The sequence below is a fragment of the Rubripirellula amarantea genome (genome assembly GCF_007859865.1).
In the GTDB taxonomy this organism is placed as follows: Bacteria; Planctomycetota; Planctomycetia; order Pirellulales; family Pirellulaceae; genus Rubripirellula; species Rubripirellula amarantea.
The window spans coordinates 1,211,100-1,672,472 of record NZ_SJPI01000001.1; the positions used below are offsets into that span (position 1 = coordinate 1,211,100).

At 53.2% G+C, this 461,373-nt stretch carries 342 protein-coding genes and 2 tRNA genes (1 of these 344 cut by a window edge); 187 read left to right on the forward strand and 157 right to left on the reverse strand.

The annotated features are described in order from the left end of the window. On the reverse strand, positions 1–1,433 hold the 5' portion of the coding sequence (locus tag Pla22_RS04355) for a transglutaminase-like domain-containing protein (protein ID WP_165440509.1). The gene continues 283 nt to the left of window position 1, outside the view; only the first 1,433 of its 1,716 coding nucleotides appear in the window; it begins with the start codon at positions 1,431–1,433; the stop codon falls past the left edge of the window. A gap of 439 nt (positions 1,434–1,872) precedes the next feature. Between Pla22_RS04355 and Pla22_RS04360 the strand changes: the two genes are divergently transcribed. The 3 genes from Pla22_RS04360 to Pla22_RS04370 all read left to right on the forward strand — a co-directional run bounded on the left by Pla22_RS04360 (position 1,873) and on the right by Pla22_RS04370 (position 3,922). Further along, on the forward strand, positions 1,873–2,583 hold the full coding sequence (locus Pla22_RS04360) for a hypothetical protein (RefSeq protein ID WP_146513526.1): 711 nt from the start codon (positions 1,873–1,875) through the stop codon (positions 2,581–2,583). 137 nt (positions 2,584–2,720) lie between these two features. Beyond that, entirely contained in the window at positions 2,721–3,242 is a 522-nt protein-coding gene (locus tag Pla22_RS04365; RefSeq protein ID WP_146513527.1) for an NADPH-dependent FMN reductase, read from the forward strand. After that, positions 3,239–3,922 carry an O-methyltransferase gene (locus Pla22_RS04370; RefSeq protein WP_146513528.1) on the forward strand — a complete coding sequence of 228 codons (684 nt, stop codon included), beginning with the start codon at positions 3,239–3,241 and terminating at the stop codon, positions 3,920–3,922. Before Pla22_RS04365 ends, Pla22_RS04370 begins: the two co-directional genes overlap by 4 nt. 26 nt (positions 3,923–3,948) lie before the next feature. Here the strand turns inward: Pla22_RS04370 and nadD are convergent, their stop codons facing one another. Then, complete coding sequence (gene nadD, locus Pla22_RS04375) at positions 3,949–4,563, reverse strand: nicotinate-nucleotide adenylyltransferase (protein WP_146513529.1); 615 nt, start codon at positions 4,561–4,563, stop codon at positions 3,949–3,951. 230 nt (positions 4,564–4,793) lie between these two features. Here nadD and priA point away from each other — a divergent pair, with 230 nt between their 5' ends. The 7 genes from priA (at position 4,794) to Pla22_RS04410 (ending at position 14,990) form a co-directional block, all read left to right on the forward strand. Further along, entirely contained in the window at positions 4,794–7,157 is a 2,364-nt protein-coding gene (gene priA, locus Pla22_RS04380) for a replication restart helicase PriA (RefSeq protein WP_146513530.1), read from the forward strand. An 85-nt stretch (positions 7,158–7,242) separates the two neighbouring features. Beyond that, positions 7,243–9,240: a peptide ABC transporter substrate-binding protein gene (locus Pla22_RS04385; RefSeq protein ID WP_242631788.1), complete on the forward strand. Its 1,998-nt coding sequence runs from the start codon at positions 7,243–7,245 to the stop codon at positions 9,238–9,240. Next, positions 9,237–10,166 (forward strand): ABC transporter permease, encoded by a 930-nt coding sequence (locus Pla22_RS04390; protein WP_146513531.1) that lies wholly within the window; start codon positions 9,237–9,239, stop codon positions 10,164–10,166. Before Pla22_RS04385 ends, Pla22_RS04390 begins: the two co-directional genes overlap by 4 nt. Continuing rightward, complete coding sequence (locus Pla22_RS04395) at positions 10,163–11,404, forward strand: ABC transporter permease (RefSeq protein WP_146513532.1); 1,242 nt, start codon at positions 10,163–10,165, stop codon at positions 11,402–11,404. Before Pla22_RS04390 ends, Pla22_RS04395 begins: the two co-directional genes overlap by 4 nt. Positions 11,405–11,406: 2 nt before the next feature. Then, the gene (locus Pla22_RS04400) at positions 11,407–12,444 is read left to right on the forward strand and encodes an ABC transporter ATP-binding protein (protein WP_146513533.1); all 1,038 of its coding nucleotides are present in this window, start codon (positions 11,407–11,409) and stop codon (positions 12,442–12,444) included. After that, positions 12,441–13,445 carry an ABC transporter ATP-binding protein gene (locus tag Pla22_RS04405; protein ID WP_146513534.1) on the forward strand — a complete coding sequence of 335 codons (1,005 nt, stop codon included), beginning with the start codon at positions 12,441–12,443 and terminating at the stop codon, positions 13,443–13,445. The genes Pla22_RS04400 and Pla22_RS04405 overlap by 4 nt, the downstream gene beginning before the upstream one ends. Before the next feature lie 51 nt (positions 13,446–13,496). Continuing rightward, on the forward strand, positions 13,497–14,990 hold the full coding sequence (locus Pla22_RS04410; RefSeq protein WP_146513535.1) for a DASH family cryptochrome: 1,494 nt from the start codon (positions 13,497–13,499) through the stop codon (positions 14,988–14,990). Positions 14,991–15,036: 46 nt separating this feature from the next. On the opposite strand, the gene pdxH is transcribed toward Pla22_RS04410, so the two are convergent. Beyond that, positions 15,037–15,678, reverse strand: a complete 642-nt coding sequence (pdxH, locus tag Pla22_RS04415) for a pyridoxamine 5'-phosphate oxidase (protein ID WP_146513536.1) — start codon at positions 15,676–15,678, stop codon at positions 15,037–15,039. 141 nt (positions 15,679–15,819) lie between these two features. On the opposite strand from pdxH, the gene Pla22_RS04420 reads away from it, so the two are divergent. Together Pla22_RS04420 and Pla22_RS04425 are read left to right on the forward strand one after the other, a co-directional pair. After that, entirely contained in the window at positions 15,820–16,461 is a 642-nt protein-coding gene (locus Pla22_RS04420) for a YqgE/AlgH family protein (protein WP_146513537.1), read from the forward strand. A gap of 51 nt (positions 16,462–16,512) precedes the next feature. Beyond that, the gene (locus Pla22_RS04425) at positions 16,513–17,013 is read left to right on the forward strand and encodes a cold shock domain-containing protein (RefSeq protein ID WP_146513538.1); all 501 of its coding nucleotides are present in this window, start codon (positions 16,513–16,515) and stop codon (positions 17,011–17,013) included. A 67-nt stretch (positions 17,014–17,080) separates the two neighbouring features. On the opposite strand, the gene Pla22_RS04430 is transcribed toward Pla22_RS04425, so the two are convergent. The 8 genes from Pla22_RS04430 to Pla22_RS04465 form a co-directional block, all read right to left on the reverse strand. Continuing rightward, positions 17,081–19,075 carry a hypothetical protein gene (locus tag Pla22_RS04430; RefSeq protein WP_146513539.1) on the reverse strand — a complete coding sequence of 665 codons (1,995 nt, stop codon included), beginning with the start codon at positions 19,073–19,075 and terminating at the stop codon, positions 17,081–17,083. A 4-nt stretch (positions 19,076–19,079) separates the two neighbouring features. Next, positions 19,080–21,428 carry an ABC transporter substrate-binding protein gene (locus tag Pla22_RS04435; protein WP_146513540.1) on the reverse strand — a complete coding sequence of 783 codons (2,349 nt, stop codon included), beginning with the start codon at positions 21,426–21,428 and terminating at the stop codon, positions 19,080–19,082. 2 nt (positions 21,429–21,430) lie between these two features. Beyond that, entirely contained in the window at positions 21,431–24,793 is a 3,363-nt protein-coding gene (locus tag Pla22_RS04440) for an outer membrane protein assembly factor BamB family protein (protein ID WP_146513541.1), read from the reverse strand. A gap of 80 nt (positions 24,794–24,873) precedes the next feature. Continuing rightward, complete coding sequence (locus Pla22_RS04445; protein ID WP_146513542.1) at positions 24,874–25,641, reverse strand: ExbD/TolR family protein; 768 nt, start codon at positions 25,639–25,641, stop codon at positions 24,874–24,876. A gap of 87 nt (positions 25,642–25,728) precedes the next feature. Beyond that, positions 25,729–26,196 carry an ExbD/TolR family protein gene (locus tag Pla22_RS04450; RefSeq protein WP_146513543.1) on the reverse strand — a complete coding sequence of 156 codons (468 nt, stop codon included), beginning with the start codon at positions 26,194–26,196 and terminating at the stop codon, positions 25,729–25,731. Positions 26,197–26,254: 58 nt separating this feature from the next. After that, positions 26,255–26,965 (reverse strand): MotA/TolQ/ExbB proton channel family protein, encoded by a 711-nt coding sequence (locus Pla22_RS04455; protein ID WP_146513544.1) that lies wholly within the window; start codon positions 26,963–26,965, stop codon positions 26,255–26,257. A gap of 57 nt (positions 26,966–27,022) precedes the next feature. Then, on the reverse strand, positions 27,023–28,006 hold the full coding sequence (locus Pla22_RS04460) for a hypothetical protein (RefSeq protein ID WP_242631789.1): 984 nt from the start codon (positions 28,004–28,006) through the stop codon (positions 27,023–27,025). 82 nt (positions 28,007–28,088) lie between these two features. Next, positions 28,089–29,810, reverse strand: a complete 1,722-nt coding sequence (locus tag Pla22_RS04465; protein WP_242631790.1) for a HEAT repeat domain-containing protein — start codon at positions 29,808–29,810, stop codon at positions 28,089–28,091. Between the two features lie 251 nt (positions 29,811–30,061). On the opposite strand from Pla22_RS04465, the gene Pla22_RS04470 reads away from it, so the two are divergent. The 3 genes from Pla22_RS04470 to Pla22_RS04480 all read left to right on the forward strand — a co-directional run bounded on the left by Pla22_RS04470 (position 30,062) and on the right by Pla22_RS04480 (position 33,538). Continuing rightward, positions 30,062–30,134, forward strand: a tRNA-Phe gene (locus Pla22_RS04470). A 231-nt stretch (positions 30,135–30,365) separates the two neighbouring features. After that, complete coding sequence (locus tag Pla22_RS04475; protein ID WP_207310292.1) at positions 30,366–32,111, forward strand: sodium-dependent transporter; 1,746 nt, start codon at positions 30,366–30,368, stop codon at positions 32,109–32,111. Between the two features lie 116 nt (positions 32,112–32,227). Continuing rightward, positions 32,228–33,538 carry a nucleotide pyrophosphatase/phosphodiesterase family protein gene (locus Pla22_RS04480; RefSeq protein WP_242631791.1) on the forward strand — a complete coding sequence of 437 codons (1,311 nt, stop codon included), beginning with the start codon at positions 32,228–32,230 and terminating at the stop codon, positions 33,536–33,538. 9 nt (positions 33,539–33,547) lie between these two features. Here the strand turns inward: Pla22_RS04480 and dusB are convergent, their stop codons facing one another. Further along, entirely contained in the window at positions 33,548–34,579 is a 1,032-nt protein-coding gene (gene dusB, locus Pla22_RS04485; RefSeq protein ID WP_146513545.1) for a tRNA dihydrouridine synthase DusB, read from the reverse strand. A gap of 71 nt (positions 34,580–34,650) precedes the next feature. Beyond that, positions 34,651–36,444, reverse strand: coding sequence for an ABC transporter ATP-binding protein (locus tag Pla22_RS04490; RefSeq protein ID WP_146513546.1), 1,794 nt, complete (start codon positions 36,442–36,444; stop codon positions 34,651–34,653). Positions 36,445–36,887: 443 nt separating this feature from the next. Between Pla22_RS04490 and Pla22_RS04495 the strand changes: the two genes are divergently transcribed. Then, positions 36,888–39,722, forward strand: a complete 2,835-nt coding sequence (locus Pla22_RS04495) for a 2-oxoglutarate dehydrogenase E1 component (protein WP_146513547.1) — start codon at positions 36,888–36,890, stop codon at positions 39,720–39,722. Positions 39,723–39,886: 164 nt separating this feature from the next. On the opposite strand, the gene Pla22_RS04500 is transcribed toward Pla22_RS04495, so the two are convergent. Next, on the reverse strand, positions 39,887–41,542 hold the full coding sequence (locus tag Pla22_RS04500) for an ABC transporter permease family protein (protein ID WP_146513548.1): 1,656 nt from the start codon (positions 41,540–41,542) through the stop codon (positions 39,887–39,889). Between the two features lie 168 nt (positions 41,543–41,710). On the opposite strand from Pla22_RS04500, the gene Pla22_RS04505 reads away from it, so the two are divergent. Continuing rightward, positions 41,711–42,121, forward strand: a complete 411-nt coding sequence (locus Pla22_RS04505) for a thiol-disulfide oxidoreductase DCC family protein (RefSeq protein ID WP_146513549.1) — start codon at positions 41,711–41,713, stop codon at positions 42,119–42,121. 108 nt (positions 42,122–42,229) lie between these two features. Here the strand turns inward: Pla22_RS04505 and Pla22_RS04510 are convergent, their stop codons facing one another. Beyond that, the gene (locus Pla22_RS04510; protein ID WP_146513550.1) at positions 42,230–43,045 is read right to left on the reverse strand and encodes a phosphoribosylformylglycinamidine synthase subunit PurQ; all 816 of its coding nucleotides are present in this window, start codon (positions 43,043–43,045) and stop codon (positions 42,230–42,232) included. A gap of 213 nt (positions 43,046–43,258) precedes the next feature. Here Pla22_RS04510 and Pla22_RS04515 point away from each other — a divergent pair, with 213 nt between their 5' ends. Next, positions 43,259–44,107, forward strand: a complete 849-nt coding sequence (locus Pla22_RS04515; protein ID WP_242631792.1) for a DUF2314 domain-containing protein — start codon at positions 43,259–43,261, stop codon at positions 44,105–44,107. A gap of 103 nt (positions 44,108–44,210) precedes the next feature. Here the strand turns inward: Pla22_RS04515 and Pla22_RS04520 are convergent, their stop codons facing one another. Together Pla22_RS04520 and Pla22_RS04525 are read right to left on the reverse strand one after the other, a co-directional pair. After that, positions 44,211–45,629, reverse strand: a complete 1,419-nt coding sequence (locus tag Pla22_RS04520; protein WP_146513551.1) for a hypothetical protein — start codon at positions 45,627–45,629, stop codon at positions 44,211–44,213. An 11-nt stretch (positions 45,630–45,640) separates the two neighbouring features. Beyond that, positions 45,641–46,381: a hypothetical protein gene (locus Pla22_RS04525; protein ID WP_146513552.1), complete on the reverse strand. Its 741-nt coding sequence runs from the start codon at positions 46,379–46,381 to the stop codon at positions 45,641–45,643. Between the two features lie 34 nt (positions 46,382–46,415). On the opposite strand from Pla22_RS04525, the gene Pla22_RS04530 reads away from it, so the two are divergent. Then, positions 46,416–47,120, forward strand: coding sequence for a TVP38/TMEM64 family protein (locus Pla22_RS04530; RefSeq protein ID WP_165440510.1), 705 nt, complete (start codon positions 46,416–46,418; stop codon positions 47,118–47,120). Positions 47,121–47,215: 95 nt separating this feature from the next. After that, positions 47,216–47,650 (forward strand): PH domain-containing protein, encoded by a 435-nt coding sequence (locus tag Pla22_RS04535; RefSeq protein ID WP_165440511.1) that lies wholly within the window; start codon positions 47,216–47,218, stop codon positions 47,648–47,650. A gap of 59 nt (positions 47,651–47,709) precedes the next feature. Here the strand turns inward: Pla22_RS04535 and Pla22_RS04540 are convergent, their stop codons facing one another. Beyond that, positions 47,710–48,567 (reverse strand): class I SAM-dependent methyltransferase, encoded by an 858-nt coding sequence (locus Pla22_RS04540; RefSeq protein WP_146513555.1) that lies wholly within the window; start codon positions 48,565–48,567, stop codon positions 47,710–47,712. Positions 48,568–48,635: 68 nt separating this feature from the next. Here Pla22_RS04540 and Pla22_RS04545 point away from each other — a divergent pair, with 68 nt between their 5' ends. Further along, positions 48,636–49,721 carry an NHL repeat-containing protein gene (locus Pla22_RS04545; protein ID WP_146513556.1) on the forward strand — a complete coding sequence of 362 codons (1,086 nt, stop codon included), beginning with the start codon at positions 48,636–48,638 and terminating at the stop codon, positions 49,719–49,721. A 74-nt stretch (positions 49,722–49,795) separates the two neighbouring features. On the opposite strand, the gene Pla22_RS04550 is transcribed toward Pla22_RS04545, so the two are convergent. Then, positions 49,796–50,689: a DMT family transporter gene (locus Pla22_RS04550; protein ID WP_146513557.1), complete on the reverse strand. Its 894-nt coding sequence runs from the start codon at positions 50,687–50,689 to the stop codon at positions 49,796–49,798. 64 nt (positions 50,690–50,753) lie between these two features. Then, complete coding sequence (locus tag Pla22_RS04555; protein WP_242631793.1) at positions 50,754–51,815, reverse strand: PP2C family protein-serine/threonine phosphatase; 1,062 nt, start codon at positions 51,813–51,815, stop codon at positions 50,754–50,756. 229 nt (positions 51,816–52,044) lie between these two features. On the opposite strand from Pla22_RS04555, the gene Pla22_RS04560 reads away from it, so the two are divergent. Next, a complete protein-coding gene (locus Pla22_RS04560; protein ID WP_242631794.1) occupies positions 52,045–53,889 on the forward strand; it encodes an alpha/beta hydrolase in 1,845 nt (614 codons plus the stop codon). A 177-nt stretch (positions 53,890–54,066) separates the two neighbouring features. Continuing rightward, positions 54,067–55,542, forward strand: coding sequence for an FAD-dependent oxidoreductase (locus Pla22_RS04565; protein WP_146513559.1), 1,476 nt, complete (start codon positions 54,067–54,069; stop codon positions 55,540–55,542). Positions 55,543–55,558: 16 nt separating this feature from the next. Here Pla22_RS04565 and Pla22_RS04570 read toward each other — a convergent pair whose 3' ends face one another. Then, the gene (locus Pla22_RS04570) at positions 55,559–57,487 is read right to left on the reverse strand and encodes a tetratricopeptide repeat protein (RefSeq protein WP_146513560.1); all 1,929 of its coding nucleotides are present in this window, start codon (positions 57,485–57,487) and stop codon (positions 55,559–55,561) included. 128 nt (positions 57,488–57,615) lie between these two features. On the opposite strand from Pla22_RS04570, the gene Pla22_RS04575 reads away from it, so the two are divergent. Beyond that, entirely contained in the window at positions 57,616–58,353 is a 738-nt protein-coding gene (locus Pla22_RS04575; RefSeq protein ID WP_146513561.1) for a class I SAM-dependent methyltransferase, read from the forward strand. 23 nt (positions 58,354–58,376) lie between these two features. On the opposite strand, the gene corA is transcribed toward Pla22_RS04575, so the two are convergent. Together corA and Pla22_RS04585 are read right to left on the reverse strand one after the other, a co-directional pair. Beyond that, positions 58,377–59,471 carry a magnesium/cobalt transporter CorA gene (gene corA / locus Pla22_RS04580; protein ID WP_146513562.1) on the reverse strand — a complete coding sequence of 365 codons (1,095 nt, stop codon included), beginning with the start codon at positions 59,469–59,471 and terminating at the stop codon, positions 58,377–58,379. Then, on the reverse strand, positions 59,468–62,917 hold the full coding sequence (locus Pla22_RS04585) for a mechanosensitive ion channel domain-containing protein (protein WP_165440512.1): 3,450 nt from the start codon (positions 62,915–62,917) through the stop codon (positions 59,468–59,470). The genes corA and Pla22_RS04585 overlap by 4 nt, the downstream gene beginning before the upstream one ends. 231 nt (positions 62,918–63,148) lie before the next feature. Here Pla22_RS04585 and Pla22_RS04590 point away from each other — a divergent pair, with 231 nt between their 5' ends. Then, complete coding sequence (locus Pla22_RS04590; RefSeq protein WP_146513564.1) at positions 63,149–63,604, forward strand: hypothetical protein; 456 nt, start codon at positions 63,149–63,151, stop codon at positions 63,602–63,604. An 18-nt stretch (positions 63,605–63,622) separates the two neighbouring features. Here the strand turns inward: Pla22_RS04590 and Pla22_RS04595 are convergent, their stop codons facing one another. Further along, on the reverse strand, positions 63,623–64,417 hold the full coding sequence (locus Pla22_RS04595) for a sialate O-acetylesterase (protein WP_146513565.1): 795 nt from the start codon (positions 64,415–64,417) through the stop codon (positions 63,623–63,625). A gap of 254 nt (positions 64,418–64,671) precedes the next feature. Between Pla22_RS04595 and Pla22_RS04600 the strand changes: the two genes are divergently transcribed. Beyond that, complete coding sequence (locus tag Pla22_RS04600; protein WP_146513566.1) at positions 64,672–66,219, forward strand: YifB family Mg chelatase-like AAA ATPase; 1,548 nt, start codon at positions 64,672–64,674, stop codon at positions 66,217–66,219. Positions 66,220–66,282: 63 nt separating this feature from the next. Next, on the forward strand, positions 66,283–67,932 hold the full coding sequence (ade, locus tag Pla22_RS04605) for an adenine deaminase (RefSeq protein WP_146513567.1): 1,650 nt from the start codon (positions 66,283–66,285) through the stop codon (positions 67,930–67,932). A 25-nt stretch (positions 67,933–67,957) separates the two neighbouring features. Here ade and xdhC read toward each other — a convergent pair whose 3' ends face one another. Genes xdhC through Pla22_RS04620 form a run of 3 tightly spaced genes read right to left on the reverse strand, consistent with a single transcriptional unit; the run spans position 67,958 to position 72,611 of the window. Then, complete coding sequence (xdhC, locus tag Pla22_RS04610; RefSeq protein WP_146513568.1) at positions 67,958–68,749, reverse strand: xanthine dehydrogenase accessory protein XdhC; 792 nt, start codon at positions 68,747–68,749, stop codon at positions 67,958–67,960. Then, positions 68,746–71,124: a xanthine dehydrogenase molybdopterin binding subunit gene (gene xdhB, locus Pla22_RS04615; protein WP_165440513.1), complete on the reverse strand. Its 2,379-nt coding sequence runs from the start codon at positions 71,122–71,124 to the stop codon at positions 68,746–68,748. Before xdhB ends, xdhC begins: the two co-directional genes overlap by 4 nt. Continuing rightward, complete coding sequence (locus Pla22_RS04620) at positions 71,121–72,611, reverse strand: xanthine dehydrogenase small subunit (RefSeq protein WP_146513570.1); 1,491 nt, start codon at positions 72,609–72,611, stop codon at positions 71,121–71,123. Before Pla22_RS04620 ends, xdhB begins: the two co-directional genes overlap by 4 nt. Positions 72,612–72,771: 160 nt before the next feature. On the opposite strand from Pla22_RS04620, the gene Pla22_RS04625 reads away from it, so the two are divergent. From Pla22_RS04625 to Pla22_RS04655, 7 genes are all read left to right on the forward strand, one after another. Then, on the forward strand, positions 72,772–74,052 hold the full coding sequence (locus Pla22_RS04625; protein WP_146513571.1) for an allantoate amidohydrolase: 1,281 nt from the start codon (positions 72,772–72,774) through the stop codon (positions 74,050–74,052). A gap of 85 nt (positions 74,053–74,137) precedes the next feature. Then, positions 74,138–74,902, forward strand: a complete 765-nt coding sequence (gene allE, locus Pla22_RS04630) for a (S)-ureidoglycine aminohydrolase (protein ID WP_146513572.1) — start codon at positions 74,138–74,140, stop codon at positions 74,900–74,902. Further along, positions 74,899–75,747, forward strand: a complete 849-nt coding sequence (pucL, locus tag Pla22_RS04635; RefSeq protein ID WP_165440514.1) for a factor-independent urate hydroxylase — start codon at positions 74,899–74,901, stop codon at positions 75,745–75,747. The genes allE and pucL overlap by 4 nt, the downstream gene beginning before the upstream one ends. Positions 75,748–75,751: 4 nt before the next feature. Then, on the forward strand, positions 75,752–77,611 hold the full coding sequence (gene allB / locus Pla22_RS04640; RefSeq protein WP_146513574.1) for an allantoinase AllB: 1,860 nt from the start codon (positions 75,752–75,754) through the stop codon (positions 77,609–77,611). Continuing rightward, entirely contained in the window at positions 77,608–77,943 is a 336-nt protein-coding gene (gene uraH, locus Pla22_RS04645; protein ID WP_146513575.1) for a hydroxyisourate hydrolase, read from the forward strand. The genes allB and uraH overlap by 4 nt, the downstream gene beginning before the upstream one ends. A gap of 53 nt (positions 77,944–77,996) precedes the next feature. Continuing rightward, on the forward strand, positions 77,997–78,980 hold the full coding sequence (gene ilvC, locus Pla22_RS04650; RefSeq protein WP_146513576.1) for a ketol-acid reductoisomerase: 984 nt from the start codon (positions 77,997–77,999) through the stop codon (positions 78,978–78,980). Positions 78,981–78,990: 10 nt separating this feature from the next. Further along, a complete protein-coding gene (locus Pla22_RS04655; protein WP_146513577.1) occupies positions 78,991–80,202 on the forward strand; it encodes a M20 family metallopeptidase in 1,212 nt (403 codons plus the stop codon). Positions 80,203–80,270: 68 nt separating this feature from the next. Here Pla22_RS04655 and Pla22_RS04660 read toward each other — a convergent pair whose 3' ends face one another. Together Pla22_RS04660 and Pla22_RS04665 are read right to left on the reverse strand one after the other, a co-directional pair. Then, the gene (locus tag Pla22_RS04660) at positions 80,271–80,855 is read right to left on the reverse strand and encodes a nucleoside deaminase (protein ID WP_207310293.1); all 585 of its coding nucleotides are present in this window, start codon (positions 80,853–80,855) and stop codon (positions 80,271–80,273) included. Positions 80,856–81,287: 432 nt separating this feature from the next. Next, complete coding sequence (locus tag Pla22_RS04665; RefSeq protein ID WP_146513578.1) at positions 81,288–82,169, reverse strand: hypothetical protein; 882 nt, start codon at positions 82,167–82,169, stop codon at positions 81,288–81,290. A gap of 292 nt (positions 82,170–82,461) precedes the next feature. On the opposite strand from Pla22_RS04665, the gene Pla22_RS04670 reads away from it, so the two are divergent. Continuing rightward, complete coding sequence (locus Pla22_RS04670) at positions 82,462–83,610, forward strand: redoxin domain-containing protein (RefSeq protein WP_146513579.1); 1,149 nt, start codon at positions 82,462–82,464, stop codon at positions 83,608–83,610. A gap of 6 nt (positions 83,611–83,616) precedes the next feature. On the opposite strand, the gene Pla22_RS04675 is transcribed toward Pla22_RS04670, so the two are convergent. After that, positions 83,617–84,306, reverse strand: coding sequence for an SOS response-associated peptidase (locus Pla22_RS04675; protein ID WP_165440515.1), 690 nt, complete (start codon positions 84,304–84,306; stop codon positions 83,617–83,619). A gap of 542 nt (positions 84,307–84,848) precedes the next feature. Between Pla22_RS04675 and Pla22_RS04680 the strand changes: the two genes are divergently transcribed. Next, the gene (locus tag Pla22_RS04680) at positions 84,849–86,393 is read left to right on the forward strand and encodes a TrkH family potassium uptake protein (RefSeq protein WP_146515231.1); all 1,545 of its coding nucleotides are present in this window, start codon (positions 84,849–84,851) and stop codon (positions 86,391–86,393) included. A 110-nt stretch (positions 86,394–86,503) separates the two neighbouring features. Then, positions 86,504–88,048: an NfeD family protein gene (locus tag Pla22_RS04685; RefSeq protein WP_146513581.1), complete on the forward strand. Its 1,545-nt coding sequence runs from the start codon at positions 86,504–86,506 to the stop codon at positions 88,046–88,048. 1 nt (position 88,049) lies between these two features. Here Pla22_RS04685 and Pla22_RS04690 read toward each other — a convergent pair whose 3' ends face one another. After that, a complete protein-coding gene (locus Pla22_RS04690; RefSeq protein WP_146513582.1) occupies positions 88,050–88,502 on the reverse strand; it encodes an NINE protein in 453 nt (150 codons plus the stop codon). A 181-nt stretch (positions 88,503–88,683) separates the two neighbouring features. On the opposite strand from Pla22_RS04690, the gene Pla22_RS04695 reads away from it, so the two are divergent. Next, entirely contained in the window at positions 88,684–91,827 is a 3,144-nt protein-coding gene (locus Pla22_RS04695) for an error-prone DNA polymerase (protein WP_146513583.1), read from the forward strand. Between the two features lie 57 nt (positions 91,828–91,884). Here the strand turns inward: Pla22_RS04695 and Pla22_RS04700 are convergent, their stop codons facing one another. Continuing rightward, entirely contained in the window at positions 91,885–92,649 is a 765-nt protein-coding gene (locus Pla22_RS04700; RefSeq protein ID WP_146513584.1) for a hypothetical protein, read from the reverse strand. Between the two features lie 143 nt (positions 92,650–92,792). After that, the gene (gene lpxB / locus Pla22_RS04705; protein ID WP_146513585.1) at positions 92,793–93,992 is read right to left on the reverse strand and encodes a lipid-A-disaccharide synthase; all 1,200 of its coding nucleotides are present in this window, start codon (positions 93,990–93,992) and stop codon (positions 92,793–92,795) included. A gap of 719 nt (positions 93,993–94,711) precedes the next feature. On the opposite strand from lpxB, the gene Pla22_RS25140 reads away from it, so the two are divergent. The 11 genes from Pla22_RS25140 (at position 94,712) to Pla22_RS04760 (ending at position 105,006) form a co-directional block, all read left to right on the forward strand. Continuing rightward, complete coding sequence (locus Pla22_RS25140) at positions 94,712–95,038, forward strand: hypothetical protein (RefSeq protein WP_165440516.1); 327 nt, start codon at positions 94,712–94,714, stop codon at positions 95,036–95,038. Positions 95,039–95,768: 730 nt separating this feature from the next. After that, the gene (locus tag Pla22_RS04715) at positions 95,769–96,119 is read left to right on the forward strand and encodes a cupin domain-containing protein (RefSeq protein ID WP_146513587.1); all 351 of its coding nucleotides are present in this window, start codon (positions 95,769–95,771) and stop codon (positions 96,117–96,119) included. An 85-nt stretch (positions 96,120–96,204) separates the two neighbouring features. Next, on the forward strand, positions 96,205–98,385 hold the full coding sequence (locus Pla22_RS04720) for an outer membrane protein assembly factor BamB family protein (RefSeq protein WP_146515232.1): 2,181 nt from the start codon (positions 96,205–96,207) through the stop codon (positions 98,383–98,385). Positions 98,386–98,460: 75 nt separating this feature from the next. After that, positions 98,461–100,521 carry a PQQ-binding-like beta-propeller repeat protein gene (locus tag Pla22_RS04725; protein WP_146513588.1) on the forward strand — a complete coding sequence of 687 codons (2,061 nt, stop codon included), beginning with the start codon at positions 98,461–98,463 and terminating at the stop codon, positions 100,519–100,521. 10 nt (positions 100,522–100,531) lie between these two features. Next, positions 100,532–100,957, forward strand: coding sequence for a response regulator (locus Pla22_RS04730; protein WP_146513589.1), 426 nt, complete (start codon positions 100,532–100,534; stop codon positions 100,955–100,957). Then, positions 100,954–101,484 carry a DMT family transporter gene (locus tag Pla22_RS04735; protein ID WP_146513590.1) on the forward strand — a complete coding sequence of 177 codons (531 nt, stop codon included), beginning with the start codon at positions 100,954–100,956 and terminating at the stop codon, positions 101,482–101,484. Before Pla22_RS04730 ends, Pla22_RS04735 begins: the two co-directional genes overlap by 4 nt. A 194-nt stretch (positions 101,485–101,678) precedes the next feature. Further along, positions 101,679–102,158 carry a 3-hydroxyacyl-ACP dehydratase FabZ family protein gene (locus Pla22_RS04740; RefSeq protein WP_146513591.1) on the forward strand — a complete coding sequence of 160 codons (480 nt, stop codon included), beginning with the start codon at positions 101,679–101,681 and terminating at the stop codon, positions 102,156–102,158. Between the two features lie 154 nt (positions 102,159–102,312). Continuing rightward, the gene (locus Pla22_RS04745; protein WP_146513592.1) at positions 102,313–102,699 is read left to right on the forward strand and encodes an acyl carrier protein; all 387 of its coding nucleotides are present in this window, start codon (positions 102,313–102,315) and stop codon (positions 102,697–102,699) included. Between the two features lie 6 nt (positions 102,700–102,705). Further along, positions 102,706–103,212 carry a 3-hydroxyacyl-ACP dehydratase FabZ family protein gene (locus Pla22_RS04750; protein WP_146513593.1) on the forward strand — a complete coding sequence of 169 codons (507 nt, stop codon included), beginning with the start codon at positions 102,706–102,708 and terminating at the stop codon, positions 103,210–103,212. A 78-nt stretch (positions 103,213–103,290) separates the two neighbouring features. Next, positions 103,291–104,571: a beta-ketoacyl-[acyl-carrier-protein] synthase family protein gene (locus tag Pla22_RS04755; protein ID WP_146513594.1), complete on the forward strand. Its 1,281-nt coding sequence runs from the start codon at positions 103,291–103,293 to the stop codon at positions 104,569–104,571. A gap of 30 nt (positions 104,572–104,601) precedes the next feature. After that, positions 104,602–105,006, forward strand: a complete 405-nt coding sequence (locus Pla22_RS04760; RefSeq protein WP_146513595.1) for a hypothetical protein — start codon at positions 104,602–104,604, stop codon at positions 105,004–105,006. 32 nt (positions 105,007–105,038) lie between these two features. Here the strand turns inward: Pla22_RS04760 and Pla22_RS04765 are convergent, their stop codons facing one another. Continuing rightward, positions 105,039–105,332: a hypothetical protein gene (locus tag Pla22_RS04765; RefSeq protein WP_146513596.1), complete on the reverse strand. Its 294-nt coding sequence runs from the start codon at positions 105,330–105,332 to the stop codon at positions 105,039–105,041. A gap of 185 nt (positions 105,333–105,517) precedes the next feature. Between Pla22_RS04765 and Pla22_RS04770 the strand changes: the two genes are divergently transcribed. Both Pla22_RS04770 and Pla22_RS04775 read left to right on the forward strand, forming a co-directional pair. Beyond that, positions 105,518–106,852, forward strand: a complete 1,335-nt coding sequence (locus Pla22_RS04770) for an MBL fold metallo-hydrolase RNA specificity domain-containing protein (protein ID WP_146513597.1) — start codon at positions 105,518–105,520, stop codon at positions 106,850–106,852. Between the two features lie 51 nt (positions 106,853–106,903). Then, the gene (locus Pla22_RS04775; protein WP_146513598.1) at positions 106,904–108,199 is read left to right on the forward strand and encodes an NAD(P)/FAD-dependent oxidoreductase; all 1,296 of its coding nucleotides are present in this window, start codon (positions 106,904–106,906) and stop codon (positions 108,197–108,199) included. Between the two features lie 21 nt (positions 108,200–108,220). Here Pla22_RS04775 and Pla22_RS04780 read toward each other — a convergent pair whose 3' ends face one another. The 3 genes from Pla22_RS04780 to Pla22_RS04790 all read right to left on the reverse strand — a co-directional run bounded on the left by Pla22_RS04780 (position 108,221) and on the right by Pla22_RS04790 (position 113,597). Then, entirely contained in the window at positions 108,221–109,792 is a 1,572-nt protein-coding gene (locus Pla22_RS04780) for a polysaccharide biosynthesis/export family protein (protein WP_146513599.1), read from the reverse strand. Between the two features lie 122 nt (positions 109,793–109,914). Further along, positions 109,915–111,690 (reverse strand): hypothetical protein, encoded by a 1,776-nt coding sequence (locus Pla22_RS04785; protein ID WP_146513600.1) that lies wholly within the window; start codon positions 111,688–111,690, stop codon positions 109,915–109,917. A gap of 344 nt (positions 111,691–112,034) precedes the next feature. After that, complete coding sequence (locus Pla22_RS04790; protein ID WP_242631798.1) at positions 112,035–113,597, reverse strand: family 16 glycoside hydrolase; 1,563 nt, start codon at positions 113,595–113,597, stop codon at positions 112,035–112,037. A 176-nt stretch (positions 113,598–113,773) separates the two neighbouring features. Between Pla22_RS04790 and rlmKL the strand changes: the two genes are divergently transcribed. Both rlmKL and hemB read left to right on the forward strand, forming a co-directional pair. Beyond that, positions 113,774–115,996 carry a bifunctional 23S rRNA (guanine(2069)-N(7))-methyltransferase RlmK/23S rRNA (guanine(2445)-N(2))-methyltransferase RlmL gene (gene rlmKL / locus Pla22_RS04795; RefSeq protein ID WP_261343141.1) on the forward strand — a complete coding sequence of 741 codons (2,223 nt, stop codon included), beginning with the start codon at positions 113,774–113,776 and terminating at the stop codon, positions 115,994–115,996. A gap of 96 nt (positions 115,997–116,092) precedes the next feature. After that, positions 116,093–117,094 (forward strand): porphobilinogen synthase, encoded by a 1,002-nt coding sequence (gene hemB / locus Pla22_RS04800; protein ID WP_242631800.1) that lies wholly within the window; start codon positions 116,093–116,095, stop codon positions 117,092–117,094. Between the two features lie 43 nt (positions 117,095–117,137). On the opposite strand, the gene Pla22_RS04805 is transcribed toward hemB, so the two are convergent. Next, the gene (locus Pla22_RS04805; RefSeq protein ID WP_146513602.1) at positions 117,138–117,956 is read right to left on the reverse strand and encodes a glycoside hydrolase family 16 protein; all 819 of its coding nucleotides are present in this window, start codon (positions 117,954–117,956) and stop codon (positions 117,138–117,140) included. A 784-nt stretch (positions 117,957–118,740) separates the two neighbouring features. Between Pla22_RS04805 and Pla22_RS04810 the strand changes: the two genes are divergently transcribed. Beyond that, positions 118,741–119,400, forward strand: coding sequence for a class I SAM-dependent methyltransferase (locus tag Pla22_RS04810; RefSeq protein WP_146513603.1), 660 nt, complete (start codon positions 118,741–118,743; stop codon positions 119,398–119,400). 13 nt (positions 119,401–119,413) lie between these two features. On the opposite strand, the gene Pla22_RS04815 is transcribed toward Pla22_RS04810, so the two are convergent. The 4 genes from Pla22_RS04815 to Pla22_RS04830 form a co-directional block, all read right to left on the reverse strand. Next, positions 119,414–119,893: a hypothetical protein gene (locus Pla22_RS04815; RefSeq protein WP_146513604.1), complete on the reverse strand. Its 480-nt coding sequence runs from the start codon at positions 119,891–119,893 to the stop codon at positions 119,414–119,416. Next, positions 119,854–120,810, reverse strand: coding sequence for an HD-GYP domain-containing protein (locus tag Pla22_RS04820; RefSeq protein WP_146513605.1), 957 nt, complete (start codon positions 120,808–120,810; stop codon positions 119,854–119,856). The genes Pla22_RS04815 and Pla22_RS04820 overlap by 40 nt, the downstream gene beginning before the upstream one ends. Positions 120,811–121,083: 273 nt before the next feature. Beyond that, entirely contained in the window at positions 121,084–122,142 is a 1,059-nt protein-coding gene (locus tag Pla22_RS04825; RefSeq protein ID WP_146513606.1) for an NAD-dependent epimerase/dehydratase family protein, read from the reverse strand. Between the two features lie 176 nt (positions 122,143–122,318). Next, positions 122,319–125,873: a serine/threonine protein kinase gene (locus tag Pla22_RS04830; protein ID WP_146513607.1), complete on the reverse strand. Its 3,555-nt coding sequence runs from the start codon at positions 125,871–125,873 to the stop codon at positions 122,319–122,321. Positions 125,874–126,087: 214 nt separating this feature from the next. On the opposite strand from Pla22_RS04830, the gene Pla22_RS04835 reads away from it, so the two are divergent. The 3 genes from Pla22_RS04835 to Pla22_RS04845 all read left to right on the forward strand — a co-directional run bounded on the left by Pla22_RS04835 (position 126,088) and on the right by Pla22_RS04845 (position 131,615). Then, positions 126,088–127,689: a glycogen synthase gene (locus Pla22_RS04835; RefSeq protein WP_242631801.1), complete on the forward strand. Its 1,602-nt coding sequence runs from the start codon at positions 126,088–126,090 to the stop codon at positions 127,687–127,689. A gap of 284 nt (positions 127,690–127,973) precedes the next feature. Next, positions 127,974–129,200: a galactose-1-phosphate uridylyltransferase gene (locus Pla22_RS04840; RefSeq protein WP_146513608.1), complete on the forward strand. Its 1,227-nt coding sequence runs from the start codon at positions 127,974–127,976 to the stop codon at positions 129,198–129,200. Positions 129,201–129,449: 249 nt separating this feature from the next. Beyond that, on the forward strand, positions 129,450–131,615 hold the full coding sequence (locus Pla22_RS04845; protein ID WP_146513609.1) for an alpha-amylase/4-alpha-glucanotransferase domain-containing protein: 2,166 nt from the start codon (positions 129,450–129,452) through the stop codon (positions 131,613–131,615). Positions 131,616–131,639: 24 nt separating this feature from the next. Here Pla22_RS04845 and Pla22_RS04850 read toward each other — a convergent pair whose 3' ends face one another. Further along, positions 131,640–132,365 carry a sensor histidine kinase gene (locus Pla22_RS04850; protein WP_146513610.1) on the reverse strand — a complete coding sequence of 242 codons (726 nt, stop codon included), beginning with the start codon at positions 132,363–132,365 and terminating at the stop codon, positions 131,640–131,642. 71 nt (positions 132,366–132,436) lie between these two features. Here Pla22_RS04850 and Pla22_RS04855 point away from each other — a divergent pair, with 71 nt between their 5' ends. Beyond that, positions 132,437–133,027 carry a hypothetical protein gene (locus tag Pla22_RS04855; RefSeq protein WP_146513611.1) on the forward strand — a complete coding sequence of 197 codons (591 nt, stop codon included), beginning with the start codon at positions 132,437–132,439 and terminating at the stop codon, positions 133,025–133,027. Between the two features lie 50 nt (positions 133,028–133,077). After that, positions 133,078–134,340, forward strand: coding sequence for an LL-diaminopimelate aminotransferase (locus Pla22_RS04860; protein ID WP_146513612.1), 1,263 nt, complete (start codon positions 133,078–133,080; stop codon positions 134,338–134,340). A gap of 127 nt (positions 134,341–134,467) precedes the next feature. On the opposite strand, the gene rpsT is transcribed toward Pla22_RS04860, so the two are convergent. Further along, positions 134,468–134,731 carry a 30S ribosomal protein S20 gene (gene rpsT, locus Pla22_RS04865; protein ID WP_146513613.1) on the reverse strand — a complete coding sequence of 88 codons (264 nt, stop codon included), beginning with the start codon at positions 134,729–134,731 and terminating at the stop codon, positions 134,468–134,470. Positions 134,732–134,855: 124 nt separating this feature from the next. Here rpsT and cobA point away from each other — a divergent pair, with 124 nt between their 5' ends. The 4 genes from cobA to Pla22_RS04885 are packed head-to-tail and all read left to right on the forward strand — an operon-like array spanning position 134,856 to position 138,451. Continuing rightward, entirely contained in the window at positions 134,856–136,382 is a 1,527-nt protein-coding gene (gene cobA, locus Pla22_RS04870) for a uroporphyrinogen-III C-methyltransferase (protein WP_146513614.1), read from the forward strand. Next, entirely contained in the window at positions 136,379–136,696 is a 318-nt protein-coding gene (locus Pla22_RS04875) for a carboxymuconolactone decarboxylase family protein (RefSeq protein WP_207310294.1), read from the forward strand. Before cobA ends, Pla22_RS04875 begins: the two co-directional genes overlap by 4 nt. Next, positions 136,693–137,262, forward strand: coding sequence for a molybdenum cofactor guanylyltransferase (locus tag Pla22_RS04880; RefSeq protein ID WP_146513615.1), 570 nt, complete (start codon positions 136,693–136,695; stop codon positions 137,260–137,262). The genes Pla22_RS04875 and Pla22_RS04880 overlap by 4 nt, the downstream gene beginning before the upstream one ends. Next, the gene (locus Pla22_RS04885; RefSeq protein ID WP_242631802.1) at positions 137,252–138,451 is read left to right on the forward strand and encodes a molybdopterin molybdotransferase MoeA; all 1,200 of its coding nucleotides are present in this window, start codon (positions 137,252–137,254) and stop codon (positions 138,449–138,451) included. Before Pla22_RS04880 ends, Pla22_RS04885 begins: the two co-directional genes overlap by 11 nt. Positions 138,452–138,494: 43 nt before the next feature. Here Pla22_RS04885 and Pla22_RS04890 read toward each other — a convergent pair whose 3' ends face one another. Beyond that, positions 138,495–139,760: an esterase/lipase family protein gene (locus tag Pla22_RS04890; protein ID WP_146513617.1), complete on the reverse strand. Its 1,266-nt coding sequence runs from the start codon at positions 139,758–139,760 to the stop codon at positions 138,495–138,497. A gap of 237 nt (positions 139,761–139,997) precedes the next feature. Here Pla22_RS04890 and Pla22_RS04895 point away from each other — a divergent pair, with 237 nt between their 5' ends. After that, positions 139,998–143,096: a valine--tRNA ligase gene (locus Pla22_RS04895; RefSeq protein ID WP_207310295.1), complete on the forward strand. Its 3,099-nt coding sequence runs from the start codon at positions 139,998–140,000 to the stop codon at positions 143,094–143,096. A gap of 170 nt (positions 143,097–143,266) precedes the next feature. Here Pla22_RS04895 and Pla22_RS04900 read toward each other — a convergent pair whose 3' ends face one another. From Pla22_RS04900 to Pla22_RS04910, 3 genes are all read right to left on the reverse strand, one after another. Continuing rightward, a complete protein-coding gene (locus tag Pla22_RS04900) occupies positions 143,267–149,224 on the reverse strand; it encodes an alpha-2-macroglobulin family protein (RefSeq protein WP_146513618.1) in 5,958 nt (1,985 codons plus the stop codon). Positions 149,225–149,447: 223 nt separating this feature from the next. Then, complete coding sequence (locus tag Pla22_RS04905; RefSeq protein ID WP_146513619.1) at positions 149,448–150,557, reverse strand: M56 family metallopeptidase; 1,110 nt, start codon at positions 150,555–150,557, stop codon at positions 149,448–149,450. A 33-nt stretch (positions 150,558–150,590) separates the two neighbouring features. Further along, positions 150,591–150,977, reverse strand: coding sequence for a BlaI/MecI/CopY family transcriptional regulator (locus Pla22_RS04910; RefSeq protein ID WP_146513620.1), 387 nt, complete (start codon positions 150,975–150,977; stop codon positions 150,591–150,593). Between the two features lie 363 nt (positions 150,978–151,340). Between Pla22_RS04910 and Pla22_RS04915 the strand changes: the two genes are divergently transcribed. Then, entirely contained in the window at positions 151,341–153,428 is a 2,088-nt protein-coding gene (locus Pla22_RS04915) for a hypothetical protein (protein WP_146513621.1), read from the forward strand. A gap of 11 nt (positions 153,429–153,439) precedes the next feature. Here the strand turns inward: Pla22_RS04915 and Pla22_RS04920 are convergent, their stop codons facing one another. After that, positions 153,440–154,228: a sensor histidine kinase gene (locus tag Pla22_RS04920; protein ID WP_242631803.1), complete on the reverse strand. Its 789-nt coding sequence runs from the start codon at positions 154,226–154,228 to the stop codon at positions 153,440–153,442. A gap of 202 nt (positions 154,229–154,430) precedes the next feature. Between Pla22_RS04920 and Pla22_RS04925 the strand changes: the two genes are divergently transcribed. From Pla22_RS04925 to Pla22_RS04935, 3 genes are all read left to right on the forward strand, one after another. Beyond that, positions 154,431–154,736, forward strand: a complete 306-nt coding sequence (locus Pla22_RS04925; RefSeq protein WP_146513623.1) for a hypothetical protein — start codon at positions 154,431–154,433, stop codon at positions 154,734–154,736. A 220-nt stretch (positions 154,737–154,956) separates the two neighbouring features. Beyond that, positions 154,957–156,000 (forward strand): type II secretion system F family protein, encoded by a 1,044-nt coding sequence (locus Pla22_RS04930; RefSeq protein ID WP_146513624.1) that lies wholly within the window; start codon positions 154,957–154,959, stop codon positions 155,998–156,000. A 144-nt stretch (positions 156,001–156,144) separates the two neighbouring features. Continuing rightward, on the forward strand, positions 156,145–157,800 hold the full coding sequence (locus tag Pla22_RS04935) for a hypothetical protein (protein ID WP_146513625.1): 1,656 nt from the start codon (positions 156,145–156,147) through the stop codon (positions 157,798–157,800). Between the two features lie 25 nt (positions 157,801–157,825). On the opposite strand, the gene Pla22_RS04940 is transcribed toward Pla22_RS04935, so the two are convergent. Beyond that, entirely contained in the window at positions 157,826–159,205 is a 1,380-nt protein-coding gene (locus tag Pla22_RS04940) for a DUF1501 domain-containing protein (RefSeq protein WP_146513626.1), read from the reverse strand. A gap of 5 nt (positions 159,206–159,210) precedes the next feature. Further along, positions 159,211–161,841, reverse strand: coding sequence for a PSD1 and planctomycete cytochrome C domain-containing protein (locus Pla22_RS04945; protein WP_146513627.1), 2,631 nt, complete (start codon positions 161,839–161,841; stop codon positions 159,211–159,213). A 135-nt stretch (positions 161,842–161,976) separates the two neighbouring features. On the opposite strand from Pla22_RS04945, the gene Pla22_RS04950 reads away from it, so the two are divergent. Further along, complete coding sequence (locus tag Pla22_RS04950) at positions 161,977–163,020, forward strand: nucleoside hydrolase (protein WP_146513628.1); 1,044 nt, start codon at positions 161,977–161,979, stop codon at positions 163,018–163,020. On the opposite strand, the gene Pla22_RS04955 is transcribed toward Pla22_RS04950, so the two are convergent. Both Pla22_RS04955 and Pla22_RS04960 read right to left on the reverse strand, forming a co-directional pair. Beyond that, positions 163,017–163,733 (reverse strand): class I SAM-dependent methyltransferase, encoded by a 717-nt coding sequence (locus Pla22_RS04955; RefSeq protein WP_146513629.1) that lies wholly within the window; start codon positions 163,731–163,733, stop codon positions 163,017–163,019. The genes Pla22_RS04950 and Pla22_RS04955 overlap by 4 nt on opposite strands. Beyond that, a complete protein-coding gene (locus tag Pla22_RS04960; RefSeq protein ID WP_146513630.1) occupies positions 163,720–164,688 on the reverse strand; it encodes a glycosyltransferase in 969 nt (322 codons plus the stop codon). Before Pla22_RS04960 ends, Pla22_RS04955 begins: the two co-directional genes overlap by 14 nt. A 516-nt stretch (positions 164,689–165,204) precedes the next feature. Between Pla22_RS04960 and Pla22_RS04965 the strand changes: the two genes are divergently transcribed. The 3 genes from Pla22_RS04965 to Pla22_RS04975 are packed head-to-tail and all read left to right on the forward strand — an operon-like array spanning position 165,205 to position 170,057. After that, positions 165,205–167,154, forward strand: coding sequence for a PrkA family serine protein kinase (locus Pla22_RS04965; protein WP_146513631.1), 1,950 nt, complete (start codon positions 165,205–165,207; stop codon positions 167,152–167,154). 45 nt (positions 167,155–167,199) lie between these two features. Beyond that, the gene (locus Pla22_RS04970) at positions 167,200–168,483 is read left to right on the forward strand and encodes a YeaH/YhbH family protein (protein ID WP_146513632.1); all 1,284 of its coding nucleotides are present in this window, start codon (positions 167,200–167,202) and stop codon (positions 168,481–168,483) included. Then, a complete protein-coding gene (locus Pla22_RS04975; RefSeq protein ID WP_146513633.1) occupies positions 168,480–170,057 on the forward strand; it encodes a SpoVR family protein in 1,578 nt (525 codons plus the stop codon). The genes Pla22_RS04970 and Pla22_RS04975 overlap by 4 nt, the downstream gene beginning before the upstream one ends. 55 nt (positions 170,058–170,112) lie before the next feature. On the opposite strand, the gene Pla22_RS04980 is transcribed toward Pla22_RS04975, so the two are convergent. Next, positions 170,113–171,687: a class I SAM-dependent methyltransferase gene (locus Pla22_RS04980; protein ID WP_146513634.1), complete on the reverse strand. Its 1,575-nt coding sequence runs from the start codon at positions 171,685–171,687 to the stop codon at positions 170,113–170,115. A 186-nt stretch (positions 171,688–171,873) separates the two neighbouring features. Between Pla22_RS04980 and Pla22_RS04985 the strand changes: the two genes are divergently transcribed. Together Pla22_RS04985 and Pla22_RS04990 are read left to right on the forward strand one after the other, a co-directional pair. Continuing rightward, positions 171,874–172,782, forward strand: a complete 909-nt coding sequence (locus Pla22_RS04985) for an alpha/beta hydrolase (protein WP_146513635.1) — start codon at positions 171,874–171,876, stop codon at positions 172,780–172,782. A 78-nt stretch (positions 172,783–172,860) separates the two neighbouring features. Then, positions 172,861–173,253, forward strand: a complete 393-nt coding sequence (locus tag Pla22_RS04990; protein WP_146513636.1) for a hypothetical protein — start codon at positions 172,861–172,863, stop codon at positions 173,251–173,253. 24 nt (positions 173,254–173,277) lie between these two features. Here Pla22_RS04990 and Pla22_RS04995 read toward each other — a convergent pair whose 3' ends face one another. Beyond that, entirely contained in the window at positions 173,278–175,029 is a 1,752-nt protein-coding gene (locus Pla22_RS04995; protein WP_146513637.1) for a hypothetical protein, read from the reverse strand. Between the two features lie 53 nt (positions 175,030–175,082). Between Pla22_RS04995 and Pla22_RS05000 the strand changes: the two genes are divergently transcribed. Next, on the forward strand, positions 175,083–175,958 hold the full coding sequence (locus Pla22_RS05000; protein ID WP_146513638.1) for a carbohydrate kinase family protein: 876 nt from the start codon (positions 175,083–175,085) through the stop codon (positions 175,956–175,958). A 19-nt stretch (positions 175,959–175,977) separates the two neighbouring features. On the opposite strand, the gene Pla22_RS05005 is transcribed toward Pla22_RS05000, so the two are convergent. The 4 genes from Pla22_RS05005 to Pla22_RS05020 all read right to left on the reverse strand — a co-directional run bounded on the left by Pla22_RS05005 (position 175,978) and on the right by Pla22_RS05020 (position 182,674). Further along, the gene (locus Pla22_RS05005) at positions 175,978–177,672 is read right to left on the reverse strand and encodes a sulfatase family protein (protein WP_146513639.1); all 1,695 of its coding nucleotides are present in this window, start codon (positions 177,670–177,672) and stop codon (positions 175,978–175,980) included. Positions 177,673–177,717: 45 nt separating this feature from the next. After that, positions 177,718–178,242, reverse strand: a complete 525-nt coding sequence (locus Pla22_RS05010; protein WP_146513640.1) for a DinB family protein — start codon at positions 178,240–178,242, stop codon at positions 177,718–177,720. A 104-nt stretch (positions 178,243–178,346) separates the two neighbouring features. Continuing rightward, positions 178,347–179,783, reverse strand: coding sequence for a DUF1501 domain-containing protein (locus Pla22_RS05015; protein ID WP_242631804.1), 1,437 nt, complete (start codon positions 179,781–179,783; stop codon positions 178,347–178,349). Next, complete coding sequence (locus Pla22_RS05020; RefSeq protein ID WP_242631805.1) at positions 179,783–182,674, reverse strand: PSD1 and planctomycete cytochrome C domain-containing protein; 2,892 nt, start codon at positions 182,672–182,674, stop codon at positions 179,783–179,785. Before Pla22_RS05020 ends, Pla22_RS05015 begins: the two co-directional genes overlap by 1 nt. 314 nt (positions 182,675–182,988) lie before the next feature. Between Pla22_RS05020 and Pla22_RS05025 the strand changes: the two genes are divergently transcribed. Next, on the forward strand, positions 182,989–183,366 hold the full coding sequence (locus Pla22_RS05025; RefSeq protein WP_146513642.1) for a hypothetical protein: 378 nt from the start codon (positions 182,989–182,991) through the stop codon (positions 183,364–183,366). Between the two features lie 99 nt (positions 183,367–183,465). Then, complete coding sequence (locus Pla22_RS05030) at positions 183,466–185,637, forward strand: prolyl oligopeptidase family serine peptidase (protein WP_207310296.1); 2,172 nt, start codon at positions 183,466–183,468, stop codon at positions 185,635–185,637. 59 nt (positions 185,638–185,696) lie between these two features. Here the strand turns inward: Pla22_RS05030 and Pla22_RS05035 are convergent, their stop codons facing one another. After that, positions 185,697–186,320: a hypothetical protein gene (locus Pla22_RS05035; RefSeq protein ID WP_165440517.1), complete on the reverse strand. Its 624-nt coding sequence runs from the start codon at positions 186,318–186,320 to the stop codon at positions 185,697–185,699. A 283-nt stretch (positions 186,321–186,603) separates the two neighbouring features. On the opposite strand from Pla22_RS05035, the gene Pla22_RS05040 reads away from it, so the two are divergent. Continuing rightward, positions 186,604–187,458 (forward strand): site-2 protease family protein, encoded by an 855-nt coding sequence (locus Pla22_RS05040; RefSeq protein WP_146513644.1) that lies wholly within the window; start codon positions 186,604–186,606, stop codon positions 187,456–187,458. A 325-nt stretch (positions 187,459–187,783) separates the two neighbouring features. After that, a complete protein-coding gene (locus Pla22_RS25145) occupies positions 187,784–188,011 on the forward strand; it encodes a hypothetical protein (RefSeq protein WP_165440518.1) in 228 nt (75 codons plus the stop codon). A gap of 109 nt (positions 188,012–188,120) precedes the next feature. On the opposite strand, the gene Pla22_RS05050 is transcribed toward Pla22_RS25145, so the two are convergent. The 4 genes from Pla22_RS05050 to Pla22_RS05065 all read right to left on the reverse strand — a co-directional run bounded on the left by Pla22_RS05050 (position 188,121) and on the right by Pla22_RS05065 (position 191,832). Then, a complete protein-coding gene (locus tag Pla22_RS05050) occupies positions 188,121–189,197 on the reverse strand; it encodes an Mrp/NBP35 family ATP-binding protein (protein ID WP_146513645.1) in 1,077 nt (358 codons plus the stop codon). A 61-nt stretch (positions 189,198–189,258) separates the two neighbouring features. Next, positions 189,259–189,849, reverse strand: coding sequence for a hypothetical protein (locus Pla22_RS05055; protein ID WP_146513646.1), 591 nt, complete (start codon positions 189,847–189,849; stop codon positions 189,259–189,261). A gap of 11 nt (positions 189,850–189,860) precedes the next feature. Beyond that, complete coding sequence (locus Pla22_RS05060; RefSeq protein WP_146513647.1) at positions 189,861–191,426, reverse strand: AAA-type ATPase lid domain-containing protein; 1,566 nt, start codon at positions 191,424–191,426, stop codon at positions 189,861–189,863. Positions 191,427–191,508: 82 nt separating this feature from the next. Continuing rightward, positions 191,509–191,832, reverse strand: a complete 324-nt coding sequence (locus Pla22_RS05065; RefSeq protein WP_146513648.1) for a calmodulin-binding protein — start codon at positions 191,830–191,832, stop codon at positions 191,509–191,511. A gap of 386 nt (positions 191,833–192,218) precedes the next feature. Here Pla22_RS05065 and Pla22_RS05070 point away from each other — a divergent pair, with 386 nt between their 5' ends. The 3 genes from Pla22_RS05070 (at position 192,219) to Pla22_RS05080 (ending at position 195,069) form a co-directional block, all read left to right on the forward strand. After that, on the forward strand, positions 192,219–193,715 hold the full coding sequence (locus tag Pla22_RS05070) for a hypothetical protein (protein ID WP_146513649.1): 1,497 nt from the start codon (positions 192,219–192,221) through the stop codon (positions 193,713–193,715). A 23-nt stretch (positions 193,716–193,738) separates the two neighbouring features. Continuing rightward, positions 193,739–194,419, forward strand: coding sequence for a DUF3299 domain-containing protein (locus Pla22_RS05075; RefSeq protein ID WP_146513650.1), 681 nt, complete (start codon positions 193,739–193,741; stop codon positions 194,417–194,419). A gap of 116 nt (positions 194,420–194,535) precedes the next feature. Further along, complete coding sequence (locus Pla22_RS05080; RefSeq protein WP_146513651.1) at positions 194,536–195,069, forward strand: DUF3299 domain-containing protein; 534 nt, start codon at positions 194,536–194,538, stop codon at positions 195,067–195,069. 62 nt (positions 195,070–195,131) lie between these two features. Here Pla22_RS05080 and Pla22_RS05085 read toward each other — a convergent pair whose 3' ends face one another. Continuing rightward, positions 195,132–196,310 (reverse strand): aldose 1-epimerase family protein, encoded by a 1,179-nt coding sequence (locus tag Pla22_RS05085; RefSeq protein ID WP_146513652.1) that lies wholly within the window; start codon positions 196,308–196,310, stop codon positions 195,132–195,134. A gap of 240 nt (positions 196,311–196,550) precedes the next feature. Here Pla22_RS05085 and Pla22_RS05090 point away from each other — a divergent pair, with 240 nt between their 5' ends. The 3 genes from Pla22_RS05090 (at position 196,551) to Pla22_RS05100 (ending at position 200,136) form a co-directional block, all read left to right on the forward strand. Then, positions 196,551–197,801 (forward strand): cupin domain-containing protein, encoded by a 1,251-nt coding sequence (locus Pla22_RS05090; RefSeq protein ID WP_146513653.1) that lies wholly within the window; start codon positions 196,551–196,553, stop codon positions 197,799–197,801. 85 nt (positions 197,802–197,886) lie between these two features. Continuing rightward, a complete protein-coding gene (locus Pla22_RS05095; protein ID WP_146513654.1) occupies positions 197,887–198,942 on the forward strand; it encodes a sugar phosphate isomerase/epimerase family protein in 1,056 nt (351 codons plus the stop codon). Between the two features lie 54 nt (positions 198,943–198,996). Next, the gene (locus Pla22_RS05100) at positions 198,997–200,136 is read left to right on the forward strand and encodes a Gfo/Idh/MocA family protein (RefSeq protein ID WP_146513655.1); all 1,140 of its coding nucleotides are present in this window, start codon (positions 198,997–198,999) and stop codon (positions 200,134–200,136) included. A 70-nt stretch (positions 200,137–200,206) separates the two neighbouring features. On the opposite strand, the gene Pla22_RS05105 is transcribed toward Pla22_RS05100, so the two are convergent. Next, on the reverse strand, positions 200,207–202,042 hold the full coding sequence (locus Pla22_RS05105) for a sensor histidine kinase (protein ID WP_146513656.1): 1,836 nt from the start codon (positions 202,040–202,042) through the stop codon (positions 200,207–200,209). 346 nt (positions 202,043–202,388) lie between these two features. Here Pla22_RS05105 and Pla22_RS05110 point away from each other — a divergent pair, with 346 nt between their 5' ends. From Pla22_RS05110 to Pla22_RS05130, 5 genes are all read left to right on the forward strand, one after another. Beyond that, a complete protein-coding gene (locus Pla22_RS05110) occupies positions 202,389–203,951 on the forward strand; it encodes an SHD1 domain-containing protein (protein WP_146513657.1) in 1,563 nt (520 codons plus the stop codon). 122 nt (positions 203,952–204,073) lie between these two features. Further along, positions 204,074–204,616: a GrpB family protein gene (locus Pla22_RS05115; RefSeq protein WP_146513658.1), complete on the forward strand. Its 543-nt coding sequence runs from the start codon at positions 204,074–204,076 to the stop codon at positions 204,614–204,616. Positions 204,617–204,706: 90 nt separating this feature from the next. After that, positions 204,707–206,386: a serine/threonine-protein kinase gene (locus Pla22_RS05120; RefSeq protein ID WP_146513659.1), complete on the forward strand. Its 1,680-nt coding sequence runs from the start codon at positions 204,707–204,709 to the stop codon at positions 206,384–206,386. Then, positions 206,386–206,781, forward strand: coding sequence for a hypothetical protein (locus Pla22_RS05125; RefSeq protein WP_146513660.1), 396 nt, complete (start codon positions 206,386–206,388; stop codon positions 206,779–206,781). The genes Pla22_RS05120 and Pla22_RS05125 overlap by 1 nt, the downstream gene beginning before the upstream one ends. Next, the gene (locus tag Pla22_RS05130) at positions 206,781–208,676 is read left to right on the forward strand and encodes a tetratricopeptide repeat protein (protein ID WP_146513661.1); all 1,896 of its coding nucleotides are present in this window, start codon (positions 206,781–206,783) and stop codon (positions 208,674–208,676) included. The genes Pla22_RS05125 and Pla22_RS05130 overlap by 1 nt, the downstream gene beginning before the upstream one ends. Before the next feature lie 32 nt (positions 208,677–208,708). Here the strand turns inward: Pla22_RS05130 and Pla22_RS05135 are convergent, their stop codons facing one another. Next, positions 208,709–210,880 (reverse strand): arylsulfatase, encoded by a 2,172-nt coding sequence (locus tag Pla22_RS05135; protein ID WP_146513662.1) that lies wholly within the window; start codon positions 210,878–210,880, stop codon positions 208,709–208,711. 82 nt (positions 210,881–210,962) lie between these two features. After that, on the reverse strand, positions 210,963–211,541 hold the full coding sequence (locus Pla22_RS05140) for a class I SAM-dependent methyltransferase (RefSeq protein WP_146513663.1): 579 nt from the start codon (positions 211,539–211,541) through the stop codon (positions 210,963–210,965). Positions 211,542–211,588: 47 nt separating this feature from the next. Between Pla22_RS05140 and Pla22_RS05145 the strand changes: the two genes are divergently transcribed. Genes Pla22_RS05145 through Pla22_RS05165 form a run of 5 tightly spaced genes read left to right on the forward strand, consistent with a single transcriptional unit; the run spans position 211,589 to position 216,333 of the window. Continuing rightward, complete coding sequence (locus Pla22_RS05145; protein ID WP_146513664.1) at positions 211,589–212,002, forward strand: ExbD/TolR family protein; 414 nt, start codon at positions 211,589–211,591, stop codon at positions 212,000–212,002. A 9-nt stretch (positions 212,003–212,011) separates the two neighbouring features. Beyond that, complete coding sequence (locus tag Pla22_RS05150) at positions 212,012–212,449, forward strand: ExbD/TolR family protein (RefSeq protein WP_146513665.1); 438 nt, start codon at positions 212,012–212,014, stop codon at positions 212,447–212,449. After that, positions 212,446–214,836: a hypothetical protein gene (locus Pla22_RS05155; protein WP_146513666.1), complete on the forward strand. Its 2,391-nt coding sequence runs from the start codon at positions 212,446–212,448 to the stop codon at positions 214,834–214,836. The genes Pla22_RS05150 and Pla22_RS05155 overlap by 4 nt, the downstream gene beginning before the upstream one ends. Next, complete coding sequence (locus Pla22_RS05160; RefSeq protein ID WP_146513667.1) at positions 214,815–215,888, forward strand: nucleoside hydrolase; 1,074 nt, start codon at positions 214,815–214,817, stop codon at positions 215,886–215,888. The genes Pla22_RS05155 and Pla22_RS05160 overlap by 22 nt, the downstream gene beginning before the upstream one ends. Further along, the gene (locus Pla22_RS05165; protein WP_146513668.1) at positions 215,881–216,333 is read left to right on the forward strand and encodes a hypothetical protein; all 453 of its coding nucleotides are present in this window, start codon (positions 215,881–215,883) and stop codon (positions 216,331–216,333) included. The genes Pla22_RS05160 and Pla22_RS05165 overlap by 8 nt, the downstream gene beginning before the upstream one ends. Here Pla22_RS05165 and Pla22_RS05170 read toward each other — a convergent pair. From Pla22_RS05170 to Pla22_RS05185, 4 genes are all read right to left on the reverse strand, one after another. Then, positions 216,261–217,052 carry a hypothetical protein gene (locus Pla22_RS05170; protein WP_146513669.1) on the reverse strand — a complete coding sequence of 264 codons (792 nt, stop codon included), beginning with the start codon at positions 217,050–217,052 and terminating at the stop codon, positions 216,261–216,263. The two genes, Pla22_RS05165 and Pla22_RS05170, sit on opposite strands and share 73 nt — an antisense overlap. A gap of 27 nt (positions 217,053–217,079) precedes the next feature. Next, positions 217,080–220,391 carry a hypothetical protein gene (locus Pla22_RS05175; protein WP_146513670.1) on the reverse strand — a complete coding sequence of 1,104 codons (3,312 nt, stop codon included), beginning with the start codon at positions 220,389–220,391 and terminating at the stop codon, positions 217,080–217,082. Positions 220,392–220,785: 394 nt separating this feature from the next. After that, positions 220,786–222,633, reverse strand: a complete 1,848-nt coding sequence (locus Pla22_RS05180; protein ID WP_146513671.1) for an arylsulfatase — start codon at positions 222,631–222,633, stop codon at positions 220,786–220,788. After that, on the reverse strand, positions 222,630–223,526 hold the full coding sequence (locus tag Pla22_RS05185) for a 3'-5' exonuclease (protein ID WP_146513672.1): 897 nt from the start codon (positions 223,524–223,526) through the stop codon (positions 222,630–222,632). Before Pla22_RS05185 ends, Pla22_RS05180 begins: the two co-directional genes overlap by 4 nt. Positions 223,527–223,624: 98 nt before the next feature. On the opposite strand from Pla22_RS05185, the gene pepT reads away from it, so the two are divergent. After that, positions 223,625–224,890, forward strand: coding sequence for a peptidase T (gene pepT, locus Pla22_RS05190; protein ID WP_146513673.1), 1,266 nt, complete (start codon positions 223,625–223,627; stop codon positions 224,888–224,890). Between the two features lie 171 nt (positions 224,891–225,061). On the opposite strand, the gene leuD is transcribed toward pepT, so the two are convergent. The 6 genes from leuD to Pla22_RS05220 all read right to left on the reverse strand — a co-directional run bounded on the left by leuD (position 225,062) and on the right by Pla22_RS05220 (position 231,705). Beyond that, a complete protein-coding gene (gene leuD / locus Pla22_RS05195; RefSeq protein ID WP_146513674.1) occupies positions 225,062–225,655 on the reverse strand; it encodes a 3-isopropylmalate dehydratase small subunit in 594 nt (197 codons plus the stop codon). A 35-nt stretch (positions 225,656–225,690) separates the two neighbouring features. Continuing rightward, positions 225,691–227,121, reverse strand: coding sequence for a 3-isopropylmalate dehydratase large subunit (leuC, locus tag Pla22_RS05200; RefSeq protein WP_146513675.1), 1,431 nt, complete (start codon positions 227,119–227,121; stop codon positions 225,691–225,693). Positions 227,122–227,295: 174 nt separating this feature from the next. After that, on the reverse strand, positions 227,296–228,306 hold the full coding sequence (locus Pla22_RS05205; protein WP_146513676.1) for an NAD-dependent epimerase: 1,011 nt from the start codon (positions 228,304–228,306) through the stop codon (positions 227,296–227,298). Between the two features lie 132 nt (positions 228,307–228,438). Continuing rightward, on the reverse strand, positions 228,439–228,639 hold the full coding sequence (locus tag Pla22_RS05210; RefSeq protein ID WP_146513677.1) for a hypothetical protein: 201 nt from the start codon (positions 228,637–228,639) through the stop codon (positions 228,439–228,441). A gap of 74 nt (positions 228,640–228,713) precedes the next feature. Next, on the reverse strand, positions 228,714–230,570 hold the full coding sequence (gene glmS / locus Pla22_RS05215; protein WP_146513678.1) for a glutamine--fructose-6-phosphate transaminase (isomerizing): 1,857 nt from the start codon (positions 230,568–230,570) through the stop codon (positions 228,714–228,716). Between the two features lie 406 nt (positions 230,571–230,976). After that, the gene (locus tag Pla22_RS05220) at positions 230,977–231,705 is read right to left on the reverse strand and encodes a hypothetical protein (RefSeq protein ID WP_165440519.1); all 729 of its coding nucleotides are present in this window, start codon (positions 231,703–231,705) and stop codon (positions 230,977–230,979) included. 212 nt (positions 231,706–231,917) lie between these two features. On the opposite strand from Pla22_RS05220, the gene Pla22_RS05225 reads away from it, so the two are divergent. The 3 genes from Pla22_RS05225 to Pla22_RS05235 all read left to right on the forward strand — a co-directional run bounded on the left by Pla22_RS05225 (position 231,918) and on the right by Pla22_RS05235 (position 239,031). Next, positions 231,918–234,197, forward strand: a complete 2,280-nt coding sequence (locus Pla22_RS05225; protein ID WP_146513680.1) for a S8 family peptidase — start codon at positions 231,918–231,920, stop codon at positions 234,195–234,197. 124 nt (positions 234,198–234,321) lie between these two features. After that, positions 234,322–236,505, forward strand: a complete 2,184-nt coding sequence (locus Pla22_RS05230) for an FdhF/YdeP family oxidoreductase (protein ID WP_146513681.1) — start codon at positions 234,322–234,324, stop codon at positions 236,503–236,505. A gap of 171 nt (positions 236,506–236,676) precedes the next feature. Then, positions 236,677–239,031, forward strand: a complete 2,355-nt coding sequence (locus Pla22_RS05235) for a coiled-coil domain-containing protein (RefSeq protein ID WP_146513682.1) — start codon at positions 236,677–236,679, stop codon at positions 239,029–239,031. A gap of 420 nt (positions 239,032–239,451) precedes the next feature. Here the strand turns inward: Pla22_RS05235 and prfB are convergent. Then, positions 239,452–240,553 (reverse strand): peptide chain release factor 2 gene (prfB, locus tag Pla22_RS05240; RefSeq protein WP_211088210.1). Its coding sequence is split into 2 segments (ribosomal slippage): positions 239,452–240,483 and positions 240,485–240,553, totalling 1,101 coding nucleotides; the frame shifts between segments, so codons are not numbered across the junction. Between the two features lie 87 nt (positions 240,554–240,640). Here prfB and mnmA point away from each other — a divergent pair. From mnmA to hrpA, 6 genes are all read left to right on the forward strand, one after another. Next, positions 240,641–241,762 carry a tRNA 2-thiouridine(34) synthase MnmA gene (gene mnmA / locus Pla22_RS05245; RefSeq protein WP_146513684.1) on the forward strand — a complete coding sequence of 374 codons (1,122 nt, stop codon included), beginning with the start codon at positions 240,641–240,643 and terminating at the stop codon, positions 241,760–241,762. Between the two features lie 217 nt (positions 241,763–241,979). Further along, positions 241,980–242,753, forward strand: a complete 774-nt coding sequence (locus Pla22_RS05250; RefSeq protein WP_146513685.1) for a tetratricopeptide repeat protein — start codon at positions 241,980–241,982, stop codon at positions 242,751–242,753. A gap of 283 nt (positions 242,754–243,036) precedes the next feature. Then, the gene (locus Pla22_RS05255) at positions 243,037–243,279 is read left to right on the forward strand and encodes a DUF3311 domain-containing protein (RefSeq protein ID WP_146513686.1); all 243 of its coding nucleotides are present in this window, start codon (positions 243,037–243,039) and stop codon (positions 243,277–243,279) included. Between the two features lie 8 nt (positions 243,280–243,287). Next, the gene (locus Pla22_RS05260) at positions 243,288–244,961 is read left to right on the forward strand and encodes a sodium:solute symporter family protein (RefSeq protein ID WP_146513687.1); all 1,674 of its coding nucleotides are present in this window, start codon (positions 243,288–243,290) and stop codon (positions 244,959–244,961) included. 9 nt (positions 244,962–244,970) lie between these two features. After that, complete coding sequence (locus tag Pla22_RS05265; RefSeq protein WP_146513688.1) at positions 244,971–246,785, forward strand: SLC13 family permease; 1,815 nt, start codon at positions 244,971–244,973, stop codon at positions 246,783–246,785. Positions 246,786–246,827: 42 nt separating this feature from the next. Further along, positions 246,828–250,790, forward strand: a complete 3,963-nt coding sequence (gene hrpA / locus Pla22_RS05270; protein ID WP_146513689.1) for an ATP-dependent RNA helicase HrpA — start codon at positions 246,828–246,830, stop codon at positions 250,788–250,790. A gap of 14 nt (positions 250,791–250,804) precedes the next feature. Here hrpA and Pla22_RS05275 read toward each other — a convergent pair whose 3' ends face one another. The 3 genes from Pla22_RS05275 to Pla22_RS05285 form a co-directional block, all read right to left on the reverse strand. After that, positions 250,805–251,485: a hypothetical protein gene (locus tag Pla22_RS05275; protein WP_146513690.1), complete on the reverse strand. Its 681-nt coding sequence runs from the start codon at positions 251,483–251,485 to the stop codon at positions 250,805–250,807. A 121-nt stretch (positions 251,486–251,606) separates the two neighbouring features. Continuing rightward, positions 251,607–252,854: a DUF1559 domain-containing protein gene (locus Pla22_RS05280; RefSeq protein WP_146513691.1), complete on the reverse strand. Its 1,248-nt coding sequence runs from the start codon at positions 252,852–252,854 to the stop codon at positions 251,607–251,609. Positions 252,855–253,321: 467 nt separating this feature from the next. Beyond that, positions 253,322–253,615 carry a DUF1294 domain-containing protein gene (locus Pla22_RS05285; protein WP_242631806.1) on the reverse strand — a complete coding sequence of 98 codons (294 nt, stop codon included), beginning with the start codon at positions 253,613–253,615 and terminating at the stop codon, positions 253,322–253,324. A 23-nt stretch (positions 253,616–253,638) separates the two neighbouring features. Between Pla22_RS05285 and Pla22_RS05290 the strand changes: the two genes are divergently transcribed. The 7 genes from Pla22_RS05290 (at position 253,639) to Pla22_RS05320 (ending at position 265,771) form a co-directional block, all read left to right on the forward strand. Continuing rightward, positions 253,639–255,588, forward strand: a complete 1,950-nt coding sequence (locus tag Pla22_RS05290; protein ID WP_146513693.1) for an AAA domain-containing protein — start codon at positions 253,639–253,641, stop codon at positions 255,586–255,588. Between the two features lie 215 nt (positions 255,589–255,803). Then, the gene (locus Pla22_RS05295; RefSeq protein ID WP_146513694.1) at positions 255,804–256,901 is read left to right on the forward strand and encodes a DUF937 domain-containing protein; all 1,098 of its coding nucleotides are present in this window, start codon (positions 255,804–255,806) and stop codon (positions 256,899–256,901) included. Between the two features lie 146 nt (positions 256,902–257,047). Next, entirely contained in the window at positions 257,048–258,001 is a 954-nt protein-coding gene (locus tag Pla22_RS05300; protein ID WP_146513695.1) for an alpha/beta hydrolase, read from the forward strand. A gap of 52 nt (positions 258,002–258,053) precedes the next feature. Further along, on the forward strand, positions 258,054–258,740 hold the full coding sequence (locus Pla22_RS05305) for a tetratricopeptide repeat protein (protein WP_146513696.1): 687 nt from the start codon (positions 258,054–258,056) through the stop codon (positions 258,738–258,740). A gap of 297 nt (positions 258,741–259,037) precedes the next feature. Next, positions 259,038–261,656, forward strand: a complete 2,619-nt coding sequence (locus tag Pla22_RS05310) for an ATP-dependent Clp protease ATP-binding subunit (RefSeq protein WP_146513697.1) — start codon at positions 259,038–259,040, stop codon at positions 261,654–261,656. 165 nt (positions 261,657–261,821) lie between these two features. Beyond that, positions 261,822–262,511, forward strand: a complete 690-nt coding sequence (locus Pla22_RS05315) for a tetratricopeptide repeat protein (protein ID WP_146513698.1) — start codon at positions 261,822–261,824, stop codon at positions 262,509–262,511. Positions 262,512–262,678: 167 nt separating this feature from the next. Then, positions 262,679–265,771: a PVC-type heme-binding CxxCH protein gene (locus tag Pla22_RS05320; RefSeq protein WP_146513699.1), complete on the forward strand. Its 3,093-nt coding sequence runs from the start codon at positions 262,679–262,681 to the stop codon at positions 265,769–265,771. Positions 265,772–265,795: 24 nt separating this feature from the next. Here the strand turns inward: Pla22_RS05320 and Pla22_RS05325 are convergent, their stop codons facing one another. The 8 genes from Pla22_RS05325 to Pla22_RS05355 all read right to left on the reverse strand — a co-directional run bounded on the left by Pla22_RS05325 (position 265,796) and on the right by Pla22_RS05355 (position 273,742). Beyond that, positions 265,796–266,890 carry a hypothetical protein gene (locus Pla22_RS05325; protein ID WP_146513700.1) on the reverse strand — a complete coding sequence of 365 codons (1,095 nt, stop codon included), beginning with the start codon at positions 266,888–266,890 and terminating at the stop codon, positions 265,796–265,798. Then, the gene (locus Pla22_RS05330; RefSeq protein WP_165440520.1) at positions 266,887–268,530 is read right to left on the reverse strand and encodes a flavin monoamine oxidase family protein; all 1,644 of its coding nucleotides are present in this window, start codon (positions 268,528–268,530) and stop codon (positions 266,887–266,889) included. The genes Pla22_RS05325 and Pla22_RS05330 overlap by 4 nt, the downstream gene beginning before the upstream one ends. Then, the gene (locus Pla22_RS05335; protein WP_146513702.1) at positions 268,527–270,047 is read right to left on the reverse strand and encodes a polyamine aminopropyltransferase; all 1,521 of its coding nucleotides are present in this window, start codon (positions 270,045–270,047) and stop codon (positions 268,527–268,529) included. Before Pla22_RS05335 ends, Pla22_RS05330 begins: the two co-directional genes overlap by 4 nt. 11 nt (positions 270,048–270,058) lie before the next feature. Next, a complete protein-coding gene (locus Pla22_RS05340; RefSeq protein ID WP_146513703.1) occupies positions 270,059–270,337 on the reverse strand; it encodes a DUF350 domain-containing protein in 279 nt (92 codons plus the stop codon). Beyond that, positions 270,337–270,504, reverse strand: a complete 168-nt coding sequence (locus Pla22_RS25150; RefSeq protein ID WP_165440521.1) for a hypothetical protein — start codon at positions 270,502–270,504, stop codon at positions 270,337–270,339. The genes Pla22_RS05340 and Pla22_RS25150 overlap by 1 nt, the downstream gene beginning before the upstream one ends. Before the next feature lie 8 nt (positions 270,505–270,512). Continuing rightward, positions 270,513–272,060 (reverse strand): DUF4178 domain-containing protein, encoded by a 1,548-nt coding sequence (locus tag Pla22_RS05345; protein WP_146513704.1) that lies wholly within the window; start codon positions 272,058–272,060, stop codon positions 270,513–270,515. Next, positions 272,057–272,506, reverse strand: a complete 450-nt coding sequence (locus Pla22_RS05350; RefSeq protein WP_146513705.1) for an S-adenosylmethionine decarboxylase family protein — start codon at positions 272,504–272,506, stop codon at positions 272,057–272,059. The genes Pla22_RS05345 and Pla22_RS05350 overlap by 4 nt, the downstream gene beginning before the upstream one ends. A gap of 96 nt (positions 272,507–272,602) precedes the next feature. Next, positions 272,603–273,742 carry an SPFH domain-containing protein gene (locus Pla22_RS05355; RefSeq protein WP_146513706.1) on the reverse strand — a complete coding sequence of 380 codons (1,140 nt, stop codon included), beginning with the start codon at positions 273,740–273,742 and terminating at the stop codon, positions 272,603–272,605. Between the two features lie 226 nt (positions 273,743–273,968). Here Pla22_RS05355 and Pla22_RS05360 point away from each other — a divergent pair, with 226 nt between their 5' ends. From Pla22_RS05360 to hemA, 4 genes are all read left to right on the forward strand, one after another. After that, the gene (locus Pla22_RS05360; RefSeq protein ID WP_165440522.1) at positions 273,969–274,889 is read left to right on the forward strand and encodes a YdcF family protein; all 921 of its coding nucleotides are present in this window, start codon (positions 273,969–273,971) and stop codon (positions 274,887–274,889) included. Positions 274,890–274,985: 96 nt separating this feature from the next. Next, complete coding sequence (locus Pla22_RS05365; RefSeq protein ID WP_146513708.1) at positions 274,986–277,646, forward strand: ComEC/Rec2 family competence protein; 2,661 nt, start codon at positions 274,986–274,988, stop codon at positions 277,644–277,646. A gap of 106 nt (positions 277,647–277,752) precedes the next feature. After that, complete coding sequence (gene ccsA, locus Pla22_RS05370; RefSeq protein WP_146513709.1) at positions 277,753–278,637, forward strand: cytochrome c biogenesis protein CcsA; 885 nt, start codon at positions 277,753–277,755, stop codon at positions 278,635–278,637. Then, entirely contained in the window at positions 278,634–279,914 is a 1,281-nt protein-coding gene (gene hemA / locus Pla22_RS05375) for a glutamyl-tRNA reductase (protein WP_146513710.1), read from the forward strand. Before ccsA ends, hemA begins: the two co-directional genes overlap by 4 nt. Before the next feature lie 61 nt (positions 279,915–279,975). On the opposite strand, the gene scpB is transcribed toward hemA, so the two are convergent. Beyond that, positions 279,976–281,274 carry an SMC-Scp complex subunit ScpB gene (scpB, locus tag Pla22_RS25470; protein ID WP_207310297.1) on the reverse strand — a complete coding sequence of 433 codons (1,299 nt, stop codon included), beginning with the start codon at positions 281,272–281,274 and terminating at the stop codon, positions 279,976–279,978. Beyond that, on the reverse strand, positions 281,243–281,488 hold the full coding sequence (locus Pla22_RS05390) for a hypothetical protein (protein WP_146513711.1): 246 nt from the start codon (positions 281,486–281,488) through the stop codon (positions 281,243–281,245). Before Pla22_RS05390 ends, scpB begins: the two co-directional genes overlap by 32 nt. A gap of 235 nt (positions 281,489–281,723) precedes the next feature. Between Pla22_RS05390 and Pla22_RS25475 the strand changes: the two genes are divergently transcribed. The 4 genes from Pla22_RS25475 (at position 281,724) to dnaN (ending at position 286,269) form a co-directional block, all read left to right on the forward strand. Further along, positions 281,724–282,200 carry a hypothetical protein gene (locus tag Pla22_RS25475; RefSeq protein ID WP_207310298.1) on the forward strand — a complete coding sequence of 159 codons (477 nt, stop codon included), beginning with the start codon at positions 281,724–281,726 and terminating at the stop codon, positions 282,198–282,200. Then, entirely contained in the window at positions 282,197–283,378 is a 1,182-nt protein-coding gene (locus Pla22_RS05400) for a cysteine desulfurase family protein (protein WP_242631807.1), read from the forward strand. Before Pla22_RS25475 ends, Pla22_RS05400 begins: the two co-directional genes overlap by 4 nt. A 144-nt stretch (positions 283,379–283,522) precedes the next feature. Further along, entirely contained in the window at positions 283,523–284,641 is a 1,119-nt protein-coding gene (locus Pla22_RS05405; protein ID WP_146513712.1) for a helix-turn-helix domain-containing protein, read from the forward strand. Between the two features lie 509 nt (positions 284,642–285,150). Next, the gene (gene dnaN / locus Pla22_RS05410; protein ID WP_146513713.1) at positions 285,151–286,269 is read left to right on the forward strand and encodes a DNA polymerase III subunit beta; all 1,119 of its coding nucleotides are present in this window, start codon (positions 285,151–285,153) and stop codon (positions 286,267–286,269) included. 31 nt (positions 286,270–286,300) lie between these two features. Here dnaN and Pla22_RS05415 read toward each other — a convergent pair whose 3' ends face one another. The 3 genes from Pla22_RS05415 to Pla22_RS05425 form a co-directional block, all read right to left on the reverse strand. Further along, positions 286,301–287,398, reverse strand: coding sequence for a succinylglutamate desuccinylase/aspartoacylase family protein (locus Pla22_RS05415; RefSeq protein WP_242631808.1), 1,098 nt, complete (start codon positions 287,396–287,398; stop codon positions 286,301–286,303). Positions 287,399–287,406: 8 nt separating this feature from the next. Beyond that, positions 287,407–288,606 carry a RimK family alpha-L-glutamate ligase gene (locus Pla22_RS05420; RefSeq protein WP_146513715.1) on the reverse strand — a complete coding sequence of 400 codons (1,200 nt, stop codon included), beginning with the start codon at positions 288,604–288,606 and terminating at the stop codon, positions 287,407–287,409. A 96-nt stretch (positions 288,607–288,702) separates the two neighbouring features. Beyond that, positions 288,703–289,209 carry an ATP-dependent zinc protease family protein gene (locus Pla22_RS05425; RefSeq protein ID WP_242631809.1) on the reverse strand — a complete coding sequence of 169 codons (507 nt, stop codon included), beginning with the start codon at positions 289,207–289,209 and terminating at the stop codon, positions 288,703–288,705. 153 nt (positions 289,210–289,362) lie between these two features. Between Pla22_RS05425 and Pla22_RS05430 the strand changes: the two genes are divergently transcribed. Both Pla22_RS05430 and Pla22_RS05435 read left to right on the forward strand, forming a co-directional pair. Next, a complete protein-coding gene (locus Pla22_RS05430) occupies positions 289,363–289,710 on the forward strand; it encodes a DUF721 domain-containing protein (protein WP_242631810.1) in 348 nt (115 codons plus the stop codon). Between the two features lie 41 nt (positions 289,711–289,751). Beyond that, positions 289,752–290,357 (forward strand): DNA-3-methyladenine glycosylase I, encoded by a 606-nt coding sequence (locus Pla22_RS05435; RefSeq protein ID WP_146515243.1) that lies wholly within the window; start codon positions 289,752–289,754, stop codon positions 290,355–290,357. 14 nt (positions 290,358–290,371) lie between these two features. On the opposite strand, the gene Pla22_RS05440 is transcribed toward Pla22_RS05435, so the two are convergent. Continuing rightward, positions 290,372–291,991 carry a sulfatase family protein gene (locus tag Pla22_RS05440; RefSeq protein ID WP_315854142.1) on the reverse strand — a complete coding sequence of 540 codons (1,620 nt, stop codon included), beginning with the start codon at positions 291,989–291,991 and terminating at the stop codon, positions 290,372–290,374. 119 nt (positions 291,992–292,110) lie between these two features. Here Pla22_RS05440 and Pla22_RS05445 point away from each other — a divergent pair, with 119 nt between their 5' ends. Next, entirely contained in the window at positions 292,111–292,809 is a 699-nt protein-coding gene (locus tag Pla22_RS05445; RefSeq protein ID WP_146513716.1) for a YceH family protein, read from the forward strand. A 4-nt stretch (positions 292,810–292,813) separates the two neighbouring features. Continuing rightward, positions 292,814–294,823, forward strand: a complete 2,010-nt coding sequence (locus tag Pla22_RS05450; RefSeq protein ID WP_146513717.1) for a LamG-like jellyroll fold domain-containing protein — start codon at positions 292,814–292,816, stop codon at positions 294,821–294,823. On the opposite strand, the gene Pla22_RS05455 is transcribed toward Pla22_RS05450, so the two are convergent. The 7 genes from Pla22_RS05455 to Pla22_RS05485 form a co-directional block, all read right to left on the reverse strand. Beyond that, positions 294,774–298,139, reverse strand: a complete 3,366-nt coding sequence (locus Pla22_RS05455) for a UTP--glucose-1-phosphate uridylyltransferase (RefSeq protein ID WP_146513718.1) — start codon at positions 298,137–298,139, stop codon at positions 294,774–294,776. The two genes, Pla22_RS05450 and Pla22_RS05455, sit on opposite strands and share 50 nt — an antisense overlap. Next, a complete protein-coding gene (locus Pla22_RS05460) occupies positions 298,136–298,993 on the reverse strand; it encodes a sugar phosphate nucleotidyltransferase (RefSeq protein ID WP_146513719.1) in 858 nt (285 codons plus the stop codon). The genes Pla22_RS05455 and Pla22_RS05460 overlap by 4 nt, the downstream gene beginning before the upstream one ends. A gap of 159 nt (positions 298,994–299,152) precedes the next feature. Beyond that, entirely contained in the window at positions 299,153–299,737 is a 585-nt protein-coding gene (locus tag Pla22_RS05465) for a redoxin domain-containing protein (protein WP_146513720.1), read from the reverse strand. Then, complete coding sequence (locus Pla22_RS05470) at positions 299,737–300,720, reverse strand: sugar phosphate isomerase/epimerase family protein (protein WP_207310300.1); 984 nt, start codon at positions 300,718–300,720, stop codon at positions 299,737–299,739. The genes Pla22_RS05465 and Pla22_RS05470 overlap by 1 nt, the downstream gene beginning before the upstream one ends. Then, complete coding sequence (locus tag Pla22_RS05475; RefSeq protein WP_242631811.1) at positions 300,717–301,595, reverse strand: rhomboid family protein; 879 nt, start codon at positions 301,593–301,595, stop codon at positions 300,717–300,719. Before Pla22_RS05475 ends, Pla22_RS05470 begins: the two co-directional genes overlap by 4 nt. 204 nt (positions 301,596–301,799) lie before the next feature. Further along, a complete protein-coding gene (locus Pla22_RS05480) occupies positions 301,800–303,209 on the reverse strand; it encodes a S41 family peptidase (RefSeq protein WP_165440523.1) in 1,410 nt (469 codons plus the stop codon). A gap of 71 nt (positions 303,210–303,280) precedes the next feature. Then, on the reverse strand, positions 303,281–304,639 hold the full coding sequence (locus Pla22_RS05485; RefSeq protein ID WP_146513722.1) for a DUF4013 domain-containing protein: 1,359 nt from the start codon (positions 304,637–304,639) through the stop codon (positions 303,281–303,283). A 359-nt stretch (positions 304,640–304,998) separates the two neighbouring features. Between Pla22_RS05485 and Pla22_RS05490 the strand changes: the two genes are divergently transcribed. Continuing rightward, positions 304,999–305,298, forward strand: coding sequence for a hypothetical protein (locus Pla22_RS05490; RefSeq protein ID WP_146513723.1), 300 nt, complete (start codon positions 304,999–305,001; stop codon positions 305,296–305,298). A gap of 585 nt (positions 305,299–305,883) precedes the next feature. Then, positions 305,884–307,215: a S1C family serine protease gene (locus tag Pla22_RS05495; protein ID WP_242631812.1), complete on the forward strand. Its 1,332-nt coding sequence runs from the start codon at positions 305,884–305,886 to the stop codon at positions 307,213–307,215. Positions 307,216–307,372: 157 nt separating this feature from the next. Here the strand turns inward: Pla22_RS05495 and Pla22_RS05500 are convergent, their stop codons facing one another. Together Pla22_RS05500 and metK are read right to left on the reverse strand one after the other, a co-directional pair. After that, positions 307,373–308,248 carry a metallophosphoesterase family protein gene (locus Pla22_RS05500; protein WP_242631813.1) on the reverse strand — a complete coding sequence of 292 codons (876 nt, stop codon included), beginning with the start codon at positions 308,246–308,248 and terminating at the stop codon, positions 307,373–307,375. Positions 308,249–308,292: 44 nt separating this feature from the next. Then, the gene (gene metK / locus Pla22_RS05505) at positions 308,293–309,513 is read right to left on the reverse strand and encodes a methionine adenosyltransferase (protein WP_146513726.1); all 1,221 of its coding nucleotides are present in this window, start codon (positions 309,511–309,513) and stop codon (positions 308,293–308,295) included. A 257-nt stretch (positions 309,514–309,770) separates the two neighbouring features. Here metK and Pla22_RS05510 point away from each other — a divergent pair, with 257 nt between their 5' ends. Both Pla22_RS05510 and Pla22_RS05515 read left to right on the forward strand, forming a co-directional pair. Then, the gene (locus tag Pla22_RS05510) at positions 309,771–310,778 is read left to right on the forward strand and encodes a vWA domain-containing protein (RefSeq protein WP_146513727.1); all 1,008 of its coding nucleotides are present in this window, start codon (positions 309,771–309,773) and stop codon (positions 310,776–310,778) included. A 4-nt stretch (positions 310,779–310,782) separates the two neighbouring features. Next, complete coding sequence (locus tag Pla22_RS05515; RefSeq protein ID WP_146513728.1) at positions 310,783–311,721, forward strand: hypothetical protein; 939 nt, start codon at positions 310,783–310,785, stop codon at positions 311,719–311,721. A 48-nt stretch (positions 311,722–311,769) separates the two neighbouring features. On the opposite strand, the gene Pla22_RS05520 is transcribed toward Pla22_RS05515, so the two are convergent. From Pla22_RS05520 to Pla22_RS05530, 3 genes are read right to left on the reverse strand one after another with little or no spacing between them, the layout of a single operon-like run. Beyond that, positions 311,770–312,591 (reverse strand): glycosyltransferase family 2 protein, encoded by an 822-nt coding sequence (locus Pla22_RS05520; protein ID WP_146513729.1) that lies wholly within the window; start codon positions 312,589–312,591, stop codon positions 311,770–311,772. Then, positions 312,584–314,119, reverse strand: coding sequence for an ArnT family glycosyltransferase (locus Pla22_RS05525; protein WP_146513730.1), 1,536 nt, complete (start codon positions 314,117–314,119; stop codon positions 312,584–312,586). Before Pla22_RS05525 ends, Pla22_RS05520 begins: the two co-directional genes overlap by 8 nt. Further along, positions 314,116–315,177 (reverse strand): NAD-dependent epimerase/dehydratase family protein, encoded by a 1,062-nt coding sequence (locus Pla22_RS05530; protein WP_242631814.1) that lies wholly within the window; start codon positions 315,175–315,177, stop codon positions 314,116–314,118. The genes Pla22_RS05525 and Pla22_RS05530 overlap by 4 nt, the downstream gene beginning before the upstream one ends. Before the next feature lie 269 nt (positions 315,178–315,446). Between Pla22_RS05530 and Pla22_RS05535 the strand changes: the two genes are divergently transcribed. Further along, positions 315,447–316,235: a heparin lyase I family protein gene (locus Pla22_RS05535; RefSeq protein ID WP_242631815.1), complete on the forward strand. Its 789-nt coding sequence runs from the start codon at positions 315,447–315,449 to the stop codon at positions 316,233–316,235. Between the two features lie 86 nt (positions 316,236–316,321). On the opposite strand, the gene Pla22_RS05540 is transcribed toward Pla22_RS05535, so the two are convergent. Further along, complete coding sequence (locus Pla22_RS05540) at positions 316,322–317,743, reverse strand: AAA family ATPase (RefSeq protein ID WP_165440524.1); 1,422 nt, start codon at positions 317,741–317,743, stop codon at positions 316,322–316,324. 91 nt (positions 317,744–317,834) lie between these two features. On the opposite strand from Pla22_RS05540, the gene Pla22_RS05545 reads away from it, so the two are divergent. The 3 genes from Pla22_RS05545 (at position 317,835) to Pla22_RS05555 (ending at position 319,894) form a co-directional block, all read left to right on the forward strand. Further along, on the forward strand, positions 317,835–318,173 hold the full coding sequence (locus Pla22_RS05545) for a histidine triad nucleotide-binding protein (RefSeq protein WP_146513733.1): 339 nt from the start codon (positions 317,835–317,837) through the stop codon (positions 318,171–318,173). A 132-nt stretch (positions 318,174–318,305) separates the two neighbouring features. Beyond that, a complete protein-coding gene (locus Pla22_RS05550; RefSeq protein ID WP_165440525.1) occupies positions 318,306–318,833 on the forward strand; it encodes a carbon storage regulator in 528 nt (175 codons plus the stop codon). A 167-nt stretch (positions 318,834–319,000) separates the two neighbouring features. After that, positions 319,001–319,894: an ATP-binding response regulator gene (locus tag Pla22_RS05555; RefSeq protein WP_165440526.1), complete on the forward strand. Its 894-nt coding sequence runs from the start codon at positions 319,001–319,003 to the stop codon at positions 319,892–319,894. A 10-nt stretch (positions 319,895–319,904) separates the two neighbouring features. Here the strand turns inward: Pla22_RS05555 and Pla22_RS05560 are convergent, their stop codons facing one another. After that, positions 319,905–321,296 (reverse strand): serine hydrolase, encoded by a 1,392-nt coding sequence (locus Pla22_RS05560; protein WP_165440527.1) that lies wholly within the window; start codon positions 321,294–321,296, stop codon positions 319,905–319,907. Between the two features lie 129 nt (positions 321,297–321,425). Here Pla22_RS05560 and asnB point away from each other — a divergent pair, with 129 nt between their 5' ends. Continuing rightward, complete coding sequence (asnB, locus tag Pla22_RS05565; protein ID WP_146513737.1) at positions 321,426–323,333, forward strand: asparagine synthase (glutamine-hydrolyzing); 1,908 nt, start codon at positions 321,426–321,428, stop codon at positions 323,331–323,333. A 12-nt stretch (positions 323,334–323,345) separates the two neighbouring features. Here the strand turns inward: asnB and Pla22_RS05570 are convergent, their stop codons facing one another. Both Pla22_RS05570 and Pla22_RS05575 read right to left on the reverse strand, forming a co-directional pair. After that, positions 323,346–324,479, reverse strand: a complete 1,134-nt coding sequence (locus Pla22_RS05570) for an aminotransferase class I/II-fold pyridoxal phosphate-dependent enzyme (RefSeq protein WP_146515248.1) — start codon at positions 324,477–324,479, stop codon at positions 323,346–323,348. Further along, positions 324,466–325,674, reverse strand: coding sequence for an acyltransferase family protein (locus tag Pla22_RS05575; protein ID WP_207310301.1), 1,209 nt, complete (start codon positions 325,672–325,674; stop codon positions 324,466–324,468). Before Pla22_RS05575 ends, Pla22_RS05570 begins: the two co-directional genes overlap by 14 nt. 244 nt (positions 325,675–325,918) lie before the next feature. Between Pla22_RS05575 and Pla22_RS05580 the strand changes: the two genes are divergently transcribed. The 3 genes from Pla22_RS05580 to Pla22_RS05590 all read left to right on the forward strand — a co-directional run bounded on the left by Pla22_RS05580 (position 325,919) and on the right by Pla22_RS05590 (position 328,544). Then, positions 325,919–326,143, forward strand: a complete 225-nt coding sequence (locus tag Pla22_RS05580; RefSeq protein ID WP_146513738.1) for an RNA-binding S4 domain-containing protein — start codon at positions 325,919–325,921, stop codon at positions 326,141–326,143. A gap of 118 nt (positions 326,144–326,261) precedes the next feature. Next, on the forward strand, positions 326,262–326,867 hold the full coding sequence (locus Pla22_RS05585) for a hypothetical protein (RefSeq protein WP_242631816.1): 606 nt from the start codon (positions 326,262–326,264) through the stop codon (positions 326,865–326,867). A 204-nt stretch (positions 326,868–327,071) separates the two neighbouring features. Continuing rightward, complete coding sequence (locus tag Pla22_RS05590; RefSeq protein WP_242631817.1) at positions 327,072–328,544, forward strand: tetratricopeptide repeat protein; 1,473 nt, start codon at positions 327,072–327,074, stop codon at positions 328,542–328,544. 50 nt (positions 328,545–328,594) lie between these two features. Here the strand turns inward: Pla22_RS05590 and rnc are convergent, their stop codons facing one another. From rnc to Pla22_RS05605, 3 genes are all read right to left on the reverse strand, one after another. After that, positions 328,595–329,359, reverse strand: coding sequence for a ribonuclease III (rnc, locus tag Pla22_RS05595; protein ID WP_242632020.1), 765 nt, complete (start codon positions 329,357–329,359; stop codon positions 328,595–328,597). Between the two features lie 392 nt (positions 329,360–329,751). Beyond that, positions 329,752–331,542: an alkaline phosphatase gene (locus Pla22_RS05600; protein WP_146513739.1), complete on the reverse strand. Its 1,791-nt coding sequence runs from the start codon at positions 331,540–331,542 to the stop codon at positions 329,752–329,754. 81 nt (positions 331,543–331,623) lie between these two features. Then, positions 331,624–332,940: an outer membrane protein assembly factor BamB family protein gene (locus tag Pla22_RS05605; protein WP_146513740.1), complete on the reverse strand. Its 1,317-nt coding sequence runs from the start codon at positions 332,938–332,940 to the stop codon at positions 331,624–331,626. A gap of 140 nt (positions 332,941–333,080) precedes the next feature. On the opposite strand from Pla22_RS05605, the gene Pla22_RS05610 reads away from it, so the two are divergent. After that, positions 333,081–334,082, forward strand: coding sequence for a Gfo/Idh/MocA family protein (locus Pla22_RS05610; RefSeq protein WP_146513741.1), 1,002 nt, complete (start codon positions 333,081–333,083; stop codon positions 334,080–334,082). Positions 334,083–334,119: 37 nt separating this feature from the next. On the opposite strand, the gene Pla22_RS05615 is transcribed toward Pla22_RS05610, so the two are convergent. Beyond that, on the reverse strand, positions 334,120–334,986 hold the full coding sequence (locus Pla22_RS05615; protein WP_146513742.1) for a DUF1853 family protein: 867 nt from the start codon (positions 334,984–334,986) through the stop codon (positions 334,120–334,122). A gap of 252 nt (positions 334,987–335,238) precedes the next feature. On the opposite strand from Pla22_RS05615, the gene Pla22_RS05620 reads away from it, so the two are divergent. Beyond that, positions 335,239–336,477, forward strand: coding sequence for an esterase-like activity of phytase family protein (locus Pla22_RS05620; RefSeq protein WP_165440528.1), 1,239 nt, complete (start codon positions 335,239–335,241; stop codon positions 336,475–336,477). A 42-nt stretch (positions 336,478–336,519) separates the two neighbouring features. Here Pla22_RS05620 and Pla22_RS05625 read toward each other — a convergent pair whose 3' ends face one another. Further along, positions 336,520–337,518 carry an alpha/beta hydrolase gene (locus Pla22_RS05625; protein WP_146513744.1) on the reverse strand — a complete coding sequence of 333 codons (999 nt, stop codon included), beginning with the start codon at positions 337,516–337,518 and terminating at the stop codon, positions 336,520–336,522. 184 nt (positions 337,519–337,702) lie between these two features. On the opposite strand from Pla22_RS05625, the gene ribA reads away from it, so the two are divergent. The 5 genes from ribA (at position 337,703) to Pla22_RS05650 (ending at position 345,810) form a co-directional block, all read left to right on the forward strand. Next, a complete protein-coding gene (gene ribA / locus Pla22_RS05630; RefSeq protein WP_146513745.1) occupies positions 337,703–338,938 on the forward strand; it encodes a GTP cyclohydrolase II in 1,236 nt (411 codons plus the stop codon). A gap of 52 nt (positions 338,939–338,990) precedes the next feature. Next, a complete protein-coding gene (locus Pla22_RS05635; RefSeq protein ID WP_146513746.1) occupies positions 338,991–339,863 on the forward strand; it encodes a prephenate dehydrogenase in 873 nt (290 codons plus the stop codon). 6 nt (positions 339,864–339,869) lie between these two features. Then, a complete protein-coding gene (gene purL, locus Pla22_RS05640) occupies positions 339,870–342,806 on the forward strand; it encodes a phosphoribosylformylglycinamidine synthase subunit PurL (RefSeq protein WP_146513747.1) in 2,937 nt (978 codons plus the stop codon). Positions 342,807–342,861: 55 nt separating this feature from the next. Continuing rightward, the gene (locus Pla22_RS05645; RefSeq protein ID WP_146513748.1) at positions 342,862–343,896 is read left to right on the forward strand and encodes a 4Fe-4S dicluster domain-containing protein; all 1,035 of its coding nucleotides are present in this window, start codon (positions 342,862–342,864) and stop codon (positions 343,894–343,896) included. A 192-nt stretch (positions 343,897–344,088) separates the two neighbouring features. Continuing rightward, entirely contained in the window at positions 344,089–345,810 is a 1,722-nt protein-coding gene (locus tag Pla22_RS05650; protein ID WP_146513749.1) for a hypothetical protein, read from the forward strand. Between the two features lie 25 nt (positions 345,811–345,835). Here the strand turns inward: Pla22_RS05650 and Pla22_RS05655 are convergent, their stop codons facing one another. After that, the gene (locus Pla22_RS05655) at positions 345,836–347,314 is read right to left on the reverse strand and encodes a DUF1501 domain-containing protein (RefSeq protein WP_146513750.1); all 1,479 of its coding nucleotides are present in this window, start codon (positions 347,312–347,314) and stop codon (positions 345,836–345,838) included. Continuing rightward, the gene (locus Pla22_RS05660) at positions 347,295–350,888 is read right to left on the reverse strand and encodes a PSD1 and planctomycete cytochrome C domain-containing protein (RefSeq protein WP_165440529.1); all 3,594 of its coding nucleotides are present in this window, start codon (positions 350,886–350,888) and stop codon (positions 347,295–347,297) included. Before Pla22_RS05660 ends, Pla22_RS05655 begins: the two co-directional genes overlap by 20 nt. Before the next feature lie 277 nt (positions 350,889–351,165). Between Pla22_RS05660 and Pla22_RS05665 the strand changes: the two genes are divergently transcribed. The 3 genes from Pla22_RS05665 to recG all read left to right on the forward strand — a co-directional run bounded on the left by Pla22_RS05665 (position 351,166) and on the right by recG (position 356,272). Further along, positions 351,166–352,941 (forward strand): AAA family ATPase, encoded by a 1,776-nt coding sequence (locus Pla22_RS05665; RefSeq protein ID WP_146513752.1) that lies wholly within the window; start codon positions 351,166–351,168, stop codon positions 352,939–352,941. Positions 352,942–353,016: 75 nt separating this feature from the next. Then, on the forward strand, positions 353,017–353,943 hold the full coding sequence (locus tag Pla22_RS05670; protein ID WP_146513753.1) for a carbohydrate kinase family protein: 927 nt from the start codon (positions 353,017–353,019) through the stop codon (positions 353,941–353,943). A gap of 160 nt (positions 353,944–354,103) precedes the next feature. Further along, the gene (gene recG / locus Pla22_RS05675) at positions 354,104–356,272 is read left to right on the forward strand and encodes an ATP-dependent DNA helicase RecG (protein ID WP_242631818.1); all 2,169 of its coding nucleotides are present in this window, start codon (positions 354,104–354,106) and stop codon (positions 356,270–356,272) included. Between the two features lie 21 nt (positions 356,273–356,293). Here the strand turns inward: recG and Pla22_RS05680 are convergent, their stop codons facing one another. The 5 genes from Pla22_RS05680 to Pla22_RS05700 form a co-directional block, all read right to left on the reverse strand. Continuing rightward, positions 356,294–357,616 carry a glycoside hydrolase family 5 protein gene (locus tag Pla22_RS05680; RefSeq protein WP_146513755.1) on the reverse strand — a complete coding sequence of 441 codons (1,323 nt, stop codon included), beginning with the start codon at positions 357,614–357,616 and terminating at the stop codon, positions 356,294–356,296. Between the two features lie 108 nt (positions 357,617–357,724). Beyond that, on the reverse strand, positions 357,725–358,435 hold the full coding sequence (locus Pla22_RS05685; protein ID WP_146513756.1) for an ABC transporter ATP-binding protein: 711 nt from the start codon (positions 358,433–358,435) through the stop codon (positions 357,725–357,727). A gap of 66 nt (positions 358,436–358,501) precedes the next feature. After that, positions 358,502–359,434, reverse strand: coding sequence for a prenyltransferase/squalene oxidase repeat-containing protein (locus tag Pla22_RS05690; protein ID WP_146513757.1), 933 nt, complete (start codon positions 359,432–359,434; stop codon positions 358,502–358,504). After that, positions 359,431–360,024 carry a thioredoxin family protein gene (locus Pla22_RS05695; protein WP_146513758.1) on the reverse strand — a complete coding sequence of 198 codons (594 nt, stop codon included), beginning with the start codon at positions 360,022–360,024 and terminating at the stop codon, positions 359,431–359,433. The genes Pla22_RS05690 and Pla22_RS05695 overlap by 4 nt, the downstream gene beginning before the upstream one ends. A 52-nt stretch (positions 360,025–360,076) precedes the next feature. Continuing rightward, on the reverse strand, positions 360,077–360,889 hold the full coding sequence (locus tag Pla22_RS05700) for an enoyl-ACP reductase FabI (protein WP_146513759.1): 813 nt from the start codon (positions 360,887–360,889) through the stop codon (positions 360,077–360,079). 335 nt (positions 360,890–361,224) lie between these two features. Here Pla22_RS05700 and Pla22_RS05705 point away from each other — a divergent pair, with 335 nt between their 5' ends. Then, positions 361,225–363,201: a sigma-54-dependent Fis family transcriptional regulator gene (locus Pla22_RS05705; RefSeq protein ID WP_242631819.1), complete on the forward strand. Its 1,977-nt coding sequence runs from the start codon at positions 361,225–361,227 to the stop codon at positions 363,199–363,201. Positions 363,202–363,253: 52 nt separating this feature from the next. On the opposite strand, the gene Pla22_RS05710 is transcribed toward Pla22_RS05705, so the two are convergent. The 6 genes from Pla22_RS05710 to Pla22_RS05735 all read right to left on the reverse strand — a co-directional run bounded on the left by Pla22_RS05710 (position 363,254) and on the right by Pla22_RS05735 (position 370,789). Beyond that, on the reverse strand, positions 363,254–364,429 hold the full coding sequence (locus tag Pla22_RS05710) for a M20 family metallopeptidase (protein WP_242631820.1): 1,176 nt from the start codon (positions 364,427–364,429) through the stop codon (positions 363,254–363,256). Next, entirely contained in the window at positions 364,426–366,033 is a 1,608-nt protein-coding gene (locus Pla22_RS05715) for a hypothetical protein (RefSeq protein ID WP_146513761.1), read from the reverse strand. The genes Pla22_RS05710 and Pla22_RS05715 overlap by 4 nt, the downstream gene beginning before the upstream one ends. A 56-nt stretch (positions 366,034–366,089) precedes the next feature. Continuing rightward, positions 366,090–366,878 (reverse strand): type III pantothenate kinase, encoded by a 789-nt coding sequence (locus Pla22_RS05720; protein ID WP_165440530.1) that lies wholly within the window; start codon positions 366,876–366,878, stop codon positions 366,090–366,092. Then, positions 366,875–368,017, reverse strand: a complete 1,143-nt coding sequence (obgE, locus tag Pla22_RS05725) for a GTPase ObgE (RefSeq protein ID WP_146513763.1) — start codon at positions 368,015–368,017, stop codon at positions 366,875–366,877. Before obgE ends, Pla22_RS05720 begins: the two co-directional genes overlap by 4 nt. A gap of 147 nt (positions 368,018–368,164) precedes the next feature. Beyond that, entirely contained in the window at positions 368,165–369,181 is a 1,017-nt protein-coding gene (locus tag Pla22_RS05730) for a hypothetical protein (RefSeq protein WP_207310302.1), read from the reverse strand. Positions 369,182–369,232: 51 nt separating this feature from the next. After that, positions 369,233–370,789 carry a hypothetical protein gene (locus tag Pla22_RS05735; protein ID WP_146513764.1) on the reverse strand — a complete coding sequence of 519 codons (1,557 nt, stop codon included), beginning with the start codon at positions 370,787–370,789 and terminating at the stop codon, positions 369,233–369,235. Positions 370,790–371,611: 822 nt separating this feature from the next. On the opposite strand from Pla22_RS05735, the gene Pla22_RS05740 reads away from it, so the two are divergent. The 3 genes from Pla22_RS05740 (at position 371,612) to pncA (ending at position 375,571) form a co-directional block, all read left to right on the forward strand. Further along, positions 371,612–373,285 (forward strand): sigma-70 family RNA polymerase sigma factor, encoded by a 1,674-nt coding sequence (locus Pla22_RS05740; RefSeq protein ID WP_146515254.1) that lies wholly within the window; start codon positions 371,612–371,614, stop codon positions 373,283–373,285. Positions 373,286–373,472: 187 nt separating this feature from the next. Continuing rightward, a complete protein-coding gene (locus Pla22_RS05745) occupies positions 373,473–374,975 on the forward strand; it encodes a nicotinate phosphoribosyltransferase (protein ID WP_146513765.1) in 1,503 nt (500 codons plus the stop codon). After that, positions 374,972–375,571, forward strand: coding sequence for a bifunctional nicotinamidase/pyrazinamidase (gene pncA, locus Pla22_RS05750; protein ID WP_146513766.1), 600 nt, complete (start codon positions 374,972–374,974; stop codon positions 375,569–375,571). The genes Pla22_RS05745 and pncA overlap by 4 nt, the downstream gene beginning before the upstream one ends. Positions 375,572–375,652: 81 nt before the next feature. Here pncA and Pla22_RS05755 read toward each other — a convergent pair whose 3' ends face one another. Continuing rightward, on the reverse strand, positions 375,653–379,141 hold the full coding sequence (locus Pla22_RS05755; protein WP_146513767.1) for a serine/threonine-protein kinase: 3,489 nt from the start codon (positions 379,139–379,141) through the stop codon (positions 375,653–375,655). Continuing rightward, positions 379,138–379,755: an RNA polymerase sigma factor gene (locus Pla22_RS05760; protein WP_146513768.1), complete on the reverse strand. Its 618-nt coding sequence runs from the start codon at positions 379,753–379,755 to the stop codon at positions 379,138–379,140. Before Pla22_RS05760 ends, Pla22_RS05755 begins: the two co-directional genes overlap by 4 nt. A 411-nt stretch (positions 379,756–380,166) precedes the next feature. Between Pla22_RS05760 and Pla22_RS05765 the strand changes: the two genes are divergently transcribed. Both Pla22_RS05765 and Pla22_RS05770 read left to right on the forward strand, forming a co-directional pair. Continuing rightward, on the forward strand, positions 380,167–381,177 hold the full coding sequence (locus Pla22_RS05765; protein WP_146513769.1) for a DUF1559 domain-containing protein: 1,011 nt from the start codon (positions 380,167–380,169) through the stop codon (positions 381,175–381,177). Between the two features lie 22 nt (positions 381,178–381,199). Beyond that, positions 381,200–381,613 carry a peptidase associated/transthyretin-like domain-containing protein gene (locus Pla22_RS05770; protein WP_165440531.1) on the forward strand — a complete coding sequence of 138 codons (414 nt, stop codon included), beginning with the start codon at positions 381,200–381,202 and terminating at the stop codon, positions 381,611–381,613. A 102-nt stretch (positions 381,614–381,715) separates the two neighbouring features. Here Pla22_RS05770 and Pla22_RS05775 read toward each other — a convergent pair whose 3' ends face one another. The 3 genes from Pla22_RS05775 to Pla22_RS05785 all read right to left on the reverse strand — a co-directional run bounded on the left by Pla22_RS05775 (position 381,716) and on the right by Pla22_RS05785 (position 388,274). Continuing rightward, positions 381,716–382,462: an alpha/beta hydrolase gene (locus tag Pla22_RS05775; protein WP_165440532.1), complete on the reverse strand. Its 747-nt coding sequence runs from the start codon at positions 382,460–382,462 to the stop codon at positions 381,716–381,718. 306 nt (positions 382,463–382,768) lie between these two features. Then, complete coding sequence (locus tag Pla22_RS05780; protein ID WP_146513772.1) at positions 382,769–383,470, reverse strand: CDP-alcohol phosphatidyltransferase family protein; 702 nt, start codon at positions 383,468–383,470, stop codon at positions 382,769–382,771. A gap of 172 nt (positions 383,471–383,642) precedes the next feature. Continuing rightward, positions 383,643–388,274, reverse strand: a complete 4,632-nt coding sequence (locus Pla22_RS05785; RefSeq protein ID WP_146513773.1) for a PVC-type heme-binding CxxCH protein — start codon at positions 388,272–388,274, stop codon at positions 383,643–383,645. A 224-nt stretch (positions 388,275–388,498) separates the two neighbouring features. Between Pla22_RS05785 and Pla22_RS05790 the strand changes: the two genes are divergently transcribed. Together Pla22_RS05790 and Pla22_RS05795 are read left to right on the forward strand one after the other, a co-directional pair. Further along, the gene (locus tag Pla22_RS05790) at positions 388,499–389,434 is read left to right on the forward strand and encodes an aldo/keto reductase (RefSeq protein WP_146513774.1); all 936 of its coding nucleotides are present in this window, start codon (positions 388,499–388,501) and stop codon (positions 389,432–389,434) included. A 77-nt stretch (positions 389,435–389,511) separates the two neighbouring features. Further along, positions 389,512–390,327: a sugar phosphate isomerase/epimerase family protein gene (locus Pla22_RS05795; protein ID WP_146513775.1), complete on the forward strand. Its 816-nt coding sequence runs from the start codon at positions 389,512–389,514 to the stop codon at positions 390,325–390,327. A gap of 113 nt (positions 390,328–390,440) precedes the next feature. Here the strand turns inward: Pla22_RS05795 and Pla22_RS05800 are convergent, their stop codons facing one another. Beyond that, complete coding sequence (locus Pla22_RS05800) at positions 390,441–390,722, reverse strand: FliM/FliN family flagellar motor switch protein (RefSeq protein ID WP_146513776.1); 282 nt, start codon at positions 390,720–390,722, stop codon at positions 390,441–390,443. Positions 390,723–391,089: 367 nt separating this feature from the next. On the opposite strand from Pla22_RS05800, the gene Pla22_RS05805 reads away from it, so the two are divergent. Together Pla22_RS05805 and Pla22_RS05810 are read left to right on the forward strand one after the other, a co-directional pair. Next, positions 391,090–391,869, forward strand: coding sequence for an NRDE family protein (locus Pla22_RS05805; RefSeq protein WP_146513777.1), 780 nt, complete (start codon positions 391,090–391,092; stop codon positions 391,867–391,869). 101 nt (positions 391,870–391,970) lie between these two features. After that, positions 391,971–392,960 (forward strand): SDR family oxidoreductase, encoded by a 990-nt coding sequence (locus Pla22_RS05810; RefSeq protein ID WP_146513778.1) that lies wholly within the window; start codon positions 391,971–391,973, stop codon positions 392,958–392,960. A 12-nt stretch (positions 392,961–392,972) separates the two neighbouring features. Here the strand turns inward: Pla22_RS05810 and Pla22_RS05815 are convergent, their stop codons facing one another. Next, positions 392,973–394,445, reverse strand: a complete 1,473-nt coding sequence (locus tag Pla22_RS05815; RefSeq protein ID WP_146513779.1) for a hypothetical protein — start codon at positions 394,443–394,445, stop codon at positions 392,973–392,975. Between the two features lie 210 nt (positions 394,446–394,655). Here Pla22_RS05815 and Pla22_RS05820 point away from each other — a divergent pair, with 210 nt between their 5' ends. Beyond that, complete coding sequence (locus Pla22_RS05820) at positions 394,656–395,597, forward strand: DUF1559 domain-containing protein (protein ID WP_146513780.1); 942 nt, start codon at positions 394,656–394,658, stop codon at positions 395,595–395,597. A 59-nt stretch (positions 395,598–395,656) separates the two neighbouring features. Here Pla22_RS05820 and Pla22_RS05825 read toward each other — a convergent pair whose 3' ends face one another. The 4 genes from Pla22_RS05825 to Pla22_RS05840 form a co-directional block, all read right to left on the reverse strand. Beyond that, positions 395,657–396,232: a hypothetical protein gene (locus tag Pla22_RS05825; protein ID WP_242631822.1), complete on the reverse strand. Its 576-nt coding sequence runs from the start codon at positions 396,230–396,232 to the stop codon at positions 395,657–395,659. 100 nt (positions 396,233–396,332) lie between these two features. Beyond that, entirely contained in the window at positions 396,333–396,953 is a 621-nt protein-coding gene (locus tag Pla22_RS05830) for a hypothetical protein (protein WP_146513781.1), read from the reverse strand. A gap of 87 nt (positions 396,954–397,040) precedes the next feature. Further along, a complete protein-coding gene (locus tag Pla22_RS05835) occupies positions 397,041–397,784 on the reverse strand; it encodes a 3-keto-disaccharide hydrolase (RefSeq protein WP_146513782.1) in 744 nt (247 codons plus the stop codon). Between the two features lie 590 nt (positions 397,785–398,374). Continuing rightward, positions 398,375–399,655 carry a hypothetical protein gene (locus Pla22_RS05840; protein ID WP_146513783.1) on the reverse strand — a complete coding sequence of 427 codons (1,281 nt, stop codon included), beginning with the start codon at positions 399,653–399,655 and terminating at the stop codon, positions 398,375–398,377. A gap of 162 nt (positions 399,656–399,817) precedes the next feature. Between Pla22_RS05840 and Pla22_RS05845 the strand changes: the two genes are divergently transcribed. Beyond that, positions 399,818–401,338, forward strand: a complete 1,521-nt coding sequence (locus Pla22_RS05845) for a DUF1570 domain-containing protein (protein ID WP_146513784.1) — start codon at positions 399,818–399,820, stop codon at positions 401,336–401,338. 76 nt (positions 401,339–401,414) lie between these two features. Here the strand turns inward: Pla22_RS05845 and Pla22_RS05850 are convergent. Next, positions 401,415–401,500: transfer RNA gene (locus Pla22_RS05850), tRNA-Leu, on the reverse strand. Here Pla22_RS05850 and Pla22_RS25155 point away from each other — a divergent pair. The 8 genes from Pla22_RS25155 to Pla22_RS05885 all read left to right on the forward strand — a co-directional run bounded on the left by Pla22_RS25155 (position 401,475) and on the right by Pla22_RS05885 (position 415,494). Continuing rightward, a complete protein-coding gene (locus tag Pla22_RS25155) occupies positions 401,475–401,621 on the forward strand; it encodes a hypothetical protein (protein WP_165440533.1) in 147 nt (48 codons plus the stop codon). The two genes, Pla22_RS05850 and Pla22_RS25155, sit on opposite strands and share 26 nt — an antisense overlap. A 432-nt stretch (positions 401,622–402,053) precedes the next feature. Then, complete coding sequence (locus Pla22_RS05855; RefSeq protein ID WP_146513785.1) at positions 402,054–403,607, forward strand: sulfatase; 1,554 nt, start codon at positions 402,054–402,056, stop codon at positions 403,605–403,607. Positions 403,608–403,747: 140 nt separating this feature from the next. Further along, positions 403,748–404,287: a hypothetical protein gene (locus Pla22_RS05860; RefSeq protein WP_146513786.1), complete on the forward strand. Its 540-nt coding sequence runs from the start codon at positions 403,748–403,750 to the stop codon at positions 404,285–404,287. Positions 404,288–404,769: 482 nt separating this feature from the next. Continuing rightward, on the forward strand, positions 404,770–405,777 hold the full coding sequence (locus tag Pla22_RS05865) for a formylglycine-generating enzyme family protein (RefSeq protein ID WP_146513787.1): 1,008 nt from the start codon (positions 404,770–404,772) through the stop codon (positions 405,775–405,777). A 37-nt stretch (positions 405,778–405,814) separates the two neighbouring features. Next, positions 405,815–407,179 (forward strand): Gfo/Idh/MocA family protein, encoded by a 1,365-nt coding sequence (locus Pla22_RS05870; RefSeq protein WP_146513788.1) that lies wholly within the window; start codon positions 405,815–405,817, stop codon positions 407,177–407,179. Positions 407,180–407,392: 213 nt separating this feature from the next. Next, positions 407,393–410,575 (forward strand): sulfatase-like hydrolase/transferase, encoded by a 3,183-nt coding sequence (locus tag Pla22_RS05875; RefSeq protein ID WP_146513789.1) that lies wholly within the window; start codon positions 407,393–407,395, stop codon positions 410,573–410,575. A gap of 204 nt (positions 410,576–410,779) precedes the next feature. Then, positions 410,780–411,595 (forward strand): spherulation-specific family 4 protein, encoded by an 816-nt coding sequence (locus Pla22_RS05880; RefSeq protein WP_165440534.1) that lies wholly within the window; start codon positions 410,780–410,782, stop codon positions 411,593–411,595. After that, positions 411,595–415,494: a hydantoinase B/oxoprolinase family protein gene (locus Pla22_RS05885; protein WP_146513791.1), complete on the forward strand. Its 3,900-nt coding sequence runs from the start codon at positions 411,595–411,597 to the stop codon at positions 415,492–415,494. Before Pla22_RS05880 ends, Pla22_RS05885 begins: the two co-directional genes overlap by 1 nt. 16 nt (positions 415,495–415,510) lie before the next feature. Here Pla22_RS05885 and Pla22_RS05890 read toward each other — a convergent pair whose 3' ends face one another. Further along, positions 415,511–416,158 carry an MOSC domain-containing protein gene (locus Pla22_RS05890; protein WP_146513792.1) on the reverse strand — a complete coding sequence of 216 codons (648 nt, stop codon included), beginning with the start codon at positions 416,156–416,158 and terminating at the stop codon, positions 415,511–415,513. 348 nt (positions 416,159–416,506) lie between these two features. Here Pla22_RS05890 and gyrA point away from each other — a divergent pair, with 348 nt between their 5' ends. After that, the gene (gene gyrA / locus Pla22_RS05895; RefSeq protein WP_146515256.1) at positions 416,507–419,239 is read left to right on the forward strand and encodes a DNA gyrase subunit A; all 2,733 of its coding nucleotides are present in this window, start codon (positions 416,507–416,509) and stop codon (positions 419,237–419,239) included. A 122-nt stretch (positions 419,240–419,361) separates the two neighbouring features. Here gyrA and gap read toward each other — a convergent pair whose 3' ends face one another. Next, positions 419,362–420,351, reverse strand: coding sequence for a type I glyceraldehyde-3-phosphate dehydrogenase (gap, locus tag Pla22_RS05900; RefSeq protein WP_146513793.1), 990 nt, complete (start codon positions 420,349–420,351; stop codon positions 419,362–419,364). 123 nt (positions 420,352–420,474) lie between these two features. Between gap and Pla22_RS05905 the strand changes: the two genes are divergently transcribed. After that, positions 420,475–421,347, forward strand: coding sequence for a class I SAM-dependent methyltransferase (locus Pla22_RS05905; protein WP_242631823.1), 873 nt, complete (start codon positions 420,475–420,477; stop codon positions 421,345–421,347). Between the two features lie 38 nt (positions 421,348–421,385). Here Pla22_RS05905 and Pla22_RS05910 read toward each other — a convergent pair whose 3' ends face one another. Beyond that, the gene (locus Pla22_RS05910; RefSeq protein WP_146513794.1) at positions 421,386–422,681 is read right to left on the reverse strand and encodes a hypothetical protein; all 1,296 of its coding nucleotides are present in this window, start codon (positions 422,679–422,681) and stop codon (positions 421,386–421,388) included. 53 nt (positions 422,682–422,734) lie between these two features. Between Pla22_RS05910 and Pla22_RS05915 the strand changes: the two genes are divergently transcribed. Next, positions 422,735–423,724: an extracellular solute-binding protein gene (locus Pla22_RS05915; protein ID WP_146515258.1), complete on the forward strand. Its 990-nt coding sequence runs from the start codon at positions 422,735–422,737 to the stop codon at positions 423,722–423,724. A 15-nt stretch (positions 423,725–423,739) separates the two neighbouring features. On the opposite strand, the gene Pla22_RS05920 is transcribed toward Pla22_RS05915, so the two are convergent. Further along, positions 423,740–424,708, reverse strand: coding sequence for a fatty acid desaturase family protein (locus Pla22_RS05920; RefSeq protein ID WP_146513795.1), 969 nt, complete (start codon positions 424,706–424,708; stop codon positions 423,740–423,742). Positions 424,709–424,949: 241 nt separating this feature from the next. On the opposite strand from Pla22_RS05920, the gene Pla22_RS05925 reads away from it, so the two are divergent. Beyond that, on the forward strand, positions 424,950–425,654 hold the full coding sequence (locus tag Pla22_RS05925) for a type 1 glutamine amidotransferase (RefSeq protein WP_146513796.1): 705 nt from the start codon (positions 424,950–424,952) through the stop codon (positions 425,652–425,654). 25 nt (positions 425,655–425,679) lie between these two features. Here Pla22_RS05925 and Pla22_RS05930 read toward each other — a convergent pair whose 3' ends face one another. Together Pla22_RS05930 and Pla22_RS05935 are read right to left on the reverse strand one after the other, a co-directional pair. After that, positions 425,680–429,519, reverse strand: a complete 3,840-nt coding sequence (locus Pla22_RS05930) for a golvesin C-terminal-like domain-containing protein (protein WP_165440535.1) — start codon at positions 429,517–429,519, stop codon at positions 425,680–425,682. 500 nt (positions 429,520–430,019) lie between these two features. Beyond that, positions 430,020–430,997, reverse strand: coding sequence for a zinc-dependent peptidase (locus Pla22_RS05935; protein WP_146513798.1), 978 nt, complete (start codon positions 430,995–430,997; stop codon positions 430,020–430,022). Positions 430,998–431,228: 231 nt separating this feature from the next. Between Pla22_RS05935 and Pla22_RS05940 the strand changes: the two genes are divergently transcribed. From Pla22_RS05940 to Pla22_RS05950, 3 genes are all read left to right on the forward strand, one after another. Beyond that, positions 431,229–432,803 carry a GerMN domain-containing protein gene (locus Pla22_RS05940; protein ID WP_146513799.1) on the forward strand — a complete coding sequence of 525 codons (1,575 nt, stop codon included), beginning with the start codon at positions 431,229–431,231 and terminating at the stop codon, positions 432,801–432,803. After that, positions 432,800–433,528, forward strand: coding sequence for a hypothetical protein (locus Pla22_RS05945; RefSeq protein ID WP_146513800.1), 729 nt, complete (start codon positions 432,800–432,802; stop codon positions 433,526–433,528). The genes Pla22_RS05940 and Pla22_RS05945 overlap by 4 nt, the downstream gene beginning before the upstream one ends. 163 nt (positions 433,529–433,691) lie before the next feature. Beyond that, a complete protein-coding gene (locus Pla22_RS05950; RefSeq protein WP_146513801.1) occupies positions 433,692–435,932 on the forward strand; it encodes a type II secretion system protein GspD in 2,241 nt (746 codons plus the stop codon). A gap of 42 nt (positions 435,933–435,974) precedes the next feature. On the opposite strand, the gene trkA is transcribed toward Pla22_RS05950, so the two are convergent. The 3 genes from trkA to Pla22_RS05965 are packed head-to-tail and all read right to left on the reverse strand — an operon-like array spanning position 435,975 to position 438,173. Continuing rightward, positions 435,975–437,318, reverse strand: coding sequence for a Trk system potassium transporter TrkA (trkA, locus tag Pla22_RS05955; RefSeq protein WP_146513802.1), 1,344 nt, complete (start codon positions 437,316–437,318; stop codon positions 435,975–435,977). A gap of 3 nt (positions 437,319–437,321) precedes the next feature. Beyond that, positions 437,322–437,513, reverse strand: a complete 192-nt coding sequence (locus Pla22_RS05960) for a hypothetical protein (protein WP_146513803.1) — start codon at positions 437,511–437,513, stop codon at positions 437,322–437,324. Between the two features lie 57 nt (positions 437,514–437,570). Beyond that, positions 437,571–438,173 carry a DUF6677 family protein gene (locus Pla22_RS05965; RefSeq protein ID WP_242631825.1) on the reverse strand — a complete coding sequence of 201 codons (603 nt, stop codon included), beginning with the start codon at positions 438,171–438,173 and terminating at the stop codon, positions 437,571–437,573. Between the two features lie 324 nt (positions 438,174–438,497). On the opposite strand from Pla22_RS05965, the gene aroF reads away from it, so the two are divergent. From aroF to Pla22_RS06005, 8 genes are all read left to right on the forward strand, one after another. Further along, on the forward strand, positions 438,498–439,532 hold the full coding sequence (aroF, locus tag Pla22_RS05970) for a 3-deoxy-7-phosphoheptulonate synthase (RefSeq protein WP_146513804.1): 1,035 nt from the start codon (positions 438,498–438,500) through the stop codon (positions 439,530–439,532). A gap of 75 nt (positions 439,533–439,607) precedes the next feature. After that, on the forward strand, positions 439,608–440,363 hold the full coding sequence (tpiA, locus tag Pla22_RS05975) for a triose-phosphate isomerase (protein ID WP_146513805.1): 756 nt from the start codon (positions 439,608–439,610) through the stop codon (positions 440,361–440,363). 61 nt (positions 440,364–440,424) lie between these two features. Further along, positions 440,425–441,036 carry a preprotein translocase subunit SecG gene (secG, locus tag Pla22_RS05980; protein ID WP_146513806.1) on the forward strand — a complete coding sequence of 204 codons (612 nt, stop codon included), beginning with the start codon at positions 440,425–440,427 and terminating at the stop codon, positions 441,034–441,036. 36 nt (positions 441,037–441,072) lie between these two features. Beyond that, positions 441,073–442,032 (forward strand): YicC/YloC family endoribonuclease, encoded by a 960-nt coding sequence (locus Pla22_RS05985; protein ID WP_242631826.1) that lies wholly within the window; start codon positions 441,073–441,075, stop codon positions 442,030–442,032. 31 nt (positions 442,033–442,063) lie between these two features. Then, positions 442,064–442,666, forward strand: coding sequence for a guanylate kinase (gene gmk / locus Pla22_RS05990; protein WP_146513807.1), 603 nt, complete (start codon positions 442,064–442,066; stop codon positions 442,664–442,666). Next, on the forward strand, positions 442,651–442,923 hold the full coding sequence (locus Pla22_RS05995) for a DNA-directed RNA polymerase subunit omega (protein WP_146513808.1): 273 nt from the start codon (positions 442,651–442,653) through the stop codon (positions 442,921–442,923). The genes gmk and Pla22_RS05995 overlap by 16 nt, the downstream gene beginning before the upstream one ends. A 48-nt stretch (positions 442,924–442,971) precedes the next feature. Beyond that, positions 442,972–443,526, forward strand: coding sequence for a flavoprotein (locus Pla22_RS06000; RefSeq protein ID WP_146513809.1), 555 nt, complete (start codon positions 442,972–442,974; stop codon positions 443,524–443,526). A gap of 61 nt (positions 443,527–443,587) precedes the next feature. Further along, positions 443,588–445,246, forward strand: a complete 1,659-nt coding sequence (locus tag Pla22_RS06005; protein ID WP_146513810.1) for a putative manganese-dependent inorganic diphosphatase — start codon at positions 443,588–443,590, stop codon at positions 445,244–445,246. Between the two features lie 29 nt (positions 445,247–445,275). Here Pla22_RS06005 and Pla22_RS06010 read toward each other — a convergent pair whose 3' ends face one another. Then, a complete protein-coding gene (locus Pla22_RS06010; RefSeq protein WP_261343142.1) occupies positions 445,276–445,854 on the reverse strand; it encodes a PfkB family carbohydrate kinase in 579 nt (192 codons plus the stop codon). Between the two features lie 791 nt (positions 445,855–446,645). On the opposite strand from Pla22_RS06010, the gene Pla22_RS06015 reads away from it, so the two are divergent. From Pla22_RS06015 to Pla22_RS06020, 3 genes are all read left to right on the forward strand, one after another. Beyond that, on the forward strand, positions 446,646–447,737 hold the full coding sequence (locus tag Pla22_RS06015; RefSeq protein WP_146513811.1) for a hypothetical protein: 1,092 nt from the start codon (positions 446,646–446,648) through the stop codon (positions 447,735–447,737). Beyond that, the gene (locus Pla22_RS25160; protein WP_165440536.1) at positions 447,734–448,000 is read left to right on the forward strand and encodes a hypothetical protein; all 267 of its coding nucleotides are present in this window, start codon (positions 447,734–447,736) and stop codon (positions 447,998–448,000) included. The genes Pla22_RS06015 and Pla22_RS25160 overlap by 4 nt, the downstream gene beginning before the upstream one ends. 243 nt (positions 448,001–448,243) lie before the next feature. Next, the gene (locus tag Pla22_RS06020; RefSeq protein WP_146513812.1) at positions 448,244–448,771 is read left to right on the forward strand and encodes a hypothetical protein; all 528 of its coding nucleotides are present in this window, start codon (positions 448,244–448,246) and stop codon (positions 448,769–448,771) included. A 62-nt stretch (positions 448,772–448,833) separates the two neighbouring features. On the opposite strand, the gene Pla22_RS06025 is transcribed toward Pla22_RS06020, so the two are convergent. From Pla22_RS06025 to Pla22_RS25480, 3 genes are all read right to left on the reverse strand, one after another. Next, the gene (locus tag Pla22_RS06025) at positions 448,834–449,910 is read right to left on the reverse strand and encodes a sugar kinase (protein WP_146513813.1); all 1,077 of its coding nucleotides are present in this window, start codon (positions 449,908–449,910) and stop codon (positions 448,834–448,836) included. A gap of 51 nt (positions 449,911–449,961) precedes the next feature. Beyond that, positions 449,962–450,774, reverse strand: coding sequence for an SDR family oxidoreductase (locus Pla22_RS06030; protein ID WP_146513814.1), 813 nt, complete (start codon positions 450,772–450,774; stop codon positions 449,962–449,964). Positions 450,775–450,866: 92 nt separating this feature from the next. After that, positions 450,867–452,432 carry a hypothetical protein gene (locus tag Pla22_RS25480; protein ID WP_207310304.1) on the reverse strand — a complete coding sequence of 522 codons (1,566 nt, stop codon included), beginning with the start codon at positions 452,430–452,432 and terminating at the stop codon, positions 450,867–450,869. Between the two features lie 342 nt (positions 452,433–452,774). Here Pla22_RS25480 and Pla22_RS06040 point away from each other — a divergent pair, with 342 nt between their 5' ends. After that, complete coding sequence (locus Pla22_RS06040; RefSeq protein ID WP_146513815.1) at positions 452,775–455,918, forward strand: dockerin type I domain-containing protein; 3,144 nt, start codon at positions 452,775–452,777, stop codon at positions 455,916–455,918. Between the two features lie 13 nt (positions 455,919–455,931). Here Pla22_RS06040 and Pla22_RS06045 read toward each other — a convergent pair whose 3' ends face one another. After that, the gene (locus Pla22_RS06045; protein ID WP_146515260.1) at positions 455,932–456,684 is read right to left on the reverse strand and encodes a TerC family protein; all 753 of its coding nucleotides are present in this window, start codon (positions 456,682–456,684) and stop codon (positions 455,932–455,934) included. Positions 456,685–457,031: 347 nt separating this feature from the next. On the opposite strand from Pla22_RS06045, the gene Pla22_RS06050 reads away from it, so the two are divergent. Next, positions 457,032–457,766, forward strand: coding sequence for an NIPSNAP family protein (locus Pla22_RS06050; RefSeq protein WP_146515261.1), 735 nt, complete (start codon positions 457,032–457,034; stop codon positions 457,764–457,766). Positions 457,767–457,893: 127 nt separating this feature from the next. After that, positions 457,894–460,524 (forward strand): DNA mismatch repair protein MutS, encoded by a 2,631-nt coding sequence (mutS, locus tag Pla22_RS06055; RefSeq protein WP_146513816.1) that lies wholly within the window; start codon positions 457,894–457,896, stop codon positions 460,522–460,524. Here mutS and Pla22_RS06060 read toward each other — a convergent pair. Beyond that, positions 460,498–461,313 (reverse strand): hypothetical protein, encoded by an 816-nt coding sequence (locus Pla22_RS06060; RefSeq protein ID WP_146513817.1) that lies wholly within the window; start codon positions 461,311–461,313, stop codon positions 460,498–460,500. The genes mutS and Pla22_RS06060 overlap by 27 nt on opposite strands. Positions 461,314–461,373: the final 60 nt, after the last annotated feature.

Sequence of the window (461,373 nt, forward strand, 5' to 3'; positions counted from 1 at the left end):
AAAATGGCGCGTCCGGTCTGGCTCGCCTTTCCTTCTTGCGCCACGACGCTCGCTCGCATCAAACCAATCTTGTCCGGCTCGACTTCAATCAAGCTGTTGGCCGTGCGAGTCAATTCCAAGGCGACCTCACGACGCGAAAGTTCCGATCGTGAAGCGACCGCCGCGCTGGCAAAACGCCGAACGAGCCCATTGCGAAAATCCACATACGAGTTGACCGACAAATCAGCATCGGACGGTTTCAGATCGGATCCTTCGAAACTTTTCAGATTGGTTTCTTGCTTGCGACTAACGAGTAGTTGAAATTGATTCGACTTCGTTTTTCGCACCCACTGACCGGGTTCGGGAACCATTTTGATCAGTTCTTCGCTTTCCTCACCCTCAGCGGTCTTTTTAACTTGTTGAACGGGTGTGACTTCAAAGGCAATGCGTTTGGCTTCAAGAGGTCGGTCGATTTCCCCTTCGATCGGCAATAGGACGGAAATGTTGCTTGGCTCGACAAAATCGGTCGCCGATTGCTTGTTCGTTCGATACGCCACTAGCTTGATGCCCGGGGAGTATGTCCGACGAATCGCGCCTTCATCGTCGATCCAGATGGTGGAGTAAGTGTTGCTCCCGTCATCAAGTTGGATTTCACAACTAATTTCGGTCATCGGAAGCATCGTTCCATCCTGCATGGGTACGGATGCTGGGCCGCTACACTTCAACTTGGCGGTACCGATCTTGTAATTTCCTGGCACCAACATCTTCAAAAAGCGGATATCACCTTTTTTGGTCAGCGGTTTTTGCCGCAGGGATTGCTCGATCGCCACCAGACCTCGGTAGGTCGAATCCCAGGCCAAGAAGGCAGAAGTCTCATTCCTACCCTTTCGTGTTTTCACTCGCACACGCATCTCTTTGCCACTATCGCCGGCGTCTTCAACGACTTCACCTGAATAGTTCGTTACCACGGGCCCGACTTGCAACGAGCTCTCGAAGTCAATCAAGCGGCCGTTCTTATCTTCGGTGCTAGTTTGCTGCAGGCGTTGAACGGTTCGGGCTTGCCCCTGGTTCACCAAAAGCAAGTTGTCCATCAGATAGCTCATCTTGCCGCTGGAGTCGTTCTCTACGGGCTTTGCGACGACGTGGTTGTATCCAACGTGTTGGTCACCCACGTAATAGGCATCCCACGTTTCCCATGCCTGGTTGGCGATGATGCTAGGCGGTTCGAGGTAGTTCGCTGAATCGGCGAAACTGGGCTCCGCGACCGATGCCCCGTCACCTTCGACGGCATTGCCCCCTGATCGAGCCTGCAACTCGTCGAGGGACTCAGGACGCAGCGGAGGCCGTTCGGGAATGTCACATCCGACTAAGACGAGAATCGTCAAAGCAGTAGCCAATGTTCCGACCGATCGCCTTCGCCAAAACGAGAGAGAGCGATTTTCAGATCGCGACATACCAGAACTCGATAAAAACGGGGCCGATTGCATGATGTAGCAAGTGCAGAGAAAACGAACGTGAAGTCCCGATGGATGAACCACAGGATACACCGTTTGCATTTTAACGACTTGGACTTCTTGCCAAGACCTTTCGCGACTCGAATTGGTGTCCGGCTAATCCCTCCAAGTCGACGATTCGGATCCGACCCGCACGACACTCCGCCGATGACCTCGCTCTTCGCTATAGCCGCCAAGAATCGGACGCATTAGTAGGGCTGTAGGGATTATCCGGAATGTTCTTCCCCCATTCCCCTTGGAATCGGCAAGGTTTTGCTGAACAGGAGTCCCCAGTCGCGAAGCTAACCTAGCGTTGGTTATGAAGGGATGACCGCTAGGTCATACGGTTTCGCGAACCGACATTCGCACCAACCAACGCTGATCAATCAAGCGGATAAAAATGGGTTTCCTTAAACGTATTCTTCGAGGCGGGTCTAGTGACGAAACACTTCGCAGTGTTTCCGACGGAAGTTTCGAGACTTTGACAGAAGAAGAACTGCAAGCCCACATGGGCATTCGCACGTACGGCGTCTTCGAACTAACCGACGCGATTCGCCCCTCGTACGATCTGCAGATCATTCCCAAGCAAGGCTTTCGTCATGATGAATACATCGACGAAACCAACGGGACCAAGACACCGGTCATCATGGCGTCGGCGACTCGCGAATCGCTCATTGACCTTTTCCTGGAAATGATCGAACCTCTGGGTGACGTCGTCGATGTCGTCTTGGAAACAAGTCACAAGTCCGGCGAAGGCCACGAGGACCTGTACCGCGAACACATTGACATGCCCGTCTTGAAGAGCATCTTGCTCGAATTCGAAGACGTGTTGCTCAATGATGGTTGTGCCGGCATCGCCGTGATCAACCCAGCGAAACGGCAAGAGGTTCAACTTGATGAACACAAGCTTCTGATCGCTTACGGCGAGCCACTCGACCAGTTCAAGCAAATCCTGATCGACACCGACGTCTATCCCGATGAAGACATCAAGTTCATCACCGAAGCCGAGCACGTTCACAGTAGCTGCGAACGTCTTTACGACCAATTTAACGTGCTAAAAACTCGCTTAGGAATGGACAGCGAAAGCTGCAGCGACGATTGGTGCAGGTAGCCACCCGATTCGACGATTTCATACGCGTCGAAGTCGGCCAATAGCAAAACGATTACTGGGCGAGCTAGCGAGAGGAAACCATCAAGGTTATTCTCTGTTAGGTCGCCTTTTTCGTTTATCGCTACAAGCTTGCATTCATGATTCTTGTCATCAGTTCATCGCTGCACCCGGATTCTCGCAGCCGAATCCTTGCAAGCGCGTGTATCTCGCGACTTGAATCTCTTGGCGAAACGGTTGAAAGCTTTGACCTTTCCCAAACGGCGTTGCCTCAATGCGATGGCATGGCCGCCTATGGCGACGCAAATGTTCAAACGCTCACCAGCCTGATCAAGAAAGCTGACGGCATTCTGTTGGCCTCGCCCGTCTATAACTATGACGTTAACTCAGCCGCCAAGAACGCGATCGAGTTGACCGGGAAAGCATGGACGGGAAAAGTGGTGGGGATGATGTTGGCCGCGGGCGGCCAAGGCAGCTACATGTCGGCCATGGGCTTGGCCAATAGCTTGATGCTCGATTTTCGATGCGTGATCGTGCCACGCTTCATCTACGCCACCGGCGAATCATTTGAAGGCAACTCGTTAGCGGATGAAATGATCCAAGAGCGCGTCGATACACTGGTTGCCGAAACCTTGCGACTAGCCAAAGCACTTGCATCATGACAGACTCGCCATCGCATCATTCCGAGATCGACAGCGTTCTAAGCAAACTCCTGCTAGCGACGTCAAACTCAGCAATCGACTTTGATTCCATCATTGACGCCAATCACAAAGCCGGCTTGCCAGCGATCGACGTTTCTCCGTTGCAGGGAAAGCTACTGCAACTGCTCGTTCAAATCTCTGCCGCTAAGCGGGTCCTAGAAATTGGAACTCTTGGTGGCTACAGCACCGCGTGGATGGCGACTGGCCTTCCCGAAGGTGGCAGGGTGACCACGGTCGAAGTCAACGCCACGCACGCGGGGGTTGCCGCGTCAAACTTAAAAGAAGCCGGGTTAGCTGACCGAGTCACGCTTCGCTTGGGACAGGCAGCGAAGATTCTCGACGAAATGATCAACGACGATGTCGATCCGTTTGACTTCGTTTTCATCGATGCCGATAAGCCTTCTGGGGTCACCTACTTTGAAGCTGCGATGAAACTTACACGTCCGGGCAGCGTCGTCGTTTGCGACAACGTGGTGCGATCGGGCCAGATCCTTGACCTGGAAACCGACGATCCCGACGTGATCGGGACACAACAATTGTTGCGTCGGATTGCCGACGAGCCTCGTGTTTGTGCAACCGCGATCCAGACCGTCGGCCAGAAAGGTCATGACGGGTTTGCGATCGTGCGCGTTAACAGCTAACAACAATCCAAGTAGCGGACGACTCGCTAACGTTGATAGATCTTGTTTGCGTGAAGGTACGCCTCGACCGCAGCGGGGACTTGGTAGCGGATGCTCTTTCCATTCGCCAAGCGATTGCGAACGTCCGTACTGCTCGCTTGGATCAATGGCATGGGCACCACCGAAACAGCGTTTTGATTCGGTTCGTTGGCATCGACGTACTGATCGACCACACTCACATCGACCACTGGATCGCCCCCTCGCTGAATCACCGCCAGTGTCACCAGTTCCAGCAATCGCTTCGGCTCACGCCAGCGATCAAATGTTTCGAGCGAATCGCTTCCTATGATGAGAAAGAAGTTATCACCGGGATGCTCTGCGACGAGTTCCGTCATCGTGTCGACCGTATAGCTCATTTCGCCTCGACGTAGCTCACGCTCGTCTAAGACAAAATGGGAATTTCCCGAGATTGCTAGTCTCACCATCTGCAAACGATCTTCGTCCGAGGCAATCGGTCCGTTAGTTTTCAGCGGCGACGTGGCAGCAGGTATCCAACGAACTTCGTCAAGCGACAGATGCTCGCGAGCGGCTTCTGCGATCCAGAGGTGCCCGATATGAACGGGGTCAAACGATCCTCCAAAAACGCCAATTCGTTTGCTCATCGAAATCTCAAATATCGGACGGAATACCGCCATTGCCTAGCGGGACGGGTCATTCACTCTATGTCGGACAACCTGATTGACCAGCCTTGTCCTGCCAAGAGCGACAATAGGTTTGGTGGCATTTTTATAGGAATGGTTCCGAACTAACCATGGTATTCATTATGTTGACAGACGCTTCATCCTCTACTGCCCTGCCCTCCCCCGTTTCACCATCGACACTGCCTACTTCAATGTCCAACCCGTTTGACGACATTCCGACCGGCGAAACGAAGGGCAAAACAAAGCAGTCCGAACAAAAAGAAGCCGCACAAGGTGAGCTTTTTGAAACCGCGCCGCCGCCTTGGGAACTTGCTGTTGCAGACGATGTGGCGATCGCGACCATCGTCTTCAGTGAAGCTCCACACGGCCCCTACGATTATCGCATTCCGGATGACTTGCGAGAAGATTTGAAGCCGGGAATGCGAGTCAAGGTCCCGTTGGGACATCGCCGCAAAGCGATGATCGGTTGGTGCATTGAAACCAAGATGGGGTCCTCTGCTTCACGCTCATTGCGTGACGTCGCCGAAGTCCTTGATGATGAACCGCTTTGCGATCCCCCTTTGGTTCGGCTCGTGATGTGGATGAGCCATTATTATCAAGCCCCTGCGGGTCAGGTTTTTGACACGCTGATTCCCTCGAGTGTCCGTGCCAACGCTGGAACTCGCGAACGAACCTACTACGAATTGACCAACAAGAAGCTTGACGACGCAACGATCGAATCATTGCCAGCTAAGCAACAGCAAATTATCCGCACCCTGATTGCCGTCGCTCGGCCAATGACCTCGGCGCAAATCATGGTGGAAGCCGACTGCACGAGCAGTCCCATCAAGACCCTCGAAAAGAAAGGATTGATTTCGTCCGAGAGTCGTCGCGAGATGGCAACCAGCAGTCCGATGCGATGGCAGCTCGATGACGGCGAAAAGGAAACCAAGCATGACCTAACCGACGATCAAACCCATGCCTTGGAAAAGATAACGGCGGCAGTTGATTCCGAGGAAGGAAAGACACTGCTTTTGCATGGTGTTACGGGAAGCGGAAAAACTGAGGTTTACATCCGAGCGATTGAACATGTCGTCAAGTTCGGCCGCAGCGCCATAGTGCTGGTTCCTGAAATCTCGCTTACTCCGCAAACTCGTGGTCGATTCGAACGTCGTTTTCCTGGTGTCGCTGTGTTGCATTCACAAATGACGCCAGCCGAACGCCATTTCCAATGGCAACGGATCCGCCGAGGCGAAGTTCAAGTCGTGATCGGCCCACGCAGCGCTGTGTTCGCGCCGCTGCCGCGATTGGGTTTGATCATCCTTGACGAGGAACACGATGGATCCTTCAAACAAGACACCGCGCCTCGCTACCACGCTCGCAAGGTTGCCTTTGCGCGAGCGATGTCTTTAAAGGTTCCGCTGGTACTGGGCACGGCGACTCCCTCGCTTGAATCATGGCATGCTTGCAACACTGGTCATGCCGAGTTGATTTCGATGCCTTCGCGCGTTGGCAACCGACCGATGCCCGATGTGCAACTGGTCGACCTACGTGTACGTGACGACCGAACCAGCGGCGCGATTAGCCGACCGCTTCACAAGGCCGTTCAGGAAACACTCGATGACAAAGGCCAAGTCATCTTACTTCTTAATCGACGTGGATTTGCGACAACCATTCAGTGCCCCTCGTGCGGCCATGTGGTTGCTTGCCCTGACTGCGACATGCCACTGACGCATCACCGCGATGGTGGCAAAGCCGTCTGCCATTACTGCGACTACACGATTGGTACACCGCCATGGTGCCCCGCGTGTCGCTTTGATGGGATACGCTACGGTGGGCTCGGTACACAACGACTTGAAGTAGAAGTCAAAAGTCGTTTCCCCAACGCTCGGGTCGCGAGAATGGACGGAGACACGATGCGTCGCCCCGGTAGTCACCAAAAAGTGCTCTCGGCATTTCGCAGTGGCGAGATTGACATCTTGCTCGGTACGCAAATGATCGCCAAAGGGCTCGATTTCCCCAACGTGCTCTTGGTGGGAGTGATCAACGCGGACTCCGCCCTTCACTTCCCTGATTTCCGGGCTGCCGAGCGAACCTTTGGGTTAGTCACCCAGGTTTCCGGCCGGACCGGTCGTGGCAATCGTGGCGGACGCGTGATTGTGCAAACGTTTTCGCCAGAGCACCCTGCGATCCAAGCCGCGTCCAGACACGATTACGAACAATTCGCTCATGACGAAATGAACGCGCGCCGCAAGTTCAATTATCCGCCGCTTGGCAGTGTCGCTCGCATCATTATCCGAGGGACTGTCGAGGATGTAACCGAGTCAACCGCCGAGTCGCTGGTGCAACGGTTGGAGCAAGCTCGAGAAAAACTCGGCCATGAAGTTCGCATTCTTGGTCCCGCGCCACCGCCGATGAGCAAACTGCGAGGTAAGTATCGCTTCCATATCCTGCTGCAAGCCACGGAACCCGGCCCCCTGGGCGACACGATCCGCACCGCCACGGAGAAGTTCGTGATCCCCGAGAAAGATGATGTGCAGTACGTGGTGGACATCGATCCAATTGACATGTTGTAAACGCACTTTTTCTATCCGAAAAACTCGGGACGACGCGATTTGGCAAAGTCAGTACACTGCGGCGAGTTCAGCTTGAATCCGCAACGTGTCATTGACCTTTACCATGGCTCCTGAAATTCGTCGTGCCTTCTTTGTCCTTGCTGGTGTGATCGCAATGGTCATGCTGGTTTGGGCCGCTCGATTTGACCCCATGCCACCGGCCGAGTTCAGCTTTCAAAACGGCACGGACCCTAAAACGCTGGACCCCCATCGTGCCACCGGGCAACCCGAGAGTCGCATTATCTTTAATGTTTTCGCGGGGTTGCTTCAGGCGTTACCGATGGGCGAGCCCGACCCCGACACTGGCGTCCAACCCATGGGGGCGCAGCCAGCGATCGCCAAAAGCTACCAGGTGTCTCCCGACGGCAAAACGTACACCTTCCAGCTCCGTGAAGACGCCGTGTGGTCTGACGGTGTGCCAATCACGTCTGCGGATTTCGTGTGGTCATGGACGCGAATGTTGCATCCCGAGACGTTGTGTCAGTACGGTTTTCAGCTTTACAGCCTTCCCCATGCCGAAGCCTACAACACCGGCGAAGTGACGATTGGCGACCGAGTTGAAGTGGAGCTATGGGATCGCCCCGGTGACGTTCCCGGTGGCGACAGCGACATCAACAACTTCCCTCGTGGAACCATGCGATACGGCACGTTGAAGGACATCATCAAACCGGATGAGCCAGAGCTTCCTGAAACGATGGCGGCCGATGATCGTGATCGCAAATTGGCACGATGGAAAGAGGATTGGGTTTTCCGAATCGAACTAGCCAGCGAGTCTGAAGACGGCGAAGTGAATTGGGATGATGTCGTTGGCACGCAAGACTATTGCCGACATCCACTTACTTCCCAAGCCGCTACCGAAGATACGCAGGCCACCCATGGTGTGCTTATCGCGTTTAATAAACTCGGTGCCGTCAGGGCTCCAAACGATCATACGTTCATCGTTCAACTCAATGCTCCGGTGCCCTACTTCCCCGATCTATTGGCCTACTATCCAACATTCGCATTACCAAAGCACTGCATTGAAGAACACGGTGTTCCGATGTGGACCAAAGCTGAAAACATCGTTTGCAACGGACCGTACAAGGTGGGCGCTAGGCTGCTTCGCGATCGCGTTCGGCTGGTGAAGAACGAGAAGTACTTTGATGCTGATGAGGTCGCAATCGAAACGATTGATGCCATGTCGACCGAAAGCGGGAATACGGCATTGAACATGTACGAAACCGGCCAGATCGATTGGGTCTACGATCCACCTTCGTTGTTACTTGATGAACTTCGAGATCGAGACGACTTCATTCCCGCGCCGATGTTGTCGGTCTACTTCTATCGGATCAATACCACTCGCCCACCGATGAACGATGTGCGAGTGCGTCGGGCATTAGCGATGGCAATCAATCGCGATCAAATCGTTTCGCAAATTACTAAGGCAGGCCAGATCCCCGCCTACACGCTCGTCCCACCCGGAATCGCAGGTTACGAAAGTCCTCCCGGCTTCAAACCCGACATCAACGAAGCGAAGCGTCTGCTTTCTGAAGCGGGTTTTCCCGGCGGTCGCGGATTTCCCAAGGTTACGATTCTCTACAACACTCAAAGCATGCACCGCGCGATCGCGGAAGTGATCCAGCAACAATTACTCAATACACTGAACATCAAAGTCGAACTGCAAAACATGGAATGGGGCAGTTATCTCGACAAGGTGGATCAACTCAACTACGACATCGCCCGAGCAGGCTGGGTGGGTGACTTTGCGGATCCCACCACCTTCCTTGACCTGTGGGTTACTGACGGTGCTCAAAACAGCACAGGCTGGGGAAATGAGAATTTCGATCAACTACTCAAAGACGCTGCCGAAGCCGGTGGCGAGCCTGACAAGCGAATGAAGTTGCTCAGCCAAGCTGAAGCCATTTGGATTGAAGAGATGCCCGTGATCCCTATGTACTTTTATGTGTCCAAGAACCTTGTCAAACCTTACGTCGAAGGCTTCTCTCCCACGCCCCAGGACCGGCATCCGTTTCACTTATTGCGATTGCGAAAGGATGCAAAATGAGTGACGTCTTTTCGTACATCGGCAAACGTTTTCTTTGGATGATCGCCACGGTGTGGTTGGTTTATACCGTTTCGTTTGCATTGATGCGTTTGGCTCCTGGCGGTCCCTTTAGCGCCGAGCGAAAAGTGCCACCGGCAATCGAACGACAAATGGAAGCTAGGTTCAATCTCGACGGCACATACGTTGAACAATACTTCGACTACCTCAAAGGAATCTTGACCAAGGGTGACTTAGGTTGGTCGTTGAAGCTGGAAGACTACAGCGTCAACGAGGTCATCGCACAAGGCTTTCCCATTTCAGTTTCGTTAGCCGTTTTCGCATTGATTTTTGCGGTCGTGTTGGGCGTAACCGCTGGTGTGATCTCCGCCGTGTATCGCGGTACGTTCGCCGACACATCCATGATGATTGCAGCCGTGATCGGGATTGCGGTGCCGAACTTCGTGCTGGCCAGCGTCGCTATTTTGTTATTCGTTTTTGGTATTTCTATCTTTCCAGCCGCAGGCTGGGGAACACTTCAACAGGTCCTCTTACCCGCACTCTGCTTGGGAGCACCTATCGCGGCATACATCGCTCGGCTATCCCGAACCGGCATGTTGGAATCGCTCTCGCGGGAACACGTGCGAACAGCCTTTGCAAAAGGTTTGCCAAAGTCAACGGTGATCTTCAAACACGTTTTGCCTGGGGCGATGCTTCCCGTGGTTTCTTACCTCGGCCCTGCGACCGCGCGAGTCTTGACCGGATCACTGGTGCTTGAACAGATCTTTGCTTTACCCGGTATGGGCAGCCACTTCATCAACGCCGCGTTGCAACGGGACTATCCGCTCGCGATGGGAATGGTGTTAACGTACACGGTGATCTTGTTCGTTATGAACAGCCTTGTTGACTTGTCCTACGCCATCATCGACCCCAGGGTGAAACTGCAATGACGCAAACACCCAATTCAACAACAGCGCCACCCAAGCTAGAAGCGTTGCTCGATCCGTCGCAGCAAGTTCAAGGCGTATCGCTTTGGCAAGATGCTTGGCGACGACTCAAACGCAATCGCATTGCCTACCGTTCGCTCTATCTGCTGATTGGATTAGCAATCGCAACGCTGCTGACGCCCTTGTTGCCTCTTCAATCGCCCATTGATAAGGATCTCAACAACGGTCAGTTTTTGCCGCCGACTTTAGCTTCGTCGGTAATGGGCAGCCGTGAAGGATTGAAGTTCGAGAACAATCGGCTGACATCGGAACTCGCCCAGGTCGAATCAGAGATCAAGAATCTCAAACAACAACTCTCGCAGGCTCAAACGGAGTCCGAGCGGACTGAACTTGAGCAATCCATTACGCAAAAGCAGGTCGTTGAACATCCCTTTAGCCAGCTTTGGAATAACCTCGGTCCGCTGTCGTGGATGATGTGTCGCGCTCGCGTGGCAATTTTTGGTGACTTTGCAATTCCGTCGATCTTCGGCACCGATCAACTCGGTCGCGACGTTCTATCTCGGATCATGTGGGGCGCACGAATCTCATTAACCGTTGGCATTGTCGCAACGCTGGTGAGCCTCGTTATCGGGGTTAGCTATGGTGCAATCGCCGGTTACTTTGGCGGCTGGATTGACGCGATCATGATGCGGATCGTGGATACTTTGTACTCAGTCCCGTTCATCTTTGTCGTAATTTTCATCATGACTTTTCTAGGTGAAGACTCCGTCAAAAAGAAACTCGAGTCCTACGGCGTCAGCCAACTGACCGTTTTCTACTTAATCATCGGCGCCATCTATTGGCTGACGATGTCCCGTGTCGTTCGGGGTCAGGTGCTTTCACTCAAACACGAACAATTCGTTGAAGCCGCTCGCACGATCGGTGCTTCACCCGCACGAATCGTGTTCCGACATTTGGTTCCCAACGTCTTGGGAATCGTAATCGTCTACCTGACATTGACGATTCCAGCCGTGATGCTATTCGAGGCTTTTTTATCGTTCCTAGGACTGGGCGTTTCGCCGCCGGATGTTTCGTGGGGTTTGATGTTGAAGGATGGCGTGGATGCGTTATCAAGCGTAAAGCTTTTTTGGTGGATGGTTGTGTTTCCTGGCGCGGCACTCGCGTTGACGCTATTCGCACTTAATTTTCTTGGTGACGGTCTGCGTGATGCGTTGGACCCGAAGATGAAGAACAAGGATTGACCATGAACCGGCCCTTGCTTGAAGTCGACAACCTAGAAGTGTCGTTCCGAACGGACGAAGGATTGGTACGAGCCGTTCGTGGAGTCTCGTTTGACGTTCATGCTGGCGAAACGCTAGGGATCGTTGGTGAATCCGGTAGCGGAAAATCGGTGACCAACCTAGCAATGATGGGGTTGATTCCTATGCCGCCAGGCAAGATCGAGGGCGGAACGGCAATGTTTGATGGAGTCGATCTATTGCGTTCGAGCGAATCCGAGATCCGTAAGATTCGCGGACGCCGTATCGCTATGATCTTTCAAGATCCAATGACCGCGCTCAATCCGCTCATGACCATCGAACAACAATTGGTGGAAGCACCGCGTTTGCATCTGGGAATGTCTCGCAAAGATGCCAAACGGCGTGCTGCTGAAATGCTCGATGTTGTCGGTATCGCATCACCTGAAAAACGGATGCGAGACTACCCTCACCAATTCAGTGGTGGCATGCGGCAACGTGTGATGATCGCGATGGCGCTTTCGTGCGAGCCGGACTTGCTGATCGCCGATGAACCCACCACCGCGCTTGACGTCACCATCCAGGCTCAGATCCTCGACTTGCTATCCGAATTACAAGCTCGCAAGGGTACCAGCATTATCCTGATTACGCACGACTTGGGTGTCGTTGCGGGTCATTGTGATCGGGTCTTGGTGATGTATGCCGGGCGAGTTGTGGAAAAGGCGAGTACGGATGACTTGTTTGCCTCTCCTCGGCATCCTTACACCGCTGGACTACTCGAATCGCTACCACGTTTCGATGAAACTCACCGCGAACGATTGTTGGCAATCCCAGGCCAACCACCGGACATGACTAACGTACCCGATGGATGTTCGTTTCGCCCTCGTTGTCCGTATTCGATCGACCGATGCTCGGCCGAAGATCCACCACTGATTCCAGTCGGCGGTGATCGTGAATGCGCATGCTTGGTTGATTTGAAAACCGCCATTCGCCACAAGCCGATGATTGAAACCGAAAACGCGATCGAGCTGGGGACTGAAGCATGAGTTCATCATCGCCGCCACTGTTAGAAGTGGAAAACTTATCGGTTCATTTCCCATTCACGCGAGGGTCAATGTTTCGCCCCGAGCACGGTGTCATTCGAGCCGTTGATGGAATCTCGTTTCAGATACGAGAAGGCGAAACGCTTGGACTCGTTGGTGAATCGGGTTGTGGAAAATCAACAACCGCACGAACGATCGTGGGATTGTCAAAACCTACTAGCGGAAAAATCCGACTCTGCGGAGATTCGATTGCGGGACTTTCTGACCGAGCGATGTTGCCCTATCGGCGAATCGTACAAATGGTTTTTCAAGATCCATTCGCTTCTTTGAATCCACGAATGACAGTCGGAGGAATCATCGGTGAACCGATGGCGATTCACCGCCTGGCAAAAGGGAATGACCGTAAACTCGAAGTATTGCGTTTGATGGAATTGGTGGGACTTAACCCTAGGTTCCTTAATCGCTATCCACACGAGTTTAGCGGCGGACAACGACAGAGAATTGGAATTGCACGCGCCCTAGCCGTTGATCCGAAGTTGATCCTATGCGACGAGCCGGTTTCGGCTCTTGATGTTTCCATCCAAGCCCAAATCATCAATTTGATGATGGACTTGCAGCAAAAACTCGGGCTTTCGTACCTATTCATTGCTCACGACCTATCCGTTGTTCGACATATCGCCACTCGCGTTGGCGTGATGTATTTGGGACGCATTGCCGAGCTATCTGAAGCATCGGAACTGTACGCCAATCCGACACATCCTTACACCGAAGCGTTGTTGTCGGCCGTCCCCGTTCCCGACCCAGTGCTGTCACGAACTCGACAACGCATCAAGCTTGAGGGCGAAGTCCCATCCCCGGATCGCCTTTATCCAGGTTGCAACTTTCATGAGCGGTGCCCGCTTGCGGAAGCTTACTGTCGTGAGAAAAGGCCTCAATTGATTCAGATCGGTGAATCAGAGGACCACGAAGTCGCTTGCTTGGTGAGAAATCCCGCAGCCGTTTGACAGATGGCCACAATGTCTTGATCGAACTTCTTCACTCACGACTGAGCTTTCATGACGACTTCGCTAGTTTGGTTTCGAAACGACCTTCGCCTGCACGACCATCGCGCACTTAGTCGAGCCGTTCAGCAATCCGATCAAGTGGCCTGCGTATTCGTGGTCGCACCGTCGGCATTCGAACGAACAAGCTTCGGATACGAACGTGTTGGCCCCTTCCGATTGCAATTTTTACGCGAGTCTTTGATAGACCTGCGAGACAACCTTCACAAGATTGGCGGTGTGCTGCACGTCGTCGTTGGTGAACCTGAAATTGTGCTTCCTAGGATTGCTGCCGACATTGAAGCTTCGACGGTTTACTGCCACCAAGAATACGCCACTGAGGAAACGACGACGCAAACTCGATTGGAAAGCTCGCTTTGCGAATCGGGATGTTCGCTTGAAGTGTCGTCAGCCAACACGTTGCTCGAAGCGGACGACCTACCGTTTCCGATCGACGAACTACCAGAACTCTTCACACACTTCCGCAACAAGATTGAGCATCGCACCGAAGTTCTATCGCCCTTAGCTGCACCGACTCGAGTTCCACGTCTTGACGAAAAGACATCCGCCAAGATCCCAGACCAACCAATCGACTCGATTGATTTGCTATGCAGAAACCCCAGCCGTGACGATGACCAAGCAACCTATGTCGATCGAGCGGTCTTGAAATTCGTTGGTGGTGAATCCGCCGGCCTCGCGAGGGTTGATGACTACCTATGGAAAAGTGATTGCCTGCGGACGTACAAAGAAACTCGCAACGGAATGATTGGTGCAAACTACTCGTCCAAGTTTTCCGCGTGGTTGGCGATGGGATGTTTGTCACCTCGGAAGATTTACGAAGAAGTATTGCGATATGAAAAGGAACGCATCCGGAATGAGTCAACGTACTGGATGTACTTCGAATTACTTTGGCGAGACTATTTTGCGTTTGTGGTCGCCAAACATGGCCAGCATGTTTTTCAAGTGGGAGGCCTTAGACAGGAGTCGTTGGACTGGAACCAAGACACCGCGTGGTTTGATGCATGGCGGAAAGGAAAGACCGGCTATCCGTTGATTGACGCCAACATGCGAGAACTTGAGGAAACGGGATTCATGAGCAACCGTGGACGCCAAAACGTTGCCAGTTTTCTTACCAAGAACTTGGGTATCGATTGGCGGATGGGAGCCGAGTGGTTTGAATCTCTTTTGATCGACTACGATCCTTGCAGCAATTACGGAAATTGGAACTACGTTTCCGGAGTGGGAAACGACGCCCGATCGTTTCGGTGGTTCAATCCTATCAAGCAAGCCTCGGACTATGACCCCGAAGGTAGCTACGTAAAGCATTGGATACCTGAACTCGCCAGCGTACCGAGCGACAAAGTTCATACGCCGTGGAAGTTGAGCCAAGAGGAACAGCATCGTTATGGAGTCGTGATTGGTGATCACTACCCTGCCCCGTTGGTTGATCTGTTTCAATCTGCCGATGTTCAAAAGCAACGGTTCATGAAAGCTCGATCGCACCGATGAAATCGTGGCAGGAACGCTTGCCGGTACCATCTACGCTGAACGTCGTTCACGGTGCCAGTCGCACGATGTTCCAATTGCCGACATCGCGTTGGTATAAAATTCGGTCATGCAGACGACTCGGTCGGCCTTGCCAAAATTCAATCTTCATGGGTTCGACTGCGTACCCACCCCAGTGTTCGGGGCACGGCACCTCTTTGCCTTCGAAGGTTTGTTGCAACTCCTTCATCCGCGCATCTAATTGGTCTGCCGTCACAACCGTCGATTGTTCACTTACATTCGCACCGAGTTGACTTTCACGAGGTCGCGAATGGAAATAGTCCTCGGATTGTTGTCGAGACGTTTTAGTCACTTTGCCTTCAACCCGCACTTGTCGCTGCAAGTGTGGCCAATAGAAACACAGGGAGGCCACGGGGTTGTCCGCCAAATCCTCTCCCTTGGCCGAAAGGTAGTTCGTATAGAACAAGAATCGTCCGTTTTCGATTCCTTTCAAAAGCAGGATGCGTGAGCTTACCGCCCCTGAACGGGTAGACGTCGACACCGTCATTGCATTGATCTCGACCCAATCCGGTAGATCGGCGAGCTCTGCTTCGCCAAACCAGCGTTGAAACTGAACCAATGGGTCTGAATCGACGTCTTTCTCGGACAGACCACCCATGGTGTAAGTCTTACGCATGCTGTGAATCGACATTCTGAGTCCTTGTTCCTATTCTTCGACCGCGAATTTTGAAGAGCGAACGGCTTTTGGCGCGCCGGTTGCCTCTCTTTGTAGGTCGAAATTGAATCACTGCCAACGTGGCAGTAATCGGTCACCTGTGCGCCTGGATATTACATGAACGATTCGTTGACGGGTCATTTATTGGTCGCTTCTTCCCTTGTTACCGATCCCATTTACGCCGGTGGCGTTTGCTTGGTGGTCCACGAGGACGGTGGGCAAGTAATCGGAGTGATGCTCAATCGACCGATGAAACCAAGCCCTGAAGCTTTGTTGACGCTGCTAAAGAATCATCAGTCCGCCGATCAGGATTCGCCGTCCAAATCAGAGTCTGGCAACCGTCTTGCGCCGCCCTCGTCGCCGGTTCAACCTTCCCCTCAGAGCCTTTCCATCATCGAATCCTTGCACTTTGGGGGACCGATTTCCGGACCTGTGGTAGCAATTCACCAAGATTTCAAAATGGCCGAAGCGGAAACGGGAGACGGAATTTACGTCGCAGCACAAAAGCATCATTTGGAACAATTGGTCCAGGAACGTCAAACTCCGTTTCGGCTCATTGTGGGGCATCTCGATTGGACTCGCGAACAACTGAATGCCGAGATCTTGGCAGGGATTTGGCACTGCGTACCTGCCACCCGTCAGGCGGTTTTTGCTGCTCCGCAAGACATGTGGGCGAGCGTAATTCGCCGGGCAACCACGAATTCTATGTCACGTTGGTTGGGACTCCCTGACCTAATCAACGCCAACGAGTTAAACTGACCGAAACCTTTCCGTTTCTCCGTTTATCCTGCTCGGCAGCTTTAGATCTCCATGGAAGACAAACCTCGACCTTCGAAACCCGTCTATCGTGGTGCACCCCACCAGCGAGATGCTGCCCCCAAGTCAGATCTTCCGCCTCGACCTCGACGCCCCAAGTCGCCGCCGCCGAACGCAAAGACCCTCGAGGAAATCAAACGCAAATTTCGCATTCAACGTAAGCGTTTGGGAAAGATCATTGCGTTAAAGCCGGATTCGACTTTCGGTTTTATCGACGCCGAGGATTTTCGCGAAGATGTGTTTTTTCACCGCGACGTCTGGCAAGGAATGGAAACCAGAGGTGATCGACAAGTTCGCATCAACCCAGAAGAAGGCATGTGGGTCGAGTTTGAAATCGACGACATTAGGTTCGAAGCGGAAGGTAAGCTTCGTGCGACGGTGGTACGTCCTACTCGACGTCCGATTGGCCGCAAACTATCGGGCCGCGACGCTACCTTTAACATCGTCACTCATCACCCTCGCGCTCGCCGAAAACGGCCTACCTGGCGCGAATGAATTGATCGAATCGGACTTCGCTGTATCGCGATATCATTACGACGCAATCGTGACGAAGTGATCGCCATCATTGCGTGGGCGTAGTCTCGGCCACGTTTCCGCTTTCGTCATCGGCCACGGCAACCTCTTCCCCCTCATCATCATCCTTGGGTTTGGCAGCCGGTAGTTTTCCGCCATTCTGGGTGGCTTTGATGATATCAGTTTCTAAATCGCGAATAAGCTTAGGATTGATATGCTTTGCCAATAGGTCGCGAGTCGTCGTGAACATTTGGTCGACTTGGCGACGTTGATTCGGCCCCTCTTTTTCAAGCAGCTTTAAGTAGATTGCTTGCTTCTTCCCCATGTCATCGGCAAGTGCCTCGTTGCTGGGCTGTTCGTTGAGTGCGTTCATCAGCTCTTTTGCATTGTCGAGTTCGCCTCGCTCAAGTCTCATGCGAATACGAGCTTTGAACAACTCACGAACAGCAACCAAGTCGATGATCGAATTCTGGACACCTCGAATGTACGCTTCGGCTTGCAAACGCAAATCGTCACCACGTAAGTCGGCGATGACAACCGGCTCCAGACCAGGAACCATGGGCAGACGAGCCAGCACTGCTCCACCGTTCTTAACATACATCAATCGAAGTGGTTCATCGGTTCGATCGACCTTCAACCTACCACTCCAATCAGTACGCCCAATGAATGTCATGCTTTTAGATGTTAGTTCTTTTTGGTAGATCTCATATCCGATAAGCGGTTCGTTCGGTTTTCCTTGAGCATGCAAACGCAAGATCGTGTGATCCTGCTGAGGCTTGGCTTTGATCGCCGTTCGGAACGTTCGATTATTCTTGCGACCTTGCAGACCACCACTTCGACCAGCGTAAAAGTCCATCTCTACCGAAGTGCCTTCACGTTTATCGACGACAAGGTAAGCCCAATCGATCGGACCAATCAAAAAGGGATTGCCGTTTCGGTCATTCTTTCGAGTCAATGGCCTCAAAACGTCACCTGCGGACACTAGGCCTGGTGATTCGTCGGTGATGATCAACCCAGATGCGCGGAGCAAACCCGAAGCATTCTTCTGGCCTGCGTTGTCGATGCGAACCGTAGGCGCAAACGCATCCATCAAACCTAAACCAACGGTCTGACTAGGCGTGGCACCAACGTTGATCGGCATTCGGCTAACAGGACCGAAATATCGCATGAGCACATCCATCTCGACGATCTCTACTCGCGGATGCACATCGTTGGTCTTCACGTTGACCAAGTAAACCTTATCGAAGTCTTCGACCTGATCGGCAATCAAACCTTGGACGTCGGGTTTAACCAACTTGGCCTCGGGTTCATCCAGAGTCAGGGCCAGCCCTCGCGAGACAAGAATGGCTTCGGTACTTGGATCCGTCCACTTTTCCGCCACAACAATCGGATTGTCGCTGACAACTTCAAAGCGCTGCACTAATCCACCAAGCGTCGCGTCACCGCTTGCTTCACCGCGAGCCACAAGAGAATCAACTGCATCCTTAGTCGTGTAAATTTTCTTGACGAACTTGGCGACGTCGTCAGCCACTCGAATGCGAATGGCCTCGTCGTGATCTTTCTTCACCGCCAATACCGGATCGACCCCAGTGATCGAGTCGTAGTTAAGTAGCCCCATATCGCGATTCATGATCGCGTGCAGAGAAGACGGCGTTTGCCGAACTTTCATTCGCCAGATCGAAGCGAAGTCTCGATCCAAAAAGTCTCGTAGAGGTTCAGCAATCGCATCCGCGTCGAACCTTGCGTCGTCTGAAGCCACCCACACCAAAACTCGGTATGGTGAATAATCCCATGCTTCGTTTGCAACGTCGTCCTGATCGGATTCCGCTACGACATCCTCCGAAACGGTCGCTTTGTCGGAACCACTACCTGCTTCACTGGCATCTGGAAGTGGCGATGAACTTGCAGCAGGTGCATCATCTTGGACGTCCGCCGCAGTAACAATACTCGGGATCGTAGCCTGACCCCAAAACGCTACGAAAAGAAACACCAGAGTGCTGCATGATCGAGGTCGAGACCATCGAAACGTGAACTGATTTATCATGAGACTAGTTTCCGATCCGCCAATTGTCGGCATTCTGGTAAAGCGAAACGATGTCGCTACCCATTCCAATAAGGTCTCGCCGATACGCGTAGGAGTCGACCATTTGCCAAAGTGGAATGATGGGCAACTCGTGATGCGAGATTGCGTGCAAACTAATCAGCCCGTCGCGAACCTCTCGCCAATTCTTAGCCTCTTCGATCCTACGCAACCCCAACCCAACTAGCTGATCGTTACTCTTGGCGAGCCCCTCGGGACCAAGCACTCGGCGAGCGTCGATCACCGGTTCCCAAACCGCAGCGGAGACATAAACGATGTCAGCGATGTCTTCGTCGGAATTTGGGAACGTTCGGCCAACCGGAAGTTCAACCAATTCCACTTCAAGTCCGATCAATTCCCATTGGCTTCGAATTGCTTCACACGCGACGCGAGACATGTTATCGCTAGGAAATGCCAAGCGAATGGGTGTAAGCTCGGGCACTTCTTCTTTCTTACGCTGAGCCATTGATTCCATTTGGTTCTTATTCATCGCTAACAACAATTTCGCCAGCGGCGGTTCATAGTTGCGAGGCTTGATATTGCGATCGTAGGCGTAACCTAGCGGGTCATTCAGCTCGATTCCCGCTGGGAAAGGCCCTGACAGTACTCGACAACCTTCAAAGTCGAGACCTTCGAGCAGTTCACCTTTGAGGATGTCTTCCCGGTTGATTCCGTAGACCAACGCGCGCCGGAACGTTCGCTCGGCAAGATAGGGATGGTCCGAACACGGTACCAACATGTGAACGGTGGGTAATGGATAGTTGACGACCTTCACGTTTCGGCTTTTTCTTAGCCGCACCGCGTCAGCGGGAAACAATTGATCGAGCACATCCAATTCACCTCGAAGCAACTGGCCGACCCCTTCAGCACCCGAATCCAATCGGTTCTCGACGATTTCACGAGGTTGGTTTTCCGTTTTGGGTTTTCCCGACAACACGTAACGAACCAACTTATAATCGTCTTCCACCAAGTCCGTTCGATAATCGCCAGTCGGAGATCCAGGTTCGCCACCAAACCAGCTTCCATCAACGGGAATTTGCAGCAAACAGATGGGCAAGACATGAGGGCGACGCAGGTTAAACGAAATCTGCTGCGGTCCGTCCAACGCGATGGTTTCCACCGCCGCCGCCCATGGCGAGAAATACTCTGAAGAGTTTTTCTGAGCTCGACGAGCCATCACGTCAGCTAGGTAATAGCCTTGGATTTGATCCAATGGCGGTTTGAGCTCCTGCGGAGTAAGCATCAAGTCAAACTGCATACGATTGGGATTCATCTCCGTATCGCCGAAGATAAAACTGTACTCACCACCCTCTGGTCCCGCGCCCTGGATTTCAAACACGGTGCGGTAGAGCAATCGACCAGCGCGGCGAGCCGCCCAGTTGTCGATCCGAGTCGGTTCAAATACCGTCGCTGACTGCAACACACCAACGTTGACCAACGGATACGTGTTTTGAATCTGCCTTAATAGTTGAGTGTTGCCTTCGAGGTTGGGTTCAACGTACGCGCTTTCGCGAATGAAACGACGAGCGGATCGGTAGTCCTTTTCTTTAAAGGCCGCTATCGCTTGGTCTTGCTTGGCCTTCGCCATAGCCATGAATGTGTCATTCCATTTTTTGACCGCGTCGATCTTTTCGTTGGGATAATCCGATTCGATGCGAGTGAGCAACTGACGCGCGAGATCCAATTTTCCGTCTTCGACCAAGCCCTTCATCAAACGATCAATCACGCCGCTCATGGCCTTGATCACCTTGGATCGCTCAAAGCTTGGGTCGTATGCTTTAAGTTCTTCTAGCATCGCCAGCGTGGAAGCCCATTCCTGCTTTTTGGCGCGAGAGATCGCGTCCTTCCAAATGAACTCGCTACGCAACTTTCGCAGGCCGGGACGATTGGGGAAATCACGGATCAAGACGGAAAGGAATGGATAAGCACCAACAAAATCCGCTTTAGCGATACGCTCTTTTGCTTCCCGTTCCAGTCGGACTTCCCAAAGGTCAATCCTTTCGATGTCCGACCACTTGCACGTGAGGTCTTTACCCTCAACGCCCAGCACTTGAAACTTCACGCTCCCCGATGGGCTTGACGGTGGTTTTCGCCCAGGGAAATCTAGCAGGTGTGCTTTGCACCAGCCGCCACCAGACTTTTCCGTAAAGTAAATGATGTCGTGCGGCTCTTCTTGCAGAAGCGCTAATCCAGGCTCTTCCGGCATGCCTTCTTGCGCGAAGTTAAGAAGTTGCGCGGACGCATCCTTCCCTCCCAATACACCCGAGAGAGCGAACACCAACAATATTAATGACAGATTGTAAATCGGTTTCCTCATGCTTAATTGCCCGGAACTTCCGTGATGTAAATCACTCCTTCGGCGCCGGGTACTAACAAGCTCTTTCCTACCAAAATTGGTGAAGACGAAAGAGGTTGCCCCAAGTCGGATTGCCCCGTCAAATTGCCACTCGATGCATCGAGCTTCAACAACCATCCGGTACTTCCTGCCAGCAACCATTCCTCGCCCATTTCAACGGGAACCCCTACCGGATTGCCATCGGGGATGGAAATCGAAAACTTCTCACTGCCGTCCGGCCCAAACGCTCGCAGATTCCCATCATCCGTCTTGATCAATGCATAGTCGTTGGTCGCCACGGGGCCCCACACGATCCTGCCGCCTAAAAGCGTACGAAACCCCTCTTCGAGCGATTCCATATCATGGCCAACGAGGTAATCCGCTGCCGGTCCGGATGCTCCCGCGATAAACGTGTCATTGACTGACGCAGCGGCTCCCAAGAACTCGGTCTTGATGTCTTTAGAAGACAACTCTCGAATCAGACCATCGACCCGCAGACGATAAATTTTCTTTCGACTATCGGCGACGATGATCTGGTTGGGATCATCGGATCGCGCGACTGGATTGGTCCACTTCACCGTCCCCGCTGGATCGCTGGCGGGCTGGAAGGGTGCTCCGATGACAGCTCCGGTTTGCCAATTAATCAAGACGGCTCGCCCAGTCGTCAATGGCATGAACAATCCGCCACCGGCGTAGATCATCCCACCGCTTGGCTGACCGGCAGGCAGGCTCATTGTCACTTGCCTGAGTTTTTCATTCTCACGCTGCGGTGCATAAACCAGAACGGTTTCTCCACCACCTTCATCCAAGAAAGCCACTCGTCCATCTTCCATCGCGACGGGTTTCTCAAATCGAATATTGACGGATCGTCGCCCCGGGTTTTCGAGCGGTCCTTTTGTTGAACCTGATGCCAAAGATTCACGGTCAAGAGCAAACAAAGCAGCCTGGGAAGTAACCGAATGAAAACCTCCCTCTGGTGCGGTCCCAATCATAGAAATTGGAACCCCCACATCCGTTCGCCAAATCTCTTCCCCTGTTTTAGGATTAGCGGCGGTCACGCGAGTGGCCGAGGTTCCGCGAAGCACGCGAGCGTAAACCAAGGTGTCATCCGCGATGAATGGTTTCCCGATGAAACGATCGAGCTCGTGAAGACTCCAATCGCGAATCACTTGACCAGTACTGATTTGCAACTTGTAGCGTCCTACGCGAGTACCCGTGATCCACATCGCGCTGCCTTGAGGATCGACCGCCATTTCAGTTGCGGTGGGCTCGTCATAGAACGGAGGCAAGCTCGCCACCACGGAAACCTTGTCTCCCTCGGCGGCCAATTCGATATCTAGAACCTTCACCTCACCGAGGTCCGTAAGCACGATCAATCGACGGCCTTGGATGATCGGCGACACGCGAACATTCCCCGCTAGGCGGATCGGATCCTGAGCGACCTCGACTTGCTCGCCTTGCTCGTTAACTTTCAGAACATGAACGAAGGCGTACTTGGTGCCGGCGTTTTCAATCACGAACAAGTGACCAAACAACGGAACCGGTGGGACAGCGATCGTACCTTCTGAATGCCCGGTGTAGAAACTCTCGACACAGGTGCCATCTTGAGCGTTAATCACGTAAAGATTGCTGTGATTGCCAGGCATGTAGATTCGCCGGAGTCGACCATCAACCCCAGGCCCGGTCTCGAGCCCCTGGGGAATTAGAGTCGCCCATTTGGCATCGCCAGAATCAGCATCCATGGAGATCAATCGTCCGCCATCGGTCGCCACGAAGACATCACTCTTGACGACAACAGGCTCACTAAACGGCTCTCTCATTCGGGCTCGCCAAATCACGTCGCCGGTCTCGGCATCGCAGCGAATGATATCGTTGGTGGAAGATTCGCTAAGCAGAACGCCCAATCCATCCTCCACACCGACCGGCGGCAAGTCATCAGAACTACCGACAAACTTTCGCCATTTCAATTTGCCGCTGTAGCCATCGAACGCCAACACGGAACCACCAGCTCGCAGGTAGAGAGCTTGCCCTCGCAAGTCCGGCGCTTCACGTCCTGCCAAGGATGTAAGCACGATGGACCGAGCAGCCTTGGATTCCGTTTGTCCCGGACTCGTCTCGGGAACATCCTTGGTCTTGGAGACTAATTTTTGTTGCGTGTCACTGGCTTCAGCAATCAAAACACTTAGCCGTTCGTGGTCATACAATTCGGGATAGTCACGAAGCAGAGCCTTCCGAGTATCGTAGGCGTCCTTCGTTTTCTGCTCTTTCAGCGACGCGATCATCTCAGCTTCGGCGATATCCAAGTCTCGGTTTCGGCTGATGTCTCGCTGAACCTTTGCGCGAGCCTCTTCGATACTCTTGATTTGCCCTTCCAAAGCGACGCGACTGGTACTGGACATGTACTGTGGGTTTTCCATCAGCTTGCTGTGCTGATCAAGAGTCGCGAGCAGTTCTTCTTTGCGACTTGTCTCGCCCGCTTTCCCTGCAGCCGTTGCAATGTTCTGAGCGATTTCGACCAACAACTGGGCTAAGTTGTTGCGTTCTTCGTTCATGCCTTTTTCATCGGCAATCGTTGGCAATAGTTCTCGCGCCTTAGTCACGCCTTGTTCAGGTTCCTGCTTGAACGTTGCCGCCTTATACAACTGAGTCATCACGATGCGAGTTCGGGCGAGTGACGAGTACTCCGTTTCTTCGCCGAAACTTTCTAAGAACCCGACGTACTTGCCTTGCGCAGCCTCGTAATTTTGTTGTTCGTAGGCTGCATTGGCATCGCCAATCACCGCTTCAACGCTCTCGCGTGACAAGATGAAATACAACGCTCCACCAACAACAAGTAACAACGCAATGATCCCGAGGTAGCCGTAAACCTTGAACGAATCCCAAACCGATTTCTGTGGTGGCGGCTTTCGACGCGTAGGTTGTGGACGATTGGCCATTGGAGTACTCCCTACTCCGCCGCCCATCGTTCCCATCGAACCTGACTCCACCGGCATCGCTTCAACCGGCACGGCTTCCATTGGAACCGCTTCAACAGCGACCGCTTCACCGAACACGTCGTCGTCATCAACGGCCGATACCATTTCCACGTCGGTGGCGACATCAAGTCCAGCGGTTAGATCGACCTCTTCCACTTCAACGGGTTCATCGTATTGGCTGCTACGCAATTCTCCGATGAGCTTGGAGGCTTGAAACGTAGTCAATTGGCCATTGTCAACTAACAACTTAGCGACCGCCTCGGGGGTCACACGTGACCCACCTTGATCGAGTTGTTGACGTAGTGCTTCGATGATCTCTTGATCAAGCAAACCAAGTCGCTCAAGTCGGTCGATCAAGTCTTTAGCGAGCATAAATTCTAAGTATCTGGTTTTAGGTAGTAAGTAGTTTGCGACATCAGTGGTCAGCTAAGAACAGCCGGAGCCGTTCTTCGTCAGTCAAAGCTGTCGACTTGAGTAACTTCGAGTTGGGCGTAGCCTGCGATCGTCCCTGCGTCCATCGCATCAACGAGCGCTTTGAGCTTTGCCATTTCATGGACCTTGATTACCAATCGCATCCCGTCCTTGTTGGCGGCAATTGCTTCACGCAGTGCTGAAATCAAGTTCTGCTTGCCGGGCGTTTCGCGTTCCCAATCTGGCGCCATCACCAGGAACGATCCAAATTCGTCGACCTGAAGTTCGACCATGTCGAGATCTTCGGTTTCTTCTTCGATGACCGCGGTACTGGGTGCGTCGGTTTGTTGACGCGGCATCATGATTGACTTTTGCAAACTGAACGCGGCCGTCACCATGAAGAAGATAAGCAACAGGAACGTCACATCCACCATCGGTGTCATGTCCATCTCTTCCTCGGGTCGATTGCCCCGCGGAAGCACCTTGTCGTCCTCATCTTCATCGTCATCGCTTGCGAACTGGCCACCGGCCGACGCAGCATTGGGCATCGAGGGAGTCGCCATCAAGGGTGACGGCGATAGATCGCTGGCAACGTCGATTTCAACGGGATCAACGCTCACCGGTTCAGCCTCGACAACCTCAACATTGATGGGCTCGACTTCAATAGCTTTGGCTTCAGAGGTCTCGACCGTCAATTCGGGAACCGCCACCGCGTTCTCGCAGCTCGGACAACGTACACTTCGCCCCGCCAAACGCTCGTTGACGTGGTGACTACTTCCGCATGCTTGGCAGGTTACTTCGATGGACATCAGACGGCCTTGGGTTGGCTAACGAAAACGCAGATGCAATGAGTGATTAGAAAAACAAAGGAGTTGAGAAACACGAGTCTTAACGGTTTAGTTTTCTTTGACCGCGATGTACGTGGCATCAAGATCTTCAAACGCATCACCGATGATTTTTTGTATTCGCGTTATCTGACCTACGTTGACGTCAGCGTCGCCAAAAAGCATGACGTGTTGCTTACTTGCACCAAGTGACTTTTCTAACTCGGAAGTGATGTACTCAATGATCTCGTTTGCCTGAGCATCTTCGTCTCGGGAAAACTCAGAGCTGTCAATCTTGGACAAGATCACCGAATCGTTGGGACCTGGATTGACGAAAATCACAGCCGCATTTTTTGCAGCAATCGCCAAACCGTTGTCCGCCTCAGGAATCGTGCCGATCTTGGTGGGGTCCATGGTTGAACACACAACGAAGAAGATCAGCAACAAGAACGTGATGTCGATCATCGGAGTGATATCCATCTCGTCGTCGTCGCGTTTCTTACGCGGCAGCATCAGATCTTCGTCTTCGTCGTCGTCCATTATTAAATTCAAGTGGGTTTATTGGGGGATGTTAGTTCAATCGAATCCACGTTCTTCATCACTCCAGTTTGGATTGAACGGCTAAAGGTTCGACGGACTGGCCCGCTGAGGCATTGGGGCGAGCGGCTCCCGAAAACCGGCCGAGATTTTCGCGAAACGCAACCATGAATCGAGCCAAACCTGACCCGACAAGGTCTTCCATTTTGGCAATTCGAATATTCACACTGGCAACGAGGATCATCAACGGAATTGCGATCGCCAAACCGCAAGCCGTAGTTCGAAGAGCAACGTTGATATCGTCGGCCAAGGCCGAGGGCTCCACTGACTCAGCCGTCGCAAGCGTCTTAAACGCTCCCATCATGCCGAACACGGTCCCGAACAATCCGATCATGGGAGCACTCTTGATCACTGTGCTGACCCAGCTCAATCGGTATTCAAGGTCACTCATGACGTCGCGTTGAAAACGGTCCATGACAAATTGACGAGCTTTCTTGTAGCCGAGTTGGCGATGGGTGCACGCCATTTCGGCAATCTGAGGAATCGCACGGTTGTCCCCGTCGCAATACTCAACCACTCCATCAAAATCGCCGGCGTCAAGCATCTGCTCAACGTCATCCATGAAAACGTCTTGCTCCTCTTCCGTCTTGAAACGCTTTTGACCGACGCGAGTCCAAACAACAACGATGCAATAGAGTCCCCAGAGCGCATTAGCAGCGAGCGCAAAGTAGGTCGTCTGAGAAATAAGGTCAAACAAGTCAGCAAAGATCATCGGTGCTGAAGTCCTGTACAAAAAGTGAAGAGGTTAGTTGATCAATTGAAAAGTGAATTAACGACGTGGTTTGCGATAACGTTGACTAATCACTTTGAACGCATACCCATCGCCTTCGGCGGTGCTTTCAAAAACAGTCTTGGCCAGTTCGGTCACTGATTGGTGGCCTTTAGATTTGGCGAAGTCGAGTTCTATTTTGGCGAGTAGGTTTTCAAGATCCTTGGGGATCAATTTCAAAGTGCTACGACCGTCAAGTTGCACACCGGCCTGGGCCAACATTTGCCGGTCGTATTGCAGCAACGGGCTAGCGGTCTTGAACATGAAGTACAAGCGTTTTTCGGTGGAAGCGTCAGCGATGCGTCGAGCTTTCGGGCTCGAGACAAGGTTGTTGACGATGTCGAGACCTTGGATTTTCCCACCGACGGCTCCCAACTCGATCTTGTAATAGTCGAGTTGCTTGGCGTAGGCCGTTTTGTCACGCGCACTGAAGTCAAGTTGCCACCGTTCGAACCGGGGGACGATATCTTCGCCTTCGCCTTCGGGACCAGGTGGCCGACTGTCACCGGCGCCAGTACCAGAAGTGGTTGCTGTAGCCGCGGTATCATTCGTGGTGAGCGACGCGGCAACGCTACTGACCGCATCCGTGACGGCCTCGATGGTGTCCTGTAAAGTCGGCTCCATCAATTCCTCGACCTCTTCGGCCCCCGGCGGTTCAAAGTCGCGTTCAAACCCTTCAGGGTTTTCTCCGCGACCGGCGGGGTTCTCGATGATCGGTTCAATGGCGACTGGCCCAAATGAGAACCGACTGGTCAACCATATGATGAACAGCATCGTGACAAAGATACCGATGAACAGCATCAACGCCATGAAAAAGGACGTCACCACATCGAAATGGCTAACGCGAAGGCGTTCTCGCTCTTGCTCTCGCTCGGCCTGAATCTGCTCGCGGCGTGTTTGGGAATCATGCGCATCGACATTTCCCACGACTTCGACCGAGTCGGCGTTATCCGAATTACCAAGTGAATCGTTCACCGAAGCCACCGTGGGAACCTAAAAAGGCAAATGCAAGAAAAGAAAAAATGAAGCAAGAGAAGTGAAAGCGAATCGCGATCGCCACCGGGGTTTAGAGATCATAGTCCAAAAAGACGTGAGTCGGATCAACGGTGCGGTACCAGTCTCGCCATTTGTCCTGGACTTTTGAAACTTCCTGCTTCCAACGGTCCTTGACCGCGTCGTCGGCACTTGGGGGTGGACTTGGCGGCAGATCGTAACCATCAAACTTGCGACTGATGAACCGGAGCCCATCACGTGCGAAGCTCTGCACCACGCGATCCGGGTCGCTGAGTGCATAGATCAATGCCGGGGCGACTCGCAGTTCATCGCTCTTGCCCAACAACTTGGCTGCCACACGACGGGCTTGGTAGGAACGACTCCCGCGAACCAAACGCTCAAGCCGATCGATTTGGGCACGACGTGCCTTCGGATTGGGGTCGAGATCCAGATCATCGGGCAGCGATTTGTCACCAAGACTATCGGCGTTCTCATCTTCTTCGAGGATCGATAATAGGTCGGTAACCTGAGTGGCAATAGCCTGACCCTTGATTTGACTTCCATCGACACGAATGTTGGTGGTGTCTTCAGGAAATCCATAGCCGCCGGTAAGAGACCCTTGGCTGCTTTGGAAGATCGCTTTCTGAGTACTACGGATCAGAAACAGAAGAGCGAACGATGTGCTAACAATCGGCGACGTATGGGCTCGATCATCCCAACCACCGCTGGCCCCTTGGAACGATTTCAGTTCCGCAGCGATTTCGTTGTACCAATCGGGACTCTTGTCCTTGGGGCGACCGTAGGCAATCTCCACAAACGACTCGTAGCGTTCACGAGTGTAGATGATGTAGTAGTAGAAGTCGCTCGACTTGGGCCGAGTGTAGGGATTCGCCACTCGCCACTGATCAAAAAAGCTTGCTGAACGCTTGACGGGTTCTTGCGAAAGCTTGACCTTCCCTCGTCTTTTTTTATTGGCGTCTTCTTTGTAAAGCTGGATTGCCTTGGGCAGACCTGGGACACCGGGGTCAGCTTCATCAACGGTATCGCCCCACAGACGCAGCGCATCGCCAGCAATCAACAGACTGCTACCGCCCGCCAAACCCATCGACATCCCGACTCGTTCCCTTTGAGCGACGAGACCTTTTCCGGGGCCAGGGTCGTAAGCCTGATAGGGCCAAGCGCCTCGAATATCCTGCACCCTCATCAACCACTCGGCACAAGCAGCAACCTTGCCGTAGTCCAAAGGAATTCCATTTCGATCCAACGTCCAGATAGCCAAAACCACGTACTGGACCTGAGAAATATCCCCCGTGGCGTATCCTGGATACCCAAAACCTCCACCAGGCATCTGATGATCCATCAGATGATGCTGGAACGATTCCAACTGAGGCTTGTATCGAGCAGCGTCCACCTCGGCCAGCAACAGCGTTGCGACGGGAATTTCGTAGTTTCGCTTGTGACCGTGCTCGCCTGCCCCATTTTCAAGAGCCTTTTGCATGGCCAAAGCGGCTTGCACCCCCCGCTTCACCACCGGATTGTCGGGATCATGCCTGCATTTGTAGTGAGCGTAGGCAGCCAAAATCGGAACACCTGAATAGTCGTCAAATGACCCAGGATTGGGCATCGTCATTTTTTGACTTTCCAGGTAGGCAACCCCGCGATCGATCATCTCTTGGACCACTGGGTCATCAGGCGAATAGGCGTGACTAGCAAATGGCGAAATGCCGTGCATCAGCGTGGCAAAGGCAAGGAAAACGAACCAGCCGAAAACTCGCTTCGTTTTTTGAGATTGCATGGGATCCAACCGAATATTTTTGGGGTCATCTAAGCAAAAGGAGACCTGACTAGCCTCAGATTGCGACGTGAACCAATTGACGAATTGTTTTATGATACCTACCATCCGAATTAATCGCGATGAGCACCCGGACTAATCACAATCGTTTAGGGCGTGTGTTTGCTGAACAAACTCGTGTATACCGGTCGTTCAGATCATCCCGATTGAAAGATTGTCGAGTTGATTTTGCTCGGCAATGCTTTGTGATTTACGGTTAGATAGCTCAGTTGGTAGAGCACGGCCCTGAAAAGGCCGGTGTCGGCGGTTCGAGCCCGCCTCTAACCATTTTCTCTTGGGTGTCACTACGTTCACGGGCGACGAGATTACCTTCTCGCTGCCCAAATGCGTGTCTTCTTTCTTATAGGCGACATCCCCTGGTCATTGCGAACGCCGCAGGCCGTTTCTTTATGGTAAAGTCGTGCCGCAGAGCGGAAAACAGACATTTTCCGCTTTTTTTGGTCGCATCAAAGTCCAGCTAGCCTCACGAATCTTCCGCAAGGAAAAAGGGTCGCGGTCATGAAAGACTCGCCTTACCAGCCGCCGTCGGACAATCCCGGTGACAACAACGATTCCGCCGACAACGATTCCATTGCCAATCACCAGGACAACATGGACTCAGAGCACACGAATTCGCAAAGCGAAACCAGCGATAACGCTGGCTCTGCGGATTATATCCCGAAGGAGCAATGGGGATCGCGAATTGGAGTCATCCTGGCGGTTGCCGGATCAGCTGTGGGCCTGGGCAATTTCCTGCGATTTCCCGGTCAAGCGGCGCAAAATGGCGGGGGAGCATTCTTGCTTCCCTACTTCATCTCGCTTCTAGTCCTGGGCATCCCGTTGTGCTGGGCCGAATGGACGATGGGACGGTTCTCGGGAGTCCGGGGATTTCACTCGGCACCAGGCGTATTTAGCATCGCGTGCCGGAACGCGAAGGCACGCTACCTAAGTGTCTTTGCCTTGTTAATCCCGCTGGTGATCTACATGTATTATATCGTGATCGAGGCATGGTGCCTTGGTTACGCCTGGAACTACGCCACGGGCAACCTGATGCTTGGCGCCGACCCAGACGCCTACACAGGGTTCTTCAACGATTTTGTTGGTGCTGAACAGGACGGATACACGTTTGGCCCAGGCATAAAACTGCTTGGCTTCATCGCGATCACGTTCCTTGTGAACTTCGTCTTGATTTATCGCGGAGTTTCCAAAGGCATTGAGACGTTTTGCAAGTTCGCCATCCCCCTGATGACGATTTGTGCGATTTGCGTGTTGTGTCGAGTCCTGACTTTGCCTCGCGACCAAGTCATGGCGGGCTTGGGGTTCATGTGGAATCCCAAACCCGAAGCACTGCTTAATTCACAGACTTGGCTGGCCGCTTCGAGCCAAATTTTCTTTAGTCTGTCGGTCGGCTTTGGCGTGATCATTAACTACTCGAGCTACCTGTCAAAGAAAGACGACGTCGTTCTGAGTGGTCTCACCGCATGCAGCATGAACGAGTTTTTCGAAGTCTGTTTGGGCGGAATGATTACGATTCCCGCTGCTTTCATTTTTCTGGGTGTCAGTGCGGCCAGCTTTACTACGTTCGGACTTGGCTTCAACGCCCTCCCCAACGTATTTGCTCAGATGCCAGCGGGACAACTGTTTGGATTCCTGTGGTTCTTCATGCTGTTCCTGGCGGCAATCACCAGCAGTCTGTCGATGCTGCAACCGGTCATCGCTTTCCTAGAAGAGGGCTTTGGACTTGAGCGAAGAGCATCGGCTTCCATCCTCGGTATCATCGCGCTGTCGGGAACGATGTTCGTCGTCTACTTTTCAGCCGGTTTGACCGCGCTGGACACGTTCGATTTCTGGGTGGGTACATTCCTGATTTTCGTGCTCGCGATGGTCCAAGCAGTGATCTACGGCTGGGTCTTTGGAATCAAACGGGGTGCCTACGAATCTTCGATTGGCGCCTACATCAAGATCCCAACGCCCGTGCATTACCTTTTGAAATACATCGTCCCGGTATACCTAGGCGTGATCTTCATTGCATTCATTTACCAAAGCGTTTTCGACAGCGTGAATGCTGAAACCGGCGAAGTGAAAGAGGGATACCTCAAAGCCGTTCTGAACAATGAGGTAGCGTTGATGTCTGTGATCTTCCTGACTGGCGTGACAGCGTTGCTATTGATCCTGATTCACCTCGCTGGCAAACGCTGGGAAGCCGACGGCCGAATGGCAGCGGCGATTGAATCAGCGTCCTTTCCCACCAAACCTGGAAACTAGACCATGACGTTAACTACAGGTGGAATGATCGTGATGCTACTTTCCATCAGCGGAGTGCTTTTGCTGCTGGGATTTTGCTTGTTCAAAGTCTTTACTTTGCCGCCGGTCAAGTAGCTGTGACGCGGCCCATTGTTGTCATCAACGTCGTCGGCCTGACACCCCGACTGTTACCGCACGCGCCGCGGATCTCAGCTTTGGGCGCATCGAGAGCTTGGACCAGTCCGCTGCCTGCGGTCACAAGCACGTCCCAAGCAACGATGTTGACAGGGCTTTCTCCTCGCGAACACGGAATCGTAGGCAATGGTTGGTTTTATCGAGACACGCAAGAGATCCGTTTCTGGCAGCAAGCCAGTTCGCTAGTCCAAGGCCCCAAGTTCTACGACGGCGTCGAGACCGCCAAAATGTTCTGGTGGTTCAATCAATCGTCAGGCGTGAAGTATTCAGCGACTCCGAAACCGCACTACGGGTGCGACGGGTCAAAAGTCTTTGACATCATCGACAATACCGGATGCGATTTGACTCGCAAACTTGGCCCGTTTCCATTCTTCTCCTTTTGGGGCCCCAACGCGGGGCTTCCCGCCTCGGACTGGATCGCGAAAGCCACAGCCGCCGTGATTCGAAAACAGAAGCCGTCCCTTACGCTCGCCTATTTGCCACACCTGGATTACGACTACCAACGCTTTGACGTGCAAGACGTCGCAAGGGTCGCCGAAGTTGATCGTTGCGCTGGCGAAATCATCGACGCGGCAAATGAAATCGGAGCGATAGTAATTGCGGTAAGCGAGTACGGCCTTGGTGCGGTGTCACGACCTGTTCACCTCAATCGCGAACTCCGCCGACGCGATTGGTTGACGGTCCGCGATGGACCGTTTGGTGAAATGCTGCTTCCTGGTGAATCAGAAGTATTCGCCGTCGCCGATCATCAACTTGCACACGTTTACGTTCGCAACCGAGACCTCATCCCCGAGGTTCGGCGAGAACTTGAGTCGATCGACGGCGTGGCTGCGGTCATCAATCCTGGCGACATCGAACTGGACCATCCCCGCAGTGGCGAGCTGATTGCATTGGCCGACTCGGATGCCTGGTTTACCTATTACTACTGGCTCGACAACCAGCGAGCCCCGGACTTTGCCAGCACCGTTGATATCCATCGCAAGCCTGGATACGACCCGTGTGAATTGTTCATGACGAGTAAAGTGCGAGCGATCGGACGTGTTGCTCAGAAAAAACTGGGAATGCGATACAAGATGGATGTCATTCCGCTCGACGCCACACTTGTCAAAGGCAGCCACGGTTTGCACCCAAGCGATGACAGCGATGGCCCTTTGATCGTCGGCCCGGGTGACCTACCCGATGACATGCGAGGTTTCGCCGACTACGCGACCAACCTACTTCGCGGCGGTGCTAATGATGAACAGCCCCGTTGATCAAGCTCGCTAAGACATGACGCGTTCGCGGTTGTCGATCACAGGAAAATACTCGTCCACCACCGCATAGAACTCTTCGGCACTAGAAACCTTGGCGACGTGCATCCGGAAGAATCTCGCACCATGCTTACCTTGCGCGTAACAGCACGCGTACTTTCGCATCAGCACGGTGCCCTTCTCTTCACCGAAACGATCCACCACCAACTTATAGTGATTAAGCATCACGTCGCGTTGCTGTTGCATCGTTGGATCTGGAGGAATCGGTTCTCCACGCAACGCTGCAGCGGCTTGGGCAAAGAGCCAAGGTTTACCCAAACAAGCTCTCGCAATCATGACCCCGTCGACATCATAGTTTTCAAACGCAGCAACCACCTTCTCGGCCGAATCCAAGTCGCCATTTCCAATGAGCGGGATGTTGCGAAGGTGAGATTTGATTTCGCTGATTCGATCCCAATCGGCATTGCCTCGAAACATGTCCTTGGCAGTCCGACCATGGACGGTCAACGCAGCGGCCCCAGCTTCTTCAACGACCTGGGCGACCTCGTTGCAATTGACGCTTTCAGGCGAGCAGCCTAATCGAATCTTGGCCGTAACAGGCGTCGGAGCACAAGCTTTGACCAGTTGGCTAATGATGGCATGCATGCGTTTAGGCTCGCGAAGCAAGTAGCTTCCGCTGTGCGCCTTCTCGGTCACCTGACGCACCGGACAACCAAAATTAATATCGACGACACTGACGCGATACTCCTCAGCCAAACGACGCCCCACCTTCGCCATCGTCTCGGGGTCGTTGTCCCAAATCTGTACAGCCAACGGCCGAGCTTCTTCAGCCACGCCCCACAAGCGATCGGGGTGCTCGGCTTCATGCTCATCGAGCCAAACGAAACCACGAGCGTTTACCATTTCGGTTGCCAACAGCCCCGCCCCGCCGAATCCGCGTACGATTTCGCGGAAAGCGGCATTCGTGAACCCAGCCATCGGAGCTTGCAGAATCGGCGGATCGATAACGAGGTCACCGATGCGAAGGGGCGGAGGCGTTTTCACGGAACAGAAACTCTTGGGGAATGGTTTAGCGACCCGAATGGATTAGCAGAGACATTCCGGGTCAAGGAATTCTACTCATAACCGCTCAGTTCGAGCCACTTTGCTTCCGCTTCTTCGATTTCGACGCGAAGTTCTTCGATCCGAGTGTGCAGCTTCATCGCCTCGTCAGGGTTCGTCTCAGTCGACATTTTCGTGTCGAGCTTCTTTCGTTCATCATCCAAACGGGCAATTTTCTTCTCTAGATTCTTGATTTCCTTCTCGGTCTTCCGCTGATCCTGTTTCTCTTTGCGGTAATCTCCGACGCTCGTTTTGCCGGCGGACTTGCCTCCGGCGGCAGTTCCGGAACGCTCACGTTCGCCTTCGTCGATTTCACCTTCGACGCTTTCGAGGTAGCTGTCGTAGTTACCGAAGTACAATTTCACTCGTCCATCGCGGACCTCGACCACGTGAGTCGCCACTCGTCGCACAAAGTGACGATCGTGGCTCGTGAAGATCACGGTTCCTTTGTAGCTGTCCAAAGCCGTGGCCAAAGCCTCAACCGTCTCGACATCCAAGTGGTTCCCCGGTTCGTCGAGTACGAGCACGTTGGCAGTACCTAACAACAAGCTTGCCATACACAACCGCGCGCGTTCGCCACCGCTGAGCACCTTAACTTTCTTTTGGATGTGTTCATCGCGAAACAACAATGCGCCGGCCATCGCCAGCAAATCCTGCCGCACCAGATTGCTGTCGGAGTTGTATTCGAGGTGTTCGATGACTGTTTGACGCTCGTCAAGCGAAGTGTAGACGTGCTGGGCATAAGTTCCGATTTCGATGTTGTGCCCCCATTTCATCGAACCTGCGAGCGGCTCAAGTGAATGAACGAGCGTCCGCAGCAACGTCGTCTTGCCCTGACCGTTGTCACCCACGATCGCAATCCGCTGACCATGCTCGATCTCTAAGGCGATCGTGTCGGCGATGACATGCTCGGGTAGATCTTTGGTAGCCGGATAGCCAATCGCCAAACCCTCGCATCGCAGCGCCGTCCCGCTTCGAGGTTCTACCTTGGGGGCTCGAATGTAGACGGTTGGCTCATCAACTTCGATCTCGGTGGTTTGCAATTTCTCGAGCTGCTTGGCTTTGCTGCGTGCCTGAGAAGCGGTCGCTGCGCTAGCTCGGTTCTTTTCAATGAAGCGTTCGAGTTGTTTTTGCTTGGCGATCACTGTTGAGTTCACTCGTCGATCATGCTCGCGTCGTTCTTCGCGATACTCAAGAAACGCGTCGATCTTTCCCGAGAACATGGTCAATTTGCCACGCGAAAGTTCAAGCGTTTGAGTACAGGTCGCTTTTAGGAAAGCGCGATCGTGGCTAACGATCAATGCGGCTTTACCGAAGTCACGAAGGAAGTGTTCGAGCAGGATCTGCGTCCGCAAGTCCAGAAAGTTCGTCGGCTCGTCGAGCATCAACATGTTGGGGTCATGCAGCAGAAGCGCCGCCAATTTGACTCGAGTTTGCCAACCGCCTGAAAGTGCTTTGACGGGTCCTTCCAGATAAGCTCCCTTTAATTCGAACTGCCCCGCGACTTCGCCGCACTTCCAATCCGGCTGACCACTGTCACGCATTAAGAAATCGAGTGCTGATTCGTCGGGCTTAAACGGGTCGTGTTGCCGCAGATAGCCAATCCTTAGCGAAGGATGGTGGATCACTTCGCCCTTTTCGAGCTCCTCATCACCGAGCAACGCGCGTAGAAACGTGGACTTCCCGGCTCCGTTTCGGCCAATGAAGCCAACTTTGACATCGTCGGTCAACGAAACTTCGGCTCCGTCGAGTAAAACCTGATCACCGTAGGCTTTGTGAGCGTCTCGTACTTGAATCAGAACGGGCATGGGAAAAGCGTAAAAACAATTGCTAGGAAAAGAAACGAAACAGGTTCACCGCGTCGGAAAACACTTAAAAGTGCACCATGTTTTGACATACAACCGGCCAGCCGAGAACCACGCCTACGCGCGAGGACCGAGTAACGGTGCAAACGGCAAAAAACGTGACAGATTGATGGTCAAAAGTCACGCCTTATGGGTACCCGCCGATTGTACGATTCTCTAAAGTAAACGAAGTGCGAGTTTGAGTAGGCTCAGGAGAGCTAGAACTCGCATTCACGCCCATACAAAATTGGCTCCTCACTGAATTCCGCTTCGCGATTTGAATCTCAATTCTCAGCCCTCCCGGATCACCTGAAAAGGACCGGGTTCTCCACCAGAGATAGGGAAGAAACCGAGAGACGGGCCTCCTACCGATACGGGCTAAGCCAACTTGGCCTGACAAAGCTGACATGAATAGCTACAGCTTGGACTACATTGACGACCTGTATGTCCAATACGTTCGCGACCCTTCGAGCGTTTCCGCAACTTGGCGCACCTATTTCGAGCAGTTTTTGCTCGTCAATGGCATCTCTGCGACGGCGGAACAAGCCAAATCGCAAGTTTCCGCAGGCACCGTCCAAAGGTCTGCGAACGGCTCAACTGCTCCATCCAAAGGCAGCGTCGTAGCCAATCAAGTGGCAACCAGCCAAGGCACGATCAATTCCGAGCAGGCCATTTGGCTTTCGCGAATTCAAGATCGCGTCAACAACCTCGTTCGCGAATACCGAGTCCGTGGGCACCTGACCGCCAATTTGGACCCCCTCGGGTTCCCTCGACCCGATAGCCCTAACCTTAGCCCCGAGGTTCACGGCCTGAGCAAGGACGACATGAATCGTCCGTTTGATGCCAGTTTTCTTGAAGACGTGATGGGCGAAACGCTCGACGCGATCCTGACGAGACTTCGAAACACGTATTGCCGCAGTATCGGTGCGCAGTTCATGCACATCGACCGTCGTACTATTCGTGATTGGCTGCAACGTCGTATGGAAACGACGGAAAACCGACTCGAGTTATCTCACGACGTCCAACGCCGTATCTATGTCCGCTTGGCCGACGCGTCGATCTTTGAAGAATTTGTTCGCCGAAAATTCGTCGGTGCGAAAACGTTCTCACTCGAAGGTGCCGAAAGCCTGATCCCGATGTTGGATTTGGCGCTCGAGAAGGCTGGTCAACACAACGTCAAGGAAGTCGTCATGGGCATGGCCCACCGAGGACGACTTAACGTGATGGCGAACATCCTCAAGAAGCGTGCGCTCAACATTTTTTGGTCGTTCGATGATCCTACGCCCGAGATGAATCGCGGCGGCGGTGATGTGCGCTATCACCTTGGCTACAGCAGCGATTGGAAAACCGCCTCGGGCGATAACATTCACATTTCATTGTGCTTTAACCCCAGTCACCTGGAATTCGTCAACACGGTCGCGCAAGGGCGAACTCGTTGCAAACAGGATCGCCACGGTGACGTGGACCGCCGTGAAGTGATGACCATCTTGATTCACGGCGACGCGGCGTTTGCTGGCGAAGGCGTTGTCCAAGAAACGCTTAACTTGAGCGAGTTGGCTGGCTACCGAACCGGTGGCACACTGCACATCGTCATCAACAACCAAGTCGGGTTCACGACTGAACCTTCCGAAGGACGCAGCACCACCTATGCGACCGACATCGCCAAGATGCTGCAGATTCCCATTTTTCACGTCAATGGCGAAGACCCTGAAGCGGTCGCTCAAGTGGTATCGTTGGCGATGGACTTTCGCAAAGAATTCCACCGCGACGTCGTGATCGATCTCTACGCGTTCCGACGCTGGGGACACAACGAAGGCGACGAACCTCGATTCACTCAGCCTCGCATGTACGCCGAGATCGACCGACGCGATAGCGTTCGCCAGCAGTATCTCAACCAACTGCTGAAGCTGGGCAAGATCACAGCCGAAGAAGCCGAAGAGATTCAGCGCGAACGAACCGAGAAACTCGAATCCGAATTTGAGGCCACAAAGCACGTCAAGTTCGTTCCCGATACACAAACGTTGGCTGCCAACTGGTCACAGTACTTCGGCGGTCTTGAACCGTCCGAAGAAACCGACACCACCGTCGATGTCAAAGTTCTCGGTGGCCTGCTGGATTCTCTCACGCGATTGCCAGCCGGGTTTGCTGCCAACAAGAAGCTCAAGCGACCGATGGCTCATCGTCGTGATATGGCCGAAGGAAAAACTTCGCTCGATTGGGCCAGCGCCGAAGCGGCTGCGTTTGCGTCCTTGTTGACTGCGGGTCATCCTATCCGCATGACGGGGCAGGATTGCGAGCGAGGCACGTTTAGCCAACGCCACGCGGTTTTGCACGATACAAAAACCGGCGAGAAGTACACTCCGCTGAAGAACTTGTCACCCGATCAAGCTCCCCTTGAACTCTACAACAGCCCCCTTTCCGAAGCCGGTGTGTTGGGATTTGAGTACGGCTATTCGCTTGACAATCCTGACGGACTCACGCTTTGGGAGGCACAGTTCGGCGACTTCTGGAATTGTGCCCAAGTGATTGTGGACCAGTTCATTGCGAGCGCCGAAGACAAGTGGAATCGTTTGAGCGGCCTAGTCATGTTATTGCCGCACGGTTTTGAAGGCCAAGGTCCCGAACATTGCAGTGCTCGCGTGGAACGCTTTTTGGCAATGTCGGCCGAGCACAACATCCAAGTGGTCCAGCCAACTACGCCGGCGCAGTACTTTCACCTGTTGCGGCGGCAAGTGCTTCGCAAATGGCGAAAGCCGCTGGTCGTGCTCACACCCAAGAGCCTGCTGCGACACCCCAAGTGCATCAGTCCATTGCATATCCTTGCCGGCGGAAGCTTCAAGAAGATCTTGCCGGATCGAAAGGTCAAACTAGCGGACGCGAAGCGATTGATCATGTGCACGGGCAAGGTGTATTACGACCTGCTCGCCGCTCGGACCGAAAAGGAAATCAAAGATATCGCGATCATGCGAATCGAACAGCTCTACCCGCTGACCACCGACGAGGTCATGTCGACGCTGAAGGATTTGCCCGAAGGCAGTGAGTTGGTGTGGGTTCAAGAAGAGCCAACCAACATGGGCGCGTGGCCCTACCTGAAACTTAACTTCTATGACGAGTGGGCCAAGCGTTTCAAAGTCCACCGAGTCAGTCGTGTAGAATCGGCCAGCCCGAGTACTGGTTCGCTTGCCGCACATAAGCTCGAGCAAGCTGACCTGATCGCAGAAGCTTTAGGTGACCTGGGCTAACCGCTAATCCGCTAGCCGATACGAGAGTGGAACTGCAAAAAGTGCATTTGCAAACAGTGCACCTGCAGAAGTGCGCCTCCAAAAGTCCACCGCCAAGGAACCATCAAACTTAGAAAGCACCAAACTGTCGCCCCAGTGCGTTGGGCACGCGGGCGACAAGCTTCCTAAGTCCCTTCTCGTAACCGGTCGAAGTACTGCTGAGCATGTTCTCGCTCGTCTCGCGGAAGTGACTGGTTTTCGGTTGGGTCACTTTCTTCGGATAGCTGACTTTGTATAGCGGCTTTGATGTCTTCACGCGTCACACCCTTGCGGTTGGGGCCATCGGCAAAGCCAGCAATGATTGCTTTGCCTTTCTTCACATCGCCTCGCACTTGCGTTTCGTAGGTATTGGTGTCGTTTTCGGATTCGGGCCGATCACCTTTCCCCGAGCCGTTACCCAGACCATTGCCTTCGCCAGCTCCCTGACCGCTGCCCATTCCATTGCCTTGACACTGCTTGCAGCCACCACCCTGGCAACCTTGGCATTGCATTTGGTTCTTGGACTGAGACAGTTGGTCCATAGCGGATTCGAGGTCTTCAAGCTCAGACATTTCTTGAGACATTTCACCGAGTTGATCGGCCATTTGCTGCATCGCATCGGCCGCATCCTGCGAATTCCCATTCTTCATCGCATCAGCAGCCTGCTGCATTGACTGAGCCATCTGCCCCATCTTTTGCGCTTGAGCGTCTTGCTGCTGCATCTGATTGAGCTGTTGCTGCATCTTCGATGCGTCTGCCCCACGCCCTTCTTTTTTCGCTTGCTCGATCTTCTCTTTAAGCTCTTGCTTTTCCTGCTCGTGTTTTTTAGCTGCCTTCTTGAGCTGGTCCGCCATCTTCTGAACTTGCTTTTGAAGTTCCTTTTTTTCCTCGTTGCTCAATTTGCCATCGTTCATTTTCTTGGCAAGCTCTTTAACGATATCCTCGGCCTTTCCGAACTCTCCTTTTTGAATCGCTTTGGCAACTTTTGCGCCTTCGCCCGATTCAAGCCCATCCATTTGCGCCAGCGCCTTGCGCACCCCTTCGGACGATCCGAGTTCTTTACGACGTTCTTCGAGCTGTTTCTTCAGGTCATTCATCGCAATCATGGTGTCTTTGCGATTGAGACTTTTCTTATTGGTGAGTTTGTCGAGATCCGATTCCATCTTCTCGTACATCTCTTTGGCCTCTCGCAGCCCTTCCGCATCCGCCTTGCGTTTTTGTTGTTCGATTCGCTTCTTGAGTTGTTTGGCAACCGTTTGAACTTGTTTCATCAACGCCGGATCGGATTGCTCAGTCGAGTTTGCAACCGTGGTGCTGACCGGTTCAACCAACAGCAAAACGAGAGCCAAGATCGGAACGATCGATAGGGGAAGCCAACCGAGCTTGCTCGGTTTAAGAGAGAACTTGTCAGCAATCGAAAGCTGACTGGCCCGGCGACCCGCATCGGCTTGAAGCGCCAGCCCAAATTCCGATTCTCGATCGGATTCGTGAAGCGAGATCGAACTGCTAAGCCGTTCCCGCAGCCCAAAACGGTGGTCCACTTCGGCAGCCACCTTTGCCGTGGTTGGTGCTTTAACAACGGTGTGTATCAAGGCGGCCAGAACAGCGACAACGACGGTCCCAATCACCCAACCTTTGGACCAGACGGAAAAATCAATTCCCAGGGCATAAAATGCGGGCACGGCAATTGCAATCGTCGCAATCAGAAGGGCCGCAAACAACGTGACCGAAAGGGTGCGTCCAAATTGAGCCAACATCAAACGACGTCGTGCGGATTGGACTTTGGATTCGATTTCGCTCATGGCTATGGCTTAACCCTTCGTATTGACGAACTTTCTCAAAGATACCCGCCCCACGTGATCGCTCGGGGCGGCCGAATCGTCGATTTCGACCTACAATCAGTATAGAGGCCATCAACTCATTGCGATGAGCCCATTTTTGATCGAATTTCCCTTTTGAATCACATCTCGATGCCAACCCTTCCGGATCCCGACGACCTGAAAGACTCCAACGTCGTGATCTACGATGGCCAGTGCAATTTTTGTCGTGGGCAAGTCAATAACCTTCGACGTCTGGACATTGGCGGTAAACGGTTATCATTCATCTCGCTGCATGACCCACGGGTGAAAGAACGATACCCGGATCTGAGTCACGACGACCTGATGGCACAAATGTATGTCATCGATCGAGACCAAAACCGGTATGGCGGCAGCGATGCCGTACGTTTTCTATCACGCCAACTTCCGCTGCTGTGGCCCGTGATGCCGATTCTTCACATCCCCGGGACAGCGGGGCTGTGGCGATGGGGCTACCACCAAATCGCAAAGCGTCGCTACAAACTTGCCGGCAAGAATTGCGAAGACGGTGTCTGCAAGATCTAGCCCGATTGTCGCCACCGAATAGATGGGCGTTTAGATCAGATCGCGTTTTTAGAGTGCGATGTGAATTTCACAACGCATAAATTGCCGAACGTTCGAATGCGATTGGTTCTAAGCGAACCACTGGACCGCATTTTGGAACATCGCTAGTCCGTCACCGTGCTCGGGTTGTTCCTTGCGACGAGTCCAAAAGGGGTGATGAGTCGCTTCGATGTGACGCTCTGGGTGCGGCATCAATCCAAACACGCGACCGCTGGCATCGCAAACCCCAGCCACGTTGGCATCAGCACCGTTGGGATTGATGGGAAATGGCAACACCTCGTCGCTTACACCAGCATCGGACTCGTCCGTGTATCGAACGGCCAATCGTCCGGCGTCTCGCAATCGTGATAACGCGGATTCGTCTCGGGCAACAAACTTGCCCTCCGCGTGCGCCATGGGAAGGTACATCTTTTCAATGCCTTGCGTGAACACACAAGGCGACTTTGCATCGACCGCCAAGTGAACCCAGCGATCCTCGAAACGTCCATGATTGTTCCAAGTCAACGTCGCTGGTGGTTGATCATCCTCGCTAACGCCTTCGGTCAGAACGCCCAACCGCATCATCACTTGCATGCCGTTACAGATCCCCAGCACTAACCGGTCGCCGTTGCCGTGAACAAACGAGTCCACCATCCCGGCCAAATGCTCACGAAGCCGGGTAGCAAGAATTCGGCCCGCTGCGATGTCATCGCCGTAGCTGAACCCGCCCGGAAAGCAAAGGATTTGGTAGCGGTCTTTAAGAGCCGGATTCTCGATCAGCCGGTTGACGTGAACCCGCTCTGCGATCGCGCCAGCTTTTTCAAACGCGAATGCCGTTTCTTCGTCACAATTCGTGCCCGGAGCACGCAAAACAAGGACTCGGGGAGCAACACTTTGGGTGGACATGGACTCGTTTTGGTGAGCAATCGCGAGGAATAAGAGGCTTGATCAACGCCGCAAGCCGGATGATAGCCTGCCTCGAACTCATTGCGTAGGCGTGCCCCAAATCGGGTCACATGACGCGTCACCATCACGCAAGGCATAGATTCGGCAATGAGTAGCCCCAGGAGGATCCGCCCGTTTTTTGCATTCTCAACCTCAAACGCTTATTTTGGCGTCATGAGCGAACCCAATTCCCCGGTCTTCATGGCGTCGAGTGAAGATCCAGCGATGCAGCAGGCAATCAAGCGAGCCCGGCAAACATTTCGGTTTTTCTGGCGAGAACTTTCGTGGGAATACCGTCGGATCGTTCCCGGGCTCGATATCGCAGCGGTGAAGATTGCCTTTGAAGATCCTCCCGGGACACCCAAGCAAGACCCCGATCAACCGGCGGTCGAAGAAATGTGGGTGAGTGATATCCAGTTCGATGGGCAACAGGTCTCAGGGACGCTCATCAACAATCCAAACTGGCTGACTTCGGTGAGCGAGGGCGACGATGTCATCGCGAACCCAATGCAGGTCAACGATTGGATGTACGCGATCAACCAAAAGGTCTGCGGAGCATTCACGGTCAATGTGATCCGAGCAGCGATGAGTAAGTCGGAACGCCGAGCTCATGACAACGCCTGGGGACTCGACTTCGGTCATCCTGAATCCATCGTTGTCGTTCCGCCCGATTACATCGGTCAACCTGCTCCCAAGAAAAGCTTCTTGGGCGGATCCAAACCCGTGGTACAAGACCTTGCCGAGGTGGCGAAACGCGAGCACCCCATGGCAATCAACATGTTGCCGTCTCTAGAAGAGCAGCTCACGGAAGATCCATCAATTGTCCATCAAACCGACGAACGAGGTTTTACATTTCTGCATCAGCTAACCCTAGCCGGTAGTGCCGCCAGCGTTGCGGCGCTACTGACGCATGACGCTGACCCCAATGCGGTTGCGTCCAATGGCATGACACCTCTGCGACTCGCCAAGTCGCTCGGCTGGAAGGACGTTGCCGAGGTGCTCGTTCATGCTGGCGCTCAATAAAGCAATGCCGACCTAGATATCTGTTTCCGTGAATACCTCGGTCATGTTAATTGCGGTCCGCAACAGACCGAATCCTCGGTCTGCAACATACGGGCCATTACGATCAACGCCCCGTCTCGACTTTGATCTGCAATCGACCGTGCTGATGGTCCCACCCTACGACCGTACCACGACCTCGCCAGATTTGTCGCCCGATCTGCTCGAACTCTTCGCCCATGTCATGCGGCACATACAAGACCATTGGCAATTCAGGGTGCTCGGCCCGAGCCCAAACGGCATGACCATTTTCGTAAACGTGCGGATCCTCGGAACCGCTGTAGAGCACGCGTCGCTCGACAATCGCTTCAACATCGAATGTCATCCCCTGCACCACATCGACCAATAGATCTCGTTGATCATCTTCATCGCGAACATCCCACAAGTGCTGGACCGTTTCTTGGAATGTAACACCTGGCGATGATGAATCCGCTTCGCCGGTCGCCGAAGCCATTGCGGGCGAAGTCGCGTTAGAAGAAGCCCCGTAAGAAGAGGCTCCGATGACTTGGTTCCCGCTAGGCAACACTTCCAGCTTGTACTTTTTGCTCCAATCAGGGCACCTTGGAATATCAATACGGACCTTCGCCTCCCAGATTATTTCATTGCTGGAAAGCTTAATTGAATACGGAGCGTCGCTTGGAATTTCGAACGCAATGGGATAGCGATGCTCGACATCCGGCCGAAGCGTCTTGGCGGGCTCTAATTCCAAGAGGCGGCTAAAGAACAGGTGAGTATGCGTGGTCGCATTGCTCCCGCTACCGCTCACGCAACGCTCACGTGCTTCGATCTCACACTTTACACCGTTAATGTTCACCGGACGCCGCGGACAAACCACCAACTCACCTCGCAGTACATCGCCCGGGTGCAAACTGCACTCTTCGATCTCACAAGTCACTTTCCCGAGCTTGTACTTTGGCAATGCATATCGAACGATCATCACGATACCACCGATTAGCAACGGAGCGAAAAACAAGGCTCCAAACCAACCCGAACGAATGAGTGCTCCACCGATAGGAATCAGGATCGACGCAAACACCAAAGCGATGATCGCACCCACGAATCCACTGACGGCTACCTCGCCCGATTTGCCAGCCGACGCGATTTCGGGACCACCGGTTGGTTTCATTAAGAATGGTGCCGAAGCTTTGGGATCAAACGCCCAGGGAATTTTAGCGCGGGCATCAACGTAGTGGTCGATGTTTAAATAGTGCCCGTGATAACTGGGGGGCCAATCTGCAACCGTCAGCTCAAAGGGATACTCAAGCTGATCGCCCGCTTGCCAATCACCGGTAAAAACAATCGTCGATTGAGCATCCTTGGTGGCAACATTGCCTCGACCATGAGTACGCCAAACTGTTTTGACTTCCAGTCCGTTGCACGTCACATCGCTATCGACCGAAACTCGCACCACGCCGCGAATGGTTTCACCGCCTCCGTAAATCCGATCGGGATTGTCAATCTCAACACTTAAATCACACTTGGCCACCGACTGATCCTCTAGGTTGCTTGGGTCTTTTCTTTAGGTTGTGGATGCGTTGCACCAAAGTTGGCGATCTTCCGTTGCCACGTTTCATAGAGATACCCTTCGATCGCTCGAATGTCCGTCCCAAACCGACGTGACAATTGTTCTGCGTCCGCTTCGCTAATGAACGGGATGTCGCCCTCGCCGAACCGCGCGTCTTCGATACGTCGATTGAGCACTCGCCGAATGAGCGAGGGAGTATTTTGTTCGCCAATGGCGTATGTCACAACGTTGTAACCGTGCTTGCGCAACCGACGAGAAAGGTCTTTGTGCGTCCCTAGAATTAACGGGACCCCACTATTGAACACGCATTTCATTGCAGCTCGATTAAGACGCTGGGCTTCATCAATGATTAACGGAGCAGCAACGGGCAGTGCTGGCACGGGTGCGTCTTCGGCCAGGTAAACGTAAACGGATTCAGGCAAACGCGATTGAAGCGAGATCAAACGCGTGGACTTGCCTCGACCACAATCCCCGATGAACTGCACCGCGTGCCGTTGACGGGTGAAGCTTTCCAGCGATTCCCATTCGTCCAACACTGCCAGCGAAGCTCGTTGTCCTCGAGTCAATTCGCCAAACGGATTGCGAACGAGATTCCAACGAGCCCAAGGATGCCTTTGAGACAACAAAACCAATTCATCGGCAGGGCCACCCAAACAAATCATCGGCAGTGTGCGTTCCTTGGCAGTGTTGAAGCGGAATAATCGAGCTATCATGGACGGCTTCTCTTCGTTTCCCAAGATACCGTCCATGATGCGTTCTCGCAGCCAAGTGTACCGATACATCCCGCCTTTGATGATGGTGGCTATCGGAACGACGTTGCTTTGCCGAGGCTTCGAACTTAGAAACATTCACGACTGGGTTGACTCATTCGGCGCTACCGCTCCGATCGTATTCGTAGCGGTCGGCGTGATACTGATGTCCCTTTTTGTCCCCAAAACCGTGATGTCGATCACCGCTGGTGCGATGTTCGGAACAGGATGGGGCAGCGGCTTGATGCTGGTCACCGCCCTGCTCGCTGCGGCATTGAATTACATGATTGGTCGGTTGTGGGTTTCGGGCTCCAGCGCTACCGACGAAAACCAAAGCAAATCGGTCCCGGCCGGAGACATCATTTCGACAATGCGTCAAATGGCGGCTGATGCAAATTTTGCCGGGCACCTGCTACTTCGACTCTCGCCGGTACCCACAATGATCATCAGCTACACGATGGGAGCATGCCACGCCAAAATAGTGCCCTATATCGTCGCGGCCGCTGTAGCAATGATCCCGCAAATTTTGTGGGTCCACAGCGGAACGGCCTCGCACCTGATCGGCGATGCCGATGCATCACCTGAAAAATGGACAAGCATCGCCCTCGCCGTCGTAGGTGGACTGCTAGTCAGCGTCTTAATTCCGCGAGAAGTGTTGCGTCGGTTGCGAGACTCGCGAACGATCGAAGGAGCAGCTACCTAATGACCAGCGATTCGCAAACGTCCTCCGAAACTGACAATCAACTCAATCCAGTCAATCAATCTAGATCCGACGGTAAACTCAGTCACCAACGCCCCATGACGCATCGTGTTTACGACTCAGCAATCGATGCCTGGGTCGCGGCGCTACTGATCATTTCACCATTGAGCTCCGTCATCATTGGCGTCTACTTGTTCCTTCAAGGTCAATCCGACGACGCATCAATCATGTTTGCCGCCGGTGCCTTCACCACGATGGTAATCGTCGCCTGTACCCTGCCCTGCCGCTACACACTGCTCGAAGACGCAATCTCAATCCGCTGCGGAATTATCCTGTTCTATCAGGTTGCCTACACCGACATTGAATCGGCAGACCTATCATCATCGTGGCTCAGCGGTCCCGCCCTTTCGTTGAAACGAATCGCCATCAAGACCAAACGACGAACCATCATCGTGTCGCCCAAAGACCGCGAACAGTTTCTGTCTGAACTGAACGAGCGAATCGCGAATGCTGGGCTCGATAAGCTGAGTTAGTCGTCGACGTTAGCCTGGCATCGCCAATTTTTCCCATTGGGACAACTCAATCGCGTTGCTTATGTGAGCGAGTCTTCTCTAACTTCTTCGACTGCTTCAGGGCCAACTCGCTCGAACACGTACTCGTTGCATCCCCATCCATTTCCCACCGTGGTCAGGCGGTCAAGAGTGAACCCTCGTTTTCGCAATGGCATGACGATGTCTTCTGGTTTGGCGACTTCGAAAGGGAGGCCACCGATCCAATCGACCCAGTCGTACCACACGGTCATGCCTCGATCGTTCTTCTTCGCTCGCCAATCGGCAAACGGTAGCGGGTTGCCAAACCTAGCGAGTCGCGCGAATGCAAACTTTGATTCGTAGACGCTGGCAACAGCCACTACCCATACAGGCCGCAGAAAGCTTGGAAAACGATGATAGAGTTTCTTGATCGCAAGCCACCTTCGACTGGCGCCGCCTTGGTCGTTGTAGATCGCAATGAAAAACTGGCCCCCCGGACAAACTCGTCGGCTTGCCAACTCAATCGCTCGGTTCATGTCGCCGGTGTGATGCAGGACGCCCCAGGAATAGACGACATCGAACTCACCGAGAGCCAGCATGAACGATTCATCCAGTACCGAACCCTGGTGAATGGTCCAACGACCTTGAACGTCGTCCCCGAATCTATCCCGAAGTGTTTGAGTGCATCCAACGCACTCCTGGTCGTAGTCGATTGAAACGACCTCAGCTCCGAGTCGATGAGCGGCCAACGAAAACAAACCACTACCGCAACCAATGTCCAAGAACCGTTCTCCGCCGAGCGAATCACGACCAAGTTTTTGCCTCAGCGATTCTTGGGCTTCCTCGATTCGAGTTTCATCAACGGTTTCTAAGAAGGCCCGCCAATTCTTGCCAAACTCAAATCGCTCCTCAGACTTCATTGGAAACTTGCTCAATTATCTCGTATAAATGTGGCTGAACGATTTTCATCCTCGCACCAACATACACCATGAGTGATACAACCAACCGACGTCGTTTCTTGAAAGTTGCCGCCGCGACTACGGTTGCAGCTCCGGCTATTTTCACTTCGAAGCGAACCATGGCCCAGGATGTGATTGGCGAAGGTGATCACAAGTTTCATTGCGAACACTTTTTCCCAAGATTGCCCGATCAGTTCCACTGGCAAATCACTCACAACGTTGCGATTGATCCCGACAACAATCTGTATGTGATTCACGAGGGCAATAAGAAACTTACTGACCATCCTTCGATATTTGTTTTCGATTCCGAAGGAACTTTTATCCGCGCCTTTGGGCAACAATTCCAAGGTGGTGGACACGGAATTGAAATTCGCGTCGAAGACGGTACGCCTTACCTATATGTAGCCGCTTACCAACAGGTCAAATCCATTGCGAAGCTTACTCTTGATGGCGAATTGGTATGGCAGGAATACGCTCCGATGAAAAGCGGGCTTTACGCCGCCGGTGAAGCGAGCGATCCCGATCAAGTTTGGGGACGCGATCGCTTCATGCCAACCAATTTTGCCTTCCTACCCAATGGAGATTTCTTGCTCGCCGATGGCTACGGTGCGTGGGCAATCCATCGATACACTCGCGATGGTAAGTGGCTTTCCCATTTCGGTGGGGCTGGTGATGGCAAAGGCAAGTTCGCGTTGCCTCACGGAATTTGGCTTGATGATCGAATTGATGGTGCGGCGGAAATCGTTGTTGCGGATCGCGCCCACAATACTTTGCAAACATTTGCACTAGATGGCACCTACAAGAAAACCGTCACCGGCTTTGGCTTGCCGGCCAACATCGATGTTTTTGAAGATCTGATGCTAGTCCCCGAACTCGTCGCTCAGGTTTCGATTTTGGACCAAAATCACAACACGATTGCGAAGCTTGGTTCGGATCAAGACCGTATTTTGGCAGACAAAGAACAAGCGGGTGACTTCACGATTCGCAAGGACGAGAGCCGTTGGGAACAAGGAAAGTTCGTTCATCCACACGATGGCTGCTTTGACAAGGAAGGCAACATCTACATCGCTGAATGGGTAGCAACCGGTCGGGTAACCAAGTTGACGCGAGCTTAGCTATGGGAAGTCGGTGCACTCTGCGGTAAACGCAGCCCTGTTCAGGTCTTTCCCAAACGATCTGCGACGGACGGTCACTTACGTCCAAACGCCAGCACCAACAAACCGGCAAACGTTAGCGTTACGCCACTTACCAGCGCAGCAGTAATCGGTTCAGCGAATAAGATCACACCCGCCAAGGCAGCCATCGCCACTTGTGATGCATTGATAAGATTCACTGCAACGACAGGTAACGCTTTGAGCGACAACGACATTGCGATAAATGCAGAGAAGTTCAGCAGACCAGCGGCCGACATCACGACCCACTGCTCGGTCGCAATCGCGTTAAAGTCACTTAATTCAATTCGCGTTAAGACGAACGTCCACAACGAAAGCACCCCCACAGCGCCGCTTAAAAACATTGTCAATGAAGCTGACACTCCGCTATGCATGGTTTGACGCATGACGACACCGAATAGCGAATAGGCCGCCCCCGAAGCAGCCGCGCAAAGAGCGCCCACCCAAATTGGCAAAGTGCTGGACGATGCTAAAGGTCTTTCACCTGCGCTAGGTAGGGAAAGAATGACAATTGCGGAAATCAGGATCACAATAGCGATGACTTTGTTGATCCGAACCGGTTCGCCCAAGACAATTCGCCCCAAGATCGCGCCACCAATGATCAATACTCCGAGCGTTATTGGCACCGAGATCGCCAAACCGATAACTTCAAGCGCCACTTGGAACGCCGCATTGCCAACAAATTGACCAACCAGTGCAACGATAAGAAAACGAACAATCATGCGACTACTCGTCATCAACTTCTTACCTCGTGCCACCAGCCACACCAGAAATGGACCGAGAAAGAGCACCGTCGGAACAGCTTTGACCGCTGCTACCAAGAATGGATCGACGCCGACGCTTTGCCGCAAAGCAACATTCGCTGCCGTATAGAGGATTGCCGCAAGTCCACCACAAATGACGCCAAACACAACACTGCCATGGTGATTGTGTGGCTCGATCGAAGTGACGTCTCGCGTTTTCCGATTCAGCGAGTTACTCCGGAAGTGTATCGTGCAAGAAGTCGTCGGATGAATCGTCTGGTTCGTCGGTGTCGATCGTTTCCAATAGCAAGTCGTCCGACTTCGGCAACGATTGGGTACTGACGGGTGGTCGATGGTCATAATCATCGATCCAGGTCGATTTTGTAATATCACTTCCGGTGGGTTGTGACACGATCACCGTAATATTGTCTTCGCCACCTGCTTCATTCGCGAGCTGAATTAGCTTTTCGCAAAGGTCCGCAGACTCGGGATTGGAATCGCTTCCCACTACCTGGGCAAGTTGCTCGGCGGTGAAATAGCGATGAAGCCCGTCACTGCAAAGAACGATACGGTCGTTGTTCTTCAGATCCACTTGCCGAACCTCTGCCGTAATTTCGCCCCCATCAGACCGTCCACCTAGCACGTTCCAAAGCACATTGCTCCACTTACTTCCCGCTTCATCCTCGGGCTTCAGCCCTCCGGCCTCGACCATTTGCCTGGCGAGAGTGTGATCAGTGGTCAATTGCTGAGCCATGCCGTCACGTACCAAGTAACATCGCGAATCGCCCGCATGAACGACGTATAGCTTCGGCCAAACAACGTACGCCATGGTCAACGTCGTCCCCATGCCACGTTGGTCGACATTCTGAGCCGATTCAAGCAGGATCCTAGAGTGCGCATTTCGAAGCAAACTTTCCAAGTTCCCCATGAACTCGTCTTCTCGGTCAACATCACCGTGGAAATGCCAGTGAATGCTACCAAGCAAGTTCGTCACCAATTGATCGATCGCGATTCGACTCGCGTGTTCTCCCGCGGCATGCCCGCCCATGCCATCGGCAACCAACAAGACCTCGCCTTGGACTTGGCCAAATAGCCGGTCTTCTAACAACAACGACGTGGCAGTCACCCGCATCGACTTGTTGAGTTGAGCGATCAAGAACTGGTCTTGATTGTTCTCACGAACGCGACCCTGATGAGTCATCCCGCAGGAATGTGACGTTAAGCCGCCCGCCAAGCTGTCCTTCGAGTCATTCAGATTGCGACTGCCACCGCTCGAATTCTCGATATTATTCACACCAGCCTCAACTACTTGAAACGCGCACACGGGATGCCCACTTACCCACACAAAGTTTACAGCAAAATGCTAGTGCAACAGGTGGGTATCGCACAATTGAGGTCGACTTGCGCAGTCCCAATGAGCTATCCCTCATTCTGGTCTAAGGATGTGTTCCGAACCGTAGCTCTGACCTTCCTCTCGGATGACTTCCACTTTCGCGAATCTCCGCTGTTTAGGGAATCTCTTCATGCTGATTGCTGACAAATCTAACCGTCGATTTCCGCTGTTTCTGCACTTAGGCCTGCTTTTGACCATCGCAGCGAACATCGGTTCACTGACCGGTTGCTCTCAAAGTCAACCGGAATCCAGGTTTTCGGATGATTCGCCCATCGAAATGAGTTCTCCCGATGGCATTGCCATGGAAGCAATTCCAGCGAGGCAAACTTACCGACAAGAGGGTCCTGATCAAACACCGACCGAAATGGTTCGCGAGCAGGCATTTCCACCGGTTGCCTACCAAAGCTCGCCAGCCGAACGCCCCAGTTTCTCAGGCGTCCAGACTTCGGCCCCAATGCGTATCCCGTCGCAGCCAGACGCCTCATCGGGGTTCGCAACCAACTCGAGACAATCCGTTTCGAACAGCTTTGATGCGACGTCACTCTCGCCAACGGCATCAGCATCGAACTCATTTACCAACCCGAATCATGCAAATAATCCTCGATCATCGGCGTCGTCAAATGCGGCAGCACCGGCGATTGCAGCACCAACACTTCCAGCAACAGCGATTGCATCAACCCCAGCAACTTCAACGTTACCGGATCATGTTTCACGATTGCCCGCCGGCAGCGAACGTAACGCAGCGGATGGATTCGCCACGGTTCGAGTGTTTTATGCCACCGATCGAAAACGTGACTCCCTAACGCTTGATGCCATTTCCGTTAGCGGGCAAAAAGAGCCGTTCATCGCTTTGACCGGTTGTTCCATCTTGTTGATCGGCTTTGGCGGGATTGGCTTGCTAACCGGTCGAACTCGCGCACGAACGGCGTCGCTATTGGCGGGCTGCGTCGTCGGCTGCGGTGCAGTAGCGTTTGTTTTGGCAGGTCAAGCAAACATCGAGAAACATGGAGTCACCTATGCGGCCGACCGCGGTTCGCTGGTCCGTGGCATTTGCGATGTGACTGTTCCCGATACACACTCGCGAGGACTTGTTGAGCGTCCGAGCTTGTTGCGTTTAGAGTTCCGCGAAGACCAAAGAGAACACATCGTGTTGACCAGCGCGACCGAACTATCGGCGACTGATTTTCACCATCGCCTCGCCAATACGGTGGACGCGTCTGATCAAAAAGACCTGCTCGTATTCATTCACGGTTACAACGTTGACTTTGAATCGGCGGTGCAAAGAACGGCTCAAATCGCGGTGGACTTGCCCTTCACTGGTACGCCTATCTGTTACTCGTGGCCCAGCCAAGCGACTTTGCTCGGCTATTCCATTGACGAAAACAACGCCGTTTGGACCGTCACTCACTTGAAACAATTTCTGCTCGAACTTGCTAGAGAAAGTGGTGCACGTTCAATTAACGTGGTTGCTCACAGCATGGGTAATCGTGCGATGACCGCAGCGATTCAGCAGATCGACTTCCAACTTGCCGACGACTCGCCCAAAATGTTTGACCGTGTTGTTTTGGCTGCGCCCGATGTGGATGCCGATCACTTCCGACGTGACCTCGCCCCCTCGCTACTGAACACTGCAAGACAAGTCACGCTTTACGCATCTTCAGATGATCAGGCACTGATTGCTTCCAAACAAGTTCACGGTTACCCGCGAGCGGGCGAAAGTGGTCCTCATTTGGTTGTTGTTCCGGGTATTGAAACGATCGATGTCAGCGGCATTGATTTGAGCTTACTCGGGCACAGCTACTATGGTGATAACGAATCGATGCTGCGAGATTTGTACGAAGTCGTGGGCGCTCGGTTACCGGCATCTAGTCGCGAGCAATTGATTGCCCGAGGCATTGAACCAATGACGTATTGGCAGTTGGCTCAGCAACCAAGGACTACGACGCCCGCACAAACCGCACCTTTGAACCGTTGATCCGATCGCATAATCGGTACCGTTGGACTTATCCGATTCAATTGCTGGCGTGTTTGCAACGACCCTAGGAAGCTCAACGATCCCGCTTCGCGAATATGACTGGGCTACTAGACTTAGGAATCGGCCGGCAATCATCTGCCATTTCCCCATGCCTTCACTTTTTTCAATAGTCATCCCATGCGAGTAGCGATCATCGGCGCTGGCCCGGCTGGGATGACGGCAGCATTGCAGCTATGCCGCGGGGGTGCTGATGTTACGGTATATGAAGCGAGTCAGCATATTGGCGGAATGTCTCGCTCGCTTGACCTTTGGGGTCACCGAGTGGATATGGGGCCGCATCGTTTTTTTAGCACCGATGCAAGAGTCAATGGACTTTGGCTCGATGTTGTAGGTCGCGACTACGCCATGGTCAACCGCCTCACGCGAATCTACTACCAAGACAAGTTCTTTCATTATCCCCTTCGTCCGTTCGACACGCTGCGGAACATCGGGCTCTCGAAAGCGTTCGCCTGCACACTTAGTTATGTGAAAGAACGCATTCTCCGCGGGCAGTCCCCTCATGAAAACGAATCGTTTGAATCATGGTGCGTTCGTCGTTTCGGTCGAAAGCTCCACGAAACATTCTTTAAAAGCTACAGCGAAAAATTGTGGGGGATTCCCTGCGACGAACTAAGTGCTGATTTCGCAGCTCAACGGATCAGTTCGTTCTCATTGCCCGAAGCCATCCTCAGTGCGATATCAAATCGGCGGGCAGCACAGCACAAAACGCTTGTCGATTCCTTTGCCTATCCCTTTGGCGGAACCGGTGCAGTTTACGACAAGATGGCAGATCAAGTTCGTCATCTCGGTGGCACCATCGCCCTCAATACCCCCGTCCGTCGAGTCGTTCATGAAGGCTACAAAGTCACAGGGTTAGAACTAGCTGGCCATGAGAATAACTGCACAACTGATGAATCGTTTGATCATGTTGTTTCAACGATGCCGTTGACCTCGCTCGTCCGCGGTATGCAGGACGCTCCTAGCGACGTTGTTGACGCCGCAGCCCAATTGCGATTTCGCAATACTCTTCTCGTGTTCCTAAATATTGATTCGAGCGAACTATTTGATGACCAATGGCTGTACATTCATGACCCGAAAGTCCAGGTAGGTCGTGTGACCAATTTCCGCAACTGGGTTCCCGATCTTTACCAGGACCAAAGCACCTCTGTGATCGCTTGCGAGTACTGGTGTGATCACAACGACGCGATTTGGTCGACCAACGATGACGAGCTGATTGAACGAGCCACCAACGAGTTGCGGTCCACACGTTTGCTTAATTCCGAACGAGTTTTGGCGGGTCATGTCGAACGTTTGCCACGATGCTATCCCGTCTATCGCCGCGGCTATCGTAAACACGTTGACCGCATTTCGGATCACTTGCGACAATACTCGGGTTTGCTACCGATCGGGCGATATGGTTCGTTCAAATACAACAACCAAGACCACAGCATACTGATGGGAATTCTAGCAGCCGAGAACATACTCAACGATGCTCGCCACGACCTGTGGAATGTCAACGCGGACTTTACCCAGTATCACGAGCGCGCGGTAATCGCTGCCGAAGGTCTCATTTCTCAACCCCAAGTCTCTTCGCATGCCATGGCTATCGCCTAAGTCACACGACAAGGCATCACCGGGCGAGCTGCCGTCGAGCGTTTTCCAATTTTTCAGCCACCGCAATGTCCCCCCGTTCTCGCGCAAGATCCGAAGCGGACTGTAGCAACCTAAGCACGTCCTCATTCTTTCCAGCTTGAGAATAGGCCAAGACCAAGTTCATGTACTGAGGCAGGTCTTCGTCCAGACGCAAAGCCATTTCGAGTTGCTTAATGGCACCCGCGACTTGGCCTTGGCTTAGTAACAGCAGACCAAGGTTTGTTCTTGCCAACGCGAAGTCTGGACTCGCAGAGATGGTTTCGCGGTAATGCGTGATAGCCTGCTCGGAGTCCCCCTCAAACTCAAACAAACGTCCTAGATTCAAATGAGTGGCCGGGTCAGTCGGTTTGATCTCAAGTGTCCGTTGGTACTGCTCGATGGCTTCGTTGTTCTTACCCAAACGGTCATAAGCTTGCGCCAGGTTGTAACTCGATTTGTAGTACGTCGGATCTATTCGGTAAGACTTCTCAAAATACGGAACAGCTTCTTCGACATTTCCTTGCAAAGCTAACAACGTTCCCGCCCCGTATAATGCGATCGTGTTTTCCGGCTGATGCAGCAACGTGTCCTGCCAAAGTGCAAGTTGGTTGTGATACAGAGTCAACCTTCGCTTCGAGATCACAGCGAAAACACTCGCGATCGCTACTACAAAGACCACCACTAGCAAACGGAGAACCTTCGATTCGTGAACGTGGTTACTTAGTCTCGGTCGCAATACGTCTAAGATCCAGTAACTCCCTGCGATCCCGAACGGCACGATGACGGCGAGCGGCAAGTACATTCGCCGTTCCACCGCAGGTTCCATCGGCAAAGGTATCAAGAGCGTTGGCGAAAGAATGGCATAGAACGCAACGGTGACAAATGCTACCGGCCAGCGTTTTACGAACCCCCAAACACTTAACAGGATCAACAAAACATTCGCTGTAACCCACGGCCATACCGCTGCGAAATCAGTAACCACTGGAAACTGATAGTGAATCAATAGAGGCCAAGGCCAAACCGACATTCGCCAATACAAGAAAACGATGGGCGATTGACTCAACCACCAGTGATGGATTGCAACGCCTTCGTCGAAACCACCACCCGGAGTGCGAAACCCGTAGGCGTACAACAATGCGACGGGAATCCATGTCAGAGCTAAGCCAACGTAAAGCTTCCACGATTTTTTGAGCATGCTCCAACAACGATCATCGAAAAAGATTCGCTGGTACACGAACACCACCGCAGGCACCGACGCCATCATTTCCTTGCTAAGCATGCCCACAACCGACGCCAAGACCGCCAAGAACAAGTAGGTCGCCTTCGATCGCAAACTTTCCGCGGTAAAGTAGCATGACGAAAATAGCAAAGTGGCAACGTAGAACAGTCCGACCATCAACTCCGTCCGTTGTGTGATGTAGACGACCGTTTCCGTGTTGATCGGATGAACTGCCCAAACAATGGCACTTAGAAAACCGATGAGATTGGCAGATGAATCGAACCGTGTTCCAAATTTTCGCAGACGAAGCGTTCGAGTCACCAACACCCACACCAAAATTGCGACGGAACCATGGATCACCATGTTCACGACCCGATAACCTCGCGGATCCAATTGGTGAAAGTGATAATTGATGGCGAACGTAAGATTGACGAGCGGCCGAGCGGAAACAGGGGTTCCCGCGGTGGGATGAAGCGGGCCGAAATCGGGCGAATGTCCCACCAACGGCCAAAGCGTGTGGATGGAAGTGTTTTGAATCAGCGTGACTTCGTCATCAAAGATCAAGGGTGCATTAAGCGTGGAACCGTAAACTGCTGCGATCACCATCGCGAGCACAATGGCACCGAACGCCCAACGGAACCGATGATTTCGATCGTATGAACTTGCTGGGGCACTTTGATGGTCGGCGGCGATAACGTTGCTTTTCATGTCATCCCTATCGTCGTGCCTTCCTCGAACCGTGTAACATTTCCTGTAGAACGCTGTTAAACCAACGCCAAGCCGACGTGCGTTCGACTATCCCGAAAGCTCGACGACATATTTAACTTGCCAACAAGGTGGCCAACTTGCTGCACGACCTCGACGAAAACCGCGATCACTATAGCCGTGTGCTTGAGCAAAAACCATCGTTGTATTACGAACGGTTCGATCAGGACTTGCTGGAAAAACAGCCACTCACGAAAGAGCTTGTCGATAAAGCGTTTGAGCGACTGTTTCCGCACAAAGCCGGACGCTTACTCGACGTTGGGTGTGGCAACGCCTTCTACTATCCTCTGCTCAGTCGTCACGCTAACGAGATCCAAGGCATTGACGTCTGCGGCCCGATGATCGACGAGGCCAAAGAAGCCATCGCTGAGCGTGGACTCAATCATTGCCACGTTCAGGAAGCCTCTGCACTCGATTTACCCTTTGACGATGAATCGATGGATGTCGTTTTCTCCTGGGATTTTCTTCATCATGTGCCGGATGTCCCCAAGACGATTTCAGAAATCACACGCGTTTTGCGTCCCGGCGGTCGATACATCGCCTTAGAACCCAACATCATGAATGTCTCAATAGCTTGGTATCACTTCCGCCGACGATCAGAGTGGCGTCTCTTTCTTCAAAACCAATTCAGCATCCCACGCAAGCTACGAAATGACTTCGACGTCATGGTTCACTACGACAATACGATCATCAGCTTTCTGAACGATCGAACATGGTACATCTGGAAAGCGGCTGATGTATTGACGTCGATTCCGCCTTTTCATTTCCTTTCGTTCCGTTACTTCATAGACGCGGTAAAACGAGGTTAGCAAAGCGTCAACAATCGCGTTGACTAGCCTATCCACCGTTTGCGGTAGAAGAACACGACCATTCCGCCCGCGACAAGAGACATCAAGAACAACGCAAACGGATAGCCAAAGTACCATTGAGTTTCCGGCATGTTCCAAGGTGATGTCTGAGTTGAAAAGTTCATCCCGTATAGTCCCGCGATGAAACTAAGTGGGATGAAAATCGTTGCGATGACGGTTAGCACTTTCATCACTTCGTTCATTCGCATACTGGCCGCCGACATTTGAAGGTCTCGCAGGTCAGAGCAACTTTCGCGACACATTTCCAAGAGCTCAACAACGCGGATGGTGTGGTCGGCAACGTCTCGCAAGTGCAATCGAGTCGCTTCTCCTGTGAGTGGACCGTTGTACGTCAGCCAACTTTGGATCATTTCGCGGTGAGACCAAGCCACTCTTCGCAATCGTCGGATATCTGAACGAATTTCGAAGATCTGGTGAACCACTTCGCTGCCTCGATTCTGGTCCGCAATCTCGTCTTCCAGTTGATCTAGCGCATCGCCAAAATGATGCACATGGGGGAAGAAAGCGTCGACGACTGTATCGACCAGCGCGTACGCCAAGAAGTCACTGCCGTGTCTGCGCACTTCGCGAGACGACGACTCCAGTCGCTTCCGGACGGCATTGAAACAGTCACCTTCGCGTTCTTGCCATGAAACGACGTATCCGTTTCCGACAAACAAACTGACCTGTTCCAAATCTAACTGACCGTTGCTACTTGGCATTCGAACAACGATATACAAATGGTCGTCGTAGACTTCGATCTTCGGCCGCTGGTGTGTGTTGACGACATCTTCGAGGGATAACGCGTGAATCTTGAATCGTTTTCCGATTGCTGAAATCGTAGGTTCGTCACCCAATCCAACCACATCCACCCACACGACATGGTCACTTGAGGCTAATGGAATCTCTTCCACGGTTAGGTTCTCGAACCGTTTGACCTCGCTTCGGTTAAAACGAATCGCGCGGATCGATGTTGGAACTGCGTCATCGGCGATCGAAATTGTCCCCGGTGCCAACCCTACCGCTCGATCGACTTTACGTTTGCGTCGGAATGGGTTCGCAAATCGCTTTCGTTTCATAAGTCGCTTTCCGTGACAATCGTTCCGGCTTTTCCATTTGGATTGGGACCAGTAGTTTCAGAAGATTGATTCTTCGATCGCAAAAAGTCTGTTAATCCACTTGGCAACGATCTTAGGTGCAGATCTCGTTGTGGGAATGAGATTTCAATATTCGCCGCCGCGAACTTCCGATTGATGGACGTGTGCAAATCGTGAGTCACCGCCAATCGTTTTTCGTACGTCCCCAAATAAGCGCGTAGCGTGAAATTCAGGCTGTTGTCTCCGAAAGCGTCAAAGGTGACGTTTGTTTTGGGTTCTTCGAGAACATCTGGATTCTCCGCAGCAGCTTCTAGAATCAACTGATGTGCCAATTGAGTATCGGTCCCATAGGCAACGCCGACCGACAACACCAAACGGGTCACGTCATCCGAACGAGTCCAGTTGAGTACTTTTCCGGTGATGAATTCTTTGTTGGGAACGATGTAATCCTTGCGATCCCAATCGGTGATGGTAGTGGCTCGAATGCGGATCTTGGAAACGATTCCGGTCACGCCATCAATCTCAACAACGTCACCCACTCGCACCGGTTGCTCGAACAAGATGATGATTCCGGCAACGAAGTTGGCGAACATTTCTTGCAACCCAAACGCTAAACCAAACGTCAACGCAGTCGCCATCCATTGGATTTGGTTCCAGTGAAGCCCAATCGTTCCGCCGGCGATAATGATGCCGAGTAACACAATCGCGTAACTCACTAACGACGTAACGGCGTAGCGGATGCTGCGATCGATAGGTAGCCGACGCAAAACGGCAAACTCCAACAAACCAGGCAGGTTTCGAGCCGCAGCTAGCGTCAATCCAAAGAGCACACACGCCAAAGCCACCTCCGCGATCGTCACGTGATCCACCACCTCCCGTGAGTGCGGGATCAAATCACCGTTTTCATTCTTAACAAGATCAGTGACCGTGTCCGTTGACGACCAAAGCGGCCACTTCTCGAAAATCCCAAGCGCCGGAACGACATCGCTCCACACAATCCACAATCCGATCATCGCCGCGGCCACCATGGCGGTTTGAAATAGATTCCGCGACTGCTGCATCTGTTCTTGCAGGTCTTTGGCCGTGTCTTCGGCGATGGGAACCGGCGTCTCACTTGCGGCAGTTTCGGCGGCCAACGCGCGAGCTTGTTTGGCTTGTTCCATTCGCAGGGAGCGACGATGGATAAGTGACCATCGCATTACCAACGAGACCGCAACGGCGATGCCAAAGAGCAAACCTAAGGAAAGAAAAATTCGCCAGCCGATCTGTTGACTGGTGAAATGGTATCCAATCACCGTCAATACACCTAAGCCCACCGGTATCGCCACGATCACGGGATACCAAATTATCGCCGTTCGATTGACCCAGCCGCTCGGATGGGAAGCAATGTATCGAGCAGGCACTCCGCGGCGAGGATGAGCCACTCGCTGAATGAACAATCCAAACACAAAGGTGGCCAGCAACGAAAGGTAGCGTTCGAGCACATCATTGCCGTAGCCAATACTGCCGCCCGCTAGGAAGGCCGCTATCGATATGATCGGAACGGCAATGAATAGCAATGGCCGGATCGCTTGTCGCACTTTCTTGGTGGTCAGTTCAGGCCAAGCAAAATGGGATTGAGCCAATCCTTGCGACCTGCAGACTTGACGCATGAAGTCGAGTGGAAAGTACAAGAACGCTGTCGTCGAGCAACCCAACGAAAGAGCTGAAAGCGTGCGGTCGTTCCCTGCAATCGAGGAAAACCGTGATCCTAAGAACCCAAAAAACAGAGGGATGGGGAGCGAGGTTGCGACGGTCCAGAAAAACGCCTTTGCGGTCGGACCAAAATGAGTGAAGCTCGATTGACTGGCCTTTTCACCCAAGAGCGTGATCTCGGCGCGTAAGCGGTACCGTGAGAGCAACAACGTTAGCAGCGACAATCCCGCAGCAATCCAAATTGCAGGTCGAGTCGTCATATCGGAAATAATTTTCAATCCGACACCGGACCAAGCTGCGGGCAAAGTGAACCACCATTCCGCCTTAGCGGGGAACGGCTTCGAGTACATTGGCGAGGTGCTTCGGGTCCACAATACATTCTCGTTGATGTACTTCCGAGAGTCCTCGACCAGCTGAATGATTTCTTCCTCTGCCGTTGAAATCGAAACCAGAGTATTAAAGTAGTGGGTTTGATTTCGAATCGCTGGGTCCAAATACTCCGTTCGTTGCGTTTCGAGTAGTTGCAGAGCTTCCTTTTCTAACTCTTCGCGCTCGACACCATAGACAGGCCGATCGGCCTGCCGCAACAAAGCGTCGATTGTCAGACTCAGCTTAGCGTTGCGACGATCGGTCATCTCTTCCAACGCGTAGGCAGCGTCATCAATTTCCGATGATCGTTCGCGTATTCTCATGCGGTAAACACCGACACTGGGAAGATTCTGTTTTAGATTTCGCAGCATCGCCCCCACGGCGTCCGTCAAACCGACCTTATCGACACGGCTGGTCGCTTGCTTAAATGATTCGCGGATGTCTTCGAGCTGCGACTTCCGAGAAACAAGCCGGGTCTCTTCGTCCTCAATCTTTTTAGCCAGCGTTTGGTTGAGTTCAGCAAGCGATTGATTTTGTTCGCCGATGAAGCGGAGCAATGGGTGCATCTGATTGAGTTGCTTGCTTGCCATCTCGACACGGCTCGCAGCATCTTCGGCTCGTTTTTCTTCGACGATTGCTCGCAATGAAACCAATTGCTTTTGAAGCGTCTCTGCCTGGCGAGCCTCTAAGTCTCGAGTCAATTGAGGCAGGCTTGCTGCAGCTTCAGCGTCTAACAACGCCTTCTCGGCTTGCAGGGCAGCGACGTTTGCGTTGAGCAGTTCACTGGCGGTTTTTAACTCTACAATTGCCGCGTCGTTGGCAACCGTGCCATCAGCGTTCGCGACCGCGTTCTCAAACTGTTGTTTTCGTTCCTCAGCTGAATTGATGAGCTTCGGCAACTCGGTGTCGATCTCGGCGCGGCGTTGAGCGGAATTCTTCATCGCGGTCTCAGCCTGATTCACGGTCTGCTGCGCAGCCTGCGCCTTGGCTGTTAGCGACGCCAATTCGGCTTCTAATTCGGCAAGTGTTTCACCACGAGGCGCGCTCGGCTGAGCGTTCTGAAGCTGCTCGAGACTTCGTTTTGCTGAATCCGCACGCGCAGCAACCGTCTCAATCGCCGCTCGCCGTTTTTGAACCATTTCGGTCTTGCTGCTAGCCTCAGCCGCTTGTTTCTCTGCTTGATCAAGCACCGTCAGTGCAGCGCTCTTAGCCTCTTCTTCAAGATCCGCAGACTTCACCTGTTCACGCAACTTTTCTAGACCAGTTGCCGGTGTCGCAGAGCTAGTCTGCTCGCCAACTTGCGCAATCACGCCAGTCGGATTGAGGAGAACTAGAAGGACGGCAATTGCAAGCAAACGAAACATCAATACCCAGCGAATGAAAAGGACAACCATTAAAGGAACGAGAGGCTGAGGATAAAGCAACCAATCTGCTTACGCACGGGAGGATCAACGGGTGGGCGGACCAATTCGCTGCGATTCGGCCCAGAAATCATCGTTATGGCAAGAAATTTGCCGCTGCAAGTATCAAGGATTAGTTTCTAATCAGTGTGCTGATACCTGTCCCGCCCTGGTTTGCTTTGAAGGATAGATTCGATGCCCGATCATTCGCGACTTCCACTGATCTTTTCAATGGCTGTTTTTGTCGCTCTATTTCCGTCGCCATCATTCGCCCAGGTCAGTGGGCCGGACACGCAAAGTGTTCCTGAGATCCATTCATCGAAGGCCGAGCAGACGGAAGATTTACACCACCAGCAACGCGAACTGGAACGCGACGTTCAACAGTCTAAGACGCGGATCAAGATGCTCAATGCCGAAGAGCTTGCACTTCGCAAACGTCTTGAAGAACTCGATCGCGAGAAACTAGAAGTGGAAGCCAGAATCTCGCGTCTCATGGAAAGCCTTCGCGCACTCACCGCCCGAATCGAGTCGATGAACGATGAGGCGTTCAAAGATCAAAACGAGTTACCAACGTTTCAACCGCAGTTTCCGATTGAAATTGAAAGAGCCATGTTCATGGATTCGCAACCGATGTTTCGACTGCAGCGGTGAAAACTCAAATTTTCAAATCTAGTCAACCAGGGTTTGATACGCATTCGCATAACGCCGGCCCAACTCTCGATACGATTCAGCGTTGAAGTGGATGTTGTCGCCTTTGTGTTCCAAATCATCCGAATTGACGAACGCAGTGCGAGAGACTTGGTCAGGCAAGTTTCGGTGAACTGCGTCGACTCGCTTCTTGTCATCGTTCCAAGGTCGTTCGGGGAACTGTCCCATCTGGCCGACAACGATCGGAACATTCGGATCGCCCACTTCGGTTCGCAAGCGAGCGATCAACGTATGCAATTTAGACTCATAGACTTCGCTGAGCTGTGGTTGGCAATCCGATTCACCTTGGTGCCATAGAATTCCCTTGAGCGTGCCCACTTTCATCGCCATTAATAGCCGAGGCAACATTTCGTCATAGGGATGCGTCTTGGTTTCCGAGTGATAACCACCGGGCTCCCAACTCGCAATCGGCGAACCGCCAACGGCACAAGGAATCAGTCCAATCACTGCATCAGGGTTTTGTTTGGCAATTTCTATTGCAAAAGTTCGCCCCAAACCAACACCCACGATGTTCGGTTTGTCAAAGTGAATTGGATCAACCGCCGGCACCCATTGGTTCTGCTGGTTCAACATCAAGATGTTTGGTATTGGCGTCTTGTCGGCGTCGGTCACTGCGCCGCGCCCCGCCATATTGGATTGCCCGATCAGCAAGTAGAGATGAAAGTCTTTTTGGTTCTTAGGCAGCCCATTGTTTTGAGCATCAACAACCGGGGAAACAAGGGCGATCAGGATCAAAGCAACCAGGGAACGCAACATCGGATCGTACTTAGGGGGTCGAGATACAAACTTCATGCCCACCAGCATACTCTGATGCCTATTGGAAATGTCTATCCGACGGCCTTGAACATTCATGCCTGTGCGATGTCGACAAATCCAGAAATCCGGTTTCTTTACATTAACAACCGGTACGGACGAAACCGTTCGCTTACGCGTCGTGCTGGTAATCCGTCCAGCTTCATGTCACGATAACGCTGGATTTTGACGCTGGACTACAACGGTGGGCACGAATCATGTTAGCGCGACTGAAAACGTTTACGTTGCTGGGGATCGAAGCGATGCCGGTCGATGTCGAGGTCGACATCTCTCCAGCAGCGATGCCCAAGACGATTCTCGTGGGACTTCCCGACGCCGCGGTTAAGGAATCGACTCACCGCGTCGAGCGTGCGATCGTCAACAGCGGTTTCATCCGGCCTCAAGATCGCATCGTCATCAACTTGGCTCCTGGGGATCTTCCCAAACAAGCCGCTTCATTTGATCTGCCGGTCGCGTTAGGCGTACTGGCCGGCAGCGGTCAACTCGCGGCCGATCGACTCGAGGAGTACTCAATCATCGGTGAACTGGCACTCGAAGGCCAGACTCGTCCCGTCAAAGGTGCGTTGTCCATCGCGATCGAAGCTGCCAAGGACAAGAACATGCGCGGCATTGTGGTACCAGCGGAAAACGCCGCGGAGGCTGCGGTTGTCGAAGACCTTGAAGTGATTCCGGTACGATCGCTCGCCGAAGCCGTTGCGTTCTTCTCCGGTGCCATCGATGTGGATCCCTACCCGAGCAAGATACAAGAATTGTTCGAGCAGTTCAGCGTCTACGACTTAGACTTCGGTGACGTGCGCGGACAAGAATCTGCCAAGCGAGCGATGACCCTTAGCGCGGCAGGGCAACACAATTTGCTGATGGTCGGGCCGCCCGGTTCGGGGAAGACGATGCTGGCGAAACGCATGCCAACTATCTTGCCTCAATTATCAGCGGGTGAATCCATTGAAACCACTCGCATCTATTCGGCGCTGGGTCAACTTCCAGCCGGTCAACCGCTACTCGCTCGGCGACCATTCCGAGCACCTCATCACACAATTAGCGACGCGGGACTCGTCGGCGGCGGTTCACCACCGTCGCCCGGCGAAATCAGCAAAGCTCATAACGGCATTCTGTTCCTCGACGAGTTACCCGAGTTCAATCGAAAGACTCTTGAGGTCATGCGTCAACCTCTTGAAGATGGCATCGTTACGATCAGCCGAGCGCTCCGTTCCACGACCTTTCCCAGTGACTTCATGTTAGTCGCCGCTGCGAACCCTTGCCCATGCGGTTATCGATCCGACCCAAGACGTAGTTGCAACTGCACGCCCCCCCAAATTGAAAAGTACATGAACAAGATATCGGGACCGTTGCTTGATCGTATCGATATTCATATCGAGGTGCCGGCGGTACCGTTTGAAGAACTGCAGGGCAAAGCTACCGCGACCGATGGAACCACAAGCTCTGTGATGCGTGAGGAAGTTACTCGTGCGCGTCATCGACAAGCCGAGCGGTTTGCTAATTCCCAGACTCGTTACAACGCGCAAATGAGCAGTCGCGACGTTCGCAAGTACTGCGAACTGAACAAAGCCTGTCAACAAATGCTGCGACACAGCGTTGAAGAAATGGGATTGTCCGCACGAGCGCACGACAAAATCTTACGCGTCAGTCGCACGATCGCCGATATCGCTGGCGACGAGTCGATCGACGAGATGCACTTGGCCGAAGCAATTGGTTATCGAAATTTGGACCGGGATCTCTGGACATAAACCGATATTTAGACAAAGCTCAGAGGATCGAACCTCGACTGGCGGAAAGGCAAGGAATGTTTATTGAATACGCACTTTTCCATTACTGGCAGGCTAGTTGATGTCCACCATCGGGAAATTTACCCCGCTCGGGTGAACGTGGCCGACGGACGAATTGCTCGCATAGAACGAATCGAAGAACGACACCTCGATTCATCAGGTTCGTTCTTGATGCCTGGCTTCGTCGATTCACACATTCACATCGAGAGTTCGATGGTTCTGCCGAGCGAGTTTGCTCGCGTGGCAGTGACTCACGGCACTGTGGCAACGGTCTCAGATCCCCACGAGATTGCCAACGTTTGTGGTATCGACGGCGTTGAATTGATGCTTCGCAATGCGGCTCAGACTCAATTCAAGTTTATGTTTGGAGCACCCGCGTGCGTGCCGGCCACCATTTTTGAAACCGCTGGCGGATGCCTGGATGTAGCGGCCGTGACGCGGCTTCTTGACGACGATCGCATTGGCTACTTGAGCGAAATGATGGACTTCCCAGGAGTCCTAAATCGCAATCCGCAGGTGATGCAGAAAATCGCCGCTGCCTTGGAACGCGGTAAGCCAGTCGATGGTCATGCGCCGGGACTGCGCGGCGAAGCGGCCGCTCGATACATCGCCGCAGGTATTACAACGGATCACGAATGCTTTACGATTGACGAAGCGCTCGACAAAATCAACGCCGGTTGCAAGATCGCGATTCGCGAGGGTTCCGCAGCAAGAAACTTTGATGCGTTGCAATCACTCATCGACCAATATCCCCAGTCCTGCATGTTATGCAGCGACGACAAACACCCCGACGAATTATTGCTCGGTCACATCAATCAAGTGGCAGCCCGCGCGATCGCTGCGGGACGAGATTTGATGAACGTGCTGCAGGTTGCCTGCGTTAATCCGGTTGAGCATTACCGAATGGAAGTCGGGTTGCTTCGCGAAGGTGATCCGGCGGACTTCATCGTTGTCGATGATCTTATCCATTTCGGGGCTAACCAGACTTACATCGGCGGCGAACTGGTGGCCCAGCGCGGCCAATGCTTGATGCCCAATGTTCCTACGGAAACCATCAATCACTTTGAAGCCAATCCGATCAGCGAAGACGCTTTGGCAATCCGAGCACGTTCGCAGAAAATTCGCGTCATCGAAGCCATTGACGGGCAATTGATTACCAACTCAATCGTGCGGCAGTGCCTAAGCGTCAACGGTTTCGCTGTCGCAGACGTCCTGCGTGACCTGTTGAAGATCGTCGTTGTCAATCGATACGCCAATGCGTTGCCATCGGTTGGCTTCGTGACGGGTTTTGGGCTTCAATCGGGTGCGATTGCGTCGTCCGTCGCCCACGATTCACACAACATCGTCGCCGTGGGCACCAATGACTCGGACTTGGTCGCTGCGATCAATGCGGTCATCGGTAGTCGCGGTGGGCTGTCCGTCGCCGACCGCGGTCAGATCGACGTTTTACCGTTACCGGTTGCAGGACTGATGTCGACACAGTCGTGCCAATCGGTCGGCACCCACTACAGCCAGATGGACGCTCGTGTGAAGGAACTCGGCACACCGCTTCAATCTCCATACATGACGCTCTCGTTCATGGCGTTGCCGGTGATTCCGGCTTTGAAACTAAGCGACAAGGGATTGTTCGACGTCAGCGTGTTCAACTTCGTTTCGCTGTTTGTCGATGAATGATCGGCGGCAAAGCGAATCTTATTTGTTAAACATTCTTGATACGGTCGCGGTGCTGTAGCAATTGCGCAGAGATACTAATTGCTATTTCGGCGGGTTGATTGGAACCGATGGGCAAACCGATCGGGCACAAAAAACTAGCCGCGGTTTCGGCATCTATCCCTTCCTCACGTAGCTCACGCTCGAGGACACCTCGCTTGGACTTGCTGCCGATCACGCCCAGGTACGCCGGACTTATCGCGTTCTGAAACAAAGTCGCCAAGACGGGCCGATCGGTGGAGTGCCCCATGGTCATGCAGATGACGTAGTCATTTGAAGTCAATGTTGCAGCTACGGTCGTCAAATCATCAACGCACTTTTTAGTCAGTCTAGGATGGTCATCGATACGTTTCATCCATTCTATCCGTGTGTCGACGCAGGTAACGTGGCAATCCAGGGTACCCAGCACCTTCAACAAAGCCTGAGCCACGTGCCCGGCACCAAAGACGACGACGTGCCAGTGATCACGGTTGTAAACTTCGAAGTACAGCTTGACCAATCCACCGCACGTCATGCCAATGTCGCGTTGCAAGTTCCAGTCGACCAGGGCGCGACACCGACTCGGGTCGGCGAGCATCTCTTTCGCAAACTCAATCGCGTGAAATTCAACTTTTCCTCCGCCCACGGTTCCATGCACCAACCCATTCGCATCAACGAGCATCTTTGAACCGGCGTCTTGAGGAGTGCTACCAATGGCTTCAACCATGGTCACAGCCACAAACGGCAAACCACCGGCGGCCAAACTGGCTAACGATTCGATATGGGAGACATTCTTGGTCACGTGGAACTTTGGGCTGCGAGATGTTCACTAAGACAACGCAAAATTTCTTCACCAGTCGCCGGTAAACGCAAACCTGGATCCACCTTTCCCGGCAATGACGCCAATGCGTTTTTCACGGCTGCCCAAGCGGCTACGCCAAGTAGCAACGGCGGTTCGCCAACAGCCTTGCTGCGACGAACGCAGTGCAGATTATCCTCATTGGGAAACATCTCGCAGCGAAAATCGGCCGGAACATCGGTGATCGCGGGAATCTTGTAGGTTGTTGGCGAATGAGAAAGTAACCGTCCAGCCTCGTCATAGACAAGGCATTCCGAAGTGACCCATCCCATTCCCTGGATGAAACCACCCGTGATCTGTCCGATATCAACGCCAGGATTGATCGACTTCCCAATGTCCATCAACAAGTCGACACGCGGCACCGAAAGATCACCGGTGAAACGATCGATCTTCACTTCCGCAACGGCTGCTCCCTGAGTGAAGTAGAGGAAAGGATTGCCTCGCCCCGTATCACGGTTAAAGTCCACTCCTGGCGTTTTGTAGAACCCCCTCGCTCCGATATCGATGCGTTCAAGTCGTGCACGATTGGCAAGATCGGGAAATGACAAACGGGATCCCGGTTGCCGCGAATCTCGAACGCAACCGTTCTCAAAAACAATATGCTCTGCCGAAGGGATCAAACCCTCTTCACGGGAAGAAAAGATAGTCGCGGCAAACTCGGCCATGCGAGTCTTAATCAATCGGCACGCATCCAACGCTGCCGCACCGTTTAAGTCGGTACCGGCCGAGGCCGCCGTGGGTGACGTGTTGTTATTCTTCTCGGTGGACGTTGGCATTACGATCACATGCCGGTAGTCGATTCCGAACTCGTCGGCCACCAATTGCCGAATCTTGGTGTTAAGACCTTGGCCCATCTCAGTGCCGCCGGTGGAAACCTGCACCGTGCCATCGGTGTAGACGTTCACCAAGGCATTGCCCTGGTTCAGGAACTTCGACGTGAACGAAATCCCGAACTTCACCGGCGTCATCGAAAGACCACGAAGGAACATTGGGTCACGTTGATTGGACAACGCAATCTCGCTTGCCCGTTTGGTGTAATCGGACGTTCGCGCCAGCGTTGTCATGATTTCAGGCAAATGATTGCCACTGAAGTACTGCCCATAGGGTGTTACGTTGCGATCAGTGGTCCCGTAAAGATTGCGAAGTCTGACGTCTAAAGAATCGACTTTCAAAAAGTCCGCAACTCTCTCGATGATATTCTCAGTTGATGCAACAGCTTGGGGTCCGCCAAAACCTCGAAAGGCGGTATTGGGTGGATAGTGAGTACGGCAGACTTGACCATTGACTTCGATGTTCGCAAAGTAATAGGCATTGTCCGTATGCAACAACGTGCGTTCCATGATCGACGTCGATAAGTCCGCCGCTGCGCCGCCGTCGGAATAGTAGTCACACGTCAGACCCACGATCTCGCCATTGGGTTCGAAACCGACCTGCCAACGACAAAGGTAGCCGTGTCGTTTGCCGGTGACACACATATCGGTGTCTTTGTCGTAGACGATCCTAGCAGCACGACCAGTATGGTTGGCGACCATTGCAACCATCAAAGCCGGGATCACCGCCTGAGTTTCCTTACCACCAAACGCGCCGCCCATGCGTTTGCAAACGCAGACGACTTGGTGCATGGAAAGACCAAGCACTTCAGCGACCATCGTCTGAATCTCGGTCGTGTTCTGAGTTGACGAGTGAACGACCAACTGTCCTTGCTCGCCGGGGTACGCCGCGGCAGCTTGCGATTCGAGATAAAACTGTTCCTGCCCACCAATTTCAAATTCACCGGACAACTGGTGAGTCGCCGTCGCGATTGCTAGATCAGGATCGCCTCGACGAATTTGCCGACGCGGACCAATGAAGTGCTCACCGGCTACCGCGTCTTTGATCGAAAGGACCGGTTGGGATGGCTTGACATGGATCTTGACCAACGCACACGCTCGCCTGAGAGCTTCCGAAGTGCTTGCCGCGATCACTACGACCGGTTGCCCCACATACAACACTTCTGCATCCGCTAAGAAAGGTTCGTCGCATATGATCGGACCAAATAGATTGTGCTCGCCAACGTCAGCATAAGTAAGCAGACACGCAACACCTTCCACTTCCTTGGCGGCTTCGAGCTCAATCGATGTAATGGTTCCAAAAGCGATGGGGCTCCCCACAAAGCCCACGAACAACTCGTCTTCTCGACGCGGTAGGTCGTCAATGAACGGAGCCGAGCCGGTCACATGACCAATGGCTGAATCATGCGGAATGGTTCGACCAACCGACGGATCAACCTTGTCTGCCACTGCCGAACCGTCTTGCACTTGTTGGACAAGCTTATTCACACGCTGACTCCTTCTGACGTCGTCTGGTAGTAGAACTTTGCCAAGACATTCCGAGCTAATTGGATTCGAAATTCATGGCCACCGCGGACATCCGATATCGGTGAAATTTCACTGACAGCGATGTCACCGGCTTCCCGCATGGATTCAAGGCTAAAGGAACGACCTCGGAGGAACGATTCTGTTTTCCGCAGTCGAAGCACCACCGGCCCTACTGCTCCATAAGCGATTCTTGAATCAACAATCAAATCACCATCACGCTCAATTTGAATGGCCGCGGTGAACGTGCTGATGTCCAGATCGCGACGACGCGACACCTTGTACAAGCGTAAATCAGCGGTTGGAGGAGGCATTGGAATTCGAATGCGAGTGAGCAACTCGCCACGCCGCAGGTCAAACTTCTTGTAATCCTGATAGAAGTCGTTGATGTTGACTATTCGCGTCCCCCCAGCACTTTGCAATTCTAGTTCCGCACCACACACCATTAAGAACGGCAACGAATCGGCAATGGGCGACGCGTTGATAATGTTGCCGCCAATGGTTCCGACGTGGCGGATCTGAGGTGAACCAAAGATGGAAAGGATCTTGTGAAATTCAGGTGCGGTCGTTTTGCATAGGTGTTCCAAATTAGTCCAGGTCGCACTCGCCCCCGCGATGATGGATTGATCCTTCCACTCGATGTCTGTCAACTCATCCACTCGACTCAGATCAAGCCAATGGCTGGGACTGCAAATTCCCTTATTGAACTGAACGCCAACGTCCGTCCCCCCGGAAATGATTTTTGCACCTGGAAACTCTTGCAAGAAGGCAATTGCTTGGGCGAGCGAACGCGGCGATGCAATCACTTGCGTTTCGCCATCGATCGACTCGTTTTCGACGCGGACCTCATCATCACCAACTGATCGAACAGCATCAGCCATTTGCATCGCAGGGTAGCGCTGGTTCATGGAAGGCGAACTCACTGCTGCCGCTTGGCGTCCCGCAGCAACGATTGGCGAGTACCCCGTGCATCGACATAAGTTACCCGTCAAACCACTACGCCACTCTTCTTCGGACGGGTTGTTGTTCTGTTCAAGAATTCCGGTCATCGCGACTACGAAGCCCGGAGTGCAAAAGCCGCACTGGGATCCGTGGCAATCGATCATCGCTTGCTGAACGCTCGTTAGAGTTTCGTTCTGCTGGGTTTGCTTGGGTAATGCATTCAATGGTGGGCCATCCGCTAGCCCCTCAACAGTGATGATGTGACAGCCATCAAGCTGAAAAACAAAACGTATGCATGAATCAATCGGCAGGTAGTGAATTGCTTCACCCGATGTGTTGATTCGACCGCAAAGAACAGAACAAGATCCGCAATCGCCTTCCGAGCAAACAATCTTGGTGCCACACAACTTGAGTGTCTTGCGAAGAAAAACTGAGAGCGTCAGAAATGCATCATCTCCCTTAATGAGATGCTGGCGTCCATTGACGAACAGTAAGGTATGATTCCGCATCGAAAGACCTTGGCAGCATCGGGGAGATCGTCGCAGCAGCAAGCAAGACGAACATTACAAGTATAGTAACTGCATAGCATCCAACGATAACCGCACTTTGGCAACCTTCAACCACAGCCAAAACAACAACCACAGAACAGCGTTAGCAGCCGCCCTCTTCATGACTGATTCATCTCCATGCGAAACGGAACCAAGTGTCCTGCGGTCTGCTGCAGAACGAGTGGTCGAGCGATGCCTTCGTCTAGCAGAGTATTCCGATGATCCAGGTAAGCTGACCCGAACGTTTTGCTCGCCCGCGATGAAGAGTGCTCACGCCGAATTATCGACGTGGATGCAGGACGCGAAGATGGACTGCGTTCTTGATCCGGTCGGCAACTTAATCGGCAAGACCCGTCATCGCGCCAACAATGACATCTTCATGATTGGATCTCACTTAGACACCGTCATCAACGCAGGTCGTTTTGATGGACCGCTGGGAGTATTGCTTGGGCTCGCGGCCGTCGAAGTACTCAACGAATACGAATCGAAGATGTCGTTTGGGATTCACGTCGTCGGATTCTCTGAAGAGGAAGGTGTGCGATATCGGTTTCCCTTCATCGGATCTCGCGGGATCGCCGGACGCCTTGATGACTCGGAACTCGATCGAGTCGACGCGGACGGCATCAGCATCCGTTCGGCTCTCTCATCGTTCGGGTGCAATCCCGCGAAGTTGAATTCGGCTAGTTACGCCGACAAACGCCTTGTCGGATTCATGGAAGCGCACATCGAGCAAGCGGTTGTCCTTGAGGAATCGTCGTTACCGGTTGGAATCGTATCCGCGATCGCCGGTCAAACACGTGCAAAGATTTTGATCGAAGGCGTTGCCGGTCACGCTGGTACGGTGCCCCATCATCATCGACGCGACTCTTTGGCGGCGGCGGCTGAATTGATCCTGAAGATCGAATCGCTTGGCAAACAAACACCGGGCTTGTTCGCTACCGTGGGTTGCGTTGATGCTAGCCCCGGATTATCCAACGTGATTGCCGGACGAACAGAACTAAGACTAGACCTCAGACACGAGAACGATGAAGAGCGAACGAAGGCTTTTCAATCCATCGACCAATGCCTGGGCCAAATCAGTCAAGAACGTGGTGTTCGAGGAAGCTTCGAAGCAATTGAACACACGCCTGCGGTGATCATGGACTCATATTTGTCAGGCCTGCTTGCAACCGCCACCCAAGAAACAATCTCGAACGTCACCTCGATGGTCAGTGGCGCCGGTCACGACGCCATGCTCATGTCGAAAATCACACCGACGTGTATGTTGTTCATACGTTGCCACAATGGGATCAGTCATCATCCCGACGAAAGTGTTACCGCCGAAGATATTCACGTCGCCTTGTGTGTGATGGTGAAAACGTTGATGGAACTAAACCAACGGGCTTTGGGCACGACCACATAGTGCCGATAGAAATTCGGTTAGCCTGATAACGAGGTTCCGCCTCGCTTGGCAATCGCACCTTAGAACCAATATCAGAAAGAAAGTTATGACGTCCAACGCACCGCTCGTCTTCGGAAGTACTCGTAGCCGCGTGGAGCGAAACTACGCATTAATTACTCCTGACACTCACGTCAATTCGCCGTTGATTGGTTGGACGGAAGCGACGGCAGTCATTCACATTTCGCCGGAAATGGGTGCTCGATTCACTCAGTACACTGCCATGCTTGCCGCGGGCGGTAGGAGCGGTTCAGCAGGGCCCGGGGTAGAACGCTTTATCTATGTGACGCAAGGTTCCATTGTCCTATCGACGCAATCGGATCGCTCACTCTCGGTGGGTTGCTACGCCTTCATCCCTGCTGATTCGGAAGTGTTTTTTTCCTGTGACCAATCGGCCACTTTGGTCGTTTTCGAAAAACAATATGTACCGCATCCAGATTTCGAACCGCCGGCGATGGTGGTGGGTAACGCTAAGGAAGTGGAAGGGGTGCCATTCATGGGCGATCCCGATGCAGTCTTGCAAACGTTTTTGCCGATCTCGCCTGAGTTTGATATGGCCGTCAATTTGTTCACCTACCAGCCCGGCGCTACCCTTCCGCAAGTCGAAATTCACGTGATGGAACACGGCCTGATCATGACGGACGGGCAAGGCATCTATCGTCTTGGTGAAGACCACTTCCCTGTCGCTGCCGGCGACGTGATTTGGATGGCGTCGTACTGTCCCCAATGGTTCGTAGCGATGGGCAAAAAACCAGCCAGCTACCTTTATTACAAAGACATTCACCGCGACCGATTAAGCGAGAAATTTCAATGAGCGTGATTCTTACCAATCAATCTTACGGCAAATCTCAAGTCTGCTTGTCCTACGTTACCCGACGCGACGGCATTCATGATTTCATTCAAATCACCGTCGATGTGGCACTCGAGGGTGACTTTCACGCGGCCTATCTTGAAGGTGACAACTCCAATGTCGTTCCCACGGACACCGTGAAGAACACGGTTTACGCGATCGCTCGCATTCATGGCGTCGAGTCAATCGAATCGTTTGCTCAACACCTAGCCAAGCACTTCTGTAAGACCTATCCACAAGTGGATTCGACAACCGTGTCGATTAGCCAAACATTGTGGACACGGGTTTGTCGTGACGGCGCATCACATGACCACGCGTTTGTCGGTGGCAGCAATGAACGCAACACGTGCCGAGTTGTCGCAACCAACGATTCGCTGCTGATGCATTCGGGGTTGCTTGGTTTACAAGTCCTAAAGACAACTGAATCCGGATTCGTGGGCTTCTCGAAGGATCAATACACGACGCTGGCCGAAACAACCGATCGCATCTTCGCCACGACGATTACGGCAGACTGGCCGTGTGGTGACCCAACGCTCGATTGGACTCAAATTCGCGATACCGTTCGAGGTTGCTTGTTAGACATCTTCTCGAACCGCTATAGCCCATCAGTTCAAAAAACGCTTCACGAGATGGCGGAAGCCGTACTTGAAGAATGCCCCCAAATCGACGAGATCGCACTCAAAATGCCAAACCAACATCACATCCCTGCCGATATCGCGAAGCTTGGCCTCGAGAACAACAATGACATCTTTGTTCCATCGCCAGAGCCGTTCGGCGTGATCAGCGCAACCATCCGTCGGGTTGCCTAGCACGATGGCAGAACCATCCACCGCAGCGTTCGCTATCACCAGCACTCGAGTTGTTACTCCCGAGGGCGAGGTCGACACAGCCATCGTGATCGAGGGCGACAAAATCAGTGAGCTGAAGAACCGCGCGGAAATCCCTTTTCACATGCCACTGATCGATGTCGGCGACTCGATGGTTTCGCCTGGCATTATCGACGCTCACGTTCATGTCAATGAACCCGGACGAACGAACTGGGAAGGTTTCGAAACCGCAACGCGCGCGGCTGCTGCTGGGGGTGTTACCACGATCATCGACATGCCTTTGAATAGCAGTCCAGTAACGACGACGGTTGAAGCACTTCGCATTAAGCAAGCCGCCGCGCACGGCAAGTGCGCCGTAGACGTTGGTTTCTATGGTGGGTTGGTACCGGGCAATGAGAACGATATCGCCAAACTGGTTGATGCGGGCGTGATGGGTATCAAAGCCTTTCTGTGTGATTCGGGCTTAGATGAATTTCCAGCCGCGGGCGAGAAAGAGCTTCGTTCCGCGTTGCAGACTTTGCGAAGCAAAAATGTTCCTCTGCTTGCTCATGCGGAAGTTGTCGGAAACACGATTACGATTGCTGACCCAAGGTCCTATAACGACTACGCAAATTCGCGACCGGAAAGCTATGAGATCGCCGCGATCAAACAACTGATTGATCTTTGTCGCACCTATGTGACCCCGATTCACATCGTTCACCTAGCCACAAGCGCTGCGCTATCAATGATTGCCGAAGCAAAGGCGGAAGGCTTGCCCATCACGGTGGAAACCTGTCCTCACTACCTGTTCTTCGAAGCTGGCCAGATTGGTGAAGGTCAAACGAGTTTTAAATGTGCTCCGCCCATCCGAGATCAAACCAATCGTGATCTGCTCAGGGATGCCGTTGCGTCAGGTATCATCGAAACGGTGGGCTCGGATCATTCGCCGTGCTCGCCAGACTTGAAATGCCTTGAAACCGGTGACTTCTCGAAAGCGTGGGGAGGTATTGCAAGTCTGCAACTTACGCTTAGCGTGATGTGGACGATCGCCAAAGAGGCTGGTTGGACGCCGGGACTGCTGGCGGAACGATTGTCTCATCGTCCCGCTGAAGTATTCGGTCTCGGATCAACCAAAGGTCGAATTTCACCCGGCTTCGATGCGGACTTGGTCATTTGGGACCCCGCCGGATCGTTCGACGTACACGGTCATGAACTCGGCCATCGCCACGACGTCACTCCTTATGAAAACCTTCAATTGCTTGGAAGAGTCGAGCAAACTTATCTGCGAGGGAAGCTGATTTACCAAGCTGGGTCATTAGTCGGTGATCGCGTGGGCAAACTGTTGCACCGTCAATCAAATTGTCTGCTAGCGAGTCGCCTCAACAGCATGAACGACACCCAACTTGCCGATGCATTGGAAACATGTTGTGCATCAAAGACATGGATCCAACAGATGATTTCCGGTGGGCCATTCAAAGACGACAAAGAAGTAGTCACACGTTCAACTGAAGCTGGGCAAACTTTAGGTGAAGCCGATTGGTTAGAAGCGTTCTCGGCACACCCTCGCATCGGAGACATTGACTCACTTCGCCAAAAGTACGCCAATACAAAATCCATTGCGGGCAATGAGCAGTCCGGAGTCAACGATGCCAGCGACAAGGTCCTTCATCAGTTGTCCGCGGCTAACGATGCCTACTACGACAAGTTCGGTTTCATCTTCATCGTTTGCGCAACTGGTAAATCTGCGGCCGAAATGCTCGCGATACTCGAACAGCGATTACCGCTTTCTCGTGATCAGGAACTCGCCAATGCTGCCGTCGAACAACTCAAAATCACCGAAATTCGACTGAGAAAACTAATCCCATGACTGGAATCACCTCGCACGTCCTGGATACCTCGCTCGGAAAACCTGGCGCAGGCATTCGAATCACGCTGGAACAAGCAGAAGGATCCAATTGGATCTCGTTGGGCGAAGGCGTTACCAACGATGATGGTCGAGTTGCCGACTTGTCCAATGGAAACGTCACGGAAGGCGAATATCAAATCACGTTCTTCGTCGCTCAGTACTTTGAAGAACGAAATGTGGAAACGTTCTATCCAATCATTCGGATTGCGTTTTCGATCGTTGATGCTCAACAACATTATCATGTACCGCTTCTACTTAATCCGTTCGGTTTCTCAACGTACCGCGGAAGCTGACTCAACGAGAATGACGAACACCCTCACTTCCGCTAACCCATGTGAATGATGCTATGGAAAACCAAATTTTCTTAGACAAAGACGCCGATCTAAAGGTGCTCGAAAACAAAAAAATAGCCATCATCGGCTACGGAATCCAAGGCCGCCCGCAAGCGTTGTGCATGCGAGACAGTGGCTTGGACTTGATCATAGGAGTGGGTTCAAAAACGCGGTCATCGTGGGGCGCCGCGATCGAAGATGGGTTTGAACCGGTTTCAATCGAAGAGGCGACGGCGGCTGCGGATTTGGTTTACATCTTGCTCGCAGATCCTCCCCAGCCCGAGATCTATTACGCATCCATTCATGAGCATCTGAAACCCAACAGCACGCTTGCGTTTTGCCACGGCTTTAATGTTCTTTACGGAGCAATCAAGCCGCCTGAAAATGTGAACGTGGTACTGTTCGTGCCCAACGGTCCCGGTCACACGGTCCGGCAAAAGTACTTGGACGGCTCTGGTATCTATGGTGCGATTTCGGTCGAACAAGATGTTACCGGCAACGCACTGGACATGGTGCTTGCGCTTGCGAAGTCCGTGGGTAGCCTGCGTGTAGGCTCGGTTGGCGTGACGTTTCAACAGGAAACCGAGGGCGACAATTTCGAGGAACAAGTGTTGTACGGCGGAGTCATTCATTTGATGAAGGCGACGTTCGACACGATGGTCGCCGGCGGCTACCCGCCGCACTTTGCGTACGCAAAGGCGATTCGATCACTCCGCACCGTTGTCGACGTGATGGATGAAATTGGTATCGAGGAATACATTTCGCGCCGCTCTAGTCGCACATGCGAGTTCGCCGTTCGCAAAAGTGGCCCGAGGGTTGTCAACTACGAAGAAGTGCAAAAGATCTTTGACGAAACTGAACGTGGCGAGTTTGCGGCAAATTGGATGCAAGAATGGACACTCGGAATGCCACGCTTGCATCGCATGCGAAGAACAGGTGCCGAATCCAAGATGGAACAAACCGGTCGCGAGTGGCGCGAAAACTTTGGTAAGGGTTAAGTGACGTTCGATGATCTCTCTTGAAACTGCCGGCCAAGTCACGCAGCAACGACTCGCCGCCCTGACCCACTTCACTCAGCGCATTGTTCAGACCCCTAGTCTTTCGGGGCATGAAGGCGATGCGGCCGCGCTGATCGTGCGTGAAATGGAGTCGCTCCGCTACGATGACGTCTGGGTGGACGAAGTGGGGAACATCATTGGAAGGATCAAGGGTGGCAATGGTCCCACGATCATGCTCAATGGACACATGGACGTCGTTGACCCAGGTCCCGACGAAGGTTGGCCGCACGCGGCGTACAGCGGCGAAATTGTGGATGGGCATTTGTGGGGTCGCGGTTCGGTCGACATGAAAGGACCGGTTGCCGCCATGATTTACGGTGCATCGCTTTTTAAGCATCTCGACATTCAACCCACTGGCGATGTCTTGATGACGGTCGCGGTAATGGAAGAAATCGGCGGCCTTGGCAGCCAGTTTCTAGTCGAGCACACGCAAGCCGATGGAGCCATTGTTGGCGAGCCGAGCGAAAACGAGCTGCGCCTCGGCCATCGGGGACGCATCGAGGTTCAAGTTAAGTTCCATGGTCGATCCGCGCATGCGAGCGTGCCGCACTTGGGGATCAATCCGCACTTTGCCGCAGCCGAGTTCCTTAACCGACTCGACGAAGTTTCGCTTGGTTGTGATCCGGTGCTCGGCCAATCGACGATTGCTCCCACACTCTATCAAACCGATCAGGTCAGCCCGAATGTTATCCCTAGCGAAGTCACGTTATTTCTCGATTGGCGAAACGTTCCGTCGGAGACTCCCGAACATGCTCGGAGTGTACTGCAAAAGTTAGCAGAAGCTTGCGCAGCCGATGGTTCCGATCCGCCCGAGGTAACGGTGACGCATCGTGTGTTTGACACCTACACCGGAGCGAAACGAAACTTTGCCGCCGTCTTTCCGCCCTTTGCAACTTCGCCCACCGACGCATTAGCACTAGCAGCAGCAAAAGTGATTTCGAATGCGACGGGGCAAACTCGTGCTGGTGTTTGGCAATTCGCGACCGATGGCGGTCATTTAATGAGTGCAGGAATTCCAGTGGTCGGTTTCGGCCCTGGCGACGACCGACTGGCACACACCAATCAAGAACGAATCAACATCGCCGAGCTGCAACTCGCTGCGGCCACCTATACGCCCCTTTGCATCGCTTTGGCTTCGGCAATTGAAAAAGGGACTTTGTGATTCACGGGTAACAATTTGCGACGTAACCACAATTGAACCTATTTCATCTTCAGTCCTACGCGGAACGTTTAATCATCCGATCCTGATCGGCCGTTGTAAACCTTCGCACCGCTTGCGGCGAACTCTCGAAACATATCGCAAGCTTGGTCCGCGAGCACATCTTCAATGACATCGATCCCGCGTGACTGAAGTTCGTCTTGCCAACGCGGATGAATGGGACCTTCATCGAATCCGGTGATCGTTTCGATTTGTTCACCGCTCGCGCCAATCACGAGCGAACGGATGCCTGACCAAGGAAGCGACCCAAAGCACATCGCGCAAGGACGTCCGTTGACGACCAAACGGTGATGCGGCATTCCCGGTCCACCGAGATCAAAAGTCTCCAACGACTGTTGAGCCAACGAGAGGGCTACGATTTCGGCATGAGCCGACGAGACATGTTCTGGAACCACACGATTCACACCAATCGCAATCAGTTTTCCGGTTTCCTTTTCGAACACCCCCGCTGCAAAAGGCCCACCGGTTTGGTTCTGGAAATTCAAACGGGAAAAATGAATCACGGCTTCCATCTGCGCTTCGGTGGACGTCAGATGGGTCGGCAGCTTTGTCTGCTCCGTAAGGACCCACGCAGGAATTTCAATGGAAACGCGCATCAGATGTTTCTTCGTGATGTAGTAAGCAAGTTTGAATCGGCGAGCTGATTCTATCGCGTTTTGATGATTTTTGCTCCCAGGGAAACGAGATCGACGTGGCAAAGAACGATCACTCAAAACGAATCAGCGGTAACGAAACTCCAGAAATCGCGTTGTGAGCGCGATCGTGAAAAGTCCGATTGTCGCCTTAAGCAACCCTAGCCGACTGCAAGATAAGAATCAGCGTCCATCGCCTGAGGGTGCCTCTAGATCCACCCACTCGCCAAGACCGTTGAACAACCCAACGATACGCGACTTCGGTACGACTTGCGGTTTAGCCAACCGCACCCTTATCAGCGAATAGCGGTGTGGCAACGGCTCCGCTTTTCAACGGACGCCGCTGCCTTAGTGACGCCGGGCGCAGTTCGCACGGACAAGCACGTTGGCTTTCGCTTACAGCAGGATCTCGAACATCAACGAAACCGTTGCCGCATCGTCGGTGCTAAGCGTTGCTTGCGAACCGCTGTTGTGAACGATCGTGGGCATGTCTGTGATGTACATGCCGCCGAGAGTCGTTCCGATCAAACGGTCGCCCCAATGATGCCAAGTCGTCCAACGGGTTTCGATCGTTGCCGATTGATCAGCAAGCTGCTTGTTGAGGCTGCCAGGTGCGGTTCCGCCGGTGTAGTTGTAATCGGCATCCACATCAAAGTAGCCAATCCAAAGATCAAGAGTCGACGCTTTCCCTAAAAGGTATCCGTCCCAACCCAAGATCACCTTTCCACCCAAGAAGTCGCTATCGAGCGTTTCGGTCATCAATCTTGTTTCGTTGAAATTTAGTTCAAACTCCTGATCGAAGGCCATGTAGCTAAACGCCATGCCAGCCGACAATCCGCCGAATTGAGTTCGCCAAGTATCACGAATGACCAGATCGATACCGTAGTGATCAAGGTCCGACCCTAGGTGCGCGTTTCCAGCACCACGGGCAATGGCCGAACCATCAACGGGATTCGGAACGCTGATACCGGTGGTCGAGTTGCTTTGGTTCGACCACGACGTGCCGTAGAACGTGCGAGCTTCAAAGCTCGTACGCGTGTGCAAGAAGCGACGAATCGCACGCAATTCCCAGAGCGCACCGGGACTGTCCAAGTCGTCCTGAAACGCAAGTCCGCCGCCCGTTTCCGAGCCCAGTTCGTACCCGGGCATCAAGGTGGCCCAAGACGCTTTTCCGAACGTAAGTTCAAGCGGCCGGTCGGAAATCGTCGTTTGCGCACGAGCACTCTGCCCCAGCAGGCAAGCAACGACAATCGCGACAATTGAGAAAGAAAATCGCATGGGTGTATATTTTTTTGTAGAGTCAGACTTGGGAGGTAACTGATTAATTTGGCTATCGAAGCTAGCACTTGCTTGCGTTCACGGTCGTTGTCGCAAAAGCAGGAAATCCGTTTGCCGGTTGGGTGGTGTTGCGAATTGGTCGGAAGTCACCGATTCCCCAGTACTGACCGTTTTGACGAGTGAACGCGTCGTTCGGACGAGGTAAACCTTGCGGCTTTTCGTGGCGAGAGGGATTAGAAATGGTTTAACATGCGGTCAACTCTTTCGTTGTTCTGTTTCAGCAGGTTCGCTCATGTCCAACGCTTCTTTCGTTTTCGCGATTATTGCGCTTTGCTTCTCGATTGCTTGGCCGCCTTCGGTTGCAATTGCCGAAGATCCATCGGCCAAGTCGGAGACAACCGGGATCACGATAGGCGATTCGATGCCGGTCTTTAAGCTTCCTGGGGTGGATGGAAAGTCCTACGCCTCGAGTGACTTCGACGACTCGAAAATGATGTTGGTCATCTTCACTTGTAATCATTGTCCGACCGCTCAAGCTTACGAAGCACGCATCAAGAAACTGCATCAGGATTACAGCGACCGCGGTTTAGCATTGGTCGCGATCACACCGAATCATCCTGCGGCAGTGAGATTGGATGAACTAGGTTATTCCGATTTGGGCGACTCGTTTGAGGACACCCAGAAACGTGCCCAAGAAGCGGGGTTTGAATTTCCGTATCTCTATGATGGCGATACACAAACCATCGCGAAGGCGTTTGGTGCGATCGCTACGCCGCACGCATTTTTATTCGATCATGATCGCAAGCTTCGCTACGCCGGACGCATCGACAATGGTGAAGTAACGCCGGTCACCAAGGACGATCTTCGAAACGCAATTGAGTCCTTGATTAACGGCACAACGATCGAGTCTCCGCTGACTCGCGTTTTTGGGTGCTCATTGAAATGGGCTTACAAGACTGAAGACGCTGTCAATGCGGTGAAAGAATGGAACCAAGAGCCCGTCACACTTACGAAACTAGACGAAGCGGGTCTAAAGGAGTTAGTCCGCAACGATACCGACAAGTATCGCTTAATCAATTTATGGGCCACATGGTGCGGTCCTTGCATCGAGGAACTTCCTGACTTCGTCGAAATTCACCGTATGTATCGACGTCGTCCTTTTGAGATGGTCACCATTTCGCTCGATCAATTCGCAGACTTCGATGTCGCGCACGAGCGGTTGAAAGAGGCTCATGCTTCGATGACGAACTATTTTTCGGTGGTCCATGACCGAGATGAATTCGCTGAGTTATTTGATGCGAAATGGCCAGGCCCCGTTCCTTACACCATCCTGATCGCGCCAGGCGGCGAGATCGTGTATCGGCATGAAGACACGATCGACGCCTTGCAAGTGCGTCGCGAGATTGTCAATCGCATCGGGCGAACCTATGCGGAAAAGTGATCACGGTCACTCTTCTTCACTAGGGTCTAGACATTGCGGACCTTCGTTGCGGGCATTGTTGACATAACGAGACACCGGACGCATCGCCAATGCGTCGTCGTTTGCTGGGCGAAGCATAGGCGATATTTCTTCAATGGCATCAACATCAGGGTCTAGCCATTTCGAAAAATCGCTCGGATCAATGATCACGGGCATACGGTCATGAACACTTTTCGCAAAGTCGTTTGCTGACGTTGTCATGATCGTACATGTCTTGATTGGCCCCTCGGGTGACGCTTTGGAATTGGATTCCCAAAGTCCCGCCAAAGCCAGCGGACGATCGCATGAAGAATGAATGTAGTACGGTTGTTTCCCGTTGCTGACTTTCTTCCATTCATAGTAACCGTCCACCGGAATTAGACATCGACGATTCGCGAGCGCTCGTTTGAACGAAGGTTTCTCATGAGCTGTCTCACTACGCGCGTTGATCATTCGGTTGCCAATTGACAAGTCATCCGCCCATGATGGGACAAGCCCCCATCGAAAGGTCGTCGCTCGCCAACCACTATCGTGTGCGACTACGGCGGCAATCGTTTGAGTAGGTGCGATGTTGTATCGCGGCGGTAATTCCGCAACCGCTTCGTCCATCGGTAAGTTGGGCAAGAACAACTGAGCCCAAGATGAGGGCGCGGTTTTCAGGTTGATGCGTCCGCACAAAGATAGATCTCGCTTAGCCGTGGCAAGGTAGATGACGCAATATCAGACACTCGACGTCGGATTGCGTCAGGCAAATTACAACAAATGATACGTCAACGAAGACAGTTCGTTTGGTGAAAAAGCCGTGCAAGTGGCGGCCGCGCCTCGTGCGACCGCCACTCACACCTGCCACGGCGCTCTGTTGTGGGAAACAATAGAAAGGAATCAAGGAGATTTTAGGCAAACTTTGAATCATCAAAGTCTTGGATTTTGGGGAAACCCAAGGCCTAGCATTCGCCTCACTCCACGCTCCGTGATCCCGAACCAAGGCCGGGATGGAAGACCTATTGGCAGTTCGCGTACCGAAACGAAAAAATGATGGCTGACTTTATTGCTTTAGCATCATGTTCTTTTCAAAAGTCGCTGGGTAGGTTTAATGGTGATCCTGCGAACCCACCTGGGCATTCTTGCGATTCCTCGTCTCATACTGTTGACCCAACACCTTGAACTACCGCCTGCTGATTCGATTGTTGGGAACGATCTGCCTGCTGATTGGCGGTTCGATGAGCTTCTCGCTGCCGTTTGCTTATCCCTGGCTTGCTGAACGCACGTTTTTAGAACCCGCGTCTGAATTTGAGTACGCGGGCTTTCGCGGGCTGCTTTTCAGTATGGCGATCTGTTGCATCTTGGGCGGGATACTGCGTTTCTTGGGACGCGGATCACGGGGAAGTCATTTGTTTCAAAAGGAAGCGATGGCCATCGTGGGACTCAGTTGGGTTCTGGCGACCATTTTAGGTGCCCTCCCCTATTACTTGAGCGGAACTTCGATCGGCCCCGATTCATCGATGACTTTCATTGAAGCCATGTTTGAATCGCAGTCGGGGTTTAGCACCACTGGCGCCACGGTGCTGACTGATTTAGAGACACCCGAGCTTGTTCCGCACTGTATTCTCTTTTGGCGATCATGGACACACTTTTTGGGTGGGCTAGGCATCGTTGTGTTGTTCGTTGCGATCTTGGGTCAGGGCTCGGCTGGAAAGGCTATGATGCGTGCCGAAATGCCGGGACCCACTAAAGAGGGAAGTATGCCGCGGATGCAGCATACTGCTTTAGTATTTGCCGCCATCTATGTCGCACTCAACGCAATCTTGACGGCAATTTACATGCTCGAAGGCATGACGCTGTTCGATGGTTTGTGCCATGCATTTGGCACAATGGCAACGGGCGGGTTTAGCACCTACAACGCCAGTCACGGGCAATTCGATAGCGCGATCATCGACTACACCACGATCTTGTTCATGATTGCCGCTGGCACCAACTTTACGCTGTTGTACCTAACGTTGATCGGTGGTCCCAAACGTTTGCTCGCCGACGTGGAATTCAGAACCTTTATCGGGATCATCTTTCTAGTCACGGTCGGAGTCGTATTTTTCGGAATGCGTGCAGGCGATTACCGCTTCGACAATATCTTTGACGCACTCCGGTTCGGGCTTTTCCAAGTCGTTTCCATTATCACCACCACCGGTTATGGGACAGCAGACTTTGATGGTTGGAACAACTTTGGTCGAGGCATCTTGTTGATGATCATGTTTATCGGCGGATGTGCAGGCAGCACGGGCGGCGGATTGAAAGTGATCCGTCACATCTTGTTCTATAAGATTCTGGTGCATGAGATTGAACACGCTCACCGACCTCGTGTTGTGCGTTTCATTCGCATCGGCGGATCCAATGTCGATGACCCAGCCATCGCTCGCGGGATACTCGTTTACTTTTCGATGATTTTGGCCATCTTTGTGGTTTCATGGCTGGCGTTGATCACGCTTGAACCCAACAGCACGTGGGGAGTCGACGACAGCTACACCACTCAAGAAGCAGCGGCGGCGGGCATGACCGATACGCTCGACGAAAAGTTGCTTGATTGCGCCAGTGCCGTGATTGCAACGCTCAATAACATCGGCCCCGGAGTCGGTGTCGTGGGAGCCACGCAGAACTACGCAGGCTTTAGTCAGGGCGCAAAATTACTGTTTGTTTGGTTGATGATGCTCGGACGAGTGGAAATTTTCAGTGTTCTGGTACTGATTTTTCCAACTTTCTGGCGACGGGTTTAGGTCTGAATTGGGCCTAGTACATTGTCATCGGATCGGTGAATTCGATTTTTGATTCGGATTCGACGATACAATGATAGAACCGTCACCAAAGCTTTCGCCTCGGCAATGTCATGTCATCAACAACATCTCCCCTGACGTTTCAACTCCGAGCAACGATGGCTCGGTTGGCATGTCTTGCGTGCATGCTGATGTGTTGGATATTTGAGCCTCAAGTTGCGTGCTCGCAGATTCTGAAACAAGATCAGCCGGCGGGCCGCAAAGCCGTGATCATTCCCCTGCACGAAGACATCAATCCGCTCAGCGGTGGCATTTTGCAGCGGAAGTTTGACCAGGCCATCGCTGCGGGTGCCGAGGTGGTGATCTTCGATATCAATTCACCGGGCGGGCGAGTGGATGTGACGTTCGAGCTGATGGACATGCTACTTGAAGCAAAGAGCGTCGAGACCGTCGCGATGATCGAGCGAGACGCAATTAGCGGCGCGGCATTGTTCTCCCTTGCATGCGACAAAATCATCATGCTGCCCGGTGCTCGACTGGGTGATGCCGGAGTGATTGTGCTGGGGCCTAGTGGTGAATTTCGCTACGCCGAAGCCAAGAGTCGTAGCATGGTTGCTCAGAAGGCTCGCGACACCGCTCGGGCAACTGGACGTCCGGAAGTCTTGGCCGAAAAGATGACGGACAAAGACATGATTGTCTTCAAAGCCACGAACAAGGTTACGGGTGAGTCCCGATACTTTTCAGACAAAGAGTGGGAAACGCTTGAAGACGGCGACCAATGGACGCGCGGAAAACAAATCCGTGAAGGTGGCAAAGAGATGTTCTTCATTGCCAATGGCGAGCGGTTATTGGAGTTCGGTATTGCGGATCAAACCTTCAATGATCGCAGTGAACTTGGCGAATTACTTAATGTTCGAACTCCGATCGAGGTGCTTACTCCCACGTGGGCGGAATCGATTGCGAGGATTCTTAACAACGGTTGGGTCACCTTCTTTTTGATCACGATTGGACTTATCGCGATCGCAATCGAGCTTAGTGCTCCTGGGATCAGCGTTGGTGGTTTGACCTCGCTGCTTTGCTTTAGTCTTTTCTTCTGGAGTCGGTTTGCGGCGGGCACGTCTGGATGGCTTGAGGTAACACTGTTTGCATTGGGGCTCATTTTCATCGCGTGCGAATTCTTTGTGATACCGGGTTTTGGCATCGCTGGCCTTGGCGGAATCGTGCTCACACTGGGTTCACTGGTGATGGCCTCGCAGCGTTTCCTGATACCTTCCACTGCCGATCAATTGTCAGGCTTAGGCTATGACGTTCTAACGGTTCTAGGTGCGTTCGTCGGCTTCTTGGTCGCCGCGGTGGTGCTGGCCAACTACATTGGCGAGATCCCAGGCTTAAGCCGGCTGACCTTACAACCACCGGTGGTGATGGAAACGTCAACCGGAATTGGCCGTGATCAAAGCTCGCAGGCTGCTCAGCCCGGTTGGCAACGCGTTTCGATTGGCGACGTCGGTCGAGCCTCTGGACCGCTGCGACCCAGCGGACGCATTCTTGTCGAAGACTATCTGGTTGATGTCGTTACCGAAGGAGACTTCGTCGATGCCGATTCCGAAGTCCGGGTGATCGCTAAGCAAGGTGCAAAGGTGATTGTGCGAGAGGTCTGAACTACATCCACGTTGTCGGCCTGTCCGCCACGTTGATCTCAGCGATTTGGTCGTTCAGGGTGAGCGTGTCGTAGATGTAGCCAATGCCGAAGAGGCCTCCGGTAAGCATGTACAAGATGCCGGTGAACAGCTTGCCCATGTAGATGCGATGGATTCCGAAGATGCCCAAGAATAGCTGCAACAACCAAGCAACCGTGTAGTCCACTCGACCCGGCGGAAATCTGCGTTCTGCTTCTTCGGCCATGGCGGGTATGAAAAAGAAGTCGACAATCCAACCCACCAAGAACAAACCGCCGGTGAAAAACCACAACACTCCGGTAAGCGGTTTGCCAAAGTAGAAGCGGTGCGCTCCCACAAACCCCAACAACCAGAACACGTATCCCATCAACACCGGATGAGTCGGTGCGACTTCTTGGTAATGAGCTGTGCGTTCAGAATAAGTATGGGGTTGCATGACTTGCCTAGCGAAAGGTGAAAAGACTTACTGACAGTTCGTTTCTACGATGCGAATCTTGGGCCAGAGAAGGCAAAATCCAGTGACCCCAAAATATCGAGAAGACGCTGTACACGCCTGGACGGCGATCAGCCGCTTCCGTAACGTGGACAAAAATCCACCTCGCGCCGTTTAAGCCTTGATGCGTTACGTCGAACTGCACTGCAAAAGTAATTTCTCATTTCTCGAGGGTGCTTCCCATCCTGATGAGTTGGTCGAACGAGCTGCCCGGCTCGGTTACGAAGGCCTTGCGCTGACCGACCGCGAATCCGTTGCTGGAGTCGTACGTGGCTTGGCACCAGCCAAGGAATCGGGACTGCAGTACATCGTTGGTACCGAAATTCATCCCACTGACGCACCACCGATGGTGCTTTGGCCAACCGACCGCGCCGCCTACGGCCGAATGTGTCGCTTGATTTCCCGCGGTCGCCTACGTGCCGAGAAAGGTCAGTGTGAATTGCGTTGGGCCGATGTGGTCGAGATGAACGACGGCATCATCGCTGGTTTGGTTCCGCCCATGCCGGGCCCCCGTCGCATGTCAAGAATATCGGACACCACATCACGCCCGATTCGCCCGGCATCGCTTTCGCGATTCTTAAGAACAAAGTTTCGCGATGTGTTTGGTGACCGCGGATACCTGATGTGTGAATTGCATCTCGGCGTAGACGATCAATTAGCGATCGAACGACTGCGCCGACTTTCCGTTAGCAACGACGTGCCTTTGGTTGCAGCGGGAAATGTCCATTATCACACCGCTTCGCGAATGTTGCTGCATGACACGGTCACAGCAATCCGACGGGGACAAACAATTGGCGGCGTTCACGAAGCGAGATTCACTAACAGCCAACGCCATTTGCGCAGCCTTGAAGAGATCGCAGAGTGTTATCGCGATGTTCCGCACGCGATCGCTCGTACACTTGAAATCGCTGCTCGATGTGATTTCACGCTTGACCAATTACGTTACGAGTATCCCGAGGAAATCGCACCGCCGGGCATGACATTGATCGAGCATTTACGTCGGTTGACATGGGAGGGCGCTAAACAACGTTGGCCGGGCGGAGTTCCCGAAAAGGTCCTCGATCAGATTCGCCATGAAATGCGACTGATTGAAGAATTGCATTACGAGGCGTACTTCCTAACGGTCTGGGACATTGTCCGATTTGCGCGCGAGCGAAGCATTTTGTGCCAGGGTCGTGGTTCGGCTGCGAACTCAGCGGTTTGTTATTGCTTAGGCGTGACCAACGTGGACCCTAGCCAAACCGATCTGCTGTTCGAACGGTTCGTTTCGAAAGAACGAGCCGAGGCACCCGACATTGACGTTGATTTCGAGCATCAACGTCGCGAGGAAGTGTTGCAATATCTTTATGAAAAGTACGGTCGTGATCGTGCAGGCATGACTGCGGTAGTGACAACCTATCGCACCAAGAGTGCTGTTCGCGAAGTCGGCAAGGTGTTGGGAATCAACGCTGATTGCATCGACACGATCGCGAAAGTGGGCAGCGATGCAGGCGAGATGCCCGATCGTTGCCGTGCCAGTGGTCTCGATCCCGAATCAGCTTTAGGCCAACGCTTTGTCTATCTTGTTTCCACCCTCAAAGGATTTCCTCGTCACCTGTCGCAACATGTCGGTGGGATGGTGATGACGGCGGGCAGCTTGTGCGAATTGTGTCCTGTGGAAAACGCATCGATGGAAGGCCGAACCGTCATTCAATGGAACAAAGACGACCTGGATGAACTTGGCATTCTTAAAGTCGATGTTTTGGCATTAGGCATGTTGTCGGCAATTCGACGTTGTTTGGCACTAGTCAAAACGCATCACGGCAACGCGTTATCATTATCGACGATTCCCCAAGACGACCAACCGACTTACGACATGATTTGTCGTGCGGATACCTTGGGCGTTTTTCAAATCGAAAGTCGGGCTCAAATGAGTATGTTGCCTCGACTTCGTCCCCGTTGCTTCTACGACTTGGTGATCGAAGTTTCCATCGTCAGACCCGGTCCTATTCAGGGCAACATGGTCCACCCGTTTCTCAAAGCGAGAGAAAATCCATCGGCAGTGTCTTATCCCAACGAGGCAATTCGTGGCGTTCTTGAAAAGACACTTGGTGTTCCCATCTTCCAAGAACAGGCGATGCGATTGGCCGTGGTGGCCGCGGGCTTCACGCCGGGCGAAGCCGACCAGTTGCGACGAGCGATGGCAGCTTGGCGACGACCAGGTGTGATCGACAACTTTCGCATCAAGTTGATCGAAGGCATGGCGTCACGCGGACTGCGAGGCGAGTTTGCAGAGCAAGTGTTCAATCAGATCCGCGGATTTGGTGAGTATGGTTTCCCCGAATCGCATGCGGCCAGTTTCGCGTTGTTGGTCTATGCGTCGTGCTATTTGAAACGCCACTACCCGGCAGCGTTTTGCGCGGCATTACTGAACAGCCAGCCGATGGGATTTTACGCTCCGGCGCAGTTGGTTGACGATGCAAAGAAGCACGGGGTGAGGATCCGAGGCGTTGACGTGAACCACAGCCACGCCGAGGCAACGTTGGAACCAGATCCCGATTCCAAACAACCCGCAGTTCGACTGGGGCTATCCTCGATTCGCGGACTACCGCGTTTGGCGGCACAGGGAATCGTGGATGAACGTACGGCCAGGGGAGCGTTCACGAGCATGGAAGAGATGGCGCGGCGATGCAGGATGGGCAAATCGGTGTTGGCGATTCTTGCCGACGCTGACGCTTTAGGTTCTCTCGCAGGCGATCGCCGAGCAGCGGTTTGGCAATCGCTCGGGCGTGAAGAAGATCCCAACTCGCAGCCGCTCTTTGGCGATGACTTGGACGATGAAGTGATTCCGAACGAGCTGTTACCAATGACACCTTTAGAGGAAGTACATGCAGATTACGAGATGACAGGGCTGAGCCTAAAGGCGCACCCGATATCATTTGTTCGCGAAGAGCTCGACGCCCAACGTTGCGTCAAGGCAGCGGAACTTGCCGGTCTTCGCGATGGGCGACATGTTCGTGTAGCTGGTTTAGTCTTGATGCGTCAACGCCCCGGCACCGCCAAGGGAATCACCTTCATCACGATCGAAGACGAAACCGGATCGATCAACCTTGTTATGTTTGCCGCGGTTTGGAAACGGTTTTTCCGCATTGCTCGTACGAGCAATGCATGGCTAGTCGATGGTAAACTCGAAAACCGCCAAGGCGTGATTCATGTGATCGTGGGACGGATCGCCGACATGACTTCCGAAGTCGAAGGCCTGACACTGAAGAGCCGCGACTTTCACTAATGAACAACAGTGTCGCGGCTAGGGTCCCGCCGGACGATGGGCTCAATGACTTCAAACTTAGTTCGAAGACTCGGCAATGATCAGTTCACGATACGGTTGAACCAAATTGACGTGCCATTGCCCCTGGTCATTCGAGTCGACCAAGTAGTGCATGAAGAACTGCAACTGCTTACCGTCCTCCTGGTTTTTAAAAACGATCTCGGCCTTATCCGTTCCAAATTGGTGATACACACGCACGGGACGATCGAGTACCCATTGAGCATCCGGCCCGTAACTCTTGATTAGATTCATCGCCTCGTTGTTCTCATAGAACTCCACCTGTCGATCATCATCTCCTTCGACGTAGTAGTCACGCAGCGGCATCGTTGGAGCAAACCGATTGTTGTACGACTTGTGCAACTCCATCACGATCTCTTTCTGGTCTTCCATGACAAGGTTCATGAATTGGCGTGCAAAGTACTCTGCCTGATTGCCCAGTGTTCGCGTCTTGAGAACCGGAAGCAAAACGCCGCAGATTCCAAACGCGACACCAAGCAGGATGCCAAACTTCGCGGGCAAGATACCACTGACCTTGCTGGCGGCTGGTCGCAAAGCGAATGCACCAAAGGCGATCGCGAGAACTGCAACTGCGACACCGCCGATTCCCACCAACGATACGGCGCTAAAGATCCCCAGGACCGCACTGACGTAGCCGGAAAAGCGTAGCGGTTCGCCGAGTTCATCCTCCTCAAAACCAGTTTCGGCACCCAGGCCGCCCAATTCGGTCATGGCGAGGTCAGAAAACGAAGATTTCTCGGGCATGATGAATGCAGAATGAGACATGAGGGCGTAAAAATAGCGTGCCTAGCGTTCAAGCAGGCGGATTCGCTTTGATACGCAGCGAAGTCCAAGATGGTTTGCTTGAGGATTTTGGCGTCTTCCTGGTAAGGAAAACCACAATAACTCACGCGAGAACCGCTCGACTGCTATGCCGCTCGAGAGTTCTCGAGCCCTGATGGACCAGCAAGATTCGACTGCAAACTTTGCTGGACCCATCGAGCCGCATTATCGGTGGCGCCGGGTCTAGCGTATTGAGCTCGCAAACCGTCCAGATCTCGCAGCAGCGACTGAAAATAGAATCGGTCGCCTAGCATCGCACCGACTGACTCGGTCAAGAAATCGACCGCTGGGCCCTCATTTCCAACCGAAACGAATTCGGGGAATATTGTCCGGCCCGCCATCAGGTTGGGAAGCGTCAGGCTATCGACTTGTATGAGGTGGCGACCCACCGCATGAAGGAATCGGCCGACTCGGTAGATCACGGCTGCGGGAGTCCGGCGAGCCATCAATTCCAAGCTAACACTTCCGCTAACCATCATCGCACAATCGGCCGCTTCTATGACCTCGCTGGTCTTTCCAACAAAGAAGTCAATGGGAAGCGAGGCGTCCGATGGCGTCATTTGATCGCGGCACCACAAGCACTGGCGATCACGATAAGAGGCAACCAAGAAACGGGCGGCGGGATAATCGGCATGAAGGCGTCGAATCGCCTGCAACATCAACGGCCAGTTTCGTTCTACTTCGTGAGTGCGTGAACCGGGCAGGACAGCAACAAGCGATTGACCTTGATCGCGGCGATGATGAAGCGACGCGAGGAGCTGAGAATCCAGCTTGGTGTGTGCAACGGCATCAAAAAACGGATGACCCACGAAGGTGGATTTGACGCCACGACTTTGAAAGTATTCATGTTCAAACGGCAGCACCGACAGGACATGATCGACGGTCCTTCGCATCTTTCGGATACGCCAAGGTGCCCATGCCCAAAGTTGCGGCGGGCAATAGTAATGCACAGGAATGCCATAACGCTTGGCTCGCTTAGCGATGTGCCAGTTGAATCCTGGAAAATCGACCAGCATGACCGCGTCCACGTTGCCCGACTTAAAGATTTCTTCGGCTTGATCGGCGAAGCGAAAGAATTGTCGCAGCTTGGGCAGCACTTCAAGCAATCCCACGACCGCGTGTTCGGTCAGGTCGACATCCACTTGGCATCCCGCCGATATCATCGCGGGCCCGCCAAATCCACGGACGCCAATCGAATGATCAAGGCGACAAAGTCGCTCAATCAGTTTGGCGGCGTGCTGATCGCCGCTTGGTTCGCCAACGGAGAAGAATACGGTTTTTCCCATGCTTGGGATTTAGTGAAAAACAGCGTCGGGGGTCAAGATCGATGCCCCCAAACAGGCCGCAAAGCTGCCAAACCAAATAAAAACGACCCGGTGGGGTTTCCCCCGCCGGGTCGTTTTAGTCGCATCACGTCTCAATAGATCAATGAGCCTTCGGCTCCGCAGTTAGCACAAGGCTAACTAGCGGACGTAGACAGCACTGGCCTGAACGACGCGACGCTTTGTAGCAACCTTAGCACTTGGGTCAACAACCGGTGCTGGAGGCATTGGAGCAGCGTGAGTAGCTGGCATGGTTGCAGGAGCAGCCATAGGAGCCGATGCACATCCGCAAGCAGGAGCTTCGCAGCCACAAGCTGGTTCTGAAACGCATCCGCAAGGAGCTTCGCAACCGCAAGCTGGTTCAAGCGAGCAACCGCAACCAGTGTCGCAACCGCTATCGCATCCGCAGCCCTTCTTGCAACCGAGGTTGCCGAAAAGCTTCTTCAGCAATCCACCGCCGCAGCTCTTGCTGCAACCGCAGGAGTCGCAACCGCTGTCGCAGCTAGCAACTTCGCAACCGCAAGATGGAACTTCGCAGCCCATGTCACAACCCGAGTCGCATCCGCATCCCTTGTTGCATGAGAACAGCTTCTTCAACAAGCCACCCTTAAGTCCGCAACCCTTGCTGCAGCCGCACGAATCGCAGCCACCGTCGCACGAAGCGACTTCGCAGCCACAAGCAGGTGCTTCGCAACCGCAAGCTGGTTCAGCCAAGCAACCGCAAGCAGGAGCTTCGCAACCGCATGCTGGTTCGCATGATGGTGCTGCACAACCGCAAGCTGGAGCTTCGCAACCGCAAGCTGGTTCAGCCAAGCAACCGCAAGCAGGAGCTTCGCAACCGCATGCTGGTTCGCATGATGGTGCTGCACAACCGCAAGCTGGGGCTTCGCAACCACAAGCTGGTTCAGCCAAGCAACCGCAAGCAGGTGCTTCGCAACCGCAAGCTGGTTCACATGATGGTGCTGCACAACCGGTGTCACAGCATGCCGTGTCGCATCCACAACCCTTAAGGCCAAGCATACGATCAAGAAGGTCAAATCCAAAGCTTTGGGTACAAAGAGTACATCCAAGAACCATGGTCAAAGTCATTATTGTCCGCTTCATTGGAGCCACGTCTCCCTTTACAAATTCGCGGGTTGTTTATTCGTCGTGATCAGCAGCGTGTTCGTCAGAGAATTTCGCAGGGCGGCCCTGGAGACAGATTCGTCGGACGAAGTCGCCGGCGAACGCGTCTCGATGGAACAGTGACAAACTCAAACGGATCGGGTGCGGACACCCGGCCCGCCGACTTCGCTCAGCTTGTCAATTCACTCTGCAACCAATCTCGTTCGATTCGTTGCTGACACCACAAGACGCTAACATCCAGTGTCAGCGCCTCTTGTTGGGTCCTTCGCACCTTTCCGTCTCTCAGCAACGAGCCGAGCACTTCACAAGTGCGAGTCAATAAACGTATCGACCTGGATCACCGTCAAAACCAGTGATCTAAGCGATTTTCGGACTGTTGCTAGAGTTTGACGGCTGTGACAATTCCCCTTCATTTGCGGACCAATCCGGCTCTAGCGGTCTTGCGCGTGGTCAATCCGGCACGAACGGTATAAACTATCCTGAGTTGTCGTTTTGGCAGTCGCCAGCGACACCAGCCCCCCCGATTGATGCTCAGTCAGCCAGCCCGTCTATCTGTGAGAATTTTGATTCTCGCTTCCCGACACGGTTGTTCCTCCGAAATCGAGTTCGAATCGCGTGAAACGCAAACCAACTCTGGTTCACTTACCAGATCTGCAAGCGGTTGCGTGTCCTTGCGGCATTGCTCGGCGGGCCTTTGAACAACAAGATGACTTCCCCGGCACCGTACACCTGACGGAAATCACCGAAAACGCTCAAACGCATTACCACCGTGAACACACCGAAGTTTACGTCATCTTGGATTGCCAGCCTGACGCTGCCATGGAACTCGACGGCAAACTCCACCCAGTCCGCCCCAATTCCGCAATCTTGATTCCCACCGGTGTCCGCCATCGTGCCGTCGGACGCATGACAGCAATCATCATCTGCTCACCCCACTTTGATCCCAACGATGAATTCTTCGACTGAGGAACATTTCATGAACTTGAAGTCTCGTATCTCTGCATCGCTTCGCTGTGGCAACCAACCATGGTTGGGCCTGCTGTTGACGTTGATGATGTCGACGGTTGTTCACGCTGATTGGCCGTACTGGCGTGGCCCTGCCTTTGATGGCACCGGTCGGGCAACTGGTCTGCCAGATAACTGGGACCCCAAGGGCGGCGATGATAGCAACGTGTTGTGGAAGCGTGACGATATCGGTGGTCCCTGCACTCCAATCGTGATGAACGGAAAGCTGTACACGATTCAGCGCGCCGAACCCAACACACCCACCGAAGGCGAGCGAGTGGTTTGCCTGGATGCCGCCACGGGCGAAACCTTGTGGGAAAATCGCTACAACGTCTGGTTGTCAGACGTCCCCGCAGAGCGAATCGGCTGGAGCAGTGTCGTGGGCGACCCCGAAACGGGCAACGTTTATGCCTTAGGTTCGTGCGACCTCTTCCAATGCTTGGACGGATCCACCGGCAAGACGTTGTGGAGCATTCCTCTTCACGAACAGTTTGGAATGCTCAGCACCTATGGTGGTCGAACCAATTTTCCAGTGATTCACGAAGACCTCGTTATCATTGGCGGGATCATCATCAATTGGGGTGAAAAAGCGAAACCCAACCACCGTTTGATCGGCATGGACAAAAAGACCGGCGAAGTCCGGTGGTTCAGTGGCACTCGTGATTTGCCTTACGACACGACCTATTCGGCGCCCAGTATCGTCACCATCGACGGCCAGCGTCAGTTGATTCTGGGTACCGGTGACGGAGCAATTTGGGGATTCCAACCTCGCACCGGCCGACCGCTTTGGCATTATGACCTTTCCCGCCGCGGGATCTTTGCAACGCCGTTGGTAGTGGGCGATCGAGTCTTTGCTAGCCACAGCGAAGAAAACGTCGCTCCCAACGAAAACGTGATGGGCGGCGTTGTGGGACTGCGAGTTTCAGGAACCGGTGCTGACACCAAAGTGACCGAGCTTTGGAAGCAACTCGAAGTGGTCGCGGGATACAGCGAGCCAGTTCTTATTGGCGAACGTCTTTATCTGGTCGACGACCGTTGCAAGATGTGGATCTTCGACGCCGAATCGGGCGAACCCATTGTGGAACGAAAAGCGTTCGCCGGTAGTCGCCAACGCGGCGCGATTTTGCATGCCGATAACAAGATCTACGTGCTCACCGAAAATGGCCCTTGGGCAGTCTTGAAGCCAACCGACGACGGCTTTGAAGTCATCAACAAAGGTCGCATCCGCGATATGGAATTCGCCGGTTCGCCGATCGTTTCCGATGGACGACTTTACTTTCCTGGATCCACAACGCTTTTCTGCGTTTCGACCGAACAAGGGACTGAACAGTCGATCAACATGAGCCAATCAATGGGCGAAGAGACGCCTGTTGGTAAGAACACGAAAGTCGACTGGGTTCAAGTCGTTCCCGCCGAGTCAATCGTTCGACCGGGTGACGAGATCCAAGTGAAAGTGAATGTCTTCAACTCGCTCGGCCAAGCTCTACCGACGCCTCGCACCATCGACTTGACCGTTGACGGACCCGGCAGTGTTAACGGCCTGACCTTCACCGCATCCCAAGACGCCGCACACACCGCCGCCACGATTACGGCGACGGTCGATGGCAAACAAGGTGAAGCTCGAATTCGCATCGTTCCACCGTTGCCATGGAAGTTCACCTTTGAAGGTGCCACCGATCCACCGCTTTCGTGGGTGGGAGCGCGCTATCGAAGCATCATTCGTAACGTCGATGGTTCCGACGTGCTGACCAAGATCACCACCATTCCCAAGGGTGCTCGCAGCCGCGCCTGGATGGGACAAAGTGATTTGGCGGACTACACCATCGCCGCGGATGTTCGCGGGGCTCGAATGAGTCAGCAATTGCCCGACATTGGACTGACCAACAACGGATACGTGCTCGACCTGATGGGCGAGAGTCAACAATTGCAAATTCGCACTTGGTCGTCGCAGCTACGAATGGCGAAATCCGTTGACTTCAAATGGGACGAAAACACTTGGTACCGCATGAAGTTTGAATCGCGGCTCGAAAGTGAGCCGCCAGCAGCCGTGGCGGTATTGCGGGGTAAGGTTTGGCCTCGCGACGAACCCGAGCCCAAAGAATGGACCGTTACGGCCCGAGACGAATCGCCTAACCTGACCGCTAGCCCCGGTTTGTATGGCAACGCCAAAGTGGCCGAGATCTACTATGACAACATCGAAGTGATGGAGAACGAATCGTCGCCATAACGTGCGTTGAATAGCCACATTGGTGACTTTGGACTTTTCTCCCCTCCCCTCTCTCTTTGCAAATATAATCCATCCATGAAAATCAAAGACCTTTCCGCTTGGGCGATGATCGTTGGTGCCTCCGTCCTCGGTAGCATCTTCACGGTGTTGATCGGCGGCGTATCGACGGCGAAGGATCACTCGCGCGTGACCCCCCATGCGATTCCGCAAGAATCCTCAGTCGCGACAACCTTGATTGCGACAAAATCGGAAACCAAGACTTCACCCGAGGACGTCCGCACTAGCGGCGGCGATTGGCCTCAGTGGGGTGGCACTTACGAACGCAATAATGTTCCTGGCGTGACCGGGTTGCCTCAGACTTGGAACATTGGCAAATTCGATCGCCGCACCGGCGACTGGGACAAAGCCAAAGCCGAGAACATTCGTTGGTATTCCAGTCTTGGAAGTCAAACCTATGGCAACCCTGTTGTTGCCGATGGTCGAGTGTTTGTAGGAACCAACAACGGTGCCGGATACCTGAAACGTTACCCGGCCAACGTTGACCTGGGTTGCTTGTTGGCGTTCGACGAAAAGAACGGCGATTTCCTTTGGCAACACAGCAGCGAGAAGTTGATCACCGGACGTGTTCACGATTGGCCATTGCAAGGCGTATGCTGCGCTCCGTTGGTCGAAGGCGATCGCCTTTGGTTTGTTACCAATCGTGGCGAGGTACGTTGCCTGGACACCAATGGTTTCCATGACGGTGAAGACGACGGCCCGGTCAAAGATGAACCAGCAAACGTAGCGTCGATCATGAACGCCGGCCCCGGTGCCGCAGCTCACAAGGAAACACTCGAAGCGTTGGCCGAGGGCAAGTTGTCCGATGCCGCTAAACAAACCCTTGCCGAAGCGGGCGAAGCTCTGCAAGGCGATGCAGAAGTTAAGACGGTTGCCGAAGGCAAAGCTTGGTCAGTGACCGGCAACTTCGGCGGCGTTGACCGAACGCTTTCGGTCAAGTCGATTGGTCCGAACCTGAAGTTCATCAAGTCCCTTGGCGTTGCCGACAAGCGAGATGCCGACGTGATTTGGGTCTACGACATGATGGGTCCCGAAATGGGCGTCAGCCAGCACAACATGTGTTCCTGCAGCGTGACCAGCTATGGCGATCTGTTGTTCGTGAACACGTCCAACGGACTCGACGAATCTCACATCAACCTGCCCGCGCCTGAAGCTCCTAGTTTCATTTGCATGGACAAGAACACTGGCGAAGTGCTTTGGACCGATTCATCGCCGGGTCGCAATATTTTGCACGGCCAATGGTCGAGTCCTGCGATCGGCGTTTTCAACGACGTTCCTCAAGCTCTTTTTGCTGGTGGTGACGGAATCCTTTACAGTTTCCGTGCTGACCGTGGTGACAACGGAAAGCCCGAATTGCTTTGGAAGTTTGACTGCAATCCCAAGACGACCATCTGGCGTTTGGGTGGTGAAGGCACTCGCAACAACTTGATCGCGACCCCCGTTGTCTACGATGGACGCGTCTATATTGCCGTGGGTCAGGATCCCGAACATGGCGAAGGCGAAGGTCACTTGTGGTGCATCGACCCGAACATGCGGGGTGACATATCACCGACGCTTGCAATGAAGTTGGAAGATGGCAAACGAACACCGATTCCTCACAAGCGAATCCAAGCCGTCGTTGGTGAGCAGGGTGAAATCGAAGTCGACAACCCGAACTCCGGTGCGATCTGGCATTACTCGTTCATCGATGCAAACGAAGATGGGGAACCTCAGTTCGAAGAAGAGATGCATCGCTCGATCGGGACCTGTGCCATCAAGGACGACGTTCTATACATCGCCGACTTCTCTGGACTCTTGCATTGTCTCGATGCCAAGGGAACCGACGATGGCAAACCAATCTTGCATTTCACTTACGACATGCTTGCTCAAAGTTGGGGCAGCCCGTTGATTGCCGACGGCCATGTTTACATGGGTGACGAAGATGGTGACGTTGCCATTTTCGAATTTGGCAAAGACAACAACGAACCGATCGACGAGATCAACATGGGTAGCAGCGTTTACAGCACGCCAGTTGCCGCTAACGGAACCATTTTCATTAGCACCAAAGACAAGCTGTTCGCTATTACAGAGAACGAGTAGGCAGATTCCGATGACAAAGACACTCCTTGACTGCGGCAACTGCGGTCCTGATTTCAATTCGATTCGACAAATGGTGAAGACCAACTTCGGCGCTTCGGTGATTCAATCACACGGGACCGAGGATACGCTTCAGATTTTGCGTGAAAAGAAAATCGACTTGGTCACCGTGAACCGAAAACTCGATCGTGACTACACCGATGGAATGGAGGTCATCCGAGCCATCAAAGCTGACCCAGAAGTCGGGTCAGTTCCGGTGATGTTGGTCACTAACTACGAGGAACACCAGGAAGCCGCGATCAAGGAAGGTTGTGTTCGGGGTTTTGGCAAATTGTCGGTCAGTGATGATTCAACCCGACAATTGCTAGAGCCATTCTTGGCCAACAATCAAGGTCAAACCGATCGCCAACGAAAGACGCAAAGCAATCCGCAATCGTGATCTATTTCGTTGCGGTCTTGGTGGGTCTAGCCATCGGTTCGTTGTTCGGGATGCAACCGAGTATCAACGGAACGCTCGGTGCCTCCGTTGAACATCCCCTGCAAGCTTCGCTGATATCGTTTGCTACTGGCACGTTTCTGCTGATTTTGATTTGCGTTGCGACGGGCACCTTCCCGCCTCGCTTTGTCAGTTCGCCTGGGCAATTGCCCTGGTGGATTTGGACCGGTGGGGCGATTGGCGTTGCCGTGGTTACCGGAACCCTGGTTTTGGCACCCCGGGTTGGGTCGCTGACATTGTTCGTGGCCTTCATTTCGGGGCAGGTTTTGACGGCACTGGTCATCGACCATTTTGGCTGGCTGGGCAATCCGCGGATCCATGCCTCCCCAATGCGACTTCTCGGCGCGGGCCTCCTATTGGCGGGTTTGACCGTGATTGTGGTGTCCAAAAAGAGCGAAAGTCGGGCTGCAGGCCCCGATCACCTCGAAAGATCCAACGAACCGAGCGGAATTGATAAAAACCACGGTTGAGGGGATTTTTGCGGGCATCTATTTTAGGGCCTCCACGCGATGGTCCAGAGAGAACTCTTTTCGACGCCATTTTCCACTGCCGCTCTGCTGATTCCCCATTTCTGCTCTCTTCCTGTTTCGTCTCATCACGTAGTTCGTCTCCAAGAACGTCTCTTTCAGACCACCGCGATCCCCATGCTGTTGCCAATTGGCCGATGAAGTACCGACAACTCGACAAAATCACCTCGCTTGAACCTGGTAAACGGATCACCGCAGAGCGGACGCTGCGCGCCGATGAAGAGTACCTTTTGGACCACTTCCCGCGTTTTCCCGTGATGCCCGGCGTGATGATGCTCGAAGCCCTTCACCAGGCGGCAATCTGGCTGATTCGCTCTGGCGACGACTTCCAAACGCCCTTAGTTTTGCTTCGCGAGGTCCGCGGGGTCAAATTTGGTGACTTCCTGGCTCCCCACGAGAAGCTCGAGATCACTGCCGAGGCCATTAAGACGGACGGCAATTTCGTTACCGTCAAAGCCACGGCGCAAAAAGAGGGCCGAGTGACCGTGACCGCCCGACTAATTCTGGAAAAATGCAAGACTCCGGATCCCGCTCGCCTGGAAACGGATGAGGATGTCCGTCGGCGAACCGAGGAACAATTTCATGAGCTTTTTGGGGCTGGCTTAGCCGAGATTTAGTTGCGGCCTCCTGAGCGGGGCGGTGAACTGATATCCTGCTCGACCTGCCGGATGTCAGCCTACTTTCGACAACCATGCCCCCTGAACCAACATTTTGATTTTCAATATCACTCAACAAACTTTCACTACTGAAATTTGAACGAAGGAAACGACGATGGCTTTATCGCAAGACGAAATTTTTGAAAAGGTCCAAGAGGCCCTTGAAGACGCCCTGGGTGTGGATAACGACGAAGTGGTCAAAGAAGCGACCTTGGTCGGTGACCTGGGTGCCGAATCGATCGACTTCTTGGATATCGTGTTCAAGTTGGAAAAGACTTTCGACATCACGATCCCTCGCGAAGAATTGTCGCCTGAAGACATTTTGACCAACAGCCAGTACGTTCAAGACGGTGTCGTCACCGCCGAAGGCATGGCCGAACTGAAACGACGTATGCCCTGGGCCAACCTCAGCGAGTTCGAAAAGAACCCACGCGTTCAAGACTTCGGCAACTTGTTGACCGTCGGCGATTTGTGCAACTACGTCGAAACCAAGATTGGCTAGTAAACAATGCGTTGGTTTTGGGTTGATCGGTTTACGGAATTTGTCAGCGGTTCGCACGCGCGCGGGATTAAGAACATCACGCTCGCCGAGGAAGTCGTTGACAAGTATTGCCCCGGCTTTCCCATGCTTCCACCAACGTTGATTATCGAAGGCATGGCACAACTTGGCGGAATCTTAGTTGCCGAGCATTTCAAGTTTGAAAAACGTGTCGTGTTGGCAAAGGTGGGTGATGCCAAGTTTCACTTGCCCGCGCGGACCGGCGATCAACTCAGCTACCACGTCAAACTTGACGCCGTTGGTGATCAAGGTGCGACCGTGACAACGCAAAGCCATTGCGGCGATCAGTTGCAAGCAGAAATAAATTTGATGTTTGCCTTTCTGGAAGAAGGTCGATTCACCGATGGTCCCCTGTTTGCCCCTGGGGACCTCGAGGCAATGCTGCGGATGATGAATTTCTTCCACGTCGCCGTCGATGCCGATGGCAAACCCGTTCCGATCTACGACAATTTGTAGTTGGATCCCAGTTACCCGCTCATTCGTTAGCGAGTATTTCCTTGTTCAAGTCTTTTCCTCAAACCTGACCCCAACAAAATGCGTCGTCGCGTCGTCATCACTGGTATCGGCATGATTAACCCTATGGGGCATGACGCCGAAACGGTTTGGTCAGGTCTAAAGGAAGGTAAGAGCGGTGTTGCTAAAACGACACTGTTTGACGCCAGCGGATTTCCCACCAAAATCAGCGCCGAGGTAAAGAACTGGGACATTACCGATGCTGGTGAACCCGCCGAGCTTTGGCAAAATCGAGGTCGGCATACTAAGTTTGCGATCGGTGCTGCCAAGCAAGCGGTCGCCGATAGTGGCGTGATGGATTCGATCAAGAACCCAGTTCGTTTCGGCGTCTACATGGGCAGCGGCGAAGGTAACCAAGACTTCACCACGTTCAGCAAAATGATGGCTGCGGCATTAGCCGATGGGTCCTACGACGCGTCGAAGTTTATCGGCGCGGGCTTGGAACTACTCGATCCGGCCAAGGAACTTGAACAAGAACCCAATATGCCGGCGGCGCACTTGGCGACCATGTTTAACGCTCAAGGACCCAACCTCAATTGCTTGACCGCATGTGCCGCTAGCAGCCAAGCGGTAGGCGAAGCCACCGAAATTATCCGCCGTGGCGATGCCGATGTGATGTTGGCGGGAGGCACCCACAGCATGATTCACCCGTTTGGTGTAACGGGATTCAACTTGCTGACCGCTTTGAGTGAAAACAACGACGATCCAACCAAGGCGAGCCGCCCCTTCGATCGTTTGCGTGATGGCTTTGTGCTTGGTGAGGGTTCCGCGATGGTAATCCTGGAAGAACTGGAATCCGCTAAAGCTCGCGGTGCCACGATCTACGGCGAAGTCGCTGGTTACGGCACGACGGCCGATGCCTACCGTATCACCGACATCCCGCCCGATGGCCATGGTGGGATTGCAGCGATGCGAATGTCGATTGCCGACGCGGGCCTCAATCCATCCGACATCAACTACGTTAACGCTCACGGAACTAGTACCACTGTTAATGACAAAGTGGAAACTTTGGCCTGCAAAGAAGTTTTTGGTGAAAACGCTGCCAAGACTCCTGTCAGTAGTACGAAGAGCATGATGGGACATTTGATCGCTGCGGCTGGCGTGACCGAGATGATCGTTTGCTTGATGGCAATGCGTGATTCCGTATTGCCACCTACGATCAATTACGAAAATCCCGATCCCCTATGTGACCTCGATTACGTTCCAAACGTGGCGCGTGAGGCATCGATCAAGTACGCGCTTAACAACAGCTTCGGTTTCGGTGGTCAAAACGTGACGCTTTGCTTGTCGCGATTCGAGTAGACAACGAGACTTCTTTCCCTGGGTTCAATCATGTCGACCTTCACGGATGCTGAACTCACTGCTTTTTTAGACGAAGCCCTGACCCCGGCACGATCATCAGAAATTGAATCCGCGCTTCGCAGCGACGCGACACTTCGAAATCGTCTGATCGAGGTTCGCGGTCGCGAAACAGCAGGCTTGCACTCGATCGGTGCAATTTGGCGTCGTGCGAGGCTGTCATGCCCCAATCGTTCCGAACTGGGGCAATTCGTATTGGGAACGCATTCGAGCGAGCAAGCGGACTACATTCAATTTCATCTCGATGAAATGGGCTGCCGTTACTGCCAAGCCAACTTAGCGGATTTGAAGTCGGCCGCTGACGCAGCACCCCCCACCGCGCAAAGGCGACAAAAGTACTTTCAGACCAGCGCCGGTTACCTGCGTCGCGACAAGTAAGCCTTTCATTGCACACCGCGGCCCCCCAAGGATTAAGCCGCACGGTGAAGCATCCTTTCGAGTCGATCAAGCGTTGTGACCATCTCGTTCCACTGCGAAACGACTTGCATCGTCGCAAAGCGAGTGGCGTCTTCGCGATCGAACCCACGTTCGCTGATCAGTACTTCACGAGCGAGGACGGACCTTGGTTCGTTGGTGGGCGTGTCTTGGTCGATCGGGAAAACCTGCTGCATGGCTTGGTGGACTGCCCAGATCGCGGCTTTGTTGGTCGATTCGGCTGAAACAACAGTTCGTAGAGTTCCCGATTGAACGTAGTACTTTGACATAGGATTGAACCTTCGATTGGTGAGTATGTTTGATTTAGTGTCCCTCGGACAACTATCACATCGCCGTATCGCGGACACGTTTGGTCAATGACTCACGGGCCGTTTAGAATGCGGTTCGCGTTTGGTAATCTGTAACGAAAAGTCGGGTGCCGACTTAACTGCCTTTTCCCGATGGATTGCCACTCATGAAACTCGTTCATCACGGTGCCTATGACGGTGTGACGGGTTCTTGCCATGAGCTATTCATGGATTCCAAGCGAAGTCTGCTAGTGGATTGCGGCATCTTCCAAGGCAACGACGCCAAGAAACATCCCAACCCAGAAATTGAGTTTCCCATCGGCTCCATCGAAGCGATGCTGCTGACTCATGTGCACGTCGACCACGTGGGCCGATTGCCGTATTTGATTGCGGCCGGTTTCGACAAGCCGATCTATTGCTCTCATCCAACCGCACGGTTGATGCCGCTGGTCATGGAAGATTCGCTGAAAATCGGATTCACACGTTCGCGCCACCTGATCCAAAAATTCTTGAAGCAAGTCCAGCGACTACTCCGGCCCATCGACTATCACGTTTGGGAAACGATCGGAAGTGGATGGAAGATTCGCCTGAACCCCGCCGGTCACGTCCTCGGTTCGTGCATGTTCGACGTCGAACTACCCGATCAAAAGCGAGTCGTGTTTTCCGGCGACGTGGGTACTGGTACGGATCCCTTGCTACGAAAACCAGCGTCACCCGAGCGAGCCGACTTGTTGGTGCTCGAAAGCACTTACGGTGATCGTCTTCATCCATCACGCGAAGATCGCGGCGCGACATTGGAACGTGTGTTGCGACGAACCCTTGACGACAAGGGCGTGACAATCATACCGGCGTTTAGCTTGGGGCGAACTCAAGCCTTGCTGTTCGAGATGAACCAAATTTTCGAACGACTGCAAGCCAGCGACGGCCAATCGCTGCTTCATCGTGTGGATGTGATTGTTGATTCACCGTTGGCATCGCGCTACACGGAAATTTACAAAGAGATGAAACCTTATTGGGGCGAAGAAGCGCAGACGGTTCTTGAAACCGACGACCAACCACTTGTATTTGAAAACTTGACCACCGTCGGCAACCACCGTGAACACCGTGACACGTTGGACTATGTCAGCGACCGCAAGATCCCAGCAATTGTGATCGCAGGTAGTGGCATGTGTACCGGTGGACGAGTGGTCAACTACCTAAAGCGTTTCCTTAACGATGAGACCACGGACTTGGTCTTTGTTGGATATCAAGCGGGCGGCACCCCTGGAAACTTTCTTTCGCGAGGCAGCGAATGGGTACGTTTAGACGGACGCCGATACGAGGTTGCCGCCAAGGTACACTCCATCACCGGCTACTCGGCACACGGTGACCAAGCAGACCTGATCGAACTTGTCGAGAACATGTCCGAAAAGCCTGGTGAGATTCGTTTGGTCCACGGCGATTATCAACCCAAGCAGACGCTAGCCGAGAAACTTCGCCAACTAGGCCATACGGTTTCTTAGTTCTGCATTCTTCGCAATTACGTTCTTCGCACTTCGGCCTTTTCTTATCTCATGTCGACCAACCCTGATCGTCCTATCGTCATCGTCGGTGCTGGCTTGGCCGGTTTGTCTTGTGCGTTGAAGCTAGCCGAGGCCGGACGTGCCGTCACCGTGCTCGAAGCGAGCAATCGTGTCGGCGGTCGCGTCCGTACCGATGTGGTCGATGGCTATACCTTGGACCATGGTTTCCAGGTCTTGCTAACGGCTTATCCCGCCTGCCAACAATTACTCAACTACGACCAACTTGAACTCCGCAAATTTGACTCCGGCGCGTTAATTCGCAACCAAGGCAAGTTCACCACGCTCGGCGACCCTTGGAACCGTCCGATGGATGCCATTGCTACGGCGTTCAATCCGGCGGGCACCTTGCGCGACAAGTTGAAGATCGCCAAGTTGCGGCACCAGGCTCGCAAGTCGTCTCTCGAACAAATCTATTCAGGCCCTGACCAACCGACTCTCGAGTTTCTAAAGAGCGAAGGCTTTTCGGATGCGATGATTCACCGATTTTTCGAACCTTTCATCGGGGGAGTGTTTCTGGATGAGTCGCTTTCAGTCAGCAGCCGTATGTTTCAATTCGTGTTCCGTTTCTTTGCGGAAGGTGATGTTGCGATTCCCGCGAGAGGCATGTCGGCGATTCCACGTCAGCTTTGCGACAACCTTCCCCGCGGAACCGTTCGCCTGCAAACGAGCGTGACATCCATCGCTGGTAGTTCCGTATGTCTTTCCAACGGCGAAAAGATCGAGGCAGACAAAATCGTGGTGGCAACTGAAAGCGATGCGGCTGCGAGACTAACAGGAATGGAATCGCTAAAGACTCAGTGGAATCGCACGACCAACATCTACTTCGCAGCGGACAACATCCCCAGCCAATCCAAAATGTTGATCCTGCGCGGCGACGAGACCGGTCCAATTCAATCCGCTACGGTGATTAGCAACGTTGCCCCAGAGTACGCGCCACCGGGCAAAGGCTTGATCTCGGTTTCACTAGGATCCACCGACGATGACGACGCGAACAATAAAAAAACCTCGCACGAGAACAATACTTCGTGCGAGGTTCTTGATAGTGAAGTCCGCCAACAACTCGCCGCGTGGTTTGGTGAATCTGCGAGAGGTTGGCGGAGACTTGCTACTTTCCAAATTCCATTCGGTCTACCAAACCGAACCCTTGATCCTATCCTTCGATCAGTTCGGGCTTCCGATCATGGAGGCCCAGAACATCTATTTATCTGTGGCGACTACTGCGAAACCCCAAGCATTCAAGGTGCGATGAACTCGGGATTGCGTGCCGCCGCGGCGGTCTTGGCCTAGCAAGACCGCCCTTCAAGACAACTATCGCGTGATCGTATCACCGAGGTTGTACGTCGCCGAGATCGGGATGACCCCGTAGATCCCTTCGGTGAACACCTGACGCACGAAGTTGTCGAACAATCGAATCGGTGTGCTCGGCAAGATGATGACGTCACCGTCGCGAATCCAAATTTCGTCGCGAGGATGAGCTTCACGGCCTAGAATCGCACCTCGAACATCGACAAGTGTCGAGATTAATTCCCAGTTGTCACCACGACGGAAGATTACGACTTGTCGCAAGTTCGCACCCGGGACATAGCCACCAGCCATCGCGATCGCTCCGATCACGGTGGTCGGAGTGTTGTCTAGGTTATAGCGACCCGGCTGACGCACTTCGCCAAGGACGAAGATATTGTGTGCCGCTTGCGATTGAAGCGACGGTTCAACTTCAAGACCACCGACGATTCGGTCGTATCGAAGATTGATTTCTTGCTTCAGTTCGTCGAGGGTTAAACCTTGAGCTTGAACGGCCCCAATCTTAGGCAACCGGATTTCTCCGGCGGGAGTGATCGTTTGTTGGATCTGTTGAGGATCGAATCCCCCCGCACCACTGATGGCCTGACGGATCTGTTGGGCTGCGTTTCCTGTGTTGACGGGTGTGACATCGATTGCCGGTTCAGGATAGAACTCCGTGTACTTCTCTTCGAGGACTCCGCGAAGTTGGTCGATGGTTTGGCCAGCGGCGTAGACTTGGCCGATCAATCGAAGCGTGATCGTGCCGTCGGGCTGGATGCGTAGTCCCTTTTCGAGGCTACCACGAGTCAGTTCCTTGTCCGCTTCGGATTCAATCAATAGTTCATCACCAACGACTAATCGGTAAGAACCCTCGCTCTTCATCGCTGTGATAAGAAACGTCATTTGAATCGTATCGCCGGTGCGAAGGCGGTATTCGGCGACGCGGTGAGTGCGAGCAGGACCGGCATACTCGCCGGGACCATACACGCTGAACGGCGCATCGTATGGGCATTGCCAGCACTGACAATCATCATTGCACTTCGGCCCTACGCCAAGCTTCATCCCCGCCCCGCCGATCATGCCTTGGCCATTGCGGTCTGCACAAGTCATGCACTGACCACATTTGCACCCACTCGAAGACATGGGAACCGAAGCGGTGTAGTGCATCGTTGCCGGTGCGTACTGCGTCGTGGACATTGAATAGGTTTCCGCCGGCGCGGGCTGTCCGGTTGTCGGCGCAAAAGATTGCGGACGAGGATGAATCGCTTGATAAGATCTTGGTGCTTGCGACGGCGTGTCTTCTTTCGCAGGCACTTCTAACTCTTCATCGCTTCGTGCATCGAAGTCATTTTCCAACTCGTCGGCCACAAACTTGGTCGAAGTGCTTGGCGGTGGAAGGTCTTCCATCACGTCGTCGTCATCGGAATGAGCTACCAAGATTCCGACATCGTCGAGCATGCCCGGATCGAATAGGGGCTCGTTGGTGGCATAGGTCGATGCGTAGGAAGGCACTTCGGCAGATGAGTTTGGAAGCAGGCTAATGCTGAGCGTGATCAGCATCAGCGCAGCGCAAACGCAACGATTGTTGGGGAGGAACATCGTTAGACTCTCGAGTTTTGCGACCGTCCGGTACGACGATCGCGGGGGAAGGATTGTCAGGGGATTGGAAAGGTGGAAGACGAACAGGAGTTGGATTGGGAGAGTGGGCGTCGTTGGATTGGCTATCGCCGACCAAAGGAAAACAGCGATCGAAAGCCAACTCGATTCTTGTTCAGTTCCTCGTGCTCGGTGGAGTCCGAACCTTGAGAACCGTTTCGTTTCGTTGACGATTCGCCGGAGGAACCCTTCGTGTTGTCGGGCGACATCGTGGCGGGAGTCGGCCGGTAGCTAGCCGCGAATTCACCAGGCGGCAACTGCCTTACCGGAGTGCTGTCAACGAGCTGGGGATCATCGAGGGCGTTCAGGCACTGGCGTGCCAGCGCCACATTGCCAATGCGTCGCGATGCCTCTAGCAAAGATTGGTATCCGTCTCGCGTAGGGCGGAGAGCGACGCTGCGTTGAAGTGATTCAACTGCCTGGTGGGCGAGTCCTTGCTGCAACAGCGTTTTGCCGTACTCGCGATGAACTCCCGGACTGTTGGGTGCCACTTCGGCTGCGGCGCCTTGGTAGGTTAGGCAAACCGTTACTGAGTGCGCGTCGAATTGATCTGGCATTTGCTTTTCAATCAAGCCAAGCAACAGCATCGCTTCGGCGGCCAACGGTGAACCGGCACTCGCAGTGATCAAGTGCTTGCGAGCGACATCCAAATAGATCTCGGTTGCCCTTATCGACGAAATAGTCGTGAGGTCTTTGTTCTTCAACGACTCTGTTTCATGCACCGCGACCATTCGTTGCATCGTCCGTGTATCCACGTTTCCGACGATCCCACCAAAGTCCTTCGACTCGCGAATTGCAGCCAAGGCAACCTGCAAGTCACGCATGTGCTGATTCGTACCTTGCAACGAATCCTCGACGTCAATTGCCAAACGCAAGCCTTCATGAGCGTACTTGCGAGCGGAATGAGTGGCCCGACGTTGGAGCCTCGAACGCGCATCACGCAACGAAATCGCGGATAGTTCTCGCAATCGGTTCGCATGAATTGCGGCTGTAATATTGGGCGTGCCGGACTCCAGCAACGATTCGTTTGGCTCTGGCGGCTCGAGATTCTGCACGGCAAACATCTCGAATCCCTGATTGCCCGCCGCCCTTCTGGCACGGTCGTCAAAGGAGAGACTAGCGTCATAATCTTTCTCTGAGATTGCGTCGATCATGCCATTCAAATCGTCGCCCGTGCTTGCTGATCGAAACCCTGGATTCTTAATGGTCAGGGCATCTTGTTGAACAGGATTCCCAGCGTGAAAGACTTCCATGGATGGCAAGGGAAACAATGCGTCTGTGTCTTCGTTGTGAAGCGATAGCGAATGCGCATCAGCTTTCACCTGCGGTTTCTCTACTCGAACCATCTCGGCAAGCGACTCAGGTGCAATGTACGGACGCATACTCTCGGACGTCTGCTCAATCACCGGACTTACCGGTGGCAGCGAGAAACTGTTCTTTGGCAAGTTTCCAGCTGGATCATCGACCAAGAAGCTTCGTAGCTGTGGCGGTGCGGTTCTTCTAGCGTGAACCTCAACGGGCTTGGATTCGCTTTTTTTGTTATCACGAACTTCGATCATCTCGATCGGGCTCGGCGGAGCGACCGGCGCGGACGGCGACGCCGTTGCACTTCCACTAATCAAGTCAGCTAAGGTGGCTCCGGTTTGCGCAATGGTTTCGGTTCGCTCAGCTACACCTGAAACGTATTCGGGCGAGCGAAACGAAATCACATCGGATTCAGGCACGGCCAAAAGCAGGTTGGAATCGAACTCGGTAGCCCCTGCCACGCAGGAACTGCAAGCGATTATCGCAGCGAGCGTCAGTCGCCTGGAAGGCTTGTTGGTGGAAGTGATCTTGTCCATGGGTCTCATCGGGGGAAGATGATGGAGGGACCTGCTCATCACAGCCGTGCGACAGGTGCTTGGGGGAAGTATCTGACTGATCGGCGCACGTATCTATTGGTGGCAAACGAATTCGCTTTTGAATTCATAGCAAATCCGATTGAACACCCCCCACATACGATGATCGAGTTTCGCGCAAGATCGGGCGCATCCCTGACAGGTCGGTCGCGCGACACAGGCGTCACACGCCGAACAGAATTATTGTCCGGGGCGGCGCATTCAGAATAACCCGATCATCAACACGCGTAATCAAATAGATCGCGGCTGATGAAGAGTTCAATAGAAGTCAAGCAGAGGTGCCAGCACTACTCCGACGCAAGCTCGCGCACTCGTAAATCTCGCCAACGAACTTCAAATGGGCCTTGATCGTTTCCGATCGAATGCACTTGAAGACCCACAAAGCCGTTGCGACTAGATTGATCGTCCACAACGTCGGCAACTGCCGTTCCATTTACCCAAGTTTGGATACGCGGACCGCTTGCTCGCACAATGTATCGGTTCCATTGGTCATTGTTGAACGCATCAGTGACAGTCCGCTCCGCGGTAATCCAATTGCGGCCTGTTCCTTCGCTGTATACATATCCGGACTCTCCCGGCGCCGACTCAATTTCGATCTGCGGTCCATGGACACGACCGTTCTTGAAATCCGGCTTACTCTGCGATCGAATTTGAACGCCACTGTTGAGACCGCCATCCACTTTCACTTCGAACGTGAGTTCGAAATCCGCGTAGTTTTTCTCCGTGCACAAAAACGAGTTCGGACTTCCTTTGGCTGTCTTGCCGACGATCACCGCGTCTTCAACTCGGTAAGTCGCGGTACCGTTCTTTTGAGTCCAACCCGATAGATTCGTGCCATTGAAGATGGCAACCCAATCTTCACCATCCAAGCTTGGCATAGAGACGCTATTACCGATTGCGTTCTGATCGCGTTCGGAAGCGTGCTCGGCTGATAATACTTCGGGGCTGATCGGATCAAACGTGACTTGGCCGGTCGCGGCCCACTGGGCACCTCGCACCAATGTCTCTTGAAATGCGATTCCCGTCATTGCTTTCGCATCATGACCAAGGGTCGTGTGAAAAATACGCCCTGCACCGAAACGAGTCGTCATCAAAATCGGTTCATGCTGTCCCGTGCCACCGGTTTCTGGATCGCTGAAGGCGGTCGCTAGCACATGCAAGTTTTCCGCCGGACCGCGAAGCTCCGCGTACAATTCATCCTCGGTTTGCAAGAACTTCGTTGGCAAACCTCGCGTGATCGAATGATCGGGATCTCGAACTTCAACCAAGAATGGATGCCGTTTGCCGTGCGATCCACCGGGGCCGGGAGACCTATCTCGCACAATCCTTTGGACATCTTCTTGCCATCGAACATAGGGACCATCTTTCTCGTTTCGGCCGCCCCATCCGCCCACACCGACCATTCGGTTATAGGCGATCCAGTCGGGGAACGCGTTGTCGGCTGCGTGAACTGCGACAAATGCTCCACCCCCAGAAACAAAATCAACAAACGCAGCTTTCGTTTCTTCGCTCCAAGAGGGTCCGTTGTAGTTGGACAGAATCAGATCGTAGTCGGTGAATGCGGGCGAGAACGTTCGACGCTGCTCTTCGTCTTCCGGGGTCGTGACAACCTCAACGGTGAATTTGCCGCTCTGCTCGAGTGTTTTCTTGATGATTGGCGATGTCACCTTCCAATCATGCCAGGGGTTTTCGCCATCAATGATCAATACCGAGATTATCGGTTCCGGGGTGGCAGCCTCCACTGCTGGTTCATCCGCACCGGTAGTGGGTAGCAGCAGCACGTCGGCCAAGAATAGAGCGGCTAAGACCGAAGAGACGTAGAGGAGGTAGTTGCTTCGCATGAATGACATCAACTTCGTGACAAAAGGGACTAAGCTACACAAACGCTGGCTCAACCAAAACGCTTTGGCATTGTATCATCCATAGCTGCAAACGTCTGGTTCTTCGGACATCAATTTGCCCGACCTAGTGTCTGTTTTCACATCGCGATCAAGGAACCTCGCTCATCTCTGAATCCTTTCAATTTATCGCCGCCTGCGCCTTCGGACTCGAATCCGTCGTGCGCCGGGAACTGGAATCACTCGAGATCGAGTCTGTAATCGCATCGTCGGGCAGAGTTCACTTTCAGGGCGATTGGCAAACGCTGATGAAAACGAACTTGTGGTTGCGAACGGCAGACCGCATTTTGTGGCAAGTCGCCAAATTCCGAGCGGATGATTTCGACGCCCTTTTTGACCAAACCATGGCGATCACCTGGGGTGATATTATCCCCATCGACGCCCAATTCCCGGTGACGGGGCGAGCGATCAACTCTCAGCTCTCTAGCGTTCCGGCAGTGCAACGCAGCGTCAAACGAGCCGTCGTCAACGCAATGCAACGAGATCACCATTCCACCGAGCTTCCCGAAACAGGTGCCCTCTACAAAATTGACATTGGCTTACTCGACAACGAAGCCACACTGACCATTGATACCACCGGTCGCAGCCTGCACGCTCGAGGATATCGCACCGATATTTCGCGAGCACCGTTGAAGGAGACCCTTGCCGCGGCGTTGGTCCAGTTAAGTTACTGGCAAGCAGGCCGTCCATTGATTGATCCTTTCTGCGGCAGTGGCACGATTCCAATCGAAGCCGCGTTGATCGGCCGCAAGATCGCTCCGGGAATCAACCGCGAGTTCGTGTTTGAGTCTTGGCCGACGTTCGATAACACCATTGCAAGTGATCTGCGATCCGATGCCGTCAGCGGACAGTTACCTGCTTTGGAAACGCGACTTTTGGGCAGCGATATTGATGGTCGCGTATTGCGAGCAGCCCGCGATAACGCGGTTCGCGCCGGTGTCGATGCTGACGTTCACTTTGAACAATCAGATGTCACCAACGTCAGCAGCCGCAAACGGTTCGGATGCTTGATCACCAACCCGCCGTATGGACATCGCATCGGAGCTGATGAACCACTCCCCGAAGGCGGTCCCAAGTACCGTACTCGCAGCCAAGAAAACCGTACGCTTCGACCCCATAGCCGCGAACTTGACGATCTCTATTCAAGTTTGCCGGATGTATTCCGACGCTTACCCACGTGGTCGCACTACGTCCTGACCGCCTATCCACAATTTCAATCGCTCGTCGGTCGCGACGCCGATCGACGGCGGAAGCTGTACAACGGCCGCATTGAGTGCACGTATTACCAATTCCATGGTCCCAAACCAGTCGTTGAAGAACGCGAACATGACGACAAAGTCGAAACGCTTGTTCATGCGCAAGGCGAAGCAGCCTTTGGTGGCTTATCAGCGAAATCTCGCGAGCAAGCAACGCTGTTCGCCAGTCGGCTCAGAAAACGTGCGAAGCATCTTCGTCGTTGGCCAACCAAAAAGGAAATCACTTGCTTCCGTCTCTACGAGCGGGACATTCCAGAAATTCCTCTTATCGTAGACCGCTACGAAGATGAATTGCATATCACCGAGTATGAACGTCCGCACGATCGAAGCCCAGCCGAACACGCCAATTGGCTTGAACTGATGGCTAAGACCGCTGGCGAGACTCTCGATGTGCCAGCAGCAAAGACGCATCTTAAGACTCGCCTTCGCCAACGCGGCAAACGACAACACGAGAAGGTAGCCGATACCAATCATCGCATCGAAGTTCGCGAAGGCGGGCTGAAGTTCCTGGTCAATTTGCAGGACTACGTCGACACCGGCTTGTTCCTCGACCATCGCAATACGCGATCAATGGTTCGTGACGAAGCCAAAGGCAAACGCTTTCTAAATCTATTTGCGTACACGGGTTCCTTTACTGTTTACGCAGCCGACGGAGGTGCGAAGTCCACGACCAGTGTGGACCTTTCGCGCAGCTACCTCGATTGGGCATGGGAAAACATGCGTCTTAATGAATTTGTTGGTAATCAGCATCGTTTTGTCACCGAAGACATCCGCGAGTTCATTGACACTCACGCACCAGGCGAGGCCTACGATTTGGTCGTCCTTGATCCGCCAACGTTTTCTAATAGCAAACGAACGGAACAAGATTGGGATGTCGCCCGTGATGCGGTGCCGTTGATCAAGCAGATCATGCCGCTTGTCAGTTCCGGTGGCGTGATCTACTTCTCCACCAACTTTCGTCGCTTTAAACTCGATCCTCAAGAACTGCTTTCTGGTCCAAATCCTTGCAGCGCGATTCACGAGATCAGTCGCCAAACCGTCCCCGAAGATTATCGCAACCAACGAATCCATCGTTGTTGGCGCATCGTTAAGTAGCGACCTGCCCCATTCAAAACATCGACCGAGCACCTAAGATAGCGAGGTCGGCAATTCGCTTTCGCCATTCCGTCACCTTTCGACTCGATACCGACCATGACTCAATTTGCTCGCGGCCCCTTTCCCGGCACTCGTATGCGTCGAACTCGCACGCACGATTGGTCACGACGACTTGTTTCCGAATCAATGCTTTCAGTAGATGATTTGATTTGGCCGTTGTTTGTCATGGACCAAACGGGTCGACAAAGTGTAGCCAGCTTGCCAGGCGTGGATCGCTTGGGAACCGACCAAGTTTGCCATGAAGTGGAACGCGCGGTGAACACTGGGATTCCCGCGATTGCGATCTTCCCCGCCACCGATGCATCATTAAAGACCGAAGATGCCAAGGAAGCCATTAACGCTAACAACCTTGTTTGTCGAACGGTTGCTGAAGTCAAAAAGCAGTTTGGGAATTCCATCGGTGTGATATGCGACGTAGCACTCGATCCGTACAGCAGTCACGGGCAAGACGGTTTAGTTCGCGACGGATATGTGATCAACGATGAAACCGTCGATGTGCTGTGCCAACAGGCCATCGTGCAAGCTCAAGCCGGCTGCGACATCATTGCCCCAAGCGACATGATGGATGGACGCATTGGTCGAATTCGTGAAGCCCTTGATGGATCCGGGTACGAACAAGTCCAGATTATGTCCTACGCTGCGAAGTACGCTAGCGCGTTTTACGGACCGTTTCGTGACGCGGTGGGGTCATCTGGCAATCTAGCCGGTGGCAGCAAGGCAACCTATCAACAATCCCCCAGCCAAACCGATGAAGCACTTCATGAGGTCGCGTTGGATTTGGCCGAGGGTGCCGATAGCGTGATGGTCAAACCGGGCATGCCGTACTTGGACATCGTCCGTCGCGTCAAAGACACCTTTGCCGTGCCGACCTTCGCCTACCAAGTCAGTGGCGAATACGCGATGATCAGCGCCGCAGCCCAAAACGGTTGGCTCGATCGCGACAAGGTGGTGCTAGAAAGTCTGCTCGCCTTCAAACGCGCCGGAGCTGATGGCGTCCTCACCTACTTTGCACTAGAAGTCGCTGAGCAACTCGGCTAATCCACTCTCCCATGAGCCGAACGCAGTGGCGTCTTTTAAAACGTCAGTCTGCCAATGGGGTGAACCGGAAACTGTGAACAATCAGTTCCTGTATTTTGCCGTCGCTGGGAACCGGTTCTGGCTTTGTTTCGTTGAAGATCCAAAAGTTGATCATCAGTTTTTCGTCTAAGTCTTTCGGAATCACCGGACCGGTATACTGGACGCTTGCCGGCTTTCCATGGTTCTCGTTAGATCGCTGTTCGATGATCGGGTCAGACGGGTTGGCTTGCCCGGCGACATGACCGTGAAAGCTGGACCAGCGAATTTCGCGAGGACGCCACGTGAATCGATGCGTGGTTTCGTTGCCCGATAGCGGCTGATAAAAGCCATGACTTGGCGATTGAACATCCGGGTCATGAGTGGTGAAAAAGAGATTGGCATCCCCCCAGGCTCTCGTCATTTCGATGTCAATTTCGTGAGGTGTATCGGGTACGTCGTTGCCAATGATGCCGCCAGTCTTCCTAGCGACGCTAGCAGGTGAGATGTAGGTGAACAGCCCCACAACGGAGTTCTTCGCCAACGTGTCATAGCGCGACGAAAGCTCGAACTCATAAGTTCCGTAGGTCAACGAATCGACCAACATTACTTCTGCGCACACCCATTTCCCGGCGGCGTTTTGCGTGATCTTCAAATGCAAGTTACCGTCATCATCGATAAAGATGTTCTGTTCTTCGTCAGACCAAAGGTTCTTCCCGGGTCCCATGGTGCGGTCGCTTGTCGGACGCGTCCGCCATTGGTAGCCACTCCATTGAAACTCCTTTGCCACCGCAAAGTCTGCCAGCAAAAGAAGAACGATTAGGCATTGGCTTATCAACTTCAACATTGAGTATCCCTTTGAACGTTTGCTCTGGACCGCCTAGACATTCGCAACTTGCGCAACATTGACTCCTTGCGCATCATCAACTCATTGTACACGTCGCCCGCTATGCCGCCTTAGCGCGACACATCAGTCACCAGGATCATTCTCCACGCACACTTCCCAAGCCGCGTCGACTTTATCGTTTGTCAGTCAGCCTTCTTTGATGCGAAAGCTTCCTCGTAACGTGTATCCAAGCATCGTTCACCTTGCGACCGGTGTAGACGAGACTAAATTCCAATGCTTTCGGGCTGAGCGTTCCAACCTCTCTCGATTCTTGCGACTCCCAGACTGACGCATCCAAGACTGTTGGTTCCACCAAAACCTCCGCCGTCACCCCTAGCCGTGGAGAGGTGGTCGTCGTCACCTCATGTGACAGGCCAGTGGTCCGACCCCGGAGCCAATCAGACTTTGGTTATCCAATCAAACGATACCGATTCAATGACGGGACTGGCCGGATACTCAGGCACGGGTACAGACGGTGCCTGTGCGTTGCATGATGCGGCAACCAGGGTTCGTGCCAACGCTGTTGCGATGCGACTTCCAATGCTGACCGAGGGCGAAACCGATAGGCGGTCGAGTCGGTTCGAATGACGATGACGGCGATCACATTGTTGAGCAATCACCGGAAGCTGCTAAACTCAGCGACCCTTCGATCGCATTCTAGCGCTGATCGCCCACTGTTATGCGCGGAACTACATCCCTTGCTTGTTATTCGCAAGCAACCAATGACCTGCTCGGCTGACATCTTATGAAAAACGCAGCAAATCTGACTTTCCAATGGCACTGGGAACCCACCATGATCGCAGGCCGCGAGTGCCCTTTGGCCGTCGCGTCAGATCCCGATGGGATGTTGATCGATGCTTGCGAGCGTCAAGATGCGGGTGAGGAAGGCGTGATTGATCCGTTCTGGGCAACGACTTGGCGAGCTGCATCGGGACTCGATCGTTTTCTTGACAACTACTCGCTTGAGGGCGTCCGTGTCTTGGAAGTCGGTTGTGGAACCGGGCACGCTGGACTTGCCGCGGCCATGCGTGGCGCTGATGTGACACTAACCGATGGCGTGGACGATCCGCTTGATTTGGTACGTATGAGTGTCGAAAAGAATGGTCAGGACTGCACCGTCAAACGGCTTCGGTTTGGCCAAGACACGATGGAAGGTGAGAAGTTTCCGCTCATTCTCGGAAGCGACGTAACGTACCTGCGCGTGTTATGGCCACAACTCGAAGAGTGCTTTGAACAGCACTTGGCCGATAACGGTGAAGTGCTCTTGAGTGATCCGCATCGCATCATCGGGAACGAGTTCCAAACTTGGATTGCGGACCGACCTTGGAACTATGAAGCTCACAAAGTGACACTGGATGATGATGTCAATCATCCTATTCGAGTGATGCGTTTAACACGAAAGTAACGCCCGCACTGCGTTAGCTGCAAACGTCCTGGTTGCTCGGCGGCGCCGCGATTGCGGGGATGGGGATACCGAATGCTTGCGGACTTGGATCGTGCTGTTTCATCAGAGACGCGCCGATTTCGTAGCACTTGCTGGTGATGCGGCGAACTCGCACCACTTTTAGCTGCACCCAGAAGGTGGGCAGTGCGACTCGAACTGTTTCCTCGGGATACAATTCAACCGAACTTAGGAAACCCGTACCAGTTCGCGAAAAGTCACGCGTGTACACGCCAACTGGATCGGTCGTCCGCGGGCAGAAGGGCAACGTTTCTTCAAACCACATCAAGCCGTGCGTGCGAATCTTCAAACGCATGTTGTGGCGATCATCTTCGCTGTACGAGGGCACTTCGCCTCGTTCATCAAAGAAGCTCTTCCATTCGACCGGGAGTTCAATGGTCCACCCGACCGACTGGATCAATTCGCTAAGTTGCGTTGGATAATCGAAGTCCAACATTCCAGCATCTCCATGTCGAAGGCGGTTCCACTATCACGACGCAAAACCGCGATGGCTTTGGTGTGCGTCATGGGTGAACGGTAAGGACGCTGACTTGTCAGCGCTTCGAAAACATCAACGACTGCACACAACCTTGCCCAAGGGTGAATATCGACTTCGGTGCATCCAACCGGATAGCCTCGTCCATCAAGGCGTTCGTGATGCTGATAGGCCATCAAGATTTGACCTTTGGTAAGGTCGGTCCGATGAGCGAGACGACGAAAGCCAATCACCGGATGCAGCTTAATTTTTCGAAACTCGGCTTCTGTTAGCTTGCCGGGTTTGCAAAGGATCTCTTCTTCGATCTCAAGCTTACCAAGATCGTGCAACAGACCTCCCGTGGTGATCTGCTCGATTTCTTCGCGTGAATAACCCAGTTCCGCTGCGAGAATTCCTGAGTAGAACGCGACGTTGGCCGAGTGCGTGAAGGTTGCGTAGTCGTGGTGCAACACTTCGAACAAATCGCTGGCGGCGAACTCGTCCTTGGTGATGATATCAGTCGCAAGCATCCCTAGCTTCTCGGCCGCGTGAATGGTTTTGTCAGTGTCAGGTGTCGAGAATGCCGATTGAAGGACATCGCGAACCACCTCACTAAGCGCCCCGGCGCGAGCGGCGACCGGTACATCGTCTTGACCTCCACTGGTCGCTAGCTTTCGCAAGTATTGCTGGTAGGCGTTGCGTGATGCCTTAGATATGAATAGCCGGTGGACCCCGCGATTTCGAAGGCGGCTTAGATCTTCAAGCGTTAGCGGATACTCAGCACCTCGGTAGAGCTTGTATCGAGAGGATTGGGACTCTTCTTGATACAAGTCCAGACCTACCACTTCCGTCGGCAACAAAGTTGCAACGCTAATCGGAATGTAGTCGACTTCGGTCATGGTCAAGGGTCGCTAGTGGAGGCAGTACGGAAAGACCCGGAGTCTTCCCAACCAAAACTAGGACGCAACTTGCGCCGAACTGCACGTACGCGAAGAAATCTTCAATCCACTTGGCTTTACGTGCCCCCCGCCGTATCTCCATCGTTACGAGCGTCATAACCTGCATGCGCGGCATCACTTTGATCGCAAGTGATCGGTTTGCAAACGTGCACTATCGGAGGGAGATGTCGCCGTTTTCGATCGAAATGAGTTGAAACCACGACATGCAGCGAGTTAAACCGAGGCTGACAGTTTCTGCTCTTCCGAGGCAATCATCTGAGAAAGGATCTCTTGAAGTGATACACGGATATCCCAATCGGGATAGTCGCGGCGCAGCTTCCGAAGATCGCTGATGTAACAAATATGGTCGCCCTTGCGATTGTCTTCGCCGAGCTTGAAGTCGATCTTATAGCCACCGATCTCTTCAATCATCGCGATGCACTCGAGCACGCTGGCTGCATTTTCGCGTCCGCCGCCGATGTTGTAGACCTCACCGGGACGCGGGTTCTTCGAAAACGCTTCGAAGGCTTTGACCACGTCGCTACATTCGATCTGATCGCGAACTTGCTTTCCTTTGTAACCAAAGATGGTGTACGGCTTTTTCGCTACGGCGACATGAACGAGGTAGCTCAAGAAACCATGCAGTTCAACTCCGCTATGGCTGGCACCGGTCAGGCACCCACCGCGAAAGACACCGGTTTTCAAGCCGAAGTACTTTCCGTATTCCTGGGCCAACACATCCGCGGCGGTCTTGGATGCACCAAATAACGAATGCATCGTTTGATCGATTCGGCAACTTTCAGAAATGCCGTGGTAGTCGTCCTTGCTCGCGTATTCCCAGCGAGTTTCGAGTTCATCGAGCGGTAACTCGTTTGGCGCATCGCCATAGACCTTATTCGTGCTCATGTGACAGAACACAGCGTCGGGAGCAAATTGTCGAGTCGCTTCAAGTAGATTAAGTGTGCCGTTGGCGTTGACTTCAAAGTCAAGGAACGGGATGTCGGCGGCCTTGTCATGCGAGGGCTGAGCGGCGCAGTGAATGATCAAGTCTGGCGTTTCGTTCTTGAACAGATCGAGTATCCCATCACGATCACGAATATCGAGCGATACCGTGCGGAAATGGTTCGTCTCCTGCTCCAACCGCGATTGATTCCAACGCGTGCTTCCATCGGGGCCAAAGAAAGTGGCCCGCATGTCGTTGTCGATTCCGATCACCTCGTCGCCCAATGCGTCCCAATGACGTACCGCAGCGGAGCCAATCAAACCACTTGAACCAGTAACAATAACACGCATGACAGGGCCGTCGAATGAAGACAAAAGCGGGAAACCACAGCACCGACGGATCAAACGTTCACGATTCGCGGTCGATGAGCCCCGATTGTAATTGCATGATTTCCCCCTCAAACCCCCTCGTGGCAACTCTGACCAAGAATCCGAGGTACTAAGGATGTTCTCGCAACCAAGCCGCCCTAGGGAGCGACGAACTCCTTTGGAACTTCGTAGCGGTCCCGTGCCGCCTGTCTCGTGGTGATCAAAATCCGATCGCCCGACGAAGAATCTGATGTTTCGGACGCTTTCTCAACCACCCAGATTAGTGCTTGTCGCTCGTCGGCCGGACCGGTCGATGACTTGTCCGGATTAGCTAGCACAACCAAATCGGTCAGGATCGCGCGAAGAGGAACGTTTTCTTTTTTGAAGTCACGTATGGATTGATTCTGGGTGATTCCCATCTTTTGCAGATCACCGCCCACGATCTGAATGGTCGGAACCGCGCCATCAGGCAATCCACTGGCGATCGAGTCGGCCACCAACTCCATTGCAGCCTCCAATGATTCTTGGCCGAACGAAACACTCAAAGGACTTGCCAATATTTCGTCGATCGAAAGAGCCTTTGCCATCGCGGTTGTTTCATTCGCAGAAAGTTTTTGACCCTGCGGCGTATTCATCGCCAAAAGCGTCGCCAGGCTCAACTGAGAGACGGCCAGCTGCGGCAAGTAGATGTTCGCGGTCGCCGTTCGATCAGCGACGCCGACTCGGGCTTGTTGTGCAACAAACTTCAACATCGCAGGCAACTGCTGGGCCAACAAACTCCATGATTCACCAAACTCAGTGGTAGAAACAAAACGGTCCGCCCAATCCGGCCAACCATTGATTGAATCTTGCATCGTTCGACTCAATGACGCTTCCGTGATCGAACCGCTCGCAGCCAATCGCCACTCGGCATAGAACTGCGGCTTCGATTCGTTGTCGCCGACAACATCAACCATGACTAGTGCCGCTGAAGTATTAGGGATCAATAAACGGCGCAGCGGTTTGGAAAGTTCCGGCATTGATTTCGCCAGCAACTCACGTCCGTCCGCGAACAGAAAATTGGAGTTCATTAAAACGCAAACATCACAACTCTCTCGCGTCGCTCTCCACAACGACCTCAGTGATCTTGGCAACGGAATCGTTTGCCCCTCGATTGCCGCGACCTGAGTGATTTGCTCAATCGACCCCAATGCAAATCGCTTCACCGATGAATCGTTCGTGTTACCGTCCGTTGCCCCCTCGGTTTGACCCACATCAAAGTAGTACGCGTCAGAGCCTTCGTCGTCGCCGACATGAATCTTCATGCCAGCTCGAGTACGAGCTTCAGAAACACCAAAGCGTTTCATTAGCTCAGAAGCTGGGACGGCCTCGGTCAGAGTCACCGACAACGTAACCTCTGGCACCCCGGCTAGTCCTGGATGAAACGCGGCTGCAATTCGAGCCAATCGGTCGGCTGGTATTTGAACTCGCTCGACGGCTTGCCGCAGCAAATCGGCAAGCTCGGGAATTGTGCCTTGAACCGTGGAAATGAAGTCTTCGCCGTTTTGAGCATCGCTAAGATTGACCGAGACGATCATTGCCGGACCAGGCGGCAACATATCTAACGGAGCCGGTTCAGAATCCCATTCGTACGGCGGCACATAGAGCAAACGTTCGTCTTTGACGACTTGGAAGCTTGCCGGTCTTTCGTCTTCACGATCGATATTCGGATCACTAGTCGAAGCTGCCTTCGCTTTCGTGATCGCCGCCGATCGAGATGACACGGACGGAATCACATCTGGTAGGGGAGGCCGAGTGCGAGCTTGACGAATGACCGGTTGCACGGGATCGACAATCGCTAGGTAGGCAACTTGAAACACGACAATCCCCGCCAAGCCCGCCAAAACCCACGGTGCCAAATTGCGACGCTTAGGGCGACGCGGGCGGGCGGACCGAAGGGGTGCGGGTGAAGTCGACGATTCTACAACGGCTTTCCCAACCGATTGATCATCGGGTTCGTCTTGAGGCTCGCGACTTGGTTCGTTGCTAGATGGCTGGGGCTGCGCCGAATCGGGCTTGGTAGTGGGTGCCTGGGCAATCGCCGATTCAACTACGACGGGTGCGTCAGTTTCGACCGGTTCCGATTCGGAGTCATGCTGACCCGAAGAAGCGTGCGATGACGACTTTTCTTGAAGACGATCGTCAACATGATCGGCTGCAACTAACTCGGTGTCGACATCAATGCCCGACTGCTTATCGCTGTCTCGCGCTGGCTCGATCGACGTCTTCGCTCGATTCTCAGCTTTTGAATCAGACCGCTCGTGGGGTGTCGGCTCTACTGGTGTCGGATTTTTCGAGTTCGGCTTCTTCGTCGTCGGGTCTTTGGTCGCGGAGTCGCTAGTCGCGGAGCCACCAGTTGCGGAGTCGCGTTTTGAAGGGGCTTTCGCTACTGGGACTTTGGCGATGGGTGTTCTAGTCGTGGGCTTCTTTGTCGTAACCAAACCGGTCGCAGCGACTTGTTTCTTCGCCCCATCCTTTGAGCGACCAGATTTCTTCTCAGGCTTATCGTTGGAATGCCGCTTGGCCGGATGCGGTTCAACCGGACGCTGCTCGACTTTGGCAGTGTCGCCAGAGCTGTCTGATTCAATTAGCCCCTCGACTACGTCAAGAGCGTTGGCAAACTGTTCCACGTCCGCAAACCTTGCCTGGGGATCCTTCGCCAAAGCGTAGGCAAGCACTCGAAAGAACGGATCGCCGGCCTCCCCTGCTTCGATAGCCGTCGATACTTCGCTGGGCATTTCCGTTTGGTGTCGATGAAACTTTGCGGCCGCATCACCCCCATCGAGCGTCGGTGCTCCCGTTGCAATCCTGTACAGCAAGCACCCCAGCGAGTACAGATCCGTGCGAACATTAGGCGAGAACGACTGGGATTGAGTGACTGCCGCCAAACACTCCGGTGCGAGGTAGTGTTCTTGTGGTTCCAACTGACGAAACCAACCACCGCTGGCCTCGACCACGTCGCTGGCTTCAATACTGCCTGGTCCCGATGGATCTCGCAGCAGGATAACCTTCTCGTCATCCGTCACCCACACGCGATCGGGCCTAACGGCGCCATGATAAAGAGAGTGTTCATGCAACACGGAAAGTGCAGTGGCGATTTGCTTTCCAATATGGACAGCAAAGCGTCGATCGACATGGCTCGATTCGACGAGATGGTCTCGCAGTAATCGTCCTTTAGGGAGCGGGCTGAAAACGGCCACATACTCCCCCACCATCTCGGTTTGATAACGCTGCAGCGAATCGGCTTGGATTGCGGCATGTCGATCAAGCCATTCGTTCCCCGGTCCCGTACGCAACAAGATTCCGTCACGCAGGCTCTCCTTGGGAGCGTTTAGCCATCGCGCGGAGGCAAAACTTTGGAAGGGCACGGGCGCCTTGGGATCGCGAATCACAAACGAACCCACAGCCAATGACGTCGGCGGGTTCGCCAGAACACAGTCTCGTTGAAACGGTGTCAGTTCGCCGGTGCTAAGCAAGAATTGGGTGACTTGTTCCACTTCACGCGGGGGCGAACCACCGTTGGCTTCGCGGAAACGCTGTGCGATCGCTTGGCAACCCTGGGCGTGCGTGATCCCCGTACGCACTAGGCGTGTCCAAAATTCGCTCAGTTCGATCGTCATTCCAGCCAAACGAAACCCGGGAAGTAGAAACTCAATGAAAAACGGCGAACTCAACGCGACGACCCCAACGAACGCTTTCCCGCCCTCATAGTTTAGCTGATCGCACTATTCACGCCGACATCACTACAGAAACCGTTTCCCCGTTACTGTAGTGGAAGTTTTGACAGGCTTCGTGTGGCACCCTTGTGTGGTGACGACCGCGATCGCCTAGTAAACTCGCTAATCTGTCATCTCATCGCCCGAGTCGTCCTCTCGCTGCATCGCAATCTTGAACATCATTTATCTGACGACCGAAGCCGTCCCGCTCGCTAAAACGGGAGGGCTAGCCGACGTATGTGGAGCTTTACCTTCTCGGGTGGCCGAACTTGGTCACCGTACGGGCATCATCATGCCCGCGTTTCGAAGCGTCCATCAATCGGGACTGCCCATCGAAGCAACCGACATCAGCTTCGCTATCTCGCTGAGTCCTAACCGTTTGGTCGGTTGCCGATTGCTAAAGACCACGATCCCCGACGGCAATGTCCCGGTTTGGTTGATCGACCAACCAGTCTACTTCGATCGCGATTCGCTGTACGGCACTCCTGCAGGTGACTTTCCCGACAATGGGGAGCGATTCGTGTTCTTTTGCCGAGCAGCAATGATCGCGATCGAGCGCATCGGATGGTCGGTCGACATTGTTCATTGCAACGATTGGCAAACCGGATTGGTCCCGGCGCTGATGAAAATCAACGCAGATCAATATTCTTGGATTCGCCCGTCCAAGGCCGTGGGAGCCGGTTTGTTGGCAAGCGCCGGTCGCCCTTCGCCAACCAGTTCATCGTCCGGATCTTCGCCCACCAACCAGCACGTTTCTGATCAGCCTTCCAAATGGGGAACAAGATCGGTGATGACGATTCACAACTTGGCGTACCAGGGGCATTTCCCCAAAACGCTCTATCCGATGATCGGAGTCGATTGGCATCACTTTCACCTTGAAGCGTTCGAATACTTCGACGAGGTCAATTTCTTAAAAACAGGAATCGTGTCCGCTGACATGATCACCACGGTCAGCCCACGATACTCCCAGGAAATCCGCACTCCTCAACAGGGCTGCGGTCTCGATGGTGTGCTGAGACACGCATCGGATCGAGTCACGGGAATCATCAACGGAATTGATACAAATGTCTGGAACCCTGAAACCGATCCACATCTTTTTCAAAACTACAACACTGAGGATTGGCAAGAAGGCAAAGCCGCCAACAAGCTCGCGCTGCAGAAGCGATTTGGGTTGTTGCCGTCCAAGGACGTTCCGATGATCGGTTTGGTTGGGCGACTGGCCACTCAAAAAGGTTGGGACTTTATTTTGCCGGTCTTACGACGCCACGTCGAAGAATCCCGACCGTCCCAATGGATCGTCCTGGGCAGCGGTGAAGCGCCATTCGAGAAAGCGTTAAAGCAACTTGAACTCGAGTTTCCCGGCAAGTTCGCCTTGCACGTCGGTTTCAGCGACGCTTTAGCACACCAGATCGAAGCCGCCAGCGACGTCTTTGTCATGCCAAGTCACTACGAACCCTGCGGGCTCAATCAACTTTACAGCTTGCGATACGGAACCATTCCAGTCGTGACGCCCACGGGCGGTTTGGCAGATACCGTCGTTGACTGCACCGAAGAAACGCTTGCGATGGGTACGGCTACCGGTTTTCACCTTCGGGAAAACTCACCCAAAGGTCTCGACGATGCCATCGGTCACGCGTTGCACCTGCGTTACCACAACAATAGTGCTTGGTCCCAAATGGTTCTTAGCGGAATGCAACAGGACTGGTCATGGGGCAAAAGTGCGAAAGAGTACGTCAATCTTTACGAGCGAACTCGATCCCTTAAATCCAACTGAAGTAAAAGCAAACTCTGTAGATATTTTGACTTTTAGATTTTCAAAGAATCCCATGACTTTTGAGTAAAAATTCAGTATGCTCGGGCAAGGCCTCCCCCGCTAGGGTTTGCTGAACCCTCCAGACAGTCGCCAGCCAGACCACCCTGGCCAACGCACAACGCGAAGGCCGACGCAGAACTCCACGATCAACGCAGAATGCGGCGATTGGGCGGAACGCGGCGATTAGGCGGAGGACTGACCATCGATCATGCTACGAACCAAACGCCATTCTGGTCTTCAATACCATGCCGAACTCGTCGCAGGCAACAAGCACAGCGCTCACTACGGCAGTAGGTATCAAAGAGTCCATTCACCACTCGCGGACGACTCAATCGAGTGAATCGCGATTCGATTCACTCCGCAGCGAGTGGACCTTGTTTGCTCCGCAACGCGAACAACGTCCCGATGACTTCGACGTTGTCACCGCAGACGAAAGTTCATCGCAAGGCTGCCCTTTTTGCGCTGGGCATGAAGATCAAACACCCGCCTCGGTTTGGGTGGGTCGTTTGTCAGGTCACCAAGGCAAGAAGCGTTACGAAATCGACACCAGCGGGCAACCATGCGGAAGTGACTGGGACGTGCGAGTTGTCGGGAACAAGTTTCCCGCCGTTCAAAGCTTCTGCAATCCGATAGTCGATTCGTCGTCGGAAACGTATCTTCCCAAGCCCGCTAATAACGCCATGGCACCGAGGAGCGTGACAGGGTCGTCGACCTCGCGATCGCTCTTCTCACGTGCGCCGGCTCGCGGTGGACATGAAGTCATCATTGAAAGCAATCGTCACACTCGTTCACTTGCCGATGTCAGTCCTTTGCAAGCCGAATTAGTTTTTGCGGCCTATCGAGATCGCATGCGGCACTACCGCAATCAACCCGACGTCCGGTACGTCAGTGTTTTCAAGAACGTGGGTCCTGATGCAGGTGCTTCGCTTGCTCACTCGCACAGTCAGTTGATTGCAACCAATTTTATGCCTCGTTCGGTCGAACATTCGTTCGGTTTGATGCGACGACACCGAGCAACGACAGGATGTTGCCTGATGTGTGACATGATTCGCGAAGAACGCAAAACGAAAGATCGCGTGATCGCCCGTGACAATCATGTCATCGCCTATTGCCCGTTCGCGAGTCATCTACCCATGATGGTTCGCATCACCACTCACCAGCACCAAGCGGCCTTTGAGGACTTGGATGACGAATCGCTGGCGGCTGTTTCACGGATGGTTTATCGAGTTATTTCGTGGCTCGACAAGATTCGTCCTGGCACTTCTTACAACTATTGCCTTTCTACCAAACCCACGTCCGACGAAGATTCCTCGGACGCTTTTCATTGGTCAATCGATATCTTTCCTCGTTTAACGCGAGTGGCCGGATTCGAGTGGGCGAGCGGTTGCATGATCAACCCTATGTTGCCCGAAGAAGCAGCCAAACAGTTCCGCCATTACGCGGCAGCGGAAAATCCTCAACGAATGCCGTAGCATCTTTGATGCTTGAAGCGTCCGCCTGGCACGATCAGGTAAACCTTGACGGCAGTTTGGCCGATAGAGTCTCTAGGCTTTCGATCAATTGCTTTTAAGCACTTCGATTGCAAGTCCATTGATGTGAAACTGCAGCGCACTGAAAGTTCATCAGAGCTTGGCGATCTTTCGTATCGCTTGGCCCTTCGGTTGCCTGACACTTCGGATGCGAAGAAAAACTGCCGCCCTTCCTTTACTTAAATCAACTTCATGACCCAATCTGCTCACCTTTGCTTGGTTCTGCATAATCACCAACCCGTTGGCAACTTCGATGGGGTGTTCGAGCAAGCCTATCAGGACAGCTATCTGCCGTTCCTAGAAGTCTTTGAGCCATACGAGCAACTTCAGATTTCGTTGCACACATCCGGCCCGCTAATGCAGTGGTTGGCCGAGCGACATCCTGAGTATCTCGATCGTGTTCGCATGCTAGTTGACGCCGGCCGAATCGAAATCGTTGGCGGGCCTCATTACGAACCGATCCTCACCATGTTGCCCCCGGCCGACCGCGTGGGCCAAATCCAAGCCTACAGCAGTTGGTTGGAACGACAGTTCGGCACGTCACCACAGGGCATGTGGATGCCTGAGCGAGTTTGGGAAACATCGTTGACCAGCAGTGTCGTCGATGCTGGCATGCAGTACACCGTGCTGGATGATTATCACTTCCGAGCCGCTGGGGTAAGCGGCGACGCGTTAACTGGTTACTACATCACCGAAGATGATGGTCGCGTATTGCGAGTGTTCCCAGGATCGGAACGTTTGCGATACACCATTCCGTTTAGACCGGTTTCCGAGACGATTGATTATTGCCGCGAAATCGCGAACCGTAGTCCCGGTGCCGTGCTGACGTTCGGTGACGATGGCGAGAAATTTGGGACTTGGCCGGACACGAAAGCTCACGTCTACGAACAAGGTTGGCTGCGAGCATTCTTTGACGCGCTAACCGAAAACTCGCAATGGCTTCACACGGTCACGCTCGCCGAAGCGGTCCATCGGACCGACCCGGTTGGCAAGGTGTATTTGCCTGATTGCAGCTACCGTGAAATGACCGAGTGGTCGCTGCCCGTTGATGGTCAAGAAACTCTCGATGACGTGGTTCACGATTTAGAATCGCACACACGATGGAGCGATCTGCAGAACTACATTCGTGGCGGCTATTGGCGAAACTTCAAGACCAAGTACGAAGAAACCAACGAGATGTACGCGCGGATGATGGATGTCAGCCGCCGAGTCCGCGAAGCTGAATCCGCAGGCATTGACGCCGGCGAACTCGCTGAGATCCGTGATCAACTCTATCGCGGACAATGCAATTGCCCTTACTGGCACGGAGCCTTTGGTGGCACTTATCTACCGCACCTACGCAATGCAATTTATCAGCACCTCATTCAAGCCGACACAATGCTTGATCGTGCACTCGGCAAGAACGCTGGCACGGTTGAAGCAACCGCTGATGACTACAACTTCGACGGCCTGCAAGAAGTACGCCTAAGCAACGACAAACTGTGCGCCTGGATCGCTCCCGGACGTGGTGGTCGAATGTACGAATGGGACGTTCGGGACATCAGTCACAATTTGCTCGCCACGCTGCAGCGTCGCCCCGAAAGCTACCATCGCAAAGTATTAGCCGGACCAAGTGATAGCGGCGAGAACGTCGCCAGCATTCATGACCGAGTTGTCTTTAAACAAGCCGACCTTGATCAGCGTTTGCAGTACGATCGTTACCCACGCAAAAGCTTGATGGATCACTTCTACGATAACGAAGCAACAATGGAATCCGTCGCCCGAGGTGAAGCAATGGAGCGTGGCGATTTCGTGGACATGCCTTTTAGCACGAAGTTGCGTCGTGGTAGCGATCGCGTCCAGGTACAAATGCAACGCGAAGGAAACGCATGGGGTGTACCGATTACGATGACCAAGGCCATCACCATGGTTGCCGGCAGCGATCGTCTATCGGTTGCTTACCTGCTCGAGAATCTACCTCAAGATCGTCCTTTGCATTTCGCTATCGAGATGAACTTTGCGGGCATGCCATCCGGTGCTGATGACCGTTTCTTCAGTGACATCGACGGCAACCGCTTGGGCCAACTTGGTTCGACGTTGGACTTGCAGGACGCCACGTTCCTGGGGCTTTCTGATCAATGGTTGGGGATTGATGTGGCATTAGGAATTGATCGTCCCAGTGGCATCTGGGCATTCCCTATTCAAACCGTTTCACAAAGTGAAGGCGGATTCGAACTGGTCCACCAAAGTGTTTGCGTGCAACCACACTGGATTATCACCCCTGATGCTGATGGTCGCTGGGCTGTTCAGATCGAAATGGCAGCCACTTGCGAAAAGTCGACGCACACGCTGCACCAAGAGCAAGCCATCGAGCTGTAGTTCGAAGTTCGACGCGTTGCGGTGCTAGGCCAATCGTTTGGGCACTGGAAATTCCAACGTGAACTTGGTCCCGCGACCTAGTTCACTTTGCACGCTGATGCGACCACCGTGCGCTTCGATGATTTTGCGAGCGGTGGGCAATCCTAGACCCGATCCACCGTCTTTGGTGCTGTAGAACGGTTCGAACATGTGCAACACCGTGTTGTCGTCGACACCACTGCCGGTGTCGATTAAATCCAACGCAACTGCCTTGCGTGTCGTGTAAGTTCGAGCCCATAGTTGACCACCGGGCTCCATCGCCTCAAGTGCGTTCTTCACCAAATTCATCAATGCGGCCTGCAGCGAATCACTGTGCAGCAAAATGGAAGGCAGATCGGCATCAAGATACTTTTCTATGTCGATGTCATTGGCATCGGCCTGAGCCTGGTACGCTCGCAGGACCGTTTCAATTTGCTCGTTCAGGCTTCCTGAAACTAAGTCGATGTCTTGCAGCCGAGTGTATTTCAAAAAGTCACGCAGCAGCCCTTCCATACGCTCACACTGCTGGCGAACGATCTCGACTCGATTTTCGCAACGACGACTAATCGGCGTGTCGATTTCAAGCAGGTCCTCACTGAGCAAATCAATGTTCATATGAATCACGGACAATGGGTTCTTAATCTCGTGCGCGAGCGAACCAGCAAGCTCAGCTAGTTCTTCGTAACGAGCCCGCATGGGATCGTCACTGCGGTCCGATTGATCTTTGACCATGAAAGACTGACTTACGTTTACAATGGGTGAGCGAATAAAAATCTTCGAAGCGATGGGATGACACCGCAATTATGCACGAAATCAATCCTTATGCGCCCACCTTAACCGAAGGCAACAAGCCACTTGAATTGCACCGCATCGAAACCGGTGTGACGAGCTTGTCGGTTTTTCTGCACACACTGACGGGAATTGTGGTGGCCGGCGGAGCTTTTGGGGCCTCGGTGTTCCTCTTTGGAGTCGTGGCCAGCGGTGGTAGTGGAGGCAGCGAAATGGTGTTCTTATTGCCAATCGGGCTGATCGTGGGCGCAGTTTTGGCGGGCGTATCGGGAACGCTAACACTGATGGGAATGCTGGCTGTATTAAGGCTGCGTGGCTTCTTGGTTCCGCTGAACTCAAAGGCGAGCGACACTGGCACGTGGACTCCGCTACAAATCAAACGCTTTGCGGCCGGTGCAGGAGCAATCAGCGGTTTTGCCGCATTGACGGTGCCACTTCGTTTTGAGTCTAGCTCGTTGTTATTTGCGTTGATCCCCGCTTGTTTCGGTTTGGCAGGTGCCGTGATTGCGGTTCGACGATGCGTCCGACGGGCCAAGGATGCAATCACCAAGGCAGATGCAAAATCGCCTGAAACACCCCTGTCATTCGATACCCCATCGACTTAACCTCAGGGTCTGTTTTTGACCGATCCCCATTAACACATTCGCTGATTTAGATGTCTACCGCTACCGAATCAACCAAGACTACAGATCCCTACTTTCAATCGCTCTTCGCGGACCGCATCGGTGGTGCTGGCTACGGCAAGGGCACTGAAATCTACAAGTTCGAAAAGATTAAGCGGGCCAAGCGAAAGGCGCTCGCCGATTATCCAGACCGCAAGTTGCTGGATTTCGGCATTGGCGAAAACGACGCAATGGCCGATGCCAAAGTTCGCGAAGTGATGTCGGCCGAAGTGAACAAGGTCGAGAACCGGGGTTACGCCGACAACGGCGTGATTGAATACAAGGAAGCGGCCGCCCGTTTCATGGATCGCCACTTCGGTGTCAAACTTGACCCGGCGACGCAAATCAATCATTGCATCGGCAGCAAACCAGCCTACGCGATGCTGCCCGCATGCTTCATCAATCCAGGTGATGTAACGATGATGACGGTACCGGGCTATCCGGTCGCCGGAACTCACACGCGTTACTACGGTGGCGAAGTGTTCAAGTTGCCGCTGCTTGCGGAGAACAACTTCTTGCCCGACTTGGATGCGATTCCCGATGACATCTACCGACGCACCAAGTTGATGGTTCTTAACTACCCCAACTCGCCGACCGGTAAGACAGCACCGCCAGAGTTCTTTGAAAAGGTGGTCGCATTGGCCAAAGAAAAAGAGTTTGTCGTCGTCCAGGATGCTGCTCACATTATGTTGACGTTTGACGGCAAGCCTCGCAGTTTCTTGGAAACACCAGGTGCAATGGATGTGGGAATCGAAGTTCACTCCATGAGCAAGGGCTACGACATGATCGGATGGCGCATGGGCTTTGTCTGTGGGCACGAGCGAATTGTGTCGGCGTTTGCCGATGTCAAAGACAACAGTGACAGCGGCCAATTCATCGCCACGCAAAAAGCCGCCGCCGCCGCATTAGATGACGACTCGATCCCCGAACAAATTCGCGCCAAATACAAACGACGAATGGAAAAGCTTGTCGCTGTATTGAAAGAATGTGGATTTCAATGCGAGATGCCTGGTGGTACCTACTTCCTGTACACCAAAGCACCGACGGGAACCAAGGGTGGCGAAACTTTTGCGGCAGCCGAAGACGCGACTCGTCACTTGATCGAAAACTTCGGCATCGTCACCGTGCCATGGGATGACGCCGGAGCGTTCTTGCGTTTCAGCGTGACCTACGTTGCCGAAACCGAAGCTCAAGAAGACGAACTGATGCAACAAACCAAGCAACGCCTTGGTGATGCCGGCTTGGTTTGGGCCTAGTCCTCGAGCCATCGTTTAGTCTGACAACAATCATTCTCTCGAGCAGGTTAAGAGAATGAACGACAAAAAAAGCCACTCGCAAGCACGCGAGTGGCTTTTTCGATTGAATCCGATCTACGTCAGCAAACTAGCTGGCGGCTTTGACCAACTTCACTAGACGGCTCTTGGTGCGAGCAGCCGCGTTGCGATGGATCAGGTTGCTGGCAGCAGCTTGATCAAGCTTCTTTTGTGCAGTGCGAAGCTCGGTTTGTGCCAATTCGTTGTCTCCAGCCTGGACAGCCTCGCGAACTTTGCGAAGCTGACCGCGAAGGACACTCCTTCGGGCACGATTGTGGACACGAAGTTTTTCGTTTTGACGAAGTCGTTTCTTAGCGCTGGCGGTATTGGGCATAGGATTTTGGGACCGCGTTAAAGAGCGATCAGTTGATTCGGAAGGGGACAAGAATTGTCTGTTTTTTCGAGCCGCGTAGTATGGCGATCGACGGGCGGGCTGTCCAGAGTCTATTTTTAGAGTGATGGAAAGGTCAACGTCCGGCGAAATTATGAGCCAAGGCAAAGTATTTCTGATAGGTGCTGGCCCCGGCGATCCCGGGCTTTTGACGCTGCGCGGGGCTCAAAGGCTGGCAATTTGCGATGTGGTGCTCTACGACGGGCTTTCCAACCAGGATTTACTCGCGCACGCCCCTCACGCAGAGCATATTAGCGTGGGAAAACACGGGCAAAGTCGAATTTGGAAGCAGACCGAAATCATCGACGAAATGCTCCACCACGCTCGTTCGGGCCGCACCGTAGCTCGCCTTAAGGGCGGCGATCCCGCCGTTTTCGCTCGAACCGCCGAAGAAGTCGACGCTCTTCGCGAGGCTAAAATTGAGTTTGAGATTGTGCCTGGAATCACCGCAGCCCTGGCGGCCGGTTCCTTCGCGGGTATCCCCATCACCCACCGCGGTCTCGCCTCGGCTGTCGCTTTGGTCACCGGACATGAAGAACCGGGCAAGCCGCAGTCAGCTCTAGACTGGAACGCTTTGGCACGATTTCCGGGAACTCTGGTCGTCTACATGGGGGTTACCACGGCCGAAACTTGGACCAGGGCGATCATCGATGCAGGCAAAGATCCGTCCACGCCCACCGCGATCGTCCGGCGTTGTTCGTTGCCCGACCAACAAACCATTCATTGTCGTTTGGACGAAGTGGCGGGACATTTGACGCCCGCCTCGAAATTTCGTCCTCCGGTGATCACCATCATCGGACCGGTCACCGAGCTCGCCAAATCGATGGATTGGGTCACGCAGCGGCCGCTCCATGGCAAAACCGTTCTGGTCACTCGCCCCGCCGATAAAGCCGCTGCACTGGCGGGGCCCTTAGCTGACCTCGGTGCAAACGTGTTGATCCAACCGGCCATTGCAACCGGACCGATCTCGGACACATCAAGACTCGACGAAACGATCGCTCAATTCAATAAGTATGACGCGATCATCTTTTGCAGCGAAAATGGAGTCGTGTACTTCATGAACCGTTTGCTCGACCACTCAACTCACGACTTGCGAGCGTTCGCCGGAAAGCAAATTGGTTGCGTGGGAACCAAAACGGCTTCGAAGCTACGCAGCGACTTTCATCTCCAATCCGATTTCGTGCCTGACGATTTCGAAGCAGCATCGTTGGCGAGCGGGATGATGGAATCCTTACGCGGCAAATCGGTGCTCATCATCCGTGCCAGTCGAGGCCGGGACACGTTGCCCAGCTTGTTGCGAGATTCCGGCGTGGCGGTTGACGAAGTCGTTGCCTACGAAAATCGTGATGTGGTGGACGTCGATCCGTCCGTCGCTCAACAAGTCGCATCCGGCACTGTCGACTGGGTGACCATCACCAGCAGCGCGACCGCAACTAGTTTGCACCGCATGTTTGGCGACTCGTTGCACCGGATGAAGATCGCAAGTCTTTCTCCCGTAACCTCACAAACGCTCCATGAACTTGGCTACCGAGTGGCCGCTGAGGCGAATCCCTATACCATCGAATCTCTAATCGAGGCGATCTTGAAATCATGATTCCAAAATCCTATCGCAAGATGCACGACGAATATCCTCAATACATGCAGGCATACGAGGCGTTCGGCAAAGCGGCCAAGGAAGCAGGACCGTTAAGCGAACGCGAAGTGGCACTTGTAAAGCTGGCCATCTCGATTGGATCGGCACTTGAAGGCGCGACGCATTCGCATTGCCGCAAAGCGCTCGAGGCAGGCTGCACTCCCGAAGATTTGCGGCATGTCGCGATGGTTTCCGCACCGACGATCGGTTTCCCCACGATGATGCGAGCCCGTTCGTGGGTTGAGGATGTATTGACGAAGCGGGAATATCAGTGAGCCAAAGACTCTTGGGCGTCGTGCTTTGCGGCGGGAAGTCGACACGCATGGGTCAAGAGAAAGCCGCCCTGCCCCACCCCAAATTCGCCACGTATCTTGAGCACGCCATCGCTGAGCTTACCCCGCTTTGCGATCAAGTGGTTGTCAGCGGAACGACTTCTGTTTCACACGATTTGGTCGAATTGGAGGATAGCGTCAAACATCAGGGTCCGATTCATGGAATCGCAGCCGCGCTACGCTACGCGATAGAACATGGTTTTGCCGCATGCTTGGTCACCGCGGTTGACATGCCGTATTTGCATTCGGACGATCTTCGCCACCTCGTCGCCGCGTGGGCAACTGACAATAAAACCACCGTAGCTCGATCATCCCAAATCGAACCTCTAGCGGCGATCTATCCGGTTGCAGTTCAACCTGAAATGGAAACCAATATCGCCCTTGGCAGAAGAAGTTTGACGCGTTGGCTCGAAGCGACGCCTCACCATGCGGTCGCATTGTCCGAACAATCGTGTCGCAACATCAATACTCCCGATGACCTCAACCCATCAACGTCTCATGGTTACTAAAATCGCGTTCAATGGTCCTGATGATGCCTTAGCCGCGTTGGCAGGCAAACTGCTCACTGTACCCACCGAGCTTGCTTGTTCGGATTATGTTGGGCGTGTTCTTGGCAAAGCGGTATTGGCCGACCGCGATAGCCCAGCGGCAGATGTCTCGGCGATGGACGGCTACGCGCTTCGGATGTCGCATTTGAAGCAAACGGAATCCATTGCGGTCATTGGCGAAGCGGCGTGTGGCCAACCTTCACCCGAAATGCCTGACCGAGGAACCGTTCGTATTTTCACCGGCGCGATCGTGCCAGCCGACTGCGATCTTGTCGTCAAACGTGAAGACACCATCGAAGGCGACGGGCAAATCGAGCTCACGCCGTCCGCTCGTGAAAATCCAAAAGGATCCAACATTCGCCGAGCGGGTGAAAACTTGACTGCCGGAAGCATAGTCTTCAATCCAGGCATGTTGATTTCCCCCGCAGCGAGAGCGGCGATGGTGAACTTTGGTCACGTTGGCGTCGACCTGCACAAGCCGGTCCGCACCACCGTGATCACGACAGGCGATGAAGTGGTGGATTTGGAAACAACGACTCAACCATGGCAACTTCGAAACAGCAACCTTTGGTCACTGTTGTCTCTGTTTGGTCAGCACCATTGGATTGATTTGCAACCCTCAGGCCAGTGTCGCGACAACAAACAGGCGTTGGTCGACGCATTGACGAGCGCCTTGGAAACGTCTGACGCGGTGATCATGACGGGTGGAGTTTCAATGGGCGACTACGACTACGTTCCCGATGTGGTGCGAGAGGTTGGCGGAGAGGTGGTCTTCCATGGTTTGCCTATTCGTCCTGGCAAACCCATCCTTGGCGCAGCGACCCATGACGGCAAACTGATTCTTGGCTTGCCAGGCAATCCCGTCAGCGCCGTGATTAACGCTCGCCGCATGGTGCTGCCTTTGCTTGCCAAGATGAGCGGCCAAACAAAGTGGATGCCAATCGTGCCGGCAATCCAAGTCGCGGCGGTCCAGCCCAAAGACATTCCGCTGCATCGCATGTTGCTCGTTCATCTCAATGAAAGCGGTCAAGCCGAATTGGTCAACTCGAAAGGCTCAGGCGACTTAGTCTCACTCGGCCAAAGCGACGGCTTCATCGAACTACCGATCGGATCTTCCATCACATCACCCTGCCGCTTCTTTGCTTGGTAAGACGAGACCGCGCATTCCAATGGTGGTCCCAGTCGGCCAAGGACTACTCAAGTCGTTCTAGAATCAATTCCAGCACTGGATTGGTATCAACCGATTCGTCGGACGTGATCATGTTGAAATGCGAAACCTCGGCTTCCACATGGTCGTCGACGCCAATTAAGCAGGCACTCTGTATGCTGACGATGCCATCGCCTTTACCGTTTTCCATTTCGTCGAAGCTATCAAGCAATGGTGCAATTCGAGGTCGAATCAATCGCACGACGCTGCCATCTTGATCCAGCGATTGCAACGTACTTCGGAGCGATGCGATTTGGTGTTCGTCGATCGGACTGACATTACCTGCGATGCAGGTGTAGCGAATGTCGGCACGACGAGGACGAGCGTGAAGTGTTTTCAAAAAGTCCGACCCAGGAATCAAATCCGTTACGCCCGCCGCGGATGGGCGGTGCAGAATGACGTCAACTAAATCGCTGGCATCAAAATCATTGTCAGTGAACAAATCCGCCAGCGGTGGCAGACTAGCCCAATTCGAACCTGCATGCGGCGTGCCAATCGTGATGAGTCGCGAAACACCTGTATGATCGAGGTTGGGGTTTTCGATCCATTCAAGTCCGACCAGACCTCCCATCGAATGACCGACAATGCAGATCTCAGGCCGCTGACGGTTAGCCGCGAAGACTTGCGCCATTGCCAACGAAACTTGCTTAGACGAATCAGCGATCGGTTGTCGAGAATCGTAGCCGACGGCGGCCGTCGCAAACCCTCGACGTCGCATCGCGGTACGGAACGTATCGAAAGATTGTGGACCACTGTTCATGCCGTGTAAAAATACGACCATTGGTTTTGATCGAGTCTTCGACGGCCAATCGTCATCCACCAGAACCATCGACTTGACTGGACTTACTTCGTCAACTTTTGCGTCAAACCAATCGCGACGACATCGCACTTTCAAGACTTCGTGACCGCCGCTTCCTGGCTGAATGCCGAACGCAATCGCATCGCCCGCCGCCATGTTGATTCCGATCAGCGTCAACATCGTCGAGCCCGCTCGCAAGTCAATGCTTCCTGCGGGCAGCATTTGCTCGATCGTCGGTGCATCCAACCTCAATTGGCTCCCCAGTTCAGCTGCGACATCAGCCCAGCGAAGTTGTCCATCGTGTGAGGGGATCAGAATTTCGATCGAATCCGAACTTTGCTGACGCGACAAATCCGGCGTCTGGGCAATTCCCGGTTTCGAGGTGGTGATTCCGATCCCTGAAAAAAGAACAACAATGATGACGATATGCCACGTTGATGTGTTTTTCGACATGCTTGCACCTCTACTTTGGGCCTGCGAATTCGCGAAACATCCTTGCCAATAGCGGCGAATAGCGAAGTTTACATGCGAACACCAAGCTTATTGCCTAAGAATGAGCAAAAACCGCGGTGTCGTACAAAAAACGGCTTCTCGTTAAGATTTGTGCGACGCCCACGGGAGCCTTTTGGATATCCCTTTAGCAACTCAGTCCACCGCAGACGGCGGCTCACAAACTGCCTGACTTTCCTGATGAACGAAACCAACGAAATCCCGAATCGATTCGACCACACTACTGAATCTGCGTTGATCGCCGAAGCCTGGGAACAGGCCGGATGTGCTCACGCTGAAGTCAATCCTGATCGCGAACCGTTCTGCGTCGTGATTCCTCCGCCAAACGTGACGGGAGCGTTACACCTCGGGCACGGGCTCAACAACACATTGCAAGACATCGTCGTTCGCACCAAGCGAATGCAGGGCTATGAGGCATTGTGGATGCCGGGTACCGATCACGCCGGCATCGCCACCCAGGCAGTGGTGGAACGACGGCTCAAAGAGAACGAGAACCTAACGCGACACGACCTGGGCCGAGACGCCTTGGTCGCAAGAATATGGGACTGGAAAGACCAGTACGAAAAACGCATCCTCGGACAACTCAAACGAATGGGTTGCAGTTGCGATTGGGATCGGCTGCGTTTCACTCTTGACGATCAATGCGCCGCCGCCGTTCGCGCGACGTTCTATGACCTTTTCGGCAAGCGTCGAATCTATCGTGGCAAGCGATTGGTGAACTGGGATACGTTCCTGCAAACAGCAGTTAGCGACGACGAGGTAAAGAACACGACTCAAAAAGGTCACTTTTGGCACTTCTACTATCCCGTTATCGATCCTAAACCAGGCGAACCCACTCGCGTGGAAATCGCGACCACGCGGCCGGAAACGATGTTGGGCGACACCGCCGTGGCCGTGCACCCTGATCCTGCCAAGGCTTTGGACAAAGTGGAAGCGGAGTTGAAAACCAAAATTGCCGAGGCGACTGTCAAGGAAAAGCCAGAGCTGGAAAAACAGTTGGAACAACTTGCCGAGCGACGCGCGGCGATGCTGCCCGGTTTGATCATGCTTCGCGACATGGCTGCCGACGGACGCAAGTTGCGTTTGCCATTGATGGACCGCGAGATCCCCTTGATCACTGACGAATGGGCCAAACCTGAACTCGGATCCGGTTGCGTGAAGATCACGCCGGCCCACGACCCCAATGACTATGAAGTTGGGAAACGTTGCGATTTGCCGATGATCAATATTCTGAACACCGACGGCACGATCAATGCGGAAGGCGGTAAGTACGAAGGATTAACGATCAAGAAAGCTCGCGCCGCCGTTGTTGCGGATCTCGATGCACTCGATCTGGTCGGGGACATCGAAGATCGAGAAATCGAGATTCCACTTAGCGATCGAAGCAAGACAGCGATCGAACCGTTCTTGGCTGACCAATGGTTTGTCAAAATGGACGAGCTTGCTCAAACCGCAATGGACGCGGTGAGCGATGAGCGAGTGAAGATTTTCCCTGAGCGCTATCGCAAAGGCTATCTCGATTGGCTCGGCGAAAAACGCGATTGGCCGGTCAGTCGTCAACTTTGGTGGGGACATCGAATCCCGATTTGGTCCACGCTGGGGCTGACGCAGTCCGCTGCCGATGAATTGACCTCCAAACTTGAATCGCTTGCCTCAGACGAATTGGTATCGCAGACCGATATTCTTGATGATGGAACTTGCGGCGTATTTGTTTGCCTACGACGCGAAAATGCGGAACTGGAAACCCAAATTGAAGAACTCGGTTTGGTCCAGGATCCGGACGTGCTTGATACTTGGTTCTCGTCCGCACTTTGGCCACACAGCACATTAGGGTGGCCAGAAAAAACAGCAGAGTTGGAATACTTCTATCCCACCGCAACGTTGATCACCTCGCGGGACATCATCACCCTGTGGGTAGCCAGGATGGTTCTGATGGGTCTCAACAACGTGGGTGAGATTCCGTTCCGCGAAGTGTTCATCCATCCGAAAATTTTGGACGGACTCGGCGAAACCATGTCCAAGAGCAAGGGCAACGGAGTGGATCCCAATGATATCGTTGACAAGTTTGGACCCGATGCGTTGCGTTTCGGATTGGCCCGTTTGGCAACCGATACCCAAGACGTTCGCATGCCTGTGCAATATGAATGTCCTCACTGCGAAAAGCTGATCGATCAAACGGCAAAGAACCGGTCGCTGCCCGTCGTGGAATGCAAGTTTTGCAAGAAACCGTTCTCGACTCAGTGGGCCGAAACGGAAGCTGACAAAGCTCATCCCAAGGGTGCCGTGATTAGTGAACGATTCGAGACGGCTCGCAACTTTGTCAATAAGCTCTGGAATGCCGCTCGATTCACGTTGATGAACATGGACGACTACACACCTCAGTCGCTTGATCTTGATGCTTTGCCGCTTGAAGATCGTTGGCTATTGAGCCGACTCGCAACCGTGACTCACGAGGTGACCGATTGCATCGAGCACTACAAGTTTGCCGAAGCCTCACGAATCCTTTACGACTTTGCCTGGGACGAATTTTGCAGCTTCTATATCGAAATCGCAAAGCCACGCTTAGACGACGAATCGACGCGGGCAAGTACCCAGTCCGTGATGGCTCACGGGCTTGATCAACTGCTGCGTCTTCTTCACCCCACCATGCCGTTTGTTACCGAGTCCATTTGGAAACACGTTGGCGAGGTCGCCATCAAGCGAGGTGTGCCGGAACCCAGTGATGCCGAGCCATTGCTCATGACCGCAGCTTGGCCAACCGCAAACGAATCTCACTTTGACGAATCCATTGAACGTCAATTCGCAGAATTCCAAGCAGTTGTTGGTGGCATCCGCAGCATTCGAGCTAGCCAAAACATCAAACCTTCCGAAACCGTCCCTGTTTCCATACGAGCGACGGATTCCTCTGCAACGCTGCTCGAACCAATGCGTGCGTCCATTGAACGGCTAGCGAGTTGTGAAGTAATTTCATTAGGTGCCGATGCCAAACCGTTCGAAACCAACGCTCCACTGGCACTGACGTCGATCGACATTGATGTCCATGTGGACTTGGAAAAGTTCATCGACTTTGAAGCGGAGCTCGCGCGTCTAGAAAAACGCCGTGATCAACTGATCAAGCAGATCATGGGTAAGAAAGGCAAACTCGAAAACGAAAGCTTTGTTTCCCGAGCCCCTGCTGAAGTTGTCGAGACCGAGCGTCAAAGCCTTGTCGATTTGCAAGCAGAACTTGTTAGCGTCGAGGCCGACATCGCGAAGCTGCGAAGCCGAATTGAAGCCTAGCGAAAATGCAATGACCAAAGTGGCTGCGAAGGTCATCTCGCAGCCAGACGCGAAGGTTCGCTGGCGAATCAGAAAACCTTGCTAACCGACTTGATTAGCTAAGTCACCGAAATCGGCGACGACAGTTCACGAGACTGTCGCCGCGTCTCAACGAAACGCAAGCAGAGAATTCACTGAGCGACGATCGGCAGGCTTTCGCTGTGGGCGTTGAACTCTGGTGCGTACATGCATTCGATATTGGCAAAACCGGTTTGGTACTTACCAACCAATTGCACTCGAGTGGAATACTCGAAGACGTAGGTGCCCTTAGGCAGGTAGTCGATGAAAAAGTGACTGGCCGTATCCCGGGTGGATTCGTAATAGAACAAACCGTCTTGAGATTTGTAGCGTGAGAGGACGTTAACCGGTTCTGTGCCGCTACCACGATGATCCTTCAAGTGGACGTATTCCATATCTCGGTCGCTTCGCAGCACCACCCGCACGACCAATTCGTCGCCTACGTTCACCGCACCATCGACAGGCATCAACTTGGGCCCATCCTTTGTGTTCTCTTTCACAAAGAGTTGTTTGGTCAACGTGAGTGGCGTTCCATCGTGCGGTGTTACCTTCGATAGGTCCTCGAGGTACTGCCAATGCAGGCTTCCCCAGGCGACTCCGTCATCGACTTTCGTCAACGTGACATTGCCCATTTCAGGTTTGATTTCTGACTTAACGAATCGTTCTTGATAGAACCCAGTGCCCGCTTCAACATTGGTTGGCTCAACCGTTTTACCGGCCAACGAAACTTGCACCAATTCGTCTGATGCGAGCAGGTCGGTGCCGCGAAGTAGCAATGCATAGATCGAGTCCGCAGTCGACTTCGTCGTCGGCCAGTTCTGGGTTTGCTTTTGCTTGAGCAACCAAACTTTGCAATCCTCAACTGCGTCTTGGTCATTCATCACTTCGTCAAACGCCTCAATCATCATTGCTTGTGACTCAATCGGAGCACGGTACCACCACCAAGAATTTTCCGTGTCCCGCCAAAACATCCCCAGTTCATCGTCACTCACGCTTCGCTCTTTTAGCGAAACCATGATGTCTTTGGCAGGATCAAGTTTGCCAAGTCGCTTCAGGGCAACAGCGATATGAGCCTCTGATTGACGGCATCGCAACGACAACCAGTGCTTGCTCGCTTGGTTAACGAAGTAGTTCAATGCAGCTTGGTTTTCCTGGGCAATCGGTTGATCTTTTAGAAAGAAGCTTCGCCCATACAGGTATAACGCGATCGTCGATGAGAGATGATTTTTGTCTCGATCGTCCTCATCAATTTCCGTGTAGATGCGGTTGATCCATCCATCAAGGAATCCCAGCGATTTAGTTGCCATGGACACGTCGATTTCAACACCAAGATGACGCAGGCGGCCCATTCCGGTCGTGATGTAAAGCGTCAAGAAGTGGTTGCTTCGTCCGCCATCGAACCATGGCCACGATCCATCGTCCATCTGCATCTGCGACAGCTTCTGCATGGCTCGCGCCATCTCGTCTTTCAGCCGATTGTTCGTGAACAACAACGCGACGTCTCGCCGTGATTGACTTTCCTGCTTTGCATCACGTAACCACGGTGATTCTTCGATCATGACCGTTCTAATGTCTTCGTTCTTTTCCAGCGGACTATCCAGCGCCGGTGTGTTTCGCCACTGATCAAAAACTTGGGCGATCTTGGGGTCACTTCCAACGATATGGCTAGCAAGCGAATTCGCATACAAGCGATTGAACGTCTGCTCGCTGCAATCATGTGGGTATTCCATTAGATAAGGCAGTGCCATCACAGCGTACCAAGATGGATTGGACACCATTTGTACGGTAAGTGATTGGTGCTCGATCGAGTCTGATTTCCCCGATGTGATCAGCTTGTCGAAATCGAATTCCTTCGTCTCTTTACCTCGAATTGGTAACGGCAATGATTCGGTCACTAGCACCCGTCGCGAAAGGACGGGCAAGTAACCCTCTTCGCCATCGGACAGCTTGCCCGTAGAGCCAACCGCTTTGTAGGTCAGCACACCAAGATCATCTTCAACTTTAATTCGCCATGACAACGAACGAGATTGACCCGCTGGAATCTCAAATTCTTGGTCAATATTTTGGTTCGCAAGTTTCGCGTCTACGTTTTCCCTAGTGCGAGCGTCGGCAAACGTAAGTCGAACTGATCCGGTTTGGATCGTCGGCGACTGGTTGCTAACCTTGACCGTCAGTTCAATCTCATCGCCCTCACGTACAAACCGAGGTGGGTTGGGTTGAACCATCAGGTCCTTCGCCGTGACGGTTGTTCCTGAGAGTGAACCGCTGCGAAGTTTCTTGTCATGAGCAAGCCCTATGAACTTCCACTCGGTCAATGCTTCGGGCATGGTGAATGACATCGTGATGATGCCTTCCTTATCCGAAACCAGATGCGGCAGAAAGAACGCGGTCTCGTTCAGGTTGGTACGAGCGGAAACATTCTCAAGATCAACAGACGGCGTTTTCGGAGCAGCCTCACCATTTCGTGCGTCTTGAAGTCCGTCGACACCAAGGGCTTCGCTCTCGAAGGCGAAATCAGCATGCTCCATACCTTCGCCGTACATCATCGCAGCAGGCGCCGCCATCGGCATCGGCATCGCATTTCCCTTCATCATCACGCCGCGTGGAAGGTTAAGACCGCGTCCGTAAATCCCACCCCAAAATCTGTTTGTGTACTCGGCTGGCAAACGCCAATACGTTAACTGCGCATCGCGGCTATCGGTCGTCCAACCATGGCGGACAATCGTCAAGCTGTTGTTTGCGTTGGCAAAGGACGACTGGGTGAGAGAATAGTCGCTACGAAACAAATTAGACAAGCTACCAAAGCGGTGAGCGACGAAGGCTTCAAGCGAAGCATCGTAGAGCGTGGCTACCATCTCGGCGATAGCGGCATTGTCTTGATCGCCTTTGGTTCGAATAGAAGCAGTCCAGGTTTCCTCGGCCGCAGGTTTCAACTTTGACACGAACCGCTGCCAAGTGATGTCGAGTTCTTTGTTGGTCCACGGAACGGCAACTTGTTTTTGTTGAAGGTACGCTCGATTCTCTTTGACCATCGTGGTACGAATTGTGAATCCACCCCGCATTGCTTCCGTCACCGGAACTTTAATGCGACCTTGAGTAACGTTCGGTGCGGTCCAATAGGATTTGAGTATCTTTCCGCGATGTTCGATTTCAACGTAAACGCGAGCTTTTTCGTACCCAGAACCCCAAAGAGCATCAACGGTTTCGCCCGGTTGATACGACCACGTTTTAGATTCAAGAATGAACGGCAACTTCAACTTCAGCGTGTCGGATTCTGGATCGAAGACCTGCAACGGAAGCACGGCGGAAGCATCATTCCCGTCATCGTCAGCCACCGTAAGAACGGCTCGATAAATACCCGCCATTAGATCGGTCGAGAACGATGCTTTCCCGTCGGCGGCGGTGGCAACGTTAAACTCCGCGACCACTTCACCCAGGGGCCATGAATTCGGATTCGACGGATCCACCTCGTCTTTATCCACCGGTTGGTTCACTCCCCCAAGAAACCGATGGCGTCTGACACCGCTTAGCGAAGGACGGCCGATTGATTCAGGTTCGATTAAGCGATGAACCTTAAGTGTTCCCGTCGCGTTCGCATCGTCACCCAACAAGCCGTTGACGAGGACTGTGATTTGCGTGGGCGACTGTTGCGTTAACCAGTCGTCTGCTGAAAGTGTCGCTGATATCGCTGAGTAGCCGAGCGAAATCGTCGCATCATCAGATCGCGTTTCTCCTGTAGTATCAGTAACGTCCGCATACACGATATATCGAAACGTAGGCTCGGATGCCTTATCAACGGACTCATCAGGCCGAGCCACGAAGTCAACATCGAAACGACCAAGTTCATCGGTTGTCGTGGTCCCCACCGCTATCTCTTGAACCGGCTGAGGAGTTACTGGTTGCCACCAACATCGCCAATACCACCATGGCGCGTATTGAGCCTGGCGAGTCACGCGGTACTTGACCATCGCACCATCGATGGGAACCCCGGTGTAAGCGGTGGCAACACCTTGCACCGTAACATCATCGCCTAGTTTAGCCGTCTTCGTTGGCGTTTGGACTTCAACACGAAACTTAGGACGTTTGTATTCCTCGACGCGGAAACCCACACTGCCCGAAGGACCGACTTCGACCAGCAACGACATTTCCCCCATCAACCGATCTCGGGGTGCCGTAAACGTTCCGGAGAAGCTTCCGTAATCGTTGCTGCGGTGACTGCGACGTTCAATCTCTTGACCATTAGAATCCTTAAACACTACCGTCACGTTCTGCGACGCAAGCGTCCGATAGGCATCTTTGGCTTGATCCGTGGAGTAGCAGATACCTTTGTAGTGGACCGATTGGCCAGGTCGATAAATGGCGCGGTCGGTGAAGAAAAGGGTATTCGATCTGGCCCGATCAACATTGCTGTGGACGTTTGACGCGAATCGCGTGGGTGAAGCAAGCCGATCCTTGCCAACCCGAGCGACGAACGTCATCACGCCTGTGCTCTTTTGGCTAACTTCAAATCTACCTTCCTGATCCGTTGTCAAACGCTTCTCGACACGTGGCACGTCTGAACGGCGACCTCGATTGTTGGGAAACTTCCAAACATCGACGTTCGCGTTGGCAACCGGCTCGCCCGACTTAGCATCGAGTACAAAACCGCTCACCCTTCCCTGCCCTTGGTGAGTCTGAACGATCAACGACAAATCACTTCGCCACACTTCGGTGACGGAAATTTGGTTGTCATTAGTGCGGAACGATTCATCGTGACTGGTAATCAAGTAATACGAGCCCAGCGGAACATCATGAGGAACCGTCACCGATTCGCGACGTGGCATGTAGTCCGCCGTCACCGGTAGATCAACGGACCATTGGCGAATCGGCTTCGCTTGCAATACGCGAGCAAGTTCCGCGTCTTCTCGAGGCAAGGGTTGACCGTAGTTGCCGCTCGTAAGAAACGCGTCATAGTCCAAAGGCACCAGCCGAAAATACGCTTTTGTGATATTGGTGTAGACCAGTTCCACCTCGGGAAAAGGATCATTCCAAACGCGTTCGACTTCGCCGGAGCAGGTCTTCGCTTCGATCGCTTGGATCAAATTGAAACATCGGTTCGCGCCGACGCTTTCTGGATGCCGGGCTAGTCCCTCACTCGCAGTCTTATGCGCAAGTGCTCGTTGGTCTGCGTTGTGATATTGATCCGCTAGCTCATGCAAGGCGAGGCTGCTAACTTCGTTGTCGCGATTCGTTTCGGCAAACGTCTTTAGCGCCTCTTCATAGCGTTGACTCTTGTTTGGTTCGGTGGCGTGGTTGTATCCAAAACGCAGTCGAGCAAGATCAAAGTCCAACAGTGCTGTCTCATCTTCATCACCTTGATGAAAGGTCAACACCTTTTGATAAAGAGTGATCGCTCGGATGAGAGCCGAATCCGGATCCTGGCTGTCCGGTTGCCAATCGACAAATTTTTCGAGTGGTTCAAAGATCGGACTGGCGGCATCAAGCACAAACGCATCCGACGACACCGAACCCGCTTGTTCGCCAGCGGAATAGAATTCAATCGCACTTTCGGTGATGACATCGAACAAGGTTGGTCGATAGTCGTCCCCGGTATTTCCTTTGTCAAGAAACTCGCTGAAGTCTGATGACGCGACGGCTTGAAGTCTTTCGTCATCTGCCAACGCTGTTTGAAACTGAGAGTCGATCTTGTCTAAGATTCTCGCTAAATCCCAGGTGGTGAAGTCCTTGTCATTTGCGTCGACCGCGCCTTCAGTGCGTTGAGCGAACTGCCAGCGGTTTTGCTGAAAGTAACCCCAATACGAATGAGCAAGCAGTGCCTCTAGCACCGGTTTGATCGGCTCAGGCGCGTTCGCGATCTCACTCTCATACAGTTGGACGATTTCGGCCGGCAGGTTGCCTTGAATATTGCCTTTGAGCATGACCCGCATTGCAATCCCGCGAGCGGCCGCGTCAAGATCGTTTGTATCGATCGCTTTTTGAATGATCGGTTCCAATGCCTTCACCGCCGTTTCAGGGCGTCCTTTCGCAACCGCGTCATTGACGTCTTTCCAATCCGAGGGAGTAAGTTGCATAGCGAACAGAGTTGCAAAGGAGCCGAAGAGAAGAAAAGCGAGCGCGGTGATACGTCTTTGAAACACGAGATCACGTCCTAGTATCAAAAATTGGTGACAAGCAAGTTGAGAGTAGATTCCGACACGACATCAATCGTACCGCCAAAGCGAGTTTGGCGAATCGGCAATATAGAGACGAAGGAGCGTCTTGTTTCTTAGGCTCAAACTTCGAAAAAATGCGTCTCTATGGCGTACGTTGGCGACTTTGAAAGCGTGGCGAAATATCCAAATCCACTTCGGAACTAGCATTCAGGACAGCCGGGTTCACGTCTTCGAAAGGAGGTGAACGCATGAACCGCCACGTCAATGACGGTGAAATGAGGACCACGATTAACAGCAATCCAATTCCTCGCCCGTATCCGATTCGACATTTCGAAAGATCGATCAACGATTCCTGCCTAGACGGCTTCATTATTTGACGCAGCCGATTTTCCATGGTCGGAAATCGCCCCACGCCCGAAGCAAGCGGTCGCGTTCTCACTTCGCTGCGATCCCGTTCCAAGGGCTTACAAAGAAAATCAAGCGTGTGCATGATCGCTTCGGCATACGTACGTCTTAATTTCGGCGTCGACGCCACGGCTGCAATGTCACAACATCGTTCTTCACAATTTTCGATTTGACGTTTAGCAATCCAAACCAAGGGGTGCCACCACAAACACACCATGGCAAACATCTCTAAAAATCGCACCAACCAATCGCGGCGATACCAATGAGCGAGTTCATGACGCAGCAAAACGCATCGAGACGATTCGTCGAGCGATTGCCAGAGCGTCTTAGGAAAAACAATCTTGGCTGATGACGAAATATTCCATCGTAGTGGGCAGTACAACATCGGCGAAATAATCGCATCCACCAACCAGACTTGCGGGACCATGCCCTTCACACTTGTGGCACTCACTTCCACCTTGGCCAACAATTGAGTTGCATCGTGATCGTATCGCCCGCGGTAATCCAACAATCGACTCACGCGACGAGTTCCGATCAAGATCCATACGAACATCAGCACCGATCCTAGCACCCAAATGCAAAGAGCAATCAAGGTAATCGAGGATGCGGTCGATGCCGGACGTTCAGTCGCCAACGTGAAACGTTCGTGCCAAGTTGGCGTTGAAATGGCGACCACGAGCGGAATCGTTTGCAACGGTGGCGTAAGCAGTTTGACGAGCACCAAGATCCACGCGAAATGCGCCACAGCAGGTCGTTCGAACACTCGGTGCGTGAGCCATGCCATCACCGCGATCACCAGAGCGATCGCCGCGTTGCTGAACAACCATGGTTGCCAAAAAGATTCCATGAATGAGACTCAGTGAAAACGTATCAGTGCGGCCTATGACTCATTGTCTAAATTGTCGAGCATTGATCGCAGTTTGGTGCGTTCGGTACGCGACAACCCTGATCGCTTAATCAGGTGGCTTAGTAGCGGACCGAGAGAACCTTCGCAAAGTTCGTCGGCGGTGATTTGCAAACGGCGATGGATAAGCTCATCGCGATCGATTGCGGCGCGAAACAGTCGCGGCCAAACAGTCGGATCACGATCCACACAGCCTTTGGTTTCTAACCGACCAAGTAGTTTCTGGACGGTGGCGGTCGTCGACGTGGTGGCCTCGCCGTACAGATTGACGGCCAATTCCTTGACACTAATCGGACCGTCAGACCAGATTTTCTCGAGAATCGCCAGTTCGGCTTCCGTGACGTCTTGAGCCTTGCGGGCCATCAGCGAATCTTCCTAGTGAATATGAAGGCGTATATGAACGACGAGCGTAAATTAAAAGCGGCGTGTCCCCGAGAACCCAATTCTTAGACAAGAAAAGGTCTTCGCAGTTGACCGATTCGCGTTTGAAGCGAGTCGCCTACACTGTATTGTTAGCCAGAGTGTGTTCCCGAAGCAAGCAATCGCGACCGTCGCCGTCTCAAGTGCCTGCAAAACGGGCCAAAATCTATCGCTGATCTCGTCTTTCGGGCTAGCTCGTTGCCATTTCAACCTTATGCCGTTCAATGCACCACCTGCGGTAGCCGTTTGCGCGTTGGCGATCCATCGCTGATCGGAACAATTTCGGCGTGCCCGAAATGTGCTTCAATGGTGCAAATTGAACCGCCCGGCACGGCGGAAGCAAACGGAGACGTCGCCGCCCCCATCGCACCTATCTCCCCCATCGCAATGGGGCAATCCCCGGTCGACAGCGAAGCAATTACCGAAGATGGCATCAGCGGAAGCCTCAATTCAGAGTCGGATGCCGAAGGCTTGGGAATTCCTTCCGATGGCCCTGCCTTTGCCGGCGGCCCACCACTTCCGACGGATCCTAACGCAGTCGATCAATCGCTCTCGGGTGTTCCGCCGACGACCCTAGCTTGGCAAAGCGATCGTACGCGTAAGACTCGTCAGACCGCCATGGTCGCGATGCTAGCCGTGTCCACGCTGTTCATCACCGGTTTGATGTTCTTCTGGTTTGTGAAATCGCAATCTGGTGTCGCAACCATGCCTGATCCTTCACCGGTCATTGAAACTTCGCCGGCGATTGATGAGACGTCTGCCGATTCCGTGCCAACGGAATCATCCACTCAGAATTCGACTGCGAGCGAAGAGATTGCCCAAGCGAACGATTTGAATGTTGATGAACCGGGATCAATGGATCAATCGCAAACATCGGTGCAGACCCCAAATCAGAAAACGGCTGATCAAGAAATGTCTGATCCGGAAGCATCTGATCAAACGAGCGGCAAACCAACAGAACCCACCGTTGTTGATACGCCAGCGTCGGATTCCATCATCCCGTCTTCGCTGCTTCCCAAGTCACCACTTGATGGCATGCCGACGAGTGACCAACCACTTGGACTTCCTGCCGTAAAGCAAGACTTGCTGCCATCGAATCAGGTTCCCGGGAAGTCAGATGAAGGGCCCGAGGAGGGGATGCTGGCGGAGTTGCCCGCGGGCCTACAGCAATTCACACCTTTGCTGCTTCTAGATGGTTTACCTCAGAAGCCGACACTGCAGGCTCCTCCTTCGATTGAGCAGGTTCAAATTGATTCAGCCGAAGAGGATGAAGATGAATTGGGAATGGAACCGCCACCGCCAATCGATGTCAAAGCGGACCTAGCGATTCGAATGGCATTTCGCAGCAACGGATATGCGCTGCCTTCCTTTGTTCTCTTGATTAGCCAAACCACGGGTGTACCGATTCAACTGGACTGGGTGTCACTCGACTTAGGTGGAATCAATATCGCCGATCCCATCACAACGACGGGCAAGGTTCGCACCGCGAAACAGTGGCTCGAAGACATTGCCGCTCAGGTCGACGGCGAAATTCGCCCTGAAGCCACGATGGTCGTGCTGACAATGACTGACGACGCGTTTGCGACAAAGAAACAGCCGCTTCTATTGCTCGATGACTTCAATGCTGGTCAAGTTTCGGCAGAGAAAGTGATCGACGACTTTATGGAAGAAGTGAATGTCGCAGGCGGCAACCGAAATGTCGACGGCGAGGTCGAGTCCGCGGATGATGTCGAGGCCGGTGATGTTGAACCGGCACCGGCGCAGCTTCCCCTGATGACACCTCGGCAATCAGATCAATTGCGGATTCTCGCCACCGAAACGCTGCGCCGAATGAGGAACATAGAAGGGAAAGTCGCTGATGATCGCATTCGCCGGTGGACGCAACTCGGTGCACCATCGTCGGATTTATGGAAAGAGCTTGAGGGCGGTAAAACGATCCCTCAAGTCGATACTCCAATCGCCGCGGCGGGATTCTTGCGTCGATCGGCTCAAGCAACCGGTGCTGTGCTAATGGTGAATTGGCATGACGCCAACCGGCGTGGCATGCGTCCCAACCGTTTGGTGTTCCCGATCGCAAGAGATGACGCGGGGAATACCTTGTCCTCTCTTTTGGACGAATTCAGTCTGCAAGTACGTGCTGTCGACCAGAACCATTGGTGGCTCGGCAGTCCAGCCACTTACGATCGCTTGCCGGTGATTGTTGGAAGCGAGCCAATGGCCACGGAAGCAGACGCCCGTCGATTTCAATTGCTGATGGATCAAATCATGCAAAACGCCGGACGTGATTCCTATCGAATCACGTTTGACCCCGAAAGCAAACGGTACTTGATGCTGGTTCCTCGCTACATCGCCCGACAACTTCCCAAAGTTGGCGGAGCCGTTGCAGCGAACTAGCTTCGTTCTCTTCATGCGGCTGCTTGAGCCGAACCGGCGATCGGCAAACGAATGATAAAAGCCGTTCCCACGCCCACGGTGCTCTCGACGCGAATGCGTCCTCGGTGCGAGTCAATCACCTCTTTGCAAGCGGCCAACCCTAATCCGGTTCCGCCTTTGCCCGATTCATCAGGTCCGTCTTTGGTGCTGAAATACGGATCGAAAATCTTGGGTAATGATTCCCGTTCAATGCCGCTACCGGAATCGCGAACGGTCAACTCAACCATGTTGTCGTCGTCACGGCAAGCACATAGGCGAATCAAGATCGTCCCGCCATGAGGCATCGCTTGGCGAGCATTGATCAGCAGATTTAGCAATACGCGTCCGATTTGGTTGCCACTGGCGTGAACCTTTGGCGTAGTCTCGTCGATCTGCGTTTCGATGCTGATTCGATACTTTCGCATTTCTCGCTCAAGCAAGACAAGCGAGCTAGAAATGATCTCATTCAACTGAGTGGGCTCAAACGACTCGCTGCGATTCTTGGCTTGCGCCAGAATCGTATTGGTAATTTGTGCAGCTCGCTCGGATGCTTCAAGAATTTTCGTGAGAGCTTTATCGCGACTGGCATCATCCCGATTACGTAGCCCTAGCTTGGCGTAGTTGATCACGGTCATGAGCATGTTGTTAAACTCATGGGTCGCGGTTCCAGTCAATTCGCCCAACGCAGCCATCGACTGCATCTTCTTCATCTCGTTCTTGAGGTACTGATTTTGAGCGACAAGGTCAGTGATCTCAGGCTGAGGCTTCGATTGCAATTCCATGTCGTCCATATCGATGAGAGATGCGTGCGGTTGCCAACGCGATAGGTGGCTAGGTTGATCTATCGGTTCGACCGCTTCATTTGCTATACACGGAAAGACTAGCGCAGCACAGCTTGAGGGTCCGTCATAGATTCACAAGCCGGTAAGACTTGCCAAACTTGGCGGATCAAGTGCCACTTTCCCGATCGCAGATAGCCTTGCCATGAATGCCCCCCTTTCGCTCGGCCGTGTGAATTTCGACGACCATCAGCAAGACAATGTGGTCGAAAGATTGCGAAAACGTCTGCGCGAAGTCCGCCAAGACGGCTTTGATGTTCGGATCGAACGGTTGGAAGATGGAGCCGCCGGTTGGTGCCAAATCGGCGTGAAACGCATGATCTTTTTGGATGTTTCCCAAACCGCACGTGAGCAACTCGCTCAGCTTGACGATGCCGTGGCAAACTATGCCGAATATGAAAAAGTATCGGCTGCCGCTGCAAATGATCAAGTCGCTCGCCCAGCGGCTTAATCTCTACTGACCAGCCCTAACAACCAGCCCCTCATGACCAGCTTCCACAGCCCAAGCTCACCGGCTTGAAGCGGCTAGCATCCGACTTGATCTGGCTAGCATTAGGTGTCTATGCCTTGACTGGTTCGTCAATCACAATGGGTCTTGTTGTATCGGTAAACTACCGAAGCTCGGCAAGCACCTTCAGACGTTAGGCATCATCGGTTTGTTTTCTCGAAAGATGAAAATCACGGACGCGGCGAAGTTTTGTCACCGCTTCGCTACGGGCCACCGCGCAGGCGTTGATGTTGTCCGATTGCTGCAAAGCGAAACTTCGCATGGCTCATCGCGACAGCGTCGCGAGATGCAGGCTCTTGCCGATGGAGCGAGCCGAGGACATCAACTTCACGAATTAATGCAACAAGCCGAGCCGTACTACCCGGTTTTGCTGACGGCAATGACCGAAGTCGGTGAAGAAACGGGCAAGCTAGAGCGAGCATTGTTTGTTCTGGCCAAGCACTTTCAACACCGCGTGGACATGCGACGCAAGTTCATCCGCTCGATTTCGTGGCCCGTGTTTCAACTCTTCGCCGGCATCGCCGTACTGTCGCTGCTGATTTACATCATGGGCATTATGCGTGCTGCCGGTGGTGCGGAGATGACAGACATTCTTGGTCTGGGTTTGCGTGGTCCCGAAGGTGTACTGAAATTCTGGGGCTACCTCGTTCTGATATTTGGCTCGATCGGTTTGTTCATCGCTGCGTTCTTTCAAAATTGGTTTGGACTTCAAAACCTAGCGCCGCTGTTGTACATGATCCCCAAGATCGGACCTGCGATTCAAACCATCACGATCGCAAGGTTTTGTCACACGATGGCACTGGCATTGGATGCTGGACTGGATCCCATCCGTTCGATCGCGCTTTCGTGCAAGAGCACCGGTAGTTCTTACTACGCCAGCGGAATTGCAGATTCAGAGAAAGCGATCCGCCAAGGTTCAACGCTATCGGGAGCGTTGAATGCGATGAGTGTTTTCCCAGAAGACTTCATCGCACGGGTGGACATTTCCGAACACAGCGGTACCGATGCCGAAGCGATGCAGCACCTAGCGGCGGAGTACGACGAGCGTGCCGAAGACGCGGTCAAGTTCATGTCCATGTTGGCTACGATCTTGGTACGGATGCTTGTCGGCCTTGTTTTGATATTCTTTATCTTCCGCATCGCAATGACGTACATCAACGCCCTCAGCGGTGCAATGGAACCCATCAACCCCCGTCGCGGCCGATAGGCATTTGATGCGATGGTTCCAATGGCTCGACCAAGTCAGCACCATGCCATGCCTCGAAAGGTTACAACGATCGACTGCAGTATCGACTTATGGTTTTCCGTAGAGATCGCTATTGAACTCGCGTCGTTCTTGGAGAACTAGCAGATGAGTTTCGTCGAAAGCAATCGACAACAGATTGTTGGAGCAACGTGGACGCAGGTGCTACGCCGTGAGAGCTTAATTTTTGCTGCGAGTGCTATCTTGCTCGCTCCTGTGATTCTGCTTTATGGGTCCCACTACTGGAACGCGTACCGCAGTGGCGTGCATCCGACAGGGTTCATTCAGTACGACATGCCGTACTACATGGCGAATGCTCGTCAGCACTTCGATGATGGAAAGTTTTCGCTGCTCTACAGCAATCCATTTAGCCCGTTAAAAGAATCACCCAAGATCTATTTCCAGCCGATCACCCTGGTGACGGCAATCGTTCTGTATAGTTGCCAACCCGATCCAGGAACACTGTTTGTCGTAATGGGGGCGGTGTTCGGAATCGTTGCCGTGCGAATATCAATTTTGTTGTTCGATCAACTTTATGGGTTAGAAACGCTATCCAATAAACTGACTCTGATTTGTTTTGTTTGGTCGGCGGGAACGTTTGCGGCGTGGGGTGCTCTCCGGTGCATGGTAAAGATGCCATGGAGTTTTGAAAGCGTCATGCACCCTGACCCATTTGATGGCTGGTGGTTTCTCAACTTGGGACGCAATTTTTGTTATCCCACGGAATCACTCTATCACGCGATGTCGCTCGGATGCGTCGTGCTGCTGATAAAGAAACGCTTCGTCCTTGCCATGGTTTGCCTAGCGGTGCTGGCGGCAAGCCATCCGTTTACGGGCACGCAGTTCATCCTGATCGTTGCTACTTGGATGTCGATTGAGTGTCTTTATGTTCGCAATCCCGAAGTTCCCTTGAAGGCATTAGTGACCACCGTCCTGATCGCCACGTTGCATTTCGCGTACTACCTTCTCTACCTTCCTAGTCATCAAGAGCACGTTGAACTAGTGAGCCAATGGACTTTGGATTGGTCGATGAAAGCGAACGTGATGGTTCCCGCCTACGGTATCGTCGCGGCTCTTGCCCTCTGGCGTGCGCGCACTCCCGAATTGACACGACGAATGTTATCGAAGGACTTCAATCGTTTGCTTCTGGTATTTTTCTTCGTTTCTTTCCTGCTAGCCAACCACGAATTTGCAATCACGCCCCATCAACCACTTCACTTTACGCGTGGCTACATCTGGGTTCCATTGTTTTTGTTAGGGGCGCCTACGCTCATCGCTATCTTTGACCGGCTAATTTCAATGCGGCGACTCGGTCCACTATTGGTCGGTTCTTTGATGATCGTTATGGTCTTAGACAACGCGGTGTGGTTCGCATGGCAAATGCGTTCGCAAACCGGATTCCAGCTTGAGCCGGATGAGCGAACTGCTTTGGAGTACCTAAGCACGCTTCCCGAGAATCGCCAGATCGTGTCCGACTCGCATAGGATTGGATACTTTGCCACTGTCTATACGGAACATCTTGCGTGGCATTCGCACGCGTCCAATACCCCGCAGCGATATCGCCGAGTCCAAGAGGCGTCTGCATATCTCGCGCATGACACGGTTCCCGCGCAGATGGATCAGGGTAATGCGGTCATCGTATTGTCAAAGTCAAATGATCGCTTCAACGAGATCAGGGATCTTCATAGAACCGCAGCATGGCCATCGCCTCGCTATGAGAATCCTTCGTTTCTCGTCATCGCGTTAGACGACGAACCGCGATAGCAACTTCGGGTCGATGATTTCGTTCCTAGGCAATGATCTCTTTGGCAACGTTTCCATGAACGTCGGTGAGGCGGAAGTCTCGGCCTGCATAACGGTAGGTAAGACGCTCGTGATCAAGTCCCATCAAGTGCAGGATCGTGGCGTGCCAATCATGGATGTGGCAGGTCTTCTCAACCGCTTCATAGCCGTGTTCGTCAGTATTACCGTAACTGAATCCACCTTTGACGCCTCCACCAGCCATCCAAGTCGCATAGCCCTTGTTGTTATGATTGCGGCCGTCGCCATTCTGGGCGGCGGGAGTGCGTCCAAACTCGCCTCCCCAAACGACAAGTGTGTCCTTGAGCATGTCTCGCTGCTTTAGGTCCTGCAGAAGTGCCGCGATTGGTTGATCGCATCCTTCGGCTCGTTCACCATGGTCGGCGGTTAGGCGAACGTGCTGATCCCAATTACCGTGCGTGACCTCGATGAACCGCACACCAGCTTCAGCAAACCGTCTCGCCAACAAACATTGCTTGCCAAAGTTGGCCGTTGCGGGATTGTTCACGCCGTACATTGAAAGTGTTCGATCGCTTTCACCTGACAAGTCCATCATCTCAGGCATTTCGTCCTGCATTCGAAACGCGAGTTCATAAGATTCAATCACGCCTTCGATGCCGGGTGCGTGATCATCTCGCTTCAGTTTTCCGCGGTTGAGCGATTGTATAAAATCCAATTGTTTGCGTTGTTGCAACTTGGTGAGTCGGGTAGAACGAATGTCGGGAACGGTTTCTTGGCTGTTGTTGCCACCAAACTGCATCCCACGTCCACCGGACCGCCCCACTTTGGTACCTCCGTAAATCGCCGGCAAGAATGAACTGCCGAAGTTGCGTTCGCTACTCGGCGGAGGGCTCAGCGAAATGAAGCCAGGAAGCGACTCGTTCTCGCTGCCCAACCCGTACAAAGTCCAAGCGCCAAGTGACGGACGAATGAATTGAGCGGTGCCGGTGTGCATTTGCGTCATCGCGCCGGTATGAACGGGTTGGTCACATTGCATCGAGCGAATTAAGCACAAGTCATCTGCGTGCTCAGCAACATGCGGAAACAGATCAGAAATCCAAAGACCGCTATCGCCATGTTGGTTGAACTCAAAGGGCGACTTGAGTAGTCGTCCGCCGTACTTGCCTTCTTTGCCATGATCTCGTGCGAGAAGAGGCTTGTAATCAAAGGTGTCTACGTGCGAAGGTCCACCCTGCATGCACAGAAAAATCACTCGTTTGGCATGTGCCGGAAAATGCGACGGTTTCGGCGCGAGCGGATTCTTGCTGACAGCGGCTTCTCGTTCGGCCGCAATGCTGGTCAGCCCCGAGAACGCAAGATAACCAAAACCCGCTGCGGTGCTCTTCAGTGTTTGTCGTCGATTTAACATAGTTCTCAATCCAGATAACGAAATTCAGCGGACGCAAACAAACTTTGGCAAAGAGTCGACAACGCAGCGACTCCCAACTGGCGTTGATTGAAATTGTTCTTTTGACCAGTCATCGATTTCACCAATGAAATCGCAGCCACTCTTTCGGTGCTGCTTGGTTGTCTTCCATAGATGTGCTCAAACGCCAACTTGATCTGATCGATGGACCTTGAACTTTGCTTCGCGATGCGTTGCGCGGTCGCATCGCTTTGCTGAATCACGAAGGGGTTGTTCATGAAGTAGAGAGCCTGATTGGCTGTATTGGACGATTCTCGATTCCCAATGACCGTGTTCGGATCCGCAAAATCGAACACTTCCAATGAACGAGGGACTTCGTCGCGAACAACGGGCAAATAAACACTCCGATAGGTCGCCGTGGTCATGTCCAAGCGGTCTCGTTCACGCTCAATCGCCTCTTCCAAGAATTGACGAGGGTTGGGACGTCCCATCGCTTGCCTCGGACCCGAGAAGGGACGACGCGTTCGCACACGTTGCTGTTTCATCGCATCCTCTATTTGTTCTCGTATGCGATCACGGTCGATTCCAAACGTTCCGTCGCGGACGGCAACGTATCCCGCTTTGGCAACCTCACTGCCGCGTGGACGCTCAAGCTGTAGATCGCTGCTAATCAGTAGCATCGCATCTCGAATCGCTTCGGCGTCCAAACGTCTCGGTTCCATTCGCCAAAGCAATCGGTTTTCGGGATCGGCCTCAAAGTGCTGCTGATCAAACTCGGAACTCATTCGATAAGTGCGAGAGGTCACGATGGTTTGAATAAGTGTCTTGACCGACCAACCGGACTCGATAAATCCAACGGTTAAGTGATCCAGTAGTTCCGGATGGCTGGGACGATCGCCTGTTGAGCCGAAATCTTCTAGTGACGATACCAACCCACGGCCGAACAGATGCTTCCAAACTCGATTGACCATCACGCGGGCGGTTAGCGTATTGGCATCGCTACCGATCCATTGAGCAAGTTGCAATCGACCGCTCTGATCCACGGGAATATCAACGCCATCTCGGTTTAGGACTTGGGGAACACCGCGAGGGATAACCGGGCCGGGGGCATCAATTTCGCCGCGAACCAATACTCTTACGTCGCGAGGTTGATCGGGCTCCTGAACGCCCATGCAATACGATTTTGGCTGGCCGTTTTCGTCGACCACTGAGTACTTTGCCGAAAGCTGAGCGATCTCGTTGGTCAATCGCAAACGCTCGCGAATCGAGTTGCCTCCACTTCGGGGGCCTAGTTGAGAGAGTTCACGTCGCTTTTCGACGATCCGGTCACGTAACTGTTTCAATTCTTGAGCCGAATACGATGCGTCGTACGGATTCGGGTCGTCAACCGGCAGCAATAGCAATGAACTTGTTCGCCGTGACTGAGCTGTTTTGGCTTCACCGAATTCTGAAGGTGGGTTTCCAAAGTACGTCTTCATGCCCGCGAAGATACCGGCCAACGCGTAATAGTCGCTTTGCGGAATCGGATCGAACTTGTGATCGTGACAACGGGCGCAGGCAACGGATTGACCGAGAAAAACTCGGGTGGTCACATCAATTTGTTCGTCCACTAAGTCTGCTGCAAACTGCACAGGGTTCTGCTCATTGACGGCCTTTGCCCCTACGGCCAAGAACGTTGTCGCTATTAACTGCTCGGACCATTGCTGGTCTGACTTTGCCGGCATCAGGTCACCGGCGATTTGTTCTTGAGTGAATTGGTCGAACGGTTTGTCATCGTTGAACGAATCAATCACGTAGTCACGATACCGCCATGCGTGCGGGTACGTCATGTTAACACCGCGGCCGGTGGATTCAGCGTATCGAGCTACATCAAGCCAATGCCGCCCCCACCGCTCACCGTATTGATCTGACCCTAGTAGTTCACTGGTCATCGACGCGATAGCTGACTCGGGACTTTCTTGCCAACGATTTTCAAAGCTTGACCGCTGTTCCGATGTTGGCGGGAGTCCGATCAAATCGAACGTTAGGCGTCGCAGCACCGATTGAGCATCCGCATCAACAGCAGGAGTCAAAGCCTTACTTTCTAGCTTCGCGAGCACAAACTGATCGATCGCATTGGTGGGCCACTCGTCGTGGTTGACGCGAGGTGGCTGATGATCGTGCGCCGGTTGGTAGGCCCAAAATTCTGCCTTGGCAGTTTCGATGTCTGCCGAAGTGATTGACGATTGCACTTCTACGATCTCGGTTTCGCGAGGATCGGGAGCCCCCATTTCGATCCAGCGACGAAAGTCTTCAATCACCGTATCCGAAAGCCTGCCGCGAGGTGGCATCTCGGAAGATTGGTGCGTGATGGCGAGCCACAGTTGACTCTCGTCCAAATCGCCCGGCACAATCGCTGCACCGCTATCCCCACCGATAATCGTCAACTGCTGGGTGTCTAGCCGCAGACCGCCCCGAGCATTCCCAGTCTGATTTGAATGACAGGAATAGCACTCTTTGATGAGCACCGGTCGAATGTTGGATTCGAAAAACGCATTCCCTTCCGCACTGTCCTCTTGCCCCCAGGTCACGGAACCGAGAACGACCGTCAGCAACGCTGTCAGAGCGAATCTATGACGAAATCGCCGTGGGTTATTCATTTACTGGGTTCCTTAAAACGACAGACGATTGGCTAGTTGCTCGCGGTGAGTGCTTGGTTTATCTAAGCTCAATAACCAGCGAAACTGCATTAAGTTTCGTATTTCCCGCCAATTTCCTCTCTCCCGGTGCATTTGATGCCAAGAATTCTTAGTTTACCTCTGCTGGTGGGCCTCTGTTTTGGAATGGCCCTCAGTCTTCACGCGGACGATCTGCCCGAAGCTAATCCAGTCCCCCTCATCTTTGACACCGACATTGGAAACGATGTTGATGATGTGTTAGCGCTGGGGATGATCCACGCTTTGCAGAGCCGTGGCGAATGCGAGTTGCTTGCGGTCACGATCACGAAGGACCATAAAGACGCGGCCGCGTTCACCGATGCTGTAAATACCTTCTACGGACGCGGTGATATTCCAATTGGGGTGTGTCGCAGTGGTGTCACCAACCACCAGGGCAAGTTCAATGGGCTAGCGCACCAACAAGATGCGGATGCCTTGCGTTACCCTCACGATCTTCGTAGTGGCGATGATGCACCTGACGCCGTGCTGCTTCTTCGTCAGACGCTTGCCAAGGCTGAAGACCATTCCGTTGTGATCGCCCAAGTGGGATTCTCAACGAACTTGGTGAACTTGCTTGATTCCAAAGCCGACGAGATCAGCGACTTAGACGGGATCGCGTTGGTCAATCAGAAGGTGCGTTTACTCTCAATCATGGCTGGTGCGTTCACCAAAATTCCTCAGGATGGCAAGTTGGTCGAACACCGTGAATACAACGTGGTCAAAGATATTCCTGCTTCCAAGAAATTGGTTACGGACTGGCCAACCGAAATCATTTGGAGCGGTTTTGAAATTGGGATCGCGGTCCCCTATCCTCACCAAAGCATTGAACAAGATTATCGCTACGTGGAACATCATCCATTGGCCGAAGCCTACATCGCGTACAATCCGCCGCCCCATGATCGCCCGACATGGGATCTGACCAGCGTACTTCATGCGGTGCGTCCCAACCGTGATTACTTCGGACTCTCGCCGCGCGGAACGGTTACCGTTGCCGACGACGGGCTTACCGTTTTTGCCCAAAGCGAGTCAGGTAAGCACCGCTACCTCAAACTCACTGACGAACAGAAGGCCCGCGTTATAGAAACTCAGGTGGTCCTTGCCAGCGAACCGCCTCACAACTAAGAGCCGGTTTGGTTGCACTTCCAAACTGCAAGAATGCTTTTTCCGACTTGGCGAAAAAGCAACGGGTCGACCCACTTCGAAGTACGAACAAGAACACGATCCCAAAACAGGATCTGCTTTTTCGTAGGGTGCGACTGAGACAAGAATATGCGATTGGCCGCCGAAGCGAGCATTCCGACGCTATCAAGATAGATCATCTGATGCTCGTCAATGCTTGCTGGGGCGACCGCTCGCAAGGATTGCTTGGTGTAGCGACGAAAATGCCCCAGGGCTTTATCGAATGGTGAGTACAGCCAAGGGTGAGCTGGTGACATCACCACCAAATAGCCACCAGGATTTAAATGACGAGCCGCTAGTCTGAGCTCTTCAGCGTCTTGCTCGATGTGTTCCAGGACGTCGATGTACAGGATCGTGTCAAACTTCTTTTGATCAGTCAGTGATTCCAAAGTCCCCAGTTCGACTTCGACATCCAGTTCAGACCCCCGTAGCTGATCCGCAAGCACAGGATCCGGTTCCAAGCACGTCCACCGTCGCCGAGATTGGTTGTGGAAGACTCGCGTTGTCCCGCCAATGCCAGCTCCCACCTCAAGTACGTGGTCACCAAGATACGGTTCGATTTGCCGGCGCAGCGTTTCCTTCCAGTGAATCGCATGCTGAAAGAGTTCGAGTTCTTCACCACAATATTCGTAGGGCGGTTGTTCAACGTCCGTCATGAATTACCTTCCACTTGGCGACAAAGTCATTCCAATCAAGTGCTGGGATCATCGATGTGCCGCTGCGTGCTGACAAAATCAACAACACGCTCGGAGCCAGCAGCAGCATCAGGTTCAAAAGCAAGATCAACAGCAAACCAACCGCGCTGGTTGCCCATCCGGGAATGGCCCACGTCGTGGCCAAGCGAATCCCCACCACGGCAACAAGAGCCACAAACACCAACCCGATCAAGGTTGCTAACGCCAAGCCAACTCGTACGCCAACCGTTTCGCCAAACACCGAGATCGCTCGCAATCCATGGACTGCGAGCGACGTCACGTGCATGTGTGACTGACCCGCCACGCGAGCTCGGCGAGGGCAATCCACCTTCGCCGTTGGCAAACGAGAACACAGCACCGCAGCGGCATAGTGATTCCACAATGCAGACAGATGCGTCAAACGCGAAAGTGACGCCGACGGAATCAAACTAAAGTTGCCCACGTCACAGCCCCGGCCCGTGAGCGCCCGATGCAAAATTTTGAATCCGATATATCCGCATCGAAAAACCAATCCCTCCGTTCGTCGACTACGTCGCGCAAACACGATCGTTTGGTCCGGGACAGACCGATACGTGTCCACCAACACAGGGATATGAGCCGGGTCATCTTGTCCGTCGCCGTCCATGACGACCAAAGCATCGAAAGTGATGTCGCTAGCGAGAGCCGACAACCCGATCGCAATGGCCCGTTGGTGCCCCAGATTGGTCGTCAGCGAAATAAGTTCGAGACGCGCCTTTCCGCGAACAGCATCGGTGAGATCGTCGACGTTGGGCAAGCGTGTCGAACCGTCATCAATCACCACGATCCGAACCACCCCGTCGACCTGGACCAACTCAGCGATCAACTCAGAAACTGATTCCCAGTCATTATAGACCGGTAAGCAGACGCAAAGTCGCATGGATTTCGGGTGGTTCATTTTGAGAACGGGTCAACAATCGGAAAGGTAGCCAAGAAAACTGCGCGGTCACAGGTTGCACCTAGGGAACAACCTCGATTCGTCGACGAACTCTCTGTCGAACGAAGCGAAGCTAGCAACCCGGTCCTGACCGAAGCCACAGCATTATCACTGAAAGTCGCGGCCTGTGTTGAACCGTTGGTGAGGAAGTTCGCCGGCAATGACCAGAACCTGGAAAATGCTTTCTGATGCAAATACGAACTGCCCCAGCCGCTGCAAGTCGTTGGGACGCTTGAACTTTGACGAGCATACCTAAAAAGCTCGCAAAAGTTTTTTCGTTGGTTTGGGTTGAGCAGTCCTATAATGAATGCACGCCATCACCTTCTGCGAGAGAGCATCGGACGCCTCGTTTTCGCCCGACTTGCCACTATCAAAATCGGTTCGTCGATTTCCAAATCGAAACTGGTTTTCAGCCATCTGCGAGGGTGAAGCGCGCGCGAAATTCTTTGCCAGATTAAGTCGGAATGAGGGATTGCCATGGCTACAACATCATTTGACATTTTAAGGCTTTACAGCGAGAGCTACGACCGAGACAAGCAAACGACCATGTCGTTGCCCGAGTACTTGGAGGCGGCTCGTAGTGATTCGACGCTTTACAGCACTGCCGCAGAACGAATGGTCGCAGCGATCGGGGAACCGATTCGCGTCGACACATCTAAGGATTCGCGCCTCGGACGAATCTTCTTGAATCGAACGATCACCACTTACCCTGCTTTTCGCGACTTCTATGGTCTCGAAGAAACGATTGAGCGGATCGTTGGATTCTTCCGACATGCTGCCCAAGGTCTCGAGGAAAGAAAGCAAATCCTTTACCTGCTGGGACCCGTTGGGGGCGGAAAGAGTTCACTCGCTGAAACGCTTAAGAAGCTAATGCAAACTCAACCCGCCTACGTGTTGGCTGCGGGTGACGAGCTAAGTCCTATCTTTGAAAGCCCGCTTGGATTGTTTGATCCTAACACGATGGGATCCGTACTTGAGCAGGAATACAACATCCCGCGCCGCCGATTGCCAGGTTCGATGTCTCCTTGGGCACTGAAGCGACTTGATGAGTTTGGCGGAGACATTTCTAAGTTCAATGTTGTTCGTGTCATCCCAAGTCAACAACGCCAGTGCTTGGTGACCAAAACCGAACCAGGCGATGAGAACAACCAAGACATATCGTCGTTGGTTGGAAAAGTTGACATTCGCCAGTTGGAACACTTCGGCCAGAACGATGCCGATGCCTATTCTTATACCGGTGGGCTCAACCGAACGACGCAAGGCATGCTGGAGTTCGTTGAGATGTTCAAGGCTCCGCTAAAAATGCTGCATCCTCTGCTGACCGCTACTCAAGATGGTTCCTATGTGGGCACTGAAAATGTGGGTGCAATGCCGTATCAAGGAATCATTGTTGCCCACAGCAACGAATCGGAATGGGAATCGTTTAAAGGCAACCGTAATAACGAAGCGTTCTTGGATCGAATTTGCGTGGTGAAGGTGCCTTACTGCCTTCGCGTTACCGAAGAACGGATGATCTATGACAAGCTGATTGAAAATTCAATGCTTGGGGACGCACCGTGCGCCCCAGATACGTTGCAGTTGATGGCTAGATTCTCGGTGCTGACACGTCTTAAAGATCACGAAAATTCGAGCCTCTATTCCAAAATGCGAGTCTATGACGGTGAATCGCTTAAAGACACCGACCCGAACGCGAGAACGGTCCAGGAATACCATGACACGGCGGGTGTGAACGAAGGAATGACAGGCGTCTCGACACGGTTCGCTTACAAGATCCTATCCGAGACTTTCAACTTTGACTCGCAAGAAGTCGCTGCTGATCCTGTTCACCTGTTTTACGTCCTCGAGAAATCCATCAAACGTGAACAGTTTGATGAAGACACCGAAACGAAGTACTTGGAATTCGTGAAAGAGGAACTTTCGAACCGCTATGCGGAATTCATCGGTAACGAAATTCGAAAGGCGTATCTCGAATCGTATCACAGCTACGGGCAAAACCTATTCGATCGTTACATCGCTTTTGCCGACGCGTGGATCGACGACCAAGACTACAAAGACCCCGACACCGGTCAATTGATGGATCGCACGATCCTGAACGAAGAGCTTGAAAAGATCGAGCACCCAGCGGGGATCGCCAATGCCAAGGACTTTCGTTACGAGATCGTCAAGTTTGCCCTCCGTGCAAGAGCCAAGAATGCAGGCAAGAACCCGGAATGGACGTCCTATGAAAAGATCCGCGATGTGATTGAAAAGCGGATGTTTGGCCAAATTGAAGAGTTGCTGCCGGTGATTAGTTTTGGTGCCAAAAAAGACAGCGATGCCGAACAGAAGCACAACGATTTCGTCGAACGAATGGTTCAACGTGGCTACACCGAACGACAAGTTCGCCGCTTGGTGGACTGGTACATGCGAGTGAGCAAGTCAGGCTGATCATTTGGTTGCGAGCACTTCCCTCTCTCTTGCACTATCGTTTCCATGCACTTCATCGACCGACGTACGAATCCAAAATCCAAGAATCTGGGCAACCGAGCTCGGTTCATGAGACGCGTGAAATCGCATGTTCGCAACGCGGTGCGTGAGGCGATCAAAAACCACCGCGTCGCCGACTTGCAGCGTGGACTCGACGGTGGCGAACAAGTGGTCGTCAATACTCACGACATACGTGAACCTTCATTCGAATACGAGTCTTCAAAAGGTAATCGCGAACATGTGTTGCCCGGCAACAAGGGTTATCAACGTGGGGACCGAATCCGGAAGCCACGTGCCGGGGGCGATAGCGGAAACGAAGGTAGCCCAGATGGGGATACCGAAGATTCGTTCGTCTTTCGACTCACCCGCGACGAGTTTCTCGATCTGTTCTTCGAAGAGCTACAACTGCCGAACCTTGCCAAGAAGAAACTCAAGTCGATGACGACCCATTCACGCTCGAGAGCGGGATACTCGTCCGACGGATCGCCCCAGCAACTCAATAAACAACAAACCTTAAGGAAAAGCCTTGCTCGTCGCATCGCACTGCGGCGACCTCATTTGGCTGAACTTCAATCGCTTGAAAAGCAGTTGGAAGAAGCAATCGAAAACGATCAGCAAGACGAGGCGGTATTGCTTCGGCAGCGCATTGCGGTCATGAAAAATCGCATGCAGGTGGTGCCGTTCCTCGATACCATCGACTTGCGTTTCAATCACTTTCAATCCCTCCCCAAACCGACCACGCAAGCGGTCATGTTTTGCTTGATGGATACCTCGGCTTCGATGACCGAGGACCTCAAACATTTGGCAAAGCAATTTTACATGTTGCTTCATTTGTTCCTAACACGTCACTACCACGCTGTTGAAATCGTTTTCATACGGCATACGTATCGTGCGTCCGAAGTGGACGAAGAAACCTTCTTCTACGGCAACGAAAGTGGTGGCACCGTCGTTTCGTCGGCACTTGAAGAAATGTCTCGCATTGTCCAGCAACGATATCCGGTTGAGGACTGGAACATTTACGCCGCCCAGGCTTCTGATGGACACAATTTCGATCACGACATGCCTCAGACGATGGCGTTGTTGACCCAAACGATTCTGCCAATGTGCCAGTACTATGCTTACATCGAAGTGATCGAAGGGGACTACTTTGGCGTGTCCTCTCTATGGAAAGCCTACGAACCGCTAGCCGCGGCCCATCCTCAGTTCGCGGTTGCTCGTGTCACCGAGGCCTCTGATATCTATCCGGTCTTTCATCAACTGTTTGCCAAAGAACGTCGAAGTGCTTCATGAGTGTTACTCCTAACGCTACCTCGACCACCTCTGGTTTGCTTTACACAGGTTCCGATTGGAACTTTGACTTGCTCGCCAAGGTGCACGATGCGGTGGAAGAAATCGCCGTTGGTGAAATGGGGCTCAATGTCTACCCCAATCAAATCGAAGTTATCACCAGCGAACAAATGCTCGACGCGTATGCGTCGATTGGAATGCCGATCATGTATCCGCATTGGTCGTACGGTAAGCATTATGCCCGCGAGGAACTCTTGTATCGCAAAGGCGCTAGGGCGCTCGCTTACGAATTGGTGATCAATTCGAATCCCTGCGTCAGTTATGTGATGGAAGAGAACACGATGACGATGCAGACGCTGGTGATTGCTCATGCAGCGTTTGGGCATAACCACTTCTTCAAGAACAACCACCTATTTCGGCAATGGACACGCGCTGACCGCGTTCTCGACGACTTGAGCTACGCGAAGCACTTCATCGCTTCCTGCGAAGAGAAACATGGCGTTATGGCGGTGGAAAGCCTATTGGATTCAGCACACGCTTTGATGAATTGTGGAATTAGCAAATATGCTGCTCCCACTAAAACGAATAAGCAGCGTGAACTCAAGGCGAAGGAACGGCACGAATACGAAGAAGCTAACTTTAGCGATTTGTGGCGCACGCTACCTCAAAGAACCAACAACAAGTTTGCGCCTTCGCGATCGACGCACCCAAGTTCGACTGGCGAAGGCTCCTTGCCCGCCTGCGATCTGCCAGAAGAAAACGTGCTGCGTTTTTTAGCCAACCATGCTCCCAAGCTAAAAGACTGGCAGCGTGAAATCCTTGTGATCGTCAGCAAGAACGCTCAGTACTTTTATCCGCAACGTCAAACAAAACTAATGAATGAAGGTTGTGCCACTTACGTGCACTACCAAATCATGAACCGGCTTCACGATCATGGGAAGATCGATGACGGTGCCATGTTAGAATTCCTGCACTCTCACTCTTCCGTCGTGGCCCAACCCGATTTCGATGATCGACGATTCGGTGGCATCAATCCATACGCACTTGGGTTTGCGATGATGCGAGACATCGAGCGAATTTGCGTCGACCCCGACAACGAAGATCGACACTGGTTCCCGGATATTGCCGGTTGCGGCCGCCCGATGGATGTTCTCAAAGAACTCTGGGCCGAGTACCGCGACGAGAGCTTTGTGTTGCAGTTCTTGAGCCCTCGATTGATTCGCGAAATGCACTTGTTCAGCGTCAGCGACGACAGCAGAATCCCGTACTTGTCTGTCGAAGCCATTCACGACGAGTCCGGTTACCGACAAATTCGCCGCAGCCTTGCTTCGCAATATGATCTTTCTCGACAAGAGCCTGAAATTGAGATTGTTGAAGCGGATCTATCAGGCAATCGACGTCTATCCCTCGTTCATCGAGTCCGAAAAAATCGGTTGTTGGCAAAAGAGGACTGCAACCGGGTGCTCTGCCATCTCGCCAATTTGTGGGGCTACGGGGTTCGTCTTAGCGAGGTGAATGAAGAGGGCGAAACTCTTGAGCGACATGAAGTCGTATCCATGTCGATGGGATACCGCTAAGGGTACGTCAATCATTCGGTCGTACTACATTAATCGCAGACGTTCCCGCTAAAGGTTAACTCACCAGCAACCTACGCTGCAGTAAACTATGCAACATTGTCGTGACATCGGCGCTCGGCAGCTCACGCGGCAACTCACTGCGTGGCGGAGCGACCGACTCGAGGTTTTCGTTTTGCCACTGCTGAAGCTCGTGAGCTAGCTGCGAGATATTGCGAGTGCCATCAAGTAGGCTCAATAAGTGCCGTTGAGCATTGCTCAAACCCTGACAATTTTGATGCCACTGATTTACCACAAGCATATTTCGTTTCGCCGAGTGTCGTACCAACCGGTTGGCCATTGGCTTTTCCGAAACCTCAGCGGCAATGATCGGAGGACGAATGAAAGCCTCAATTACGCCAGCGCCAAACAGAGCTAGCATACTTCGCGACATTGCCTCGATTCCTGCGGATGGCGAAGGAAGAGCAATATGCGGTGCTGTCTTTACGAGTGTTTCAACCGCGAACTCATACAAGGCTTTCACTGTCGCAGTTCGAGGCCATTGATTCATTAACTTCCAAATCGCAGCCCGGGCGAACGGATCCGTGATTGCTACCGAACCACGTTCCAAGGGAAGGTTGACGGGATCAGAGCTTGATAAATCGAACCGAAACCGTTCGTAAGATTGCGAAGTTGCCAATTCAGATTTCGCAATCATTTGCACTTGCGACGGACTTCCAAGTTCGCGATCGCTTCGGCAAAGGATCGATTTTCGATAACCAGTATCGAGAAAATAGTCGATCAGTTGCTCACGCTTATCAGGTGAGGCTTGCGAGACCGCTAAACGTGCGGGAGGTTGCAGCCCAACGCCCGATGAGTGTTGAAAGTCAGCCTCGGCAACGAAACGCAGTTCATGTTCTTCAGCCATACGCTGAAAGTCATGAAAGTAGAACGCTCGATTTCGATCGCTGATGTACTCGTGGTACAGGTATGTATCACGCCAACCGCGAGCTTGTTCGCGCGTCCGCCGATAGTAGACACCCTGCAACGTATCGGCGGGAGTTGCCTCGGCCATCAACTCAATCGCTCGTCGAGCTTCCGCAATTTGTTCCCGTGGATCGGCGAGGTCGCCCACCGAGAAACGTACGTAATCGCGAAGCGTCGAACCCCAATTCCAGCCCGGCAGCGTATTAAACGAAATTGCGGCGATCCCGTCAGCAGACAAACAGTGCTGGCACAATCTTAGAATCGCTGAACGTTCGTCATCTGTTGCCCACGAAAAAACACCCGGGCAAAGAACATAGTCCACAGTTCCTATCGAGGCGGATTCGACATCAGAGATGTTCTGGCAACGAAACTCGATGTTCGATAGTTCCAATTCCTGAGCCGTTTGCTCAGCCTGACGGATTGCATCGCTTGCCAAATCAATCCCGATAAATTGACTTTCAGGAAATTCAACCGCAAACGGGATCAGGTTTGTGCCATCGGCACATCCCAGCTCTAAAACTCGGCAATGCGCCAAATCGGCTGGTGCTACACCGTGCATCGTTGCTGCAAATTCAAGACACCGAAGTTGGATATGCCGTTCAGCCAATCCAGGGTAGGCAACTTGATCGTATTCGAAGATCTTCGTTGAGTCGGTGGACGAGTCCATATCGGGTCTTTCGAGAGTCACCGGTCTGTCAAATCACGCTCATTCTAGCGATCGAAGGTTCGTTGTTGAGTATGGCAACGATTTGTCGCACTCGCAGTGGCAGCGACGACGATTGGCAGTTAGAACGATGAACCTTTACTAAATCCAACGCATCCCGTTCAAGCATATCCTTCATCCGACTTTCGAATGACACTGCATCCTCAAGCTCAAGACTTCCTCAACAAAGTTGCTCTAAGCGGGCGTCCCGGTTGGGAAGAAATGACACCGAAGCAAGCCCGCGAGATCTTCGAAACCTTTACCGATTACGTCGGTGAAAGTCCAGAGATTAAGCACGTAGCGGAGATCGTCTTGGCCGGAATGCGGTGCCGTTTATACAGCGACGCATCAAAGCCGTCGCCGCTGATGATGTACTTTCACGGTGGCGGTTGGGTGCTGGGTAGCTTGCAGACACACGACGTTCTTTGCCGAAGTCTTGCCAAAGAATCTGGCTGTGTTGTGATTTCGGTTGACTATGGGCGTTCACCAGAAAACGCCTTTCCCGGCCCGTTAGATGACTGCTACAACGCGACTGTTGCTGCGATCGAGCAGGCAAACGAACTCAAGATCACTCCTAATCGCGTCGTGCTTGCCGGCGATAGCGCCGGCGGCCATTTGGCGACTATGGTGGCAATGCGAAGTCGCGATCGCTCCGGACCTATGATTGCGCTACAAGTGTTGCTCTATCCGGTCGTCGAACCAAACTTCGAAACGGGATCGTATCGACAGTTTGCCTCGGGGTTCGGCCTGACCCGAGCAACCATGAAATGGTTCTGGCAGCACTTCTTGGGCAATCATTCACCCAGTAGCGACTCCGTTCCGACCTTGGCTGGATCACTTGCTCGGTTGCCCCCAACAGTTCTGATTTCAGCTGAATACGACGTGTTGCACGACGAAGGCTTGGCTTTCGCGACCAAGTTGAGCGATGCGGGAGTCGAAGTATCAATCAAACGCTATCCTGGCATGCTGCACGGGTTTATGCACTTCGCTGGACTCTTCGACGATGGACGAAAGGCTGTTAGGGACGTCGGCAAAATGATCCGACAGAAACTCACTTAAAGCGCCACGACGATCATCTCACCATTCACTTTTCACACTGTTTTTACTCTCCTTCGCACCTCAGTTTTCAAGAGCAGCATGGTCACCATATCCGTTAATGTTATTTGTTGTGACGATTCGGCCGACAAGTATTCTCAATTGGTCGTTGTCGACATGGATCCGGCTCATATCGACACCTTGGTGGTTGACACAATGGAGCAAAAAATCGAAGCCAACGCCGAACGTGGACTTCACAACGCAGCTCACCACGACGAACACGGGCCCGTCACCTATTTCCAAGAAGTGCATGCTGGCGGATTCACAGTCCGATTTGGGAAGCCGGATCAACTGCAGGAGAAATTCTTCGGCCCCGGAACTTACGTGGCATTCATGGACGACGAAGGCACGGGGCACGGATCATTGGTTGGTCCTGAGGGTGTCCGACGGACACTCAAGGTTCTCAAGGGGCATCTCGATTTGAAACCCGCGTGATTGGCCACGCTATCGCCGTTTGTTCTAACGAGAGCGATACAGGATAGCGCCCGAGACTGTCTCGAGTTGTACGAAATGCTGATTTACGTAGTCACGAATTTTTTTCGTATGCCAATGTCGATCGCGGGGATTTGTGAACCGATACGAACCACCCGTCTGGCAAACATCAACAAACAGCACATCCTCGTGAGATGCTAATTCACGGATGTATCTTTCGATAAAGTAGTCCTGCAGTTCGGATTCCACTTGAAGGTGAAAGGTGTGAGCGTCCCGAGTTGCTTGAGGCAATTGCGACTCGACGTACAGACAAGGTAGCCAGCCCCAAACTGCCAGTTTCGATTCTTGGCTAGCGAGTTCTTTCAGACGCAGTGACACAGGATGGGGCTCTTTTAGCGTGACAAGCATTTGTGCTTGAAGTGATTCAGATTTGCTTGTCCATATCGCTCCGATCACGACCACGATAAGTGTCAGTTCAACGGCAAACCACTTTCTTAATTCACCTCGGTCCGATGCCAAGCCGTTGTTTTCCGCGGTGGGTAATACCGTGACCATCGACGCCGAAAGTAGAACTAGCGGATGCAGCAAGAACAGATAGTAGTGCGAAAAGAAAGTTCCCGGCTGTGTAACCGCATAAGACGCCATTAGGAAGTAGGCCGTGCTGACACCAACAGGCCCATGAATGAAGTGAGCTAGCGACTGCCCAAAACTTTGGCCCTGCCCCTGCCCCTGCCCCTGCCCCTGCCCCTGTCCCTGCCCCTGCTCCTGCCCCTGTCCCTGCCCCGCCTGATGACGCCGAGCTGAATTTGCGGCAACCAGAATCGCCCAAATCACACATGCCAGACAAGCAATCACCAAGGGTCGAGCGTCGATAATTCTGAACCAGGCTATGGGGAAGACATAGAATCGAGTCAGAAACGGCAACGCGACATGGTGCGAGGCGTACGACATGTTTTGCACGATATACGAAAGCCAAAAATCGGCGAATTCACCTTTCATCCAAAGCCACACGAATACACCACCGTGCAGGACCGCAATCGTTCCCACCAAAACCAATCGCTTGGAAAGTGTCGAAAGCGCGATCAATGCATAAACTCCAATCGCAATGCCCGCGGGAACTGCTTGAAGCTTTGCGTAAGGTAACGCAGCCATTAAGACCGCTAGCAGAGCGATGGAAGCAAACGATTGTTTTCCCACCTGAAACTGAGCCAACTTTAAGACACAGATCGCCAAGATGATGAGTGGCAACTGTTCGCCGTTGTACCCTACATAGTCATTGAGCCGCATCCATCCAAATGTCAAACCAAGCGTCGAAGCGAACGCGCGAGCATAGAATTCGCCATGTTTTTCGTTTCGAGTCCAAATCCTAATCGTTAGGTAAGTGCACCCAACTACGACCACAGCGTGAAGTGTGGTGAGCCATTTGGCAGATTCGTAATCAAACTTTCCAAGCAGAGTGTTCCAACAGTAGAGCCAGATGATTGATAACGGACCGCTGGTGGTAGCATCGACTTGTCCCCAAAATTGAAACTGGTCCTTCAACGTCAGCGCACCGGCGATCCACTGCGATTCATCGAGATTGGTTTCGCCCATCTTCCATGTCACCGAGCGCAATAGCACGATCGTCGCTGACAAACAAATCAAGAAGTAAACGGGTTGTCCAATCCAACGAACCCGTGAAGATGGGTAGGATGTTACGTGGATCAAAACCAAGGTTGCGATCACGAAAATTCCAGCGATAACATCTCCCACAAGCAAATCTTTCAAATACAAATCCATCGAAGCATTCTCCTCGATGGCGAACATCCGACAACGAGCGTGATTCTATTCAAATGCATAAGCCACCCATCATTGCGGGCGAAGTCTTGTTCGACCACTTCCCCGACGGCAAACGGGTCCTTGGTGGAGCCCCTTTCAATGTTGCCTGGAACTTGCATGGGCTTGGCGTTGACAGTTTGTTCGTATCTGCGGTCGGTGACGATCAGTCAGGCCATGAAATACTGAAAATCATGTCCGATTGGGGCATGAAAACGCGTGGAGTCCAGGTAAACGATCATGCAACCGGACAAGTCGCCGTTACGATCGACGGTGGACAACCATCCTACGAGATTGTTCATCCCGTTGCGTTCGATTTTATCTCACCGCTAACAGATGATGTGTCCAGCAAGAACTATTCCTTGTTGTATTTGGGTAGTCTGGCATTTCGGAACCAGCAGTCGCGTGCCACGCTTACCGAGCTAATTCAATCAAGCAAGTTGCCTCGCTTTGTTGATGTCAACATTCGCGATCCGTGGTTCGACCAGTCGTGGCTCGATGTTCTGATCCAGGATGCCAAGTGGGTCAAAATGAGTGACGAAGAACTGATCCGGCTTTCCTCGATTGAACACTGCGACACCGTCGACCAAGTGGTCAAGGGAACGGCCGAACTTGGCGCACGATACAACGTGAACACGTTTCTAATTACCGCCGGTGGCGATGGAGCCTACATGATCGACAACGGCGATCCGATTCATGCTCCCGCCCCCGAACCGGCCAAGATGGCCGATACGGTGGGTGCTGGTGATTCATTTGCCGCGGCGATGATCGCAGGCTTTACGTTGGGACATTCACCCCAGCAATCGCTTGATCATGCCGTCGCATTTGCGTCACGTGTTTGTGGGCTCAGCGGTGCAACGACAAACGATCGCAACTTTTATCGCCTTGGCTAAACCCAGCCTGCTCACACGATTAGTTGCGAGCTTTCTTTTCCAGCATTTCCTCGCGACGTTCCCGAAACGCTGCTGATATTTCGATAGCACGTTCGTGGTCCTCTTTGTCGTAGTCCCAGAACTCTTGGACGACAGATTCGCACTTGGGGTAATGCGATCCATCGTCACCGATTTCTTGACGACGTTGCGCCAACTGCAGCTTCAGTTCGTCCCGAACTTGTGCGTAGTCGGGTTCGTCATAGACGTTGTTGAGCTCCTCGGGGTCCTTAACAAGATCGTACAATTCCCAAGCTGGCGGCGTTTGATTCTCGCCTTCGTAGTCACAACCGTAAAAGTAGATCAGCTTGTGGGTTTTGGTTCGAATGGCCATTTCGCCAGGATTATCATGGTGGGCCATGTGCATCCAGTAACGATAGTAGGCCGACTTCTTCCAGTCGGCCGGCTCGACTCCGGTTTCGCAAATTCCGCGAAACGATCGACCCTGCATCGACTCGGGAATTTCCACGCCCGCGTAGTCGAGCATCAACGCTGGAAAATCCACGTTCTCGACAATCGCGTCGCTCGATGAGTTAGCCGCGATGGCTTTGGGATACCGAACAATCAACGGCATGCGCTGTGACGGATCATAGGCCCAACGCTTGTCTTGGTAGTCCTTCTCGCCAAGCCAAAAACCTTGATCCCCCGTGTACATGATCAACGTATTGTCGAGCAGATCTTCAGATCGCAAGTACTCAATCAATCGAGCCAAATTGTCGTCGACACCTTTGACGCAGCGCAGGTACTTCTTTAAGTACGCCTGATAAGCGAGGTGCTTGATTTTATCGTCGCTGAGATTGGGATCATTAAAATCCCACTTGAATTCATTCGGAAACTGCTTCGGAAGGTCCTCAGCGTAGGAACGACGCAAGTTTCGTCGACCGATTGACGTGCCGATATGACGAGTCAGTTCATCCTGGTAACCACGAGTCGCAATTGAGCCGTAGGTGTCTGGCAGCTCCCACAGGGACTTGGGTTCGGGGATTTCAACATCGGCAAGATAAGAATCGTAGCGAGGATGATTCTCGAAGTAATCGTGAGGTGCCTTGAATTGATGACAAACAAAGAATGGCTTATTGGGATCGCGCTTTTGCTTGAACCATTCCAATGTTGAATCGGTGATCACATCCGAGGAGTGACGGCCGGGATACTTGACCAAGTTCTTCGGCCATGGCTTTTCGCCTTGAACACGAAATTCAGTATTAAAGTACTTTCCTTGGCCGGGAACGACTTTGTAGTAATCGAAGTTCGGTTCTTGCTCGAGGTGCCATTTGCCAACGATCGCTGTTTGATAGCCCGCCTCTCGCATCAAAATTGGCAGGGTCTGATTCTCGGGCTTGATGTGGCCGCCCAGATCGAAAACACCATTGATGTGGTTGTATTGGCCCGTGATGATGCAAGCGCGGGAGGGCGTGCAAATTCCGTTTGTGCAAAACGCGTTGTCGAAACGCATCCCCTCTGCCGCAAGCTTATCAATCGTTGGCGTCGGATTGAGATCCTTTAGCAATGTCGCGTAAGCACCAATCGATTGCGCGGTGTGGTCATCCGACATGATGAACAGGATGTTGGGCCGTTGATTGCCTTGATCTGCCTGTTGAGCATGAACGTTGGCGAGGATCAATCCTGCGAACGAAACAAAAGTAAGCAACCGAAACAAACGGGTCGAAGATATAAACATAAAGTCAAAACTCTAGTGGATTTCAGGTAACAGTAGAATCGTTCGCTAAGCGGGGCCGTATCCCACGGCTCGTCGCCATGCGCTAACTTGGCCCATGTGAAGCATGAAGTGACCGCCGACATAAAACATGTGCAGGGCACCAAGCGTTGGGAATACTTGCCGCATTCGCTCGTTTGGACTTTCACTCGAAAAGATCGCGTCGTCAGACTGCTCAAGCACTTCTATCGCTCGCCGATAGCCGTCAAAAAGCGTCGACTTCAATTCTTCGGCAGGTGGATAAACCTTTCGTTCGAGATCATCTTGGCAGGTGGCTGTTTTGGAAAACAACGCCAAGTATTCTTCCGAAGGCTCGATACTAGATGCGTCCTGCCCAAGTTCGGACACGATCACCGAAGCGTACAAACTGAGGTGACCACACACGAAGGCGGGGTGATTTGATTCGATCAAACCGTCTGCGGTTCGCGCGAACGCAGAGAACTTTTCGTCGGGAATGTCGCCAAGTAATCGTTCGGCATAGGAAAGCGGTAGCCTTGCCGATGCCGCGATCATGGGACCAATGGTTTGAGCCATAAGACTTTACAGGCAATAAAAATTAGAGGATGGAACACGCCCGGTTCAATCGAGCCGACAAACTTGAACGAAGACGAACGTAAGTGTGATTGAAAATCAAACGGTCAGGCAATCAACTCAGGAATGATTTCGCCGCCGAATTGCGACAACTGTTTGTAGCGACCACCATGAAAATACGTCAGCTTGTTGTCGTCCAATCCTAGCAGATGTAACAAGGTAACGTGAACGTCTCGGATAGGGTGCACGCACTCAACCGCCTTCGCCCCGATTTCGTCTGTGGCTCCTACGATCGTACCGCGACGCGTTCCGCCACCGGCAAACCACATGATCATGGCATCAACGTTGTGGTCTCTTCCCAAGGCGGTGACTCCGCCACGATAGTTGTTGTCCGGCGTTCGTCCAAACTCACCCGTCCAAACGACAAGGGTATCTTCCAACATTCCGCGTTGCTTTAGGTCTTTGATTAAAGCCGCCATCGGTTTATCGACACTTGCGATCCGTGACGCGTGACCTCGTTCTAAGTAATCGTGACTGTCCCAGCCGCCCGAAAAGATCTGCACAAATCGGACTCCCTCTTCAACCAAACGTCGAGCCATCAAACACTGCTTTCCGAAAGCCTCTGTTTCCGTTTGATTCAAACCATAGGCTTCACGCGTGGCTTCCGACTCGGTGTTCAAGTCGATGATTCCCGGCACCGATGTTTGCATACGATAGGCGAGTTCATAACTTTCCATTCTTGCGGCCAAGTCATCATGCTGCGGATGGTTCGCTTGGTGACTCGCGTTGAGTGCCGCTAACTCATCAAGCATCCGACGTTGATGGGCTCGCGACTTGTACGAAGGTGGTTGCAGATCCAGAATCGGCGAGCCCTGAGCTCGAAGCGTAGTGCCTTGAAAGTAGGCTGGCAAAAAACCATTCGACCAGTTCGCACTTCCTGCCTGAGGTGCAGCCAGTTCTGTCATGACAACGAAGCCGGGAAGGTTTTGATTCACACTTCCAAGTCCGTACGTAGCCCATGAACCAAACGCTGGATCGCCACCGAGCCGACTGCCGGTGTTCATGTGCAACAACGCTTCGGGATGGTTAAGCGATTCCGCTTGGCAACCTCGGTACACGCACAATTCATCTGCGACATCAGGATCCGCCATGTGAACAAACTTGTCACACATGTCGATCCCAGCTTCGCCAACCTTACGGGTCTTGAACGGGCTTCCCACATAGAAACGCTTCCCGGTCGCTAACCCTTCGGTTCGCGTCGACTCGCTCTTATGAAGTCGTTCGAGTTCGGGCTTGGGGTCAAACGTATCAACCTGACTTGGACCGCCTTCCATGAACAGCATGATCACGGCCTTCGCTTTAGCCGGATGCATCGGGGGTTTAGGTGCCAAAGGCGAGCCCGCGGGTCCATTAGGTGGACCGCCCGACGCACCAGCGTTTTCCGCTTGCAGCATGGACGTGAACGCCAAAGACCCTAGCGAACCGCTTAAGCCATACAGAAAGTTTCGCCGGTTGGCATCCATTCGTTTGATAGGATCAATCATCAATACACGTAAATGAATTCGTGGGTGTTGAACAAAAGCAAGCAGAGATCAGCCAATGCACGAGTAGGGGCATCGACTTGGTCTGGCTTGGTATCGGCGACGTAGTTTTCGAACACCGGCAGCCATTCGGTGTACTGGAACGGTTCTCCGGTGAACTCCTCGACCAACGACCGGGTGATTTCGGTGGGGTAACTGACCGGTGTGGGTTGCACATCGGCGTGGTAGTCAGCCATCTCACTTACGTAAGCGGTCAACCTTGTCATTTCGTCGCTCGTTGGTTTGCGTCCCAAGGTCAATTCAAACGCCAACGCCACTTGGTCTTCTCGGCGGTTGCTTTGACTAGCCAATCGAATGGCCAGAGCAAGCGAACGATCGGAAACCACATCGCTGTTGATCAACGTAAACGCTTGAGGCGAAACCGCTGCGTCATCTCGCAAGTCGCATGACTCGTTCGGTCCTGGCTTGTTCATCACTTCCATGAACGGATCCGCTTGCCCTCGCACACGGTAGGCGTAGATTGATCGACGATTCCGTTCTGCGGGCGTTGGTGAGGGTAGGTAAGCCGGTGCTAGTGAGAACTGAATCATTCTTGGCTCGAGCGCGACTTCCATGTTGATCTCGGGTCGCGCGGGCAACCCACCAAGGTTCAGGTTGAGTTCGCCGGACACCATCAACATCGAGTCACGAATTTCTTCGGCGGTCAACCGCCGCGAATGAAAGTAGCTCAGGAGTCGATTGTCTGGATCTACCGTAGCCGTCTTATCAGGCTCATGATTTTCGGCGCTACGTCGGTAGACATCGGACATCATGATCATGCGATGCATGCGTTTGGTGGTCATGCCGCCATCAATGAACTCGCTCGCCAACCAATCGAGTAGTTCCGGATGCGAAGGCGAATCGCCTTTGACACCAAAATTGTTGGGCGTCCTGACAAGACCGTGCCCAAAATGATGTTGCCAATTGCGGTTGACGAACGATCGCGCTGTCAGTGGGTTTCGAGGATCAGCAATCCAGTTTGCCAATGCCAAACGTCGACCGCTAATGGTCGTTGGCAAAGCATAGGGATCAGAGGTTGGCGATCCCTCGACGGCCAAGCCGCATCCGCTAAGCACACCGGGGGTGACCTCCTCACCTTTGGACGACAAGCTTCCTCCGATGAAGATGAACGATTCGGGTTTCCAGTTCTTCTTCTTTTCGGGTTGGTTCTCGGGCCGACGTAGCTTTCGAGCGTTCTGCGCACGATCGGGTCCGTTGTAAACCGATTGCGCCATCGGAAGGAAACGCTCTCGCCTTCGATTCCAAATCCAAACGTCCTGTTCCCGTACCTTCAACTCGCCCTGTTCGGATTCGGTTAGACCGACCGCACGAATCGGCTTATCCTCATCCTTGTCCTGCTTTCGATCTTCGAGGTTCTTGTACTCGAGCCCGTGTTCTTTGTACCAAGCACGTGCGGCGTCTTCGCGTTTCTTTTCCAGTATCTCGACTCGTTTTTTGGCATACCCGTAAAGCGATTCAACCAGCTTGCTGCCTTCTTCAAAGCCTGCGGTGTTCTCGCGATTGCTAAACGGGGTTGGTATCTCAGCGGGCTGAGTCGCCGCCAAGGCTGCGTAAAAGCGATAGTAGTCACGGGTCGGAACTGGATCGAATTTATGGTCATGACACTTGCAACATCGCATGGGCATCGAAAGAAACGACTGACCAATGTTGTGCACCAAATCATCTCGATAAATCTGGCGAGCTTCGTCCTGGGCCACCATAGCAGTGTCGAATGGTCCCATGCGAAGGAAGCCAGTTGCGACGATTCGCTCGGACCTTAAAGAAGAATCCGTGATCTCGTCGTCGGCAGTTTCATCGAAAGCAATTTCGTCCCCGGCTAGCTGTTCCCTGATGAATTGGTCGTACGGTTTGTCATCGTTGAACGCGTTGATCACGTAGTCTCGGTATCGCCACGCGTTGGAACGCTCATAGTCGTTGGCCATCCCGCCGGTGTCGGCATAGCGCACCACATCCAACCAATGTTGCGCCCATCGCTCGCCGTAGTGAGGACTCTCGAGCAATTCATCGACCAAACGTGACCACGCCAAATCGGGATCGTGGTTCCACGCCGCTAAGAATTGTTCAATTTGGATTGGCGTGGGCGGCAAACCGATGAGGTCATAATAGGCACGACGCACGAGCATCCGAGGGTGGGCCTGACCAACCGCGGTCAGACCAGCATCGGTAAGCTGACAGTTGATAAAAAAATCAATCGGAGACTCTGTTTTATCGTCCGAGTTGCCAGATGCTGAGGCATCCGATCCAGCAAGAGTATCCAGTGCGATATTGGGTCGTTGCAGCGGCATGAATGCCCAGATCGATTCTGGCTCGTAACGCCGGTACGACCATTCATCGGACAATCCGCCGCTTGTGGATATCAGCATTCCATCTTCATTTAGCTGGACGTCTCGCTGTTCAAGCACAATCTTGGCACGCGTTTCGTCGTCGGGCCAAGGAGCCCCTGCATTAATCCAGCGCTCAACTAATTGAATTTGATCTGCCGTCAAGCGATCGTTTTCTTTAGGTGGCATCTCGTTGTATTCCCAACGGATTGATTGCACCAAGACACTCTCGTCCGCATCGCCGGGGACGATTGACGGTTCCTCGGTTTCACCACCTCGCAAGAGCGACTCGCGAGAGCGCATGTCAAAATCGCCTCGCAAATCATCGGGATCGCTTCCGTGACATCCGAAACACTTTTCTTTCAGTAGCGGCAATACCTTTAACGTGAACTCTCGATCAACCTCACTAGGTTCGACCGCCGATTGTTCAACCGCACTGACCTCGCCTGTCCACAAGTAGCTGACAGCGCCAACTAACAAGAACAGCAGCACACAACTGAGCGACTTAGTCATGGTTGATGGATTCAAATTACAACGAAATAGATTCATGGATTCGATGGTGCCTATTGGCCCTATAACTTCCGTGCTTCCCTGGCATGATTCACTTCGCGTTCAATCTTTGTCACGCGATTCGGCGAGTTCTCTTTAAACCAAAGTCTCGGCGGATAGCCTGGCGCTAACGAAGTCGATCCCATCCAGTAAACTGCAAGCACACAACATCGCCGACACTGGTGAAAAATAGTGGTCTCAGCAACGCTCGGCTGACGGTCCGCTTTACCTCGATTTCCCTCCCAAGCCTTGTTTCCCCATTCTACAAGACAACTAACATGATTGAGATCGTCTTCGTCATCATTCTATGCAAAGCTTTGGGAAAAAGGCTGCAGGTTAAGAAACGCAAGGCTTGGCCCTTTCAACTCATGTTAGTCATTTGTTGGTTCGGGGGTGAGTTTGTAGCGGGCTTGATTGCTGGAATTTTCCACGCGATTCAAAACGGTCCCGATGCAGCCTTTGGAGTGGGAATCTACGCATTTGCAATTTTCGGAGCCCTATTGGGTGCCGCTTTTACTTTTTTCGTGGTGCACCTGCTACCCGCCAATGTCTCTGAGCCGCTGGGATCATCCGCATCAGACGACCCCTTCGCCACGAATCCTTATGCTCCCCGACGAGTGTCTGGTGATCCCAACAACCCGTACTCGCCTCAATGATCGCTGAGAATCAACGATCGCCGAGAAATTGATCAGCTATCGTTTCCCACTCGTCCGATTTCGCGTCCGAACCTTCGCTCACTGTTTCCTGAGGTGACTATGAAAAGTCCAATCCGTTTCTATCACTTCGTCTGTCTCACCATTTTCGTCCACACGCCACTCGGTAACACGGTGTTGGCAGAGGACTCTGCTATTTCAACGCAACAAATGAACTATCCTGAAACCAAAAAAACAGACGTGTTCGACGAATACCACGGTCGGAAAGTTGCCGATCCGTATCGTTGGCTTGAAGACACCGAGAGTGAAGAGACGGCGGAATGGATCGCTGCTCAAAATCAGCTAACGCAAAAGTATCTACGCTCGCTTCCGCAACGTGACGCGATCCGAGAGAAGCTCGAGCGGTTCTGGAACTACGAACGCTACGGATTGCCAAAAAAGTGCGGCGATCGTTACTTCTTCTCCCACAATGATGGGCTTCAGGATCAAAGTGTCCTTTACCAGACACCAACCCTTACCGGTTCGCTCATTGAAACGCAAAACGTTCTGATCGACGCTAACAAACTCAGTGACGATGGCACGGTAGCACTCGCGGGAACCGCGATCACCGACGATGGCACGCGGATCGCCTATGGTGTCGCCGACGGGGGAAGTGATTGGCGAACCTGGAAGGTCCGCGACGTCGCTAGTGGCGAAGACTTGCCCGACATCATTCGCTGGGTCAAGTTCAGTGGCATCGCTTGGAAACCTGATGGAAGCGGGTTCTATTACGCTCGCTATGACGAACCAGTGGAAGGACAGGAACTGTCGGGTACCAACGAGAATCAAAAGCTTTACTTCCACAAAATCGGTGACGACCAATCTGATGATCAGTTGGTTTTAGAGCGTCCCGACCAGCCCAAGTGGGGTTTCTCACCTGTCGTATCGGACGACGGTCGCTACCTCGTAATTCATAACTGGAAAGGTAGCGAACCGAAGTCGCAAATCTTCGTGAAAGACCTGCGCGATTCCAACAGCGAAATCGTACCGCTAATTACCGGGTTTGACGCTGAATACGAATTCATTGCCAACGTTGGCGATACGTTGTACTTCATCACGGACCATGAAGCTCCCAAACGCCGATTGATCGCAATCAAGGCGAGCACAGAGAATCGTGACGCTTGGCAAGTGATCGTGGGAGAGTCCAATGACGTGCTGCAATCGGCGAGCCTGTTTGGGCAAACTTTCTACTTGGACTATTTGAAAGACGCCAGAGCCAAGATTACTCGCCACCAAATCAATGGCGAGCGGATTGATGAACTGGAATTGCCTGGCGTGGGAACGGTCAGCGGGTTTGGCGGACGACAGGACGCCACGGAGACCTTCTTTGCCTTCACCAACGATGTAACGCCGACGTCCATCTACCGAGTCGATCTTGCGTCAGGACAGACCGAATTGTGGCAGCAACCTCGCGTGCTTTTTGATGTCGATCAATTTGTGACCGAGCAGTTGTTTTGCACCAGCGCCGATGGAACTCGAGTCCCGATCATCGTGACGCGAAAGAAAGACATCGAACTGGACGGCTCACACCCTACGCTGCTGTACGGCTACGGTGGATTCAACATCTCGATTACGCCATCGTTTTCCCCCGCAACGGCCGCCTGGGTCGACCAGGGAGGCATCTACGCGGTTGCAAACTTGCGAGGTGGCGGCGAGTACGGCCGCCAATGGCACGAAGATGGCATGCGGCTGAAGAAACAAAACGTCTTCAACGATTGCATCGCGGCAGCGGAATACTTAATTGAAAAGAAGTACACATCGGCGAGTCGTCTAGGATTGTCTGGCCGTTCCAACGGCGGCTTGCTCGTTGGTGCAGTAATGACCCAACGGCCTGACTTGTTTGGTGCCTGTTTGCCAGCGGTGGGTGTGTTGGACATGCTTCGTTACCACAAGTTCACCATCGGATGGGCATGGGCCGCCGAGTACGGCAGCAGCGATGAAGAGGACCAAATTGACAACTTGCTTTCGTACTCTCCGCTTCACAACTTGAAGGACGGCACCTGCTATCCCGCCACGATGGTTATTACCGCAGACCGTGACGACCGCGTAGTACCGGGACACAGTTTCAAGTTTGCTGCCGCATTGCAAGCGGCGCAATCGCGAGAGCCAACCTGTGGCCATCCCACGCTCATCCGGATCGAAACCAGGGCCGGTCACGGCGCCGGCACGCCCGTGAGCAAGAAGATCGAGGAGTACGCCGACGCTTGGGCGTTCTTACTGGAAAACTTGAAATAGGTCCAAGCTATCCTAAGCCTCCGCTAGATAAGCCGGGCTAAGTATCGCTGTTCAACGCTTTATCGCGTAACGATGTTGCCTTGCGTATTGATCGGCTCGGTCGCACTGGCCATTTGAACGTCTGACGATGACGGCATGCCCTGCGTAGTTTCGGAAAGTACGCCGCCGCCATCGAGGTCGCTTATGCGAGGCGATGCGCTTTGCATTGCAGTCGCAATCAGTTGTGAACCTTGTGAAGAGTTCGTAACGGCATACTGAGATGGCACACTACCTTGAATCGACTTCGGCAGTTTGAACATAGCGCCGCTGGCTCCGTCGACGGCAAACCCAGGGATGCCGCCGAGCAAAAGGTTACCAGCGGACCAAGGATCCAGACCAGCTTTAACTTCCTTTACCTGCGTTGCCGATTGGGCACCAGCGAACGCGATCGAGTATTTGGCTGGCCAGTAAGGAAACGCTTTCGCATCGAGCGTCACTTGTTGCGGCGTCACACCTTGGTGGATGACATTGTGTTTCCTGTCCTGTACGGAAAAGAATGTCGGGCCATCAGCGTTATCTATGGTCACTGGATAGCGACGATCGCTAAGAATAGTCGCGCATCCTGACATCGAAGCGACGACCGTCATCACTAATATCGAATTCACTACCAAACGGATCCGTCGTTGAGAATTTTCTGTAACCATGATGCTTTGCCGACCATAAACCTTAGTGAATCGCATTACCTAGTCGCACACTTCCGCTGGTAATACCCCGCCAACCCCTACCACCGGAAATCATCGACATTTCAGCGTGGTGCATCCAGTTAAACTCAAGAGGCATGAGCGATGTGAGGGCTGCCTGGATTGCCAGTGATGTCGACGCGGCTAACGGGAATATGTGATCGCCGTTATGCTCGTTAAGTCATCCCACCCCTAAGCAGCCTATCCGCCGCCTGCTGTCACCCTCATACCGACACCTCTTTGCCCCATGTTGCTGCAAGAACCTGCCTCCACACCGTACGACCTGCACTTCAATTGCTTGGGCTTTCGCGTCCGCGTTTCCGCCTGGTTTTGGGTCGCGATTTCGCTGCTGGGCTACTCAAATGTGCAGAGTTTGGACCGACATTTCGGGGCCGCCAGCCCAGGAATGCTGCCGATGTTGTTGCTGTGGGCATTGTGCGTGCTGTTGTCCATCTTGATCCATGAACTTGGCCACGCGTTAGCGTTTCGGAAGTACGGGATGGATGCTTCCATCGTTCTTTACCACTTCGGTGGACTAGCGATCCCCGAGTCTCGCTCGTCTTCAAGTTACGACGTTGAATCCTCGTTTGCACAAAACCAATATGGATCATCCAACCGATCGCTAAGTAACACACAACAGATAATAATTTCGCTTGCTGGTCCGCTACTGCAACTCGCCGTCGCCGTTGTCGTAATGATCGCAGTAAAACTTGCCGGCTACGGTTTCCAACTCTCACTCGACGGTTTCGTTTACACAATTCCGCTCGGCCCCATCAACTTGATCCCCGGTTTGATCGATGGAGCGATGCTTACGAGCCCTGGTTTGTACATTTTGTTAGATTTTTTTTTGGTGCCGAGCGTACTGTGGGCGCTACTAAACTTGTTACCGATTTGGCCGCTTGATGGCGGACAGATTACAAGCGAGGTGATGGACATGCGACGCGTGCCAAAGACGATGGCGTTTCAGTTAAGCATGATCGTTGCTGGTTGCGTTGCGGCATACGGTTTTTACAACGAAAGCACGTACATGGGCGTGATGTTCTTGATGCTCGCGTTGATGAACTACCAAGTCATGCAGCAGTTCACACGTCATCGTTACTAGTAAAATGAACGCGTGCATCGCGCGTCAAAAACAGTTCGCGCGGCTTAAGTTTTGACAACTGAAAACTGAAAATTGCGTCCGCTCGTAACAAAAAAAAATTCTCTTGCAAGCACTTTTTCTAGAAAAAGATGTTGCGGAATTTGGAGAACTGCGTAAAGTTACGCCCAAGTTTCCGATTGAAAGCAACTCAACAAACGATGTTGGACATCAACTGTGTTGTTTCAATCATCATCAATGATTGGTGAGCCGTGGCCGGTGACTTTAAAAGTTCTACTTTCAAAGTCTCGAGGACTCACCAACGTTTCCTTTCACGCGGAGGAAAAACGTGGCCAAAAAGAAAGCTGCTAAGAAGGTAACCAAGAAGAAGGCTACCAAGAAGAAAGCAACCAAGAAGAAGGCAACTAAGAAGAAGGTTGCAAAGAAGAAGGTTGCTAAGAAGAAGGCAACCAAGAAGAAGGCTACTAAGAAGAAGGCGACCAAGAAGAAGGCTGCTAAAAAGAAAGCAACCAAGAAGGCCGCTACTAAGAAGAAAGCCGCTAAGAAGCGCAAGTAGTCTCTTGAGCACTTTGCCGGTTCAAGCATCGCTTGATCGAGCAACCCAAGTCAAATCGAGCCACGGTGGAGCTTCTCCGACGTGGCTTTTTTCGTGCGCAGAATTCGCCCTAAAGCGTTGGCAGACTTGGTTTTGCGGGTGCTGCTGCGGCTTTAGAAGCCAAGTTCCGGACCACCGCACGAGCGATTTTGTCCATCGGGGCCCGAGCCTGTTCGTCGTTGGCCATGACCTCAGCCAAACGTCCTTCATCACCTGCGATCCGCAGCCCAATGTCGATCGGCAACCCGCCCAGAAACGGAACATCGAGTTCTTCCGCTTTGGCCCTTGCGCCACCCCGGCCGAAGATGTCGTAGGTCTTGCCGTTGTCCGGGCACAGGAAGCCACTCATGTTTTCAACCATTCCTAAGATTGGAATGTTTACTTTGCGAAACATGCTAATGGCTTTGATCGCATCGAGCAGTGCGACTTCCTGAGGCGTGCACACCACAACGGAACCGGCGATGGGAACGGCTTGTGATAACGTGAGTGCCACGTCACCAGTTCCCGGTGGCATATCAATGATGAGGTAGTCCAGTTCGCCCCACTCGGTTTCACCTAAGAATTGGTTGATCGAACCGTGCAGCATCGGACCACGCCAAATAACAGCTTGGTCGCGTTCCACTAAGAACCCCATCGACATGACCGGCATGTCGCCGCACCGGATCGGTTCAATGCGTTTGGCTTCGGTAATTGCAGGACGCCCTTCAAGCCCAAGGAGCTGCGGAACGCTTGGACCGTAGACATCGGCGTCCATCAAGCCAACTCGTGACCCGAACTGTTGTAGGGACAAAGCAAGTGAAGCCGCGACGGTGCTTTTGCCCACGCCGCCTTTGCCGCTGCCGACCAAGATTACGCTCTTGATTTTTAAACCGGCCTGACCGCTGCGTGGCGCGATGCGGTGATGGGGAACGACTTCCACTTTCGCATTCGCTCCCGGGGAAGCGGCTACCACTTTTGATTCCAACATCGCGGCCACTTCGTCGGCGATCGCGGCAGAATGCGAGCTAAGCCCAAGTTTGATGTGAGCGTTTTTTCCATCGACGGTGACTTCAACAATTTGCCCTGTCTTCCCCATCGGCCGGCCTGTTTCAGGATCCGGATGACTTTCAATGGCGGCACGGACGGTTTCGATGGAAAGCTCTGACATAACTAACGGTGAGGCTTGAGATAATGTAAACGGCAAGAAGCGAACACGAAGCGCAATAGCGTCAGTCTAGGTCGGTTGTCGATCTTGCGAAGTGGCCTTGGATCAGGCGCGAGAATCGCCAAAGGTCCTCGGGATGTCGCAAAATGCCCGAGACGCCGATTTCAGTTAGAACAAGCTGCTGTTCCACGGACAAATGACTCGTCGCAACCAATTGCAGGATATTTTTTCGTGTGGACGCGATCGCAAATAGGTCGTCTACGACCTCGGGTGATGTTTGCTTGGTAAATTCCCAGATCACTAGGCCCAAATTCGGCTGATGAGACAGCGAAGGCGGGGACAATTTGCTGAAAATGCTTCTTCTTTCGGCCCCCGATTTCAACTTCGCCCCTGGAGTGCTGTCACTTGCCCCTGAACCACTAGCGTCCACCGCTGAACCGGTACGGACTGGCGAAGGGTTGCGAATTGGCGAGAGGCGGCCAACGCTAGCCGATGGTCCGCTGGGCAAAGTCGTGATTGCCGCGACCAAGGTCGGTGGCATCAAGATGTCGGCAAATCGAAACGCCGCCGAGGTCCAGCGACGACCCTGCTCGAAGATCACCCATGGGCGAAGCATCGAACGGTCCATCAGTTCCACTGGGTCGACAGGTTCCATTGCGATCGGCCTCACGAGCTTTCAGAAACGTTTGCGTCCGAAGCACCATCGCCGCCAGCTTCTTCGAGTTTGCGAAGCAATCGTGCTCGGCTAATGCCTAGACGCCGCGCGGCTTCTGCACGATTTCCCTCAGTCGCCTCAATCGCTGCCTGAATCAATTTCGCTTCGAACCGTCTTACCGCGTCATCCAGATCCATGACCGCCACCTTCGCGCGAGCGACCGGATCGCCGGGTCGGTAGGAACGGACTGCTAAGGGCAGGTGCTCTACACCCACTACCGAACCGGGTGCAGTACGCGCCGCTGCGCGAACAGTTTGTTCCAACTCGCGAAAGTCACCGGGCCATGGATACACCACCAATGCATCGAGTGCGGCGCGGTTGAATCGTTCCGAAGTGCATTCGCGCTTGGCGTGCCAATGCTCAAGCAAAGCCGTCGCCAAAACGGGAATGTCATCGATGCGATCGGTCAATGACGGAATAGGAACAACGGTAGCGCAGAACACATCGACAAGTTTGCTAATGATTCCAACGGACTGAACTTGTTGCCAGGTGGATGCAAGATCGGCGGACGACGTTGACTTCGCAGTGCTAGAACTCTGGCCGCCAGATTTCCCGCCGCCGCTCACATTGTCATGAGACGCGCTATCGCTCGCCATGACACTCGCATCACCGAGGTTGCATTCCCCCACGTGTCGCGCCGTTGCAATCAAGCGTAGGCGGCCCTCGTATTGCAAGTGCAGTTGCGCAAGCCGCTGCTGCGATTCGGTGGATGTTCGATCCAACCCTCGCACAATCACCGTGCCCTTGGCCTCTCTAGCGTCGTTCAGTTTCGAGAGCAACGGAGACAAAGTTGCATCAAGCAACTCGGTGTCCATTAGCGATCCGTCCACATTCGCCATCGGTTCGCCTGGCGCTGACGCATGGTGAAGGGTGACGGCGATCGTTTCCCCAGCGCTACCACGAACTCCGACCAACAATGCATCCGTCCTGGCAAGAGACGCAACCTTCACACGATTTCGCAGCCGCTTAACCAGAGTCGAACTGCCGGCAAGCGAGATAGCCTGCATCGTTTGATTCTGTTGCCGCCAACGATCGAGTCGTTGGCGAAGTTGCAACGCATCACCGAGTTCAGCGTCAATGAGGCGATCATCGTAGGACCCGCCGAACGCAATCGTAAAACGGCGTTCGTCATAACCAACGGAAATGAAACGAACATCAACCACCCTGGCTTTTGCCTCGCTCGTCGACGAACCGCTGGTTGTCGACGGACCGCTGGTTGTCGGTGGCGGTACTTTTGGCAATGCAATCTTGGGTGGTGTGATCTTTAGCGAAGCGGTGCCTCGTTCGACAAGTCCCGGCGGCGCTGACAACGCAGCAGCAACGTGATCTTGCCATTGATCCGAAACCGCGGCCCCCGCGATCGCTTGTCGATCCAAGAGTTCGGCTGGTTCAATGTGCAACCATTCGCCAACCCCCGCGGATACATAAGCGAGCCGACCGACGGGGTTGATCACCCACACGATCGCTCCCGCTCCTTCCAGCATTCGAGCGAGAGGGCGGATGGACGTACCAGGCATAGATGCAAGCTGTTGTCGAGCAAGGAAGTGCGGATAAGCACGAACGTTGATCGCAACAGCTACTGATCAAATCAGAGTGCGATCAAAACACGTCGAGCATGAAGTGGTGACCTGAATGATACCGACGATTGCTCGGGTAGTAGTTGTGCCAACGCTTGTTGTAAACCGGAATTCGCATTTCCGCCGGATAGCGATGGTACATATCATCACTACTGCGAAAGTATTCCTGTCCCCAGAAGTTCTGGGGATAGTACACATAGGGATAGTGGTAAAGGCGGTTCCAGTCTCGCGTATCCGCTTGACCACCCCAGCTTTGCCCGTAAGCGCGTTGATCTGCAGAAACAGACTCGGCCGTAGCGACATAGCTCGCCGCGAGTATGGCGACGATGACGAGTTGTCGAATCATTTGGGCGTCCCCCCTTTAGGACTTTCAACCGTAACAATGTCTGGTTCGATTCCGATGCGTGGCACGGCATGAGCCCCACACGGCGTACCGGATCTATCGGCACAAACGATCGTGACGGTTGAGTCGATCAGCAAGACAATTTGCGTGAATTTGCGTTCTCGACGCTCAGATTGGTCACTCCAAAGCTGCTTCGGGGCCGGATATAGGTCTTCAACAGGCGGTTTGAGCCGGGAAATTTCCCGCCAAACATTTATCCTGGTCAAGATGCTAGGAAAACTCCTAAACTTTGGGGTAATCACTTAAGTCGCTCAAGTGCCCAAACTTGCAGCGAATTCTCATCGCCCCTTAACTTCACCTACACCTTGGTCAACTTCATGTTCAATTCGATGTCTCATCGAGTTCCCAAGTTCGTTACGACTGGCCTCGTTGTCTGCCTCGCTTTTTCGCTGGCGGCGACCCCGATTTATGCCTGTCCGTTTTGCAGCGCTGTGTCGCAAACACTTCGCCAAGAAATGGAAGTCATGGACGCTGTCGTCATCGCTTCGGCAACCCAAAGTGATCTAGTTCGTGACAAGACGACCGGCGAAGTCACGATGAAGATCGAAAAGGTCCTTAAAGGTGACGCCATTGTTAAACCGGGCGACGAAGTCACGGCGGTCTATTACGGCGAAGTCTCAGTCGGTCGCCGTTTCATGCTCTCGGGCGTTGACCCCAACGATATGCAGTGGTCCTGTTTGCCACTAAGTGAGCGAGGCGAGGCCTACGTGATCAAGGTCGCCGAACTTGCCACCGCTGACCCGCTCGAGCGACTGCGTTTCTACGACGATTATCTGCAAGACGACGAGTCGATGCTTAACCGTGATGCCTACGACGAGTTTGCCATCACTCCCTACGACGTCATCCAATCACTCGGCCCTGAAATGGATCGCGATCAATTGGTGGAATGGATGAGCGAACCGGAACTGGCGACCGATCGCAAACGACTTTATCTAACCATGCTGGGTGTTTGCGGCAGTGAACAGGATTTGCCGATGCTGGAAACGATGTTGCGTAGCACTAAGAAAAGCACTCGAGGTGGATTGGACGCTTTGATCGCTTGTTACTTAACGTTGGCCGGCGAGAAAGGCTTGCCGCTAATCAATGAGTTGTTCTTGGACAATGCCGATGCTCCTTACGCAGACACGTACGCAGCGATCATGGCGGTTCGATTTCACGGAACCGAAGGCGACGTCATTCCGCGAAGCGCTCTTGTCGACTCATTGCACCACGTCCTCGATCGAACCGACTTGGCGGACCTGGTGATCCCCGACTTGGCTCGCTGGCAAGACTGGAGCCAAATTGACCGACTGGTGGAATTGTTCACCAAAGCGGACCCCGACAACAATTGGATTCGCGTCCCGGTGGTGAACTACCTTCGAGCATGCCCGCTGGAAAAGGCTGACGAAGCCATCAAGAAACTCGAGGAGATCGACCCGGAAAGTGTCAAGCGAGCCAATACATTCTTCTCCGTGCCTGTTCCCGCTCGGGATTCATCGAGTGATGACGGGACCTCGCTGCCTTTGGATGTTAGTGACTTAGCGTTTGATGGCATGATAGGGCCTGCTATGACCGGTCGAACCGCCTATCTGGCTACCCGGCCGGTGATTTCCACGTCGCCCCGGTCGGCAATGGCAAAGCTGTACGCAGCCAAGGATTCTGGCTCCGTTCAGCATGCGGCAACAAAGCATGCGGGAGTGCAGCGTGCGGCAACACCGGTCGCTTTGCTTGCGGTTTCCCAGCCTGCGAACCCGTGGCGGTTGGCTTACGTACTATTGGTGGCGGCACTGACGTTCATGATTGTGCCGTTCTTGCTGCTGACCGGCGGCTCGCAACCTATCACCTAAGTGACGCACTGTTTTGACGCTCTATGTCCGCTGAACTTCAAATGTCGTCCTCCGGCGACGAGCTTACTGATTTTCCCTACAAGGCGATCAGCCGTAGTGCCATCATTTCGTTGGTTCTGGCGGTGGTAGCACTTCCAGGATTGCTGCAAGATTTTGCACCGCTGCTGGGTATTGCCATGGTTGGAATCCTGGTCGCTTTCCTAGGTATGCGTGCGACTCGGCTTTATCCCGAAGAATACAGCGGACGCACCGTCGCGATTCTAGGATTCTTCCTTAATCTCGCTTTGGTCGTCGGTGGCATCGCGTTGCACACCTACACCTACATGACGGAAGTTCCCGAAGGCTATACACGTGTGCAATTCTATGATTTGCAGGCGGAAGACAACGGCCCGGATCGCCCCACGGAAAAAGCCGTTGCCGCGCATGGCCAAGACATTTTCCTTAAAGGCTATATCCATCCCTCATCGGGCAGCGGCCTGCTGAAGCACTTCGTCCTCGTTCCAGACTTGGGCACCTGCTGTTTCGGTGGGCAACCCGAAAGTAGCGATATGGTCGAAGTCACCTTAAAGGGCGGTCAGACGGCAAAGGCTAACTTGCGGAAGAAGAAACTTGCCGGCCGTTTCATAGTCAATCAAGCGCCGCAATCGATCACCGATTTCGATAAAGCGATTTTTTACCGAATGCAAGTCGATCAAGTGAAATAGCTTACGAAGCAATCTGCCGAATAGATTGATCTGTTGGAGCGATTGTTTTTGGGAGTATCATTCGGGGGTAACACCTGTTCCGCTTTTTGATCCCCGATCCGCTCCTGTCAGCCACTATGCTTCAAAATTCATTTTCGCTGCTGTTGGTTGCCGCTTTGGCAGTTCCTTCGCTTGCGCAAGAGACGAAAGACGCCGCACCTGATACTCGCCCTATTGTGGAGGATCGCAGCAGTAGCGATGCGTCGAAGGCCAAGGGCGAAATTAACTTCGACGACTTGAAGTTCGAGATCGAAAAGGATCAAGCCTTTGAACCATCTCAGCTCAACGCGGACGTTCAAGCGCTCAACGGCAAGAAGGTCAAACTTCGCGGCTATATTCTTCCCGCGACTTTGTACAAGGAAACCGGAATCGACCAGTTTGTTTTGGTGCGAGACAACCAAGAGTGTTGCTTTGGCCCCGGGGCGGCACTATTTGATTGTGTGATGATCGAGATGGAACCGGGAAGAACAACCGATTTTGTCACGCGACCGGTAACCGTTGAAGGCAAGTTCGAAATCGATGTCGAAAAGTACAAGTATCCCAACGGTGTGGGTCCCAAAGGAGCTTCACACTTGGCGATCTTTCGTATCCGCGGCCTCAACGTTAAGTAAGCAGGCGAACGGACGATTCTTTATCATTCTTGATGACTTAAATATTTGACGGTTCAGCACGGTCATGCGCCGCGTGTCCAACCGGGCTTGGGCATTTTTTCGACCGTCGATGGCTCATCGCCTCGCAGCGTTGCGATACGTTTCGCCATTTTTGACACTGCCTCGGAATCACTCATAGGGTGAATCGTGACGCGAAATGATTTCGTTTCGCCTGGATCGATATCAAGCACCCTGCCCTGCTCCGCTTCAAACGTGCGATTGTTGGGATAGTTGGTGGAAGGTTCGAGACCAGCAACATAGCCGTCTTCTAAGGCCGCGGTGTTTTTCCAAAGCACAAACCGCGGCAGTCCGGTGACGCTATAGGTGATTGCCAAACCGCTAGCCTTGTCAGCCGCGGACAACATTGCCGAGGTCAAGTTGTGCTCGTTCGCACGTAGTTTCGCGAAGTAGACCCGTTCGGCGTAGCCGCTTTCAGGTTCCCCGAACTGGTTCCAAGTCTCAATTTCTTCAGCGGCGTGCGCGTCTTTGGGGGCCAAGGTCTCGACGGGGGCATCGAACGTTGAATCTTTGCCCAACACGGGGCTTCCGACATTGATGTGGTAAAGCAATTGCATGGATGCCGGCGAAGTCAGTTCATTGGTGACATCATCCAACAATTCGACATCGGGTTGTCCGGCGTGAAATCGAATGCGACTCTTGAGCCGAAACCGCTTGAAGAACAAACGCGACTCAATCATTTCACCTATCACCTCAACTCGGCCCGAAGCTTCGTTGTATTCGATCGACAGTGACGTCGCAGGCAGATTCGCAATTCGACCGTGCAACGGGTACAGCAATCTTCCCGAATCATCGTGTTCAGGCGCTCCGTTGCTCTCGAGACCACAGCGAACGACAAATTCATCGAATCCTTCAAGCCATCCCAATCCACTTGGATCAAAGATAGGAACATGCGATGGGTGAACAGGACCGGCGATGGGAGACTTCCAACCAAAATCGATGCCTCCCGATTCAAGACGCCAAATCGACATTCCCCGTGATGGCAGAATCAACGCGGTCGTGACACCGGTGTCTACTTCCACGACCTCGACTCCGTCAGCAAGTCCGCCGACAAATCGACCGTGTCGCACACCAATCATGCCTTGGCGCGTTTCAATTTGCCGAGTCAGCGAGGAATTCTTACTCCAGCGAATGTTTGCCTCCGGTGAGGCTGAAACATAGGCCGATTCAATTTTTGTACTCATGAAATGATTCTGACACTGGCGAAATTGTGGTCGGGTGAGACAAACAGTCGAGCGTGGAAAGGTTGTCCGCAATTCTCGCAGACTCTAAAACATCATTCTTAGGTTTTGGATTACGCTTGCGACCACCCTGGTTCAGCGACCCATTGAACAATGATCGCATCGTACCGGCAATGCGACGGTTCGCCAGTTATCTGCAACCGCTCCCACCATCCCTCCCCCCAAACAGGTTTATCGTGTCTTATGGCGAACGTAAAGTTAGATGAAGGTTTAGTTCAAGGTGATAGCGTCGCGGGAATTTTGGATTCTGCCATGGACGCTGGCGACGGGCTGCTGCGACTAACGCCAACTTGGGTCCCACGATCATTCCTTCACCCAGGACGTCGAATCAAACTTCACCCGGGCGACTACTATCGCTTTGGCGCCGATCGAGGAGGGATCGACGAGCGCTGGTTTGGCAGCACAACCGAAGCGGCCAACGAAGGCCGAGTGTGGCACGAAGGCTTGAGCTTCTGCATTTTTGAAGGCAAGAAGTTTTTGCTTCGCGATGCGGTTTCGGAGGCTGGCAACAAAATTGTCGGCGAGAGCATCTTCAAGAAGTACGACCGTTGGCCGGTGTACTCGAAGTTCTTCGACAACATGGGTCCGATTCCCCATCATATGCACCAGAGTTTCGAAGATGCGAAACTTGTTGGCCAAGAGGGCAAGCCCGAAAGCTATTACTTCCCACCTCAACTTAACAATGTCGACAACAACTTTGCTTACACGTTCATGGGATTGGAACCGGGCACCGAAAAGTCCGATGTTCGGCGTTGTTTGGAAAATTGGAACGAAGGTGACAATGGGATCTTAGACCTTAGTCGCGCCTATCGTCTCAAACGAGGCACCGGATGGTTGATCCCACCGGGTGTCCTTCACGCGCCCGGATCACTTTGCACCTATGAACCGCAATGGGGTAGCGATGTGTTTGGCATGTACCAATCGATCGTGGAAGGACGCTACGTTCCGTGGTCGCTGCTGGTCAAAGACATGCCCGAAGAAAAGCATCAAGATCTAGATTTCATCGTCGGCCAGTTGGACTGGGACAAGAACGTTGACACTCATTTTAAGAATAGCAACTACCTTGAACCAGTTCGCGACGATGCACGCAGTGGTGACGGATTTGAAGACTTGTGGATTGTTTATGGAACCGTCGATGGTCAACAACTCTTCAGCGCCAAAGAACTAACCATTCAACCCGGTGCGAAATGCACGCTTCAAGATCCTGGGGCAAGCAGTTGGATCACAGTCCAGGGTCGTGGCCGAATGGGTTCGCTGGACTTGCAGACGCCAGCGATGATTCGCTTCGGTGCCAACACGTCGGACGAAGTCTTCATCACGCATACCGCTGCAACCGCGGGTGTTGAAATCGAGAACACAGGTACGGAACCATTGGTTGGATTGCGATACTTTGGCCCCGATACGCACAGCAACTTGCCCACGGCAGGGTCATAAACGATTAGATTCGTGTTGCCAAGTTCTATGTTGTTGCCCTTCCCCTTCCGACCTTTTCTCTACTGAATCATAGAAAGACGTTGTTATGACCAATCACCCTCATCAATTCCCCAAACTTCATAACGCAGCATGGCCAGGCGTCGTGGGCAAAGGAGGCGAAGGAAACGATCCGCCGATTGAGCTGGATACGATGTTGGATTTAACCGCGGCCGCAGAAGTAGACGGTCGGAAGTTTGATGGTGTCGACCTTTTCCTGTTTGACCCTCACGTTTCTATCGATGCCACCGACAAAGAACTCGAAGACTTAGCGGACCGCGTCCGCGCTCGTGGTCTGGTCATTGGCAGTGTTGTTGCCCCGGTGTGGGAACCCACCGGTGGCGGATCAGCAGCAGGCGACGACGAGCAAGTCCATGCTTTCTTGACTCAAGTTCGCAAGGGATGCACGATTGCCAAGAAGCTACGAGAACTTGGTGTTCGGCCGTACGGGGTCGTGCGACTCGATACCGCAACCTCGGTTGCGGATTGGGCTAAGGACCCCGAAGGCAATCAATCAAAGATTGCGGACACACTTAAAGCAGCATGCGATATCGCTGAAGAGTACGACGAACGCTTAGCCGCCGAAGGTGAGATTTGTTGGGGCGGGATGCAAAGTTGGCGCACCATGGTCGACCTGCTTAAGCGAGTCGGGCATCCGGAACGATTCGGCTTCCAAGCAGATATGGCTCACACGCTGCTATACCTGCTCGGCTACAACGCTCCCGACGACGCTATTTTGCCAACAGACTTCGATTGGAGCGACAACGAGAAGAAAAAGGCCGCATTGAAAGAACTGACCCACGCGCTGCGTGAGTGGACGATTGACTTTCACGTTGCCCAGAACGATGCCACTGTCCACGGTACTGGAACGCACGATAAGACCGGTCGCCACTGCTTGCCCAACGATCCCAACGGCAAACTTAATATTGCCGAAGATGCGGGGTTCTGGTTGCGGGACGAACATGGCGACGTGCTCAAAACGTGCCGGCACATTTGCTGGGATGGTTGCATGTTCCCCAACGAAGTCATGCACAAACCCGAAACCTGGAACAGCATTCTTTCCGCCATGCTTTCCGTTCAAGATGCTCACGGCTGGAACGAGTAAATTTCGCTCGGCGCCGGTTCTCAATCACTACGACTAACTATCCATTAATTCAACATGAAACCACTCAACATCGGACTTATCGGCTACGGCTTTATGGGCCGCACGCACACCAACGGCTACAAACGCGTTAACGACTTCTTTCCCGAATTGAAGCATCGTCCCATCTTGAAAGCCGTTTGCGGCCGTAACGAAGAGAAGGTCAAAGAGTTCGCCGATCAATGGCAGTACGAATCCACCGAGTCGGATTGGCGTGACCTGATTGCTCGTGATGACATCGACGCAGTCGATATCTGCACCCCGAACAATTCGCATGCCGAGATTGCCATCGCGGCGGCCAAGGCGGGCAAGATGATCCTGTGCGAGAAACCGCTCGCGCTGAATCCCGCCGAAGGCGAGAAGATGGTCGAAGCTATCGAGAAAGCCGGTGTTGCGAACACCGTTTGGTACAACTATCGCCGTGTACCTGCGGTCACGATGGCCAAACAATTGATCGATGAAGGACGTCTAGGACGCGTCTTTCATTACCGAGCCAATTTCCTTCAGGATTGGACAATCAACGAAGACTTGCCTCAAGGTGGCGCTGCACTTTGGCGTTTGGACGCCGCTGCGGCAGGGAGCGGTGTGACGGGCGACTTGTTGGCTCACTGCATTGATACTGCGATTTGGCTCAATGGTTCGATCAAAGATGTCACCGCGATGACCGAGACGTTTGTTAAAGAGCGGATGCACAACGAAACGGGCAAGAAGGAACCCGTCACCATCGACGATGCTTGCGCGTTCCTTTGTCACTTCCAAAATGGGTCCTTAGGACTTTTCGAATCCACCCGTTACGCTCGTGGACACAAAGCGCTTTACACCTTCGAAATCAACGGCGAAAACGCATCGATTCGTTGGGACCTGCACGACCTGCATCGCCTCGAGTACTTCGACCACAACGACGAAGGTAAGCTGCGAGGATGGCGTTCGATCCATATTTCCGACCACGACGGATCACAACCCTACATGGATAAGTGGTGGGTGCCGGGTTTGAACATTGGCTACGAACACACGTTCGTGCATCAAGTCGCCGATTTCATCAAGTCGATTGAAACAGGCGAAACCATGCGACCTAGCTTCCGAGATGCGTTGGAAACTCAGCGAGTGTGCGACGCTGTGCTCAAGAGTGCTGCATCACACACTTGGAAGAATGTCTAACGTAGACTGTCCATGTCACGACCAGCTTGTCCGCTAACGTGGGCAAGCTTCGAAATGGACGAAGAAGAGGCTACGTCGTCACCACCGAGTCAGCCGCCAACGATGGCAAGTTGACTCTCGGCGTCGCCGTGAACCGCCAAGGTAGCGTCACCCAGAACGTGCTTCCTCGTCCAAGCTCGCTCTCGAAGTCCACTTCGCCACCAAGCAATTTGGCGAGCTCTTTGACAATCGACAGGCCAAGTCCTGTGCCCGCGTACTCTCGCGTTAGGCCTTCGCCATCCAACACTTTGCGACTTTGGCGAAACTTCTCGAAGATGATCGCTTGATCTTCCTCGGCGATCCCCACACCGGTATCGGTCACCTCAAGTCGAAAACGGCCTTGGCGTGTATCGGCTACACGCACCGTGATCATGCCACCCTCGGGCGTAAACTTGATTGCGTTACTGAGCAGGTTGTTGATGATCTGCCCAAGTTTATTCGGATCTTGAAACGCTTTGGGTAGGGAGGAAGGAATGTCAACCGACAACGAGATGTTCTTGTCCTCACTAAGCGAACCAATCATGTCGCATTGTGCCGATACCAATCTCGACAACTCAAATTCGCTCGGTTTGACTTCCATCTTGCCAGCCTCGACTTTTGCCAAGTCCAAGATGTCGTTGATCATCTCGAGAAGCAGCCGGCCGGAGTTGCGAATATTCGATGCGTAGCGTCGCTGCTTTTCAGTTAACGAGTCAATGCCCTGCAGCACCTCTGAGAAGCCAATGATACTGTTCAGCGGCGTGCGAAGTTCATGAGACATGTTGGCTAAAAAGTCAGACTTCAGACGATTCGCTTCGTAGAGCTGCAAGTTCAGTTGAGCCAACTGATCGACGCGTGCATCGAGCTCGTCGTTGACCTCTTGAATCTCGTCCTGGGTTTCGGTCATGTGCCGCAACATTCGATTGAACGCATCGGCTAGCTCACGGAACTCGTCTTCGGTTTCAATCACGGCACGCTGGTTGGTGTCCCCATGCGTGATCGCGTCGCTGACATCACGCAAGTGATACATCGGGTACAAGACGAGGTGTCGGACAATCGCGTGGAGGACAAACAACGTAACGGCCACGATGAACATCCCTAACGCGACAACGATCGCACGAATCTGGGTCGTTTGATCGTGGGTGTGCTTGTAGGGCATCGTGACCTTCATCACGCGGAATGGATACTGATTCGCGAGTGCTAGCGGGTCAGCGTCGGGATCAAGCGAGAACGTGCCTTCCTCGGGCGCGTGGCAGGCCATGCACTTGGGTTTGAAAAAGAACGGACGATAGAAAACGAAATCGCCGTTGATCGGACCAAAGTCTTCGTATAGCGACGGAGCCAAACCGGGTCCCATTTGCGCCATGGGCTCGTTCTCGGCTAGATCCAATGGCGTGGACACATCAGGCCGACTTTCCGCGATCTGCCTGGCAAGCTTGTTTCGATAGGCAAATTCGAGGCGACGCAACACAGCGTCCTCGTCGATGAGGTCTCGCGAAGGTTCATTCGTTCTGGTTTCGTCGACGAGTCGCGAACCGGGATGGCGAGGCGGCAAATTGTCGTAACGAACCGGATCCACAGGCCCCAGAAACTCGTGCTCGATGGCGGTATCTCGATTGCCCTCTTCGGACAACAACAATCGACGAAGCTCATCGAGCACTTCCGGGTTGCTACCTTCGCCAACCGCACGTGAGTGCAGTCGCAGCATTTCGGCGTCGCTGTAGTCGCGAGCTCGAGACCGAGTGGTGTTTTCAACCAATTCACGACCAAGCTTCTCGACGATCAAGAATGCCAGAAACATCAGGACAACCACCGCCGACCCGAAGAACAGAAGACACTTCCGTTCCAGGCTCATGGAGGCGAATAGACCCTGAAAGAACCGAATCATTGAGTTTTCCTTGCGAAATCAGGCACCGGCGGTGCTTGTAGTCGCGAGTTTGACGAAATTTGCGGTTCGGGACGAGGTGAATTCTGCCGCCAAAATCCTCAGAACCGCAACAAGGCTGGCAAACCTCGCATTTTAGCCATCCTTCGCTGCTTGCCGTATGAAATCCCCACAATTAGCATGGGGATTGAAAGGTGGGTATTGAATTAGGATTGCCCGCCTCAGAAGTCGTCAACTTTCAGGGCCGTTCGCCCGTCATAGATGGATCGTTTCAGGTTGACGCCATCGCCACGGTCCCCCCCCCTACAAACCATCCGCAATTTTCGCTGCGGAGGAGCCAGAAAGCACTATGAAGCGTTCGGTCCGACATTACTTCCAATGGTCACTCGTACTTGCCCTGACGGTTATCTTGGGCGCAAGTCCGGTATCGGCTGGTTGGCTGCTTAACAAGATTCGCTGCGGTCATCAACAAAGCTGTGGCACTGTGACCTGCTGCGTTGTCCCAGCGCCGGCACCTGCTTGCTGCCCGCCACCGGCACCTACCTGTTGTCCCGAACCGGCACCAGTGACCTGCTGTGACTCGGGTGCTATCGAGGTAATTGGCCAACCGATCATGGAAGCGCCGATGATGGCATCGCCCATCGAAGCACCCTGTTGCGAGTATCCGGTTGAGGTTCCTTCGTACGAGTCCTATCCGGTCGAATCAGGGACTCCAATGGATATGTCCGGCGGTGTGATCGTGGATGACACCATGATGAACCAACCCATCATCGAAAGTTACGATTCGGGCAGCGTAATCGAGTCGGCGCCAATCGAGCGTCCGTTCGAATCGAACGTGGTCGAGCCCGCTCCCGTCGAAACAGCACCCGTCGATCCAGCTCCCATCGACTCACCATCGGACACGCCCGAACCTGCACCTGCAGCCGACGCAGCCGACGCTGCTCCTGTAGCGCCAGCGACTCCAGAGCCAGCTGAGGACGATAATCTGTTTGACGCTCCTGCAGAGGATACAACGCCCGCTCCCGCTGAAGAGGCTGCGGAACCGATGGACGATCTATTCGGTGGCGATGAGCCAGCGGTAGACGATGCTCCCAAGGCAGAAGCAGAAGCCGATGACTTGTTCGGTGCACCAACGGATGAGGCTCCCGCGGCTGAAGCGGCACCGGAAGACGATTTGTTCGGCGCTCCAACGGATGAGGCTCCAGAAATGGAAGCTGCTCCTGAGGACGACTTGTTCGGTGCTCCAGCAGACGAGGCTCCTGCCGCAGAAGCCGGTCCAGAAGATGACTTGTTTGGTGCTCCTGAGGACGCGGCTCCTGAAGCGGAAGCTGCGCCAATGGACGACTTGTTTAGCGATCCTCCCGCTGAGGAAGCTGCACCTGCGAACGAACCAATGGACGACCTATTCAGTGATCCACCAACCGATAAAGCTCCTGCTGAAGACACCAGCATCGATGACCTGTTTGGTGAGTCATCGAATGATGATTCAACAGAAACAGCTCTTGATGATTTGTTCGGTAGCTCCGACGACGACACCAACGTCACACCTGAGGATGCTGAAACCGATTTGAGCATCGAAGATCTATTCAGTGCCAATCAAGTTGAAACCGAAAGCGACGTAGAATCGCCAAGCGTTACTTCGACAGGCGAAATCCAAGTGGTTTCCCACGAACAACGCGAACTAGAAGCGTTGGATGTCACGCGAGTACGGACCTGGATTGATAATACCGGTCGGTACCACACCGAAGGTCGATTGATCGAGATCACCGAAACCGGCATTCGGTTGGAGAAATCCAACGGACGCACCTGCACCGTTCCTCACTCGCGTTTGTGCGAAGCGGACGCAGCCTATGTTGATTCCATCAAGGAAGATTTCGCAAACGCTCGTGTTGCGGTATTGACCAGCAAGTAGTTCTTCGTCCTAGTTGGCGGTACGGCGTCAGCCATTCCCGCCGGTTGACAAAGCGACAACAATGACCGAATCGGACACGACATGTTCGATTCGGTTTTTTTGTACCTATCGAAAGCACTGGCATGTCCACAGAGCCCGTTCGCCTGATGCATTACGATCCGCGATGGCGACAAGAGTTCGAACAAACTCGCAGCAGCATTTTGTTTAGCTGTGATGGCTGGGTCACTGGAGTTCATCACATTGGTAGCACGGCGATTTCCGGGCTAATCGCTCGCCCAACAATCGACGTGATCGCCACGGTGGAATCTGACCAAGCGATTGGCAATGCGACCAGTCTTATCGAAGGACTGAACTTCAGATCCGTGGACACACCGCTGTGGGCCGACGGTGCGCAGACTCTCATCAAGCCTCGACATCTTTCAGCAGAGGATTCTGATGTCACCCATCGAATCTTCCTTGTCGTTCACAAAGCATCAAACTTGCCTTCCATGATGCTTGGCCGCTGCACCCTGGTTCGCGACTACTTAATCGCCAACCCAGAGGTGGCGATCGAGTTGGAGGAACGCAAAGTGAGCATTTGGCGTGAACAGTCCGGCGACTTTGCCGCGTATCAGCAGACGAAGGCAGACTTTTTTTCAAGTCTTCAGGACCGCATCGACGGTTAGCCTTCAGATTGCCGCATCGGCCACGGCGTCTGCTTGGTTATACTGCATAGCACCGCATACATTTGTTCCCCTTTTGGTCTCAGTTCACCCATGCCACGTAGCCGCCTAGGACCCTTGGCGATCGAAACGAAACTGGGTGATCATCCCTCGCAAAGCTGCGTTTGGCGGGCGATCCACGTGCAGCTTAAACGAGCGGTTGCTGTAAAGGTGTTTGCGACTCCTTTCGGCGGAACCCCTGAGGCGAGAGCCGAGTTTGCCTCGGAATGGGCGACCTTGAAATCATTGCAGCATCCCGCAATCGCGAAGTGCTATGGCGGCGGTTTCGAACAAACAGACGCCTACTTGGCCTACGAGCTGATCGAGGGTGAATCACTCTCGGCACAACTGCAGCGGCGTACTCGCTTGTCCTGGGAAGCGGTCCTGGATATGTCAGAGCCCTTGATCGAGGCGCTCGCGTACTTGCACAAACTCGGCATCATCTACGGCGCGATTCAACCGGACAAAATTCTGTTCGCCGGCTTATCACCCGTCCTCGTTGACGTCCGCACACAACGCACCGGCACAGGCTATCGCACCCAGCGACCTCCAACGCCTGACGAACTCAAGCTATTACCGCCAGAGCTACTTATAGACCCTAGCGCGCTATCGCCCCAGACGGACCTGTACATGCTTGGTGCAACGTTGTACCTAGCTGTCACGGGCCGTCCGCCCGTGAACGGGGAAACGATCGAAGAGATCACCGCGAACATCGCCAACGTGGACCCGCCGGCTCCTGCTTCGCTCGTCATGGAATGTCCGGTTTGGTTCGACAAGCTGATCATGCAACTGTTGCAAAAGAATCCCGCTGCTCGTCCCAATAGCGCCCAGGCGGTCAAGTTGGCACTCGCCGAGGTTCGACGTCGATCGATGTCGCGAACCGGTGTTGCGGAACACGCGTCGAGTGGATTCAGTCCACTTACGGTTACCAGCCAAGATGATCGCGAAGTAGCCCGTCGATTACTCGGACGTGACTCATTGGACTTCGACGACGATGCCCCGGTGCATGACGTGGCTTGGCACGACCGCCCCTTTGTTTTGATTGCAGGATTGCTATTAATCGTAGGTGCCTTCGCATGGGTGATCTGGCCGCTTAATGAAGATCAGATGCGAGAGCGTGCCGAGGATCTATTGAAAGTGGAAACTCGAACTTCGATGATGCAAGCCAAAAACAGCTATCTGAAACCGATGCTGGATCGATATCCCGAAGGTCGGCATGCATCTTGGGCAGAAGAGCAGATCGAACGCGTTGAAATGAAACAGGCCGAACACGCCTTAGAAGTCAAACTCAACCGCAACCTACCGCTCAAAGACGAAGCCGAACGACTTTACGCTGAAGCAAATCAGTTCGAAAGATTCGGGGACACTGCGACGGCGTTAGATCAGTATCGCAGCATGGTAACCTTATTGGGCGATGATCCAAACTATCGCCCATTCGTCAATCTGGCACGACGCCAAATTGGTAAGATCGAAAGCGAAGGAGTGGACATTGATGAAGCCTCACGAATGATCCAAGCCAAGCTTGACGAGGCCGACCAACTGCTCGCCGATGGCAAAGTCATTCCAGCAAGAAAAATTTGGTACAGTGTCCTCGAACTTTACGGCAGCAACGAAAAAGTGGCCCCGCTTGTAGCCAAAGCACAAGACCGCCTAGAAGGTCGCGCTGAGAAGACGACTCCTTCGCTACCGCAAGTCGAGAATGATCCCAATATGACCAACGCAACTGCACCCTGATGGATAACGATCAGCCCGACGAATCGGAATATCGACTCTTACCTAGCAAGTTTGACTCCGGTGGTCGTGACCCGGTTGCTTATGAAGCGAAGTTAGTTCATGAAGACAACCGTCCTGAGATGGCGCGGCCGCCTCAGTACTGTGACGGTGAAGACGTCACTTCTGGTACTAGGCCCACCGGCAATGAGAAGTTGTTGCAAAGCAAAGCAGTGGTCTTGGGAATCCTATTCCTAGTGACTGGCGCACTTGGCATTCCGTTGCTTTGGTCCAACAAGAACTTCGGTCCAACCGAACGAATGTTTTGGGCCATTACAGTGATCGTCTACACCCTTGCCCTGATGGTGTTCGCAGGGGGTGTTTGCTATTGGAGCTATCGTCAAATCACCGGTGCTTAATGGACACCCCACCCCAACAATCGCCAATCCAGCGACGTTATTTCGCATTAGGCGTGCTGGTACTTTCGGCACTGGCTTTCTGGCTTTATCGCCCCGCCTTTGATTACCCGATGATCTTTGATGATGTCGCCAGCATCCTCGAAAACAACTCGGTGCACCATCTATGGCCGTTAATCGGAGAGAGCGGTGAATATGGCCCTTTGAAACCAAAGCCTGGTCAACCATTCACGGCCCGGCCCCTGGTCAATCTTTCGATTGCAATTGACTATCACTTTGGTGGTGAAAATCCCCGGGTATATCGGATCGTGAATCTAGTGATGCACATCATCACATCCGTGTTGTTGGCCGCGATTGTGATCGCAACTCTAAGGCTTCACGATTCAAGCGAGCGATTGTCGCGTCACCGATATTGGTTGGGTTTTGCATCAGCCGCCGTGTGGATGATGCATCCGATCCATACGGAAACCGTCATTTACTTAACTCAGCGAACCGAATTGATGATGGGCATGTTCTACTTGCTCACTTTATTTTTGTGTATCAAGTATTGGTGCAGCACCCGCATGGCTGAGCGATCGTTCTTTCTAATGATGGCCACTCTGGCCGGCATCGCGGGCATGTTGTGCAAAGAAATGATGGCGTCCATTCCAGCCATGGCATTTTTGTACGAGCGAACATTCATACGACCATCGCTTCGCAATATCGTCAAACAATCTTGGCCCCTTTACGTCGGTTTGATGTTGAGTTGGCTACTGATCGCTGGGCTGTACGCGGTTGGCTATGGAACCCCGGCTGCCGGATTCAACAATACCATTTCGGCGGTCGACTATTGGATGACTGAAGCGGGTGTCTTCTTTACCTACTGGCGTCTTACCTTTTGGCCCTGGCCATTAGTGATTAACTATCAGGTCCCCACCGTCACCAGTCTGGCAAACGCTTGGCCGGCGGTAGCGGCGATGATTCTTTATGTCGGCGTTACAACTTGGCTGGTTTGGCGACGAAGCGTTCTCGGCTACGGCCTTATTTGGTTTGTCGCGGTGCTTTCGCCCACACTTGTGATTCCTCTCCCTCGAGAAGAACTGGTCGAACGACGTTTGTATGTGCCGCTTGCTGCGATTGCGCCCCTGGTCGTGATCGGCGTATACAGCTTGATCACCTATTTGGTTCGTGAAGGACGTAAATCGTACTGGTTGACGCAAGGAATCGTGACGGCCCTTGTCGCTGTGCTTTGCTTCGTTTCCTTTAAGGCGATTCCCCGACTATCGGATCGCATGACAGTTTGGTTGCATGTGCTTGAACATGACAGCGACAACCCATTGGGGCTAATGTATCAAGGCATTCTGGAATACAACGCTGGTCAGGAAGAATTGGGACTTCGACGATTAGAAGCCGCCTTTGAAACTCGTCCCGATTTCAAACCGTGTGTGCTCGTGCTCGCCAAAGCCTACAAAGAACGGCAACGTCCCGCTGATGAGATCAATGTCTATCGAACCGCATTGGAAGTTGCCCCGAATGATCCAACCTATCACTACAACTTGGGTTTGGCTTTCGACTTAAACCGAAAACCGCTTCTCGCAATGAAGCATTACGAAGAGAACATTCGCCTCGATCCCACCGCGCATTATGCGCACCACAATCTCGGAATGATTTTGGCCGAACGCGGTAATTTCGATTCGGCCATCAAGCATTTTGAAGCTGCCGTCGATATCGAACCCAGCTACGACTATTGCTTGAACCTGATGACTCGATACCTAGCGCTTCGCCAGTACGAAGATGCAGGCAGGGCAGCAAAGAAACTGCTAGCTGCGGCACGAAAAGATGGCCGCACCGACGAAATCGAAATCATTGAACGAACGATTGTTACCTTGCAAAAACAGGCTGCGATCCCCGGTGATTGAACGCGATCGAAAGCACCGTCGTTCGCATTTCGCTACTTCGAAACCTCGGAAGTCGTCACATCAAGGCTTAGCACGGTCCCGTTAAAAGGGTTGGGCGATGAATAGTCCCCGGCAGCAGACATGCTGTCATAGCCAACGCTTAATTCATCCTGAGGTTGCACTGGAATTACTCCAGGTGAACGCTTTGATATCGATGACGCTCCATCGACCATCAAAGTCATATCATCGGTCGTTAGCGTCGCTACCAAGCGAGACTTACCGCGAATCGGATGATCTGAAAGTAGCCGGGTAACTTCGCCATCAATGCGCACATCCAAGGCTGGCCGTCCATCAACGAAATGCAAAGCATATCCACAGTGGCTTCCTCCTTGAGCGATCACCACCCCGTCGGGCGAAGCGGACTGAACGGTAACTTCGATTCGCAAGTTCGCTTTGGCTATCTGAGGACTCTTGAAATTGCGAAGGCCTCCGGTTGGCAACACATTTTCTACCGCGACGTTTGTGTCTGGTTCCCAGATCACGCCGACGCGACGCGCCCATTGGTTCCACAATTCGATCATTTCTTTGGTACGCTCAGGTTGCTGGTCAGCGAGATCATTCATTTCGCAGCGGTCTTCGGCGAGATTGTAGAGTTCCCACTTCAAATCATGAGGCATACGTTTGGCGTAGACCGCTTTCCAATCACCCTTGCGAATCGCATGTGCGGCTTGATGGTCAAATCCGATGGTGCGTTCGGACAATTTTTCACCTCGCATCGCCGGTAGCAGGCTTACTCCTTCAAGGGGCGTCGTCGGATTACCTCGAATTTGACCAGGGTATGTCGCGCCGGCGACTTCCATTAGGGTCGGCATGATGTCCATGACGTGGGAAGGATCTCGCACCCAGCGGTCAGACTTTGCAATCCCAGCGGGCCAATGGGCGATGAAGGGAGTGCTAATGCCGCCTTCGTGAGTGAAGTGCTTGTACATTCGAAAGGGAGTATTTCCCAAATTCGCCCAGGCACTTCCGTAGGACTGATGCGTTCCTGGTCCACCGATGTCTCGCAAGTCGGTTCCCTGACGCAAAGTCGTTTCACCTAGCCGTGACTTTCCATCAAATCCAAACGGCCCCCATTCGTAGCAGGCACCGTTGTCGCTAAGGAACAAAACCAGGGTATTGTCTAAGTGACCCGTATTTCGCAGGTGATCGATAATCTTGCCCACCCCTTGATCGACACCTTCCACCATTGCCGCGAAAACAGCCATTCGCCGAGCTAAGTCAAGTTGGCGATCATGATCCAAAGAATCCCACTCTGGATTGTCTTGGCCCGAGAAACCGTTCGCGATATCGTCACGGTCCACCGGAACAAGACTGCGAGGCGAAAGATTCCAAGACGGACTATCGACCAATCCGATCGCCTTCATGCGATCAAACCGCTCTTCGCGAAGCACGTCCCAACCCCGTCGATAAACTTCGTCATACTTGTCCGCTCGATCAGCGGGCGCCTGAACGGGAAAGTGCGGTGAAGAGTGCCCGAGAAACAAAAACCACGGTTGCTTAGAGCTTTGCCCTTGGCGAATAAATTCAATCGCGTAATCGTTGAATACATCCGTTGCGTAAAATCTGTCCTTCGATAAATCGATCTCTTTGTCCCGACCTTCCGGCAAACGAATGTAGTAGTCTGCATCGTATTGGTCGTGCGAGTGGTCTCGCGTGTACCCGTAAAATTCGTCAAAGCCTCGTTTGATCGGACCCGTCTCTGGATGAACGTGCCACTTCCCTACGTAGTAGCACCCGTAACCTGCTGGCTTGAGCACTTCGGCAAGAGTGGCACATTGATCGTTTAGTCGTCCAAGGTAGCCAGGACCACGTTTAGGATTGGGCTGGTCCGTGGTGAAGTCACCAATGCCAGCTTGAGTTGGGTACAGCCCAGTCAGCAAAGAAGCTCGACTGGGGCAACATCGAGCCGAGTTGTAGAGCTGCGTAAAACGAACTCCGTTCTTGGCTAAAGCATCAATGTTCGGAGTGCTGATCTCACCCCCGTAGCATCCCAAATCCGAATAGCCCAAGTCATCGGCAAGAACGATCACAATATTGGGCCGCTGATCGGTATCGGTCCTCGCGTCACGGGCTCCTTTTTGATTCTCATAGGCATGCGCCGGGCCAACCAACCAATTCAGCAACACGATCGTCAAAAAACAACGAACTTGCGGTAGGTACTTCATGACGTAATTGATCCAAGAGATTCAGTGGTTTGCCGAAAGACGGAAACCGAAAGCTGTACCGGAAACCAGTGCACCCTTGATTCTATCGAATGCAGCGATAGACAAATGCCGGCGGTAAATTTCGCCACACGGTCGGGCTTTTGTGGACGGACGCGAACTGCTTTTCAAGGCGGCGAGAAAAGCGGATGCCAGCAGGCAAAATAACGCCTTGCCAATACGCGAACGTCGCAAACTGCCCACCCGGCTTTAGCACTTCAAACATTGCGTCCATGATCTCGTCCGTGAGGCGTTCCGAAAACGCCGCCCAGGGCAGCCCGCAAACAATTGCATCAACACTCTCGATCCCACGACTGCGACACAGGTTGGCGACGTTCGTGACGCTATCCTCAATCACCGTGGCATTGGGACAACGCGTCTGAGTCGCAGCCACCAATTCGGCCGACTGTTCAATGGCGAAGAAATTAGCGTCAGAATGAAGTCGACTAAGAATGGCCTCGGTAAACACCCCGGTACCGGGTCCGAACTCGACCACATTCTTTGCGTTGGTCCAATCGAACCAATCGACCATTGTTTCCGCCAACCCCGCGCTGCTGGGTGCGATCGCGCCCACCTTAGTCGGGTTGCGAATGAAATTTTTCAAGAAGGTTGCCGCGTCGCTCATGGATCTCAGGTTACCGATCAGACGTGTTTGTCGATACCATAGAAGGCATGCGAATACCGTCAACTCATCGACGCGGCAGCGGCACAGCGAACATGACCCCCATGATCGACGTTGTGTTTCTGCTAATCATCTTTTTCTTAGTCTCGAGTCACCTTGCGCGCCAGGAAAATCGGCTGCCTCTGGACCTGCCGACAGCCGGCACATTCGACTTTGCTGATCCTGCGAAAGCTGCCTTAACGATTAGTCTTGACGACCAAGCCCGCACGCTTGTTGCCGGCAATGTGATTGATACCGGCGGGCTTCGCTTGGTGCTAAACGATTTGGTTGCTCGCGAAGGCTCCGACGCCGCGATTCGAATTCGCGTTGACGGGCAAGTGCAGTACGCCTACGTCGAACCAGTGTTGCGAGAGGCGGCGTTGGCAGGCGTCACCGACGCTGCGATTGCAGTCCGTGAAAAGTAGTCGTCGCGTATGAAAATCCCCAATACTCACAACAACGATTCGATGGAACTAAAGATGACGCCGATGATCGACGTCGTTTTCTTGTTGCTAGTCTTTTTTGTTTGGACGAGCAGCTTTGAACTACCCGAGTTCGACTTACCCAGTTCCATTGCCACCCCGCCCGGCGGGACGCTGCAAAACAACTCCACAAGCCCTCCTGAAGCTTTCGACGAAATTGTCATTCGCTTGTTTGCTCGTGGTGCGAGCCTCGGCATTGAACTCAATGGAAATGAAATCCAGGACACCGATCAGCTATCGCAACACCTCGCTGAAATTATCGCAATGGGCGTTCAACCACCCGTGATTGTGGATCCCGATGACGATGTGACCATGGACTATGCCGTAGCGGTTTACGACGCGGCACGGTCTGCGGGCGTCGACCGGGTTCTCTTCGCGGCTTCAGAATGATGATTACCACTGCAATGACATTCAGGTTCACGATCGCGACCTTCATTGCCTTCTGCCTATGCAGCGCTGACCTGTTGGCCGAAGTCGGAAGCCCGGTGAGACGAGTGTCGAATGATCGTGATCAAGATGTGCTTGACGCATTGCTTCAACAACAGCGATTCGACGACGCAACGCAACTTTGCAATTGGAATATCGGTCGATATCAACCACCCCAAGAAGAATACGCAAAGTGGGCGATCGCGATTTGCAATGTTCGAATCGCTCAGAGTGTTTCTCTTGGAAACGACGCTTCCGCCGATGTCGAAGAATCTGCTGCGATCGTTTCGGAATTGATTCGACGCTATCCCGATCAACCCCGTCGATTGTTCCTCGATCAGGCAATCCTACAGGCGGAAGTCATGGCGACGCAATCGGATGTCGCGCGGACTGCGTTGACATTGCACGATCTAGCGCAAGTCGAACGCACGATGGTTCGTTTGACGCGAATCAACAGCGATCTGATTGAACTTGCCGCGAAGGCAGGTGACTCCATCACGCAGATAGAATCACTGCGTGATCCCGATAACGACGCGATGGTTGGCGACCTGCGCAGGCTAGAGCAAGAGCTTCTCGTTTCATCAGTGTCGATGGCGATGTTGCAAACTGAATTATTCCCGCCGGACGGCGATGATTTCGTCGCCGCCGCCGCTAAAGCAGAAGCGGTCGCCGAGCAAACTTTGTTGAAGTTGCCCGCGTCCTCACAAGCCGCCCACGAAACCCGACGAATAAAAGCAGACGCAATTTTGCGACGAGGCGATGCTGACCAAGCGAAGCAAGAATTACGAAAATTGCTTGCCGAAATGAAATCACCTTGGCCACCGGCAATCGTCGCCTTGATCGTGCGAACGGCGTTGGCAACCGGCCAGACAGACACAGCAGCAAAGCAACTTGACGATTACTTCGGTGCCGCAGTTGCGACATCGTCCGCGACGGCAAACCAACATCGCAGCTCGATCGCGATGGACTTGGCTCGATTGGAGTGGTTGCTAAAAACGGACCAGCTCGATCAAGCCGCCGATTGGATTGAAGCTATCGAACGGCGCAACGGAAAGTACGCTCGTCGTCGAGCGGAAGCGATTGCAATGCACCTCGCACCCGACCAAAGCTCAACGAGATCTGGTAATGGGCTGATGGCGACTCGCGGGTACGCATTGCTACGGCGAGGTGAGACGTTGGAAGCCGCACGAGTGCTTGCCGCCGCTGCACGACAAGAGTCCGATCTTGCCAGTTCGGCCAAACTTGCCATTGCATCGGCTGCAGCGTTTGAATCCGCAGATCAACGGGACGCGGCATCGGAAGTCTTGCTCAGTACCGCTCGTTTGCATGCACGCGAACCGGAGATCGCAGGCATTCACTTGCAAGGCTTGATGTTGGCTTCCGATACCGATTTAGGGATTGCAAAATTGGAAGCGTCGTTACGTTGGCATCTCGACACTTGGCCTCAAGACGCAACGACGAAGCCAGTTCGAGATTGGCTGTTGAAACTGCTAACTCAATCCGATCGCAAGCTCGATGCCGCCGTCGCGTCGAGTCAGTTCAGCGAGTACGAAAGCGATGAACCGTTACGCATCCGCTGCATTGATCTATGGCGAAGCGTTTTTCATGACTCTTCGTTGCCAGATCTAGATCAACTCAGCCAAGTTGCTGCGCAAGCCTTTGACGCGTCTTCGGCCGCCCCACTCGATCCGTCTTCGTTCGCGGCGAGTGTACATCGAGAGATCGCCGTACGGTTTCTACAGCGACGTGAACTGACTTCGTTGCCACCAGCTTCGGACCAGGAACCAGAGTGGATTGAGGCATGTTTAGAACTGCGGCGCAAGCCTGGTTCAACGAACGAGTTACCACTGGATTGGAACGATTCACACCTAGCTGAGAAAGACTTCGTTTGGCGTTGGATACGTGATGGAGACTTAGAACCTCGAATGCGACCAATCATCGCCAAACGTTTAAATTCGCTGACCAATGCGATTATGCCACCACTTGATCGCGCCAAACTGATGATTTGGCAGGGGCAAGTCGCTGCAGCCATTGAGTTGCTCCAGCGAACGCTGGCAAACAATGACGATGCGACGATGTTGGCAGACGCGGCTGAAATCCTGGGACAATCTGCGAGTGATTCGACGCTTGCGGTAACCCAATCCGTTCAATGGTGGGACAAACTCGCTGCAGGAAGTCCAAAAAACAGCCACCAGTGGCACCGAGCAAAGTTGTCCGCTATTAAACTACTGGCTCACTCAGGACAAACCTCCGAAGCTGAAAAGCGGGCTCGTTATCTCTTGCTAACAACGCCCGGTCTATCGGCTTCCCAGCGACAAGAATACCAAGCATGGCAAACCACCAAAGATTGACTCGTCGCGACTCGATTCGCTACTTGGCCACCGCATCCACCGCCCTGATGACCAGTTCTATGGTGACGCATCAAGCGGATGCAGACGAAGCTACGACGAAGGCAGCTCCCACCCATAAAGACACATTTGGCTTACTTGAAAAAGGCCGTAAGATTCCCGTCATTTTCGATACCGATATTGGCTCGGACATCGACGATACGTGGGCGTTGTTGTACTTGTTGAACTGCCCTGAAATGGATCTGCGTTTAGTGTCAACTGATGCAGGCCAAGGGCCATATCGAGCTCGATTGACGGCTAGGTTCTTGACCGAGTGTGGACATAGCAACATTCCGGTGTCCGTCGGTAGCGGCAAGCCCGATCAACTCGGAAATCAACAAGATTGGGTCAAAGGCTACAACCTTGAATCGTACGCTGGAAACGTTTACGACGACTCAGTTGACGCGATCATTCAAACGATTCACGCGTCGCCGGACCCCGTAACACTGATTTGCGTCGGAGGTGTTCCCAACATCTCTGAAGCCCTGCGGCGCGATCCCTCTATCACGAATAACGCTCGGTTTGTGGGCATGCACGGCGCCATTCACGTCGGCTACGGCGGTCACGGACCACCGGTTCCCGAAGCCAATGTTCGCACCGATCCTAAAGCGCTTCGAGATGTGTTTGCTGCGGATTGGCAGTGCAGCATTACGCCGCTCGATACATGCGGGATCGTTGACTTGACGGACGAGCGATATCAAACGGTTTACCGTAGCGACTCCGTTGGCATTAAGCCTCTCATGGAAAATTATCGTGATTGGCTAACTCGAGTACCATGGCTTGACGTCAAACCCGATCCCGCGATCCGAAGCAGTACCTTGTTCGACATGGTCGCCGTGACGATGGCATTCAGCGAAGACCTGTTAGAGATGGAAACGCTTCCCCTGGTTGTCGATGATAAAGGCATGACGCTTGTCGATCCTGATCAGGGTCGTCCTGTTCGATGTGCCATGCGTTGGAAAAACTTGGACGCTTACCTGGATCATCTAGTCGACCGATTGGTCAAGAATGCCTAGTCCCGTAAACCGACCATTTCGTTTTGTCGTTTTGCATCACATCGTAGGCCCCGGCTTTTCGCGGACCGCCGAATCGCATCTGGACTGGATGTTTGAACAATCCAAAGCGACTTCGCTGCTGACGTTTTCAACGACGGAAGTCGGTTCATGGGATTCGGCCTTTGAGCTAAAGGCGTTTTCACTTCCCGATCACCGCTCGATCTACCTCGACTACGAAGGCCCGATCGGACACGACCGTGGGGCTGTACAACAAGTCATCGCGGGTACGTTTGCATGGCTGGAAAACCATGACGATCGAAAGGTCATGAACTTACAATGGTCCAAGAGTGACGAAGCGAACCTAGGCGAACCCAAATCGGCAAGTGTTCGTTTTCAACGTATCTCACTGCGGGAAGACCCAGGGAGCTGCGAAACCTGGAGCGTTTCTTTCTTGCCAGGTTTGTAGGACACGAATTGGTGCAACGGTCCGCTTGGCATGAAAGCGTCGACAGCTTCGTCGCCAGCATGTCCTGATAGATACATCGCTCCGCGAACGAGATTGACGGTTTCGATAACTGCCGGTCGGTAAACATATCGAGGGTCTTCGCTAGGGATGGTCACTAAAGCAATCGGTCCCGTTTCCGTCATGTCCCAGCGTACATCCAGACCACCGCGTGCGGCTTCACGGGTGATGCCACCAAGAAAATTCTGCAACGGCAATGGCAGTGCACCGGCACGCAAGTTGGATAGCCGAAGCGCGATCATGTTGGGTTGTTGAGTCAGTTCGACGTTGACCTCACACGAGATCACCGTGTCGATCCGACCGTGTTGGAACTGGACAGCCGCGTGGATTTTTTCTCCATCGATCATGATGCGAGGTTGCTTGGCACCACACCTAGCAAGTCGCGGAAACTTTGCTGGAAGTTCTTCAGCAAGCCACGCATTGATTTGTTGATCGCTAAAGGCCGCCCGCCAAGATCCAAGGCGAGCAACGTCCTTTTGCAATTGTCTGACTTCGGCGTCGAGTCGTTCGCGTGCAAGATGCGTCGAGGCACCCTGTTGAGTTGCACGAGCATAAAAATCAGGGACGTGTTTGGTTTGCTGCACCGCCCACCAGCTTGAACAACTGATTAAACCCATGATGACAAGGGCGACCAAAGTCAAACGTTTGCTCAGCTTTCGCATCGAACATCTCCGAGTGAAGTCGTTTCATCAAAATCGCAGTGGACCGGGCAACCAGTCGCGGAACCGATCGGCAACGCTAGGCGTTTCTGATCCGTTTTCTTCGACAACCTTTTCAGATTCGCCCGCGTTCTGCAATTCACCATTCAAAGGAGTCACCTCAATCGCATTCCTGCGTTTCAAATCGGCTGACTGTGTTGACGGCGAAACCTTTGCAGGTGGTTGATTGCTAAGCAACACCTTGGCCCAATGGTTATGTAGAAGTTTAGCCGATGGGGCGAGTCTTCCACGCTGCAAACCTTGGACAGCTAGGAAAGCTTGGTTTTGCAAGTCAGAACGTTCTTTCGCGGTTGGGAAATAGTCGTGAAGGGCAACGTCGTCGATCCAAATTTTACCTGTACTGAGGCTGTCGATCGTCAATCGTAGTGAGTCGATTTGTTGATTGTTCAGTTGCAGGGCTTCCAACACAATCAAGCGGGGCTGCCAAACCCCCGTTGGTGGAACTTCGATATCCACGCTCTGACGAAATGGAACTCCATTTTTTGTTCCCTCGATGGCGACGCGAAGTTGTGGATGATCGTCAGATGTTTTGTCCGACGCTGCTTCTTCGCCGGCGATTCGATCGTGAGGCGTAATCGCTTCAGCACGGCAAGCGATCGAAACCGCCAGGCGTCCGGTGCGCGGCGGCAAGATTGTTTCGCTAACCATCCAGGTGCGAGTCGCCAAAGTCGAAGCCTCGGTCGTCAATCGAATCGATTGTTTTCCCATCGCGTGTTCGACTGTGTCAATTGAAACACAACCCGGCGGATGTTGTGCGTGCATCCAACCCACAAGACCCATTTCGCCGGTGACTTCGAAGCCACCGTTGTGCAGTCCCGAATAAGTCGGCGGGTTGCCCAACATTCCGATTCGTTCGACAACGGTCGTGACCTTCTGTTTGATGACCGCAATCTCGTCTTCTCCGCCATTGATCGATGCCGACCACCGATATGACTTCAAGTCTTGGTGAATTTTCTGGGGATCGACTATTTTTGCTCTCAGAATGATTGAGCGGCGCGCGGGTACGAGCCACTCGTTGGGTCCGGCATTCACCGTCGACTCCGACGAAGCAACTGGTAGATCATCACTGGACTTCCAGAGTTGCCAAGCCTCGTGAGAACTCGCGGCACCGACAAGTATTAACCGTGAATCCCAGGGTGCTAGATTCGCCAATTTCAGCAGCACGTGATCGCCATCGATCGTGGCACGCAACCTCGCGGTACGTTCGCTGGGATCGCTCGGTTCGATCAGTTGAGTCGTTCCGTGGGCCATCAGGCGGAAGTTATCGCATACGTCCTTCAGGTGCTGGTCAACGAAAAGGTAATCCGGGTCTGCGTCAACGAAGAGATCGGTTGGACTGAGTTGTTGAACCAAAGTGAGCAAGCGATCGCCGCTAAGCCCATCAACGATGACAGAGTTTCCGGAAGCCGATACGTTCGCAGCGTGAACCGCCACCGGTGCCGGGTCCTTTGACAACAGAGCAACGGAATCGTGAACCGTATCGATGGGATCATCCGGAAACGTCACCAACAAGCGTCCGCCCCGACGATGAACGTCGCTCTTCAGTTCTACAGTCGCGGACTGATGAGGAACTTCCAAGTACCAGGGGTGCGATTGCAGAGTCGACGCCAAGGGAGCAAACGAGCGCAATGTCGCTTCACCCGAAAGGATGATTCCCGCAATGACTGGTTCATTGGATTCAACCAACGACCAGTAGCGCAGTTGTCGAGAGACTTCATCGACGCGGTCAGAGTTCGCTGTACTTGTTGCCGAGACCGCGTTAGCGGTAGTCGATGTTACGGTGCCGGGAACGGTACCGATGTCGAAGCGAAGGAAAACGGGGGTTGATCGCTGTTTGAACAGTTTCAACAACGTTTCCTTGCTCTGATTCGCAAGCGTAGCCTTCGATTCACCTGCAATCGCGACTGCATTGGCTCCCTGCAGCTTGGCCAATTGGCAAAGTCGATCGACAGCCATCCATGTGCGGTGTACCGCGATCGTTTGATCGTCACACTGCAACGCGTCTTGGTTAGGCTTCCAATCCCGAGTCAAATTTTCGACCCAGTCTCGGTCTCTCAAATGCATCACGACATTGCCACCGAAAGTTTCGCCTGCATACTCGCTGGCTACGATTTCGTGGGCGGACGAAGAAGAATCCAAGTTCAGTGACTCGGGACCCGCTACGACTTCGATGGACTCAAAGGCTGCGACGTCATCTTCGCTCAGGTTGGTCAACCAGATTTGATCTTTGCCTAAGGGATAGTAGATCAGTGTGTGAATTGTCCAAGGTTGCTTTGCCGTGTCTTGAAGCGCATCCGCAACCATGGTTTCGGTGCTGCGATTCATTATTCCGGTAACACCCGGCAATCGCGTGACCGCTGGCAACCGCGGCATGATGCTGCGAGGGGTAGTTTCAGGTTCTTTCTGATGCGAGTTCAACCACTTGCGCGGCGAGATGCCCTGGATCACCGCCGATGCGATGGAGTTCGCTTGATCTCCGCCTGGTCCGATATCGACGCGAAGCTGTTGATGTTGGTTTCCAGGAACGCGTATGTGGATACGGTGCGGCATCCCTGGGGTCATGACGGGTAGTTTCGCCTGGAATACGCTTTTCGAATCAAGCAGTGAAACCTTTTCACCATGGTGTTCCATTGTTTTGAGTTCACCGGTGGCCTTCTGGACTCCGGGAATCAGTCGAGTTGCCGACTCGGGGATCCATTCGCCAATGGCCCATGATGCAGCCGAGGGTCGCAGCACGCCAATCGTTTCCCAATCCGATGACTGATACGAACGAGAGCCGGAAGATTGAAAGGGGCTGCGAATTGCATTTGTCGCGTTGCGAACACTTTGCGAGATCGCGTTGGTTTCCGTTGCAATCGTTGCCGAATCATTCGTTGGCAGAATGATCATAGGTTGGGTGAGTGTGGCGATCGGTACACCGGCATCGCGAAATCGCGACCAAACCTTCCCTTGCGAATGCACAAGCTCCATGCGAACTTCGTACACGCCCGGTACCGTGGGAGCGTGATCGTTCAAGCTGATCGAGCTACTTTTTCCCTGCACATCTAAGACAACATTTCGACGTCCCGAGATCACCTGGTGGCCGTGGCTAACTCGGATTACCGAGAAGCGAAGTGTGAGCTCTTCTGAAGCAAACTCAGGAATAGGGTCGACTTCGCAAATCCAAGGCATAGGCGATCCGCTGTCCACCATCATGTTCGCCGGGATGACGGACGACAGATGCAGTTTGGACGCGTTTTCGTCCGCTGCGGTCGCGACGCCGTTGCCGATCAAGAATGCCAACACAAGTGACCAGCACAAACCGCCAACCAACGCTCGCCGGTGGAAGCTTGAAAGCCTCGACAGAATGATAGCCGTCGATGGCGCCCGCAATATGCTGGACCAACCTGGCGAACGGAACGGAAGACTTCCTTGTCTAACCATCAAACCATGAAAATGCGAAAGGGAACCACGTCGAGCGAAAGCTCACGCGAATCTTTGAACTGGACGAGCGTACAAAATCCAGTCAATACAGGTAAAGAGGGAATTTTGGGGCATAGATGCATTCGCCCACCCCTCTCGGGCTCTCAGATGGCGATCTTTGCCCGGCTACGCCGAACCGATCGCTAACCCTTGCCTGGCAATTGTCCGACCTCTCGCTTCCTGCTGCGGTCACGAGTCAAAGAATCAATTGCTATCAATCATCAATTCGTTTGAGCGAAACCTGATGCGGGCCTTGGACTTGTTCGCGCACGACAACGTCAACCGCCAATGTGAATTGTCCTGATGGCAACTGCATGACAGTTCGATTACCGGTGCGTTTGCCCGCCGGGATATCGAGTCTTTGCGAAAAGCTTCCGGCATTGATGGTCGCCTGGGCTGTCGGCAAGTCAGTGTTCATAAAGACTTCGACCTCGTAGCGTCCTGATGAATTGGATTCGAGCAACCAATGCCCGTTTGAATCGACAGCCCAAGGTTTTCCTTGGGTGTGTCGCCAATCTTGCCGAGTCAAAACCGTCGTCGGCTCATTCGGTGTGCCCACGATGATTCGCGGTGGATCGAAGTTGTCTGGTCGAGTGGAGCTGACATCGTCGAACCAAGCGGCGTATGCGTTCGCCAGTCGTTTCACCACATTGGGATGTTGGCTTGCCAAGTCTCGCTGCTGTTTAGGATCGAGGCTCAAATCATAAAGCTGATATTTGCACTCACCTTCGAAACTCTCTTTTCCGAATCCACTGGGATGCACAAGCTTCCAAGAATTTTCATGTAGCGCGAAATGGTGGTAGCGCTGCGGAACGTCACCGCGATGCGATTGAATGACGAGCTGCCGAGTCGGCCAAGGAGCGTTACGACCGGTCATCAGCGGCAAGAAACTTCGCCCGTCGATGATCAGATTCGCGGGAAGCTCTACGTCACAAGCATCCAAAATGGTGGGCAGTACATCAATGTGCGCGCATAACTCGTTTGCGGTTGTTCCCGCATCTACTTTCTCGGGCCAATGAAACAAAAGAGGAGAACGAATCCCTCCGTCATCAACGTTCGACTTGGAACCACGCATGTCGCCAACGTATCGTTTCGAGTTAGGACCGTTGTCATTGAGATATACCACGATCGTGTTTTCGCGAATGCCGAGATCGTCGAGTTTGCTGAACAACCGGCCAACGTTCTGATCAATGTTGGTAATCATTGCTGCGATGCGAGCGAGCTTATCTTGTTGCTCGTCCATCCGTTTCGGAGCGACCTTACCGACCATGATGGGAGCAAAATCCACGTTTCGGTATTGTTCGTACAAGTCGTTTGGCACATCGTGAAAGGGACCGTGAGGTGCGTTGGTCGCGATGTAGGTGAAGAACGGCGCATCCGAATCCACGCTCTTGGCAATGAAATCCATCGCCTCGTCAAAGAAGATATCAGTGCAGTAACCTTTTCTTTGGACTTGATTACCATTTTTGAAAAGCGTCGGGTCAGTGTACTTTCCTTCGGCACCGATCGGATCTGAAGGTTGTCCGATTCCGCCGCCCCGATGAACCAAGCTGTCTTGAAACCCTTGATCCATTGCACGCAGAGGATAGTTGTCACCCAAGTGCCACTTCCCATAGATACCTGTTCGGTATCCAGCGTCTCGAAGCAATTCCGCAAGTGTCACTTCGCCCGAGTCCATCATGGCTCGACCGACGTAGGTATCCACACAGCGAGTTCGATAGTTGTATCGGCCGGTCATCAAACTAGCTCGCGTTGGACCGCAAACAGGGCTGACATAGAAGTTCGTCAACCGACCGCTACACTCGTTCATCGCATCCAGCTGCGGTGTCCGAATTAGATCGTTGCCCATGAACCCGTAGTCTCCACCACCCTGATCGTCGCTGACAATCAGAACAACGTTGGGTCGACCGGCGTGCACCGAATCAGCCGATACCGCACTGACCCACACAGCACTGACCCACACAGCACTAATAAACAGGCCATAGATAACCCTCGGCAGCAGCCAAACTGCGGCCAATGTACGTGAAGCATTGGCACCAGTGAAACACGGCGGGTCGTTCATTTTACTAACTCTTGAGCACTGTCTGATTTGTCGTTGCCGGCTACTGTTGATGATTTAGCCTCGGGCGTTGGATCGGACGCCTCGTCTTCCTGCCAAGGATTGAGCCAATCATTCCAATGAGCAAGGTAGTCTTGATAGGCTTTGCAGTCTTCGGCACGTTCTTCGATCCATACCTTAGCGTCAGCGACCAGTTGAATTTCTTGCTCCAGCGTGATCGTGCCTTTGAGCGTCTTGGTGCGCAAGAAGATGAAGTAGGTGTCCAGCACATCGCAGCGACAATAATCACTGATCGCTTTCTTGTTGCCATCGTCGAACTGCTTTTGAACTTGCTCTCCATTGAGGTCCATCTTGCCAGGCTTGCCAAGCAACTGGGCAACCAAATTCAATCCTCCGTTGCAACGCGCGGCTCCGAAATTAGTCAGGACGTCCTGCAGATCTAAGTGAGCCATCGTATTAAAACGATTTCGCGGAGCTTTGTAGCCTTCGCCTTGAAACCACTTCGGAATTGCGACTCCATAACGGAACGCGGCCAGTTCCATGATGGGAATATCGAATGAGCGACCGTTGAACGTCACCCAAGTGGGATGCTTGTACGCCTCCCAGCCTCGCCAAAAGTTTTTCGTAATCACATGAGGCCGAAAGTCGGGCTCATCGAGTGATACGATGTCGACTAAGCTTAGATCGACGGCGACTTTGGCGATCACAACTGCGACTGGAATCTGGAACGTGTGCGGAATGAATGTCGTCCCGTTAAGTTCCAACAATTCGTCTTGGTAGGTCGCAATCGCGTCTTCGGGTGTATAGTTTTGGCCGGGATAGCGAACCTTGGAGATTAAATCACCATCCGAGACGCTTTCCACGTCAAAGATCAGATGCGAAATTTGTTCAGCCATGGAAGTTCGCCTGGAATGAATGGGTGCCCAACCTCGCACAATTACGAAGCAAATTTGACGCTTCCGCCCATTGTAACCTTTTTCTCTGTGAGTTTTGCATGTCGGCTTCGAGTCCCGCTTCCATCCGTATTGATCGCCAACGTCTGCTCGATCGCTTTCTGCGTTACGTGAAAATCGGCACGTCGGCGGATCCCACCAGTGACACCTACCCGAGTTCGACCTCGCAATGGGAACTGGGGCGAATGTTGTGCGACGAGTTATCCGCGATGTCCGTTGACGATGCTCACCAGGACGAGAACGCACTGGTTTGGGGAACCGTCCCCTCCACCATTGGCGAGGGCGCCCCGACGGTGGCCCTGGTTGCTCACATGGACACCTCGCCGGAATCACCCGGCGATAACGTCCAACCTCAAGTGATCGAGAACTACGACGGAGGCGACATCACACTGCTGTCAGGTGAGCTCATTGCGGTCGCTTCGTCTCCCGACTTGAGCAAGGTCGTCGGGAAGACATTGATCACGACCGATGGGACCACGCTGCTTGGCGGTGATGACAAGGCAGGCGTGGCGATCATCATGGAACTGGCCCAAACGCTTATCGAGAATCCTCATTTGCAACATGGTCCGGTGCGATTGCTATTCACTTGCGACGAAGAAATCGGGCGCGGCACCGACAAAATCGACCTCGCGAAAGTCGATGCCACGGTTGCCTACACGGTCGACGGCGGTGGCGCGGGCGAGATCGACGTGGAAACATTTTCGGCCGATGGCGCGACCGTACGATTCGTTGGTCATAACATTCACCCTGCGATCGCAAAGGATCGGATGGTCAGTGCGTTGCGAGGTGCCTGTGATTTCGTTTCGCAACTTCCCCGCGATCGCCAGACTCCCGAGACAACTGACCAACGAGACGGCTTCATTCACCCGACCACGATCCACGGTGGCGTAGGCGAAGCGACGGTGCACTTGATCCTACGTTCATTTGAAGCCGCAGACCTGGAAACTTACGCTGATCAATTGCGCTCGCTCGCGAACGACATCACGTCGAAAATACCCGGCCTAAAAGCCGAGGTCACGATTCATCGGCAATATCGAAACATGCGAGACGGCATCGCAAATCTTCCCGAGTCGGTATCAATGGTCGAAAAGGCGTTCGCCAACCTTGGTCGCCCGTGCACTCGCGAGATCATTCGAGGTGGAACCGACGGCAGCCAATTGACCGAAAAGGGTTTACCCACACCGAATCTATCGAGCGGGCAACATAACATTCACGCCGTTACTGAATTCGCGTGTCTCGACGAAATGGTCGAGGCGACCGAGCACTTGGTCGAAATGCTTCGTCTGTGGAGCGAGATGAAGTCCTGAATATCGCTGCGGATACTACCTCGAATCACCCTGCACGCGGCCCTGTGATTTCAGTCATCTGTTGCCATCGAATCTGATCTACCGCGATCCAGTGCTGATGCGATAAGTGCTGAACTCGCGAGCGATCAGTCCTGTCGAAAACTACTTTGCAAAAAAGAGATCGCTTGGTCGCTACCAACTTCGAGCGTTTTCGTAGGCGGTGATTTTCTCTTCATGCTGCAGCGTTTGCGCAATGTCGTCGAGACCATGCAACAAGTTGTGTCGACGACTCGGGTCAACCTCAAAGCTCCGCTCGAAACCGTGCTCATCAGTGATCTTTTGGTTTTCGAGATCAACTGTAAGTTGATACGGAGAATGCTTCTCGGCTCGTGCAAACAGTTCATCAATATCGGCTTCCGGCAGCACAATCGGCAGCAGGCCGTTCTTGAAACTGTTGTTGAAGAAGATATCAGCGAACGAGGGTGCGATCACGCTGCGGAAACCGTAGTCATCCAAAGCCCAAACGGCGTGTTCACGTGAGCTGCCGCTACCAAAGTTCTGACGCGCGACCAGTATCGACGCACCTTTGACGTTGATTCGGTTAAGTTCGAATTCAGGATTAGGTGTCGTGCCATCATCCATGAATCGCCAATCGTAAAAAAGGAACTGGCCGAAACCCGTTCGTTCGATTCGCTTCAGGAATTGCTTCGGGATGATTTGATCAGTGTCGACGTTGGCGCGGTCCATCGTAGCGACGACGCCAGTGTGAATAGTGAAGTTTTGCATGGTGAGTTAATGATTGTTGTGAGCGTGAAAGGCGATCAAGCGTTGGACTTGTAGTCCCAATCGCGGATGTCGACAAAGTGACCTTTGACAGCGGCAGCGGCTGCCATCGCTGGGCTAACCAAGTGCGTCCGACCGCCCTTGCCTTGGCGTCCTTCGAAGTTACGGTTGCTGGTGCTTGCACACCGTTCACCGGGTGCAAGTTTGTCAGGGTTCATGGCCAAACACATGCTGCAGCCGGCTTCACGCCAGTCAAATCCAGCTTCTTTGAAAATCTTGTCGAGGCCTTCGTTTTCAGCTTGGATCTTTACCTTGCCGCTACCGGGCACAACCATGGCGTCGACCTTGCCACTGACATGATGGCCTTTGACGACCGCAGCGGCGGCTCGTAAATCTTCGATTCGTGCATTGGTGCACGAGCCGATGAAGACTCGGTCAAGAGTGACATCTTGAATAGGTGTTCCCGCCGTCAAACCCATGTAGTCGAGCGAATCACGCGTGGTCTTTTGATCGGTTGCGTTATCGAACTCGGAAGGATCGGGAATTTTCGATCCAACGCTACGCACTTGGCCGGGGTTGGTGCCCCATGTGACCTGCGGCTCGATGTCTTTGCCTTGATAGACGTTCGACAAATCGTACTTGGCACCGGGGTCACTTGGCAGTTGTTTCCAACGTTCAACAGCAGCGGCAAAGTCTTTAGGAGCTTCAGGCAATCCGTCGAGATAATCGAACGTGGTTTGATCCGGTGCGATCATTCCGGCACGTGCACCGGCTTCGATCGACATGTTGCAAACGGTCATCCGTTCTTCCATGGTCAATGCGCGAACGCAATCACCGGTGTACTCAAGCACATAGCCCGTTCCCCCAGCGGTACCGATCTGACCGATGAGATAAAGGATCATGTCTTTGGCGGTCACACCTCGAGCAAGTTCGCCATCAACGCGAAGCTCGAATGTCTTGGGTTTGAATTGCAACAGCGTTTGCGTCGCCATGACGTGTTCAACTTCGCTGGTGCCGATCCCAAATGCCAACGATCCAAACGCACCGTGGGTAGCGGTGTGAGAGTCGCCACAGACAATCGTCATCCCCGGTTGGGTGTAGCCGTTTTCAGGTCCGATGACGTGTACGATACCCTGACGTACGTCGCCGATATCGAACAACGTGACGCCAAACTCAGCACAATTTGCTCGCAGAGTTTCGATCTGCTTGCGGCTGATGGGGTCCGCGATCGGCAACGACCGGTCGCTGGTGGGCACATTATGGTCAGGGGTGGCAATGGTCCGCTCAGGTCGGCGAACGGGGCGATTGTTGATGCGTAGCCCCTCAAACGCTTGAGGGCTGGTGACTTCGTGGACCAAGTGCAGATCGATGTACAGGATGGCTGGTCCACTCTCGGGGGCGTGAACGACGTGCTGGTCCCAGATTTTGTCCAGCATAGTCCGCGGTGCGGACGAAGATGTTGCAGTCATTTTGTTGCAGAAAGAGCGTGTTTTGTAAGTTTTTCGTCTGGTTCCATCCGTGCCGATCGCCTTTGGCGTCGACGCCCCTCACTGTCGATCCTCAGGGGCAAACTGTCAATGAGATAGGGGACGCTTCAGTACCGTTTTCCGACACTGTGATTGACGACACTGCGATCGACGTTTTCAGACACCGTAGTAGTCACGATACCAGGCAACGAAGTTCGCGATTCCTGTTTGAATAGGCGTCTTGGGCTTAAATCCCACGGCAGATTCTAGGGCCGATGTGTCCGCGTAGGTCGCGGGTACGTCGCCCGGCTGCATCGGAAGCATGTTCTTCTGAGCCGTGATGCCTAGTTCTTTTTCAATGGTCTCGATGAACACGCCGAGTTCGACGGGGTCATTATTACCGATGTTGTAAATCCGGTAGGGAGCATTGCTGGACGAAGGATCGGGTTCATCGCTCTTCCAGTTTGGATCCGGTGCCGCGATTTGCTGACTGGTACGATCAACGCCCTCAACGATATCGTCGATGTAGGTGAAATCGCGTCGCATCTTTCCTTCGTTAAAGACGTCGATGGGACGTCCTTCGAGGATGGCTTTGACAAACAAGAACAACGCCATGTCAGGGCGACCCCACGGACCATAAACCGTGAAGAAACGCAGCCCCGTGGTGGGCAGCCCATACAGGTGGCTGTACGTATGAGCCATCAATTCGTTGCTCTTCTTGGTCGCCGCGTAGAGACTAAGCGGATGGTCGACTCGCTGGGAGGTCGAAAACGGCATTTGAGTCCCACCCCCGTAGACGCTGCTGCTGCTGGCATAGGTCAGATGCGGCGTTTTGGCGTGGCGACAAGCTTCAAGAATGTTCGTAAAACCGACCAGGTTGCTTTGCACGTAAGCACGAGGGTGCGTCAACGAGTACCGCACCCCAGCCTGGGCGGCGAGATGAACAACGCGGTCGAAATCATGCTTGGCAAACAGATCGTCGATGGCGGCCTGGTCAACAAGGTCGGCTTTGACGAACGTAAAGTTGTCGTGCCGTTGGAGTCGATCGAGCCTCGATTTCTTCAGCTCGACACTGTAGTAATCGTTCAGGTTATCCAGACCGACCACTCGATCGCCACGCTCGAGCAATCGCTCTGCTAAGTGGTAGCCAATGAAACCAGCGGCGCCGGTAATCAGGTGAGTACTCATGGAATGCCGAGGTACGCTGGAGTGAGAGGAATCGAGGACCCTAATTCAAAGACAAACGCCCACCGCCTTGCGAAAATAGCGACCCATTAAAGCCGTAGCTTAGTAAAACAAGCTCAAATGCGAAGAGCCGATCTAAACGGGCTCTTCGATGTACTCTTGGCGTTCCGTGTCTTTACCGGGGACGATCTTGGTCACGTTGACTTTGGTTCGACGCAATTCCTCGATTTCAGCCGCCATTTCGTTGATCAAATTGGCAATCTCAGTTCCCGCCGCTTCACCGATATTCACAATCAGGGCCTTTCGCGAGTTGTAGCTAAGTCCAGTTTGTTTCATCGGGATTCTCCTAAACCAAAATGTCAATCGAACGCTCATAGTTAAATTGAGCGGGCTTTAAAGACAAGCCAAAATCACTCTACCGTCACACTCTTCGCCAAATTACGCGGTTTATCCACGTCGCAACCACGAATCAGAGCGATATGGTACGACAATAATTGCAATGGAACGACCGTGACAATGGGCTGCAAGAACTGCTGAACCTGGGGAACATGGATCACGTCGTCGGCGATTTGGTGAACATGTGGATCATCTTCGCTGGCGATAGCGATAACGGGCCCGCCACGAGCCTTTACTTCTTCCATATTGGCCATGACTTTGTCGTACGTACCGCCGGCGGGCACGATAAACACACTCGGTGTCGCATCGTCCACTAACGCGATCGGCCCGTGCTTCATCTCGGCTGCTGGATATCCCTCGGCGTGGATGTAGCTGATTTCTTTTAGCTTCAATGCGCCCTCGAGCGCGGTTGGGAAGTTGTATTGGCGTCCCAGGTAAAGGACGTTGTTGGCCGAAGCATATTTCTTGGCAACGTCCTTCACTTGTTCGTTGCACGTCAAGGCTTGCTGGACGGCGTTGGGCAGCAACCGAAGCTCTTCGATCAGACGCTGTCCGCCTTCGAAACTCAGGTGCCGCATGCGTCCAAAATACAAAGCCAACATCGCAAGCACGCAACATTGGGACGTGTACGCTTTCGTGCTGGCGACACCGATTTCGGGGCCCGCGTGCAAGTAGACTCCACCGTCCGCCGCTTGCGCGATTGAGCTGGCAACAACGTTGCAGATTGCCAGCGTCCGGTGTCCTTTTCGTTTGGTCTCGTTCAGTGCCGCAAGCGTGTCTGCGGTTTCACCACTTTGCGTGATTCCAAAGACGAGCGTGTTGTTTTCGATCGGCGGATTTCGGTATCGCAATTCGCTGGCGTATTCAACACTAACAGGAATCCGTGCGAGCTCTTCAATTAAGTATTCACCAACCAGTGCCGAGTGCCAACTCGTGCCACAGCCCGTCAAGATAATTCGTTCAACGCTGCGCAGTTGCTGGGGTGTCAGATTCAAACCACCGAACACAGCCGTTGCGTTTTGATCGTCAAGTCGACCACGCATCGCGTTGCGAAGCGATTCGGGTTGCTCGTAGATTTCCTTGAGCATGTAATGATCGAAACCATCCAAACCCACTTCGCCGCTTTCGGTTTCCAACTGTCGAATGTCGACCCGAACCTTGCCTTGGTCGCGGTGCAGTACAGAAAATCCTTCCGGGGTGAGCACCGCGATTTGATGGTCCGCAAGATAGACGATGCGGTCGGTGCGTCCAGCCAACGGCGATGCATCACTGGAAACAAAATACTCACCGCGCCCCACACCAATCACCAAAGGGCTGCCAAACCGAGCGGCAATCATCAAGCTGGGCTTGTCGCGAAACGCGATCGCCAAACCGTACGTTCCGCGCAACCGAGCGATCGCGGCTTGCACAGCCGACAAGTATCGCATGTTGGGTTGATCTTTAATCTCAGGCGACTGCTTTAGTTCCTCGGCAATCAGGTGAGCGATCACTTCGCTATCGGTGTCGGACTTAAAGACGTAACCCTTGGCGATCAATTCATCCTTAAGAACCTGGAAGTTCTCGATCACGCCATTGTGCACTAAAACAATTTCACCCTCACCGCCGAGGTGCGGGTGAGCGTTGGGTTCGGTGGCCGGGCCGTGCGTGGCCCAACGAGTGTGTCCGATTCCCAAGATTCCAGCTTTGGGTTCGTTGCCGATCTTGGCCGCTAAAGAGTCAATTCGCCCGACGGACCGAGTGATATCGAATCGACTTCCGCCATGAATTGCCACACCGGCGCTGTCATAGCCGCGGTACTCCAAACGCCGGAGCCCATCAATTAGGAAGGGACATGCGTCTTCACTTCCGACGTAGCCAACGATTCCACACATATTGCTTGGTCTCTTATTCGTCTCTCGATCTGTTGCCGTGTCTTGCACGTGCCCACACGACACATCTAGGGAAAGCCTAACTCAAACTGGCTCAATCACACTAGAGAAGACGAACTCGATCTGCCTACCTGCTTAGGATCGGCACACTTATCCCACAAAGTCGGCAAAACATGGCCGTTCGGCGAGAAATGACCAATGAATCGGGTTCTACTTGGCTACTAAGCTCAAGATCTCTCGCTGACGCCCATCCATATTTTACGCCGCATTCCGTTTAAAACGGCTCAGTGGCTTGAACGGCTCAGTGGCTTGAACGGCTCAGTGGCTTGAACGGCTCAGTGGCTTAGGGAGCACAGCGCCTTGGGAGCAAAGCGCCTTGGGAGCACAGTGCCTCAGGGGGCCAAGTGGCTTAGGCAGCACGACGATTGGGGCCGACTTGCGACTGCGACGAACGCTTAAGCGGTTGCCAAGATGGGCCCTCATGAACCAATACCACAGTCGATGGCTTGCAAATTCTAGCTAGCAAACCATGAATTTCGGGGGTATCCCATTCGTTTTGCGGCTGCGAAAACAGCACGAGATCGACCGACCCGATCGTATGAGCGACACGGGTAAGTCCGCGATCGAGAGATTCAGGATAGACCTGAGAGCTCACGCCGGCAGCTCGCAACTTTTGGTGGAACTGCATCAGAGTGGTTTCGCCACCCGCCATTTCAAACTGGTCCAAGGCGATGTAGCGGACGGTCTTATCCGATTGGGCGGTCAGCGTTTGGATGACTTCAATCGCGCGTGATCCGTCACCCACACCCACTTCCAGCGCCGTTTCGACTGACAGGCTCTTGATCTGCTTCAACAGCGGCCCGTTGGCGGACGAACCCCCAAACAGGCTAAGCCTCGCTTTTTTCGCCGGTGGTGCGGGCGTTTCAGCCGGAACGACCTTCGTTACCGAAGCAGCCTTCGCGGTGGTCGCCGCGGGAGCCCTATCGGTCGCAGTGGCCGTCTTCTTCTTTGCGATGGGAGTCGGGTTCGTTGCCCCGGGCGCTGGATCGCTCGACGCATTCGGCTGAGCCGACTTTTCCGGTTGCGATGGTTCTCCGGACCGGCCGCGAAGAGTGTTCCACAATTTTAGCAGCGGCATCGAAGCAGGCCCCGACAGAAAGAGAAGCGTTTGAATCGCCAAAACGAACACGGAAGGCGTTCAAAAGTACCGCCTCGAACGTTTATGTCGGCAACGCGGTCCCGTTCGCTCGACTGGTTCCGGCAAGGTTCAGGTTACGCAGATAGGGCGCGAGTCTGCGTCCTAGGCTTGCTGTACCAGATCAAGACCTGCTCTTCCTTTCGTCGGCAATCATGAAACACCCCTTTCGCTCTAGCGATTCAATCAAGACAGCTTCCAAGGACAGGATGCGTTTTAGGGACAACTTGGCGACCAAGCGAGCTTTGATCGAAATCTGTGAAGAACGACTCGCACTTTCGGCATCGTTAGCCGCCGATGTGCTGATGGAGCTATCCCCTTGGGGTGAGATCGAAACCGACCTGGTTGCACCGCCGACACCGATCGAGGCCGATACCGCTGCTGCGTCAACACAAAACGGCGTCGATCTAGACTCCGGAAACTTAACCGATCCGGGGCAAGCCTATGATTTGTTCAGTCAGGCGGAAGCCCTGCGAACCACTGACAATACCCTCACCGGTGCCGGGCAAACGATCGCCGTCATTGACAGTGGCATCGCATGGGATCACACCTCACTGGGTACAACACTAGGTAGCGGATTTGGCCCTGGCTATCGCGTCGTCGGCGGTTGGGACTTTGCCGAGAACGACGCTGATCCATACGACGATGGCCCCGCTGGCTATCACGGCACTCATGTTGCAAGCATCATTGCCGGTCAATCCGAAAGTTTTGTGGGTGTTACTCCGGAAGCCGATATCGTTGCGCTGCGAGTCTTTGACGATGCAGGCTATGGACAACTTCAATGGATTGAATCGGCGCTTCAGTGGGTGCACGAGAACCAAGACAGCTTTGAATCACCCATCACAACCGTCAACTTATCGGTGGGTGCCGCTTTAAGTGAAGCGAACCGTGCTCAAGCAATGGACATGCTCGAAGATGAGTTGGCGCTGCTGCGAGAAGACAACATTCTCGTCTTTGCAGCAGCGGGCAACTTCTTTGAATCAGGTGGATCAAGCTTCGACGAACTGCTGTACCCGGCGTCGAGCTCTTCGGTCATTCCTGTCTCATCAATCGGTGACGATGGAACCTTAAGCAGCTTCGCTCAGCGTAGCGATGGCATTCTCGCCGCCAACGGAGAAACCATCGAAGCCGCAGTCCCAGATCATGTCTTTGGATGGGATGGAAAGGTCGACGACCTTGCGATTCTAAGCGGAACTAGCATGGCAACGCCTCAAGTCGCAGCCACATCGATGCTGATCCGACAAACGTTGATCAACGAAGGCGTTGAACCGACCATCGATGCCGTGCTTGATCGACTCGAATCAATCACGCAATCGCACATCGATTCGACCACCGGCTTAAGCTACTCGACGATCGATCTAAGTCTACTTTCCACGAAGCTTCCAGACACCGACCTTGGTCCGACCGATGGAGTCACGGAAGTTCCGATGTCGACCTTCATTGGCACCGACGAATCCGATTACATTCAACTTGATCTACGAGATGGCAAAACCTTGCGAGTCGGTGATCAAGTTTATTCGCTCGAAGCCGACGCGGTCAGTTCGACCATCGTGATCGATGTACGTGGCGGTGGCGATTCGATCCATATCGAAGGTTCCAGTGATAGCGAACGGCTAATCTTGCAAGCACAAACCGATGGTGTTAGCCGCCTTATCACGGGTGATATCGAGATCGAACTTCGCGGATTCGAGCAGATAACATTTGTCGGCGGTGGCGGCTTCGATCGCGCTTCATTGACCGACTCCAACGGCGACGACACGCTCACCTCGGAACCCTCTCGGGCAACGCTGCATGGAGTGGGGTACAAATTCGAAGTTTTCGACGTCAACCAGATTTATGTCACGGCGACCAACGGTGGAAACGACACTGCGTTCCTAAGTGACGGACCGGGCGACGACGTTCTAGCCGTGCGGCCACAGTTCTCGAGCATTCGAGGCGACACCACATTTCAACTGGCCAGCGGATTCGAACGAGTCTATGCATTCGCGGCCGCAGGTGGGTTTGATTCCATTGAAATCAATGATTCCGAAGGCGACGACACGCTGAACGTGACTGCCGGTCGGACCACCTTCGTCGGGCCGGGCTATCACGTTTCTGCGAATGGATTCGAATCGACCACGGCCAATTCCACACTTGGTGGCAATGACACTGCCAAGATTTATTCCAATGGATCGACCGCCGGTTGGCAATCCACTCCCGACCGAGTGCAGTGGAATGGGGCCGAAGGCGAAGTACGCATCGCTCGCGGATTCGAACGAGTCGAAGCGTTCGAAGATTTTGAACCGGTCAGTTTGCCGATGCAAATAGGGACGCAGTCGATCAATCCGATTCCTATTTCGTCAGCGGACGATCGCGATGATCTGACTTGGCTTGGTATGAACCCCGAAGACGAAGCCCGGGCGACGAGGAAAATTTTCGAATCTCTCGGCGAATAATCCTGCGACCACGAATCCGGGCATGTAGCCGTGCCCAAGCGGGCTTTTTTCAGCTAACCTAAACCTGTGCAATATTAACATTTGTCCCGCGAACGGGATCATTCTTGTCAGGTAGGTAGCAGCAGTGAAAGTTGGCAGCGGCGGTGGATTTCGAGCCATCTATTACACGTGGAAGAAGGGCCGTGAAGCGGGCGGCGTCTGGAAACTCTACAAAGCCCTGCGGACACGCAACTCGTGCAAGACTTGTGCCCTCGGTATGGGCGGACAGAAAGGCGGCATGGTCAATGAAAAAGGTGGCTTTCCGGAAGTCTGTAAAAAGAGCATGCAGGCAATGGTGGGCGACATGCAGCCCGCTATCGATCCGAACTTTTGGAAAAAGACTTCGATCGAAGACCTCAAAAGGCTGTCCCCTCGTGAACTTGAGTACCTCGGTCGCTTGATCCACCCGATTCGCTATCGACAAGGCGAAACGCATTACGAGACGATCACTTGGCAGGAAGCTTTTGATTCCATCGTGGCCAAGTTCAAAGCCACCGATCCGAACGAAACGTTTTGGTACTTCAGCGGTCGCAGCAGTAACGAAGCTGGCTTTTTGCTGCAGTTGCTCGCTCGCGTGTATGGCACCAACCACGTCAACAACTGCAGTTACTATTGTCACCAAGCCAGCGGCGTGGGTCTTCAGTCAAGCATCGGCAGCGGGACAGCGACCGTGGTGTTGGATGATCTCGAAAATGCCGACCTCGTTTGGCTAATTGGTGGCAACCCGGCTAGCAATCACCCCCGGTTAATGACCAGCTTGATGCACGTGCGTCGACGCGGTGGCAAAGTAATCGTTATCAATCCGGTTCGCGAAACTGGGTTGATTCGATTCCGTGTCCCGAGTGATCCTATTTCGTTGATGCTTGGAACGAAGATCGCTTCGCACTACGTTCAACCGCACATCGGCGGGGACTTGGCATTGCTATGGGGTATCGCAAAGTCGCTCAAGCAAAAGGGACTGCTGGATAACGAATTCCTTGCAAACCACTGCCGCGACTCGGATGCTTGGCTGGAGGCGCTAGATTCACTCACTTGGGAAGAAATCGAGACCAAGTCGGGAGTCGCGCGAAGCGAAACCGAGTCCATCGCAGATGTGTATGCAGAATCCAAACGCAGCATTTTTTCGTGGACGATGGGGATCACCCATCACGCCCATGGAGTCGACAGCGTTCAAGCGATCGCGAATCTGGCGATGGCACGAGGCATGGTAGGCAAACCGGGATGCGGATTGATGCCGATTCGTGGTCATTCCAATGTGCAAGGAATTGGAAGCGTCGGCGTTACGCCCAAACTCAAAGATCAAATCTTTGATGCTTTGCAAACCAAGTTTGGCGTGCAGTTACCCACAACGGAAGGTCGCGACACGATGGAGTGCATGGAGTCGGCAGCGCGTTATGAAACGAAAGCGGGCTTCTGCCTGGGTGGCAACTTGTACGGTTCCAACCCAGATGCCAAGTTTGCTGCCGAAGCTCTTTCGCGTCTTGAATTCAACGTGATGCTCAATACGACAATGAACACCGGTCACGCTCATGGCCTAGCCAAAGAAACGATCGTGCTTCCCGTACTTGCGCGTGACGAAGAGCCCGAACCGACGACTCAAGAATCGATGTTTAACTTTGTCCGTCTTTCCGATGGCGGACCTAGACGATTGCCCGGGCCTCGTAGCGAAGTCGAAATCATATCGACGATTGGCGAACGCTTAGTTCCCGATGCGCCGGGAATCGACTGGGAAGCCATGAAGCAAACGACGACGATTCGAGATTGGATCGGTGCCGTCGTTCCCGGGTACGAAAAAATCGCGGAGATCGATCGGACGAAAGAAGAGTTTCAAATCGAAGGTCGCACATTCCACGAACCAAAGTTTGGCACCGATGACGGTCGAGCGGTCATGCACATTCACCGTTTACCCGATCTTAATGGCCGTGGTGACCAAGAGCTTCGCCTGATGACCGTTCGTAGCGAGGGTCAATTCAATACCGTTGTGTACGAAGAAGAAGACCTCTACCGAAACCAAGATCGTCGCGACATCATTCTGATGCATCCAGACGATCTCAAGCGATTCGGGCTCACTCATGACCAACGAGTCACCGTTTACAACGACACCGGGCGATTGGAAAACATCTTGGCTCGAGGATACGAAGAGATCCGTCCAGGCAATTCGTTAATGTACTACCCCGAAGCGAACGAATTAGTGTCCAAGTACGCCGACCCCAAGAGCAAGACGCCGGCGTTCAAGGGTGTCGTTGTTCGGATCGAATCGTCGGATTGAACGAATTCACTTCGCTCATCAAAGTGATTGATGCCGTTTGGCGGGGATCAAAGTTCCGAATGCGTTACCACACTTTTTAGAGAATCTCCATCGACTTAGGACTTCCTAGATTGCTATAGGCCGATTGGCAGTGTTGTTTGCTGCCGCCGCCTACCTTCGACGGATGTTCCGATGAGTGTTCTTTACGATCTCCCTTTTGTCTCAGCGATCTTCTTCATTTTGGCTGGCATCCTGATTGGACACCTGCTTTGGTTTCACGATCGCTCCGCTGATAGCGAGAAGATGAACGGACTTGAAAGCCGCTATTTCAAGGCCCGCGGCTCAGCTCGCCAACGCAAACGCGAGTTCGTGAAACTGCAAAAGGACAGCAAGAATCAAGAGCACACGTTGGCTGAACTGCAGCAGTTGGTGGCCGAACTTCGGACCAGAAACTCTGAATTCGAAACGGCAGCACTCGAGGCCGGCGACGAAATTAAACGGCTAGGTCGCGATCGCGACGAAGTTCAGCAAAAATTTGACGAAGAACATGCTCGCAGCGAATCCTTGGTCAGTCAGTTGCAGGAAGTCTTGAAATCGAAGGCTGCCGTCGAAGAGCAATCCAGTTCGCGTCAAACCAAGATTGTTCAACTTCAAACTAGCCATCAAGAACTCGAATCCGAGATCGAACGACTGCGCGGCAGCGTTGAGGTTCATGCTCACAGTATCGCGACCGATCGTGATCAAATCGCAACTCTGGAAGATCAACTTCGCGATTCAACGAAACAACTTGCTTCGTCCGCTCAACAGAAGCAATCGCTCGAAGACGAGTTGCAACAACTTCGCGGCACTTTATCGAGTGACCAAGAACAACTGGCGTCGCTGGAACAAAAACTCCGCGAAACCACCGATCAGTTGGCCGCTACAGACGAACAACGCCAAACGCTCCATGATGAAGTCGCTCAATTGCGTAGCGCTAGCATCACTGACCAAGACCGCATTGCCAGTCTCGAGCAACAACTTCGCGAAAGCAATGAGCACTTCACTGCCGCCGACCAGCAACGTCAATCGCTCGAGGCCGAGATCGACCGTCTGCAAGCTGAACTCGACACTCGATCCCATGGGGCTACGCAGCAAACCCACGCATTGCAAAATGAAATTGCTAGCCTGAAAACGATGCTTGAAAACCAAACAAGCACGGCCGACCAGATCGCTAGCGAGAACGAAAACACCATCTCGCAACTGCAAGCCGAGATCGATTCGCTACGACAGGCCCTTAAGGACACTCAGACCGACCTCGTTGCCCGCTGCGAAGACCTGGACAACACTCGCATTGAACGCGAAAAGCTGTTCCGTCAATTAGAAGTCGTCACGACCTCGTTCGAACAGAAACATGAACTCTTGGAAGCCCGCGAAGAGGAAGTCGACCAGTTTAAGGGCGAACTGACTAGCTTCCGCGAGAAGTTCGAAGCGAGTGCCGAACAGTTGACGATCGCTCAATCGAAAAACGAAGAACTAAAGCAAGTGGTTTCGCAGCGAGATCAACAACTCGCCGCCCTGCAAGAACAGGTCAGCACCATGGGGTCGGAGATCGAAGAACTCCTGCCGCTACGTAACGAGCTAAGCCAAATTGCGGACGTCCTGGGTGAACAGAAATCAGTCAACCAGAAACGTGTTCAGCAGCTCGAAAGCCAACAAGCCGCTTTGGACGAGCTAACCAAGAAGGTAAGCGACTACGACAAACAAATGGCGTCGATGACTGTGCAACTTCGCCAGAAAGACCAGTCGATCGAAACTGACAAAGCAAAGATTCGCGAACTCGATCAAGTGCTTCAAAACATGCAAAGTCTTGTCCAAGACAAAGACGAAAGCCTTGAATCGCAACAACAAACCCTGATCGCGTTGCAGGCAAGAATTGAAGAACTCGAACCGCTACAACAACAACTTACCTCGGCAACGGCGAACTTCGAAACAGCATCGGCTGAACGAACCGACCTGCAGCAGTCGTGCAAATCACTCGAGACTCAACTCGGTGACTTACAGATGAAGTTTAAGTTGCAGACCGTCAAGAATGATGAACTCAGCGAGACATTGACTGCCAAGACATCCGAGTACGCTCAAGAATTGCAAACTCTACGATCGCAAGTCGAACGACAGCAGAAATCGCTTGACACTCAGAACCAGCAACTCAAATTGAAGACCGAGCAGTATGAAAAGTCATTGAACGAGATCACCGGACTGACTCAGACCTTGAAGGATCAACGAAGCTCGATCACCAAATTGACTGCCGAATTGCAATCGACCGAGAAGCTTCGCAGCGAGAACGAGTCGATGACAATCCGAATGAACGACTTGATGGCTCACCTGAAGCGGGTCAGTGCCGAATTGGAAGATTCACTGCAAGCCAATACGGAAGCCCTGGATCGCATTCGCGTACTGGAAACCGACCTGCATCAGCAAGCTGCCAAAATCCGCGAACTACGTCGCGAGCGAGGCTCTATCCGCGATCTCGATGGTGGCGAAGACCTATCCATCCGCCGCGCTGCCTAGTGGACCCACAACGCAGGTTACCTAAGGCGATGCAACACAAGCAGTGTCAAAATTTGCATGACGGTAACATTGACGTTGACGGTGAAGCTCGCAAAGTAGCTTAGCTAACAAGAGCGAATTCCGTCGCAAGGACGTTTCGGTATGGCTGTGCTCTGGCTTCGTCCTCTTTGTGTTGCCGCTTCAGATAGAGGTCGTTGGACTTCCATCCCCTCAAGAACGCAGCAACACAAAAAGGAACGACCAACATCGTTCGAATACTTTGACAATGGAAAGACAAGACGAAGATTGCCATGCGATTCACGCGTCTTCATTCCGAGCAAATCCAATCGAGCCGTCCGTCCTAAATTTGTTGACATCGCAGTTTGTTGGCACTGAAGTTCGTCGGCATCAAAACTGGAACAACTCGCGAATTTCAATCGTTCAAGCCTTGCCAGCTTTAAGTCGCAGGAACGCGTCGAGAAAGCCTTGCAATTCACTACCATCCATCACGCTGTTGAAATTGCCAACGTAGTGACCGGTCCTCGCATCCTTGACGCGTTGGTCGGGGTGCAAAAAGTAGTTTCGAATTTGTGATCCGAAACCCGAGCGAGCTTGAGTCTCGTACTTACGAGCTTCTTCGGCCTCTCGCTTTTCTTCTTCGATCCTTGCCAACTTAGCTCGCAACATTTTCCAAGCGGTGTCACGGTTCTGGTGTTGGCTACGTTGGTTTTGACATTGCACGACCGTGTTGGTCGGGATGTGAGTCAAGCGAATCGCACTGTCGGTTTTGTTGACGTGTTGTCCACCGGCACCCGAAGCACGAAACGTGTCTTCGCGAACGTCTTTCTTTTCGATATCAACTTCTATCGAGTCGTCGATCTCTGGCGAAACGCTGACCGCAGCGAAACTGGTTTGTCGTTTACCTTCGCTGTTGAACGGGCTAATTCGAACTAAGCGATGGATGCCTTCTTCACCTTTGAGGTAGCCATAGGCCATGGGTCCACGTACTGCCAACGTCGCTTGGTTAATACCCGCTTCTTCATTGTCATCGCGATCGAGCAGCTCGATTTTGTAGTCCTGGGCGACGGCCCATGCCGAGTACATCCGTAGCATCATGTCAGCCCAATCGTTCGCATCGGTGCCTCCATCGCGAGCGTTGATGGACAAAATTGCCCCGGCGTGGTCGTTGGGACCATTAAGCAACGCTTTGAGTTCCAGGTCATCAAGCACTTGCTCGAGCCGATCCACCTCACCGGTAACCTCGTCGATCAGAGAACTGTCTTCCTCGGCCATCTCAAAGAGCGCAGCGAGATCCTCGACCGAAGACGTCAGGTCATTGAGCGGCGAAACGATAACTTTGAGACCTTTCAGTTCCATCACGTTCTTCTGGGCCGATTCGTTATCGTCCCAGAACCCCGGTTGGCCCATCTTCAGCTCAATTTCTTTGATTTGTTCTGCTTTGCCGGCGTGGTCAAAGAGAGTCTCGTAACTGAGTCAAACGCTGACGAATCTCTTTGCTTCGGCTTACTAATTCAGCATCCATGTGTAACTCTCTCTTTCGTGCTTATGATGGGTGGAAACGACGTGACGCGGTTTCCTAATGTTTTGTTCGATTCACAGGTAAATATACATGGCCCGGGTAGTTCTAGCGATGAGTGGAGGCGTGGATTCGAGCGTCGCTGCGCACCTGTTGCTCGAAGCTGGCCACGAGGTTGTCGGCGTGTTCATGCGGCACGGCGAAGAGTCGAGCGAAGTTTGCAAGGTCGAAGACACCGGCAACACGAGCTTGCCGGTATTGGGTGGACTTGCGCAAGGGCGAGCCGACCATAAACAAGGTTGTTGCACCGCGTCGGACGCCGCGGACGCCCGTCGGGTTGCCGCGCGAATGGATATCCCGTTCTACGCGCTGGACCTGCAGGCAGACTTCCGTCGAATCGTTGACTACTTCGTCGATGATTACTTGTCTGGCCGTACCCCGAACCCGTGCGTGCGATGCAACCAATGGATCAAGTTCGGACGACTATTCGATTACGCCGATGGTGTGGACGCGGAATTTGTAGCGACCGGACACTATGCGCAATTGGTCGATGGCGAACTGCATCGTGGGCTCGATTCTACCAAGGACCAATCTTACGCATTGTTTGGAATTCGCCGCGATCGCGTTAGTCGAATGCTGCTTCCCGTGGGCGGATTTGAAAAGACTCGCATTCGAGAGATTGCCAGTTCACTTGATTTGGGTGTGGCCGGAAAAAAGGACTCACAGGAAATCTGTTTCGTAACGCAAGGTCACCACAGCGACTTCGTTCGTGCTCGCGAACCGAAGCGGTCGCAGCGAACCTCGGGGAACTTCGTGACCGTCGATGGCGAAGTCGTTGGCACCCACCGTGGCTATGAGGCATTTACGGTTGGCCAACGAAAGAAGCTCGGTATCGCGATGGGCGAGCCGTACTTTGTCATTCGCATCGAACCGGAAACTTGCAACGTCGTGATCGGAAAGAAAGACGCCCTAGCGAGCCAAGGTTTGATTGCCAGTGAGGCAAATTGGCTGGTTGACCCGGCCGACTTGCCGACTGATGTGGCGGTCCAAATTCGTTACAACGGCCAGCCCAAACCGGCCCGAATGAGTGTGGACGCAGGGGATCCCGATCGTTTTGAAGTGGTTTTTGACGAACCAGAGCTGGCTGTTGCCCCAGGCCAAGCCGCGGTTGTCTACCACGGCAATCGAGTCCTCGGTGGCGGCTGGATCCGCTAATTCAGCGGATTTTTGGCAATCCGTGAGTGCTGAATTTCACACTCGCCGCCCCTGTCCCACGGTATCTCAGGAAAAGGTTTGCCGGTTGCGCAGATCATAACTACAGTTTGAGGGTGTCCGCGCAACCCGTTTTAGCGGCAAATCAAACCTTTTTTGGACTCTCCTGCATTCGGGGCGATGCTCGCGTCGAAACTCCTCGCGGAGGACTGTACACCTGATGAAAAAACTAGCACTGACTTTCTTGACCGTTGCCCTCGCGGTTCCGATGATCGTTTCGGGACCAGAAGCACAAGGTCAAAACGCAATCCTTTCCAACTTGTACGGGCAAGGTGTTCATGCAACGTACGCCGGAAAGTATCAAGACGCCTATGACTATTTGTCGATGGCGATCAACAGCGGAAGTAAGGATCCACGTGTTTATTACTTCCGTGGTATCGTCGCCGATCGAATGGGCAGACCCTACGAATCCGAAAGCGATTGGCAGCAGGGCGCAGTGCTGGAAGCTCAGGGCAAGATTGTTGGCTCCATCGGTCGCGCCCTGTCGCGCTTCCAAGGTCAAGGACGGATGAAGCTTGAAGCTATCCGTCAAAAAGCCAAGCTGCAGTACCTTGCCGAATCGGCCATGCGATCGCAACAACGCTTTGGCGAAATCCAGGCCGCCGAAGGTGACGTTCTTCGAGCAGCCCCATCTCGACCGGCACCTCCGCCTGCACCACCAATCGCTGGCGATGACAATCCATTCGGTGATGACACCAGCGAACCTGAAGTCGAGGCGGACGACGCGCTCGAAGGTGCGATGGACGACCCCTTTGGTGATGCACCCGCTGGCACCGCTCCCGCGGATGCTGGCGATGCTTTCGACGCCGATGCCCCCGCCGCCGACGATCCTTTCGGTGGCAGCGGCGATTCACCCGCTGGCGATGACGATCCTTTCGGTGGCAGCAGCGACGACCCGTTTGGTGGTAGCGACGACGATCCGTTTGGTAGCTGATCTTCAATCTGAGTAAATAGCGTAGAAAGCAAGAGCGGCTGGGGCTTCCAGTCGCTCTTTTTTATTCGCCCTGTTACACTTATCGCACCTGCCACGATCAAAGCGTGGTAAGCATTGAATCGTCCCGCCAAGCGCTAACTGAACGCTCGTTGTCGTTTGCGTGATTCGTGCTTGATAGGACCTGCCCTCGAGTCCACTCGTAGCCAGAGACTGCTTTCCGTCGCAAAGATCGACGGGACTCGCTCACCTCAAATTCCCTCCCTTCCTTAGAAAGCCTGGTTTCATGAAGTACGTCGTATGGGGACTGATTGCCGTTTTGGTGGTGATCCATCAGGACGTTTGGAATTGGAACAACGACAAGCTTGTCTTGGGTTTCTTGCCCATCACGCTCGCTTACCACGCCGGAATCTCGATTGCCGCCAGCATCGTGTGGCTGATCGCGGCAACGACGGCTTGGCCGGATAATCTCGAAGACGAATCCAGCGATACGCTGGCCAGCGGTTCTTCTCAGGAGGCGTCGGTATGAGTCCTGGAATGATTAAAGTTACGATCATCAGCATCTATCTTGGACTGCTGCTTTTCCTTGGGTTGTTTTCATCGCGGTTGTTCAAAGGTACGTCCAAGGACTACTTGCTGGCGAGCCACTCCATCGGTCCTTTCCTGTTGCTGATGTCGTTGTTCGGCACAACCATGACAGGCTTTGCCTTGGTGGGATCAACGGGTGAGGCCTTTGCCGAAGGTGTTGGCGTCTATGGCATGTTGGCGTCCTCTTCGGGGATCATCCACTCGCTTTGCTTCTTTGTCCTGGGCGTTCGGCTTTGGTCATGGGGCAAAAAATATGGTTACACAACACAAGCTGGGTTCTTTCGTGATCGTTTAGAGAGCGACAAGATTGGATTGGTGCTGTTTCCCATTCTGGTCGGCTTGGTCGTTCCTTACTTGTTGGTCGGCGTCATCTCGGCTGGCAAAGCGATCGAAGGTGCCACGCGAGGCGATTTTCCCACGTGGACTGAAAACGGTGCTATTCCGCCGTGGTTGACTTCACTTGTCATTTGCGTCGTTGTGCTGGTGTATGTGTTCTTTGGTGGCATGCGAGGTACTGCATGGGCCAATACGTTTCAGACCATTGTTTTCATGATCCTGGGCGTCGTCGCGTTCTACTTGATTGCGACAAGCCTAGCGGCAAGATCCGTCGAGGAAGGCCGTGCTCACGAATTCGTCGACGGTGAGCGTGTCGTTCGAACTCAACCACCTACCGGACTGATGGACTCCCTGCACATTGTTTCGCAGGAGATTCCGAAAGCTCGCCGTGTGCGAGATGAAGTGAATCTGGAAGACCAACTCGAATCCGTCGAAGCTCCCGCTAAGTTTCGGACCCGAGAGAAGCTCGACCCGTGGATGTTTTTCACCTACATGTTGATTCCGTTTTCGGTCGGAATGTTCCCTCACTTGTTCCAGCATTGGTTGACTGCCAAGAGCGCCAGAGCATTCAAGTTGCCGGTTGTTGTGCATCCGGTATTCATTTTGATTGTCTGGGTTCCCTGCGTTTTGATCGGGGTCTGGGCGACGACAGGTCTGATCGCGATTCCACCACCAATCGCCAGTGATCCCAACAAGGTGCTTGGTTTCATGGTCAAGACACTCTCAGGCGATGTCCTGGGTGGTTTCTTGCTAGCCGGAATCTTGGCGGCGATCATGTCGAGCCTGGATAGTCAGTTTCTTTGCTTGGGCACCATGTTTACCACCGATATCGTGGTCCACTATGGCGGCAAAGATCGCTTCAAGGACAAGCAGATTATCTTTATCTCTCGGTGCTTCATCATCGCGATTGTTGCCATCACCTATGGATTGAGTTTGACCGATATCGCTCAAACCCGAGTGTTCCAGTTGGGCATTTGGTGCTTCAGCGGATTCAGCAGTCTGTTCCCTCTGGCGCTCTTAGCGGTGTATTGGAAGGGACTGACCAAGTGGGGAGCCTACGCAGGTGTGTTAACCGCAGCCGGCGTCTGGTATGCCCTTTTTTCCGCATCGCAATTTGGAGCGATCGAAAATTGGTCGGTCGATTTCACCATTGGTGAACGAACGATTCACACGATGCCAGTGGCTACGATCTTCTTGGCATCGGCGATCACCACAATCGTGGTTTCGTTGGTGACTCCCAAGCCGAGCAAACAGACGTTGGCAAAGTTTTTTCCCGAGCGAGCGTAACGTCTTTCGATGATGAACTGGGAAGCATGGCTGAGTCTCGGCGTCGCCAGCACGTTATTGGCGACGCTTGCCATGCGCGTGGCGGCGAAAGAACTGCTGGCGCTAGGCTGCCTCGGCATCCTCATCCTAGCCCAGAACGTCACTCACTCGACAAAGCTTCCCACACCCGAGCAGGCAGTCGCGGGCTACGGCAATGAAGGTCTGATTACGATCGCATTGCTGTTCGCGGCGGTCGCGGGATTGGAGTTCACTGGGGGTACCGAGTTGGCGACGGGATGGCTGCTGCGGCGTGCTCGCAAGCTTTCCGATGCTCAGACTCGTCTACTGATTCCTGTGGCGGCACTCAGCGGATTCTTGAACAACACGCCGGTGGTATTGGCTCTGATCCCGGTGGTTGGTGACTTATCCAAACGCATCGGGGTTAGTAGTAGCCGGTTGCTGATGCCACTCTCCTACACCGCGATCTTGGGTGGCATGTGCACATTGATCGGCACCGGGACGAACCTGATCGTCGCCCAGATGAACGAGAAAGCAATCGCGGCGGGAGATGCGACGCACCATCTGTCTTTCTTTTCACCCGCTGTTGTCGGCTTACCCGCTACGGTTCTCGGGCTGATCTACATGATCGTCTGTTCGCGATGGTTGTTGCCCGAACGCCGTCCCGCCGTCAGCGCTGGTGACGACCCGAGGCAATACACCGTTGAAGTTCAAGTGGAACCTAGCGGACCGTTGGTGGGTCGCACGATTGAAGAAGCGGGACTGCGTCATTTACCAGGCCTTTACATTGCCGAGATTCAACGTGTCAGCGGCGAGATCGCTGCCGCAAAACCCAACGAACGACTTCAGTCGGATGATGTGTTGATTCTGGTCGGAGCGTTGGAAAGCGTGGTCGATCTGCGGAAAATCCGAGGCCTCACGACGCCAGACGACCAAGCCCGAAAACTGCAGGTCCCCGCCTGGAAACGCACGCTGGTGGAAGCAGTCGTTTCGCCACGGTGTAGCCTTTTGGGCAAGACGATTCGTGAGGGGCGATTCCGGTCTCATTACAACGCCGCAGTTGTAGCCGTCGCGCGGGGTGATCGTCGTCTAACCGGAAAGCTCGGTGACGTGCGTTTGGAAGTTGGCGACGTGTTACTGCTTGAAGCCTCACCATCGTTCTTACATCGTCGTGGAGAGTCGCGAGACTTCTTCTTGGTCAGCGCCGTTGAACAGGCCGCCGTTCGCCGTCCCGAACGTGCTTGGTTCGCCGTCTTTATTTTGACCGCGATGGTGTTGGCCGCTGCCACGCAAAGTTTAAAAATCTTGACCGCGTCAATGTTGGCGGCCGTTGCAATGGTGGCCTTTCGTTGTTGCACCAGTGCAGAAGCTCGACGCAGTGTTGACTGGTCGATCTTGATCGTGATTGGGGCGGCCATTGGTATCGGTGAATCGCTCAACATGAGCGGTGCTGCTGGATCTATCGCCAACGGAATTCTGTCGCTTGCCGGTGGAAGTCCTTTGCTGACGTTGGCAGCGGTGTTCATGGCCACGATGTTGTGCACGGAACTTATTACCAACTACGCTGCTGCGGTGCTGATGTTTCCGATTGCGATTAGAGCGGCCACGGGACTGGGTTGCGATCCAGCTCCGATGATCATCGCCGTCATGATTGCCGCCTCAGCCAGCTTCCTGACGCCGTTCGGCTACCAAACCAACATGATGGTTTACGGTGTCGGCGGTTATCGAGTCGTCGACTACTTGAAGTTCGGATTGCCACTTTCGATCATCGTCTTCGTCGTAACCATGGTGGTAGTTCCGCTCGTTTGGCCGCTTTCGCCCTTGTAGATCAACGTCCGACGCGTTCAGCCAAATCGTTTTGAATCCCTCATGAATTCCCACGGTCCGATCAAACCAACGAGCCCCGCTCTGTCCGCCAAGGCAGACCCGCTGCCGGCGGCCAATGACAATCGTGACGTGGAAGTCAAGGTTGAGTTTCCCGATGAGCTTCCGATCACGGCGCATCGAGAACAGATTGTTGAACTCATACGCAGCCAGCAAGTCATTGTCGTTTGCGGTGAAACCGGCAGCGGAAAGAGCACGCAACTGCCAAAGTTCTGTCTTGAAGCTGGACTCGGGCGTAACCGCATGATCGGCCATACGCAGCCACGTCGACTGGCCGCCCGCAGCATCGCCACTCGGCTTGCTGAGGAATTGTCGACGAATCTCGGCGATCAAGTCGGCTACAAAGTCCGCTTCGGTGATCAAACCAGCGACAAGACGCTAATCAAATTAATGACCGACGGCATTTTGCTAGCCGAGACGGGATCGGATCGTTCGCTCGACGCCTACGACGCGATCATCATTGACGAAGCGCACGAGCGGTCATTGAACATCGACTTTTTGATGGGCTATTTGCGTCGGCTGCAAGATAAGCGACCGGACCTCAAAATCATCATCACATCGGCAACGATTGACGCTGAACGTTTTGCCGAACACTTTTCTAAGGATGAAGTTCCTTGCCCCATCGTCAACGTAGAAGGACGTGGATATCCGGTGGAACTAAGGTACTTGCCGTGGGAAGAAATAGTCGACGATGAGACTCGGGGTTACGATCTATCGCGTCATGTGATCGAAGCGATCAATCAACTCTCTCGGAGTGGCGAAGGCGACACGCTCGTCTTCCTTCCGACCGAACGTGACATCCGCGAAGTTTCGCACCGCGTTGCCGGTCACTACAAACGTCTCGGATTGACGGGACGTGTCGACCTGCTGCCGCTCTACGCCCGCTTGCCTCAATCACAACAACAACAGATTTTTTCGCCCAATGGTAAGAAGCGAAGAATCATTTTTGCCACTAACGTCGCCGAGAGTTCATTAACGGTGCCGGGAATTCGGTACGTGATCGACAGCGGCACCGCCCGAATCAGCCGCTACAGTTCCCGAAGCAAAGTGCAACGATTGCCGATTGAGCCCATCAGTCGTGCAAGCGCGAACCAGCGTGCGGGACGCTGTGGTCGGGTCGGTCCAGGCATTTGTGTTCGCTTATTCTCGCTTGATGACTTTGAAAATCGCGAAGCTTTCACGACACCGGAAATTCGCCGAACCAATTTGGCGTCCGTTGTACTGCAAATGAAAACACTCAAGCTTGGACGGCTTGAAGACTTTCCACTGCTCGATCCGCCTCGTCCTGAAGCCATCCGCGAAGGATTGAGGACACTTACGGAGCTCGGCGCAATTGACGATCGTCACGAGCTGACCTCCATTGGCAAGAAACTTGGCCGGATGCCGGTCGATCCACGGGTGGGAAGAATTATCCTCGCTGCCGACGAAAATGGTGTTCTTGCCGAGGTGTTACCCATTGCCGCTGCGATGGAGATTCCCGACCCTCGCGACCGTCCGCCTGAAAAACAACAAGCCGCTGACGAAGCTCATTCTGATTTCACCGATTCGCAAAGCGACTTTCTTTCCTACTTACGACTATGGCGTCACTACGAAACCGCACGCAGCGATTTCGGGCGCAGCAAACTCGATCGAACTCTTAAGAAGCAATTCCTTTCTCCAACCCGGATGCGAGAATGGTCAGACATCTACCGACAACTTCGCGAGATGGCTTCGCAAACGTTAGGCGATAGAAAACAGAAGCGTTCCATTGGCAAAATTCGATACCTCGACGTGAACGATAAGTTTGTCGTTAGTGCGGACCACTACGAAGCGATTCACCGTTCGTTGCTCGCAGGATTGCTTTCCGGTGTTGCTCTTGCCGGTGACAAGAATCAATACACGGGTGCTGGCGGCTTGAAGCTATTTTTGTGGCCCGGCAGCGGTGTATTCGCGAGCAAACCCAAATGGATCGTAGCCGCCGAGCTTGTCGAAACGGCAAAGACGTTCGCCCGCACGGTCGCTAAGGTGCAACCACTATGGATTGAGCAGGTCGGTGCTCACTTGCTAAAGGCCTCGCACTACGAACCCCACTTCAGTGGCAAGTCAGGCGGCGCATTCTGTTTCGAAAATCGAACGTTGTTTGGCTTGCCCATCGTAGTCCGCCGTCGCGTGCCTTTAGCACCGATTGACCCTGCTACTGCGAGAGAGCTTTTGATCGAAACGGGTCTTACCGGCCGTGAGCTCAGAACCAATGCTCGATTTTTCCGAAGCAATCAAGCCTTAGCCACGGCGATTGAAACCCTAGCCGCCAAGACACGTCGCCGCGACATGGTCATTGATGACTACGTTGTTGCACAATTTTACAACGAACGACTGCCACAAGACGTCATCGACCGCGCTTCGTTGGAAAAGTACGATCGCAATCTGGCAGTTCCCTCATGGGCCAAGTCGCTTTCCAGTTCTGCTGCGGTATCAGCTTGGCTTGCCGATCCGCCGCCGCTAGATAAATCGACCGATGCCAAGGCTACCGTTTACATGCGGCCGGATGATCTTATCAAGCCGGAATTAGAAGTCCTTGATGGTGATGCTTTTCCTGATGAGTTGGTGGTCGGAAGCACGCGATTGCCGTTGAAGTATCACTTTGAACCAGGATCTGAACGCGATGGAGTAAACGTCACGATTCACCAAGCCGCCGTCTCGCAGATCAGTGATGATCGATTGGGTTGGCTTGTTCCAGGTCTGCTGCACGAGAAGATTGTCAGTCTGATTAAGTCGTTGCCCAAGCGAATCCGTCGCAACCTAGTTCCCGCATCGGACACGGCAACAAAGATCGTTGACGACCTTTCTAAGGTTTATGGTCAAGCACCGTTCATGCAAACGGTTTGTGAGGCGATCAGCAGGTACGCCGAAATGCCGGTATCGCCAACGGACTTTCAAGACGACAAACTTCAATCGCACTTAGATTTCTTGGTCACCGTCGTGGACGACGAAGGTGAAGCGATTGCGGAAGGTCGATCGATCACACCGCTCGCAGCTAAGGTTCTAAAGACATCATCCGAGACAAGCTCCACAACTGCTGAACCAGTATCTGATGTTGATGGCGAACCATGGTCTCGATCTAAAATGACCACGTTCGACATTGATGAACTTCCACCTGAAGTCGTGCGAACGCGAGGGGGCGTTCAGGTCGCGCAGTATCCGGGATTCATCATTGACGGTGATTCCGTGGCAACAACGCTTTTTCCCGATCGTTCTTCAGCCGAAACCTCCCTTGGTCTCGGCTGCGTCACCTTGTTTGCGAATGCGGAAAAAAAGGAATTGCGAGGTCAAGTTCGTTGGTTGCCAGCATTGGAACAAGCGCGCATCAAATTATCGGGAACCGTATCAGCGAAAGACCTTGAAAATGCTCTCGTGCATTTGCTTGCTCGCATCGCGTTCGTGGAATCTCAACCGCCAGTTCGCACACAAGCCGAGTTTGATCGCCGACGAAGTGAGCGTGGCCGACGGATCGCGGAAGCGACTCAGGAAGTGGCTAGCTGGTTGACTGCTACGGCCGACCAAATGTTCGAGGTGCGTAAAGCTCTCGAGTCGTTCAGCGGGGATGGAAGGTATAGCAGTGCCGTGAACGACATTCGAAATCAATTGAGTTGGCTGACGTTCCCTGGTTTTCTTTCGAGCGTTCCGTGGGCATGGCTTGTTCATTACCCACGGTACTTCAAGGCAATCGTCTATCGGCTCGACAAGATTCGCAGCGGCGCGGCATCGAAGGATGCTGAATCGCAAGCCGTGGTCGCGGCACTTTGGTCGCGATGGGAACAGCAACTCGCTCCCCTGCCCTGCTCTCCCGAAACTCAAGCCAGTTCGGAATTCCGATGGTTGATTGAAGAGTTGCGAGTCAGCCTGTTTGCTCAGCCACTAGGAACATCGACGAAAGTTTCACCCAAGCGATGCGAAAAGCTGCTCAAGTGAGTCCATGTGTTCGCCTAGAGATCGTCTGAGTTTTCGAACTCTTCACTAAGTTTGATGGGGGGCCCCGGTCCTTCACGGTCGATATCCCGAATCCACTCGTCGGGCGATTCGTCCGCGAAAATGATCTGATACTCGATTTGCTTCGGCGAAATCCCATCGAGAAGGAATACCGTTAGCGGTTCCTGGTCATCGGTGGCGTTCTTGATGAACTCGTACATCACCCGACCACGTGTGAGCCACTCGCGTCGCTCTTTTGTTTTGGTGTACTCCATGGCCACAAGGTCGATGTCGACGGCTTGATTGAGGAGGCTGCCATCTGCTTTACGCTCATACCGCCAATGCGATCGGTTGTCAGCGTCTTCGGCTTTTCCGTGCCATTGTCCGATCAACAAATCCCTTTGGTTGGGCAAGGGCGCTCGAGCGAGGTATCCGTTGTAAACCGCTTTGCCATCCGCTGTCAGACTCTCTTCGAATTCTTTGATCGCTTTGACAAAGTCCCTGTCCATCGCGGCTACTGATGCTTGATTTGCCCCGGTTGCTTGATCCAACGCAGCCGCGGGGGGCGTAGCCGATTCTTGAGCGGCTGTGGATGCGGTTGCGTCTTGAGCTCTGCACGAGTGGGGAATCGTCACCTGCAGGAGTGTCAACGCCAAACCAAACGGAAGTGCAAGCATGTGAACGTGATAGAAGGACACAGACGACCTCATACTAAGCCTCTTGATGAACGAAAAGAATTCATATCGCTTTGCGGCGCGTCAATGATCGACACGTCCAACGAAACGCACTCGTTCTACAGTATGATTGCGGGAACTGCGATTAGATATCCTCGTCAATGATTTCGTAGTTTGCTCGCGTACCGAGCGCTCCCCACAAGCCAAATGGACTTTTCGAGCCTGCGGGTGCATCACTATTTGCACCTGCCGAAAGCGCATCGCAGTACACGCATTGGCTTCGGGAATCACCAGCGTCTATCGAGTCGCTAATGAAACGAACGGCTCCATCACCCATTAAAATGTGGCACCCGCCGACATGACGGCTGCTCGGCGGGACCACGCCGCGGGTATCCGTATGACCCGCTAAACAAACTTCGGAATTCGGCGGCAAGATCGTGTTGAACTGAGTCTGAAGCGGATGAAAGATTGCCCATCGATATCCGCGACGTGTGACTTCTGCGCCGGCAATGACATAATCAGGATCCCAATACTTAGGCCGATCGGGATCGATTTGAATGGGTGAATCTTCATCAGCACACGTTTTGGGGTTATCCAAAACAGTGATGGTTCCGCCATTATTGGTCGAAGCGTGAGTACGTATGTCACGGTCTCCCAAATCGGTCGCAATTTCGCCGAAGAAAATTGTGTTGGATAGCCCGTCAACGATGTCACGAAACGCCATCGACTTCCGCGGCACGAATGCGCCTCGAAGTCCACATCGGGCACGTTTCATTTGCCGTTCGTCTGTTTCGTACTCCCATCGGTCGGCGCTGGTGTTCCAAATGGTGACACCATTTTCGGCATCATAAAAACTGTCTCCGGTGCACGCGGCGTAGTTGGTGCGTCCCATTGACGGCAAACCAAAGCCGGGATCACTAGGGCAGCGAAATTGAGGAATTTCGGTGACCCATGGTCGATACTCGAATTGTGCTGCCCTTGGACCAAAGGCGGGCCAAGTTCGATTGAGCTTATCAGTCATCGGGTTGCTAATATCTTCCCAAAGACCTTGCTGTTCGACGAAGGGAAGGAGTCCGACAAGAAAACTCAGTTCGATTCGTGTGTAACCTCCACCACCACCGGGCGACTCATCACCGAACGCAGCACCAGCGCTATTGTCCCATTCGCGGGTTGGGCCGACGCCGTGGATCGGCATCTGTTTGAAAGCAGCGTGATAGTTGTGGACTGCGATTCCAAGCTGTCGATCGTTGTTACTGCAACTCATTCGCCGAGCTGCCTCACGTGCCGCTTGAACAGCAGGCAACAAAAGTGCGATCAGAATGCCGATAATCGCGATGACCACTAACAATTCGATCAGAGTGAACGCCGATGGTGTTGTTCGTTTGCTCTTCATTTTCACACGTTGGTGGACTGACGAGTACTGGCGTTATTGATCTTCTTCGGACGTTTCCGAAAGTTCCAAGTCCTGACGGGCTAATTCCGTCATGTCTCGGAAGGATTGATCTGAGGTTTCTTCCAAGACTTGATTCGGAGCAGGACCACACCCCGGACAAGCCATTAACAACCCAGACGACAAAATTGAGATGAAGCCTACGAAACACCCAGAACGGAATTTGATACTCATCACCTCGAGCGACCACTTTGCTACGCGGGACAACTGCTTGAATCCCGCACATTGTTGCAAGTCCGAGGTTCAGATCAATGTAATTTTGTTCAATTTCTTGCAAACATCATCCAGAAACGTGCGGTTGGCCGTAGCCAAACATGCTCGGCACTGTGGTTCGTGAACCTCACCATCCCGAACCAATGAGCGCGTGCCGTGCGTCATCCTATCCGAGACCACGTACCTTACAGCCGGGACTACGTTGGCCAAAAAAGGTAGGCCAATACGACAACAACCGCCAAATGAAGAGCCGCAACGATCACGAATTTAGCTCGAAAGCTAACTTTTCGAGTCTTGTGACGTAGGAGTCTTCCCGCAACGAGTCCCCCGGGCCATCCGCCGGCGAGCGACCACGCCAACAACGTGGATTCCGAGATCCTTGGCTGTTGATTCGTCGCAGCACGCTTGTCCCAAGCGAACAGGCCAGCCGTAATGCTGCTAACAACAACGGTCCAACCTAAAAACAACAATGAAGCTAGAATGGGGCTCACGACATACTCAATGATGGAATTGCATGGCTTTTGGTAAGAAAAAGACGAAGACGAATCAGTTAACCCAAACCCCCATCCCGCGACTCGAAGACGCTATCTCAGTTGATGACTACTTTGACATACTCGGCGTGTGGTTGGAACTCGAAGCGGAAGCAGAACGAGAGCGACTAGCTCGCCGTCGGCAAATCCGTAATCAGTCGGACGTTGAACGAACGGGCGAAACTCTCGTTCGAATGAATCTTATCGATCACCAAACGGGATTGGCGGGTCGTTTGCTTTTGGACTTTGCAAAGCCTGGTGCGTCGCCTTTGCCCATGAACCGACTTAAGGTTGGCTCGCCAGTAGTCGTTTCCAATGACAGCGATCCAAGCGACAAGGGAGTCGCGGGTGTCGTCAGTCGCCGCAAATCGAATTCGATCCAGGTCGCTACCCAACAATGGCCCGAAGGCGATAACTTCCGCATTGATGCATCGCCAGACGAATCCACGCGTCGTCGACAAGTGGCCGCCATGGCAAAGATGCGATCGGCGACCGGTCGAACCAAGAACTTGCGCGACGTGCTGTTGGGTACTCGCCCGTTAAGGTTTGCAAAACCCGAAAGCCTGGAATTGTTTTCGCAACTCAATCCTCCTCAGCGTGAGGCTGTCGAGTTCGCGATGTCCGCGAAGGATGTTGCGATCATCCATGGACCACCGGGAACTGGTAAGACGACCACATTGGCTGAATTGATTTACCAAGCTGTTCTATCAGGCGACAAAGTGTTGGCATGTGCCGCCAGCAATACAGCGGTAGACAACTTGCTTGAACGACTTGTGGCAATGATGCCGAACGTTTTACGGGTGGGGCATCCCGCTCGCGTGTTCGAATCGCTGCGCGGACACACTCTCGATGGCTTGGTCGATGATGATCCGGGCACCGAGGTAATCGCTGATATGCGACGTGAAGTGAAGGAACTGATGCAAGCGGCTTCTCGTGATTTCCGTGGGCGAGATGGATACAAACGTCGTCGGGAAATCATCGCCGAGGCAAACGAGCTTCGTGGGCAAATTCGTGGCTTCGAACGCTCCATCATCCGCGGGGTTCTGGACAGAGCCGATGTGATTTGCACCACGACCACGGTCGACGATGACTTACTAGGGGATCGTGAGTTCGACACCGTTGTCGTTGACGAAGCCTGTCAAGCGACCTTACCGAGCATTTGGCAGGCTGCGTTGCGGGCGGATCGTTTGATATTGGCTGGCGATCACCAACAATTGCCACCAACCATACTAAGCGACCCGGCATCCAAGGCAGGGATGAACCTATCCTTGATGCAGCGTCTGGTCGAACGAGAAGGCGAGCAAGTTTATCGACGATTGAAAGTGCAGTATCGAATGCACGAATCGATCATGCAGTTTTCCTCGGACCATTTCTACGATGGTGATTTGGTGGCTGATGCTTCCGTTCGAGCTCATCGACTTTGTGATCTGCCCAACGTCGCCGAGTCCAATATTACCACCGATACGATTCAGTTCATTGACACCGCTGGCGCCGAGTACGACGAGGAGCTTGAACAACATGGTGAAAGTAAGCTCAATCCAAAAGAAGCCAATTTGATCGTCCGCTTAGTGAAAGAAGTGATGGATAGTGGTGTTCGAGCCGATCAAATCGCCGTCATTGCTCCCTATGCCGCCCAGGTTCGCGCGATTCGAAATCGATTGGACGATCACGAGATTGAAATCGATACTGTCGACGGATTTCAGGGTCGTGAAAAAGAAATCGTTTTGATCACAATGGTGCGAAGCAATGCTGAAGGTGAGATCGGTTTTCTCGCTGACACGCGTCGAACAAACGTGGCAATCACGAGAGCTAGACGGAAATTGGTGATCGTTGGCGATAGCGCGACTTTGGGACGGAACCCCTTCTATGCCAAGTTGTTGGAGCACTTCGAAGCTTGCGACGCTTATCGTTCCGTCTGGGAATATGCGGAGTAGACGCTTCGCAACTTATTCGTAAGTCGTTGTTGAATCATTCTGATTCTTACGAGCACAAGCAGCGACAGCGATCAAACTTAAAGGCTTCGCACTGATAGCCCGTAAAGTTCATCACCCCTATGCTTCAACTAATTATTGATCGCGCTGAGCCGAATTTTGTAAGGCGGTGTTGCGTGATTGTACTTTTCTCTTGGATTTAAGCTGCGGTAATAACTATGTCAATGAACATGATGGAAATTCTAAAAGGACAACTTGGTGGCATGGTTGCCGGTCAGCTAGGCAAAGCGGTGGGACTTGATCAATCGCAAGCCGAATCGGGAATCGGCGCGCTACTACCGACCATTCTAGGCGGACTGATAAAACAAGTCTCTACACCCGAGGGTGCTGGAAAACTCGATCAAGCGTTGGAGTCGGACGATTACGACGGCGGTATGTTCGACAACATTACGGACATGCTTTCCGGCGGCAACGCCGGTGGGATATCTAACGCCGGTGGCGGAGTGATCGAAATGTTGTTTGGAAACAAAGTTGGCATGATCGCCGAAATCATCGCAAAGGTCACGGGAATGAAGTCAGGTTCAGCAACTAGTTTGCTAGGCCTAATCGCCCCTTTGGTATTAAGCTTTCTCGGCAAGCAAAAGCGATCACTCGGCTTGGATAGCGGAGGGATGGCAAACTTGTTGATGAGCCAGAAAGATGAAGTGGCCAAAGCAATGCCCGCAGGTATGTCCAGCACGCTTGGGCTAACGAGTTTGGGATTCGCAGACACTCCCGCCGGTCGTCCCGCTGCCACACCATCAGCTCAACCCGTGGTCTCATCTGGCGAATCCGGTTTGGGCAAGCTCTTAATCCCATTGGCAATTTTGGCCGCGATAATTTTCGGTGCTTACAAGTTCCTCGGTGGTGGCGGTGAAGTTGTGCTTCCTGAACTTCCCGAGGTCAGCGTCCCCAACGTTGATTTGGGAGATGTTGAGGGCTCGCTGAGTTTGTCGCCCGCTGATGTGACCGGCAAACTAAAGGATGTTTTTGGTGGCTACACCGAAACGCTTTCAGGAATCACGGATGTGGATTCGGCCAAGTCAGCGATTCCAGAGATGGAAGGCCTCAACGAAAGGCTCGGCAGTATTTCGGGAATGCTGGATAAGCTTCCTGCGGGAATGAAAGATACAGTCACCGGCCAAATTGGTCCCATGGTTGAACCGATCACGGCAATGCTTGACAAAGTGATGGCGATTCCCGGTGTGGGCCCCATCCTGAAACCCGTTGTCGATGCGATGCTCTCTAAAGTCAGCATGCTTAAGGGTGAAGCCTGATCCCGTTCACCTTTCTGACTTGGTGTAACCCAAACCACTTCGCCAAATCTGAATCCGACTCAAACGCCCCCTCGTCGTGCTGTTTAGCTATGATGAACGGGGCGTTTTTCCGTATCATCCGAACCCAATTCATAAAGCTATTATCAATGCGAACTTTCCTGGTTGCGATCTGTCTACTGTGTTGGACAACGCCCAACGGATTTGGTGACGAGCCTGTTATTGAAAACCTTTGGCCCGACAATCCACCAGGCGTCAAAACGTCCAATCCAAGTGTCAATGATCTTCCCCGCTTGATCATCACCAAGGTGGAATCCAAGACGCCAACGGCGGCCGTGGTGATCCTTCCCGGCGGTGGCTATTGGGGGTTATCGATGACGAACGAGGGATATGACTTCGCGACATGGTTTGAATCGCTCGGTATCTCCAGCGCGATCTGCACGTATCGAGTTCGCGGCCCCGGCGAGTTCTTGAAGTGGGGCGAAGACAAGGGTGATGGCCCCGATTCGAAACCCGGTAATGATGGCGAAGGCTACGGGCACCCCTATCCAATGATGGACGCTCAACGTGCCATCCAAACGCTTCGCGCTCGGGCTCAAGAACTAAACATTGATCCCGACCGAATTGGGGTGATTGGTTTTTCCGCAGGCGGGCATTTGGCTTCGACCGTGTCCACTCACTTTGTCGAAGGAGATTCCAACGCGACTGACCCGATTAAAAAAGTCTCGTCGCGGCCAAACTTTAGCATCCTGTGTTATCCCGTGATTGGTCTCGGAAAACCCTACACTCACGGCGGTAGTCAAAAAAACCTTCTTGGCGATGATGCAGACGCCGATTTGATCGCGTCGTTGTCGAACGAAAGTCAGATCACCAAACAGACTCCACCCACCTTTTTGTTCCACACCGCTGAAGATTCAGCCGTGCCCGTCCAGAACAGCATTGAATACTTCATGGGTTGCCAGCGTGCTGGTGTTCAAGCGGAACTGCATGTCTTTCCGGTAGGTCGCCATGGGTTGGGACTGGCGAAAGGTTCGCCCGGTGCTGAACAGTGGCCGTCTTTATGCGAGCAGTGGTTAAGCCAACTTGGCGTCATCAACCCGTAGCTCGTCTCGTAATTCGTCTTGTCACGGGGTCTGTTTCACAGGTACTGGTTGAATGATGGAATCAGTGCATTACGTGACATGCTTGTGGCCGGGTTTGCCGGAACTTTGGTGGCGTGGGAGGCTTACGGCTTTACCCGCGGCGATCGCGTTTGCGTTGGCTGTCAATTTTGTTCTGGTCACACGCTTCATTTATCCCCAGTGGCTGCCTAGCGGATTGGCAACCATGGCCTTTTGGATTGGCTTGGTTGCATGGGGTTTTTTGATTTATCGCAACATTCGCGAGTTACCCGAAATTGTTTTTCCTCGCGCGGTTAGCGAAGAACCAGATGTTTTCCCGGCCGCCCAGCAGGCTTATTTAAAGGGAAATTGGAAGGTCACCGAACAACTGCTCAACGATGTGCTAGCAATTGAGCATCGTGACCCTCCCGCTCTGTTATTGCTTGCCGGTGTGTATCGAATCACCGAGCGATACGAATCAGCGGAGATGCTGATGAAGGAAATTGGCCGTTTGGAGGTTGCAGATGGCTGGTTCCTGGAAGTTGCCGCCGAGCAGCAGCGGCTCGAACAGGCCATTGAAAAGCAACGTTTGGCCGAATCCGAAATGGCGGATGAAAAGGAAACAGAGTCTGATCGCGAAGAATCTGAACGCGAAAAGCCAGATCACCGAGCACCTCAGCAGGACACTTCCGCTGCCGATCTGACAGAATCGGGTGATGATCAGCAGGGGATGGCGGCCTGAGCTTCGCCCTAGCTGGCAAACGCTAGTTTTGGCTAAGAAGGAAAAAATTTTGGTTGCTTATCCGGGTTCCCCAGAAGCTCCTATCCCCGAATTTTGACTTCACCGATAGAATCGGGGTGTGTGCCTCCTTTTCCAACCTTTGAGATTCACAGCAATGTGACGTCGGTTAGCAAGTAAAAAACGAGTTCGCAACCGAAAAAGAGATTTGTTCAGCCGCCTTTTCGTAGGTCATGGCGTGCAGTTTGCGTAGTGGTAGGATGCCTCGGCAAATTCGCCAGATTGACAGAGAGATAATTTATGTACGAACGATTTACCGACCGCGCCCGCAAGGTCATGCAACTGGCCAACCAAGAGGCTCAGCGGTTCAACCACGAATACATCGGAACTGAGCACATTTTGCTCGGACTCGTCAAAGAGGGCTCTGGCGTTGCGGCCAATGTCCTCAAGAACCTTGAGGTTGATTTGCGGAAGATCCGCCTCGAGGTCGAAAAGCTTGTCCAAAGCGGCCCTGAAATGGTCACCGTTGGCAAGTTGCCTCAGACCCCACGTGCAAAGAAAGTCATCGAGTACTCGATGGAAGAAGCACGCAACCTGAACCATTCCTACGTTGGCACCGAGCACATCCTGCTTGGCCTTCTTCGAGAACAAGAAGGTGTCGCTGCCCAGGTTCTTATGAACCTTGGATTGAAGCTTGACGATGTTCGTGAAGAGGTTCTCAATCTACTTGGCCACGGTCTTGAAGGTGCCGAAGTCGGCGAGCGTGGTGGACGCACCGGCGAAGGTGACAGCGGAAGTTCGTCATCGGGTAAGAGCGGCAAAAGCAAGACTCCAGCACTCGATTCATTCGGTCGCGACCTTACTGAACTTGCGAAGAAGGGTGAACTCGACCCGGTTATCGGCCGCGCTCGAGAAATCGAACGCGCCATCCAGATTCTTTGTCGTCGTACCAAGAACAATCCCGTTCTGCTTGGCGAAGCTGGTGTCGGTAAAACAGCGATCGTGGAAGGCTTTGCTCAAAAGGTCATTGAAGGCGAAGTGCCTGAGATCTTGGCCGACAAGCGAATCGTTGTTCTTGACCTTGCCATGATGGTTGCCGGTACCAAGTACCGCGGCCAGTTCGAAGAACGAATCAAAGCCGTGATGACGGAAGTTCGCCGCGTTAAGAATACGATTTTGTTTATCGACGAACTTCACACGCTTGTTGGTGCCGGTGGTGCGGAAGGTGCGATCGACGCGGCCAACGTGCTGAAGCCCGCATTGGCACGTGGCGAGATTCAATGCATCGGTGCGACAACACTCGATGAGTACCGCAAGTACATCGAGAAGGACAATGCTCTGGCTCGACGTTTCCAAGAAATCATTGTCGAACCGACTGGCAAGCAAGAAACGATCGAAATCCTGAAAGGACTTCGCGGTCGTTACGAAGAACATCACCGCGTTCAATTCACCGATGACGCCGTTGTGGCAGCAGTCGAAATGAGCGAACGTTACATCACTGCTCGCTGCCTTCCCGACAAGGCGATTGATGTGATCGACGAAGCCGGTGCTCGTGTCCGTTTGCGCACCATGACTCGTCCACCAGATCTTAAAGAGATCGACGAGGAAGTCGAAAAGCTGAACAAGGAAAAAGAAGACGCGGTTGCCAACCAAGACTTCGAGAAAGCCGCCAACCTGCGTGATCAGGCCGAGAAGCTTCGTAAGAAGAAAGACCAAATCACTCAGGAGTGGCGAGAAAAGTCTCAGCAAACCGATGGCGTCGTCGACGAAGAAGTGATTGCCGAAGTGGTCAGCAAGATGACGGGGATTCCGTTGACTCGATTGTCAACCGAAGACTCACTACGTCTGATGCAAATGGAAGCTGAACTTCACAAGCGAGTCGTCAGCCAGGACGCGGCAGTTACCGCCGTTTCCAAAGCTGTGCGTCGTAGCCGAAGTGGATTGAAAGATCCTAAGCGTCCGACAGGCTGTTTCATCTTCGCCGGTCCAACTGGTGTTGGTAAGACTTTGCTTGCCAAGGCACTGGCTGAATACATGTTCGGTGACGCAGACGCGCTCGTGCAAATTGACATGTCCGAATACATGGAAAAGCACAACGTTAGTCGTCTCGTCGGTGCCCCTCCCGGATTTGTAGGCTACGAAGAAGGCGGTCAACTGACCGAGAAAATTCGTCGTCGCCCGTACGCGGTTGTGCTCTTTGACGAAATCGAAAAAGCTCACCCCGACGTGTTCAACATGATGCTTCAGGTAATGGAAGAAGGTCGTTTGACCGATTCGTTCGGCCGAAACGTTGACTTCCGAAACACGATCTTGATCATGACCACCAATGCCGGTGCTGAAGCGATCAAGAACGAATCTTCGTTCGGTTTCCAAAAGCCAGACGATGATGCAAGTTACGATTCAATGAAGGCTCGCGTGATGGATCAAATCCAACGCGTCTTCCGACCTGAGTTCCTTAACCGATTGGATGATACGATTATCTTCCGTCACTTAAGCAAGGAAGACCTTAAGAGCGTCATCGACTTCGAATTATCGAAGGTTCGTGAGCGATTGCTTGACCGTGGATTGCATCTTGAACTGACCGATCACGCAAAAGAGTACTTGATCAAAGAAGGCAGCGACCTCGATTATGGTGCCCGTCCGCTTCGTCGCGCGATTGAGCAACGTATCGAAGATCCGTTGAGCGAAGAACTGCTTCAAGGCACGTTCGAAGGTAAGGATACCATCGTCGTCACTGCGATCTTGAACAACAAAGACGGTGACCTTATTGATCCGTCGAAGGTCACTTCAGACGAAAAGACCGGACGCCTTGTCGACGAGAACGGCGACCGGGTTAAGATCGTTCGCTTGGATTTCCAAAGTGAAACTCGCGGATTGCCTGAACCCGAACCCGTCGCTGCGGGTGAGGACTCGAAGTAGCCTCACTGGTTCGTTCTGCTAAAATCAACAACGCCAAGGTGCTTTCACCTTGGCGTTTTTTTGTATTCAGTGTTCCGTAACCGATGTGTCAGTCCCCATTATCACGATGCGATTCTCGGTGCTGGTACTTCGCAATGAATTGACGACTACCTAGCGAATTTTACCATGCATAGAACGCTGCTTTTGACGTTGATCGTGATCTCATCTACTGCCTTGGCCAACGAACCGGCGAATCGCAAACACTTGCAAACTGAGCGTCGCGATGCCGCACTTGAATCGATCACGGCGCGACTGGATTCGAACTCTTCGTCAAACATGTTGGCGGTATTGGGCGATGCGCAACTACGTGCGGGAAAGTACGACGAAGCCGTCAATACCTTCGAGCGGGTAATCACAGCCGACCCCGAATCCGAACCGCACCTTTGGCAATACGGAATCGCTCTCTTCTTTGCGCAGCGATACGCTGACGGAAAGCAACTTTTCGAAAAGCACCGCATCGTCAATCCTCACGATGTCGAAAATGCGGCATGGCACTTCTTATGCGTCGCCAAAGCATCCGATGTCGAACAAGCCAGAAAGATTCTGTTGCCAGCACCTGATGACCGGAGAGCTCCGATGAAAGAAATCCTTGAGCGTTTGCCCGGCGGAAGCGACCAAGCCATTGTCGATCGGATGAATCAGTTGCATGACGTCAACGCATCCTTTTATGGAAACCTTTACATCGGGCTGATCGCCGATGCCGAAGGCGATAAGGATACAGCCAAAAGATACATACGCCTTGCCGCCGAAACTCCGCTGTCGCATTACATGGCCGACGTCGCACGAGTCTATGACCAGTGGTTGGAAGACAAATAGGCTCCGCTGCCATTCCGCATCGACGACCTCTGTTGACGATAGGCTCGATGCCGCTTTCAGATACTTGACTGCATTGCTGATATACTTATCCGTCACCTTGGAAACTAATGTGACGGAGGTGCCAAAGCTCATTAGTGATTCACTCGACCACACAGGATCGCGAATCAATGCAGAATCGACTGGATCAAAAATCACTCGGCGTAAGCAAGTTAAATGGAGGTTTGGGTGTCGCAGCTTTGGTTGCAGTAGCCTGCGTCAGCATGCACTCGCTTATTGCCCATGCACAATCGAACGCAGGATCGCCACCCACCGGTCCCAGCGTCGAAGCATCGGCCGCTGCATTCAAGACCGATGGTCCGGTTCGAGTCGAAATCGCTGCTGCGGAACCCCAGGTGGTCGATCCGGTCGCGTTGCGATTTGACGTTCGTGGACGCATGTGGGTGATCGAGATGCGAGACTACCCAACGGGCCCCGCTCCAGGTGAAGATTTTGATGGTCGTATCAAAGTGCTCACCGACAACGATTCCGACGGTGTGTTTGAAACTGCAACGACGTTTGCCGACGGCTTAGTATTCCCCACGGGATTACAACCATGGCGTGAGGGAGTGATCGTTACTGTCGCCGGCAAGATTCAATTCATGATCGACACCGACGGCGATGGTCGTTGCGACAAGACCGAAGTTTGGTTCGAAGGATTCAGTGAAGACAACGAGCAACTACGAGCGAATCATCCGACTCTTGGGCCTGACGGAATCGTTTACGTGGCCAATGGGCTTCGTGGCGGTAAGGTAAGATCGGCCAACGCGAAATGGCCTGTTCGTGATACCGCGATTGATCTTAGCGGAAAGGACTTTGCGTTTAATCCCGACGGTGGCTTCTATGGCGCGGTGGCGGGCAACAGCCAGTTTGGGTTGACGATCGATGACTTCGGAAATCGCGTTGGATGTAGCAACCGGAATCCAGCGATCGAAACATTGTTAACGCTTAATGAGTTGGCTGACGATCGTTGGTCGGGACCGTCCGATGCACTGCACAATATCAGCAAGGTTGGTCCAGAATCTAAAGTGGTACCAATTGCCAAAGCGTGGACAACGAGCCACACCCATGAAGGCCAATTCAGTGCTGCGTGTGGTGTGACGATCGGGCTGGGAACAGCGTTGCCGGAAGGTTGGCAAAATGATCTGGTCGTCTGTGAGCCAACGTCTTACGCGGTCCAGCGGCAACAATTTGTAGATTCGAACGAAGGTAGGCGTGCGGAGCGTATTGATGCCGCAGGAGAAATGCTAGCCAGCAGCGATACTTGGTTTCGTCCCGTCGATACGACCGTGGGGCCCGATGGCGGGCTGTACATCGTCGATATGTGCCGCGCTGTCATTGAACATCCCGCTTGGGCGCCGACCGAACTCAAGGAACGCGAAGATGAACGTTGGGGGAACGCGCGGGGCCGGATATGGCGGTTGGTGGGAACCAACACATCAGCGACCAAGTCTGTCACCGTGCCGAGCGATGTCGCGAGTTGGACCGAGTGGTTGTGGCATCCCAACACATGGCAACGTCAAATGGCATCGCAGGTTCTTATCGATGAACGTTCGGAACTGCTGATCCCATTGCTTCTCGATCAACTTAAAGTCTCAACAGCAAGCTTAGCTTCATCAAGCCGCGCCGGTGGTGACGCGAGAGCGATTGCGTTGTTGGCGCGACGTGGTGCATTGACTCTTGAAATCTTGTCATCGTTCTTAGAGCATGCATCAGTCGAGTTGCGATGTCTTGTCATCAACCAAGTTCGTCGCATCAATCTCAACAGCAGGATCGACTCACTTTCCCAAGATCAATGGCTTCCCCGTTGGCTTTCGGATCCATCGCCGCGTATTCGTTTCGCAGCCATCGGATTAGCTGGTGATTGGATTTATCAATCGCCCACCAACGCAGATGTCGGTGACATTGCGAAGCTCATTGCACTGACGCCTCATCACGTCGCGATGACGCCTCACTTAACGAAACGCTTGGCTACTTTGTCACCGGACGTTGCTGCACAGGTCTTGATCGCCTACATGGATCTAGACCTGCCACAACCAGCGACCACTCAATCGCGAGACTGGGTCTTTCAAACTGCGCGCCGCGCTGCTTGGGGCGACGGATTTGGGGACGCGAGTAGTACAACCAAGGACCTGGAATCCCAACGACACGCTGAATCGGAGTTTGTCGACGCAAACGACGCGCGCCTGGCAGATGCTACCTTTCTCACTGCGGGATGGTGTCAAGGACATCTTGCCGCTCGCAGATCCCCATCAGAACAATTGTCTAAGCTTGGCCGTTCAATCGCCGCAAAATGGATTCTGCTAGCCAAACACCAATCCATAGGCATCGCATCTGATCCCGCGAAACCAATTGCCCTTCGAATGGCCGCGATCGACGTTGTCGAAGGATTTGAACTTCCGCGTGGTGATCTGTACGAGACGCTTCTAACTGGCAATAGTGCTTCGACGTTGCAGTTGAAAGTACTTCCGTGGCTATTGAAACATCATCAAGAAACAACGTTGCGTTGGATTGCCGAGAACGTGACGGGCATTGATCCGGAACTGCGTTTGAGTGTCATTGAGCAAATGACTCGCAACGATGAGATGGCTCTAACGCTTTTAACTTGGCTTGAGAGCGGTAGTTTACCAGCGACATTCGTTTCGCTTTCCCAAGCGGATCGTCTGACTCAGTTTAAGAACGATGATGTCGCAAGCCGAGCGAGCGAGATATTTCAGGCAGCTCGTAAAGATCGCTTGTCCGTAATCGCCGATTATCAGCGGTCGCTTAGCGGTACAGCCGACTTGGCGAATGGCAAGGCGTTGTTCGTTCAACACTGCGCGACTTGCCACCGAATCGGAGCCGTCGGAGTCGAAGTTGGACCAGACATCTCGGACAGTCGCACCAAGACTCCGGCGTCGTTGTTGACCGCGATCTTGGACCCCAGTGCTGCCGTGGACGCGGGATTCTTGGGCTATCAAGTCTTGTTGGTCGATGGTGTCGCTCATACGGGCTCATTAGTTTCACAATCCGACCAACATGTTTCGTTGATGTTGGCGGGTGGTGATACAAAGGTCTTTGATCGCGATGATATCGACCAACTGAGGTCCACAGGCATTTCGCTGATGCCCGAAGGTTTCGAACGAAACCTTTCCATTGTCCAAATGCGTCACTTGATTGGCTATTTAAAAGGATGGCGTTATCTCGGTCAGGGTGAAACAACGCTTGCGCTGGACAACCTTTGATCGCTCACTAGTGCTCGCGATCGCTTACTGCACGAGTTTCGAGAATCTCGTATTCGTTCGACGTCGCCAAATGAATCCGTCTAGCACGTAGTGTGTGATTTGAGGCACAGCAAGTAAGGGGACAAGGAAAAGTTGAACCGAGGTCAGGTCTAACGAACCGCCGAACAGCCATGTCCGTTCATGCCAGATTCCAGTGTCCCATAGCAGTTCTTCAAGATAGGCAAGAATCCAGATCACACCGAGAAACCGGACCAGGAAGCGGAGGTTCCCCGATCGCTCTCGAGGGCGGGCCTTCACCGAGTACCAATACACCAGAACCATGTAGGGGATCCCGTGAATGATCACGTTGGTCACGGTGAAAGCGTAATCAGAATCAAAAAGAATAATTCCTACGTACCAACACACTGCTGTCGTTAGCACGACGATGTCCTTGCCAGGATTGAATTGCTTTAGCGCGACTCCTTGGTAGATGGCTTTGCACGTGTACGCTGCCATGGCAGCCCAGTACATCGGCGCCGCGACGGTAGAGACGAAGTCTGGCAATTTCGCGAAGTCGCCTTCCAAGAACCAAAAAAACTTGCGAGGTAAATGCGTGTGCCAGTAGATGAGCGGGTAGACGGTAGCTAAGTAAATCGTCGTCGTGTCAATCCACTTTCCCCAACGGCCTGATTCGCCAGCGCGAGAACGATACAACGCCACCCAGCCGTATTGTTGACGAATAAAGTGAAACACTGCCAAATATGCGAGCAGTCGCCAAAACAGTGATGAGCTTTCGCTGTAGACCGCTATTCCCATCGCGAATGCCAGAATGGGCGTAAGACCATACAACCACGGTCGATTGACGAGCTCTTCGCGATCAAAGTAAACGCGAAACCCGGTTGAGTAAACGTGAGCGACGTCGATCATTAAGATCGCAACAATCCAAGTCCATTCCGGTGTCTCGCGATCAAGCAAACCCAGGGGCGCACCGATCGCAAGCAGTCCCAATGCGATGATCGCACTGCCTAGGAATGTGCAAAGATCGACCGATGGCGAAAACAACCACGGCAATGATTTTCCCGAGCAAGAATTATTGGACTCCGCCCTGCTCTCTTGTTCATAGTTTGACGCTAGGGTCATGACCTCGACGCCTTAGATGACGAAGTCCGTCGCATTAACTCACCGGCGACTTCGCTCGCGGCTCGAGTGCCGTGATCGAATGCTTCTTCCATCAATGGAATACCGCTTAGATCGGTTCCGGCGAAATGAATCGCACCTAAAGGACGAGCGGCTTCGCGACGACCTGGATGGTCGATGAAACCCACACCGGGTGTCACCATTGCGTGACCCCATCGCATCACGTCGATTCGATTGACCAGCGAACCAATGTCTGGATGAGCGACAAGCAAATCGCTCATTACGATATCCGACCAATGTTCCCAACCGAGCGAAAGAAGCTCTTTGCGAGAAAGTCTTCCGTCGGCAGCCGACATGGGGTAGTACCATGTCAGCACCGTTGAACCGTGGTCGTTTCCGGTTTGATGAGTGGACGTCACATAACCCAGTGAATTGCTACCGTAAATGACGTTGTCCCAGCACATGGGAAACCCGTGTTCTTGCGGCCGATCCGACAGATGCACATTCGCGACGACCCAGGCACTGTACTGAAAAGCCTTGCTCGCTTGCAAACGAGATGAGGGAAGATCAGAGATCAAGTGCGCAGCCATGTACTGCGGGGCTGCGAAGATCACTTGTTCACAGCGATGGGAATGCCATTGATTCGTCTTTACGTCGAGGGAGATGACCGTGACATCGCTCCCAGGGTTCTGTTCAACAGATGCGACGGCGTATCCCGATTGAATTCGATCGCCCGTATGATCGGCCAAGTGATGAACGATACGCCCGTTACCCTCTGGCCAGGTTATCACGGCTTGCGACTCTGAATCCTTTTCCCGTTGTCGCGCCGAAAAATAGAACAGACCGGCCCAAGCGCTCACTAATGATGGATTCACACCGTAGTCGTCGCGGCATGAGTAATCGACTAGCCATCGCAGTCGTTCGGATGTGAAACCATTCTCGTCCATCCACTGCGACATTGATTGCCGGTCCAATTTCATCGCTCGTGCATCGCGAGTCGTACGCGAAGTAGGAATCGTAAACAATCGTTGGCCCTGCTCGTCACGAGCGGAGACCCACTCATCTATCGCAGTCTGAAATCGGGCGAGCTGTTGCAAGTCTTCGTCGCTTGCACCTTGGCCGGGGTACAAGCCCTCATGCCAACGACCTTCAAAGAAAACGCGTTCCTCGGGATCGCGACAAAGGAACTGTTCACCGACGACCGGCTCGTCGTCATCACCGCCCGGTTCGATCACCTGCATCTCGCGAAACAACTCGATCAACGATCGGTTTTCGCGCATTGGCGTGGGAACATAGTGCGCTCCCCAAGGATAAGCGAACTTGCCACGTGAACCAGATTTCGCCGTCCCGCCCACGGCTTCTTCCAATTCCAACAACACAAAATCCTCGATCCCCTCGCGTCGAAGTTGCCAAGCCGCAGAGAGTCCCGCTATGCCACCACCAACAATCACAACACGGGTTCTATGCTCAAGCTTGCCGGTGGGAACATCCATCATGCGATCACGAAGACTGTGACCAATGGCGAAATTTGGATTCAGCAATTCGCCAGCAGGCACTTTAACATGACGATCGCAACCACCCATCGTCATGAATGACGAGCCAAGAATCGAAGCAATCAATTCGCGACGATTCAATGGTGTCATGGCTGGACGTTCCATTCACTCTCGTAGTACCGGACCAACACTTGATTGTTAAGTTGGTTGACCTCCGTTTCAACGCGACTCATATCGGCAGGTAGATCAAACAAATCGGACATTACTTCCTTGTTGAGAAACCGAAGTTCATCGATATCCGAAAGTACCGGTCGATCAAGTGGTTGATTGCGTGCTCGAGCGAGGCCGAATCCCCAAACGCCAAACGTCGGCACTGAAACTCGATACGGCAGAACCGTGAATCCCACCGATTCCATTGTTTGCAGCACGCACCAATAGGACTTTGGTGCCACCAATGGCGACGTGCACTGAATGCTTAAAACGGCGTCATCCTTCATTCGATCTGACAACATCCGAAAGAACCGACTTGTATAGAGTTTACCGATCGCAAATCCGTTGGGGTCGGGAAAGTCAATGATCACCGCGTCAAACTGCTGGCGGCACTCGCTAATCCACATGAACGCATCTCGGTTCACAACGGTGACGCGATTGTCATCATAGGCGTGATGGTTCAACTCTTTCATCGGAGGAAGACGGTTGGCCAAGTTTGTGATCGCCGGATCGATGTCGACCAATGTCACGGCCTTCACGGTCTCATACTTCAAGATCTCGCGAACAGCTAATCCGTCGCCACCGCCGAGCACCAGGACAATTTCAGGGTTTGGAATCGATGACATCGGTGGATGCACCAACGATTCGTGGTAGCGGTATTCATCGACAGAATTGAATTGCAAATGCCCATTGAGATGCAATTGAAAACCCCGGCTATTCTTGGTGACCACGATGCGTTGAAACGGCGTTTGTTCAGCGTAAACGATCGAACCAGAGAGCATATTTTCTTCGGACCAAGTCGTAATCGCATCGGATTTGATAATACCAATGACCAAAATACCGATCGCAAGCACGGCCCGTCCTCGCATGGCGCCTAGACCTCGTGGCGAAAGAATCGGTCGCAACAAGTAGGTCCCCCACAAACCGACTAGCGCATTGAGGATTCCAAACACTAACGACGTTCTCACCAAGCCTAGATAGGGCACCAGCAGAATAGGGAACATCAGCGATGCCAGCAGGGCTCCGATGTAATCAAACGTCAGAACTCGAGACACTAGGTCATTGAAGTCCAAATGTTCTTTTAAGATTCGCATCAGCAGCGGCAGTTCCAATCCCACCAATACACCGATTACGAACACTATTCCGAAAAGCAGAATGCGAAACCAGTCGATCCACGCGAACGCTACGAATAACAGCGGAGCTGAGGCGCCGCCGACCAAGGCGAGCGCCAATTCAACTTCGATGAATGTGCGAGCGAGTTTTTCTTCGACGTACTGCGATAACCAAGCACCCACACCAAGAGCAGACAGGTAGACACCAATTACCAGAGAAAACTGAGTAACCGAATCACCGAGTAGGTAGCTTGCAAGCGTGCCGGCAAGCAATTCATAGATCAACCCGCACGTGGCAATCGCCAGAACGTTAAGGTAAAGCAGAAACAGGGGGGCGCGATTCATAGAGCGAGCGATTAGCCCATGATTGCCGCGGCGATGATCAGAGAGATACCGATCACAATCGCGCTGACGATCATTGCCACCGCAGTATTGTGCTCTTCACCGATTTCTTTAATGATCGAAAACGGCGTTAGCTTCTCCATCAGCAGCAGCGACCCGAAGAATACGATCACGCCCACGAATGAGAAGATTAAAGCTGCGACCAAGTGTTGGCCAAGCATTTCCCAACTGGTACCGCTCGCTTGAACGACAACATCTTGCGCAAAAAACATTGCGACTGGCAAAGAAAACATTACTTACCTCCTCCATAGGAACCGCCATAAGAGCGTCCGGATGATGAATTATTGACGATGCCGAGGTCGGGTGCCTTCCAACCATACGCGGCAGCGAATGTGAACCAAATACAGACGGCTAATCCGAAGAACAAATACGTGTTGAAACAAATCGATTTAAAGCTCATGGCGCATCCTACTCGCTTGACCGATAGGGGCTGTAATCACTGTTTTCCCATCGTTTGACTTCATAGCTATACATGTAGATCAACGCGCCGATGGGAACGATCGAAACGAACAACAACGCGTAGAACATCATCCATGGGTCCACCGATGTCGTTCGTTTGAACATGCTACAGATCGAGAAAATACAAAAGATTGCCATGCCAAAGGCGGGCCACAGTAGAAAGAATCCAACACCCATCTCGGGTCGCGGTTGAATTGGTCCCACACCCCAGGATCGTCCTATGAATCCAACGCCGAAAGCCTTTTCAACCGTTTCGGGTTTTAGGTACGTGGAAAGCGTTAGGTTGATTTCTTGCGATCGACCAGTATCAGACGTTTCAAACGAAATCATTCTTGGTGGGGCAATGTAGTCTGCGGTCTGGACCTGCTCGCCCGCTTCTACTCGCCAATAGAATTCACCCAAGACATTTTGCACATAGGCAGTGCCCCGATCGTAGAGGCGAAAGCTGTCGCCGTCATATTTGACGTAGCTACCACTTCGCTTCACATTCGCAGATATCGGTTCGGCGAACGCCCAATGATTTTGATTTTCGATCAGCCATCGAAATCCAATTTCATGGTTGTAAAGAAGATACTCGCTCCAAGGGTACGTTTTGCCTTCGTAAAGCGCGAATCGACGCAGGAAACCGATCACCGTATAGCGATCACCCATCAATTCGCCTTCGCTCCCCAACGGAATTTTGATCGGCAACTTTTCGCTAGTCTTTAGCGTTGAAAAATACAAAAGTTTGCCATCCGAAACGTCCAACAGCGAATGGCAGTTGTCGCAGGTGATCCGTTGGCTTTGGTCGGGCACATGCAGCGACAAGGGACCGCCACACTTAGGACAGTTCAACTGCAGAGCGGAAACCAGTTTCGCTTCGACGTACTCGGGGACAGCATCGTCGAGGTCTAATTCCGCCAACCTGATTTCTTTGCCCACGTACGCAACGTTGCGATCACCGTATTCAAACGTTGCCAGCGTATTCTCGGCTCCTGCCAAATCAGCAAATCGGTGTTCATGTCCGGCGACAAAGTTCCAAGGTATATCACCTTCAGCAGACGCAGTCTTTGCAACACCGACTTCGCTAACGGTAAATTCAGCGCGCCCTAACTGAGCTGATTCGCCAACTCGTAACGAATCAAAAGCCGGCAATCGAATCGAACTACTTAGTTGTCGTTCGAACATCAAATAGAAGCGACCTTGAGCCTCGGCGAGCCATCCCCATTTTTCTCCTGAAAACGACAAGTACCATTCGTTCCAAACACCGCCTGCGGGATGGTTGTACTGGACACGACCCAAAATGGTGAAACGTTTGCCGCGGAAGAACCCGCTGATTCCTAGACGAAGCGGCGAATTGGTTTCGACCAAATCAGCCACTTTGCCGTGATCTTCGATCTTCTTATCGTTGCGAGCGACCGCCGATTGGCAAAACGGACAGATCGTCACCAATGTCGACGCGACTTTGAATTCCACCGGGCCACCGCACGCGGGACAAGCGGCTGTACGAGCTTTCATCGCTGTACCTCGTCATCTGTATGGCCCTGATCGCTTCGATCGACAAGGTTGCCTCGAGGAATCTGCTTCACTTCCACACGACTGGCCCCAAGGCGATCTCGTAAATGCGTTTGCCAGTCCCAGGGTTCACGATGACAACAACAGTACAAGTTCAATGTCAGAGTCCCAAACTCGGGATACGTATGCACGGCCAAGTGCGATTCACTGAGCAAATACAACAATGTCACTCCGCCGGGCATCAAACCATCAGGCGAGGGAAATTGATGCGACAGCGGGTGGCCAACGACATTCAGTTCAAGGTCACGGACGACATCATCGGTAATGCGTTTGATCGTCGCTAATTCAGTGAGCCGTTGAGGATCACAGCCATTCGCATCGATGATCCATTCCGTTCCCGTAAGGGACGGTGACTCGTTGATTCGAGAGAACGAGGGAAAAGGCTGCATCGTGCGCGAGCGGTGGCAAAAGTTGGAACGGAACTCTTTCCGTTCGTGGTGAATATTTCAATCAGCAAGACTAACGAATTCCGTGGTGTCGACCACTCAGCTTGCCGGTGGTGGTGGCGGTGGCACTTGAGCAAACCAGGCTGCTAATGCGGGCACCTGCGAAGCGGGTAACCATTGTGGCATTCCAGCGCTCCAAACCATCGTTTCAGAGGTAACTTGGCCTTGGGACACTAAAGATGCCATGACCTCGGCGGTGAATGGGCCTTCCGATTTTCCTTGGTTAGCCACATGCCAAGCTACACCCTGCGATGGCAAAGCGGGTGGGGTTTGCTGCGCCGAACCCGACGGCTGGGCTGCGCCGGGTTGATGAGCTGCTGAACCCAATCCCATTCCCATTTGGTGAGCCATTGCCATTCCGACTCCGAGTCCCATCCCTTCAGCCGCTCCACCACCACTGGGATTTTCCGCCGCGGCTGTCATCGCGGTGCCCATTTGATATTGTTGGTAGCGCTGCATGTCACCAATGACACCCATGCTCGTTCGCGTGTCGAGAGCTTTTTCGACAGCTTCGGGCAATGAGATGTTAACGACGTATAACTGCGGACAATCCAGCCCGTATTCATCATCAATTCGCTCGCAAACTTCTTTGCGAATGTGCTCGGATAGCTCGGTGTACTTGGTAGCGAGATCAAGGGCAGGCATTTGTAGCTTGGAAACCACGTCGGCAAACGAGCTCGCGATAATCGAACGTAGGAGCGTCGTAATGTCGTCGGCACCGAAGTCGCCATCAGTCCCCACGATCTCTTTCAAAAGAGCTTTGGCATCAATCGCGCGAAGCCCGTAGGTTCCAAAACCACGGATTCGAATGGGACCGAATTCGGGATCTCGCATCATGATTGGATTGGGAGTTCCCCACTTCAAATCGGTAATCTGAGTGGTACGAACAAAGTACACTTCCGCCTTGAAAGGGCTTGCGAAGCCGTACTTCCAACCGTTGAGCGTGCTCATGATTGGCATGTTCTGAGTCGTCAGCTCATAGTGCCCCGGTTGATAGACATCAGCAATTTCGCCACTGGACACGAACACGGCAACTTGGCCGGGTCGCACAATTAGCTGGGCTCCGTTCTTGATTTCGTTTTGGTGCCGTGGGAACCGCCAAACCAGCGTGTTTTGTGAGTCATCGATCCACTCGATGATGTCGATCAGTTCGCCACGAAGTCGGTCAAAAAGTCCCATGTCTACATTCCTAAGTGAAATTTCTTCGCTACCCTTCCCACGCAAATGCGAAGTCGGCTCCTTCAAAGGCCAACTTGAAAAAGCTTGGGGGCGCGAATTTCTGGCAATTCTTGCCCCATGGTACCGATATTCAGCCGTAGCACGCAAACAGGCTAGCCCGTGTGTACCTGCGTTTAGCAAATCAACGTTGCTACCATCGCAAAACAACACGGTCAAATTAGCATGGATGTCTTCTCATTCCATTGCCACCTACTTTATCGATTCGAAGTTCATCGGAACCATGACCTCTTCAACATCGCCACATTCTCCTGCGCGTGCCTTTTTTATCGCGTCGGGGATTGCCATCGCAACAGCCATGGTAATCGTCGGCGCAACCTTGTTGCTTAATGGAACCGACAAAGCAACTCGTACAGCGACATCGATTTGCATGCCTATCGGTGTGCTTTGGTTGGGATTGTTGACCCTGGGAATCGCGGCCTGGCTCAGTGGCCATCGGATGACGTCCGCTCTGTTCCTCACTCTGTTTCTTTTTGTGTCGATCACTGCCAACTCAGCAGTCGCAGATCGAATGATCTCTTTGATTGAATGGCATGCAACAAAAGTTACCGCGACGAAAGAGTCGCCCTATCGAATGGCCGTGGTACTCGGTGGGGGAACATCGGTGCGGGCTGGTGGAACCGCGGAAGTCAACAACGAAGGCGAGCGGTTGGTTTCCGCAGCGCAGCTTTGGCATGCGGGACTAACCCAAGCCATCGTGGCGACCGGCGCCAGTCCGGACGGAGATTACCACGCTAAAGACGTCACTGCTGAACTGCTGGTTTCACTGGGTGTTCCGAATGATGTGATCTTCAAGATCGATGGACAGAATACGTCGCAAGAAATGATGTATCTCCGGGCACTCTTGAACGATCCACCCGCGAGATTTCCAGAAAAGGGAACGGCAGTTCTAATTACCAGTGCGTTTCATATGCGTCGCGCGATGCGACTGGCTGACGGACAACGTCTTGACCTCGAACCACATCCGGTCAGTTTCTCGGTCGATCGAAAGCGTGATTTTACTCCGGCTGTCATCGTGCCGACGGCGCCGGCGGTTGAGCAGTTCAGCGTTGCACTTAAAGAAATCCTTGCGGAAGTTGTTGGTCGCTAGCAATAGGACCAGCGTTGCAACGCGACATGCGTGTCATTTGAAGTGCTAAGCTAATTGCAAATAGTGGTCGCACGATGACAACGCAGGGGCTCCAACGTGGATCAAGGGTCTGCCTACCAATCTGAATCCGACAAGTGGGACCACCCTACAGATTCCGAGACGTCTAGTCTTCGTGAAAAGTGGCGTCGGTTAGCCGTTCAACAGCCGCTGCTGTTTCTGTTTATCGCCGCAATCGTTGGCGTGGTTTGGGATGCCAAAGTTGTCGAATTCCGTATTGGCTTTTGGATCATCACCGCACTGTGTTCGGCAGCGTTGATTGCATTACCAAGCTCAAGGTCAAGACTTCGGTCGTCTTATGGTGAACACAAACTTTCGTGGTTACTTTCAGCCGCAGCGATGTTGATGTTTGGTTCCCTTGCCATCGTGGACCATCGCTTGCAGGATTGGCAGTACGAATCGGCAAGCATGTTATCGATCGTAGGACAACAATCCAGTCCTCACATTGTCGAAGGTACACTTCGCGATGCACCGGTGCTGCGCATACATCCACTTGAGCAGCAGCGTATCGCTCGTGATCAATCGCCTTGGCAAACACAACTGAACCTTCGGGTCGATAGTTATCGTAGCGGCAAAAAGATGCAAGCGATCGATGGCAACATCAAGATCACTGTGGACGGACAGTGCGATCACTACTTGCCCGGAGATCGAATTCGTGTCTATGGCGACCTTTATTCGTCTGGGCCAGCGACGAATCCAGGAGGGACTGATCGCTACCAATCTGATCGCCGTTTAAAAACGCATGCTCGGATGAATGTCGATCGAGTCGAACAGATCACCTTGCTTGAATCCGGCCAACGGTCGCAACTTGTATCCCGATCCATCGCGATGTTGGCGGGACGGGGACGCGACACTCTGCTTACGACATTAAGCGAATCCAACGGTCCGCTTGCGGTGGCGTTGGTGATTGGTCAACGAGACTTCGTTGACAATCCAACTCGGGATTTATTGTTGGTCACCGGGACGGCACACTTGTTGTCGGTCAGTGGAATGCACTTGGCCATCGTGGTGACGCTGGCGAACATGATTGCAATGTTGTTGCGATTTCCGCTGAGCGTGAAGGTCGTTTTCATTCTATTAGTGTGTGTGTTCTACACCGCTATCACAGGAGCACGTCCGCCCGTCATGCGAGCGGCACTGTTGGTCACCGTCTTTACCGTCGCCATTTTTGCTAGGCGTCCCAACCAACCTATCAACACGCTTTCGCTCGCGGGTTTAGTGCTGCTTTTCTGCAATCCCGAGAACGTGTTCAGCATGGGCGTGCAATTGTCTTTCTTAGCCGTGGCAACACTGCTATTTGCCAGCGGTCGCATGGGAAGCAGCACGAGTTCGATTGCGGTGAAGAATGCGATCGATACCGACCGTCAGTTTGAGCAGTTGGCTGAGTCATCGCGTTCAGCGCCCCGGCGATGGTTGCGGCAAGGCTTACGAGTAGTGTCGGCGCTTACCTGGTTAAGCCTTTGCGTCAGCGTGATCAGCTTGCCGTTGGTTTGGCACCAATTCAACGTTGTATCACCGATCAGTGTGGTAGCCAACGTCGTACTAGGACCGTTCTTGTTTGCTGCGTTGGCATTTGGGATCGCTACTTCACTTGCTGGCCTGATTCATCCGACGCTAGCGATGTTGCCGTCGATGGGATGTGGTTTGACGATCTCGTTGATGCGTTGGATTATTGACGCCTGCGCCGCGATTCCGCTTGGCCATGCGTGGCTACCAGCACCGCCGGGCTATTGGGTGGTAGCGTTCTATGTCGGGATAGCGGCCACCATGGTGATGCCGGCGCGATGGAACCTACCCCGAAGCGTCGCCCGTACCGCTCGCTTGCGTGGCTGCCAGACCAAGTGGCTTCGATATTTTTGGATCGGGGTGTGGCTGTTCGTCGCCGCGTTGATGGTATCTCGCCCTACATTACTGCCCAAGGAAACCATCGAAGCAACCTTTGTGGACGTGGGTCATGGGACGTGTGTCATTATTCGAGTTGAAAACGAGGTTTGGCTTTACGACTGTGGGCGACTAGGGAACGAACAAGGTAGCAGCCGGGGAATTGATCAAGCGCTATGGTCGATGAACGTCAACAAGCTTGATGGCGTAATCATCTCGCATGCCGATTCTGACCATTTCAATGCATTGCCGGGGATCGCGCGACGATTCCGAGTCAACCAAGTTGTCACACCGCCCGGTATGCTCGCCGAGCCTGAACAGGCACTTGATCGAATTCGTGACGCAATCGCCGAGCATGACATCGAGGTACGTGAGTTCGCGGCAGGCGAGCTGATGTCCGTCGGCAATCGAGAGATGCAAATTTTGCACCCTCCAAGACCTCGTATCCAAGGCAGCGATAATGCCAACAGTTTAGTTTTGCAGTTGGATCATGGCGGCAAGTCGATGATCTTACCCGGCGATCTTGAGCCACCGGGCACAGAAATGTTGATCAACCAGGATCGTCCCCTTCCAGGCGGAGTCTTGATGGCACCTCATCACGGAAGTTTAAGGATGGATGCCGAAGTCGTGCTGCAATGGGCAAGGCCAGCCAATACGATCGTCAGTGGCGGTCGGCTTGCACGTCGGCCTGAGGTCGAAGCGATGCTACATCAATTTGGCAGCCAGGTTGACGTCACCTCCGTTGTCGGTGCCGTTCGCGTGCGAATAGACGGCGATGGCCAGATCGAGATCCGCAAATGGCTAATCACGCCGTGGTGACGATATTCACCTTGGTAATCCGTGTAACGAATCGCTTCACATGCCTTGCATCAGGTGACAAACGACGACGTAAGAGTACGATAAGGGGCTCCTACCCGAGGCCATTTTGTTAGAAATTCTCCGCCAAGTTACCGTCACCTGCTTCTTCGCCAGCTATCTCGTTGTGCTGGCCCTGGAATTGCTGCGTTTACTGGGAAAATTCCCTGGTCGTGCGTTGCTGGTGGTCGTGATGATGGTGATGGGGCTGTTCACTCACATTTGCTATTTGGTGCTGCGGGCGGCTGATAGCCCGGTCGCTCAGGGTCTTACCCGCGAATCCGGTTTATGGGCGAGCTGGACCGATTGGTCACTGTTGATGGCGTTGGTACTGGCGATCTGTTTTTTCGTTTTCTATCTAAGGCGACCAGATACCGTTATCAGCTATTTCTTTTTGCCGGCCGTCATGGGCCTGATTGGATTTGCTGTTCTGGTTCGCGATCGTGCCCCGTTCACTCGAACTGAAGCAACCGAGCTTTGGCGAAGCGTGCACGGCTTGTCGATGATGATCGGATCGGTTTCGGTATTGATCGGATTTTTGGCTGGCGTGATGTACCTGACTCAATCCCGGCGACTGAAGCAGCATCGCGCTGCCGGATCACGCGTACGCTTGCCAACACTGGAAACTTTGGGAAAGCTGAATCGGCGATCGCTCGTATTTAGCACCATCATGGTCGGCATCGGCGTTATTGCCGGCGTCGTGATGAATCTCAATCGATGGGGTCAGGTCGGCTGGACCAACGGTGGCGTGCTGTTGAGTTCGCTGCTGCTGGTTTGGCTAATCATCGCAACGGCTATCGAGTTCTGGTATCAACCGGCTAACCGTGGCCGTAAAGCAGTTTACTTGACTTTGGCAAGTCTCGGCTTTTTGATTCTGGCGATGATCGGCGTCTTAGGGACCGAACACGGTCAATCCCAGCCGACACCGGCAAGCATTGAGGAAACTCAATCATGAAGTTGCAGATGATCGGCTGCAGCCATCATGATGCCGCCGTCGAATTCCGTGAGAAAGTTGCGTTCTCGAGCGACCAAGTCACCGAGACGCTTGCCTCGTTTCGAAAACGATTCCCATCGTGTGAGTTGGTGCTATTGAGTACCTGCAATCGCATAGAGCTGTACACGACGGCTCCTGATGAAACGGAACTTGACCAATCCGCTGTTGCTGAATTCTTGGCGGATGAGCGTCATTTAAGGATTGATGAAGTCGTTGATCAGATGATCTATCGATCCGGCAGCGAAGCCGTTGCCCATCTCTTTACCGTTGCTTCGAGCTTAGACAGCATGGTCGTCGGCGAGGCCCAGATACTTTCGCAGGTAAAACAGGCTTACGACTTGGCGTGTCACGTTGGATCCGCAGGTCCGCTAACGCACAGTGTTTTTCAGGCGGCCAATCGAGCCGCCAAACGAGTGCAGCAGGAAACGGCAATCCATCGTCGACGGGTCAGCGTACCTAGTGTTGCAGTGGGCGAGATCATTCCAGAGATCTTCGATTCACTTAGCTCCAAGCGAGTGGTTGTTTGCGGTGCTGGTGAAATGGGCACCGAAACTCTGCGTTATCTCAGCCAAGCCGGGGCGAAGAATGTTTGTATTGTCAATCGAAATTTCAATCGTGCGGTTGAGCTTGCTGAAGAGTTCCTAGCTGAACCAGAGTTGTGGGAATCTTTGCACGAACAGCTTCTAAGTGCGGACATCGTGGTGGGCACCACCTCGGCAACCGAACCGATCGTTGAATTCGCTGAGTTCAAGGCGATCCATGAGCGAAGACGCGGGCGAGTGTTGTTGATACTCGACCTCGCGATCCCTCGCGACTTTGATGCAGCGATCGGTGAACTTTCAGGCGTCTATCTTTATAGCATCGACGACTTGAAAGCTGCCTGTCAGCGCAATCGCAAAGAACGCGAAAAGGAATGGCCTAAAGCGAAGGAAATCATTGACGACGAAACGCAGCGATTTATTCAGGCGTTCCAACATCGCTCAACGGGACCAGTCATCCGCCGGTTACGCGATCAGGCTTTGGAACTTAAGCAAGACGAACTTGCTCGTTTGAAGAACAAGCTTGAACTAGATCAATTGGATCCAGCGATCGCACAAGAGGTTGAAAAGTCGTTCGATCGACTGATCAACAAGTTGCTGCATCCACCGCTAACGTCGATCCGAGACGATGCGGCGGAAGGTCACCGCCGAGGACTACTCGAGGCGGTTCGGCATCTATTCAACTTGGGCGATGAATAGAACTAAGAATCAAGCCAAGACGAACCCGTCGGGTTGGGGAACGCATGACAAGGTTGTGGGCTTAATCCCAAGCCTCGTCTTCTTCCTCATCATCTTCGACTTCCTCATCGTCGTCGTCCCAATCTTCTTCTTCGTCGTCGTCTTCGTCCCAGTCTTCTTCCTCTTCGTCGGACTCTTCATCCGAGTCCTCGTCGTCGACTTCTTCCCAGTCGTCGTCTAGCTCGTCGTCGTCATCTTCTTCGTCGTCGTCTACATCATCGTCGTCGTCTTCATCGTCGTCGTCCCAATCATCATCATCGTCTTCGTCCCAATCGTCGTCGTCGGCATCTTCATCGACGCCTTCATAGAGATCGTCTTCTTCATCTTCGATGACAGCAGAAGGATCGACCGCTAAGGGATCGATCGTAGCATTGGCTTGAATCATATCTGCCTCGGGCGATCCGGTTTCGGCAGCCAATATTTGAACAGGCACGGTGTTATTTTCTTGGGCAAACAGTTCGGGGGACACCGACGCGACAGCAATACTCACGACAGGCTCCTTCTGGGACGTCGACGAATGGTCCGAGTTTGCATCAACAGTAGACGCATTTTCGGATTGGGAAACAGGATCTTTAGATTCTTCAGGTTCTTCTTGCAAGGTCTGCCAATCAATTGGTGGCAGAGCCGCAGTATTGGGCAGGCCAAAGAGTTGTAAAAAACGTTTGGTAGTGTCGTAAAGATAGGGTCGTCCTAAATCTTCACTTCGGCCAGCAATTCGTACTAGGTCACGCTCCATCAATTGCCGCAACAATTCGCCGCAGGCCACCCCCCGGATTGCCTCAATTGCAGCCCTTGATACTGGACCACGATAAGCGACCACAGCCAACGTTTCCATCATAGGAGTCGATAACCGAACAGGGGACGGTACGTGGGTAAGTCGTGATAGCCAAGGCGCAAGTGATGGTCGCGTCAACATCCGGTAGCCGCCGGCAATCATTTCAATCCGTATTGCGCGACCCAAATCTTGATAGGTTTGATTGAGCGAGCGGACAAGGGTACGGGCCTCGGTCGCGTCGCTCAAGTGGGACATTTGAGCTAATTTTCGAGGTGCCATGGGAGTCCCCGTCAACAACAGTACCGCTTCGACACGACGCCGTTTGATACTAGGGTCTTCATCGTTAGCGGATTTTGCATCGTTGGACGCTTCAGCCAGCAATCCGTGGGCCAAATTGTTTTGTTTTGAACCGTTGATTCCCTTCGCCAGCGAAGCGATCGAGTAGGGTCGACGGTGGTTTGCCGATTCCCATGTCGATCTAAGGGCCCCGGGACCGAAATTCGGGGCACATGAGTTAAGGCGGGACGAGGACCAAGATCGCGACATGGGATAGACTAAGCAGGGTCTGGAAAGTTCGGTTTTCGCCATAAGTATCCGCTTTCTGGACACTCTCACTCATATCGCAACCATCGCCCAAGAAGGCAAGCGTGTCCACCTCGGTTTCTGAATCCTCGTCGTCTGCCTCGCCGGGCCGATCCCAGAGAAATCCTAAGTCAAAATCGCCATCCGCTGCTCGAAAGTGGATCGCACTAGCGTCCACGTTGGTGATTTTGCTGGTTGGATTCTTCGTGATCCGTTCTCAGGGGCACGTTGTTGGTTCCGAATTCGCACCTTCCCATTTTCAGACGCGGTCGTTCAGTTTCTACGAAATCCCCCTACTCCATCTGCAAATCACACCCATCAAACGCACGGTTTCAAGCAACCCGACATCCATGTACCTGCGGCAAAACAACCTCATACACGTCGGGAAAGGTGCTCCCCAACAATGGCATTTAATGTCCTTGTCGCGAGGTTTGACCGGAACCACCGACGCCAACGCCAACTTGTTGGTTGATCAACTGACGATGCAATCAGGTTCCGATTCATATTGGCGAAAATGGAGCATTGATCACCCCAGTCACGCCAAGATCCTATGGCCCACAGTTCAGAAACTGGCTCAACGCGAGCTCTACGTATTGCTCCCAGCATTGCTTGAACGAGCCGGGGTGGATCACGAAGAGACCAGTGAAAGTGTCGCCCGCCTTCAACAAACCATTGATGGTTATTGCAAAGAGCAATACACCCGACTGATTTCGGATATGAACGATGCCGGTCGAACGGAACTAGCGGACGAATTGCTCAAAGAGGCTTCCCAAGACTTCCCTGAAGAATTCCCCGAAGAATTCGATGGAAGCAACCTCACTTTTGAACGAGACGATCCTGATAGAGCGATCCCGCCCGCGGCTTCCTCTCAGTCTCGCGAATCGTCATGACACGAAACATCATTTACCTAGACAACAATGCCACGACCTCTTTGGACCCTCGGGTAGCTGATCGAATCGCGAAAGAGTGGACGTTGGGTCCCGCCAATCCGTCCAGCCAGCATCAACTTGGCCAGCGAGCTCGAAACCGCCTTGATGAAGCGATTGAGGCGATCGGTCGTTGCTTGGGCTGTCGACTCGACCAGCCCGGCGGTCCCCGCCTGATCCTCACTAGCGGCGGCACTGAATCCAACAACCTGGCACTTCGCGGTATCGGACATGCTGGTCCGTTGGTCGTCAGCCAAGTTGAACACCCCAGTGTCTTGGCTACCGCCCTGGAAATGCAAACGCAGGGCCGCGACGTTCGCTTTCTAGGCGTCGACGATCATGGCCAAGTCCAGTTGGACCAGTTGGAAGGTTTAATCGAGCAGGAGGGAATCCGTGCGTCGCTCGTTTCGATCATGTCGGCCAATAACGAAACAGGTGTCGTTCAGCCTATCGCCGAGGCCGCCAAGATCTGTCATCGGCTGGGTGTACCGTTGCACGTCGACACGACTCAAACCATTGGCAAACAAGTTATCCACTTAGGTCGAGAGTACCCTGGCGTCTCGGCGGTTACGTTCACAGCCCACAAATTCCACGGTCCCGTGGGCGTGGGAGCCCTTTGGTTGGCGGCCGGCGTCGACGTCAAAGCCATTATTCGTGGTGGCGAACAGCAGCTTGATACCCGGCCGGGAACTGAACCCGTCGCGTTGGCCGTAGGGATGGCTCAAGCCTTACAGTTTGCGCAAAACGAATGTGAGCAGTCTTATCCCCACACCACAAAGCTGCGCGATCGACTCGAATTGGGTCTGCTGGCCGGACACGCGGAATTGGTTGTCCAAGGGATCAAACACCCTCGTCTACCCAACACGACCTGCGTGTCGTTCGTTGGCACCGATCGACAATCCTTGCTGATGTCGCTCGACATGGCGGGAATCGCCGCGAGCAGCGGTTCGGCGTGTAGCAGTGGTAGTAGCCCGCCCAGCCACGTCTTGACCGCGATGAAACGTCCGGAGGCGGAGATCCGTTCGGCAATACGTTTTGCAGTGTCCAAGTTTTCCACTGTTGAAGAAATTGACGAGGCGATTGAACGTATCTCTCAGTGTTACCTACGTTTACGCAGAAAATCGGATGTGGATAACTCTTAGTTTTCCACTGGCATTTGAAGATTGATTGCGTACAATCGCCGCAACATCTGATCCAAACTGTTCTGTTTACCCGGCTTTCCCAAGACTGGATTGCAAGAACGGTCGTCCCGTCAGAACCATTACCGCCTAAGTCGTCACGTATTCGTGCTACTGCAAGACGAAACTACCGCCAACGCTTCACTGAAGCGCAGCGTCGAGTCTTTCCCACTCGAACGTCCGCCATCTTCGATGCGACGGAGAGGGCCGCAGTACGTTCCCGCATCGCTGTCCTACTTTGTCGCTGGTGAAGAAAATCGCCTGGCGGCATTGGTATGTGGTGGCGAGATCGAAGTCTTTGCGTTGGGCAATCCCGTTTTGCTGACAGGACCGGTCGGTTGTGGCAAGACTGCGATCGCTACCCACCTCGCCGCACTGGCTGTTTCGCAGATCTCGCGAGATGGGGAACCTGGCAGAGTTGTCTTTTATTCGGCCAATGATTTCGCGAGATCGTATTCCGAAGCCATTTCCGCCGATGACTTAAAGCCGCTCAGCGATGAACTTGATGTCGCTGATGTGCTAGTGATCGACGATTTGCATTTGATGGCTGACAAGCCGGCGGCGCAAGAAGAACTGGCCTTACGGATCGAATCGCGTTTTGATGCTGGTTTGCCGACGATTTTGACATCCAAACGGATGCCGTCGGAAGTCCGCGGCATTCGAAGTCGATTGGCTAGTCGTTGCGCCCCTGGTCTGACGATTCCTATTGAACTACCCCAGACTGCTTCGCGACGCCAACTACTCAGCGAGCTCTCACTGCACTTCAGTCTCGAACTTGACGAAAACTTGATTGCGATCTTGGACGCTGGGCTGGAGAGTTCCATTTCCGTGCGAGCCATGGAAGCGACGATGAAACAAATCTCGTTGTGGTGCCGCATGAACGAAAGCCAGGTCACGATCGAGGCGGTGCAGCAAGCCATCGATGGTTCTCGGCAAAGCCGCGATTTGTCGATGGCCGAGATCACGAACACCGTATCGAGGTACTTCCGGCTAAGAAGCTCTGAGTTGCGAAGTGATTCTCGAAAGCAAAACTTGGTGCGTGCCCGTTCGCTTGCGATGTGGTTGGCCCGTCAATTGACCTCCAACAGCATGCACCAAATTGGTGATTACTTCGGCGGTCGCGATCACACCACCGTGCTTCATGCGATCCGCAAAACGGCATCGCATCTTGAAACTGACCCCGTGCTTAAACGAGCAGCGGACGAGCTGGCCGAAAAGCTCTCGTAAAACGGCTCCCGTTTCGCTGTGGGTAGAAAATAAACCCGGACAATCCATACAAAAACTGAACTATTTCAGCGGTGGATAAGTTGTTCAGGAACCGTGTTCTTTCTGTGTGAGTCTGTTCCCCATGATTGTCAGTCGTTTGGCAGCCCTGTTGATCGATGTTGAAAACCGACTCCTTAACCAACAAAAATCCATCACCAAATCAACGCGTTTTCCACTGCCATCTCGTTTTCTCAACTCGTGAAATCTGAACGAGTTACGGCAGCCAATAGCCGTTTCTCAACACTTCTGCTCGAAGCATTACGAAGACGACGATATTTAATTACTAACTCTCTCAAGAGAGAAGCCACTGAAGATCAGAAACTTGGGATGGTGGACTCATCATTGGGGCGTGCGGGAATCCTCGAGAGTCGGTAAAACATGGGAGGTTCAGTCAAAGTCATTCACTCGTGGTGAGCATCCGTTGGCAGGACCGCTCTTTTTGTCCGTTTGTCTTCCGCAGATCCACTTTCATGAAAATCGTTTGTCAACGCGAATCTCTGACCAGCGCCTTTGCACTCGCAGCAAGCATTGCTCCGTCACGATCACCGAAAGAAATTCTTCAAAACGTGAAGGTGACCGCCGCTGGTAGCAAGCTGACGCTGATGGCCACGGACATGGAAGTCGGCATTCGGTTGGAACTTGAAGACGGTGTGGAAGTTGAAACCGAAGGAACCGCGTTGCTGCCAGTGGGACGCACGATGGCAATCCTTCGCGAAAGCAATGACGAAACCCTCACGATCGAAACGGACGATTCGGGAATTCGGATCACGGGCTCTCGCAGCAAGTTCCGTTTGCCGGGAAGCAACCCCGATGAATTTCCTGCCGTCGCTGGCTTCGAAGAAGACAAGTATCACGTCGTTCCAACGCGTCTGTTCCGCGAAATGGTCAAGCGAACCGTTTTCGCTACGGATCCAGAAAGCAGCCGTTACGCACTCGGCGGAGTGCTTTTGGAAATGGACGAGTCGAGTGTTACGGCGGTAGGCACCGACGGACGTCGTTTGGCTCGCATGGAGGGCACGGGTGAAGCCATAGGCGGACACCAAACCACAGGTATGACCACGATCGTGCCCACTCGAGCGATCCAGTTGATGGAGCGGGCTGTTAGCGACAAGGAAGAAACGGTAGACGTCGCTGCCCGCAATAACGACCTTTTGGTTCGAACAAGTCGAGCGGTAATTTATTCCCGATTGGTCGAAGGACGTTATCCCAATTGGCGACAAGTGTTACCCAACCGTACCGATGCTATTCAACTTGATATGACGGTTGGACCGTTGTTTGCCGCACTTCGACAAGCAGCCATCGTGACGGATATGGAAAGCCGAGGAATCGACTTTACGTTTGCCGACGGAACGCTGAAGCTAGAAGCCAGCACGGCCGAGATTGGTGAGTCGCAGATTGAATTGCCAATCGCTTACGATGGCGAACCGATCACGTTGACGATGGACCACCGCTATCTAGCCGACTTCTGTAAGGTGCTCGACAACGAGACCAATTTTGTCTTTGAGATTGAATCCGGATCCGCTCCCGCACTGCTGACAACAGACGATGGCTATGGATACGTGATCATGCCAATGGCTAAAGATCGCTAGATAGTTGTCCAGCGAGTTTTATCCCGGATGATCAAGACTCGGGATAACGGGATTCTTCGTGGTCAACGACCATCACGTTCGAAGCGAGATCCTCTACGGTCCGTTGTTCAAGGTTCTCTTCGCTTTGTCTCGATTCACGAAGTTCGTCGGGATCGGTGTCTTTAGGTAGCTTTCCAATATGGAAAACTGGTTGGCCCGGCCCTACCGCTGGGATGGTCGTCATTCCAATGATCACACCGTCAAACGGCGCTTCCATGATTCGGTTTTGATGACCCAACAAATCAGTATTTGTTGCTAGAGGCTGGTTGATCTCAACCACTTGGCCTGGCCGGACATGGAACTGCAAGAATCCACCACCGTCAGCTCGAACCCACTGAGTCCGTTTTACAACGAGCTGTTGTTCAGGGATCTCTTTGGCAAAGTCGATCATGTCCAAGTGAGCCAAAACATTCTTGACGCCACGAACAGCAGTTTCCACGATGGCGGGTTCAACCTTCCAGACCTCACCGCCTTCGAGCACGATCGTGGGGCAACCTTGTCGGCAGGCTTCTTTTCGCAAAGAACCATCAATCCCGGCTCCATCAACAATCACTTCCGTCCCGAAGTGCTTCGCAAGTGCGGCGACTCTCGGATCGCTCATGTCGGCTCGAACATTTGGATAGTTGGTTCGACGGATCGAAGCGGTGTGCAGGTCGATCCCGAAGTCACAGCGGCCAACGATTTCAGTGAAGATGGTATCGGCAACTCGGCTCGCCAATGATCCATTGGGGGAACCGGGAAAGCACCGATTCAAATCACGTCGATCAGGCATGTATCGGCTGTGCCTGTCGAAGGCGAGCAAATTCAAAATCGGAACCAGAATCAAGGATCCTTTTTTGAGTCGAAACTCTTTGTCGAGTATCAGCTCTCGAACCGCTCCAGTGCCATTGAGCTCATCACCATGAAGCGCAGCGGTGACAAAGACGGTGGGACCATCAACGTCGCTGCGATGAATCTGCAAGGGAATCGAAAGTGAGATACCGGAATAGCTTTCACTAACGGGCAAGAAGACTTCCGATACCTGTCCGCGCGGAATGGCTTTACCCAACCATGAATCAATCGATTTGCGAGGAGGGGATTCTTGTTTCATAGATTCGCTCATTGTCCCGATGACTCGATTTCTGTTTCGAGCCTACGAACTTTCGGTCGCCGTTTCTTTTGCGTCTTCTCGGGAACCATTCCTCGCATCGCTTCGAGTTTGCCAAAACACAACAAGCGGTCGTGTGGTTCAAGGGTTCGCTTGAGCCTTGGGTTAGGAATCACAACGCTACCTCGGTACAGGGTGAGGACGTTGATGTCTTGCTCTGGTAAGCCCGACTGATCAATGGTCTTGCCCACGAAATCCGATCCTTCGGGGATATGAATTTCCGTCACGCCATATCCACGACTGACGGTCAATCGTTGTCGAAGGTCAATTTCAGGAAAGGCGACCTGAGCGTTGATGTAGTCAACGATCGCACCGGCAACGTCCAGTTGAGTGCAATGTTCGATACCTTCTAATCCCGGGGAAGAGTTGACCTCCATGATCTGAGGTCCGTCTTTTCCTTCGAGCATATCGACGCCGGAAACTCTAAGTCCCATGATTTGCGAGGCGCGAACGGCCGCATCGCGGTAGGCGGGTTCAAGAGTCACGAGTTCCGTTTTGCCGCCACGATGGACATTGCTGCGAAATTCTTGACCCTGGGCTACTCGCCGCATCGCCGCAACGACATGATCACCGACCACGAATGCGCGAACGTCACGGCCTTTGCTCTCAGCCACGAATTTTTGAATCAACACGTTTTGCCGAGTACTTTGTAAGGTCTCGATGATCGCTTCGGCAATCTTGACGCTTTCAGCAAGAATGACACCTACGCCTTGAGTTCCTTCCAACAACTTGATGATGATCGGTGTTCCGCCAACGCGTTCGATGGCTGGTAACACGTCCTTTTTCTCGCGAACAAAGGTCGTTTGTGGAATACCGATTTGATGGCGGCTGAGGATTTGCAAACACCGTAGCTTGTCACGAGAGTTCGCGATGCCGCTTGAGGATGCCGTAGTGAACACATCCATTTGTTCAAATTGACGAACAACGGCGGTACCGAAGTAAGTGACCGAGTTGCCGATACGCGGAATGATTGCGTCGTAATGTGAAAGATGTTTGGATCGAAAGTAGAGGTCGGGTTCACCCTCTTCTAGATCGATAGAGAAACGCAACGTGTCCAATACTTTTACAGAGTGACCACGCTTTTTTGCGGCCTCTCGTAAACGCTTCGAGCTGTAGCAGTTTGCGCTTCTTGAAAGGATCGCTAATTTCATGAGATACTTCTTTGCAGGTGACCAAGACGAGTCACACAGGGAGAGTCGCGATTTGGTGAGGAAGAAAGTTCGAGAGACGGGGTGGAAAGAGCGTTGCTATTTGGGTTTGGGATCACCGGTAGGCGAGCGTCGTCTTGACCGACCTGGCCGTGGACCAAAGAACGATTGAGCGGGATCGACAAGCATTCGACCTCGAATCGCCTCTCGACCGATAAGCATGCGAAAGCCCATCAAACTTCGATCGGCAAGGGTCAAGTCGACATCCCAAGTATCGCCCATCCAGCTTACCGGAGTTCGAATGACAAACCGCTCCGACGACTCACCACTACTGCTGCGGATGTTTCGGATATCAAGCACCTTCGCCTGACACGTGATGACAAAGTCATCGCGACGTTGGATGGGGTGGACCTGAAAACGCACGTGTTGTTCGCCATCGACCATGAATGGCTCGATTTCAAACGCATGCAAACTAGAAGATCTCGCCCCGGTATCTATTTTGGCCTTGGTGCGTCTGACCCCAAGCGCGGGCAAACTGATCCATTCTCGCCATCCGATGACGACTAATGGCGTTTGGGAATCGATTTGGCGATCTGAAGATGTCAAAATAGATAAGAAATCGAGGGAGTAAATGGCGCCAAGTGTCCTTATATTTAGCTTCCTCACCGACTTTACTAAACCCACCTGCGGAATTTGGCAAAGCCTTTTTGAGCTCTGTTTTCCTCAACCACCTGACTCACCCCATCCGGCAAAGGCATCGTGGCAAAGTCGTATTCTAAAAAAATTGAAGCCGCGAAAGTGGCGGAAGACCGGCCCCAGGTCCGTCGAATTGGTTCATTAGTGAATCAATTGATGGCCCGTCGGGGTTACGCCCAGGTCTTTGCCGGTGAAGAAATACTACGGTCTCTTATTTCCGAAACGGGTCCAGAAGTCGGCAATGGCTGTTCCGTGGGGAAGCTCAAGGCGGGTGTCCTGCACGTTTACGTTACGGACTCGGCAACACTCCAGGAACTAAACTTTCGAAAACGAGGAATTCTCAAACGATTGCAAAAGGATCTTCCCGATAGCAAGGTCACTGATATTCGTTTCAGGATTCAAGCCTCGTGAACGAGTCCAAAGACAGGCGGAATGTATCGTCCAGCCGGGACGTGCATTCCGAACCGGACGGCGTTCCCCGTTGTTGGTGGTGCGGAACTGACCCTCTCTACAGAGCGTACCACGATGACGAATGGGGACTTCCTGTTGTTGACGATCGGGGCCTGTTCGAAAAAATTTGCCTGGAAGGTTTTCAATCAGGTTTGTCTTGGATCACGGTTTTGAAAAAGCGTCACGCTTTTCGGAAAGCGTTTAAAAACTTTGATCACAAAAAACTCGTCAAGTTCAACGATGCCGATATCGAGCGTCTGGTTCTCAACGCGGACATCATTCGGCATCGGGGGAAAATCAAGTCGGTAATCAACAATGCCGACCGAGCGATTCAGACGATCAATGATCACGGGTCCCTAGCATCTTTCCTGTGGCAATTCGAACCGAAAACTCATCGATCGCCACGTTCCAAAAATGAAGTCGCCGCGACGAGTCCCGAATCCACCGCCATGAGTAAGGCGCTTAAGAAGAACGGTTGGACCTTCGTAGGACCGACAACGTGTTACGCCCTAATGCAGGCGATGGGAATGGTCAACGATCACCTTCCCGAATGCCATGCGTGGCCCGTTGTTGAACAGGCGCGAGCAGCACTACCGAGGCCTAGATGATTGAGCCGGCCTGATCACTTGCCTTTAGGACGCGTTAAGTCGGTATAGGGAGACGATTCAAAGATAGGATCGTCGGACACTCTAGGATCTTTGGTCCGATGAAGTTCCTCCATTAAGCGAAGGTGAAGTTTGTTTCGCGTTTCCTGATGTTCCAACTTCGAAGCTAAGTTCACCATGCAATCAGGATCAGATTTCACGTTGTACAGTTCGAATTCTGGCAACTTACCTACCGCATAGTCGAACGACTTTGGATCTTGTCGTCGGTGCGTGATAATCCATGCTTTGGTAGGGCTGGCGTCCATGTCTCCGAAACCGGCAAAAGTGTTCTCGGTAAGTGCTTCTTGAAAGTCGTCTGCTTTACTCAATTCACCCGGTTCTCCGTACCCAGGAGCCGTTCCCATGGGCCAACGATCGGGTTCAAAGTTGACGACATAAAGATACTCGTCTGTGCGAATAGCCCGTTGCGGGTAAGGCTTGTTCCCAATCCGCGCGTGATCAACATGTCGTTCACGTCCAGTAAACACAGCATCTCGTTCAGGGATAACCTGCCCCGCCTGTTCGCTCTTGAAGATGGGAACCAACGAAGTGGCGGTCATTGTGTCCGGGATCTCAACGTCGGATACTTCCAAAAACGTCGTCGCCAAATCGGGCAACGAAACGAAATCATCGATTACTCGTCCAGGATTGCTGATTCTTTCCGGCCAACGGATAGCAAGAGGCACATGTGTGCCCATGTCGTAGAGGTTGCACTTGCCACGAGACACACCGGGCATACCATGGTCGCCGCTAACGACGAGAATGGTATTCTTGTCGAGACCTAACCGAGTCATCTCTTCCATGATCACACCAAGGCCTGCATCAAACGCCTGGACTTCGCCAAGGTAATCGGCAAAGTCCTCGCGGATGGTTGGCACGTCGGGTAGGTACTTGGGCAACTTGCCTTTCAGCGAATCGGGGTCGATGCCCCACAGAGCTTTGCCGCTGCCGGCAATCCACTTTCGGTGGCAATTGGTGGGGCCAAACCAGTAACAAAACGGTTGATCACCATCAAGTTTTCCGTTCCCATCCGCATCAACAAACGACAAAAAGTTCTGTCGAACTTCATCGTACAATTGTTTCTTTGCGGCTTCATGGTCGTCAGACTTCATCGCTGTTTGCGAAAAGGCGTTGAACTTGCGACCGGCGCTGTTGAACCCCGTGGCCTTTCCACCGTGGGGAGCATCGGCCGGTGTACCGGGGCTCCAAACCTTGTAGGTATGTCCGATGCGGTAGCCCGCGTCCTTCATCAATAGCGGATACGAAGGCGACGAAAAGTCCCAGATAGCCCCGCGCAAAATCGCACCTCGACCGCAACGCCAAAAGTGTTGACCCGAAAGCAACGAACTACGACAGGGAGTGCACGAGGGCGCGCTGACGAAAGCGCGAGTGAACAGAAGTCCTTCTGAGGCGACACGATCGAAGTGAGGCGTTGATACTGCATCGCTTATCCCTCCTGGATTTAGATCCGCATAGGCGCCAGCGTAGCGACCCCAATCATCGGCAAAGGCCATGATGACATTAGGCCGATCATCAGCTCGGGTATGCCCGCTAAGGACACCAAAAACTACCAACAATAAGAACAAAATTCTGGACACGATCACCTAGCCCCGAGAAGAGACGCACGAGAGTAAGATACAAACGCAAAACGTGTGAACTAACTTAACGCATTTTGAACTATGGATTGGAACCTTCATCAAATTAGGCGAGTGATAAAATGAGCGAGACAACGGATGATGAACCACGCAAGGCAAAACCACTGTCCGCAGCGGCACGGCGTATTCTCGGAGTATTGGTCGAGAAAGCCAAAACGACCCCGGACAACTATCCATTGACTTTGGCATCGGTCATCAGTGGCAGTAACCAAAAATCTAATCGTTCACCGCAGATGGACCTCGACGATGAAGACGCATTGCTGGCGTTGGACGAATTGCGAGAAGCCGGCGCAGCACGCGAAGTTCAAGGCAGCGGACGGGCTACGAAGTATCGACATGCGGCTTATGAATGGCTCGGCGTCGACGCGCCGGAATCGGCGGTGATGACTGAGCTATTGCTTAGAGGTCCCCAGACGCTCGGTGAGCTGCGAACCCGCGCGTCGCGGATGTATGCATTCGACAATTTGCAAGCTGTCGAGTCCGTGGTCAACCAACTAATAGAAAAAGATTTAGTGGAAGCCCTCACTCCGCCGGGACGCGGACAAACGTTTGCCCATAAACTGTATCCGCCGCAGGAAAGGCAATACTTGGTTGCCAAGGTCGAAAAGAAGGCAGCCGCCGAAACCACGGCTGATACTTCGACTTCCGTGTCCGAGGCTGCTCCGGCGAAGTCTCAAGTTGACAAATTGCTCGAACGCCTCGACACGGTCAATGAACGCATTGATGTGCTAGAAAAACGAATCGCTGAACTGGAACAATGATCTAATGTTGGTAAACCTTCGAACTATTCTCGCTGCTGTAATTGTCGCTCTTCTATGCAGTGTGCCCGACACGCTAGCGCATGAAGGTCACGGCGATTCGAGTGACAATCACAATCACGACGAACAGCCGAGTCGTGATCGCTTCATGACGACGCGAAGTAGTCCGCAAGTACTCCCACTGACGAAGCAGGACGATGTTTTCCACTTCGTCATTTACGGTGATCGTACAGGTGGCGTTCCCGAAGGGTTAAAGGTTCTTGAGCAGGCTGTCAAAGATACAAACCTGCTTGATCCCGATATGGTGATGACTGTCGGTGACCTGATTCAAGGCTACAACGACACGCCACAGTGGTTGCCTGAAATGAAGGAGTACAAGGCGATCATGAATGAATTGGTGATGCCCTGGTATCCGGTTGCTGGGAATCATGACGTGTATTGGCGAGGCAAAGGCGAAGCACCAGCAGGACAACATGAGTCAAATTACGAAAAGCATTTTGGCCCTCTGTGGTACTCGTTTGCTCACAAGAACGCAGGCTTCATCGTGCTTTACTCGGATGAAGGGGACCCTGTTACCAACGAGAAAGACTTTTCTAAAGGTCGTCTGCAGCGGATGAGCGACGAACAGTTGGATTTCCTAAAGCAGTCTCTCCAAAAACATTCCGCCGCTGATCACGTTTTTGTGTTCCTGCATCACCCACGATGGATCATGCCCAACTATCAAGGCGGAAATTGGGACACGGTCCACCAGATGTTAAAAGAAGCTGGCAACGTTAGTGCTGTTTTCGCTGGACATATTCACCACATTCACTACGGCGGCCAGCGTGACGGTATCGAGTATCACACGCTGGCTACCACCGGTGGACATCTCTCGGCGGATATTCCTGGTGCTGGCTATTTGCATCACATCAACATGGTTTCGGTTCGCAAAGACCGTATTTCGGTGTCAGCGATACCCGTGGGTGCCGTGTTAGATCCAAAGGAATTTACACCAGCGTTCTTGGAGCAGATTGCGTTGGCTCGACGTGTTCGACCGGTCGTTACATCATCCAACTTAGCGATGGATGTGGACGGAAGCGCCGACGGGAATTACGTCTTCGAGTTGACCAACCCAAGCCAGCAGGCAATCGACGTTCAAGTTACGTTGGAAGCCGATAGTCGATGGAAGATTCTTCCCGATCATTTCCACGCCAAAGTCTCGCCTTCGGAAACAAAGCGTTTTGAAGTTCGTCTGGCTCGCGAATCGGGCTATCCAGAATCATTTAGCATTCCACGAATTAGCACCCAGATGGACTTCCTTGGCGAATCGGCAAGGATTCGATTGCCCTCGGGTTCGACTCCCGTTGATGTTGCGCTGAAAGCATTGCCAGCTGACTACTTTTCCAATTCGATTGATCATTGTTTAAAAGTAGGTGGCCCTTCATCGGTAGCTCGGATCGAATCGGAATCGCTCAATTTGCCTGACGGACCATTCACGGTGGAAGCATGGGTGCGACCTCACCAATCCGCAGGATACTTAGCGGCACTTGCTAAAACTGAAAATTCAGAGTTTGCAATCTTTATGGATGAAGGCGTGCCGCAGTTCGATGTGCACTTAAATGGCAAGTATGTGAATGCCAAAGCGAAGAACAAGTTGCCGGTTAATCAGTGGTCCCATGTCGCCGGCGTGTTCGACGGGTCCGAAGTGAAAATATTCGTCAACGGTAGCCTCGTCGCTAAGAAGGCTGGACAGGGTAAACGTGGTCGGAACAAACTACCTCTGTTCGTGGGAGCGGATACCGATGGCAAAGGCAATCCAACTCGCCCGTTCTTGGGTGATATCGACGAAGTTCGCATATCAAAGATTGCCTTGTACACCGATGACTTCACACCATCGCGTCGTTTATCAGCAGACGAGCAGACGGTTGTGATGTTGCACTTCGACCGTCAAATCGGACCATACGTCCTTGATCAAAGTAACCAAGCCATCAAGGCGACCCTAGGCAGTGATGCTTCGCTGGTGACAACGGCTCCTTAGAGTTCCAGTCACATAGAGATTCGATATAGTCGGCACTTCCATCACGTTTCCACGGATCAAGCTGTGCTTGTATTTTCAGTTGTTGTCCTCGACGCATGGGCGTCACGAAGTAACGACTTTCGATCTCGGGTAGCGTTGTCATGTCGCCCCAAAGCTTTTCAAACTGCGAAACCGGGAAAACGTCTTCCTGAGCATGTCCCCAACGTTTCTTGACGTCTTTCAATGTGATGTAGGTAGGTAACCGAGCCGCCATATTACGAACGGCTTGGTCCACGATGACCGCATTGCCGAGTTGTTTTCGCGTTAGTCCGAATGACGAAAGCAGCCCATCAATGTCGATCCAAGTTGTCATTGAGTTGTAGAACGTCAATCCGAACTCGGCCTGCTCATTGGGCATCGCTAATCCTTCGATCAGTCGAGGGCGTCCGCCAACGAGGGCCAATCCGCCTCCGCGATCTTCTAGTCGCCGCGTAATCACTTCAAACGACAAAGTTTGCTGTCCGTCGATGTGCTTACCAAGGAGTCCCGGATCAACGGTCGCGCCCAGTGTATCGATGTTGTGAAGCATCAAATACTTAAGGCTCGGGCTGCTGGTAATCATCGAGTGCAGCAATCCATTGCGCAGCATGTTTGGGATCTCGAACCAGTGACCGACAGGGTGAATACACTGACGCGGTAGATTGTCGGTGTAGTCGCTCGCCTCACCGGTCGATCTTGCCCAATCGGTCAGTGCCGCGCGAACACTTTCGCGAACCTTTTGCTGTTGTTCGTCGAGCACCTGTTGCGCGGTCTCTTCCCACAAGAACCTTAAATCACGAACCGTCGGTACCATCCGCAAACCGATGCTACGGCCTTCCGAAAGATGAACGTCGCCATCAAAACCAAAGTGATCATTGGCAAGAAGGCTTTCGCGAATCGGCCCGTCTGTTAGGTAGCTTGTTGTGAAGACGTGAGGGATATGACCGTCATGGGCTCGCGACACTTTGCGATTCTTAGCAAGGTGCACTTCTAAGAAGCTACGGTGCCGACCGGCGAACCGATTGAACGGATGAAGGGCTTTGCAAACTCCTGCGCCTTCTGTCCATCGGCTACCAACACCGGCGGCTAACGTGACCACGGCAACTTCGTTGTTCGCGATAGCGCTGGATCCAAGGTCGATGTACTTTTGGGCAACTCCGTCGCGAACGTCGATCACATCCGCGGGACCGACATTGTTAATGCTGGTGCTAGCGGGCAACCGGTTGGATGCCAAACCGATTCGTCCATCAATCAAATTCTCTCGTATCGCTTCATGTTGTTCGCGATCGAAGCCGCATTCAGACAATATCTGTTGAAGCGATTGCGAATTGACTTCGCTAGTGTCAACACGAGGTAGCAGGCTGTTCATTAGGATCGACGCGGTCTCCTTCCCTCTTTCTTCCTGAACTCGCCGTCCAATCTGTTGCATCTCAATGCGACGACATTCTGGAAGATCTCGCATTGGAGTCCGCAATAGCTCCGGCATGATCAGCCCGTAATAGCGATCGGGCATGATCGCATCCTCACCTCGTAGTAGTTCCGATGACGTGCCGGAATCGTTAATTTGAAAGTCGTAGACGACTGGGTCCATGGCAAAGGGTAACGCGGACTGAAGCGACCGCTTGACCTCGACCATTTTGGTAGCCAACCAATCCGAGGCTTCTGACTTAATGGTGGGGTCAAAGATAAACCCCATTCCTCCGCCAGCCATTCCGCCAAGCATCCAAAAACCCCAAAACTGATCGCCATACTTTTCCCGACAAAGCTCTATAAGTTTGTCAGTGAATCGGTTAGTTGACCAAGGAATGATCGTTTGCAGGGGACCCTCAAAGTTGCGCGTTGTGACTTCACCAATACGTTTGATGTCACCATCTCGGATGGCGGCGACGACATCGTCGTAGATCTCCATCGCTTCGCGACGGCCTTCCCATTCTTTTTCATTGCGCAACAAATAGTGTTCAGTTACCATCTCTAGAATGGGACCGACATTTTGGGCCATGCCGCCATGAACAAGCACAAGGGAGTCTTGAATCTTTTGGCGTGTCTCAAACGATGCTTCTTCTTCACCCATTACATGGTGGATTGGCATCAGCCGTCCTCGGCTAATCCCGAACTCGGGATCATTCTCTTCGGCTGTCGTACCGCAGATAAGTTTGATGCCTGGCCACACGCCGCCGCTGTCCTGCCAACCACCTCCGCTGCCACCAATCCATTCACCTAGGATGGCACGGGCTGCGACTAGCCGGCGATCGTTTTCTTCGAGCGGACCCTCGAGCGATCGAACTTGCCCGGTTGCTCGCATCAGGATCGAAATCAAAGAACCGAGCAGATTAGTCGACACTGCAAGTCGCGAACCTTTGGGGATGTCGTTGATCTTGCTAACCAATTCAATGCCGTGCCCGACACCGACGATTGGTACAAGTAACTCTTCGATGGAACCTCGACATCCTTCAAGTCCCGGCGGAACCAAGCCAGACGCGATGACGGCACCCTTCAGCAAACCAAGGTAGTCTCTCGCAAAGTCGAACATTTCGCCGATGGACTCGACTTCGGTGCTGGCTCCAAGGTCAACGCTGGTGAGTCGGACGACGGGTCGGTCGATGACGCGCAGGTACGTTTCGATTGGGGGCTTGGGAACATTGTCTCGCCCGCGAACGCCCAAATCCACAGACACGTTCAGAACACGTGCACCCTCGGGATAGTCCATTCCAAGAAAGAAGATGTCGCTCCACGCGCTGTGCGAGAAATCCATCCGCACAGCAGTGGTTTCCTTCAACATCGGAAACGCACCGGATGATTCGTCGCGTTTTAGCAGTTCAGGCCTGAGACGCAGCGGATGATCGGCAGGGTATCCCAGTCGGAACATCCATTGATTTCCGCGGACACTTCGAACGCTACGACGAACCTGATCGGCGAGTGTCTGAAATCCAAGTTTATGATACGACTCAGCTAGTGCACTTGCCAAACCATCGCTTGGGCCATGGTCCCGTTGGCAATCCAAGAAGACGTCGATTGCTTCGAGGAACCGTCGCGAAAGCAGGTGTTCGTAACCCGCGTAAGGAATGAGACCGCCGTGCGAATGATCGAGTCTCTCGGGTAAGTGATAGCGGAAAATAGCCGAGAGGAAAAACAACGCGCGAACGCGATGATAGAGGTTCGGTTCACTTCGCCGAAACGAATCGAGGACCGAAATGTGATCAAGAAGTGTTTTTAAGGAAGCGCCGGCGCAAACCGATTCTAGGGATTGGTTTCGAATAGCGTCATCAGGACTTTTGATGATGTCAATTAAGCGGCTCATCGGGCTAATTGTCCTTCCACGCGATGCGAAAGCACGTCGACCATCTCGGTCAGAATCAGGTCGCGATCCCGACCGGACAACCCAATTGCCAGTTGTGCTTTGAGCAAGCCGTACTTGATTCCCAGGTTGTACCGTGTACCGCTAAGTTGCGATGCGAGGTACCGTCCGCGTGACGGAAGCATGGCGACCGCATCGGCAAGCGTCGGCTTGTCTCCGTCGGATTCTTCCACCAGGTCACATAGCAAGTTCATGACTTCAGGCATGAAGACATGCATTCCAAAGAAGCCCAGGTAGTGACCGGCTCGTAGACCCGGGGTGACCAGTTCTTGCTCGGCTAAGGTTGGAGTAGGTTTCTCGATGACACGTTCGATCTCGTAGAGTCGATCTTCCCGCGGAAGGTGAGGACCGCTGACAACACCAAAGTATGGAAGATTGCTTTCGCGAGTCGCTTGAACGGCCGACACCGAGCACTCAAATCGCTCAGCCACATCGACAAGCTGTTTCGCGCACGGCACATCCGTCGAACTGACGTAAAGATGATCACCGACCAGATGCAAAAATGGATCGTTTCCGACAAACGAACGAGTCCGGATCAAGGCGTCGGCATAGCCCAATGGCTCGGGTTGTTCGACAAAACAAAGACTCCCTAGTCGCGAGCCCGCTGCTGATTCATAGGCCTTCTGATCGCCAGGGCGAATCACAACGCAGATCTCTTCGACTCCGGCTGCGACAGTTTCCTCGACCACTAGCTGCAACGCAGTCTTATCAGTGCCATGGGCATCGACTAACTGTTGCAGCGGCAATCGGTTTTGGTTGGGAGCGGCGGCTGTAATAACAGCCTTTCGGACCTGCATGGGTCAGCACTTCGTGTGGGGGAGATGAGTTAGAAGAATCCCCCAAGATAATTCACGACGCGGCTCAGAGAAGCCTTCGGATGCCAAGCCGCTTGAAACGGCTATTTGACATCCGAGAATATCGTCAAGATTAGCACCAATACCCCACCAATGGAAGAATTATTGGGCTTTGGCGAGCTTGCGAAGCTCGTTCACCACTTCCTCGGCCTCCGCCCGTCCGGCGTGATTGTCACTGACTTTTTTCCAGGCCACTGTTCCATCTTGCTTGATGATAAAGGTTGACGGATAGGCTGTCTCGCGAGGTGCGTTCCATCGCAAACCCCAATCGTCCACCATTTTCATATCAGCATCACGAACGATTTTCAGTGGTTCGGGAAGCGACCTTTGCCCCATGAACTCTTCCGCATGAGCCGACAGTGTGTCCGCCGGCCCGGGGTAAACCAAGATCACGCGGTGCGTCAGTTGTCCGAGCGTTTTGGCACGGTTCGCAAATGATGCAACTTGGCGTTGACAAGCCGGGCACTGATAACCCGGATACCCACGAAGCACGACGACTACCACCGGGCCCTCGGTTAGTTCTTGCGTCAAACTAACTTCACCGTCATCGCCAACCACGGGAAGTGTGAAACCGTTTACGGAAGCACCAATTTTGGGTGATTCAGCCCATGTCGCAGAACGATCAAAAGAGCCGATACCGAAGGTGGTAACAAGGGAAAGGGCTGACAACAAAATTGGACGAATCATTAGGCATTCTTTTTTTCAAGGAAGGTGAGACTCTGCGCAATACTGTCCAGTGGTGCCGGCGATTGATCTTGTTCGACATGGCATTCTTTCACGCCGATTTCCTTGGCCACGTTCATCACCTGGATGATGTCGATCACGCCATCGCCTAATTCTTGAAATGCATCCTGAGGAACATCTTTTTCGTCGGTGATAGTGCCAACACCATCCTTCAAATCCTTGAGGTGGACTTGAGTGATACGGCCGGCCAATCGTTTCATCATCTCAATCGGGTTTGCACCACCAATTTTGACCCAAAAGACATCGAGTTCAAAATCCATTAACTGGGGATCAAATTGCTCGATGAAGATGTCGAAGGCAGTTTGAGGTCCGCCATCGCCTTGCTCTTTTTCGGTGCCCTCCTTCTCATTTTTGAACGAAGCAAATTCAAACGAGTGGTTGTGATAGCACATCCGCATCCCAGCGGTGCGAGTCTTTTCGGCCGCCGAATTGGCCGCATCAGCGATGCGTTTGCACTTATCAGCCGTATCTCGTTCGTTGCGTCCGATGTAACCGAAAACGACATGGCGGAGTCCGATTCGTTCTGCGATTTCGATCGTTTGATTGACGTTGATCGCATCCTTTGCGTCTGGGTTGGTAATGCCCTTAAAGTCCATAAAGGCACTGTGGACCATCATGCCGTTGTCTCGCGCCATCGCCGCGATTTCAACTCCTTGCTTGTCAATCGACATCAATTCCACTTGCCGATACCCAGCCTTCGCAATTGCCTCGATGGTGGCTTCGGGGTTCTCTTTCATCTGGTCGCGGACAGTGTACAACTGCAATCCGATGCGATCCATGTAAGGCAGTGGATGTTGAGACGAAGCAGCTTCGTCAGCCAGTGCTCGAAGAGGGCCAGCTAGCCAAGCGGTCAAACCGCCAGCGGCCGCCACGGACAATGCACGACGCCGATTAAAATTCACGGAGGACAGATTATTCGTTTTCATTGGTCTCGTTTTTCTCTTTGCCGTCGACTGTATCGTTCGAGTGTCTTCCGCTCGGATGACGTCAGGCTCGATTCACCGAACTCATGTATTTTAGCCAAGATACGATCTGCATCCTCCGCATCTTGAGCAAGTTTCTTATCGGGATCATGGATTTTAAGCTTCGCCCGTCGAGCTCTTTTTCGAAGGGTCGCTGGCAGATCAGCGATCGACTCGATAGCTAGCCAACGCAAATTCCACTTCTGGAAGTAATACGCCAACGCGATTGCCGCACCGGCTAGGTGAACCGTAAACGCAACATTGGCACCGCCCATACCAGAAACAAAACCGATCGCGCCAAGCAAGTCGATTGCAACGAATCCAACGGCGGCGATCCAGGCTTTGATGGGCAGCACCATCATCAAATAGATCTCTTGATTGGGATAGTAACACGCAAACAAGATCACCGTCGCGACGACCGCACCGCTGGCTCCGATGGTCGACGCCATCACACCACTGGTCTGGAATGCAATGTAGTTGGTCACCGCGCCCACGATTCCACCCGCCACAATGGCCAGTAGATAGAACCGTAAGAATTCCATTCTCCCAATTCGCTGCTCGACGATTCGACCGAAAAAGAACAAGCCGATCATGTTGAACAAGATGTGCATGACGCCTTGGAAGTCATGCAAAAATCCGTAAGTCACCAACTGCCACCACATCCATGGTCGTAGCAACGTGTCTTTGTTGACAGCGCCCCACTCGGCGAGTTGGCTTACCTTCACGATATTGCCGCTCGTCGGATTACGAATGGCTTGGCCAGTTTCGGGATCGGTGAAATCGACGATAAACAACAACTGCACGACGAACACGACGACATTGATGATGATCAACGTCATGGTAATGCTGCGTGGATTTTCAGTTCGGTCCCAAGGGGTCCGATCGTCTCGAGCGTAATCGCGGCCGTAGAGACCCATGGAAGACTTTATGCAATCGAAGAAGGAAACATAAGCGAATAATCGCTACAACTGATGAACGTTAATCCAGCATCGTATCAGGCTCACCCAGATCGTCCAGATTCGACAACGAGATCGTCCACGATATTAAGCAGCGTTCGCGGTCGGTTCTGCTGACGAATCTGTCTTTTCGCGAGTCAATTCAAGCGCTTCGCGAACCAATTCGACCGCGCGTCGTAATTGGGGATCGATCAAAATACCGGACTCAAGGGATTGCGCGTCATCGGATTCGGGAGAGCCCAATGACGGATAAGAAGCGACTTTCCAACGCTGTGCAATCTTTTCGATGTCTTCCGGTTGCAATTCGGCAAGCCCGCGTTCGTCAGGGCTGACACCCCAAGGATCTTCGTCCTTGTCGTCTTTGCCACGATGGATGTTCACACCGTTGGGCCGATAGTACCGAGCAACGGTGAGTCGCAAAGCACTGCGACCGTACTGCAAGGGCAAGATATTTTGGACCGTTCCTTTGCCGTAGCTTCGGGTGCCCACCACGATCCCTCGCCCGTTGTCTTTGATCGCTGCAGCGACAATCTCGCTGGCGCTTGCCGAGCTGCCATCGATCAGAATTGCGATTGGTTTATCGAGGCTAACAAGTGTTCCAGGAGTCGCATCAAAATTATCTTCGATCACGCCGCCGCGTATTCGCGTGGAAACAATGTTGCCAGACTCTAAGAACATGTCAGCGATTTCGACAGCGGAGTTAAGCAGTCCACCACCGTTGCCGCGAAGATCCAAAACCAACGCGTCGAAATCATTGTTCAGTTCGTTGAGTGCTTTGCGGAGTTCGGCTTCGGTTTTTTCGCCAAAGCTAGTCATACGCAAGTACGCAATACTCGAATCGTCCTTCAGACGATAAACCCACTTGTCGTCTTCATCACGATAATCACCGAGCACTGAATTGAGTTGGATGCGATCACGAGTGACGGTGACTTCAAGCACCGTCTTGGGTTCTTCTGGTTCAGTGGTTCCGAGTGGATCGGTTTCGTCCTCGGAAGGTTTTGTGATTTGTGGTTTGTCACCGCGTCGTAACTTCAGTCGCACCTGAGTTCCGATCGGACCGCGCAATTTGGTGCTGACCTCTTGCAACGACATCGATGAAACATCTTCGCCATCAACACCAATGATTTCGTCACCGGGCAAGAGACCAGCGAGCAGTGCCGGTGATCCTACCAATGGGGTCACGACTCGAACGGGTTGGCCGTCGTCTTGTGGTTCGACGAAAATTCCAATTCCCGCGAACTCTTGATGCATATTGTCCTGAAACGTCGCGTAGGCTTCGCCAGGGATATACTCGGAATGTTCATCAAGACCATCGGTAAGACCTTTCATCGCCGAGGTCAACAGCGTGTCGCGATCGACGGGTTCGACATAGAACGCGTCGATTAGGTTGACAGCATCTCCGATCAACATTGCCGACCGAGTTCGCCTGTGCGTGACATAACACAGCAAACTAATCGCTGCGGTGATCAGAATGAAATTCAGGTGACGCGGCGGCATGAAAACAACTTTGCGAAAAAGGGAACAAGTTGCCCTATTCTAGGCCGCATTCCCAACTCGTCTACTTGAGCTCATGTGCCGCTTAAGAAAGGCACCGGAATCAAAATCGCATGCTGCTGGACCCAAGTTAAATAGCCGTCCCAACTCGTGTATTGCGAAACATAGACGAACAGCAAGTAAACTCCCACCACTGCTGGCATTATCAATCGAACCAACCACCGTGAAACCGTGTTCCAGCGACCGGTCGGTTCGCCGTGGACCTTCGCACGATGGCGTGCCCGACGTAGCGCCAGACCTGCTGCGACCCTTGCTGGCAAAATAAACGCGACGAAAACTAGGCAAGGCAACCACATCACTTCGCGTGGGGTCGCTTCGATCTTAAGCAAGTAAAGCGGGATGGGCAAAATCACCATTGAACAAATCATCGCACCCAACCAAGCCCAGGGAGCGTGTCGAAAATCACGTCGGATCGTGCGAACGTCGAACAATGCCCGCAGTCGATTCTCGGCTGCAAAATGTGCTTGCAGCATTGGCAGATAAAGCATCGAAATGCCGAGCAAAATCAGGGACAGGAAACCAACCAAGCCCGCCAATCCGGTTTCACCCTCTCGAAACGCAGTGATGATGATGAATGCGGGTATCAACCAAACCAGAGTACCCGCAGCGCCTCGCAGTCCCAGCCAGAACAACGTGGGTAGTTCCAACGAAGTCGTAAAGTTCCACAAACGATCGGGCAAGGATGACCATGTTTTGAGTCGAAAACCTTCACGGAAGAATCGCTTAGGTTGTGGCCACAGATAATGAACCAATCGACCGCCGCGAGCCCACGCCCACATTAAGTACCCGATCGCTAACAACGAAGAGGCGATGGATAGCCATCGCAAAAGCGTGGCTTGCGAAGAACCCGGAGATACGATTTCGGCGACTGACTCTTCATGGGCAAGAAGTTGAGTAGGTAGTGCCGCAAGGAACAACGCGGTGAGTGCCAAGCCAATCTGACCAGCCTCTTGCAGGTGCGGAAGAGCATCGCGGAACTTTGCACCCGCGGTTAGATTGCCCGCAACTCGAAGAAGATAACCAAACGCGATGAGCTGAACGATCGGAATCGCTGTAAGAAACGCCAATAAAACTATCAGCGATGCGATGCAAAACAAACTGCGAAAACACCAACTGACCCAAGCGACGGTACGTCGAAACCACGATTTTGGTTGTTCGATTGCTGATGTTTCCAATGACTGATGCGACGTTGAAGCTGGCAGCTCGACCAAGGAATCGTCCAGTTGTGACTCAGTCGTCGCTGGCAAATCATCGGTCACCAGTTCAGGCGAGACGAGTTTCCCAACAAAGGGTTCATTGGCGGCGTCGATAGAATCGAGATCTTTCGATTCCAAGGCCAAGTCGGTCAGATTCAATGAATCGGAATCTGTCATGACGGGTTACCGGGTAAGAGCATCCATGCGATCTAGGTTGAATACACGAGACAAGATGGGAGATATCTAGCATTCGCTCGGTACATCGCGATCTTGGCTCCTTCTTACATTATGGCGAAACTTCTTTCTCGAAGGTGAGGCGTAGGCTTTTGAGGATTGGCAAAGATGGGCTAAAGAAACGCAAGATGGATGCCGATGTAACAAACATTGTCCATCTTGGGGGGAAACTCGATGGAAGGATGCGTGCTGCGGTTTGGCTGCCGCGTGTCTCTTAAACCATGAATTCAACAACGTTTGTACACCCCCTTCTGCTTTGCTTCGCCGCTGCGGTCGTCGCCGCTCAGTGTGGTTGTGTAGCGATGAATATCCCCAGTCAGCGGTTCCACGACGCCGATGATCATGGCGGAATTTTGGGAGCCTGGAAAACTGGACCCATCGACTTGGCGAATGCTGAGACCATGGCAGATCTGCGGAGCCCAAGTTCCAACGGAATAGAGCATGCTGCTGCAGGAGTTGAGCATGCTTCAAGTTGCGTGAGTGGCGGGGCACTTGATGTTGATCCATTTGATCAAAGCGCGGGTGAACATCGACCACCAGCCGAGCCGGAAGTGCCATGGCCACGATACCATCCGGTACCGACACGTCCGCTCTATCAATAACCGTTTGCGCTAACGTCGACCGAACTTGGGTCGGCACTTCTTACGAGCTTGCTGGTTCTCATCAGCGTTCTAGCTCTGATCAGCGTCTTTGTTCTGATCAGCGTCTTTGTTCTGATCAGCGTCTGGGTTCGCACGATCTTTTCGAGCGACGTCCCTTTGCGCAAGGCGGCTTGCCGCAGGCTCCCTTCGTGTAGGGGATCATTTCACCGCCACGGGTTATCGTTGGTCCGCCGCGCTGTCGGTGTTGATGGGGCCATCATTGAGTGATTCTGACTTAGTTTTTCAGGGTTACCGCCGGAATGGGGACCCAGGTTGTTAAGGCTGGTAAACCTTGCGGGGCTCGGCTGACCGCATCAAGCATCGCGATGGATTGTTCCGATGCAAACAGCCATACCGGTACTGCCGGTCAGACCCATTGAATGACGGACGACGCCCCAATGACTGTTTAAGTCACTGGGTAGACGAAGTCATTGAACGACCCATCTCATCAAAGACCGGGCCCGCGATTATATGCGCACATCCTTTCAAGTTCTCCGTCATCGGATTTCGCTCCTTGCTGTGGGCGTGCTTGCCAGTTCGATCGCAATGTCGTCAATGGCATTCGCTAGCGATCCCGATTCCCAACTCAACGATCTGCGGATGACACCGACGGTCCGAGCGATCCAACGCGTTTCGCCAGCCGTCGTTAACATCCATGGTCAAAAGACCGTACGCTCAACAGCAGCCGGCATGGCTGGTGCCGAAGGGCCCGACTCGTTTCGACAAGTCAATGGAATGGGCACCGGGGTTGTGATCGACCCTCGCGGCTACGTCGTTACTAACTTTCATGTTGTCGAAGATGTAGATGACATTCGAGTTACGCTTAGCAACGGCGAAACCACATCGGCTCAACTGGTAGCCTCGCGAGTTAAAAGCGATTTGGCACTCATCAAAGTTGACTCGTCATCGCTTTTGCCCACAATCCCGCGTGGTACAAGCAGCGATTTGATGGTCGGCGAACCAGTGATCGCAATTGGAAACGCTTTTGGATACGTCCACACCAGCACCCAGGGCATTGTTAGTGCACTGCACCGCGATGTACCGGTTAATGAAACACAAGAGTACCGTGATCTGATTCAAATCAGCGCGGGTATCAATCCGGGCAACTCCGGCGGTCCGCTCTTGAACATCAAAGGCGAAATGATCGGCGTGAATGTTGCCGTTCGCGTGGGTGCCCAGCAGATAGCGTTCGCGATTCCGATCGACCAAGTCGTCGAGATCGTTACTGAGATGATCGAGATCCACAACGAACAAAGATTATTGACAGGTGTGAGAGCCACCGGCGGACCACGCGATGGTGACGGTATCACGATCGCCAATGTCTCCGCTAGCAGTCCAGCCGCACGGGATGGCCTGAAGCCGGGGGACCGCGTGATCCGCGTTGGCTCTCAACCTGTTGATGATCGTCTGGACTTCGCTTTGGCGATGCTTGAGGTAGAGCCAGGCCGTGCGATGGAATTTGAAGTCGAACGAAGTGGTAAGCGATTCGACTTGGCCGTGGTTGGCGAGGCACCTCAATCGGCATCACCACAGTCGGTTGCTGCCGCTGCGTGGACGATGCTGGGCATTCAAGCCAAACCCGTGGCAGAATCCACCATGCGTCGACTCAATGCACGAATGCGTACCAAGTACACCGGTGGATTGTATATCCAAGCAGTTCGCCCAGGATCGGCCGCGGATCAGCAGGGAATCGTCCCAGGCGACGTGTTGCTTGGAATCCACGGCTTCGAAACAACCACGATGGCAGGTTTGGGTAGCATCTTAGAGCTCCCTGAAATCAAACGAGGTCCGAAGGCTCGGTTTTACCTAGTCCGCCGCGAGCAAACGCTTTACGGCCACATGCAAATTGCTGCGATGCCCAGTTCGACGCATCGCTAAATCAACCTTGAGGGCTTTTGCGAGAGCGTCCCGGGGCGAATCAGTGATTATCCGCATGATCACTGGCTAGCCGACCCAGCCGGGACGAAATCGCAGCCCTTAAAAAGTGGGACTGGCGTCGCGCCTGTCGTTGTCTCGACAATCGCAGGCGAGGCGCCTATCCCACTCTTAAAACATCTATCCCGCTTTCGTTAACCGTCACGATGGCTTCGATTTCCGGATGTCCGTACACCGAAGCTCCGGTGTAGATAATTAGGTTGTCTCGGACTTGAGCGACTCCGTCGTGATGAGTGTGCCCGCACAGCACCGTGAACTGAATCTCAGGAAGCGATTGCGATGCTGCCAATAAGCACTTGCCGACTTCGCCGCAGACAAAAAACGGCGACCAATTTTCGTCGGTCGTATGTCCTTCGTACCAACAGGATTCCGGTAGCGGCGGCACATGAGTCAGAATCAAGACATGCTTGGTGTCTGGGGGAAGCCGCTTGATTTTGTCCGACAAACGGTCGGCCGAATCCCGCCCGAGCTGATTCAGCTTCGCCTTCCATGCGTCCGACGGAATGCTTGTGAAATCTTCGATTTGGACAAAATCATTGAGCCGCACATACGATCCCTCGTAGTCGCCCAGTGTCGCATCGCCCCAACCATCTTCGCCAAGCAAGTACACACCTTCGGCGAGGCGATAATCGTAAACGTCGGTTAGGTAACGTAGCCGAGGTTCGCTTCGGCAAATGTCCGCTACCGATCGCCGGGTTTGGGCAATCGACGAACCATAAAAATCATGGTTGCCTAGAACAAAATGCGTCGGACCTTTGGTCTGCTTTGCCAACTCCATCAACGCCGACGCTAAAGCAACGTCAGTGCTGCGAGAACTTAATCCCGCAGCAGTACTTAAGTTCGCATCGCCGTCAGCCAAGACGCTTTGAGATAAATCACCGGTCAACAACACACCATCGGAGTTGTTCGCGGCGATCTTCTCGCACAGCCGCGACCAGACCTCTCGTGGGCAATGGTCCACGTGGAGGTCGGTCACCCAAAGCAGCTTGACGCTATCTTGCGTGCTCAGAACAAACCAGCCTAGGCGGCAGCTCCTGCGTCGGCAGCCAGCGCTTCAGCCTTATCGGTCTTTTCCCAACTGAATTCGCCGTTAGGACCAGGTTCGCGACCGAAGTGACCGTGGGCAGCAGTAACGCTCATCACCGGACGGGTCAGGCCAAGTTCCTTGATCAAACCGCGAGGGGTCAAGCTAAAGTGCTTGCGAATCAATTTGATCATCTCGCTTTCAGAAATCTTGCCAGTACCAAACGTGTTCACGTTGACGCTCACGGGCTCGGCTACACCGATTGCGTAAGCGAGTTGAACTTCGACTTCGTCAGCAAGTCCGGCGGCGACCAAATTCTTGGCAACGTAGCGAGCCATGTAGGCGGCACTGCGGTCAACCTTTGAAGGATCCTTGCCACTGAAAGCACCGCCTCCGTGACGTCCGCGGCCGCCGTAGGTGTCGACGATGATCTTGCGTCCGGTCAAACCGGTGTCGCCGTGAGGTCCACCGATGACGAACTTGCCGGTTGGGTTGATGTGATACTTAATAGGTTCGCCAGAGATAAACTCAGCAGGCAACATTGGCTTGATGCACTTTTCAATGATCAAGTCCTTGGCTTCCTGGGTGATGGTGTGTCCATCCTTCGCCAAGATTGATTCGTCATGCTGGGTACTAACGACGACGGTATCGATTCGGATCGGCTTGTTGTCACTGCCGTATTCGACAGTGACTTGACTCTTGCTGTCGGGACGAAGCCAAGGAATTTCACCGGACGCGCGAAGTTCAGCGAGCTTTTCAACAATGCGGTGTGAAAGGTGAATCGGAAGCGGCATCAAGACATCGGTTTCGTTGCATGCGTAACCGAACATTAAGCCTTGGTCGCCAGCACCCTGTTCGCCTTCGACGTCCGAAGCCTTGTCGACTCCCTGAGCGATGTCGGCGGACTGCTCGTGAATCGCATTGAGAACTCCACATGCGTCGTAGCTGAACCCGATATCCGAGTGGATGTAGCCAATCTTCTTAATCGTTTCGCGGACAATCTTCTGGACGTCGACATAGTGACTGGTGCGAACCTCACCAGCGACAATCACTTGGCCGGTGGTGACCAGCGTTTCGACAGCAACCCGAGCATCGCCAGGATTAGGGTCATTGGCCAAAATATCATCGACAATCGCATCGGAAATTTGATCCGACACTTTGTCGGGGTGGCCCATGCTGACCGATTCGCTAGTAAAGAGGTAAGTTTGGTCACTCACGACAGGAATTCTCCGGGAACTGAACAGACCAGGCCGCAAGCCTCATTTCGATGATTTGCGGTGTGGTCCAAGGTATTAGACTGAGGGAACGTTTGAAAAGCACTCTTCGCAAAGAGTGCCTTTGAAGCGTTCTGGCAAAGAGCTGAGGCCATAAATTAGTTGCCCAGGTCGGTTGTGAGAAGCGCACCGACGAGTGGTTTTGTCCAGGAACTGAATATCTCTACCCTAAGTCCCGATCTCCCCAACACGACCGATCCTTGCCCAATTCCGCTCAAATGCCGTCTGATGAGCCTCTCCAGCTCCAACTGCGGGCCAAAACCACGCCCGCGTTGCTGCTTTCGATGGTATTTCACATTGTTGCTTTAGTCGTCATCGGATTGATGCTTGGCCAAGTCGAACGAGGCACGGGCGAACAGGCGGATCGGCCCGTCGGAATTGCAATGGTCCACCGGATGCCCGATCGGGACCGATATGTGGAAGCTTCCCAGGTCCAGCCCACTCCAACGGAATCAACGCAATCGGCGACGTCGGCCGCAGCGTCCGCGGCCGCGGCTCCCCCCGCTGACCTAGCACCTCCGTTGGACCTTGACGGAATATTGGAAGCCATCAAGGCATCGCCCTCGCCCGTTTCGGGAACCGGGATGGCTGGGGAAACTCAACTTGATGGTGACGCCTTCGGTGATGCCGATGGTGCGGGAAAGTCCAGCAGTGACGATGATGCGACAACAATGGTGTTCGGCGTTTCCGGAAGCGGGTCCCAGTTTGTTTATGTGTTTGACCGCAGCGACAGCATGAATGGCTACGGGGGTCGTCCGTTGCGTGCGGCAAAATCAGAACTGATCAAGAGCCTCAGCGGATTGACGGACAGGCAGCGTTTTCAGTTGATCTTCTATAACGACAAACCGTCACCGATGCGGCTTTCCCGCTCTCCGCTGCAAATGTTCGCAGCAGACGCACCCAGCGTGACCGCGGCCAAGCAACACATCAACTCGATTACCGCCTACGGAGGAACAGAACACTCTTCGGCGCTAAAGATGGCGTTGCAACTCGGTCCAGACGTGATCTTCTTTTTGACCGACGCAAGGATTCCACGGATCTCGCCGAGCGATCTTCGTGACATTCAAATCAGAGCACAACGGACCGGGACCACCATTCATGCGATTGAATTTGGTACCGATGCGATGGCACCCTCAGAGAGTTTCCTGAAAGAGTTGGCAGCGATGAATCAAGGCAAGTACCAATACGTTAATGTTCAAGAGTTGTAACGCCATGAAATTTGCGAGGCTGATTCTAGCGATTTGGTTAAGTGCCAACGCAATGTCCAATGCCAACGCACAATCGCCCCGGTCCACTTCGCCGCTCGACCGAGTTTGGCTAGAACCGAAGCGACCAACGCAATCACAAAGCGATTGGTATCCGCAAGCAATTGAACCATTGGAAGGTCGTATTGTTGAGTTTGACGATAAGCAATTGAGCATCGCGGAGGGTCAGACCAAAGATAAGACGATCGTGGCTGCTCGTCGCGTTCTATGGATCGAGCCCGGTGAAGTCTCCGACGGTGAACGTCGTGTTATCGATGCGTTTGAAAACGGCGACAATCGAGCCGTGCTGGCTGACCTAGCGGAAGTATTGAAGGCACGGCCGCCGGTGTGGCGTCAGCAATGGTTAACAATGCTAGGTGCTAATTCGGCCAAACTAAGCGGGCGAGCGAAAATCTCACTCGAATTAGTTTCTCAACTCGATCGTCGTCCTTTGCCGGCAATGGTCGTCGCTTGGGCACCGATCGCGTGGACGCCCGAGCGTTCCAATGATCCAACGATCCAATCCTCCCTCGCACGCTTGCAGGATCCCTCGCCGTTGACGCAGTTGGTCGCCGCCAGTTGGTTGCTGTCTTCGTCGCACCGAAATGACGCTCTCGAAACGATTCAGACACTCGCAACAAACGAAGATCGTCCGTCTGTGATGACGCTCGCGAGGTGCCTGTTGTGGACCACGGCTTCACCGCCCGAGGTCAAAGCCAATTATCAGCAGTGGCTAGACGAGTTGGAAACCATTCCCATATCGCTAAGCGTGGGGCCTACGGTGTCGTTGCAGCGAAAGTTGCAGGCGGCCGGACTTTCTCAAGCTGCCAATGCACTCGAGTGGTCACTTGAACTCACTCCGGTGCATCCTCATCCAGCATTGATGACGAACCGCGTCTCGCCATAGGTTCGCCATCGCTTGCCAAGCAACGTTGGTCTTAGACGTTCGGCAATGTCATTCATTCTTGGCAGTTAAAACAGCATCTTCAACAAGAGGAATCTCTTGGCCGAACGTCACCTTTCCGAATCGCTCGCTCTTAACATCATCGCTCATCAAGATCCGTTGGAAGAACAACATCAGCAGCGTGCAAAGGTAACGACGGCCCATCTCACCCATTCGCAAATTGGTCGATCCCCAAGTACGGCCTTCCCAGCCAATCGGAATTTGCGTGATTTTGTAACCACCGATTAGCGCACTGAGTGACATTTCAAGTGTGATATTGAAATGGCACGCTTTGTATGGCCCACACGTTTGCACCACTTCGCGGCGATAGGCTTTGAACGCGTTCGTCAAATCGTTCATATCGGTCCAGAACATCCACTGAACGACTTTATTGACGATCCGGTTGACGACCAACTTTACGCGCGGATAGCGATTCACTTCCGCTCCTTTGATGAACCGTGATCCGAACACACAGTCGTAGCCTTCCTGGATTTTTTGGTAGTAGGCGAATGCATCTTCGGGATGGTCCGAACGATCGGACATGTAAACGATCACAACATCGCCGGTTACATAAGCGAGGCCAGTGCGGAGGGCTCGGCCGAAACCTCCGGGTGGGTTACGACGTATCAAACGAATGCTGCCGGGCCAATTCTTGGCGACCTTCAACACTTCGGCTTCCGTGTTGTCGTGGCTGTTGTCGTTAACAACGATGACCTCGGTGCGCAATTCATGCTCACCAATTAAACATTGCAGCAGTTCATCAATGCAGGGACCAATATTGGCCTCCTCGTTGTACGCCGGCAGGACGACCGAAATTTGCGGAGGTTCATTCATTGTTCTTGTTTTTTTGCACGAACCAATCCACAAAACATTCCTGGGGTACGTCACGGCTTCCAAACCGCTTTACGAAGCTCGCGTCGTATTGGTTTGCCCAGCCCGCATCTTCTCCTTCCCATGCCAGCAATATTCCGGTGTAGTCGAGTTCACGATCGCCCCAATATTGTTGCCTTTCTTGGCAAAGTAGCGTTTCTCGCCCGCTTAAATACAACGGATAAACGTACGAAAGGTCGGCCAGGAATAAGCCTTCCTTGGGCAACTCGTCCAGGACTTCTTCTATGAAGTGAGTGCCGTGGTACTGGGGATCACCCCAATTGGTGGCATAAAGCCAAGTCGAACGCAGCCCAGCCCCAGGCAACATGAGGCCAATCGAAAGAATCCAAACCGACAATGCCACGATCGTTTTGAACTTCGATGAATAGCTTGCAATCAGATAATCAATCGCAGGTGCCAAACCCGCCAAGATCCACAAACTTGAATAGACCCAATACCCTTTGATTGGATGTAATCCGGCGACTACCGCTGTCAAGTAAACGCTCGACCAAACAAGCGCCAAGTAACCAATCGCTTCGCGTCGTGGTCGAGTCCTCCAAAGTCCGATCGATGCCAACACGATGGCGACTAGGAAGAAAGCGCATTGCCAGGGCCCCAATAGCTCAAAAAGTATATTGGCGTGATGGCGAAGCGATACCCACGGCCAAACCATACGACTGGTAAGTCCGGGCCCGGCACGATCAAGCACATTGGGGAAAAACTGACTTCGGAATTCGTACGGGAACTTGATAATCAACGGCAACCAAAGACAGAACGTCGCTCCGCAAGCCACGCCAAAGCAAAGCAAATTGAGTGCTTTGGAACGTACTTGTCCCCTAGCACACAACATCGCAACGCCAGCCTGCATCGCGAACACAAGGGCAAGCGGGTGAAACAACCCGCCCAACCCGCACGCGATTCCGCTGCCAACCAGCAGTCGACGTTGACGATCCTCAGACGCTGGCGTCAGATAGTTCCAAAGTAGCGTTAGCGAAATCCAACCACAAAATGCAGATAGCAAATCAGGTCGCACCATCAGGCCGGTGAACATCAGCGGTCGACTAAGTGCCAACAACGTTGCCACCAACAACGACATTGACAGCGACGATCCCAAACGCCGGGCGAGGTGGAAGGTTAAAACGATGGCGGCAATCGCCCCAAGGAAAAGCGGAATCCTTGACGTGGGATAGCCAGGTGGAAAGATCGCATGAAAAGGAGCTTGCACGTAAAACAGCGCAGGCGGCAACGTGAACATGCACACGTCGGCATTTTCAAAAAACGTACTTCGATCTTTCGTTGGCAGATACGGAATTCGAGGAATCCCTTCGTTCCACACGGTCCAACCGGGGACCGCAAACCACTGCTCATCTTGACCGCCGGGAGCATGAACCAAAATTGGCAATCGCAACGCAACATAGAGCGTGATCGGAAGAAGTACCCAAAGCCATTGACGCTTCGTCTTGCTAGTCGGATCGTTCGTTGATGCTGTCACTGAGACAACTCCAGCCAACCTGGGTTCGATTCCGCATGCACCGCGATCTCTTCAAGTGTGTCGTTCATGGATACTTCTGGTTTCCAGTTCCAATGTTGATTTGCGAGAGCCGAATCCAACACCACCCAAGGTAGATCAAAAGGCCTTTCTTCATCACTTGATTGAATCGCATGTTTGCCGAACCGGTCGTCACACCACTGAGTCAATTGCTTCAACGACATTGCGGATGCTTGACCCCCGCTGACATTGATCGTTCTCGGTACGTTCTTGCGATCACCAGAGGCGATCTGCGTCGACACGAGTTGGGATAGGTCGCGAACATTCAAGCAATCACGAACCTGATGACCGCTACCGCCAAAGCCCAAGTACTTTAGCGGTTGTCTGCGAAGATGACTGTGAAGCCAAAACGAAAAGATGCCCTGGTCGGCACGACCAAACTGCCCTGCTCCTGCCAGCACTCCACAGCGATTGATCCAAACGGGAAAGTCATAAGTGAGACCATACTCAAGTGCCATCGTCTCTGAAGCAATCTTTGTCGCGCCATACATGGATACCGGCGCGGCGGTTGAAAAATTCTCGTTGATACCGTCATCGGTTAAACCAGGGTCGGTCGTGTCAGAAACCACAAACGCATCCTTTTGAATGTCAAGTGAAAGCGAAGTGAGTGCTTCGATCGAATAGACACGACTGGTGCTCAACAACAAAAATCCAGCATGATGGCGTTTGCAAAGCTCCAGCAAATGGATCGTACCGAGCAGATTGTGCTGGACCAATTGCAACGATGAATTCGCCCCATCGACGCCCGCTAGCACGCTCGGCAAAGCTGCTGCATCAATCACAAAGTCCATCGGGCCAATCGTTTCCAGGTCACTGGCAAGCCTTAAGTCACCATGTCGAACATCGATGCCTTTCGAGACGAGTTCACGACGATTGGTTTCACTGCCTGGTCGAGCCAAATTGTCCATTCCCACAATTTTGATTGTCGAATCAGACTCAACGAGGTGCCTAGCGATGGATGAACCAACGAATCCACAAACACCGGTAATAAAAATGTTCAAACTGCTCTTCCCGACTCCATGTGGTATCCGACAACGGCTTCTTAGATGGCAGTATAACAGAGCCATGATCGAAACGATGGTGCCAATCAGTTGGTTCAACGATGCGTGCCAAACCGACTTATTAGAATTCGATCGCCGGTTCGTCGGCGGCGAGAACTTTCGTCGTCGCCCATGCATGTTTGAAGCGGTCGCAAGGACTCGAAAAGCAACTTCCATCACGGTCTAGCATTCCCCGTTTTCTGAACACGAGCCCCTTAGAACAATCATCCATGAACTGTCACTTGATCGTTGCTGCGTCCTGCGTGTTGCTGATGATCGTGGGATGTAGCCAGTCGGATGATCGCGACGAAGAAATTTCCTACTTAAGCATCCTCATGCCAGAGAGTCTGGTGAAGTACTCGACGCTCGACATTGCGTCCCGCGATAACATTGTGAAAGTTGTCGAAGACGACGCGAGTTATCTTGGGTTCAGAATTTACCCAGGACAGCAACGTTTGCATGGAGGCATCCGATCAGAAGTCAGCGTTGATTTTCCTTACCGGGAAGGTGACACGGTTGTTTACTCGTGGCAATTTAAACTGGAAGATGACTTTACGTCCGACCAACCCCACAATCGTTGGTGGATCATTGGCCAATGGCACGACCAGCCTGACCTTACGAAAAACGAAACGTGGGATACTCACGCCTCACTAAGTCCGCCGATTAGTTTGTGTATCGGCGAAAAGGAAGGCAGCATGATGCTGGTCATGACATACGGTGTTACCCGCGAAGACCAGCCGCAATCCACATCCCAAGCGGTTCGAATTAATCGTGGAAAATGGTATCGAGCAAAGACTCGCATCACGTGGTCGCAAAGTAAAAAGGGACAAGCAAAGTTTTTTCTTAGCGAGTCTGATCACCCATCGACTGAAGAGCCAGTGATTGAAGTGGAAGGGCCCAACATGAACAACGCTTATCAGCACTACTTCAAGATGGGTATGTATCGTCATCCGGATATTGATACTGACAATTGCATCTATCTGGACAAGCTTTCTATCTTTGTGGTGAACAGCCAATAGTCCATTGCGGAACTCTTCCCAGACACAATCCGCGTGCAAAGGTCAAAGGTCTCTTCCAACAAAGGAATCGAATTTCGAACAGTCGACTAGGCAGGCTGGGTGGGGGCGACGTTAGCCCATGAATGATCTTCAACAGATAGTGGGATCGAGGGAGTATCGGTTTCAGAGCGATCTCCGTAGTGCAATTGAAGCGCTAACCTGCCACAACGTTCTTGGAACTGGGCGGGCGTGTCGTCCTTGCCTTCAGCGCATACAGCGTCGGTCCATCCGGGCCAATCACTCAAAATTCGTTCCGCCAACTTTCGACGTCCTTTCCCGTCAAGCGTGCCCATGGTCACCACTCGGTCGATGCGTCCGGGACGCGATCCAATGCTGCCGGGTTGACCAATCGCGGGGTCGATACGGTCAAGATGATTGGTCGTTACCAAAACCATCAACCCATCCGCCCGTTGCACACCATCGAGACAATTAAGCAAACAGTCAAAGGTAAGCCCCGGTCCGTTTTGCATGGCAACATTCTTACGTCCATCGAAAACTGCATCCATGTCCTCCATCAATGCCATGCAGGGCACTTCCGAGAGCATCTGGTTCCAAGCTTTCAGCAGTTCGTCGTTCTTGACCGTTGCCAAGTCATACACGAACACAGGCAAGTCCAAATCTTCCGCCAGTGCTCTTGCCAACGCAGTCTTTCCCGTTCCCGGCTGTCCATGCAACAAGTAACCTCGCCGCCAAGGCAGGCCTCGTTCCAGGTGCCAATCTTCGGTCTCACGCCATCGCTTGGCTTCTTGAACTAAATCCAATGCATTTGCATCGAGCGATAGTTTTGCAATCGCACTGGAATCGTCATCCGGGTCCACACCAAAGTCTCGGAAATCCCATTCAAGCGGACGATGACCAAGGCACGCACGAATGTCGCTATTGCTAGTCGGACAACCGCCACCGGACTTGGGCTTCACCGTCACCATGGCCGTGTTACCAGCAGTACCGTGGATAAATCGAATTGAATGACGACGCCCCCCGGTCGATTCGTACCCGCGTACGTGTTCGTTGAAGAACTGAGTGGCATCGATGATCAACTTGTCAGGGTCGATCGTTCCGCGAGCAAATGTGATCGTAATGGTTTGGTAGTCGTAGTCGGCCGCTTGCAATCCTTCTTCGAGGTCACCGAGTCCGTCCTTAGTTTTCGCTACCCAGATTGGACACCAGCCTCGCCAATACAAGCGACCCGAAGGCGGCGCGATTTCCATCGAAACTAATTGCACACGTTTGCGAGGTCGGACAAATAGCTTCCAGCCTACGTAGGCCCGCGGACCAAATCGCGATGCCGTGTAATGGTGCTTCAAATAAAGCAGAATGGCATCGGCTTGATAGCCGCTGGTGGTAATTCGTACGACTACTCGACCGGCAATCTGAGAGTACAGACTCTTGACGTGAGTCCAGCCGGTTGCCAACAAAGTGACCACCGCTGCCCCTCCGGCAAGCATCCAACCGTTCAACGCTTCTTCCACAATTGATCTCTTCAGGTAATAAACAGTTGGCACGTTCCCTATTGCCAGACTTCCACGCACTGACACGCGTAAACTCCGAAAGGTTCCCGCTATGGCTTCGATCTTTACTAGAATCATCGACCGCGAAATTCCCGCCGATATCCTTTACGAAGACGATTTGTGTCTTGCGTTTCGAGACATCGCGCCCAAGGCTCCGACACATTTTCTTGTGATACCCAAGAAGGAAATCGTTTCACTTGCCGATGCTGGCGACGACGACGAAGCGATTCTCGGTCGCTGCATCCTGGTCGCCTCGAAAGTCGCAGCAGCCGAAGGACTCGAAGGTGGCTATCGACTGGTTGCCAATACACGTGATGACGGCGGTCAAGAAGTGCCGCACCTGCATTTCCACGTGTTGGGCGGTCGCAAATTGTCCTGGCCACCCGGCTGACCTCAACGTCATCCATAAAGGAACTGTAACCACACTGACTAATGTTCTCTTGTTCACTTCGTGGTTAGTGGATATATTTTCACTACTGATTAGGAAGTTTGGTTCGATGGAATGTCACCGAAGGAGACACAGATGTTGGTTTTATCCCGAAAAGAAGGCGAAACGATTGAAATCCCGTCGCTGGGAATTGTGATTCAAGTTTCAGCAGTGAAGAAGTCCAGAGCTGTCCTCGGCATCGAGGCACCAGGTGACGTCCAGATTGTCCGGGGCGAGGTCATGGATCGTGACTTGGACGCTCATCAAGGCCATTTGAGCCAACGATCGAGTGAGCAGCTCTTGATCGAGTTGGAAGCCGAAATTGCTGCGTTAACGGAAATGTGTTCCGAAGAACACAGATCGGTCGCGAATCAAACTGCTCTTCAAACTCTGCAGACGCTTCGCAATTTGCGAAGACGATGGCAGCAGCAACATTCCGGCGACAACGAGGCTCGTCCTCTTTCTGACTTTGTCGCCGTCCGATCCGAAGTGCTTGAGCATTTGATAAATAGCCGCGCTAAGACAAGCGAACCAGACATTCTGGTCACACCGCCCGACTGCGTTCGTCAATCGAGCGTCGGTTATGTCATCGGCGGCGAAGGCGCTGTTTGCCAAGTCGCATAGCATTTGTTGTTTCAAAGGATCATTGGTACTGCACCGAATGGGTGGTAGCCAGTGCCAGTGATCGCGAGCGAATGACGACAGTGTCCCTTTCACCGTTCCGAGTGCATTAAGCTGGAGAGATGCAAACTCCCGAGCGATTCGGATTCTTTGATTGGGATGAGACGACGATGGCAAAAATCTTACTGGCCGAAGACAGCCCTACCCACGCGGCTTTGATGAGTCGAATCCTAACCGATGGCGGGCACGATGTGACTCATGTTGAAGACGGTTGTCGTGCACTCGAGGCGATAGGAACATCACCACCGGAACTCATCGTCACAGATTTGCAAATGCCGGAAATCAACGGATGCGAATTGGTCTCAACGGTTGCCGAAAAATACCCCACAATCCCCACCGTCGTTGTCACTGCTCGCGGTAGCGAATCACTCGCCGTTGATGCTCTAGCCAAAGGCGCTACGGATTTTGTACCCAAAAGTATGTTGGCAAAGTTGTTGCTGCGTGTGGTTCGGCAAACACGGTTGATGGCCCGATCGGATGACGCAATCGATTCGATATCCAAGTCGCTTAATCATCAAGAGTACACGGTCATCCTGCCTTCGCATCCCGATGCCATTGGGCCTCAGGTGCGAACTATCGTTCAATCCCTTGCTGCGCAAGGATTATTGGATCCCACTCAACGACTACGGGTGGGAACCGCGGTAGCTAGCGGGCTGTTTAACGCAGTTTGTTTTGGGAACCTACAAATTGCCGATGCCGAGAATCTTGTTTCACGCTACTTGGCTGATGACGCCGACGCGGTCGAAGAACTGCACGTGCGAGCGAAAGATGCTAACTACCGTGGCGAGAAAGTAACGCTGATGGTGTCCATCGGTAACGCTGACACACGAATCGCGATCAGCCACTCTGGGCATGGTCAGACGACACGAATGAATCCCGCACCGGGAACCCCCGAGTCCTTCGAACTAGAGCAGTGCCGCGGGTTGATGTTGATGACAAGCTTTATGGATGATGTCATTTTCCGAAGCAACGGCAGCGAAGTGGTGCTGATCAAACAGCACTGAAGGTAGGGTTTCACTTTCGTTTTCCGGGAACTTTCATGCCGGACTGGAATAGGGTCAGTGACGAAGCAGGTCCAGAATCGGGAAGCTCAAATTCGATGGTTGCTTCGACGACCCGATACTTCCATTTCGTTTCGCTGATGGCGAAAATCTGCACTTCTGGCTGGCCTGTCAATTGAGCAAATAGTTGCGATTGATCAGCACGAACTGTTAGCACGGCACCCGGTGCTATTTCGTACTGTCCCGCCAATCGTGCAACGGTTTCGGCGGGAACGGTTAACGCTTCGTCGAATGACTTTGGTTCAACGTTCATTCCTGCGATTGTTTGGATGAACTGTCCCGCCAACGCGTCCACATCGCCCATCGCGGTGTTGCAAAGCACTACGACTGCAGCATTGAGTTTGGGGTTCACCATCAACATCGTGTGGTAGCCCCCGGTTTGACCGTTATGCCAAAGAGTTTGCTTGTCTCTTGCGAAATGCCACCCCAGTCCCATCGCGACACCGGATCCGATAGGGGCGGCGTGTTTTTGTTGGCTCAATCTCATTGCCTTACCAAGATCATTGTCCGGTGGATCAAGACTAGCGGCGGCAAAACGAAGCATGTCAGACGTTGTGCTGAAGACTGAGCCCGCGCCAGCCAAAGAAGCGAAGTGCCAGTTGTAATTCGCATCGAGGTTGGCGTCATGTGGCGGTGCCAAGCGAGATTTCTGCGAATCACTCAGACAGCTAGGATCGAGCATCGCACCAGTGTCCGTCATGCCCAGTGGTTCCGCGATGACACGACGAATCAACACATCGTAGTCGTCACCGGATCGCATTGCTAAAACGTCGCCAAGTAAGCCAACCGCTAGATTTGAGTACTCGCTTTTCTCGCCGGGTTTGGCGGCAGGATCGATCGAGGATAGGTACGTGTGCAGACTCTCTCGCGAATAGGTTGCATAAGGATCGGTGACGTTGCTGAGATCCAGATTGGCCGGCATACGTGGCAAGCCTGAAGTGTGTGTGGCAAGTTGAACCAATTGGACTGAATTCAGCGCGGGGTTTGCTTTGCTGACATCCGGCAACAACTCGCCGACGGTCGATGTCAGCTTCAGATTGCCAGCTTCGATTTCGCTAGCGAGCAGCAGCGACGTGAACACTTTACTGATCGAACCAATTTCATAGATGGTTTGGTCAGTAGGCGGGTTGGGAATGTCACGAGATAGAGTTCCCAAGTGATGAGTCAACGAAACATCGCCATCGATAACTCCGATTGAAATCGCATTGATACGCTTGGCATCCAGGTACGGTTTGACAAGTCGGTCAATCTGCTCGGGCGTAATCCGACGAGCATCTTGGGCGACGGCCGTTGGCACCAAAAACATCGTCACGCAGGCAATTAGAACAGTGCAGACAGCTTTCATCGTGATTCTCTTTCTCTCGAGGATGGTTTCAATGCCCATGGTTCGCAGTCATACTCTGACAGTTCGTTAGTCGCGGTTGGCAGCGGAACATTACGTACTAATTAGAAATAGTTTTGAAAGTCGTGGTTTATGTGTGGCATCACGGGAGCGATTTGGCGAAACCCCTCCCAGGGTATTGCTCCAGCGTTGTTGCAGCAAATGACGGACTCGATCTCTCATCGAGGTCCTGATGACTCGCAACTTTGGATGGACAGTGAACATCGAGACGCGTACGGCAGACTCGTTGGCGTTGGGCTCGGCTTTCGAAGGCTTAGTATCATTGACTTGGAAGGCGCGCGTCAGCCGCTTTCTAACGAAGATGGTCGCGTGAGAGTGGTTTTTAACGGCGAGATTTACAACTACCAAACACTACGTCGTCGATTGCAAGGTACCGGGCACACGTTTGCAACGCATGGTGACGGCGAGTCGATTGTCCATTTGTATGAAGACTTGGGCACGGATTGCTTTGCTCAGCTCAACGGCATGTTCGCGATTGCGATTTGGGACGCGAACCGGAATCGGTTGATCCTTGCCCGCGATCGCATTGGGCAAAAGCCGCTTTACTATGCGGCAACAGAAGATCGTTTGGTCTTTGGCAGTGAACTGAAATGTTTGGCCAAGGTCGATGGTGTTTGCAGCGACATCGACCCAGGCGCCATCGATGAATTCTTGACCTACCAATACATCCCGCATCCGGGAACGATTTGGAAAGGTGTTCGCAAGCTCCCGCCGGGCCACTTCGCGATTTACGAGAACGGCAAAGTCACCGTCGAGCGGTACTGGGACTTTGATCCAAGCGTCGAGCGACCGATCTCGAAGTCCGACGCTTGCGAGCGATTGCGTGAGTTGCTGACCGATTCTGTTCGCCTACGGATGCAAAGCGATGTGCCACTGGGGTCATTCCTTTCCGGTGGAATCGATTCATCGCTAATCACCGCGATCGCTCAAGCGAACTCGCCCGATCCAGTACGCACCTTTAGCATCGGATTTCCCGTCGCAGACTTTGACGAAACAAAGTACGCAGCCGAAGTTGCTCAGCACCTAGGCACCAAGCACCAGCGGTTCGAGGTCAATCCGGACGGCGTTGCAATCATCGATAAGCTAATCTGGCACTACGACGAACCGTTTGGTGATTCGTCCGCAGTGCCGACTTGGTACTTGTCAGAACTGACGCGGCGAGAAGTGACCGTAGCGCTTTCCGGCGATGGAGGTGACGAGCTATTTGCGGGTTACGAGCGTTACCGTGCCCTGTGGTTGAGTCAACGTTTGCAGCGATTGTTCCCGGTACGCTCCATACCAGGGATAGGACTGGTGCAACGTTTGCCCGATTCCAACAAACAACGTTCACTGATTCGAAGGGCGAAGCGATTTCTCGAAGCGATAGGGGAACCGGCATCGCGGCGCTACATGAATTGGCTGCAGATTTTTCCTGAGTCAATGCGTGCATCGCTTTATACGGATGAGTTTCTCGAGTCTTTACCCGGTGATGATCCCTTTGATTTTCTCGATTCCGTATGGAGTCGTAGCGAAGGTCGCGATGTGGTCACGCGGGCGAGCATGTCGGACGTGTTCTCGTACTTGCCATGTGACCTATGCACCAAAGTTGACATCGCTTCGATGGCTCATGGATTAGAGGTTCGCCAGCCGATGCTCGACTACCGCATCGTTGAATTTGCGGGATCATTGCCGGTGAACTTGAAGTTTCGTGGTCACCGTGGCAAGTTAATTCTTGAAGATACGTTCGGGTCGCTGATCCCTCAATCCATTTTTACTCGTAAGAAGATGGGCTTTGGAATCCCGATCGCCGGTTGGTTCCGCAATGAACTCAGAGAGATGGTTCACGATACCTTGCTCGCTAGTGACGCAAGAATCGGACCCTATTTCCGTCGGGAAGTTGTTGCGGAACTCGTTCGTTCACACGAGACCAACGAACATAATCACGGCTATCGACTATGGAACTTGTTGATCTTGGAAAAATGGTTGCGTGAGTGGGCATGAAAGTCCAAGTCATCAACGCACTTGGTTGATCGCCTCAATTAGCCCATCTACCATTTCGTCGCTGTGGCCAGCAGACACCGAAATGCGTAGTCGTGACGTACCGTCGGGAACGGTAGGCGGTCGAATCGCGGGCACGTAGTAGCCAAGCTTTAACAGAGCACCGGATAGTTCAGTGGCTTTTCGCTCGGCACCCACCATCAAGGGAATGATCGGAATTGCAGCCTCGAGTTCGCTGACGGGTGGCAAACTTAATTGCAAGCGAACTTCCTTCGCCAAAGCCGTCACTCGGTTTCGCAGTTCTGGTTCCGATTGAAGACGTTCGAACGATTCGATTGCCGCGATCGTTGCTGCGGGGGAAAGCGACGTGCTGAAAATGAGCGTTCGGCATCGATTGATTAAGTAATCAATCACAACACGAGGTCCAGCGACAAAACCCCCTTGGCTACCGATAGCCTTGCTGAGTGTTCCAATGCGAACGGGCACGCGTGATTTCACATCCAAAGCTTCGCAAGCACCACTGCCGTGTTCGCCGAGCACACCTGTCGCGTGAGCTTCATCAACGACAACGTTCGCATCAAATTGCTCGGCGATGTCGCAAAGATCATGAAGCGGAGCGATATGCCCATCCATGCTGAACACGCTATCGGTCACCATCCAAACATGGACGTACTTTGATCGTTGCGTCGACAAAATATTTTGCAACGTGTTTGTATCTCGATGCGGATAGACGATGCAATCGGCACGCGAGAGTCGACACCCGTCAATGATCGAGGCATGATTGAGTTCGTCGCTAAGGATCAAGTCACCCGCTTGCGGAAGTGTAGCCATGGTTCCACTACAAGCTGCGAACCCGCTCGGAAACACCACCGCGGCTTCGGTAGACTCAAGCCTAGCAATCGTATCGGCAAGTCGTTCGTGGTGGTCTGTCCAACCGCAAACCAGAGCACTGGCCCCGCTTCCAACATACGCAGAACGTTGTTGTTGACGTTGAGCTAGGCCGAGGTAATCGTTGCTGCCAAAGTTGACGATCGTGTGACCATCTTGCCGAAACTGTAGACCATTCGGGATTCGAGTAACCAATCGCCGATCGCGACCGAGACGACCGAGTTCGTCAAGCGATTTGGCAAGGTGATCAAATTTTGACAAAGACACGTTTCCGGTAAAGCCAAAGGAGAACGTAATACATGATGCCCAGTGTTGCGGCACCAATGAAGATCGGTGCCGTCCGTTCGCCGAACAATTCAAATGGGGCGCGTCCTAGGTGACGCACCAGCATTTCGCTGATTGGATCTGCCACAGTCCAACTCATCACGTAGATCAAGATCGAGTTCGCTCCGATGACCATGAACGGGAACGCCCACCTAGTCCAAGCTTTGACATCGCAAACGAGGTGCAGCACATAGAGCCAAAGCATGCACCAACCGCCACTATAGAGCGTGAACGAGGGCGTCCATATCTTCTTAACCAAAGGGACGATGTCGAGCCACGCGAGCAGCAATCCAACACCAATGCCAATGAAAGTCGCCGATAGAAAGCGATTAGACCTCGCTTGTAGAGTCAAAGGTTCTTTCATCCAAGTACCAGCGATCAAGCCGAATATCATGGTGACCATCGTGGGCACAAACGACAGCGTGCTGTAGCCGCCAGAGTTGTAAACGAACGGTTCTTCGCGAGGAAATAAATTCATCCACCACTGGTCGACCCGCCACGAAAGGTTGCTGTTGATATTCCATCTCGAAGCAAATCCTTCGTGGTGATGAGGCCAATCTGGGGCGACACCAACGGCCACGTAGTCGAAGTCGAACGGTGGCGGAGGCGCGATCGCGAATGCAGCCCAAAACAACACCAAGATGGTAAATGCCGAGGCGTAGTGAACCCAACGTGGCGATAGCGCGATCAAGACAACGAAGAAGTAACCTAGACCAATCTGAGTCAGCGTATCTTCGAAGGTAAAGTACGTTTGGTCTCGCCCGAGCGAACGCAGGACAATTCCCAAACCAATCAAAACCAAAGACCGCCAAACCGCATGCAGCAGCAAACGTGAAGTGGATTGCCCTTTCGATAACCGACTGGCGATCGAAAATGGCATCGAGACACCCACCAGGAACGTGAACGCAGGCTGAATCAGGTCATGTAACGAACAGCCCTCCCACTCCACGTGCGTCGTATGAAAATGCACCCACTCAAAGAACCAGTTCCCCGGAAACGCCCTCGCCAAAGACCCGAGATGTAGAAGTTCAGCCAACATCAAGAACATCACCATGCCTCGAAACACGTCGATGCTGGACTTCCGCTCGATCGGGCTAGCGGCTTTTACGGCGGGGGCGTCAAGTTTTTGCATCGTTACTTTGTGCGAGACCTACATTGTGATCAATAAAGTGAATGATAGGATTTCATTCTGACGGCTAGTCTTCGAGCCGCCCTGATCTCGAGGCAACCCTTGTTTGACGGGCAACTTTAGTTTGACGGGCAACTTTAGTTTGACGGGCAACTTTAGTTTTTATGAAAGCTCTGGGCATGGTAGCGGATCGGGTGGGCAATCGCACGCCAGCTAAGAAACAACAACCTTGGAAACGAACTCACCGATGGATAATGATGAAGCGAAAACGAATGTGATCCGACTGGCTGACTTCCTTAAAATCTCTGGTCTAGTAGAGACGGGGGGCGAAGCGAAGCAACTCATCCAGGCCGGCGAAGTCCGGGTGAATGGTGAGGTGGAAACGCGGCGACGGAAGCAGTTATCGATTGGAGATTTGGTGGAACTGCTGGGGCAGGAGCTCGAAGTTGACTTTGACGATCCTGACGAATGAGCTGGCCATGACCCATCGTCTGGAAATGAGCCTAGGAAAAGGTCGAAAGACAAACTGACGGGCTTCTTTTCCGTCCAAAGGAATCCCTATCCATCCATGGCGGAAGGAACTGCCGACTATGAAATCTACCATCCAAAAATTCTATGATTGCATCCGTACATCAGCCACCAAACGAGTGGTTCTGGGTACGTTGGCGGTCGGATTGACGGCGACTTCGGCGACAGCAGACTGGAAAGACTTTTGGCACAACGTCAATGTCGGCTACCACCGCAACAATGCGTGGCCTGATCCATTCAATGAAGTCGACGCGATGGAGGTCATAACACCATTCGAAACCATGAAACAGAATGGTTGGAAACTACACAACACCATCGGACACGAGCTGTTCCGCGAAGGTGATGGGGCTCTGCTTGCATCGGGAAACCAACGCGTTCGCATGATCGCTCAGACAGCACCCGAATCGCGACGGGCCATTTATGTCGTACGGGGCAACACTCCGTCGGAAACCGATGCTCGAGTCGCTGCGGTACGCCAATCGCTCGTGTCACTCAATATTCCTGGACCGGTTCCCAACGTCATGGTCACTGGCACCGAACCGCCAACCGCTTCGGGTGCATGGGCTGGCAAGATTGGCCGCGAATGGCTCAACAGCATGCCTAAGCCTGAATTGCCTCAGACAAGCATCAGCGGCGAAAAGGGTGCCGCCAGCGCCATCGGCGAATAGATTCGTCGCAGCCAACGCAATGTTAAAGACCAGCGGCACATTGGTGTCGCTGGTCTTTTTTTTTGGGATTTGCTGAAGTTCAGTAGAACTGCTTAAGTCAACCGGTCAATCCTGACGATTCCTCAGATTGAAACCATACCTTCAATCAATACGAACCGCAAAAGTTCTCTTTCATGTGAGAGCCCGCGCTGGGGAGAAAATATCGTGAAACCCGCGAAACAAGTCCGTCGAGCGATTCTTACTGTTCTGATCACCGGATCGACCTTTGGTCTGACAGGTTGTGCGAGCAAAGGATTCTCCGTTGCTTCGCTGAATCCCTTCAGCCGCAACGCTCCCGAAGGCATCACGTCTGAGACCGGAGCTAACCCTGGCATCACCGAATCGATCGCTGCTAGCGGAAAGAGCGCCGGCGCGACAGTCAAGTCGGTCAGCACTTCGGTAGGTTCATCGGCCAAAAGCATGTTTGGCAAATCCACGAACGCCGTTGCGAGCGTGTTCCGTCGCGACAGTGCAGATTCGACGGACCAGGTCGATAAGACCGATCCGCTGCGGCTCGATAACAAGCCGGACAAGATTGATCCCGAAGTGTTTGTCGCAAACGGCCAACTTTGGGAGTCCACCGGCGATGCCAGTAAAGCTATGGAAAGCTACACCAAGGCACTCGAGCAAGACCCGAAACACTCGCCTGCTTTGACCAGCATGGCTCGCTTGCAGTTTCGTCAAGGAAATCTTGATCAAGCGGTTACCTACTTCCAGCGAGCGATCGCGGAAAAGCCGCAAGACGCTGGGCTGCACAACGATTTAGGTTTGACGCTAAGCAAACTAGGCAACCAAGCCGCAGCAGTCGCTTCGCTGGAAAAGGCGTTGCAAATTGCTCCAGGCACGTCACGCTACGCCAACAACCTGGCAAGCGTCCGGTTTGAAGCTGGCGATGCCAATGCCGCGATGACCGTTTTGATGCAAAACAACAAACCGGCGGTCGCGCACTTCAACATGGCGTACCTGCACTACAAGGCTGGCCAAATGCCACAAGCTCAGACCCATCTGAGCGAAGCAATGAAGTTTGAACCTCAAGCTCAAGGCGACACCGCAACGGGTCGAGCGATTCAGCGATCACGTGACATGCTCGCCCAGATCAACTCGATGCACAACACAAATTCCATCGCCCAAACACAGGCTCGGCCTACGTTCGGCGGCGCCGTGACACCACCGGCATCGCCTGTGGCACCAAGTGCCCAGCCTGCTGCTAGTGGCACAACTGTGGCTGCGTCATCGGCACCTGGGAACATCACCTATCCGAGCATGCCTAGTTACAGTTCTCCGGTTCAGCAGACAAGTCAATCGGTTTCGACGACCCCTGCATCAACCGTGGCAAAGGCTCCGGCTTCGACTACGGTTCCCGCGAACACAGCGATCTCGGCAATCACGCCGCCGCCGGCAACAAACTCTAATCTACCGATTGCCTCGGCGACTCCATCGACGACTACGCCAGTTCCAAAGTGGAACACTTGGAATCAAGCGGTTGGCCAACAGCCTGCTGCTTCGGATCCAGCCGCGACGACGGCTTCGCTTCCGGCCGCTACTGAATCAAAAGTTCAGCCAGCATCCACCGAGGAACCGGCCTCGACCGGGTTCACGTTGCCCGACAATTTCCAAATGCCGGGAACCACCTACTAAGCTCGAACTTTCGAGCTCGAGTGTGGACGCCAACGATTCAACCCAAGCGCCTAGGTGCTTTCGGGGTAGGGCAACGGCAGGCCGTTAAGTTCTGCCATCGCATTGCTAGCAGCATTTTGCTCGGCGTCTTTCTTGTTGCTGCCCCAGGCGGCAGTGAATTGCCGGTCCGCGATCACAGCGGCAATCAAGAACGACTTGCGATGATCGGGTCCGGATTCTCGAACCAGTCGATACACCGGGGTGCTGGAAAGTTCACGTTGCGCGTACTGTTGCAGCGATGATTTGTAGTTGTTGGCGCCTTGGCCTTCGACGGCTCGCTTGACCTCGCCGGCGAGCCATTTCTTGAGTCGATCGCGAACGACGACGATTCCCCCGTCTAGATAGATGGCGGCAACAACCGACTCGAAGACGTCGCTTACCAGAGAACGAGGATAGCTTCGGTTTCTGGTCACACCGCGGCCGACGATAAGGCATTCATCTAGGCCCAATTGGCAGGCCACCTTGCCGCAAGCGCGACGACTGACCACCGCGGACTTGATTTTCGTCAAATCGCCTTCGTTGTACTCGGGGTAATCCTCGTAAAGCCATTGGCAAACGGTTAATCCCAGTACCGAATCACCTAGGAATTCTAGTCGTTCGTTGCTTGCCAGTCGGTGAGTAGCACCCGAAGCGTGGGTTAGCGCCGAAAGTAGGTACGAGACGTCTTTGAACTGATACTCGATGATTTCCTGGCACCTTAACAGCTTCGATTCTTGGTCCGAGCCATCGGCGCCATCTTTGGCATCAACCAATCGAATGACGTCTTCTTTTGACACCGAAGAATCGGCCGTTGACGTATCAACGTTGGGATCGGTTGACGTGTCAACGTTGGGATTTGAAGGAAACAAGTCAGCGGCGAAGACTTGATAATCGGGCGACGCATCTGAACCAAGATTTGATTCAGCGTCGCGATCAGTGGGGAGATCTTTCACGGTGTGACCGCGCAATCTCGAAAGATTGCGTCCTGGCGAGAACGTCGTTGAATACTTCCCAACTCGCAACGAAAAGATGCGTGCCAGAGATCCAACGATGGAAAACTACTTCGTCAGACGCCGGCGATTGAGAAACGAAGGTTCAGTTGTTGAACCAGCTCACTCAAGCGCCGGTGTTTGACCACATCCGCAGGTTAGCACGTCTGGATGAATCTGCCTACCGAGAATGGATAACTCTAAGGCTTCTGACTTTGCGCCTTTGTCTTTGCCTTTGCTTTGGATCCCGCTTCAGCGATTTTCTGGGGGTCGTCAATGACCAAATAATGCCCGTGGTCGGCGGTGACAATCACGGCGGTGACGTCCCAAGCCCTGTTGTCGTCGACCCACTTTGTCACAACTTGGAAAGCTTCATCGCCGCTGAGTACTGCGCCGATCGAGTTGTCAAGATTGTTGGCGTGATTGGCCCAGTCCACGTCCCCGCATTCAATCATCAACCAGAACCCATCGATGCTGCGTTCGAGAACCGTCAACGCGGCCGCCGTCATCTCGGCAAGCGTCGGATTTTCATGAAGGTCTGCATCGCTGTATTTTTCGGTTCCCGCAACATCAAACGTTGGTTTGTAGTCGCCATCTGCGGTTTGGAAAGGCAAGTGTTCCAACCCGAAGAACCCAAGCAACCGTTGATCATTGTCGGCGGCCTGTTCGGCGGCCTTCATCAACACTTTTCTTCCCGACGTGCCCGAGGTGCGTTTGGCGACCACGTACTTTCCACCGTTTTCGATGTTGACCTTATCGACATCGCGTTCGTGAAGGTACTTGTTGCCCGTGGCAAAATTGTCGCCTTGGTTCGAGTCAGATTTCGTACCTACACCGTGACCAGTGCCAATTAACACATCAAGACCGGGAAGCGGATCTTCGCGATGGGACGACGAAGGCAAGCCGATCATATCACGTGCGATGTCTTGATAGTCCTTTCGCGAAACGTTGTTGGCGTAGGCGGCGCCGGGAGTCGCGTGACTAACGGGTACGCTCGTGACAACACCGACCTTCATCTCGGTGGCGGCTTGAAGCTCTCTCGCAATCGGGGTCAAGAAGGTTCCATCGGCGGCAACATTGATAGAACCATTAAAGGTCTTTACACCGGTAGTTAAACTCGTTGCCGAGGATGCCGAATCGGTGACGCCGTGCGGTTCTTCGCGATCAAGGCCCATCAAATAGTCGCGACCTTTCTGTTCGTGCCAGGGAGCGTCACCCCCTCGCGTACGGTTGAAACCACCGGTGGAAGGTTGTTTGCCGCTTAAGACGGTTTGCGAATTGACATCGAATTTGGCGCCCGTCAACAACGGACTGGTAACAACGAGGCCGAAGTCGGTAATCGTTTGCCGCTCATCCTGGATGGCCAAACCGGTTCCTCGTCCGCTTTGGTAGGCAACCCTACCTTGCTTGTAGATTGACGCTGCCTGGGTCGTTTGCCAATCCATCCCATCAAACACCATCAAAATAATGTTGGTGTATCCCGCGTCCAACGCTGTCTTTTGCAGCCGATAGATATCGGTTTGATCAAAGTACATTGCCGAGGGATTAAGCGTGTGTTCGGGTACCAACCCATAAAGTTGCTTAAGCCGATCGGCGTCAGCGTACGGACTGCCCTGGTCTCGCCACGAATCTAGCGTGATGCCGAAGGTATAGACGGGAATCAAGCGGTTGCTGTGATTGGTCCAATTGCTGAATTTGCCGCTTTGATTTCCCCAGTGTCCATAGACCGCTTTTTGGTCACGCATGGACTGCGACTGCATGTCCCGCATCAGATCCCCTGTGTTGAAGCGATCAGGTTTCGGCTCGGTCGTTTCACTTTCGGATTCTGTCGCGTCGAGAGGCTTGGTGTCCGAGTTTTCATTCTCGGTTTTGCTGGGCACACCGATTTCACCACCGGCCTTCGGTGCGCTGGCCACATCTTGAGACCAAGACGTATCAAAGCAGAAACAAAGCAGGACGAGGTAAAGACCGAGTCGGTTGAATAATGTCATGGGAAACGACTTGGGATGCGACGGAAGAAAACGGTGAGGACAATCCAAGCAAATTTGCAGGACGGTATCTGGGGTCGCAGTTTAATCGGCAGACCCATTTGCTGTTAGGACGCCAATCGCAGCCAGATATTCTTGTCGTTGTCCGCCGCTTCCCTTTGCAAATCGCAGATAAAGCTGGTTGTCGACCGCCACGGGACTGGCAAACATGGAATCGCCAACTTGGTGGGTGGCCAAGAGTTCAAAACGATCAGGGATAGCCTTGATGATGAACATCTCCCCAGCCTCTGAAGCGAAATAGAAACGGTCTTGCACCAACAGCGGCGAAGAGCTGATTCCGCCACCAAATAAACGCTTCTTCCACATTTCTTTGCCATCGCTCGTTCGCCAGCAATACGCCACACCGCTGTCGGCAACAGCAAACACGAAGTTATCGATCGTCAAAAGCGACTGCTCGTAGCACTTCACACCATTGTTCCATAGCTGTTTCTCCGTTCCGTCGCCGCTGACGCACCAAGTTCCCGAAGCGGGGTTCCCACCGCTAATCATCACTCGTCGGCCATCCCAGACGGCAGTGCCGCAAATGGCTTCAGTGCTTTCGTCGACAGACCACAATTTGCGTCCCGTCACCGGATCGTAAGATGTGATCATCTCGGCTCCGGCCAACAGAACCTGACGCGTCCCAGCAATGGTTGCCGCAATAGGTGAAGCAAAATTCAAATTGCTTGGACGAGGTACCTTCCAACGTTCGACGCCCGAGTTACGGTCTAACGCGTAGAGTCCGCTATCGGGGCCATCGTATTCGGCTGCCACGATCACAAGGTCATCATGAATCAATGGACTAGCGCCATAACCAAATTGAAAACGCGACGGTTCAAAGCGGGATACGCGTTTTTGCCAAACCACTCGGCCCTCGATGGTCACCTTCGAAAGCATGATTGCATCGTCAGTGTGAAAAACCACAAACAAATCTTCACCATCGAATGCCGGAGTTGGCGAGGCATACGAATTGTTGGAATGAATTTGGGCCGGCAGAGTTCCTCGGTGCAAAACCCATGAGTTCATCAATCGTCCGGACTTGCGATTAATTTTCACAAGGGACTGCGTCTTTTCGTTTGCATCCGCTGTCGTCAAGAAAATGGACTCCGCCACGACGATGGGCGAGGAGTGCCCACGGCCGGGTATCTTTGTCTGCCAGAGGACATTTTCGCCGGTATCGATGTTCCACCGAATCGGTGCATCGGTTTCGGACGACGCATGGTTGTCGCCGTTTTCCCCTCGCCAACTTGGCCATGTTTCGGCGCGAACCTGGGTGTGCATGCTTGCTAAAGACAAGCTAACGGCGACCGCCCCCAGAAAAGTGGCGGTCACGATTGAGTTGTGAATCAGTCTGACTGACATGAGCTAAATCCATTGGTTCTGTCGGAGAAGAGACGATAGAGGCAATCCCGCCGGGTGCTTTCTTACCTGGATCTGATCGGCCATCATATCCCCAGAATGAATTTGACTGAATTAGTTCTCTTTCGAAGCAGATTAATAGTATGCGTGTTGGAATCGTTGGCGTGGGATTCATGAGCTGGATCCATTACTTGGCCTATCAGCAAAGCAGTCAAGCCGAGCTGGTGGCGTTTTGTAGCCGTGACGATAAGAAACGAAGTGGCGATTGGCGTGGAATTCAGGGCAATTTTGGTCCTCCCGGCGAGCAGATCGACGTTTCAAAGATGAATGTGTTTGCTTCGATCGATGAAATGCTAAAGGACGATTCGATTGACGTGATCGACGTCTGCTTGCCTCCGTCGCTACACGCCGATGTTATCCGTGCTTGCTACGCCGCTGGCAAAACGGTGTTTTGCGAGAAGCCTTTGGCACTCAATTACGACACTGCACACGCGCTGGCCAACGAAGCTAAGCCAGGGCAATTGATGGTTGCTCACGTTCTACCGCTGATGAACGAGTTCGCGTTGGTCTATCAGGCCGCGCAGGACGGCCGCTACGGAAAGCCAATTGCCGGTCGGTTCAAGCGAACGATCTCGCCGCCCGACTGGATTCCGGATTTCTATGACCCCAAGACTGTGGGTGGTCCGCTCGTGGACCTACACGTTCACGACGCTCATTTGATACGAGTGCTCTTTGGCATGCCGACGGCTGCTCACTGCGTTTGCACACGTAAGGACGGCGTTCCCAAATACTATGAGACGGTGTTTGCGTTCGAGGAATCCGATCGAGTGGTCAGTTGCGGTGGTGGCGTGATGGATTCTCCGGCTCGTCCGTTTACCCACGGTTACGAAGTCACGTTTGAGAAGGCCACCATTCAATTTGAGTTTGCCGCCTACGCCGACGGCAGCACGGCTCATATCCCAGTCACGGTGTTGCACAACGATGGTACGTTGGATCGTCCCGACTTAGGGGACGGGGATCCGATCGCCGCTTTCCTTCGAGAAGTCGACTTGGTAGCCACATGCTTTCATAGCAAGAACATGTCTCCGATTCTCGATCCGAAAATGGCTGCCGACGCCTTGAAGATTTGCGAAATGCAAATGTGATGGGCATCGCAAGCAACGATCGTTTCCCCGAAAGGTACTATTGCCGATCGGGCATGACGAAAATGCGAGTTGATTCCACAAAGTGTTGCCCGTCTGGTTGAAGCTGGCTGATCAGAACGGGACGAACGTGACTGGCATACTGTTCCGCAACCACAGTTCGCAATCCGTCTCGGCAAAGCAGGCGATCATCGCCATCCACTACGGTTTTAATCGCAGCAGTTTCATCAGAAAGCCAATACGGCTTGCGGAGAACTTTAAAACGCTCGTCTTTGAGTGGTGGAAGCGTACTGAGCTGCGATAAATAAACCCAGGCACCCTGATGATGGTCCGGCGACAACAATTGCGGGATCGCTAGGGGACGCGGTTGGGCAGGCTGATAGAAAATTCTCCCTTTCACGAAGGCTTCTCGCCGCTGAACTTCCGGGAAGTATACCTCGCTGCGCGGCAACTGATGTTCAAACAAGCGTTTCATCTTGCGGTCGAAAGTATCGGCAGCATTAGGGCCGATGTAATGGCAGCCCATGCCAAGATCATCCGCATGGTAGAGATAGTATTTGATGGCGACTTCCCAATGAGTCAGACACCCTTCTTCATCTCGGAATAGAAAATCAATCTCACCAAGCGTGCGATTCCCCTCGCGCACTTGCAACGACTCTTCAACCACATCAACACAGCGGATGTGTTGAAGCCAATACAAAATCAACAGCTCGAAGTATCGCCCGACGCGTCGCATCGGCTTGTCCGCTAAAAAGGCCGACAGGTGTCCCGCGTCGACGGTGTACGGGTCGACGGTATCCGGGTCGATGCTCGGTATCCGATTTTCAACAACGCTTGAGTCAGTGTTGATCAGTGACCGACTATTGATGGCCCAGGTTAGGTCTCGAACATGTTGAGAAGATTGCATGGTCGCAGTCTAGCCGACCGATAGGAGACATCGGCGGCACCAGGGACCAGCATGTCGAAATCTAATGAGTTCCCGACGGCCGTTCGGACAATGGCCAAGTCGGCCTATTGGATTCTTAGACGGTCAAAGTGACGATACTCCACACCAAAAATCGCATTGAGATTAATGCAATCTTCATCATCGAAGGTGATCCAAGCTCGATATTCTGTTGCCCAGGAAGTTGATTCTTTTCATTCAATATGGGCGTCGAACATGGTTTGGAATTCTGCAGCGAAGTTTGGATTTGTATCGTTCATTGGCCTTTTGGCAGTAACCCTCTGCGAAAACGATGCATCCGCTGCCTCGCCCAACATCGAACTGATCGGTACCGCGACGATATCGGGTACCGCAGTAGATGCCACTGGCGAAACGGCTGCCCTCGTTGACGGCAGTCCTGCCAACCGCATGGGTGGTTGGTCTGGAATGGAGTGGTCCGGTCAAGGGAATCGCTTTTTCTTGCTGGCCGATCGAGGAGCCGGTGATGGACTAGTGGACTACCAATGTCGTTACCACGAAGTGGAACTAGAGTGCGATGAGAAAACTCGCCAGATTCAGTTTCGAACCATATCGACTCAAACCATTGCGGGTGCGGACGGATGTCCAATCGTTGGTTCATTGACCGCTCACGCAAGCGATCTTGTAAAACATGCCTGCACTGCGATGGATCCCGAAGGTCTTCGTATCCTGGCCAACGGTGACTTTTTGATTTGTGAAGAATACGGACCTCGTCTAGCGGTCGTTGGTCGTGATGGGTTAGTCCGTCGAGAGTTCGTTACCGCTGACACCTTTCGTTTGCTGTCGGACAAACCCGGCGAAGCCACCCACGGCGCGTTTCCCAACCGAGCCTGGGAAGGTGTTGCCATCACTCCCTCAGGCAATCGAATCGTCGCGGCTCTTCAGGGGCCGTTGATTCAAGACGCCGAAGTCGTCAATGGTTGGTTGACCGGCCAAGATTGTCGCTTTGCTGCTTACGACCAAACGGGCAAACCGACTGAGCAATGGATTTATCGCCTTGATAGTTCAAACGTTGGTTTGAGCGAAATTTTGGCCGTCGATGAAGAACGTTTCTTGGTTATTGAACGCGATGGTGGACATGGCGACGACGCAAAGATCAAGCGTGTCTATCTTGCCGACGTGGGTGAGGCTGCGGATGTCAGCGATACCGATGATTTGATCACGACTAAAGCTTGCGAACGTCAAGCGATCACGAAGACGTTGTTCTTGGACTTTCTTGACCCGCGTTTCTCGATTCGCGATGAGAAACCCGAAGGAATGTGTTGGGGTGAACCTCTGGAAGACGGTCGGCGAACTTTGTGGGTTTGTTGGGACAATGATTTCGAACCGACCCGGAACTCACTGATCGCCTGCTTTGCGATTTCAGACGTTCCTTCCTTGGGGAAGGTGTCGCTGCAAAGCGACGTTCGTACTCAGAGTTCAAAACTGGATCGTTAAAGATTCGCGATCGAGGGAAGACGAACTTTCATGGCTTGCCGCTTATTCGGCGGCAAGCCATCGTTTGCGGAAGAACTCAACCACGCGTTGGCTCGTCTTTGGATTGATGAACGTGATCATATGGCCTTGACCGGGCATCACTTCCAAATGGGATTCGATGTCCGCCTGAATTTGCGATTGATGGAACTTCCTGGCGCCTTCGATTGGCACGATCAAGTCTTTGTCGCCATGAATGATGTACGTCGGTGGGTCATTCGACGAGACGTGTGCAATGGGTGAAGCGGCAACATAGGCGACTGGCTTTTCTCGCTTGGATCCGCCAAGGAAGTATGCCATCGCTGTGTTGTCGAGCGGTAAAGAACGAAAGTCACAGGGCGGACCGCCTACGCAAACGCACGCGATCTCGGGCAATTGTCCCCAACGTGCATCCGATGGTGCCCACTCGCTAGCGCTGAGTTGTGTCTGAGATGGTTCGTCGGCCAGGGATGCGACCAACAACGATAGGTGTCCGCCTGCTGAGTATCCGAATAAGCCTAGGCGTGAGAGGTCCAAGTGGTATTCATCCTTGTGCGATCGCACCCAAATCAATGCGGAGCGAACATCGTCCACCTGAGCAGGGAACGGGTAGGTGGGCGCTAACCGGTAGTTGATCGTGATCGACGCGATTCCGTTTCGGGCAAGCAGACGCGAGTAGCCTTCGAGTGTCCATTTGTCACCACTGATCCAGCCCCCGCCGTGAACCACTACCACAACGGGAAATCCATCTTTGGGAGCCGGTCCCGGGGGAAGATAGATGTCGCAAAGGTTTGCTTTTGAATCCCCGGTGTCATCGCCGACGTATGCCACGTTGGGATGAACGACAACTGGTCCATTAACCGGTCCATTATCCAGATCGGTAGCCGGTTCATTGGCGGAAGCTCCGGCGGCGACTGATTCAGCCGCCCTTGGTTTGGGCTCAACCGGATCAGCCGTAACGGGCTCAGTCGCCCATGCGTGAAGCGACAAAGTGGCAGCCAAACTAACAAGAATCCAGCGATGCATATCGTTTAGTTGCAATTGGAGGGAAAGGTGTGTTCATTCCAAGAATCAAGCGATTTCCGGGAAAGAGTCAAAAGACAGCGAACCTAGCGAGCGGTGACGCCTACGTATAATGAATCCGCTCGTTTATAGTACAGCGAGGTCGATCAAACCGCTTTCCTACTCATTTTAAAGACAAACCCCCGCCATGACCGTCGAATTGAACTCCGTTGACGAAGCGGTGGAAGCGATCCGTCGCGGCGAAGTCGTCATCGTGGTGGACGCGGAAGACCGTGAAAACGAAGGCGACTACATTTGCGCTGCTGAAAAAGCGACGCCCGAAGTCGTTAATTTTATGCTCTCGGGACGCGGACAGCTTTGTGTTTCGATTCTGCCCGAAGTCGCCAAGCGATTGGAACTCAATCCTGTCGTGGTGCAGAACGATGCCCCATTGAAAACCGCGTTTTTGACACCCATTGATATCCGGACGGCCAAGACAGGCATTACGGCGAAAGAACGCAGCGAGACGATCCAACGAATGGCTTCGTCGGAATGTACCGTCGATGATTTTGTTCGCCCGGGGCATGTGTATCCGTTGTTGGCCAAGCAAGGCGGCGTCCTGCGTCGAGCCGGGCACACCGAAGCGGCCGTGGATCTGGCTCGCATGGCTGGGTTGCATCCCGCAGCCGCCCTGTGCGAGGTTTTGTCGGATTCAGGTGACCGGGCCACTCGCGAAGACCTTGGGAACATCGCGGTCAAGCACGACCTAAAGATCATCAGTATCGAACAATTGATCGCCCATCGACGGGTCAGCGAGAAACTTGTCAGCCGATCAGCCGAGGCGCCGCTGCCAACGAACTATGGCGACTACACGATCATCGTGTATGACGTTCAGTATGAGGCTCAGGAACCAGTCGCACTCGTCTTTGGTGACCTGACCGCGGATGGGCCTGCACCGCTTGTTCGGATGCATAGCAGTTGCTTCACCGGTGACCTGGTCGCATCGCTGCGATGCGATTGTGGCGATCAATTGCACATGGCGTTAGATATGATCGCTAAAGAGGGGCGTGGGGCATTGGTTTACTTGCCCCAGGAAGGCCGTGGTATCGGATTGGCTCAAAAAATCAGGGCCTACGCTCTGCAAGATCAAGGGCTCGATACCGTCGAAGCGAATCATGCTCTCGGCTTCAAAGCTGACATGCGCGACTATGGCATTGGCCTGCAAATTTTGAAAGATCTTGGGCTAAGCGAGATTCGTTTGTTGACGAACAATCCCAAAAAGACAGAAGCGTTCAATTTGCGCGGATTCGATTTGCGAGTTGTTGATCAAGTGCCAATTGTTTCTCAGGTGAACCAGCACAACCAAAGGTATCTGGAAACCAAGCGAGCGAAGATGGGGCATCGTTTGCCAGAAATCGATTCGCCACTCTCGAAAGACTCGTGAGCAACGAGTAGGTTCCCATGGCACACGTTTCACCTCGACAAGTTCACCTTTTATGAACAAGCCGCACGACGATCAGCAGTGGCCGCAACGAATCACCATTGCCGGTGTCGGATTGCTTGGCGGCAGTGTTGCGTTGGCAATCCGGCGGGCGCGACCGTCCATTCATATCACCGGCGTGGTTCGCGATCTGACCAAGGGCGAACAATGGATCCAGGCGGGGATCCTAGACGTGGCTACGGACTCGCTTAAGGAAGCATGTCGCGATTGCGATTGTGTGGTCGTGGCAACGCCAGTGGATCGGCTGGCTCAGATCGTGATCGCGTCAGCCCAGGCTTCCCCCGAAGCTTGTTTGATAACCGATGTCGGCAGCACGAAGCGTGAGATCGTCGCGGCGGTTGGCAAAGTGCCCACGGCGGCCAAAAAATTTGTCGCTGCGCACCCCATTGCGGGCAGCGAAAAGTCGGGGGCAGAACATTCAACTGCCTCATTATTTGACCAAAAAACCATTGTCATTACGCCCAGCGAAGCCAATGACGAGGAATTCCTCCGACGGGCAAGCGAGTTTTGGACGCTCACCGGCGGCAGAATCCTGACGATGAGCCCCGACGAGCATGATGTCCACTTGGCATCGGTCAGTCATGTGCCACACTTGTTGTCTGCTTTGGTTGCCAAAATGGTCGAGGGTCCTGCCCAAGAACTGGTTGGTAGCGGGTGGCAAGACATCACGCGAGTGGCGGCGGGCGATCCAGAAATGTGGACCGCGATTTGCGCAGCCAATCGAGTTGCGATCATTCGCGAGTTGGACCGATACATCACGGAAGCCAGCGAACTTCGCGAGATCATCGAGTCTGCCGCCGACGATGCCTTGCAAACATGGTTGACCAAAGCAAAAAACGCAAAGGAACAATCACGCGAACTCAGGTGACACAACATGCCGCTTTGGCAAATTGACATTTATCCCGCCGATGGCCAAGTCGACCGCGAGGCTCAACGCACCGCCGAAGAAATCGCAGAACTCGGTCTGGGCGAAAACATTTCGGTCGCGTTCGCGCGAGGATTTCTCGTGCAAGGCGAGTTTGCGAAAGACGAAGCCGTTCGCTTGGCGACAACTCTGCTGTCGGACAGCGTCACGGAATCTTCGGTCGTGGCAATCGCTGGCCAGGACGACCTGAACGAACCACCAGGTTCGCAAACCACACTCGTCAATGTGCTTCCAAAGCCAGGCGTGATGGACCCCGTCGCTGCCAGCACACTGGGCGCTGCTCGCGATGCAGGTTTTGACGTCGCAGCGGTGCGGACGATGCGTAAGTATTGGCTGAGCGAACTTGATGACGATTCGCTTCAAACGGTTTGTCGTCGAGCGCTATCGAACGATGCAATCGAGCAAGTCATTGTTGGTCCGCTAGAGATGGATGAACTTGACGTCGGTTCGGATTACGAATTCAAACTCGTCACCGTACCCATTCGCAGTCTCGACGACGCCGGACTCGAGAAACTCTCCAAGGACGGGCAACTGTATCTGACGCTCGTCGAAATGCAGACCATCCAGAATCATTTTCAATCGATCGGTCGCGACCCAACCGACATCGAACTTGAATCGGTCGCCCAAACGTGGTCCGAACACTGCAGCCACAAGACCTTGGCGGGTCGCATTCACTACCGCGGCCCGGCGATCGGTGCGGAAGGTGTAGACGAACGTCAGTACGACAATATGTTGAAGGAAACGATCTTCGCGGCGACTGTCCAGATTCGCGAAACGTTGGGTGACGACGATTGGTGTGTAAGCGTCTTCAAAGACAATGCTGGGGTGGTCAAGTTTGATGACGACTTCCACGCATGCTTTAAGGTCGAAACTCACAATCACCCCTCGGCGTTGGAACCATACGGTGGCGCTAACACGGGCATTGGTGGGGTGATTCGTGATCCCATGGGAACCGGTTTGGGTGCAAAGCCAGTTTGTAATACCGATGTGTTTTGCTTTGCTCCGCCGGACATGCCCGCGGATGAATTGCCACCCGGCGTTTTGCATCCTCGACGGGTCATGAAGGGTGTGGTCTCCGGCGTTCGTGACTACGGCAACCGCATGGGAATTCCCACCGTGAACGGTGCCGTGTACTTCGACAAACGATACCTGGGCAATCCGCTGGTTTACTGCGGCAACGCCGGCATGATTCCAGTTGGGATGGAAGAAAAAGAAGTCATGCCCGACGATTTGATCGTGGCGATCGGTGGCCGCACCGGTCGTGATGGGATCCACGGTGCGACGTTTAGCTCGGCGGAACTAACCAGCGAATCGGAATCGCTTTCCGGCGGCGCAGTTCAAATTGGAAATGCGATCACCGAAAAGATGGTGCTCGATGTATTGTTGCAAGCTCGTGATCGAGGTCTCTTCACGGCGGTGACGGATTGCGGCGCTGGCGGATTCAGTAGTGCCGTTGGTGAAATGGGCGAAGACCTTGGCGCCGAAGTATGGCTCGACAAGGCACCGCTGAAGTATGACGGTCTGACTTACACCGAAATTTGGATCTCCGAAGCTCAGGAGCGAATGGTCTTTTCGGTGCCGCAGGATTGTTGGGATGAATTCCGTGAGCTTTGTGAAAGCGAAGGAGTCGAAGCTGCAGTTCTGGGACGCTTTACGGAATCCGGTCGATTGGTTTTGACCTATCACGGTCATACCGTGGGTGATGTATCGATGCAGTTTTTGCACGATGGACGTCCGCCAATCATTCGTGATGCAGTCTACGAAGTGCCCCCGTCGAAGCCGCTCGATGTGCCAGCGATGACCGCTGATGAACATCACGATGCGCTGCTCAAAATCATGGGTAGTTTGAATGTCGCCAGCAAACATTGGGTGATTCGGCAGTACGATCACGAGGTCCAAGGCGGCAGCGTGATTAAACCTCTCGTCGGGCCTCAGTGCGATGGTCCTGGCGATGCGGCGGTCGTTCGTCCGCGGATCGAATCCCAACGAGGCCTCGTGATCTCTTGCGGGATGAATCCTCACTACGGCGATTTTGACACTTATCACATGGCAGCCTCGTCGATTGACGAAGCGATGCGTAATGCGGTCGCCGTCGGTGCGGACCCGAGCCAGATCGCAATCTTGGATAATTTTTGTTGGGGATATACCGACCGCGCTGAAACACTAGGGTCGCTTGTCCGCGCCGCGATTGCTTGCCAAGACATGGCGATCACGCTGGGGACTCCATTCATCAGCGGCAAAGACAGCTTGAATAACGAGTTCAGTTACAACGATGAATCAGGTACGAAGCAAACGATCTCGATTCCACCGAGTTTGTTGATTAGTGCAATGGGCCAGATTGACGACGTGTCCAAAGCGATCACGATGGACGCGAAGGAAGCCGGCAATGTTGTTTTCTTGATTGGCCAAACGCATTGCGAGCTGGGTGGGTCGCACTTCAGTTTGGTGCAAGAATTGACCGGTGGGAATGTTCCCGCAGTCAATGCCGAGAATGCAAAGCAAACCTTCAAGACCGTCCACCGTTCGATCATGGACCGTTTGGTTCGATCGTGTCACGACCTCAGCGAAGGTGGCTTAGCTGCGGCGGCCGTCGAAATGGCAATGGCAGGTGGCCTGGGAATGAAGCTGGACATCGACGCCGCGATTGGGCAATTGTCGGCTACGGAAATGTTGTTCAGTGAATCGAATACGCGATTCCTGATCGAAACGACTCCTGAGAACGCGGATGCGTTTGAAAACATGTTCAAGGAATCAGGTGTTTCAGTCGCCCGTTTGGGTACAATTGAAGCCTCTGGCGATCTGACGATCCATTGCGGCGACGAATGTGTTTTGCAAGTCGACGTCGCTACGGCAAAGTCGGCTTGGCAGTCACCATTGAACTGGTGATCTGACTGGTGCAATTACCGCTTTCGATCTTCGATTACCGCGTCTTTTAAGTTCTATGATTACGACCGCCACGCAAGACACGACCAGCAAGACAATCACGGTCGTGGTTTCGCGTGGCCAATCGCGGAATCCGGAAAAGCGCGGGCTTGAACAAGCAGTGGTGGAACTTGCGGGCAAGGTGGAAGGTGTGGACGTGATCGTCATTCCTCACCTTTACGATTTGCCGAAGTCCAGTGAATCGTTCGCAAAGCTCAAAGACATCGAAGGCGACTTGGTCGTCGTGTCTTGGATCTTTTCTCGGGCCGCGCACTGGGTTCTCGATCGCAACGGTATCTGCGGTAAGGTTGGAAAGACGCAGTGGACCGACGAAGATAAAGCTGACGATGACAGTGGCGAATCAGTCGCATCCGAGGCCCCATCAATCGAGGCCGAACCGACCGAGGTGGTGGATCGGGTCACGGATTTGTATCCCCGATCTGATCGCCAAGTTTATTGTTTGGATTTGAAGGCCCAAAACGATCCCAAAGTTTTCGTTAGCGAGCTTCGCCGGATCATGGGTTTGAAAGAGCCCTCTTCTGACACCGTGCATCTTCCCATTGTGGGTGGGCAAGTGGTCCAGGTCGAAGAGAAGACTGGACGCCGTTGGTATCCCGTAATCGACTTCGATCGTTGCACGAACTGCATGGAGTGCATCGACTTTTGTTTGTTCGGTGTTTACGGTGTCGATCACGGCGAGAATATTTTGGTCGAACAGCCCGACAATTGCCGCAAGGGATGCCCGGCATGCAGTCGGGTTTGTCCAGAGAATGCTATCATCTTTCCTCAGCACAAAGCTCCTGCCATCGCGGGGGCCGAGGTCGATGGCGATGAAGGATTTAAAATTGACCTGTCGCAATTGTTCGGTGCACCAACTGGCAGCGACGATCCGATTGCCACCGCTGCACGAGAGCGAGATGAGCAATTGTTGCTTGCCGGTCGCGATGCAGTGGGCATTGATGATCAGCTCAAAAAGCGTCAATCCGATCTGGCAGCCGGCCCGAAAGATCGGTTGGATAACTTGATTGATTCTCTGGAAGCATTCGATATTTAGTCACAAAATTTCGGTGACGAGTGTCTCTAGACGCAGGCATGTTTCACATCGAATTTCTAAGTCAATTTAGAAGCGATAATGTCCGATACCGGTCATATGCTTTCTATCGACAAAGAGAATTCGGTGCCTGTTTTGCGAACTTTCCAACCAACGCGTCAGAAACACAGGCGTAGACTTCTTCTGGTGGCACTCTTGGCAATTTCAGGCCAGGGGTACGCGCAGGAAGTCGTATCCAACGTCGACGATGGGGAACTCGTTCCCGCCAAGCTAATGGAAATCGAGAGCAGCGAGATTGAACTCGTGCCGCCGATGCAGAACTCGTTGCGCGATGAAGTTTCTGATGACGAATTGACTCCGGAAGAACGAATTGCCAAGCGACCTTGGTTACTCGAGAAACTTACCGGCGGCAATCGAGAAGAGTCGGTCAAAATGGACCCTCCTCATCCGCCTCTCGCTGACCCACCTTCACTTAGCAAGATCGCTCCACCGAATATTGTTGGCGATCTTCCTTTGGACGATAGATGGATGGAGCGTCAAAATGGCAACCATGTGGGGGTGAATCGCCCCCACACGTCAAAACGCCAAGCCAAAGCGGAGCCACTTCCGTTGACTGATGTTGTGGTTGAAGACCCCACTGCCGATCAGCTAAGGGACCCGCAACTTCGATCGCCCGAAGATGCAAGTGTGAAGGTTGCCCCACCCGAGTCCAGCGCTGCCAAGCCTCTCGCGACACCACCTCGCACAACACAACCTCGCACAACAAAGTCGCGTGATACTACCGCACGCACGACTCGCTCACGCACCGCTCAGCCTCTTGTCGAACAGAAGCCGCAGCCAACCGAAGAAGTAGAAGTAAACGAGCAAGAACCGGCCACCAGCAATTTTGACTACGCTGGTTATCCTCTGGATGAAATTCGGCTAACGCGATCGGTTTACCAGATGCGGAATGCAATGTACCGCACGCTACGTTCCTATTACGCGGACATGGAAGTAGCGCAAGATCGCAGCAACTGGGGCATGATGCACGCCATGATGGTGTACGGCATCGACACGAAAGTCATTGTCGGTCGCAGGACGTACAGCACAATCGCTTGGATCGCAGGAAACAATGCATGTCGGGGTCAACGTTTGTTTGATCAGGATGAGCGGGGCATTGTGGTCAAGAGTGGCGTTGGGCTTCAGGGCCACCAAGCACAACTGCTAGCTGTGTTTTCGCTATGCGATGTTCCTGCTGACTATCCCGTGTATGCAGGTGACGCTCAGTATCTTGTCAAAGATGTGATTGAGCGAGAAAAAGAAGATTGCAAGAGCGGCGAAGAGCTAACGTTTACATTGATAGGACTGTCGCACTACCTGAGCACCGAAGAATCTTGGACCGCCAAAGACGGCGAGGTTTGGGACTTCGAGCGATTGATTCGTGAAGAGCTTGCGCAACCTGTGGTAGGCGCCGCATGTGGTGGAACGCACCGCTTAATGGGTTTCGGCCACGCCCTTCGCAAACGTCGTATGGAAGGCCTTCCCATCACGGGCCAATGGGCGAGAGCCGACAAGTTCACTCAGGACTTCATTCAGTATGCCTATCGATTGCAGAATCGTGATGGTTCGATGAGCACGGATTGGTTTGAAGGCCGCGAGGATAACGGAGACATGGATCGCAAGATCCAAACGACTGGCCACATGGTCGAATGGTTGTTGACGGTCACGCCGGATTCCGAATTGCAAAATCCTCGCTTGGTGTCAGCAGTGCGATATCTGCTCGAAACGATGTCCGAGGAACGCAAACACGATTGGAGCATCGGGCCTAAGGGCCATGCTCTACGATCGCTCGCTATGTACTACGATCGTGTTTACAAGTCGGCTCCACCGTGGCGTAACGCAGGTGTGGCAACTCGAAGTCGGCAAAGCCACCGCTAAAAGTCGCTAACCGACTGTCCCTGATCTAGGTAAGAATTTCACTTACCACGCGGCTCTCTTCGACACCGGTAAGCCTCTGGTCGAGTCCCTTGAACGGGTAGACAAATCGTTCGTGATCGATGCCCATCTGGTGCAGGATGGTCGCGTTGAGATCACGGATATGAACCGGATCTTTGGTGATGTTGTAGCTGAACTCATCCGTTTCGCCGTGTACGACTCCGTTCTTCACTCCACCGCCTGCCATCCAAACGGTAAAGCACTTGGGGTGGTGGTCGCGACCGTAGTTGTCTTTGGTTAAAGCTCCTTGGCAATAGATCGTACGGCCAAATTCGCCACCCCATACCACAAGCGTATCGTCCAACATTCCTCGTTGACGTAGATCGGTCAGTAGTCCGGCGGACGGTTGGTCAGTGTCTTTGCATTGGTTGGGCAGGTCCTTGGGAAGCGCGCCGTGTTGGTCCCACCCGCGATGGAAGATCTGAGTAAAACGGACTCCTCGTTCGGCCATTCGCCGAGCCATCAAACAGCAATTCGCAAACGTGCCAGGATGGGTGACTTCCGGTCCATACAAATCCAAGACATGTTGAGGCTCGTCGCTGATGTCTGACAAGTCCGGCACCGAAGTCTGCATGCGAAACGCCATTTCGTATTGGGCGATTCGAGCGTTGGTCTCCGGGTCTCCAATGCGATCGAGCGTTTCTTGGTTGAGCCTGCCGAGCGAATCCAACATCCGGCGTCGCACATGAGGGTCAATGCCGTCTGGGTTGGAAAGGTAAAGCACCTTATCGCCACTGCTTCTTAGCGCCACACCTTGATATTTACTGGGTAGGAAACCGCTTCCCCAAAGTCGATTATAAAGAGCCTGAGCTTCCTTTCGGCCCGACCACGACGCGGTCATCACCATGAATGCGGGCAGGTTCTCGTTCTCGGTACCAAGTCCATAGCTGAGCCAAGATCCTAATGAAGCTTTGCCCGGCAATTGGTCTCCCGTGCAAATGTACGTGATCGCGGGATCGTGATTGATCGCTTCGGTGTACATCGACTTGATCAACGATATCTCGTCGACTTTCTTGGCCATATGAGGAATCAACTCGCTGGCCATCGTTCCATTGGCACCATGTGGCGAAAACTTATAGATGCTCGGCGCAATTGGAAAACGCGACTGACCGCTCGTCATTGTGGTTAGTCGTTGTCCCTGTCGAATGGATTCCGGCAAATCCTTATCGAACCAATCCGCCATTGCAGGCTTGTGATCCCACATGTCCATCTGACTTGGTGCGCCAGACATGAATAGGTAGATCGCTCGTCGTGCTTTGGGTTCGTGATGAGGAACCTGGGGCAAACCGCCCACCCTAGCCGCAGCCAAAGCAGAGCCAGTATCAAGCGACGCAAGAGCAGCCGCACCCAAGCCAGCGGAGGTCTGGGAAAAGAACGCACGGCGCGTGAGGCGATTAAGAGTTTCGTCGTGATGCATTTGATTGGGGTTACTTGTTGACGACTTCATCAAGATTCAGCAGCGTGCTGGCGATGACGGTGAAGGCAGCTTGCCGAGAATCCGAGCTTTCGATGAATTGAGTGGTCAACGTCAGATGGTTGTCGTAATAGATAATCATATCTTCAAGCAGCTTTACCAATTCTCGACGTTCGGAATCACTGGGCGGTCGGCACGTGACGAGCTCGAACATCCAACTCAAACGCTGAAGGTCGTCGCCGTCGCTTTCTCGTTCGGCCCGAAGAACCAAGTGGCGAGCCGCTTCCATGTACTGAGTTTCATTCATCAGCATCAACGCTTGCAGCGGAGTATTGGTTCGCTCGCGGCGAGCCGTGCACGATTCACGGCTTGGTGCATCAAGCGTGGTCATCTGCGGCGGCGGACTGGTGCGTTTCCAAAACACATAAACACTTCGCCGATAGACCTTTTCGCCAACATCGGCGGTGAAGTTGACCGTGTTGCTGCCCGAGTAACCCACGGCCTTCCAAAGGCCATCGGGTTGAGGCGGTTTGACACTTGGCCCGCCCGAATCCTTAACCAGTTTGCCCGCGAGCGCTAGGGATTGATCACGCAAGATCTCGGCATCCAAACGGTATCTTGGTCCTCGAGCGAGTAGTCGATTGTTGGGGTCAATTTGTTTCATCGTTTCGGAAACCTTCGCGGACCGGCGATACGCTTTGGTCAACACGAGCGACTTCATCAAACGACGCACGTCCCATCCATGGGCTTGGAAATCGACGGCCAAGAAATCAAGCAGCTTGGGATGACTCGGTGGTTCGCCTTGGCTGCCAAAGTCCTCACTGGTTTTGACCAACCCCGTTCCGAATACTTGTTGCCAGAATCGGTTCGCCGCCACTCGCGACGTGAGAGGGTGTTCCGGCAGGGTCAACCATTTCGCCAGACCCAACCGGTCCTTCGGGAACTCTTTAGGGAAAGGTGGCAAGAAGCTGGGCGTCGCACGAGGCACTTCTTCACCAGGCTGATCGTACTGACCCCGCACAAGCAGAAAAGCCTTGCGAGGCTCTTTGGTTTCTTTCCAAACCAGAGTCGTTGGAATCTGGGCCAACAAGTCTTCCTTCGCCTTGCGAGTACCTTTTTCAAGATCCACCAAGGCCATCCAATCAGGGTGTCGACAATAGACGCTGCGATAGTACTTTTGCAGCGATTGCTTGGTGGCATCGGTCCGTGTCTCGGGGTCGCTTTTCGCGAGTTGCATTAATTCCGAAGGCACTGGCAAGGCATACGAACGATACGCGTAGGTCAACGTCGAATCGCCCGAGTCGTTAACGAGCTTGATGTAGAGATCGTTGTTTCCCTTTTGAAGGGTAAGTTTGACTTCGGTTGACAACGCATTGATCGGTCCCGTGCGTTGAACCTTGCTGACTTCTTTGCCATTCATGAAGATCACATGTCCATCATCCGAACCAATCAATAGCAGCAAGTCTTGTTCTTTGGGGGCTTCAATCGATTGGTGGATAATTAATGCCGACGAACGGTCGCGTACGGTAGGAACAGGAATCTCTTGGACCTGAGGGAAGTCGCCACGTTGCTGCCAGCGGTAGGGTCGGCCCTCATAGTGGAACACTTCGTCAGCTTTGAATTCTTTGGCTTGAGAAGCAAAATGGCGGTAGTACCCTGCGCTTTCGTTTTCAATCTCAAACGGTCCCGCGGTATGGATTGGACCAAGCTTGATCTGTTGCTCGCTCGGTAGTGTCGGAGTTGTGTCCGACAAAATCAGGCGAACTCTCCTAAATACATGTTTCGCATACTGGGATTGATACTTCAGTCGCACGCGAACTTTAGCGTCGTCACCTTCAGCAATGAGTGTCGGGACTGCAAACCAAGCGTTTCGAGCCCCCGTTTGCTGGTGACCTTTAACGGCCCATCCGGTCGACTCATCGACCTTTCCATCAATCGCGTTGGTGACAGCAAAATTGTTTTGATCTTGCTCAACATCCGCGACCGCGGACTCGATGGGAATCTCGGTCCATTCTCCGTTAGTTGAGTCATCGGCGATTTCGATTGAGATTTCTGATAGCACTGCATTGCCATTCGATGCAGCGCCCACACGATTCTCAGCGGTATCAGTCAGCGCCGTTTCTGTCAGCGCCGTATCAGTCAGCGCCGTTAGGTGCAGGGTTTGCCAAAGTACGCCGGCTGGGATGGCTGCCACAACCGTTGTGGTTTCTTTGTCTGATGGACTTTCTGCAAACTCAAAGGAATGATCGGTTCGAACACTCATTCTAGTTTCGCGATCCGACGTCACTTCGATGGGCGCTATCACGTGCACGTTTGCATCACCACGATTGGACAACGTTCTTTCCCACGCGACTTGGGCCGCATCTACCGAAGCGATCGGCTCTGACATTTCCTTTTGAATGTCGGCGAGTTCCAAATCCAGTTTTCGTTTCAGCTCACTTTGCTCTTCACTAGGAACACTGATCACCGGTGGCGGGTCTTTTCGGTTTGAATCGAGGGCACTGCCTTCGAGACTGTTGAAAAAGGCCAACATCGAGAAGTAGTCCCGCTGCGAGATGGGGTCGAACTTGTGGTCGTGACAAACCGCGCATCCCGTCGTTAATCCCAAAAACACAGTGCCAAATGCGTCGGTACGATCAATGCAATTGCGGGCAAAGACTTCTTCGTAGATTGAACCGCCTTCGTTGGTGGTGACATTGAGTCGATTGAATCCACTTGCGATTTTGTCGTCGACCGTCGAGCCGGGAAGCAAGTCACCGGCAATTTGCTTTGTGATGAATTCGTCAAATGGCATGTTGGCATTGAAAGCAGCGATGACCCAGTCGCGATAGTGCCACATTTCGCGATAGTTGTCCAAGTGCAAGCCGTGCGTGTCCGCGTACCGCACCAAGTCCAACCAATAACGACCCATGTGCTGGCCGTACGCTTCGCTGCTTGTTAAGCGATCAATCAGCTTCTCGTAGGCGTTGTCAGACGTGTCGTTAAGGAACGCATCAATCTGTTTAAGCGAAGGTGGAAGTCCGGTCAAATCCAAACACACGCGTCGCAACAATGTTCGGCGATCGGCTGGCTCATTCGCGGTTAGCCCCGATTTCGCGATTGCTGCGTCGAGGAACTCGTCGATTCTTGCGGCAGTTTCGGCGGCACGGGATTGCGATGCAACAGACTCTTCTGGGGTTTGTGCGTCTGCGTGGGAATCGTCTTTGAGTGATGCATGATCACGTTCGGGCGGCACGAAAGCCCAATGTTGCTCGAATGATGCGCCTGAGCTGATCCAGTCCCGCAAAACTTGTTTTTGCTTTGCCGAGAGTGGTTTATGAAACTGTGGCGGTGGCATCATCGTGTCATCATCATCGGACACGAGCCTCGCCATCAGCTCGCTTGATTCGACTTCTTGGGGATTCACGACTGACGCCAGACCGTCCGCGGTGTCGAGTCGCAAGCCCGATTCACGATGCCCCTCATCAGGTCCGTGACAGGCGAAACAATGATCCGACAGGATCGGTCGCACATCACGCCCAAATTCGAGCGGTTCCTGTGCCTGGCTCGAGCGAACCGAGAGGCTTAAGATCGCGATGGAAAGTGCCAAGAAGCGTAACAAGGGCATGCGTGAACCATGCAAGCGAGGAAGAAGACCGAAATGATCAGAAAGGATCGGGGAGGGATTTTCAACATTCGTGAAAGCTGAATGCCGGCTCTCTAGTTTAACGTGCGAGGGGAGGTTCTCCAAACTGTCGCTAAATGCAAGCTTCGAAGAAAGGCACCGAAAATAGCCAATCTGAGATCGGATCCAGAGGCATCGCGATATCTGTAAAAAAGGTATTCTACAGTCGCCCTCTGCCAGAGGCCTTGTCATCTCTCGTTATCACTCGGAACTTGTGCCAATGTCGTCCTCTCCTGAAGATCGGATTGTCGAATCCATTCGAATGTACCGCGATGCGTTAAAAGAAACCCGGTTGCTCTATGTCGAAAGCGGCGAGCTGATTCGTGGATCCTACGGTTGGCTTCACGGCAGCGATAACGGCAACGCCGCATCAGTGGCTGAGCAGATGGATGACCTGCATCAAGGGTTCCTGATGAAGGTGTTCGCGTCAGTCGTTCCCAACGCGGATTCTCGATCAATGGAGCAGCGTCAACTGGGCCGAGCATTGCTGGAGCACATCTGGGGTAAGTCCGTCATGGGCAACCAATTGCATGAAGCGGTCGACTGGTTGATCGGTGCTGCAGACGAATTTGAGTGGTCGGACCTTGTTCGCCCCTTCGCAGAAATTCCCGCCATTCGCGATCGTTGGGGTGAACTTGAAACACTTGCGATGCGGATGGCAAATCTGTTGGCGTCGGTCGATGGAAAGGTCAGCCTCGAAGACAACCAAGCGATCGCTTCGATGCAACGTCAGTTTGATCAGTTACAAGGTGCGGCTCCCGAGAGCTTGGCCAACGAAGTTGACACGGACAACGCTCGCGATGCCCTCAAGTGGTTGCGCGACGAAGCTAAGAAACTGCGAGAGGGCGTAAGCGTTACCGCTGCGGAAAAGCCCACACCGATGGCTGGGCCTGGACGCAGCGTCGCGGAAAAATCGAAGCCCACAAAAACTGAACCTGATCCGCCGGACGATCGGACGCCTGAACAACGCCTCGCGGATGCTCGTGCCAAACTGAATCGGCTGGTGGGACTTGAATCGATCAAGGAGCAGATCGAAACGCTGACCAACTTTTTGAAGATGGAACGCTTGCGTGAGAAAGAGGGATTGCCAACGACTCGCCCTAGTTTGCACATGTCCTTTGTTGGCAATCCGGGAACCGGCAAGACAACCGTTGCACGCATCGTTGCTGATATCTACGGCGCTTTGGGAATCCTCGAGAAAGGTCATCTGGTTGAAACCGACCGCAGTGGTTTGGTGGCTGAGTATGCAGGCCAAACCGGACCCAAGACGAATGCGAAGATTGACGAAGCGCTCGATGGCGTTCTGTTTATCGACGAAGCCTACACGATGATCGACGAGAACGGACAAGATCAATACGGGCGCGAGGCGATTCAAACATTGCTGAAGCGGATGGAAGATCAACGCGAACGACTTGTGGTGATCTTGGCTGGTTATCCCGTCGAGATGAATAAGATGATCCGCAGCAATCCGGGGTTGAGTTCCCGCGTGGGGACAACGATGCACTTTGACGACTACGATCCCGAAGCCCTTTGCCGAATCTATGAACTGATCGCGGCGAAAGCAAAGTATACGATTCCTACCGAAGCCCGTCGGCGATTGTTGCGAGGGTTCACCTACTTGTATATCAAACGAGATCGTCACTTCGGAAATGGGCGTTGTAGTCGAAACAGTTTTGAACGCAGCGTACGACGTTTAGCCAATCGTTTGTCGAAACGAAGTGATGTTAATCGAGAATTGTTGACGACGCTTGAAGCTGAAGACATTGAAGTCGCCGGAGTTGATCATGAACATTTGATTGCCATGGCGGGTGAACCTGGCCACGTGCGGATAAAGTGCAAAGCCTGTGATGCTGGTCAAATCATTGACGACCAATTTCTGGGTACTGAAGTAACTTGCGAATCATGTGGCGAAAAAACATTTGCAGACTGGGGACAACCGGTGGCATCGCTTGCACCTCCGGTAAATGAAAGTAGTGAACCCGAAGCGGAAACGTAGGCGATGGATACGCTTGGCATAGACTCTTTATGAAGTTGGTTCAGTAAACTTGTCCTCGGTTCTTGAAATCTCTCGATGAAATCGGATCACGACTTGAATCCCGTACCGATCGTCGGCATTGGTGTTAGTGTCCTTGATACGCTCCTGTCCGTTGACCAATTTCCTCATGAAGAGCAAGTCGTCCAAGCGAAGTCACGTGCGGCGGGACTCGGCGGCGGCGTTGCGGTTGCCATGGCGACGGCGTCTTCATTAGGTGTCAAGACTTTGTTGGTCGATCGGTTGGGAACTGACGTTGCGTCTCGCGCGATCATCGAATCGCTCGCACAGGCCGGAGTTGATACGCGATTGATTGACCGATCCGAAGCCAGTACCGCATCGATCGCTAGCATCTGGGTGACGTCAAGCTCGGGATCGCGGACGATAGTTTTTTCGCCCGGCAATGATATCGAGGCAACGTGGGCGAGCGAGATTGAAACTGCGGTCGCTGACGCAACTGTGCTGCACCTCAATGGACGACACAGGGAAGTCGCCACCCGAGCGATTGAAGTGGCTAAAGCAACGGGTACACGAGTTTCCTATGACGGTGGTGCGCATCGGTACCGCAGTGAAATTCGTCCGTTGGTTTGTCAGGCTGATATCTTGATCGTTGCCCGGCAATTCGCTCAGGCATACCTAGATGATTCATCGGCTGCGCCAATCGACCTGTGTCGCCGATTGCGGAAGCAAACGAATGCTGAACTTGCCGGGGTGACCTGCGGAACCGAGGGCAGTTGGTTTGAAACAAAAGATGGCAGTTCATGGCATCAACCTGCGTTTCCCGTCGAAAACGTCGTCGACACGACGGGGTGCGGCGATGTTTTTCACGGTGCGTTCTTAGCAGGACTAGTGCGAGGGGATTCATTTCAATGCTGCGGCGAATTGGCTGCTCGAGCGGCCGCTTTGAACGCGAGTCAATGGGGAGCCTTCGGTCGAGCACTGTCGTTGCAACTTGGCGATGTCTAGGCACTGCGAACCTGCACTGCGAACCTGCACTACGAACCTGGGCACTGCGAACGTGGGCACTGCGGAAATGAACTTCAAACCGTTACGATGGACGACCGCGACTCGAGAACGCCGCATCCCATGATGGTCGGAACGTTTGCCTACTATGCGTGAGAATTCCATGCCCTCATCCACCAACGATCCGCAAACGAACGCTTCATCGTCGTCGACCGGGCTCAGCACTCCTTTGGCTGACATAGGTGGTATCAGTCGACGCAAGCTCGATCGGCTTGGTCGATTGGGGATGAAGACTGCCCGCGATCTCATGTTCTTCTTTCCACGAGATTATGAGTTTCCGGCGCCCCCGAAGTCGGTGGAAGAACTTCGCGAAGGCGAACCGGCGGCATTGGTGGGCGTGATTACCGAGGCGGAAGTAGTGTCGCGGAATGCTGGAAAATCAGTCTTCGGCGCGTTGGTTGAAAACGAAACGGGTACGGTTCGGATTCTTTTCTTCAACCAAGCGTTTCGTGCAGAGCAATTAACCAACGGTCGTCGCGTGATGATCTCGGGAACCGCGAAGCTAAACGGTTTTCGAATGGAATTCACCCACCCCCAGGTCACCATTCTCGGTGACGATGACCAAGCCAGTTCGCCTCGAATTCTTCCCATCTATTCACTGACCGAAGGTCTTAAGCAAATAGACTTGCGAGGTCTGATTCCACCGCTCGTTGATCAACTTGCCGATTCGTTGACCGAAGTGATGCCAGGTCCGTTGCGTGAGGCGGCTGCGGTTCGACTAGGCGAAATGCGAATCGACGTGGGGGATTCGCTTCCCGACATTGCCACCGCACTTCGTCACTTACACGCACCGCCGGACGAACGCGGGATGTTGGCGGCGAGAACACGTTTGGTTTTTCAAGAATTGTTAGTGATGCAATTGGCCTTGGCCATGAAACGCCGAACACTCACAACCGAATTACGAGCCCCTCCCCTGCCCTCGCCTGCGATGGTGGACGCTCGAATCACTAACCGTTTTCCATTTGAATTGACGGGCGACCAACGCCGAACGATCGACGAGATCCGAGCGGACATGGCTTGCCAATTTCCGATGAATCGGATGCTGCAAGGCGACGTCGGAAGCGGAAAAACGCTTGTCGCAATCTACGCAATGATGTTGGCGGTTGCGAATGATCACCAAGCGGTACTGATGGCTCCGACGGAAGTTTTAGCTAGGCAACACTTTCAAACCCTCTCTGAAACGCTTGCGGAAAGCCGGGTTCAGATCGGGTTGTTGTGTGGTTCGCTTTCGGCGGCAGAGCGACGCGAGACTGTTGCCGCGACGGCTTCAGGCGAAATCAATCTGCTCGTCGGTACCCAAGCGTTGCTTTACGGTGACTTAGAATTCAAGCGTCTCGGTTTGGTCGTGATCGACGAACAACACAAGTTCGGTGTGGCCCAGCGAGTGAAGCTACGTTCCGGTGGCGTTGATCCGCACTACTTGGTGATGTCGGCCACTCCGATTCCCCGCAGCGTCGCGATGACCATGTTTGGCGACGTGGAACTAAGCACGCTTCGCGAGAAGCCTCCTGGTCGTGGTCAGGTCAATACGTACCTCGGACGCGGTGAGTGGAAATCGCGTTGGTGGTCGTTTGTGCGTGATCGCTTGGACGAGGGACGTCAAGGCTTCATCGTAGCGCCTCGCGTTACCGCCAGCGAGTCAGCCGACGATGAGTCCGAAGACATCGCATCGGTCGAGTCCGTCTTTGAAGAACTCACCAAGGAAGAACTGAAAGATTATCGCGTGGGGCTGTTGCATGGGCGAATGGCCAATGACGACAAGCAAGCAATCATGCAGCAATTCGCCAGAGGTGACTTGCAGGTCCTCGTTAGCACGACCGTCATCGAAGTTGGTATCAACGTGCCCAATGCCACCGTGATGACGATTCTGGGTGCTCAGCGATTTGGTCTTGCTCAGCTTCATCAACTGCGTGGACGAGTTTCGCGAGGCTCGCACACCGGCCACGTTTGCCTATTTACCGACGGCGAATTGCCACCGGAAGAAAACGAGCGTTTAAAAACCTTGGAAGAAACCGACGACGGATTCGAACTCGCAGAGGCAGATTTTCGCATGCGAGGTCCAGGCGATTTGCTCGGTCGCCGACAAAGCGGTATGCCGCCGATGATGATCGCGGACCTGACTCGAGATGTCGAAATTTTGACACTCGCACGAATGATGGCTCAAGAGATGATCGAAGAAGATCCCGATCTCAGCGATCCATCCTTTGCCCAACTCAAACAACAAATCGTTCGCCGTTATGCAAAGCGGCTCAGTCTTGGTGATGTGGCTTAATAAGCGACAACGATCGAGTCGCTACTGCGTTGCTTTGGGATCGTCGGTGTGAACGTGAAATAACGACAACGCTATGTCATAGGCTTCTTGCGCGTCGATGCAGTCGGTTTGTTGCAGTCGAGCAAGGCCTTCGGCGAGCGATAATTCTTCACCCCAAAAGTAGCCTTTGGCGTGTGCGTCACTGCAAAAGATGTCTTCGAACACCAGACCGAACTCCTCGGGACCAAACGTGTTCCAGGCAAACCAACTGACGTTGATACGTTCCATCGACTGCGAACTGAGGAAGTCATTGAAGTAACCAGGCGACTCGGGTTCCTCGTCGGAAATCCTGAGCGCATGAGGGAGGCCGAGTTCAGTATTGATCACCGCGTAGCGTCGCATTACTTCGCGTATCGGAACGGCACTATGAGGCAGATCAGAAATGTCGTAAGGATGGAAACCAATCGATGCATTTTCAAAATCAACGCCATTTTTTTCCGGATCAGCCGCACCATATCGTTCCATTTCATAAGCCACTCGTAACATCGAACGCTCGTTAAATGATGCGGGCGTGGTGAAGGAACCAAGGACAATATGAGTGTCAGGCGCCAGGGCACGCACGAGGTGATACGTTTGAACGATGTCACGAACATGCTGCCGCGAATAGTCGTTGGGATGGTAGCCCACCGGTTCGTTCATTAGCTCGTAGAAGACATGCGTTCGATGAGCATAACGCGGGGCTATGAGACTCCAGAATCGAAACAGATAGTCTTTTGAAGTCTTGTACGCGAATTGACTTTGGTGGCGATTCAGGCCCTCTTCGAAATCAGGGTCTTGGTATCCCGTCACGTCGTGATAATTGATCATCACATACATCTGCCGCTCCGCGGCTAATTCGACGATGGTGTCGAAGTCCGCCAGCAGAGCGTCACGATCCAAAACCGCTTGCCGCATCGCAGTTCGGCGATCCTCAATCCCTTGAACCATCGCGTCGGCAATCGAAAGCGATGTGAAAGGAAACGGCTGATTCGGGTGCACGTGAAAATCACCTCGGCTTCGCTGGAATGCATCAAAGAAAACCACGCGAACAGCATTCACTCCGGATGCTTTCATCTGGTCCCAGAAAGCGGGGTCGGTCGCATAGTCCACGGTCGGATTTCCAGGTTCACCGAGCGTATCGCGACGGAACTTGAACACCGCCACACTTGCACCCCGCAGCAATTCGCCTTGAGCACCCACGACTGATTTGCCGTGGTACATGTCACGCACGTGCACTCGCTGCGGTTCGCCCAAAGGCAAGCCCATGTTTGCCAAAGCGATCAACAGAATTATTTCGTCCACTAACGTCATCACGGCAGAGATCATCGACGCGGTTGCCTTTTAGCTACTTAGTCAAAAAAGGGGGCACCCTAACGGGCTGTTCAGAGCTCGTTAGTTTGCCTTGAAACAACTTGTTCGTCAAACTCGACGCAGCTAGGCTAGTTTGCCGTCAACCAATTCGCACTGTTTTCCCATCGCAGAGGCCAAATCCTCGCTGTGGGTAACCGTAATCAAGATGCTGTGGGTGCTGTGTTGCAGATGCAGCATCAGTTCGGTCATCTCTTGAGCAGTGGTCCGGTCGAGATTTCCCGTTGGTTCATCGGCTAGGATGATCGACGGAGACATCACCAAAGCGCGTGCGATGGCCACCCGTTCACGTTGCCCACCGGACAATTGCCCCGGCAGATGATCAACGCGGTCAGTGAGGCCCACTGACTCTATCAACGCGAGGGCATGCTCGACATTGGCGTCACTTGAATTTCCAAACGCAAGGCAGGGCACCAAAACGTTTTCAAGCACCGTCAATTGAGGCAGCAAGTGATGATCCTGGAAAATGAAACCTACGGATTGATTGCGTAATTCAGCAAGCTGCTTGTCTTCAAGCGAGAACGGATTCACTTTGCGTGACTGTCCGTCGTTTGCCACGTTCTCGAAAATTACTGAACCGCTATCGGGGCGGTCGAGCGTGCCAATGATCTGCAACAGCGTACTTTTGCCGCTGCCGCTTGGACCGACGATCGCAAGAGAATCGCCAGCGCATAGCGACAGCGAAACATCCGTCAGCACATTCAGACGATGATCGCCACTTACAAACGATTTGCAAACGCGGTCGACTTCGAGCGAAAACGATGAGAGTTCAGTCATGGCAAGTGGACTAAGTAATCGTTGGTGATTTCGTACGGTAATGAAGTGAAGCTAGCGTCGTAGACGTTAGATCGTTTGGCACAGAGAGAGTGTGGCTAACCCATAAAACGAATATTCCACGTCGGCGGTTTGGTCGAGGGCGAACCCTGTAAAACCGCCACTAGGGGATTGCATGCCCAGCGCGTAACGTTGAATTCCGTCCACGTTGATTCTTTCTGCGTGACCGAGGTCAGCAAGTGTGAGCAGTCCCGTGAAGGTGCTAAGGAGGTCAGCAAACGGGATGCGAGTATTCGCAGTGAGTCCTCCCTCATCACTTTGCATCTCTGCCAAAAAATCAACCGTTGGTTGCTGTGTCGACAGGTCCAGTTTGTTCAGAACTTTCAGCGTGCCAATCGCTGCGGCGGTCGGATTCACTCCCGGACGTTTGGCGGCACGGATTTCTTGATAGCCACCATCGGGATGCGATTGTGATTGAAGGAAAGACTCGATTCCCGCAATGTTAGAAACCGGCTGTTCAATAAGCTCTAGGCACAGCACCGAAAGGAAAGTCTGGTACGTGCTACCGGCTCGGCCTTCGGGAGTTTTTGCGAAGCCACCGTCTTCGGTTCGGAGCGTCTGCAGCAAGTCGGCGATGTTCGTTCGCCATTGAGCATCGTCGTCTGACAATACCACCTCGCCGACTGACAATTCGCAGATCGCGGCAGCAAAAATCAGCGAGATCAGGTCAATGATCGAATCTCGCTGCGACATGCGTTTTCGAAGAAAAGCTGCAGCGGGCGCTACGATTGCTTGATCCAGCCGATCAAGGATCCATAACCCCCGCAGTGCGAATGCCGTGTAGTACGGATCGCTCTCGCCCTCACGACCTGCAAAGCCTCCGTCGGGACGTTGTTGCGCGACCAGCCAGTCACCGTGCTTGGACTTCAAGGATGGGTCCAGCCCGCTTGCGCCGATGGCCAGTCGAAGGGTCAGTTCATGCAGGTACGGTGCTGAACTCACGCGTTGCCTTGCGGATTGAAGTAGGTTGGCTCATTGCCAGCCTTCCACTTGATGTTGCATCCGATCGAAGGTCGTTGGTCCGGCGATGGTGACGATCCAGCCAACACGGCGTCGATTGCAGCACGAAGATCGTCACCGGTAACCGGGATGTCAGTCTTGGGACGACTCGAATCGAGCTGTCCTCGATAAACAAGCTTCATGTCTTGATCAAACAGGAAGAAGTCCGGAGTGCAGGCGGCTGTGTAAGCCATCGCGACGCTTTGGTCTGCGTCGTATAGGTACTTAAACGAGTAACCACGGTCCGCCTTCTCTTTCACCATCGCTTCAAGCGAGTCGTCGGGATAGTTTTCGGCGTCGTTGCTGCTAATTGCAACGACTCCAACCCCGTGTGACAGATAGTCGTCAGCCAACGATTTGAGTTGGTTGGCGACATGCTTTACATACGGGCAATGGTTGCACATGAAGATGACCAGCAACGCTTTGGAATCGCGGTACGAATCCAGCGATACAATGTCACCTTCGGTGCTAGGAAGCGAAAAGTCAGGTGCAGATGTGCCCAAAGGCAGCATTGTCGAAGCGGTACGAACCATGGAAATCGGGATCGGGTGATAGGGTTCAGATACAGGTTTAAAAGACAGTAGGTTACTTCAATTGGTCAAGCAAACGTCCCGGACTGCCCATCGCGTGATAGCCACCATCGACGTGCAAGATCTCGCCAGAAATTCCGCTGCTAGCGTTCGACAACAGGAAAGCACCACTATTGCCGACTTCTTCGTGAGTGGTGTTGTATCCCAACGGTGCAATGTGCTTGTACATCTCGAGCATCTCTTTGACGCCGGCTCCGACGCCAGCGAGCGTCTTGATAGGGCCCGCCGAGAGTGCGTTAACGCGGACGCCTTGTGCACCCATGTCAAACGCGAGGTAGCGTACCGTCGCGTCCAACGCCGCCTTGCAAATCCCCATGACGTTATAGCCTGGTACGCACTTTTCGCCGCCAAAGTAGGTCATCGTGGCGATCGCCCCGTTCTCGGCCATCACGTCACGAGCGGCGTTGCAGCACGAGATCAGCGAATAAACGCTAATATCCATCGCCATTTTAAAGCCGTCACGGCTGGTTTGGACCGTATCGTTCCGCAGATCGTTGATGTCGGCGTAAGCAATGGAATGTAGGAAAAAGTCGATTTTGCCAAAGGTTTCACCCGCTTTTTCGAAAACCATGCGGATATCTTCATCTTTCTGCGCATCCATTGGCAGAAGGAATTTGGCTTGCTCGTACTGGTCCGTTAATTTTGATACTCGTCTGCGATTGCGTTGCCTTTCGTCGTCGGGGCGGTCTGGAAGGTGCGTAAAGCCGCACTCTCCACCTGCTTCCATGATGGTTTTGGCGATGGCCCAAGCAATCGAGTTTTCGTTTGCAACCCCGATGATGAGGCCTTTTTTTCCGCTGAACTGCATTTGAAGCGATTCCTAATTGGCAATGTGAAGATTTTTAGGTTGAAAGACGCCTCAACATATAGCGAACCTACGTAACGCAAACCCCGGGTTTAACACGAATCCTTGGTTTCAACGATTCAGGCGGATCCGCCGGTGATTAGTCGAACTCGGCTTCTTCACCCGCAATCGCCTGCTGAACCCGCCAGGGATCAGACCAACGCTATGGTTGAAAAATCTAGGAAATCGCAGCAGGTGCACCGAAGCAAGCAGTGACCTTTCATTCCTTTCGAAGTGAACTTTTCATCCGATCTACTGTTCGGATGTCGATCCGCAGATGCATGATGAGAGAATCCAAAGTGACGAACCTAGTCTCCGGCAACGATAGCGACCCCACTGCGGTCCGCATTGCACTGAAGATCGCGAAGAGACTTGTTCAAGAGTCTTCCAAAGAAGGCTTCCTGCAGCAAACTCTTCCCGATCTACTGAACACCCTTGGAAGTCAGTTCGGAGGCTTGGTTTCGCAGCGAAATGGCACATGGGATTGTGATTACTGGGTCGGGCCGCAGCAGCCTTTGCCTGTCGGTTTGATCGGCGAAGCAATCGACCAATCTAGCATCCGGACATCTTCGCAGTGGTGTGTGGCGCCTCTGCCGATTCATTCTCGAATTGGCAGTATTCCTATCGAAGGCGTTCGAACGGCATCGGCACTCGTTATCGAAATGACCGATTCCCAGGGACACGATCCGCACAACGAGGAATTGATTCAAGCCACGACGAGTCTTCTAGCCGGTGCTTTGCAGCGGATTCATATTCAACAGCAACAGGGGCGTCGAATCGAACAGCTCGCCGCTGTGCTTTCCGCGGCTGCCGAGTGGCAACAACTCGACGACGACGAAGCTCTGCTTCATAAGATTGCCGACACGGCGACTGCGATTTTGAAATGCGAACGCGCCAGTATCTTTCTTTGGGATCGTCGGCGTCGAATGTTGATCGGCCGACCGGCTCTTGGGATCGAGGGTGGAGTTTTAGAGGTGGATGACGACGCGGGTGTCGTTGGCGAAGTCTTGGCAACCGGCGAGTGGAAAGTGTGGAATGGCGGAAGCGACGATGAGTCGCGAGTTAACCGCAAGGTTGACGAGAAGCTTGAATTCCAAACGCGATCCCTTGTCGCCGTTCCGATGTCGAGCGGTCGAGGGGACCTGATCGGGGTCTTCGAAGCGATCAACGCCAAAGACGATGATTTCGAACACGAAGACGCCGTTGTGTTGGCGGACCTTGCCAAGCATGCCGCGGTGGCAATCGAGTCGCTGCGGACGCGAAAGCGATTGACCGCAGATCGCGACCGTTTGGTGGACGACGCCGCGGCTACCGCTTCCCTGATCGGCGAACATTCCTCGGTAGAGAACGTCCGCAAGCAGGCCGCGAAAGTCGCCCGAACAGAATTGAGCGTGTTGGTGCTCGGCAAGAACGGTACGGGCAAAGAAGTTTTGGCTCGAATGATCCACTATCAAAGCGACCGGCGAAACGGTCCGTTCATCGCCGTCAACTGCGCTGCTCTGGTCGAAACTTTGCTCGAGAGTGAATTGTTCGGGCACGAAAAAGGTGCTTTTACCGATGCCAACCAATCACGCAGCGGCAAGTTTGAACTCGCTAGTGGCGGAACGCTATTTCTGGATGAAGTTGGCGACATGAGTCCCGGTGGACAAGCCAAATTGCTCCGCGTTTTGGAAGACAAAGTCGTCGTTCGCGTAGGCGGTTCAAAAACCATTCCCGTTGATGTGCGAGTGATCGCGGCAACCAATCAACCACTCGAATCCATGATTGCCGAGAAGCGGTTTCGCGAAGATTTGTTTTTCCGCTTGAATGTGGTTTCGTTGACGCTGCCACCGCTTGCCGAGCGTGGGAACGATGTGCTGTTGTTGGCCAACCATTTCACAGAACAATTTTGCTACCAGATCGGTCGGCAAGTACCCCAATACAGTGAATCGGCCAAGGACGCTTTGCTGACTCACGCATGGCCCGGCAATATCCGTGAACTGCGGAACACAATCGAACGCGTTTGCTATCTCTGCAGCGAAGATGTTGTGGGTGTCGAAGACTTGATGTTGGGTGGAACCACGACGGGATCAACGGCAGCGGTGACAGGTCATATCAAGTCACCGGCCCTGACCGAAGCCACCAAGGAATTTCAGGTCGAGCATATTCAAAGAGCGATTGCATCTTGCGGCGGTAACATGACTGATGCCGCGTCGCGACTTGGTCTGCACCGTTCAAACCTATATCGCAAGATGCGACAACTCGGGATGGCGACGTCCAGCAGCGACGACGATTGAGTCGGCGGAAGTCCATTCAATCGCCATTCGTCGTTTTAGGACCCGCAGAATTTTAGGACCCGCAGTACTTTTGAATTAGTTCGGTAAACAGCTTGGTACCACGATCGAGTTCGTCAAGGCTGATCCATTCATCATTCGTGTGAGCCTGTTCGATGCTACCCGGTCCAAGCACCACGCGGTGATTCAGCTCGTGGTATTCGCTGCCGTCGGTGCCGTAACAAACCACGCTCGGTTGGCTATGCGTAATTTCGCTAAGTTCCTTTAAGAACGGTTCGTCTGGTTCAACCCACACGGGCAAGCCGCCCTGGAAACGCTGAAACTCCAATCCCAGTTCGTTGGCCTTTGTCCTGACACGCTCGATCAAGTCTTCTCCATCGACACCCGGCATCGTTCTTAAATTTGCCCAAGCGACGCAGCGAGGCGGCGTGATATTGACGGCCGTCATGAAATCACTGCAGCCGTAGTTCCAAGACAAATGCGGCGGGTCAAAGGCCGCGTTGTGGTAAGCCTTTTCTTGTCGTGTTTGCGCAGCGATATCGCGTAGAAGAGACAACATCGGCACCATCGCGTCGTTCGCATTGATCCCTTCGTCGGTACTACTGTGTGCTGCGCGACCATGACTGGTGATACGTAAGGTGGCGATTCCCTTGTGTCCGTGAACGACTTGTCTTGATGTCGGTTCGCCGATGATGGCGAGAGGTTGCGCGGCTACGATATCGCGATAGTAGTTAGACTTTGCAACCATTTGCCGAGCCCCACAGAAGGCAACTTCTTCATCCGCAGTACAGACAATCCATAGAGGTTGAGTTTGACTTTCGATCGGAATACTCGCTGCGGCTGCGATCATCGCCGCGATAGATCCCTTCATGTCGCAGGCCCCTCGCCCATACAAGCGACCATTGTGAATCAGCGGCTTGAATGCGTCATTGTCCTCATCGGTTGCAACAATCGGCGGGCCTACCCAATCATTGACGGGAACAACGTCGGTGTGCCCAAAATAGGCTAAGCCGCCAATCTGGCGTGGTTCGTGTTTGGTCTTGGGAAGCCGACGCCCAATGACGTTGCACTTCAACGTGCCCGCCAGATCGTAGTAGTTCGTCCACTCAACTTCAAAGCCCATCGCTTCGAGTTGGTCTGCGACCTCGCGAGATACCGCTTCGTTACTGACGTTGCTGACCGAAGGGAATTCGATCAGTCGTTGCAAACGGTGGATAGCATCTTCAATCATTCTGGTGAGCCAAACCAAATGGATTCGATCATATCGGCCATTTGTTGAGTATCGGTGCCTTCGGGTGACTCGGGCATCTGCCGCAGTTTCTCAATTCCAATCCTGCGTTCACCTATCGTCGCCTTCGCGCACACGGCTTGATAGATTGCCCGACATGCGGTCAACAACACGCCTTCATCAAACTTGAAGGCAGCAATTTTATGTGCCAGCCCCATCGGCAACTCATCAATGGAAAACGATTTTTGTCCGCCGTCGGCTTGCACCGTCAGTATGCCGTTTCGTTTTCCCACGACGACGTAGCGATTGTTTTCCGTAACCGCCAAGTCCTCTCCGGTGTTGAGATTGGGAATCGCCATCTCGATCGCTCCGCGATAGAACGTCGATAACTCACACACGTTGTGCAGCGTTCTGGCAGCCTCCTTTTGCTGATTGGTCATCGGAATTTCGATGTCCTGATCAGCGATGGATTTCATCGCCTCCCAATTCGCCGTCTTGATGATCGACCGAATCTCGGCAAGTCGCTGTTCGGCCTGCTGCCTCATTTCTTCGGTGACTTCAGCGGCAACCGGCATTGGTGAATCAACTGGCATCGGTTGGATTGCGACGTTGGATTCGGTCGGCGGGGTGGCGTTGCTCGAATCGCCCATGCTGGGTGACGGTTGTGTGGGTCGAGGTGGAAGTGGAACGTTCCCGGCCAAATTACCCATGACGGGATCTCGCGGTTTCGCCGGAGCAGGCCGAACGTCCGTCGCAGGTGACACACTTGAGCCCAACGGTTGATTCACCACAGTGGGAACTTCGCTTGGTGGCGGAGTTGTTGAGATCGTGATGCCCTTCTCGCTACGCGAAATCGCTAACGTTCCATCGCTGAAGTACATGAAGTGAACTAAGACAGCCACGATCGCCAACAATGCGAGGGTAAAGATTCCCATCACCATGGGACCGAGCCTAGACTTTCGCCGTCGGATTTTTGGCTTACCCGCTCGAAGTTTGGGAACCACAGGGTCATTGCCAGCGGCTGTTGTGGCGATTGCTGGTTGCGGCTCGAAGGTACCAGCCGTTTCGGGTTCGTCCACGTTTCGCATGATCGGCGATCCGTCGGGCGTCACCGCTGGACCTTGAAACAATCCAGGCGGCATGCTGCTTTCGGATTCGACAGGCGACTTGGGTGTTGAACCAGCGGCCGTGGGCGATTGTGGTCGAGGTGGGGTTGGCGGCAACACGGACGCAAGCGGATCCGTCACGGGTAAAAGACTGGCCAGCGGATCGGTGGAACCCGAGGTCGGCGTCGGGGCTGATCTTGCGATTCCCAACTGAGCGTCCAAAGCCGCCTTCTTCTCTTTATCTAGAAGTATCACTCGGCTTGCTTGGACCAGTTTAGCCGCCGTCGCCCAAACCGATGGTTCGCTCTCGGACTTTACTGCCTTCAATTTCGCGATCAACGCGTTGATGCTTGTCGTGATCTTCGTCGTGTCGGATTCACCCATTTCCAACCCGAACACTTCATAGGCGTTGTAACTCGACGACGAGCTTCCATGATTGTCCCGGCTTTTAACGGGCAGCAGTTCCGAGAGCTTGCGGTAGGCCATGGATTTGTCTGGCACTTGAAAAGGAAGAAAGAACTGGTTGTCCTGAATGACAATCGAAACGATGGGATGGGCTACTGACTTACCGGCAATTCTAATAAACCACGGCAAACCAAGTGAGCGTGAGTTTGATGCGGGCTTTGCAAGTGAGGCGACAACGTGTTCGCGTCTCCACCGGTAAGAATCACGATACCTGGGGACGTAAGGGGCTCGTCCTGGCCACTGAAATAGCGACTGACAAGCGAGTCGATAGCTCCGGCCACTCCGATCAATATACCGCCGTGAATGGCATCGTTAGTGTTCGTTGCTGGCAACCGGAGCGGTCGGTCGGTATTCCAAAGGATTTCAGGCAATGCATCGGTTCCCATCGCCAAAGCGCGTGATTGCAACGACAATCCAGGCAGGATCGCACCGCCGCAAAAGTGGCCCGCGTGGTTGATCCAGTCGACCGTAATCGCTGAACCCGCATCAACGACAGCCATTCCCGACCTTCGCGATTGAAGGGGAACCAAGCGGCTTGCCGCAAAGGCACTTAAGAGACGATCGATGCCTAACTTTGAAGGTGAATCGACTGCGACCTCAATGGGAACATCATCAAACGTGATGCAATCGATCGTTGATGCATCCACTTCATTCTCAATCGCCTCAATCAGAGTTTCCGCTGCATGGCGATGCACACTTGATATCCGCCAACGCGTTTCTTGACAGGCCACGACCGTTTGCACCCAATGAATGGCTTCGAGGTGCCAATGGGAATGGTCGTGTTTGATAGTGTGATCAACCACTTGGTCACCCTCACGGAGCGCCAGTTTTACAGCAGTGTTTCCAACATCAACAGCAACAGTACAAACACCGCTGCTCACGGTTGGACGTCCTTCGCTTGCCGATCGTTGGACATGTCCGCCGTTGGACCGCTGAGGTGAGGAGGAAGACGCTTGGTCTTGGTTTCGATGTTCGCCTTCAGATCGGATGTCCTTAGAGGTGTGACTTCCTCGCCAGCCTGGATCATCAACTCGCGGCGTTTTTCGACAACGTCCATGATCTCGGCAACGAGTTCATCGATGCCTTCGCCCGTTGCCGCACTGATCAACGAAACCGGTCGTCCTGAAATGGTTTCGAGGGCCGCTCGCACGTCCGATGCCGATTCGTGTTCGCACTTAGTGACCACAATCATCTCGTCTCGCTGAGCCAATTGTTCGTCGTACTGCTTTAACTCATCACGAATAGCACGGTAGTTTTCAATCGGGTCTGTGGCGTCCGTCGGTTCAGGTTCGATTAGGTGAACCAGCAATCCTGCTCTTTCGATGTGCTTGAGGAACTCGTGTCCCAGACCGACTCCTTCACTTGCACCTTCGATCAACCCGGGAATATCCGCCAGCACAAAAGAGCGTTCGCCGAGATCGACGATTCCAAGGTTGGGATGTTTGGTGGTGAATGGGTAGTCGGCGATTTCGGGTCGAGCACTGCTGATTCGGGCGAGCAAGGTACTCTTGCCAGCGTTTGGTTTTCCAACCAAGCCAACGTCCGCGATGGATTTCAGCTCCAAAATCACGTCACGAGCCTCGCCTTCCTCGCCGGGGGTGCATTCGCGTGGGGCTCGGTTGGCGCTGTTTTTAAACGATGCGTTTCCACGACCACCTTTACCACCTCGGGCGATAACGAACTCCTCACCCGGCTGTTTCAAGTCGCGAATGACAAATCCACCTTTGGCATCAATCACCGTGGTGCCTGGCGGAACCAGGACTCGTAGATCCTTACCGCGTTGCCCGGTTCGCATCGAGCCTTGACCCTGACCGCCATTCTTGGCTCGATAGACGCGGCGATTGGCAAACGCGGCCAAACTGTTAACGCCCAATTGGGCTTCTAGGATGATGCTTGCTCCATGCCCGCCGTCGCCACCATCGGGGCCACCTCGGGGCACGTACTTTTCGCGACGCATGCTGCTGCAGCCATCGCCGCCTTTTCCAGCCACCAATTCAATTTGGATTCGATCGACAAACATGGCTGGGGAACACCGCTAACAACGAAACGAGGAAACAAAATTCAGCCATCTCAAACGGATCAGCCAGAGTTTCCTTATTGTAGCAGAGATCAGCAGTTTTCTAGAGGTTGGCTCAGCAGAACCTGGATTCGACGGTCCGCAGATCGACTAGCGAAACAGCCAACGATAATCGAGGCGTTCATCAAGGCCATACTGGTCCAGGATGTACTTTTGCTCGGTCGGATTGGTGTAAGCGGGAACGCCGAACCGAATCTCATCATCGGTCTGGTTGATCTTGTCGCCTGGTCGGTAAAAGTTGAGCTGCAGGATTTTGCGACGATAGGGAGCTTCATCGCCTTCGCCATCCTGTTGAAAGGCATTGGTCAAACCTGATACTTCAACAGATACAAAGTCCATGTCTGGATCAACGTCTACCCATGTCGCGACGCCCCAGACACCGTCGGAAGCCGAATCGCCAGCGTACGGAACTGGCACCCGAGTGATCTCAACCGAGTTGTACAGGGGCGCACTAATCTGTTCGCGAGCCCTGATCTTTGCAGTTGCCGTTGGCAAGATGCGATCAAGGTACTCCTTGCCGGTGGCATTATTGTTGAGCACCAACATGGGGAAGAATCGTCGGTTGTCGTAGCGAACCTTCTCGACGCGTTTGTAAATCTGTACCCCGGCAACCGTATCCGCTGCCGGACGCAGGTCACCGCCTCGATATCGCACTCGATAGACCATGTACCACACCAACTTCCGTTGCAGCCGTCCGTTAGGCCCGGGAACATCGATGAAGGCATGACGCAGCGGTTTGAACGCAAATTCAAAGCAATAGATTTCGCGACGCAAGATTACCTGCTTCGCCATCTCCACCAGCGTTCGTGAGCGAGGATCAAAATGGGGTTCGCCGTTTTCGTGGGTATCGCCACCAAATTGGATTTCCGGATAGGTATCCAGGAAGGTCTTTAGCGTCAGCGGTCCGTCAAACGTTTCGTCCGGTTCCGGCGAAGGCGGAATAACGCGAACCACACCGGGGGCAAACCGAGTTTCCTCGACGCTCGATGGATCTCTCTTGGAAGCGGGATCTTGCCCTTGAGATTGCGCACCGCTGGCGAGTGCCATTGCGGCGATCAAACCAAGCAGCGTGAAGGTGCGAGCCATAGACGATGAGCGAACGGGCATCAAATTTTCCATCGAGTTTCGACGTCAATACTAATCAAGCGAGTGAGGAACCTATTTGAGGTCACTCGCTGATTGTACTTCGTTTCCTGGAGAATCGTTAGAAATTGCGTCGGCGATTCGCGTGGACTTTGGCTGAGATTCGTCGTCTGCGACCTCCTTGGCGGCCTTGGCAGATCGCTCAATCAGACGCATCGAGTCGGCCAATTGCAGGTCTGAGCCCGCAAATCGCTTCATGTTTTCCTCTTCCAGGGTGAATGTCGCCAACATTCGCCGCCCGGCATCATCTGAAAAGTGCATCAAGACCCACTGAATCGGAACACCCTCGACGGACCCGGTAGCCGACACGCGAAGGACCCGTAGATCAGTGGCCGAGACGCGTTCCTCAGCCTCGACGATCTCCACCAGTTGGTCGCCAAGAGTCCGTTTGACGTCCTCTGCAAAGGCCTCTAGCGTCCATTGCTTGCCCGCCTCTAAGGAGGGAAGAGGTCGGAAATCGCACTGAGCCACACTGCGGTCATCACGGGTCATCCGCATCATCGCCGCGCCCGGTACATCCGTCATCATTCGCCACTGGCGATTCATCAAGGTAGCAAAGCCGATGTAGTCGCTCTGCAAATCAACGAACATTCGGTCTGCGGGGATGTCGCCCATCACGTCGACGTCCTCAAGATCTTGGCTAAGTCCCATTGACATCGTTGTCGGTTTACGCAACAAGCGGATGGTGGCGGCGACGTCAAAGCCGGGTTCGGCAATCCCGATGTCGCGCGTTTCATGTAGCGCCATCGCAAGCCATGTGCAGGTGCCCAATTGACGATCAAACGTCAGCTTGCCGACCGCGCGAACCACGGTGGGAACACCATCCACACTGCCATCAATTTGGCCTTTGAATTGAATCTTCGCTTCACTCTCATCCAACGAAACCACTTCGGCTTCGATGTCACTAACATCCGCCGACGTCAAATTCAGCACCGAGGCGAGCGATTCGCGATCAGGACGATATTTCGAACCGATGGTGACCTTCTCGCTCGGCAACAGGCTATCCAGCCCGACGCTTGAGGCTGGTAATCGCAACAGGTCTAGTTCGTCGCGAGTGAAATAGTCGTCGACCGAATAAATAACCTCAGGCATCGTTTCGCGACGAACGATCGCCTGCCGAACCGATTCCCGCAACTCGGATTTAAACGTCGTCTTGTTTAACGAGCTTTCGACCGACGCCTTGTGGTAATAACGCTCGGCACAGGTAACGTAGTCACCAGCGGAATACTTGCTGCCTTGATCATCCGCAAAACGAAAACGTTCTTCGTAGTCGAAGGTCGCGTTGCTCGTGATGGGCAACTTCGCGCTAATTTTACGCGACACCAGCGGATTGCTTGCGATGTCGACGTTGCCTTTCACGTCCAGCTCAACGCGTACGCGAAACAACTGGTGCTTTGGATTGGGCTTTAGCTCGACCCCATCGCGAGTGTCAGCCGTTGCTTCTTGCGCGATGATTCCTGCACTCGCGATCACAGCGGCGATCAAGAATTGACGGCGGTCTGCTTTTGGGGTCTTGGCAGCAAGCGTTTTGGTGCGGGTGGTCGTGTGGTTAGACGGTTTCCGTGCAGACATTTTGAATCCGAATCCTGTGGCGAATCATCAGGTGAAAAAGCATGGACCCTAAAGCCGTGGGTCCACCTTCGTCTTTGATCGACTCCTACACCCGATCGGATTCAGCGTAAATTCGTCAGAATTCCTACGATCGGAGACTGCACCGTAGTCGTGAAACAAGCTGCCTGTGAAACTGGCACTACGCTAGCTATGTGTGCCTTGGACAATGGCAAGCGTTCTCAGGACGCGACGGTATAACCTTCAAAGTCAGGAAGGATTTACAAGTGTCTCACCGGCACAGGCTAAAGCCGAGGGAAGATTGAAAACCTTTGCGAAGCAGTAACTTGTTGTTCGCAAACGAGTTAGCGATTTGGCGGATTAGATTCACCGAAAAATGAATGGTTTTGGTCCGGAATTTCCTCTAGTCGTCACTGGTCAGTTGGGAATTCCCAACGTTCGCATCCTATTTCACATGATGGCAAACTGGGGCGCAACTTCGATGAAGATTGATTGTCCCAGTTCAAATGATAAAAAACTGCGAACTTCGGTAAAATTTAGCTGGTCAGAAGGATGTTCACGCGGATGTTTTACGCGTAGTACACAATGGAAGTGCAGGCAAGGAGTTCGGCAGGACCAATGTGTAGATAACCACGGCAAGTTGAACAGGGAATCAAGTGTGACCAATCTTGTCACACTTCCCTTCGATACTTTCCGTGTCCCACCAAGGTCGCTTACGGAATGGGCGACAACCGGGAAATTAATTCGGTACGAGAGTTGTGCGATCCGCCGGGGCCGCAGGGACAATAAAACGACTACGAGTACCAACACAGGGAGTAACTGGTGATGCACGAAGATTATCGTAACGGACAACTGAAGGAACTTCGCGATCAACTCACACGCTTTGCCCCCAAGGGCAAGAAGATTGAACAAGCAGACTTAGCTGAGAATCTCTATCACGAGATCGACACCCATCGGTCCTACGCACTTGATTACGTCTGTTTCCGTGTTACCAACTATCGACGCGAGCAATCGAGTCGGTCAAACATCGCTGGTGTGGACGTCAAGCATGACCTGCGATTGCTCATTGAAGACCTTAGCGATTCAGCCGATATCGCGATCGAAGAAATTCCAGAGCAAGTTCATACGATGGAGGATCTAAGCAAGTCCTTCCGTGTATCGACCAAGACGATTTCACGATGGCGTGATGCTGGCTTGGTTTCTCGTCGGTTTCTTTTCGGTGGTCGCAAGCGAGTGGGTTTCTTGCATTCAAGCGTTGAGCGATTTGCCGCTGAAAACCGCGACAAGATCCGCCGAGGCGAACGCTTCAGCCAGCTTACCGATGAAGAAAAAGGTGAGATGATTGAACGAGCCCGCCAAATGGTTGAAGGCGGGGCGAGTCTTGCCGAAGTCACCCGTGAACTGGCTGCCCAAATGGGACGCAGTCCAGAGACGATTCGTTACACGCTGAAGAACTTTGATTCCGTTCACCAGTCGGTCGCGATCTTCCCTGATCATCGAGGCGCACTTACCGATGACGACAAGCGAGCGATCTTCAAGCTGCATACGCATGGACACACGGTTTCGAGCTTGTGCAAACGGTTCAAGCGAACTCGAACAAGCATCCATCGCATCCTGCTGGATATGCGCATCGAGCAAGTAATGGAATTGCCACTCGATTACATCTACAACGAAGAGTTCGAAGTCGCTGCTCGCAAAGATGAATTTCTTGGCGAGTTGCCGGAACCGGCTAAGGCCCCTCGGAAAACTCGCACGCCAGCCGGTTTGCCGAGTTACCTCGCTGCCCTCTACGACGTCGCGCTGCTGACTCGTGAACAGGAATACCATCTGTTCCGCAAGATGAATTACTTGAAGCATTGTGCTAGCCGACTTCGTGAGCAACTTGATTCGGCCGATGCGGATCGTTCGTCTTTGATGAACCAAATTGATGGTTTGTACGAGCAAGCCGTGCTAGTTAAGAACAAGATTGTGCAAAGCAACTTGCGATTGGTGGTTTCGATCGCCAAACGGCACGTCAAGAGTAGTGACGATTTCTTCGCTCTCATTAGCGATGGCAACATGTCGCTCATCCGGGCGGCTGAGAAGTTTGACTACTCGCGTGGTAACAAGTTCAGTACCTATGCTTCATGGGCAATTATGAAGAACTTTGCTCGCACCATTCCCAGCGAGTTCAAGCATCGCGATCGTTTCCGCACCACTACTGAGGAACTCTTTGTTTCGCGTCAAGACAACCGTTTGGATCCGTACATCGAAGAAACGGTTCAAAAGACTCGTCAACGTGAACTGTCGAAGATCCTCAACCGCTTAGATGATCGCGAACAAAAGATTATCGTGGCTCGGTTCGGTTTGGGTCGAGATAAGGAACCTTTGACGTTGAAGGAAGTTGGCGAAGAAATGGGTGTCACCAAAGAACGTATCCGTCAACTTGAAGCTCGTGCGTTGTCAAAACTTCGTGACGCTGCCGATGAAGCCAAGATCGATGTCGAATTGGGTGCCTAGGCGGTCTTGCTCCTGCGGCACAACCCGCAAGGTTCCCATCAAGCATCAAGGTTGTGTGCAGTAATGCTCAACTAACTCACCAAGCCGAGGCAGGCAATCTGCTTCGGCTTTTTTGTTGGTTTGTTGAACCTGCACCACAGACGACGCGTCGATATCCTTAGCAGTTCCTCATTGAAGAAAGAAAGACATGGACGACGATGGACTAGCCGGGCCTACGCCAACCGGTGCACTCCTTACCGATCTCTATCAATTGACGATGGGATACGGATATTGGAAGTCGGCACGTCATAATCGTCGCAGCGTGTTCCATCTCTTCTTTCGCAAAACACCATTCGGCGGTGGGTTTGCAGTCGCTGCAGGGATCGGACCAGCACTCGATTGGCTTGCGAACTTCCAAGTCACCAGCAGCGACATCGCCTATCTCGCTACGCTGAGCGGCAACGACGGAAAGCCACTCTTTGACCAACCGTTCTTGAACGCGATTGGTGACATGCGATTGGAAGTGGATGTCGATGCGGTGGACGAGGGAAGCGTTGTGTTCGCCCACGAACCCTTGATGCGGATATCGGGGCCGCTATGGCAGTGTCAGTGGATCGAAACGGCTTTGTTGGCGATCGTGAACTTTCAGACGCTGATTGCAACCAAGGCAGCAAGGATCTGCCACGCTGCAGGCGGTGAAGACGTGTTGGAGTTTGGACTTCGACGAGCTCAAGGGGTCGATGGCGGTTTGTCGGCCTCACGGGCTGCCTACATTGGTGGCTGCGCCGCTACCAGCAATGTACTAGCGGGAAAGCTCTATGGAATTCCTGTACGTGGAACTCATGCCCATAGCTGGGTGATGTCGTTTGACACTGAACTCGAAGCCTTCGAACATTACGCTGCGGCGATGCCCAACAACTGCGTATTCCTTGTGGACACGTACAACACGATCGTTGGAGTCCACAACGCCATCAAAATTGGTCGCAAGCTCGAAAAGCTGGGGCGTCGAATGGTTGGTGTCCGGTTGGACTCGGGCGACTTAGCCGCACTGAGCATTCAAGCTCGGCAACTGCTTGATGCGAGCGGTTTTCAAGACGCAAGAATTGTGGCCAGCAATGACTTAGATGAGTACAGGATCCAAACGCTGAAGCACGAGGGAGCGAAAATTTCGCTTTGGGGAGTGGGGACCCGATTGGTGACCGGAGGCGATCAAGGCGCCCTCGGCGGAGTCTACAAGTTGGCGTCTATCGAAGACGGACAAGGGAAAATGCAGCCCTGTATCAAGCTCTCGCAAGACGCAGTCAAAACGTCGACGCCGGGAGTTCAGCAAGTTCGACGCTACTTTCATGGTGATCAGATTTCGCACGATGTGATCTATGATCCGTCGCTCGCGATTCCGTTCGTAAATGACGCTTGTTGCGTGACCTTGATGGGATCATCCAGTGATCAATCGCCAACCGATCATCATGTTGAACTTTTGTCTCCGGTAATGCGAAACGGAACGCGGTTGGGCAACCAACCAAGTCTCATTCAGGTTCGACAGGCAGCGATCGACCAAGTCGGGAAACTGCCAGTTACCTTTCGTCAGCTAAGCTGTGACCGAGCATTTGACGTCTTACTGGAACCGCAACTCTGGCAGCTCAAGCAAAGTTTGATCGAGGAAGCTAAGGCCGATTCTACTTCCGTCATTCATGGACCGGCAACGCGATGAACGTTTTGCTACTGATCGACCTGCAGAACGATTTCATGCCGGGCGGATCGCTCGCGGTGTCGGACGCTGACGAAGTGATCCCGATCGCCAACGCAATGATGAAACGAGTTGATCTTGTCGTGGCAACTCAAGACTGGCATCCCGCCAATCACGGTAGTTTCGCTAGCCAACATGCTGATTGCAAAGTCGGCGACCTCATCGAACTTGCGGGGTTGCCTCAGATCGCGTGGCCCGATCACTGCATCGAAAGCACTATGGGGGCAAGTTTTCATCCCGCTTTGAATGTTGACGATATACATCACATCATCCACAAAGGCACGGATCCAAAGATCGACAGCTACAGCGGCTTCTTCGACAATGGCCGTCGGGCGGCCACCGGCCTGCATCACTACTTGCAAACCCAAGGTGCAATTCATCTGCATGTCATGGGTATTGCTAGTGACTACTGCGTTAAGTTCACCGTCCTGGACGCGTTGAGCCTCGGCTATCAAGTCACCGTCGACCTAGACGGTTGTCGCGGAGTCGAACTCACACCCGGCGATATAGATCTAGCCGTCCAGGAAATGTCTAAAGCAGGAGCCTCGGTTCAAACGTGATAGTTCTCATTGCCGAAGCCGAAGGGTTAAATCGCAAATAGTGTGATTGATCCCTATCATTACGAAGACGGTTCGAGCGAGTTATTCAAGCCGTATCAGTTTGGGGCGGTGGGATTTGGGTCGGGACGTTGGGTCTTCGACATGACGTTCGAGGTAGCTAATCCACTGGTTGTCTGCTGCAATCTCGATTCTACGTATCGGTGCTTGTTCGTCATGCGTGGGAATGTGACCGAGGTACTGCAAGGTCTCTGCATCCCAAAGCGAAAGATGACCGGTGTAGTTTCCCGCAACGAGATATCGACCCGTAGCATCGACCGATAGCGCGGTGATAGCGCTGTCTATTCCAACATGCAACGTAGGACGCGGCCAACGATCGCTAGTCATCGTTACTTTTCCAGCTAAATCATGCCGTCGAATCCGCCCATCCCTCGCACCGGAGTAGACCGAATCGCCGACTGGTTCTTTGATCACAGCGGTTAGCCCACCGATGCCGGAATCAACGGTTTGGCTAATCGCCTTGGATCGAACCCATTGCTTCACAAGGTCACCAAGCAAAACGAGGTCTTGGGAATCGGAAAACCACGCTGCATCAACCGAACTTGTCAGTTGATGTTCGGAAACGAGCGATACAGAGGGTTGGTTGCCGTTGTTGCCAAGCTCGAGAACAAGCAGTGAGAATCCAGCCACACATATCGCGACCTCCGTTCCTTCGCTATTCATCGTGATGAAGTCAACAGAATTTCGCGTTGAATTCTCGTCGACGACATGGGGAATGCGGTGGAATATCTTTCGCGAATCAAAGTCTAGGAAATCCACCGAGCCGTTAACTCGACCGATGACCAACACTCGTCCGTGCGGGTCGAGACATAGTTCCGATACAGTGGATTTTCCGGCGGAAACAATGATTTCGGAATGTCCTGTGAACGCATTGGACAACCTAACGCTACCGTCGGTGTGACCACTAACGATCGTTTCTTTACCATGACGAACGATCGTTGCCGCTGGCGGAACCGACTGGATCGATCGGTCAATAGTCGAGCGATCTAGAACAGTGACTCGCCCATCTTCGCCACCGGAAATGATGCGGCCAAGTGAATCGACCGCGAGTTGATTCACGGGACCTTGATGGATAACGCGGCGATCCGAGCAAGTCGGTTCCGTTGGCGGCACATTTTGGCTAGCCGCCAGGATGTCGACCATGTCGTAACAAATGACGTCACCCGCTGCGCTACCGATGAACAACTGGGAATTGTCTTTTGAAAAAACGACGGAATCAGCATACGAACTCGATGAATCCAGGAGAATCGACCAGATGACTTCGCGACGATGCTGCGATTCGGGATCGAATGATCCTGGAAACTCATGCGGACTGCCGGCCGATAAATCGGCAACCACCACGCGACCACCATCCGAATAGGAAACGGTTACCGCCACATAGCGTTGATCATGAGAAACCGAAATGCGGTGAATGTTGTAGCACATGTCCGTCAATTTCATGGCGCGATTTTGAATTTTCAGTTCGCGCAGAACTTCATGGGTAGCCGAATCGAACTGCAAGAATAGATCGGCCTCGTGGATGAATGTGATCGTCGATCCATCAACCGAGGTGTGGAGCTCTCGGTGACGTCGATGCGAGGGAAAGACTTTCTTGTAAGACTGGTCGGCCAATGATATTAGGCTGACCGGGCTATACCGACAGCCGATTGCCAACTGGTCGGGATCCGCCAAAAACGTCAGCGACTCAATCGTGGTGGGAAACCCCCAACGAGTGAAGATTGGTTTGTCATCATTGTTTTCAAAGACGTGAACTTCGTTGGCAGCGAAAACACTACGAGTGCCCGGTTGATCGCATAAGCCGACCGCAATTCGTTCAGCATTCTCGCTGACCGCCAAGGCGCAAATATTCTTGCCCTCGGGCATGACCAGTTCGCGAACTACTTTGCCGCTTTGGTCATCGACCATACGTAAGGTTCCGTCGACGTATCCGATGCAGGTTTGACCTTTGCTGTTAACCGGAGCAATTTCAGCAACCGGTGCGGGGCCCTCGGGCCACTGAGTCGTTCCTTCGCCAACGAGATTGCCAAGCATGGCGACGGCAAAATCGTTGTCGGCGTCGGAGTCCACATACTCTTTGATACGATTGACGGTAGCGGCGGCATCGGGTGCATCGCCACGACTTAGCGAGGCAAGTGCGAGCTTGATATCTGAAAGCATCGCAATTCGTTTCGCTTTCGCCCGGCTTTCAAGAGCCAACTCGCGCTGTCGACGTTCACCATCCAAAGATTCTTCGGCCAAAGCTTCGGCATCCAACGCACGCGAAACAGCGACCTGAAGCACGTGCTGTTGTTCTCTTAGCGCACGATTGTGTGACATCGAAATCACTGCAGTGGATGAGATCGCTATCAGCATCAAGGTCAGTAAGGCGGACTCAACGGGATGTCCACCAACGAAGGTCAAGGACCGTTCAATAATCCCGCGTGGCCTTGCTTTCACTTCAAGGCCCTGTTGAAATCGCCGCAAGTCATCAATCAGATGGGAAACGGATGGATAGCGTTGATCAGGTTCGAGCTCGAGACATCGTAGGCAAATAGCTTCAGCGTCGAGAGGAACCGACGCCTTGACGCTTCGCAATTTTGCTGGTGGACCAGTACAGACGGCTTCCACCATCTCGATGCCGGACTTTTCGGCATGAGGAAGACGACCGGTGAGCAAGCGATAAAACAGCACGCCCAACGCGTATTGATCACAGGCTTCGTTGTGGTCCAACTGCGAATGGAGAAACTGCTCGGGTGCCATGTACTGGAACGTACCCACCAAGCGCCTAGCCGTCTGTTCGTCGATCGTCTGACTGAGATCGCGAACCAAACCGAAATCGGTCAATCTAGGTTCAAACGGCAACTTGGAATCGTTCGTGGTCATAGCCAGGATAATGTTGGCCGGTTTGATATCGCGATGCACAAGTGACCGACCATGAGCATGCTCGATCGCACTTGCCAAACGCACCATGATCTCGACGGAATCAGCTACCGAAAGACGGTCAGCATTGTCCCGAAGCCACGACGCCAAGGTCGGGCCATCGCAGAACTCGGCAACCAAATACAACCTTCCATCGATGTCTAAGACTTCGTAGATAGGTACTAAGTTAGGATGGCTCAATCTGGCGACCGCGCGAGCTTCACGCAACCGTTGTTCATCGGGTAGATTCGGCGACGAATTCCTACGCAGTGCTTTGATCGCAACATCACGCTGCAGCACTTCATCGAAACCTCGATAAACCGTTGCGAAGCCACCGCTGCCTAAAATTCCCCGGATTGCGAATCGCTCGATTTGCTCGGGCATGGCACCATCGGCAGGATCCTTTGCGTCGCAGGAAATGCTTACGGTGGCGTCATCGAGACTACGCTCTTTAAAAAGAGCATGCAGCAATTTGATTGTCTCTACTAACTTTGGGTCGAGCGAATTCGCATTGCTGGGACCATCCTGTTCGGACGCCAGGTGATCATCATAGGCAGTCGCTTTCTCAATCAACCGCCGGTATGAAGTATTGGATTGAGTCGTTCGGAAACTCATGGGCGATCAGAATTCAATTGAGTACTGATCCGGGTAATCGCATGCATCCAGCGGCGACGGCATGTCGTCGTTGAGATCTCTAGTTCTGCGGCGATCTGTTCGAACGTCATGTTTTTGAGGTAACGCAACTCGACGATCTGACGTAGTTGTTCAGGCAAACCGCCTAATTCTGCAAGCATTTGATGTACCTGTTCTTGAGCTTCAATTTGCTCGCTCGGTGCAATTCCATTCGTAGCACCAGAGGTCGGTAACGGGTAGGCCTTGCCTTCGTGGTCGTCAAGAGAAACCATGCTACGACGATGTCGCCGAATGCTGTCGACAACCTTTCGTTCGGCAATTCGCATGACCCAGCTACGGAACTCTGCTTGGGTGTTGCCACGAAACTGGCTTCGTTTAGCTTGAACTAGGCACAACACACTTTGCACCACGTCGGAAACGCCCAGATGACGGCGGATGGATCTGGGCAATCGGTTGTCCACGATCTTCATAACGAATTGACCACACTGTTCCCAACAAAAATCCTCGGTGGAGTATTCGCCATCAGCAAAGAATGGCATCGAGGATTCGCTGGCTGTTTTGGATGGCTCGGTGGGGTCATTGGAGTGAGTGTTCACGAGAATCTTTCTACCGTGCCTCGAAGTGCCGTGCTTCAGCGGACCACGCCCCTGAAAACTCGAATGAGTCGTCAATGGCCGACGTTCAATGATCTCATCATCGGAATGATCTTACTTACAATCAAACTTTCAACGGTCTTCTAGGCAACATAGTGCTCGAGCCATCAAAAACATTGTCGAATTTTCGATAGATTATTGGCGAATCGCCCATCGGCATCCGTCTCTCTATCTAAGCGACATTGTTTTTTCGCAAGCCATCATTTTGGGGGATGGACTGCATCTTGAATGGTGAGTGCATTTCCCAAGTGCTTCCTTGCCGGTTAAAGTCGCTAAGTCACGGCTGGGCTTGGAACGCAACTTTAGCAGCTTTGAACGTGATTGATGATCGATGCTCGTAGAAGGTGATTGGAAATGGGTGATGCAAATTCCTTTCGACAACGTCGTGATCGCGGATTCACGATTGTCGAATTGTTGGTGACGATCACAGTCATCGGAATTCTGGTCGGTTTACTATTGCCCGCCGTGCAAGCCGCTCGCGAGGCTGCCCGACGGATGGACTGCAGCAATCGATCTCGGCAGATTGGGCTGGCCTTTCACAACTATCACTCCGCATACAAACAACTTCCGCGAGCTTGGTGGCTCGAGACGCCTCCTTCACGATCTTTCAACGGCAGCAACTGGTCCATGGATCTCTTGCCATTCCTTGAACTGGACATGGTTTGGCTTCGGATTGACCAAAGTCGCTTGAAGGCGGACCAAACCAGTCCGTCGAGTGTGGCTGCATTGCAGCAACCCATTGGTGTTTTTACCTGTCCTTCGGCACCGGGCGAACCAGAAACTCGCCGTTATCGATTCGATGCGACACAGGCTGGCCTGCCATTCACGGCAACCAATTTGGCTCCATCGGATTTCAGTCCGACGACAGGCGTGCGAGGTTTGATCGCCAATCATGCGTTTGGCTCTCAACTGGCAAGTAATCGCGAAGGAGCACTGCAGGTTGTCAGCGAAATCTTTGGAGGCGACAACGATGGACACTTTCGTGACATCCTCGATGGTCTTTCCCACACATTCTTGGTGGGCGAACGTACCGGGGGAAACCAGATTTACAACGGCAACCAATATGATCCGGTAGCGACCATGTTCTTGAGCGAACTTGATGGTGGAGGTTGGGGAGACCTACTTAACGGCGAACATTGGATTCAAGGTTCGCTCAAAGGTGGAATCGGTTGGCCGCCTCAAGGTGGCCCGTGCGCAGTCAATTGCACAAACGCCCGCGGTTTTGGGTTTCACAGCTTTCACGTCGGTGGGTGCCACTTTGTGATGGCGGATGGTTCGGTTCAGTTCTTTAATTCGGAAGTTGATGCTCGATTGTTTGCATCGCATGTAACACGTCGCGGGGGCGAAACCATTGCTTCACAATAGGGCAACCATGATGGGGCGGCGTATGCCGATGTTCGTTATGACTCTTGCGGTTCTAACGATCGGATGTGGTAGCCCGAAACGGAATGGTGACTACGTCAAGATTACAGGAACCGTTCATGTGGATGGGGCGCCCGCTGAGGGTGTTGTGGTCCGACTTTATTCGGATTCGCAAGGCACTTCCTTATCCAATGGCGTCAGCGGGCCCGATGGAAGGCTAACCATATCGACTCATGAGCTAGGCGATGGAGCGTTGCCAGGGCGCTACGAAGTCACATGCACCTGGAGCGATTTCGATCCTCTTTCGCGATCATGGACCGGCGACCAATTAGAGGGGCGGTACGCGACCAAGGGCGAATCAGGAATTGTGTGGGACGTCGATGCCGAGGACAGCTTTGATGCTGGCATCCTCGATCTTCGCAATCCCGCAGCGAAGTAGAATCTCAGCCGAATAAAAGAGTACCGAACCAACATCACCACTCGGAACGAAGTAACCTGCAGAACGACGTCCCCTGCAGAAAGTTCCCTGCGGAAGCACTGTTTAACGCGGTCGATAGATGTCAAACGTCCGTTGGTGATGTTGCATGATTCTATCTCCCTCAACTTCGTAGCTACCGGCGGCGGTGTGCGAGACGTTTGGGATCGATAAGAATTCGTGCGAGATACCAAGTTCGTTGAGGTATGCGGAATACTTCAGATTGAATTCGTAGTTGAAGCACTTTGTTCCGTCCCAAACCAAAATGCTTAGGTCGGGCTTATCGGATCGAGAGGAATACACTTTGGCTAAATCCCAGGCGTTGTACCCGAGTGGCATGAAACGCAATTTCTCAGACTCGTAGCCATTGTTTTCCTGGATTCTCTTTTCTGGACCGTAACCCGATCCGCCGGGTGCGACCGAAAGAAACAAGTCGGGATGTTTGAACATGATACGCGTTACACCGCGTCCGCCTTGCGAGTAGCCTTCCAGCGCCCGTCCTTCGCGGGTGCCCCACGTTCGATACGTTGAATCGATGTGCGGAATGAGTTCGTCGATAAACACGGACTCACCCATGCCATGTTCCAACTCTGGCATGTCGTACCAACTAATTGGGCCACCGTTGGGAAAAACATAGATTGTTGGTTTGATGGTTCCCTTTTGAATGGCTGCGTCGATAAAGCGAGACAATCGGATAGCCTTGTTCTCTCCACCGGGACGACCGCCGTGAAGGTGATAAACGACGGGATAGCGATCTTCTGACGTATCGTAGCCGGGCGGAAGATAAACGTAGTACCCGACATCAAATCCCATCGACGCACTTGTGAAGGTGGCGTGCCTCAACGTCTTGGCTAACGATTTGTTCTTTGATTGTGATCTTGCCGGTGGCGATGACCATGCAAATGGTTTTGCAGGCTTCGCTGCTTGATCCTTTGGCTTTGGATTGGATGTTTGAGCGAATGTAGAGTTTGCCAAAACGAAAAGGGTTAGCGTGGCGGTTGTTGTAAATATCGCTCGGTTCATGTCGCTGTTATCGCTTTGTACATAATTAAAATCGAACTCCGGCAACCGCGACGATCTTTCGGCTTCAAAGTATCGTGCTGGTGATCGCGAACGAGTCTAACGGATTCTGGGTGAATGATGGGTTCGCGTTGTTATCCATTCCGAGGTATCGGGTTTCGCATTTGAACGGTTCACTTCTTGGACAGCTAGAACAAGGTTCGTCGTTAGCTGAACCAATCCACCAAGAATCAAGACCACATAGCAAGTGGTCGCAAAGGGGGTTGCTGCTGAGGACAGCGCAGGAACGCCCATTGCAACACTCAACGATGACCCAAAAACTGCTAGCAGCGTCTTGAACTCCGTCGGCCCGAACTTCGCGAGCGTGAATTCACCGATAAGCTTCGCCTTAATATTGGTTAGCACAGCGGTCGCGAACAAACAAACCACCGCAACGATGGCGAGGTCCAAACGGTTGATGGCGACACCGATCCCGATAAGCCAGTAAGCGAACGAAAGCGGATCCGTGAAATGATCGAGCAGTTCGCCACCGTTGCGGCATTGTCCCGTTTCGCGTGCGTGAGTGCCGTCGATACAGTCAGCCAAGTGATTGCCAACCACGCCGATCGATCCCAGGATCCCGCACCACCAGAACTGTAGTGCGAACGCAAAGCCAATCGCCCCGGCGATGGCGCTAAGATGGCCAATCAAAACGATTCCTTCGGGCGGAAACCATGCTGGAATAGACAATCGAGGATATAGCTTCTTAAAAAGTGGGCCGATCCAGGGATCGAGAAGGCTGTAAGAGATGCGTTTCGACATGACTGTAACTCGCTAGCGACAACAGAACCGTTGTTCCACTAGAGCCCATCTTGCTACTTCGGTAGCGCAAGAAAATCACAAATCGATTCATAGCTGAACTTGATGGTTCTTATGCGAAGCTTGATCTGCAATTTATGCATGCGGACCACGATGGCTCGACGATCGATTGCATCTAATTCGAAGTTTGCGAAGGCGTGAACTCGATCCGGTCGATTCCCACCATGTAGCCAGCGACTGCTTGATCATTCTTTCCAACGATCGTGATTTTCAGTGGTAGTAAGCGTTCCGAGCTAATCGAGACATCTGCAAATGTCATCGGGGGACCCATCGTGACCTCGCCAGAGTAAAAGTCTTGCTGCTTAACTTCCTGATCATCGAGCCCAACGGAAATGATCGCGTAGTCTCGCGCTTGGGTGAAGAAAATCGAGACATCGAAATTGCCGTCGGAAGTTGGCACTACGACGTTCAGCGTGAGCGTTTGAGACGGGTCGGCACCGGTCCACCAAAGTTGTTGATCGCCCGACCAATCGTTACCGAAGTGTTTCATTGCTTGTGAGCGAACTTGGCCGCCGCTCGCCTCGACATTCTTAATGGTTTCGGCTTCCACAATCGTAGTATTCGGGTTTTTTGGGCGTGATGCGGAAGTTGGGTGATCGTTTGGCCGCTTAACTTGATGGGGCGACATCAAGTACTTGAAAAGACTACGGACTTGGTCGTCACTCATGGGTTGGAGCTGACCCTCGGGCATCATCGAAACTTCAGACAACGATCGTTCTTCGATTTCATCAACGGGCAACACGATCTTTTCGGTTGCCGTTTGTACCGTGATGGCATCTTCATTTTCCTCGTTAACGATTCCTGCGATCACGCGTCCGTCCGTGGTCAAGAATTTCGTCATTTGATAGGCACGTCCAATCAACGCGTTCGGTTCCAGAATATTCTCGAGCCAATAGTCAACACTTGTCCGGTTGGCACCGGTGATGTCGGGACCAATCATGCCCCCTTCGCCGAACAACCGATGGCATGTTCCGCAGTTAGCTTCGAAGATGGATCGGCCTGCCGAGGCGTTTGCTTTGGCAATCATTGGTGGCGTCAGGACGCTTCGATACTTTTTGTATGCGGATTGCTTTTCTTGACTCGACGAGGCAATGCGTCCCCAGCTTCTTTCGATTCGAACTAGCAAGTCGGGATCACCCCATGAAACCGCTTGCCGAACGATGTATGCAGGAACGGATTTCGGTTCGATAACTTGCGACTCCATCGCATGGACGAGTCGCTCAGTGGTTGCTTTCCGCGATGACAGCCAGTTCATCGCAGCAAGTTTTGCGGCAGGGGTTAGATGCGGGAAAGACTGCAGCAACTTGTCCGCAATTGCTGGGTCGTCGAAGCTTGCTAGTGCAGCGACCGCTTCCGTTGAAACCGAGGCATCGTCCAAGAGAGCGAACACTTGCTTGGGCAACATCGCGTCACCGGCGGATCGTAGCGATGAAAGTGCGGAAAGACGTTCCGATTTGGGCAATGAGCGATCGGCCAAGCGTTCCCGCAGATACGGAAACACCGACTCGTCGCCATACTGGATTGCAAGTTCGCGCGCGAGGTTTGAAATACCCTGTTCGTGGACCAGTGAAAGTTGTTTCATTCTTTCCGGCCAACGATCAGGCATTGTCACACCTCCGCGGCGTTTCGCATCGTCGATTAATTCGGTTAAGACGAGTGCACGAGTGGCTGTCGACTTCGTTTCGCTCAACCAGCTCATCAGCGTATCGCGACCTACTCGGCTTCCGACAACCCGCCGCACCGCGAACCGAAACAAACTCGGTAATCCTGAGGTCTCGGCCAATTCCATTGCACGTGCAGGATCCTCGACAGCCATGGGTTCTAGTGCGTACCAGACCAAGAAAGGTAAATTACGGTCGTTCGGATTGATGCCGTTGGCAAGCAACGGTTTCACGATCTGCCACCTCTGCGAGACTGGTATCCGCTGCAATAGGGATACGATGTATCGCTGAACGACTAGGCTTTTGTCAGATTTGCTAAGTTTCGCTACTTCGTCGAGTAGTGGTGACAACAACGGTTTCATCGCTTCGCCAGCCAATTGAACTGCCCAGCCCCGTACATACGGATCCCGGTCGTTCATCCAAGCGATCAATTGCGGATCGTTTGCGGCACCGATGCCCGCGTAGGTCCATACGGCTCGCAAGCGGTCGCGTGGCAAACTCGAGTCGTCGATAATTCTTGCTAATTGGCCGGCAACGCTGTCGACGAGTAAACTCGCAGCGGCTCGTTCGCTAAGAACTCGTTGAGCTTGGCGAGCAAAAAATCCGTTGTTGCTGCGTAGACGCTCGACTAGTTGATCGGTCGATTCGCTCCACAAGTCAAACGACTGCGGACGAATGTCGCCATATCGAATTCGGTACAACCGACCGTCGGTGCGATCCCAAACCTCTTGATCGCGATTGTGGCAGGTTTGAATGTCGTACCAATCTGACGTATAGAGCGCGCCATCGGGGCCGACCATGATGCCAACTCCGATCTGTTTGTGATCACGCGCGAGGGCAAAATCGGGTTGGTGAAGTCCCACATAGCCTGAACCGTCACGAACGAGAGTCTCTTGCACAACACGATGGCCGTGTAAGTTGTGAAAGAATAGGTTTTGGCGGTAGTTCAGCGGAAACACGTCTGCGTTATAGATCGCTAGTCCGCAATGAGCATGGCCTCCGCCAAGCACCGACGTGTCGAGCGGCGTGGACCGCTGTTCGATAGGCATGTCGCCCCAATACGCGTGCTCGGAAACGCGGCCAGCAAAGTGAGCGTGGTCAGCGATCGTCTTGATGTCATCGTACGTTGCTGCATTGAAGTGTTGGCCACCTTGCCGTTGGTATCGCCCGCCTTGGATCATGTGATACAGATGCGGAATGACACAGGCGCTGATAAACCAATCGCCTTGATCATTGAAGTCGACGCCCCACGGGTTGCTGGTTCCGTGCGCGTACACTTCAAAGCGATGCTGTGTCGGATGATACCGCCATACTCCCGCGTTCATCTTTACGCGTTCACTCGGTGGTGAACCCGGTTTGCCGACTTCGCTGTGCGTGAACACACCATGGCATCCGTACAACCAACCATCGGGACCCCATGTAAAACTATTAAGTGTTTCGTGCGTGTCCTGATAGCCCCACCCATTGAGCAGCACTTGCGGCGGCCCATCCGGTTTCCCATCGTGATCGGCATCGGGGATGAAGAGTAACTCCGGTGCAGCTCCGATCCATACTCCGCCGAATCCAACTTCGATGCCGCTTGCCAAATTAATGCCTTCGATAAACGTGGTCTTGGTTTCGAACGCGCCATCGGAATCGGTGTCCTCAAGAATAATGACGCGATCGCGACCTTGGCCTTCTGGCGCCTTCGTCGGATAGGTGTGCCCTTCGATAACCCAAATTCTTCCGCGGGCATCAAAGCACATCGCGATCGGCTGAGTTAATTCGGGCTCGGCGGCAACAACATCTACGGTAAATCCGTCATCAGTCAACATTTGTTCGGCCGCTTGTTCGGGCGACAAACCATTGGCGTACTTCGATTGATCGCGGCCTTCGGATTGTCGCCACGCCGTGGGTGCAGCTTGACTGGCTAGATCGTTTTGCAGATGAACGGTCAGCCCACGTTTGCTGGCTGAAACGACGTCAAGCCTTTGATCGCCGTCCAGGTCGGCGACTAATATATCGGTGCCCACGCCCGAGTCATTGTCGATCAAATGCGGAACAAAATGAGTTTGGTCCGCTTTGACGTTTTCGAACCAGTACAGAACCGGCTCTTGTAAGCCGCCCACATCGTGACCATTGTGCGCCATCCAGCGCTTGCCGGTGACGATGTCTTTGCGACCATCGGAGTTCACGTCAGCCAACACAACCGCGTGCAGTTGGCTGAAGACGACTCCGTAGTCATTGTCAGTCGAGGAGTCACCCATGATGTCGTGCTGAACAAACTCACCGTCGCCGATTTGTTCAAACCACGCTAGACCGTGACCGTGCGCTGAAAGCGACGAAACAATGTCGGCATCGCCATCGTCGTCTAAGTCATCAACGCAGATCTGTGCACCGCCGGGCAATCCCGGTTGAGGTGCCCATCGATGTGGCTGCCAAAGTTCGTCGCTACTTGCCTCGGAAGGTTGCTCCCACCAAAACGTTTTATTGAGCAGGTCCATGCGGCCGTCGGAATTAACATCACCGACACCCATTCCATGCTCAAATCGACCGGAGCACGCTCCCGCTCGCGTGATGCCGTGCCATGTCCAGGGCAACGTCGGGTCAGTACCCGCTTCGTAATATCCGTAGCGAGATTCACGACCGCAAACAATTTCGGGAAGTCCGCCCGGAACCAAGTCGACGATCGATGGTGATTCATTGTCAACAACATCCGCGACTTCATGTAATGCCCAAGCTTGGTCGAGAGATTGAGGACCAGGATTAAGATACAGTCGTGCTGCTTGGCCAGGAAACCCAATCACGAGCACATCGTTATGTCCATCAGCGTTGGCGTCAAAGACGTGGCTAAAGAATTGATCGCTGTAGCTGGATATCGGGAACTGGCGGGCGGGTGCAATTTCAAACGATTCTTCGAAGCTGGGACCACGAAACCATAATGGGCCTGCGACCAAGTCCGTGATACCGTCGCCGTCGATGTCGCCCGCAGACGCACCTTCGCTGTAGAAAGTCTGATGGACCGGCTTTCGATTCCACGCTTGTGCATACGTGGAAACTGATACGACCAACGTTAGTAGCAGTGCATGAATGCCGGTTTTAGTCATGGGCGTGAGCTCTAAGGGCTAGAAGGCAGGGCACGTGAGGTGGGAACCAACAAGTTTAAACCACTCCATTGGCCCAGGTTGGGTGAACGTCAATAAATCGCATCGCTTAGGTCTCAAGCGGCTCAGGGCGATACCTCCTCCGAAGCTGAGTCATTTTTTGTTACCCTAACTTCGCGGTTGGTCGGACTCTTAACTTTCCCTTCACACTTGATTTTTCACTCATCATGCAAAAACGTCATCTCCGCGGCACGGACATCGAGCTTTCTCTACTCGGTTTCGGAGCCTCCTCAATTGGGGCTGAGTTTCGGAAAATCGACATTCAAGAAGCATTTCGTAGCGTCCGAACGGCACTTGATCGTGGAATGAATTACGTCGACACCGCGGCCTACTATGGTCGTGGGATGAGCGAATGTTTACTCGGCCAAGTGCTTCCCGACATTCCGCGAGACTCTTATGTCATCAGCACAAAGTTGGGGCGTTTTGCGCCAACGCACTTCGACTTTAGCGCTAAGCGAGTAGCCGAGAGTGTGGATCTTTCGTTGCAGCGAATGCAGCTCGACCATCTCGACATGGTGTTCTGTCACGACATCGAGTTCGTTGACTTGGATTTAATCATCAATGAAACGTTGCCCGCCCTTCGCAAGGAAGTCGAGAAAGGCAAGGTTCTTTACATCGGTGTGAGCGGTTACCCGATGAAGATATTTACTGAATCAATCAAACGCAGCGATCTAGATGTTGTGCTGACCTACAACCACTACACTCTTCAGAACGACATGGCACTTTCACTGGTTGAGCCATGCAAAGAACACAATGTCGGCTTAATTAACGCAGCCCCGTTTTCAGCGAGACTGTTGACCAACGCGACGTTACCGGAGTGGCACAAGTCAACGCCCGAAGTTCGGGAGTGCGCTGCGAAGGCTGCGAAGCATTGTGCCGAAGCGGGTTCCGACATCGCAAAGTTAGCGCTGCAGTACAGTGTTGCAAACGAAGACTTTGCTAGTTGCGTCACCGGTTCGGCAAACCCTGATCGCGTTTCGCAGTGGTGCGATTGGATCGACGAACCACTCGATGAGAAACTGGTCGCCGAAATAAAAGAGATCCTCGCCCCTATTCATAATTGGGTGTATGTCGAGGGTCGACCTGAAAACAATGATTCATAATTAGCAATCGGTGCACTGCCATTCTTGCGCGCTCATTGAATTGCCTCCCTACCTTATAACCTCTTGAACAATCTCCCATGAAATCCTGCATCACCATTAGTCTCGTAGAAGAAGCCCGTGGCGGGCCGTTTGTACTATGGGATGGACTCGAAGCATCCGTCAATTATGCGGCCGAGTTGGGTTACGATGCAGTCGAGATTTTTGCGCCAGGGGTGGAAGCTATCGACGCCGACTCACTCGGCAAACTATTGGACAAGACTGGGTTAAAGTTGGCCGCTCTCGGGACTGGCGCAGGATGGGTCAAGCACAAGTTGCAACTGGCGGACGCGGACGCAGGTCGACGCGAACAGGCAAGGTCGTTTGTGCGATCGATCATTGATTGCGCAGGAGCATTTGGTGCAGCAGCGATTATTGGTTCAATGCAGGGACCTAGCGGTCATACCGGCGACGCCGAAACCGCGAGAGGATACTTGGCCGAGGCACTTGAGGATGGGGGTGCCCATGCGGCGCAGTACAAAGTCCCGTTAATCTACGAACCGCTCAATCGCTATGAGACAAAGCAGTGTTGCACGGTCGCCGACGGGGTCGCACTGCTTGAATCGCTATCCACCGATAACGTGCGACTGCTGTGTGACTTGTTCCACATGAACATTGAAGAAACAGACATTGCCCAAGCACTCCTTAGCGGCGGGAAGTGGGTGGGACACATTCACTTTGTCGATAGCAATCGTCGTCCGGTGGGACTTGGTCACATGAACTACACACCGATCATCGCAGCCCTGCGGGAGATCGGTTACGACGGCTATTTGTGTGCCGAAGCATTCCCCTACCCTGATCCGCACGAGGCCGCACGTCAGACCAAACGCGCCTTCGACTATTGGACACAGTCGTAGAAGCATCAGTGAACGGTTTGAAACCACTTTCCTGCCGCTGCGAAGCTCTACGTCGCCTTCGGCTTAGTGCATCTGCGCGGTGAAAGCAAAAAGACGTGGCTAGCGAACGGTGGCTAAGAAGCTTTGCGAACGAGGACTTCACGGATGCGAAGCCCAAACTTATCGCCAATCTTGACGGTTTCGCCGGTCGCGATTGATTTTCCACCGGCCTCTAATACCAGCGGTTCATCGCAATGGTTGTCAAAGGTCAACATGGATCCCGGCACCAGATCGACGATTCGGTTTAGCGGCACGTTTTTGCGAGCCAAGGTGACGCTGACCACTGTCTCGATAGTCAAAACAGCCTTTGAGTAGCCACTGAAGGTGCCCTCGGTCCCTTGCGAAGGACTAGTCATTGAGTCGGCTCCTTGGGGTAGGTGTCAGTGGTTAGCAGGGGGTGGTACAGAAAACGAAACGCCTCGGTGTGGCGTGCCGAGATAAGCGCAGCAGGCACCGGAGTGCTTTAGGTATCGGCCAGACAAGCCCGTAAAGATTGCCCAGAGTCCGCTAAACTCATGGAAAAACTCACTCATCACGCTAATTTTCGATGCTTTCCCCCCGCCAGGGGGTGTGGAGTAGCGTGGGCCGTAGATACATTGGGCGAGGTCAGAAGTGAGTTCCCTTCCCCCGCCGCTCCTTTGAAGGAACCGGTGGAGTAAGGCGAGATCTCGTTTCTGCTCACCGTTTTTTCAACCACTGATCTTTGAAAAAGAAAGCTGCGCGATGTGCTTACTGGCTGTTCAATACCGCCTGGTTCCCGAGAGTCCGATTTTGGTCGCAGCCAATCGTGAAGAATACGTCGACCGACCGAGTCTCTCGCCTTCGATTCAATCTGGCAAACCAAGGGTATTATGCGGTGTTGACCAAAAGGGTGGGGGAACTTGGCTTGGAGTCAACCAGAATGGGTTGTTTGTCGGCTTATGCAATCGTGCGACGACGATGCCATTATTCGGGCAGCGTTCACGAGGCCTGTTGGCACTAGACCTGCTTCGATGCACCTCAGCGGTTCGTGCGCTTGAAAAGGCAGAAACCGAGTTCGCTAAGACTCGTTACGAAGGCTGCAATATCATTGTCGCCGATGCGAAGAATGGCTACGCGATTCACGCTGATGAACGCCAAGAAGTGGTAGAGCTAAAAGACGGGCTCAACATCATCGGATCACGAAACCTGAACGATCCCGACGACCAACGCGTTCAGATGGCTCGCCGATTGCTAACGCTTCAGACCCTTGATTCGCCGGTGAAGTTCTTGGCTGTCGCCAGCAAAGTTTTTGCTCGCAGTCCGGTTGGTCCAGGCCGTCCCAGCATGGTGGTACGCCACGGCGATTACGCCACCGTCAGCAGTACGTTGATTGCTTTGGGCGTAAAACCTCGCGATGCAATTTATCAGTTCAGCAACGGCGCACCCGACCAATCCAAGTACGAGGACTTCTCGCCGATGTTGCGAGATATCCTTAGTCGGGGACTGCGTGAAGCTCGAACCAAGGCAAAGGCTCAAAGCTAGAGTTCGATCACCAATCAAAGCGGCAGGATTCCAGTGCACTTTCGCGTGAACGATTCCTGCCGCGTTGTCATTCAGCTTTGTCATGAAGGAACTCACAGGCGATGGTAGCTGCATCTTCACTTTCTGCATTGAAAGGCGCGTCCTGCCTCGTAACCGGCGGCGCGGGTTTCATTGGCTCGCACCTTGTTGATACGTTGCTCGCTGCTGGTGCAAGCGTTCGTGTACTTGATAATTTCAGTACCGGATATGAACAGAACCTTGTCCACTTGGCAGGCAAGTCCGAGGTGAGTGTCCTTCATGGTGATGCGGCTGATCGCGATACCGTGAAAGATGCAGTCGCCGGCATCGACTTTATCTTTCACCATTCGGCGATGGCCAGCGTTCCGCGTAGCATGCGTGAACCTTTACTGTGTCACGATTGGTGCGCCACCAGTACCGTGAATCTGCTTGCCGAGGCATCTGCTGCGAACGTCAAGCGACTCGTGCTTGCTTCCACCAGCGCAGCGTACGGCGATTCCTCGTTTGTGTCGAAACGTGAAACGGATCCTACGATTCCGCTTTCCCCCTATGCAGCGTCCAAGTTGGCGGCTGAGGGTTATTGCCGTGCGTTCAATACTGGCTTTGGGCTCGAAACGGTCGTGCTGCGATATTTCAACGTATTCGGTCCGCGTCAGGATCCCCAAAGTGAATACAGCGCCGTGATTCCTCGGTTCGTTTCGATGATTCTTTCTGGTGATCGTCCAGTGATCTACGGTGATGGGGAACAATCTCGCGACTTTGTCTATGTCACGGATGTTGCTCGCGCGAACATGTTGGCGGCAACGCAGCCCAAGGCGGCCGGCATGACATTCAACATCGGCCGCGGGCAGCGAACGTCGCTGTTAGAGCTGCTTTCCACACTTCGCACGTTACTCGGTCAAGACATTGAACCGATCCACGAACCACCGCGGGCGGGCGACGTTCGTGATTCGCTTGCCGACGTCAGCGAAGCCAGGAATCACCTTGGATTTGATGCTGAGGTCTCGATAGCCCAAGGACTCAAGCAAAGCATTGAGTACTACCGAACGGTTGCAACGATGGCTACCTCTTAGCAATCGCTGGACTCAGCGAATGGTCGGCATCCACGCTTTGCTGCCGATGCCCAAGTAAACCAACGATCCATCGCGGCTGAATACCAGCTTCAGTTCTTGATAGCGGATTAGGTTGGCATCCGTTAAACGTTCCGCTTCCGAATTTTCCAATGTGGGAATTTCGTAAGGGAGTAAAGGTCTCGCCTCGTCGGGCACGCCATACCGATCAAGCAGCCATGCGATCGTAACGACCTTCGAGTATGCCGGGCTTTGACGAAGAGTGACTGTTTTCCCATTGAACTCAACTTCGTAACCTTCCTCTGCCACCGCGATCGCATCTGCGACGTGACGCGGTCGAGGTGAACTACCATCCGCATCGAGAACGACTTGCTGATCCATGCCAGCCAAATCGCTCATCAAGCCCGAGTGAACGTTCTCTTTCCGCATCAATCGGATCCAGGCAACCTCGGTGTTCGACCCGTCACTATCAAAGTGGACGGCCAAGGGATATCCGACCAGCAAGTGTTCATCATCGCGACGGACAAAAAAGTCGCGGACTGCGTGGCCCGCTAGGTTAGGTGGATCCTTCACAAAGCCGCTCAATCGAATGTGCCCATCCGATCGAAGCACGTTTCCTCGAAGGTGATTGGAACTGGACTGATCGATTGTGCTGGTGATCGGTTCATCGGTACCAATACCTTGATTGTCAATTTGGAAGTCGCTCAGTTCATAACGGCCGGTCCACGAAGGGCCGGTTGCGTTACAAGCGACAAAGTCACCAGCTTGGCTGAATCGGATTCCAAGGGTAGCAATGTCATCGTCACCTGCGGATTCGTAGGCGACCCATTGACCGATGATCTGGTCTTGCGAGATCACTGTGTTCGAATTGCTCCAAATGACGAACACGAGAGCAAGCAATGCGATCAACCCACACGCGATTCCAATCCTGGCTTGAGGCCGGGCGAGGAAACGTTTGAGGCGAGTCCACTTTGATGCCTTGACCATGAACGCCGCTGGAACGTTATCACTGTCTTGCGGCTGAGTTTGAGTTGCTTTGGCAAACCCCAAGCTCTGGTCGGGTTGCGTGGTGTCTCCACTATGCTTGTCCGTCAATCGAAGCCAGTTCGTTAGGCAAGCCTGAAGAATCAACAAGCGATGAACCGATTGCCATTGATTCGAATCTCGTATCTGCAGTTCCGCAGTGTGGGGAAGACGCTGGCGGGCAGCCAATAAAATCAACTCGTTCAGTTGGTATGCAGATTCACGCGAACCGGGCACATTACGAACAAAGTACTCGGGCACAAAGGTGCCTGGTGGATGCGGCAGTACGGTTTTGCTTTCTTTGTCAAACAGCCCGATATCGGATGCACGGTACCATGGACCATCGGGACCGGCACCGATGACGTCGCCCCAGTTCACAACCCCGGCAAGCGCCGCTTCACGCAGCTCGACGCCGGTGAATGGGCCAATCGCCGTCTCTTCGATAAGGATGTAAAGCTGATGCACGATGAAGAAAAAAGGTAAAAATGGAAACGGACTGAACGCTTGCCCATGCTGCGGGCTATAGAATCATGCGAGTCGTTGCTTAAAACAATTTAGGTGATCACGGCATCGAAGTGTTCGCAGTACTCGTACGGATACCTGAGTTTTGCAAGTCAGTGATACGTTTGCACGAGTGCATCTTCCGATGTACTGACTCGGGGACAACACACCGAAATGAAAACGCAGACCCAACGCCACGCTGCCTTCACCATCGTCGAGTTGATGGTTGTGATCGCGATAATCTCGATCTTAGTCGGCCTTCTTTTACCCGCGGTTCAAGCGTCGCGTGAATCGGCTCGGCAGACTCACTGTCTCAATAACTTGAAGCAAATCGGGTTAGCCGTTCAGAACTTTGAAAGTCAAAGAAAGGAATTACCGCCCAGTCGAAACTACGACCACTTCACGAGTTGGGCATTCTTGATTTTGCCTCATATGGAATCCACAGCCTTACCCGAGCAATGGAATGATCGGCTGAAGTACTATTATCAAAGCGACAAAGCTCGTCTAACTCGCATCCCGCATTATTATTGTCCCACTCGCCGCGACGGAGGCGTCTTTAGCATTGAGGGGGACGACATCCTATCGCCCTTTGAAACCAGTTCGCATGTCCCCGGGACCGTCGCGGATTACGCTTGTTCGGCTGGTTACGGTGAACCGGGGGTTTGGAATTGGATCTCATCTCGCGGTGCGTTCATCATCGGCGATGGTGTTACCGATCCACCGACGGTGCCCCAGGGCGATTTCCCGCCGCCGCTCGCAGAGCTGGTCACTTGGAAAAGCCGAACCACCTTCGCAAGTATCTTTGACGGGGCCAGTCACACCGTCATCGTGGGTGAAAAGCACGTGCGTCCGTTACGGCAAGGAATCGCACCGGAGGATGGAGCGATTTACAACGGTGATCACCCTGGGAATTTTTCGAGGTGTGGTGGCCCAGGTTACCCATTGGCACGATTTCCTGACGACGAGTATCAAACCAATTTCGGCAGCTACCACACAGGCGGTGTGAACTTTGTTTTCGCCGATGGTAGTGTTCGCGTGTTCGACGTTAATATGTCGACCGAGCTACTTGGCCGACTCACATCCCGAAACGATGGCGAGTTCGCCAAAGACAACTGAACCGGCCAGCGCTTCTGCCAGCATTGATCCTCATAGCGTGGCATCGCTAAGTCGAAGCGTTAGTCTTTCCGGCCCGAGGTATCGCTGACATCGACGCGTGAACTGGCGTATTCGACTTCGATGATTATTCCGTTGTCATTCGGTTGAACAGTCTGTCGAAGGGGACTGGTGCGATAGCTGGAATAACGTCGATCCAACGTCGCGGTTGGGATCATCCCAGGTCGTTCGGCACCGTTGCCGATATCGTGATAAGCAATGACGACGACTCGATGTTCGCCCGCCAACGCACCATCATCAGCAGCGTAAGTCCCAAGAAGGAAGCTCCCATCAGGTTGAATCTTACCCCTTGCCGTGACTGGGTTTTCCAAACCGAACTTTTGGTACTCCAGGCTTTCAAATTCAACTGTTCCGTCACGCAACACAACGCCGTCGGGGAAACGAACGATTCCACGGACGTAGTGCAGTGGTGGAGCGGACGATCGGTTGCAGCCAGCAGGGCTGACGAAGAGGATCACTAAAAGCAGCGCGCTTTTATCAAGCAGCGCAATCTTATCAAACAGCGCACGTTTATTAAGTGGATGCCAACGATCAAGCGGATGCCAACCCAATCGCCTTGCTGCACTTAATTTCCACATGAAGGTCGCTTCACTTTTGCCAGGAAGGGTTGGCAACGGCAGGCTCTGTTCCGATCGTCCCGACTATTAGATAGCCCAGACTTCTAGTTGGCCCCGGCTTTTAGTTTGGTTCGCTCAACATTGCCTTGATCGAATCAACGACCTTCTTTGCATCGATTGAATCTTCTGAAAACACAAGCGTCCCCACCACTTGGCTGTCCTGAGCAATGATCACGGTCACTGCATCCGAACTGGAAAGTTGATATTCCAACGGACCAGTTTTGGAATCTTCGGCGACAACGATCGGCAGCAACGTTTCGCCAAGTTCACCCGCCAGGGAAGCGGCATGTTCCTTAAGCGTCGGGACTTCGTCACCAAGAAACGTGACGAGACCCTTAAGCTTTTCGTCCGAATTCTTGCGAAGCGACTGATCAAGTTGCTTCGCAAGATTCACTAAACCGTCGGATGGTTTGCGAGCGAAAACCAAAACCATGGGGCTCGACCCGTATCGACATCGATAACACAGCGTATCACCCGGTTCGATCGTATCATCGACCGCGCCAGCGACTTTGATAACGCGAAACGCACCCAAAGGATCACCCGCTTGCAAGCCTTTCGCTGAGCTATTTGAAGCAGCCTTCGCCTCAGCAGCGTTGGAAGAATTGGTCCAGAAGCTGGTGTCGAACGAGGTCAACAAAACAATGACACTCATTGCGAACAGAAAAGGTTTGCTGCGGGGCATCTTGAGTTCCTACGTTTTTGATGGAATAAGGCCGGCGGGTTCATTATCGGCTTGTCGCGGGATTATGAAAGCCCCGCGTCAGCCGACCTACTTCAGGTCACGGATTCGGATATCTCGAAATTTGGTCCACATGGGTTTTCCGGCATGCAATTGCAACGCGAGGACTCCTTCAAGCAGTTTCTTTTCGGAGTGTTCATCTGTGAAGTCCAACACCAAGCGACCATTCAGGTAATGCTGGATATGGTTTCCTTTCGCAATGATCACGACCTCATTCCAGTCGTCGACCTTCATCAGATCTTTGAACTCATTTTCGGAAATTAGGTCGTCACGCACGACGGTCTTTCCATCCAATGTCCAAACCGCTTGCTCACCCACCATGCAAATTCTTCCTCGCGATCCGCCTTCGTCATAAATGAAACTGGAGACGTTAGGGAAGATTTCCTCGTTGCGAACTTCATGTTGGTAACCACGGACAACCCAGTCATTCTTCGCCGAATCGTCTGTAATATGCTTTGAACGGTATTGAATCCCTGAATTATTGGTTGCATTGCATTGAAACGACAAACGCAATTCAAAATCCTTCAGCGTGCCGCCTTTCCAAATCAGAAAAGTATTGCCTTTTGCAACATTTTCGGGAGTCGTTTCGCCATAGATAACACCGTCCTTCACGGACCAAAGTCGCGGGTCGCCATCCCATCCGGTAAGGTCCTCGCCGTTGAAAAGCTGGGTCATCCCCGCAGCTTCAGTCGGTACTGTTGTGACCAAGTCTTCCGCCGACAAAGAAGGAGTGAATAGGAACGCAATCAATAGAAGCTGAAGGGATCGTTTCATTGGAAAAATCACCGAGGGATTGTGAGGAAGGAGAGAATGTGTGGGAGAGAGACTTAGGTAGGCGACTGAAGTGAGTCGGAACACTAATTCAAGTATGCCCCATCATGGCGGGCAGCTCAAATGATAGTGAGAAACAATCCTGAAGACGCAAACCGAGGCGGAAATCCTCGAGAAATTGCCCAGCTTTGGCTGGTGAAGTCATACCACGTAGCCGTTTCACTTCGCTTGAAGTCTGACCTATTCGTTGCAAGTGTCCAAATCAGCCTGATCCATCCAATTGATGGGTCGACCCACCCGATTGACGGCGGTAGTGCAATGGATTGCATCGTCCCCCGTTGGATTGCACCGTCCCCCGTTTCGAAAATCGCTCACCAGAGTTTGGTCTGCTGACTCTTGCTAGTTGGGGCGATTTGGCGGTCTTGTTAGCGTGGGCTTAGCTGCAATTTTCTCGTGCATGCTGAAAGATGCCGTCTTTGTTCCCAGCGGTAACGATGCTTCGTTGATTCCGATCTATCCTGCACTGCAATTGACGAATTGAAGCGAGTCATCTTCTACACGCGCTCGGGTGGTCGCAGTGATCAACGCAAACGTCAGAACGAGTAAAACCACGACTCGCGAAGACGCTTGGCGATCTCGTTGTTACCGACCAACCATCGTTGCTCCCTTTGGCCTGTCCAGCGATCCGAAGCGCTTCGTTCGATCACTCGTATGCCTCGATCGATCTGGTAGCGGCGAGCGAGATCGTCCGCGACTGCAATTTGGTACCGAGCTTGCGGGTAAATCGGTGCCCAGCATGTTTCGATTGACCATCGTTGCAGAGAAACAAAATGCCAACCATCGCCGTCTTGGTCGTCTTCGACAAACCTTTGAGTCTGCTCAGGTAATTTATCGACGACTGACTGATGAATTTCGATGTCCGCGCCGCTGGTATGAGGCGAATATAGCGACCACGACAACCAGTGATCCCAATAACCGGCTCTTTCAGCAAGCGGAGCCACGCATGCGACGATGATTAGGATCCGAGCAATGGACCATAATCGCGAACGGGGGCGTGGAACGTCATTGGGTTGAATCCCGACGTGGTCTTGCATTTCATTACGGTGCAACGTCATCAGGAAGATCAACGCTTGAATCAACAGCGCGACATTCCACACGACGACACCCCAACTGTGTCCGAGACTCCATGGCCCGAGTAATCCGATCAACGTGGCATGCATGAAGATGACAATCACTAGTGCGAAACGCTGTGTCCTCTTAGGCAGCAGCATCACCGCCGCCAGAAACTCAGTGACCGGAAGCGCAAAGCAGAGCCTCGTCGCAATTTCGTCAACGGCGAGTCCATCGAACCACCCCACGCCAAGTACGTCCTTTGGGAGTTTGAGCATGTGAAGGACGAAATCGTGGCCGACCGTATGAACGAACTGATAGTCAAACTTTCCCAGGGAGCTATACAGATAAACGCTCGTCATCAAAACCAAGATCCAGTGTCGAGCAATCTGGCACGTCGGAGCAAACGCAAAGATGATCGCGTAAAAGAAAGATTGGTAAGCCCAAGGTTGGAGTCGATGTTGATCCAATGCAAACAGCAAGGTCAGGCAAATAGCCACGCACGCCCACGCTTTGCGACGCCATGCATTCTTGATGTAGTTTCCGAGGATCCCGATCGCCATCAGTGTCCCCGACATGACAAAGGTTGCGATTCGAGAGGCCACCTGTCCATCGACTTTGCGTACGATGTCAAGCAATGGTAGGGAAGGAAGCGATCCTGGCTGCGACGTAACCCACCACAGTGGCCAAGTAGCGATCAACAAAGCCATCAACGCCAAGGCCCAGAAGCGAGATAGAAGCGGTGCGTCTTCCTGTGAATTCACGATTGCAAAGGACTTTGAATAAGTAAAACGGGTAAACGGCTTGGGCTACTTTAGTATCCTGTTATCAGAACTCTATTTTTTATCTGCGGCAATCATGGCCTACTTTGGGGCACTCCGGTGAACCCACCCCGGTCTACTCGTTGGAATACATGAGGCAATTGCATGGTCTGCTCTCACTCACGCTTGGCTGATACAAGGCTTCTCGGTAGCAAAGTTGCGTATCTTTTCTCGCTCTGCGTCGTAGTCATCGGATTAGCCACCACGGCAAAACGCGCAGTTGCAGATTTGCTGATCTATTCACCTCCGGGAACGGACATGACCGTTCAGTTGATGGGGAACGTTGACGTGAACGTAGGCGGAACAATCTCGTACCGCCATCCTCGAGGCACCCTGCACTTTTCGGCGCAAGACTGCAAAATCGTACGCACGACCAGCACGAAAAAGCTTTACGCCAACGAACGACTTGAAGCAAAGCGAGGGGGGACGGCCGACGCTTACCTGAAGCTCGCTTTATGGTGCGTAGAGCATGCCTTGATCAAGCAGGCGGATGAAGCGATCAAAGAGGCTTGGAAGGTCGATCCTGACAATCGTAGGGTCAAGCTTATGCTTGCGTTGACTCGCTATCGCCGGGGAACCGTTCCTTCATCGCCGAACATCGAAGAAGAAATAAGAGCGTTCGTTAAGAACGAGGACATGAAGGTCGCTCGTAGTCGTCATTTTATTCTATTGCACGACACACCGGAAAACGACGACCCGATTTTAAAGATGCCTGTCTCAAGATACCGGCTTCAGTTGCTTGAAAAGGTTTATGACAGCTTTTACATGAAGTACGCCTTGGAAGGTTACCCATTGAAGGTTCCTCGTGAACCGATGCGAGTCGTGCTGTTCAACAACCATGGCGACTATTTGAATTTCGTTAGATTGCTTGATCCATCGCTAAAAATGGCATCGGGGTTCTATTCACCTAAGGAAAACATCGCGATCTACTACCAGCAGCGATCGGACCATGCCTTTGCCGGTTTAAGTGAAACGAGCAAGATGCTCAGCCAGTCTCGAGAGAGTCTTAAGCGAGCTCAATTACGTGGCGAAGTCAGTGGGGCTGGTGAGTTCATCCGATTTGCCAAGACGCTCGAACTGATCATGGATATTATCGTCGAGGACGAAGAGATTGAAGTCGTCACTCATGAGGCCACACACCAACTGGCAGCGAACAGCGATCTATTGAGTCGCGAACGATTCCAAGTGCGTTGGGCTCACGAAGGATTGGCGAGCTATTTTGAGGCACCGAAAGATGCGACGTGGTCTGGTATCGGTGCGGTCAATGAAACGCGTTTGGGTTACTACCGAATCTTGGCACTCGATCCAGAGCGTTCCTCGATTGAGTATGTCGTCACCGACAGGATTTTTGACGAGGCAGGCGATCACTTTTCGCAGTTGGCAGCCTACGGACAAGCTTGGGCGTTGACTCACTTCTTGATGGAAAAGCACCTGGACAAACTCATTGAGTTTTATCGCAAGATGGCCGTCGATGATTTTGAAACCACTCGCGACGAAGTCTGGCAAGCGAAAGTACTCAAAACGTTCAAGCAGTGTTTCGGCGACTTAGAAAAGCTCGATTTGGAATGGCGATCTTATATGCAAGGACTTCGAACTGACGCCGAAAAGCTAGCCGCCCAACCGTAACGATTTAGTCGCCAGACTCATTTCCGGCAATCCAACAAGAAGGCCGTGTCCAACACCACAGGCTAAAAGATCCCAATGCCCAGGGCGGGACTTGAACCCGCATAGCCGTTACCAGCCGGGGGATTTTAAATCCCCTGTGTCTGCCAATTCCACCACCTGGGCAGGTGCCGCTTATCGCGGGTTGGTGCATTTCTTCATGCGGACATTGGCTAGGCCGCTGCCGTCGATTCTTGAAACGGACGACGGTACGAATCGTTTGGTTCGCACCCGAACATTAGAATAATGCTCCTTCGGGCTGGCAACCGCCTATCAGCATCGAAAGACAGAGCAACTTTGTTGGTTCGTGCCCTGTATTTATCGCCCTTTGTTTTATCGACTGCGACGATCGTGACCGGCCATTGCTGGCTACGTAGCGACAAAACGTTTCAATTCCGACGCTCTTGAGACCGCTTGGCTACCCAAGTTCTCAGCAACCCAGTCGTCCGCAATTACAGCCCTCTGTAAAACCAGTCCACAGCAAAACCGCGGCTTCTGCTGGTCCTGGACCTCTGCCATCTTCGTCGGCCTGCCATCTCATCGGCCTGCCATCTCAGTGTCTCGTCACCACGGTACCCCAAGCCGTGGGCCGGTGGCGGAAAGTCTGCAACACCGACACGCGACGACAGTATGATGGGAGCTCGCAATTTTGCTATTCGCTCCTATGGGCAACTGATAAATGATGACTCGGTTTACCGTTCTCCTGCTCGCTGCTTTGACTGCTACTGCGGCCGTCGCATCGGATCGCAACTTCGTTTTCTTCCTCGTTGATGATCTAGGTTGCAAGGACCTAGGGTTCGAAGGAAGTTCGTTTCATGAAACGCCCAATATTGATGCATTGGCCGATGCGGGAATGCGATTCGATCAAGGCTACGCCGCATGCCAAGTTTGCAGTCCATCGCGAGCGAGTATTTTGCTTGGAAAGGCTACGCCTCGTCACGGCATCACGGATTGGATTGGTGCAGCGTCGGGAATGAAGTGGAACCGAGACGACCGCGTGTTACCGGCGGAGTACGTACATAACCTGCCGCATGAAGACGTCACTCTCGCTGAAGCCTTCCGTGATGGCGGCTACACGACATTCTTTGCCGGTAAGTGGCATCTTGGGGCTGAGGGTTCATGGCCAGAAGATCATGGCTTTGACATTAACAAGGGTGGCTGGAATGTTGGCAGTCCGGGCGGCGGGTACTTTGCGCCGTGGAAGAATCCTCGGCTTGAGAGCGGTCCCGACGGCGAATCGCTTACAATTCGTTTGGCCAACGAAACGGCGTCTTTCATTGACGAGCATCAAGATAAACCATTCTTGGCTTACCTTTCGTTCTATACGGTTCACGGACCGATCCAGACACGCGAAGCGTTGTGTAACAAGTACCGCGACAAGGCAAAGCAAATGGGCTTATTGGGCAATCAATCCCGCTTCGAATTGCAACGCCGGTTGCCTGTCCGTCAAGTGCAAGACAATCCGATCTACGCTGGAATGGTCGAGACGCTTGATACTGCGGTCGGCATCGTGATGGAAAAACTTAAGCAAACCGGTCTCGACAAGAACACCGTTGTGATTTTTACCTCTGACAACGGAGGCGTATCTTCGGGCGATTCGTTCTCGACAAGTCTGTTGCCGTTTCGCGGTGGAAAGGGAATGCAATGGGAGGGCGGTATCCGCGAGCCCTTCATTATTCATGTGCCTGGGACTACAAAACCGGGTTCGATTTCGCAGACTCCCGTGATCGGAATGGACTTCTACCCGACGATGTTGGAACTGGCCGGTTTGCCGCTGAAGCCTGAACAACACGTCGATGGGGTCAGCCTGGTGCCTGTTCTTAAGGGCGGAGCCATCGCGGACCGAGATCTGTTTTGGCACTACCCGCACTATGGCAACCAAGGAGGCGAACCTTCGTCGATCATTCGTAGCAAGAATTGGAAACTGATTTTCTATCACGAAGATGGTCGAACGGAGCTTTATGACATTGAAAAAGATCCGGCTGAAGAAACGGAGATTGCTTCGCTTCACCCCGACGTTGAAGCGGAACTAAGAAGCCGCCTCGACGCTTGGCTTGACGAAACCGGTGCCAAGCTACCCAAGCCTGACCCTCGCTTTGATGCGCGAAAGTTTGAGGAACGTTTGACGCGAGTTCGAGAGACCCTGATGCCAAAGCTCGAACGTCAGCATGCCGACTATCTCGACAAGTCAAAGAAACCGAGTCCGGATTGGTGGGGAAGTGCCGCCGATTAGCGATAAAGGCTAGATTTGCTGGTTTCTAATCTTTTTGAGAAAAAGCGTTAAGGCAATCTTTGGGTTTCGACGCAGGTGTTGGTGAAGCGGATGACCGCTAAAACCAATCACCAAAAACGCTCGATGAAAAGGCCCTTCCAATGTTCACGCTCAAAAACGTACGCACCGCAATTCTTGTCCTCACCGTTGCCATTTTGGCTTCAATCTTCGTGTCCGATGTTTCAGCCCAAGGGTGGATTAACCCAGAGGTTTATAACTCGGGTCGAAAGGTCACCGGTGCTCATTACGACCCCTTCACCGGGCAGATCGTTGTTCGCACTGATCAAACTAAGGTTCGCGAAAGCTACCTCGATCCCAACCGCAACCAGATCGATCCAGGTTCCTATCGTCAGGTTAACCGCTACGAAACAGACCTCAATGGTGTCCGCTGGCACGTGACCGGAACACAATGGACTTCCAACGGTGTGCCTCACGGAAATCTTTCACGTCGTCGTGTTGGTGGAAGCAGTGGACCGGTTGTTGAAGATCGTAACGAGCACGTTGCATACGGAGCTCAGAATCTAGGAGGCTCGACCCAAGGTTCCACCAACAAGACAAAGACCGTGCGATCCAACAAGTTGCCTCAGCATCGTCGTGGTACTGGATCCCGTAGCACCCTTGGCCACTACAGCCCTTTCTAGGTCGAAACAGCAATGAAGTGGCTGTATCAATGCGAAGGCGATCTCAGTGATTGCCTTCGCTTTTTTCGTGCTCAACCCTATCTAATGCGCAGATTATCTAACGCGCGGAACGATCCAATGTTCACATTGAGATCAGGCGCTGGTCGGCTTGCTGGTGCACGCTTGCAACTCTTCCGTCAGGATAAAGATTGCTAGGTTGTTTGAGGCCTCGATGTCTTTGTTTTGTTGGTATCGAACCAAGTCATAAGTGTGAGCGGGTCACAAGCGATATTGGTTTAGAACAGTTTTGGGCATGGCACGATGAACGTGTAACCCGTCGTTCAGGCATGGGTTATTCTGGGGTGCTAATGTTCTGTTGACACGTTATGGAAATTCCCTTGAAACGATCGGCCCCACTGCTCCCCCTTTGCCTTCTGCTGCTGAGTTTAGTCGTTGGCTTCGCTCATGTAAGAAAGTCACTAGCGGACGATTCTTCTGGCGTCATGAAGTTTGCAAGTCATGACAATGACAGTTTGATCTCGATGATTCACCAAAAGATTAAAGCTGAATCAGCTAATGCGACCGAAGAGGAGATGACGTCTTATCAAGAAACCATTCCGTTAACAGGAGTGTCGTTTGATATGGTTTCCATTCGAGGTGGCAAGTTTCGAATGGGCAGTCCTGGGGATGAAGTCGATCGTCGCGAGAACGAAGGACCCGTATGCGAAGTTGAGGTCTCATCGTTTTGGATGGGGCGCTGCGAAGTGACTTGGGACGAGTACGAACCGTTCATGGTCACAGCAGTTGATCGCGAGAAGCATGGCGGACGCAAGGACTTTGATCCGAAGGTTCACACGATCGTTGATGGAGTTAGCCAACCGACGCCGCCATATACCGAGATGAGTTTTGGAATGGGGCAAAAAGGTTATCCCGCCATCAGCATGACTCAGCACGCAGCGAACAAGTACTGCCAATGGCTTAGTGCACAAACGGGGCATTTCTATCGTTTACCCACAGAGGCCGAATGGGAATACGCATGCCGAGCGGGTTCCGAAACGGCCTACTCATTCCCCGAGGACGAAATCGAAGACTACGCTTGGTACTATGACAACAGCGATGACAAGTACCAGTTAGTCGGTCAAAAGAAACCCAATCCATGGGGGTTATACGACATGCACGGCAATGTCATGGAATGGACGGCCGATCGTTTCGTCGAGGATTACTTCCAGGCGATCAAAGGCATCCCCAGAAATCCCTGGTTGAAGCCAGATCGACTCTATCCTCGCAGTGTTCGAGGCGGAAGTTGGAACGACGATCCTGAGCAATTACGGTCAGCCTTTCGCACCGGCAGTGATCGAAGCTGGAAAGATCAAGATCCTCAATTACCAAAGAGCATTTGGTATCACACCGATGCCCAGTGGTTGGGTTTTCGGGTCATCCGACCTCTTGAAGTCCCATCGGCAGAAGAAATGTCGCAATACTGGAACAGTGCCACGGGCGCACGAAAATAGAGCTCTCCCTTCCCTCCCCCCAATCCCACCTAATTCTATGACCACCATTGAACGTCGAAAGTTTTTACAGACCGCAGGGATGGCAACTGCCGCAGCAAGTACGTTGATCGTTCCGCGGGTTTACGGACAAGCCACCGATGACAAGCTTCGAGTCGCGTTGGTTGGTTGTGGCGGGCGAGGAACGGGTGCCGCTAACAATGCGTTGTCGGTCGACAACGCGCAAACAACTTTGCACGCGATGGCTGATGTGGTGCCCGATCGTTTGCAGTTGAGTTATTCGTCACTGAGCAACGAGTACGCAGAACAACCTGGCAAGGTCGATGTGCCACCCGAACGCCGGTTTGTTGGATTCGAAGCCTACAAGCAGGCACTGGATACTCTTCGGCCCGGCGACATCGCATTGTTTGCAACCCCGCTCGCGTTTCGATGGGTTCACTACCAGTACGCTATCGAGCGTGGATTGCATGTGTTCATGGAAAAACCCGTGATCGCCGATGGCCCCAGCGCTAAACGCATGTTGGATCTTTCGGCGCAAGCTGATGCCAAGAACCTTAAGTGTGCAGTCGGTTTGATGGTTCGTCACTGTCGAGGTCGTCAAGAACTGCACCAACGAATCCAGGATGGTGAGATTGGCGACATCATCTCGATGCGTGCCTACCGAATGCATGGTCCAGTAGCGTCTGCGTTTTCGACTCGCAAGCCAGACGATCAATCGGAGACGATGTTTCAGATCGAACGGTTCCACAGCTTTTTATGGGCCAGCGGAGGTTTGTTCAGCGATTTCTACATTCATCAGATCGACGAAACGTCTTGGATGAAGAACGCTTGGCCGATCAAAGCTCATGCGTTGGGCGGTCGGCATTATCGAGGCGATTACATCGATCAGAACTTTGATCATTACAGTGTCGAGTATACCTATGACGACGGCACGAAATTGCACTTCAACGGTCGCACGATGTTGGGTTGCAAGAACGATATGTCGAGTATGGTTCACGGCAGCAAAGGTTCAGCGATCGTTTCAACGTCCGGGCATACGCCAGGCAAGGTGAAGACGTTTAGTGGCCAAAACGCGGATCGGAAAGAGATTACGTGGAAGTATCCTCAGCCCGAGAAGAATCCTTACGAGTTGGAATGGGTTGATCTCGTCGACGCGATCATCAATGACAAGCCCTACAATGAAGTGCCTCGCGGTGTGGAGGCAAGTTTGGTAACGAGCATGGGACGTATGTCGGCACATACCGGGCAAGAGATCACTTACGACCAGATGCTCAATTGCCCTCATGAGTTTGCTCCGGACGCGGACAAACTGTCTCCTGAGGGTCCCGCGCCGATCATGCCCAATGAAGACGGTACTTACAGTGTTCCGCAGCCTGGGTTATTGAAGGACCGCGAATACGCGTAGGTGCGAGTCAGGTATTTTCTAAAGTTCGGTAGCGAGACTGATAGGCATTGGTGCCGGTGTTGCTAAGCAATGTTGTGGGTCGCAGAGAGCGATGTCGGCTCGGTCGGAACAAGTTGCTGCGACTCGCGTGAGTGACTCAGCTTGGAAGTGTGATGCTCGTACGATGAACGAGTATTTCGTGTTTGATACAACGAATGAGAGAGACTGCTTCTGATGAAACCTATTAGTCTCATGCTGTTGATGGTCGCCATGGGTAGCTTTAGCGTCCATGGGGATAGTCCGCCAAACATTGTCGTCTTCTTGTCGGACGATCACACAATTACCGATTCATCGGTCTACGGGTCGACCGAACTGGCAACGCCGAACATGGCGAGGTTGGCCGCCGACGGCATGACCTTCGACCAAGCGTTTGTTGCTTCACCATCATGTGCACCTAGCCGAGCGGCTTTGCTGACAGGTTTGATGCCAGCTCGAAATCAAGCCGAGGCTAACCATTCAAGACCGAAGGCCGAGATTAAGAAGTTGCCTGCCTACTTGCAGGAACTCGGATACGAAGTCGTCTCGTTCGGAAAGGTCGGCCACTACAAGCATACCCCCGAGTACGGTTTCGATGTCGCCCGACACTATCAATACCATGAAGATGTGGCGGTCCCGGAGTCACTAAAATGGCTTCGCGAACGAAATTCATCCAAGCCGCTGTGCCTGTTTGTGGGTACTAATTGGCCTCACGTGCCTTGGCCCACAAGTGAACATTATTCGCCCGACGAGGTTTCAGTGCCTTCGACCCACGTCGACACAAAGGAAACCCGCCTAGCGCGAGCTCGTTACTGCGAAGCGGTTCATACGATGGATCGTGAACTAGGTGAAGTGTACGACTTGGCTCGTGAAAAATTTGGCGAGAACATGTTGTTCATCCACACCAGCGATCATGGTGCTCAGTGGCCATTTGGAAAGTGGAACTTGTACGACGATGGGATTCGCACTCCACTGATCGCATCTTGGCCGGGACACATCGTGCCTAAGTCACGAACGCAAGCCCTGGTTTCCTGGGTTGATTTATTGCCCACTTTGGTGGATGCAGCAGGCGGGCAACCCGACCAAGAACTTGATGGCCGTTCGATCTTGCCCGTTCTTCAAGGCAAGACGCAAACGCACTCGGACGCAATCTTTACCGTGCATAGTGGCGATGGGAATATGAATGTCTTTCCGTCTCGTAGCATTCGTACACAACGTTGGAAGTTAATCATCAACTTGCGTCCCGAGTTTCGTTTTACCTCTCACGTGACAAAGGTTCGTGACGAGGACAGTTACTGGGACAGTTGGATCGAGCAAGCTAAAACGGACTCGTCAGCAGCCGACAAAGTTCGGCGCTACCACGAACGGCCACGGTTAGAGCTATTCGATTTGCAGAACGATCCGTTGGAACAAACGAATTTGGCAACCGCCCAGGAACACGCCGCCCGTTTGGCTGAGATGAAGGAACGATTGGTCTCTTGGATGCAAGATCAGGGCGACACCCAATCGGTCTTTGGGATGCCCGAATTGTTGCCTCGTGTCGGTCCTAAGCCAAATATCATCACGATTTTCATTGATGATATGGGCTGGGCTGATTTGTCCTGCTTCGGTGGGACGGTTCAAACGATCAACATTGATCGGTTAGCCAATGCTGGAATTCGTTTTACCAATTTCTATGTCAACAGTCCCATCTGCTCACCCTCGCGCACTGCACTGACTACGGGGCACTATCCAGCTCGGCATCGAATCACTTCGTACCTGGACAACCGCAACCGCAACCGCGAACGTGGGATGGCACAGTGGCTTGATGTCACCGCACCTACGCTGCCGCGGATGCTGAGCAAAGTCGGATACACAGCGGGCCACTTTGGCAAATGGCACATGGGCGGCCAACGTGATGTTGGGGATGCACCGTTAATCACAAAGTACGGTTTCGCGGCTTCGTTGACCAACTTTGAGGGCCTTGGTCCTCGCGTATTACCGTTAAAGGATGCCTATGACGGCAAGCCTGCCGTGCCCCATGCACTAGGTAGTGACAAGCTCGGACATGGGCCCATTGAATGGGAAGATCGGTCTGTGGTCACCAAACGATTTGTTGATCGAGCGTTGCAATTTATCGACGATGCCGTCGCTACCAAGACACCCTTCTTTGTGAATGTCTGGCCCGATGACGTCCATTCGCCGTTCTTTCCACCGAAAGCATTGCGTGACGATGAACAAAAACGATCGCTGTATCACGGTGTATTGAAAGCGATGGACGATCAGCTCGGCGAGCTAATCAGTCGCATCGAAAACGACGAAACGCTACGCGATAATACTCTCATTTTGATCGCTAGCGATAACGGACCGGAGCCTGGGGCCGGCAGCGCGGGATCGCTGCGAGGGCACAAAGGAGAATTGTGGGAAGGTGGAATTCGCAGTCCGTTGATTGTATGGGGACCAAAATTGATTCACCCCGAGTCCATGGGTTCGGTCAACGAAACCACGATCCTTTCCAGCGTTGATCTTGTCGCTTCTCTCATCGCAATGGCCGATGCACCGACTCCTGAAAACTACCGAAGCGATGGCGAGAACCTTCTCGCGGCGCTACTAGGGTTCTCTCAAGAAAATCGAAGTCGACCGTTGTTTTGGCGACGTCCGCCTGATCGTCCCGGCACTGCTGCGCGTCCCTGTCCTGACCTCGCCGTTCGTGACCAAAATTGGAAGTTGGTTTGCAACCTTGATGGATCGGGAACTCAGTTGTTCAATCTAAAACGCGATGTCGGCGAGACAGTCAATGTCTCAAGTAAGAACAAGCAAGTGACCAGGCGACTCAAATCCGCAGTCTTAGAATGGAACGCTACGCTGCCCGTTGATGGAATTCAAACCATCGTCGTTCGCGGCACTGAATCGTTTCGCGGCAAACCCAATGCGATTCCCGGAAAAATTGAGGCTGAACACTGGGACAAGGGTGAAGCGGGAATAGCGTACCACGATGTTGACACACAGAACCGTGGCGAAAGTTATCGCGAAGCAACACAAGTCGACATCGAGAAGCGAAGTGACGCTTCCAACGGACACGGAGTTGGATGGACTCAAGAAGATGAGTGGCTGGTCTACACCGTGGAAGTTGCTCAAACGGGAGTTTATGATCTTGAGATCTCCGTCGCGTCGGACAAGAGTGGCGGTGCCTTCCATCTTGAATTTGATGGGAAGGATGTGACTGGGCCGATTGATATCCCCGACACGGGTGGTTGGGAGATTCTGAAGTCGATCCGAAAAAGTGGAGTTTCATTAACTCAAGGTCGGCAAACAATGAAACTGGTGATGGATAAAGATGGAGAGTCGGGTGGCGTCGGAGACATCGACTTTATCAAATTCACTATTGCCGACGACCAGTAACCGAGCAAGCGTCAAGTATTCGATTGCACGTGGTTGGTCACGATTGCACCGACGCGCGAGATTCCCAGCTATCGAATTCACAGCATAGAAAATCGCTGCTTGGGTACTTGCTTCGTGTTGATTAGAAGGCTTTATCCTGATACGGAAAATCAAATGCGTTCTGTTTTGCTTGCCTGTTGCATCATGTTTGGTACGTGCAACTCTATGTCGATAGCGCAGGAATCGCTCGTGACGAGCGGCGAATCCAGGTTGGCTGCGAACCAGAGGTTCCATCTCCAAGCAAGTGAGAAGATGGGGCTACTGATTCCGCTGTACATCTATCCGGCCAACATACATACCAACGCCGATTACAACCGCGTGATGGAATTGAAACGCAAGTACAGTGAAGTGCCATTTTGGGTGGTGCTCAATCCTGCATCAGGACCCGGCAACGCAATCAATGCAAACTACACCAAAGCGATTGACCGGCTGATCGGAGCCGGTTGCGTTGTTCTCGGTTATGTACCGACCGGCTACGGCAAGACTCCCATCGACAATGTTCGAAAGGATATGGCGGCATGGCGAGAAATGTATCCTCGCATTCATGGAATCTTCTTTGACGAGATGATTTATGACGACACTGCATCGGCGGTGGATCATCAAACGTCGCTTAACGCGATCGCTCGCGAATTGGGGTATTGGCCGACGGTTGCCAATCCCGGCGCGGACACTCCCGGACGCTACTTTGCCGCCGATGCAGCGGATGTGATTGTGATTCATGAGGCTGATCATTGGCCGACGCAAGCCAAGCTTCACGGCGACTACTTCGGTGGATACTCGGACTATCCACCGGCCTCGCGCGCGACCCTTATGTATGGACAGGCAACTTGTGACACGTTGGCGATCAAGATGTCGCAGCGGTACACCCGTTGGATCTACGTGACTCAGGACACCTACAAACCCGGCGATCAGGCTCACCCCAATCCCTGGGATCAATTGTCCATTCACTTGGAAATCATTTGTAAGGCTTTGACCAAGTAATGCCTGATTTGAACACAGTAGGGAAAATTGAGGTTTGGGCAGATGTTGGCGGTACTTTCACCGACGTGATCGTCGTGGACTCAAGTGGACGGCGACTTTCCACTAAGACGCTTAGCAGCGGACTGATCTACGCCAGGGTCGTCAAGGTCGAGCATGATCAAGTAGAAGTGGATCAAATTCCAGGCTTCGATGTCCCTAATTTTTGGGTGGCGGCCTCTTGGAGTTGTGGTGAGCGTGCACATGGCAAGATCGTCTCGCAATCCGGCACAACGCTAACGCTTTCGAGCAATTTCGATCAGCTCGATCTTAAACTCGATGACCAGATCGTGCTTGATGGAGGCCTCGAGGCGCCAGTGCTTGCCACTCGCAGTTTGATGCGAATCCCGATCGCGGATCCGTTGCCACCGCTAGAGGTCCGGCTTGGTACGACACGTGGCACCAATGCCTTGCTCACTCGCGAAGGTGCAAAGATGGCATTGGTGACTACTCGCGGTTTCGCTGATGTGTTGAAGATAGGTGAACAAGATCGCGACGACCTATTCGCGCTCGACATCGTCAAGCGAATGCCTCTGACTCAAACGGTGTTGGACGTCGATCAGCGGATGGACGCTTTGGGTGGCGAACTTGTTCAGCTTGATGAAATTGCGGTTCGAGCGGACTTGCTTCGGCTTCTCGATGAGGGAATTGAATCACTAGCCATTTGTTTTCTGCACGCTCACACGAACGACGAGCACGAACGTCGTGTGGAAGCGATTGCTCGGGAGATTGGGTTTGCGAGCGTTAGTCGTTCCAGCGAGGTATCGCCACTGATCAAACTGGTTTCGCGCGCAGAAACCACGACGCTCGACGCGTACTTAAATCCCATATTGGCGAACTACGTTGGCCGAGTTCTTGCGCAGTTTGGCGGAGACCAATGCCAGTTGCGATTGATGACCAGTGGAGGCAACCTGGTTCGCCCCGACAACTTTCGTGGCCGAGATAGCGTATTGTCTGGACCTGCGGGAGGCGTGGTGGCACTGGCGAACGTTGCCACTGCATGTGGATCCGATGCGGCGATTGGCTTGGACATGGGTGGTACCAGCACGGACGTTAGTCGCTTTGAAGGCCAAGTGGGGCGACGGTCCGAGTCTCGCGTGGCAGGGCTACGCATCATGACACCGATGATGGATATCCAAACGGTAGCTGCCGGAGGCGGATCGATTTGTCAGTTTCGCGATGGGCGTTTGATGGTCGGCCCGGGCAGCGCGGGTGCCTCCCCCGGACCTGCATGTTATGGGCGAGGTGGACCGTTGACCGTAACGGACGTCAATTTCTTGCTGGGACGCTTACCTCAATCAAAGTTCCCATTTCGTTTAGACGGTGAAGCAGCAAGGTCGCAAATCGAATCGATTGTCGATGCCATGAAAGGTCACTCGACGGACATGTCGATTGAAGAACTCGCTGAAGGTTTCCTGCAGATCGCGGTCACGCACATGGCCGAAGCGGTTCGAACCGTTAGTACCGCTGAAGGCAGCGACGTTCGAAAGATGACTCTCGTTGGGTTCGGCGGGGCGGCGGGCGGTCACGTGTGCCGTGTGGCTGAGCAGTTGGAGATGAAACGCATCTTAGATCATCCTGATGCAGGTATGCTTTCGGCTCTCGGCATGGGGATCGCAAGCGTCGGCAAGACATCCCTTCGAGGTGTCTATCAAGACGTAGACAAAGTAAGTGCAAATTGCATTGCTGCGATTCTGAGTGAGTTGAAAGCTCTTGCGATTGATGAACTCAACGACGGACATCGCATGACCCATCACTTCGAGATGGATTTGCGCTATCGAGGGACTGAGTCGACTATTACGTTGAGTATGCCATCGCAGAACTGGGACTTGAAAACTATTGGAGCAGCGTTCCACAACCGTCACCGCGACCTGTTTGGTTACGAACGTCGAGAACACCCCGTCGAGCTGGTTGCCATTCGATGCGATTCTAACCTGCTATCCCCTGAACTTGCTCACGCGATGCCCTCGCAGCCGAGCACGCGGAGTACACCAAGCACACACAGGCCACCGAGCACACAAGACGCACCGCGCGCGCCGAATGCACCGAGCGCACCGAATGCACTGAGAACGCGGGACAGCGTGTCGCTTTGGCAGCAGGGCCAATGGGTTCAAGCACCACTCATCGAACGGGTGCAACTGGGCACTGACGATATCATCGAAGGTCCCGCCTTGGTGGTGGCTCCGCAATCGACGTTGTTAGTCGAAACCGGTTGGGTTGGGCGAGTGATCCAAGGAGGCGTGATCGAGTTGCGACCCACCTTGGAAGACTCAGGTGACACGCGTTTGACTGCCGAAACAGCTCAGCACGATCCGGTTTTGTTGGAAGTGATCGGTCGACGTCTGCAGGGTATCGCCGATACGATGGGCGAAGTGCTCCGGCGGACGGCAATGAGCGTCAACGTCAAGGAACGTCGCGACTATTCGTGTGCCGTATTTCGCCGTGACGGATCTCTAGTCGCCAATGCCGCTCACGTGCCCGTTCATTTGGGAGCGATGGGACATACGGTTCGCCATCTGATGAACGTTTTTGGAGAGATGTCCGATGGTGATGCTTACTTGTCTAACGATCCTTTCGCAGGTGGTTCGCATCTTCCCGATGTGACATTGGTGACGCCGGTCTTTGTGACACCGGGAACCCGAAATTCAACGCCCGACTTCTATGTTGCCTCTCGCGCTCATCACGCAGAGATTGGCGGCAAAACACCTGGTTCCATGCCGCCCGACGCTACGTGTTTGGCCCAGGAAGGCGTGGTGATCCGTGATTTTCCGCTTGTGCGAGATGGCGTGGATGGACGAGAGCGACTGCGAAGTTTGCTTTGCGATGCTGATTATCCGTCTCGCAATCCCGATGAAAATCTCGCCGATATCGCGGCTCAGCAAGCCGCAGGGATAGACGGTGTGAGAGCCATCCGAGAGCTGTGTCGGCGTTACGATGACGACTTGATCGACTGCGTGATGGGCCGCTTGCTCGATGTTGCGGCCGAGCAAATTCAGCAGTACATCCACCAACTTTCTGACGACGTGCTTCGTTTCGTCGATTCGCTTGATGACGAAACTATGATCGGAGTAACGATTCAAAAAGTCGGACAACGATTGTCGATTGCCTTTGATCCGGCTCCGGTGCACCCGAATGGGTTCAATGCAACGCCCGCCATCGTGACGGCCGCGACACTATATGCCTTACGTTGTGTTTGCCCGAGTGAATTGCCACTTTGCGACGGTGTGCTTCGCCCAATCGATTTGCAAATCCCAGAAGGCATGTTGAATCCTCCCGCACATGAGGACCCCCGCGATTGTGCCGCTGTTGTAGCCGGGAATGTGGAAACGAGTCAAAGATTGGTCGACGTTCTGCTGGGCGCATTGGGGGCTGCTGCTGCGTCGCAGGGGACCATGAACAACACACTGATGGGCGATCGTTCCTTTGGCTATTACGAAACGATCGGTGGTGGTGCGGGGGCAACGTCAAAGGCAGCGGGTGCCGACGGCGTCCACACGCACATGACCAATACGCGGATCACGGACCCGGAGGTGGTAGAGTCGCGATTGCCAATTCGACTACATCGTTTTGCGATCCGAACAGGCAGCGGGGGTGCGGGAAAGCACCGCGGCGGTGATGGTCTAATACGTGAGTACGAGTTTTTGAGGCCGTTGACGATTTCATTGCTGACAAACCGCCGGACGACCATGCCCTATGGCGTAGCCGGTGGATCACCGGGGACGCCGGGAAAGAACACGCTGGTGCGTCGCGGAGTATCTCAAACGCTTTCATCGAATGTTTCCATCGATGTCGAAGCCCATGATCGTTTGATCATTGAAACACCCGGCGGCGGCGGGTGGGGCGTCGAGTTCGAATCGGGCTAAGAAGCTGGAAGTACGATCACGCGAACGAGGATTTCCATGCTTTCGCCAAAACAGGAATTTGCAACAGCTCGTCCAGCGCTGCGTCTTTCGGAGTTTGGTTGAACATGAATCCATTGGCTCGCGAGATCGACCAAGTAGGGTAAGGACGATCGAGTAAGGTGAGCTGGTCACCCGTCTGCAAGCGACCGGACCGGCTTATCCGAACATACCAACCCGTTCGGCCGGTTCGAGCCACTTCTTTGGGGAGCGTCTTGCACGCCCATCGCCGTGCGATCTTCCAACACGGTTGCCGAGGTTGACTGACTTCGATTTCGCATTCGCCGACTTGATAGCGGTCTCCGATGCAAACGTTGGTCTCAGACTGAGCCTTGATAGTGAGGTTCTCGCCGAATGATCCAGGACCAAGCTGAAGCTCAGGGTGCTCACGTTGCCACGCTAAGTAGTGTTCCGCTGAATAGCAAAGGACTGCTTTGTCGGCACCGCCGTGGTTCTTGGTGTCGGCAACTTCATCACCTTCAATTCCCATCAAGTGGCAGGTTACCGAATGAGCGACGGGGCGTTTGTCGAATGCACTCGACCATAATCGACGAGTCACATCGTTCGTTTCTGGGTCACCCTCGGTGACAACTTTCCCGATTTGGAGGCTCGCGATCTTGGCAGTCACCGGTGGAGTCTTGTGGCACGAGTAGAGGTGGCGTAGCGAAACGACGAAAGACGTGCTTTTTGCCGCAAAAATCAAGCTGAGATGTGGTTCTAGCAGGTCACCTGCCCCGTGGTGAAGGAACCCTATTTATCGTAGAATGCGAGGCTCGATTAGCGAGCCGAAGAAGACCCCTTTTTCGATGGTTTTTTGCATATTTCCGCGATCCCCTTCGTGGAATTTCCTTGAGGAAATCTGACCTTGGCAGACGAGAACGGTAACAACGACGACGAACCGGAAATCGACCCCGAAGACGAGGGCTCCGGCGGCGGTGGAAATGGTGACGGTAACACAGGTGCCGGCGCGTTCCGAATGATCGATCTGCCTATCGAAGACGAGCTTCGCGACAGTTATCTAACGTACGCGATGAGCGTCATCGTTAGCCGTGCCTTGCCGGACGTGCGCGACGGCTTGAAGCCATCGCAGCGGCGGATCTTGGTCGCGATGAACGACTTGAATCTCGGCCCAGGCAGCAAACGGGTCAAATGTGCGAAGATCTCGGGTGACACTTCGGGTAACTATCACCCGCACGGTGAAAGTGTGATTTACCCGACCTTGGTTCGGATGGCCCAGGAATGGAACCTTCGGCGATTGTTGATTGACAAGCAGGGGAACTTTGGCTCGATCGCTGGTCTGCCACCTGCTGCGATGCGATATACCGAAGCTCGTTTGAGTCCTGTTGCGGCGGCACTGCTTGAGGACATCAAGCTCGATACCGTTGACTACATTCCGACCTATGACGAAGCTCGTACCGAGCCAACGGTTTTGCCGAGTAAGTTCCCCAACTTGCTGGTCAACGGTAGCGGTGGTATCGCGGTGGGGATGGCAACCAGCATTCCGCCACACAACCCGACTGAGGTTTGTGACGCGTTGATTGCGATGGTCGACAATCCAGCGATCTCGGACGAAGAGCTTTTCGAGATCGTTCCAGGACCTGACTTCCCGACTGGCGGAATCATTTGCGGTCGAGGCGGCATTCGTCGCGGCTACAAGACCGGGCGAAGCACGATCATCTTGCGAGCGAAAACCTCTGTCGAAGAGAAAAAGGGAACCAGAACGCGGATTCTGATCCACGAGATCCCGTACCAGCAGACCCGCGATGGCGTGGTCAAGAAAATCGCAGAACTGGTCAACGACGAACGGATCAAAGGCATCTCGGCAATTCGCGATGAGAGCGATTTGAAGGAGCCTGTTCGAATCGTCATCGAGCTTAAGCGTGATGGCGATCCCGATGTGATTTTGAACCAGCTCTTCCAGTTTTCGCCACTTCAAACGACGTTCTCGGTCATTTTCTTGGCGTTGGTGGACGGCAAGCCGCGTGAGTTGACGTTGAAGGAGATCCTGACGGAATTCATTCGTCACCGGGTCACGGTCATTCGCCGGCGTACTCAATTCTTGCTCGCCCGCGCACGTCGTCGTAAGCATACGGTTGAAGGGTTGTTGTTGGCTCTTGCCAATATCGACGAGATCATCAAAACCATTCGCGAATCTCGGACTCAACCCGAGGCGAAAGAACGTTTGATGGGGATCCCCTGCCCTGCTGCACTGATGAATCGGGCACTCGGCGATGACGGTTTCAAGTTGTTCCAAGAAGAACGCGGCGTGGCTGATTCGTACACGCTAACCAGTGTTCAGACCGACGAAATTCTTCGCATGCGGCTTGGCCAATTGGTCAACCTCGAGCAAGAGAAGTTGACCGACGAACACAAAGCATTGCTCGCCGAGATTACCGACTACCTAGACATCCTGGGCAGCCAGGAACGCATCTACGGAATCATCAAGGACGACCTTGAAGAAATGAAGCGGCGTTTCGGTGACGTACGTCGCACCGAAATTTCGATGGAAGAACTGGGTAACATCGACCTGGAAGATTTGATCACCGAAGAGACGATGGTGGTTTCGATCTCGCACCAGGGTTACATCAAGCGAACTCCATCAAGTGTTTACAACACCCAACGCCGTGGCGGTAAAGGGCTTAAGGGTGCAAAGACGGATGAGGAAGATCCGATCGAGCACTTGTTTGTCGCTAGCACTCACGCTTACTTGCTGTTCTTGACCACAGCCGGCAAGGTGCGTTGGCAAAAGGTTTACGATTTACCCCAGCTCGCCCGGGATGCCAAAGGTCGGGCGATCGTGAACCTGTTGAATCTTGAGAAAGACGAAAAGATCGCGGAATGTCTCGCGATTCGTGATTTCGACCAGGAAGGCTATTACGTCGTGATGGCCACACGCAGTGGTTTGGTCAAGAAAACTCCGCTGGAACAGTACTCGCGACCCAAACGTGGCGGCATCATTGCGATCAAACTTCGCGAAGACGATGAACTTGTCGATGCGAAAGTGGTCGGCCCCGGCGATGAGGTCATCCTTGTTACGGCCGGTGGAATGGCCATTCGGTTCCGCGAATCCGATGCCCGGCCGATGGGGCGAAATACGTCAGGTGTCAAAGGCATCAGTCTTGTTGGAGACGACTATGTCGTCGGCATGGTCGTTGCGGATCCCGAAGCGACGCTGCTAACTGTTTGCGAAAAGGGTTACGGCAAGCGAACGTACTTTGGACCCAACGCCGTGGCAGCGGGATCTGACAACGATGATGAAAGTGAAGCGGCATCTGACTCGGATGAGGAAGCAAGTACATCATCGGGAGCTCGCTACCGAACGCAAAAGCGTGGCGGTAAAGGACTGCGGGATATCCGCACCAGCGCTCGCAATGGCAAAGTTATCGGTATCGCTCGAGTTGGCGACAACGACGAAGTGTTCATGATGACCAGCAAAGGCAAGATTCAACGTATCAGTGGCAACGACATCAGTGTGATCGGACGAAACACCCAAGGTGTCCGAATCATGAGCGTCGATGCCGATGATTCACTCATCGCGGTTGTTCGAGTTCCCGCGGAAGAAGAATCCGAGACCGGAGAAACGGAAGAACAAGTGACTGACGATTCCGCAGTCGCAACCGTAGACGCCACGCAGGTCACGGAAACTTCGAAAGAGGTTGGCGATGATGAAGTGTCCGCGGACGAACCATCGGGATCCGACGATGAGTAAGCGATAAAGTTCTTTTCAGCGAGCGAGTACAAAAAAACCCGGCCATCACTGGCCGGGTTTTCTTTTTGGCGTAACGCTGTCGCGACGAATTCATCGCGACAGCATCATTTGGTGAAGCATCGTTACGCGATCTTGGCAACCAGATCGAGAACCTTGTTGCTGTAACCCCATTCGTTGTCGTACCAGGATACGACCTTCACAAAGGTTCCATCGAGTTGGATGCCGGCGTCGGCGTCGAAGACCGAAGTGCGAGTTTCGCCACGGAAGTCAGTCGAAACGACCTTGTCTTCGGTGTAACCCATCACGCCCTTCATTGGGCCTTCGGAAGCAGCCTTCATCGCTGCACAGATCTCTTCGTAGGTGGCGTCCTTTTCAAGTTCAACGGTCAAGTCGACCACTGAAACGTCCGAAGTAGGAACGCGGAATGCCATGCCGGTGAGCTTGCCGTTAAGCTCTGGAATGACCTTGCCGACTGCTTTGGCAGCACCGGTGCTCGAAGGAATGATGTTTTCCAAGATACCGCGCCCACCACGCCAATCCTTACGCGAAGGACCGTCTACGGTCTTTTGCGTTGCGGTGGCAGCGTGAACGGTGGTCATCAAGCCACGCTTGATGCCGAAGCTATCGTTGAGGACCTTGGCCAAAGGAGCCAAGCAGTTGGTGGTGCACGATGCGTTGGAAACAAACGTTTCGCCAGCATAGGAGTCGTCGTTGACGCCCATGACGAACATAGGTGTGTCGTCCTTCGAAGGTGCCGACATGACAACCTTCTTTGCACCGGCGTCGATATGACCTTGAGCGCTTTCGGCTGTTAAGAAGATACCTGTCGATTCGACAACGATATCAGCTCCCGCGTCGCCCCATGCCAGCTTGCTTGGATCCGTTTCTGCGGTGATGCGAATCTTCTTGCCGTTGACGACAAGCATGCCGCCGTCGACTGAAACTTCACCATCGAAAGGACCGTGGACCGAATCGTACTTGAGCATGTATGCCAAGTATTCGACTTCGAGCAAGTCATTGATAGCCACTACATCGATGTCGTTACGGTTGACCGATGCGCGGAAGACCATTCGACCGATGCGGCCAAAGCCGTTGATGCCGACCTTAATCATGTGTTCTCTTTCCTCGTGGGAGACTAGTGTTCGCGATACACTTTCGGCATCGCGGGCAATTGGGTGTTCGTATGAAATACCGTCCTGGCTCGTCAGCCGGGATTATAGGAATTTACGACTAAAATGAACCAGCCCCCCAATTCACGAGATAGCAGTTTGGTTGGCATTAACGAGGCGGGAATGCCCACAGCATCAGCGGCCGAGCAACGCCCGCCGGACTGGCAGCGACCCGAAGGTGTCGCCCCGGGAACATGGGATTATGTGCATCAACGGTCGATCGCTCACCATTACGATGCGTTTGTGGCGGGTGTGGCGATGGAGTCGGTCGAAAGCCAGATCCTGCGAGAGTGCTTTCCCGGCGTCGAAATGGGCGACACAAAGACGATTTTGGACCTTGGTTGCGGTACTGGAAGAACCGCTATCCCGTTGGCAAAGTCAGGTTATGAAGTCGTCGCAATCGATTTGAGCCAGTCCATGCTCGACGAATTGGCTGGAAAAGCTCGGAAAGAGAGTTTGGAACGAATCTACACCGTCCGCGCGAACTTGGTCCAAATGGAGTTTTTTCGTGACAATGTTGCCGAGGGTGCTGTGTGTTTGTTCTCTACCTTGGGCATGATCCAGGGGCGATCAAATCGGCAAGCAATGCTCAAGCATGTTGCACGCATGATCCGACCCGGAGGCACACTTCTAATTCATGTTCATCATCGTTGGGCGGCGCTTCGAGAGCCTCAGGGATTGCGAAAAACGGCCATGTCTTGGTTGCGATCGAAGCGTGACCCCGATCACGAACTAGGTGATTCGACGTACGCGTATCGCGGACTTGAGCGAATGTTCATGCACCGTTTTGGTCGCCGCGAGTTGGAAGAAGATCTCCGTCAAACCGGTTGGCAGGTCATCCGATTGGAACGATTGTCCATCGATGGCAAAACCCTCACGGGATATTGGCCAATTGCAGGGGGATTCTTTGTCTTGGCAAGGAACGCCAAAGATGGGTGATTCGCGGAAGCAACGTTTACCCGTGAAGCGGACTCGATTTAAAGACGAGAAATCGAAACCCTATAGCTGCCTTGATTGTCCGCCAAGGCCCCTGGCCCATCGTTCACACGCAACAGCAACCAACAAGGTTGTTCAATGATAAGCGTGGACTCATTGCCCACTTTGATGGTTTCTAACGGTGGCAGATAGTCATTCTTGTCCGAGCGATTGGGCACAATTCTCGCAATCAACTGCCCCAGCGGTCTGCCGCTCGAGTACATAATCGTCACGCCTTGCGGATGAGATATCCACGGTTTGGGGTCATCATCGAGAGTAACTTCGCCAGACGCGGTAAGTTGGATCTTCATTCCAGTATTCAGCCGAACCTTGATGGATTGCCAACCTTGGTCTGCCACGACGGTCGTTTCGAATGGTTTGCCATCCCAGACGCGGTCCTGTTTGGAAAGTTGAATCTGTTCTCGCGTCCAGTCGAACCCGTAGTCGAAATCCTGAGCAAGATTACGCCAGCGAGCCTGAACGACTGGCCAATCATTTCCTAATCGCGTGTAACACCAGCGATTGAAGTCAGCCATAGAGTCCTGGCCGTGGTGAGCCGCTTCGAGAAAGACATGGCGGTACTCCGGGTAAGCATGCAACATCGATGCAAGTGCCCAACTCCATCCGTATGCCTCGACATCACCCTTCAAATTTGCCTCGTACTTCATCACCGTTTCGAGGGCTGGGATTCGCGAGGCCTGTCGCAACTGTTTCATGCGTTTAAAGCGACCCCAGTAAGCAAAGTCATCACGATCATCAGGGATCACGCCAACGCTTATCTCGGAGCCGATGCCACGGTGAGTGCTCAGGAGATCTGCGGTTCCCTCCATGAACCAAGTTGGTCCAGCACCGCCAAACTGATCGAAAGCAAGCGAATGGACGCCTTCGTGAAGCAGTAAATGTCGGGTGTAGTATTGGCTCGGTTGCAACTTGACCCAAACATCGTTGCCAATCGAATAGCCAAACGGAAAATCAGGGACTCGATAGTCAAGCAGTGCTTCCTTACGGAAACGCTCTGTGTCTTTCATCACATAAGCGTCAACCACCCAATCGTTAAGCGAGCCGGTAGGAAGATTCCAGAATTTCTCCCACAATGGTACAGCCGCATCAAAGGACGTTACCAATTCAACTATGAAGGGGCGATCATCCACGTCGGTGGTCAGACGCAGATGTTTGCCCGTTTGGTGATGCAGTCCAGACCGATGCGATTCTGGATCTTCGGCATCCGCGACTACGCCCATCGTGACCAAGACCAGCCACGTTAACCCAAACCAATTGTAGACATACCGTGATTCCATCTATTCATTCTAACTCGCAAGTCGCCTTCGCATTAACCCTGATTGCTGGTGTGATGGTTTTCTGCTCTTCATCAGGTTGCGTGGGCCGCAGCGAAAGTGATGTCGTGGTTTATTCGGCACTCGACCAAGAATTTGCTCAACCGATTCTGGATTCCTACGAGCGATCTGTTGAGGGCAAGACGAAGGTCATCGGAAAGTTCGATGTTGAATCAACCAAGACGGTAGGGCTGGTTAACCTAATCGTCGCCGAAAAGGAGAAACCGACGTGTGATCTGTTCTGGAACAACGAGATCATGCATACGGTACGTTTGCAAAAGATGGGACTGCTTGAGCCCCGTTCATGGAAGGTTCAATCGGGGTACCCGGCCAACATGATGGCCAGCGACGGGACATGGTGCGGTTTTGCGGCTAGGGCTCGAGTCTTGATTGTGAACAAACAATTGATTCCCAATCCAGACGATTACCCCCAAAGCGTCGCCGATTTGGCGGATCCAAAGTGGAAAGGGAAATGTGCGATGGCCCGACCGCTATTCGGAACCACGGCGACTCACTTTGCAGTGTTGCGTGAGCTCGTTGGACGTGACGCGACGATTGAACAACTAAAAGCGATCCGTGACAACGCGACAATTCTCTCGGGCAACAAGCAGGTCGCGATGTCGGTGTCCGCTGGCTCGGTTGCATGGGGACTGACCGATACAGATGACGCGATCATTGAGAAAGATCAAGGGCGCCCCGTCGAAATCATCTTCCCCGATCAAGCTACCGACCAACCCGGTACGCTACGAATTCCCAACACCATCGCTGTGATCAAGAACGCTGAACACCCCAACGCCGCAGCCGCACTGGCTGACTTCTTAATTCGTCCTGAAACCGAAGACCGGCTGGCAATGGGTGAAAGCAGTCAGATGCCTCTATCTCGCGGCAGCAAGTTCCCGCCACGAGTGCTGCCAAGCGAGCCTGTCCGATGGATGAATGCCGACTTCGAAAGCGCTGCCGACGATTGGAAAGCCTGGGCAGAACAACTGCAGACGATCTTCCAGTAGTTGACCTAAGTCGAACTAAACCGCTGTTTGTTCGCGTGGGGCCGATGCTCGATTGATGGGGGGAATCGGTTTTGCAGCTTCAGCAAGTGGCGTTCCGGGCATTTCACCAAGTTGTGTGGTGCCCAGTTTGGGAAAGATCGGTGCCAGCAGATATTGCCGGATCATGAACCAAATCAGATTGTTCTCATTTAGCTTCGGATCAATCTCATCGGCGATCTTCGCGTGTTCAGCCGCCAGTTCACTCCAGTGCAAGCCGGGGTTTTCATGGTGAGCAGTATGGTAGCCGTTGTTGAAAAACAAAAAGTTGAACCAGGGGCCAACGAAGTTTCGCGAGTGATCGTGTTCGGACCAAGCGTCGGTGTGAACGTGTTGGATGAAATTGAAGAACATGATCACGGTGCTCGACAATATCGCTGGCAAGATCACTGAGAAAAACCAAAGGTACAAGCCGAGACCGGTTTGTTCCGAGTGATACATCCAGGCGGCGAGGATTCCGGCACCGATGTATAGACCGAGCCACAAGACATACTGAATGCGAATGCGGCCATAAAGTCCGGGCTTGTTCGCCTTAACTTTCTCCACATATTCCTTAATCGGACCACTTTGAAAGTAGCCCGAAACAAATGGATAGGTCAACGCAACAAGAAGGTTGTGTTTGTTGGTGTAACGCCAAGTCGCCGTGGCGTCGCCCGGTTTGTTGACATAGTGGTGGTGATTGAGATTGTGAGTGGGCACCCACATCAGTTGCGGATATCCATAGAAGAAAGTCAGCACTTGCCCGAAAACTTGGTTCGCTCGTTTGGAGTGGAACGTTTGTTTGTGGCTGTGGTTGTGCGTGATCGTCCCAATCGCGATAGCCAAATAACAACTAAGGGGCGAGAGATAGAGAACCCAACTTGGGTCGCTGTACTGAATCACGACAAGAGTGATTGCGATCGCAACCCACAGTAGGCTGCGAAGATCAGCAGCGTGGCGAAGACGCATGGAGGCGGTACCTTTCCTTGGCAAAGCCATCCACCGCAGCAAATGGAAGCAACCAAACCGGCGCTGTCTTGCGGATTCCGACGCTTTGTAATGGGGTGCGAATCGGGAATCATAGACGATACTCCCAACGCGGCAAACGGATAAACTGCGTAAACTTGGTGCGATTACCCCATCGATTAAAAACTGACGACATTCTGGTCTGCGTATCCCCCGCAGACTGTAAACCTGCTCAAGCGTACCTATGCAAGTTCTTCTGATTCAACACACGGCCGTCGATTCCGCTGGTGTGGTGGCCGATTGGATACAGAACCACGGTCTTCAATGCACGACATTGCGTTTGGATCGTGGCGATGAAATCCCTTCGACCTTCGATGCCGACGTGCTAATGAGCTTTGGCGGTCCGCAATCGCTGCACATGCCTGACTTGCCGGCCTGGGTCGAGCGTGAAAAGAGTTTGATCCGTCATTTCATCGACAACGATCGAAAGGTCATGGGGATATGTTTGGGGGCCCAAATGTTAGCCTCCGCCATGGGGGCCCTCACCTATCGCAATGATCAACCCGAGGTCGGTTGGCACCACATCACCAAAGTGAAATCCGCGAGTAAGTGGTCGGTGCTGCCCAAGCAAACGCGGGTTCTGCATTGGCATCAGAACACGTTTGAGCTACCCGACGGAGCGGAGCATTTGTATCGAAGTGAAGCGTGCGAAAATCAAGGATTCGCCATTGGCGATTTAGCAGTTGGCTTTCAGTTCCACCCCGAAGTCACCGAGCGAACCATCCGCCACTTCCTGCAAGTTTCGGGCATCGTTCGCAAGAAAGCTACCTATGTGCAAACTCGAGAAATGATTGAGGAAGGCGTACGTGAGCATCGTGAGCGCCAGGCAAAATGGTTTACCGAATTCTTGACGCAATGGCTCCTGCGTGGACCTAGCCAATCGAAGTGACATCGGTACAAGAACCAACGATTGACTAATCCATCGAAGAGTTTAATTGGTTCTCACTTAGCCACTCCAGCAAGACTCTCGCTTCGTGATCGAGTTCACCTTCGTTATCAGATTCATCTTTGCCTTCAGGTTTACCGAGCAGTGGAGAGGTTGGAACCATGCTCGTGTCCTCTACCGTTGCCAGCTTTGTGTCTTTGGCTTTGTTGAAGACAGAAAAGTACTCGTCGAGAACGGTCAGGTTTGTGTCGGGACGAGAGACTTGCTCGGAAGTTAAGTCGCGATCAACCATGGGGAAAGCTGGCCAACGCATTGCGTCTTCGAAGAGGTTCGCCGCTAACTTTCCGCGGACAGGGGTGCTCGCTGGACCGATACGGATCGCGTCGGCAGTAATGACTCCATCGGGTGCGGTGCCGAGGACGACGGTCAAAGTCCCGCTCGTGATTGTCACGTTAGAGAGAACTTCCCAATCGCCCCCGAGATCCGAGAAATCATCGGGCGCGACCTTTTGACTCGCGTAGATCGTCGTGATCAATGTATTGCCGTCGTAAATGGAATACGGGGCAGCTTCAGAACGATTGGGGTGCGAAAGCCATGTGGAGGAAACGCTGTACGTACCGACGGGTAGTTCGTCGAATGTCCAACTCGCTTCATCGGCGCCGCTGCTTGCGGAATGCACCTCGCGGTCACCGAGGTAACCAGTCGAAGTCGTTCTCCATCCGTTGCTAGTGTAGCCCGGATCCCCGTTGTCGACGACAAGGGTCGGTAAGGACGGTGCGGGTGCGATGTGAACGGCATCGGCGGTAACTTTGCCTTGAGGCGATGTTCCCAACACGACTGTCAAAGTGTCTGAGCTAATTTCGACATTCGCTAACACTTCCCAGTCCCCACCGGCATCAACAAAATCGTCAGGCGCGACTTTCTGGTTTGAATTAACGAAGGCAACCAGGACTCCATCGTCATAGATAGAAAACGGTGCATCGTTGGCTCGATTGGGATGGGCCAACCATGTTGATGAGACGGTATAGGTGCCGGGCGTGACGGTGAAGTTCCAGGTCGCTTCGTCATTACTGGCGCCCGCAACATGCATGTTTCGATCACCCAGATAGCCTGTCGTCGCGCTGGTCCAGTTGCCGGTAACGCTGTACTGCGCGTCTCCATTGTCGATAATTTGTGTCTCCGACGCGGTCGTGATCATTTGGACGATCAGTTCATAGAATCCGGTCGTCGATCCACCCGAGTCTCCTGACCCATCAACAGGGTCGTACTGATAATTGCCTTCGCTGGCGACCGCTAAGTAGTAGACGCCCGATGTGTCAAATACAAAGTCGATGAACGACTCCGTTGCGGCGAACTCAGGATCCGGACCGACGTCGGCATCTGAGAAGGCGATCAGTGATCCTGACGCGTCAAAAAGGTTTACCGATGAATCAAGTTCAGCCGAGGGATCATTGAAGACATCGATATCAAACTGCCAACGTTCACCGGCTTGAACTGAGATGGCAAACATATCGACATCATTGGCCGAATAGATCTGGTCCGCAAAGATGCCCTCATCAATCAACGTGGCTTCATTAATTTGGTCATCGGGATCATCGACTGGTAGAAGCGGTGCAATTCGGATCGCGTCCGCAGTTACCACACCGTCGGGAGATGTTCCCAAGACAACTTTAAGAGGTCCGTTGGTGACACTTACGTTGGTAAGGATTTCCCAATCACCGCCATCGGCATTGAAGTCATCAGGATCAATCTTCTGGTTGGCTTCAACAAAGGCAATAAGTTCGCCCCCATCGAAAATGGAGTAAGGCGCATTGTTTGCTCGGTTGGGATGCGATAGCCAAGTCGAAGCAACTTGATAGGTGCCGATTGGTACTTCAAACGTCCAGCTCGCTTCATCGCTTCCGCTGCTCGCCGAATGAGCGTTTCGGTCATCTTGATATCCATTGGCGGCACTGGTCCACGACCCAGTCAGGGCGTATCCGGCGTCGCCGTTGTCAACGATCAGCGCGGGGATTTCGAATGGTTCAATTCGGACAGCGTCCGCGGTCACCACTCCGTCGCTGGCTGATCCCAACGATACTCGCAGTTGCCCACTGGAGATATTAACGGCGGCGAGGTTTTCCCAGTTCGCACCGGCATCGCTGAAGTCATCGGGGGAGTCTTTCTGGCTGGCATTGATCGTCGTGATAAATGTGCTGCCGTCATAAATGGAATACGGTGCTGCTGCACTTCGGTTGGGGTGGGACAACCAAGTAGACGCCACTTGGTAACTGCCAACGGGGACATCGAATATCCAAGTGGCTTCGTCGGTGTCACTGCCAGCGGCGTGGACGTCTCGATCGTCCAAGTATCCAGTGCCGGTTGTGTTCCAATTTCCGGTTGTGGTGTAGCCCGGATCGCCGTTGTCAATGATCGTCGCATTGGTGGGACTCATTAGCGAGATATCGAGTCCGTATCCTCCGACTTCATCCGAATAGTTGTCTACCGCAACAAAGTAGGTGCCTGATTGATCTGGAGCAAAAGTAATCAATGATGCTAGTCCAGTTCCCCCGTCGTCATCGAAAGTGATCAGTGTCGTCCCATCCGTGTCAAACAGACTCAGTGTGCTATCGCTCAATTCTGTAAGAACGGTTTCGATTTCGTAAGTGCTGCCCGCGTTCGCAGAGAAGCTAAAGTAATCCAAATCGGTCTGGATCTCGATAATTCCTGTCGTGCTTACTGGCACCGATAGGGAAGTTGCTTCGGAGAAGTCGTTGCCATGATCGTCATCAATTTCGGCGACCAAGTCGTAAGTGCCAAATTCATTATCGGCGTACCCTGCGACCTCAAGAAAATAGGTGCCAGATGTGGAAGCGGTCCAAATGATTTGGGACGCGAGACCCGGTCCCGAATCGTCATCAAAAACCAGCGACGTCGAACCGTCAACGTCGTAAAGTTCGAGCGTTGAGTCGCTGAGTGTGTTCAAGCCGGTACTAAATTCGTATTCGATGCCCTGGATCGCGTTGAAACTAAAGAAGTCTCGATCTCCTGCAACCTCCAGCTCGCCCCCAGTGGTCGATGGGATGGGAATTGGCGTCGACGACGACGAGTTGTCTCCGTGGTCATCGGTACTCGTCGAGTTAAAAACAGAATCCAGCCATGACGCGTAGGCCGACCCCACCATGCCGCCAAAATCAGTGTCAAAGTCAGGGGCAAAGATGCTGCCAAACGTATTGTTTCCCCACCACTCCAACTCGCCTTGTTCGATGGTGGTTGAGTTATCCAAGTCATTCCAAACGAAACTCGGCCCACCGCTATCGCCACCCAGGATGGTGATTTCCTTGTCGTTTCCAAGAGTCGTTCCGTCACCGAAAAGGTCAGCCGGTGCTGGGCCGTCAAAGTCCGCCAACCAAACCTCGCGGTTGCCGCCACCCTCATCGTCCAACTCAAAGTCGGACGCTAAGTTCTGTCCCGTCAATTTGACGAACAGGTTTGCTCCGCCTGTTTCGCCGTTGATCGCATCGCCTTGTGTTCCATAGCCCGCTAATACGATGGGAGTCGATTGCGTGAATGCTTGCGTGTGAATGGGATAGATTGGCACTCCCGAGGGTGCCGATGACGAGAGTGTTACCACGGCGATGTCGTCATTCACCGATGGAGACAAGAAGCCTGTGTAGTTTGGGTGATTGACCAGCGCCGACGCCTGGATGGAAGTTGATCCGCTGAAATTATTTGTGGGATTGTCGTGGTTGAAAAAAACCGTGACTTCCGAAGGAGCGAAATCAACCGAACCATTGTCATCAATGTCGAGGCAGTGTCCTGCGGTAACGATGTGCGTCGAAGTCAGAAGAGCTCCTGAGCAGATAAAGGAACCTTGACTAGAACTCATGTTTAAACTCACCACGCCTGCGAATGGTGACGTCGTTACGTTGGCATCTGTTCGCGAAGACACCGACACCGATGGTGATCCATTGGGGTCACCCACGGCAATCACCGGGCGAAAATGATCAAACGTTCCCGCATACTGCTCGGCTGGTCGGCTCGCAGACGCATCGGAGGAAACGTACACAGGAGCGGGCGTTGCAGCAGTAGCAACTCCCGCACTTATGCTCGACTTCAAGTTGGGTGAGGCGTTTGGCTGCTCGAGTTGCAGAGCGGTTAAATGAGCCGCCAAGAGATTTCGCTTCTCCAAAGACTCCACCACCAAACTGCGGATTCGCCCTCGGGGCCGTGTCGAGGATTGACCAGTTTGGCGTACGTATCGCGATGAACTCATGTGCTTCCCTTGTTTCTTAGCCTGCGCTTAACTATCAGTTTTTAAGGGCAGCCGCGAGTCGGTTCCACTATTGGAGTGGATGTTTGCGGATATTTAACGCAAATAGAATAGCACTAAACACGACAGCAGCGTTTGAATTTTTCTCCGCTGCCACATGGACAAGGTGTATTGCGGCCGATTCGTCGACGGCGGACCTGCCTGAATCGTTGGCGAGTGTCTTGGCGATAGATCTTTTCGAGCATTTGATAGAGTTGCGGTGCTTTGGCCGCGAGGACGCTGGGGGATTCGAAAAAGTACTCCGACAAGACGGCAAAGTACTCGGCTTCGTTGGTAAACGCGTAATCGTCGATGTGCCGACGTTTCGGGGCCAATTTCGTCGCGTCGCTTCGCAATTCGTTTCCCACCCATTCAATCCATGGACGAACGACGTCGCGCGGGATCGTCGCCGGAATCCCGTCGATACTGCCGTCGGCCTTGTCAATCAAATGGGAAAACTCGTGGATGCCGACATTCCGCTTGTCGTTGCTGATGTCAAAGCCAGCGACCAAATCGGGTTTCGACAAGATCATCACTCCGCTGAGGTGTCCTGCCCCTACCATGCCCAGCACGTGATCGGTATCCGGGTGGCTGCTTTCGAAGTTCTCGCCGAAACGGTTCGGATAGATCAGTACTTCGCCTAGCCCCGCGTATTCCCAATACTCAAATCCAAAGATCGGAATCACCGCACTGGCCGCGACCAGTGAAATAGTTTGGTCATCAACGTCAGTGCGAATTCCCGTAATGGCGACTTCATCAACGAAGATTTGCATCAAGGACTCAAACCGACGTTTGTCTGGTTTAGGCAAGGCGACATAGAACTGCACATGACGTTCTAGCGCAGAACGCCACGCCGGTGGAAATGGTTGCGATGCAACGCGGATCCGTCGTTTCGTGTTTCGTCTAGCGAGCACGTAGATGGCGGGGCTAGCTAATGCCAGCAGGATCCACCAGGGCGATATCCACGCCAAGCCTATTCCGATGATCGCGGCCAGACCGGCGAAAAGGAAGGAAAGGAGTCGATTACGACGATCCAGTTCAGGAGTGATGAGCATAGCGACGGGGCGTCAGGAAGCGTGAAACTGGATGCATGCAGGGATTTGAGAAGGCAATGATCCAGCATAACCGGCACGTTCGTCTCAAGGCGAAGGCAATTGGCCATCACGGAGTCGGGTAGGAGAGTTTGCGTCGATTGTTCAACCCGATGGTACCGAAATCGAAGAAGTGTCCGAGTGATCGCGTGCCTGGATTGGGCTGCGCCCTCGTCCTACTTCTACCTTTTGCAAATGAATCACGTGAGCCAAGCGTCCAGCGAACCATCGACGCACGAAGTCTGCTTCGGTTTGCGTATCGAGAGCCATGCGATTCAGCTCGCTATTGCGACGCCGATGGACAATGGTCGTTATCGGCTAACCTTTGATCAGGTTGACCACGATGGCGAAGTGGGATGGTTGACCAACGAAGGGGCATCGGCGTTTGAGGCTGCACTGGAAATGTTGGCCGATCGCCACCAAATGCGTCGTCATGCGGTTTCCGTGTCACTTGATGGTGACTTCTGTGTCACGCGAGTCACGATCGGTTCGCCCGAAGAGGTTGACCACGATTTAGAAACCCTAGCAACGCGGATTCCTCGATACCTGCAACTAGGGCCTGGCGAAAAGGTGACCGGTAGTGCTCGCATTCGAATTGAACCAAGCACCGATTATGCAGTGACGGGTGTGGTCAATCGTTCGCTGATCCAAATTATCTACGACGCATTTCGTAACATCGATATGGATGTGAAATGGGTTGAGCCATCTTTGGTAAGTGTGGCGAGATTAGTAGGGCGAGATAAGCGGATTGGCGATACGCCGATTCTGGTTGCCGATGGAATGGGAAAACAATGGGATGTGGGGATCGCATGTGCGGGAATGTTGCTGTTGGACTATCGGCCCGCTGCGGCTCACCACAATGCTGGTTTTTGCGAAGCCTTAGTCGGGCACTTCTCGCGTCTGAAACGGTTCTGCCATCGCCACCGGCGTGTGGCAACGGGCGAGTTGGAAGAACTGCTGATCTGCGGTCCGCACGAAAAAACGAATGATGTTATCGCGTTGTTGAAAGACTCTGACGTTGTCCGACCGGCGGTCTTACAGATTCCTGATTTGCCAGAGTTGTACGAGATAAATTCTGAATCGAATGAAACGAATCATGTTCCATCGGTAGCCACCGTTTTTCCTCTGCTAATTCGATTGGCTGACGACGGTGTTCCGGATTTGCTGGACCATGTTCGACGCGCGCCCGATTTGTCTTGGGGGCAACGTTTGGTCTATCAGTGTTGGCCCATTGCCGTCGCCTGTCTGACGCTGATGATTGCCTACGCGATGGTCGCGACGGAGCGAAATCGTCATGCCGGGAAGGGAATGGGGCGAGCCGAATTGCAGGCGCAAATTACTGCCACACAAACGAAGTTCGCAGCGGTTTCCAAACGTCGTGAACTGTTGACCCACCTGAATCGAATCTCAGCGATCACCACGGAACCGAACTGGCACAAGACTTTTAAGCTGATCACGCAAAGTTTGCCGGAAACAGTACGACTTGAAGAGTTCCGAATCGAATCGAGCAACACCATCCAACTCAACGGCATGACCGTGGAAGAGTCGGTGATCTATGACCTCGTCAATTCACTACGGCACTTGCCCGGCGTGACTCAAGTCGCACTGAAGGGCACATCGCCCGAGCCCGACACGCAATCGACCCGCTTTATCGTTCGTTTGACCATCCGAAGTGCTTCTTCTGGTTTGGATAATCAAACGGGCGCACCCGGCCATCGCATGGCTCAAAGGACACCGCTCCCTTCGCCGAAGCAAAGGGGCCAACAATGAAGTCACCCAACGCTAACCCGCCGATCCCAGCAACTCTAGCCAAACGGTCGCGGGCACAAGAACGATCCGCGGCCAGAGACCGAACGACCCGAGCAATCATTGCGAGCGTAAGTTTGCTTGCCATCATCTTATTCGGCGTCCGCTGGGTCGATGAATACTTTGAACTCCATCGGGACGTATCTGAAATGGACACGTTGCGGGTTCAGTTTGAACAGGCCAGTATGCGGAAGGAGCGACTTGAGAAGGTGGCGACCCAGATATCGGCACAACTTGAATTGGCAGTCGAGCAAAGCATCGAGCCGGATGACATTGAAGGCGTTCGAGAACAACTAGTCGGCATCGTTCGCAAAGCGGGCGCGGCTCTTCGGCGATTAGAAATCGGTGAAGACGAAAGCCGTGCATGGGCGTTCGAAAACGACAGTCCAATCAATAGCGCAACGCCTTTGTACTCTGAACCTTCGGGCTTCCTGTTACACGACCATACGGTTTTGTTGCAAGCGGATGGGAGCATGGAGGCGATTGGTAAGATTATCGACTTGATCGACGAGAAAGGCTGGCTGATGATCACCAAGGGGATGCAGATATCTCCTACGACCGTCCGCGAAACTCCTGTGGCACTTGAGTGCAGCCTGACACTGTTTGGATTAACGACTGCACCAGTGGAAGACCTAGACGATGAATTCGCCGATCCCGATTCGCCGGAGTTGCAAGCGAGTGATATTTAGCGAGAAACAAAGCTGACAAAGAGTAACTACTTCCACGCGGTCCACTGACGGCCTCGCGGAACGAACGAGTAAGTGTCGCAGCCAATGGGCTGGGATACCATAAGCCTGCGGCGAAGGATTGCCGTGGTCAATAACAACAAGACCCAACCCGAGGTTCATTGCCATGGATGGCAGACCAACGATATACGAACAGACAGCGGCGATAGCGAGTACGGTTGCGTGCTCGCCCGTCGACCGTTTGAACGTTGGTCCGTCACTGGCAATGACCACCACCGAGTTGTCGGGTTTGCTCGGCCGTATCGCATGGATGACCATGGTTGTGGTTGGCTGCTTGAACGCCAATTCGAGCTTGGTGTCTGCCGACGAAAGCTTCATCGCCGACGTAAAACCTTTGCAACAAGTGCCTGCATCATGGCCAATCGAGATGGCTCCGGGGATCGACGCTCCGGCGCCAGTTGTAGTTAAGAGCCCGGCGCGTGTCATCTCGGCTAATGAACCTTCCGTTGTCGCAACCTTAAGCACCGCTGCCACCAATCACCACGGTTCAAGTGGCCACCTAGGGTCAAACGACCAGGGCTCGGTTGATGGTGATGCCTCGCAAGCACCGGCGGCACGTCCGGGTTCAGTCGAAGAAGCTCTCGCGACTCGGGGCAGTGTCACGTTTCGAAAGACGCCGCTTTCGGACGTTATTTTTATGCTCAGCGACCTGTGGAGAATCAATATCGTCGCCGGAAACGCAGTCTCGGGCGAAGTCAGCGGCGCGTTTCACGATGCACCATTAAGCGAGGTGCTGTCTGCTGCACTCAGTTCGTCAGGTTACAGCTACCGGAAAACGGGAAGTAGCTTGGTGGTTCTTTCAGCGGATCAAATTGGTGCTGACGATCCCAACTTTGAGAACGAAACGCTGCGTTTGCCTCAAGCTTTACGTGATGATGAATCGGCATTGGAAGCGGCCGGATTGTTGCTAAGCGACCGAGGGCAGATGCGACGCATCGGCAGCGATTCGCTGTTGGTGATCGATACGGCTGATCGGATCGATCGAATTCGCCGGCTTTTCGCTGGGTTCGGTGTGGCGGGTGAAGGCGGGTTCAACACCGGTGCTGCGGTCGAAGGAGGCGATGCCTCGACACTCACATCGGCCGCTGTGATGCCTCAATCCGGGATCGCCTATTTTTCGCCTCAGTTCACTGAAGCGGAAGAAATGGCCGGACCGTTGCAAGCCGCCTTGGGTGACCAAGTCATCGTCGCCGTTTTCCCGGAAGAAAACCGGATCATGGTCAAAGGTAGTAGCCAGAGTCTAGAGATCGCCGCGGAGGCAATCGAACAGCTCGATCGCGCTCGTCCGCAAGTTCGTATCACGGCGATGATTTACGACGTCTCGTTGAAAGAGATCGAACGTCTCGGAGTTAATTGGTCCGCTCAGCCACACAGCGCTGGGCTATCGTTGGCGGATTTGAACGACTCGGAGACGCTTCAGTTTCGAAACCTCGTGAGTGCTTCCACTGGTTTGATCACCGATACCAGTGCCGCCGGTGCGGGCAGCTTAGGAGTTCGAACCGCGAACAGTGCGTTCAATCTTGACATGTTGTTGCAAGCGCTCGATAGCAGTAGCGAAGCCAAGTTGCTTGCCGACCCTTCGATCACGGTCGGGGATCGCCGACAAGCCTCGATCCGAATCGTTCAGAAGATCCCGATCCAGGGAGCCAACCCCGTCGAAAACTCAAGCGTCGTATTCTCGGAAGTCCAGTTCGAAGAAGCCGGTGTGATTCTGAATGTCCTTCCGCGAATCAGTCGGGACGGCACCATCGATATGAAGGTGCAACCCGAGTACAGCGTGGTCGCGGACTACATTGCCAACAACCCAGTCATCGACAGCCGAGTTGCCGAGACTACCGTTCGCGTAGCCGACGGGCAAATGTTCGCGTTGGGTGGGCTGCGGCAAAAGTCGATCGTCGAATCGGTCCGTGGCGTCCCATACTTGAAGGATATCAAGTACGTCGGAAAGCTATTCCGGTCTCATGACACAGAGATCCGCGAGAGCGAGTTGATTGTGTTCCTAAAGCCGGAACTGATTACGCCCTACGATCTAGGCAACGAACGGCAACGTGAGGCCGCCAGAGTGAGCACGCAGCACCTTGACGAAATTCCGCACGCACAAATGTGTCCGATGACGAGTTGCTGCAAGGATCCGAATTGTCCTAACCATCATCCGCGACCAAGGGTCAATGGTGGCACTGAGGCACTTCGGTACAGCGATTGGGATTCGCAATACGATGTAGTTTCGGACGTTCCCGTGGTCGACCACTCGATGCTTGAATCCGAAGGCTTCATCGAGGATGAAGTGATTGAGATGAATCCCGGTGAGTACCCGCCGGTGCATGTTGACGAGAGGTTCATGCAATAAGCCGTTCGTTGGCCCCTGCCATCGTTATCGACTTTTGCAAGTTTAAGAATGGAACAACGGTAAGACTTCGTTCTCGTTGATACCATCCACGATCGCAACGACCACATCGCCAACCTTCAGTTGATCTTCGGCGCGAGGTACGCGCACAAAACCATCGCGGTGGATCGCACCAATCAGGCAGCGACCGGCAAGCGGGAGTTCAGCCAACGGAGCCGTGGTAACCTTGCTGCCTTCAATGATCTCGAGTTCGTAGACGCTGATCGAACCGTTGGGTAGCTGGCTCTTGCTAATGATGGAACCCTCGTTGAGATAGCCAAGTATCTGGCGAGCAGCGACGTCACGTTCGCTAACCGCACGGTCGATTCCAAGCTTGCCGACAACGTTGGCGTAATCGGGTCTACCAACAACGCACATTACTCTCGCGGCCCCCAGTTCACGTGCTTCCACGCCGGCCATGATGTTGCTTTCGTCGGAACCAGTGCAAGCGACGAAGTAATCAACCGTGCCGGCGCCTTCATCTTCGAGCACCGTTCGTCGGTTAGCATTGGCGTGAATGATTGTCACATCGGGAAGCTGTTTGGCGAGTTGATGGCAGCGATCGGCATCTCGTTCGAGCAAGACAATGCCATAGTCGCGTCGCGACAGTGAATCAGCCAAGTGATATCCGGTTTCGCCGCCACCGGCGATCATCACGCGTGTCTTTCGCTTGTCTTCGTTGCCACTGAAAAACAACTTTCTTGCCTTGCTGACCGACTCGAGGCTGCCGATCAGGCTCACGCGATCGCCGACGTGAATTTCATCCTCGCCACTAGCGATCCACATACGTCCGCCTCGCGCGATCGATCCGATGCGAATCGAATCGGGCATTTTAAGATCGCGCAGTTTATGATCGACGGCCGACGATTTCTTGCCGACTTCCAATTCGTACACTTCCAATTGTCCGCGAGCAAAGTGCTCGAGCGGAATTGCGTCAGGGTTGCGAATCGCTCTGGCCAATTCAAACGCCGAGAGTTGTTCGAGACTAAGTAGGCTGTCGATATTGAAGTGCCGCTGATAGTCAAACGTGCTGAGGTCACGGAACGCGGGTGCATAGACACGGGCGATACTACGACGGGCACCCAGTGCCTTGGCCATACTGGCGGCCACGATATTGACTTCATCATCACCGGTAACGGCTAAGCACATGTCAGCGGCGCAAACATCCGCTTGAAATAGGACCGTGCTGCGCGAAGCGCTACCTTCAATGGCGCGAACATCAAGTTCGCTGTTGATGCGGCGAACGTTTTCGGGATCAATGTCAACGACGGTGACGCTGTGCCGACGTCGGCAAAGCATGTCGGCAACCCAGCGGCCGACGGTACCGGCACCTAATGTGAGGACTCGCATGGACTAGATCATCCACGCGAGAAAGCAAAGCACAGCGAAAATCATCAACATGAAACTGGTGATCCAGCGGCCTGTCATCCAGGCATGGCGGAGGATCTCCTGAGTGTTTTCGTGCCGAGTTCCGCCGAAGACCAACGAGATCGTGATAATCAAAGGCACGTAATAAAGCAGGTAGGTTGGCGAAATCGAAAGCATGGAACCGTGACAGATTGATAGAGCATGATCGAAGGGGGAGCGGCAGATCTTATGAACCTATCCCGGAGTGGGATCCAATTTCGAATCGTCCGGAACGCTTGGATCGGCTTCATCCCGTTTTCGGCCGCTGATCGGAATTGCCAACGGGCCTCCGAAGGCATCGTAGATTACCAGAATATTTAGCAATCCCGCGATCACCGTGTACCAAGTTCCCATTTCGTAACCGGCACCCCGGCGGGCATACCAAGCAGAGACTTCATCCGCTTCGTTTTCAATGACCGGACGCATCGGCGGCGCCATGAAGCCACCCCAAAGGGGTTCATAGGCCGCGGATGTGCGACCATTGACCGTAGCCTTTCGCATCTTGTTTCCCTGGACCAAGGCCGGTAAAGCCGCCGCTCCAACGCCCGATTGAAGGATATAGTGCCAACGTTTGTCACCGGGCACCCACGACGCATACACGACATGGCCCCCGCCGAGTGCAAAGCCCAGGATCCAGGCTGAAATAATGCACACGAAGAAAATCCAGCCCTTCGTTTTGCGGCCTTGGTAGAGGTGCCCCAATCCAGGCACGAGCCATGCTAAGAACGCCGCCAGTCCGCGATTCTTTAAGTCTACGATCTGACCATCAACGTCGATCGTGTTGTCGGGGGATGCCATCAAATGTCTATATGCAAAGGAGAGAGGAATGCGAGGGGAACAGGCGGGTGGTCGAAAACGCGGTCTCAAAAACGCCAAGGTATCTCGATATCAGACATTGTGAAGCAAACCATGTTTCGGTGATAGGCGGAAAAGGCTCGGCCGGGGAGGCGGCGAAACCGGCTAAAAACCACGAAATCGATGCTCGTGGGGGATGCGGTTGGCCTCGACGATTCCCTGCAATGGCTGCTACATTGCCGGGCTTCCCCTGATTACCCTGAGCTGAAAATTGGCCCAAGTGGGTTTCTTGCATCCGCCTCCCGCATTGACGACCTGTACCCGACCGTGATTCTGATCCTCGAAAGCCGAGCCACCGACGACCAGATCGCACACGTTCTTGAACGTGTCGAGGCGATGGGATTACAGCATCATCTTAGTCGTGGCACGCATCGTACCATCGTCGGCATCATCGGTGACGAAGACAAACTACGAGAAGAACCACTCAACGCGATTCCCGGCGTATCCCAAGTCGTCCCGGTTTTGCCACCCTACAAACTAGCTTCCATTGATGCTCATCCCGCACCCAGCATTGTGGACGTTTCAGGCGTCAAGATCGGTGGTGGGCATCTCGGGATGATCGCGGGCCCATGCAGTGTCGAAGAACCCGAACGGATGGTTCGCATTGCCGAGAAGGTCGCTCAATCGGGAGCTAACCTGTTTCGCGGCGGCGCGTTTAAGCCTCGAACGAGTCCTTATGCCTTTCAAGGACTCGGCGAAGAAGGTTTGCGAATACTAAAAGATGTGGGTGACAAGTTTGGCATGCCCGTCGTCACCGAAGTCACCGATCCTCGATTGGTAGAACTTGTTGCCCAGTACGCTGACATGTTGCAGGTGGGGGCAAGGAACATGCAAAACTTTGCGCTATTGACCGAAGTCGGCAAGTCGAATCGTCCTGTGCTTCTAAAACGAGGCATGAGTGCAACGATCAACGATTTGCTTATGTGCGCCGAGTACATTTTGTCGCAAGGAAACCCCAACGTCGTGCTATGCGAACGAGGCATCAAGAGCTTCGATCCGGCGACGCGCAACCTGTTCGATGTTGCGGCGGTTCCTCAGGTGCGGACGCTTTCGCACTTACCCATCATCGTCGACCCGTCGCATGCCACCGGTCGTCCGGAGTTAATTCCGGCATGTGCGATGGCGGGCATTGCCGCGGGCGCGGACGGTGTCCACATCGAAGTCCATGATTGTCCTGAAGTCGCAAAGAGCGATGGTCCCCAAGCCTTGCTGCCCGAACAGTACGATGAATTAGCCAAGCAAATGAAAGGCCTGGCTGAACTGATGGGCAAAACGATTTCACCCCTGCCAAGTGCAGCTTAAAAGTCATTCAATCGAATCCGCATACGATTCCGTTTCACTTAATTTACAAACACACCCTTCTCTGGAGATTTCCTTTTGTCACGTCGCACTTTGATCGCCGGTAATTGGAAAATGAATACACGTGCGGATTCCGCCGTGGCACTTGCACGCGAAGTCGCGAAAGCCGTAGGCGAAGAGCCCGCGGTTGATGTCGCGCTTTGCCCACCGGCCGTTTACCTATCGGCCGTTGCCGATGCCGTCGCGGGCACTCCTGTCGGAGTGGGCGCGCAGAATCTTTATGCCGCTCAAGATGGTGCCTACACGGGCGAAGTCAACGCAGCGATGCTGAAGGATATCGGATGCCACTACGTGATCTTGGGTCATAGTGAGCGTCGTGCAATCCTTGGTGAAACCGACGCCATGATCAGCGAAAAGTTGCAAGCCGCTTTGGCCGGCAACTTGGTTCCGATCGTTTGCGTCGGCGAAACGCTCGAAGACCGCGAGGCGGGCAACACCGAGAAGGTCGTTGAAAGCCAGCTTCGTGGTTCATTGGCTGGGCTCGACGAAGTGCGTGCTGCCGGGATCGTGATTGCCTACGAACCCGTCTGGGCCATTGGCACTGGCAAGACCGCATCCAAAGAGCAAGCCGAAGAAGTTCACGCGTTCATTCGTAAGCTGCTCGGCGAAATGTTCACCCCTGAGGTGGCGGATCAAATTCGAATCCAATACGGCGGCAGCGTTAAGCCAAACAATGCCAAGGAACTGCTCAGTCAACCGAATATCGACGGGGCGCTGGTTGGCGGCGCGTCTTTGAAGGCAGAAGACTTTGCCGGCATCATTCACCCCGCCTGATCGCTTCGTCGGTCTCGCCTAACCTTATCACTTAGCACTCACCTTTCACTTCGACGGTCCCATGTCTACCACGCTTCCTTTCGCACTTATCGGTTCCCTGTCCGGCGTCATGCTCGGTTGGTTGATGGGTTTCCTATCGCTGTTCTTGATTTTGTTGATTTTGATTCAACGAGGCAAAGGCGGTGGACTTAGCGGAGCATTGGGTGGTCCCGGTGGACAGAGTGCATTCGGAAGTAAGGCTGGCGACACGTTCACGGTGATCACCGTTGTCGTGGCTACCATTTGGGGTTTCACCTGTGCGTTCACCATGTGGTTGCTTGGGACTCACGCACCGTCGACACCGATGACCGACTCCAAAATCACCTCGGGGCCTGGCGATTCAGCTCGCGGAACCGAAGATGCCAATTCGAACCGACTAGACATTCCCACCATTGGTGGCGACGCCGACGGACTTAGCAGTGGCGATGATTTGGACCTGAGCGGTTTGGACATGGCACCGAGTGATTCGGAAAGTCCTGCTGCGTCGGGAACTGACGCTTCGGATTTCGAAGCAGCACCGGCGACCGAAACCCCTGCATCGGAAACCTCCACAACGGAAACCTCTGCAAACGAGACCTCTGAAACTGAGGCTCCAGAATCAGAAGATTCCGAGGCTGAAACTCCCGCCCCGTAGTTAGAATTGCCACTTCAACCTTCAACCGGAATTCCAGTGACCACCATTTCCTCATCACTCAGCGATCCGCTTACTGAGAATGAGGGTGTGCGCAGTATGACGGGGCAAGGACATGCCTCGGTCCAAGGCGACTATGGGGTCATCCGTGTTGAGGTTCGAACGGTCAACAATCGTGGCCTGAAGTGCGTTTTAAGAACGAGCGATGCTTTGTCGTCGCTAGAAAGTCGTGTTGACGCGCTCGTTCGTTCGCTGATTCATCGTGGCAGCATTTCTGTTGCGATCTCGTGGCGAAAGCCGGCCGGGCAAAACGTTCCGGCAATCGACACGGAAGTGCTCGCCGCCTACGCATCGAAACTGAATGAAGTCCGGTTGAGCGTCGGTGATGGTAACGCGGTAAACATTGACTTAGCATCGCTAATGCAGTTACCCGGCGTGATCATTTCGGCGCGAGATGAACGCCGCGACGATGTCCAGCTTTGGGAACCAGTCGAAGAGGCGATTCGACTCGCATTTGAGAATCTCAACGAGATGCGTCAGACGGAAGGTGCCAATATGGCCCAGACGCTGCACGTTGACGCAGCTCAGATCGCCGAGCGACTTGAGCAAATTCGCGTCTTGGCTCCTCGAGCAGTTGAGAACTACAGCAGCCGATTGGAAGCGAAAATTCAAAGAGTCTTGTCCGAGCGTGATATCGAATCGCAACCGATCGACATTCTGCGCGAGGTGCAAATTTACGCCGATCGGGCTGACATTAGCGAAGAGATCACCCGGCTGGGCAGTCACCTAAGGCTCTTTGCCGATGTGCTTTCCGGTGAGGCAACCGAGGGTACCAACCGCGAGCCGACGGGTCGAAAGCTGGATTTTATCATTCAGGAAATGTTTCGCGAAACCAATACGATCGGTAGCAAGGCGGCCGACGCGGAAGTTTCGAGCCACGTCGTTGAGATCAAGTGCGCGATTGAGCGGATGCGTGAGTTGGTTCAAAACCTCGAATAGAACCAATAGAAATAATCTTCAGCAGATCAGCATGAACCAGGACAATAAAGGTCGACTCGTCATTATCTCGGGCCCCAGCGGGGCGGGGAAAAGCACCGTCGTGGGCCGATTGCTCGATGAGTGTGGTCTTCCGCTTCGACTAAGCGTTTCCGCGACGACGCGAACCCCCCGGCCCGGTGAAGTAGACGGAGTTTCGTACTTTTTCCTTACCCCAGAAGAGTTTGCTAAGCGTCAAGCGGCAGGCGATTTCCTTGAAAGCAAGGAAGTTTTTGGCCTTGGGCACTGGTATGGCACACTTCGCGAGCAAGTCGCCACTGGTCTGAATCAAGGGGACTGGGTAATTTTAGAGATTGATGTTCAAGGCGCATTGACGATCCTAGAGAACGAAGACTTCGACCCCATTACGCTGTTTATCCATCCCGGTGGCATGGATGAACTGGAAAACCGCCTGCGGTCTCGTAGAACCGAAACCAATGAAGCGATCTCGGCTCGCTTAGAAACTGCCGCCGCCGAGATGCTTTACCGACACCGATACCAATTCGAAATTATCAATGGCAACGTCGACAACGCTGTCGCCGAAATTTGCCAGATATTGAACGACCAAAAGGAAAACTATCCATGCTCGAAGAGCTAAAAGAAGAAGAAATCGTCAACAAGGTTGGCGGCCGTTTCAAGCTAAGCACTCTGATCCAAAAGCGGTTGGTGCAACTTAACCAGGGCAGCCGCGCTTTGGTGAACGTAGATACGCACGACAAGATGTCGATCGTGCTGCAGGAAATCGTTCAAGACAAGATTGTTCTTAACATGGACAACGAGGTCGAGTCGGTACACGATTTGGATGCTGCCATCGCAGCGGCTGAAGGTCCTGAACTTGATGTTTCAGATCTCTAGAATCGGCACCGCGGCTTTATTCAGGTGCCGCTCTTTCGTGATAACGCAATGAGCAAGACCTCACCCACCGTTTTGCTCTGTATTGGCGGAGGCATCGCTGCCTATAAGTCGGCGATGCTTTGCAGCCGTTTGGTTCAAAATGGCGTCCAAGTTCGCGTCGCGATGTCGGACGCCGCTACGAAATTCATAGGAGTGCCGACGCTTTCGGCACTTTCGGGTCGCTCGGTTGCAACCAGTTTGTTTGACGCTTCGCGTCCGCTGGGTTCGCATATCGAACTGGCTGATGGGCTCGACTTGATGATCGTCGCCCCAGCGACCGCAGACCTGTTGGCAAAGTTTGCTCATGGGATTGCGGATGATCTGATCAGCACGACTTACCTGCAGGCAACATGCCCCGTAATTCTATCGCCAGCGATGAGCGATTCAATGTGGAACAAGGCTGCCGTGAAACGAAACATCGAAACCTTGGCTAAAGACGGCTGCAAGATGATCGGTCCTGAATCGGGCTGGCTTTCTTGTCGAGTTCGGGGTGACGGTCGAATGAGTGAACCCGATACAATCGCGGCGGCCATTTTCGCTGCCTTGGAACTACCTCAATCCTGACGCTTTGGCGGCGTCACGTGAATTCGTTCCTCTCTCTAGTAATTCTAAATCCCAGAATCGAATGACCGTCTTTGTATTTGGCCACCGCAATCCTGACACGGATGCGATTTGCAGTGCCCTCGCGTATGCTGATTTCTTGCGTCAAACCACTCGGCCTGATGCGGTCGCGGCATGCTGTGGCACGCCGAACGAACGAACCGAGTTTGCGCTCAGAAAGGCAGGGCTGCATACGCCTCGGATCATCATGGATATCCGCCCGGAGCTGGAAGACGTTTGCAACCGATCCGCGGTGGTGGCGCGATGCAACGACGTGTTTTATGACGTCTACAAGCGAATGAATGAGAACGAAGTTCGCTCCATTCCGGTGCTCGATGAAAACGAACATGTCACCGGAATCGTGACGCTGTTGGATCTGCTTGAATTGATGCTGCAGGGCGGTGTCGATCCAGTTCGATCGCGATTGGTTTGCAGTTCGCTTGCCAAAGTTGTCGACGTGGTGGGTGGGGAATTCCAGAACGCGGTCGATCCCGATCGAGTCGACGACTTCGTGGTGACCGTTGGTGCAATGAGTGCGGGCGGATTCACCGAACGCATGAAACAGTTTCCGGCGGAACGCTTGTTGGTTGTCAGCGGCGATCGCCCGACGATCCAACTTCCCGCTCTCGAAATGGGTGTGCGAGGCCTTGTGGTCACCGGCGGATACAAGCTTTCGAGCGGCTTGCTGCAGTTGGCTCAGGCTCGTGGGGTTTCCGTGATCACTTGCCCTCTTGATACCGCAACGACCACGATGCGTATCAAGGCTGCTCAGCGGATCGAGCCCGTTATCGAAACTGAATTCCTGACCTTGTCGGCGAAGATGCCAGTGGCGACCGCTCGCGGCCACGTTTACCGCTCGCCGCAGACAATCTTCCCAGTGGTCGACGGTGCGAAATTGGTCGGCGTGCTCAGCAAGAGTGACCTCGTCAATCCTCCCAAACCACAGATCGTGCTGGTTGACCACAACGAGTTGTCCCAGGCGGTAACCGGCGCGGACGAGGCGGAGATTATCGAAGTCCTTGACCACCACCGACTCGGTGGATCGCTGAAGTCAAGTCACCCAATGCGGTTCATGATGGAACCGGTGGGTTCGACATGTACGCTCGTTGCACGCATGTTTAAACAAGCGGAAATCGAGCCAACGCCAGGCATCGCCTTGTGCATGGCTTCGGGCATGATCAGTGACACCCTGTTCTTACGATCGCCAACGACCACTGACGTGGACCGCGAAATCCTGCAATGGCTGCAGACGTTCTGCACTTGTGACTTGGAATCCTACGCGAACGAGTTCTTCAGTGTGGGGTCAGCGTTACGCTCGCGAACTCCCGAACAAGTGGTCCGTGAAGATTGCAAAGAATTCGAAGAATCACGTCGGCGATTTTCGATCTCGCAAATTGAAGAGATCGGCTTTGATTTGTTTTGGAAACGCAAAGATGAATTGGCCGCCGCGCTTGAAGGATTGGCAAAAGAACACAACCTTGAATTCTCTGCGTTACTAGTCACCGACATTTCAAGCAACGGCAGCTTGTTGTTGATGAGCAGCGAGCCCGAGGGATGGGAAGAGATCAATTATCCGCAGCTTGAAGACAAACTCTACGAGCTTGAACAGGTCGTCAGCCGCAAGAAACAACTCTTGCCGCTGATTATCAGCCTGATCGAAAACTCACCTGCCGGCTCGGTATAGGACCAGGCTAGAAGCTTCACGCTTCCCGACTATCGCTTCACGCGGGCGTTGCCCTGCCAGATGCTCCAGACTTGATCTTCGTCGGCTGGTTGGGCGCAATCGGTCAGCATGGTTGCCGCGAGGGCACCTGTGGCCCAACCGAATTGAGTGCTCTTTTCGGCACTCCAGCCTTTAAGCACACCGTAGAGCAAACCGCCCACGAATTCGTCGCCGCCGCCGATACGGTCAAGAACGCCGATTTCACGCGGTTCAACGACGCAGAAGTCATCGCCGTGCGACACGATTGCTCCCCACATGTGTAGGTTGGCGCTTTCGACTTCGCGAAGCGTGGTCGCAAACAAGGTTGCACCGGAGTATTCTTTCTTCACTCGGCCGATCATTTCCTTGAAGCCGTCGATCTTGGCACCGATGTCTTTGCCACCGGCTTCGGGGCCTTCGATGTCCAGACACAACTGAAAGTCTTCTTCGTTGCCGATCAGAATGTCTGACAGGCTGGCGATCTCTTTGAACGCGGCCGACAGTTCCTCTTCACGGCCGCGCCAAAACGAAGCGCGGTGATTGAGGTCAAACGAAATCCGAGCGCCGTGCTTCTTGGCCGATCGAGCGATCTCTAGGCAAAACTGGCTGGCTTTTCAAAATTTGCTTGCTTCAGTACTCCGCATTTGATACCTTCCAGTTCGTTTAAAACGATTCGGCCAATGCACTATACAATGTAAATTGAGGATTCTTCGATGCAAGCGTAAAGTATTCGATCTAGCTTTGCGAGTCTCGCTTTGCTCTCTCTCTTGCCACTGCTTTATGGCGAAGCAATTTGTCTTGCACAAGATTTGGACCCACCACCCAATGTTGGGCCAATTGAGAGCGTGCCCATCGGAACTTGGTGTTCGGTCTTTCAACAGAACGGAAAGTTCTGCAAAGACTTTTTCACAAAGGAGGAGTGCGACAACACTTGCGCCGAAACGATCTTATTCCAGTCAGTGTATTACACGCCCGATGGGGAAGCCTATCCAATTTTGGTCACGGCAATGGCGTGTGCGGACACCGGTTATGTACGTGAGCCGAAAGATGAAGCCATGCATCATTGCAAGCCGAGGCAAGTACAGGCGGGCGATGATCCACTAGATTATTCAGGGTGTAGAGAGATAACTTTCGATTGTGGGTTCGAGTGGGAATGTGGTTTTGGATGCAAATGGGAACTCGGTAGTTGGTCTTGTCAGGGTACTTGGAACGCGAATCCAGTGCATGTCGAGACCAATGAGCTTAGCCTTGCGACGGCGGGTGATTGTTTAGAAATGGACCCTCCTCAGGCATTGTGACACGGCTGGATCAAAGCCAGTCCCAACTATCATTTCGTAGTTCATCTATTCGCATCCTCATAAAGAACTTGGGAGCCTTTTCGATGAAGTTGCCGTTTCAGATCCTGATGTTCGCTGTAGTTTTCCCGGTTTATGTGGGTTCCGCTGATGAGCCAGACTTGGAAATCGATGACGGGTTGCAGGTGCGATTGCAGTCGGCACTTAGGCAGGCACCGCTCAGCGAGAGAGAAATTGCTATCCGCATAGCCATTTCCGAGGAAACGCAGGACAGAGTGGATAGGTTGATACACCCATTTATAACCTGGGGGAACCAGGACGGGCTCTATTGCTGTGATCTAGATGTCGTTGACACCTACCGTGTTCCGAGCAAATCCGGGAAGCGTGTGCGCAAGGTCGAAATGTGGGATGGTTTTTTTGCTGTTGATAACAAGGCCGATGTTTTTCATTTCGCGCGGTTGTTAAGTGATAGCGAAGAAGAGTTCAAGCGTGATGGTATTTTCAGCTATGGGAGCGATGGGCGTCCCCCTTTGAAAGAGAACAAACTTGTACCAAGGAGCGGGTCGTGCTTTGGGAGAGAGGGAAGAGTAGTTGTTGAACTCCTCAATGGACAGAGATACTCGACCTCGTCGAGGCGGTTACTACACACGCTGGGTTTGGGGCCGATAGCGTTAGGCCCAGCTTGTGACTACAACGGATTCAAATCGACCCGAGTTACTGCTGACGACATAATTGAGCAAGTCAAGACCGTAAACGAGCTGCTCGAATTGAATGACGGAGAGACATGGACACTAACTAACTTGGGATTTGGAATAACACGGGAAATGCGTTGGGCAGGCAAGCCAAAGATGCCAATTTACACTCGGCTATTCAAGAGCTACGTGGCGGACGGCGGCAATGGTCCAAAGATGGAATATACGTTTGCAGAAACCACCACGGAATGGGTAACTGAGTCAGGTGAAAACCCTAGGCTCATGAGTATCGAGCTATTTCAACGTGACCCGATGGTGCAAAATTCTGAGGAAAGTGCAGCTAGAATGATCATCGACTTTGAATGGCATGATGCAGAAGTGGCTGCGAGGTTGGGAATATTTGACGAGAAATCGCTTGGTCTGTTTTTCCCTCCACTGAAGCCGACTCTACAGGCTGAAGTAAGTCGTCAGGAGAACGCGAAATGACCAGGAAGCTAACTGAAATTTGTCTTACCATTTCAGCTGCGATCAGTCTTGCCCTCGTCGGTATTGTCGAGAGCGCGGAGGTTGATTCACATCTACTTCGGTGCAACGCCATTGCAGAACAGACGTTTGATGATGGTTTCCAAACTTTAGCACCGCTGGTTGTTAATGCTCCTGCAACAACGTTCGACGCAGGTGAGTTTTCTACGCGAGTGATGATAAAGAATCGCCTTGCGCGAGTTCTTGAGGTTCAAGACGTTACATAATCCTGTCGCTGCGCTGAAGTGACCGTCGTAACTGGGAAGGCCAAGCCCGGTGAGGAGTTAGAGCTTGCGGTCGTGATAAAGCAACAGAAAGGGAACTCTTCGATTGGTGGTAGGATTTCCCTTATCTTCAATGACGAGAAAATCGGGCCTCAGTCTTTAGCTATCAGCTCAGAAGTCGAGGCACCGATAATGGCTCCCAAGCAATTTGTATGGTCTGCCGAATCAAAGAGGTACGCACTTCCCGTGAAGATTCTTTCAGGCTACGAAGATTCAATTGTTGGTGTGCGAACGAATGGTGGCGAAATCAACACATGGGCTCTCGAGCGTCTAAGCTCCGATGATACCGAATTTTCTGAGAGAGGGTTCACTCACAAGGTCGTGCTGAACTCAGTTCCTTGGAGCGACGAGAACAACCATCTTGTCGTTGTCGACCTGCGGATTGATGATGTAGAGGACAAAGAGTTTGGCATCACTGCTTGGTGCTTTGGTCGGGCTGAGCGATCAAAGCTTCTCGTGTTTCCTAAGAAAGTTTACCAAAATCGTCTAAGCAGAGTCAATGAATTCGAGATTCTGCTCGTTCCTGCCTCCTCATGCGGCAACGGACTTACTGTTCATGCTGCGAACGAGTTAGTATCGATCACGTCTACTAAAAGTGGCGCAAAGTTTACTTTGAGCGATGAATTCATCGAGTCTGTGGGTGCCAATGAACTAGTTTTTAGTGTGCGTTGCGGCGACCAGTTGATAGGAGTTGCATCTGTCGAAATCAAGTAATTTCGAGATGCCTAAGCTGTTACTCGCAGAGCGAGCAGCTATGCGATTGCGACGTTTCAAGCCTAGCGTTTCACGCGGGCGTTGCCTTGCCAGATGCTCCAGACTTGATCTTCGTCGGCTGGTTGGGCGTAATCGGTTAGCATCGTGGCCGCCAGAGCACCGGTGGCCCAACCGAATTGGGTACTTTTTTCAGCGCTCCAGCCTTTGAGTACGCCATAGAGCAACCCGCCAACGAATCCGTCGCCGCCTCCGATACGGTCAAGAACGCCGATTTCTCGAGGTTCGACGACGCAGAAATCATCGCCGTGCGACACGATTGCTCCCCACATGTGTAGGTTGGCGCTTTCGACTTCGCGAAGCGTGGTCGCGAATAAGGTTGCACCGGAGTATTCTTTCTTCACGCGGCCGATCATTTCCTTGAAGCCGTCGATCTTGGCACCGATGTCTTTGCCACCGGCTTCGGGGCCTTCGATGTCCAGACACAACTGAAAGTCTTCTTCGTTGCCGATCAGAATGTCTGACAGGCTGGCGATCTCTTTGAACGCCGCGGATAACTCTTCTTCACGGCCTCGCCAGAACGAAGCGCGGTGATTGAGGTCAAACGAAATGCGAGCGCCGTGCTTCTTGGCCGATCGAGCGATCTCCAAGCAAAATTGGCTTGTCTCTTCCGAGAGTGCTGCGATCAGGCCCGATAGGTGAACCACTTGAGCACCTTCATCGCCAAAGATGCGTTCGAGATCAAAGTCTTTCACATTCAGCTTGCGGCCGACTTCACCAGCGCGGTCGTTTTGCACGCGGGGTCCACGTGAACCCCAACCGCTGTCCGCCATGTTGATTTGGTGACGATCGCCCCAAGGAGTTTCCTGTTCGAATTCCGGGCCTTCGAACGTCATGTGCCGGCGGCCGAGATCATCTTTGATGAAGCGAGCGACGGGACTGTCTTTGACAAACGCAGTCAGGATTTTGACAGGCAAGCCAAGAAACGACGAAACGCTACCCACATTCGATTCAGCGCTGCTGGCCGTCATCTTGAAGGTGTCACTGCAGTGAAACGGCTGGTTGTCCACAGGCGTCAGGCGGATGCCCATGCTGGTGGGGATGACCATCGCGTGTTTGGCGTCTTTTCGCAGTTCAATCATTCTGGTTCCTGAGTCTTAAGCGTCTGATTTGTTGGAGGTTGGATAGGAAAGCTAGATCGTTACCGAAGCAAATCCGCCATCGATGGCGATGTTTTGGCCGGTCACAAATGAGGCAGCTTTTCGACTTGCCAGCCACACGACAGCACCAGCCAGTTCGTCGGGTTTGCCGAAGCGATCCATCGGCGTATGGCCGATGATCTGACCTCCACGTTCGGTGTAGGAACCGTCATCGTTGAAAAGCAGTTTGCGATTTTGTTCTGCGGGGAAAAAACCTGGGCTGATCGCATTAACGCGAATGCCCGTAGTCGCCCATTCGCGAGCCAACCACATGGTCAAGTTAATGACGGCCGCTTTAGCGGCCGAATAGGCGACCACGCGTGAAAGCGGAATCATTCCCGACATCGAGGCGATGTTGATGATGCTGCCCACACCAGCGCTAATCATGTCCGGCGCAAAGATTTGACTCGGCAGCAATGCACCGCCAACAAGGTTCAAGTCGAACACATCTCGCCACGCATCGAGCGGCAATTTACATACGTCAGCGCCTGGGCCAATGGTCGCCTCGGGGCGATTGCCGCCGGCGGCGTTTACCAGTACCGATGTTGGGCCACCTGCCCAATCAGCGATCGCTTGGCGAGCCGAATCGAGCGAATCGCCTGATAAACCGTCCGCCGCAAAGAACTTTGCTTGGCCGCCACCATCGATGATCTTCTGAGCTCGCGCGTTACCGCGTTCCTCGCTGCGTCCGACGACGGCAACTTTGGCTCCGAAGGCTCCGAGAGCCTCTGCCATCATGCCGCCGAGTTCGCCTGTACCGCCAATGACTGTGGCGATATCGCCATCAAGTTGAAAGATGTTTTTCATAGTGGCAACACTTTAATCGCCACTGCCGGACGGTAACAGGGCCACCACGGATTCGGCGTCAATTCTCAGGTCGATTTCGAGTCCCGTGACGCCTAACGTTCCTCGGCACCGCCAACTGCGTTCAACGCCCATTCGTGAGCAACCCCAAGACGCTCTTCCAGCGGTCCATGCATCAAAACAAGAGCCTCGGGCCCGCCAACGATAAAAAACGCGTTCTCGGCTTCTTCTTCGTTGATGAGTTCCATCGCCTGATACATGCGGATTTCGGCGAGGGTTTCCAGGGGGCTCATCGAGGCACTGGCCAAAATGGTGGCGATTCTTCGTTTTGCGACTTCGGGTGACAATTTGGGCAAAGGTACCGCTTTGACTTCGCGATCGAAGATTTTCCAGAAGGTCGATGTTTGGTCTTTGATGTAGTCTTCGCTACTAGAGATGCGTCTTGTCGCAAGCCCCTGCTCAACTTCCTGATTGTCGAAGCTCTTTGACGAGACCAGCGATTTTCCGCTGGCAACATCGATCAACCGCAAACGTGAAATGTTCTGGATCGAATTGTTGCGACCTTCTTTGACGGAAACATCGAAGTGGAACAGCACATCGATTTGGTTTGACTTGGCAATGTCGATTGCTTCGTCCGATGACGCGATTCCTAGGTAAGACAATCCAGGACGCCACATCGGTAACGGCTCCGGCGCACCACCAAGCACTTCGGCAAGTTCGCCTTTGATCAAATTCTTCTTCGGTGCCGTCCTGGCGTTGTGTGCTTGTCGTGGGTCGACTGGTTTGGGGGGAGTGATGCTATTGAAGAGGGAACCGAAGTCGCCTGATTGAAAGCGATTGTCAAAGTCGGCCGCGAAGGTTGTGGCGACAAGCCCCAGGTGTTGTTGCAATTCCTCGTCGGTTGTCTCGCTCAACATAGGTGGCGGTTCCATGCCCGAAGGTCGAGTAGGTGTTGCGGCGCCTATGTTGGATGCCATCGACCCCGGCGGCCCACCGTATCCCGGTGGCGGTCCACCCATTCCTGGCGGCGGCCCACCCATTCCCGGTGGCGGTCCTTCCATTCCTGGCGGTGGTCCACCCATGCCAGGTGGCGGTCCACCCATTCCCGGCGGTGGCCCGCCGAACGATGCCATGGATCCCTGTGATCTGCCTTCCTTGATAGGTTGAAAGTCGGTGATGCTCTCGCCTCCGCGAACCGCCATCGATACACCGCAGCGAATGTTCCAAGTAGGTCGCTTTAGCAACGGGCTGAATTTGACTGATCGCAATGTGACGATCGCATCGTCAAATTCAGTGGCCATATGAGCGTACATCAGTTGCCTGCCGAGTTCCGCGTAGCTGGCCGAGAACGCTTCGGTCGACTCATTTGCCAAAATCGGTCCGGGTTTGACGTCGACTTCCACATCGCTAGTGAAGATCGAAAGGACATCGATTCCATTGACCATTGAGGTGACGGGAGTGAAGTACACGTCCGAAGGACTGCTGGAACCGGGGCTGCCGTACCCTGGCCCGCCGGCACCGGGTGGGCCGTATTGGCCTCCTGGCGGACCGCCGTATCCCGCTCCTGCATTCATGGCAGCTTGACGAGCCGCCGCTTCGGCCGCCGCCGCTGCCGCAGCAGCCGCGGGTCCTGCACCCTGGCCAAGGGCAGAATTTGCCACTGGGAAAACAAACAGACCCAAAACCGCACAAGTAACCAGAACGGTGCAGGTGAAAGGGGTGGGGAGTGTCGGTTTTCGCATCAGAAAATGCTCACATCGGGATTAATTTAGTAGCAGCTTCAATCGCCGTGTCGCGCTGATAAACACGTGCAAAGTACCGCAAAATTCTGTCTAACTGGGCATCATAAACCGAAGCCGGGGTCCGAGGGGAAGGTTTTCGCCGCTTCCACCTGTCGGAGGGGAACTTTTTGGGGTTATCTGAGTCAAAAACCGCATAAACTAGTTCACCAAGGTCGGCTTCAAGCAAAATGGATAAGCTGCCGGTCCGAAGAATTCACATTGATGATTTTGCCCTCACCTCACGACACGCATCTGTCACCACCCATCCGTCACCAAGTTCAATCCATGGCCAACCGTAAGCCTACTCGAACCATCGCTGACTCGGTCGCTCGCCGTCGTGCAAGCCTGAGACGTCGCGATACCCAACGGCGTTTACGTGTCGAAAGGCTGACAGACCGTCGTGTTTTAGCGGCAATCACTGGTGCGGTTTTTGAAGACGCTAACGTCTCGTTTGCTTTGAACGAGGGCGAGGTCAATGCTCCATCACGTTTGGTTTACATTGACGTCAACGATAACGCTTCGCTCGACCCGTCGGATCTTATCGCGCTTGCTGAGGTCGATGGGTCATTTGCGTTTACCGGTCTTGCCGATGGCACTTATTCGCTGCGACTTTTTAATGGCACTGCGACTCAGTATCAAACAATGCCTGTCGGTACCGATGGCATTGTTTCGCCGATCGCTCTGGACGGTGGTGCCGAGCTAATTAGCGGTTCCGCCGGTACCGCGATCATGACCAGCGACAGCATTGTATCGGTCGACTTGAATGGCCCTTCGCTGTCCCCGGTTCGTGTCGCTGACAGCCTGACGAAGACGCAGCAATTGATCGATGGTTCCCTGTTAGTGATCGGGACCGATTCATCCGTTTCGACTGCTTGGCGAATCGAGCCGTCGACTGGGAACGTTGCTTCGGTAGATTTATCAGGCGCAACTCCACCCGTCTTTCCGATGCCAGAATTCGTTGATTTGGCCATCGACGGAACGGGGCATGGGGTGGTTTTGGAATCCGGTGCAGGACTTTTGCCGATTCGAACCATCGACGCCAGTGATCCTGGTAACGCGATTGTGGTTTCGGTGACAGACACCTTTGTTCCCGAGGGAACGTCAGTGTTGACGTCAAGATCGGGACCACGTTCGGTGTTTGCGACTCCTAATGGAAGCGGTCTGGATTTGTCGCTGTGGAGCAATTCGACTGCGACTTTAATTACACCATCAGCGACTTTGGTCGATGATGCGACCGAAATGTTAGGCTACGACGACGCCTCGGGCCTGCTCGCCCTGCGTGGTGTCGGTGGTGGTGTTAGTGTTCATGATGTCGACGCAAATTTTGACACCCTGCATCAGATCGATCGACCGCTTGGTCCGATTGTAATCGACGGTGCCCGAGATTTGCTGTTCGCGATCAGTCCTGATGATGCGATGCTCGCACTGTATGATTTGACGAGCGGTGAGCTGATCACGGATATGGTCATAGATTTCGCTTCCGTAGGAACACCGGTTTCTCTTGCGCTCGGTGCCGAGAGTAACGAGTTGCTAATCCTCGGTACGGCAGGTTTGGCCGAGATTGCACTCGACAAACCAACTGCGATCGAGGTCACGATTGCCGGCCAGCAAGATGTCGACACGGCGTTGTTCGGAGTCGCGATGAAAGGTGCGAACACAGCACCTCGTTACGAATCTGTGCCAAGCTTTGAAACCGATGAAGATCAAGAATTGGTTGTCGCGGCGCCCGCAGCCTTAAGCGTTTCGGTTGATGACGAAGACGACTCGTTTGTGGTTGTCCAGGTGAGCCAAGCCACCAACGGTGTTGCCAGTGTTTCACTTAGCGGTTCGCTTAACTACACGCCGGACCCAAATTTTAATGGTGACGACTCATTCGATGTCGTGTTACACGATGGTCGAGATGTTTCCGATGAAGTCGCGATCAATCTAAGCGTCATCCCGGTCAGTGATCCTCCTGAAGGAATCACAGTGACTGTGCCACCCGTACCAGAAGACGTGCCGGTTGGCGGTGCGATCGGGGATGTTGAGGTGATCGATTTCGATGGTGGCGGTCACGTCTTTGATGTCGACGACATCCGATTTGGTGTCGAGGGCGGCAAGTTGATCTTCGTCGGCGGGATATTAGATTTTGAAACGGAGCCGTTCGTGAACATCACGGTTACGGCGACGGATACCGAGACAAGCGATACCGTTTCTGACTTTGTGACGGTCACGATCCGCGACGCCAATGACCCTATTGTCGGCATTTTGCCCAAAGAGTCTTTCGTCAACGAGAATGTACCTGGCGCGACGATTAACTCGCTGAGGGCGGACGACCAAGACGTCCAGAATGAACAAGAGCACACGTTTGCCGTTGATAACGACAGTCGATTCATTGTCGACGGCGCCGAGTTAAGGCTCGCCGATGGTGTGGCCTTGGACTACGAACTCGAGCAAAGCGTCGTGATCATGGTCACCGCCACGGAAGTTGATACGGGTAACTCGTTCAGCCAAGAAATCACGATCTTTGTTCGCGACTTCCCCGAGCAACCCGAGGCTCTTTCACTCAGTAATCAAACGGTGATGGAGTTAGTCGATGGGGCAGTGATTGGCGACGTATTGATTGATGGTGGGGCGGCGAACGCTCGGTTTGAATTAACCGTTAACAGTGAGAGTCTTGAGATCGTAGGCGGCGAGCTGAAAGTGAAAGACGATCAATTCGTCACACGCGATTCAGGTGCTCAGATCGTGGTTGAGATTACCGCGACCGATACGTTGGCTGAGTTCGGTTCGATCAGCGAGCAGTTTGTGATCGAAGTGCTTGAGAACGAAACGCCTGCCCACAATCGAGACAACCCGTACGACGTCAATCATAACGACGATGTATCCGCCCAAGATGCTTTGCTGATCATCAACTACCTCAATATCTTTGGTCCCGGACCAGTTGGTTCGGGTGACCTGGGCTTTTGCTACGACGTGAATGCCGATGGCATGGTGACCGCGCTGGATGCCTTATTGGTGGTCAACCACATCAATGTCATCGACAGCGGTGGTGGCGTTGGCGGAGAGAACGGCGATGGCGAATTGGGACCCGAAGGTGAACTGGCCCCCGGAAGTCAATTGGGACCCGAAGGTGAGTTCATTCCGTTGCCAGCTAACAGCTATAAGTTAGTGGTCACCGACGATTCCGAAGAAACGATTGACCGAGCGACGTTGCTAATGCTAGTGGTCGACCAGCGACGCAGTCAGGTCGCCGCAGCGGTTGATTCCACGCGGGATCAGACCATTCGTGAATCCGCCCTCTTCAACGCTTCTGATCATGAAGCCGATGTCGAGGAAGGATCCGTCGAGGATATGGTTCGACTTCTTTCGGATCTGCGAAGCTAGGCGAATCGGCAATTCAGGCTGCTTTGCTTGCTCTCGCTTCTTGAGCTGCTAATAGCTTCTTTTGGTATCGAGATTGAACGATATCGACGATGATTAGCACGGAAAGTACGAAGTAGAACGTGCTCTTTTGCATGGCGGTGATTTCATGGCCAAAGAATTCTAAGTGAGCGAGGTGTCCGCCTTCGCTGACCAACATCACACCGACAATGAATAGGATGAACAGTCCGAGGACTTCGTACATCCGATTCTTCTTTAAGAACTCTGCAACGTGGTCAGATAGCACGATCATCAAGACTCCGCTGATAACTACGGCGGTCGCCATGATCCAAAGGTTTTTGGTCAATGCCATCGCGCTAAGGATAGAGTCAAACGAAAAGACTAAGTTCATTACCACGATCATCGTGATTGCTTTGGCTACCGAGCCGGTGGGACCGCCCTCCCCTTCGTGATCAATCTCGGGTACTGACAGCATGTGGTAGATTTCTTTGATCGCGGTCCAAAGAATGAACGCACCGCCACCAAGCACGATCAAACTGTGCCCATTGATCGCTGCGGTGAAGTATTCCGAGTCATATTCAAAGAATGCTGATTGCAGCTTCTCGACCATCTTCACCAATAGAAATAGCAATACGATCCGGAACACGATGGCTAGGCTAATCCCGATCCTGCGAACCTTCGATTGTGATTCTTCGGCAACACGTTTGCTCTCGATAGAGATGTAAAGCAGGTTGTCGAAGCCGAGCACGATCTGCAGCAGAACGAGCATTCCCAACGTCAACAAACCCGGGATCGACAGCAAACTTTCCACAGGTTTGGCGACCTCGATCGCGGTTTCGGCTGCGGCCGTTTCAGCCAGCATCCAAGGGACAAACGCAACCAGTTCGGCGGCATCGAGTAGGTTTAGCATGGCAGATATTCCATTACTCAAGAAAATTGCAAGGATCCAGCATCTACGATCGTGTGATCAAGAGTCGACGAACGAGTATGATGTTCGAGATTGCCAGCGACCACCAGCGGTCCACGAACAACTTCCCACCCTGCTTCCCCTTTGCCACGAGATTTACAGTGAATCGATTCGCATCCCTGCTGCTTGTCTTGGGTTTGATACCCGCAATGTTGCCTACGTCCGCTCGCGCTGAGTCTGGATCTCAAATGTACGAAGTCCGCAGCTACGTGCTAGGCGAAAACGGTGATGCTGCGGCGGTTGATAAGTATCTCGAAACCGCATTATTGCCGGCGCTCGCTCGCCAAGACATTGGACCGGTAGGCGTTTTTAAGAATGCCCCCAGCGACGAAACCGGCAGTCAGCGGTTCGTGGTGGTAATTCCTATTGATTCGCCAGACGCACTCGTGACGATGAATGAGAAAGTTTCCGCAGATGCCGACTATCAAAAGGCCGCAAATGAGTTCTTAAGTCGTGAACCCAAGTCACCCGCCTACGCTCGTGTGCAAAGCGAATTGCTAGTCGCGATGGACTGCATGAAAAAGTTAGTGGTTCCGGAGGGGGCGACCGCCAATGCGGATCGCGTATTTGAATTGCGAGTCTATGAAAGCGCGAATGAGAGATTAGGTAACCTCAAAGTGGAGATGTTCAACGAAGGTGAAGTTCCTATCTTTTTGGATTGTGGAATCATTCCAATCTTCATTGGCCAGGCGGTTATCGGCCCGCAAACGCCTAACTTGACCTACTTGACGCTCTACCCCAACGAAGAGGAGCGGCTGGAATCTTGGGTTAAGTTCCGAGAGCACGCGGATTGGAAGGTCCTTAGCGTCGTGCCAAAGTATCAAGGGACCGTCAGCCGAATCGACAAGTTTGTTTTGGTGCCGACGAATTACTCGCAGATTTAGCCCGATCGACGGTTGGGTGGCACACTTTGCCTTGCCGGCATGATCGTGCGTGATTGCCCCCATCGGATATTAAAAATCTTGCTCTGCGGACTGTCCCCTGGTCATCCGCAGCGGTAGGATTTTCGCCATGACTCCGATGATGAAACAATATCACGAAGCGAAGGCAGCCTGCGGCGACGCACTGCTGTTTTTTCGCATGGGTGACTTCTACGAACTGTTCTTGGACGACGCAAAAGTCGCGGCGGGGATCCTCGGATTAACGCTGACTAGCCGGGATAAGGACAGCGACAACCCGACGGCGATGGCGGGATTTCCGCACCATCAGCTCGATGGGTATCTGCATAAGCTTATCCGCGCCGGCTATCGAGCGGCCGTTTGCGAACAGATGGAAGACCCCAAGACTGCCAAGGGGCTCGTCAAACGCGAGGTCACCCGCGTTGTTAGCGCTGGGACACTGACTGACGACGGGCTGCTTGACCCTCGCGAATCCAACTACGTCGCTGCGGTGTGTTTGATCCACGACAAGAAGTCAGGCAAGACCAAAGGGACTCCCAAAACTCTTGCCGGAATCGCCTGGGCAGAACTTTCAAGTGGACGTTTCGAAGCGGGCACGTTCGACGTCGCTCGTATCGAAGATGAATTGGCTCGAATTGGCCCTGCCGAAGTGCTCTATCGTGAAGATGATTCGCACTTCTCGCCGGACACGACCGCACCTTGGGCGTGGACCTCGCGTCCAGCATGGTCGTTTGCCGAAGACACGGCCAAGGAAACGTTGTGCAAGCAGTTTTCGGTGCAAAGCTTAGATGGCTTTGGCTTCGAGGATGACGATAAAGCTTCCCTTCGTGCCGCCGGCGCGGTATTGACCTACCTGCAAGAAACTCAACGCAGAGAGCTGACTCACTTCCGGTCCATCGCATCGCACCGCCGCACGAACTTCCTGCAAATCGATGCCGCGACACGACGCAGTCTTGAAATCACTCGCACGATCCGCAGTGGATCCCGTGAAGGATCGCTACTGGGGGTGATTGATCGGACATGCACATCAATGGGGTCACGATTGTTGGGCGATTGGATTGCCGCTCCGCTCATTGAACGCGATGCGATTGAGTCTCGGCTCGATGCAATTAGCGAACTGGTAAACGATGCCAAATTAAGAGCAGACATTCGTGATACGCTCAAGCGGGTTTTTGACTTGACCCGTTTGATGGCACGGATTGCAACACAACGAACGGGACCTCGTGACCTTGTTCAAGTCGCACAAACGCTGGCCAATCTGCCGGCGCTAAAGGCTCGATTGACGGATCGCAAAAGTGAAAGATTGGCGTTCGTGGAAGCCCACCTGCACCTTTGTCCGGAACTGCGTTCTCGGCTTGAAAAGGCGTTGTCGGATGAATGTCCGATCAATGCATCGGAAGGCAACTTCATTCGCGAAGGCTACGACGAGGAACTCGACACATTGCGAGCACTCGCCAAAGGCGGCAAGCAGTGGATTGCGGCGTATCAGAAAACTCAAATGGACGAGACCGGTATCCCCAACATCAAGGTGGGATACAACAAGGTCTTCGGCTTCTACTTAGAAGTCACCAACTCTCATAAAGATCGGGTTCCCGATTTCTTTATTCGCAAGCAAACCCTTAAGAATTGCGAACGGTACATCACACCGGAGTTGAAGGAATACGAAGAGAAAGTATTAGCTGCGGACGACAATGCATCGATGCGTGAACAGCACCTGTTCATGCAGCTTCGCACGATGACTCACAATCATTTGTCGACGCTACAGGAGGTCGCCACGGCGATGGCCGAGCTTGATGTGCTGGCATCGCAAGCCGAAATCGCAGCAACCCGAGGCTGGACGCGTCCCGTGCTGACTGAGGATTCGGTTCTGCGCATTGAAGAAGGTCGCCACCCGGTCTTGGACGTGACGTTGCCCCAAGGTGAGTTCGTGCCCAATGACTGTATTCAATCACCAGAGGCTGGCATGATTCAGTTGATTACCGGTCCGAACATGGCCGGTAAGAGCACGTATATTCGCCAGGTCGCTTTGCTGACTTTGATGGCCCAGGCTGGTTCTTTCGTTCCAGCAAAGAAGGCTGAGATCGGCATCGCTGATCGCATCTTTGCTCGCGTGGGTGCTAGTGACGAGCTCAGCCGCGGCCAAAGTACGTTCATGGTCGAGATGGTTGAAACGGCCAGGATCTTGAATACGGCAACTTCGCGAAGCCTCGTGATCTTGGACGAGATCGGACGCGGGACGAGCACCTACGACGGTTTGTCGCTGGCTTGGGCGATCACCGAACATCTGCACGAGCAAATTGGCTGCCGAACTTTGTTCGCCACACACTATCACGAGTTGACACAACTTGAAGAAACCCTGCCTCGCGTCGCAAACCTGAATGTGGCAGTTAAGGAATGGAACGACGAAGTGATTTTCTTGCACCGAATCGTCCGCGGAGGTGCCGACAAGAGCTACGGTATCCATGTGGCGCGGCTGGCGGGTATTCCGCTATCGGTTAATGAACGGGCCAAGGATGTGTTGGCTCAGTTGGAAGCCGACCACCGGGATGCACTGGATCGTCCTACGATTCAATCGCCGGGCGCTTCCACGAGCGGTCAATATCAAATGACTTTGTTTGGGTTTGCGGACCATCCTTTGATTGGCGAAGTCGACAAGCTGGACATTGATTCGATGACTCCAATCGAGGCGTTGCAATTTTTGCAATCGGCCAAGCAGTCACTTCGATCGGCAGCGGCGACCTAAGAGATTGACCTGAACTTGGCAGCGATGGATTGTGGTCGTGATGACCAAAGTCGCTGCCGGTGCCACCAATAAAAGCCGTACTTCTTTGTCATCAAGTTGCATGAACCAGTGCGGCAGGTAAGTGTCGATGCCTAGCGTGATCGCATACGTTTGAGCCAGATAGGCAAGCGTCAGCAGAACGAATCCTAAAGCAACCACTAGCCAACGCGTTTGGGCGCTACCAGAAGCTGCAAGCCACGATCCAAGTGCCATCGCAAAGCACGACGGCAAGAACATGCCAATGATGCGTGGCAATTCTCCATTGAGGTTAAGAGTGCGAAGCCCCGTGATCAGTGCCGCCATGATTGCGGTGAACACCAGTAGCCATCGAATCGACATGCTTGCGTTTCCACTTCGGCGGCTGGGACGTATTCGGTAAGGTGGCGTCCGTGTCCAGCGCATCCACGCCGACAAAATCACGGCCAGTCCGATGGAAAGGATAAAAAACGCGCTGGTGACGTTATCGAACAGTCGAAAAACCAAAAAACCGAACAAGCAAGACGCGACTGCGGTAAAGCATTGAGGGCATCGGCAGCCCGGTGATATCAGGATTGCACCGACCGTCGGGCCAGCGAAAAACAAGATCGCCAAGACCCACCAGTCGATGGCTTTCTCACCGTGGAAGTCCGAAACCAGTTGAACCATTCCGGTCGCCAGCACTTGGACGAATGCGATGAATATGGGCATCCACCACCAGTTGCGACCTATGGCGAAGGAATCCACTTGATGGGGAGTGGGAGTTGGCGTCACAGTGTCCTCGACGGATCAAAGCAGCAAACGATTCATTCAAGCTACTTTCGGTCCGTACAT

Excerpts from the sequence above, each read along its gene's own strand:
- Pla22_RS05265 (WP_146513688.1), top strand. The coding sequence starts at position 244,971 with ATGATGAACTGGGAAGCATGGCTGAGTCTCGGCGTCGCCAGCACGTTA.
- Pla22_RS05010 (WP_146513640.1), bottom strand. The coding sequence starts at position 178,242 with ATGGCTCAAACCATTGGTCCCATGATCGCGGCATCGGCAAGGCTACCG.
- Pla22_RS05000 (WP_146513638.1), top strand. The coding sequence starts at position 175,083 with ATGCATAAGCCACCCATCATTGCGGGCGAAGTCTTGTTCGACCACTTC.
- Pla22_RS05885 (WP_146513791.1), top strand. The coding sequence starts at position 411,595 with ATGCCTGATTTGAACACAGTAGGGAAAATTGAGGTTTGGGCAGATGTT.
- Pla22_RS04405 (WP_146513534.1), top strand. The coding sequence starts at position 12,441 with ATGAGTTCATCATCGCCGCCACTGTTAGAAGTGGAAAACTTATCGGTT.
- Pla22_RS04680 (WP_146515231.1), top strand. The coding sequence starts at position 84,849 with ATGAGCTTCTCGCTGCCGTTTGCTTATCCCTGGCTTGCTGAACGCACG.
- Pla22_RS04400 (WP_146513533.1), top strand. The coding sequence starts at position 11,407 with ATGAACCGGCCCTTGCTTGAAGTCGACAACCTAGAAGTGTCGTTCCGA.
- Pla22_RS04490 (WP_146513546.1), bottom strand. The coding sequence starts at position 36,444 with ATGCCCGTTCTGATTCAAGTACGAGACGCTCACAAAGCCTACGGTGAT.
- obgE (WP_146513763.1), bottom strand. The coding sequence starts at position 368,017 with ATGTTTGTCGATCGAATCCAAATTGAATTGGTGGCTGGAAAAGGCGGC.
- Pla22_RS05145 (WP_146513664.1), top strand. The coding sequence starts at position 211,589 with ATGCGAATACCGTCAACTCATCGACGCGGCAGCGGCACAGCGAACATG.
- Pla22_RS05560 (WP_165440527.1), bottom strand. The coding sequence starts at position 321,296 with ATGAAAGCTGTCTGCACTGTTCTAATTGCCTGCGTGACGATGTTTTTG.
- Pla22_RS05945 (WP_146513800.1), top strand. The coding sequence starts at position 432,800 with ATGAAGTCACCCAACGCTAACCCGCCGATCCCAGCAACTCTAGCCAAA.
- Pla22_RS05220 (WP_165440519.1), bottom strand. The coding sequence starts at position 231,705 with ATGCCGCTGCTAAAATTGTGGAACACTCTTCGCGGCCGGTCCGGAGAA.
- Pla22_RS04495 (WP_146513547.1), top strand. The coding sequence starts at position 36,888 with ATGAATAGCTACAGCTTGGACTACATTGACGACCTGTATGTCCAATAC.
- Pla22_RS04725 (WP_146513588.1), top strand. The coding sequence starts at position 98,461 with ATGAAAATCAAAGACCTTTCCGCTTGGGCGATGATCGTTGGTGCCTCC.
- Pla22_RS04540 (WP_146513555.1), bottom strand. The coding sequence starts at position 48,567 with ATGAAGTCTGAGGAGCGATTTGAGTTTGGCAAGAATTGGCGGGCCTTC.
- Pla22_RS05485 (WP_146513722.1), bottom strand. The coding sequence starts at position 304,639 with ATGACAGATTCCGATTCATTGAATCTGACCGACTTGGCCTTGGAATCG.
- Pla22_RS05655 (WP_146513750.1), bottom strand. The coding sequence starts at position 347,314 with ATGAAGTCGTCAACAAGTAACCCCAATCAAATGCATCACGACGAAACT.
- Pla22_RS05615 (WP_146513742.1), bottom strand. The coding sequence starts at position 334,986 with ATGCAATCTTCTCAACATGTTCGAGACCTAACCTGGGCCATCAATAGT.
- Pla22_RS04510 (WP_146513550.1), bottom strand. The coding sequence starts at position 43,045 with ATGTCCACCCAAAGTGTTGCTCCCCGAGTCCTTGTTTTGCGTGCTCCG.
- Pla22_RS04695 (WP_146513583.1), top strand. The coding sequence starts at position 88,684 with ATGCGTTACGTCGAACTGCACTGCAAAAGTAATTTCTCATTTCTCGAG.
- Pla22_RS05470 (WP_207310300.1), bottom strand. The coding sequence starts at position 300,720 with ATGAAAACGAATAATCTGTCCTCCGTGAATTTTAATCGGCGTCGTGCA.
- corA (WP_146513562.1), bottom strand. The coding sequence starts at position 59,471 with ATGAAACGAAAGCGATTTGCGAACCCATTCCGACGCAAACGTAAAGTC.
- Pla22_RS06015 (WP_146513811.1), top strand. The coding sequence starts at position 446,646 with ATGAAGTTGCCGTTTCAGATCCTGATGTTCGCTGTAGTTTTCCCGGTT.
- Pla22_RS05330 (WP_165440520.1), bottom strand. The coding sequence starts at position 268,530 with ATGACACCATTGAATCGTCGCGAATTGATTGCTTCGATTCTTGGCTCG.
- Pla22_RS04620 (WP_146513570.1), bottom strand. The coding sequence starts at position 72,611 with ATGCGGAATCATACCTTACTGTTCGTCAATGGACGCCAGCATCTCATT.
- Pla22_RS05685 (WP_146513756.1), bottom strand. The coding sequence starts at position 358,435 with ATGACTGAACTCTCATCGTTTTCGCTCGAAGTCGACCGCGTTTGCAAA.
- Pla22_RS04915 (WP_146513621.1), top strand. The coding sequence starts at position 151,341 with ATGGTGCAAATTGAACCGCCCGGCACGGCGGAAGCAAACGGAGACGTC.
- Pla22_RS05070 (WP_146513649.1), top strand. The coding sequence starts at position 192,219 with ATGTCTCATCGAGTTCCCAAGTTCGTTACGACTGGCCTCGTTGTCTGC.
- Pla22_RS04955 (WP_146513629.1), bottom strand. The coding sequence starts at position 163,733 with ATGACGGACGTTGAACAACCGCCCTACGAATATTGTGGTGAAGAACTC.
- Pla22_RS05550 (WP_165440525.1), top strand. The coding sequence starts at position 318,306 with ATGTTGGTTTTATCCCGAAAAGAAGGCGAAACGATTGAAATCCCGTCG.
- Pla22_RS05090 (WP_146513653.1), top strand. The coding sequence starts at position 196,551 with ATGGCGAACGTAAAGTTAGATGAAGGTTTAGTTCAAGGTGATAGCGTC.
- lpxB (WP_146513585.1), bottom strand. The coding sequence starts at position 93,992 with ATGGGAAAAACCGTATTCTTCTCCGTTGGCGAACCAAGCGGCGATCAG.
- Pla22_RS25475 (WP_207310298.1), top strand. The coding sequence starts at position 281,724 with ATGTCCTTGTCGCGAGGTTTGACCGGAACCACCGACGCCAACGCCAAC.
- pucL (WP_165440514.1), top strand. The coding sequence starts at position 74,899 with ATGAGCGTGATTCTTACCAATCAATCTTACGGCAAATCTCAAGTCTGC.
- Pla22_RS05915 (WP_146515258.1), top strand. The coding sequence starts at position 422,735 with ATGGTTTTCTGCTCTTCATCAGGTTGCGTGGGCCGCAGCGAAAGTGAT.
- Pla22_RS05180 (WP_146513671.1), bottom strand. The coding sequence starts at position 222,633 with ATGAACGACCCGCCGTGTTTCACTGGTGCCAATGCTTCACGTACATTG.
- Pla22_RS04440 (WP_146513541.1), bottom strand. The coding sequence starts at position 24,793 with ATGCTCGCTAAAGACTTGATCGACCGACTTGAGCGACTTGGTTTGCTT.
- Pla22_RS25150 (WP_165440521.1), bottom strand. The coding sequence starts at position 270,504 with ATGAGCTTTAAATCGATTTGTTTCAACACGTATTTGTTCTTCGGATTA.
- Pla22_RS04370 (WP_146513528.1), top strand. The coding sequence starts at position 3,239 with ATGACAGACTCGCCATCGCATCATTCCGAGATCGACAGCGTTCTAAGC.
- Pla22_RS05280 (WP_146513691.1), bottom strand. The coding sequence starts at position 252,854 with ATGAAGAGCAAACGAACAACACCATCGGCGTTCACTCTGATCGAATTG.
- Pla22_RS05745 (WP_146513765.1), top strand. The coding sequence starts at position 373,473 with ATGGACGACGATGGACTAGCCGGGCCTACGCCAACCGGTGCACTCCTT.
- Pla22_RS05520 (WP_146513729.1), bottom strand. The coding sequence starts at position 312,591 with ATGAATGAACCTCCGCAAATTTCGGTCGTCCTGCCGGCGTACAACGAG.
- cobA (WP_146513614.1), top strand. The coding sequence starts at position 134,856 with ATGGAAAGGTCAACGTCCGGCGAAATTATGAGCCAAGGCAAAGTATTT.
- Pla22_RS04390 (WP_146513531.1), top strand. The coding sequence starts at position 9,237 with ATGAGTGACGTCTTTTCGTACATCGGCAAACGTTTTCTTTGGATGATC.
- Pla22_RS05305 (WP_146513696.1), top strand. The coding sequence starts at position 258,054 with ATGATGGAATCAGTGCATTACGTGACATGCTTGTGGCCGGGTTTGCCG.
- Pla22_RS04535 (WP_165440511.1), top strand. The coding sequence starts at position 47,216 with ATGACGCATCGTGTTTACGACTCAGCAATCGATGCCTGGGTCGCGGCG.
- Pla22_RS05020 (WP_242631805.1), bottom strand. The coding sequence starts at position 182,674 with ATGACTAAGTCGCTCAGTTGTGTGCTGCTGTTCTTGTTAGTTGGCGCT.
- Pla22_RS04465 (WP_242631790.1), bottom strand. The coding sequence starts at position 29,810 with ATGCAATCTCAAAAAACGAAGCGAGTTTTCGGCTGGTTCGTTTTCCTT.
- Pla22_RS05480 (WP_165440523.1), bottom strand. The coding sequence starts at position 303,209 with ATGCCGCCGCGTCACCTGAATTTCATTCTGATCACCGCAGCGATTAGT.
- Pla22_RS05875 (WP_146513789.1), top strand. The coding sequence starts at position 407,393 with ATGAAACCTATTAGTCTCATGCTGTTGATGGTCGCCATGGGTAGCTTT.
- Pla22_RS06045 (WP_146515260.1), bottom strand. The coding sequence starts at position 456,684 with ATGCTCGTTCTGCTGCAGATCGTGCTCGGCTTCGACAACCTGCTTTAC.
- Pla22_RS04855 (WP_146513611.1), top strand. The coding sequence starts at position 132,437 with ATGCACGAAATCAATCCTTATGCGCCCACCTTAACCGAAGGCAACAAG.
- uraH (WP_146513575.1), top strand. The coding sequence starts at position 77,608 with ATGACTGGAATCACCTCGCACGTCCTGGATACCTCGCTCGGAAAACCT.
- Pla22_RS04670 (WP_146513579.1), top strand. The coding sequence starts at position 82,462 with ATGTCCAACGCTTCTTTCGTTTTCGCGATTATTGCGCTTTGCTTCTCG.
- Pla22_RS04395 (WP_146513532.1), top strand. The coding sequence starts at position 10,163 with ATGACGCAAACACCCAATTCAACAACAGCGCCACCCAAGCTAGAAGCG.
- Pla22_RS04950 (WP_146513628.1), top strand. The coding sequence starts at position 161,977 with ATGCCAAGAATTCTTAGTTTACCTCTGCTGGTGGGCCTCTGTTTTGGA.
- Pla22_RS04450 (WP_146513543.1), bottom strand. The coding sequence starts at position 26,196 with ATGGACGACGACGAAGACGAAGATCTGATGCTGCCGCGTAAGAAACGC.
- Pla22_RS06040 (WP_146513815.1), top strand. The coding sequence starts at position 452,775 with ATGATTTTGCCCTCACCTCACGACACGCATCTGTCACCACCCATCCGT.
- Pla22_RS05315 (WP_146513698.1), top strand. The coding sequence starts at position 261,822 with ATGCATAGAACGCTGCTTTTGACGTTGATCGTGATCTCATCTACTGCC.
- recG (WP_242631818.1), top strand. The coding sequence starts at position 354,104 with ATGCCCTCATCCACCAACGATCCGCAAACGAACGCTTCATCGTCGTCG.
- Pla22_RS04720 (WP_146515232.1), top strand. The coding sequence starts at position 96,205 with ATGATGTCGACGGTTGTTCACGCTGATTGGCCGTACTGGCGTGGCCCT.
- Pla22_RS05865 (WP_146513787.1), top strand. The coding sequence starts at position 404,770 with ATGAAGTTTGCAAGTCATGACAATGACAGTTTGATCTCGATGATTCAC.
- Pla22_RS04840 (WP_146513608.1), top strand. The coding sequence starts at position 127,974 with ATGCCGAACTCGTCGCAGGCAACAAGCACAGCGCTCACTACGGCAGTA.
- hemB (WP_242631800.1), top strand. The coding sequence starts at position 116,093 with ATGACTCAATTTGCTCGCGGCCCCTTTCCCGGCACTCGTATGCGTCGA.
- Pla22_RS05600 (WP_146513739.1), bottom strand. The coding sequence starts at position 331,542 with ATGACATTATTCAACCGACTCGGTCTTTACCTCGTCCTGCTTTGTTTC.
- Pla22_RS05320 (WP_146513699.1), top strand. The coding sequence starts at position 262,679 with ATGCAGAATCGACTGGATCAAAAATCACTCGGCGTAAGCAAGTTAAAT.
- Pla22_RS05585 (WP_242631816.1), top strand. The coding sequence starts at position 326,262 with ATGAAATCTACCATCCAAAAATTCTATGATTGCATCCGTACATCAGCC.
- Pla22_RS05620 (WP_165440528.1), top strand. The coding sequence starts at position 335,239 with ATGGTTTGGAATTCTGCAGCGAAGTTTGGATTTGTATCGTTCATTGGC.
- Pla22_RS05940 (WP_146513799.1), top strand. The coding sequence starts at position 431,229 with ATGAATCACGTGAGCCAAGCGTCCAGCGAACCATCGACGCACGAAGTC.
- Pla22_RS06005 (WP_146513810.1), top strand. The coding sequence starts at position 443,588 with ATGACCGTCTTTGTATTTGGCCACCGCAATCCTGACACGGATGCGATT.
- Pla22_RS05580 (WP_146513738.1), top strand. The coding sequence starts at position 325,919 with ATGGATAATGATGAAGCGAAAACGAATGTGATCCGACTGGCTGACTTC.
- pdxH (WP_146513536.1), bottom strand. The coding sequence starts at position 15,678 with ATGTCGATTCACAGCATGCGTAAGACTTACACCATGGGTGGTCTGTCC.
- Pla22_RS05420 (WP_146513715.1), bottom strand. The coding sequence starts at position 288,606 with ATGAAATTAGCGATCCTTTCAAGAAGCGCAAACTGCTACAGCTCGAAG.
- Pla22_RS05075 (WP_146513650.1), top strand. The coding sequence starts at position 193,739 with ATGTCCGCTGAACTTCAAATGTCGTCCTCCGGCGACGAGCTTACTGAT.
- Pla22_RS04435 (WP_146513540.1), bottom strand. The coding sequence starts at position 21,428 with ATGAGGAAACCGATTTACAATCTGTCATTAATATTGTTGGTGTTCGCT.
- Pla22_RS04970 (WP_146513632.1), top strand. The coding sequence starts at position 167,200 with ATGCACTTCATCGACCGACGTACGAATCCAAAATCCAAGAATCTGGGC.
- Pla22_RS04740 (WP_146513591.1), top strand. The coding sequence starts at position 101,679 with ATGAAGTACCGACAACTCGACAAAATCACCTCGCTTGAACCTGGTAAA.
- Pla22_RS04420 (WP_146513537.1), top strand. The coding sequence starts at position 15,820 with ATGAACGATTCGTTGACGGGTCATTTATTGGTCGCTTCTTCCCTTGTT.
- Pla22_RS04685 (WP_146513581.1), top strand. The coding sequence starts at position 86,504 with ATGTCATCAACAACATCTCCCCTGACGTTTCAACTCCGAGCAACGATG.
- Pla22_RS05920 (WP_146513795.1), bottom strand. The coding sequence starts at position 424,708 with ATGCGTCTTCGCCACGCTGCTGATCTTCGCAGCCTACTGTGGGTTGCG.
- Pla22_RS05965 (WP_242631825.1), bottom strand. The coding sequence starts at position 438,173 with ATGGCATCCCCCGACAACACGATCGACGTTGATGGTCAGATCGTAGAC.
- Pla22_RS05355 (WP_146513706.1), bottom strand. The coding sequence starts at position 273,742 with ATGGGACTTTTTGACCGACTTCGTGGCGAACTGATCGACATCATCGAG.
- Pla22_RS05030 (WP_207310296.1), top strand. The coding sequence starts at position 183,466 with ATGAAAAGTCCAATCCGTTTCTATCACTTCGTCTGTCTCACCATTTTC.
- mutS (WP_146513816.1), top strand. The coding sequence starts at position 457,894 with ATGACTCCGATGATGAAACAATATCACGAAGCGAAGGCAGCCTGCGGC.
- Pla22_RS04545 (WP_146513556.1), top strand. The coding sequence starts at position 48,636 with ATGAGTGATACAACCAACCGACGTCGTTTCTTGAAAGTTGCCGCCGCG.
- Pla22_RS05660 (WP_165440529.1), bottom strand. The coding sequence starts at position 350,888 with ATGCCCTTGTTACGCTTCTTGGCACTTTCCATCGCGATCTTAAGCCTC.
- Pla22_RS25160 (WP_165440536.1), top strand. The coding sequence starts at position 447,734 with ATGACCAGGAAGCTAACTGAAATTTGTCTTACCATTTCAGCTGCGATC.
- Pla22_RS04775 (WP_146513598.1), top strand. The coding sequence starts at position 106,904 with ATGTCGACCAACCCTGATCGTCCTATCGTCATCGTCGGTGCTGGCTTG.
- Pla22_RS05795 (WP_146513775.1), top strand. The coding sequence starts at position 389,512 with ATGAAATCCTGCATCACCATTAGTCTCGTAGAAGAAGCCCGTGGCGGG.
- Pla22_RS04790 (WP_242631798.1), bottom strand. The coding sequence starts at position 113,597 with ATGTCATTCATGCGAAGCAACTACCTCCTCTACGTCTCTTCGGTCTTA.
- Pla22_RS05205 (WP_146513676.1), bottom strand. The coding sequence starts at position 228,306 with ATGAGTACTCACCTGATTACCGGCGCCGCTGGTTTCATTGGCTACCAC.
- Pla22_RS05555 (WP_165440526.1), top strand. The coding sequence starts at position 319,001 with ATGGCAAAAATCTTACTGGCCGAAGACAGCCCTACCCACGCGGCTTTG.
- Pla22_RS05255 (WP_146513686.1), top strand. The coding sequence starts at position 243,037 with ATGAAGTACGTCGTATGGGGACTGATTGCCGTTTTGGTGGTGATCCAT.
- Pla22_RS05820 (WP_146513780.1), top strand. The coding sequence starts at position 394,656 with ATGAAAACGCAGACCCAACGCCACGCTGCCTTCACCATCGTCGAGTTG.
- Pla22_RS04455 (WP_146513544.1), bottom strand. The coding sequence starts at position 26,965 with ATGATCTTTGCTGACTTGTTTGACCTTATTTCTCAGACGACCTACTTT.
- dnaN (WP_146513713.1), top strand. The coding sequence starts at position 285,151 with ATGAAAATCGTTTGTCAACGCGAATCTCTGACCAGCGCCTTTGCACTC.
- Pla22_RS05910 (WP_146513794.1), bottom strand. The coding sequence starts at position 422,681 with ATGGAATCACGGTATGTCTACAATTGGTTTGGGTTAACGTGGCTGGTC.
- Pla22_RS05100 (WP_146513655.1), top strand. The coding sequence starts at position 198,997 with ATGAAACCACTCAACATCGGACTTATCGGCTACGGCTTTATGGGCCGC.
- Pla22_RS04960 (WP_146513630.1), bottom strand. The coding sequence starts at position 164,688 with ATGAACCACCCGAAATCCATGCGACTTTGCGTCTGCTTACCGGTCTAT.
- Pla22_RS04810 (WP_146513603.1), top strand. The coding sequence starts at position 118,741 with ATGAAAAACGCAGCAAATCTGACTTTCCAATGGCACTGGGAACCCACC.
- Pla22_RS04785 (WP_146513600.1), bottom strand. The coding sequence starts at position 111,690 with ATGGACAAGATCACTTCCACCAACAAGCCTTCCAGGCGACTGACGCTC.
- Pla22_RS05415 (WP_242631808.1), bottom strand. The coding sequence starts at position 287,398 with ATGAAACAAGAATCCCCTCCTCGCAAATCGATTGATTCATGGTTGGGT.
- Pla22_RS04945 (WP_146513627.1), bottom strand. The coding sequence starts at position 161,841 with ATGAATAACCCACGGCGATTTCGTCATAGATTCGCTCTGACAGCGTTG.
- Pla22_RS04760 (WP_146513595.1), top strand. The coding sequence starts at position 104,602 with ATGTCGACCTTCACGGATGCTGAACTCACTGCTTTTTTAGACGAAGCC.
- Pla22_RS04625 (WP_146513571.1), top strand. The coding sequence starts at position 72,772 with ATGACTGATTCATCTCCATGCGAAACGGAACCAAGTGTCCTGCGGTCT.
- trkA (WP_146513802.1), bottom strand. The coding sequence starts at position 437,318 with ATGCGAGTCCTCACATTAGGTGCCGGTACCGTCGGCCGCTGGGTTGCC.
- pncA (WP_146513766.1), top strand. The coding sequence starts at position 374,972 with ATGAACGTTTTGCTACTGATCGACCTGCAGAACGATTTCATGCCGGGC.
- Pla22_RS04890 (WP_146513617.1), bottom strand. The coding sequence starts at position 139,760 with ATGTCGAAAAACACATCAACGTGGCATATCGTCATCATTGTTGTTCTT.
- Pla22_RS05310 (WP_146513697.1), top strand. The coding sequence starts at position 259,038 with ATGTACGAACGATTTACCGACCGCGCCCGCAAGGTCATGCAACTGGCC.
- Pla22_RS04845 (WP_146513609.1), top strand. The coding sequence starts at position 129,450 with ATGACCCAATCTGCTCACCTTTGCTTGGTTCTGCATAATCACCAACCC.
- Pla22_RS04750 (WP_146513593.1), top strand. The coding sequence starts at position 102,706 with ATGCGTTGGTTTTGGGTTGATCGGTTTACGGAATTTGTCAGCGGTTCG.
- Pla22_RS05545 (WP_146513733.1), top strand. The coding sequence starts at position 317,835 with ATGGCTTCGATCTTTACTAGAATCATCGACCGCGAAATTCCCGCCGAT.
- Pla22_RS04700 (WP_146513584.1), bottom strand. The coding sequence starts at position 92,649 with ATGTCTCATTCTGCATTCATCATGCCCGAGAAATCTTCGTTTTCTGAC.
- Pla22_RS05670 (WP_146513753.1), top strand. The coding sequence starts at position 353,017 with ATGAAATCGGATCACGACTTGAATCCCGTACCGATCGTCGGCATTGGT.
- Pla22_RS04560 (WP_242631794.1), top strand. The coding sequence starts at position 52,045 with ATGCTGATTGCTGACAAATCTAACCGTCGATTTCCGCTGTTTCTGCAC.
- Pla22_RS05350 (WP_146513705.1), bottom strand. The coding sequence starts at position 272,506 with ATGCAGCCTTTTCCCTCGTTCTCTCGAATCAACGAGTCACCGTCCCTT.
- Pla22_RS05785 (WP_146513773.1), bottom strand. The coding sequence starts at position 388,274 with ATGACTAAAACCGGCATTCATGCACTGCTACTAACGTTGGTCGTATCA.
- hrpA (WP_146513689.1), top strand. The coding sequence starts at position 246,828 with ATGAATTCCCACGGTCCGATCAAACCAACGAGCCCCGCTCTGTCCGCC.
- Pla22_RS06030 (WP_146513814.1), bottom strand. The coding sequence starts at position 450,774 with ATGAAAAACATCTTTCAACTTGATGGCGATATCGCCACAGTCATTGGC.
- Pla22_RS05695 (WP_146513758.1), bottom strand. The coding sequence starts at position 360,024 with ATGGTTCGTACCGCTTCGACAATGCTGCCTTTGGGCACATCTGCACCT.
- Pla22_RS05095 (WP_146513654.1), top strand. The coding sequence starts at position 197,887 with ATGACCAATCACCCTCATCAATTCCCCAAACTTCATAACGCAGCATGG.
- purL (WP_146513747.1), top strand. The coding sequence starts at position 339,870 with ATGCCGCTTTGGCAAATTGACATTTATCCCGCCGATGGCCAAGTCGAC.
- Pla22_RS04780 (WP_146513599.1), bottom strand. The coding sequence starts at position 109,792 with ATGTTCCTCCCCAACAATCGTTGCGTTTGCGCTGCGCTGATGCTGATC.
- Pla22_RS05015 (WP_242631804.1), bottom strand. The coding sequence starts at position 179,783 with ATGATTGATCCTATCAAACGAATGGATGCCAACCGGCGAAACTTTCTG.
- Pla22_RS05960 (WP_146513803.1), bottom strand. The coding sequence starts at position 437,513 with ATGCTTTCGATTTCGCCAACCTACCTGCTTTATTACGTGCCTTTGATT.
- Pla22_RS05930 (WP_165440535.1), bottom strand. The coding sequence starts at position 429,519 with ATGAGTTCTAGTCAAGGTTCCTTTATCTGCTCAGGAGCTCTTCTGACT.
- Pla22_RS05625 (WP_146513744.1), bottom strand. The coding sequence starts at position 337,518 with ATGCATCGCTGGATTCTTGTTAGTTTGGCTGCCACTTTGTCGCTTCAC.
- ilvC (WP_146513576.1), top strand. The coding sequence starts at position 77,997 with ATGGAAAACCAAATTTTCTTAGACAAAGACGCCGATCTAAAGGTGCTC.
- Pla22_RS04660 (WP_207310293.1), bottom strand. The coding sequence starts at position 80,855 with ATGCGCGTTTCCATTGAAATTCCTGCGTGGGTCCTTACGGAGCAGACA.
- Pla22_RS04365 (WP_146513527.1), top strand. The coding sequence starts at position 2,721 with ATGATTCTTGTCATCAGTTCATCGCTGCACCCGGATTCTCGCAGCCGA.
- Pla22_RS05710 (WP_242631820.1), bottom strand. The coding sequence starts at position 364,429 with ATGATTGAAGATGCTATCCACCGTTTGCAACGACTGATCGAATTCCCT.
- Pla22_RS05800 (WP_146513776.1), bottom strand. The coding sequence starts at position 390,722 with ATGACTAGTCCTTCGCAAGGGACCGAGGGCACCTTCAGTGGCTACTCA.
- pepT (WP_146513673.1), top strand. The coding sequence starts at position 223,625 with ATGTCGGCTTCGAGTCCCGCTTCCATCCGTATTGATCGCCAACGTCTG.
- Pla22_RS05810 (WP_146513778.1), top strand. The coding sequence starts at position 391,971 with ATGGTAGCTGCATCTTCACTTTCTGCATTGAAAGGCGCGTCCTGCCTC.
- Pla22_RS05455 (WP_146513718.1), bottom strand. The coding sequence starts at position 298,139 with ATGAGCCGCTTAATTGACATCATCAAAAGTCCTGATGACGCTATTCGA.
- Pla22_RS05780 (WP_146513772.1), bottom strand. The coding sequence starts at position 383,470 with ATGTCGAAACGCATCTCTTACAGCCTTCTCGATCCCTGGATCGGCCCA.
- Pla22_RS05445 (WP_146513716.1), top strand. The coding sequence starts at position 292,111 with ATGAGCGAGACAACGGATGATGAACCACGCAAGGCAAAACCACTGTCC.
- Pla22_RS04885 (WP_242631802.1), top strand. The coding sequence starts at position 137,252 with ATGGTTACTAAAATCGCGTTCAATGGTCCTGATGATGCCTTAGCCGCG.
- Pla22_RS04425 (WP_146513538.1), top strand. The coding sequence starts at position 16,513 with ATGGAAGACAAACCTCGACCTTCGAAACCCGTCTATCGTGGTGCACCC.
- Pla22_RS05085 (WP_146513652.1), bottom strand. The coding sequence starts at position 196,310 with ATGAGTACAAAAATTGAATCGGCCTATGTTTCAGCCTCACCGGAGGCA.
- leuC (WP_146513675.1), bottom strand. The coding sequence starts at position 227,121 with ATGACTGCAACATCTTCGTCCGCACCGCGGACTATGCTGGACAAAATC.
- Pla22_RS05400 (WP_242631807.1), top strand. The coding sequence starts at position 282,197 with ATGACACGAAACATCATTTACCTAGACAACAATGCCACGACCTCTTTG.
- Pla22_RS05340 (WP_146513703.1), bottom strand. The coding sequence starts at position 270,337 with ATGTTTTCTTTGCCAGTCGCAATGTTTTTTGCGCAAGATGTTGTCGTT.
- Pla22_RS05535 (WP_242631815.1), top strand. The coding sequence starts at position 315,447 with ATGAACTGTCACTTGATCGTTGCTGCGTCCTGCGTGTTGCTGATGATC.
- Pla22_RS04500 (WP_146513548.1), bottom strand. The coding sequence starts at position 41,542 with ATGAGCGAAATCGAATCCAAAGTCCAATCCGCACGACGTCGTTTGATG.
- Pla22_RS04515 (WP_242631792.1), top strand. The coding sequence starts at position 43,259 with ATGAGCGAACCCAATTCCCCGGTCTTCATGGCGTCGAGTGAAGATCCA.
- Pla22_RS05125 (WP_146513660.1), top strand. The coding sequence starts at position 206,386 with ATGGATAACGATCAGCCCGACGAATCGGAATATCGACTCTTACCTAGC.
- Pla22_RS04600 (WP_146513566.1), top strand. The coding sequence starts at position 64,672 with ATGTTAGCGCGACTGAAAACGTTTACGTTGCTGGGGATCGAAGCGATG.
- Pla22_RS04935 (WP_146513625.1), top strand. The coding sequence starts at position 156,145 with ATGAGTTTCGTCGAAAGCAATCGACAACAGATTGTTGGAGCAACGTGG.
- Pla22_RS05120 (WP_146513659.1), top strand. The coding sequence starts at position 204,707 with ATGCCACGTAGCCGCCTAGGACCCTTGGCGATCGAAACGAAACTGGGT.
- Pla22_RS04975 (WP_146513633.1), top strand. The coding sequence starts at position 168,480 with ATGAGTGTTACTCCTAACGCTACCTCGACCACCTCTGGTTTGCTTTAC.
- Pla22_RS05995 (WP_146513808.1), top strand. The coding sequence starts at position 442,651 with ATGCTCGAAGAGCTAAAAGAAGAAGAAATCGTCAACAAGGTTGGCGGC.
- Pla22_RS05115 (WP_146513658.1), top strand. The coding sequence starts at position 204,074 with ATGTCCACAGAGCCCGTTCGCCTGATGCATTACGATCCGCGATGGCGA.
- Pla22_RS05050 (WP_146513645.1), bottom strand. The coding sequence starts at position 189,197 with ATGTCAGAGCTTTCCATCGAAACCGTCCGTGCCGCCATTGAAAGTCAT.
- Pla22_RS05465 (WP_146513720.1), bottom strand. The coding sequence starts at position 299,737 with ATGATTCGTCCAATTTTGTTGTCAGCCCTTTCCCTTGTTACCACCTTC.
- Pla22_RS04475 (WP_207310292.1), top strand. The coding sequence starts at position 30,366 with ATGAAAGACTCGCCTTACCAGCCGCCGTCGGACAATCCCGGTGACAAC.
- Pla22_RS04585 (WP_165440512.1), bottom strand. The coding sequence starts at position 62,917 with ATGTTTCGTTTGCTTGCAATTGCCGTCCTTCTAGTTCTCCTCAATCCG.
- Pla22_RS05235 (WP_146513682.1), top strand. The coding sequence starts at position 236,677 with ATGAGTGTTCTTTACGATCTCCCTTTTGTCTCAGCGATCTTCTTCATT.
- Pla22_RS05860 (WP_146513786.1), top strand. The coding sequence starts at position 403,748 with ATGTTCACGCTCAAAAACGTACGCACCGCAATTCTTGTCCTCACCGTT.
- allB (WP_146513574.1), top strand. The coding sequence starts at position 75,752 with ATGGCAGAACCATCCACCGCAGCGTTCGCTATCACCAGCACTCGAGTT.
- Pla22_RS05880 (WP_165440534.1), top strand. The coding sequence starts at position 410,780 with ATGTCGATAGCGCAGGAATCGCTCGTGACGAGCGGCGAATCCAGGTTG.
- Pla22_RS05790 (WP_146513774.1), top strand. The coding sequence starts at position 388,499 with ATGCAAAAACGTCATCTCCGCGGCACGGACATCGAGCTTTCTCTACTC.
- Pla22_RS05855 (WP_146513785.1), top strand. The coding sequence starts at position 402,054 with ATGATGACTCGGTTTACCGTTCTCCTGCTCGCTGCTTTGACTGCTACT.
- Pla22_RS05165 (WP_146513668.1), top strand. The coding sequence starts at position 215,881 with ATGCCTAGTCCCGTAAACCGACCATTTCGTTTTGTCGTTTTGCATCAC.
- Pla22_RS04445 (WP_146513542.1), bottom strand. The coding sequence starts at position 25,641 with ATGTCCATCGAAGTAACCTGCCAAGCATGCGGAAGTAGTCACCACGTC.
- Pla22_RS04930 (WP_146513624.1), top strand. The coding sequence starts at position 154,957 with ATGAAAATCACGGACGCGGCGAAGTTTTGTCACCGCTTCGCTACGGGC.
- priA (WP_146513530.1), top strand. The coding sequence starts at position 4,794 with ATGTCCAACCCGTTTGACGACATTCCGACCGGCGAAACGAAGGGCAAA.
- Pla22_RS05740 (WP_146515254.1), top strand. The coding sequence starts at position 371,612 with ATGCACGAAGATTATCGTAACGGACAACTGAAGGAACTTCGCGATCAA.
- Pla22_RS05450 (WP_146513717.1), top strand. The coding sequence starts at position 292,814 with ATGTTGGTAAACCTTCGAACTATTCTCGCTGCTGTAATTGTCGCTCTT.
- Pla22_RS05055 (WP_146513646.1), bottom strand. The coding sequence starts at position 189,849 with ATGGAACCTGTCGACCCAGTGGAACTGATGGACCGTTCGATGCTTCGC.
- Pla22_RS05250 (WP_146513685.1), top strand. The coding sequence starts at position 241,980 with ATGAAAAAACTAGCACTGACTTTCTTGACCGTTGCCCTCGCGGTTCCG.
- Pla22_RS05345 (WP_146513704.1), bottom strand. The coding sequence starts at position 272,060 with ATGAAAGCTCGTACAGCCGCTTGTCCCGCGTGCGGTGGCCCGGTGGAA.
- Pla22_RS05730 (WP_207310302.1), bottom strand. The coding sequence starts at position 369,181 with ATGCCCGTTCGCTCATCGTCTATGGCTCGCACCTTCACGCTGCTTGGT.
- rpsT (WP_146513613.1), bottom strand. The coding sequence starts at position 134,731 with ATGCCCAATACCGCCAGCGCTAAGAAACGACTTCGTCAAAACGAAAAA.
- Pla22_RS05770 (WP_165440531.1), top strand. The coding sequence starts at position 381,200 with ATGCCGATGTTCGTTATGACTCTTGCGGTTCTAACGATCGGATGTGGT.
- gap (WP_146513793.1), bottom strand. The coding sequence starts at position 420,351 with ATGATTAAGGTCGGCATCAACGGCTTTGGCCGCATCGGTCGAATGGTC.
- glmS (WP_146513678.1), bottom strand. The coding sequence starts at position 230,570 with ATGTGTGGAATCGTTGGCTACGTCGGAAGTGAAGACGCATGTCCCTTC.
- mnmA (WP_146513684.1), top strand. The coding sequence starts at position 240,641 with ATGGCCCGGGTAGTTCTAGCGATGAGTGGAGGCGTGGATTCGAGCGTC.
- Pla22_RS05065 (WP_146513648.1), bottom strand. The coding sequence starts at position 191,832 with ATGATTCGACAACTCGTCATCGTCGCCATACTCGCGGCGAGCTATGTC.
- ribA (WP_146513745.1), top strand. The coding sequence starts at position 337,703 with ATGACCGTCGAATTGAACTCCGTTGACGAAGCGGTGGAAGCGATCCGT.
- Pla22_RS04360 (WP_146513526.1), top strand. The coding sequence starts at position 1,873 with ATGGGTTTCCTTAAACGTATTCTTCGAGGCGGGTCTAGTGACGAAACA.
- Pla22_RS05260 (WP_146513687.1), top strand. The coding sequence starts at position 243,288 with ATGATTAAAGTTACGATCATCAGCATCTATCTTGGACTGCTGCTTTTC.
- Pla22_RS05225 (WP_146513680.1), top strand. The coding sequence starts at position 231,918 with ATGAAACACCCCTTTCGCTCTAGCGATTCAATCAAGACAGCTTCCAAG.
- Pla22_RS04990 (WP_146513636.1), top strand. The coding sequence starts at position 172,861 with ATGGTCACCATATCCGTTAATGTTATTTGTTGTGACGATTCGGCCGAC.
- Pla22_RS05360 (WP_165440522.1), top strand. The coding sequence starts at position 273,969 with ATGTCTTCTCATTCCATTGCCACCTACTTTATCGATTCGAAGTTCATC.
- Pla22_RS05735 (WP_146513764.1), bottom strand. The coding sequence starts at position 370,789 with ATGTCTGCACGGAAACCGTCTAACCACACGACCACCCGCACCAAAACG.
- Pla22_RS05475 (WP_242631811.1), bottom strand. The coding sequence starts at position 301,595 with ATGACGTTGATCATCATCAATGTCGTCGTGTTCGTCGTGCAGTTGTTG.
- Pla22_RS04770 (WP_146513597.1), top strand. The coding sequence starts at position 105,518 with ATGAAACTCGTTCATCACGGTGCCTATGACGGTGTGACGGGTTCTTGC.
- Pla22_RS04410 (WP_146513535.1), top strand. The coding sequence starts at position 13,497 with ATGACGACTTCGCTAGTTTGGTTTCGAAACGACCTTCGCCTGCACGAC.
- Pla22_RS04730 (WP_146513589.1), top strand. The coding sequence starts at position 100,532 with ATGACAAAGACACTCCTTGACTGCGGCAACTGCGGTCCTGATTTCAAT.
- Pla22_RS04525 (WP_146513552.1), bottom strand. The coding sequence starts at position 46,381 with ATGATAGCTCGATTATTCCGCTTCAACACTGCCAAGGAACGCACACTG.
- Pla22_RS04980 (WP_146513634.1), bottom strand. The coding sequence starts at position 171,687 with ATGGACTCGTCCACCGACTCAACGAAGATCTTCGAATACGATCAAGTT.
- Pla22_RS04895 (WP_207310295.1), top strand. The coding sequence starts at position 139,998 with ATGAACGAAACCAACGAAATCCCGAATCGATTCGACCACACTACTGAA.
- Pla22_RS04530 (WP_165440510.1), top strand. The coding sequence starts at position 46,416 with ATGATGCGTTCTCGCAGCCAAGTGTACCGATACATCCCGCCTTTGATG.
- Pla22_RS06000 (WP_146513809.1), top strand. The coding sequence starts at position 442,972 with ATGAGCAAGACCTCACCCACCGTTTTGCTCTGTATTGGCGGAGGCATC.
- Pla22_RS04910 (WP_146513620.1), bottom strand. The coding sequence starts at position 150,977 with ATGGCCCGCAAGGCTCAAGACGTCACGGAAGCCGAACTGGCGATTCTC.
- Pla22_RS05605 (WP_146513740.1), bottom strand. The coding sequence starts at position 332,940 with ATGTCAGTCAGACTGATTCACAACTCAATCGTGACCGCCACTTTTCTG.
- Pla22_RS05210 (WP_146513677.1), bottom strand. The coding sequence starts at position 228,639 with ATGAAACAAACTGGACTTAGCTACAACTCGCGAAAGGCCCTGATTGTG.
- Pla22_RS05155 (WP_146513666.1), top strand. The coding sequence starts at position 212,446 with ATGATGATTACCACTGCAATGACATTCAGGTTCACGATCGCGACCTTC.
- Pla22_RS04505 (WP_146513549.1), top strand. The coding sequence starts at position 41,711 with ATGCCAACCCTTCCGGATCCCGACGACCTGAAAGACTCCAACGTCGTG.
- Pla22_RS05575 (WP_207310301.1), bottom strand. The coding sequence starts at position 325,674 with ATGCAAAAACTTGACGCCCCCGCCGTAAAAGCCGCTAGCCCGATCGAG.
- Pla22_RS05005 (WP_146513639.1), bottom strand. The coding sequence starts at position 177,672 with ATGTTTATATCTTCGACCCGTTTGTTTCGGTTGCTTACTTTTGTTTCG.
- Pla22_RS04595 (WP_146513565.1), bottom strand. The coding sequence starts at position 64,417 with ATGTTGCGTTCCCTGGTTGCTTTGATCCTGATCGCCCTTGTTTCCCCG.
- Pla22_RS05150 (WP_146513665.1), top strand. The coding sequence starts at position 212,012 with ATGAAAATCCCCAATACTCACAACAACGATTCGATGGAACTAAAGATG.
- Pla22_RS05495 (WP_242631812.1), top strand. The coding sequence starts at position 305,884 with ATGTCGTCAATGGCATTCGCTAGCGATCCCGATTCCCAACTCAACGAT.
- Pla22_RS05905 (WP_242631823.1), top strand. The coding sequence starts at position 420,475 with ATGAACCAGCCCCCCAATTCACGAGATAGCAGTTTGGTTGGCATTAAC.
- Pla22_RS05105 (WP_146513656.1), bottom strand. The coding sequence starts at position 202,042 with ATGATTCGGTTCTTTCAGGGTCTATTCGCCTCCATGAGCCTGGAACGG.
- Pla22_RS05460 (WP_146513719.1), bottom strand. The coding sequence starts at position 298,993 with ATGCAGGTCCGAAAGGCTGTTATTACAGCCGCCGCTCCCAACCAAAAC.
- Pla22_RS04875 (WP_207310294.1), top strand. The coding sequence starts at position 136,379 with ATGATTCCAAAATCCTATCGCAAGATGCACGACGAATATCCTCAATAC.
- Pla22_RS05110 (WP_146513657.1), top strand. The coding sequence starts at position 202,389 with ATGAAGCGTTCGGTCCGACATTACTTCCAATGGTCACTCGTACTTGCC.
- Pla22_RS04805 (WP_146513602.1), bottom strand. The coding sequence starts at position 117,956 with ATGTTGAAGTTGATAAGCCAATGCCTAATCGTTCTTCTTTTGCTGGCA.
- Pla22_RS04565 (WP_146513559.1), top strand. The coding sequence starts at position 54,067 with ATGCGAGTAGCGATCATCGGCGCTGGCCCGGCTGGGATGACGGCAGCA.
- Pla22_RS05765 (WP_146513769.1), top strand. The coding sequence starts at position 380,167 with ATGGGTGATGCAAATTCCTTTCGACAACGTCGTGATCGCGGATTCACG.
- Pla22_RS05830 (WP_146513781.1), bottom strand. The coding sequence starts at position 396,953 with ATGCCCCGCAGCAAACCTTTTCTGTTCGCAATGAGTGTCATTGTTTTG.
- Pla22_RS05935 (WP_146513798.1), bottom strand. The coding sequence starts at position 430,997 with ATGCTCATCACTCCTGAACTGGATCGTCGTAATCGACTCCTTTCCTTC.
- Pla22_RS04905 (WP_146513619.1), bottom strand. The coding sequence starts at position 150,557 with ATGGAATCTTTTTGGCAACCATGGTTGTTCAGCAACGCGGCGATCGCT.
- Pla22_RS05870 (WP_146513788.1), top strand. The coding sequence starts at position 405,815 with ATGACCACCATTGAACGTCGAAAGTTTTTACAGACCGCAGGGATGGCA.
- Pla22_RS04900 (WP_146513618.1), bottom strand. The coding sequence starts at position 149,224 with ATGCAACTTACTCCCTCGGATTGGAAAGACGTCAATGACGCGGTTGCG.
- Pla22_RS04570 (WP_146513560.1), bottom strand. The coding sequence starts at position 57,487 with ATGAAAAGCAACGTTATCGCCGCCGACCATCAAAGTGCCCCAGCAAGT.
- Pla22_RS04430 (WP_146513539.1), bottom strand. The coding sequence starts at position 19,075 with ATGATAAATCAGTTCACGTTTCGATGGTCTCGACCTCGATCATGCAGC.
- secG (WP_146513806.1), top strand. The coding sequence starts at position 440,425 with ATGTCTACCACGCTTCCTTTCGCACTTATCGGTTCCCTGTCCGGCGTC.
- scpB (WP_207310297.1), bottom strand. The coding sequence starts at position 281,274 with ATGTCGCGATCTTGGTCCTCGTCCCGCCTTAACTCATGTGCCCCGAAT.
- Pla22_RS05845 (WP_146513784.1), top strand. The coding sequence starts at position 399,818 with ATGGTCTGCTCTCACTCACGCTTGGCTGATACAAGGCTTCTCGGTAGC.
- Pla22_RS06025 (WP_146513813.1), bottom strand. The coding sequence starts at position 449,910 with ATGATTGAACTGCGAAAAGACGCCAAACACGCGATGGTCATCCCCACC.
- Pla22_RS05025 (WP_146513642.1), top strand. The coding sequence starts at position 182,989 with ATGATTGAGATCGTCTTCGTCATCATTCTATGCAAAGCTTTGGGAAAA.
- Pla22_RS04985 (WP_146513635.1), top strand. The coding sequence starts at position 171,874 with ATGACACTGCATCCTCAAGCTCAAGACTTCCTCAACAAAGTTGCTCTA.
- Pla22_RS05325 (WP_146513700.1), bottom strand. The coding sequence starts at position 266,890 with ATGACCCTAGCGTCAAACTATGAACAAGAGAGCAGGGCGGAGTCCAAT.
- Pla22_RS05160 (WP_146513667.1), top strand. The coding sequence starts at position 214,815 with ATGGCAAACCACCAAAGATTGACTCGTCGCGACTCGATTCGCTACTTG.
- asnB (WP_146513737.1), top strand. The coding sequence starts at position 321,426 with ATGTGTGGCATCACGGGAGCGATTTGGCGAAACCCCTCCCAGGGTATT.
- Pla22_RS04825 (WP_146513606.1), bottom strand. The coding sequence starts at position 122,142 with ATGCGTGTTATTGTTACTGGTTCAAGTGGTTTGATTGGCTCCGCTGCG.
- leuD (WP_146513674.1), bottom strand. The coding sequence starts at position 225,655 with ATGCAAAACTTCACTATTCACACTGGCGTCGTCGCTACGATGGACCGC.
- Pla22_RS05035 (WP_165440517.1), bottom strand. The coding sequence starts at position 186,320 with ATGGTTACAGAAAATTCTCAACGACGGATCCGTTTGGTAGTGAATTCG.
- Pla22_RS05040 (WP_146513644.1), top strand. The coding sequence starts at position 186,604 with ATGTTGCTGCAAGAACCTGCCTCCACACCGTACGACCTGCACTTCAAT.
- Pla22_RS05060 (WP_146513647.1), bottom strand. The coding sequence starts at position 191,426 with ATGCCTGGTACGTCCATCCGCCCTCTCGCTCGAATGCTGGAAGGAGCG.
- Pla22_RS04995 (WP_146513637.1), bottom strand. The coding sequence starts at position 175,029 with ATGGATTTGTATTTGAAAGATTTGCTTGTGGGAGATGTTATCGCTGGA.
- Pla22_RS05290 (WP_146513693.1), top strand. The coding sequence starts at position 253,639 with ATGGCTTTTGGTAAGAAAAAGACGAAGACGAATCAGTTAACCCAAACC.
- Pla22_RS05825 (WP_242631822.1), bottom strand. The coding sequence starts at position 396,232 with ATGTGGAAATTAAGTGCAGCAAGGCGATTGGGTTGGCATCCGCTTGAT.
- Pla22_RS06050 (WP_146515261.1), top strand. The coding sequence starts at position 457,032 with ATGTTGCCTACGTCCGCTCGCGCTGAGTCTGGATCTCAAATGTACGAA.
- Pla22_RS04745 (WP_146513592.1), top strand. The coding sequence starts at position 102,313 with ATGGCTTTATCGCAAGACGAAATTTTTGAAAAGGTCCAAGAGGCCCTT.
- Pla22_RS05185 (WP_146513672.1), bottom strand. The coding sequence starts at position 223,526 with ATGGCTGAACAAATTTCGCATCTGATCTTTGACGTGGAAAGCGTCTCG.
- Pla22_RS04940 (WP_146513626.1), bottom strand. The coding sequence starts at position 159,205 with ATGTTAAATCGACGACAAACACTGAAGAGCACCGCAGCGGGTTTTGGT.
- Pla22_RS05490 (WP_146513723.1), top strand. The coding sequence starts at position 304,999 with ATGAATATCCCCAGTCAGCGGTTCCACGACGCCGATGATCATGGCGGA.
- Pla22_RS05610 (WP_146513741.1), top strand. The coding sequence starts at position 333,081 with ATGCGTGTTGGAATCGTTGGCGTGGGATTCATGAGCTGGATCCATTAC.
- Pla22_RS05680 (WP_146513755.1), bottom strand. The coding sequence starts at position 357,616 with ATGATCTCTGCCGTGATGACGTTAGTGGACGAAATAATTCTGTTGATC.
- Pla22_RS05080 (WP_146513651.1), top strand. The coding sequence starts at position 194,536 with ATGCTTCAAAATTCATTTTCGCTGCTGTTGGTTGCCGCTTTGGCAGTT.
- allE (WP_146513572.1), top strand. The coding sequence starts at position 74,138 with ATGACGTCCAACGCACCGCTCGTCTTCGGAAGTACTCGTAGCCGCGTG.
- Pla22_RS05130 (WP_146513661.1), top strand. The coding sequence starts at position 206,781 with ATGGACACCCCACCCCAACAATCGCCAATCCAGCGACGTTATTTCGCA.
- Pla22_RS05515 (WP_146513728.1), top strand. The coding sequence starts at position 310,783 with ATGAAATTTGCGAGGCTGATTCTAGCGATTTGGTTAAGTGCCAACGCA.
- Pla22_RS04590 (WP_146513564.1), top strand. The coding sequence starts at position 63,149 with ATGCCCGATCATTCGCGACTTCCACTGATCTTTTCAATGGCTGTTTTT.
- Pla22_RS04690 (WP_146513582.1), bottom strand. The coding sequence starts at position 88,502 with ATGCAACCCCATACTTATTCTGAACGCACAGCTCATTACCAAGAAGTC.
- Pla22_RS05925 (WP_146513796.1), top strand. The coding sequence starts at position 424,950 with ATGCAAGTTCTTCTGATTCAACACACGGCCGTCGATTCCGCTGGTGTG.
- Pla22_RS05300 (WP_146513695.1), top strand. The coding sequence starts at position 257,048 with ATGCGAACTTTCCTGGTTGCGATCTGTCTACTGTGTTGGACAACGCCC.
- Pla22_RS04925 (WP_146513623.1), top strand. The coding sequence starts at position 154,431 with ATGAATGCCCCCCTTTCGCTCGGCCGTGTGAATTTCGACGACCATCAG.
- Pla22_RS05700 (WP_146513759.1), bottom strand. The coding sequence starts at position 360,889 with ATGCAGTTCAGCGGAAAAAAAGGCCTCATCATCGGGGTTGCAAACGAA.
- Pla22_RS05835 (WP_146513782.1), bottom strand. The coding sequence starts at position 397,784 with ATGAAACGATCCCTTCAGCTTCTATTGATTGCGTTCCTATTCACTCCT.
- Pla22_RS04850 (WP_146513610.1), bottom strand. The coding sequence starts at position 132,365 with ATGGTCAAAGATCAATCGGACCGCAGTGACGATCCCATGCGGGCTCGT.
- Pla22_RS04920 (WP_242631803.1), bottom strand. The coding sequence starts at position 154,228 with ATGGAATTGCAATCGAAGCCTCAGCCTGAGATCACTGACCTTGTCGCT.
- Pla22_RS05170 (WP_146513669.1), bottom strand. The coding sequence starts at position 217,052 with ATGCGAAAGCTGAGCAAACGTTTGACTTTGGTCGCCCTTGTCATCATG.
- Pla22_RS04815 (WP_146513604.1), bottom strand. The coding sequence starts at position 119,893 with ATGTTGGACTTCGATTATCCAACGCAACTTAGCGAATTGATCCAGTCG.
- Pla22_RS05140 (WP_146513663.1), bottom strand. The coding sequence starts at position 211,541 with ATGAGCGACGCGGCAACCTTCTTGAAAAATTTCATTCGCAACCCGACT.
- Pla22_RS05950 (WP_146513801.1), top strand. The coding sequence starts at position 433,692 with ATGGATGGCAGACCAACGATATACGAACAGACAGCGGCGATAGCGAGT.
- gmk (WP_146513807.1), top strand. The coding sequence starts at position 442,064 with ATGAACCAGGACAATAAAGGTCGACTCGTCATTATCTCGGGCCCCAGC.
- Pla22_RS04655 (WP_146513577.1), top strand. The coding sequence starts at position 78,991 with ATGATCTCTCTTGAAACTGCCGGCCAAGTCACGCAGCAACGACTCGCC.
- Pla22_RS05805 (WP_146513777.1), top strand. The coding sequence starts at position 391,090 with ATGTGCTTACTGGCTGTTCAATACCGCCTGGTTCCCGAGAGTCCGATT.
- Pla22_RS05135 (WP_146513662.1), bottom strand. The coding sequence starts at position 210,880 with ATGAAGTACCTACCGCAAGTTCGTTGTTTTTTGACGATCGTGTTGCTG.
- Pla22_RS04765 (WP_146513596.1), bottom strand. The coding sequence starts at position 105,332 with ATGTCAAAGTACTACGTTCAATCGGGAACTCTACGAACTGTTGTTTCA.
- Pla22_RS05775 (WP_165440532.1), bottom strand. The coding sequence starts at position 382,462 with ATGGGATTTGATGTCGGGTACTACGTTTATCTTCCGCCCGGCTACGAT.
- Pla22_RS05755 (WP_146513767.1), bottom strand. The coding sequence starts at position 379,141 with ATGAGTTTCCGAACGACTCAATCCAATACTTCATACCGGCGGTTGATT.
- Pla22_RS04755 (WP_146513594.1), top strand. The coding sequence starts at position 103,291 with ATGCGTCGTCGCGTCGTCATCACTGGTATCGGCATGATTAACCCTATG.
- Pla22_RS04820 (WP_146513605.1), bottom strand. The coding sequence starts at position 120,810 with ATGACCGAAGTCGACTACATTCCGATTAGCGTTGCAACTTTGTTGCCG.
- Pla22_RS04665 (WP_146513578.1), bottom strand. The coding sequence starts at position 82,169 with ATGCGATTTTCTTTCTCAATTGTCGCGATTGTCGTTGCTTGCCTGCTG.
- gyrA (WP_146515256.1), top strand. The coding sequence starts at position 416,507 with ATGATCGATCTGCCTATCGAAGACGAGCTTCGCGACAGTTATCTAACG.
- Pla22_RS05645 (WP_146513748.1), top strand. The coding sequence starts at position 342,862 with ATGATTACGACCGCCACGCAAGACACGACCAGCAAGACAATCACGGTC.
- Pla22_RS05635 (WP_146513746.1), top strand. The coding sequence starts at position 338,991 with ATGAACAAGCCGCACGACGATCAGCAGTGGCCGCAACGAATCACCATT.
- Pla22_RS05665 (WP_146513752.1), top strand. The coding sequence starts at position 351,166 with ATGTCGTCCTCTCCTGAAGATCGGATTGTCGAATCCATTCGAATGTAC.
- Pla22_RS04965 (WP_146513631.1), top strand. The coding sequence starts at position 165,205 with ATGGCTACAACATCATTTGACATTTTAAGGCTTTACAGCGAGAGCTAC.
- hemA (WP_146513710.1), top strand. The coding sequence starts at position 278,634 with ATGAAGTTGCAGATGATCGGCTGCAGCCATCATGATGCCGCCGTCGAA.
- Pla22_RS05335 (WP_146513702.1), bottom strand. The coding sequence starts at position 270,047 with ATGAATCGCGCCCCCCTGTTTCTGCTTTACCTTAACGTTCTGGCGATT.
- nadD (WP_146513529.1), bottom strand. The coding sequence starts at position 4,563 with ATGAGCAAACGAATTGGCGTTTTTGGAGGATCGTTTGACCCCGTTCAT.
- Pla22_RS05295 (WP_146513694.1), top strand. The coding sequence starts at position 255,804 with ATGTCAATGAACATGATGGAAATTCTAAAAGGACAACTTGGTGGCATG.
- Pla22_RS04860 (WP_146513612.1), top strand. The coding sequence starts at position 133,078 with ATGTCTACCGCTACCGAATCAACCAAGACTACAGATCCCTACTTTCAA.